Raw genomic sequence first — 461,373 nt, forward strand, 5'->3', positions numbered from 1 at the left:
GCAGCTGGCATCTCGGCCATTATTGCAGCCGATCCGGTTATTATTGAGACGGCTCAGCGTGTGGCGCCAAAGCTTGAGGTGCATCTAAGCACACAGCAATCGACGATGAACTGGCAAGCGGTCAAGTTCTGGAAGGATGAAGGACTGCCGCGTGTCGTGCTTGCCCGAGAGACAAGCTTCGAGGAGATTGAGGAGATCAAGAAGCATGTCGATATCGAGATTGAAGCCTTCATTCATGGCGCAATGTGTTCCTCGTATTCGGGACGTTGTGTCTTGTCCAATCACTTCACCGATCGGGATTCCAACCGCGGCGGCTGCTGCCAGTCCTGCAGATGGAAGTATGACTTGTTCGTGGACGATGCGCCGATGTACGACAAGGGAGAAGACCAATTCACTATGGGCTCGAAGGATCTGTGCATGATTGATTATTTGCCGGAGCTGATCGAGGTAGGCGTAGACAGCTTCAAAATCGAAGGCCGGATGAAGAGCATTCACTACGTGGCAACGGTTGTGAATGTGTATCGACAGGCGATTGACGCATATTTCGCGGATCCAGAGGGCTACGAATTGAAGCAGCAATGGGTCGAGGAGATGAATAAAGCGGCGAATCGTCCGCTCAATACGGGTTTCTTCCTGGATACTCCGGACGCTCAGGATCATATATATGGCCCTGAGGAAAAGGCGGCTCCATATGATTTTGCCGGCATTGTGCTGGACTACGATGACCGTACCGGATTCGCTACGCTTCAACAGCGCAACCACTTTAAGGTGGGCCAGGAAGTTGAATTCGTCGGACCGGGAGGCAGGTTCTTCAAGCAGACGGTGACGGAGCTGACGGATGAGGCAGGCGCTATTCTGGATGTGGCCAGACATCCGCTGCAGACCGTACGCGTACGCACGTTAAAGCCGGTAAAGCCGATGGATATGATGCGTAAAAAAATTCGTTAATGAATGAAACACGAACTTATAGAAAAGAAGTCCTCCTTTGAAATGATGGCTCGATACTTTCATTTCATAAGGCAGGGCTTCTTTTTGTCGGGCAACTCTTACTATAGCTGCAACATTCAGGGCAAGAAAGGATTGGGATACCCCGTGCATAATTTCGTTGCAATACAATCTATAATTGACAAGATTCCAATGATATCAAATAATAGGAAATAGACTATTACATACATTGTTCGGCATAATTCGCTATGGAAAAAGGATCGTATCCGTTCGACCAAACTAAAGGCGGTGCTTGCCATCATGGCCGGAAAAGAGAAGAAGCTGCTTCAATCCATTGAGAAGGAGACAGGAGTAAAGAAAGATATAAATGAAAACGGTTACAATCCGGAATCAGCCCTCTGGCGCTCTTATTTGACGAATCCCATGAAATCTGTTGGTCTGAAAATTTTTATAGTGATATTCGGCAGCATATTGGCCTGTGTAATGACAGTAGGTCTTTTGGCTTATTCTGAAGCCAAAACGATGGTCGAGAAAAAAGTATCCGATGCCAGCCTGCAAACGATTAATCAGGTTGCAAGCAATCTCAATGTGGTGTTCAAAACGTATGAGGACTTATCTCTTCAATTATTAATCGATAAAGATTTTCATGCCATTGTGAAAGAGCTTGCAACAAGCAATGATGACTACGAGAAATTCGAGGCGGCACGCAGACTAGGTGATAAGATGCAGAGCTTTACGCTTAGCAATAACTCCATTAAAGGCGTCATGCTGCTGCCGCTGTCCGATAAACTGCATGTCGTGGCGGCAGGCTCATCGCTGTCGACGCGTGCCGAGCCGCTTATGAAGACGGAGTGGTATCAGAAGACGATCGAGTTGAACGGAAGGGTGAATTGGATTGCTCCGCAGCCGACAGGCATGTCGATGATCCCGGATAAGCCAACGATCACCTTGACCCGACTTCTGAAGAACACGGTATCGAGTGAAGCGGGGTATATGCTGCTGCTAGAGATTGAGGCGGATACGATTGCAAACCGATACAGCGAGGTCGTCCTGGGGGACGAAAGCGAGCTGGCGATAATTGATGGCAACGGAAATTATGTCATCGCAGATGATGAAGCAAAGATCGGGAAGACAGCGAGCATCAGCTTGCCGGTATCTGGAGAGCAAGCTCTTGCCGGATCGCCTAAGCTTCATACAAGCGATGGCGTTGAGGTGCTTGCTGTCTATCAGAAGCTTCAATCGATGGATTGGAGAATAGCGGGGACGATACCGGTCCAACAACTAGTGAAGGACGCAGAGTCTATCCGTGATCTGACGCTAGTAACGGCGTTGGCGGCTATTGTGCTTGCGATTGCAATTGGAATGCTCGTCATTATTGCGATTGCACGACCGCTGGTCAACATCTGCAATCTGATGATGGAAGGCGCGCGAGGCAACTTGGCAGTGCGCTCGACCATTGGGAAACGTCAGGATGAGATCGGCACGCTTAGTGTAAGCTTCAATGCGATGATGGAGCAAATTACAGCGCTCGCCCGGCAGACGACAAAATCGGCCCAGGACGTACTGTTGACGGCATCCGAGCTAACCGAAGCTTCGCGCAAAACCTCGGCTTCCGCCAAAGAAATTGCCGTTGCTACGGAAGAGATTGCGGGAGGTGCTAGCAGTCTTGCGGTTGAAGCAGAGAGGGGCAATGAACTTGCCGCTCATATTAATGGACAGATGAAGAAAGTTATCTCCGCTAATGAAGAGATGGTCGTATCCGCAGCCAGCGTCGAGCAGTCGAGCCAGCAAGGGACCGCATATATGAGTGGATTGATCCAGAAGACGGGCATGACGGAAGAAATGACGCGTTCGATGGTCGAGAAGGTGGATGCCTTGAAAGAAAGCACCGGCTCGATTGTGAAAATATTGGATGTGTTGAATAACTTGACGAAGCAAACGAATATTCTTTCGCTGAATGCTGCCATAGAAGCGGCTCGGGCAGGTGCCGCGGGCAAAGGCTTTATGGTAGTTGCGGATGAGATCAGACAATTGGCTGACCAGTCGCGGCAATCCATCGATGTAGTTGCCCAAATAACGGGGAAAATCAGGTCGGAGATCGACGAGACAGTCCATGTATTATCGGAGGCTTATCCGCTTTTCCAAGCACAAATTGCATCCGTCAAGGAAGCGAACGATATATTTGTCAGTGTGCAGGGACAAATGGCCCAATTTGCCCAGCGACTGGACGATGCTACAAGCTCTATCGGACAGTTGGAGCAGTCGCAGGATGTGCTGGCTGAAGCGATGACGAACGTGAGTACTGTTGCGGAGGAAGCCTCCGCCACTTCGGAGGAAGTTGCATCTCTAAGCAGCGAGCAAATGCATATTAGCGATAATTTGGTGCTTCTATCCGAGAAGCTGGATGCTGTATCGCGAGGACTAAAAGATTCGCTCTCTCACTTCAAACTATAAAGGTTGATCACTTCACCTGTAATAGGACTGATTGGATACTTCGGTAAAGTCAGTCCTATTTTTTTGTATTTAGTATTATGAATATGGGGTTAACGGCCGATAAATCTAGTAGTATCGTTCTATGGACGTAGGCTTTAATACACATTACATATGAGGATTTCATACTACAAAGGCGGTGTCTACCTTCATGCCGGGTACAGACGGAAGGAAAAAGGAAAACAAAATGAAGAACAAGCAACAAAGTGAAAGCAAGTTGGAGGGCGAGAAGAAAGCAGGCTCCAGCAATATTTCAACAGCAAAGTGGATGAAAAGCAGTCTGAAGGATATGAATATGTCCAATCCAGTCAAATCGGTTGGACTTAAGCTTTTTTTAATTATTTTCGTCAGTATCGTAGCCTGCGTCTTGACCGTCGGGTTACTCGCGTATGTGCAAGCAAAAAATCTGGTTGAAACAAACGTATCGGAAGCAAGCTTCCAAACCGTTAATCAGGTCACGAACAATTTGGATATCGTATTCCAGTCATACGCGGACTTGACGCTCCAAATGTTGATCGATAAAGAGCTTCAGACTGAACTGAAGGTGCTGTCCACGACGACAGATTCTTACGATATCCTTCAGTCCAGCAGAACGGTATCTGATCGTATGTCGACGTATATTATGGGCAATACGACCATTACTGGAGCAGCAATTATATCGATTGATGAAGAAGACGCCCTTATTACAGCCGGCAATAATAATGGCTACCGTGGCGATACGTTGACGAAGACGAACTGGTTCAAGGAGACGATCGAGCAAGATGGCAGGCTGGTATGGGTTGAGCCTAGCAGCACGGGCATCATTGCGTCCAAGTCGAATAACTCTATTGCGCTAGCACGTGTAATCAAAGCAGCGAGCAGGCCGTATGTCCTTGTGATGGAAGTCAATCTGGACGCGATTGTGAAGAGGTATCAGGATGTAAAACTTGGCGATGGCAGCACTCTTGCTGTCGTGAACAATACGGGACAGTATGTCGTTTATGAAGATCAGTCCCTGCTTGGTGAGCCTCATATCGTCACATTGCCGACTGAGGGAGAGCAGGCGGAGTACGGTCGCGAGAAGTTTACGACTGTAGACGGGGCTATCGTGCTTGCGGCTTACCAGACCTCCGATATTACGGGTTGGAGATTCGTAGCGACCATTCCAGTCGAGAAGCTTGTGGAGCAAGCTTCGGTGATCAGCAAATTGACTTGGCTGATGGTTGCATTTTCGACATTGATTGCGATTGCGATCGGCATTCTGGTTGTACGTACGATTGCCACTCCGCTTGTGAAGCTGCGCAATTTGATGGTTGAGGGCGCAAGAGGCAACTTGACGGTTCGTTCCTCTATTAAGAAGCGTCAGGATGAGATTGGACAGCTTGCCGAAAGCTTCAATGATATGATGACGCAAATTACAACCTTGGCGCTGCAAACGACTAAATCAGCGGCGGAAGTATTGAATACGGCATCCGAGCTTACGGACGCTTCCAAGAAGACAGCTATCGCAGCTAAGGAAATTGCTGTTGCAACAGATGAGATCGCTAATGGAGCAACAAGTCTAGCGGTTGAAGCGGAGAAAGGCAGCGATCTGACGAACCATATGAATACCCAGATGCAGGGTGTCATCTCAGCGAATGAACAGATGTCGCAATCTGCGATTGAAGTAGAGCAAGCCAGCGAGCAGGGCACTGCATATATGGGTCAATTGATTCAGAAGACGGGACAGACGGAAGAGATGACCCGATCCATGGTGGAGAAGGTTGATGCTCTGAAGGATAGCACAGGCTCCATTGTGAAAATTTTGGACGTGCTCAATAACTTGACGAAGCAAACGAATATTCTATCGCTTAATGCGACAATTGAAGCGGCGCGCGCAGGCGCAGCAGGTAAAGGCTTCATGGTTGTAGCGGACGAAATCCGCAAGCTGGCGGATCAATCCAAGCAATCGATTGATATCGTCGGCCAAATTACAGCGAAGATCCAAGGCGAGATCGAAGAGACGGTTAAAGTACTATCCGAGGCGTATCCGATCTTCCAGGAGCAGATTACTTCTGTAAAGGAAGCGAACCAAATCTTCCTGACGGTGCAGGCGCAGATGGGCCACTTCGTCGAGAAGCTGGAGCTTGCGACCACTTCTATTGGACAACTGGACGAGTCGCAGTCCGTATTGTCGGAGGCGATGACAAATGTGAGTGCGGTAGCCGAGGAATCCTCCGCAACATCCGAGGAAGTCGCTTCGCTGAGCACCGAGCAGCTAAGCATCAGCGATGGACTGGTTAGATTGTCCGATAAGCTGGATTCTGTATCCCGCGGACTGAAAGAATCATTGTCGAAATTCAAAGTTGAAGGTTAAATCCTATAAAACGAGCTGCCCCCGATATCGGGGGCAGCTTTTTTTGTCTGCTTTTTCCGAGCATTTTCTGTACGGTCCTCGATTTCGATCGTGTAGTCTTTGAATCATCTTATGTCGGAGTTTGGAAGGCCGTCAATCGGCAACACTAGATAGAAAGGCATGAATTGGCTAAGAGTGGCCAGTGGAGAGCTGAATAGGGTGAAAGACGGTGGAGCTGAATATGGCAAAGAGAGCGGGGATCATGGGTATCTTGATTAGTCTTATTCTTTTGTTCTTTTTGGTACGGGTGGCGTGGCTGCAGCTGCTTCCATCCCATATTCCGATCTCATCGCCTGCAGCTGGTGGACGAGATAGCTGGAAGCGGATGGCCGTCGTGCAGCGCCAGAGAAGTCTGGTGCTGGATACGGGGCGAGGAGACTTTCTGGATCGGAATGGATTGCCGATTACAGGCGAGACCTACATGTCCGTCGTTTTTTTTCCAGTGCGGCGGGATGTGCGCGGGAGTCAGGAGCAATTAAGCAAGCTGGCTCAACAGCTGGGTTTGTCCAAGGAGGAGCTTGATCATCGATGGAATGGCTTGACGTCGCCTGACTTTTGGCGAGAGGGCTCGGGGAGGAATAATCCGATCAGGCTGAGGGAAGAACAAGCGGCTGTCATAAGGAGCCTTCAAGTGGAAGGGGTCCGGGTGCTCCCGTACCGGAATCGTTATTTGCCCCAATTCGATGCGAAGCATTGGATCGGATTTACGAGTCAGCACCCGGAATGGCTGATGACTGCCCATGAACAGGACGTTGCGAAAGGAAAGCGTAAGCTAACGGAGCAGGTGGGCGGGTCAGGTCTTGAGCGATCGCTTGACGGTCTGTTGCATGGCATTGGGGAGACGTCGGTTTCTTACTTTATCGATGGCCGGAATGCACCGCTTCATGGACTTGATCTGCGAGTCGTTCAGCCGAACAATCGATATTACCCGCTCAAGGTGGTAACGACAGTTGATCTGTCATTGCAAAATGAGATTGAGGCGTATGCGGATGCTATGGGACTGAAGGAAGGGGCAATCGTTGTACTCGATGCGCACAATGCCGATATTGTGGCGATGGTATCAAGACCGAAGATGAAGCCTGGTCACTTCGACAGCGGAGATGGAAAGGAATGGCGAAATTACGCTTTGACGGCAGTTGAGCCTGGATCGATCTATAAGCTTGTCACGGCTGCAGCCGCCTTGGAGCATGGCGTCATGAAGAAGAATGAGACGTTTCATTGCGATGGTCATTATGGACGATACGGCCTGTCCTGCTGGAAGGAAGGAGGACATGGCGATCTGACCTTTCAGGAAGGCATTGCGCAGTCCTGCAACATCGTATTTGCTACGATAGCGGAGCGGCTTGAGGCGGAGCAGCTGGAGCGGACGGCAGAAGCGCTTGGTGTGATGAAGCGAGTGGGCTGGCATAGCAGCGGAGCGTTTGGGCCGTTCCCACAGCCACTCAGGCTGTTGCAGGAGGAGGAGGATGGGCGGTTGTTCGCTGGTGAGCATAACGGGGAGGATGGGGGCGTTCGTGCTCAGAGCGGCATTGGCCAGCGCGATGTTAGAATGACGCCGCTTCAAGCGGCTAACCTAATGGTTACGTTGATCCATGGCGGCCGTGTAATGGAGCCTAGAGTAGTGAGCGAGGTCCGTTATGCCAACGGTCAGGAGATGGTCGAGCTTTCATCCCGCAAGCTGCCGCATGCGGGCAGAAGCATCCGAGTAGATACCGCTATGGCATTGCTCAGAGGGATGGAGGCGGTGGTGGATCATGGGACGGGACAATCGATCAGAAACGGAGCATGGAAGGCAGCGGGCAAATCCGGGACGGCGGAGACGATCAGGGGTGATGTGGCGCTCAACCATCAGTGGTTCGCCGGTTATGGTCCTGTATCGAAGCCGCGGTATGCGATTGCCGTTCTTGCAGCCAATCGACCTATCGGGAGCTCCCATCAAGCGACGAAGCTGTTCCGTGGCGCTCTGGATATTGCAGCGAAGCATTCGCATGAGCCTCGTGGGCGAAATTAACTCTGAGAGCTCAGTGGAGATAAATAGAAGAAGCTTGGCAGTGGCAGCTCCATAAATGAAAAAAACTCCCGTCACTCTGAAGCAGAGTCGGGAGCTTTCTTATGCATTCCTATTATTTTTTCAGCGAATCGATGAAATTCTCCTGGGCTCCAGATCCCTCGGGTCCGTCATTTGCGGCAATCGGCGTATCGAATTCGTCGACAGGCGTTCGAATCCAGCGATGGAAGTAGCCTTGGTCATACAGCGATTTTACAAGGATGACGAGAATGGGCGACAGGATGACGCCGGCGATGCCGAACAGTGAAAGCGAGATGATCATGAACGACAGCATCGTAAAGGCGGACACACCGAGCGAATCGCCTGTAATCTTCGGCTCTAATATTTGCCGGGTCAGAATAACAACCAGCAAAAGCGCCGACAGCCAAATGGCCAGCGATAATTTCCCGACAATAAACAAATAAATAATCCATGGGATGAACAGTGTGCTGACACCAAGCAGCGGCAATACGTCGAATATGGCGGCTACGACCGCAATGATAAAGGCATTGTCCACACCAAGCAGAATAAGGGCGATCAGTATGACGATGAACGTGACGCTGATCATTTTGGCCTGTGCCTTGATGTACGATGCGATGCCTCTGAATACATTGTTTCTAAGAAAGAAAAACGCAGTTTTAAAAGTTTTTGGCGTTTTGTCCGTAGCGGCCTGTTTCCAGGTTTTAATTTCGATACTTAAGAAATAAGCTAATATAATCCCCACCACAAAGTTGAAAATAAACGCGGAGAAGGATGAGACGTACCCGATCAATCCGCTCAAGAAGGCGGTAACCCACTTTTGCAAGTTTTCAGTTGCGCCTTTAGTCAAGTTTTTGGTTTCCTCAGACAAGCTTATGTTATTGGGCAGCTTGTCCAGCTGTTTCTCCAGCTGTGAGGCAAGGTTGCCAATCTGTTCGGCCAGAATGCTTTGATATTTAGGGAAGTTATCCATTAGAGCGTTCCCTTGCTTGGTAATTAGAACGGCTGCGCCTGAGAAAGCACCAAGAATAAGCAGTGTAAAGATGAGTATGGAAATGCCGGAGGCAATAGATTTCTTCACGCCCCACTTATTCAATCTCTTGGCAAGCGGCTCAATCATAATAAAAATGACGAACGCAAAAAAGATTGGAGTGGCTATCTTATACACATAACTGAAGGCGTACATGATTAAATAAACGGTTAGTGCAATGAGAGCAATGTCAAACGCGGTTCTCCAGTATTTTTTGTAGAAAGGCAGCATTTGGTTTCCCTTCTTCCCATTTTCGGGATCTTGATTTGGTAATCCTTCCAATTAAGATTGTACTATAGATTTTATGAATTGTGCCTATTTTTTATTTGAGTATGATACAATTAGAGGTATTGTTGTTGTTCTGAACCGCTAATCATTCATTGACTAATTCATCAAACGGTGGGGAAAACAAGATGGAAAATTTGTTTTTATGGGGATTTTACGTCATGACGTTCTACGCCTTTCTCCCTGGCATGATTAGCCGAACGTTCGGCTTTCGTGTATTCAAAAAGGGAAAAGTGGATAAGGAGATCGCTTTGACATTCGATGACGGGCCAGACCCTGTCTATACGCCTCAACTGCTCAATTTGCTTGCCCGTTACAATGCGAAAGCGACTTTCTTTGTCGTTGGGTCACATGCGGAGGGCCAGGGAGAATTGTTGCGCCGCATGCAAGAGGAAGGACATACCATAGGCATTCATAATTATGTGCATAAATCAAACTGGTTTATGCGTCCTCGCACAGTAAGGCGTCATATTGAAAAGACGAATGATATTATCGAGCAGGCAACGGGAACCCGTTCGATCTATTATCGGCCTCCCTGGGGGATCATTAATGTATTCGATTATTCCAATTTGGGATACTTGCGAATTATATTGTGGTCGGCGATGTTCGGGGATTGGCGCAAGTCCGTTGGCGCAAAACGTCTGCAGAAGAGAATGATGAAGAAGCTTCGCCCCGGTGAGGTGCTTCTGCTTCATGACTGCGGCAATACACTGGGAGCGGATCACGATGCGCCGCGCAATATGATGATCGCGCTGGAAGCGTATATGGAGGCAGCGACGAAGAAGGGCTATACGTTTGTTGGCATTGAAGAGATGATGAAGCTGACAGATGTAAAGCGGTCCATGCATCGTTCGCTCTTCAAACGCATGATTATCTCGTTGTGGCTCATGTGGGAGCATGCCTTCCACATCCTGTTCCGACTCAAGAAAGTTGGCAGCAGTGATACGCCAGCCTTTCATTACCGTGTGACGACCTACAATGGCGATGATTTGAAGTTCGCTGAAGGCGGCAGTATTGCAAAGGGGGATTCAGTGGCGGAGCTGCACTTCGATAACCGGATGTTATCGAACATTACGGCTACGTCGAGATCACCTCTCGCTACAGGCATTCGCATGCTGAGGGAAGTGGAACGCGCGCTCCCCCAGCTTGCAGACCAGTTGTCCGCTGATCCTGATGCGAAGCATATCAAAGCGGTATACGGCGTCACGATGGTTCATCGCGGAGCAGATCGTTTAGGCTTTGAGATATTTAAGTTGAAGGAAGGTCTGTTCGCCAAATCGACGCGTATTTACCTGAAGCTGCTGCTCAAGGTATTGACTAATACGAAGCAATACGGCAAAGAACGGAAGCAGAAGAGTCGCAACGAAGTGATCTCGCCGCGCATGCTGCTTATGCCCGTTCAGAAGATTGTGTCGTATGCGAACGAACAGTCAAGAATAATCAAAGAAGAAGTGGAGCGTGTGACCGATTCTGTGGATCGGGCCATTAGCGGCGCTTCGGAGGATAATTCTACGATTGCTTCCAAGACGTCTGCTATTTAATGACAGAGGAATACGAGGAAAGCCGTTCAGACCGCTCAAGCGGGCTGTACGGTTTTTTTGGCTGCCTTGCGTTATTTGATTCTCACATAGTAAACAAAGTATAGAGAGACCAGCATAGTCTGCAAAATAAAAAGGACGGACAGCCGAAGCTGCCGCGTCCTTGGAAAGGTGTGACGAAGACTACATCTTCATAACGCCGCCAGTGCTGGCGGATGTAACTAGATGAGCGTAACGCGCTAGGTAGCCGCGCTTGATCTTCAGTTCGAAGCCCGGCCATTCGGCACGACGCTGCTCGAACTCTTCATCGCTGATCAGCATGTTCATCGTACGGTTGTTCATGTCGATCTCGACGATATCGCCATCGCGCACGAATGCGATAGGTCCGCCTTCAGCCGCTTCCGGAGAAGCGTGACCGATACTAATACCGCGGGATGCGCCGGAGAAGCGTCCATCCGTGATGAGGGCCACTTTCGCACCCAGACCCATGCCGACAATCTGCGATGTAGGAGCAAGCATCTCAGGCATGCCTGGACCGCCTTTTGGTCCTTCATAACGGATTATTACGACATGGCCTTCTTTAATCTTGCCGTTAGCGATGCCAGCGAGTGCATCATCCTGAGAATCGAAGCAGATGGCAGGTCCTTTGTGGTAGCCGCCAACCGACTTGTCGACTGCACCCGTTTTAATGATGGCGCCATTTGGTGCAAGGTTGCCGAACAGGACAGCTAGACCGCCGCGCTCTGTATGCGGGTTGTCGATGGAGCGAATAACATCGTTATCTTGTACTTCACAACCTTCAGCATTCTCGCGCAGCGTCTTGCCAGTTACAGTCATTGTACCGCCGTGAAGCGCGCCTTCCTTCTTGAAGAGTTCGTTCAATACGGCGCTTACGCCGCCCGCATTGTGAACGTCTTCGATATGATAATCGGATGCCGGAGCGATTTTAGCCAGATGCGGCACGCGCTCAGCAACTTCGTTAATGCGCTCGATCGGGTATTCGATACCTGCTTCATGAGCAATGGCCAATGTATGAAGCACGGTGTTCGTGGAACCGCCCATCGCCATATCGACAGCGAAAGCATTGTCGATCGCTTCTTTGGTTACGATATCGCGTGGCTTCAGGTTAAGGTCGATCAGCTTCATCAGCTGGCGTGCAGCTTCCTTAACGAATTCTTTGCGCTCTGGCGCAACCGCCAGAATCGTGCCGTTGCCCGGAAGAGCAAGGCCAAGCGCTTCCGCAAGGCAGTTCATGGAGTTCGCTGTGAACATACCGGAACAGGAGCCGCAAGTCGGGCATCCGTATTGCTCAAGCTCAAGCAACTGCTCGTCGTTGATTTTGCCCGCTTGGTGCGCGCCTACGCCCTCGAATACGCTGGAGAGGGAGATTGGGCGACCGTCGGATGTTTTGCCGGCTTTCATCGGTCCGCCGCTGACGAGCATCGTCGGGATGTTGACGCGAAGTGCACCCAGAATCATGCCCGGGGTAATCTTGTCGCAGTTCGGAATACAGATCATGCCGTCGAACCAGTGTGCATTCACGACTGTCTCTACGGAGTCCGCAATGATTTCGCGGCTGGCAAGGGAATAACGCATGCCGATATGGCCCATGGCAATGCCGTCGTCTACGCCGATGGTATTGAACTCGAACGGTACGCCGCCCGCCTCGCGAATTGCTTCTTTGACCAGTTTGCCGAATTCCTGCAAGTGAACGTGGCCTGGTACGATGTCGATATAAGAGTTGCATACCGCGATAAACGGTTTGCCGAAGTCTTCTTCTTTCACGCCTGCAGCGCGCAGCAAGCTGCGGTGTGGCGCGCGGTCGAAGCCTTTTTTGATCATGTCGGAACGCATTCTTTTGGCCGCCATAAATGTAGAACCTCCTTAAAAATAGCCAGAGCGCTGCATGCGCCCCGGCGCCTATAAGCTAAAATAATGAATACTCATAATTTTATCATAACGGACAACCGTTGGCTATATGAAGGGAAGCACTGGCAATATCGGATCGCTTATTAAATAATCCTTAAGAATGACTTAAGCTTTGTGAAAATGCGGCTTTCCCGATTACGTTTCGACTTCGGTTCATGTATAGTAGAAACAACAAATTCAAGGAGGATGAATGGTGTGGAGCGTCGCGTATTGATCGTGGACGACGAGCGGGAGATCGCCGAACTGATCGAAATTTATTTGAGAAACGAAGGATTCCAGACAGAGGTTGCATTCGATGGCGAACAGGCAATAGAGGCCTTCGATCGCGAGGCTGCCGATCTTGTCATTCTAGATATTATGATGCCCAAGCTGGATGGGCTGGAGGTCTGCCGCAAAATTCGCAAGGATCACCATGTGCCCATTCTGATGGTAAGCGCCAAGACTGGCGATATGGATAAAATCATGGGACTGATGACAGGTGCCGACGATTACATTACGAAGCCGTTCAACCCGCTTGAGCTGATCGCCAGAGTGCGCTCTCTGCTGCGCCGTTCCTACCAGTACAGCAAGCCTGCAGAAGGTGGCGCTAGCCGGGAGAGCGAAAGCAAAGAGCTGCGATTGGGCGCGCTGCGCATCGATAAGCTGAGCCATTCTGCGAATGTGGATGGCAGACCGCTTCATCTCACGTCTACAGAATTCGGTATTCTGCATCTGCTGGCGAGCCAGCCAGGACGGGTATTCAGCGCCGAAGATATCTTCCAGCAGGTGTGGAAGGAGAAGTATTTTGAATCAAACAATACGGTGATGGTCCATATTAGCAAGCTTCGGGACAAGCTCGAAAAGGAGCTGGGCGAGAAGCTGATTGTGACGGTCTGGGGGGTAGGCTACAAAATTGAAGGATAGCGTCGTATTCCGCCTCGTATTTCGGTCGTTTCTCAATATTGCGATTGCTGCTATCTTGTCTTTGGTGGGTGTCGCTCTGTTGTATGTCGTTGCGCTCTTTCTATCCAGCCAATTCCGGTCGTTTTGGTTTCTGCGGGATATCGGCAGGCTATTGCTGTACGATATACCGAATTCGTTGGGGCTGTTGTTTATATGGCTGATTCTGTTCTGCATCAGCTACTTCGCCCTGCAATGGATGCACTTTAGCGCCTTCGGCAAAATTAACGATACGGTTCGTCAGATCGCGGACGGCCAATTACAAATCAATCATCAAATCGTGGTTCGTCAAAGCAATGTATTCAGTATTCTGGCCCGCAACGTCAATCGTCTTTCCGAACGACTGCAATATGCGCTGGAGGAAGAACGCCGTGCCGAGCAGGCCAAAAACGAATTGATTACCAACGTATCGCATGATCTGCGCACGCCGCTTACTTCAGTTGTCGGCTACCTGGGTCTCATCGAGCAGGATCGTTATCGTGATGAGGTTGAGCTTCGTCATTATATTGCGATCGCGTATGAGAAATCGCAGCATCTTCATGAGCTGATCGATGACTTGTTCGAATATACGAGAATGAGACATGATACGATTGCGCTCAAGCTGGAGCCGATCAACCTGGTCGAGATGCTGGGGCAATTGCTGGTACAGTATCATATGCCGCTTGAGGAAGTGGGCATAGTGAGCCAACTGCACAGCGATGAGAAGCAGATTACTGTAAGGGCGGATGCCGGCAAGCTCGCGCGGGTGTTCGAGAATCTGATCGCGAACGCGATGTCCTATGGACGTGAAGGCAAGCGTATTGACGTATGGGTCACCTTAATGGAAGGCAAGGTTTCTGTAGCGATCGTCAATTATGGGGAGCCGATATCAGCCATTGATTTGCCGCATATATTCGATCGGTTCTACCGAGCCGATAAATCGAGAACCAGATGGTCAGGCGGTTCCGGACTGGGTCTTGCGATATGCAAAAGCATCATTGAGAAGCACGGCGGCACAATTGATGCGGACAGCAACTCCGAGCGTACCGTCTTCCGCGTCATCCTGCCTCTGCAGCATGTGGAAATATCAACGTAATTTCTATGGATTACAAAGAAAAAGATAGATAAAACTAAGAAGGTCTTAAGGTTTATTTATGAATCTATTACAGTCTCCTTAAGCTTGGCTGCCTATACTGATTAGTATAGAAGGCCTAAGCGAAAGGGGATTTTTTTGTTGAACATGACGGTAAAGACAAAATCAAGATATGGTGTGCGTTTGACTTTGGTAGCGGCAGTGATCGCAATTGTATATATGGGAGCCGGCTGGTTGAAGGACAGTTTTCTGAAAAAGGATGTGCTGCAGCTGGCATCGACATCCGCGATTCTAATCGATGCTGCGACGGGAGAGGTCATTTTTGAGAAAAATGCGAACGAGCCTCTTCCTCCGGCAAGTATGTCGAAGATGATGACTGAAATTTTGGTTCTCGACGCTGTAGCAGGCGGAGAAATCCGCTGGAATGATGTAGCGCGTGCGAGCCGCTACGCGGCAGCTGTGCCTGGAGCTAGAATGGATCTGTTAGAAGGCCAAGAGGTAACGGTCAGGGAACTGTTCGACGCCATGACGATTCATTCGGCCAATGATGCTGCTGTGGCGCTTGCTGAGCATATAGCCGGTTCTGAGGCAGCCTTTGTGATCTTGATGAATAAGAAGGCCGCCAGCATTGGGCTGTCGGATGGGGCCCTCTTCGGCAACGCCTCGGGTCTTAGCAAATCGGATATTGCGGCATATGCCGGTTCCGCCCATAAACGCGATACGCTGCTTACAGCGAAGGATACCGCCATTATCGCGGGGCATCTGATCGGCAAGTATCCGGAAGTGCTCGCGGTGACAAGCCGGGGCAGCGTCAATGTTTCGACCCAGAGGCAGACGCTTGCATCGACTAATCTGATGCTGGCTGACAAGCCATTTGCTTATTCCGGCAATGACGGGTTGAAGACCGGGTACACACCAGATGCAGGTTATTGCTTTACGGGAACGGTGAAACGGGATCAAACACGGTTAATCTCTGTCGTTATGGGAGCGGACAACATAGAATCCAGATTTTTGGAGACGATAAAGCTGTATGAATACGGTTTTCAAGTAAAAGGAAAGTCAGGACTAAGAACAGCGTTAGGTTTTTGATAGTATTGGATGATCTTATGTTACAAAAATGTCATTATTCCTTCGAGAAAATGTGAAAACCTCTTTAATCGGAATAATTTATGTTATATTATATAACATATAAGAATGCGTTTTCTTTTGGGCTTTGTGGCCTGATCGAAGAGTGAATACATTCCGGAGGGGGAGAGTGGATGTGGCTTTGACCGAACGGGAAAAGGAGATGTTGCTTAACGCCATAGCGGCTGATTTGGCAAAACGGCGATTAAAGCGCGGTGTAAAGCTGAATTACCTGGAGAGTGTGGCATTGATCACATCCCGCATGATGGAAGGAGCGAGCGAAGGTATGAGCGTGACGCAAGTGACTGAGCTTGCGCGAAGCGCGCTGCGAAGAGATCAGGTAATGGCCGGCATTGCGGAGATGCTTCGGGAGGTCAAAGTAGAAGCAGACTTTCCGGAGGGGACGCGTCTAGTCATTGTGCCATACCCTATAACGGGCTGAATGCCCGCACAATTGGTTGAAGCCAGCCGGATCTCGGGAATCCGGCTGGCTTCATTACTATTGTCTATTATTGACGTTACACGGAGTCAAGTCTATACTGTGTTCAAGAAATCGGGACTAAAGTCCAGAGGGGAGAGACACGGCCCAGATGACTTCTATGGATGAAAGAATGGAATTAATGAAGTCGCTTGACGAGGCGTTCCGCGAGGTTAGGAAGCTGATTTTGGCGGAGTGGAACAGGGAGAATGAGCATGCCCTTGGCATGACGCACGGCCGAATGCTAATTATTTTGTCAGAATCCGGCCCCCAGAAGGCATCGGCGCTTGCGGAGGGACTCCAAATTACGAGCGGCGGAGTAACCGGTATTGCCGACAGATTGATTGAGCTTGGTTATGTATCGAGGGAGCGAAGCGAGGAAGACCGGCGTGCCGTGATGCTTATGCTGACCAAGAACGGTGAACACATGGTCCAAGCGATGCTTAACGTAAGGAAGAAAGTGATGATCAAGCTATTCCGGGGCATGGGTACGGAAGACATGGAGAAGGCGCTCGACCTGTTTTCAAAGATGAAGCACAATATGGAAAGCGAATATTGAAAACGGAACCAATGTTACAACTTCTTGACGATTATTTAAGCGGCATTGCTTCTATTCGTTGATCATATAGAATTCTGCTCATTGATCATGTAGAATAAAGTAGAAAAATGTCGAATAAATAGGATTGACAAATCCCTATAAAACTACTAGGATAAATAGGAATTAGAATATTTCACGGACAAAAGAAGGGGAGATCGTCATGAAGAAACATCTGGTATTGCTGCTGACACTGGTACTTGCTATTAGCGTTATCGCGGCATGCGGTTCCACGAACAATAATAAAGGTAATGAAGGCAAATCTCCGGCGAACGGCGGAGACACGGATAAAGGCAAGAAGCAACGCATTGCGCTTGTTCTGCCAGAACAAATCGGCGTCAACCCGTTTTTCGCATTGATGGATGAAGGCTTCAAGCGTGCCGGTGAAGAATTCGGCGTTGAAGTGAAAACAATCGAATCGACAGACCCTGCGGGCTTCGAGCAAAACCTGCGTACAACTGTCGCTGAAAACTACGATCTGATCATTACAGCAACTTTCCAAGCGGAAGATGCTCTCAATAAAATAGCTCCGGAAAATCCGGACAAGTCGTTCGCTATTATCGATACTGTGGTTGATCTGCCTAACGTTCGCAGCGTTGTATTCCGCGAGCATGAAGCGGCTTTCCTACTGGGCGCAACTGCTGGTCTTTCCACAAAAACGAATACGGTTGGCGCAGTTGTAGCGATTGACGCTCCGCTGCTGAGCAAGTATACGGAAGGCTTCAAGCAAGGTCTGGCTTACACGAATCCAGATGCGAAATTCCTGGTTAACTATGTAGGCGGCTTCGATGATTCCGCGAAGGGCAAAGAGCTTGCTATTCTTCAACACTCCAAAGGTGCTGACTTCATCGCAGGTATGGCTGCTGTAGGCGACCTTGGCGTATTCGAGGCAGCGAAAGATCTTGGCTTCTATGCATCCGGCCAAGACGTAGACCGTACAGAGCTTGACCCGGAGCATATCGTACTGTCCCAATTGAAAGGTACAGACGCTGTAGCTTACGAGACGGTAAAAGCTTTTGCTAACGGAAACTTCGAATTCGGAGCTGCGGACTACGGCGTGAAGGAAGACGGCGTAGGTGTAACCTTCATTACAAAAGACAGCAAATCTCCGCTGAGCCCGTTCATTGGCCAAGAAACGGTAGATAAAGTAAAGGCTATTGCGGAAGACATCAAATCGGGTAAAATTGAAGTCGTTAATCCATTGGCTAAATAATACCCAGATACCCAAAGTTGAATATCCCATGATACCGGCTGCTACCCGCAGCCGGTTTGCTTGTTGAAAGGAGCGACGATATGCTGCTGCAAATGGACAGTATAACGAAGACATACGGCAACGTCACGGCGAACAGCGATGTGAGCTTTAATCTTCACAAGGGAGAGATTCATGCCATTATTGGCGAGAATGGCGCAGGCAAGACGACGCTTATGCGCATTTTGTACGGCATGGAAACTCCGACAAGCGGCAGTATCCGACTGAACGGGAAGCCGGTTTCTTTCCACTCGCCTACGGATGCCATCAACAATGGCATTGGCATGGTGCATCAGCATTTTATGTTATTTTCCTCCTTTACAGTCGCCGAAAATATCGTGATCGGCAGAGAGCCGTCGTCGCCTATCGGATTTGACCGGAAGGCTGCTGCTTCCGTGACGGATCAATTGGCCAAGCAGTACGGCATGCCTGTTGATCCTTGGGCAAAGGTCGGAGACTGCTCTCTTGGCGTTCAACAACGCGTGGAGATTTTGAAGGTCCTCCATCAAGGAGCGGAAATTATTATATTGGACGAGCCTACTGGCGTATTGACACCGCTAGAGGTGAAGGAGCTGCTGGCAGCGATTAAGAGCCTTGCAGCACAGGGCAAAAGCTTTATTCTCATCAGCCATAAGCTTCAGGAAATTATTGAAGTGGCAGACCGGATTACGGTGCTGCGCGACGGCAAAGTGACGGGAACGGTCCAAGCTGCGGATACGGATGAGGAGCAATTATCGAAGCTAATGGTAGGCAGGGATTTGGTCAAGCTGACTCGCGAGAAGAAGCAATCGGGGAAGCCAGTGCTTGAGGTTAACTCGCTGTCCATACGGGGAGACCGTACCAAGCCGCTGCTAAGCGATGTTTCCCTGCAAGTGAACGAAGGCGAAATTGTCGGCATCGCAGGCATATCCGGCAATGGACAATCGGAGCTGCTGCAGGCGATATCCGGACTGTTGAAGCCAGATAAAGGTTCGGTTAGGCTGCTCGGGCAGGATGTAACGGGCGCGCCTGTCGGGGATATTCGTCGCGGCGGTCTCGCGCACATTCCGGAGGATCGCTATCAATGGGGCGTATCGAAGGAAGCCGATGTGCTGGAGAATGGCTTGATGGGACATACGGCGCGTCACCACAAGCTCGGCCTATTGCGCGGTTCATCGATTAGAGGGATGGTAGCGGAATGGGTAGAACGCTTCGGCATTAAAACCGGATCGCTGAATACGAAAGCGCAGTTTCTCTCCGGCGGCAACCTTCAGAAGCTGATCGTGGCCCGCGAGCTTGCGCAGGATACGCCGTTTCTCATTGCGGCTGAGCCGACTCGCGGCGTAGATGTAGGCGCTATGGAAATTATTCATAAGGAATTGCTGCAGCGACGCAGTGCTAAAGGTGCGATTTTGCTAGTTTCCTCGGAGTTGACCGAGGTGCTGAAGCTTTCAGATCGTATTCTGGTTATGTTCGAAGGAAAGATCGTCGGCGAGTTGATGGCTGAGACGGCGACTGAGGAGAGAATCAGCTTGCTAATGGCGGGAGGTAAACACGTTGGATAAGGTTACGGCAACTTTGCGCTCGCTGGTGCAGCCGCTTCTGGCGGTAATCGTTGGCCTTGCGGTTGGTGCGATTGCAATCGTTATTGTCGGCGGCTCCATTACGGAGACATACGCGGAGATGTGGAGAGGCGCATTCGGCAGCTTCTACTTCCTGACGAACACGCTAACCCGGGCAACCCCCATTATATTGATCGGTCTTGGCGTAGCGCTCGCCTTCAGAGCCGGATTTTTCAATATGGGATCGGAAGGGCAAATGGTGCTTGGCGCGCTAAGCGCAGCGCTGACAGCGATCTATATGCCGGGACCAGGCTGGCTGAAGATGATTGCAGCTATATTCGCCGGCATGATCGCTGGCGGTATCTGGTCGGCATTCGCGGGATGGCTGGATGCCAAGTTTCGCATGAATTTGCTTATCACGACGCTGCTGCTTAACTATATTGCGACTTATTTTGCCGCTTATATGGTTACGTATCCGTTCAAAGACAAGACGGGATCGGCTGCGATGTCCCAGACCGTGATGCTGGGCCGGGAGGCTTGGCTGCCCAAGCTGTTCCAGGGGATGACCTTGCATGTAGGCTTCCTCCTTGCTGTAGGGGTTACGATTCTGATGTTTCTGTTCATGAAGCATACAGTGAAGGGCTATGAGATTCGCATGATGGGCGGCAATCCGCTGTTCGCAAGCTATGGCGGCATACAGCGCGGCAAGTTGATGCTGGCAAGCATGTTCGTCAGCGGCGGTCTGGCCGGACTTGCCGGTTCGGTCGAGGTTCTGGGTACGCAGTACCGATTTATCGACGGGGCGCTCACTTCTCCGGGCTATGCTTGGTCGGGCATTATGGCGACCTTGCTGGCCGGCTCGCATCCGATCGGAACGGCGCTGGCTGCTATTCTGATCGCAGCGCTTCAGACTGGCGGAATGGGCATGGAGCGGAATACGGATGTTCCGCTGGAAGTATCCAGCATTATTCAGGCGGTATTGATTTTGTTCGTATCCGCCAAGCTTACGTATTCATTCATCAAACGGAAGAAAGCGGGGGCGAAGAATGGACGGGCTCTTTGATATTTCGTTGTTCGCTTCAGCTTTGCGGACCGTAACTCCCATCTTGCTGGCCGCGCTTGGCGGCGCGATTTGTGCCAGAGTGGGACTGTTCAATGTCGGCTTGGAAGGGATGATGCTGGTCGGCGCATTCACTGCTATAGTGGGCAACTACTTAACGGGCAATATTGTAGTTGCCGTATTGTTCGCGATGATGTGCACACTACTATACTCCTTGTTATTCGGATATATGAGTATCCATTTGAAAGCGAATGTTATCGTCGTCGGGATATCGCTGAACTTTCTAGCGCTCGGGCTGACGACGTTCTCGCTGCGGGCGATCTTTGATGTGAAGGGTGCTTTTTATGATAAAAGCATGAAGGGATTGCCGAAATGGGATATTCCGTTCATCAAGGATATTCCTTATGTGGGAGATATACTCTCGGGTCATTCGGCGCTCGTTTACTTGTCTATTCTGATTGTGCTTGGCTTGCAGTACTTCCTGTTCAAGACGGTGACTGGCTTTAGGCTGCTGGCAGCAGGCGAGAACCCGACTGCGGCGAGAAGCATTGGCATCAAGGTATCACGCATTCAATATGGCGCTGTGCTTCTGAGCGGCGCACTTTGCGGACTGGCTGGCGCTCAGCTGTCTCTTGGCAACGTGACGATGTTCACGGAGGGCATGACTGCCGGACGCGGATTTATTGCACTAGTTGCTACAATGCTCGGCCAATCCAATCCGCTGGGCGTTGCCGGTGCAAGCTTGCTGTTCGGCTTTATGGAGTCGCTCAGCATCAGGTTGCAGGGCTTCGCGCTGCCGACGCATTTTACGATGATGGTGCCCTATGTGGTGACGCTAATTGCGATGTTCTTCTTCAAGGATAAGAGCTATTTGCAGGAAGCTCGCAAGGCGAATGAGAGCTCGCGGTAAGCTAAGGCGCTGCGAGAAACCATTGTTGTTCCGATCGCTGTTGCAGCCGGAAGATTCTGATTGTATAGGCTAAAGGTTATCTTCCGGCTGCAAAGGCGAACACTTTGTTTCTACACAACAATAGTTTCTCTTCGCTTATAGCTTAGATTTGAAATGATGTTGAACAGAAATAATAGGGAACAGAAACCATAATCGCTGCTTGAATGATTCGATTTGAAGAGCGGACCTCTAGCAACCAAGACGGGGCGGCAGCTTGCCAGTGACGGCAAGCGTCTCGCCAGACCTTTGAACATCTTTGGAGGAGTGATAACTGACATGCACAACAAGGCCGCACGACTGAAGAAAGTGTCTCCCAAAGTATTCACAGTACCGGAAGAAATTGCACATCGTGTGCCGCCAGGTCAGACTGTAACGGAACGATTCCCGATCTTGCATGAAGGGGAAGTGCCGGAATACGATCTGGATACGTGGACGCTTCGGGTGTTCGGCGAAGTTGATCAAGAAAGTGTGTTCACTTTCCAGCAATTACTGGAGCTGCCACAGCATAAGATTATGCGCGATATCCATTGTGTGACGCGCTGGTCGAAGCTGGATACGGAGTGGGAGGGTGTACGCTTTGCAGACCTTCTGCCACTGCTCGGTGTAAAGCCGGAAGCGAAATATGTGATGATCCATGCAGACCAGGATTATGACACAAACGTGCCTTTGGAGGATTTGTTGCTGGAGGATGTTATATTGGCGCACCGGTTCGACGGAGAGCCGTTGACCGACAAGCATGGCTGGCCCATGCGTCTTATTGTGCCCCATCTGTATTTCTGGAAAAGCGCGAAGTGGATTCGCGGCATTGAATTTATGAAGGAAGATCGTCCCGGCTTCTGGGAACGCAATGGCTTCCACAACTATGCTGACCCATTCCAAGAGCAGCGATTCAGCAGCGATGATAACAATATGCCTGAAGACGAATGGCTGAAAAAGGAGTTTGATTAATATGTACTTGCCTATCCTGCAAGTGAATGCGGAAGATTTGCCGCCATATGCGATTGTATGCGGCGACCCGAGACGTGCGGAAGCAATCGCGTCGAAGCTGACGAATGCGACGGAGCTTGCTTTTGCGCGTGAATATCGCACATTCGTGGGCGAATACGATGGCGTTAAGCTTGCTGTCGTCAGCCATGGCGTAGGTTCCGCTGGCGCAGCGGTATGCTTCGAGGAACTCATTCGCGGCGGCGTTACGACGTTGATTCGTGTAGGTACGGCAGGCTCTTATTCTGCCGACCATCCCGCAGGCAGCCTCATCGTCAGCACAGCAGCTGTTCGGGCCGAGGGCCTGACTAAGCAGCTAGTGCCGGATGGCTTCCCGGCTGTAGCGGATAGCGCGATCGTTGATGCGTTGTACGAGACAGCGAAGGAAAGCGAAGGAATCGTCAAGAAAGGAATTACCGTTACGCTTGACGTATTCTTCAACGGGGTGGTAGAAGTGCCGCACAAGCAATACAAAGCGGCAGGCGCGCTGGCAGTGGAGATGGAGATCGCTGCGCTATACATCGTAGCAACGCTTCGCGGGGCAAAAGCAGGCGCCATACTGGCGCTGGACGGCTATGCCGATTCCGATCTGGCAGCGGATTATGATCCGCACACCGATGCTGTGGCGAACGCGATCGAGCGCGAAATCGTAACAGCGCTGGGTGCAATCGCGAAGCTTGCTAAAGCATGAGGTATATAAAGCGTAAGTCATCCAAAATGTAAGGTATGCAAACATAGGACATACATAAGAGGGCTATCTCAAAAACGATAGGCTCCTCTATAAGCAGGGCCAGCTATTGCATGTCTGGGAGCGCTTAATGAGGAGCCTATCGAGGGTTCGGTTCGTAGAACCGTTGAGATAGCTCTTTTTTTGTTTCTCTGAGAAATCGCAATTCCCGCTAGCCCAGTTGAGAGAAGGAGAGGGGCAGATTGGCGTTACATTGTCGCTCCTCCGCCGAACTCGGAGTAAACCAAGAATTAGCGTTGCTAGGAAACGCTAAATTGCTGGAAACGGCAGAATGGAGCAAATAGCATCGCCACGCACCGCTAATTGGTTCATTATGCTTCCTTGGGAGCATATTTTAGATCAATAGGATTGAGCTTGGCGTTCGGCGGGCTCCACTTTGGCGGGCCGTACTTGCGCATATAGCCTAGTGTGTTGAGATAGTCGTTCACAGGCTGCTCTTCATCCAGCGTGCGAAACAGCTCCCAACAAGCGATGACATCATTAAGCGCGCGATGACCGCCGACCAAAGGGATAGCGTAGCGATCGCACATATCTTTTAACGTATGCGGGTAGACATGTCTCTCCCGGCTGATCGTGAGGGTATCTATGAAATCATTACGGAACGAACGGCCCGCAATACGCATTAAAGAATGATGAAGGAAGCTCAGATCGAACTGGGCATTATGAGCGACGAGTACATGGTTCCCGATCATCCGGTTCAAAATGCGGAACGCAGTGTCCTCATCCATCCCGCATGCCGTCATATCGTCGGTGATGCCAGTAAGCTCGGTTATTTTTGACGATAGCTTGCCGTCATATTGGACTAGTGTACTGAATTCGCTTGCGATCTCGCCATTGACAACGCGTATGGCCGCCATCTCAATAACGCGGTCGTTTTTGGGATCGAGCCCGCTGGTCTCGAAGTCGAATATAGTAAAGGATCGTTCATGCAAAAGAGTCATGCGTGTTCACCACTTTTTTATGTAAATTCGTAGAGCACTATCTTTATAACTTCTACATGGACGCCCGATTCCCTTCTTCTCAAAGCGAAAAGCCCCAGGAGCGGCGCGCTTGATAGCGGCTTCCCAGGGCATATTTTGCTAAGGATTAGTGATTGTTGCCGGACGCATTTCCTTTTTTGTCCGATGATTTGGTTTTGGTGTTTTTGTTGCCATGTCCTTGCTGCTTCGCCATGTTATCGACCTCCTTTCCGTTTGGCATCCATAGTGTACGGTTGAAGGGATACGAACTATGCAATGAATTCACCCAACTTCGCAATTCTCTCTTTCTATCTTCCATGAATGTGATAAACTGTTGGTAGATTATAGACGTACATAAGAGGCTTCATTCAACGGAGGAACGCCAGATGCGACTGGGACATGGCTTGCAGAGAATTTGGACTGGGATTATAGGCGAAGATTTGCAGCCGGAGCGAAAGCTAGGTAAGCAAGCAGTAACGGCATTGATTATTCATAGCTGCTTTCAATTTGGTGCGTCGATGTCCGGTTTATTTTTGAACTTGTATTTGTGGAGACTGACTGAGGATCTGGTTATTAATGCCGTCTACAATATTATCAGCTTTATTATTACGCCTATAGCCTTTGCTGTCGGCGGGTGGATTTCCAAAAAATATGATCGCATGGTGACCTACCGATTAGGTATTGTCATGATTGCGTTTTTTTATTTGCTTGTTATTTTGGCGCAGGAGCAAGTGCCGAATTATTATATATGGTTTGCAATCTTTAATGGTTTTGCGACTGGCTTCTACTGGACGGGGTACTTGGTGCTGCAATACGATGTCTCGACAGAAGCCAATCGGATTCGTTTTCTCGCCATTAATATGGTCACGTTCAACTCTGCGGGATTGGCTGGACCTGCACTCGCGGGCTTCGTTATTCAACGGAATGACGGTTTGTCCGGGTATATGATGATCTTCACGGTTGCTTTTATCATGTTCTTAATCGCCGCGCTGATCAGCTTCCGGATTCCAACAATCAAGACTCATCACAAGACGTATTATCTAAAGCTGATGGGCGAGGTCATGAGGCGCAACAAGCGATGGGTAAAAGGCTTATACAGCTTTCTGGTGCTTGGCTTGTTCCAGGGAATTATGCTGTTCTTGCCGAACATTCTGCTATTCCAGGCTGTAAATCGGGAGGACTGGGTCGGCTATCTCGGCGTCTTCTTCTCAGGGCTGACAGTGGCAACGGGATATGTCATCTCACGCAAAGCTCAAAAAGAAAATGTACGCAGATACGTGTTCCTGGCAACGACCGGAACGGTGCTGGGCGCAGCTTTGCTGCTCATTCAAGTTGAGCTATGGTCAGTTGTCTTGTTCATGATCCTGTTCTCCATCTGCAATCCGCTTGCCATCAACACATTGACTTCCTATTACTATCGAATCATTGGGGAGCTCCCTTTGAAAGGCCAGCTTCGCATCGAATCGGTCGTCATGCGCGAGCTGTTTCTGAACATTGGACGGGTATTATCGATTGTACTGCTTGCGATATTCGGCTCCGATCTGGAATCGATCTGGATGCCGGTCATCCTGTTTAGCGCGGCGGCGCTTCAATACGCTTTGGCGTGGCTCATTAGCGAGGATCGGCCCAAGGCAGATGCGAAGCGGGTTTCTTAAATAAGTTCGACATAGAATCAAAAGAAGCAGCGGCTGAGCCGTTGCTTCTTTTTTGGAGAGTCTAGTGCAGCTCTTGAATGCGATGCTTTTCTCAACATGAATTATGATATTCACCACTGGCGATGACATGCTTGACTTGCTTCATAAGCCTCTTCAGCCGCTGACGGATTATGAAATGCTAATGATGTTTATCATAAGCTTAAGCTCGTTGCGGTGGAGTCAAGATACGGTTATGTTAATTTTTTGGTAACGAACGGACGAAAGTGCAGGTGACAGGGATGAGACGGGAAGGGTTAATGCTTGCGGTATGCGCGGTTTTGATCGTAGGCGTATTTTTATGGCTGAATAGCTGGAAAAACGGTACGGCAGTGAAACCGCATTCGCTTGTGATCAACGTTGGAGAAGAGGCGGATACGGTCCGCACGTTCACATGGCAAAGCGGGGGCAAGCTGAATCGAAGCCTGGTTCAATATATAGAGGGCAACAGCCGTGATGTGGATTGGAGCAGTGCGCAAGCAAGAACGATAGAGGGCACATCGAATCGGATCAAGATCGATGGAGATGCGCGTACAGTTCATAAGGTGACGATAACCGGTTTGCAGCGCAGCCAAACCTATGCGTACCGGATAGGGGACGGAACGAAGAAGGGCTGGAGCGCGACGGGAATATTTTACACCTATTCGCCAGACGATTCCGGCGACGGCTTTACTTTTATTAATGTGACAGACTCGCAAGGAAAGACAGAGGCGGACTTCAAGCTGTGGGGAGATACGTTGAAGCAAGCGTTCAGCTATGTGCCTGAGGCAGCATTTATCGTTCATAATGGCGATTTGACCGAAAATCCAAAGGATTCGAAAGTTTGGGACGCATTCTTTCGCGAAGCTGCCCTGTGGCTCTCGTCGGTTCCGCTTATGCCGGTTACGGGTAATCATGAGGAGGTGGAGGACGATGCGGAGCCGTTCGTCTCTTTGTTCAACGTGCCGAAAAACGGTGCAAAAGGCTCCATTAACGGGACTACCTATTATTTTGACTACGACAACGCCCGGTTCATCATGCTTAACACGGAATCCAATATAAGCGGACAGACGAAGTGGCTAGAGGATGTATTGGCGAAAAATACGCGGAAATGGGTGATCATCTCCCTTCATCGAGGGCCGTATGGGGGCAATCAGAACAAAAACATCGGAGATTGGGTGGAGCTGTTCGACCGATATGAAGTGGATCTGGTGCTGCAAGGACATAACCATGAATACGCGCGCTCGTATCCGCTGCGGGCCGGAAAGATTGCACCCGGTAACGATTCGCATGTGCTGGATCGCGCCGGAACAGTCTACGTGGTGACGAATGCAGCCGGACAGAAGCTGAACGAGAAGAAGAAGGATCAGTTCTACCACAAGGCGCATCTCCAGAATGGCAAAAGGATGTTCGCCGCTATTCGAATCAGCGGGAACATCCTTCGGTATGAGGCGTATGATACAGACGGCAAGCTATGGGACGAGTTCGTGCTGGAGCATACGTTGCCATAGCCCTCGTGAAGACTTACTCACACGAGTCTGTAGTTTGATCATAGGACAGAGGAAGCGAGATAAGGAACGAAGTTCCCTCGCCAATTCTGCTGTCCACGCCGATATGCCCGTGATGGGCTTCAATAATCGATTGCGTAATTGCAAGCCCGAGCCCGGTTCCGCCTCGCGCGCGCGAGCGGGATTCATCCCCCCGGTAGAAGCGCTCGAAGATATGAGCGAGATGAGCAGGAGCAATGCCGGGGCCATTGTCCCGAACTTCGAGGTGAGCGACCTCCCCGCTATCCCCAAGAATGATCTCGATAACACCAGTCTCGGCATCCGTATATTGAACGGCATTGTGGAAGAGGTTCAACACCACCTGCTTAAGCTTATCCCGGTCAATGAGGGCCGTGACTTTGTTAGTGACGCGTACCACGCAGAGTCGGTTGCCAGCCAGCAGTGCGAGCTGAGGTTCCATCTCCTTCAGCAGCAGATCGAGCCTTGCCGGCTCCAGCTTGAGTGGCGCGGTCTGCTCAAGCCTGACCAACTGAAGCAGATCCTCCACCAGCTTGTTGACTCTCTCTGATTCCGTCTTCATGCTGGCGAGCGCACGCATGAGCTGCTCCCTATCCGCAGCCGCCCCTCTAAGCAGCACCTCGATAAATCCGTGCAGGGAAGTAAGCGGCGTCCTCAGCTCATGAGACGCATCTGCGATAAAGCGTCTCATCCGTTTATTGGTCGCGCGCTCTTGCTCGAATGCGGTATCGAGTCGCACAAGCATGCTGTTGAACGCTTCGGACAAGAAGTCGATCTCAGATTGTCCTTGTCGCTCCGGCAGCCGCGTGTTCAGGCTGCCTGCATCTGTCAGCTCTGCTGCCCGTACGACCTTGGAGAGCGGATGCAGCGTTCTTCGCAGCAGAGGCAGATACAACAGGAGTCCTGCAATCAGAGCTGCCGCGGCAAGCGCGGCGAAGATGGCGACTTGGATAAGCAGCTGCTTGCGCAGCGATTCCGTCTCGACGGCAGCTTGCAGCAAGCTGCCGTCCTTGTCGCCGGGCCGGGAGGCTTTGCGGAATACGGCCATATATTGCGTTCCATTGTCTGCTGTGATGAGCTGATAGTCGGGACGTTCTCCGGCTTGAAGCTTTTTACGGATTTCACTGTATCCCTTGATGCCTAGCAGAGGTGTCTCCCTCGAATCAAGGCTTCCTTCTTCGGTCACCGCCTGCGCTTCTCCCGCTGAATCAATGATGATCAACGAAAATCCGGGCTGAAATAATAACGGAGAATCCGGTCGCACTTTGCCGTGATGGCGAATGCCGGGTTCTTTGCCATCCAATCGAAACAGTTCCGGCGGCAGGGACATGAGCTGGGCGTTCAGCGCCTCTGCCTTGTTCCGGTATAGAAAGTCCCTCATAAACAGGAATTGCAGGGTGCCGATCAGTATGAACAGTGCCGCCAGCACGAGCAAAGAGCGGACTAGCAGCTGCAGCCGAAGCGAACCGGGCCGAAGCTTGCGGAGGAAGATGCCGTTATGCGCTCTCATGGCAAGTCCATTCGGTATCCGGCGCCGCGAAGCGTCCGAATGAGCCGGTGTTCCTTGTCGCCAAGCTTCTCTCGGAGGGAGCGGATATAGACCTCGACGATATTTTGCTCCCCGCCGAAGTCATAGCCCCATATCTTCTCCAACATAAGCGACTTGCTCAGCACCACGCCATGATTCATAACCATGTATTTCAGAAGCGAATATTCCGTTGGCGACAATTCCGCTACTTCATCCCTGTAACGAATCTCTTTGCGTTTATCATCAATGCGGAAGGGGCCATAGGTCACCTCGCCCAGCAAGTTGGGGAATTGGTTGCGCAATCTGGCGTGAATCCGCGCCAGCAGCTCCTCAAAGCTGAATGGCTTGACCAAGTAGTCGTCGGCTCCCAGTGACAGACCGTAAACACGATCCTCCACCTCATCTTTGGCAGTCAGCATGATGATGGCCACTTGCGACCCCTCTTCCTTTAATTCCCGGCATACTGCAAATCCGTCCATATTCGGCATCATGACATCAAGTATGACGACATGCGGCCGGAGTTCGGCCGCAATCTGAAGCGCGCTCTTGCCGTCTTCGGCTGTTATGATATGTGCCCCTTCATTCGCAAGTCCCATCTCCAAAAACTGCACGATAGCCGCCTCGTCATCTACGATAAGAATTTTGATCCCGTTAAGGGTTTGCATCCGTTGTCCTCCACTTAATGGCTTGTTTCTCTATTATGAGCGCATGAAGGATAATATCCAACTCCTTGCTGCCGAAAAAGGGTTATTTTCAGCAAATATTCAGCTTGCGGATTTTTTTTCATTTTGATGAAATGAAATGCGATTTTTGGGGATAGTAACGGTGGTAGCAACAATCCAATCAGGCTGACAAAAGGAAGGTGCAAACGAATGAAGGATAAGCAACTTGAATCTTATACGAAAAAGAAAGTGGGCACGGGATGGCGCACGGCCAAATACTTAAGCGTGGCACTCATTACGCTTGCGCTGATGTTCAGCTTGCCGAATACATCTCTTGCTGTAGGTAAACGCGCGAAAGGACCAGATGTCTATGTCATTCAAGGCATGCTGAAGTCAATCGGCAGCTATGGCGGCCCTATAGACGGTTATTATGGCCCTGCAACGGTCAAAGGCGTCAAGTATTATCAAAAGACGCATGGACTATCTGCAACGGGTTCAGTGGATGTGAAGACGCTGCAATCCATCAGCTATTCCTATGCGAAAGCAAAAGGCGCAGCTGGCCAAGCAAAAGCTCAAGCGAAGAGCAAAGCGAACGGCGCAGGTAAAGGCGGCGTAGGTAAAGGCGGCGCAGGCGGTGGAGCTGGTGGTGGCGCAGGCGGCGGCGCAGGCGGTGGAGCTGGTGGTGGCGCAGGCGGCGGTGCTGGTGGTGGCGCAGGCGGCGGAGCTGGTGGTGGCGCAGGCGGCGGAGCTGGTGGTGGCGCAGGCGGCGGAGCTGGAGGCGGTGCAGGCGGCGGTGCTGGTGGTGGCGCAGGCGGCGGAGCTGGAGGCGGTGCAGGCGGCGGAGCTGGAGGCGGTGCAGGCGGCGGAGCTGGTGGTGGCGCAGGCGGCGGAGCTGGTGGTGGCGCAGGCGGCGGAGCTGGAATCGGCGGCGGTGCAGGCAAAGGCGGCATCGGCGGTGGAGCTGGCGGCGGCAAAGGCGGCAATATCGGTGGCGCTGGTGAAGGTAAAGGCGGCAACATCGGCGGCGGCGGAGCAGGAAAAGGCGGCAATATCGGCGGCGCTGGTGAAGGTAAAGGTGGCAACATCGGCGGCGGCGGAGCAGGCAAAGCGCCAGGCGGCAATGTTGGTGGAGGCGGAGCAGGCAAAGCGCCAGGTGGCAATGTTGGCGGCGGTGGAGCGGGCAAAGCACCGGGCGGCAATGTCGGCGGAGGCGGAGCAGGCAAAGCGCCAGGCGGCAATGTCGGCGGAGGCGGAGCAGGCAAAGCGCCAGGCGGTAATGTTGGCGGCGGTGGAGCGGGCAAAACGCCTCCGGGCGGTAAAGTTCCGCCAAGCGGCAAGATTGACAGCCAGCCGCGCAGCCAGCAATAACAGGTAACCATACAAGCCGTCTCGATCGGTCTCCAAGTGGAGCAATGCCGGTCGGGGCGGTTTTTTCCATGAACGCGACTAGAGGCGAGTGGATGGGCGACCCAAAAAAGGTTAAACTATCATTACCGTATTCTAGCAAGCGAAATGGAGCAACCAGATGAACAATTGGAGCGTGAAAAAACAAGCCAACGCCATCTTGATCTTATCAGGTGTAGGCATATTGGCGGCGTTCCCTTTCCAGCACACGTTTGCGGGAGGGCTATTATTCGCTATATTCAGCGCCGGAACGATCGGCGGACTGGCGGATTCTTTTGCAATTAGCGCATTATTTGGCGATCCTCTCTGGATCAAATGGCCGAAATGGATGGGCACTCATATTATTTCCCGTAATAAAGAACGATTGATTGGCGAGCTTGTCGACATGGTGGAGAAGGAGCTGCTGACAGTCGCATCGATTAAGGCTACGCTGGCGGAGCATGATCTTGGCAATGTGCTTGTCCGCTACTTGTCCGAGAGCGGCGGGAGCGAAGAAGTCCAGCAATTTGCAGGCAAGCTGGCAGGTGATCTGCTCGAAAAGGTGGAGCCTGAGAAGCTTGCAGCGGGCATAGAGCGATTCGCATACGATCATGCTGGTTCCTTGCAGGTGTCCGACGTGCTGGCGGATGTGGGGGAATGGACGATACGCAATGGCTATGATGATAAAGTCATCACTTTTGTCGTTCAGCCGCTGGTTCAGCTCGTGAAGTCCGAGCCGTTCCGAGCGCTGATTGAGCAGTTCGCCGAGTCGGCGATCCGTTCTTATGAGGGTGAGAAGCTGCGCCGCAGACTGGTCGACTTCACAGCGGGCTTGAATGCGCCCGCAATTAGCGTGAAGGTTCAGGACTGGCTGGCCACCTTCATCGAACAGTTCGCCGCGGAAGATCATCCGCAGCGTCAGAGCTTTAAGCTGTTTCTTGCCGAGTTCGTCCGCAGGCTGCGGGAGGACGAGGAGCTACGCCAGCGTATCGAGGCTGGGAAACGGAACATTCTGGCTATGATTCAGCAGAATGTTTCCCTGGAAGAGCTGCTGAAGACTCGTATTGAGAAGGCGCGAGCATCGTTGATTGCATCCACTCAAGAAGAAGGCGCGTCTGCCGCATCTTCGTTTGGCTGGCTGCGGAAGGAGATCGACAAGGGGCTTGAGCAATTAAGAACGCGTGACGATCTTCAACAAGCGCTGGATACCGGCGTCAAGTCGCTATTGCTCGGCTGGATTGAGGATAAGCATGCGCTTATCGGACGTCTGGTGAGAGAGAAGCTGGACACTTTTTCGGACGAAGAGCTTATTGAATTGATCAAAGAAAAGGCAGGCAAAGACCTGCAATATATCCGGTTGAACGGGATGGTTGTAGGCGGCCTGGTCGGTCTTGTTCTCTATCTGCTCACGTTCTGGATCGGGGGTAGATGACATGACGATGAGACGGAAAGCCAATCTTAGCTTGCTGTTGCTGGCTCTATTATTCATTGGTGCGGCTGCCTTGACGTACTGGTATCCCGGCACATGGTGGTCCAAGCTGCTGCTGTATTCTGCAGAAGCGGGACTAGTAGGCGCACTTGCGGATCTATTCGCGGTAACCGTGTTGTTCCGGCATCCGCTCGGCATGCGCTGGGTTCCGCATACGGCGATCATTCCGCGCAATCGGACGAAGCTGGTCGAGGGCGTTGCAGCTATGGTGGAAGAGCAGTTGCTTAGCAAAAGCATGATCAAGGATAAACTGATGGCCTATAGCATTGTGGATGCTATTAGCGGCTGGGTGGATCGCAAGGGCAGCGGAGGCATGGGCATTGCCGAGAAGGGCTGGGAGCTGTTGCTTTCCTGGCTGAAGGGAACGGATACGGAGAAACTGGCGGGCAAGCTGGATGGAACTGTCCGAAAGTCGCTTCGGGGAATGAATCTATCCCGTTACGGTGGGAGAGGGCTTCACTGGCTGCTCGTGAACAGCGATTTTCAGAAGTGGATGGGCCAGGTCGTTGACTATGCAGCGAAGCGGGTCGCAAGCGAGGATACGAAAAAAGCGATTCGGGCCATGCTGGCGAAGGAGAAGGATAACTTCGTCTCGGAGGGCGGTTCTTTCACCAAGTGGCTCAAGCGCAAGCTGGTCGATTTTGCCGAGGCTGCTGATGCCCTTAATCTGGATGATGCGGCGAATACGCTATATACTGATCTGCAATCGTTTATGAACGATCTGAGGGATCCGAAGCATGAGCTTCGTGTGCTGGTCGAGATCAGACTGATGGATCTCGCGGAGAAGCTGGAGACAAGTGAAGATATGGCTGCGACGATCGAGCGATGGAAGCTTGAGTTGTTGGACGAGGTGTCGCTACAGCCTTCCATCCATGCGCTGCTGGACAGCATGAGGGGGATGCTGCTTGCGGGCAGTGAGCTGAAGTATCTCGCGGCGGAGGAGCGTCAGCTTCATGTGGATGATGTGAAAAACTGGCTGTCGGAGCTGATCGGCGCGTATTGGGAAGCATTCAAAGCGGATGAAGAGACCAAAGCTCAGCTCGACCGCTACTTGAAGCAATTCATCAATGGCGTCATGGAGCAGGAGCATGCCTTGATCGGCCGAATCGCGCGCAAGACGCTGGAGGGCTTCACCGAAGAGCGATTGGTGGAATTTATCGAAAGCAAGGTCGAGACGGACCTGCAGCGTATTCGGTTGAATGGCGCTTTTATCGGAGCAGGAGTGGGTGCTCTTATCTTCGCATTTCTGCACGGGATATATGGGCCGCTGCTGGAGTATCTATTTTAGGAAAGTATTGGAGGAAAGCCTGTGCCGCACTGCGGTAGGGGCTTTTTTTTCGAGGAATGGACACATTGATTATAAAAGAAAACGCTTTCATATAAATTAAATCGTTTATACTATATAATGATAGATAAGACTATCGAATGGAGGAAGCGGGCCTGAACAACATCAGATTATTCGCAGACAGCGTGTCAGATTTGCCGCAAGAATGGGTAGAGAGGTATAACATTACGATCGTGCCTCTTTATATTATTTTCAACGAGGAAGTCTTCCGGGACGGAATCGATGTGACGACCGAGGAGATCTACCGACGGGTGGAGGAGAATGGGGTATTGCCTCGAACGGCAGCGCCTTCGCCGGACGATTTTGCGCAAGCGTTTCAAGGCGCCATAGATGCGGGAGATTCGGTGTTGTTTATCAGCATGTCTTCCAAAGTGTCCTCAACGTACCAGAATGCTAGAATTGCTATGAATGATTTTCCCGAAGGGCGGATCACGCTCGTAGATTCCACCCACTTGTCCGCAAGCACAACCATGCTCGTCATTATGGCGGCTCGCTTGCTGGAGCAGGGAAAAGACCTTGAGACGGTAGTCGCCCACATCGAGTCCCATCGCGATCGCGTCGATATCGACATCCTGGTCGACCGCCTGGATTACTTGCACAAGGGCGGGCGTGTATCTAGCATCCAGAACATGATCGGCAGCTTACTGAAAATCCGGCCTGTGCTTAGTATTAAGAAGGGCCTTATCCTATCTGAAAAGAAATACCGGGGCAAACCGCAAAAGGCGCTAGAGGGCGTCATGCAAAATATTGTAGACAAGATTGACTCTATCGATCAGAATGTCATCGTCATTGCTCAGACTGTGGCTGAGGAAGCCGCGGACTACATGCGCAATTACTTGTTGGAGCATACGTCCGTTAAAGAGATCATTATGATAGAGGGCGGATGTACGATTGGCTCGCATACTGGGCCGAAGACGGTTGCGATTAGTTATTTGCGGAAGTAGGCATTTAAGAGTAAGTCTAAAGGATTATTCTGTGCTTGTGAGCTGTAGTTTCCAAAACCGCAGCTCGTACGTTCGAATCATACCGGGCACGCCATACTTTAAAGCTTCAGAACCGTACTGTTGTGCGGTTCTTTTTTGTTTTTGTGGGAGAGGTTGACTTTGGTTGTCGGTAGGGCAATCGCCTTGCTCGGATCGTTAACATAGGTCTGTCGTACCTGCAGTACAGATTGAAGGATGGACGGAACCATGTTAAAATTGCTACATGAATCGACACCGTCCGAGTTTATTGGGGAGTATGTTTATGCGATCGGAATCTACTATATTTTCAATGAAAATAATGACTATTCTATTAGCCATATCGCTATGTACCGCATTCGTTTTCGTCATTAACTTTCAAGATGCGAACAAATCCAATGATGATATTAGGATGGAGATTCTGCAAGACCATTCAGGTAACATGACCTTGTCCGATGTTAGAGCCAGCGATCAATTCGCAGCTTTGCCTGGCAACTATTCCAAGGTAGGTTATTCTCCGGTCCCATTATGGTTCAAAATAAAGGTAAACCGGTATAATGCGGATGAAATCAATTACCTTACAATAAACAACCCTCTCTTTGAAGATGTAACGATTTACCTCCCGACAAGTAACGATTACGTAACAAGTCATTTTGGGTACGCGTATAAGAGCAACTCTGATGAGATCGGCTATGTCTACCCCGTATTCAAAATCCCGCCTCATTTTGATCAACATCAGTACATATACATGACAAGTCAATCATTATACGGACAGAACTTTATGGTTGGGCTCGTCAATGACGATCTCTTTCGGAAGACAAGCATGATAAACATCTGGGCAGGGGGCATCTTTTTCGGCATTTTGGCGGCTTTATTATTTTATAATTTGGTCATGGGCTTAGCCATAAAAAATAAATCTTTTATAAAATACTGCTTTTATGTGTTCACTACCTTGTTGTGGAACGCAGCAACGACGGGACTTTTAAACGTTACGGGCTTCAAATACGCTTATTGGATTGCGGAATATTCCACGGGCATCGGCATTCTCATGTCGCTTGCCATTGTCATCTTTATGAGAGATATTTTTCAGACCCAAACCAGGTTTCCCAGAATCGATTTTTGTTTAAAGCTGCTCATCGTTTACTTCCCCATCACTTTATTACTGTTTTTTTTCATTAGTAAAGAGCTGGGAGCATTTGGTGCGATCGCATCTTCTGTGGTGTTTGTATTATATTTCATCATTATGTTTAAAGGAATAAGGAACAAAACCATTCGTTCGCCGCAACTCATAACGGCATGGCTCTTGTGTTTGGTGTCGGTCATTCTGTTTTATTTGATGGTTTTCGGATTACTGCCTCAAAGTTACATTATTATTAATTACTTATTTTTTCTTTCTTGTGCCTCTGCTATCGCTTTTGCGTTGTCACTCGCAGAAATCATAAATCAATTAAATGCAGAGAAGCAACGCAATCAAGTTCTATTTGAAAATTCCGAAATTCAATCTAGGCAGTTTGAGCTTGCTTTCATACGGGCACAAATAGATCCGCATTTTGTTCACAATACCTTGAATGTGATAGAAGGGGTTATTGCTGAAAACAAAGAAAAAGCGGGAAGCTTGGTTAACGATTTATCCCATTATCTCAGAAGTATATTCGATTACAGCAATTCGGAAAGATTTATTTCTATCCATGAGGAGCTGGATGCCGTCAAGTTTTATGTGCGCATTGAGCAAGCCCGATTCCCGGACAAAATAATTGTCAACTATGAGATTGATCCAGGTATTCAGTTGAAGGTGCCGCGCTTGGTTATTCAACCCCTGGTAGAGAATGCAATTAAACACGGAATACGTAAAAGGAAAATGGCAGGAACAGTTACAATCAGGGTTAAAGAGCTTGAACATGGCTACTTGATAGAGGTAGAAGACGACGGCGTCGGCATTGAAGATGCGGACAAATATAAACTGCTTGAATACTCGTCGGGCAAGGGCATTGGGCTTGCTAACATAAACGCACGGCTTAAGGCCGAGTATGGGACACAGCTTCAGATCGTCAGCGAGAAGGGTAAAGGAACTGCGGTTCGTTTTGACATACCCATTAAGGAGCAGCTATGAAAGTTATTATTGTAGACGACGAATATTATGCGCTGAGGAACTTGAAGAGCAAGTTGGAGAAAATGGCGGATGTCGAAGTCGTTGCCATGTATGAAGATCCCGCAATAGCCTTGGAAGAATTGGGCAGCATGCAACCCGACCTTGCTTTTCTGGATATCGAAATGCCAGAGATTGATGGCATAACCTTGCTCGGGATGATGTTCAAAAAAAGACCGGAAATGGACTTTGTTTTCACAAGTGCTCACCATGCCTATGTATCAGACACGCTTGAAACAAAAGCGTTGGATTTTCTCGTTAAGCCGGTGAAATTCGAACAGCTTTATGTCACGTTGGAAAAAATAAAGAAGATTAGAAGCAAGAGCAGCATGGGGCACAACATTGAGATTACGTGTTTTGGCGATTTTTCCATATTCATCGACGGGAAATTGATCGACGACAATTGGCGAACCAAAAAAACAGAAGAGCTTCTTGCCTATTTACTATGCATGAACGGTAAGTACGTGTCCAGAGAACGAATCATTCATGATTTGTGGCCCGATTTGGAGATAGATAAAGGGTATGCAAACTTATATACGACGCAATATAACTTAAAGAAGCGATTCAACGCTTTTGGCATCCATCATTTGATCAAGAGCAGATTGGGGAACATTTGGCTCAACATCGAAGACATTAAGGTGGACTTGCTGGAGTTTGATCAATTCAGTAAAAGTTATCATGCAGATAAGAGTAAGATGGAAATGCTTGAGCAGATGGTGGAGCTGTACAAAGGCATGTTATTTGAAAATAAGCTTTATTCATGGACGTTAAGTATACAGCAACCTTACGAGGTAAAGTTCGACAATGCGTTAAATAGTCTGATCCAGTTTCATAAGGGAAATGGCGATGAGAAAAAAGCCGAGTACTATGAAATGAAAAAAAATGCTCTGAAGGAATAGCTTCCTGAACATAAAATCGCCCGCATGCTGTGACCAGGTGCGGGCGATTTCAATGTTACGTGCTATATTTTTCTATGAGCTTACTGTATGACAAAGGTATACGTCTTTTGAGTACCGTCCTGTGCGGTTACGACCAGCTGATCGGTGCTTTGAAGATTTGCGTGCGTAATGACCGTATTGTCCTGATGATAAGCCTTATAGCTTCCATTCTGCGGCCCAATGACAGCATAGGTAAAGCTGCCATAGTACGTATATCGAGGCACGGTAATCGTTCCTGCGACCGGATCAATTAGATAGCTGGACGATAGCGATGTCAATGTAATATCGTTGTACAGGATAAGATAATCCGCAGTAGACGAATTTTGAGCGGTAACACGTACGATCATATTGGAATGGATATCGGACGTCTCGTCGGTTACAGGTATCAAGTCTTGATCCAACACGTTGGCGGTAGCGCGCGGGGATAACGTTAACCCGCTCAACAACTGACCTACAGTAAGGGTGCTCGGAACCGAAAGACTGTCCCCGCGCACATTCCCGTTCACATTGGATAGAACCGACTTGGCGCTGCTAAGCACCGGTGCTGGCGACGGACAATACCATTGTGCGGAATAGGATGTGTCTTGAGCCGGCATAGTGCTTGCCAGTGCGGGCGACCAACCTGTAAAATTACAGCCTGACCTCGTTACGGTTGGCGCCTGTATGGCAGCACCGTACTGAACTCGAGCTGTGGAACCGCCAGTGCCTCCGTTTGCATCAAACGTCAAGTTGTAGTTGTTGCGTGTGTAATAACGCACGATCGTGAGACTTCCATCGGCTGCAATCGTACTGGATGCCAATGCTTTGCCGCTGCTGTCATAGGCTGTGCTACGGTTATAGGTAAAGCCGGGATAATGCTGGGTCGCTGGCGCCGCAAGCACACCGGTTGTCCCTTGATAACTTCCCGTGTCGGCTTCAACATAAAGTGAAGTGCTTCCGAGACCTTGCAGCCTGTTCGAAACATGGTAAGGCGTATCGGTGCGTACCTTCCAGGTCGCAGTGTACGTGGTGTCGCTTAACGGCATTGTGCCTGGAATTGCCTGTGACCAGCCAGCAAAGATATAGCCGGGTTTTGTGAATTTCGGCACTGCACTGGCGGGTACCTGCGAAAAGCTTCTGGCCGAATAAACGATCGAGGTTCCGCCCGGATCGGTATAGAAAGTCATTTTGCGCATAGTGGGCAGGTATTCGTAACTAAGCTTCGATAGACCGGCTCCAGATATGGTTATGGTTTTCGTTGGCGGTGTATCATAGCCTTCGATTTCTATCGGTACTGGTGAAACGGAAGCGCCTGCCGTACCGGATAAGGTATTTTTTTTCTTGGTGGTACGTTTCCCTGTTTCGGGATCTATCGTAATGTAATCGACCAAGTACTGTATTTTGGTATGCGGTGTCCATTGCGCGTAGAGCGTTATATTTCCTGCTGGCATGATATCAGGAATCATATAAGGTTTCGTTCCTTTGGGATCCAAGGCCCAGCCCTTGAATGTATATCCAGTTGCTCTGGGCGCGTTTGTTAATTTCTTATTTTTTTTGGTTGATGCGTTGGTCGGCAGTACAACCCGCCCGAAATCGTACAATTGAATTTCATTTCTTGGATCTTGACCGTCTGATAATGGAACATTAGGATCCAAGGTAATAGAGCCGTATCCGTTCTTGTACCAGGTCAGATCAATATTGCGCGAGAAGGGAAGGGAGTTTAATCCTGTTGTTGAGCCCTTCCACGTTACGGTCATCCTGCTGGTGAGAATATCATCCTTAGCTTCAGGCGATACGGTTACACGGGATGTACTCGGATTGTACGTAAATTTATTGTTATTAAAAGTAATGGTGTAATTTTGTGGACGATCTCTACCTGTAATGATTTCGCCCGTTATCAAATTCAAATCGTTCAACTTAAAGGCGTCACTAATAGATGGGAAAGTAGTTTGCTCAAAGGCTACAAAGGAAGGTGCATCTCCTTGTTCATAGGCGAAGTCGATGAAATGACCATTCGGCGTACCGGCTCTATAAAGTGGCCAGTACTCGCTAAAAAAGCGGTCGGAATACGAGTATGACCCGCCGAAGATCTGCGCGCCCCACTCTGCCTCCGCATACATGCCGATCTCCAGAAACAGCGCGCCTAACGTTTTTGTAGGCGCCGAGGATGACTTTTCGTAATAGAAATACCCGTTGAGTTGGAGATAGGCACCACCCTCTGCCGTGATTCCGATACTGTTCAAATCGATATGAAACAAACCGGCCGCCAGTTCGAGACGAATTCCCGCCTTTAGCCCCAGCGTTCCCATCACATAGAAATAGAAATTATAGGTGCCGTCGCCCGGCAAATCTACCGTGCCGAAAGAAGGCGAGCCTTCGCTGAGTTTAAAGCTGGCGGTATATCTCTTCGCAGATTCATAGCTGAAGCCGATACCCAAGGCAATATTCGGATTCATACTGATGACAAAGCTTCCTTTAAAGTTGATATGAAGGAGACCCAATAATAGTCGCTTGTCTAATTCGAAGATTTTTTGCTCTACCAGGTCAACCCAATCCGTCTCGTTCTCCAGCATGGCTTGATAGCTTTCCACCAACGTATTGGCGTTTACCTTGGCCGGTGCGGAAGGAGACTGCTGCAGAACCGCTTTCAACTGCGCTTGGATGTCTACTTTGTTTTTGGCAGTATCCCAGATATTCGTCCAGCGATCTAGCGGAGTATCCGCTGCCACTGTACCGATCTGGGCAGACGCGTCAATGCTCGTAAATGTGAAAGCGTCCAGGTTGGCGCTTGCTTGATAATCCTTGGGATACGGGAGATCGAAAAGTCCCAGATCGATATATCCCCATACCGTATTGCCGTTCACGCCCACACTCAAGGAGATTTCTTCCGTAAATGCAGCGCTCATATGGATCAGGATATCATTGTCCGCGCCTGTCGAAACTTGAATGTCACTTGAAACGGCGAGATTCAGACGCAAGCCGCTCTTTCCCTTGAAATGGGATAATGTCGTGCCTATGTCTGCTGAAACCTTCAAGTTGTGCAGGGTGACGTCTGCATTCTCTTCTCCAGGTTGTGTGGAGAGGATACGGACTTCCGACTTTTTGTCCCTCGGCAAGGCTGTTGATGCGCTTGCTGCCATCAATGTTTTGAAGCTATCGGTTTGCAAAGCGGCAGCTGATAAATAGCTTGCAGCTTCACCTACAAATCCGCTTTCCAGCGCTTGCCGCTTGATTTGATTCTCTAGGGAAGCGATATCGGCTGGCGACAACAGGTCGGCTCCGTTAATCGTTTCCCGCTTATAGAAATCAAGGGCGTGAGTAATGTCATCTTGTGTTGCATCGGAATAAGCAATGACATAATGATTCCCCGAGTTGGAGACGGACGTCACTTTCCCGTAGCCTGAAGAGGCTCCCGTACGCATATTGACGAATGCGAGGAAGTCCCCGACTCTGGCGACGGTAGAGGCATTCAGACCCATAGGCGCATATTTGGCGTCGGAATAATCCATGGACGCCGGAGCGACCGTGATGGAACGGTTCGTCCTGTCCCCGTCGGTGTCCGACGCAGGATCGACAGGAAGCACATTCGGTTTAAGCAGAACGTCCATTGGGTTTGCGCTTGTGTAGGAATAGATATTCCCGTTGATCGCAGTAATCGCTATATAGGCGATATCACCATCATCGGAAGTATTCAAAGTGCGCAGATCGGGACGAGTCCCTTCATATACAGAGACGGTATCGCCCACTTTCAAGCGCGTATTTCCGTCATATCGAAAGGTTCCGCTCGCCACAGGGTTCGAGCCTGATCCGCTGCCAACGTTCGCGCTCATTACAGCGATTGAAGGGGAAGCAACGGATTTGCCATTCTGGCTCATCTGAGAGATATCGGAAAACTTCAAATAAATCATGTAAGGATTTAGAGGCAACTGCATAACCTCTTGTTTGGCGATGCTAAATATATAATTTCTGGTAGTTGCGTCTTTGCCTGCGAAAGCAAGATTTGTATCCTTCAAAGTGATTTGGTAGGTATTTCCTTCCTCGAATACACCGTTTTTTGCAGCTACAGTAAAGTTGCCTTTTGAGCCGGTAACCGCAATTCCTGCAAAATCAGGATTGGACGTAGATTTGAATGTCATGCCGGCTTGAACGGCCGCCGCCGTCATTTTACCTGTAGAATCTTTCACGGCGATCTTGAAGTTCGGCGCCTGATCCATTGCGTAAGCATTCGGAGTGATGTTCACAGCATCATCAGGCGATGCCATATAATTGGCATACAAAGTCATATTGCTCTTGACAGTATCGTGATTCATGACTGGTTGCGTAAAAGCACGATCCTTATACCAGCCATTGAAAATGGAACCTTGCTTGAATGCCAGTGGAAGCTGACTCAGCGATTCTCCACGATTCAGACTTAAGCTGTCAATCGGCGAGCCGCCGTTCGAGTTAAACGCAACCGTGTAGGTTGTGCTGTCGCTGGCTCTCGCTACTTTGTCCGCACGCATAAAAAGCGCGGCCGCTTCAGCGCGAGTCGCCTTTGAACGCGGTTGGAAATGGCCGTTTGCATCTCCGGCAAACAAGCCAGCCTGCCAAAGCTTTACTGCCGCATCAACTGCCCATGGAGAAATGTCGGATAGGTCACCCGGCTTAGATGAATTGTCGATTGGTTGATAAGGGATACGATCGTTTTCAAAATACTTTAATGTAAGTACGGCCATCTGCTCTCTCGTAATAGCGGCGTCTGGCGAAAATCTGTTGCTGCCGGTTCCGCTTGTAATGCCGCTTTCAGTTGCCCATTGAACATAAGGCGCGTACCAAGCGTCCGGCTGCACGTCTGTAAATGCTGAAGTTTTGTATTGACTTGCATCCACTTTGGCGATTCGCCCAAGTACAGTAACAAACATGGCGCGACTCATGGTTGCGTTCGGCGAAAAGTGATCTTTGCTTGTGCCGTTGAATAGGCCATTCTGCTCGACATACATGACCGCATCATAGAACCAGGCTGAGGGTGTCACATCCTCAAACAACTTTTGAGGCACGGGATGCGCAGTCTTTTGGTTTGCTGCAGCAGCTTCGACAGAAGTCAATGAAGCGGAAGGAATCTCGGAAGGCATTAAGTTTACGAGTATACAAAACAAAAGTAGCAGACTTAATAGGCGTTTGTACAAGTTCAATTTTCCTCCTCATAGTGTATCAATCTGTAGTCAATTACTGATCTTACTAGAGGGATCTAAATGGAATCTGAACACGGATCTATTTCATATAACATATTACAAAAAGGGTGGAAAATAGATATAATAGCAGGGAATAGGTTTTGTGGATATTTCAACTCTATACCAATCCATCCTATCCTAAGGAGGCTTCACTTTGGCCAAGCATGTGCTTCCTATTGTCCATCCACCGCTGTATGGGCTGTTGAGTTGGGCGTACACTCTTAGCATTACAAGCTCGATGCCGAACTTCAATCCTTGGTTTTACAGCAACTTTATCCAGGTATGCTGCAACAAGAACTATCTGGAGGACAAGCAAGAACTGTTTTTTGATTTTTTTCGCGGAGGGAATAACGAGCTTAACCACAATCCCTTTCTATTATCCAGTACGCTTGATACACCTATGCTTTATGAGATTTTCAAGGATAAGCTTCATCCCTTCTTAATTAAGAAGATTCAGGAGGGCGTGTATCCCGTATTATTTCTCGATGAATACCATATCTCCTACACCACCGCGTACCACGCTTACCCGTTTCCCCATCATGTACTTATCTACGGCTATGACGAAGATCGTCAAATCTATCACACCTACGGGTTCGGCAAAGACTTGCTCCTAGGCTATCACGAGACCACCTTTGACGAACTGGAGCAGGCGTTTCACTCGATCGACAACTACTTGAAAAACCACGCCATCTACGATCAATACAATTACTTTTTTACGCTGCTGCCCCAATTTGTCTATTCGCTGAACATCCGTTTAATATACGAGCAGCTAGGGGAATATTTGCGCTCCGAGAGCAGCAATAATGACCAAAACCGCTTTTTCTCACCCGATAAAGAATTTTTGGCCTTTGGTATTGCCTGCTATGACCATTTGATCGAGCATTTCCACATCTTAAACGAGCGTCCCGAGTCCCTCGTACGAGCGAATCCGCCCCGGCAGCTTCATTTGCTCTGGGAGCATAAGAAAATGCTAAGAAACCGCGTCGCCTACCTGCAGAAAGAAAACCAACTTCCGCTTGATGAAACTCTGCTTCTTGGTTTCCTGGAGCTAGAGGAGCTTGCCCGCCAATCCCGCAATCTGTACGCCGAGCATGTCGTGAAGGAAGTCCCGCATGTGAATGATCGCATTAAGCAAAACCTGGAGCATATGAGGGACAAGGAGCTCCAATTGCTTCCCCAATTGATGGACCAACTCAAGCAGCATCACCCGGAGTTACTTCTTCTACCATAACGGTACCTATCGTAACGAACCATACTCCTAAAAAAGCCGCCTGCAATAATGAGCTGCACCCCAATTGTTAGACAAACAAGTGGAGGCAGTTCATTTCAGGCGGCTTTCGTCTATGGGATAAAGTGACCTACTTATACCAACTGGCAACGTCCTGCATGAGTCTAAGTACTCTATCTGCAAGTTGTCTTATTTTAGCCAAATCTTCGCCATGAACATAGTCGAATGCTACATAAACCTCTGAGCCGGACTTACAGAAGAATCCTTCTATATCATATTGGCCGGTAGGCTGTTGGTAATCTTGGATGACTTCCAAATCAGGTAAAGCAACAGACAGCTTGTCCATCCGAACTAGAAGACGAGTTGGAGTGGTATTTTCGGCGTCATCTGTAAGCAGCTTTTCACCCACAATAGCGATCTCGTGAACCGGTCGATCTGGCGCAAAAGCATATTGGTTAAGCGCAACCGTCAATATTTGATCCATTCTACCGATAGTCCGGCTATAGTTCAGCCCCGGTGTGTCTGTGCTTCTGCCATCCAACCTGATATGAGCCCGTTCGTCGCTCCTCTCTTCGGCAAGAGCTTGAAGCAAGGAATGCGCCAATATATTTTCCACAAATGATTCGTCGCTCTCATTGGCGAAGGAAGAGAGTAGGAAGCCAGACAATTCCGCTCCCATACTGATCTTATATCTGTGCATCGTTCTATGAATCCTATCGTCATGATACTGGTTCGAGTTATGATCGCGTTCCTGCTCCTTCATGATTCGCGCATAAAGCTGAAACGAGTTGGTTTTGGCAGGAAAACGAATATCTGTCGATGCTTCGGCTTGCTTGTATGCGGAGGACAAATCATCTTTTAAAATAGTCCAGGAGGCAGCGTCCATCACAAGCGGGTCGCCCATGAGGGCCAAATAATCTCCCGCATTACCTTTGAACAAATGAGCTTCGAGACGCCAGTCGGAAAATCTGCTTCTCCGGCGATCCGCTTCCTCCAACATTTGCACCATATAAGAAATAATAGGCTGATCCGTCGGCAGCTCACTCCTGTCAAACTTGTAGAGAGGCGTAAACATCCCCTGATTGTACTGAATGACTTCATTTCCTTTCGTAAAATAACCGATGCGAAGAGCGTCATGCCGCTCCATTACGCGACTCAAAGCAATCGCAAGTATCCGCTCATCAAACCCGCCAGGACGATAGACCATACTATAGTCGTATACTCTTCCGATTGTGCCGGGCCATGCTTTTGCCAAATAGGCTTGTTGCGGGCGGATGAACTCCACCTTTCCCTCAATCGTGCCAGAAAAGAGACTCCACTCTTGATGCTCCGAAGCGGTTCGCTTCATGAGAGGGGCAGTACGGGCAATCGTCTGGTGCCGAAACATATCCTCAACCTTCAGCTTCCAACCCGCTTGCTCCAATTGGCTGCATAGTCGAATAATCATAATAGAGCTGCCGCCAGCTTCAAAAAATGGCTGGTTCCGATGAAAGGCACGATGTCCCAAAAGCTTTTCCCATACGGCAAATAATACTGTTTCCTGCTCATTTTGCGGCTCGTTATCTTGCTCCTCGCCAGATAAGAAGTTTTGCAGTATGCCTGTGGGATGTTTTGTCGGGTCTGGCAACGACTTGCGATCGACTTTCCCAGTAGGGGTTAGAGGAATGGCGTCTAAGCTCATCATATAGGAAGGAATCATATAAGCTGGGAGCTTGTCCGTAAGATATTGGCGCAGCTTAGTCGCATCCAACTGCTCCTCTGCAACGATATAGGCGCATAGCGCCAGTTCATCTTGTCGCACAATCGGAATAGTGTGAATGACGGCTTCGCGGATACCGGGGTAAAGAAGCAGCACTTGCTCAATTTCACCCATTTCAATGCGGAAGCCTCGTATTTTCACTTGGAAGTCTCTACGCCCGATATATAGAAATTCGCCATCATGAAGCTTGCGGACGATATCTCCGGTACGGTATAGCTTTTCATCCATACGATAACGATGCTGGACAAAGGCAGCCTCCGTCAGATCAGGACGATTCATATATCCACGGCCAAGTCCAGGTCCGCCAATATACAGCTCACCCGGCACTCCGTCCGGCTGAAGCTGTCCCTCGGCATTCATGACGAGGAATGGAACTCCCGCTAGGCCGCAGCCAATCGTAATGGGATGCTGTTCCTCTGTCACTTCTTGCGCTGATGCCCATACGGTTGTCTCTGTCGGGCCGTACAGGTTGAATAGGCGAGCGGAAGGGGACAGGCAAGTTTTCAACGATTGCCAAATCGATGGCGTTAGCGGCTCCGCGCCAATCATAAGCAGGCTTAAAGAGCTGAAGGCTTTGGTAGCGCCTGTTTGAGCCGACCACCATTTATAGCGAGACGGAGTCAATTGCAGTACATCAACTTGTTCCTCTGTTAGCAGGTCCGACAGGCGGGAGGGGTCGTTTTTCTCCTCTTCGCTAGCCAGAACGATCGTCATGCCGAGAGAAAGAGGTAATAAGGTTTCTACAATAAAGATGTCGAAGGACACCGTCGCAAGTCCCAAGATGCGTTGTCCCGGCTTAAGCGGCAACTGGGCCGCAAACCCGGCAAAAAAACGTACCAGACCGCGATGCTCAATCATAATGCCTTTCGGTCTTCCGGTTGAACCGGAAGTATAAATAACATAGGCTAAATTCGATGTTTCAGAAACAGGCTCAAGGTCGCGGTCATCCTCAACATAATTGGATTCCTCGTCGAGATACCAAATCCGCTCTGCGTCGATATCTCCCTTAAGATCCCGCTGCACAAGCAAGTAGCGACATCCGCTGTCCTCCAGCATAAATTGCTTTCTTTCCTCCGGAAAAGCGGGGTCAATGGCTAGATAAGCAGCACCAGCTTTCAGCACGGCCAATATGCCAATAAGCAATTCAGGCGAACGATCAGCAATGAGCACCACAATCTGATCGGGCATCACGCCGTCAGCCCTCAGCGTTCGGGCAAGCCTGTTGGCACGGGTATTCAGTTCCCGGTAGGTCATCGTTTGCCGCTTATATATCAAAGCCGGAGCTTCAGGTATAAGAGAAGCTTGCCGTTCGAATTGCTCATGCGTCATCAGGCGGCTCGATTCGTTGTCTGCTTGGAGTACACAGGATGCCAGCAGTGATTCTTCTATCTCTTGTTCTGAAAGTAGTCCGATAGATGCCAGATCCAGCTGGAGATCATTCAATACCTGATCGAGAATATACAAGTAGTAACGCATATAAGCCTCAATCGTTTCCGTTCGAAATAACGTCGCGTCGTAGATCATCTGTAACTGATTGTCATGTTCATCTATATGGCATTGCAAGACTATCGGCAAAGAGGCGTCATTAGAGGTATTTTGAAAAAAGGAAGAATCGATATAGCGGAACATCGACGAATACAGCGCTTCCTCCAGGCCTGATTGCTGGAGATCGAACTTGGTCGCCAGTTCCTCATACAGAAATCGGCTGTTATGGAGTCCAAGCGCCCTTTTTTCCGCCACTTGCCGCAGCAAGCCAGAGAAGCTTATTCCCTCATGCAAGTTGATTCTTATAGGAAGCCCAATCCGGTTCGGCAGCGTCTCGTTCGAAATTACATTCATTTCAGGCTCGAAACCTATCATGATGTCGCGGTCTCCAGTCAGCTTGTGAAGCAAAACGAATTGACATGACAAAAGTAGTGTCTGAACATCTGCTTGCTGCAGCAGCAGGTAGGCTTTTATTTGCGCCATTCGATCGTGTTCTACATTTATTGCAACTACGCTGCCTCTATCAGACTGAGCACGGTCTGACAACCTGTCGTAAGGCAGCTCCAGCCTCGGTAACGGCTCTTCAAGCTCTTGAAGCCAGTAGTTTTCCATTGTTTTGTTTGGCATGTTCAATTAAGCCCCCTGATTTTATACATACTTAAACAAACGTACATTTTACAAAAATGGAAAAAGGGATATTGAGCATTGAAAAGCGGCTACTGAGGTACGATCATCATACGGGTTCAATCCATAAAAAGGGGAGTACAGTAAGGAAAGTTTGTGTCTGAAGTAAGTTGTGTTGCAGTTTGATAAATCAACTAGTCATTTCCAGTTCAATATTAATGTACAATTTCTAGTATCATAGTTCAATAGAAAAGTGTGATGGATAACTGATTGTAACATGTGTGTGGTAGTGCCAATTATCTATACATAGGCACACTAGCATGGTATATTCAAATTGAAAATATAGGGATTTTAGGAGGGAAAATGAAGCAATATCTTTTCTTGATAATATTACTAATTATACTTAGTGGATGCAGCAACCCGAGATCATTACCAACCAATATTGGAGATGCTCTTAGTCATACAAAGAGTGTCATGAGGGATCAGGGGCTTGTCACTGTAGGTAGCTATAGTCCAAATGAAAAGGTGAAATTTAGAATAATGGTAAGCCGCAATATCACAAAAGAAGAAGCAAAACGACTTGCCGAGGACTTTATTAAAGAATTTGAAAATCAACTAACTAACACGGATACGGATATAGATACCTTTTATAAAGATCATGTAGTTTACTTTGATCTTAAATCAGAAGTCGATGGAGAGATTCTTTATGAAGGAAAAAGAGAAAGTGTTGAAGAAATTTGGTGGAAATTTTAATCTCTGGTCAAATTAATTAATAGGTTATTTTCCTGAGTTTGGAAATAACACTCTATAGGTGAAGATTGAACGAATTAAGTGGGAACATACTCATTTTTGAAGTGTTCAGAGTGCAATAGAATATATAATTAAGATGTTTATGAACTGTCATTTGAGCTCTGTAATATAAGGAGGTCTTCATACTGTGAACAGTATTGCGTCTTCCGATTCATACTTCGGCAGGTTGATCAGAATATGGCTATCTTTATTTTCGTCTTTATTGTTTGGTTACATCATACTAATAGGTGTTCATTATTTCATAGATTCTGCGTTGCCAAATGAACGGTTTGTCAGTACGTTTTTGCGTATTGTCATCATGCAAATTCAATTCACATTTGTATGCGCATTGATTCTAGCCATAGGAAAAATAAAGCTCCCCACAATGAATGCTGCCTGGCGAATGATGATCGCCTTATATATCCCACTAATACTCGGTTTTTTATTGGTGCTGGATTATGGGAACGATGGTTTGGTTAAACAACTGATCAACTCACTAAGCAAATTTGCAACGATGGAAGAAAATACACGCTTTTTTATTTTGATGGCGCAGATTATGGCTGGACTGATCTTTTTGAAGCCATGGAGAGATCGAATGGCTTTCCTTACAGGGACGATATATGCTTCCGTACTCTACCTACTGTTGGATTATTATGAGTTGCTATTAACGTGGGCGATGTTCGGTGATTGACTTTAGTGAGAAGTCTATGAGGAGACTGCGGTCGAAATAGACGTAGGACCGCTTGCACTTGTATACGAATGTGCCCCGCACCAACATTCAGGCGATTATCCAGATACCCCGCAAACCTTCTAGATCCGAGCCAATCGGATATCAAGTGGCTTCCTCTTGCAACCATCGATCATATCATTTTATTCCCTAAACATTAGAAAAGAAATTGAAATACGGTTGTAAGTACAACTATACAAGATCGGGGGTACTTCATCATCAGCGAATTCAAATTGATATTAGTTGATTTGGATGACACGCTAGTCTATTTCAGAGATTATTGGGAAGCGAGCGTGAAGGAAACCTTTCGTTATTTTCCGAAAACAAAAGACTTGAATATCGATGAGCTTTTTTGAAACCTACAGAAAGCACGATCTGGATTTGGAGCAGCTAGATCTGAAACAAGAAATGATGGTTAATCATTATCGAATCGAGAGAATTACCCGCACATTGCGAGATTATGGTAGGGAGATCGATGTTGATTTTGCGAGCACGTTTGAGGATCGATATAAGACATTTAGCGGATTTCATATCAAGCTAATCGAGTAAATCACCAAAATCTTGCAACTATTATGCAAAAATTATCATCTAGGTATTGTAACCAACGGGACAGCTAGCTGGCAGTACAATAAGATCGATGTATTGGGATATAAATACTATTTTTCAAAAATAGAGCATTTTCATCTCGGAAGAGGTTGGAGAAGAGAAGCCACATCTTCTCATTTATAAGTCGGCTCTTGATTACTTCTCCGTGAAGCCTCATGAAACGTTATTTGTCGGCGATAATTGGAGGAACGATGTAGCAGGCCCAGCTGAATCGGGGATGAAGGCTGTGCCATTAGATGGCGTGGCTTACGACGTGATCAAAGAATTACCAGAGATTCTGAGGTTACTTGAAATCGATCATTAAGAAATGAAGGAATTGTAGTTAAGTAATGAAGAAACTTACGTTAGTTTTTTTGTGTCTGTTTTTATTCGCAGCTTTGATCGGTTGTACGAATTCAGGTGGAAAAGATAAGATTATCGAAGATGGAATTGTCATTCAAATGAAACTTACCTCGTTAGGTGGCGATAATCCAGACATTACACGAGTGACGTATTCCTTTGAAGTATGGAACAGACTAGGTAAGTCGATATCCGTTATATCGGTTAGACCTATTATTTCGGCAGAGGTTTTCGAAAAGTTGGTCGACCCTAATTTAACATTAGATGTGAATATTCAGTTGGAAAGCAATGAATCGCGAAAGATTTCAGGAACGTTTCAGATCGATACCAAAGGAATGTCCAAAGACGAGATTGCTAAGCTGGCAAGTTTAATTACACAATATAAGATTGTAACAGAGCAAATTGTTGGCGAGAAATAATTAAACATGATCACACGATATTTCAGGAAGGAGCTATTAATGTGAAGAAAATAACGGGTTCTATCATCCTTGTACTTATCTGTTTGTTTGCTGCTGGCTGCAATGAAAAAGATAGTTTCAAAGCCGATTTGGAAAAAGTCTCCGTGCCCGACATGTCTGTGTCTATTTTAGAGTCTAGTGAATCGAACCTACTTGCATGGTTTGAGGAGATTTACACATTTGAATTGGATACGATGAGAATCAAGACATCCCAATTAACAGAGGAAGATGTGAAATCAGTTAAGGCACATTTATCTCAAATTTTTGGGTCGGAAGAAGCTCAATTGTTAATGGATGGGTTTTACACGTTTGATCAAGAAACACAACATTACTACGTACCGGATGGAGACTGGTTTAGCTATAGCAGCAGCTGGCTGTCTAGCCAAATCATTCTTACGGAGCGCACGAATCAAAATGTTTCTCTTGTACTGGATGGTATGGATATAAACGAGAATAAGCAAACCATTCAATTTGATTTTTCAATTCATCAAGGAACGATGTTGCTTGAGAAGCGGAGTTATTTAACATAAGTTTTTATGGTTAGATTGGAGAGCTATTTCAAGAGGGAGTGATCATGATGAATCTTCTTTCCTCAAAAAAAATAATGTTGGTGATTTCTATAGTCCTCATTGCTGCTGTAAGCATCCTTCTCTATCAACATGTGTTTAAAGAGAAAACACTTTCTAAGAAACCACTATCGGTACATGCCACTGTTCTCTATGCACCCCAGACACTATCCGAGCTTAAAAGTGATGCTTCTTTAATCGTTTTCGGAGAGGTTGTGTCTCAGCACGAGCCCTCCACCTTTGCCGTAGCTTCATACATGGAAATTAAGGATACCTTGAAGGGGAAGCCTTATGATTTCATTAGGGTCTATCAAGTAGGCCAAATGAATGAAGAAACTGTTATGGAGAAGGGAAAGAAGTATTTGTTGTTCCTTAATGATCAAGAAAATGGAGTTGAAGGAAGTTTTCATATCGTCGGCGCTAATCATGGATTGTTCTATGTGGATAAGAAAGGGAATCTGTATGCCGAGCATGAACTAATGCAAAAAGAACTGGAGGACACTTTCCAGACATCCGTAAGCTATAACAAAAAGAAAAAAAGCGCATTCGAACAGTGGCTGGCAGAATAAAGTTATCCGTCATACACCTGAAAACCAATAGTACGAGGATTGTTCATGTTCAGCAAGAATAAAATCATTTCTCGGGAAATATTTGCCTATCAACTGGTAGCCTTACAATCTCGGTTTAAAATATGCAACCGCAACAGCTCCAAACTTAGAAGACGTGTATTTGAATTATTTTGAATAAGGAAGCAAAGGGGCTGCCCCTTAAGCGAATGGTTTCGCTTGTGGGACAACCCCTCCATAATTATAGAGACTGCGTATATCTTATTTCGAAAATCCGCCTGCTAATTCTTTTTCCTTCCACCATACGGTGATGGCCAGACCAACGAACATGACGACAGCAGAGAAGAGGTACGGATAGTTGATGTTGATATCGAATAGCAATCCGCCCATGGCAGGGCCGACGATATTGCCAAGGCTCGTATACGTAGAGTTCATGCCTGCGACATAGCCTTGCTCTTTGCCAGCAGCCTTGGACAAGTAAGAGGTCAATGCCGGGCGTAGCAAGTCAAAGGCAAGGAAGATAAGACAAGTCACCCCAAGCACGAGCCAGAAACCGGAAACCATTGTGGACAGCACTGCCAAGACTACGCCTGCGATAAGGCATAGCTGAATCAATTTCTTTTCGCCGATTTTCTCGACCATCTTCCCGAACGCAAAGACCTGAACGACGACGCCGAAGATTGCGCTTATCGTAATAATTGCGGCGATATCCTTAGGCGAGAAGCCGAACTTATGATCCGAGAACAAGCTGAAAATCGTTTCATATGCAGACAAACCGAAGGCAAGCACAAATACGATCAGAAATGCAATAAAATAAATCGGTTTCAGTGATCTTCTCATATCGCCAAGGAAACTGGATTGATTAGACTGAGCTGATAGCTCTGTAATCTGCTCTTTGGTGAGTGTCTCTTTCAAGATAAAGATCGACATGATACAGGCCAGGAACGCAATTCCTGCTGCAAAAAAGAACGGCAGCCGAATCCCGTATTCTGCAATAAAACCGCCAATGCCAGGGCCTATGATGAATCCGGTGCTGATCGCTGCGGACAAGTAGCCCATTGCTTGCGGACGGTCTTCCATAGTTGTCACATCCGCAATGTATGCCGTAACGGCTGGCATGATGAACGCAGCGCTAATCCCTCCAAGAACCCTTGAAATGTATAACAAATAGACATGAGTGCCTAAACCAAAAATCAGTTCCGATATGGCGAATATGAATAAGCCGATGACGATCATTTTTTTGCGGCCGATACGGTCAACCCAACGTCCGGCGATCGGCGACATCAGGAGTTGTGCGACTGCGAATACGGCTACCAGGTAGCCCATCGTTTTGCCCGACAAACCCATTGTAGTCATGATCGACGGCATAACAGGAATGACAAGACCAATACCTAGAAAAGCGATAAATATGTTGCTGAGTAATATGACTAACACTGTTTTTTGTTGTTTGATACTTTTCTTCATCTTTCTCTACCTCATTGTGTCAGAATCAGTGATGTGAAATGCCTCTCCAAAATACAGACCAGCAAGCTTCCAGCTTATCTTTCAGTCGTTGCTCATCATTACCGTAAACAAGCTCAATCAAAATTGTGTCCACGACTCCTATAAAAGCTAGCGTCACGGATTTGGCATTCATTGCGACAATAGCATCGGCTTCAAGCCATTCCTTGAATTTGTTCTCCAGAATCGCTTGAACCGTAATTTCAATATCCATGACATCCGCGCCAACGTCTTTCGCTAGATGAGCCGGCGGGAAAAAGGTCATGCGCAGCCAAAATTTCAAATGCTCATTCTGTTGAAACAGATCGATAGTCAGCTTCAGAAATCCGAACAGATCCTTCTCCGGATGAAGCGCGTCAATCCCGCTGAAATAAGTAAGCTTTGAAGATAATTCGGTCTCCTTGGCATCGCGCAACACTTGCATAAATAAATCGTCTTTGCCTTTAAAATGGGCGTAAATCGACTGCTTCTTCATGCCTACTTCATCGGCAATCTGGGATAATGATGCCCCTTCATAACCATGTATGGTGAAGTATTTCAGTGCTGCCTCCTTAATTTCATCACTTTTCATGTTTACCGCCCCCAAGAATTAACGAACGTTCGTCAGTCATCTTAACAAATAAAACCATGTTTCGCAACTGGAAAATGCTTGGTCATGACCAAGCATACCCTAATCGCAAGCTTTTCATCAATGCAGCGTAAAGTCAGCTGTATGTGCTGCAATCCAGATGCTTTTTTTGACGAAAAGGGTGGAGGATATAGCTCGCCTCGTTTACAATAAATAGGAATCTTAAGCTGAGGAGCAAATTGATGGTGTTTTTCGAACAGATTGATTGAAGCGGAGGGATAGCGTGCAGGCTCAAAGAGGGATATTGAGCAGAAAGGTTAAGCTTGGACTAGGAATCACTTTAGCCCTGATCATTGTGCTTGTGGTCACAAACCCAGGGGCTGGCGGTGATGCGAAGTATATGTCCTGGCTGGAGAAGGAACACGGTATCTTCTGCACTTACGACCCTTTTCAATTGGTTTCTTGTGTACAGGCAGAAGAGGAATTGGACTGGCGATCAAGAGCAGTCAAGAATACCGGACTTTATACCATTTATAAGGACCATTACAGGAAGCAGGATGGAAAATTCGTTAATATTCATGCTTTCGGGATGTTGAATATGTATTTCAATAGATGAGCCGTAATATACGTGCAACATGAATAACAGTGCAATAGAAGGGAATCGATGAAGTGTCATATACCAAACCAGTCATTATTGACCCATATTATGCTCAACCAGAATGGATAACCAGCGAAATAACAAGAAAAGAATTTGTCCCCTTATCTGCAGATGCAACCGATCATGATGTTGAGTTATTTTTGATTCTGTTATTCGGATTTATGGGTATCCCTGTTGATCAATCATTCCAGCAGTCATTTGAAGAACTGTTGAGGCAAGAGGAAGTTGCACTTTCAGGCGGGATAGCCTTTTTTCAAGATGAGCAGAGGTTTGTATTGCCAAGCTGCTGTTGTGGGGTAGAGGGGATCTCGGAAATTATCCACTCGATTCAGAAACAACAAAGCCCATGGCTGGGACATGACCCATTTCCAGGGATTACATATGAAGGGGATAAAGCTTTTGTTTGGTCGGATGATCCAGAATCTTGCGTGAGCAAGGGAGAAATGCCTATTGTTTTCGACTACAATGAACTTATAACCAGCCTTGAGAAATCTGTGGAAGCCATGAATCAATTTATTGATGGTCCCCTATACGAATGGATTGGCAAGAGAGACATGTTGATTGCTGATGCGGTAAGAGATCAAATGAAAAAATGGTTGGTGAAGGACAGTGAATAGAAAACTGAAATTATCAATGGGCATAACTATGATTACTTTCATTATTCTAGGATACACAAATCCGGGTTTTGACGATATCAGGTTTGCGAAATGGTTGGAGAAGGAGCACGGGATATACTGCACTTATGATGGCAACCTGAGAGCTTGCAAGCAAATCATAGACAATACAGAAAAGAATATTAGGAATAATTCAGGCGGTCGCACGAATACAGGATTGTATACGGAATACAGGCGTAATGTCACATTCGAAACTGGCGAGAGAACGGAAATCAGGGCACTAGGTCTATTAAATATGATTTTCAATAAATAAGTAGAATGACGGCGTTCTATGAGTGGGAGGTTATTCCGGACGGAATTGGCGGTACCCTTACGTTACTGCAGAATTCGTAATTTATGTTCCTGATAGTGGTGCTGTCGAATCGACTATTATGGATTTTATATGGGAGGAAGAGAACAGAAATATTACATTCATTAGAAGTTGGCTTGTGGACAGATGTGGGGAACCACGGGAATTGATTAACAAGAACCATGATGAGGAAGAGTTTCGGGGAAAATCGGAAGGCTACTGCATAGATGAGTTTCTGGATCTTAATTAGTCTATGATGCAGCTTCTCTGAAAAATTAGGTCCATATGTTCTTTATAAAGAACATCAATCCTGCTATAGTTAAAGTGAGCGGTTATGTCTATTCTGATAATATCTACCGTCAAGCTGGGAGGATTACGATGAAATGGTTCATTTGGAGCGCGGTTGTTGCGATGCATGTTTCGCTATGGTCACAGACTGGAGCGGGTACACAGTTCCTGCGCGGGTTCACGACTACTATTTACGATATTGCGGCAGCAGCTGTAACGCCATTAAGTGACAAGAGCAAAGCCGGAATCGCACTTGCCAAAAGTGAATTACCGAAGGGAGCCGCGCTTGCGGATGAAAAGCTGACGCCGCATGTGATTGATCTGAAGAAGTGGGGCATTCTCAATAATGGAACAAAGCCAATCGAGACGACAAAAGGCATCAACAAGGCGCTGCAATGGGCGAAACAAAATAAAATTCAGTCGGTCACTTTACCTGGGGGCACCTATCTCATAGACAAAAACAGCTACATTAACATGGTAAGCAACATGGTATTTGATCTCCCGAAAGATGTCATCATTCAGAAAGAGACAAACGCCAAGGAGTTTTACCATACGTTCTATATCGGGGTCGGCGTTGAGAACGTCGTGCTTCGAGGCGGCAGCTACAAGGGCGACAAAGAAACGCATGATTATAAAAAGAAAGACAGCCCGCATTCTGCCGGCACGCATGAGAGCGGCTACGGCATTACGATTGAGGGCGCGAACGCCGTTACGATTGACGGAGTGAAAGCGACGGAGTTTACAGGCGATGGCCTGATGATCGGCGGGCACGGCAAGCTCATTATGGACTTGTATGCAGCAAGCTTTGTATCGGGCGAAATAAATGACAAAGGAAAGGCTGTCGCGAATAAGCAAAAGATCAGAACCAAGCAGCCGATCAGCCTCAGTCATTCCCTGCTGCAATCGCAGAAGAAGTTCGAGATTACGAACAATATTAAGCTTCCCGGCACATTCGACCTTGTGTTTCTGGACAAAACCGGCAAGTTCGTAGAACTGGTGAAGGACAAGAAAGTACGGGAAACGATTGCAATCCCGGATAAAGCCGCGAGCGTACATCTTATTTTCCAGAAAGCCGACAGCAAAGACGCTTATATTGAGCTATGGAGCCGAACGGTCAGCTCCGATATTGTGGTGAAAAACTCGGAGTTTGCTTATAACCGAAGACAAGGCATCACCGTAGGCGGAGCTGACCGGGTGCTGATTCAAAATAACGAGCTGCATCATATGAAAGGCACGCTTCCCCAATCCGGCATCGATGTAGAAGGCGGCTATCATTATAATGGACACTTTAACAGCAACATTTACATAAAAGACAATGATTTTCACAGCAACGCATCCTATGATTTGATCCTGTATGATGGAGCCGGGGCGTTGGTTGAAGGCAATCGGATGCGCTCTAAGGGCGTCATCGGGCTGGCGATATCGGAACCTTTCGAGGGAGCGGTTATTCAAAACAATCATTTCGACGGCTCCCGCATCATGGCGTATCACAATGCAACGTTTATCGGCAATCGAGTAGATCGTGCGCTTGCTTCCTTTATTGGTACAAACGTGACGATAGACGGTATGGTGTTGACCGATGCAGTTCTATCGCTGTCTTCGAAAGACGCGTTCGGGATCAAGGTTTCCAATGTTACGATTACGAGCAAAGACAAGAAGCTGGAGTCCGGCCTGGCCCTATGGGGCAAGAAGCTGCGGCTGGACAATATTACGATTACGGGGGAATCTGCCCTGCGAACCGTGACAGGCGGCATTGAGCCGGGAAGTATCATTAACAACCTGAAGGTACGTGGATTCAATTCGACGTATGGCGTATCGCTACCGCCGGCGACGTACAATAACTGCGAGTTCACAGGAGCGGAGGGCGCGAATCATGGCTCAATCGGCGTTAGTCTGGCCGGGAAGTATGTATTCGACAATTGCACCTTCAACCTTAGCAAATCAGCTTGGACAGGTATTTCTGCCGATCATGCGAAGCTGGATTTGACGGTGAAGAACTCTACGTTCAATCTGCTGGGCAATACACAAGCCATCAGCGTACAATCGGCCAAAAATGTTCTGATCGAAAATAATACAATAACGGGCAATGCCCTAACGTCAGACAAGGTTGAGCTCATTAAGCTCAATGACTATTGGAAGCGGAATGAGAAGCATGATATATTGGCTGCCGCCATACGTGGCAATGAGATTATCACCAACATTCCAGCCATCGGCATCTCGACTACTTATGCAGGTACTGGTGCGCCTTCTTACACGGTAGAGAATAACAAATTGACGAATGCCCTGCTTGCTCTTAAAGACAATGATGCCGTCAGCCAAAATGAATCCGTCAGCACAAGCACGAATGCAGCCAACGGTGCGGAACAGTCGGAAGCCAAGTAACGGATAACGTTCAGTCCAGATGCTAGATCCCTCACACCGTGCATATATATGGCCTAAAGAGGGAGAGTGATCTGGGTGATTCGTCAAGTAAGCCGTTACTTTCAACTTAAGAGCAAGCAGAAGGAAATCGAGCAGGAGCTTCAGGAGCTACGCAATGAAATATTGGCCCACTGCGAGCAGCAAGGGATTAGCGAAACCACAGTCGGGGGTTACCAGGTAAAGCTGGTGAAGCAGGAGCGGAAGGAATATGATGACACACGATTGTCAGAGGCTCTTCCTGATCCGCAATTATGGCGGCTTCTATCCAAGCCCGACCCCTCCCGAATCTCCAGCCTGCTCAAGCTAAAGGTATTATCGGAGGATCAGCTGAAAGATACGTATGTGACGAAGCAAGTGACTTTGTTGCAGATCGATAAGAGGTAGCCGTTAATGGTATAAGGCATTCTTGCTCTGTTTAAGACGGAGAAGGATGTCTTTTTTATGGCTTATGCAAAAAGGTGAAGGCGAGGAATGATGCTGCGCCATAATTCGCATACTAATCCGGTTACTTTATGAATCAGGAGTTGGACTGGAATGGGATGGAGTGGACTGTTAGCTGTTCTGATCGCACTGCATCAGTGGATTTATCCGAATTTATTGATTGAGTCCCGCGGAGAAGTCGTGACAGACAACGTATCGATGTCTGATTACACCTATCCCTTGCCGGTTGGCCCGCTTGTGAATGAGGATCGGCTGAACAAGCTGATGGATAGCATAGCTGGGGCGGTAGAACGTGAGCCGATTAATGCAACACTCGACGGAGCGGGACGAATTGTGCCGGAGCGCCCGGGACTCAAGCTGGAGCGCAACGCGTTCAAACGATTGTTTTACGGTTATATGCTGGAAGGCGAGCCGGTTCGACTGGAGGTTCCGCTGCGGAATATCTATCCCCGGGTAGACAGCGAGGTGCTGTCGGGCATCAAAGTGAGGCAGATCGGACAATATGCAACCTATTACAATAGCCGCAACCGCAACCGTTCCTCCAACATCGCACTGGCCGCACAAGCGATCAACAACCATGTCGTGTTTCCTGGAGAGCGGTTTTCATTCAATGGAATTGTTGGCATGAGGACGAAGGAGAAGGGGTATCTTCGCGCGCCGGTTATTGTCAGAGGCGAGATGTACGAGGATATTGGAGGCGGCATCTGTCAAATCTCCTCTACCTTGTTCAACGCTGTTGATCGGGCGGGACTGACGATCGTGGAGAGATATTCCCATAGCCGGGCTGTTCATTATGTTCCTTCTGGGCGTGACGCGACGGTGAGTTGGTACGGTCCTGACTTCGTCTTCGAGAATCGCTATGACCAGCCCGTTCTGATTCGGGCGTATGCCCATGCGGGAACGGCCAGCATCTCGATCTATTCTTCTGAGCTTCTGGAGCTGCAGCCTCGGGATGTGCCCGGCGCATCGAGGCAGTTGCCCGAGGAAGTCAAGATGGATGAGCGAAGCGTCATTGTTGAATAAGTCTGATAAGGGTAACTGGAGATCGGAAACGGAGGTGCAGGATAACAATTCTGTATCTTCTTTTTTTTGCGTATAATGCATGATTTTTAAGATGCTTTGTGGCAGCGCAACTTTTATTCTCATAAATAGTACCAAGTCCTAATACCCTATTATATAATTATGGTTGAGATTACCATCATGACGGGAGGTAATAGGCATGAATCAAGTTCAATCATTTGAACAGGCTCTACTGACAACAAGAGAGCAATTATGGCATGAGATATCATCCCTGAAGGAAGAAGAACTCAATCGTGTAGTGAACGAAAGCACATGGAGCATCGGACAGATTGTCAATCATTTGTGGAAGACAGAAACGTTGTTCAGCAAGGCGATTTTATACGGATTGAAGCGAAATGCGTTATCTAACACCGAGCGAAAACCGATTGAAGTCGTCTTGGATCCATCTGTGAAATACCAGGCGCCTGCCGTTGCTGAGCCGGATGTGGGGCCTTTCGAGCTCGCTCCCATCATTCAACTGCTAGGTGATTCAAGAGTTCAATTGTTAAAGGTGCTAGGCAAGGTCGATGATATAGCGATCTTAAAGGGGCTTGCCTTCCATCATCCCCGATTTGGAGATTTGCCGCTGGATCAATGGGTCGAGCTGTTATATATGCATGAGCAGCGGCATATCGAGCAGATCAAAGGGATAAAGGCACTTTATTAAGTACAGCTGCCCGCAGGTCGATATAATAGACTCCCCCTTAAGCAGTTCGGTTTAATCATTAAACTGAACTGCTTAAGGGGGAGTTATTTTTGTCGAAAAAAAGGAATACGATGCAGTGGAGAAGTCTTAAGTATCACGTTGTTCAAGGACAAAGGGGACGAACCTCCACAATTTGTTGAAAAACATAGAAAAGTTGGCATTTTCCGAGAAAAACCGCTATAATTCTTTATTAAGAACAATAATAGAGTAAGGCGGTGGGAGATTCTTGATCATACTTGTAGAAAATGAGAGAGAGCAAAGAGAGTTCGACAAATTGTGGATGAAAGTGTGGGATGAAAAAGGATTCCAGTATGAAAAAACGGAAGGGGACGCGTATTTGCTGTATGTAGACGGCAGGCCGGCAGGTACGGCACAATTCACTCCTTATGATCCGTTTGGCTCAGAAGAGCTGAACCGCGTGTTTGATTTTAGTAGAATTGATCGCATCCGGCGACATCACCGGCAAGTGTTCGTCATTGATAAATTCGCAATAGCGAAGGAGTACAGATCCAGCTCGGCGCTGGACCTGCTCATGTACAATCTGTTCGATTATGCGGAGACGCGGCAGAAGCTGTTCGCGATTGCTTTGCTAGACCCGCTGTTGTACAGGCTGATCCGGTTTCACTATCATTTTCGGGTCGAGAAGGTTGGGGAGCGGACGATGTACAAGGGCGCGGAGGTCATTCCCGTCCTGATCGACAGCAATTATTTTTTAAATCGTAAATGGGATTATGACTGGTATCGCAAGGCGGCGGTTGAGCTTGGCGGGGAGAAGCATTTGGTTCCCGAGATGGTCTAATAGCTGCAACCCAATCAACCCGTTTCTTCTATTGAATAGAAGGAACGGGCTGTTGGCGTTCATAAGGCGAGTTAGTCACCGCAACAATACCTCTCGAATATGCAGAGTTAACATGAGCGGCAAGTTATGAAGCCGAAGAGCGGAAGGCGTAGGTTTTGTAAGCGCCATTGTCCGATGAATACCTCAAAATGTTCTGGTCCTCGGGAACGCCTTCGAAGTAGGCGCCGATACAGCCTGTTGTGCAGCGATGGCCCGACAGGAGAATGTTCACATCGCTCCCACCATAAAGGGCTTCAAGCTCCTTCATGAATGTGAATACCCGATGCACGAAATGTTGGGTATCTTCCACACCCTTATACTTGCTGGAATCGGGGATCGATCCCGCCAGCGTCACCTCGTGCTTAAGCATTCCGTCCGCTTCTCCAAGATCGAACACATCGAGCCGCTCGTCAATCTGTACGGGAAGCCCGGAAGCGATCTCGGCTGTCTGGATCGCCCGTGCCTGCGGCGACGAAATGACATAGTTGAATCGAACAGTGGTCAACCGTTCCTTCAATTCCTGGGCTTGTTGAATGCCGGTCTCGTTCAGCGGCAAGCCATTGCGACCTTGCAATCGGCCTTCCTTATTCCAATCCGTCTGGCCGTGTCTGACGACATAGATCATGATTGATTCCCTCCTGTCCTGTTACGTATTCGATACGTCCAAATCCATTTCCTTTTTCTATAAGTACAGGGATCGATGCTCAAATTTACCCGTGATTCACTCAAGGAGCGGGATTGCATAAACGGGCTTTATTGTATAGTATTCCAAGTACGTTACTTAAATTAACGTAGAAATCGTCAGAATCTATTGACGTCTTAAGAATCGTCTGATAATTTATTAATTATTAACAATAAATTATTGAATATTGATAATAGGAGGAATTGGTATGGAACGAATTACTGCAGCCAGAGGCACAACGCTCCGGTGTAAGGGCTGGAGGCAAGAGGCGCTGCTGCGCATGCTGGAGAATGTGCTGGAGAATGGCGAGAACCAGAAGGAACTGACGGTATACGCGGCGCTCGCCAAGGCTGCCCGCAATTGGGATTCCTACCATGCCATAGTAGATACGCTTCAAAATCTGGAGGAAGACGAGACGCTTGTCATCCAATCCGGCAAGCCAATTGGCATTATGCGCACGCATAAGTATGCGCCGATCGTCGTAATGGCGAATTGCAATATGGTCGGCAAGTGGGCGACCAGCGACAACTTTTATCGCTACCAAGAGCAGGGCTTGCTGGTATGGGGCGGGCTTACAGCCGCTGCCTGGCAGTACATCGGCTCGCAAGGCGTTATACAGGGAACGTATGAAATCTTCCAATCCATAGCGCGCATGCATTTTGACGGTGAACTGGCAGGCCGTTTTATTCTTACAGCAGGTTTAGGCGGCATGGGCGGAGCTCAACCTCTGGCGGGCACCATGGCTGGAGCAGCGATCCTGTGTGTCGAGGTGTCGGAGGCGCGCATAGACAAGCGAATAGAGGTCGGCTATTTGCAGCGCAAAACCAACAATTTGGACGAGGCGCTGGCTTGGATCGAGGAAGCAGTGTCGAAGAGGGAGGCGTTGTCTGTGGGACTGCTGGGCAATGCGGCCGATATTTTCCCAGAGCTTGCCCGCCGCGGCGTACAGCCGGATATCGTCACGGACCAGACCTCGGCACATGACCTGCTATACGGCTATATTCCGTCCGGCTACTCCAATGAAGAAGCGGCATCCGTCCGCGAGAGCGATCCTGACCGGCTGAGGGCCGACGCGGGAGCTTCCATCGCGCGCGAGGTACGGGCGATGCTGGAATTCCAACGCAGAGGCGCCGTTGTATTCGATAATGGCAACAATATCCGCACACAAGCAGTGGAATACGGCGTACCTGATGCGTTCGATATCGTTGTTTTTACAGAAGGCTTCTTGAGGCCGCTGTTCGCACGAGCGATCGGTCCGTTCCGTTGGGTGGCGCTGAGCGGCGACGTGCAGGACATCCGCAAAATCGACGATTATATCTTGGAGCAGTTCAAGGATAACGAAATTGCGGTGAACTGGATCGAGCTGGCGAACAAGCATGTGCCGGTCGAAGGGCTGCCTGCGCGAATTGGCTGGTTCGGTCATGGAGATCGGACGAAGCTGGCGCTTGCCGTTAACGATATGGTGGCCAAGGGCATCCTCAGCGGTCCCGTGGCTTTCTCCAGAGATCATCTCGATGCGGGCTCCATGGCGCATCCCAACATTATGACGGAGAACATGAAGGACGGCAGCGATGCCATTGCCGATTGGCCGTTGTTGAATGCGATGCTGAACTGTTCTTCGATGGCCGACCTGGTGGCTATTCATTCCGGCGGCGGCGGATACAGCGGATATATGACAAGCGCGGGCGTGACGCTCGTGGCAGATGGAACAGAGGACGCGGCGCTTCGTTTGAAGACGACGCTCGACAACGATACGGGACTTGGCGTGCTTCGCTACGCGGATGCCGGATATGAAGAATCGCTGGACGAAGTGGGGCGGAAGGGTATTCGCAGAATCGATACAGCGCAATTCAAGCAGTAATAGATGAATAGAAGGATAGATCGATAGTTAGAAAGGGGAAACAGAGGATATGAGAGAGTTAACGATAGCGGACGTAAAGGCGGCCGTTCGCGGCGGAGCCGTATTTGCAGCAGGAGGGGGAGGCTGGGTGGATCATGGCCTCGAGATCGGCGGAGCAGCCGTCGGCGTCGGTCGGCCGAAGCTGGTATCTGTTGATGAATTGCCGGATGACGCCATTATCGTTACTTGCACGGCGATAGGCGCTCCCGCGGGCAACGAGTGGGAGATGTGGGGTATCGACTACATTAAAGCGGTGCAATTGCTGATGGAGACATACGAGGGCAAAGTGGTAGGCGTCATGACGCCTCAGAACGGGATGTCCAGTACCATCAACGGCTGGCTGCCGGCGGCAGCGCTGGGACTGGTCGTCGTCGACGCGACGGGCGATATTCGCGCCCATCCCACGGGCAAGATGGGCTCTATGGGATTGGCTGCCCGTACGGATTACGAGACCATTCAGGTTGTGGTGGGCGGACGAAGAGATACCGGCTCTTATCTGGAGCTTGTAGTAAAAGGGACACCGGCCAAAACATCCAATATTTTGCGCACGGCTTCCGATATGTCCGGCGGCTTTATCGCTTCGGCCAGACATCCGATCCCGGCTTCTTACGTGAAAGAGCATGCCGCTATTGGCGGTGTATCGACCGCGCTCGACCTGGGTTATGCGATGATCGAAGCGGAGCAGCATGGACCGGAGACTATTATGAATACGGTCGCTGAGAAAACAAAAGGACGTTATATCGGCAGAGGCACCGTGCTTAAGAAAGACGTTCATTATTCCGGCGCGTTCGATATCGGCACGATTACGATGGATGACGGAACGGGTAAGACGCTCCTTCTGCATGTCATGAATGAATATATGGCCGTTGACGATCAAGACGGCAATCGCTTGACGACTTACCCTGATGTGATCACAACATTCGATACGGCGACAGGGCTGCCGGTCAGTGTCGGCGGCGTGAAGGAAGGCATGGAGATCGGGCTGCTCGTAATCAGCAAGCATGACGTACCGCTCAGCTCCAGTGTCAAGGATCCGACGGTATACCCGGAAGTGGAGAAGGCGCTGGGCATTCCGCTGGCTGAATATGGACTCAAGGGCTTGTAAGCAAGCATAGGCATAACAACATCAAGGAAGGTGCGCGCATGGAACATTCCAATAAATCCGGAACCGATGATCTCATTGATCGTGATCGTCGAATCGTAGTTTTGGACGGAAGCCGCTTGACGCTGGAAGCAGTTGAACGGGTCGCAAAAGAAAATTATCGCGTCGAAATCGCCGAAGAAGCGGTCAAGCGGGTAGAGCGGGGCTATGAATTGCTTGGCGAGCTGGCGGGGCAAGGCATTCCGATCTATGGACTGAATCGCGGCGTTGGTCTGAATAAGGATCAAGAGGTGTCCGCGACAGAGCAGGAGACATTTAACCGGAATTTGATTTATTCCCATGCGGCCGGAGTTGGTCCGTATGCCTCGGATATTCAGTCGAGAGCGATCGTGCTCGTACGGCTGAATACGATGCTGGTCGGCAGTTCCGGCGTGCAGGTTGCGATACCTTGTCTGTACAAGGATATGTTGAACGCAGGCATTGCACCGCTGCTCCCGCTGAGCGGTTCCGTAGGCGCGGCAGATATCGCTATTCTCTCCCATATCGGCCTTGCGGTCCTTGGTGAAGGTGACGTTTCGGTCAACGGACATCGGGTCGTTGCGGCTCAAGCACTCATGGATGCAGGACTTGCGCCGGTTAAGCTCACACGTAAAGACGCGCTGGCGATTGTTAGCTCGAATGCACTCTCCATTGGAACGGGCGCATTGGCGCTCGGCGAGCTTCGGCGGTTGCTGCGCTCGGCTGATGCCGTGCTTGCCTTGTCGCTGGAAGCGATTGAAGGAACGATTAGCCCGCTTGACGAGGCTGCCCATCGGCTAATGCCATTTGACGGTGCGGCAGCAAGCGCCGCATTCGTCCGGCAATGCCTGCAAGGCGGCACGCTTGTTCATGCATCCCCTCTGCAATGCAAGCTGCAAGATCCGCTGAGCTTCCGCAGCGCCTGTCATGTTCATGGCGCGGCAAGAGATGCGATCTCTTATGCGGAACGGCTGCTGCACATTCATATGAACGGAGCGGAGGACAATCCTTGTCTTGTGCTTGATGAAGGGCGGCTGGTAGCCAGCTCGAACTTCGATATTACGTCCTGGACGGTAGCGATGGAGATGGTCGGCATCGCAATGAGTCACGTATCGAAAGTAACAAGCCATCGGTCGCTGCGTCTGGGCTCGCCGGTCTTTACGGGACTGAACCGGTTTCTCTCGCCGGGAGCCGGGACGATCGCCTTCGGTACGATGCAGAAGACGATCGCGTCATTGGATGCCGAGATCAGGGGGCTGTCTCAGCCGGTTTCGGCCGACTATCTCCCGCTGGCGGGCGATATGGAGGATCACGCCAACCAAACGCCGCTGGTCGTGAGGAAGATTGGCGACATGATTGACCGACTCTACTATCTCTTGGGCATGGAAGCGATGCATGCGGCGCAAGCCATTGATTTGCGAGGAACGCAAGAAGCATTGGGATCAGGAACGGCACTTATCTATCAATCGATACGAAGCGTAATCCCGATGTTGAAGGCGGATCGGCCGCTTACCCCCGATATTGAGGCTGCAGCAGCTCGGATCCGAGCTGGATTCGTCCTTAGCGGACATGGAAGCTGATCGGGCAAATTGGAATGGCATCGCATCTTAAACTGTGACGACTTGAGTACGACAGAGGAAGCGAGGTTATCAATATGACGGAACAGCGTTATGATCTGGCCGTGATCGGCCATATCGTCTTGCCGGATCGCATCGCCCATGATGGTTGTCTGGGCATCAAGGACGGACTGATTGCAGCGATTGGCGAATCTTCGACCATCGCAGCGCAGGCGAATAAAGTTGTGAACGTACAAGGAAACTATGTGATGCCTGGAGCCATTGATGCTCATGTCCATTGCTATAGCTCCCTTGATGAGGGATTCACCAAAGCGACAAGCGCAGCTGCAGCCGGCGGCGTTACTACTATTATAGAGATGCCCTATGACGCAACGGGCATGATCTGTACGCTGGATGCATTCGAGGAGAAGCGGGACAGGCTGGAGCGGGAAGCTGTGGTGGATGTGGCCATGCTGGTCACGATCCAGAAGCAGGACGGCTATGAAGCAGCTATTGGGCAGTTGGCGGAAGCCGGCGCTTGCGGCTTTAAGGTGTCTATGTTCAATACGGATTCATTCCGCTTTCCCCGGATTGATGACGGCCAGCTGCTGGATGCCTTTGCGGTTATTGCACAGACGGGTTGTCCTGTCGGCGTCCATGCCGAGAATGATGAGATTGTTCGCAGATATATCGGAAAGTACGCTTCGCGCGGACAGGATCCGCTCTCCCATGCGCACAGCCGCCCAAAGGTAAGCGAGTCGACGGCGGCGTTGACGGTGATGGAGCTGGCCTATGAGACGGGCGCCAAGCTGCATCTCTATCATTGCACGTATCCGCGCATCTTCCGGCTTGCGGAGACCTTTCGCGAGATGGGGGCATCTGTTACCGCGGAAACCTGCACGCATTATTTGACGCTAAGCGAAGATGATATGGTCAGGCTGCATGGCCGGGCTAAAATAAATCCGCCGCTGCGCTCGACCGAGGATGTTGAAGGGTTGTGGCGTCTAGCAGCGGAGGGCCGGATAGATATGATCACATCGGATCATGCGCCTTGGCTCATCGGACGCAAGTCGCATCCTGATATATTCCAGAATGCGTCGGGAGCGCCTGGCGTCGAGCAATTGCTGCCGGTTGTCTATAGCGAAGGCGTAGCCAAAGGGCGGCTGTCGATGCTGGAGCTGGTGAGGCTGCTGTGTCAGCGTCCTGCGGACATATTTGGTCTTGGTCATCGGAAAGGGCGAATTGAACCGGGGTACGATGCGGATCTCGCGATTATTGATCCCGCGGCTTCATGGGTGTTGGATGGCTCGAAGGGGCAATCCAGCGCGGGCTGGAGCCCTTACGATGGCATGGCGATGCGCGGGCTGGTCACCCATACATTTGTACGAGGCGAGTCTGTCTACGAACATGGAAGCGTCATCGGACAGCCTGGCGGGGGCAGCTATATCAAGGCTATGCATCGTAAGTAGGGAGGGAAGCAGATGAGCATGGGCGCAAAGGGATACATCCCTGATGTCGCACGGATACGGTCGGATATCGAAGCGTTGGCGAAGATGGTTGACGACTCGAAGCCGGGGTGGACGCGAAGACCATTCACCCCATGGTATGCGGAAGGCAGACAGTGGCTGACGAAGCGGATGCGGGAGGCGGGACTTGACGTTTCTCTGGATGCCGCTTCGAACCTGATTGGAGCACTGCCGGGGCAGGATAGCGCTCTGCCTCCAATTATGATCGGTTCGCATACCGATACGGTAACCGGGGGCGGCCGGTTCGACGGTATTATTGGCGTTATCGCCGGCATTGAGATCGCCAGGCTTCTGAAGGAAAGCGGCCATCAGCTCCGGCATCCGCTGGAGATCGTCGACTTTACGGCGGAGGAGCCAAGTGAATTCGGCATTTCTACGATTGGCAGCAGAGGGATGGTCGGGCATCTGGATGAGGATATGCTAGGCAGGTCCGATTCCACGGGACTGGTGCTTCGGGATGCAATGGAGCGGCAAGGCGGTCGCATGGCCGATCTGGCTGATGAAGCGAGGAAGAGCGGGGAGGTGGCGCTCTACTTGGAGCTGCATATTGAGCAAGGTCCTGTCTTGGAGCAAAGCGGCTGCGCGCTTGGCGCTGTGACGGGCATCGTCGGCATACTTCGATACCGGATCATCATTGAGGGGGCGCCCAACCATGCGGGTACTACGCCAATGTCGCTGCGGAACGACGCGCTGGCCGGATTTTGCGAGATCGGCTTGGCCTTTGAGCAGCATTGCAAGGCGCATGGGGACGGGCTTGTCGGTACGATTGGCCGTCTGACGAACGAGCCTAACGCCTCCAACGTTGTACCCGGCTGCGTCACATTCGATCTGGAAATTCGGTCGCTGGACACAGCCCTGTCCTTGAGTGTCTACGAAGGCTTCTTCAACGAAGCGGAGCGAATTGCGGCAGCGCGCGGCCTCACACTTCGGGGAGAGAAGCTGTCGCAATCGGAGCCGGTGCGGGTGGGCTCTGACTTGCTGACGCTTGTGGAGCAAAGCTGTGCAGCTGTAGCAAGCGTGGTTCGGCTGCCGAGCGGCGCGGGACATGATGCGAATCAACTTGCCGCCATAGCCCCCATCGGGATGATCTTTGTGCCGAGCCGTGGAGGCCGCAGCCATTGTCCGGAGGAATGGACGGATTATGAGCAGGTTGCCATGGGTGTGGATGCGTTGTTTCATACGCTTTTAGCCTTTGACAGCAAAGGGAAGGGCGTGGATGCGCATGACTCTTGAGCATGCTTATGGCATCCAAGGCGACAGATTATGGCGTACGATTCAGGAGCTCGGCTTGATTGGGGCCGATAGCTCTGGAGGAGTAACCCGGCTTTCCCTTAGCCCGGAGGAGCTGGAGGGCAGAGTTTATATCACGAAGCTGATGAAGTCCGCTGGTCTGGAGGTACACCGTGATGAAGCTGGCAATCTGATCGGCCGACTGGCGGGAAGCCGTCCTGATGCTGCCGCTGTGGTGACGGGCTCTCATATCGATACGGTCAATGAGGCTGGACGATTCGATGGTGCTTTAGGCGTGCTTGGGGGCATTGAGGCGCTGCGCGCAATAAAGGAACAAGGCATTCCGCATGAACGGCCGCTTGAGGTCGTATGCTTTACGGATGAAGAAGGTATTCGATTCGGGGCAGGTTATCTCGGCAGCCGTGCTATGGCCGGAGATTGGCAGAGTGAATGGCTCGACTTCACGGATGAGGAAGGCGTTACGCTCAGAGAAGCGATGGAGAGCGCAGGACTGTCGCCGGAGTCCGTCTGGAAGGCGAAGCGGGAAGCCGGCAGCATCCATGCTTACGTAGAGCTGCATATTGAGCAGGGCAAGGCGCTTGAGCATCGCGGGGAGCCGCTAGGCATTGCGACGGCTATCTACGGGCACTGCTGGTTGGATATTCGACTGCTGGGCGAGGCAGATCATGCTGGCACGACACCGATGAATTTGCGGCGTGATCCTCTGCTGGCTGCGGCGGAGTCCATACTGGCAATGGAACGGATTGCTGTGCAACACGGCGGCGTTGCGACAGTCGGCAAGTTAGGGGTGAAACCCGGCTCCACAAACGCAATTCCAGGCGAAGTCCGATTTACAGTTGATATCCGTCATGAAGATGCGTCCATTCTTGAGAGGATGACGCAAGAAATTGAACGCCATATTGTGACTTCTGGGAAGACTAGAGAGGTAGAGGTCCATATTAAGCATACGGACTCGGGCTCTCCTGTGGCGGCATCAGAGTCATTACTCCATGCCATAGCTGATGGCTGCCAACTAGCAGGGGTTCCGGCATCTCCAATCGTATGCGGAGCCGGACATGATGCTGTGGCGATGAGCAGGCTTGCTCCAATCGGTCTTATTCTGGTCAGGTCCAAGGATGGCATCAGCCATCACCCTGCTGAATGGAGCTCCCCAGGGGATTGCGAAGCAGGAGTTAACGTTCTCTTGCATACGCTGATTATACTTGCCAATCAACAAAATACATAATTCCGATTGACATAATAGGTTTTATAGTTTAATAATATTGGTAACTCATTATTGTTAAATGATAATTACGGTGAGGGGTTGGTTTCGAGTGGAGGTTCTGACCGGTGCCTATGAGTATGTGCTAGCCAATGGCGATCGCTTCTGGGAGGCTGTCCGGGTTCATCTCAGCATTAGCCTGTATGCCTTCTCTATCGCTGTCGTGCTATGCGTTCCGCTTGGCATCGTATGTGCGAAGAAGCAATGGCTGTCCGGTCCCATTATGGGCTTGTTCAACTCATTGCGAGTAATTCCGAGCCTAGCCGTGCTGGTCATCATATTACCGTTGATGGGGACTGGTTTCGCGCCCGCCCTTGTTGCACTGACGCTGCTGGCTTGTCCGCCCATTCTCATCAATACGTACATGGGATTCCGGGGAATCGAGCCATCCATTATTGAAGCGGCTTCCGGCATGGGGATGAGCGGGGGGACGATCATGAGAAGAATTGAGCTTCCGTTGTCGCTTCCGCTAGTGCTCTCCGGCATGAAGACGGCGGCTGTCGAAGTTATCGCTAGCGCGACGCTTGCGGCATTCATCGGAGGAGGCGGCCTTGGCACTTTCATCATTAACGGTCTTGGGATGTACAACTTTTCACTGTTATTAGTAGGGGCGCTGCCCGTGGCGATGCTGGCGATTTTATCTGAAGTCGGCTTTGCGGGAATCGAGAGAGCGGCAACAAAATATCAGCGTTAAATGTGGAGAGGAGAAAGTTAACTATGAAAACGAAATGGATGACCCTAGCAACTCTAATCATTAGCACTGCGCTGCTTCTGAGCGCGTGCTCCGGTGGCGGCTCCGGCAAGGCAGTCGTCAAGGTTGGTTCCAAAAACTTTACAGAATCCTTGATTCTGGGCGAGATGTACGCGCTGGCACTGGAGAACAAGGGATACAAGGTAGAGCGCAAGCTGAATCTTGGAGGTACGCTGGTGGCGCATGAGGCGCTCAAAAAAGGCGACATCGATTTTTATCCGGAATACACAGGCACAGGCTTGATCAACGTACTGGAGCTGCCGCCGCAATCGGACGCTCAAGTTGTCTACGATGCGGTATCCAATGGTTATAAAGAGAAGTTCAATCTGATCTGGCTGGAGCCGACAGATGCGAATGACTCTCAAGGGCTGGTAACGACAAAGGCAATTGCCGAGAAGTACAATTTGTACAAAATTTCCGATCTGCCTAAGCTAGCTCCTGAGCTGAACCTGGCGGCAGTGCCGGAATTCGAGGAGCGTGAGGACGGGCTGAAAGGTCTGAATGCGTTCTACGGCAAAATGGACTTCAAGAGCATCAAGCTGTTCGACTACGGTATCAAATACCGTGTTATCCTGGACGGCGAAGCGGATGTAACCGTCGGCTTCACAACAGATGGCGATCTGACGAATTCGGACCTCGTGTTGCTGGAGGATGACGGCAAGTTCTGGCCTCCTTACTTCGTCGCTCCTGTTATCCGCGGCGAGCTGAACGAGAAGGACCCGGAAATTGCGAAGGTGCTGAACGAAATATCGGCTAAGCTTGATAATACGACTGTACAGAAGCTGAATGCACAGGTCGATATTGACAAAAAGGAATATGCAGACGTAGCGAAAGCGTTCCTGCAGGACCAAGGCTTGTTGAAATAATAGGGGCCGTATAATACGGCGAGGCTTCTTCTGTCCATTAGAGGGAGCCTCTTCCCGTGATGGAGGGGATCATGAATGGCAGATGCAGCTATTGTGTTCGACCGGGTAACCAAGACATTTCCGAAAACAGCCAAGCCATCGGTGAACGAGACGAGCCTGACGGTGGAGTCGGGATCTTTCGTTACGATTCTGGGGGCGTCGGGCTGCGGCAAGACGACTCTGCTCAAGATGGTGAACCGTATTATTGAGCCGACATCCGGCACGATATCGCTCTTCGGCAAAGATATCCGCCAGCAGCCGCTGACGGAGCTTCGCCGCAGCATCGGATACGTTATCCAGCAGATCGGCTTGTTCCCGCATATGACAATCGAGCAGAATATTGCGACGGTACCGCAAATTCTGGGCTGGGAGCGAAGCAGAATCGAAGCGCGGGTCAAGGAGTTGATGGAGCTTGTCCATCTGCCGGACTCGTACAGGCAGCGCTATTCGCGCCAGCTGTCCGGCGGGCAGCAGCAGCGCGTAGGCATCGCAAGGGCGATGGCCGGCGATCCTGCCGTGCTTCTGATGGACGAACCGTTCGGCGCAATCGACGCGATCACGCGAGGCAAGCTGCAAGACGACTTCAAGGAAATCCAGCGTCAACTGGGCAAGACCGTCCTATTCGTGACGCATGACGTCGACGAGGCGCTCAAGCTGGGCGATCGCATGATTGTCATGAATGAAGGCGTGATCCAACAGTACGACAAGCCGCTACATATTATGGATAAACCTTCGAACAGCTTTGTGTCCGAGCTGGTTCAGTCGGATGATTTGTTCCAGCGGCTCCATTTGATTAGGGTGAGCGAGAGCATGGTGCCGCTGGAGACTGAGGCGCCAGAGCATTATCCGCGGCTGTCGGCTGACAGCAGCCTGAAGGATGCCCTGCAGCTGATACTGAAGCGGGATGTTCCTTATGTTGTGGTGGAATGGGCTGATGGACAGGCAGCGGGTCAGATTACGCTCGATCAGTTCAAGCTTGGCAGCGGCAGGTGAGCGGAATGATCGAATATTTTACTAGATATTATGGCAGGTTGTTCATCGCGCTGCTGGAACATTGCTATCTGACGATCCTGTCGCTGCTCCTTGCCACAGCAATCGCGCTGCCGCTGGGCTATTGGCTCTCTCGTCACCGCCGTATTGCCGTTCCGGTATTGTCGTTGCTAGGCATCATCTATGCTATTCCAAGCCTGGGTCTGTTCGCGCTGCTGATTCCATTCGTAGGTCTGGGTGTCAAGCCAGCGATTATCGCGCTCGTTGTCTACAGCCAGCTCATTCTGGTACGGAATGTTATAGCGGGGTTCCAATCGATCGATGCCTCCATCATCGAAGCGGGGAGCGGGATGGGCTACAGCAAGTGGCAATTGTTCCAGAAGATCGAGCTTCCGCTCGCGCTGCCTATTATCATCGGCGGTCTGCGGATTGCTTCTGTCTCGATTATTGGCATTGCCACAATCGCGGCTTGGATCAATGCGGGTGGACTTGGCACTATTCTATTCGAGGGTTTATCTCAGAATTCGGTGCCCAAGATGGTGTGGGGTACACTGTTTGTATCCGTGCTTGCGGTATCAGCCAATATGATTTTGCTAAGACTGGAAAAAATATCGATGTCAAAGGCACGCGGGGAATGGCGCGTATGATATAATGGTCAGAATAAATGACTAAGTAACGCATACCTCCGAGGTGCTGAAATGAACGGGACACAGACGTTAGGAAGAGCAATAGATATTTTATTCGCATTGGCGGAATCAGGCTCGACGCTTACCGTTAGCGAAATTGCCGAGAGGGTGGGCATTCCGGATAGCACGGCGTATCGTTTTATTCAGACGCTGATCAAAAACGGCTTCGTAGAGCGCAAAGGCAGAGGACAGATTGGACTGGGCCTTCGCATCTTCGATTTGGCCAGAAGCTTGTCGCAGCAGATCGAGAAGGATTTGCTGACCATTGCCCGGCCTATTATGGAAGAGCTGACGAATGCGACTGGAGAGACGACCGTGCTGTTCGTGCGTTCCGGCTCCAAAGCGATCTGCATCGAAAACGTGACGAGCAAACGGCTGATTCGGCTCTCCATTGAGAATGGCAGAGTGCTTCCTCTCAACCTGGGAGCATCCGGCAAGACGCTGCTCGCTTATGAGAGCGACAAGATTATCGAGGAGATGTGCAAGCTGTTCTCCGAGAGCGCGGAAGGAGCGGAATTGCTATATCAGGAGTTGGAAGCCATCAGGGGGCAGGGGTATAGCTATACGCTTGGAGAATATGATTCGGATGCATTTGCAGTAGCGGCTCCCATCCTTGACCCGCAGCAGCGGATCGTGGCCAGCTTGTCGGCGGCGGGACCGATACACCGGCTGAATAAGGAAGAGATCCCTTCCTTCATCGAGCAAGTAAAGGACGCCGCTTCGCAAATTTCGTGCAAGCTTGGCGGATTGTCCGGTTAAGACGGCAACCTATACGGAATTGTCTAATTGAGCTATCTGCTGTGCGCGGGTTTTAGTATGGCTAGTAAAAAAAGGACCTCTTCCCCGCAGTGGGTGATGAGGTCCTTCGCTTCATCATTGGGCTAATTGAGTAGTGGGGCCCCTTCTTGGGACAGCTTCGTTTGTCTTGGAGAATGGGGAGTTATCAGCATGACAATAGTAGCCTCCAATAGAAAGTGACTAGAGGCTCGTTATTTTACGATGTTTACGTCTGTCATTGGGCTGACTATGGAAAACTAGCTTTTTGAGAGAAGTCCATCATCTATCTTAGAATAGCTGCCAGCAGATTGTTTGGAACAATAAGCAGTCTTGGGTTTGCTGTATAGGCAGGCTGAGACACTCTACTTGGTTATATCGATCATAGGAGAGCTTGTGATCGTTAACCGGCCATGAGCTTCTTCTTTTCTTCCGTGCATGTGCGGCCCCATTGATTGCATTGGTTGAACATAGGACACTTGCGATATTGGACAAGTGCGTCATCCAGCGCTTGGCTGGCTAACAGCACGGAGGGATCTACGAACGATTGGAACTCGTCAAAGGTGTTTTCCATAATGATTCTGAGCTTTTCGATTTGATTTCTACATGGACAGTCCAAAGGGATTAACCTCCTTTGAAAGTATAAAATTTAATGAGAAAGTATCATTTCTTATCTATAGTTTACAACAAATAGAGAAGAATGGCGATATGTGGAATATAAAGTCGAAGAATGTTTTTTGAATGTGAACTCCAAATCGCTATTTTACGACCAGGATAGGCCCCAAAATATAAAATGGTTGACGCTTGGTCCATGTCAATGATAGTATGGACTCAAATTACCGACTAAACCAATAGGAATTGTCAAATGGTGGTCGAGTATCGTTTAACACTGATCGATAATCCATAAGCTGGTATTGACCGGATCACCGGAGATGCGCTGTTACAGTGCATCTCCTTTTTGCGTTTCCGGGCTTAGCATGAAAGGAGCGGCGTATGTGACGATACAGCCAAAACGAAGCGACATCGTCGTCGAGCGAAATAGGGCGGCTGTAATGAGAGATGGCGTCAAGCTGTACGCGGATATTTACCGTCCCGATGGAGATGAAGTTTATCCGGTGCTGTTGCTGCGCACGCCTTACAACAAGGAAGACGCACAGACGATGAACTACGCTCATCCAAGCTGGTATGCCAGCCACGGCTATGTGGTGATTGTGCAGGATACGAGGGGCAGATGGCGATCAGAAGGAGAATTTTGGCCATACGAGCATGACGGCTTGGACGGCTATGACACGGTGGAGTGGGCGGCGGCCCTGCCTTTTTCGAACGGCAAAGTCGGCATGTACGGATTTTCGTATGCGGCAGCGATCCAGTGGCTCGCTGCGCTGGAGCAGCCTCCAAGCCTGCAATGTATCGCTCCGGCGATGATCGGTTCGGATTCCTATCAGGGGAAGGTATACCGCAACGGCGCTTTTGCACTGGCGAGTTCCTTATCCTGGGCTCTCTTCGTCAGCCAGGATAGCGCGCTTCGCAGAGGCAGATTGGACTGGGCTTCCGCTATCGCCGGGAAGTATGCCGGCATTCATCCGCTCTACAAGCATTTGCCGCTGGCGTCGGCCCCCGGCCTGATCGAGGAACTGGTTCCTTATTATCGCGAGTGGTTGGAGCACCCGTCGCGCGATGACTATTGGAGGTCGAAGTCGCTGCAGGAGCAGTATGGACGAATAACGGTTCCCGCTTTGCATTACGGCGGGTGGTACGACATTTTCGCCGACGGGACGATTCAGAATTTCAATGGGGTCAGAGAAGGCGGGGCCGCTAAGCACACAAGGGATAACCAACAGCTCCACATTGGCCCTTGGTATCATATGCCTTGGTCCCGATACGTCGGTGAGCTGGACTTCGGGGAAGAAGCGGTCAGTCGCATCGATGAGATTCAGCTGGAGTGGTTCGGCCGCTGGCTGAAGCCGGAGCAGCGGGAGCTCCCATCGACTCCGGCCGTCAGCTACTTCCTGATGGGAGAGAATCGCTGGCGGCATTCGGTGAGCTGGCCTCCCCCGGGCGCGAAGGTGGTCCGCTATTATTTGCACAGTGAGCGAAAGGCTAATTCTATTAATGGGGATGGAGAGCTGTCGTTATTGCCGCCAGAGGAGGAGCCGGCTGATGTCTACGTCTATCATCCGTCCATTCCGGTGCCTGCGCTGGGAGGGCGTTCGGGAGCTGTTCCCGATCTGACGCCAATGGGACCGCGCAATCAGCTTCCGATCGAGGTGAGGAACGATGTACTGGTCTATACATCGGAGCCGCTTGATGAAGACATTGTGGTCGTCGGGGAAATCAGCGTCGTGCTGTATGCCGAGACTACGGCGGAAGATACCGATTTTGTCGCAAAGCTGGTCGATGTCTATCCGGGCGGAGGGGCTTACAATGTCGCAGAGGGCATTGTAAGAGCAAGGTATCGCCATTCGCTAGAGAAGCCGGAACCGCTTGTTCCGGGTGAGATTGTAGCCTACACCCTATCGTTAGGTCCTACCGCCATCGCATTCAAGCGGGGCCACGCCATCCGGCTGGACGTGACCAGCTCCTTGTTTCCGACCTATGACCGCAATCCGAACCGGATAATCCCGCCGGGAGAAGTGACGGAAGCCGACTTTACGACTGCTACGCAGACGATTTATCACGACAGGCTGAGAGCATCGTATGTCGCATTGCCGGTTCTAAGAGAAAAGAAGGACACAACATAACGATTGACGGGGGGAGCAGCATGAGGGCATCATTTGTCTGGTTCGATCTGGGGTATACCTTGGTCTATCAACAACGCGAGGAGGCTTACGGGCAGTTTTTGCGAGAGCGGGGCATCGAGCTTGGTCATGCAGAGATTGAACGGGCCTACCATGTGACGGATAAGCTCTTCATGCGGGAATACCGGGGAGTGCTGGGTCGGCCGCCAACTACCTTTATGACGTGGTATTTGGGGGTTCTGAACCATCAGCTAGGCGTTAGCTTCAATCTTGGCGAGCAAAGGCAGCGATTGGAAGACATACAGAACGAGCGCGGCAAGCGATGGATCGGATTTCCGTATGCCAAGTCTGTGCTTCGCGAACTGAAGGAGCGCTCCGTTGGCGTCGGGCTCATCAGCAATTGGGACGGTAGCGCCAGACAAGTACTGCAGGATAACGAATTGATAGAAGCCTTCGATCATGTGGTCGTCTCATCGGAGGTCGGCATAGAGAAGCCGTCCCCTCGCATCTTTGCGCATGCGCTTCGGCTCGCGGATGTGGCGGCTGAAGAATGCCTTTACGTAGGCGACAATTATTATGACGATGTAATCGGCAGCGCAAAGGCCGGCATGGATGCCGTGTTGATCAACCGCTTTGGGCAGCTGGGCATTGAAGAATTGAATTACAGATTGACCGTACCGACCATTGAGGCCGTACCGGAATTATTATCTACTCATACAAGGAGGCAATTGTTATGAAGCAATCATGGCATGAATCAATCTATCAAAATAGACGCTGGAGCACGATTCTGATCTTTACTCTTATCCTCACTCTGCTGGCGGCTTGCTCGGGGAATAGCAATTCGCCGACTCCCGCGCCCAGCAGCTCGGCGCAGGGCGGCGAACCGTCTCCTTCCGCAGCGCCGACACCCGAGCCGGGCAGCAAGCTTGACGGCGGCGACGTTGTTGTCATCGTCCCGCAGGACCCTGATTACCTGGACCCGCATCTGGCGGTTGCCGCAGGCACAAGCGAAATCATGTTCAACGTATTCGAAGGCTTGCTGAAGCCGAATGAGAAGGGGCAGCTCTATCCCGCTATTGCGGAGAGCTATGAGGTTGCGCCGGATGGCTTGACGTATACGTTCAAGCTCCGCAGCGGCGTGCAATTCCATAACGGAGAGAGCGTAAAAGCAGCAGACGTTAAGTACTCTTATGAGCGCCTCGCCGGCATCGATACCGGCAAGCCGCTTCAGGCCTCCTTCGCAAGCGTCACAGCGGTGGAAGCACCCGATGAAGCGACGGTTGTGATTAAGCTGAAGGAGAACAATGCCGCATTCCTGACCGCCTTGACGGCTGCTGTTATTCCAAAAGATTATGCCGACAGCAATACGAAACCGATCGGCACTGGACCTTTTAAATTCGTTGATTATTTGCCTGGTCAACGACTGACCCTTGCGAAAAATCCGGCTTACTACGTGAATGGAGTACCGTCGCTGGATAAAGTCGAATTCCGTATTATTCCGGATCAGGAGGCCGCGTTCCTGGCGTTTAAGTCGGGTGAGGCCGATATTTTCCCGCGTATTGGCACAGAGAAGCTGGAGGAGCTTGGCGACGAATTCCAAGGCGTAAGCGGACCGCAAAATCTGGTGCAGGTGCTCATCTACAATATCGCGAAAAAGCCGTTCGACGATGTTCGGGTGCGCCAAGCGGTCAACCATGCAATCAATAAGGATGAGCTGATTGAGGGCGTTGCGCTCGGTAACGGCATCAAGCTGGGCTCTCATCTAAGCCCGATTATGGCCCAGTACTTCCAGGAAGGGCTGGAGGATTATTACGCATATGACGTAGAAAAGGCGAAGGGTTTGCTTGCTGAAGCAGGCTATGCCGACGGTTTCTCCGTCAAGCTATCCGTTCCGTCCAACTATGCCTTCCACGTTGCTACTGCCGAAGTCGCCGCCCAGCAGCTGTCCAAGGTTGGCATCAAGGTGACGATCGAGCCAGTGGAGTGGGCGGTATGGCTGGAGCGCATCTACAAGGGACACGACTACGAGTCGACGATTATCGGCTTCGATGGCAAGCTGAATCCTTACGATATCTTGAACAAGTATTTGTCGGATTCGCCGAACAACTTATTCAAATACAACAGCCCGACTTTTGACGAGACGCTTCGCGCAACTGTGACCGAGATTGATCAGGAGAAGCGGACCGCACTGTTTAAGGATTTGCAGACAGAGCTTGCTAAGGAAGCAGCCGCCGTATACATCATGGACCCTTACCTGAATGTCGCGCTCAAGAAAAATTTGGCGGGCTACAAGCAATACCCGCTTTACGTGCAGGATCTGTCTACGGTGTACTGGACGAATTAATCATCGAAATCAATTCCGTTCATAGGTCCCGTATCGCAAAGGTGAGGCGGGACCTGGACGATAGAGGAGAGAGTCGAGGATGTATTGGGCGCGAAAAAGTTTTACGCTCCTGCTGACTTTGGCGTTTGTGCTTTTGCTGACGTTTTTCGCGTTCCGCATTATTCCGGGCAATCCGGCCAGCGCGATTCTCGGGATGGAAGCCAGCCAGGAGCAGATTAGCGAGCTGGAGCAAAAGCTCGGGATTGAAGGTCCGCTTCATCTGCAATTTTTTCGGTGGGCGGGCGGAGTGATTCAGCTCGACTTCGGGCATTCGATCCGTTTCTCGGAGCCGGTGCTGTCACTGATCGCCAGCCGTCTTCCGGTCACCCTTTCGTTGGCTGCCATGTCGCTGGCTATTACGCTGCTGGTTGCGCTGCCGCTTGGCATCGCAGCGGCAAGGGCAAGGGGGAGATTCGCCGACTTGTTCATCTCCCTCACTTCGCAGCTCGGCCTTGCGATTCCGTCCTTCTGGATGGGCATCGTCCTCATCTTGGTCTTTGGCCTCACATTGAAGTGGTTCACCGTCAGTACATTTGTGCCCTGGTCGGAGAATGCTTGGCTGGCGCTGAAGTCGCTTACGCTGCCTGCCATCGCGCTGGCTGTGCCGCAAATTGCAATCGTAGTTCGCTACTTGCGCACGACGATGCTGGAGCAGATGAACGAGGACTATGTCAGAACGGCCAAAAGCAAGGGACTGTCGAATGCCAACGTGTATTACAAGCATGTGCTGCGCAATGCGCTTATACCGGTCGTGACGGTCGTGGGCATCAATTTTGGCGAAATATTGGCGGGCAGTCTCGTCATCGAAGGCGTCTTCACGCTTCCGGGTATGGGGCGGCTGCTGATGACTGCCATCGGCAATCGGGATTATCCGCTTGTCCAGGGGATGGTGCTGCTGATTGCATTTACCGTTATCATTATTAATTTTGTGGTCGATCTGTCCTACCGGTGGCTGGATCCCAAAATACGTCTTAAGTAAAGGGAGTTGCGACTATGGAATCCAAATCGACTCTAACGATGCGTCTCGGATTAGCCATTATCGCTCTGCTGGGCACAATGGCGGCCGTCAGTCTGTTGTACGTGCCGTATGATGTGAACGAAATGAATATAGCAGGCCGCTTGCAGTCCCCGGGTGCTCTTCATTGGTTCGGCACCGACAACTTCGGCAGGGATATCTTCAGCCGGGTGATGGAGGCGTCGAAGACCGCCTTTCTAGTGGGGGCTGTTGCTGTTACGATCGGCCTTGTGGCGGGCTTTATCATTGGGGCGACCGCGGGTTACTTAGGCGGCTGGACGGATGAAGTGCTGATGAGGATGATCGATGCGCTGCTTGCTTTTCCGGGTATTTTGCTTGCTTTAATTCTGGTGACGGTATTCGAGCCGAATCTGTTCCAGACGATGATCGCCATTGGCGTCTTATCTGTGCCGAATTTCGCCAGAGTGATTCGAAGCGGCTTCTTCCAGTACAAGGAAGCGGAGTTCGTGGTTGCCGCGCGTGGACTGGGCGCGAGCCATGCGACCGTTATCCTGAGGCATGTGATGCCGCATATTGTTTCACCGATCATTGTAGCCGCATCGCTCAGCTTCTCGACCGCGATTCTCGTTGAAGCGGCCCTGAGCTATCTCGGGCTTGGCGTTCAACCGCCAGATCCCAGCTGGGGCCGCATGTTAAGCGAATCTCAGAGCTATATTGGGAAAGCCCCTTGGTTCGCGCTTGCTCCGGGGGTTTTCATCGCGTTGACGGTGCTGGGATTCAATCTGCTGGGTGATGGTCTCCGCGATCTTCGCGACAAAAAAACGTAAGGGGGAAGCTGGAATGCCGCTATTGACCGATTGGGTAAAAAAGGCCATAGAGCCGGAACCTTCATCCCAGCAGCGGAATTGTCGCCTTCCTGAAGCGGGGGAGCGCGATGAAGATGAGTTGTTGGCGGTTCGGAACCTAAGCGTGAACGTAAAGTCTTCTTCGCGGCCTGTCATTGAAGGCATCGATCTGACGGTCGGCAGGGGAGAGATCGTCGGCATAGTCGGCGAGTCCGGCTGCGGCAAGAGTGTGTTGTCGCTGTCCATTATGGGCTTGCTGCCAAGTGCCCTGAAGCTGGGCGGAGGTGAGCTACGGCTGAACGGCCAATCCCTGCATCAGGCATCGCAACGTCAAATTCGGAGTATGCGCGGCAAACATATGTCGATGATCTTCCAAGATCCGATGACCTCGCTTAATCCGACGCTTACGATCGGGGAGCAGCTGACGGAATCGCTCCGACTACACTTGAAGCTAGGCGGACGGGAAGCCAGGGAGCGAGCCGTTTTATGGCTTCGCCGGACCGGCTTGCCCCGCCCGGAAGCGATTCTGTCGAGCTATCCCCATCAGTTGTCCGGGGGCATGAGGCAGCGAGTCATGATCGCGATCGCCTTGTGCTGCGAACCGGAGCTGCTTATTGCTGATGAGCCAACAACTGCGCTTGATGTGACGATCCAGGCGCAAATTCTGGATGTGCTGTTCCGCATCCGGGAAGAGGAGCAGACATCCATTCTCTTCATCTCCCATGATCTGGGCGTCATTGCAGAGCTGTGCGATCGGGTAGCAGTTATGTATGCGGGTCAGATCGTAGAGCAAGGCACGGTGGAGGAGCTGTTCGAATCGCCGCAGCATCCCTATACAATTGGACTAATGAAGTCGATTCCGAAACCGGAGAAGAAGGGGATGCGCTTGTATGCGATACCTGGCACGGTCCCTTCCTTGCACGACCGGGGCGAAGGCTGCCGGTTCCAGTCCCGATGCGCTCATGCGGCAGCGATATGCTTGGACGCTATGCCAGCGCTTGAACACAGAGGCGGTTCGCATGCGGTTCGCTGCTTTTTGGCATCGGGAGAGAGGAGGGAGATGGATGTCTAAGCATCATGATGAACCGCTTATCGAGCTGAATGGGCTGTTCAAGACGTATGACGGAGCCGGGTTTGGTGCGGCCAAAAAGAAAGTTCATGCGGTGCATGATGTGAGCTTGACTATCATGCCCGGCGAGACGCTTGGTCTAGTCGGCGAGAGCGGCTGCGGCAAGTCGACGACGGGGAGGATGGCGGCGCGGCTCTTGCAGCCGTCTGCTGGAAATATCACGTATCGGGGCAGAGATCTGTCCTTGCTTCGGGGCCGGGAATCCAAGACGATGCGAAAGGCGATTCAATATGTGTTCCAGGATCCTTATGCGTCGCTGAACCCTAAGTTTACGATTGCTGATTTGCTGGAGGAGCCGCTGCGTATTCACAAGCTGGGCGACAAGGCGGAGCGGAGGCGGCAGGTCGATGCCATGCTGGAGACGATTGGACTGAATTCGTCCTATGCGCGTCGATACGTCCATGAGCTGAGCGGCGGGCAGAGGCAGCGGATCGGCATTGCGCGGGCTTTGATGCTGAAGCCCGAATTTCTCATTCTGGACGAGCCGGTCTCGGCCCTAGATGTATCTGTTCAATCACAAATCTTGAACCTGCTGAAGGATCTGCAGAAGCAATATGGGCTTACGTATCTGTTCATCTCCCACGATCTGAACGTCGTTCATTACATGAGCGACCGTGTAGCTGTCATGTATATGGGCAAGTTGGTGGAGATCGCGGATGTGGAGGGTTTATATCATGCTCCGTTCCACCCCTATACGCAAGCACTGATTTCGGCGATTCCGTCGGAACAGCGCGGGAAGAGGTCGGAGCGTCGGCTGCTCACGGGGGAAATTCCGGACGCATTGTCAATTCCGGAGGGCTGCTCCTTCCATACGCGATGTCCTTATGTGAGGGATAGCTGCAGACGGGAAACGCCGCCGATAATCGGTATGGGAGAGTCAAGAACAGTCCGCTGCCATCTCTATCCGGTGGATGAAGGGCTGGATTATGGGGAGACCAAGGTTGCGCTGGGATAAAAGCCCGGCGCAGCCTCTGCTTGTTGCCGGGAGCTGTGTGGATTGAAACAGAAGGAACATGGGAGCATTAGCGGAGAGAGTATATTGATAGTGAAGTGAAGAGTTGATATGCATGGCCAAAAGAAGAATAAGGCTGGCGCTGTGCGCCATGAGAATGGCCAAAAGCAAATGGCTGACTCTTCGCCGAAGCGTCAAGCCAGCCTCTTGTATTAGGCATGGATACTTGTAAAACGATTAGGCGGAACGGGGATGCCCAGATGCTCGCGAAGCGTCGCTCCTTCGTACTCTGTGCGGAATAGTCCGCGTTTTTGAAGGATCGGAACGACTTGGTCGACGAAGTCCTCCAGCCCGTCGGGCAGGGAGGGCGCCATCAGCATAAAGCCGTCGGCTGCCCCGCCGCTGAACCATCGCTCCATCGTATCGGCGATCTTCTCCGGCGGGCCAACCCAATCCTCACCGCTGAATGCGCCAGTAAGCAAGGAGTACACTTCTCGCAGCGTCGGGTTCTCCCGCTCGATGACTAATTGATGCTTGCGGTAATCCGATTTGGCAAGCTGAAGCTTGCCAAGTCCCAGCTCATCAGCGCGGGCGTCTAGTGTATAACCTGTAAAGTCGATATCCTTGAAATAATCGGTGAGGAAGCTGATACCGGTCTCTTCACTGATGAACGACTCCAGCTGCTTCCGCTTCTCCTGAGCTTCTGCGTCCGTGCTTCCGATAATCGGGGAGAAGCCTTGCAGGATATGGACCCCCTCCGGGTTGCGTCCGGCATCCGCTACAATACCCTTGTACGAACGGTAGAACTGCTCAGCGTCCGCAAAGTTGTATTTGATTGAGAAGATGACCTCTGCAACCTGAGCAGAGAAGCTCTGGCCTGAATCCGAGGTACCTGCTTGTACCAGGACGGGATGGCCCTGCGGCGAACGGCCGATATTCAACGGGCCTTCCACCGCGAAAAACTCGTCTTTATGCTGAATGCGATGCAATTTCTGCGGATCGAAGAACACACCGGATTCCTTGTCGCGCACAAAAGCATCGTCCTCCCAGGAATCCCATAGTCCGCGCACGACTTGCAGAAATTCGGCTGCGCGCTGGTAGCGGAAGCTGTGCTCCAGATGCTCCTCTGCACCGAAGTTTCGGGCTGTATTGCCGGAGAGATCACGCGTTGTGACGATATTCCAACCCGCTCGCCCTTTGCTGATATGATCGACCGACATGAGCAGTCTTGCGAGATTGAACGGCTCGATATAGGAGGTGGACGCGGTGGCGACCAGACCGATATGCGATGTAGCTCCGGCCAGAGCCGCGATGAGCGTAATGGGCTCGAAGCGGTTCAGAATGTTGGGATGGGATACTTCGTTAATAGCAAGGCTGTCTGCCAGGAAGGCGATATCGAACTTGCCTCGCTCGGCCGTCTGCGCCAGCCGCTTATAGTAGTCGATGTCGATGCTGGAGCCGGGCTGTGCTCCCGGCAGCCGCCACGAGGCGGTGTGCATGCCGGTTCCGACCAGATAGGCCGATAGTTTAATTTGACGTTTTGCTGTCATGCTGTCCACTCCTTATATCCTATTAATCGCATAAGATTTATTGAAAAATAATTTAACACGGTGTCATTCCTGCGTCAATCCTAATTTTCAAAGGATTGTTTCAAATAAAATTTTTTTGAAATATTGACGAATCCGGGAAGCTGGCCTATACTGTGTTCATAAGTCCAACTAAATAGGTATGAATACTCAATATTATTCTACCGGATAACCGGAGATGCTGCTGCTTGTTCAGTTGCATCTCCTTTTTTTGTTTCAACCCATAACTATTATGAGGAGAGTGTTGAACATGGCAGACGAACAAAACTTCCGTCCTGAGACACTGGCTGTACACGCAGGGCAAGAGCTTGATCCCGCTACCTTGGCAAGAGCGGTGCCGATCTATCAGACGACATCGTACGGCTTCCGGGACACGGAGCATGCAGCGAATTTGTTCGGGCTGAAGGAATTCGGACATATTTATACCCGCGTGTCCAATCCGACGACGGATGTATTCGAGCGTAGAGTGGCTGCTCTGGAGGGCGGCGCAGGCGCCTTGTCTACGGCATCGGGTCAATCGGCGATTGCCTACTCGATCTTCAACATTGCAGGAGCGGGGGATCATATCGTATCTTCGGCAAGTCTGTATGGAGGGACGTACAACCTCTTCGCCACTACTTTCCTGAAGTTCGGCATTGACGTTACCTTCGTCGATCCGTCGGATCCCGCGAACTTCCGCAAAGCGATCCGCAGCAATACGAAGGCCATCTTCGCAGAGACGATCGGCAATCCGAAGGGGGATGTGCTGGACATCGAAGCCGTCGCGGAAGCGGCGCATGACAACGGCATTCCGCTTATCGTGGACAATACGTTCCCGAGCCCTTACCTGCTTCAGCCCATCGCCCATGGCGCAGACATTGTTGTCCATTCCGCCACCAAATTTATTGGCGGGCACGGCACTTCGATTGGCGGGATTATCGTTGACGGCGGCAAGTTCGACTGGGAAGCGAGCGGCAAGTTTCCGGGGCTCACGGAGCCGGATCCGAGCTACGAAGGCGTCGTGTTTACGGAAGTGTTCAAGGAGCTGGCTTATATCACAAAAGCGAGGGTTCAACTTCTGAGAGATATCGGCGCTGTCTTGTCTCCGTTCAATTCCTTCCTGCTGCTGCAAGGATTGGAGACGCTGCACCTCAGACTGGAACGCCATAGCGTGAACGCGCTGGCGGTGGCTCGTTATCTGGAAGAACATCCCGATGTAGAGTGGGTCAGCTATCCGGGGCTGGAGTCGCACGCTTCCTACAGCTTGGCGCAAAAATATTTGAAAAAAGGGCAAGGAGCAATTCTAGCATTCGGCATCAAAGGAGGCGTGGAAGCTGGCAAGCAGCTTATCCATAACGTGAAGCTGTTCTCCCACTTGGCCAATGTCGGCGACTCCAAGTCGCTTATTATCCATCCGGCCAGCACGACGCACTTGCAGTTGTCGGAGCAGGAGCAGCAGGCGGCAGGTGTTACGCCGGGACTGATCCGACTGTCGATCGGAACGGAAGCGATAGAGGATATTATTGAAGATTTGAAGCAGGCGATCGAGCTAAGCCAGCAAGTGCCGGCCAGCCAAGCCTGAGGGCAGGGTGGAGGCAGGTATGCATGATTACAGTACAACAACTGAGCAAGAGCTATTCTACGACTAAAGGAGCTACTATACAGGCGCTTGACGGAATCGATCTGCATATCGACAGGGGAGATATTTTCGGTATTATCGGCTTTAGCGGCGCTGGAAAATCAACCCTGATTCGCTGCTTAAATCGACTGGAGGAGCCCGATACGGGCTCCATCATCGTCGGCGGCCAGGATATTATGCTGCTGAAGGGGAAGGAGCTGCGGCAAGCGCGTCAGAAGATCGGGATGATCTTCCAGCAGTTCAATCTGCTGGACTCCAGAACGGTCTTCGGTAATGTCGCTTTCCCGCTTGAGGTGGCGGGGAAGAGCAAAGCCGAAATTCGCGACCGCGTAACGGACATCTTGGAGCTGGTGCAGCTGTCCGATAAGGCGGGAATGTACCCATCGCAGCTGAGCGGGGGACAGAAGCAGCGCGTCGGCATCGCACGGGCGCTGGCCAATGATCCCGATGTACTGCTTAGCGATGAAGCGACGTCTGCGCTTGACCCGGAGACGACGCATTCTATTCTGGAGCTGATGAAGGATATTAACCGCAAGCTGAAGCTGACGATTGTACTCATTACGCATGAGCTTGATGTGTTGCAGCATATTTGCAACCGGATGGCAGTGATAGAAGGCGGAAGAATCGTAGAGACGGGTACAGTAGATAAATTTTTTATACAGCCGGAAAGCGCCACATCGAAGCGGTTCGTTCATATTGTACAAAACTATTACGCCAATCGGTTTTTGGTAGAGGGACAGGGTGCAGGCATATGAGGGACGATCTAATCGATTTGTTATGGACGGGACTGCTGGAGACGCTGTATATGGTGTTCTGGTCGTCATTGTTCGCCCTCGCCATAGGCCTGGCGCTTGGCATTACGGTGGTCGTGACGGAGAGAGGCGGCATTCTGCCGATCCCGATTCTGAACAAAGTGATCGGTTTCATTATTAATACGGTCCGCTCCTTGCCATTTATTATTCTGATTGTCATTTTGCTGCCCGTATCGCGATTCATCGTCGGCACCTCGCTTGGACCAAAAGCGGCTATCGTCGCTTTGTCGATCGGCGCGGCCCCATTCCTGGCGCGAATAATCGAGAACTCGCTCAAGGAGGTTGCCGGGGGCAAGATCGAGGCGGCGAAGTCGGTCGGCGCTTCACCTGTCACTATCATCTTCCGGGTGCTCATACCGGAGGCATTGCCTGCGCTTGTGCGGGCGGCGACGATTGCTGTCATTGCCATTACGGAATTTACCGCGGTAGCCGGAGCGATTGGCGCGGGCGGGTTGGGCAGCTTGGCCATCCGATTCGGCTATCAGCGGTTCCGGGAGGATATTCTGTTCGCGACTGTACTCGTTATTATTTTGCTCGTTCAGATTATTCAATGGACGGGGGATTTGACTGCCCGAAGCATTCAGCAGCGGCGGTTCAAAAGGGAATAAAGCAATCCTATTTATCCATTCTATGATCCGTCTCCAGCGCCCGCAGGGAGAGATACATAGTTGTGGCAATCTACGAATCCAATTACATGAAAGAAGGTCATTCTTATGAAACGTAAAAAAATCAAATCTATCACAGTAGTTGCTCTCATGCTCACTCTTGCCATCCTGGCGGCGGGCTGCTCTTCGGGCAATAAGGATAAAGGCAATGAGCCGGGGCCGTCAGAAGCGGCAGGAGGCAATAAGGGAAACGTAACGCTTAAGGTCGGCTCCGCTGCTGTCCCGCATGCCGAGATTTTGAATCAGGTGAAGGCGTCGCTTAAGGAGAAGGGCGTCGACCTTGAAGTGGTTGTATTCGACGATGAAGGTCAGCTGAATCCGGCGCTGCATGAGAAGCAGATCGATGCGAACTTCTTCCAGCATGTGCCTTACCTCGATTCGATCAAGGGTGAGAAGGGTTATGATTTTGCCGTGACGACGAAGGTACACGTTGAGCCAATCGGATTCTACTCCGACAAGCTGAAGTCAAAGGATGAGATCAAGGAAGGCGCCAAAATCGGCATTCCGAACAATCCGTCCAATGAATATCGTGCGTTGGTGCTGCTTCAGGAGCAAGGGCTGATCAAGCTGCGCGATGGCTTGACAACTTATGAAGCGACGCCGAAGGACATTATCGACAATCCGCTTAAGCTGGAGTTTATCGAAGCCGACTCCGCGACGCTGCCGCGTGCGCTGCCGGATCTGGACGGCGCCATCATCAATACCAACTTGATTCTGGAAGCGAAGATCGATCCGGAGTCTGCGCTGTTCCGCGAAAATGCGAACTCCCCGTATGCCAACATCATTGTCGTACGCAAGGGTGACGAGAACCGCGATGAGATCAAAAAGCTAGACGAAGCGCTCACTTCGCCAGAAGTGAAGAAGTTTATTGAAGAGAAGTACGGCGTAGCGGTTGTGCCGGCGTTTTAAGGAAACAGGGTAAGGAAACAAGAGAAACAAGAAAAACAAAAGAGATTAAGTTAGGCATTAGCGGGATTCTAAAAACAAGAAAATCAAGCTAGAAACTAGCGGCAAAGCCGTCCTACTTGCGAGGGCGGCTTGCTCGCATCTTTGCGATCAGATCAACATAAGGCACAAGGAGGCTGCAAGATGGCTGTACGATTAAGCATATTGGATCAAAGTCCCATCGATAAAGGAGACACAGGCTCGGAAGCGTTAAGAAGCACCGTAAGGCTGGCGCAGCAGGCCGAGCAACTGGGGTATCATCGTTTTTGGGTGTCGGAGCATCATGATTCCACCCACGTGGCGGGATCGTCGCCGGAGGTGCTTATCTCATATTTGCTGGCAAGCACGGAGCGGATCCGTGTAGGCTCCGGCGGTGTCATGCTCCAGCATTACAGTCCGTATAAAGTAGCGGAAAATTTCAACGTGCTGTCGTCGCTGGCACCCGGCCGGGTGGACCTTGGCATCGGGCGTTCGCCTGGTGGCTTGCCCAAGTCCGCACAGGCGCTCCGGCAGAGCAACGACGGCTCCTTGCCTGACTTGACGGAAAAGCTGGAGGAGCTGGACCGCTTCTTGACGGATTCACTGGAGGAGAGCCATCCATTGCATGGATTAAAGGCCACGCCGATCCCGCTTGTTCCCGCTGATCTCTTCATTCTTGGCACGTCTGTTGAAAGCGCGAGGCAAGCTGCCAGGCTCGGATTGCCATACGTCTTCTCCTTATTTATTACAGGGGATGAGGATGCGGCGGAAGAAGCGTTGAATGCTTATCGTGATGCCTTCATCTCGGTTCGCGGCTCGGAGCCGCTGCCGCTGGTGGCGTTATCCGTTATTGCCGCGGATACGGAGGAGGAGGCAGCGGCAATTGCCAGCGACGTGCAGCTGATCAAGATTCATTTGGAAAGCGGGCGCACCATCACAGTTGCCACTCTGGAGCATGCGGAGCAATTCGAGAAGCAGTCGACGGAGCCGTATACAATTGAAGTGAAGCAGCCGCATCTTACAAAAGGAACCGGTGAGTCAGTATGGCGCGAGTTGAAGCGAAAGGCTGAGCGCTTGAACGTGTCTGAGCTTATTCTGCTTGCTCCGATCCGCCATCCGGAGAAGCGCATTCGCGCCTTTGAGCTGCTGAGCGAAGCGGCTCAATTAGTATATGTAGAACAGGAGGGCGATCGGGCTATCTCTTGATCAGATAAGAAAAGAACAAGACGCTGCCGATCATGGCTGCGCCTTGTTCTTCTATGTCTCTTTTAACGTTTAAAAGAAGGCTGTTCTCGTGAAAATTGTTGTTGTAGATGTATGTAAAGTGCGTAGAGACACTTTAAGGGGCTACTAACTCGACCTTTATTCGGTCGGGATCTTCGAAAAACAGAGCATAATCATTTTCTCCGCCTGCGAAAGGATGCTTATCTTCGTATAGCAGGTTCATTCCCTTGGCACGAACCTGTACAGTCAACTCATTCACTTGTTCTCTCGAAATTGCATGGAATGCCAAATGGTTCAGTCCTACCCGACAACGATTGTAGGGCACGTCCAAGTGCTTTTCTTTTGCTTGAACAAATACAAGATAAGTATCTCCGAATTTCCAACTACGACCTTCTTCCCATTGCTGATAGGGTGTATAACCAAGCTCTGTCAGAAACCACCCCCAGAATTCAGCCGAACGTTTCAGGTCGGATACGTAAATCTCGATATGATGCAGTAATCCCAAAAGGCTTCACCCTTTCATGTTCATTGCAGCAGCCGCAACGTAAAGCGAAATGGATCGCCAACGATACCTCTGTGCCGATTGCCGCAAATCCTTTAATGACATCCGAAAGAATCAAATTACCGATAAGATTTGATTTTTATGATGATTGTCATGTTCAATAAATTCGTGAATGATGTAGAGCAATGAGTAGGGAATACCTGTATGTGGGCAATTTTCTACGCCGTTTGCGGGTACATGCTTAGTAGCAACGTCTGGCTCTGTCAACAGCAGCTCAATCAACTGAAGACGGGTTTGCTTGAATTCATCGAGTATACTATTTTTAGAAATGCCTGAACGGGCGTATTCATAAGCTGTTTGGTTGAACGAATCGAAATCCGGAAAGACCATTCCGTCGCCATTTTTGATGGCTGGGATAATCGTATGGATAAGGTAATTGTCCCAATTTTTAAGATGCGAAATGATTCCTGCAACGGTTGCTTTCCCTTCGGCGATTGGAGTTACCCAAATGTTATCATCCAACTCACGTAATGTATCCGTCCACTCTATAAGTGCTTGATACCGATGAATCGTTTCTTTGCCTAAGCTAATCATTTCGGAGCCCTCCAGATTATTAAAGTGTAATAAGAACGTATGTTCTTATTTTATCCTATATTATCCCAGAAAGCAAGGGATGCTCAATTTTATATGAAAAAGCAACAATATTTACAAACACAGCGTAATAGAAAGACCCGGTCTGAGCGAAGTATTCACTCTCAGCAACCCCCAAGAAGACTTTTAAGAAAAAGGAAGGAAATACTGACAAATAGATGTCAGTGTTAGGGGGATATAATTGGAATAGAGAAGAGGAATTCAATACCCCATGCGTTAACGTTTGGAGAAACTACAACAGAAGAGTGAGGGAGTTCATGATAATCGATAATGCCGTACGGGTGTATACTCGTCAAGAATGGCGGAAGTGGTTAAGCGAGCATCATCAATCAGAGGCGTATTGTTGGTTAGTCACAGCAAAAAACGATCCGATCAGTTATCTGGATACGGTAGAAGAAGCGCTTTGTTTTGGCTGGATTGACAGTACACGCAAGCGGATAGATGAAAACCAAAAGTGCCAGCGTTTCACTCCCCGGCGGAAAAATAGCAACTGGACGGAGCTGAACAAGGAGCGTGTTCGGCGCCTGGCACGGCTAGGCTTAATGACAGAAGCAGGGAACAAAGTTTTGCCGGAGATGGACCCGAATTCATTCGTCATACATGAGGAGATTCTGAAGAGACTGGAGCAGGACGAAGAGCTCTATCGCAACTTTCAGGCACTGCCCGGGCTATATGTCAGAATTAGAATGGATAACATTCAGTCGGTCAAAAGTGATGCAGCCTTATATGCGTCACGGTTAGATAAGTTTATTGAGCATACCCGATTGAACAAAATATACGGTCAATGGCATGATGATGGCCGTCTTCTAGAGGAATAGTCGTTTCGGTGAACAAATACAATGATGTCTCGAAAAGAAAACAAGCTGGAGCCGGTACAGAACCGGAGCCAGCTTGTTTTCTTTGTCGGATAGAGGGATGGGGGAACGTCCTACTCGTTCATGCGCCGCTCTGTAATGATGGCGTTTTTCCTTGCGCCTTCTTTCAAATCTGCAGGGGCGTGCTCTGCATTTGCCAATACATTGTAGCGCTTAAGGGCGTTCTCGTAGTCTTTGCTTGCAAAGGCACTGTAAGCTTGCTGCGAGAGTTTAAGAGCGGCATCTTTCATGAACTGTACGGCATGATTGTTTTTTGCGAGTCCTTCTTTCATTTTTTTGTCGGCGATGAGGACGGCATTGACATAGTTCTTCTGATTGTAATACCAGCGCGCATGAACAAATGCGTTAAGAAAAGCCTGTCGCTCCTGAATGAGCTGGAGATTGGCAGGAACATTGTACGTTCGGCTAAAAGCTGCATCCTGGCCTATCAGCTCGTAATGCTGCTTGGCTTTATCGAGCTGGTCAGATTCGTAGAAGGCTTTTGCTTGTTCTGCGACTTTTTTGGCGGCAGTCGATTGATTGGACTCATTTACTTTCCAGCTGTATCCTGTATCCTTAGTTTTTAAATAATAATATAAGGCATTGTAATAGCTGCCCTTCTTGAAATTTTGGTCCCCGTTCCAAATATAGCCGTCCGCTTCGACTTCCTCCGCGCTTCTGGTATCAGCCGCTTTAGAAGAGGTCGATGAAGTAGAGGAGGAGCCCTTGCCGCCTCCGTTATGATAATGATATTCGCCGTATTCCAGTCCCCACTTCTCGCAATTCGTGCGGCACGTATGTCCGCCGGAGGAGTCTGTTCTTCCCGGGTGGGCAGAGGCCAAGCTGCTGCTAAGGACAAATAATAGTGTCATTAATAGCGTCATTTTTTTCATGATGGTATGTATCTCCTTCAATAAAGTATTTAATTTAATCATATAGAAGATGTCCCGAGATGAATAGGGGGTATTTTGGATTTATAGAAAATACTTGAAGGATATTTCCTGATTTTTTATGCTTTTCGAAATTGCATGAGGGATAGAGCATTGAAACTCACGCTGCTTGTCCAACGGTTTGTCTTAAGCGGCTTGCCGGGTGAGCGGTGAAGGGATAAACTACTTGTACAACCTAGAAGATATGATATTTTTACAAGGATTTTCGCCATACCGCTGGCTGGCGCACGAGTAGAGATAGAGATACCTTAATCAAAAGGAGTAGAAGAGATGAAAGATCATATAGCAGCACCAAGTTTACCAAAGTTTGACCGCAATCCACCGACGCCTTATGCGTTTATTGATCTGGATGCAGCAGAGCGCAATATTGCACGAATGGCGGAGAAGCTGGCCCAGCATGGCATCCGTCATCGTCCGCATATCAAGACGCATAAATCATTGGAGATCGCGCGCAAGCAGCTTGCTGCAGGAGCCGTCGGTATTACAGTAGCCAAGTTGTCCGAGGCACAGGTGTTCGCGGCTGGCGGAATAGACGATATTCTAGTCGCTCTTGCGATTGTCGGCGATCGGAACCTGGAGCGGCTGGAGCACTTGCATCGACGCATCCGTGTGACGGTTACTGTCGATAGCTGGGAAGCGGCGCTTGGCTTGTCTGCTGTCGGCGAGCGGACAGGTAAGCCCCTTCGCGTACTGATCGAGCTTGATGGCGGCCTGCATCGCGGCGGACGACAACCGGGTGAGGATATTGTGGCGTTCGCACGCCGGATTCAAGAGCTGCCGGGCATTGAAATAGTTGGCATCATGGCGTACTTCGGCCTTGTCTATCGGAATCATACGGCCGATGCGCTGGAGGCTGCTGTACGCGAGGAAGCAGAGATCATTCGCGGCGTGGTGAGCGATCTTCGCGATGCGGGAATTTCGGTAGAGATCGTTAGCTCCGGCTCGACGCCAACATCGAAACTGTGCGAGCATGCGGAAGGCATTACAGAAGTGCGCGCGGGCAATTATTTGTACAATGACGTGTCGGCAGTCAGCATGGGCTTGGCAGAGCCTGAGGATTGCGCGCTGCGGGTAATCGCAACCGTCATCAGCATGCCGCTGCCGGGTATGGCGACCATTGACGCTGGAACCAAAACGTTGACCAGCGATCGTTCCCATCATACGGACGGCTTCGGCATGATCGTCGGACAGCCTGATCTTATGATCGCTTCTTTAAATGAAGAGCATGGCATGTTGCGTTATGACCCGGCACAAGTCAGCCTATCTATTGGAGATCGGATAGAGATTATTCCCAATCACTCCTGCGTCATCCCGAATTTAAACGATCATGTATATGCAGTGCGCAGCGGAGAGATTGTCGGCCAGATTAAAACCGATGCGAGAGGCTGTAATTACTAATTGAAGTACTGAATGTGCATTGAACTATAACTCGCTTTGCTAAGAAAGATGCCTTTTGATTGATACTCCAAGGATACTCCATGAAGAAAGGCGGCTCCATGTGATGAAAAATAGAATCGACGCCACTCGAACGACGAATATATTGAGGGAATTGGTTCAAATTCCTAGCGTTAACCCTAGCTTCGAGGGAGGCGTGCCAGAGCTTGAAGTAGCTGATTATGTGGAGCGGTTTTTCCATCGGCTTGGCTTAACCGTTGAACGCCGTGAAGTGAAGACGGATCGTCCCAACATTATCGGCATGCTGCCCGGAGAGCGAAGCCATTCGCCGGGATTGTTGCTTGAAGCGCATATGGATACAGTGCAGACGATCAACATGACTATTGACCCGTTCGCTGCTGTAATTGAAGATGGCAAGCTGTACGGACGGGGCGCCTGTGACACGAAGGCCTCTCTGGCTGCGATGCTGGCAGCTATAGAGTGGTGCGTGGAGAATGATAAAGTTCCACATATTCCTGTCTATATCGCGGCTACGGTGGATGAGGAGGTCCACTATCAAGGCGTATTGGACCTTTTGCAAATAAAAGAGAGATTCAGTGGGGCCATCGTCGGTGAACCGACCGGATTGCATGCCGTTATTGCTCACAAAGGGGTTGTCCGCTGCGAGATCGAGACGGTCGGCATAGCCGCCCATTCCTCCCGACCTAGCGAGGGAGTTAGCGCCATTGATGCAATGGTTCAAGTAATCACTCATATAAGAGAAGTCGTAACTCCGCGCCTGCTAGCCCAGCCTCATCCGCTTGTAGGTGCTGCTTCATTGAGCGTAACGGAGATCGCGGGAGGCATAGCGCCTAATACAATTCCGGATCGATGCAGAATCAAGATTGATCGCCGTACCATTCCGGGCGAGGATAGTGAGCAAGTATGGCGCGAGCTCTGTGACGAATTAAACAAGCTGGAACTCGGAGACGATCGGGCGAGCGTTATCGTTCATCCACCATTCGTTCTGGATTATACGCTCGATACAAGCGCAGACTCTGATATTGTGCAGCAGCTTACAAAAGCTGCGTGTAAGCGAATCGGAGAGGTTCATACACTAGGCGTTCCGTACGGCACGGATGCCAGCAAATTAGCGATGGTCGGCATTCCGTCTGTTGTGTTCGGCCCGGGCTCTATTGACCAGGCGCATACAGAGGATGAATGGGTAGATCTGGAGCAGGTAGCGCTTGCAGCCGATATTTTAATTGATGTGATTTTATCGTATGGAGCTTAATCATTCGTTAGGTGAAGTTCATTTAGCTTTCCAGATAGGAGAAACATGATCATGACTTATACTTGCAGAGTTGAGCTCAATGAGATTGAACCGAAGGTTTGGAGAGAGTTTCAATTTCAACCGGAAGTATCGTTTCATCAGCTTCACAAGATTATCCAGGTTGTTATGGGATGGGAAAATTACCATCTGTACGAATTTTATGTGAATGACAAAGTAATCGGGCTGCCCAATCCAACATTGGCTGATATGGAGAAGGATGAAGTATTGAATGCGCGAAGAGAAATCGTTCAGAAGCATGTGAATCAGGAAAATATGGTTTTTACCTATGTTTATGATTTTGGAGATGATTGGCGGCATAAGATTGAGTTGCTCAGGATGGATACTTCCGTATCTGACTCGGCACCGGTATGTCTAGGGGGAGCTCGCAGTTGTCCAAAGGAAGATGCAGGAGGGGCATATGGATATCAGCATATGCTGGAAGTGCTTTGTACGCCTAACCATCCTGAGGGTGACCAGTTTATTGAATGGGTTGGAGAGGGTTTCGATCCTGAGTATTTTTCCTGTGAAAAAGTAAACCTGGAGCTTGAGATGCAAAAGGATAGCCTTACGCCCAAATCATTTAGTAAACGATCAGATGGCAACAAACCGGTGAAGCTTACAAAAACGACCTTGAATAAACATCTGAAGCAGCTGAACAACGACCAATTGATCGATTTGGTAAAGGCTTGTTTTGGCGCTAGTAAAGATATGGAGAAGTTTCTTGCTGTACAAATAATGGGAGCTGAAGCGGTAAAGTCTCTGTTTGAAGAGTATCGCAAAAAGGTCGAGTATGAGTTTTTCCCGGAACGCGGTCATGGAAAGCTAAGACTTCAAGAAGCGAAAAAAGCGATATCGGAATTCAAAAAATTGACCGGGAGCGAGAAGTACAGTCTGGAATTGAAGCTGATTTATGTCGAAAAGGGAGTTGAGTTCACCTTATGTTACGGTGATATTGATGAACGCTTCTACTATAGTATGGCTTCCGTGTATGTCGATATCATTGATTTGGTGAATGAGGATGAGACAGTGGAGCTGTTCGATGAATTCGAAGAGCGATTGGAGGCTGTTGTCTCCAAAACGGAAGGAATTGGCTGGGGGTTTCATGACGATTTGGCTGATATCCATGCTCAATTACGGTGGTTTTAGGCGGGACGTTGTTTTTTGGATAACACCATCAATTGGAAAATGAATCATTCGCTCCGTACATGCACACATAGGCCTTCGCCCACATACACTGTACAACTGACGAAACTTCGCGCTAGGGCTTAACCATAAGCCTGAGCCATTCAGCTTGGGGGTGTACGGAGCATGGGATTTTTTACGGCTATCGCTTTATTTATCAAACAGCTTACGTTGCTCGTGTCATATGTGAAGAACAATGCTTTTCCTCAGCCTCTGAAGGAGGAAGAAGAGACAAAGCATTTGGCGTTGATGGCTGAAGGCAATGCGCATTCGCGCAATTTGCTCATAGAGCATAACTTGAGGCTGGTCGCTCACATCGTCAAAAAGTTCGACAACACCGGTGAGGATCTTGAGGATCTCATCAGCATTGGCACCATTGGCCTGATCAAGGCGATCGAAAGCTTCCAGACGGGCAAAGGCACCAAGCTCGCGACCTTCGCTGCCCGTTGTATCGAGAACGAGATTCTCATGTCATAAGTGTGCATTGTATTTTTAACCTATTGATTAAGTCACATCGCAGCATGTGGCTTTTTTTCATGCACTACACAAGATTAAGAACCTATTCGAAAGAAATTGATCAGATTGGTTTTGGGGTAAGAGGTATTATACAATCACATCATAATTAGTTAGAAGTATGATGTGATCCTGAGTGGAGATGAGGAGTGTTGTAATGATTTTAAGGAATTCATTTGCATTTACGATTAGTGAAGAAATGATGAAAAGAATCAATCATTGGGATCAGTGTAAAGCAGTCGATGTTAGTGGGGCCAAGTTTGCGTTTACCTTCATACCATCGGGCCTTGGGACTTATATTATTGTCAAATGTAATGTTTGTAAACGAGAACTTCACATTTCGGATGATCTCGAGTAAATTCTTTTTAGTACTTTACTAAGGTTATCAATTTAGTATTCGCGGCTTGTTTGACTTAACAAATATTATTGGATACAATCAAAAGGATACGAACATACATTCTTTGTTTGGTTAGGAGGGAATTTATATCTTTTGTCGAATAAAGAACTCTAACGTGAACAGACTTGGAGTGTAGCTAAATGGTCCCGAATCCAACATTTATTTATCATATAACGAGCATCGAGAATTTACACTCGATACTCAACAATAATGGTCTCATTTGTACTAATCAATTAAATAAAACCGGAAATTCGTTTGTAAATATAGCTTATGAGCAAATTCAGTCTAGACGATTTGAAAAACAAGTTCCTTTGCCCCCGTACGGTAATTTACACGATTACGTTCCTTTTTACTTTGCGCCGCGATCCCCTATGCTGTTTACAATAAATCAAGGAAATGTACCGCAGTTTCAAGGTGGGCAAAAACCAATTATATATCTCGTATCAACAGTACAACTAGTGATCTCAAAGAAGATTCCGTTTGTGTTTACCGACGGTCATGCGATCATGAGTTATTCTGATTTTTTTAATGATCCTGGTGAGTTAGAAGAAATTGATTGGGGAATAATGACCTCTCGTTATTGGAGTGATACTACAGAATATCCAGACCGAAAGCGGAAACGTCAGGCTGAATTCCTGGCTTTTGAGTTTTTTCCTATTAACTCAGTAATTGAAATTGGTGTGTTTAGCGATACCTTTCAAGAACAGGGACTAAAGGTCTTACAAAGTAAATCAATTAATATACCGGTTAATGTACGGCGAGAATGGTACTACTAAGGTGGTGAGATTGTGATTGAGTATAAAAAAGGTAACTTGTTGGAATCTGGGGCCGAGGCTCTAGTCAACACGGTGAATTGTGTAGGAGTTATGGGGAAGGGGATAGCACTTCAATTTAAACAAGCCTTTCCTGATAATTTTAAAGAGTATGAAAAAGCGTGCAAAAATAATTTGGTTATGCCAGGTAAAATGTATATTGTGGATACTGGTTCTTTGTTTAATCCTCGATATATTATTAATTTTCCGACTAAACGTCATTGGAAAGAAAAGTCAAAGATCGAAGACATAAAGTCTGGATTAATCGATTTTGTTGAGAAAATACGAGAGTATGGAATCAAATCAGTCGCAATCCCTCCTTTAGGTTGCGGTAATGGCGGTTTGGACTGGGAACTGGTAAGACCGATGATTGAGGAATCGGCATTGAAGGTTCCTGATGTTCTATTTATGGTATACCCACCTATTGGAAGTCCAGAGCCTGATAAAATGCGTGTTGGAACTGAAAAGCCAAAGTTAACTCGTGCTAGAGCTTTGCTCATTATGCTAATGAATCTTTATGCTGCCCCAGGCTATAAATTATCATTGTTGGAAATACAGAAACTTGCCTACTTTTTGCAAGAGTGTGGTGAGGAATTAAAGTTAAGATTTGTAAGCGCCCAATACGGACCGTACGCAGATAATTTAAATCATGTACTTCAAAGACTTGAGGGACACTATTTAAGGGGATATGGGGATCGAAATCGAGATGCAGAGATTTATTTGTTACCTGAAGTAGCAAAAGAAGCTGAAGAGTTTTTGAAACAGTTAAACGATGAAAAAACGGATAAAAGACTTCAAGATACTAAACAAATAATCGAAGGTTATGAAACACCATACGGACTTGAATTGCTGGCTACTACCGATTGGATTATTAAACATCATCCGGATGCTAGGATCGATGTAAAACGTGCAATTGACCATTTTAGAGCATGGAACGAACGCAAAAAGAAAGTATTTAAAGAGTCTCATATTGAGATGGCGTGGCGACATTTAGCTGCTAAAAATTGATGCCATTCAACGATACGAATGCCCTGTCCAATTAACTTGGAAGGGCATTTATTTTTTTATCCTCGTACAAACTCGGCGAGAGTATAGGATTTCACGGTCTATTCCATCGCTTCGGCAAGTGCGCGGTAGAAGAACTCCTGTCTCGCAGAGCTACACCGCGCGCTGGCTGAGCACGAGCATTATAAAGAAGATGGAGATCTCACTCCGCAGCGTCTCGCGTTATCTACGATGAGCCTCTCGGTGTTTCCTGAAAGCCATCAGTTTCCATATGTTTGCTGAACGTTTTTCGTAAAATGATTAGGCGCTTGGCGATTGCGGCAGGCCTCAATCCCTATCGGGCTCAATTTCAGCACCACCTGTCCCCGCCCCGTCAAACGTGCGGCATAGAGGGATGCCCTAGTAATCAAACCCTTCGCAAAATTGAGAAAGATAATGTAATGTAGTTTTGTGATCACGATGTCGCAACTGTTTTTGAATTATTCGAGTATCAATACCTTTCAGTTGCATCAGATATGCTATTGTATAACGTAACCAATGACATGTGATTGGTCGAACTCCTGCTACAATGCTGATTTTCTTCAAAATCTTGTTTAGTCCAATTTTAGTAAATTTCTTATTTTTAGCGAAAAAAACATTTTCATTCCCTGACTTCTGCCACTCTTCATGAAATGAACGAGTTACAAAGAATTTTAGTTCATCACATAATTTTTGGCTTACTGTGACTGTATTCGCTTTGGTTTTTGTACCGCGGTCAACATAAATAATTTGCCGTTCGAAATCGATTTGTGAAATGGTTAATTCCCTTAATTCGCTATTACGCAGGCCTGTATTAAGAAGCATCAGCACGATTATGTAATACTGCCTGTGAAATGGATCCAACTTCAAAGCTGCCTCGAGTAGCAATGAACATTCCTCTTCAGAGAGAGATTTATCCCGGTATTTAATTTTATGATAGGGATTTTTGTAATATATAACCGGATTTCGTGTAATCATTTTCAAGCTTTTAAGAATTTTAAAAAAGCTTTTTAGCGCTGATACATTTGAGGAGAGGACACTATTCGTGTAACCTTTGTTCTTCAAATAATCAAAATACGAATCAATAAATTTTTGGTTTATCGGTGAATACTGTTCCGTATCCTGATAGTGAAAAAAATTATCGAAATCGAGAACACCTGTAAACCCTTCATTTAATAAAAATGTTTCGAATTTGTGTAATTCATACATATAGTTCTCTTTTGATTTAGCTCTAAGGTTGCAATGGTTTTCCCACGCATGATAATAATGCGAATTAAGCAAAACTCTCATTTGAATCCCCCTTATTTAATCCATTCGCGAAAGGATGGTTTTCTACTGCTCTTTTAAGCTGATCATCAAATAGCTTTAAATATATAGTTGTCGTCTCGATACTTTCGTGTCCAAGTAATTTAGATAGAGTATAAATGTCAATTCCAGACTCCAGACCATACACAGCATAACAATGTCTAAAAGTATGTACGGAGTATTGGTCCTTCATTTTTTTTGGTATGGAGGTTGCCATGTTTATTAAATTTTTTACAATGTATTGTACACTTCTTGGACTCATTGCACTTCTACCCCCATCAGTAGAGAATACATGCAATTGATCCAGCTGTTCCTCAGTGAAAGTATGAATTTGGGATTGGTAAGTGAATTTAATGTAATTTTTTAGAATGCTGAGACCTAATAAGTTGATTGTTCTTGGCCTTTTTGCACCTTTTCTCCCCTTTGCAACAACTTGAATAATTTGACGTTCTGAATCGATATCACCAAATTTCAATTGAAGAAGTTCATTCAACCGTATAGCTGAACTAAGGAAAGTCATAATAATTGTGAAGTTTCTGAACCCGTTTCCTTTGGCTGCTGCCAAGTGAACAACTTCACGAAGCTGGTCGACTTTTAATGCTTTTGGGATATCACTTTCATCAGTTTTCAATTCAAGTAACGGCTTTATCTCTTCAATTTTTTCGTTAAAGAAATGCTTTAAGGTAGTACGAAAGAATGTTCGTAAGAATGACGCCTTTTTTGCTCTTGTATTCGAGCGCGGCTCATATTTGTTAAGATATTCTACGATATTCTTTGGTTCTGCCAATTGCCTCAATGTTGCAGTTGAGGTTGGGGTGGGCTTTGAAAATTTAAAAAACTGGGTAAGTTCAGATTTATAGGTAGTTCTAGTATCTGGACTTAGACTAATAAAACGTGGACATTTTAAAAAATATTCTTCTACTGCTTCCCCGGAAATATCCTCTATATTATTGGGTGTCTTAGTTGGGTCAACACCTAAACCAAACTCGCCGAGAATTTCCTGTAATCCGTCAATTCCATATGTAGCTACAAGTTGTTGAATGTTAAGTCGAAGATTTTGCATCGGTGATGTGGGAAACTCAATTGGCATAATTAGTACACTCCCTTGTTTATTTTTATTAATCTGCTTGTATTGAAAATAGGTGAAATTCATTGTAAAATGTAATAGATTTAATTTATTAGTGTGTTGACTCCTGCCAAGCGGCTGAGGGAGTATTACAATGAAAGAATAACCGACAACGGGATTAATCTATCTACATTCGCCTTCGGAAAGGTGCTTGAGCTTTAGTGATTCTACTAAAGTAATCATCACCTTACACGAAGGCTTTTTTGCATGCCTAGAAGATAATGTTAATTTTATTTGTTGCATTACGGAGTTCTTCTTGACTACGGTGAACATACAAGGCAGAGGTTGCAGCATTTTTCTGCCTGCCTAAGACCCTCAATATTTGTGGCGGACAGTCTGGTCTGTACGAAAGCTTGGTAAGCATCGTATGCCTAAGTAAATGCAACCCAGAATGAATACTCCAACCGGCTATCAATGAAAACATCTTTACATATTCATAAAGACTCTGAGCAAATTTTTCTGGCACAGGTGAAAAAATATAACCTGAAGGTAAAGCCGATATTTGGCTGAGTCTTTGGACTATCTTAGTCGGAATCGGAAGAGAATGCGTTTTATCTCCCTTTCCTGTGATCGTAATGATATTTGTATGTAAATTTATATTTTCCCAACGGATTTGGGATACCTCAGTCCTTCTGAGTCCAAGATACAGCATCATTTCGAATGCTAAAGCGTACTTACAAGGATCGGGTGAGTATATTTGTATTACTTTAAATAGATGTTCGATTTGTTCATCGGATGGGATTTCACGATAGTGATACCTTTCATACGAAATACCAGAAATATCATCAGTAATATCAGTTAAGAGACGTCCTAGCTGAAATAAACTTTGAAATAGAGACTTAACGTAAATCAAGATAGTGCTTGCATAACTAGTCTCCATGTCACCATCCTCTATTTTTCGTCGAAGATGGAGTTGAAATTCAGTTAAATGGTCGTGAGTTACAAGCCAGAGAGGGACATCATTCAGATTAAATGAATTGAATGCAGTGTACGTATCACACAACCATGTAAGGAACCAATAAAAAGCCCTTTTACGAAATTGTAAAGATGCTTTTTTTAATCCTTTGAAGTTACTAAGATGCAGCTCAATCAAAGGATGCTCTAGCTCCCAATCATGAGGTGCATTTCTTCTCTTTTTGAAAAAAACAATATCCAGACCTGGATGATAAAGATTAACGATTTTTGAAAGATACTTAACATCTGGATCACCTAATTTTTCGGATTGTATTACTTTAAGAAAGCGGTCCTGTTTCAATAGTTCTGTATCGTCTATTTTAGGAATAGGGATATTGAATGTTACAGAAAAGCTTTCCAAGAATTTATTGAAGCATTTATACGTTCTATAAAACTCAAATGGAGTTTTTGATGATTGCAGTGAACCAAAATATTCTGTAATTTTCTCAGCTTGAAAATTGAGTTTTATTTGGTTTTCAAAAATCCAAAAGTTTATCTGGTCCGGACCGAGATGTGGGACAGAATTTATATGATACTGCTCGTTTGAGTAAAGAGCATCTAGCATATTTATCATGTCTTCCTTCGTTATTTTTTTAACATCGGAGTTCGTGGTAACAGTGTGAACTGAATTTCGTGGTTTTAAACGTTCTTCGGAATAAATTTTCGTAGTTGCGCTCTTCCATGAAACTTTTTTCGCATTTTCATTCCAAAAGAAGTTTGGAAAACGCTGTGTTACAGGGGCTACAGGGTACTTGTTTTGATTGTTATTTGAATGATCAAGCGTTTGCTCAGCTCCTTGAAAATTTTATACAAACGGAAGCTTTTCTCTGACAACTAGACCATAAACCATTACGAAGGAGGTGAGGGTTATCAGCATAGACTTGGGATTCTATATAATCATTATTTCAAGGAAATACCGACATTATATGCTGCTCCACAAATGGTGTAGTTTTCGACCTGATACTAGTTTTATCAGAAGAAAAAGCAGAAATGGCCCTCAAAACTGCACCATTTAGGGTTTTCAAATGATGCATCTGTATAGTCGTAGTACATTTGAGTCAGGTGATTGGCTTGGACAAACTCAACGACCTACATGACTATGTAGATAAGTTTATTGAAGATCAAGTAACTGAAAAAATATATGTGAGTAAACATGATTCAGCCAAGGGGAAAGAAAACGCTTGGTACGAAATAAAAGATGTATTCAAGATTAAAGAAAAATGGATTAATTTTATTGGGAAAACCTATCACCCTGGGAATCGCAGGAAATTATTAGCTGAATCTATTAGCATAACATATAATGAGTTGAGGAGAGTGACGGGGTGGGGCAACTCAACTGTGGGTGATCTCCTTCGCACTTCAAACTTAATGCAAAATACAAGGCAAATTGGAACCGAATTTTTAGCGCAATTCGGCATTATGACAAGAGCAACGTATAAATTAGTTAATCTTAAGAATATTGATCTCGAGTACGATGATACACTTTTCAAACTTATTGAGCATACTGTGATAAACGAAATGGAGTTTATTCAAATAATTATTAGTTCAATAAGTAAAAAGCGGCATATAAGTGGATACGTTGTGAAGATTCTCAATAAGCAACTTCACATTTGATTGGAAATTATTGATGGTGTCGTGATAATTGATCTTGCGAATGCAGATTTAGATTTGTTCCGGGTTCTTTCAGATCTTTTAACAGAAAATACTCCGTTTAACTGGAGTTATTTGCATCTCCCCACTATTTATCATAATAAAGAGTCGTTTCTGATATTTGTCGGTAATGCAAACGCTAATCAGATGAACAAACTCCTAAATGAAGATTTTAGTTGGGCTGATAAGTGGTACCCGATTAATCAATCAATGAAGAAATCTGATGTTTCAAAAATTCTAAAGGACCAAAAATGAGATATAAAAAACGAAAAAGGAAGCCTCCGTTTGAAAGTGAGGCTTCCTTTTTCGTTTTTTTGTTTTTTCCTTATATAAGCATCCACCCACAGAATTATAACTACCAGGAGGACGTCTCATGCAAGTTAAGCTAATTATTAGTACGGATAGAAACACAAAGGCTGCCTGTTACAACTACCTCATAGAAAAGTATAAAAAAGAGAAGGACCGACAAATACAAAATCATGATAAACTGAACAGTGTTGATGATAAAAATAAAGATGCCAACTCTTTTTCTTAACGGAGAGGTTAATGTACTTGTGAAATAAAAGGAGAGGTCACTTGCGCAAGTTAACTAAAAATGCCATACGGTGCTTAACAACATGTGGAGACAGTATAGAATCAAAGTCCGTACATGATTTTTAAACATGCAGATGCGGTAAAGTTTCAGTTAACGGTGGTTGTGATTACGTGAAACGTACTTCTCCTTCGGGAGTACCATCTGAATGGTATGAAGATCTATCTGAATGAAAGGAAGCGTAATGAAACTTGTAGTTCGCAGATCATCATAAGTTACTAGGCATTTGCAATTAATTTTGCAAATGTCTTTTTTATAAAACAAACATTACTTCTTATATGCTAAGCGAACGTATATTCTCTGACACGTAGTAGACTAAAGTCTTTGCTACATTATTTGCAGCAAGTAGTTAATTCAATTAACCTACGTATGGAATTGGATACTGGTGGCTCCATTCACTTGCAAACAAAGGTGTAAAGGATCGCAGTAGCCAAGCAATTGCATAATATGGGATTTAGGCAGGACTCTCCTGACATTAGGTCGAAATTACTATATCTAGTAGTTTAGATCAAAAGGACTATAGGGGAGAGAAAGCCACGTGAAAGAGCGATTAATTCGGCTAATGCGAATAATTAATTTAATACAATCCAAACCGGGAATTCTTGCAAGGGAGTTAGCAGAACGGTGTGAAACATCCGAGAGGAATATCTACCGTGATATTTTAGCGCTGCATGCGATGAGTATTCCGATATCCAATTATGGGCATAGTAAAGGCTATGCTTTTATTAGTAATTTCTCCATGTATCCATTGGATTGGACGGAACAGGAAGCTTTGGCGTTTTCGATGTTGCCCTCTGTACTAGATCAAATAAAGTCATTGCTCCCAGAAGGTTTTGACTCTGCCTTGGAAAAAGTCATGGGTGTTCATAAGAAAGAAAAGTCGAAGCGGGTCGATATTCTACAGCATGTCACAGATATCATTCAAATGGGAACCCCCGCCTATCGTGATGAAGAAGGAGGAGCTTCGTTCCTTTACGATATCATTCAAGCAAGTTTATCTCAGAATACGATAAGAACCGTTTATTATACGCAAAGTCGTGATGAGGAGTCCGAGAGAGACATCGATCCTTATTATTTAGTACCCCGTGACCATCGATTCTACTTAATTGGTTATTGTCGTTCTGCAGGTGATATTCGGACTTTCCGAATTAGTCGTTTTCGAGATGTTAAGCTGCTGGATGAAACATTTGATAGAGGTGAATTTAATCTAAAGAACTATATGAAGAACACTTGGTCCATAGAGCGAGGGAGAGAGCAGATTCGATTTAAAGTGAGATTTCATGCGAGTATTGCGCGTTATGTAAAGGAAGAGGAGCTCTTTGTGAAACCGAAGTTAACGCCTCAGAAGGATGGAAGCCTACTCTTTGAAGTGACAGTTAATCATGAGCGAGAATTTATGAACTGGTTAAGTCAATATGGACCTGAAGCAGAGATTCTCGAGCCCAAAGCTTATCGGGAAGTCATGAGGCAGAAGCTAGATCGTTGGAGAGCCTTATACGAGTAAAAAAGGAGCGTAAATAGCATGCCATCAACCTTCATTCGTAACTTGCATGAGAGCTTTGAAGCTTTTCCATTGTCTAAGAAAGTACTACTTGCGCCAAGATTCGCTGACGGGCAGCAATGGCTGCATCAAGTTTGTCGTGACTATGGTCACGTTTTGAATGTAGAAGTACAGACTATAGAAAGTTTGGCTTTAAGACAATCCTCCCTTCAACTATTCCAGCAACAGAAAACAGTTATTCGTTCCGAGCAGTCGTTCTGGATCATTCAGAAGATTATGTTGGACTTGACTAAAAGTGAAGATCCCTATTTATCCCAAACTGTGATGACACCAGGTATGGTTTCTTGTTTTCATCGTTCCATCGAGGACTTACGGCAAGCATTTGTCCATGCAAAAGATTTAGATCTGACACATTTCGTTGATCATCGGAAAGGATTGTTTGTAACAGAAGTCCTTCGTCGATACGAAAAAATGCTTGAGTCGTATAACTTCGTAGATCAAATGATACTAGCTGATCTGGTAGTTGTTGATCAGGACGGAACGATCTATATCATGCCTGAGAATCGTTTACTGACCAAGTCCCAGCAGACGATCGTTAATAAAATAGCTGGAGAACGACTAGTAACGCTAATGCATGACTTACCATTTACGGCATCTAAATCTGACTTTCCAGCAGACAAGGCACAGATATTCCATGCAACGGGTACATTGGCTGAAATTCGCGAAGTGATGAGAAGGATATTATCACAACAAGAACCACTTGATCGGATCGAAATCATTGCATCCAACTACGACCCATACGCGGGTACAATTCAAACGCTGGCCTCTGAGTTGGATATTTCGTGTACCTTTGCAAATGGGTTGCCAATTCAATATGCCAGAATGGGTCGTACATTATTAAAGCTGCTTCATTGGCTCGACAATGATTTTCAAGTTACGGATATCATTGGTTTACTACGTGAAGGTGGATTATCGTTTCAAAATGTGGACGATAGTATCGGGGCATCTGAGTGGATTCGTTCAATAGAAGCTATCCAAATTGGTTGGGGCAAGGAACGTTATTTAGAATTGCTTGAATCAACTATAGAGGAAGAAGAAGCGAAACCGATACTAGTCAACCTTAGGAAGATATTTCAGGGAATATTCGCGAAATGGCCGAGAGACGATGCATGGAATCCAACTTTTATATTATCGTGGTTGCAGCAGATCATTACAAAGTATGGAACGATTCAGAACGAAGACGATACGCTTATTGTCAAAAAAATGGATGAGCTTGTTGCATCATTAACTACAGTAGATGCGATTTCGTCTTCAGGAATGAAAAAAAACGTTGCATTGCAGTATGTAGAGCAGCTCCTATCAGGAATTCGCGTAAAAGTGGCCTCAACTCCCAACCCCGGTGCTATTCACATTTCTTCCCTATCGAGTGGTGGTTTAACGGGAAGGCCATTTACTTATATGGTCGGCATGGATGAACATAACTGGTATGTATCATCCAGGCAGGATCCACTTCTGTTGGATGAAGAAAGACAAAACATTAGCGTTAATCTTACACTGACTTCGGAGCGCGGCAGACAATTTAAAATTGATCGTCTTAGAAGGCTGGCGAATATCACGGGGAATGTGACATTAAGCTATACTTCTTATCAGATTACAGAAGGGAAGCAAGTGAGCGCTGCTTTTGAAGTTCTTCAAATATTCCGTAATAAAACATTGTTGACGGATGCAGATTACTCCGTTTTAGGAAATGCACTTGGCAGCCCTGTGAGTTATCAAATAAATACCCAGGCTAATGCAGAGATAACTCCACTTGATAAATTGGATGTATGGATGGATGCTTTGCTAGATAATCGCGGCCGATTGCTTAGTGGGTGGGATGTGTTGAATAAGGCGTACAATGATCTCAGTAATGGTAGTGATGCCGTGATGAAACGGATCTCAAACACGATAACTGCGCATGATGGCTTCATTCAATCAGAGGCATTCGCCGCGGATATCGGGCAACGCGTTTTTAGTGCAAGCCAGCTGGAACGTTATGCTGAATGCCCGATGAGGTTTTACTTTGGGTATATCCTTGGAATATGGTCAAAAAATGAAGTGGTCTATGATCGAAAGCGCTGGTTAGAACCTATGGAGCGCGGGAACTTACTACACCGTATTTTCTATGAGTATTTGAAACAAATTACATCAGATGGCTCACTGCCAGCGAATCATGACCGAAGTCTTCTGCAATACATAACTGAAGAACAATTGGCAAACTACACGCAATTAATTCCTGCACCAAGCCAGCATATCTTGCTTAAAGAGTATGGTGAGATCCGACAAGATGTGGATTGGTTTTATAACGAAGAATTGATAAAGACGACATGCCCTCGTTATTTTGAGCAAGAACTTACGATTGATGGAGAACCTATGCAGCTTAAACTGACAGATGGTTCCATGATCACAATAAAAGGATTTATTGATCGTATTGATCAAATTGAACCCCATTCCTATCGAATTATTGATTATAAGACAGGTAATCCGAACAAATATCGTGAGAATGGGTACTTTGCTGGTGGAACACAGCTACAGCATGCACTCTATGCGCTGGCAGCGGAACAGTGGCTGAAGGAATCGGGCAGAGATAAGGATGCCCGGGTTACGGAGTCATCGTACTATTTTCCGACAGCGAGAGGGGTTGGGCGTGAAGTGGTGCGCCTGCAAGATAAGCGTGAGTTGTTAACTGGCGTTGTAAGGAATCTATTGATCTCTATGGAACAGGGCGTGTATATTCCAACAGAGGATGCGAAGCGTTGCCGTTATTGTGATTATGCGACGGTCTGCGTGAATTATGCTACTTTTATGACAGATAAAAAGAAGGATCCGGACAATACCAAGAATTTGAAAGAGCTCTTGGAGGTGGAAACCATTGAGTAGACCTAGTGATTGGGAAGCTAGAAATCGTATCGAAGACGATCTTGAAACCAACTTATTAGTTGAAGCGGGAGCCGGATCAGGTAAAACGACGAGTCTTGTTGGCCGAATGGTATCTCTGATTCGAACCGGAAAAACACAGGTTGGGCGCATTGCGGCAATCACCTTTACAAATAAAGCGGCAGATGAGCTTCGGGAGCGTTTTCGGTTAGCATTGGAAAAGTCGCTAAGCCATGCAGATGATGCAGTAGAAAAAGAGCGGTATGCAGCTGCAATGGAGGGACTCGATCAGAATTTTATTGGCACCATTCATGCTTTCTGTGGCATGCTGCTTCGTGAGCGTCCTGTAGAGGCGGGTTTGGACCCTGCTTTCAGAGAGTTAGATGAACAAGCGGGGGAGGAGTTCCAAAGCCGTTGCTGGGACGATTACATGCTGCAACTTGAGCTTGGACGGGTAAATGAGTTGGTGGAGCTTCAGCAATATGGCATTAATGTGAATACACTTAAAGCTGTGTATGACAGGGTATCCCTGTTTAGTGATGTGAACATAGAAGCAACTGAAGTGCCGCGTCCTGATTTCGATTTGATTCGCTTGTCCTTGCCACCATTGATGTCAGAGGCATGGCCCTATATGCCGACGTATGAGCCTGAAAAAGGTTGGGATGCGTTGCAAAAGGCCCTGCGCATAATTAAACAGAAGGAGCGCAATTGGAGCTGGAAGAATGACCTTCATGTGCTGTCCATGGCGATGGAATTCGATAAGAAGTTGGACGTCACGCAAAATAAATGGACAGATAAGGCGAAAGCGAAGGAAATGCGTGATCGATTCCAAGACTGGCAAATTACTGTTCTATTTCCCTTCCTGAAAGCTTGGCGGGAGTATTTGTATCCGAAGCTGATCCATTTTGTTGCGCCTGCCGTAGCATATGCTCAGCAAAGAAGAATAGAGTCGGGGGTTGTCAGCTTTCAGGATTTACTTGAAAAGGCGACAACCTTGCTACGTGAATCCGTTAGTGTGCGAGGTTATTTTGCTAGCAGATTTCAGCGGCTGCTGGTAGACGAGTTCCAGGATACCGATCCAATTCAAGCGGAGATGATGTTCCTTCTGACCGGAAATGCTGAGGACCCAAGTGAAAAAGATTGGCGTAAGCTGCAGCCCCGCCCAGGTTCTTTATTCATTGTCGGCGATCCGAAACAATCGATTTATCGATTCCGACGTGCAGATATTTCCATTTATAACGAAGTAAAACGAAGAATCACAGAGACTGGAGATGTACTGCAGCTCCATGCCAATTTTCGATCTGTGCAGGCCATTGGTGATTATGTCAATTATCAGTTTGAGTCTAAATTTCCTAAAGTAGCCAGTGAACAGCAAGCTGCTTTTGTTCAGATGCAGACACAATCTCCTAATCCAACAGCAAAGACAAAGGCAACACATGGTATCCATACCTTGACCTATCCGAAAATGGCAGGAGGGAAGGCTGCAGTTGCTAATGAAGATGCTAAACAGGTATCAGCTTATATCGCTTGGGCTTGTGGCGAGAACGGGCTGAATATTCAGGAGCGAGATGTAAAAGGCGAATACCAGGTGAGAAGAGCGGTACCGAGTGATTTTCTTATTTTGCTAAAAACGAGAGAGTTCATTAGTCTGTATGCTGAAGCATTGGATCGCTGTGGAATCTCGGCAGATACAGCTGGCAGCGCGGCCATTTACCCGGAGATGTATAGTTTGGCGCAGTTGTCTGCTTGTTTAGCTGATCCTTCTAATAAAATAGCACTCCTATCTGTGCTACGTGGAGAGCTGTTTGGCATCAGTGATCAAGAGCTTTATGATTACAAAAAGGCGGGGCATCCATTTCATTTCCTGGCCGTATCCGATGACGGAGTTGAAATACGGGAAACGATGCCTGTATACACAGTACTTGAGAAGCTGCGCAAATACTATGCTTGGACTCGTAAGCTGCCGGCAGTAACAGCATTAATCCGCATCACAGAGGATATGGGCTTGCTCGTTCATACTTCCCAGAAAGAAGCAGGATCGACACGTGCTGGGACGTTAATCAAGCTATTGCAGCAGTTGCAGGATGAGATTAATAGTGCAGCAGGGTGGGGGGCTTTGGCGGACACATTAGCAGAATGGTGCCAAGGAAAAGGTGTAGAAACCTCTAGTTTATATGCGGGGCGAAACCAATCCGTGCGAATAATGAATCTGCATAAGGCCAAAGGGCTTGAGGCACCAGTTGTTTTCCTTGCGTGCCCTTGTGGTGAATCGGATCACGATGCTACAGAGTATGTTGATCGGACAGTTGAGCCAGCTGTTGGTTATTTTATCATATCGCAGCAAAAATATGAGTTTGTGAAAGAAATTATAGCTCAACCTGTGGGTTGGGAGGCGATGAACCTCAAAGAACGAGAGTTTATGAACGCTGAAAAGGACAGGCTTCTATACGTGGCTGCCACCCGTGCTAAGCAAATGTTGGTTATAAGTCAATATCCCGATCAACCAGCGAAATGTCCATGGAGTCCTCTCCTTCAAGGAATGGAGATGGTTCCAGAGCTTGAGATGTCTGCCTTTGAGGAGGAAGAACGCGCGGAATTTATAGGGCAACTAGACTTAACGGCGATCATGACTGATCGAACTGAGAGAATTCTGCGGCAGGGACAGTCCACGTATGCGAGAGTATCTGTCACCGGTCTGTCCAAGAGTTCGGGTGAAATACCCGAATGGTCGTCCGAGGGGCGCGGTATGGCTTATGGCAGCCTTGTACATATGGGCATTGAAGCTGCCGGTAAAGGCATGTTAGGGGAGCAGCTAACGGCCTATATGAAGATGCTGGCAGATCAACTCAAAGTGAACGATGACTTCGTGGCGGAAGCCATACTTGCAGTGGTTGCTTTTACCGAAAGTGAGTTATGGCAACGAGCGCTCCGAGCAAAAACACGTTTGCATGAGGTCAGGCTTTTATTTAAGAAAAGCTCGGATGAAATTTCGGACAAGGCTGACTCCGACCCGGAAGTTGCAGCGTCTACAGAGGGTGGGATATTAGCAAGCTCTGTGCGTACAGTCTATGTCGAGGGTGTCATCGACTTCCTGTTTGAAGAAGAGGATGGCTGGGTGATCGTTGATTTCAAGACAGACCACTTCGAAGAAGGGAAAGAAGAAACTTTTGTTCGTTTCTATCGGCCGCAGGTGATGACCTATGCACGGGAGTGGGAGCAGACATTTGGGTATAGGGTGAAGGAAGCGGGGCTTTATTTTGTTGAACATCAGAATTATATGAGTTTGAGCTGAGATGATACTGTAGAACAAAAAATGCAAAGGATGCTGTTGAATTTAGCAGCCTTTGCATTTAGTCTTTTTGCTTATGTTATTAGGTTAGTGTCCAAGATACTTCTCAATCATCGTTTTGTACATGAAAGGCAGTGGATCTGCAGCTTCTTTAGTAAAGGTCGTAAGACAATTCCGCATAATATGAAGCTTTTTGCACAAGGCTTTTCTTCTTTCGCTGTCGGGCTCTCCTAATACAATCATCTCTCTTGCATTCGGCTTAGCGATCCATGTATCTGGATAATCTTCTTTCATTAATTGATTCTCAAGCTTCATGGAATCACTTTTCGCAGCCATGCTGTAGAACAAAGACTCGCTGACATCCCAATAGAATCCTGATTGGAGTGTAATTTCTATTGCTCCAGTTTTTCTGTTTATCCCAATTACATCAGCATTAGGCACTTCATCGCTGTCGTTATATCGGAAAAAATGAACATTGTCGCGTGTAATACCTAATGGTTTATACTGATGCGAAAGTGAATCATTTCTCAAAAATGGAAATGTTGAAAAACGCAAGTTATAATCAAACACCGCGAAAATATCCTTGTCAGCGCTGATGAGATCCTCAATTGCTCCCTTACAATTAGTTCCGATGGTTTGCTGAGTAGCAGAGCTTCTGCTCGTCTTGCTTCGCAAAAAGATAAGGAAGTCGGTAGTCTCGAGCCAAATAGTGGAGGTTTCCCCGATTGTAGAATCATTTAGTAGAGTAAATAATGGAGGCTTCCCATATTCAATGCGCGTCATAACTACATGACTAATGTTCTCCCGTATACCTTTAACTGAAAATACGCCGAGCCATATTTCATTCTCATTCCAACCATTCTCAAATAACTTCTTCGGGTAGAAACCATTATGTTTAAACAAGTCCATCACAGCACTACGTAAACGGAATTCTGGGTTTCTTTGATCAATGTTATTAATAAATTGAGTTAATATACCGGCATTAAGGAATTCCTGTCGTATCAAATCTTTAGGATCACCGACGCGAAGACTACGTTCCATTAAATGATAGGGTGGAATGTGAATAAGCGCTATGCGGTTCGTATTACGTTCTTGAAGAATTGTCTGTATTTCGGTTGTGCGTTCCATCTTTGTTTCTTGTCCCACGATTGGTACTATACGGCCATAACGAGTACTTTCCTCCGTAATCATCGCCGCGGTAATGTTACCTTGTGTCTGAAACCGGAAATGGACGGATAAATGATGCTGAGCTAGAATGAAATCAACGATTGTATAGGTGTCATCAATTGAAACACTCGCAATGAAAGGATCTTTAGTTCTTTTAATACGGTTTGCAAATTCCTTCAATGAGAGAACTACGGAAAAGTGAGAGTTGACGTTTGCTGAGTGATAATGGATGCTTACGTTTTTTTTCTTTGCTTCGGCATTTGCGAACAGCAGCTCACTTTGAATTGCTTCTGACCAATCCTCAACTGAGTAGGTCTTGTTATCTTTGAGTAAATGCATTTGAATCCAGTAGGAAATAGCGTTGTTAAAGAGCATTTTCTCCTCATGATCCCATATGTCAATGTGACATTCTGTGGTCTCAATAAACGGTGAGTAGGGGAGTGTTTCTCTGTTGAGCCGCAGCTTCGTTGCTGAGTTACCTGTATGCGTTTCAATTATTTTCATTTTGAAATGATCAGCGAAAGTTAAAAAAGCTTTGTGTCTTTCCTGTAAACCGATACCTGCTTGTATAGGCATATTTGAGGGTTCTAAATATTGTGTGTTATAAGTGATAAATAAGCGGTACTCAGCATCACGATCATTCCTCATATGATCGTATGGCAACGCAAGGAAAGATTCGAAGGTAACCTTGCCACTCTCTCTATCAAATCGTCGAATTATCTCATACTCGGTCTCCGTCCTTAAATTAAATGCTCCTCCTTTCTTTGTGAGTTTTGTTTCCGCCATGATCGAGCAGTTATGGTCTTCATATCGTGAGGGCATCTGAATGAGTATGCTTGCACTTCCGTTATATTGTAAATCGTTATGAACATCCCAATATGCGTAACGTTTTAGAGAAACTGAAAAATTGATAAAGAAAGAACCGGGATGAAATGGTTTCGTTATCAAGGATGTCTGGAGTTCATATGAAATGGGAAGCTCTATGAAATAATTGTTTTTCTTCTTAATAAATCTTGTAAGTGAAGAATCACCAAATACGCGTTTTGCTATTTTCTCTGCTTTTCCAGCAGGGCCTAAATAACATTCGACCCAGACAGGCTCAGAGAGGACACTTGTGCTTGCTGTGTCTTTTATTACATGGTGGAAACGAAGTGGTTTATTGCCATTCATTCCGTCTATTACATGTTCTTGCCGGCAAAATAAGCGGTGAAGTAAGCTCGGTAAAAAACCATAAGCGCGATGCTGGATCATCTCCTCGCTGATCGAAATCTGGATCCATTCCCAACCTCCCAAATCCAGATCGCCTAACGGCTCCTTCAGTTCCTGCAAATGCCATTCACGTAGTGTTCTTATTATTTGCTGCAGCGGAACCATTTCTTCAGCAAATACTCGAAATCGCTTATCACGTTTTGAGTACTCACTGAAAAAGCTCACGCCATGGTCTAACATAATCATTTTGCGAAGCGAAGACCAACGAACGTTTTGGAATTCTTGATTCCATTGGTTATCATTTACTTCCTTCAACCGCTCTTCGATCCTCTTGCAATAGTGCACTGGAAAAACAAGCATATAACATTCAGTAAGCTCCAAATGATCCAGTGATACTTCCATTTGATATGGTTGAAGTGCTTGAGATTGGTTATGATGCTGTAACCATTCTGCATAACGATTCTGTATGGAATGAGGAGTAACTGTCACTTCGGTAGGGCTAGACATGGAATTCTCCTTTCAATTTTCCTATTTGTTAGACAGCAGCAATTGTGAATATTGATACTCCTTAATATTGAAAAGACTGTTTAAAAAAGGGCCGTATAGTGAAGTGTAGACATTGTTTCGCTGCAACTTTTCGAGGTTCATTTTCCATACATCAATCATGCTTATTTCAGTTTGTGAAGAGGGCACATTCGAACTTCCTCCTTCAATGTTAAACTCTGTATTGTCTTCTTGATGGAAGCTTTGATCACTTCTGATTCCTGTCATTTTCGCATCACATATGATGAGCCTTGCCGATGTATCCCCCCTAAGAAGCCTTCCGATAACCTGCTGCACTTTCACAAAAGTCATCCAACACAAATCACTTAGTTCTTTTTCTGTCAAAAGGTTTGCATATAAGGGTTTGCCGGCTAGGCCACGCATGAATCCTTGGGTTTTCTGTCTTAACCGTCTTATATAAGTTTCGTACTGGAGTCCTTGTTGGAGCAATTCATCTCTATATTGCTTCTCTTTTTGGTGCATTAAAATAAAGTGATTTATTGGATCATCAACGTTGTAATAAGGACGGATAAACAAACAGATCGAACCAAAATAGGAGCGGTGCGTCCTGCCGGGCTCACGTTGAACGATATTATACCCTCGTGAGATTACATCAATAGGAGCTATGACGACGTCATGTCCATAATCAGGGATATCCTCTATTTCCGTACGCAGGATGGTCGGAAAGGGATAGCTGTATTCGGCAGCTTCGGGTGGCCGTACTACACAACAAAACCGCTTGTCCCATGCGTGCGCCTGATTCATAGTCTCAGCCACCACTAATCCATCTTCATAACTGGCAACCACGATTAGTACTTTCCTTGGCTCATCGTTGTTTTCATGGTGAGTTAATTCGTTCTCGAATAAGGGAAGGTGGTAATTTGTAATTTTTTGTAGCGCTCTTTTTCGTTCCTGGTTATACTGCCCGCTGACATAGGCCAAAGTTCCATATTCTGTCGTGTCCGGAACGTAAGATAGGAATGTTTCTATAACAGGTGCTGGGCTACTTGTTTTCAATGTCTGCGAAACTCGAATCGGCAAATGATGATGAGGACTTTCATCAGCGACGGATGTGCCAGAGAGTGCAATGATAGAAGGCCCTTCAATTCTCACAAGTTGCTGATCCTGTAAAATCCTTTTAGGTTTTATGGATTTCATCCGAGCATTCATTTCAGTCAGTAATAATCTAGTGTTTCCATGGTAACGGGTTGCTCGAATTTCGTACCCACTATTTTTACTCTTCTTTACGATTCGGTAGCCCAAACTAACCCCCGTTGAAGGTTTCGGTAATAATTTCATTAGAGAACTACGGGGACCAAAGAACGAAACGAAAGACTCATCAAAGGGGATATCCTCTTTGATGAATGGGTAGGCGTGAACCAATTGTCTGATATGCTTTTCAAAAGCATGTAGATGAGATAGAAATACTAAGTATAGCCATGATCTTTTATAAGCGGACAGTTCTTTCGTTTTTCGGCGAAGATTTACGGATACCGAGCCGAACCATTCGGTTTCTTCATCAAGCAAAATCTTTAAATAGGATTGTTCTAATTCGTCTAAGCGGTCCATATCGTTTTCATCGGAACTGATGGGCGGGATATCTTTCATCAAATCGAGAAACTGTTGTGCTAACTTTTCTGGAACGGATACAGGCTGAGAGTGAATAGATTCATCATCAAGCAGTGTTAGAAAATAACGAAGCGATGCAGTACCTTCATTCTCTTCACGCCATGTAAAAAAGCTGTGGAATTGGTTCGCTGACTGAAAGAGACTGAATGTATTTCTGGACAAACCTTCAATAAATGGCTTATTCATTTGTAAGAATCGATTGAATACATGAATTTGCTTGATCGTGTCTAGCGTTCCCATAACCATGGAGGAGAAAGCTTGTTGGCTCATTTTATCTTGTCGATTAAATCCAAGTTCTGAGAAAATGGTTTGCAAACGTGGTAGTGGCGCGTTGGCATCTCCGGATAATGTTATCTCTTCTGCACAGAAACTATCAAATATGCCCATAGTCTCATCGACTTCATCAATGAATAATAGGTCAAGGTTATTAAACATTGCTTCCCCGATAGAGGTTCTTCTATTTGTCAACATGCGAGGAGCATGTGTGCTATGGAATGTATAGGGCGTTGTGATCCATACACCGGGTTTTGTCATTTGTCTAAAACCCTTCATCATGCCACAAGAAGTAAAGTAAGGACAAATGGGTTCGCGTTTTTCCTTAGGTTCATCAATTTCATCTTGACTATCATGTGATGGGTAGCAAGTTACCTTTAGGTCATAGTTTTGACAAGGAAGGGTATTGCGCTTTATTCCTTGAAATCTGTCACCAAACCTTACAAGAAGCAAACATGAGTCACTTGCAACGGCTTGAGTTTCGGCAAAGGCATCGAGTTCACCAATAGACTTACATCCTTTAATTTTTTTCATCATATAATCGGAGTTGTGCTTTGAGCGATCTCGTGTCCCAATTATGGCCGTACTAGGTATACCGAACCCAGTCAACACTTCGTGAGCATCAAGTGCACGTGAGACGGTGCTAAGCATGTATCCAGCTTGAATGGATAGGGATTCCTTTCTGAAGATACGGAATAATTCTTCTTCGATCAGGGAGTTCTTTCCAGTTCCAACGCCTCCTACAACATGCTGAATTCCTTCTGAATAATAGATATCTTGGACTTGTGTCCGTTTAGCCTGAAGCTGCCATTTCACTCCCATTTCTTGAGCGAGGTCTGTTCTCTCGCTTTCAGATACACGTCTTCCTAAGCGTTCTTTACGGATTTTTTGGGATAGGGTTGGGAAATGTTCATCTGCAGCCGCAAGTTTCATTTGTTCGGGACTGAAATAGAAAGAGAAAAGATTCTCATAGCTATCGTATTTCTTCCTTTTTACTACATAATCACCAGGAACAATTGAACGGACTTCGGGAATAGAGGAGGCAGGGTACTTGGTTAATAGCTTGATAATAGCCCAGAGCCTCGGATTTCTCCTGATAAGCCTTCCTGCGGAATGAGAATGATATGGTACTCTGTTTTTAAACGATTCAAGATTAGTTAACTCATTGTAGAGTTGCGTATACTTTCTCTCTACACCTACAACTTCATTTCGCAGCCAATCAATGGATGGTCTTTGAATTTGGAATTCTGATTCGTATAAGGAGAATAAACGGTACTCGGGAGATAGTTTTGAATAAAATGTAAGACATTCTTTCCAAGTTTTCTCGCGCCCGTAAGTATCTCCGAATCGTTGTCGAAGACTTTCGAGTAATTCAAGTTTCCAAGTGCTGAGAAATTGTTGGCCAAATACGTTATGACCCGTTAATATGGTCCAGACCTCATGAGTTGCTGGTCGATACTTTAATGCAGAAGCAACAGTCAAAATAAATTCTACATCAAGTGCTATTCGCGACCATTGCTTAACGGCGGCAGTTCGTTCCTTTTCACCGGTATGATCAGGGACATAGATGGCTCCTTCTTTATCGAGTAAGGTCTCAACTACACGATTAAATTGTTTGACCATTCCTTTTTCGTAGCGCATTGTAATCATCTACCCCCTTGAGACCCAGAGTGCCAAGCTGTTTCGAACAACCTGATACCACTTATACTCTGATACAATTTCAAGATGCTCCAAGATATCAGGTGATAGGATCTGCTGCACAATTCTTATATAATCGGTATGTCCCGATTGCCGAATCGTATCGGAAGGGACAACGATATAAGTCTTTTCCAGCTCTCCTTTTTTACGAAGGAAATTTTGTTGTGCCAAGTCTTCTCCCAAAATGAACGGGTTTAAATAATCTTTTATGTCAGCCTGAATAAACGGTTCACCATCCATTTCATACAACAAATCTACGCGGTCAAAATCTGGATTTAGTTGTAACGAGATCATTTCTTCCTCTAGATTAATCTGTGACGCAATACGGCGCTCTTCGATGCCTGGGATACGGATATAGCGATGTGCATAGTTGGAAAGGGTTAAATATCTCGTTTTGCCACGGATTATTTGTTGAAAAGGTTCTTTATTTATGCGGAAAACATCTATGTTGTGTTGACAGCGCCAATGAATGCAGTGGTAAGTATCTTGAGAGTAATTCATTGACCCTCCGCAATGAGGACAGAGCGTGATTTCTTGGTGATGAGAAGGGATAGGTGTGAAAAGAAATCGTAAATTGTCAGCAACTCCAGCAATTTGTTGGAATGGTTCAAGCATATCCTCAACTTCATGGACTTCCCAAATCATGGGGCGATCTGAAGAACTCAGAATATCTCGTAGAGCGATAAAAGCATGATGGACTTTATAACTGATTGCAACCGGCAAGCCAATAATGCATTTCATAAGTTGAGAATAGCGAATGGCTCCTTCAGAGTCGTAGGCCTCTCGTTCTTTCAAAAGCTCATACCAGATAGGGTGGACTCTATTATTACTGGGGTCTATGACTGGTAAAGGTGCACCGGAGACAAGTTGTGAAATGGCATCAGAACCGAGTTCAGTGACTGGTTTTTTCAAGAAACCGATAAGTGCAAATTCCGTTGAAGGAGTATAGTGTTCATTCTCGTAAGCTTCTTTTATGAACGATTTACATGAAGCAGAGAAGTTATGCATGAATTCATGATGCAATCGAGTACGAGGGTCGGCATTATGAGCGTCGATCCATGATTCAAGATCGATACATTGTTTGACAAGGGCAAGGAAAGACGACTGAAGAGAGAGGTCATTGGACAATTGGGCTTTACCCCCATTTCTTAGATCTATAACAATATTTCGAGGTATAATTGTAAATTCCTACAATTTCAGTAATTTTCAACTGATACAAATACGATAACAAAACAAATTGACAATAGGTTGTCATGAAACATATGTTCTATGGCTCGATGTAGGTAATAAGTGAACTATGTTTCAGGAGTATTGGGAAACTTATGATAAAGCTCGTATGCTAACATTACCCATGTACATTTAAAATCGGATAATTCTTAGCATCACTTTACTTCTTCAATTATAATATTGGTGCGTGTTGCGAATCTTAGGGCAATATTAAATTGCACCTTTCTGCAACAAATCGACATTTTCTCGTTGGTGTCATTTATAACGGTAGCGTTGGTATAATTTTTGCTTAATTACACCGACCATATTGAAAAGCACCACTAACGTTTTTTCAATTAATGAGGTTTACTTGACATCATGGTCCATCATGCTAAACTTCGATTTAGGTAGAGAAATATGTAATCTAAAATAGAAATTATCAGGAGAAGTTCTGTCATGAATCCAATAGAAATTGAAGCAGCAGTGTCTGATTTGGCGATTCAACCTTTTGACAAGGAAGAATTTCCATTCGCATTTCTTCGGGCGTTCGGGAACAAAGAGACGACTATTAAGCGTTTGCGCTTTGGTGAATCAAATAAGTCGGACTTATGCGGCGTACTACAGACGAATAATATTCATATTGTGGTTGCTCAACTTGGCGAAGTTAGTGAGACCCTTGTAGCACTAAAAGATAGCCGGGCAACGACCAGAGCAAAAGCACGTTACATCCTTGCCACTGACGGGATAGAGTTTCAGGCAGAGGATCTTGAGTCAGGCGAAACGATAGTCTGTGCCTATCAGGATTTCCCTAATCACTTTGGCTTTTTTCTAACACTTGCTGGGATCACGACTGTAAAGCAACTTCGTGATAGTTCTTTCGATATTAGAGCTACGAGCCGCTTAAACAAGCTCTATATAGAGCTTTTGAAAGACAATCCGCAGTGGGGATCTACTGAAAGGCGTCACGAAATGAACCATTTCATGGCTCGTCTTATCTTCTGCTTTTTTGCTGAAGATACTGGAATTTTTTACAAAGATCGTTTGTTCACTGAAACCATCGAGCAGATGAGCGCGCATGATGCCTCGAATGTGCATGAAGTAATGAGCGAAATTTTTCGCTCCATGAACACAAAGGATCTTGACCGCGAAAAAGCAAAAATGCCACGCTGGGCTGATGTATTTCCTTATGTAAACGGGGGACTCTTCTCGGGTAATGTAGAAGCGCCAAGGTTTAGCAAGATCGCACGTTCCTACCTGCTTCACATTGGTGGCTTGGACTGGAGGAAGATCAATCCAGATATTTTTGGTTCGATGATACAGGCGGTGACGGACGATGAGGAACGTGGTGCACTAGGTATGCACTATACGAGTGTGCCAAACATTCTGAAGTTACTCAATCCTCTGTTCTTGGATGATTTGAGAGCGCAGCTTGAAGTTTCTGGGGATAACCCTCGTATGTTACTTAATCTGCGCAAGCGTCTATCGAGAATTCGGGTTTTTGATCCAGCCTGCGGCTCAGGTAACTTTCTGGTTATAGCTTACAAGCAGTTGAGGGAGATTGAAAACACTATCAACGAGTTACGCGACGAACACGGGCGTGAGAGTGACATACCGTTGACCAACTTCCGTGGCATTGAACTGCGTGACTTTTCAGCTGAAATTGCGCGTCTCGCACTCATTATTGCTGAATACCAGTGCGATGTGCTTTATCGAGGACCAACATTGGCTTTAGCTGATTTTTTACCGCTCTCATCCGACAACTGGATCACCTGTGGGAATGCTCTCCGATTAAATTGGCTTAGCATCTGCCCGCCTACTGGAACAGGGGTGAAGCTACATGCAGATGATCTTTTCAGCACACCATTGGATCAGGCGGAAATCAGCTTCGAAAATGAGGGTGGAGAGACGTACATCTGCGGGAATCCGCCTTATCTTGGGAGTCAAGGACAGTCGGATATGCAAAAGTTTGACTTGCAATCGCTCTTTGAGGCCCGTACTAGCAACTGGAGATCACTCGATTACGTTGCTGGTTGGTTTATAAAGGCGGCTGATTATGGTGCAGAGACCAATTCATCTGCGGCATTTGTATCCACTAACTCCATCTGTCAGGGACAACAGGTTCCTATACTTTGGCCGTTAATTATGAAAACTGGGTACGAAATTGCGTTCGCCTATAATAGCTTTAAATGGGCGAATCTAGCAAGTCACAACGCTGGTGTCACAGTCGTTATTGTCGGGATTTCGAATCGTCGTGTGAACGCAAAGCGGTTGTTTTCAATTGCAGACGACGGTAGAGCGATAGTCAGAGAGGTCGAGCATATCAACGCTTATCTGGTTGCAGGACCTGACGTTTGGGTAGAAAAGCAATCAACCCAAATTAATGGATTAGATATCATGATGAAAGGCAGTCAACCGACGGATGGCGGACATTTGCTGCTCACACGCGATGAAGTGAAGAGCCTAGGTATTACAATGGAGCAGCGAAAAAAATTTGTACGACGCATTTTCGGTTCCGCCGAGTTTATTCGAGACTTGGAGCGCTATTGTCTTTGGATTGATGAAAGGCAAGTTAATGAAGCAATGTCGATTCCCTCACTTCGACAGCGAATCGAAAAGGTTCGTTTGATGCGGCTTGATAGTCGTAAAAAAGCAACAGTCACATTGGCAGACCGACCATACCGATTTGGTGAGGTTCGACAGAATGGCAATGAAATTTTAACAATTGTTCCGAGTGTTTCTTCGGAGAGTCGTGAGTATCTTCCTGTAGGACTTGCGTCTGAGGGTACGATAGTAAGTAATCTTGCTTTTGCGCTGTTCAATGCCCCCCTATGGAATATGGCCTTGATAGCGTCACGTCTTCATCTGGTGTGGGTAGCAACCATCTGTGGAAAGTTAAAAACCGACTTCCGATATTCTAACACGATGGGGTGGAATACGTTTCCGGTTCCCTTACTGACCGAGAAAAACAAGATAGATCTCATTCGATGTGCAGAGGATATCCTGCTAGCACGAGAGGTGAACTTCCCGGCGACGATTGCCGACCTCTATGACCCAGACAACATGCCTTCCAACTTGCGTGAGGCGCATGAGCGTAACGATGAAGTACTGGAACGCATCTATATTGGCCGCCGTTTTCGCAATGATACGGAACGGCTAGAGAAATTGTTTGAACTTTACAACAAGATGACGACACCTACCAATCCGGTTAAGAAAGCCAAGAAGGAGGCAAGCCTATGACATACGGAAATAAATCTATTCCCACCATTTCTGTATCCTACGCTCGTAGCGGAAGTTCGAACAAGTCCAATGCCATGGGAATGCGAATTATGCAGGAACGCGTCTATGAGCGGCGTGGTGAGCCGTATCTACTTATAAAGTCGCCGCCGGCATCTGGCAAGAGCCGGGCGCTAATGTTCATCGCCCTCGACAAACTACACAATCAAGGACTCATGCAGGCGATCATTGTGGTGCCAGAAAAATCGATCGGTTCGAGTTTCAACGATGAGCCGTTAAGCCAATTTGGCTTTTGGGCCGATTGGAGTGTAGAGCCCAAATGGAATTTATGTAATGCTCCAGGCTCGGATAATGGTGGTAAGGTTAAGTCCGTTGGCGCGTTCCTCGAGAGTAATGACAAGGTATTGGTTTGTACTCACGCTACATTCCGGTTTGCTGTCGACGAGTACGGAATTGAGGCGTTTGACAACAGGCTAATCGCCGTGGATGAGTTTCATCACGTTTCAGCCAACCCAGACAACAAACTAGGTCTGCATCTCGGGCAGTTCATCGCCCGTGATCGCGTTCATATGGTGGCTATGACTGGTTCCTACTTCCGTGGCGATGCTGAGGCAGTGTTGGCCCCTCAAGATGAGTCGAAGTTTGATGTCGTTACCTACACTTATTACGAGCAACTCAATGGCTACGAATATCTGAAGCAACTCGACATCAGCTATTTCTTTTACTCCGGCTCATATACCGAAGATATCCTCAAGGTGCTTAACCCGACTGAAAAGACCATCATTCATATACCAAACGTGAATTCACGCGAGAGTACCAAGGATAAGATCAGAGAGGTAGAACACATCATAGAAGAGTTGGGGGAATGGCAGGGGACTGATGCTATCACCGGCTTCCAGCTAGTCAAGACGTCAGATGGCCAAATTCTGCGGATAGCCGATCTAGTGGATGACGACCCGACTAAGCGTGATCGGGTTTCCACCGCGTTGAAAGATCCTGTTCAAAAGAACAACCGAGACCATGTAGACATCATCATCGCCCTCGGTATGGCAAAGGAAGGCTTTGACTGGATTTGGTGTGAGCATGCACTGACGGTTGGATATCGGGCGAGTCTCACTGAGATCGTGCAAATCATCGGCCGTGCTACCCGTGACGCACCAGGTAAAACCCGTGCTCGATTTACTAATCTGATTGCCGAACCTGACGCCTCCGAACAGGCTGTTATCGAGGCAGTAAACGATACTTTAAAAGCTATTGCTGCCAGCTTATTAATGGAGCAGGTACTTTCTCCTCGTTTTGAGTTCAAGTCGAAGAATCCAGAAAATGGTCCAGTGCATGGGTTTGACTATGGTGACGATGGTTATGACCCAGAAAAGTGTAATGTAGGCTTCAATCCTGAAACCGGACAATTGCAGATCGAGATCAAGGGCCTCTACGAACCTAAGAGTGAGGAAGCTGTGCGCATATGTCGAGAGGATTTGAATGAAGTTATTGCGACTTTCGTTCAGGACAAGAACACAATTGAGCGCGGTTTATTTGACAGTGAGATGGTGCCAGAGGAGCTGACTCAGGTTCGGATGGGGAAGATTATTAAGGAAAAGTACCCCGAACTCGTTATGGAGGATCAGGAAGCGGTACGTCAGTACGCTATCGCTGCCCTCAACTTTGCGCAACAGGCCAAACAAACTATGCTTAGCGGCACTGGGGGCAGCAACGAACCGGCAGCTAACACTGCCCTAATCGACGGTGTACGCAAGTTCGTAATGGACGTGCGTGAACTGGACATTGATCTTATCGACCGTATTAATCCTTTCAGCCAGGCATATGCGATTCTCGCCAAGTCGTTAAGCGAAGACAGTCTGAAACAGGTTGCGGCTGTTATTGCAGCCAAGCGGGTAAGTATTTCCTACGAGGAGGCCAAAGAGCTTGCTGAACGGGCACTGAGATTCAAGAAGGAGCGCGGGCGACTACCAGAAATACATGCACAAGATCCATGGGAGAAGCGCATGGCTGAAGGTATAGCAGCATTCCAACATCATCATGCACAAAAGAAGGCAGCGGAGGGGAAATAAGTGTCTAAGCTTTCTGATGAAGAACTACTTGAAGCGCTTGGTCTGGACCAAGAAGTAGTGAAAACTAGTCCTCATACATCACGTGAGGAACGCATTATCGCTGGATTTGAGGAAATTCAGAGATTTTTCGAGCAGTTTGGTCGTGCTCCACAGCATGGTGAAGACAAAGACATCTTTGAGAGACTGTACGCAGTGCGACTCGATGGACTACGTGAGCAGGAAGAATGCCGGGCTCTTCTTGTATCTCTAGATAACCAAGGTTTACTAAATGGATATGAAATTACAACGGTTCACCCCACGGAGCCAATGAATGATGATGAATTACTCGCCGAACTGGAAGGTACATTGGGTTCTTCAAGCATTACAAAACTGCGCCATGTCCGCTCCCAAACCGAAATACGGGTGGCCGAAGAAATCGCCAATCGTCAAAAGTGTGAAGACTTCGATCAATTCCGACCACTATTTGAGAAGGTAGAGAGTGAACTGAAATTAGATATTCGTCAATCGAGGCCATTCGGTAAGGATGCGAGTGTCAGCACTGGTGACTTCTTTATATTAGGTGGCCAACTTGTTTATGTGGCTGAGAAGGGTGATGAATTCAGAGCACCAAATGGTCATCCTGACGCGCGGCTTAGAGTTATCTATTCGAACGGTACGGAAAGTAATCTCTTACTCAGGTCCTTGCAACGCGCCTTATACAAAGACGAAGCTGGACGCCGCTTGACAGATCCTGAATTAGGACCTTTGTTCAGCCAGAACTGGGATGAAGATGATATTGAAAGTGGTACAATCTACGTTCTTCGCAGTTTGTCTGATAACCCCTTCGTATCGGAGCATCGCGAGCTAATTCATAAGATTGGTGTAACTGGTGGAGAAGTGGAAACGCGTATCGCAAATGCAGCGCATGAGTCAACCTTTCTGTTGGCGGATGTTGAAGTCGTAGCCACCTATAAACTGGCTAATATCAACCGAAGGAAACTCGAGGGGGTTTTTCATCGTGTTTTTGCACCAGCTCAGCTCGAGCTTACCATCAATGATCGCTTCGGCCACCCCGTAAGACCGCAGGAATGGTTCCTTGTTCCGCTGCACGTAATCGATGAGGTGGTGAATCGGATACTAAATGGCTCGATTACAAATGTGGCATATGATCCTGGTACAGCCAGTTTGATAAGCAGGGAAGAAAGTTAAAGTCTTAAAATAGTCTAAAAAATTTTTGAGAAAAGAGTTAAACACAGAAGGAGTCTTGGAAAGTTTCTATGGCTCTTTTCTGGCAGTCTTCAAATCGGTTTATGCAATTTACAACATTACTTAAACCCTAACTTTATAATTAATTCTAAAAGAAGTTTTGTTTTAAATCTGTGAGTAGTTCTTTAAATATATCTGAATGGTCACTTAGTGGTCACAACTGTTAGGTATGACCATTTTATAATTTAATTATGTCCTTTATATAGCACATAAATGTATATAAAGCACGTAAATTCATGCTTCTAACCTATGTTCTATATAATGAAAATTTAACGCTGGGACCTGACTCTGAATTGGAAGCGATGAGGTCATAGGTTCGATCTCCCTAAGCTTCACCATATTATAATCATCAAATTTCTTTGTTTTATATGGAGAAGATGTCGCTGCAAGATATCGCCTATTTTGCAATTGGGGAAGGAATGGGGACGAAAATTCAAAATCATACATCTGTCCAAAATGAGCAATTGCAATTAGAACTAATCTATATCAAACCTAAGGAGACGACTACGGTTGTCTTTTTCTTTTTGCATTTTTGTTATCGTACAGGACTAAAAGATCAGTTTGTCGAAATAACAAGAAAGGAAAAAAATCTATAGGAACATACATTCCATGACATTCAGCGGACTAATCAATATGATTAAATTAAATTAACAATGATAGTGTGGAGGGGTTAGGATGGCATTTCTCAAATGTTCTGAATGCTCGAATATGCTTAAAGCAGTTCAACTTTCTCATAAGATCAGTCAGAAAGGGGAACAACGAACGCTTGAGTATTCTCCAACCGGAATAAAATGCTCAGATTGGACTCCTGTGAAAGATAATTCCGGTGGATTGGAGGAAGGAATCTATTGCCCAGCCTGTTGCGCTATCGTTCCATTGGAGAACGAGGAGATTTCGCTTTGCGAGGATACGCGGATACCAGGCGTAGTTAGCCAAGAATTTTCATCCGACGACGTATTGGAAAGGCTGAAAAAGCTGGCCGAAGAAGAAACTGCCGAGATTTATGTACATACGTTACCGGCGAAAGCCCCCATTTTTGCGGAAATTCCTGAATCCACCCCTGAACCTATCAGAGAAGCATTGCTTCGTATGGGGATCGAGCAGTTGTATATCCATCAAGCGCAAGCAGTAGATGCAGTGCAATCAGGATCTAATGTGGTTTTGGTTACTTCTACGTCATCCGGAAAGACATTGTCCTACAACTTGCCGATCTTAAGTCATCTATATAATCATCCTATTGATCGGGCGTTGTACATATTTCCAACAAAAGCACTTGCTAATGATCAGTTGGATCAAATCAAACGCTTTGGCAGGGGCCCAACTTCAGATCAGTCCTCTTTGGATGAGTGGTTTGAAATGCAATTGGACTTGGTGGATCGTACCATTCATATCGGTCGATTAGATGGAGATACAGAGAATGGGCCAAGGCAACGTATTATGGAGAATGCCCAGGTATGGATGACGAACCCGGATATGATTCATTACTCCATTCTCGGACAGGTGCAGAAGTTGAAATATGCATCGGGTCAGCACATTCGGAACTATCTTCGGAATCTCAAATTTATTGTGCTCGACGAGATGCACATGTACCGCGGTACATTTGGAAGTCACGTCGCTCTCGTACTTCGACGTCTTCTTAAGGTTTGTCGAGAACTTGGAAATACACATAATATCCAATTGATTACAAGCTCGGCCACGATTGAAAACCCAGAAAGATTAGCTGAGGATCTTACCGGACTTGAGGGTTTTGTCCTCATCAACACTGATGGCTCAGCTCATCAGAAGAAAGATATTGTACTCTGGAATCCTGGGATGTCTACCGGCGAACAAGTGCGCCGTGCACCAACAACCGATGCAATTACGATGGCCAAACAGATTATGACCGTTGATCAGAAGGTAATCAAGAGCATTATTTTTCAACCTTCTCGTAGTCAAACGATGGTGTTCACTCGATATATCAAGGACGTGCTGCGTCAACCTCTACGATTATCTAAGGATAAAGTAGAAGGAGAGAAACTAGCAGCCTTCTATACGGGGATTTTGCCCAATGAGACTCGTAAAAGAATTATTGATCGACTAAAGTCTCATGATATTCATGTCATTATAACGACGAATGCACTGGAAGTCGGAATCGATATTGGGGATTTGAGCCTAGCCGTTCTAGTTGGATATCCAGGGTCTAAGGCAGCTTTTTCCCAGCAGATAGGACGTGTTGGACGCAAAGGTGAGGGGGTTGCCATTCTAATCTGGCAGGACGATCCACTACAACAATATTACATGCGAAATCCTCTTGAATTTATTCATAAGGCGCCAGAAGTGGTAAGAATTAATCCCACTAATTACAAACTGCTGTCTCTTCATCTTCCATTACTGAAAGAAGAGATAGGTCGGGAAGTAACGGCAGTTGACTTACAGCACATGTTTCCTTCTTTGCATGAAGATTATGTCCGTTCCTTACTCCAAGTAGCTTCGGCGTCAGCAGCAGATGAGGAGGCTGTTACGGATAAGAAATTTGGTCTTCGCTCGATATCGGGGCAAAATTACAGTGTAACGATTCGGGGGCAAAACCAAGTGGTAGTGGACGGTTTGGACGAATGGAGCGCATTTCGAGATTTTCATGAAGGGGCTATATATTGGACTCCCGGTGACCGTGCCTACAGGGTCGATTCAATAAATCGCAGGAAAGGAGAAATCATTCTTCTTCCCATCCAGGAATTAACCTATCATACTCAGTCTACTTATCGCGATGCCATTGATATTCTACAGACGTATCAAAAGCAGGACATGAACGGAATAAACATGGCTTATGGTGAACTTGAAATTAAAAGAAGTGTGTTCGGTTATAAGAAGGTTTATTTTGGGCAAAAGCACGATTCTGAGCAGGTTCAACTGGAACATCCCTATGTAACGAGATTTGCTCCGGAAGGGATGTGGCTAACTTTATCGGACTCGCAATGGGCGCATTTAAAGAACAACGTCCAGGAATGGGCAAATGAGAGCAGACCAGTTGATGCATTGGCTGAGGCATCCCTACACGCTGCAGGACACGCGATGACCTCGGTTATCCCAGATATGATTATTTGTGATACGAATGATTTTACTGGCTTTTCAGCAAGCGGAATGACAGCATTCGCCAGTAGACTTGTAATAGGCTTTTATGGTGAGAACGGTTCTGGTCTTGGGACCATTGAAGCTATTTATGAGAATATCTCTAAAGTCATACACAAAGCGCTAGAGCTTATTCAAAGCTGTCCATGTGCTGAGGGGTGTCCTAGCTGCGTACAGCTCCCTGGTAAAGGAAATATCGATTTGTTTAAACCGGGGGCTAAAAGACTGCTGAAGACTTTGCTTGAAGGGAACGAATGACACATGCCTGTAATCTGCTCAACTTGCGGAGGCCATAAGCCTTACGGAGATTTCGTTCAAATTAGTTATAAAGCAGATCCTCAGGGCTATTACCGAGAGATTCATCAACGTGCAAATGGTATACGAATCTCTGAGTGGCGTCCCATTGAAGCCAACATGGAGTTCAAGATTCATGACACCGGTGTTTATTGCTACGACGATGGGAGTTCGATCTTGGATGGCATGTTGACTTTAGAAGAGGTGGAAATGATTGTTGATAGAAGATTTCCTCTGCTCCATGCTTTTGATAGTGAAAATCTTGTCCGTGACTTATTTGAACTCGGTAAACGTATTCGTAGCGATGTATACGCTCATGAGATTAACGCTGAGCAGGGAGTTTTTGCAGATCAAATCACAATGCCAAAGTGGATGCAAAGCAAGCTAAATGTCATGGGGATAGAGAAGTTATATCAGCATCAAGGAGAGGCTATCCAAAATATTCGCCAGGGACGGAATGTTGTCATATGTACAAAGACAGCATCAGGGAAGTCTCTTGCCTACAATATTCCCATCATGGAGCAACTAGTTGCCAATTCGGATGCATGTGCGCTTTATTTAGCTCCGTTCAAAGCATTAGTAGAGGACCAGTATTCTCATTTGCAGAAATGGGCTGATCCTGCGGATGAACAGGCGGCGAACAACTTCTCAGTAAATGGTTTCTCCCGTTTCGCAGTAAACGGACAACAGATATCCGCAGGCATTCTCCATGGGCAGCGTAACGTTCCCGAACACATGAGAAAAGACCAAGCATCCAGCTTAGTGTTCTCCGAAGGACGTTATTGGTTGACAAATGTACATTATCTACATTTAATTCTTCAAGGTGTAAGTTCACAAACAGGGAAAGGGCCTCAGTTGCTGCGATTTCTCAAAAATCTTCGTTATGTCGTCATTGATGAGCTGCATCAATACTCAGGTTTGTTAGGCTCCAAAGTATCAATGGTCCTTCGCAGACTAAGAATGCTGTGTGATCGGCTGGGAAACAAAGATATTCAGTTTATTGCCTGCTCAGCTACAATTGCCAATCCAAAATACTTGGTCGAGGAATTAACCGGAAAGCGGGGACTTAAGGGGTTTCATGAGATATCCAGTGCACAAACACCCGTGAAGAAAAAAGATATTTTAATGTGGAATCCAGGTCTCTCTGATGATGAGCAGAAAAAAAGAGCAACGGTATCTGATCTATATGAGATTCTGCGCACTGTATACAAGGGCGGGCGCTGGCCAAGAAGCATCATTTTCTCGAGCAGTCGCGGGCAAGCCCAGCTTCTTAGTCGTGAATTAAATATGATCGTGCGAACACATCTTCATGAACATGGAGAACTAGTAACAGATGAGCGACAAGAGTTATTTCTGCCGTACCATGCTTACCTCACTCAGGAAGTCAAAGAACGGACCATCCGAAAACTCGAGCAAGGCGAGATTTTAGGAGTTGTCACTACTAGTGCTCTAGAGGTGGGTATTGATGTAAAATGCCTAGATGTTTGTATTCTACTTGGATATCCAGGATCGCAAGCATCATTTTGGCAGCAAGCTGGTCGAGTGGGTCGCAGCAGAGACGGTGTGGTCATCATGATGGTACAAGAAGAACCGTTACAGCAGTATTTTGCCCGCCATCCTAAGGAATTCTTTAAGCTCCAACCAGAATCAGCCGCTATTAATACGACGAATCCAAGGCTTCTGAAGGAGCATCTCGTCTATGCGGCTCACGAGCAGGGGGGAACAGTTATCAATGCTATGAATTACGTGCGTTCATCGGCTCTTCGCAAGATAGTCGCAGAGACAAATGATCAGTGGCAGCAAATCGATGGAAAGCTTATCTATCAAGGTGAGCCGCCACGATATCAAACCTTAATAACCATGGGGGACACCTATACGGTAGTAACCAAGAATGGTTGGAACGAAGATATCTTGTTTCAGAGTGTGGATGGGCGATCCTTAATTCGGGACTATCACGTTGACGCCGTATTTCTCGGTCCTGATAATCGCACATTTTATAAAGTAAAGTGGGTTAATAACAAACAGCGGAAGGTCGCTGTAGAGCCAGTGAGAGCGGATTATCATACTAGGGGAATTGTACGTGACAGCATTGAGATTCATGACATTACCAATTCTCTAACTTCTAGTGATGACGAGATTAAGGCCAACATCGGAAATATTATCGTGAAACGCAGCACCTTTGGATATAAAAAAGTGTATAATCACGGCGCGATGCCCCCCGAAACGGTTCAGTTAACGAATACTTATCCAGTTAGTTTTCAGACGGAAGCCTTTTGGTTGATGTGGGATCAAGAAGGAAAGAACGCAATCCGGGGACTTCTTAAGGAACTGCAGGAACGTGAACTTGTTAACTTTGAGGACCTGTTCGAGGGGAGCCTACATGCAGTTGAACATGCATTAGCATCGGCGATTCCAGCCATTGTAAGGTGCAGTATGGCTGATTTTCAGCATACCTCCTTTTACTCCGGCTCAGCTCTGTTCGGGATGCCTGGAATGTTCTTCTATGACAGTCAGGCTGGAGGAGGCTCAGGAATAGTTGAAGTTGTGGCCGAGAAGTTCGGAGTATTATTGGATAAAGCAAAGCAAATCATTAGCAGCTGTGGATGTTCGAATGGTTGCCCATCTTGTATTCAGTTGTTTCATTGTGAGCGGCAGAATGAGCCGCTGCATAAAATCGGTGCTTTGATATTAATCGACTATCTACAAAAATCTTGGAAGAAAGGATAAATATTTTGAACTTTCTTCACGATACAAAATTTGAAATGTACGAGACAATCTATTTCCTGGAGAATGGGAGGGTGTCATGGAGACCATTTTACGTATCGGTGCTGAAGGCGGAAGCATAGCTCTTCGTGTAGAGAAGGATTCCAAGAATGGGTGGTTGTTCTTCATCGAGAGCAATGAGAATGCCATGGTAGGTTTTCTTGATGATGAAGATCAGGATCTATTGTCTTTACTACATCACAAACGACGGTTAGGTGAGAAAAATATTGATGAGGCTCTTGAGCTTCTAGAGCCAAATTGGAGAAATCTCTCCCCCATCGAAGTTCATCCGGATTTCGCTCTATCCATTTATAAAAAACTAATGATGAATCCTCCACATAATTTGGACAATTGGAGAAGGCTTTGTTTATTTGCAAACCCGCTTTACCGCTTGGCAGGTTGGATGAATGACTCAAAGTACACTGTTGTATTTCCTTAGCATGATAAGTTTATTCTACAAGCCCTTATTTTTTCTGTCCAACTTAGTGTAGCCGATCCACCCGAACTACAGAATATAGAGTGGGTTTCGCCACTTAGCAATGATAATATGGCGGAGTATAAAGATCAAGATTTCTTAAATCGGTTAGGTATAGACTATCTATCGTTGAAGTCATTCTGGCCGAAAGGTGGCCCTCAATGGGATGATCTAGGACGTATCAAACAGGCTAAAGGGAATGATGTTATTTTGGTAGAGGCAAAGTCAAATTTAGCTGAACTTAAATCCGGCGGTACTAAGGCAAGGTCCTCCTCCTCATTGAGTTTGATAAATAAATCTCTTCAAGAACTTAAGGATTATTTAGGTGTGGCTTCGGAATCAAACTGGGCAAATGTTTATTATCAATATTGTAATAGATTGGCACATCTCTATTACCTAAGAAATCATAAGGTTAAGGCCTATCTGGTTTTTGTCTACTTCATTGGAGATCACTCTGTGAAAGGACCTAAGACAAAGGAAGAATGGGCTTGAAGGGATTAAAAAAATGAAGGATAAGCTCGGGCTACCAGAAACAAATATACTGAGCCCCTATAACATAGACCTCTTTATTCCTGCAGGGGGAAAGATACCTTCTGAATAAGGCTTTTGATTTATGGCTCAATCTCTCGATCTACTACTTTAAAAGCAATAATAGAGACACTTCTTCCCCTAACCTAATAGCTATTTCGAATGAACCAGCAATTATGTTAGGGGAAGAACAATGTCGAAGACATATAAAGAGTTGATGATTAACTACTCAAAAATGAGTGGTAGCCAGTAGAGTTTCTTAAACGATTACATCATAAGCAGGTCGGCAAAGCTTGCCACTGCTTGAGGGAGGGTAGGCATGGACACGAATAACCAGCGGATGGACAGGCTGAGGCAGCGTCTGCAGGAGATGAGCGCAATGGCCGTTATCGACCCGATACTAGCACTGCAGTTGGAGGCATTAAAGAAGAAACTATCTGATCCACTTTACAAGGTGGTAGTGGCAGGGCACTTCTCGTCCGGAAAATCGATGTTTCTGAATGCGCTGATGGGCAACAAGGTGCTTATCTCTCGTTCAGGTGAGACGACCTCCTGTGCGACCCGGGTCTACCCTGTGGCGCCGGAGCACGCGCTTGCAGATACGATTCACGTACATCACCGGAACGGTGAGATAGAGGTAGGGCGGCTTAGCATTCAGAATTCGCTGCTGGTGGACGCCACTACGCTATATGGCACGCAGGACAGGCATGGTGAAATTCGATTAGTTGAGATTTATTACCCGCTGGCGGTAACTTCGGAACCGATCTGTTTCGTGGATACGCCGGGAGGTAACGGGATGACACCACATCTGTTCGATGCTACGAAGGAAGAAATCCAAAGCGCTTCGGCAATGGTCTTCATGATGTCAGATCGTGGGATAACAGCGTACGACAGCGATTTAATAGAATATATTAGAAGATACCAGGAACGCGTGTTTTTTGTCGTTAATCAATTGGATCGGGTCAGTCATGAGGAACGCCCAGAGCTGCTGAAGTTAGTCGCAGCCCACCTGCAGTCGATATTTCGGCTGGACGAGCTGCCTACGATATGGGGCGTGTCGTCTTCGCAAGCGTTGGAGGCTAAACTTTCCGGGGATAATTCGAAGCTTCAAGCGAGTGGGTTCGATCACTTCGAGCGGAGACTTCTTGAATACTGTGCACAGTCCGGATTGGTCAGTGACCATCTATACAATCTGGAGCGAGCCGTCACACAGCTCGAGGAAGAGTTGAGGGAGCAACAGAAGGAGATGGAGAGCAGGCTGAAGGAGCGGCAGGAGCGGCTCAACCTGCAGGTGAAACGGCAGATACTACAGATGGGTAGCAAGTATCGAGAGCTGGAACACAGCGTCCGTGATTATATAGCAATGGACAAAGAGCAGCTGCTAGCCGAGCTTGACGAAAAGATGAAGGAATGGGTCATTGCCGTGTATCAGCCTTTTTCAACGCTCACGCTTAAAAATGCTCAGGAGCTAAGCCACGATCTGCGGAACATTTATCAGCAGACAGGAGGAAACGGGACGGTGTTATTTGAACGGATGGAAGAGCGAATTAACAGATATGATCAGGTGACAGAGGAGCGGTTTGTTTATACTTATGCTTCATTTGCAGGGTTGATCGATCAGGATTTGGATCGCATATCGGCCTCCGTCCCTGGAAGAAATCGAGAAATCATTGAGCTGTTGCTACAATTCGAGCTTGGGGTAACGCCTTCGCGAAACTTCGCGCCTCTGATCGAGTCGTTGGAGAAGCACACAGTAACCTTCAATCGGATGGTAATCGGGGGATATCGCGAGCAGTTCAATCAGCTCAAACAGATGCATCAGCAGATGGCGAAGAAGGAGCAGGAGGAACAGAAGCTTGGTGCGGAGTTGCCCGAGATGGAGCGGGATTTGCAGAAAATGCAAAAGGATATCTCGAAGATTTCTGCTGACTATGAGTTGGCGGTAAAGAAGGAAGGATCGATGCCTTCCGTTGATCGGTGGACTGAGGAAGTGGAAGTATCCCGAGATTCGATTACCGGTTTTGGGCTGAGAGACTTTTTTTTCGGCAAGAAAAAGAAGGAAGTCACCCGTACGGACGACAGTAATCAGCGGCAATGGAAGGCGCGAATTCAGGAGCATGAGAGGCGCTATCGTGCCTCCGAGCAGCATCTGAGCAAGGAGTCGGAGCAACTTCAGAAGCGTATTAGCAGCACGAAGGTTACGGCTGTTCGACTGAAGCGAGAGACGGAGCAAGTGCGTCAGCAGATGGACGAAAAGGTGCTAGAGGAACTCATTCCAGGATTACAGCGATCCTATCGGCAGCATGCCAATCTCATAAATACCAAAGCGAAGCACCATCTGGAAGAAACGGCATTGTTCACAGTCGAGACTTGTCAGAAGATACTTCAGGAGGATAGAGCCTCAGTTCGAGATCAGATTTGTGAGTATATAAAGGAAAGCCGGGAAGCGGAAGAGCAGCGGCTCATGGATCGCATGATCATGGATATAGCCGCTATTCAGGAGGGGGAAGTCCGTTTATGATTACATCAAGACAGCAATTTCGGGATAAACTGGAGGCCGTGAAGAAGGTGCTGCAGGAGCAGCTGCTTTTTGCACAGCAGGTAACTAACCGGTTGGCGGCTCATCTGGATGTCCGTCAGGATGTACAGGAGCTGCAGCAGCTTAGGAATAATCTAGCTCTGGGACGTTTTGAGATAGTGGTGGTCGGTGAGTTCAGTACAGGGAAATCTACCTTCATCAATGCGTTGATTGGCCGGAAGGTTTTGCCAAGCAAGGCGCAGCCGACAACGGCGACGATTAACTACATACGACATGTCAATGAAAACCCGCATGGGGTGGAGGAAGCGATCGTTTTCTTCGAGGATGGCCGCAGTGAGCGGGTGCCGTCCCAGCAGCTGGAGCAGTACGTGACGGAGATGAGTACACTATTCTCGGTCGTTGAAGAGATCAGCCATGTTGATCTCTATGTGGAATCTCCTTATTTAGAAGACGGTGTCGTCGTCGTGGATACGCCCGGCATGCAGAGCTTACATAAGAAGCATGATGAGATTACTCGCAAGCAGATCGCGGTGTCTAACGCGAGCATATTTCTGTTCAATATCAATCATGCTGCGACGCGCACGGAGTTTATGTTCATTTCAGAGATCCAGAAATCGCTAGACCGTATTTTCTTCGTGGCAAACCGCTGCGATGAGGTGGATATTTCTGAGCAGTCGCTCGAATCTGTCGTGGCGTCCATCGAAGGTAAGCTGCAATATAACGATTATTTCGAGGTGAAGTCAGGCTACGCCAAAGTGTATCCCATTAGTGCGGCCAAAGCGCTTTATCAGCGCATTGGAGGTGAGCTGGCTACTGAGAAGGAACGGGCAGACGCCTTCCTGTATGGAAACTTCGAGGAAAAACTGTGGACGTACTTGACACAAGGTGAGAAAGCGCGCGAGATGTTGGTCCAGCCTCTGCTGCGTATGTCACTCTTTTACGAGAAGTTACTGAATGGTTTGGGAGAAAAGATGCAATTGCTTCGTGGCGAGCTGAACGTGGAAGAGACACGGGATAGCATCAAGCGGCTGCAGCAGCAGATTGAAACCCGCCGGATGGCGTTGACTGATGAGAAGGAGCGCTTGCATTTGGAGCTACGAGCCCTGAAGGATAACTTCCGGTCGGATTTTGAGGCGGATGTTCAAGCGGTGACCGTTGACCTGAAGCGGGAGTTGCACATTCAGCACATTGACGATTACGAAGAATTCCGGGAGCAAATTTTAAGTCATATACGTACTGCTTATACTGGCTGCGTTGAGCAGGCCCAAGAGCGCTTTAAGGAGCGTTTGGCCACGTTGGTGCTTAAATATACCGACCGCTTTGACGATGAACTGGGCGGGCAGCTTGGCGTCTGGCAAGGGGAGATCGGGCGTCAACTGGAATTAAGGTCGTTTAAGCAACGGGAGAGCGCTGAGCTGGAGCGGCTGAAGCAGGAGCAGAAAGAGGTTTTGCAGGAGATCGCTGCGGCCCAAAGCCGGCAGGATGAGTTTACTGAGACGGTCTCAGCGTATCATCATAACGAGCTGCTGGAGCAACGTAGGCAGCGGGAGGAAGATCTGCATCAAACCCGCTACAAATTGACGATGCACCAGTTTAACGAGACCCCGCAGTATGCTGAGGAACTGCAGAAGCGCGATCGAGAGGGCATTTTTGGATGGTTCAAGAATAAGCTCGTGGGACCAGAGGAAGTGACTGTCAAGGTAAGGAACGAGGACCGGAAGTCGCTGCAGGAAACACTGCTAGCCCTTGAGCATAAATACGATGCTATGATGAAGGAGCTGGATATCCGAAAGAAGGCACCCGGTATCTCGTCAGAAGAGGCACAGCGACACATACTTATTGCAGAACAGAAGGAGATCCAGTTGAAAGAGAATTACAAGCAGCTTCGTAACGATATTACGAGGGAAATGATGCAGATCAACGAGGATCAGCTTAAGATGCTGACCCGTGAGATCGAGAACGTGATCACCACGGCAGGCCATCAGGTGATCCGCTCTTACGATAGCATCATTACGTCACTGCATGGAGAGCAGATGGTAAATTACGCTTTTGATATGCATATTCGTCAACACGACCAAGAGATAGTCGAGATGAGTGCCCGTATTCAGGATCATGAGGCGCTCATTCATTTCAATAAGCAGAAACAGGATGAGCTGCTAGAACTGCTCAGTGAACTACATGGTGAGTTAAGCGGAAAAACCAAGGAGCTACAAGTACTCCAGGCTCAACTAGCGTGATTTGAGAAATGTTTCCCAGGTACACAGGAGAAAAATACGACCGATCAAGGAGAAGCTACCATGTCGATAATAAAACAAATGGACCAAATTTTGTTGGAGCTGCCGCTTGACGTTGCGAAGCAGCAAGAAATCCGTTTTCTACAAAGCGTTTATTTGAACGAATCGATGAAGGTAGCCTTTCTAGGACGATTCAGTGCCGGGAAATCCACCTTGATCAATGCGCTGCTCAACCGTCCTGGGCTGTTGCCAACCCGAACGACGGTCACAACGGCGCTACTCACTGAGATCCGCGCAGGACAAAGCGATAAAACTTTGCTCGTCCGAAAGGGGACAGAGGTTGAGCTAGGGATCGATGCGATTAAGGAATACACGCAAGATACTGAACAAATTGCTGACGTCGATTTGGTGAGCATTACGCTGGAGAAATCACTTCTTCCAGAAGGAGTTGTACTTCTTGATACACCGGGTGAAAATTCGTTGATCGACCGCCATTACGAGGAAGCTCACCGGGCGATTGCTGGCTGCGACGCAGCGGTTTTCGTTATGGACAAGGCTTCGTTGACACAGGCAAACTTGCTCTACTTGCAGATGATCCAGCAGTTCCAGCCGAATCTCATCTTCGTACTTAACCAGATTGATCGACTCGTAAAAGAGGAGGAAGGGGAGCAATTGGTTGAAATTATTACACGTCTGGAGGAGGAATTATCGTCAGCTCTTGGTATGGACGCCGTGGTTCATGCTTTATCGGCCAAAGAAGGCACGGGCGTCGACATATTTCGCAGCCAATTGTTCGAGAAACTCGTTAGTGAGGTCGAGAACTTCAAGAGTAGTACAACGGTTCTCAGACTGCAGCGTTTGCTGAACGAAGCTTCGAGTGAATACGCACAGGAAGAGAGTCTGCTTAAAGCTGTACTGACTGAAGGTAGTCAAGGCATTGAACATCAGAGGGTGCAATTGGACCGCGAGCGTACTCAGACGATGAAGATTGTTGAGAAGGAGAAGAAGTCGCTTCTCGGCGAATGCCAGCAGGTTCGGGCGAAGCTTAGAGGCGAGTTTCAACAACTAGGTGTGCGATTGAAGCAGGCTGCAGTCGAAGCATCAGGTAAGGTGAACGACCTCGATTCCTCGCAGACCGCTGGACTTGAACTACAGCAGAAGGTGCTGCAGGAGAAGAGTCGTTTTACTACCGTGGCATTGCAGGAGATAAAGGAGCATTGTACGAAGGGGTTTGAACTTCAACTTGCGGAAATCGAGCAGTCTGCCGATATGTTTCGAATTCCTGCACCGGATTTATCTGAGCTAGAAAGTCGACAGCAGCAGCGAATGGAAGCTCTGCACGGTAATTTGGAGCGTCTGATGCAGCGGTATGAGGCGGCTGCCAGTCAAAAAGATACAGCCGAGCCTGATGCTGTGATGAAGGAAGAGCTTAACGGTATAGAGGAGGAAGTGGAGCGGATTAAGCTACAACTAGATACCTCGTATGTCCCAGTGTACGTAGAACGAGAAGTAGGTGACTCTAACGCATTCAAGAAGCTTGGCAAGGATGTTGGCAAGTTGATCGACTTTGCGATCATGTTTGTACCGATCGCTGGGCAGACCACGGCGGCCAAAAAGCTGGCGACAGAAGGGCTTAAAGGTGTGACGAAGGAAGTGCTGCAGCAGTCTGCCAATGAGATGGTCAAGCATTCGGCTAAGGACTTGCTGCGGACCGGTCGGATCATCAAGTCGCAGGTGCCCTCCAACCCAATGCTAGATATACTCAATCTGGCGAGCTTCGAAGGCGTCGGCGAGAAGATTGGAGCGTCGTTGGACGAAGCTTATCGGTCGAGTAAGATCGAAATGGTGGAGGATGAGGAGCACCGCAAGACGTTTTTTCAGCGGAAGCAACAGCTGGAACTAGAATATCTCCAGAAGCAGCGCTCATTGAAACAGGTGAAGGGGGCCGTTCAAGACCAGAAGCAGGCAGAGCTGCGCCAAGCCGTCGAAAAAGTACAACTGGAGAGCTTGCTGCGCGAGAAGGAGAAGGAGATCCAGAAATTGGAGGATAAGCTGCAAGCGGATCGCCAGGAGGAGTGGGGGCGGCTACTTCGCACAGGCACGCAGGAAGTTATGCTTGGCTTCCTGGATAGGGAACTGGAACTGATAAACGCATGGGTCGAAGCTCAGCTGCACTTAACGCAGCGGGCTGTTTCGGAAGGGCTCGAGGAATACTATAGTGAGCAGTTCCAAGTGTTGGATACGAAGATGCAGCAATTGCTGGAGCGAGATCAAGCAGAATCGGAATCGCTTCGCCATAAGCTTGCAGAGGTGCGAGGCGCCATTGTAGGGTGCGAGCAACTGAAGGAGGCGTTAGCGCTTGGAGAAAGCGTTGGCATGGCTGGATGAGCGAATCCGTAAGAGCAGGTTGATTACGCAGGAAGAGACACGTCTCATCTCGGTATGGTGCCATCTGGCCGATTTGGCTGATGGCCTTCCCTCCGAACCAAGCAAATCTAGGACGTGGTCCCCATCCGAGAGCTTGCATGTGGATGTAAGTAAGGTGGAACCAATCAGGACAAATACAACTGAGCATAAGGCTACTGATACCTACGATTATTTTGCTGATCTAGATCTCGATTTTGCCGATATTGCTGAATCCCTAAGCAAAATTGGCGTCACACCGACAGAGTCGGCAGATGAGTCGACGGTCAAGCCTTTATTCTTCCGGGCGGGTGAAGCGGATGGTGAGGCGCTCAATACAGCCCTCATAGGAATAATCACCATACAAGAATGGGCAAATGAAGATCCCATTCTCCCTTTGCGCTTGGTGCTATTGCACAAGCTGTTCTCTCTGCCTTGGGCTGCGTATTGGCCAGAGTCGTTCTGCTTCGAGCAATGGATTTCGGCGTTTAGTGGGATGCTAGAATTCGTATACCATGAGCGGCCAGTGGTCCTGTTTAGCGAAGATGAGATTGAGAACGGCGCGTTTTGCCTCTTGATTGAGGAGCATATGGACGCGTTCACCCGGATGACTCGGGGAAAGATTCGTATGGGCTTGCCGCTTCCGCTGTTGCTGCTCCATCCTCTAAGGCTTTCCGTGTACCGCGAATCGGAGGGGCAAGACGAGACACCTACAGCGGAGCCCGCCATTATTTTGATGAAGGGTACGCTATCCCGCAAGCAACTTCAGCGGCTGTTATCGCTGAAGCCAAATGCTGTGTTCATTGATAATGAGAGAGAACAGGCGACCTTGATTTCTTGGCTAGAGGCTTATATGCCAATTGCGGCCCCACTGTCCGAATTAAGCCTGGAGCTGCTTTTCCGAAGCATCGATAGTATGTATGTGACCTCCAAGAGAAGAACTGACAATCATTACGGGGAAGCGGCAGCAGGGATGGAGCCCCTGCTGCTGAGGTTGTCGAAGCCTTGGAGAATCCAGGTCGCTACCTGGCTTCGGAATCCGGCGAGAACCTGGGAGGCCTTCGACGAATTATTTACTCGCGTAATTGAGCACGTATGCAATGATTGGTGGCTGCAGGTCCAGCCAGACCCGGTCCGGACGACAGGGACGATGCTGTATGTGGCCCGGGATTATCAGGAGTGCATTCTTCCAGGTCTGTCTTCCTACTATACCGATTTTATTCGGAAGTATCCCGAGTTATCTCTTTGTCCGGAAGCGGAGAAGCGTAAACTTTTGGAGACGACTGAGCATTATTTAAACGAATTAGTTCGCTACTTGGAGACAGCCTAGCTTGGTCGAGGAGGGAAAGGCATATGAACGACAAGCACGGTTCGGATTCGCTAAAGCTTCTTACTCATTTGGCGACATTGGAAAAGCAGGCTTCCGAAGCTGCGGCATGTCTGCTGAGTGACTTCAGGTCGAACACTGCGATTGTAATGGATGATCTGCTAACCATTATGCAGGCTGCGGAGTATGAGGATAGTGAGCTCAAACTTATGTTGTGGAACCAACTTCTTCTTGCGACTTTGGCGTACGAGCAACAACAGCAGGAGACGATGGCGAATGCCGGGGAAAAGCTTAACCGGAAGGGTAGTAAAACATCGGAGTATGCGAGGTTGCTCCGTACATATTTGGAACGGGAACCAAGTCGAATGATACCGTATCTGGAGGTATAACAAATGAATAAATTAGCAGGCATGTCCGCATTGCTCGGAGGACTTCCTTTTGTCGCCTTGAGCAAGATGAATGGTGAATGGAACGTGGTGACTCTTGGCGCCGGCGTGATTTTTGCGACGGTCGCTTATGCGGGTACGGCCAAACTGTCGAAGCTACGACAGCGACGGGATGAGGCGCGCCGCGAAGAGCAGACAGTCCGTCAGGAGCAACTGGCCACATGGCGATTGGAGATGGAGCAGCGTCTCGAGCAGCAGCGACAGCAGATGGAAGCGGGATTGTCCGCTTTGACTCAAGGTTTCGAGGTTCTAGGCGCTCGAATAGATAAGCAAACGGAGGCGGCATTGTCCGCTTTGACTCAAGGTTTCGAGGTTCTAGGTGCTCGAATGGACAAGCAGGCGGAGGCGGGATTATCCGTCTTGACTCAAGGCTTCGAGACTCTGGGTGCTCGAATGGATAAGCAGACGGAGGCGGGATTTTCCGCCATGACTCAAGGTTTCGAAGCTCTGGGTGCTCGAATGGACAAGCAGACGGAGGCGAGTTTGTCCGCCATGACCGCAGGCTTCGAGTCTCTGGGCGCTCGAATGGACAAGCAGACGGAGGTGGGATTGTCTGCCTTGATCCAAGGCTTCGAGGATCTGGGCGCTAAAATGGACAAGCAAACGGATGCATTTCGTGTGCTGGGAGAGGTCAGCCGCAACCTCTCGTCTCTTCGTGAAATTTCTGAAAGTCTAGAGAAGAGCCATGAGGCTTGGATCACTGCTTCCGAGCGAGACCGGGCCAATCTTGAGCAGCAGACCGGAGCACTAATGGACGCTCTTGTGCAAACGACGGAGAACAAACAGGCTGTTCGGGAACGGCTTGTGCAATTGCAGGAGCGTATGCTCAGTAAGCTGGTAAAGTAGTTCTCTATCGAGCATGGTTGGAAATACGATTATTGGGGAAAAGGCTGAAAATTTGGTTCGGTTCGAGGATCACTTTGATCCGGGTGCATGTAAGGTGATCAAGCTGTTTGTGAACTATCGCTCGCATCAACGGATTATTAACTTTTTTAATTCCTGGATGAAGCTATGCAATTGGAAGGACGGTATTCGAATCGGCTGGAAAAGTCGAATAAGCCGGATAACAGGAAGACTTCCCGCGTTATCAAACTTGTCGGCAACCGGGATGAGCGGCGTTGGCATGGAGAAGTGTATCAATTTTTACGCCATATCATGGAGCAAGGGATTATTTCTGATTGGAATCAGGTAGCATTCTTGTTTCGTTCTGTTCGTAGTCCCGAGGTGATGCGACTGGCGGACTACATGGAGAAACAAGGTATTCCCGTATTTGCTCCAACACGCAATGCATACTTCGACCGTCCTGAGGTGCAACTCGCTCTTGGCACATTTGGCGTGCTGTTGTCACAGATGGTAGACGAAAGGAGATTGCCTGATTATATCAAGAGATGCATGGTAGTGCTTAAGAAAGAGTCACTGTCACCGAGCATATTGATTTCGTTAGCTGTGTGAAGGCAAAATGGACAACTTTTATTGGGGACTTCGTCTGCGAAAGCTTCATCGATCTGTTCTACGAGCTACTGCAATTTAAGATGTTCCATCGGCTTGTTTCGACGAAGGATATAGGTACTGCGCAAGAGAGCCGAAAGGTTAGAAATATGGCGATGATGAACCAATGGATATTACGCTTCGAGCAGTTGCAGGAGCTGGCTGAGCTTGAATTTGCAGAGAAGGCGGTCGCCTTCTTTGATTTTATTGCTACGTACAGGAGATCGGGCAGGATGAATACGAGGATGAATCGGACTATGCGCCGAGCGGCTCCATATCGTTCTTTACTCATCACCAGTCCAAGGGGCTTGAGTTCCCGATTATTGTAAATGGATCGCTGGACAGCACGTATTACGCACAATCTGACTGGGTCGAGGAGACATTACGTCCGTATTATGCGAGAAACCTTTTGAACCTCTCGCTCAAACAAGCGAATACGACTTTTACCGTTTGTTCTATACCGCTTTCTCTCGCGCGCAGGAGCTGCTTGTCCTTACTGGTAACGAACAAGGACCTGATTATCGAGGCCGGGGGCAGCTGCCGTCTGTTTATTTGGAGCCATTGTACAGATGATGGAGTGATCCGCAGGTTTATTTGGACGAGTTAAAAGTGACACCAATCAAGCCAATCGTCCTGCAGCGGAGTTACGCTTATACGACAGATATTGCTTTATATAGCGATTGTACTCGCCATTATTTGTTATGCTGGGTATTCGGCTTTGAATCAGTGGAAGGTATTCCGGAGCTGCTCGGTACACTTGTTAACTACACAATCGAGGATATACATCAAGCGCTAAAGGCTGGCATCGATGTAACGGAGGCTCATCTTACGATATGGATTGCCGAGCATTATGGTCCGTTTGAACAACGCGGTATAGAAGATTCAGCCATGAAGCAGATCGTATATCAACATGCAAGGAGTTACCTGGAATATGTGAGGAGGCAGGGTCTTACCGTCATTTCGTTTGAGTTGGGCATATCGTCGTTCGTTGGCGACTATCTCATGAACGGCAAGTTGGACGTGGTGATGAAGCGAAACGGAAGCTATGAGATTATACATTTCAAGACAGGCCGCAAGTCAAAGCCCGAGGGTGAACAGGTGCGGTACAAGAAAAAGTTGCTGCTGTACACGGCGCTATGGGAGCAGCGGATGGATATGCGAGTGGATGCGATGCGTTTGTTTTATACGGGCGAGGAGAAGAGTGAACAAGTCGTCAGCTTCACGCGGGAGGAAACGAGAGCTTCAGGCTGTGAATTCCGAGATGGTGGAGACCATTAAGTTAATCGAGTCGAAGCAGTTCGACGTAAACGTATCTCCGCTCCCCGCCTGTAGCAGTTGTGACTTCAAATGGTATTGCCACGGCAGGATGTTGAAGTAGAGCCTTAAATCCACAAACTCATGAGGTTGTGGATTTTTTTGTGTCCGTATTTTCTCGCGGTTAAAATGGCCCAATTTGAGCTTGCAAATTTTTTTTAACTTAAGCAATCGAAAGGGGATGAAACATACGTTCTCTGACAAAGTCCTGTCAAATTTATGTTCTAAAATAAGATCAACAAGTCATCTTTGCTCAATAAGCTCACATAGGGCAACTGACCCAAAATGACGTGTCTTTGATGTATCAACTGTGGTAATATATACCTTCAAAGTTAATATTAGTATATGACTTTAGTAGGAGGAAGAGGAATGAATGAAATAGACCTATACGTAGAACTGCTCGATGACAAAGCAGCTTCGAAGATCCTAAAGGATTTCTCTCAGATGGTGCCTGGCGGCTTCAAGAATCCTACTCTTCGTCAGAAGAAAACCCATATTAAAAATATTCTTCGAGGACAGACAACTAATATTCGAAAAAAACGGGGCGTAGATCCATACTTTAATCATCTCGCAATCTATAGAAGTCCAGAGAATGAAAGCCAATTTAGCAGCATGGAGCCTAAAGTTCTGTTCCGCACCTTATATAACAGTAAAATCATACCCGACCATGCGAAGATGGCTCTGGCCCAAATTTATCAACCCGCTGCATTAAAAGTGATGCTGCCGCAAATCATTAAAAACGTCCAGGAGAACAAGCCGGCCTTTGCGCTTGAGACGGGGTTCGACACGGAGGAAGAGGTAGAAGAATACCTGCGAACGACGTCGAATTATGTTGGTGTGGAAGGGATTTCCTATTTCCTAAACGATATGAAAACCCGGTTCTCGGACGAAGAGATTGTTCGGCTGTCTGAGCTTGAGAGCATGATTGAACAAATGACACTGCTAGAATTCGAGAATAGGCATCATGAATTTGAACAAGATCCGAGCTATCTGGTTTATTACGCTTATCTCGTCACACATACTGGCATAGCTGAGGATCTTCGATTGGGCATGGCCTTGCACGTAGCTAATCATTTCATAACTCATCATCAGAAGAATCATAGCGGGATAGTTACTCAGCTTGACCGATTGGAGCTTGAGCTTAAACAACTGTCTCACCTAGTTAACGAGAACGAGGAGCTTAATGAGAAACTGAAGGAGTTGAAGGAGAAGGTCAAGGAACAAGATAAGAGAAAGAAGCAATTGGAAAAAGAATTTAGAGAGCAAAGCTTGTCCATCGAAAGATCGAATAACTTAATTAAAAAGTTGGATGCTGATTATGCGAAGCAGATTGAGGCTCAGAAAGTAAGTCAAGAAAAGCAGGTTGAGCAGCTTCAGAGGCAAGCCGATGAGCTTAAACGGCAATTAAAAGAGAGCACTCAAAAAAGAGATAGGATAATAGAGGAGTTCCGGGTGGAACAGCAAATGGAACATTTCGCCGTTGTATGTAAGGTCGATAATGACTTCTTAAAAGTCTTTTATCCTGAAATTACAACCTTGTCACTTAAAGAATGGGATAAGAAGAAAACAAATATTTCCAAATTTTCGCAGATTTATTTCCAAAGAGATGCCCTAAACACCACTATGATTTATAGTATTCAAGATTTCTGCTCCCTTAACGGGATTGAAGCTAAATACATTCATGCAAGAAATACGAAAGAGCTGATCGAACGCATTGCTTTCGAGAAACAGCAATTATTGGAGGTATATTAATTATGATGGAAATTGATAAGAACTTAAGATTGCAGCTTCAGGAGAGCAGCTCTAATTATCTGCTTGGCGTACTAGCGACAGACCCCTCTGAATTTCCTTTTGTAGGGGAAGATCCTGATGAACCAGTGACCGTCATGAAAAATAGTTTTAAGCTATGCTATTTCATTCGGCCGATTAGCTCTCAGCTTGAGCCTATCATCGAGCTAGATCATTATACGAGAGAAACAGGCTTTTCGACACATTATATTGGCTTTGAAGACGCTTTCCCACGCGCCCTCAAACTAGGAGGCTTCACCTATACAACGGATATGGAGAGTCAGATTAAGAAGGTCAAAGGTATGCTGGAAGGGAAAATTGTTGTATTCCGTCCTAAAATCTCGTTTACGAGTGATGGGAAAGTTTTTAAAAACCTGGATATTATTTCATTAGAAGACGGGAATATCGCTTTGGATACGGAATATATGCCGGTGCCAATCGAATCGGACCGGAAGAAGTTTGAACAGTCGCTGCAAGACTCCAAGCTCATTTTATTCCATGATTTCCACCATAATATGTTTCAGCCGGACTACGTTCTATGTGAGGAATATCTCTATGTATTCAAGGAAGGCTGGAAGAAGGATCCCGGCAAGAAGAACGGCTGGCTTCAGACAGCGCCGAAGGATGTGCTCAAGATTAAGGTTGAGCCGTCGGAGCTGAGAGCACACCAAGTTATTGCAAGCCCGAATAATCTAGTTTTTATCGACGGAGATTATTTAATCGAGCTGCATGAGCGGGCTATGGCGGAGGGGGAGAATTTATACTCTTCTCGGGGAGAGTTCTCTTCTGAGCGGGCTCTTGAGGATGAATTAAGTCCGGTAAGTGAGCGGCAGATGCATGATGAAGACATTGCACCTATCGCTGCAGCGGCAGAGGGAGCGAATGTTAGGCTGGATTCTCAGCCCTTGCCTGTGACCGATGCTCAGAAGCTTGAGCAGCGGTTCCTTAACGATCTTCAGAAAAATGCGGTTGCAAAGAGACTACGCTATGATCGCGAGGATTTCGTTAACTTCCATATTAGCATCAAGACGAACCCCCTAACCATTTTGTCAGGAATGAGTGGTACGGGCAAAAGTCAATTGGCTTTGCTATACGCCAAGACACTTGGTTTGTCTAAGCAGGCGGGAACCCTTCTTGTTCTTCCCATTAGTCCATCCTTTACGGAACCGGAGGATCTGATCGGCTTCCATAATTCAAGCACTGGATTATATGTGCCGTCAGAGACGGGGCTTGTCGATTTCTTGATTCATGCCAAGAATAATACTTCCCAAATGCATATGGTCATATTCGATGAAATGAATCTGTCGCAGGTCGAATACTGGTTTGCCCCTTTTATTTCGCTTCTGGAGCTTGATGAGAATGAAAGCTACCGCGAGCTTAAGCTTTGGAGTCAGGATGCTGTATGTCACAACTCTGCTAAATACCCATCTGCAATTACAATCGGAGATAACGTTATTTTTATCGGTACGGCAAATATGGATGAGACAACGAAGGATTTCTCAGACCGTCTGCTGGATCGCGCAAACATAGTGACGCCGCGAAAAATGAAATTTATAGCGCACAAAAAATCGATCGCCGAAGCGGGAAAACCTGATTTCTCCAACAACGAATTTATTGCGCTTTATCAGAACCGACGTACTTATCGTTCGTGGAACTTTAATAAGGACGCATGGTCTGCTTTTAACGACGCAGAGATGCAGTTTTTTGATGAGCTTCATGACATTATTCAGAAATACGATAAGCAGAAGGGCGTTTCTTTCAGAGCGCTTGAGCGCATCGGCTTGTATTTGAATAATATACCTGTTGATGAACACGGAAATCCGGCTATTCGTCGTCAGGACGCTATGGATTTGCAGGTTAAACAACGCATCTTAACGAAAATTAGAGGCTCTGCGGAGCATTTCGGCGATTTAATCGGTTCGCTTGTTGCGCGTGAGGGAACCCCTTTCAACAGTGAATTATTTGAGCAATTTACTTCTGAGCTGGCGGAATCGATCAGTCACTTTACCTTAACGAATGAAGAGATTAAACGAAAAGCGAGGGAACTGCATATTAATGACTACGCCTCCTAAAATTTTTGTTGCGGTCCAAAAGCATAAGTTAGGTGAGTGGCTGCCGGAGCAGGAGCTTCCTTTGCATGTGAAGGGAGAATTTAAAGGAGAACCCTTTCAAGTTAAGGAGTATGAGGGGCTTCGCTTTCGGTTTGTTTCGGATGATTCCGATGATCGGATGGTTGTCGAGAAATTTGATTTGGAGATCATGGAACAATTTGGACCTGGTGAAAGCATCGTGCTCACTAGGCCCGGCGATTCGGATGATATGCTGGTACCGGGTGATTATGCGGTTGCAGTAAGAACGAAGCGGACAAGCTACGAGGCCTTTTATCGAATCGAGCCGAAAAATATGGGCTGGGGACAGCTGTTGAATCTTCGAAATTATTTGGAGCAAAAGCTGACGGGCCTTTCTTCTGACCTATTGAAGAGAAGAAGCGGTACATCTGAAGACGATCTGGAACAAATGCCTAGTGCCTTAAAGGTATACCAGCATGTCCAGAAAAACTTCAACCAGCTAAGACATCATTTAGACAGTATTGTGGAAGATTCGATCCGGGATGTTGTGCAGATATACGGGATTCGCAATTATTCCCGTAAACCGGATGCAAAGAGTCAGCGCTGGCTGTCCAAGCGAGGCTCTGCGAAGAATGCCACTTTTATGACTCCTATTTTTTTTAACGAAAAACATACATATTGACCGAGGATAATCTGGAAAATCGATGGGTGAATTACATCATTCGAATGATTCTTAAATCGCTGAAACAGCTCCAAATTATGTTCGAACATAGCCGTTCAGAGCAAAGATCAAAACTAAATAAAAAAAGGGAGCAGGTTCAGGGATTTCAAGCACGTCTAAATCGTATCAAAGATTCTTACGGCTACGAGAAAGGCAGACGTGAACTAAATGGGCTAATTGCAATCAGTGAACGAGAGATTTTGCGTTTATCTGAAGGTCTTGTGAAGATTAATGAAAGCTTACGTGAGCTGAATAAGATGATTACCCATTTAACGCGGTATACGAAAACCAATGAATTGGGCAAGGCAAGTAGTCGATTGACGCAAAAAAAACCGACATTACGCTTGTTGAAAGATGCTAGATACGCGAGCTTATACCGGTTCTATAAGAACATCGAAACGGCTCAAAGAAACAAGCATTTATTGAAACAGATAACATTTCCGTATAAGAAAACAGCGCTGCTTTTCGAATACTATGTTCTTTGTCTGATTATCGATAGCTTGAAGGCAAACGGATTTATTTGGACGAAGGGTTGGCTTGCAGATGAAGAGGATCCGACCCGTCTAATCGACGGACTTGCTTCAGAAACACTGTTACGGTTTGAATCACCGGACGGACGATTTTATATCGAGCTTGCATATGATATGTCTATCATTAATACAAACGATGATTCATTGAGCCATTTCAAAGCGAATATTAATCGAACGCCAGATTTTCGCATAGCGATGTATACAAGCAAAGGACTGTTTCTTAATGCGTGAATTATAGACGCGAAATATAGGCATCATTCTTATTTATGGGACGAACACGAAGAAAATGATGTTATGAAGCAGCTTTCCGATTATTTGTATATTTCTCATAGAGATGTGAATAAGCCTGTAAAAAGCCGTTTGAACCGAGAGGCGGTAAGCAAGGTAATTGCGGTGTATCCGAGGCAGTCGGGTTCCAAGCCATTTTTTGAGGTTAATGACAAGACAATCGCCTTTGTCCAAGTTGAACCTGTTGATCCTGCTTCAGGTGAGCTCTCCTTTGGATTCGACAATCTAAATCAATTAATTAATGAATATTTGACTTCTGCACTAGAAGAAAAATTAGAATTGGAGGTGACTTGATTGCAGTTGGAGGAGGACTTTCAACGGCTCTTGAGAAAGGAATATCTCAACGGACCAGAAGTTAATATGGTTGGGCAAGTAGGAATTAATTTCTACTCAGGGATGAAGAGCATGGCTTTCTATGAGCTATGGGGCGAGAAGGAGATATTCCGTCTACTCATTGTCCAGCCTACAGCTAATTTATTCACTTCTAGATTTTTAGGTAAAAACCATCTGTTATTCCTGCTTATAGTGGAGGACGACCAGCTTATTGGCGGGTTTGTCTCGCTTCAGGAGAATATGTATGATCAGCTGTCTGGCGTCATGCAGCATTTAAACGAGAGAAGCGTCAAAGACCTGGAAGATCTTTGGACACAGTTCGTAAAGGATCATTATAAGCAGCTCCCTTCGGAAAAATTGGTATAATTGGTATTTTTTAACTTATCTATTTGCGTCCTGCTCTTTGCAAAATCTTGAGCTTGGTGTACAAAGAAAATAAAGTGCTAGACTCGGAAAATAAAGTTGTAGAAATGAATTATAAAGAGACAAATTATGATTAATTTCATTGACTAGCATTCGGGAAAGGATGGATGGTTATTACGGCGGGAAGTAATGAGCTAGAGGACTTACAAATTCTCTAAGTTTACCGAATATTAGTTGAGGACACATATTTGTGATGGAGGTTATCGCATGTCTGCAAGCAACTTAAAAGATCTGATAGAATTGCTAAGATCGATGGGAGTAAATAAGCCTGACAATCCAGATTCAGAAGATATAGAAAAAATTATTCAATTATACTTCAAGAACGAACTGACTTCCGAACAATTTAAAGCCTACTTTAATGCTATCGATCCGGCTGTGCGTCACGTGATGGATGGTTTGAAGGCCTGTATAAATTCTGACAAAGAAGTAACAAGTAAAGTAATTGATCTCATAGAAAAGGTAATAAAAATGTTCGATGAACAAATAAAAAATGCTACAACCTTGGAAGAAAGACGTGAGATAAGAGAACAAATGAGGAAACCTGAACTGCTTAAAAAAGGTGTGGAAATGGTGTCTGAAAGTGTAAGTAAAACAAAATAACTAGAGTGTTACATCGATACATAAAATGTTTAACACCCTGTTGGGCGAATCGGGACAACAGATGAGATCGCGGCCTCTGTCATTTGGCTATGTAGCGATGCATCTTCGTTTATCACAGGCAATGAGTTAGTTATTGATGGAGGTCGTACTACCGGCGAATGATTTAGTCGTCCTGTCGAGTCCCGTAATGAAGGATAAACTAACGGGTACGTTGAATGACAACAGCGGCAGTCTAAGACTTTATTTTTCAAGTCTTGGTCCGCCGCTGTTTCTTTTAATGGAACGGTCTAAAACTTATTTTCTAAAAGCTGACGATTCTTCAACATAAAAATCGCGGTAATTCAACGACTTCAGTCACACACTTGGTAGCGTCAAGGTTGGATTTGAAGAAGTTAATGAGTTGGCCCTATCGGATTTATTTGAGATTTTTTATACGGATGATAAAACTTTTTCAAAGATATTTCCAATATAGACTACTTATGGGATGAGGAGGGACTGTATGAATTGGCAAGAACGACTCAGATAAATGTTCATTCGCTTATAAGCAAACCGGGTTTATTATTAGGGCTAATCTATTAATTATTTTCAGGGGACGACTATGGTCGTCTTTTTTAATTCACTTCATAAATTGCTGGACAGGACTAAAGGATCGTTTTGTCGAAATAACAAGAAAGGAAAATAATTCTATGGGAACATACATTCCATGACATTCAGCGGACATATCAATATGATTTAATAAAGTCGTGGCACAACAATAATCAATTACCTAATTTACATTAAAAATTATACAAAAAAAGGGAGAATATATGATTAATCTAACAGAGTATCAACAAATCTTCGAAATCGAGAACACGGCAGAACGATGCAAGAAAGTCAATGATACTATGGAACAACTCTGGAAATCGGAATTTGAAGTGTTGGCCACTGACTTGCTCGGTCAGGACTATCGGATTGCTACTTACGGACAGACGTTAATGACTACTTATCACGGTTCACTAAATCCCAAATATGCAGAGCAGAAGAAAGATACTAGCACGGGTAAAAGGTATTTCGCTCAAATCGTTCGTAAAATAGGGGAGAAGGAGACTAGCCTCCTAACACTCGAATTTAATGGAGTAGAAAAGCAGTTGTATGTAAGCATAGAGCTCAGTTTTTATCAGGTTCACGATCTCATAAAGAGTAACCGTTTGAAGGCAATGATAAGTGAACTTGATACGAGCATCCGAACTTATACTAGAACCGGTTCATTTACAAGAAGTGAAGTTGATCGCATCGCTTTAGAGCAAACAATCATTGATATGATAATACCGAGAACTAGACCTTGGATTTATTTTGGACTTGCCATTCCACTGGAAGGGCAAATTGAATTAGCTACTATTATAGATTTGTTGAGACAAACATGGGAGCATACGACTGAATTAAGAAACTATGTTTTAAATGATAGGGCACAAAGTGCAAGTGCTGCACATATTATGAATTTGCTTGGATCCGTAGACACTCCCTATACGGTTTCAATATTTGGGAATTCATATCAGATTCAATATGAAGTTGTTGAAAATGAGAAATCAGGAACTCGCCAGCAGGAGTTTACTTTGAAACGTGAAGGCCAGACGATTGTACAGGGCTGTTTCTATTATAATGAATACGAAGTGAGAACAGGTTCTTCAAGGCCAATGCTGGCTGTAGATGTGGAAAAACATAACCATATATATACGAATGTTGAAGTAATTCTTGGAGATCATCGCAAGGAATGGTGGCTGTCGAAATCATATCGAACAAAGAGTCAAAACAACGAGGAGTTAAAACAAGAAGCGATTGATTTATTGGGTCAGCATGGGTTTGAAGTGCGAAATCAGAATGAGTATAGAATTGGCACCTACAATAATGTAGAGCAGCGGTTTGAAGAAGATCCTGCGGAGATTAAAGGAAGATTGGCTTGCGCTGCTTTGTTATTTGCTCATGTTGGCGGTAGAGGGAAATTCAAATTTCCTGAGTCTGGGATGTCTAGTGAGAAGCAAGTGGATGACAATCCTTTTAATGAGGATGATACCAAAGATCTTATCGAATACAACAGTAATTTTAATTTCACCGTCATCTACGAGGCGATTCAGAATTGTTCTTTGACGTTTGATAAAGATTTGATTCGGGATCTTCATTTAAATATGACAGCCTTGGATGATAAACATTTTGTTATATTAAGCGGTATTTCGGGAACGGGTAAAACACAACTAGCTAAACTCTATGCGAATGCCGTATATGGACTTTCATATGATACGGACAACCCATATTTGTCCATTATTCCTGTCCGACCTGATTGGACGGATGCGACGTCGTTGTTTGGCTATTACAGCGCATTTGAGAATCGATATATTATGACTGAGTTTCTAAAGGTGCTGCTGCATGCGCATGAGGAGAGAGAGAAACCGCATTTTATTGTATTGGATGAAATGAATCTCGCTCGAGTTGAATACTATTTAAGCGATTATTTAAGTGGTGTGGAGTCGCATAAGGAAATTTCGCTTCATAACAGGGGAGATTTGGATGGTATTCCTTCAAAGATAAGCATACCACCTAATGTCTACCTCATTGGAACGATTAACGTGGATGAGACGACGCATAGCATTTCTGACAAAGTTCTCGATCGCGCATTCATCATGACACTAAGTGATGTAGATCTGGAAACTTTTTGGAGTCGAGTTGATGATGGCGTCAGATCTGGGCTGCACGATGAATTTACATTTTTAATGCGGCTTCATGCTTTGTTAGCTCCTCACCATTTGCATTTTGGATATCGGACGATGAATGAAATGATTCAAAAAATGAGTCGTCATCTTACGCTGGACGATGACCATCAGACATCCCGAATAGCCATGTTAGATCATGTAATTTCGGAAAAGGTACTTCCCAAACTAAGAGGGGATGACCGTATCGCGGAGCTTCTTGGAGTTTTAAAAGAGGCATTCGCTGAGCATCTGGGCGAAGAATCAGCAAGCCACGGTCATATTTATCGTATAGAGAAGGAGCTTGTGCGGTATGGAGCAACACAGTTCTGGCGGTAATTTTCTGCTGAGATTAAACGGTGAGGCATGGGTTATCTTGGAACATGCTTATCTGACCGAAGCGACTACATATGACTGGAAGTACGAATTGAATAACTCGTTACAACCGCCCTCGATTCTTTTTTGTGGATTGCAGCATTTCCCGCATCGGTTGGATGAAAGGGTAGTTTATGGTCAATTGACAACACCGTTCTATAGTGGGCAGGTTTCTTTTGAAATTAATGGGTTGAAATATGATTCCTATATTTATCCGGATACCCGAAAAATGACTGAAGAGCAATATCAACTTATGTTAAGTGATATTTTAGAGGAAGCATCGCTTTGCTTCGAACATTCGAATATTGAGACGGGTATTGAAGCTGACCAACATTCGTGAGAGCTTTCTTTAGCGCAATGGAGCTATATAGAAGCGTCGTTCGTATCACTGACTTCTCTGATTCGAAGAGTGATTGAGCGACCCACCCGGGTGCTTGTAGCCCTGGAACAGCAGATGAGGCGTGAACGTGTGAAAATTGTGGATACACAAACACTGGCTTGGCTTGAAAGAAATAGCGAGCGCAGCGAAGTGGGAACAATCCCAGCAATAGTGAACTCTTCGGTACGGGAGGATAGCTATAACACTTATGAGAACAGATTGTTAAAACGACGTTTGGTGGAGCTGAGACATCTACTGAAGCTGTACGGAGAAGCGAGTCCAGAAGAAGAACATGCGATAAGGGCAGAGGCTTATGCTGATAGAGTAGGGTATTGGCTAAGAGATTCTTTTTTTAAACAAGTGATACCATATCAAGGGGCAATACAAATCTCACAGGTGTTTCGAAAACATCCCGTTTATCGGCAGTGTTATCAATGGTTCGATCGTTTGTACAAGCATGGGAACGAAAGAATTGGTTTACTTTACAACTATCCGTTGAAAGAGACCTTCGCACTTTACGAGATATGGTGCTATATGCAATTAGTAAAGGTTTTTCGGGAGAAAGGTTTGCTCAAAGATAGCAGCGGGTTGTTTCAAACCAAACGGGAGGGAATATTTCTTCATTTTGCCGAACATAAAGAGAGTGTTGTCCATTTAACAAATGGTATGCGCCTATCCTACCAGCGAGTGTTTCAAAATAATTCACCGCGTTTCTATACCTTTACTCAGAGAATGGTGCTCGATATTGTCATAGAAGTAGGGGATCATCTGTATATTTTAGATCCTAAGTACCGGGTTGCATCAAATTTGGGTACCGCACTAGGAGAAATGCATAAGTACAGGGATGGCATTCTGCTTCGTAGTAACGATGAGCGAGCGGTGCAGAACGTCTTTATTCTGACCCCTGCTGCAAACGATGAGCTTCGATATTTTACTGCTGATTTTCATATGAGGTATAAAATGGGTGCTATTACTCTTTCCCCAGGAGGAGATATGAGCGCACTAATCGACTGGGTAGATAAATTGGTTTCGCGAAAGGAGGAGTACCTAGATTGCTGAAATTCACAATAAAATCTCAAGTTCAGGCAGTAACTTATCTGACCGACTTGAAGATCAATTAACTGGTGTTTTTTTTGGAACTATTCGTTATTTACCATTTCAAGGTTAACACAATTTCAAGCACTGCGCTATTAGACAAGAAGACGTCTTGGTTTTTTTGTTACTGAGTGTAATGACGATTTAGTCTTTATATACCTACTATAAAACTATGGATTATTAGAAGGGACTTGCAATGGAAGAATTTGAAGCGTTGAGATATATATTCTTCAGTAACAAACCTGTTGATGATCAGCAAATTCAGTATTACAAATTGCAAGCTTCTATTATTGATAAATTAAATCATAATAGTTACGCATTTGTATTTGACGAACCAGGGGCAGGAAAAACCGTTCAAGGAATTTACTCTATATGGAATGTCATTTCAAAGAAGACCCAGGATGAACCAACAAACATTTTAATCATTGCCCCTAATAAACAACTGGCTAATAAGTGGCGATCTGAAATAAAACAATTTCTGATGTTGGATTTTAGTTTGATTGGGAATTCTACAAAAGATATAACATATAACCAAAGTTATGTTTCTGGAAAAGACAATTTATACATAACTTATAACAGTTCTAACTATTCAAATCTAGGTATTACTCAATTAACTAATTATGATAGTGAAAATATCTATAGGAGTGATTGGGACTTAATAATATGCGATGAAGCTCATGATTACTATACAAATTATTTGAATGCGCTATTCTCTGATACGGTTGAATTAAAAGACGGTACATATTATAAAAATAGACTGGCATGGTTTGGAGCAAAACAGGTTTTAGTGCTAACAGCTACGCCAATTAAGTTTTATTATGACGAGAAATTAAAATTACGAGATGATTTTAGAAAAATTAAGCAGATACCTGAAAGGCTATTACTTGAGCCTAGCCCAGTAATCAACGAAATTACTATTGAAGATATGCTGGTTTTCGATAGTAAAAAACCAGTTCAGAGATATTTTAAAGAAACGGTACTTGAAAGTAAAAAATATAAAAATAGGCAGGTTGAAGTCATAGAGTATAAACCTGAGGATTTAGCTAAATCATTATGGAAATACGAGAACGGCTACAGACAGCATTGTTTTGGAAATATCTTCTTATTGGTTAATCGTTTGCAGTCGCAATCATCATGGCAAACAATGTTCAACGATTCTGAACGAGAAAAATTACAGAACATATATAAACTTTATAGTAAAAGTGAATATACTAATGAAGATGTTGAAGAGCTTAAACAATTTGATGTGAAATTGAGAGAATTTATAAATAAGATAGACTGTAAGGAAGCACGAATGGTTATCTTTGTGGAAAGTAAAGATACTCAGAAATATTTGACAAAAGTTTTCAAAGCAATTGGGTTGAATGTTTTTAGTTTGAGTTCTGATAAAGGATTGGATATACGTGAGAAGATGGTCAGTGAATTCAATCACTTGGCCAATAGTAAAGTTTTGATAACTACTTGGGATCTAGGCAATTATGGTTTGAATATGCATGGTGGAGACACTGTAGCATGTTATGAGGCTTCAAGACAGATTAATCAAATTGAGCAAGGGTTTGGTCGTATAGACAGGATTAATAAAGGCTTTAATGAACTTAAACTAATCCTTTTTAAAGCAGATGGTCATTATTACGATAGCTATGTTCTAATGGACATATACCGTAAATTATTCACGGAACAATTAAAAAATGCTCCGTCAAAGAATATGCTCTTCACATCAGATTATTTAGATGATTTTGTAGAGAATGTTAATTTTATGGCCTGTGTATATGATTATTTATGCAGTTCATATGAAAAGTTGTTTGATGAGCATTCAAATGCACTTAGTATATCTGATCTTAGTAAACTATATATTGAAGAATTCTCAGACGAGAGATTCAAAGAAATTCTTTACGATTTGCATTTATATTCATTAGAGGAAACGGTTACTTTAGAAAAATTAAAAAATCGAAGATACATCCATTTTAATAATAAGGAAAAAATTCAAATGTTTCTGGATAAGGCAATGGAATCTGGCATTAATGGTAGTGGGAAAATTCATCAAATATTAAGTGATGCTATCTATTACTGGAAGGATGGCACATTGCATATTCACTCGCTTGATGTACTATTGGAAAGCTCGAAAAATTTTGTGCCAAAGTGTCATAAAGAGTTCCAAGAAGCATTAGCAGCAACCAATTTAGATATTAGGGAGTTAGCTCGCTATAATTCGATGAAGCTAATGAAGAAGATGATAGAAAAGAAATATCATAGCTTAGTTACAGCAGCAATGTTAACCTAGCAGGAGTGTTATCAGTAAGTAAATTAAAAGGTGAAAGTCGGGGCTGTACGAAAAGGGTACATTTGAATAAATCAGTCCCGAAAACGGAACCAGCTACTTCCGATACTTTGTCAGTAACAATTACAGCTTTAAGCAATCAAATGATGATATATGAGCGACCTTAGACTAAGAATGTCTAGGGTCATTTTTATTTATCAAGTGTCCAAACTGTATCCGCATATCCTCCATTAGGAGGGGATGCCGGGTGCATGTAAAATTTACTACAGGTGAATCTAATGACCGGATTCGCGCCGCTTGTTATGATTATCTCCTAGAGAAGTTCAGGAGGGAAAAACATGATCGCGATATACGCCAGGGTCAGCACCGAAGAACAAGCAAAACATGGATTCAGCCTGAAGGATCAGGTTCGCCAGTGCCAACTGAAGGCGGGGACCAACAAGGTTAAAGAATATATAGATGATGGAGTTTCCGGCGAATTTTTAGATCGACCAGCATTAACCAAACTACGTGAAGACGTAAGGGAAGGTATAATCTCAAAAATAATATGTCTAGATCCCGACCGATTATCACGTAAGTTAATGAATCAGCTAATTATCACGGATGAGTTCGATAGAAGAGGAATTGAGCTTGTTTTTGTGAACGGTGAATACTCTAAAACTCCAGAAGGTAATTTATTTTATTCAATGCGTGGCGCAATTGCCGAGTTTGAAAAATCGAAAATAAATGAACGTATGAGCCGTGGGAGAAGAGAAAAAGCACGGCAAGGGAAAGTGCTCCGAGATTTTCAAGTATATGGTTACATGTACGATAAAGAGTCAGAGCAATTTATTGTTGATGAAGACGAAGCTGCAATCGTCAGATTAATTTTTGATTTATTTACTCAGCCCAATACGATGGTGCAGGGGTTAAACGGAATCGCATTATATTTAACGAGCAAAGGTGTGCCAACCAAACGAGGAGCATCTGTATGGCATCGTCAAGTTGTTAGACAGATCATGATGAATAGAGCTTACATTGGTGAGTTTTATCAGAATCGTTGGAATACGGAAGGAATGCTTGGAAACAAGCACCGCAAAGATGACGAAAAGGTTTCAATGAAGGAGAGACCTAAGAATGAGTGGATTTTAATTCCTTGCCCTGCGATTATCGACGAATCACAATTTGAACACGCTCAGAGGCTGCTGTCTGAATCACGTCGCAGATGGGCACAAAAAAGCAAACATCCTTACTTGCTTAGCGGTCTGCTAAGATGTGGAGACTGTGGGAATACGATGACTGGACGGCTCTCAAATAATTGGGGTAAAAAGGTCCCTGAATATACAGATATAAAAAATACAGCCGGTGCAAAAGCAAAAGGTTGCGGGCGTAGAGTTAAAGCTCAAATGATCGAGGAGCAAGTTTGGGAACAGGTCGCATCCTGGTTAAATAATCCCAATGAGATAGCCGCGGCATTGCAGCAGGAAAAAACTAAAGAGCCTTTTGAAACAGGAGAGATTGCCAGGATTGAGAAGGAAATTGAGAAGACAAAAAATGCTCGAAAAAAACTGATCAAACTTTTTGCTGCCAGTGAAGATGGTATTGCAGAAGAGGAGATAAGACAAGAATTGAAGGAGTTAACGCAGAGGGAAGAATCTTTGAACAATCAGTTACTTGAGTTGACGAACTTATTAAACAGTACCCATAATACAGAATACAACATGAATGTGATGATGGAGGCTGTCCAATATTACCTATCGAAAGGTCAAGAGGAACTTACTTTTGATGAGAAGCGTGATTTGATCCGGCAGGTAGTAAGGGAAATCAGGGTTTACGAAGACTCTGTAGAAATTTATACGTTTTAGATGGTTTTTCTTAATCATATGATCACTAATGACATTAGAACCGAAATACTTATGCATTTACGATCCCTGAAGAAAACCCGCAAGGACGTCTCGCTGCATGACCCGATAGGAACGGATAAAGAAGGCAATGAAATAACGTTGATCGACATCCTCGGGACAGAGTCCGATGACGTCGCGGATAAGGTTCAGCTTAAGATCGAGAAGAGCAAGATTTATAAAAACTTGGACATACTGGATGATCGCGAAAAGGAAGTAGTTATCGGCAGATTTGGATTGGTGCATGGCGGGGATGAGCGGACGCAGCGGGAGATTGCAAAGGAATTGGGGATCTCGCGGAGTTATGTTTCGAGAATTGAGAAGCGGGCGCTTATGAAGCTTTATCATGAGTTTTATAAGGCGAAGAGATGAAAATGCAAAATGATTGATTAGCCGGCAATGCCGGCTTTTTAAATTTACAAGACCATGCTATTCTATTCAGCTTATCACAACCGAATTCCTTCTAATATGCGCTGAGCCGCCATACAGAGCTCCACTTGTCGGAATCCAAGTCCTTGGACGTTCTTCAGAGGGCCGTTTATAGTGGAGCGTACGAAATCGGGAAAGCGGTGAACGGCGTATTTATTAATTCCTTTGGCCGAGGCGAGTACTTCCGCCAGACGGATGATAAAAGTGATGGAGGAGGCTTCAGCGGGGAGTCGCATGCTGCCTGACAGCCTTGGCACAATGACCCTTCTCCACAGTTCCCGGGAAGGAATACCGTTCGCGCCGAGCATTCTGCCGAGCGCAAGCAGCTTGGCATCCGGGAGTGAAGCCAGCATCTCGTCGCAAGCCTCTTCGGTTAAAGCGCCTATATCAATGCAGTAAGTGCGGCCTTGCAAGCCCTTCAGTTGTCGGAGCGCGTCGTAATATCCCATGTTCATGCTGCGGCGTATCGCTTCGGGATTAAAGCTCATCATACCGCCCAGTGGCTCAGAGGGGGAGACCGTCGTAATTGTGAGGCCAGGATAGCGGATTTTGCGCATGATACCGAGCCCAAACGTTCGAACTGCGACGATATTCGTATATCCTTTTCGAGCGAGCATGTTGATTGGACAATTGTCGTACAGTCCGCCGTCGATAAAAGCCTTATCGTCAATGTACGTCGTCTGAAAGCCGGGAAAAGCGGCGCTGGCCATGAGATACTCCATTACACGCCCCTGCGGAATATCTTCCTTGTAAAGCTCGAGCGGTGCCCGATCGCTTAAGGAGACCGTCACCAGGCCGAAGTCCACACCGGCACCCCGCAGCCGACTTTCGTCGATAAGGAATTCGATTAACTGACGCATTTTTCGCGTGTCCATACCCCTGTCCGCGATTAACCCCTTGGTGCGCGCAGCCAAGTGGCGTAAGGCGGCCGTATCAAGCTTTCGCCGCATCAGCAATCGGTATTCTTCGTCACTTATGTCGAAGATCGATTGGGCGTCCAGCCGCTCCCAGACTTGATATCCGATCTCAAAATCCCCTTGCGCGATGACGGCTCCGTTCAGGGCGCCGATCGAGGTGCCGGTTATGGCGTCGAAGGTTTGGCCCGCTTCCTGGTAGGCTTTCACCACTCCCATATGGTAAGCGCCCTTAGCGCCGCCCCCTTCAAGCGCAAGCGCCAGCTTGCCTGTATTCGTTGAAGTCACGTCTTCCAAACCTCCTTCATTACTTGCTTGGATAATTAATAGCTTTAATGTAGAACCGCCTATATTCGTTGAAGGAAAGTTATGTATATTATAACGCGCGGTCTATAAGGCGTACATATCGTAACGCTAAACAGCATGTTATTTTCGTAGTATAAGAAGAATAGAAGCTCGCCAACTCTGCATGCTGACGAGGGATAAATGAGCCTAGGAGTGTAAGGTTAAAGTACTGCTCAAGAGCGAGGAGAGCAAGATTTATAAGAATTCGATATATTGGATGACCTTGAAAAGGAAGTTATGATCGGCAGATTTGGTTTGGTGCATGACGGAGATGAGCCGACGCAGCGGGAGATCGTGAAGGAGTTGGGGATCTCGCGGAGTTATGTTTCGCCCATTTGTAGCTTTCCAAAATGTCATGAAGATACAAGTGACTTGTGCATGACTAATTCGACTAGTAATATCGACGTGGTCGTTATTAACTACTTATTTTTGGAAATAAAGGAAAAATATATAATTTAAATATGTAGTTTTGCTTCGGGAAAATGCGGATTTTCTTGCCAGCAGGGGAGGTACAACTCAAGCGAACGGCTGTTTTTGTTAGCTGGTAGACTTCTGAATAGCTATAGCTTTCTTGTTCGGTTTTGTAAACCGAAGGTTACTGCTACCAATCCCTATTAATATGATGATCACGCCAATCCATTGAGGCAAAGCAATGACTTCTCCCAGCACGACAGAAGACATGATAATGACGACAGGCAATTCGGATGCTGTTAGAATGGTGCCCAATCCTGAGCCGACATGCGGCATTCCAATGGAGAACAAAAGGGGCGGAAGCACGACCCCGAATAAACCGAGTGCTAATCCATAGGGGGCCACCCCGATCAAGACATCCAAGTCAAATAAAAATGTTGGAGGGAATGCGCAAAAAACGACGATGACTCCCCCGGTGGAAAGTAGAGCGCTTTTTAAGATCGGAGGGGCTTTTCTCTCAGTTGTACTGCTCAAAAAGATGAATGACGAAAAGCTAAATGCAGCAAGCATTCCCCAAATGCTACCTGCCAAAGACAAAGTCATCTCTTCTTGGAATAGAATATTGGCAGCCAAGATGGATCCTATTAGAAGCAGCCCAATGGATAGAAGCTTGCTCCTTGTCGGCTTTTTCTTATGAAGCATCCACTCTAATAGGGCTCCGATCCAAACAAATTGGAACAGAAAGATGATGGCCAATGATGCATCGAGAGTCAGCAGGGCTTGATAGTAGAATATCCCTGTCAATCCGAATGGAATGCCGGATAGAAGCAGTTTGGTTATTTGGATACGAGTCAGTTGTGTCTTTTTGGTAAATAAAACTACCAGCCAAGCTAGTATAACTCCGAATAAATATTGACCTCCCGTTACCGCCGACACCGAAAATCCTGCTGCGTACGCCAATTTCACAAAGGTGGACAAGATCCCGTAACAGCAGCCTCCCAAAAAAACGATCCATGCATAATGCCATAACTTCATTGTAATCCTCCTTTTTGAATGCAAAAAAGCCACACAAAAGGCAATAAGCCTTTGTGTGGCGAAAATAGAGAGTGTTCTCCAGAAAAGTCCACATACATCCCAAACAGGTTTTAGTATTCCGCTTCGGTATCCAGTATAAAAACACTTTGTGATCGATGTCAATCATTTATAGCAAAAATACCGGGCCAGCTAATCAAAAATCCATCGTACTGCTCGGAAAATCAGACGAGGCACGTAGATCAACAACTCTATCAAAAAATCCAAAATGAACGAGCCGATATCCAGTTTTTTTCTTGGTGCATGTTTCATAGCAACCTCCAACCATCCCATTTTCAGGTAATACGTAGCTGGGATAAAGTCGTTTCTTATGATTGTTTATTCACAATTTATTTGATATGCAGCGCCTGAGCGCACAGGGATAATGCAGTTTGAGGATGAAAGGGTACAAGCTAGCTGCGATCATACCTAGGATGCTTGTATGATAAAGTGCTAGTCCCTTTTTCGGGTTGAACACTTTTTTATTGGTGAATGAAACAATTTGGATTTTTGAAACGTGTAATTAGCGGAAGGAGGCGATGTGATGCAAGGCGGTGAACGGAAAGTTGACGAGGATTATATGTCTATGATGGTACAGATGTATTCAGATATGGTGTTGCGTCTTGCTTTAACCTATCTCCGGAATATATCCGATGCTCAAGACATTTGTCAGGATGTGTTTTTAAAGATTTATAAATATCGTAAGGAGTTTGCGGATTCCGAACATGAAAAAGCCTGGATTATTCGAGTAACGATAAATGGTTGTAAAGATGAGCTAAGACGTCCGTGGAGAAAGCGAAATACACCTCTACATGAAACTTCTCTTCCCATTCAAGATGTGAAGAACAAGGAGGTAGTATCTCATGTTTTGAATCTCCCGGAAAAATATAGAGTAATCATATATTTGTTTTACTTTGAAAGTTACAGTACATATGAGATCGCAAAGTTGTTGAACAGGAGAGAGAATACAGTTCGGACACAGCTTAAAAGAGCGAGAGAGCTGCTGAAACATGAGATTAAAGGAGGTATTGAAGATGAATAGATTTGTTCAAGGAATGAAAGAAATTATGTTGTCTGAGGAAATGAAAAGAGCGATTGTTCAAAATAATAAGCAAAGCAAGTCTGTTTTTTTTACGATAAGAAAGGTACTCGTTATGTCTGCTTGTATTTTCTTGATCTTCGCGATTAGCGGGTTATCGATATGGTATAACGGGGAACAAAAAGGAGTGTTCGGTACCATAACCATTACTGCCTATGCTGCCGATGGTACTCCGATAGACGTTGAATCTAATGTAAGTTTCCCATTAGGAAAATATCAATTGACGATGAGCAGCGTTCCAGGATTTCCATTACAGATTGCATCAGAGGCCGCGGATGCCATTAAAGTGATGACGACTGACGGAAATTTAATATCCTGGGCACCACCGGAATCACAAGTATGGTCTAGGGGCAGTGAGGCGGGAATACATCCAGGCGATACGATATACTGGTCACCTTTGAACGAGCATGGAGAAATGGCTTCGGGTAGTTTGCTAAAAGTAATTGCTTATAAAAATAACAAGATGATCGGAACGCATACAATTGAAATTAAAACAGATGATCTTGGATACTATTTTGGTGTGATAGTTGATGAATAACTGAGAGGTATATTTCGGCGTAGGCAGTGCCTTAGATGATCACCTCTTGCTGTTTTGGAAGGCGATTTGTGCTTCTAGGATAGCCAATAGAAAGATCGTAGGTGAACTTTTGGCAAATCCGATGTTATACATTATTCCAGCGCTGCCCTGAATTGATTGTGAGTGAAAATAAACGAAAGTGTAGAGCCCTCATGAATTTATAAAAAAATACAGATATATACAAGGGAAACGTGTAGAATGAAATGATGAAAAAGTTAATGTGGCAGCATACTAAAGCACTGCTAAGCACGCTCCATAGAGATCTGTTGTAATATCGTTAATTCGCTGTTTGATCATTATTTTGATAGCGGTGCTTGCAACTCTAAGCGTTATGACTGCTTTTAGTTGAATTCAATCATTTCAATCTATACTTTAAATAATAAGGATGATTATAAATATGAACAAATTGCTATGCGCAATAGATTCTATAATCGAATTACAGCCATCAGAACGAGAGTGGCTGGAGCAGTATTTCCGTATGGAGACAGTGGATTTTCAGCGGACGCCAGGAGCGCTGCTAGAAAAGTATGAGCTTGCACTTGTTCACTCCAAGCTGCCGGCAGCTACGATATCCTATATGAAAGCATGCCGTTATATCGGCGTACGCGCACACAATACGGACTATGTGGACCAAGCTGCCGCACAGCAACAAGGTATAGTGGTTCAAGGTATCGAGCAGCAAGGCGCGCAGGCTGTCGCGGAGCATACGATTTCTTTGCTCCTGGCCATTGCGAAGCAACTGCTTCCTTATCATACGAATGTCGCTTCGGGCAGGTGGAGGGATGGGCTGCGGCCCAGCTATGAGCTGCAGGGCAAGACGCTTGGTATCATCGGCTATGGCAAGATAGGTGAGCGGGTCGCAACATTGGGGCGGGCGCTGGGCATGACGATTCTAATTGCATCCGGAAGAACAGAGAGCGCAGAGCAAGCAGGACGATTCACACTGGAAGAAGTGCTGAGCCAATCGGATATTGTGTCCTTGCATGCTTCAACACGTACGTTAACAGGTTCGCTGTTGACCAAATCCAGGATTGATCTGCTAAAACCACAGGCCATCGTTATCAATACGGCCAGAGGAGGTTTGATTGACTACGACGCACTCGAAGATGCGATTCGGCAGGGCAAGCTGTACGGTGCGGGACTGGATGTTTTTCCGGAAGAGCCGGTTATGGAGTCGCGTCTGTCCCAATTGCCTAATGTCATCTGTACGCCCCACTTAGCGTATTACACAGATGAAACGATTAGATTAATGAATCATCATTTAATCCAGCGAGCAATCCATTTTTTCGGACAAACCGGTTCATGAGGATAGCTTGACTCGCAGGAAGTGTTCATATATCATTTATTGTATACCCTGAGGGGTATAAAGGTCCCGGTCTTGATTGTTTCAAAGCGATTAATGGGACCAACAAGATGAAGACGGAGGATACAGCATGAATAGCGCAACAATGATTAATCTGCTTATCGCAGCGGGGGTAGGCTTATTTTTATGGAATCGTTTCGGTACGGCGAGAGGGTTGAAAAACATGAGTCCAATTCGATTCCAGCAGGAATTAGCAGACCATGCCGACGCTCTGTTGATTGACGTTCGGGAGCCGCATGAATATCGTTCGGGCCATATTCCGAATGCGATCAACATACCTGTGTCTCAATTGCAGGACAAGCTGACGGAAATTCCAAAGGATCATAAAGTGCTGCTCTATTGCCAAAGCGGGCTGAGAAGCAGGAAAGCGGCAAGAATCCTAAGCAAGCTGGGCTATCGCAATATGGGGCATTTATCCAGCGGAATTCTGGCCTGGGGCGGTCCATTGGAAACGAACACGTAGAATATCTTACCGCGATTGAATGATAATCAGACAAGTAATTAGCCTTCATCTTTTGGGAGGCTTTTTTTGATGGTTATATATCCTGTTCATAAGCGTGCTCATCGCAAGTGCAATCATCACATACCGTTATACAGGAATTGGAATGGAAGAGATACCCCCAATCGCCGCTTGTTGTCCGAAAGGTATAAGAGAGGTGAGTCAAGAATGAAGAAACATTGTTTGTTTTGCAATGAATTAATTGATATGAAACAAGATGAGGAATTTGATCGGTTTTCCGGATGCATGTGCGCGCCTAATACGTATTATCATTTGAGCAGAGACGCTTATTCGTATATTCAAATGTTCACTTACGCCAAGAAAAGGCAGTTGCTGCCACTGGTATCGGCTTATATTCGCGAACGGTCCGAGAATGGAGAGCGATTATTGCTGACGCCGGGGAAATTGGAGGAGATGATGGTCGATCCCGATATCCCGATGACGACGGAAGAGAAGGAGAAGAGACTTCTCCAATATATGTATGCACGGACGAATTCAGCGATGGAGCCAGTTAATTTGCATCCATTGTCAAAAAGCTACAACTTGACGTATTCGTCAAACCTGCAAGAGTTTGTTTATATTATGGAGAAGCTGCGGGAGATGGAGCTGCTTGTTCGAGAAGGCGCTGTGTTGAAGCTAACCAATCAGGGGTGGAGCGAAGCGGCGGCCTATTCAGGCGGCGGTAAGCGTAAGCTGTTCAGCGTCATAGTTGGTGACGAGGAGATTGGTCTGGAATGGTCTGCGCAATTGTTGCCGGGTCTGGAGCAATGCGGGTACGCTACCCGTCTTCTCTTGCCATCCAGCTTGCGGAAGCAGGACTCCGATTTGCTTGAAGCATTGGCGGAAAGCCACTACATATTGGCCGACCTTACGGGGGCGGGACCTGAAGTGTATTTCGCTGCCGGGTATGCTGCACGAGCGGATATCCCGCTTACTTGGACGATCAGAGCCGATCAGAGCGACCGATTGCTTCTGCAGAGCGAATGGCTGCGTCCGATACCATGGGAGGATACGGAAGAGCTAGTACAACGATTTCAGTTGAGGCAATAGCGATAAGCGACATGAATGAACAATTGAAGGGCCCTACCATCCAAGCCGCAGTGGCATTGATGGTAGGGCCCTTTAAAGTCGCGATTAACTAGTTGCTTCTAATGATAAAGTTAGCCGGATCGGCGTTCAAATCGTGAATGGTATTCTCCACTTCTCCCCATGCTTGATCAAAGGAAATGGAGCCGGCAGCAGCAGCCCCCAGTTGCTTTTGCATCACTTGATCGAAATGCAGATAAGCTGTATGGGTGAGATATTCAGTAGCTTTAGGCGCGGTTCTGCCTTCTGATTGGTAGATGACATCGGTTGGGAAATCGCCAATATTCACAAATTGCGGATAGGTAACGAATCCGCTCGCAAGCGTATTGGAACTGATCAGAGAAGCTCCTTCTTCACTCATGAGGAAGACGATAAGCTCCCATGCTTCATCGATGTGCTTGCTGGATTTGTCCAACGACAACGAGGCGGTCAGTAAGTAAGGAGTAGGCCCTGTATAGCCCAGCCCTTTGGGCAAATCGACGATGGACCAGTCCTCCGGTGTGACGTTGCTTGGGAGCATATTATGAAGGTAGCTGGCTCTCTCCACGAACATGCCGGTACGCAGACGCTCGTTGAAGTTCGGGTTGTAGCCATCGTTTTTACTAATTTGTTGTTTGTAATCCTCAACAAGCTGTTCAGATAATGCCCTCCACTCCGCTCGATCAAGTGTCAACTGGCCGTCCTCGATCCACCTGAGTCCCATCATTTGTTCACCAACGAAAATATTAAAATAGGACCACCAGGAATCGCTCATCTCATAGCCGGATGCATTTGGACTTTTTTCTTTGAGGGCTCCAGCAGTCTCACGGAATTGCTCCCAGCTTATCGGTACGGTTGGCTCAGCAATTTGGTTTTCCTGCAGCAGCTTGCGATTCATATAAAGAACGTAACGATCAATAGTCGGAGACAATCTGTTAAGTACGCCTTCCGAATCGATGCTGGATGTGACGACTTGCTGCTGAATTTCATTTAATTGAACGTGATCCCGCTCCAGCAAGGGAGCCAGATCGACTAGTCTGGATTCCGACGTATAGTAATCAGGCGAGAAGCTATAGTAGAGATCAGGCTTCTCGGCTTCAATGATTTCAATCGCGCGGCGTTCTCGCTCGCCCGCCGGTGTATTCTCTTCTCGCAGCTTGCCGTTTACATCGACGACTTCAAAGGACAGATTCGGAAATTTCTCCTTCAGCAATGGTACATACGCATTGAACTGTGAGGTGGATGTCAGAACTTTTAATGTAATTTTAGATGAATCCTTTGATCCAAAGCCTATACTGGAGCAGCCTTGAATCAGCATAACGGCGACCAGCAGGAACGGTACGCGTTTCCAAACCTTTTTCATCATGATACCTCCCGTAAAGTAGTATGCAGGCCGGCAGAAGCACTGCATAACGTGTGACGATAGTTGAATTTGCGGATTGTTTGCTTGTGGCAATCTAACGTAACTGTTGTGTTTCTTCCTATAGAACACGCAAGCATGTGGAATAGTTGCAATATATTTTGCTCAGAAGGAAAAATAGAAAGGACCGCCTCTTGAGTATCAGGTTCTCTTAAGGGGACAGCCCTATGTAGTTGTGGAACGAGAGTGTCTTACTGGGCGAACGATTCAGGATTGGCATTCAGTTCCCTAACATGCTTCTCAATCGTTTCCCAAGCCGCATCAAAGGTAATGGATCCCTTGGCGACGGCTTCGAAGTTGCCTTGGAACGAAGTCATCAAGGAGCGATTGGCTTCATCGGTCAACGTCTCGGAAGATGGGGTCCACGGTGTGCCGTTAGTGTCAATAATAGGTTCGATGGGGTAATCACCAATGGAAATCAGCTCCGGATAGGTTACAAATCCATACGCGATAGCGTCTTCCGTAATACGCTTCGCTGCTTCCTCACTCAGTAAGTAGGAAACAATAGCCCAAGCATCCTCGGCATATGAGCTGTCGGCATGAATGGAAAAGGCGTTCGTGTCCAGAAAAGGTGTCATTTGAGTATGGGACGGATCTCTAGGTAATTCTGCAATTGTCCAGTCCTCTGGCGATCGTTGCTCGCCGATCATTTGATAGACATAGGCCGCAGGCGCGATGTACATAGCCGTTTGCTGCGGATCCCGGTTCGGATTTGCTCCCGCGTTTTCGAACGCATCCTCCATGATGTCTTCGTACAGCTGCTCGAACAGTTGACGCCACTCAGGACCTGTAATTTGTAGCTGTCCGTCTTGGATTTGTTTCCAGCCCATAATATGTTCGGCGGTCCAAAAAAATGGCATCATCCATGGCTGATTCATCATATAGTACCCATTGACGTTAGCATCCTTCGCTTGCAGCGATGTGGCTACCGCGCGGAATTCCTCCCAGGTTAGCGGGCTATGCGGTTCCGGGACGCCAAGGTCACGGAACAGCTTTTGATTAATGAAAAGCATGTCGCGATTGAAAGTAGGCGAGAGCTGCAGCAGCTTCCCATCCTTGCGGATAGCGGAGTCCGCCAGAATGTGCTGAATTTCGTTCAGTACGATTCGGTCGCGATCGAGCAGCGGCGCTAGATCCATGACGGGGAAGTCTTGAATATACTCATTGGGTGTATAGTTCAAATACAGATCGACTTCTTCCTCTTCGATCATTTTGCCAATCTGCTCATTCCACCCAGCTACAGGTATTTTATTGGCATTCAGCTTGACCATAGGGTCGAAGATGTCATAACGGATATGTGGAAATTTCTCTTCCAGCATCGGTTTGTATCTCTCGATCAAATCGGTTTGCCCCATAATTTTGAGTGTAATGCTCTTCTGTTCTTGCTTCCCGATCCCCTTAGTCGTGCAGCCCTGCGATAGGAGCGTCACCATCAATAATACAGGTATCCAATAAGCTAGCTTTCTCATCTCTTGACCCCCACGTAGATGTGAAATTGATAAAAATGAACTATTATGATAGTTATCCGTGACATGTTGGATGGTAAAAGTGATAGTGATGCGAATATTCTATAAAATATGATCAAAAAAGGTCTATATAGAAAATATTTCATAATAAAAGTGTAATTGCTTCGCTACTATTCGTCAATGCTTTCCGAGTAAATCATGTTCAATCAAGGAAATAGTGTCATTCGCATGAAAAAACACGACACACCATTAGCATGTCGTGTAATCAGGCGTTCCAATTTCTTTGCTGAGCCCGCTCTTACAGGTTGGAATTTATTTGTTCCGCAGCCCTTACAATTTTAGGCCAGAAATTATCGATACTGACGTTTCCTGAAGCTAACTCCATAAATTCGTTATCGATAATTCTACTGATTTCTCCGACGCTATCTGAGAACTTTCCGGAATTTTCATTGACCCAGGTTCCTTGGCTATTCAACAAATGATCGATCGAGATGTCGCCTGTATTGTTGTATTCTGGGAACATGAAAAAACTTTGCGAAAGTCGGACTGCCAATTCTGGCGCCGCATCCTTGCTCATCAAATATTCAATGACCTGGGACGCTTCATCAATATGCGCACTTCTGCTGTCAATGGCGAATGGATCGTTCAAAAAATAAGGCGTGGTCAGTCCATTGCTCGGCACATAAGGCATAGGCGCGATGAGATATTGATCATTGAACTGAGCATTGTCCCTTTCTCGGTAAACATCGTTCAATAGTGCGACTTTCAGCGCAACGGTGTCGCCGTTATCCTCGCTCGTATGGGTTTGACGGATAACCCCGTTCAGGTTGTCCTCCGCAATTTGCATCGCGACAGCTTCCCATTCTGGTTGATCCAGAATAAGCCGGTCATTCTCATCGGTCATGGACAATCCATTCACTTTGCCAGCCCATTCAAGAATGGTGAACCAGTTGTAATATTTTAACTCATAACCGTATCTGCGCAGCGCGGAGTCAGAAGTTTGTTCGGCGATACTTCTGAATTCATCCCATGTCCACGTCGAGCCAGGTTCGGCCACATTTTTATCCTTGAGCATGCTGCGGTTAATGAAAATAACGGGCATCGAGAAGGTCGGAGAAAGCTGGGTGACCTTTCCATCACCGATGAATGCTTGATTGTACAACGTTTGTTGAATGTCGCTCAACTGACTTTGATCTTTTATCATGATAGGAGAAAGGTCGATTAACTCAATCTCATCTGTATAGTTATTTGGATTATAGCTGTAATAGAGATCCGGTTTTTCCTCCAAAATTAAGGAAACGATCTCTTCGTCTGTAGCGAGTGGTACCTTTGGAACAAGTGTTTTCAGCTTGATGTTAGGAAAGCGTTCTTCGATCAATCCTTTCAGCTCGTTATAGCCGTATCCGCTGGCGTATCTTGTGAAAATGGTCAATTCTACTTCTTTTTCTTTCTTGAACGAAATTTGCGAGCACCCTGACGTAACAATAGCTAGAATCAGCAGTAAAGGAATAAAACGCGATAATTTCAAGATGTAGATCCCCCTTGGTTATTTTTTGATCTTCTCCCTGATGTAGAAATATATGTATAACTCTATAGTAAAGATGGTTATTGCTGGAGTCAACTTACAGTAGTGTCATGCCAGATTGTGCATAGTGCCGGCGATTGGAGGGAAGCTAAAAATAGGATCTCAATCAAAGGGGAGGATATTCTTGAAAAGACTAGAGTTGCTTGTTGTGATCAGCCTATCCATCATGCTTGCTTACGCTGTACCGGTCTATGCAGCAAGTCCAGATCGGGAGCTTGACGGTACTTCAAGAGAAATTAGACAGATGGAGCTGCAATCGGAACGGGCAAAGGCGCTGCGCACTCCCGGTTACCAGGGGCGGGTGAACGTCAATGAATACAGTATGACCTCTGTCCCGCTTGCTAAAAAGGGACCGAATTGGAATTGGCTAGGCTTGCTGGGCTTACTCGGATTGACTGGCCTTAGACGGAGAAATCGCGAGAGAACATAGCGATCTCCAGATGAAAAAGGAACCTTGAGGCATGCGCTTTTTTGGCGTAAGCAGCCGTAAGGTTCCTTTTGTTCATCCGATGGAAACGGTAGTTATCCTTATTCTACGATTAAGGTACGAGGAGTGGTAGCCGCAATTAACGAAGATGAGAGCCAAGAGCCTAATGCCGCCGGAACGAGGCTTAAACATGCAGCTATGCCGATTCCTGTCCAATCCAGTGCCAGCGGCAAGTAGATCATGCCGTAGCCGCTCAGCAGTGATTCGATAGAGCTTGGAAGGATGAAGATTCCAATAATAACGCCGATGATCGCGCCAGCGAAGGCTATGCTTAGAATACCGCTCAATAGGGATAACCTTATGCGAGATGAGGTCATCCCGATCGTTTTGTAGATGCCGTATGTCTTGCTCTCCTTGCGGATGTGGATTTTGCAGGTGCTGTAAATAATGATGGCTGATACCGCTATAAACAGCAGCGCAATGAAACCCATCGGCAAGATTAGCAGTCCTGTCGCTTCTTTGGATACGGAATCCAGCAGCTGCTTTTGTGTGACAATCGTCACGGTAGACTGGAATCGCTTATTGTAATCAGCGGCGACGTCGTCTACTTGCTCGGGATCGAATACGTTGATGAATGCGTTGTCCGGCTTGAAGCTGGACGCCCCCTTGCCATCAAGGATCGCTTCCGACGAGATGCGCGCCGAATAAGACATATTGGAGATCGCCTGATAGATGCCGGATACGACAAAGGTTCGTTTTACCCCTTGGATATAGATCTCTGCGTGTTGGCCGATACCGACATCCAGTTCTTTGGCTACATTGACTCCAAGCGCAATTTCGTTGCGCAGCTGTGGGTTATGGCCCTTCAGAGTAGTGAGTCCTGTCTCTTCAAAGCTGCCCTCCAATACACTAATATTGATATTGATTGGATTGCCGGATACGACAACTCCGTTGATAGTAGAAAGCCAAGCGAATGATTGTATTCGGTTATCCTGCTCCAGAGCTTCGTCCAGTCCGTCCCGGGAGAAGGAGGCGGGATTGATGGCGATGGCAGCTATATGTGATGAATCGTATCCCCATTCACCGGCCCGCTGATCCATCGTTGCAACACTGTTAACCAGTATATAGCCGAAGGAAAGCGCTGCTGCCGACACGCATGAGATTATGAAAATAAGCCATGAGCCCTTTTGGTGATTCTGTATATTTTTCCACGCTGTTACTACAGAAGGAGAGAAGCGGTCGAGCCCAACCCAACCGGCCTGTCTTTTGCTGAAGCGGGCGTTGGAGTCCTCTGACATGCCATAGCGAATAGCCTGCGCAGGCATGATACGGCGGGACTTATTGGCCACGACATAGGTGCAGGCGATAACAAGTACAAACACAAGCATTCCGATGGATAGAATGGCGCCTCCTTGGAGTGCAGGAGCATTCTCCTGCTCCAGTCTCAAGTTGGACAAGGTTCCGTCCATAATATAGCTTGATATGAGACCGCTAAGGGCAAGTCCAGGGATGATAGCTATGATCGCCAGAAGCGCATATTGGATCATGAATACGGCCAGCGTTCGGTTGGACGTCATGCCCAATGACTTTATAATACCGATGGAGCGATATTGGGTCAGGATGGCGTCAGATACCGTAAATCCTATTGTAATCAAGGCAATAACCAGCATCGTCGCGCCAAGCGCAATCATCAAGTAGCCAATGAGCTTGTTCAAGATGAGATAAAAGGAAGACATCTCTTCATAAGTAAGCTTGGTTTCCATATAGGGGCTGCCCAGCCATGCTTCGAATTGCTCCCATAGCTCAGCTCGGTCATTCAAGGAGTCATATCGAATTCCCAGCATGTAGCTCTCCCCGATATCGCTGGAGAGGTAACGGCTGTAATCGGCCGGGTTCATCCAAATTCTAGAGCTTGTAGAGAACGGCGCTCCGTAGGGAAGATCGATAACAATTGCACTGACGGATAGCTCGAACACTCCGCCGCCGCTCTCGAATTGAAGCCGGTCGCCGACTTTTATGCCCTGTTTGTTCGCTAGGGATGAAGACAGCCAGATGTTGCCCGCAGAGGGCTGCTCCTTATTTTCGCCTTTCACAACTAATAGCTGATCGACCTCAAGGGTTATTTCAGGCGTATGCATCAGATAGACGAAGACGTTGGAGATGATGCTTCCGTCCTTGGACACCTTGCTTATCGTTTGATAGGGCAGCAGCGGCGTCGTGTCTACGCCCTCTTGCTTCGACCACCAATTCTGAATGTCGGCAGGAGAATGAATGCCTTGATCAAGCAATAACAGCTCATGCGAGCCATGTGTTCTGTCATGCATATCCAGGAAAGCGTTGTCTGTATTCGAGAGCAGGATAATCGAAGTCGACATCAGCAGCGTAGAAAGCATAATGAGAAGAATGGTTAGAATGTTTTGCAGTTTTTTTCGTTTGAGCTGGGCTAAGCCAAGCATATAGAGGGCCGTCATCCTGCTATTCCCCCGATACATAAGAGAAAATCAGATTTTCGCGATGGGCCATATCCGCAGGCTCATACTTGCCTAGCTCCAACAAACCGCCTATTTTGCCATCCCGGATGTAGACGAACCGATCAGCTCGGCATGCCGCCTTGATGTCATGAGTTACCATCACGATGGACTGTCCCTGACGATTCAGCTCTGTCAGCATATCCAGCACGGCGACGCCTTGGGCATAATTCAGGCTGCCCGTCGGCTCATCGGCGAACAGAAGCTCAGGTTCATTGATTAGCGCCCGTGCAATGGCTGCCCGTTGCTGTTGTCCGCCCGAGGTATGCGCTGGAAGACGTTTCTGCTGCTCTTCAATACCCATAGCTTTCAGCAAGGAAAGTGCCCTGCTTTTGACAACGGATTTCGCTTTCCCGGCTACATAACCCGGCAGAGCGACATTATCGATGAACGTAAGGTCGGGCACCAGATTAATGCTTTGGTAGATATAGCCGATATGCAGGGCTCTGAATTTGGCCAGTTGCTTCTCGTTGTATTGATCAATACGTTCTCCTTTGAAGCACACTTCTCCCGCCGTCACCTGGTCGAGTCCACTCAGCAGATAGAGCAGAGTGGACTTGCCTGATCCTGAGTTGCCCATAATAACGGTAAAGTCTCCTTCATAGATGTCAATGTCCAGATTGCGAATGGCATGATAGCTCTCCTTGCCTGTCGTATACGTCTTACATAAATGGGATGCTTGTATGATTGCTTGCTTGGTCAACGATTAACCCTCCTAAGTGGTGATAAAGTCAGTATAGAGAGCAAACGTGAATATCCCCTTATCAAATTATGAATAAATCCTTACAGAACCGGAATGGTGAAGGTGAAGCGTGTGCCTTCCCCTTTGACACTGCGGAAGGAGATCGTACCGTTGTGCGCCTCCACAATATGTTTGCAAATTGATAGACCGAGACCAGAGCCCTGGGTCGGATGTACGGATACAACTCCATTGGACTGGCCTTGATAATAGCGTTCGAAGACGAAAGGCATATCTGCCGGAGAGATGCCCTCGCCCGTATCCGTGATCGTGACAATCAAATCATCCGACGTATGTTCAATATTGATCATAATGGCATCACTGGATGTCGTGTGCTTCAGTGCGTTCATGACCAGATTGCCAACCACTTGCTCCAGCCGCTGAGGGTCTGCTGCGATGAGCACATCCGGAATCGTATCGGGCTCCTGGAATGTTATTCCGATAGAGCGTGCATAATGGGCCATCGGCTTTATGATGTCTTCCAGTAATACACGGCTATATTGCTCGGTTCGATGAACGGAAATTTGCCCTAGATCTTGAAGCGCGTGCAGTAATAAGTCTTCGGTTAATCGCGACATTTTGTCCGTATTCGTCTTCATGACTTCAATATAAGACATAATCGACTCTATGTCTGGACACACGCCTGCCTGAATGGCTTCAATATAGGCTTTCACAGTAGCCAGCGGTGTTTTGAGATCATGTGAGATGTTCGTAATGAGCTCTTTCCGAGAGCGATCCTGCTCCATTCTTTTTGTATTCAGATGTTTAATTTCCGCTCTCATTTGATCAAAAACCGCATAAAGCTCCCCGATCTCATCCAGCCTGTCATGTTCTGCCCTTTGTCCGTAATTGCCCTTCAAGATTTGCTCGGAATGTTCTCTAAGCCTCAGCAGCGGCTTCATCAGATGATTACGGGTTTTCCAGGCGATAAGAATGAGCAAACCAGCCAGCGCAAGGACGATAACAACTGGAGGGATGCCAGCGAGCCAAGAAGGAGCGGGGATGGCGGAGGTTAAGGAGTGACGGGACATCGTAAAGATGGCATTGCCGATCTGACTATTCTCTCGTTCACCCACGATAGGATACGCCATGGTGTACCGATCGGATGTCTCATGGCTTAGAAGCCGATCGTATTGCAGCAAGATGCGCGGATTGTACGAAGAGCGCGCCTTGCCCGAGGAATCGAACCATACGGTACCGTCCAGTGCAAGGACGAGCACCTCTACTTCTTTGCTTTGGCCCAGCTTTCTAAGCGACTCATCATGGTTGCCGGATGCCAGCTCATGCGTGTGACGTTCCAAATATAGCAGTATTTCGTTCACTTTCACCCTGGCAGCTTGCGCAAGTGCATCCTGCTCCCGGTTCAGGGATTGCTTGTTGCCCGATAGCATTGAAAAAATCATTGCTCCTAGCAGCAGCAAGCATAAGAGGGAGGCAGCCAGCCACTTCGTCGTCCACTGATTCATCTCATTCTGACTCCTCTATCCCGAATCTTAATGATCATGGGTTTCATTAAATTTGTACCCTACGCCCCAGACGGTTTTGAGCAGCCTCGGTGAGGAAGGGTCCTTCTCCAGCTTTTCTCTTAATCTGCGTATGTACACCGTCACCGTATTTTCATCGCCGTAAGCGTCATATCCCCATACGGCATCCAGCAGCTGTTTTTTGGAAAACACTTGATTGCGATTCTTGATGAGGTGATAGAGCAGCTCGAACTCCTTGGCGGACAAGGCCACTTCTTGCTCATGCAGCATGGTGCGGTAAGATTTGCGGTCAATCGTTATCGGACCAGCTTGGAGGGCGCTGCTGGCGGTCTGCTTCGGCGGTATGCTGTCGTATCTTCGGAAGTGCGCCTGAATACGGGCAACCAATTCACTCAGCGAGAAGGGCTTGGTCATATAATCGTCCGCTCCAAAGCCAAGTCCTAATACCTTGTCCGTATTGCTGTCCCGAGCGCTCAGTATAAGAATGGGCACCTGACTGTTCTCACGTATTCGGCGGCAAAGCTCAATACCGTCAATATCAGGCAGCATAATGTCGAGAACGACGTAATCATAAGAGGACTTGGCCAGCATGAGCATCCCGTCAACGCCATTGTCTGCCGTGTCGGCGGCAAAGCCTTGCTTGACCAGATAGTCCTTTAGCACGCGAGAAATATCTTGCTCGTCCTCGATAATTAATATCGCTTTAGCCGGATTCACGGGTAAAAACCCCCATATTCGTTGTATATTTTCTAATCGAGTATATCCCGATACCAATAGATCGACAAGCAAAAGGGGAGACATAATCGGATTAGCAGAGCATGAATGCTGAATGAGTGATGCGAGGAAACTTTAATCGTAAAGCACTAAAAAAGTTCCCTATTTACAATCCTAATGTCTTAGTGTACTATTCAGATATAACACTAATACGCTAATACAAAGAGAATACATTGGGGAGTGGAGGAAACACATGAATACGGTGAAAAACACGCAAGGACAAGGGACGGCCGTTCTTCAGCTAAACGGAGTTACGAAGCGGATCGGCAGTAAGACGTTGGTTAACGGCTTGTCTTTCGAGGTTACGAAGGGTGAGATAGTCGGACTGCTCGGACCTAACGGAGCCGGTAAGACCACGACTATCCGCATGATTGTAGGTTTGATCAGCATGTCAGAGGGAGACGTTCATATTGGCGGACATAGCGTCCGTACCGATTTTGAGCGTGCGATCAAGCATGTGGGCGGTATTATCGAGAATCCGGAGTTTTATCCCTATATGACTGGCATGGACAATTTGAAACAATACGCCAGAATGTCAGAGGGCGTGACGGAAGCCCGCATTCACGAAGTAACGAAGCTGGTAGGTCTGCAGAATGCATTAGACAAGAGAGTCAAAGCGTATTCGCTCGGCATGCGGCAGCGTCTCGGCATCGCACAGGCGCTTCTGCACCGGCCATCGGTACTTATTCTGGATGAGCCAACGAATGGACTTGATCCCGCTGGTATTCGCGAGATGCGCGATTACATGAAAAGCATAGCTCAGAAGGAAGGAATCGCCATTCTCGTCTCCAGTCATTTGCTCTCCGAGATGGAGCTCATGTGCAGCAGGGTTGTTGTTATTCAAGAGGGCAAGCTGGTTACGGTAAGGTCGATCGGAGGCGTGCAGGAGCAGGACAGCACACTTGTCAGTCTTGCGCTGCAAGTATCGGATACGGAACTTGCGAGACGCGTACTGAAGGGGCTACAAGTGGAGAGCTTGCAAGGAATTGAAGAGGCGGGAGCAGATCGGATTACGCTGTCGCTCCGTCATGAGGATACACCGGGGATTGTAGCTGCGCTGACCGCTGGCGGCGTCGGAATCTATCGAATTGAAGAGCAGAAAGCGACACTTGAAGATGAATTCCTGAAATGGACGGAGGGGAACCGAATTGCGTAATTTTGGAGCATTGCTAACGAATGAATGGATTAAGCTGTATAAGAAAAAATCGTTTTATGTGTACTTTGCCCTAATGGCGATCTTTATTGGAATTTGCGGATTTTTTACTCACCGATACCCGATGGAAGGGCTGAATAGCGCGCTCGACTTTGTTGCGGTATACGGCTCGATGATGGGTGCTGGACAAATCTTGCCAATGATTGCTATCATTGCAATTGCCAACGTTGTACCGTCCGAGTTCCGTATGGGTACAATCAAGCTGCTGCTCATTCGTGCGCAGAGCCGTTCGAAAATATTGGCATCCAAGTATGCCGTAACTCTGTTGTTCTCCCTCGTACTGATCGTTGCTATGCTGGCGATGGCATTTATTGCAGGCATCATCGTATTTGGCTTCGGAGGAGGAGACGCAAAGACATGGTCCCTCATTGGCGAAAACACCTTATATATGGTGGTGTATACGGTCGCCTTCGTTACATTAACTTTCATGGTCGGGGTAGTGACTAAATCGAGCGGCGCAACGGTCGGTATCGCTATGTTCTGCATCATGGCGGGCGGGATATTGTCGATGCTGGTGAACCGGTACGCTTTCATCAAATACACGCTGTTCCCGAACGTGGATCTGTCCGTCTATATGAACGGCGGAACGATGCCGCAAGGCATGACGCTTCCGTTCTCGGTATCGGTCATAGCCGTCTATATTGTAGTGTTCTTGCTTGCAAGTTTCTTCATCTTTAGAAAACGCGATGTGTCCTAGTATTATGAGTCAGGGCATCGTAAAAGGAGCATGGCCCATTGTGACTATCGAGTTCGATAATAATGCCCCCATCTACATCCAGATCATGGATTACATCAAGAAGCAGATCGTCATCGGAAAGATGGGTCCCGGGGACAAGATTGAATCCGTGCGGGACCTGGCTGCCGAATTGCAGATTAACCCCAATACGATTCAGCGCACCTTCCAGGAGCTTGAGCGGGAAGGCATCGTAGAAACGAAGCGCGGCCTTGGCCGCTACGTAACGGATGAGGAGTCGACAATCATGCAAATGAAAAAAGAAATGGCATCGGAGCTGCTGGGCCGTTTCGTCAGCGGGATGAGAGAATTAGGCTTTGTGGAGGGCGATATTGTTGCGCTCGTAGAAGGCGCCGTGCATTCGGATAAGATAGATAAGGAGGAAGCGTAAGATGGATCCAGTATTAGAGATGCAAGCCGTAGGCAAACGATATGGTTCCAAGTCGGCTCTTGAGAATATCTCATTCAAAGCAGAAGCCGGCCGCATTATCGGTCTGCTGGGCAGCAACGGGAGCGGCAAGACGACAATTATGAACATCGCTTCCGGTATTGTGTCTCCGAATTCCGGCCAAGCGCGGATATGCGGTGAGCCTGTCGGAGTACAGTCCAAAGCGATGACTTCGTTTATGCCGGATAAACCGCTCACGGAATCCTGGATGCGTATCCGCGACGCTATTGCTTTCTATCATGATTTCTATGCCGACTTCGATATGGTCAAGGCGCAAGATATGATTGCCTTCATGGGGCTTCAAGGACGCGACAAAATAACGTCGTTGTCCAAGGGGATGAACGAGCGGCTTCAGCTGACGCTAGCCCTCTCCCGCAACGCCAAGCTGTATCTGCTTGACGAGCCGATCGGCGGCGTAGATCCCGTCGCACGGGAGAAAATTCTGGATGCTATCCTCCAATATTACAATGAGAATAGTTGCCTGATCATCTCGACGCATCTTGTCACAGATATAGAGAGAATTTTTGATGAAGTCATCTTCGTCAAAAACGGACAGCTTGCCCTGCATGAAGAAGTGGACCAATTACGGATGACGCATGGCAAGAGCGTCGTTGACCTGTTTAAAGAGGTGTATGCGCAATGATCAAGCTGCTGAAATACGATTGGAAGCGGAATGCCACTACGACGTTGGCGGGACTTCTCATTTTGCTGGTAGCGCAACTTATCATCACCACGATAGGGTGGAGAAACGGATGGAATCCGCAAGCAGTCATTGTCATCGCATTCATGTTGTTTCTCTTTAGCGGTTTCCTCATTTTCCTAGTGGCCTGCCAGACGTTCCATGCGAACATGAAAGCCTATAGCCGACGGTTGCTACCGCTCCCGACGATTTATACGATCGTTTCTCCACTCGTACTGATGTTCGGATTAACTTTTGCATTGTTTTTGCTATGCGCGGCATATGATGCGGTGTTCTCACTCTTGTATGACAAAATATCGTTATTGCAGGCGGTAACAGAAATTTTGACGGTTGGGGAAGCAGCGACCATCATTGGCATGGGATTATGGGGTTCATTATTTACGACGCTGATTATTTTCTTCAGCATAGCGTTCTCCCGAATTGTGGAGGGCAGGGGAGGAACGTTCCTCGGTATTGCGGTATGTATTGCCATATTTAGTCTTATTCCTTGGATTGAAGACCTTTTTGTAATGAGAAGCGGTGCTGACTCTCTCTCGTACGGCATGATCCATCTCATTAAATCGGATTCCGGCGATGGAACTGCGTCCTTGACATTCGGCAGCTTTAACTCGTTGGAATGGGTCGCGCTGGCATTTGAGATCGGGGTAGCCATTAGTCTGATTTATGGTACTATCTATCTGATTGAGCGTAGAATCAAACTATAGTTGGATAACGGGATAGCATTGTCCACTTCCTTGGGCTATAATACAAGCTGAAAATGAATATATGTCAAGGGAGAGGGACAGCTTGAACGATACAATCATAATGAGCGGAACGGAACATGACCGTTATTACGCATTTACCTTTGATGACGGGCCTGGCCGTCTTCCCATCAGCATATGGCTGGATGCGCTCGAGGCAGAGGGAGCGGTAGGGACGTTTTTCTTCACAGGCGAGTGGATGGATCGTTACCCGGAGAGGGCAAAAGAAATCATCCGGCGCGGACATGCGCTGGCACCGCACTCCTACTATCATCGCCGTATGGCGCAAATTCCGAAGCATGTATTTATGGAGGAATTGAAAGCGGTTGAATTGGCTTATCAAGAGGCTACAGGCTTGCCATGTCCCGCTTATATGCGGTTCCCATACAGTAGCTATAATGATGAGCGCTTGCTATGGTTGGATGAAGCAGGGTATGTGGATGTGGAAGGGGTGGAATCATTCGATTGGTCTGGTATTTCTGCACAGGCTATTGCGGATGTCCTTATCCCCGAATTGAAAAGTGGAATGATCGCTGTTTTGCACAGCAATGACATTGCGATCGGCTCACCGGATGCAATCAAGTTGGTTAGCGATGTCGCAAAGGAACAGGAATTGGTTGCCGTCAGTGTTCCGACCATAATGGAATCGTTGGGTAGAAAGCCTTCATATAGAAGCTGGAAGATTATTGTGGATATACCAAAGGAACTGGATTTTCCATCGAAGGATTGGTACCCGGTTGAATCTCAGCTACCGGAGATGGCTGCGCAGATTGTGAAATGGGGCGTTGAGCGTCACGTGAACAGCGCTTCTACGGCTGCAGAATGGCAGGAGCAATTGGAGCAGCCTCTTCCGTCCCGTGGATCGAGGGAGTGGTTCGGCGTACGTGAATTTGAAGGGTCGTATTGGGGTTATGCTCGGGCCTATGAAACTGGAGATACACTCATTATTCACGAACATGGCGCCAAAGAAGCGCAAGCGGATACACTTGTCTACATGATGAGATGGGCCATAGAACAAGCGCAGGCAGCGGGACTGAAGCAAATCGAGGTTCGCCATGATATCCGCAGAATGCTGCAGATGTGCAAACAGCTGGACTGGAAGGCTGAGCTAGTCTCCGAGAGATTGGGCGAATTGTAAAAAAACAAGCTCCGCAACTCCCATGGTACGCATAGGATAGAGATAAGGACCGATGCGAACCTGGGAGGAGCGAGGGTATGAACAGACGGACGATCCGAATCATTTCACTCGTCTTGTATGTAATATTCGTCTTGGTAATGACATCAAGCATCATTACGAATTGGGAACGTTAATGAATAAGCAAGCGCAAATAGCCGCATGTGATCTGACCGCTTGGTCGGACGCATGCGGCTTATTTTTAATGCGGCAAAGGCAGCTGGCTGCCCTTTAGCTTTCGGTAATCTTTTGGCGTCAGGCCACGGCTTTCCCGGAATACGCGCGAGAATGTTTTATAGGAACCATAGCCTACTTCCATGGCAATCTCGGTCACGCTCATATCGGTGGAGGCGAGCAGACCGCATGCGTGCCGGATTCGAAGATCACGTAGAAAATGAACAAAGGTTTGACCCGTAGTTTCCTTAATCAACTCGCTGATTCGGGACATGCTCATAGAGAACTGCTGAGCCAGATCGGATAGAGCAAGATCATCTTGATAATGTTTGTGGATATGATGAATGATAGGCCATAGGGAAGCCCCCTTTCTAGAAGAAGAGGTCTCGGCGATGTCAGGCTGAGAGCGCGTCCGCGCTCGATCGAACAACACGAGTATTTCTTTCAGCCGCAATTGAAGCATAGTCTGCCGCCACGGCTGATTGCCTTGATATTCGCGGAACATGTCCTCGATCAGCCCCTTCATACGATCATTCTCCGTGCCGCTCAGCTGCACATAAGGAACATCGCCCCCCAGATCGATCATCGTATGCAGCCCTTCGCCCGTTCCGGGCTCCATCAGAAGCTCCATGCTGAAGTTGCAATTATAGAGCTGAAGCGGACTTCCCTCCGTCGTAAATATTTCATGGACTTGATAGGGAAGCACAAAGGTGAAGGTGCCGGGAGACATGGGATGCTTCTTCTCGTTAATCGCTTCGGAGCCAATGCCGTCAATGACGTAAGAGAACTCCAGAAAGTCGTGCCGGTGAGGCCGGAAGCCTCTGGGCAGCGTGTTCAGACTAATGTGAAGAGGGCTTGACGTATTCATGTTGGGATAAGTTTTGAAGTAATCGGGAAAGTACGTCATAGAAAGGTCGGAGCCTCCGAAAAAATGAGATATATTTCGAAAAAACAAGCACGCTTTTTTGCTACATTTATTTTAACATAAAGGATGTAAACGATTATCAATAGTTCGTACACAACATTCATTCGGGAGGCTACTTAAGAATGGGAATCGATCATAAAATCAGAATTGGCATTATCGGAGCAGGCAATATTGGCGGCGTTCACGCTGCGGAATTTGCGAAGCTGGCGGATCAATGCGAAATTACAGCGATTACAGATGCTTATTTGCCGCTGGCACAAGCCAAAGCTGATCAATACGGTATTGGCGCTGTTGCTGCAACACCAGAAGAGCTCATCACCCGTGACGATGTAGACGCTGTCATTATCGGTGTGCCGAACCAGCATCATGCTCCTTTGGCTATTCAGGCGCTGAAGGCAGGCAAGCATGTGCTCCTGGAGAAGCCGATGGGCATTAATAGCGATGCGGCTCGCGAAATATTGAAAGCGAGCAAGGAATCCGATCGGATCGTAATGGTTGGCCATCAGATGAGATGGGAATCAGTGCCTATGGCGATCAAGGAGCAGGTTGAACGCGGTGAGCTTGGCAAAATCTATACGGCCAAAACAGGCTGGTTCCGTCGCAAAGGCATTCCAGGCTGGGGCACATGGTTTACACGCATGGATCAATCTGGCGGCGGTCCGCTTATCGATATTGGCGTTCATATGCTTGATCTGGCTCTATATCTGATGGGCAATCCGAAACCAGTATCGGTGTACGGCGCAACTTATGCCGAATTCGGACCGAATCGCAAAGGCATCGGCAATTGGGGAACACCGGATTGGAACGGTGTTTACGACGTTGAAGATCTCGCAACTGCTTTGATCAAGATGGAAGACGGCAGCACGTTGTCGCTTGAAGTAAGCTGGGCGGTTCATATGGATACCGACAATACGCCATTCATCCACTTGATGGGTTCTGAGGGCGGCGCAAGCTACAAGGGCGGAACAGGCAAGCTGCTTACGGAGAAGTTCGATCGTCCGCTGGAGACGCTGTTGTCGAAGCCTGAGAATGATGAGGGCGAGAGAGCGCGCCTGAGCAAGCATTTCCTGGCATGCATCCGTGAAGGCAAACAGCCGATCACATCGGCGCTTACCGGATTTACGAACAATCTGATTCTGGATGCAATCTACGAATCATCCCGCACGGGACATGAGGTCATTCTGAACTGGGATCTTGATCAATAGAGAGCAGGATAAGGGAGGACAGCGATATGCTGAGAGGATTGTCGAAAGCAGGATTGGGCGCACTTGAGAGCCAGCGCGAACTGATCGAACTGGCTGGACGCTACGGATTTCAATCTGTCGAGCTGGACCCGCTAGCGTTAGTGGAGGAGTATGGGCGAGAGGAAGCGCAGCGGCTTCTAAGTGACCATCATGTCGTGCTTGCTTCCTTCGGCTTGCCGGTGGAATGGCGTGCGACGGAGGAGAAGTTTCTGGAGGACCTTGAGAAGCTGACCACATATGCCGCCGCGGCCCAAGCGCTTGGTTGTGCCAGCTGCTGCACCTATGTTCTGCCATCAACAGACGAGAAGGCTGCTCACTTCATGGCGGTAGCGACTCGCCGCTTGCGCGAATGCGCTGTGCTGCTCGCCGAATATGGCATCTCGCTTGGCCTTGAATTTGTAGGGCCTCATCATCTTCGCACCAGATGGGCTAATCCGTTCATCTGGACGCTGAATGAGACGCTGGACTGGATTGATGCGATTGGTGAGCCTAACGTCGGCTTGCTGCTTGATTCCTATCATTGGTATACGACTGGTCTTGACGCGTCTGACATAGAGGCATTGCTTCGATCCCAGATTGTTCATGTTCATTTGAACGACGCGCCGTCCGTTCCGGTCGAAGAGGCGCTTGATAATGGCCGCTTATTTCCCGGAGAAGGAGTCATCGACCTGAATTCTTTCCTTAGGGCGCTGGAGCACATCGGGTATGACGGCTCTGTTACCCAAGAAATCCTTTCTTCCTCGCCGCCGACTGGAACGCCGGAGGAACTGGCGAAGCGATCCAAGGATGGCTTCGATAACGTATTTGCGGCAGCTGGTCTGAATGCGTAAATAACAAGCCGAGTGAAATCAGCTTCCCTTCATGAATTAACATACGAAATTGGAAATGCCCCAAGATGGTTAACATCTTGGGGCATTTCCAATTTCGTGGCATAAGGGACCCGCATATAACAAATAATGAAACGGAAGGAAGCTTAGCGGCCCGATAGCTGTGAACAACAGACTAGAAATAAGGGAACCCGCGGGCGGTAAAGGAGGAAGCTCATTTGGCGCCGAAAAAACCGAATGAAGAACGATATAAAAAAATGGCGATGTCTCCAAAGGAATACCAGGCGTATGCCAAAGATAAGGAACCGCCCAGATCGATTTTGGGCAATTGCCTGAAGGCTTTTCTGATCGGCGGGTTCATATGCGTAATTGGTCAAGTGATCACAGAGCTGTTCGTTCATTTAATGGACATGTCGCGGGAAGATGCCAGCAATCCCACCGTTGCCGTGTTGATCTTCATCTCTGTTGTTTTGACTAGCCTCGGTGTCTATGACAAGTTGGCCCAGTTCGCGGGCGCGGGATCGGCCGTGCCGGTCACAGGTTTCGCCAATTCGATGTGCTCGGCCGCTCTGGAGCATCGCAGCGAAGGGCTTGTGCTGGGCGTAGGCGGCAATATGTTCAAGCTGGCCGGTTCGGTTATTGTTTTCGGCACAGTAGCTGCGTTTTTTGTTGGCATCGTTCATTTGATACTGGGCACCGGGGGGCAATAATATGCTTCGAGGCAAACAAACCTGGTGGTTTGAGAGTAAGCCAGTCATTATCGGTACTGCGACTGTAGTGGGACCGGATGAAGGTGATGGCCCGCTGGCCGCTGATTTCGATCTGGTGCACCAGGAGCTGGACATGCAGCAGAAGAGCTGGGAGAAGGCGGAGCGACTGCTGCTTGAGCAAGCTTCGGAATTTGCGCTGCAGAACGCCAAGCTGGAGCGGAACCAGCTCGACTTCTACATCGGCGGAGACCTTATGAATCAGATTATAAGCAATAGTTTTGCCGCAAGATCGCTTGGCGTTCCGTATCTCGGTGTGTTCGGAGCATGCTCTACATCGATGGAGTCGCTTGCGCTTGCATCCCAGCTTATAGATAGTGGAGCTGCGACACATGTGATGGCTGGCACTTGCAGTCATAACTGTACAGCGGAGAAGCAATTCCGTTACCCGACCGAATACGGTTCACAGAAGCCTCCCACCGCGCAATATACCGTTACGGGTGCCGGGGCTGCCGTCGTTGCCGCGTCGGGAGAAGGGCCTGTGGTCGAATGCGCTACGATTGGCAAGATTGTGGATTTGGGCATCACGGACCCGTTCAATATGGGGGCAGCAATGGCTCCCGCAGCAGTGGATACGATCCAGACGCATTTCAACGATACCGGACGATCTCCCAGCGACTACGATCTTATCGTAACGGGGGATCTGGCTGGAGTCGGACATCCCATTGCGAAGGATTTGCTGATGCAGAATGGCGTGCCCATGGATCATACACTTTTCCAGGATTGCGGGCTTATGGTCTATGACGTACAGAAGCAGAAGGTTCAAGCGGGCGGAAGCGGCTGCGCTTGCTCTGCCGTCGTCACTTATGGTCACCTGATGAAACGCATTCAGAAGGGAGAGCTTAAGCGAATTCTCGTCGTCGCAACAGGAGCTCTCTTGTCTCCTCTGTCGTTCCAGCAAGGCGAGAGCATACCCGGCATTGCTCATGCGGTATCCATTGCTGCAGGAAAGGAGCTGTAACGATGATTTTTCTATGGGCATTCCTTGTTGGCGGTGCAATATGCGTGCTTGGTCAGCTGATGTTCGACGTGGTGAAGCTGACGCCCGCTCATACCATGGCTACACTTGTCGTGATCGGGGCCATTGTTGACGGATTGGATCTATATGAGCCGCTGATCAAATTTGCAGGCGCCGGTGCTACTGTCCCCATCACAAGCTTTGGCAACGCGCTTGTACACGGCGCTTTGACGGAGCTGAACAAGTCTGGATGGATCGGTGTCATCTCCGGTATATTCAAAGTAACGAGCGCGGGCATATCGGCTGCGATTATCTTCTCGTTTCTTGCCGCTTTAATTGTTCGGCCTAAGGGCTGAATAAGTTCTTCCCTATACGAACACAGAACAACCTGTTGAGTACGCTCAACAGGTTGTTGTCGTTCCATGGATCTACAGGAATTATTCAATTATTTTGAAATGTTGGGCAACCTTTCCGGAAAGTTTTCGTCTAGTGATTGGAGGTGTTGTCATGAATTTCTTCTTCAAAAGCAGACTGATCGTGCTTGCGCTGCTTGGGACTCTCGTCCTTGGGGCTTGCACTAGCGAGGAGACCATAGTTCACCCCCAAGAAAGTCCGGCGCTTCAGACTGAGCAGACGTCTGTTCAACTGTCAACAACGCCTGAAGTTGAGAAGAATAGGGACGAGTATTCTGCAAAAGTAGAAATAATGACCGCATTGCAACAAGACGGAAGCTTGAAATTAAGCATGGATTTAGGCGGCAGCTTTTATCTGTATGATGTGAAATCATCAATTGAAATGTCGGATCAGATTTATCAGTACTTGCATGGCTCCAGTAGTTACTTGACCGGTACGCTAGTCTCCATTGACCCTCAGGGCGGTTCGGCGGAGTTGATCTCTACTCAAACGGTCGCTGGCTCAGGCTATCCAGGTTTTAGTTTCTTTCTGCACAACTCTGGTATCCTTGGCAAACTGGATGAGACTAGCTTTCTTTTCCTTGATCCTGAGGTTACGGACGAAGGGGTAAAGGTTCATCTCTCCGCATTCCATACGGATACTGGAGAGCTTGAACGACTGCACTCCGATATTTGGCGGGGGATGGAACAATCTGACACCATTTATCAGCATCAATGGAACGAAAAGACGAGCATGCTGTTTCTTCAAAGTTTCGAAGGTACGATATGGCTGTTTGATCTGACTCTTGGGGAGTACAAGCGATTAGACAATAAATTCAGGGTCATTCCTCATTCCACAACGGGGTATCCGTCCTTGTTCGTGTCACCGGCTATGGACCGCTTTGCCTTCGACGACGAAAGCGGGGTCTTAACCTTTTACGATATGAATGGTGAGGCTAAGGGGAAATACCTTTTGAAGGAAGGGCGGTATGTCCCAAGCGAGAAGGTGAAATGGAATCCCTCGGGTACTATTGCTTGGATAGAGATGGCTGTTGCTGATGATTCTCGTACGAAGGCAGTAGATATAGATTACTTGTCTATTGCCGCAGAGCGGATCGATTTTCTGGATAAGAACGGCAAGGTTATTCGAACGCTACATGCTCCAAAGGATAGAAGCATTGAAATCATAGGATGGCTGGAGAACGGGGCGGCTGTCGTGAAGGAGTATGAGTTCCGGGCAAGCGAAGAGGAAAGAGAGACAAATATACGCTATTACAGCTATGCAGTGTCTAACGGCCGTAAGTCTGCCGCTTCAGCTAACAAATCGACTGGCCTTATGTCTTTTCCTGAGAATCGATATGATTATGAGTTGAAGGAGAATGCGATTTATTATAGGCTCAAGTCATGAGGCTGCTGAGTCGGGATAAGGACGTTCCTTTTGTATTTGGAACGGGCTAATACATAGGCACAAGGCACAGCCGTTCTTGAATTGGAGGATTCTGTGGGATTCTCCAATATTTTTTGTAGCGCCATAATTTGTGCTTCATCAATGCGTTACTGTAAAATGATACTATTATCTCAGAACTATATTTCCGGGAGGTTATGTCATGGATATCCGCACGGCAGACATGGAATTATGCACATCGATTCTCCGAAACTTAGATACTTGTATCCTGGGAAAACATGAAGAAATTGAAAGATTGCTTATCGCGGTTATGGCTGGCGGGCATGTGCTGCTCGAGGACGTGCCGGGAACAGGCAAAACGCAGCTTGTCAAAGCTTTGGCAAAGTCAATCGGAGGCCAATTCAGGCGCATTCAATGTAATCCCGATTTGCTTCCGACCGATATAACAGGCGTCTCCATTTATCATCCGAAGCAGGAGAGTTTTTTGTTTCGTCCAGGGCCTGTCATGGCCAATATTTTGCTGGCGGACGAGATTAATAGAGCGACGACCAAGACGCAATCCGCACTGCTTGAAGCGATGGAGGAAGGACATGTCACTGTGGATGGCGATACGTACGAGCTGCCCCAGCCTTTTATCCTGCTAGCGACGCAAAATCCAATTGAGTTCGAGGGCACCTATACGCTGCCGGAAGCGCAGCTTGACCGGTTCATGATGAAGTTGTCGCTAGGCTATCCAAGTGCCGAGGATGAGCGGCGGATGATTACGTCGAGCTCCGGCGATCATCCTTCCGATCGAGTCCAGCCTGTGCTGGACATCGCTGACATGATCAACATTCAGCGGCAAGTAGCTCAAGTTCATGTCGATGATGCTGTCGGCAATTATATCGTTGATCTTGTTAGAGGAACTCGCGAGCATGCGAGCATCTTGCTCGGCGCGAGCCCAAGGGCCGCAATCGCGCTGACCAAAGCTGCCAAGGCGCATGCCTTCCTTCGCCAGCGTGATTATGTGACGCCGGATGATGTGAAGACGCTTGCTTTGTATGTTCTCTCCCATCGGTTATTGCTTCGAACGGAGGCGCGGATGAACGGACTGCGCGGGGAGGATTTGGTCAACCAGGTCGTTCAATCGACGAAAGTGCCGGTTCGGCTAGAGCGATAATACGATGAGGGGTTATGCGACGAAAGCTCAACAATATCGCTGGCAGTTAGTCGCCTTCGTCTATGGCTGCAGCTTGTTTTATCTTCTGTTCCAAGGCGGAAAGACGGCATTAATGCTATTTATCATTTTGAACTTGCTGCTCCTTTATCTGCTATTGGGTAGATGGAGCGGCATTAATAAAGTTGCGGGCGCTAGATCATATTCCGGCCACAGTGCGCTTAATCATAGCGCCATTATGGCGGGAGAAGCGCTGGATGTGAATTTGAATGTAAAAATACCGGGTTTCTTTCCGTTGCCTTACGTCATAGTAAGAGATGGTCTGCTTCGTCATAACGGTCAGTCGCTCAGCTTCGAGACCTCCTTCGTGCCTAACTGGAAGCGCAGTGGCGAAGTAACTTACCGCACCCCTCCGTTGCAGCGGGGCAACTATACATTCAAGGATACGGAATGTCTGTCCTATGATGTATTCGGCTTGTTCGAGCATACTGGACAATTCCGTTCGGATGCCGTATTTACCGTGCTGCCGCAGACCGTTCCACTCCGTCAGTGGAACGGATTCCGCCAGGGCATTCGCGGTCCATATTCGCATGCAACGGCGTCCCGATCTGCGAAGGAGACGACGCAGATCAATGGTGTTCGCGAATATCATCATGGCGACAGATTGTCACGTGTTCATTGGAATGCGACGGCCAAGACGGGACAATGGAAGTCGAAGGCATTTGAGAGGGAGTCACTGCCGCGAACGCTGTTAATATTAGACCGATATCTAACGCCCCAAGACGGACTGATCACAGAGCGTTTCGAACTGGCTGTCTCGGTAGCGGCATCCTTTATGGAGCATGGCTTCAGAGATGATACAGCAATGGGATTGCTATCCGTTGGCGAAGAGGTTACGCTGATGCCGCCGAAGTCAGGGGCGGATCAGCGGAATATGGTATTGAAGCACTTGACATCGGTCGATGCAGACGCTGCTCATCCGTTGTACGCTTCCTTGCAGCAAGCTCAATCCGCAGTAGAGCCCGGATGCTTCGCGATTGTGATCTCCTCGGAGACCGGAGAACAGGTCATTCAAAGTATGGAATGGTTGTCTCGCAAAGGCGTAACGCCATGTCTCATCCATGTTGGATCACCCTTGAATCGAATTAGCGGGAATGTGACATGGCGACGCATACTGGAGAGCCGGGGCTGGCTGGTCTACGATATCAAGCGTCTGCAAGATCTGCCTGCAGTGCTCGAAGGGAGCGGGATCGCATGAAGAAGCTGACGTTTTGGATTACTTCTTATTTGAAGCTTCGATGGTATGAGCGTTTCGTATCCCTGTTCGTTGCGGCTATTCTCATGAGCTCTCTATCCATCTTCGAAAATTACTGGTGGCCGGAATCGTTCAAGATTGCCTATTTTACGCTCGGATTTACCGCGCTAGTCGATATTCTTCTTCCATTAAAAGGACGGCTCATCCGATTACTGCTTCAATTCATAGCTGTCGTGTTCATTACGTTCCGATTCGCGAGGATGGAATGGTCGGTTGCGCCATCGACGAATACCGGAGAATGGGGCTGGTGGCTCCAGGAAACGCTGGCAGGGCTGCATCCATTTCTATGGATCGGTTTATCCCTGCTCGTCATTCACTCACTGTTCACGACATGGACGGTGACCAGGCAGAGAATGTTCGGGTTCACCGGTGCGAGCATTCTTGTCTTGACAGTCGCGGATTCCTTTACTCCGATCTGGCTCTGGGATAATGTTGCTGTTGTTGTATTTATAGCCTTGGCCTGGCTTGTCTTGAATCATTTGGACAGGCTACAGCGGACTCATCCTGAAAGTTTGAAAGAGCTTATGGAATATCCAATTCGGGTCTTTACTCCCGCTGTCATCGTATTGTCGGTGTTGCTGGTAATTGCTCTTAACGTGCCTTCCATCGCTCCTATGCTGCAGGATCCCTACACGATATGGAAGAAAGCACGAGGGGAAGATGTTCAGGTATTTCTGGGGGAGAAAGCTCTGACAAGAGAGGATTATGCGGCTCAGGCAGGCAACTCCAGCTCCGGCTACAGCCGGAACGACGATGTATTGGGAGGCGGCTTCGATTACGACTTCTCGCCGATGATGACGGTATCTACGTCACAGCGAAGCTACTGGCGTGGAGAGACCCTGGGACAGTATACCGGCCAAGGCTGGAAAAATGCCATTATGGTTGACGGTGAACGGGTATTGCCGGAATTGCCATTCTTCGACGAAAGCGGAAGAGAACGGGCGCAATTCGCAGAGGTGCGTCAGGTCGTAACGATGGAGCGTGACGATGCGTATCCGGTTCTATTCGGCGCGGCCCCCATATCAACCGTACATTGGATCAACGACGAATCTTCCGCTGTTATGGCAAATGCGATGAAATGGTCGCCTTATCATTGGGAGCTGAGGTGGAACACATCATTGACGTACCCCAAGTCGTATTCAATCACCTCTTCCGTAGTTACGCTGGATGAAGGGGGACTTCGTACCGCAGAGTCGATACTGCCAAGCAATGACTTGAATGAATATTATTTGAGCTTGCCAGCGTCGTTGCCCGATCGGGTAAGGGAACTTGCCCAGGAAGTAACAGCGGATGGAAAAAACGATTATGATCGCGCCAAGGCGATCGAAACGCATTTGAGACAAAATTATATCTACAATAATAAGCCGGACTTGTCCAAGCTCTCGGGCAGCAGCGCCGACTTCGTCGATGGGTTTCTGTTCGAGCTTCAGGAAGGCTATTGCGATTACTTCTCGACCGCGATGGCCGTCATGGCTCGCAGCATTGGGTTGCCAAGCCGATGGGTGAAGGGCTTTACGCCAGGCGTTCTGCCAGTGGAGCGTTACGGTCCTCCAGGTGAAATGATGGATGGCGAGAGATACAATCCTACCGGAGCAGGCATGTATACCGTCCGGAATTCGGATGCGCATTCTTGGGTAGAAATTTATTTCGAAGGATTCGGCTGGATACCGTTCGAGCCGACGTCCGGCTTCCGGTTCCCTTACTTGTCGCCGGCAGGCGAGGAGATGGAGCCGGTCTTGCCTGATGAAAAAGTGTCGGAAACGCCAGAAGTTGCGTCGAATATATCCAGCGGGCTAAGCCGTGTATGGGGGCTTGCGAGTCTGATTGTACTGGTGGTGGCTGCTGCTGCATGGCTGATTGTGAAACGCCGTGAGATGGCGAAAGCCTGGTTCAGAATCAGGCACGGCAGTCTGAGTCCGAATGAACAAATTGTTATGGAAGCCAACCGCTTGATTCGCTTCTGTAAGAAGAGAGGCATGAAGCGGGAGGAGCATGAGACTTTGAGAGAGGCAATAGCGGGATGGTCTCAGAGTCAGAAACGGCTGCAGGAAGACTTCCGTACCGTACTTGACGGTTTTGAGAAGGCGAAGTATGGAGCTTCCGGCGCGACGAAGGAAGAAGTCGAACGGTATACGAACAAGGTTCGGTACTTGATTGGCGAATTGAAGTAGAATGATCTTGATTCCTGTTCGCTCTGAATGCCGTCTGTCAGCTTCGCTGGCGGGCGGTATTTCTTTGCAACAAATTCCGATTATATGGTATAGTTTCGTAAGATAGCAGGCAGAAAGCAGAGGGATATCGGTTATGTTCGAGAGATTATTGCCGAATATGCGAGTGCATTCGGTGTACGATATTGATTTGGATGAACTGCGCGCCAGAGGGGTGCGCGGCATCATTACGGATTTGGACAATACACTGGTCGGGGCCAAGGAGCCGCTTGCCACGCCTGAACTTCTTGTGTGGCTGGATAAGGTGCAGGAGGCAGGCTTCAAGGTTGTCATCGTGTCCAATAACAATCAGACACGGGTGGGCCAATTTGCAGCGCCGCTTGATATTCCGTTTATTCACGCAGCTAGAAAGCCGACACAAGGCGCATTCCGCAAGGCGCTGGCTATGTTGGGACTCCAAGCGGAGCAGACGGTTATGGTTGGCGATCAGATGATGACCGACGTGCTCGGCGGCAATCGCATGGGATTATTCACGATTCTTGTTGCGCCTATATCGCCCGCTGATGAGGGTGTTATGACAAAGGTAAACAGAGGGCTTGAACGTTTTGCGCTTGCACGATTGAGAAAGCGCGGCTTATGGTATGAGGAGGGAACGAAGTAATGGAAGGGCAGCTTAGAGAAATTACTGAACATTCTTGTGCAGGTTGCGGCGTGCGCCTGCAATCCGGCAATCCGGAAGAAGCGGGATACATTCCGGAGACTACGATCGCGAAGGAGCCTGTCATTTGTCAGCGCTGCTTCCGCATCCGTCATTACAATGAAGCCTCATCTGTGGCTATCGATCAGGATGATTTTCTGCGCCTGCTGGGCGGCATTGGTTCGACAGACAGCCTGGTCGTTCATATCGTCGATTTGTACGATTTCGAAGGCAGCTTAATATCGGGCTTGCAGCGGTTTGTGGGCAATAATCCGGTGCTGCTTGTCGTGAACAAAATTGACTTGCTGCCAAAAGGCATGAATGTGAACCGTCTGCGGAACTGGGTTCAGAAGCAGGCGAAGGCGCAAGGCCTGCGGACCATCGATGTTGTGCTATGCAGTGCGAAGCGCAACATGGGATTCGAGCATATTATCGAATCGCTTGACCGCCACCGCAACGGCCGAGATGTCTATGTGGTAGGTGCGACCAACGTCGGCAAGTCGACGCTGATCAATCGATTGATCCGCGACTATAGCGATATGGAGCGCGAGCTGACGACATCCCGTTATCCGGGAACGACGCTTGACGCGGTTCATATTCCATTGGAGGACGGCAAGGCCATTATTGATACGCCCGGCATCGTCTATGCAAGCCGTATGACGGAAGTTGTACCGCGCAGCTTCCTGGGGACACTTATGCCAGACAAGCCGATCAAGCCGCTTGTCTATCAATTGAACGAGCAGCAGACGCTGTTTATCGGCAGTCTTGTTCGGTTCGACTTCGTAGAAGGCGAGCGCCAATCCTTCACTTTATACTTGTCCAATGCGCTCAATGTGCATCGCACGAAGCTGGAGCGGGCCGATGATTTGTACAACAATCATAAGGGTGAGCTGCTGGGCACGCCTACGACGGCAGAGTTGGAGACGATTCCGGAGTGGAGAAGGCATTCGCTCAAGATCAGGCAGGGGGAGCGGCAGGATATTTTCATCTCCGGCCTGGGCTGGATTCAAGCGAATGGCACGCAAGGCGCTTTGGTTGATGTGTATGCGCCCAAAGGCGTCAAGGTTCTGCTTCGCGATTCCATGATTTAATGCGCACAGGCGCATAGGGAGGGGAACGGCAGTGACAGGGCATACGGCTAGACAAGGCATAGACAGTCATACCGTGCTTTATGGGGTTATCGGTGATCCGATTCGTCATTCGAAGTCGCCGATTATGATGAATCGGGCTTTTCTCGAAACGGGTATCAATGGGGCATACGCTGCGTTTCACATTACGGAAGATACGCTGGGGGATTTTATTCGCGGCGTGAGAGCAATGGGCATACGCGGCGTCAATGTGACGATACCGCATAAGCTGCGGGTCATGGATCTGCTGGATGAGATTCACGAGGGTGCCCGAGCAATTGGTGCCGTGAATACGATTGTGAACGACAATGGCCGTCTGATCGGCTACAATACGGATGGTATCGGCTATGTGCGGTCGCTGAAGGAAGAAGCTGCACCCTCTATAGAGGGCAAGCATATTGTGGTAGTCGGTGCCGGCGGCGCTTCCCGAGGCATCGTATATGCCTTGCTGCAGGAGAAGCCTGGGCGCATTACGATCACGAACCGTACTGTTGCGCGGGCGGAAGAGCTCGCGGCATCTCTGGCGGGCGGCGGCGGTATTCGGCTTGAGGCTTCATCCAGCGATTCTTTGGAAGAGCTGTGCGGGGAAGCGGACATTGTCATTAATACGACTTCGGTGGGCATGTTCCCGCAGGTGGATCAGTCACCTGTCCCAGGGCACTGGCTGAAGCGGGGCGCTGTTGCTAGCGATCTGATCTACAACCCGCTGAAGACTAAATTTCTGCGTGACGCGGAGCTTCAAGGCTGTATCGCTCATGGAGGGCTGGGTATGTTTATTTATCAAGGGGCCTATGCGTTCGAATATTGGACAGGCCAACCAGCGCCTGTTGCGGCGATGAGAGAAGGGGTGCTTGCTGCGCTTCAACTATAGGCGCGTGCGGCTACGAGCAAGGAATTATTCAAATAATAGCAAGATTGATGCAGACGAAAGAAGGATGTCCATAATGTTAACTGGCAAACAAAAACGTTTTTTGCGCTCGCAAGCGCATCATCTCCAACCGATCTTCCAGGTCGGCAAAGGAGGAACCAATGATCATTTGGTTCGCCACATTGAAGAGGCAATTGAGACAAGGGAGCTTATTAAAGTGTCCGTACTGAACAATTGTCTTGACGATCCGAAGGAAATCGGAGCAGAAGTCGCGGCTGCAGCCCGCGCAGAGCTCGTACAGGTGATTGGCAAGACGATCGTATTGTACAAGGAATCCAAGGACCATAAGAAGATCGAGCTGCCGAAAAAATAAAGCTGTCCTCATGAACCTGCTGGTTCAGACGCAGCTTGGCGATCAATCGCAGGAGGAGAGCGGCAGTGAGGAAAATAGGCATTATGGGCGGTACATTCGATCCGATCCATATCGGTCATCTCATTGCGGCCGAGACTGCATGGGAACATGGGAATCTGGATGAGGTCTGGTTCATTCCGACGGCAGACCCGCCTTTGAAAGAAACGACTCCTTCCACGCTAGCCGCGGATCGTTACGAGATGACACGATTGGCTGTGGTGGGGAATGACCGTTTCCGGGCGGTGGATGTCGAGATCAAGCGGGGAGGCGTAAGCTACTCCATTGATACAGTGAAACAGCTTCAGGGGCAGCATCCGGCATGCTCCTTCTCCTATATTATCGGCTCCGATCGTATCAATGATCTGCCGAAGTGGAATCGTATTCAGGAGCTTGCTGATATTGTCGATTTCATCGGTCTGGAGCGTCCGGGTGACAAGCCTCGTCTGGATCAGCTCCCACCTTATTTGCAGCGATCGCTTCGCATGGTAGAGATGCCGCAGATCGGGATCTCGTCGACAGCGATCAGAATGCGTCTGCTGGAAGGGGCTGCGCTCCGCTATTGGGTGCCGGAGCCTGTTCGCGATTATATAAGGAGGCATGAACTGTATGGATCGACAACGCATCATGGAGCTGGTCCGGGCTGAGATGCCCGAACGGCGCTGGCGCCATACGGAAGGCGTGATGGAGACCGCTATATCGCTATCACGACGGTACGGTGAAGATCCCCAACGTGCAGAGCTTGCCGCCATAATTCATGACGTCGCCAAGTTCTGGCCCATCGAACGCCAAGGCAACGCTATTCGGGACAACGGGTTGAACCTGGACGTTCTGGACTATGATAAAGAACTATGGCACGCCGTCGTCGGCGCATGGGTCGCGGAACATGATTTCGGCGTGACGGATGTTGGCGTGCTGGATGCTATTCGGTACCATACTTCCGGCCGGCGTGGGATGAGCAAGCTGGAGAAGATCGTATGGCTGGCCGATTATATTGAGCCCGGACGGGACTTTCCGGGAGTCGATGCGATCAGGGCGCTTAGTGAGGAACATTTGGAGAAAGCGGTGCTAGCCGGATTAGACGGAACGATCGGATTTCTGATCGCCAAAGGAAAACGGATTTATCCCTTAACGATTGAAGCACGCAATGGGATGCTTGAGGAGTTAAACGCGTAAAAATCGAAGGAGGTTTATAATGGCTGTACAATCAAAGCAACTAATGGAAATTGCGGTAGGTGCCGCTGAAGATAAAAAAGCAATGGACGTAATCGCACTGGATTTGAAGGATATTTCGCTTGTAGCAGACTATTTCATCATCTGCAGCGGCAATTCAGATACTCAGGTGCAAGCAATCGCAACGGAGGTGCGTAAGCAGGCGGATATCGCCGGTGCGCGCGTTCGCGGCATAGAGGGGATGGACTCCGCCAGATGGGTGTTGATCGATTTGGGCGACGTTGTTGTTCATGTCTTCCACCGCGAAGAACGTGAGTACTACAATATCGAAAGATTGTGGACCGATGCTAAGGTCGTAGAATTCGCATGAGTCTGATTGCCGGACAAACTTATACGCTTAAAATATCGCGCGAGGTGTCGCCTTACGGTTACTTCCTCAGCGATGGTGAATCGGAAGTGTTGCTTCATTACACTGAACTGATTGGTTCGAAGCCTCAAGTAGGCAATTCGGTTGAGGTCTTCATCTATTACGATTCTGAGGATCGTATTGCAGCTACTATGAAAAAGCCGTTGTTTCAATTGGATGAGCTAGCGCGCCTGCGCGTGGTAGATGTGCATCCCAAGCTGGGCTGTTTCCTGGAGATGGGGCTGAGCCGTCATCTGCTGCTGCCGCTGTCGGAGCTGCCGGAGAGCATCACTTATCGTCCGCTGCCCGGTGATGAAGTATTCGTCAAGATGCAGCATGACAAGATCGGAAGGCTTGTGGCGAAGCTGGCATTCCAGGAAGATCTCTCTCCGCTAGTGTTCCATGCACCCGATGCATGGGGTAATACGTGGGTAGAGGGCTGGGTGACGAAGACGCTGCAGATGGGCTCGTTCGTCATCGTAGACGGAGGCGTCATCGGATTCGGCGTATATGGACTTATTCCAAGCCCGGATCGTACAAGAGCGCTGCGCCTCGGTGAACGCGTGCGCGCCCGCGTTACGTTCATCCGCGAGGATGGCCGTGTCAATCTGTCCATGACTGAACGCAAGGAAGTGGGACGGGTGGAGGATGCCGACCGTTTGCTTGCGTTCCTGAAGGAACGTCCGGGCGGCGGCATGCCGTATTCCGATCAGACGGAAGCGGAGACGATCAAGCAAAGATTCGGCATCAGCAAGTCAGCGTTCAAGCGTGCGCTCGGCAAGCTTATGAGGGAAGGACTTGTGACGCAGAAGGGCAGTTGGACTTATTTGGCTTCCACTGAGGAACCGACTGCAGGCGCAGAAGGAGTGGAGAAAGAGTGAGCCAATCGTACGGGCAATTCGCGCTCGTGTACGACCAGTTGATGGAGGATATGCCCTATGCCGAATGGCTAGGCTTCGCCAGAGCGGGCTGGTCTCGTTATGGCATGCCGTCAACGGTTGTGGATCTGGGCTGCGGCACGGGCAGTCTATCTATTCCGCTGGCGCGCTCCGGATTCCATGTGTACGGCATCGACTTGTCCGCGGATATGCTCTCCGTTGCCCGCAGCAAGTGGGAGGAGACACCTCAGCAGGTGATGCGTCCCCGTGCCGGCACAATCAGGTGGCTTCAGCAGGATATGCGCCGCTGGGAGATGGCAGCGCCGGTTGACGCGGTTATTTCATTCTGCGACTGCTTGAATTATTTGACGGAGGAAGCGGATGTGGAAGCAGCATTCCGCGCAACCTTCGCCGCGCTGAAGCCAGGGGGATCATTCCTGTTCGACATGCATCCGCCGAAGCAATTTCTTCGATATGCAGATGAGCAGCCATTCGTTCTGGACGAGCGTGATATTGCGTATATCTGGACTTGCGATTTCGAGGAATCACGCTGTCAGATCGAGCATAATCTGACGATCTTCGCCCGTGATCGTGAAGCTTCCTTCTATCGGTTCGAAGAAACGCATAGGCAGCGTGCCTACGACCCAGACTGGATTGAAGCTGCGCTAAGGCGAGCAGGATTCACAGTGGTCGATCGTTATGCCGACTTCGAGCTGAAGCCTGCTGATGCCAATTCAGAACGTTTGTTTTTTGCAGCAATCAAATAAATTAATCCTAACAAGGCCTCCCTGCGTGGATACGCGGCGGAGGCCTGCTCTTGTCTACGGACAGGCATTCGAAGCTAATGCAAGAAGCGAGTTCACTGTGATGGCTGTCATTGTCCTTAGACGCCTGGAAGGCCGCTGCATGAGATTGCAGCTTGGCGGAGAGCAAGTAGTTGGCTTTTGTCCCAAAGTCCCGTCTTAGGACCCCTGAGCGCGTCGAGAGGATAGACCTAGGATCCATCTCTTTCTCTCCTTAGAACATGTCGAATCCAAGATTTTCACGCCGAAACCCGTCGTGTTTCTTCTATATATAGTAGGCATAAAATTCGCTATTGTTCGACAAATGCAATTTGTCGTTTTTTATGCCAGGTTTTATTGCGGCTTATTCTCTCAGAGCATCCTTGAGGCGGCTGTTCATGGACGCTGCGGATGAGGCTCGTCTCGCCGCTGCATCCCTGTACTTCCGATTCTCGTCCTCCAGACGCTTGCATTTCTTCTCCAGCTCCTCTAAATAGGGCAACAGGCCCGATTGCTCACGGCCGGCTTCACCAAGCAATTGGAGCAGCTCAAAGCGTGCTTCATCCGATGTCATTTTTTTCTCCATGGGTACCTCCAATATAGCTATAAAATGTCACTATCCCATCATAGCCGTATCTGTTAAAATAGTCGAGTGCGTCTTAAAAGCTGCTAAATAGGGATTCATAGTTTCTCCATAATTTTCATTGACGAGACCTATATCTTGATGTAAAATCAAAAACAGCAACTACATATTGATGATATAGTGTTTTTCACCATCTATCACTAGTATATCGTATTGAAGCGCGTCTGCCCGCTAGGGGCGGTCAGAAGCGCTTTTTGATTGCTGAAATTCAGTAAGGGAGCGGGTGCACGGTGCTAGTTGTCTACGATTCCAAAACGGGCAATGTCAAACGTTTCATCAACAAACTGAATATGCGTGCAGTACCGATCGATGAGCAGAGAGAGGTAGCTGAACCATTCGTGTTAGTCACCTATACAACAGGGTTCGGACAAGTGCCGGAGAAGGTCAACTCCTTCCTGGAATCGAACTACAACATGCTGCGCGGGGTATCTGCAAGCGGCAATCGCAATTGGGGACCGGGCTTCGCGAAGAGCGCGGATACGATCTCCCAGAAATACGATGTGCCTGTCATATTAAAGTTTGAGTTGTCGGGAACGAGTCAAGATACGTTACATTTTGTCGAAAGGGTGCAGGCCATTGAAGCATATTGAATTGAACAATGAATTGATGCAGCGCGGAGCGGACGGATTTTACCAACTGGAGAAAGACAAGGAAGCGGTAAGAGCGTTCATGGCGGAAGTGGACGAGAAAAGCGTGAAGTTCGATTCCTTGCGCGAGAAGCTGGATTATCTCATCGAGAACGACTACTATGATAACGTTTTCCAAAAATATACTTTTGAGCAAGTGGAAGCCGTATTTCATTTGACGGCGAACAGCGGCTTCGAATTCCAATCCTATATGGCGGCGTCCAAGTTTTACAAGGACTACGCGATGAAGACGAATAACAAAGCCCAATACTTGGAGCAGTATTCTGATCGTGTAGCGATCGTAGCGCTTAGTCTGGGTGAAGGCGACGCTGAACGTGCGCTTCGCATCGCGGAAGCCATGATCGAGCAGCGTCTGCAGCCGGCGACGCCAACATTCCTGAATGCGGGCAAGAGCCGCCGCGGCGAGATGGTATCGTGCTTCCTGCTGGAGATGGACGATTCCTTGAACTCCATCAACTACGTGCTGGGCACATGCATGCAGCTGTCCAAAATCGGCGGCGGCGTAGCGGTCAACCTATCCAAGCTGCGCGGACGCGGCGAGCCGATCAAAGGCGTGGAAGGCGCAGCGAAGGGCATCATGCCGGTGCTGAAGCTGATGGAGGATGCATTCTCCTACGCCGACCAGATGGGTCAGCGCAAAGGCTCCGGAGCAGGCTACTACAATATTTTCGGCTGGGACATCATTGAGTTCCTGGATTGCAAAAAAATTAACGCGGACGAGAAATCCCGCATTAAGACATTGTCCATCGGCCTGATCATTCCGAACAAATTTTATGAGCTGGCTGCGCAGAACCGTCCGCTTGTTGTCTTTGGACCGTTTTCGGTACAGAAGGCATACGGCAAGCATCTGGACGACATGGATATGGACGAGATGTACGAAGAACTGCTTGCCAATGACCAAGTAACGAAGAAAACGGTCATGAATGCGCGCGATATGTTGACGAAGATCGCTTCCATTCAGTTGGAATCCGGTTACCCGTACATTATGAATAAATCGAATGCCAACAGTGTGCACGCATTGAAAGATATCGGTTCGGTCAAGATGTCCAACCTGTGCACGGAGATCTTCCAATTGCAAGAAACCTCTGAAATCAATGACTATGGCTACGACGACGTCATTCGCCGCGACATTAGCTGCAACCTGGCGTCTCTCAATATAGTGAATGTAATGGAACGCGGAAAAGTAAAAGAATCCGTCCATGTCGGCATCGAAGCGCTGACGACAGTGAGCGACCTGTCGAAGATCGACAATGCTCCGGGTGTTCGCAAAGCGAACGAAGAGCTTCATTCCGTAGGTCTTGGCGCGATGAACCTGAACGGCTACCTGGCCAAGAACAAAATCGCTTACGAGAGCGATGAAGCAAAAGACTTCGCTAGCGCATTCTTCATGATGATGAACTACTACTCGCTGGAGAAGAGCATGGAGATCGCGAAGGAACGCGGTGCAACGTTCAAAGGCTTCGACCGTTCCGAATATGCGAAGGGCACATACTTCACACGTTACACGGAGACGGACTACCGTCCGAAGACGGATATCGTGAAGGAATTGTTCGAAGGCATCTACATCCCGTCCCCGCAGGACTGGGCAGAGCTGAAGGAAAAGGTGCAGCAGCATGGCTTGTACCACGCATACCGTCTGGCGATCGCGCCAACGCAAAGCATTTCCTATATCCAGAATGCGACATCCAGCGTAATGCCAATCGTGGAACATATCGAGACGCGCACCTACGCGAACTCGACGACGTATTACCCGATGCCTTACCTGTCGCAGGATAATTTCTTCTATTACAAATCGGCGTACAACATCAATCAGTTCAAGCTGATCGACCTGATCGCCGAGATCGGACAACATATCGACCAAGGCATCTCCAGCGTCCTGCACGTGAACAGCAACGTAACGACACGCGAGCTCGCGAGATTCTACGTTTATGCCGCTCAGAAGGGCCTGAAGTCGCTCTACTATACGCGGACGAAACGCCTGTCTGTCGAAGAGTGCACAAGCTGCGCCGTTTAATCCGGCTTACGAACGTATTATGATTATGCAGTAAAGAAGGAGCATGCCTACTATGAAAGCAGTTAACTGGAATCGTCCGGACGACGATTTTACGCTGACGTTCTGGCAACAGAATGTGATGCAGTTCTGGACGGACGAAGAAATTCCGTTATCCGATGATAAAATGGATTGGATGCAAATGACGGACGACGAGCGCACGCTGTACAAAAACGTGCTCGGCGGCCTGACGTTGCTTGATACCATACAAGGCGGCATCGGCATGCCGAAAATTTTGGAGCATGTGGACGGATTGCAGCGCAAGGCTGTATTGTCCTTCATGTCCATGATGGAGCAAATTCACGCCAAGTCGTACAGCAGTATTTTCACGACACTGGCTTCCGGCGAAGAAATCGACGCTATCTTCAAGTGGGTGGAAGAGAATCCGCAGCTTCAGAAGAAAGCGAACATGATTTCATCCTGGTATACAAATATTACGGGACCAAAAGAGCTGTACAAAGCGATGGCCGCATCCGTATTTCTGGAAAGTTACCTGTTCTACAGCGGTTTCTTCTATCCGCTGTACCTGGCAGGCCAGGGCAAGATGACAAGCAGCGGCGAGATTATCGACTTGATTCTTCGCGATGAGAGCATTCACGGCCTGTATGTGGGCGTACTTGCTCAGGAGCTGTTCGCTACGTTCAGCGCGGAAGAGCAAGCGGAGCTGCAAGCTGAGGTCTATGCGCTTCTTAATGCTCTGTACGAGAACGAAGTGACTTATACGGATGATCTGTACGGCACGCTTGGCCTGGAAGAGGAAGTAAAGACTTATGTCCGCTACAACGCGAACAAAGCGCTTATGAACCTTGGCATGGAGCCGCACTTCCCGGAAGAGCCGGTCAATCCGATCGTATTCAACGGCATCAGCACGCATACGAAGCAGCATGACTTCTTCTCCAAGAAGGGCAATGGCTACGTGCGCACGATTCATGTCGAGCCGCTGAACGACGACGATTTCGTGTTCAACTTCTAAATCGAAAGCTTGGCTCATAGGATCAATCATGATCGCTCTCGACTATGCCTTTTGGCAAGGCGGGGGCGATTTTTGCAAGAAATGTTGCTCTCTAGTAAGCTAATAGTAGCTAGAGCTTATTAGGTGGGAAACCACAAACGAATGATGCTGCAGCGCCTTGGGCGGAGGGATCGCAAGTGAATGTGAGGGAGCAGACGGGTTGATGAAGTCAATTGCAGTGAGGGAACTGGCCAGCCGCTTTAACCTTGAGGTGCTTGTGGGTTCCGAACATTTGGACAGAAGTATAGTAAAGGCTCGGGCGTATCGTCCGGGTCTGGAGTTTATGGGATACTTTGATTTCTTCCCGCAGGAGCATGTACAAATTCTCGGCAAAAAGGAAATTACGTATCTTCATCGTCTGACCGAGGATGAGCGCAACTTCCATATCGGCAATATCGTTAAGTATCATCCCCCTTGTTTTATCGTCACCGCTGGACAGGAGGGATTGAAGTATTTGACCAAGCATTGTGTGGAGGAAGGTATCCCGCTGCTTCGCACGCAGGAGCCTACCGCCGCATTCGTAGGGATGTTAGATGCCTATCTGTTGAAGGGGCTTGCGCCTGAAATTGCGGTACATGGCGTCTGCTTGAACGTATCGGGTATCGGTATTCTGCTGCGCGGCAAGTCTGGTGTCGGCAAAAGCGAGACGGCTCATACGCTGATCAGGCGCGGGCATAGGCTTGTCGCCGACGATATTGTCGTACTGAAGAAGCTGAGCTCACAGACGCTGCTGGGCAGCCATAATGAGAAGTCGAAGGAATTTCTTGCGCTGCGCAGCGTAGGACTGGTCAACGTGGTGCGTTTATACGGACGCAAGGCGTTTCAGGACGAGACGCGTATTACGCTCGATATCGAGTTGACGAGATGGCGTGAGAACGATTTGAACAATGACCTGGAGCTGGAGCCTCAGTATGTCGACTATATGGGCGTACAAATCCCGCATTTCGAAATTCAGCTGCAGCCGGGGCGCGACGTAGCCGGACTGATTGAAGCGGCGGCAAACAACTGGTACTTGAAGCAGCAGGGCTACAGCGCGGTTGAAGATTTTATGAAGCGGCTGGAATTCGATTAACGTTAACAAAGGCTTCATGCGAACATTTTCGAAAAAAACTATCCTTTAAATGGGAAGTCATGCTACACTAAAGTTGTGCAAGCTCATCCTATGTAAGTAAAGGGAGTGCCTTCTCTACCGGTTTTGTTCAACAAAACGTTAAGGAGGAACAAAGCGTGGAAAACTGCTCGATCGTCATCAAGCCTGCTTTGCAACTCGTTGGAATCAGTTATTGTGGTCCGTATTCATCCTTCCCGGATGAAGCGATCCGGTTGCAGACCGAGTTTCTCGCCAGAAAGCATGAATTGAACGATAATGTGAAGTCGATTGTGCTGTACAGCCCTTACTTCGGGAACGAAGCATTTGCAACCTATTGGGCCTGTTATGAGGTTCATCACCTGGAAGAAGTACCGGAAGGCATGGTGCAGCTAACGATTCCTGCCCATCGCTATGCGATGGTCGCAAGCTCTAATAAGCGGATTGGCGAAGGATACGAGCAACTGCATGCCTGGATAAATGCGAAGGGTCTCCGGAAGGATGAACAAGCTGTCTCCTTGGAGCTGTTCTATATCGATGAGCAGCATTGGGAGGAAGAGCCGGTTGAGCTTCTGATCCCGCTGAAAGACTAATGATACGAAGAGCTTGCGAAAAGCAGGTTCTTTTTTTTTGTAGAATAATGATGAGGCGGGCTGAGCTAGTGGGCCTTTATTACGATACGTGACCGATTTGTAAAATAGCTTATTGATTAACTTCATGAGGCAATCCTCATGATGGGTGATGGGAAGGGGAGTAGTAGTATGAGTATGGTCATGCATATTATAGATGCTTTTACTAACGAGAAATATAAAGGAAATCCAGCGGCGGTTTGTTTAGTAGAAGAAGCGATACCAGAATCTCGCATGCAAATTATTGCCTCGGAAATGAATGTGTCGGAGACCGCATTTGTTAGGCCTGGCGATGAGGGTTATTCATTACGCTGGTTTACGCCGAAGGCAGAGGTGGATCTATGCGGACATGCGACATTGGCTGCGGCTCATGCACTATGGGATACGGGGCGGCTAGCAGTGACACAGAGAGCTGTCTTTCAGACGAAAAGCGGGATCTTGACGGTGGAACGGGATGGAGAGTGGATGATTATGGATTTCCCTTCCGAACCGGCAGCGCCGACCGAGGCACCGAAGGAGCTTATCGAGGCGCTTGGGCTTATACCGAGGTATGTGGGCCGCAATCGAATGGACTACTTGGTCGAGGTAGACAGCGAGGCAACGGTACGAACCTTGCAGCCGGACTTTCAATTGCTGAAGACGTTGCAGACTAGAGGTGTAATCGTGACAAGCGCAGCAGAAAAGAAGGGAGAGGGAGCGAGCTTCGACTTCATATCTCGTGCATTTTTCCCTGGGATCGGTGTAGATGAAGATCCCGTAACAGGTTCGGCTCATTGTGCATTGGCTCCATATTGGGCCAAGCGTCTTCGCAGAGAGGCGTTAATCGGCTATCAGGCTTCTGAAAGAGGCGGTTATGTTCGGGTACAGTTAAAGGGCGAGCGGGTACTGCTATCCGGACAAGCAGTCACCGTACTTCGCGGCGAGCTTACTGAATGATTTGTAGGAAGAAGGTCGTTCTTCAAATTCAGTGGAGATAAGTTTGGCAGTGTTCTGTTCTTCATGGCCGAAGCAAACGGAGCAAGTAAATGTTCTGGAGAAGCGGTAGCGTTCGCCTTTGTATCCGGATTCCAACCTATAAACGATAAGATCAAGGAATCCGGATACAACAGCGATCGGAAGAACATTTACTTGTGTAGTTAGCGTGTTTAGCCATGTTTGCTAAATGTTCCAGAGAAAAAGCCGTTTTCCAAGTTCATTGGAAATGAAAATTGTGATTGTTGAGTACTGTCCCTTCATGGCCGAAGCAAACGGAGCAAGTAAATGTTCTGGAGAAGCGGTAGCGTTCGCCTTTGTATCCGGATTCCAACCTATAAACGATAAGATCAAGGAATCCGGGTACAACAGCGATCGGAAGAACATTTACTTGCGCAGTTGCGTGTTTAGCCATGGTTTATTTATTCAGCAGCGACAAAGTTGCTTGGCTCGCTATTGATTTTTTGAACAGTCTGCTGAACGAGCTCCCACCCTTGATCAAATGAAAGAGACCCGCTCGCTACAGCCTTGAATTGCACATCAAATACATCAATCAGTTGAAAATACGCTTCATTGGCAAGTTTGACGTTCGAAGCTGCCGGAGTCACACCATCCAACTCGAAGATCGCCTCAGCCCCAAACTGGTTAAAAGTCAACTCGTCTCTGTAGGTAACGAAGCCAAACGGACTCTGGATATCCTCCCAACGTTTGGCTGCTTCTACGCTTATAACATCAGCTTCAATACGCTCTGCCCCCTCTTCACTCATGAGATACGCAATCATTCCCATCAGTTCGTCAATATACTCGCTCTCCGCATGAATAGCAAACGGATTCGTTGCATAGATAGGCATACGATAGTTATTCATAGGATCACGCGGCAGCTCAACAATAGACCAATCCTCCGGGGATTGGCCGGCATTCATTAAAGCTCGAATGTAATGGCCGCCAGTGATGTACAGCCCAGTATTATCGAAAGTACGGGGATTGTATATCTTGCTGTTTAGAAACTTCTCCTTCAAGCCATCCCCATAGATCTGTTCAAACAATTCCCGCCACTCTTGACGATCCAGCGTAAGCTGGTTGTCTTCAACGAGATTCCAACCCATAATCGTCCGGCCGAACCACTCCAACGCCGAAAATTGCGAGAAATTCGTAGTGTAGCTTTGTATATTCGGAGATTGTTCCTGAATCGATACGGCTGTTTGCCTGAACGTCTCCCAGGACATCGGACTTTCCGGTATTGCCACATTCAACTCGCTCAAGAGCTTATTATTTATAAACAAAACTTGTTTGTTAAATGTAGGAGATAAAGTTGTTAACGTCCCATCCCGTCGTGTTGCTTGATCGGCCAAAACTTGTTGATGCACATTTAGTTGAATCCCATACATATTCAGCAATGGGGCCAAATCCAGCAAAGGATAATTCTCTATGTAATAATCTGCCTGAAAGTTAAGAAAAAGATCCGCGTCCGCCTGTTCTATAATGGCTAAGATAGCTTCCATATAATCCTCAGGTGCAATATTTTTATTTGCCCATACCTCGCTTAAGGGGTCTCTCACTTCAAATGTAATATGGGGGAATTTTTCGCGTAATAGCGGCTCAAAGAGATGGAACCGTTCCACTGGCTCAGCTATTACCTTTACGGTGATTTCAGGCTGCTTTTCCTTGCCGATTCCGGGTAAGGTGCAGCCTTGGGCAAGAAAGGATAGAAGAAGCAAACAAGTGATCCACGCCGTACTACGTTTTTTCAATGCAAATCCTCCTTGAAAATGAGTTTATTTTATGGGAATTATTGTGCATTTAACTTCTCTATGTCAGACGAAGGGGGTCCATTTTTTGTTGCATAAGAGTAATATTTGAAATTTATAGTTGAATAAGCGAAAGCATAGCAAGTTCAGAAATAAAAAAAGAGAAGCATCGCGCATGCATCATGCATACGGATACTTCCCTCCTGTACTTATATGCTCATTCCTCTTTTGGAAGCGGGAATCGATTTATAGGCGGTGACGCGGTTTTTGCCATTCGCCTTGGAGTAATACATGGCTTCATCGGCGAGCTTAACCATTTCCTGAATCGTGGACGTGTCCTTGGTTGTGCAGAATCCGACACTGATGGTCACTATCGTCTCGGCTTCTACGCGCTTGCGGATCGATTCCGCTACAATCTCCGGCTTGACGCGGTCTGTGCTGATACAGGCCAGCAGTTCCTCTCCGCCATAGCGGCCTGCAGCGCCGATGCCGCTGGCTTCTTCTTTAATAATCTCAGCCACTCGCTTCAAGACCCCATCGGCTTGATGATGGCCCTGCGTATCGTTCAATCTCTTGAAGTTGTCAATATCGCAGAAAATAACGGCAACTGACTTGCTGCTTGCCAGCAAGCCCTCTGCTTTGGAACTAAAGTGGCGTCTATTGTATAGTCCGGTCAGGCCATCGACAATGGATGATTGATAAGTCGACATTAGCCGTTCGATAACCCATTCGAACAACAGGATGAACAGGAGCGAGAAGTACAGAATCGGCATCAGCATCGCGAGCAGCAGCAGCCATGGCTGCGATCCGTGGAATACATAACCTTCCGCGACACGTGCCAGCTCATAGATGAAGAAGACGACAAGCCCAGCATAATATTTGTTGTTCATGTCGGCGTTTCGCGTTGCAAGCAATATAATAAGGGTAACGACTATGCTGTAGACATCGAGCATCGGAAATGAGAAATCCCCGACCGTTCTGTCCATGCCTTCGAATGGCTGGATCATAATCTGAATGGCAGCCAAGCATACGGTCGCGAATGACATGATAGCGAATGGAATAATCCGGAGCTGCGCGGAACGGTAGGTATATAATTTCATGAATACAAAGTTTATAATAATAAAAGATACAATGTGCAGCACATCAGACAAGAGATACAGCGATGGGGAGAGATTCCATCCTGGGAATGCCAGTGCCACCAAGGCGGCTTGCCGCGCGATGCTAAGTGAAATGGCCGTAATGAGCAGCCTGTAGGTATGCTTGTTACGGTAGCTTACATATAACTTGATGGACATGAAAAGCATCAGTATCAGAATGACGATTACCGATGAAGATGAGAATAGTTGTCCGTTCGGGCCTGTCAGCCATTGCATGATTGTCATCGTCCGACCACCAATATTGTAGGATGGGAAGAAACTTTACAGAAACATACGTTCTATTATATCATAATTTAGTAGATGTTGAACCTTTAAGTTAATGAGCATTCGAAGCGAACACCGCTTTAGAACCTATCAGGAGCTGGGACAAATGAATATACTGCAAGCGTTATTTTTTCCTCCGGAACAGCCCGGCGGCGTATCGTCCATGGTCCCTTACATTCAAGAACGCTTCCATAAGCTCGGATGGGGCATGGAATTATTCTCCCTCCCGAAGCGAGTAAGGAACAAAGGCCAGGAAGAGGTCACGTTCCAAACGTTTGATCATACCCCTTATATCGGCAATTCGCTCGTCGATAAATATATCCAGACTTATAAAGATTACGTATGGTGGACGCGTATGCGAATTCAGAAGCCCTATGACATCATCCACGCGCATCATCCCATCGCTGCGATGGTCATGAAGGATCTATTCCCGGATACTCCGCTTGTCATGACGCTTCACTCCAGCTATGAGCGCGAGCTTATTCTGAATGGCAAGATTAAAGAGGGCAGCGTAGAGCATCGCTTCCTGACTTCAATATATCGCGAGCTGGAATCCAAGGTCGATAAGCTAATGACCGTCTCGGAATCATTTCGATCCTATCTTGCGCCGTTCATCGATCATCCAGAACGTATCAAAATCATTCCCAATGGCTTCGACGAGAAGCGATTCAAGCCTATTGCTCATGAAAACGAAGTCACGCAACTTATTACCGTCTGCCGGCTTGTCCCTGCCAAAGGACTCGATGTGCTGCTTGCTTCATGTGCGGAACTGAAGCGCAGAGGCCATCCATTTGTCCTGCATATAATTGGGGACGGTCCAATTCGAGAAGAGTTGGAGGAGTTGGCTCAGAAGCTGGGTCTGTACGATGATATCATTTTTTATGGATACATGCTGCATCCGGAGGAGTTTATGCCGTTTTTCGATGTTTTTGTATTGCCCTCCCGCGCTGAGGCATTCGGCTCCGTATTTGCCGAGGCAGCCCTCTGCTGGCTGGCGCTTGTGGGCACGAATGTTGGGGGGATTTCGGAGCAGATCGAGGACGGCGTGAACGGCCTGCTTGTACCGCCTGAGAATCCAGAAGCGCTTGCGGACGCGCTTGAGAAGGTGCTTATCGATCCGACGTACCGTTACAACTTGGCCCGTTCCGGCTGGGATAAAGCGAAAAAGGTCTATTCATTGCAGCGCGTTATCTCCCAGTTGAAGAAGGTGTACAACGAAGTGAACGCGGCTGAGAACGCTCAGTAGTAAGCTTCACTAATGAGATCAAATAAAAGGCTGGTGACAGCATGAGTGTGTCATTTCGGTTCATCCACGCAGCCGATTTTCATTTGGACAGTCCGTTCAAAGGTCTGTCGAAGGCGCCGGATGCCGTAAGGAAAGGGTTGATGGATTCAACCTTCGCCGCTTTGAAGAAGCTGACGGATCTTGCGATTGCCGAAGAAGTTGATTTTATCGTAATTGCAGGCGATCTCTTCGACGAGGCCGACCGTTCTCTGCGCGCACAGCTTGCTTTGCTTCAAGAGTGGGAACGTCTTGCGGCTGAGGGCATATCGGTCTATGCGATTCATGGCAATCACGATCATCTTGGCGGCAGACGTGCACGGCTTGAGCTTCCGCCGAATGTACATATATTCGGCTCGGCTCGGCCTGCAGGGCTTCCGGCTTATCGGAAATCGGGAGAGCTGGCGGCATACGTCTATGGCATGTCTTACGGAGAACGGGCGGAGACGCGCAACCTGGCGATTTCATATCAGGCTGCGCCGGAAGCGCCTTATCATATTGCGCTGCTGCATGGCAATGTGGGTGGCAACGCTTCACATGACCCCTACGCGCCATGTACGTTGGAGCAGCTAATCGGCAGCGGCTTTGATTATTGGGCGCTTGGACATATTCATAAGCGCGAGCTGCTGCATGAGTATCCGCATGTCGCTTATGCAGGCAATCTGCAGGGACGGAATCCGAAGGAAACCGGTGCCAAGGGCTGTTATTTGGTTGATGTATCGGAAGGTAAAAGAGTCGATATGCGCTTTATGCCGCTGGATAAGGTACGGTGGCTGGAGTTAGATCTATCGATCGAAGATGTTTCGACCGAGCAGGAGCTGCTTCGAAGAATGGAGCGGCGAGTTGCACAGTGCAGAGAAGAGGAAAGCGGCTCCTCCGTCATGCTGCGGCTGCGATTGGTAGGCAGCGGGAGTCTTCACCGAACGGTTAGCCAGGAGGCAGCGCTTGCCGCTTGGATTGAACAATTGCAAGCGACAGAGCCTATCTATTCGGACGAGCAATGGACGTATGTCTATGGACTGGTGTCATCCACGAACGCCCCAATCAACTGGCATATGTTGCAGGACGAAGACAGTTTTGCCGGCGAGTTGTTCCGACTTAGCGACAGGACTGGACAGGATGAAGCGAAATGGCGGGAACTGGCGGAACAAGCCATTGGGGATATGTCGAATCATCCCAAGTTGAATCGGCTCGGCCAGGCGAAGTGGGACGTGCTTCCGAAGGAGTGGCTTCAGCAGGCGAAGGAACTGACATTAAGTTTGATTGCTGATGCTGGAGAGAACAACCGCCGCCCATCCTAATAAACGGGGCGGCAATGGCTCGGCCAGCGGGGCCAGGCAGGAGGATGCGGTATGAGGCTGCAAGAAGCTTTTATAGAAGGATACGGACGGTTTCATGACCGGCGCCTGGATTTGGATGCGCCGGTTATTGTCGTTTATGGACCAAATGAAGTGGGCAAAAGCACACTGTTCGGTTTTTTGAGGACGATGCTGTATGGCTTTGCGCGCCGTTCTCACCCCGTACTTCGCGCCGAGCCGCTGCATGGTGGACGACATGGTGGACGGCTCTTGTTTCGTGATGGGACAGGAAAGTCCTATTATCTACTCCGACACGCGGATGAGGCGGGCGGCAAGCCTAGACTGCGGGAAGCTACGACACCTTGGGATTCCGTTAGCGAGTCCATAAGCCTGGAAGAAAAGGCGATGGAGCAGCGAGCGTGGGAGACCGATTATTTGGGCGGCATCCAGGAGCGCTTATTCCGTGGATTATTTGCAGTAACGCTTACAGAACTGCAGGAAGTGGGTCTATTGTCGGGCGCGGAGCTTGGCCGCCATCTGTATCAGGCAGGCTGGGAGAGCGGCGGTGCGGTAGCGGCTGCCGAGAAAGAGATTAACCAGGAGCTGGAGCTCCTGTTCAAGCCCAAAGGGTCCAATCAGCGCGTAAATGCCGAGCTGAAGAAGCTGGAACAGCTAGAGGCCGAATGGAGAAGGCTCGAAGACGGCATAGACAATTATAATCATCTTAGGCAACAGGAAGCGGAAACTGCCAATGCGCTTAAGGTTATATCAGAGGGGTTGCCCCTGGTGCAGATGCAGCTCAGACATATACAGAAGGCGCTGGCCTCCAGACCAGCTTGGCTGCGGGTGAGACAGATAGCCGTTGAGGCTGAGCAGTACCAGTACACAGAATCGCTCGCTTTCGGTGCAGAGCACGCGTGGCATGAATGGCTGCGCAAGCGTCAAGACGCTGAAGAGAAGAGGGATACTCTGAAGCTGGAAGCTGGCAGGCTGGAGCGTCAGCTGGCGAGTTTGCTCTATGATGATCATTTGATCGCTAAGACGGTAGATACCGAAGCTGCGCTGCAATCCTCTGAACGGATGAAGGCGATAAAAGAGCAAGTCTCGGAATGGGATAGCGAGCTGCGGCAGTTGGATGAGACAATCGGCGAATTGGTTGCGAGCATATCGCCGGAGTGGACGGAGCGTCAGCTTCGCGATTTGACCGTGACGATTGCGGAGCGCGACTATGCCCGTACTATGCAGGAGCGCACAGGGGCATTGCTTCGCCAGGAGGAGCGTCTGGCGTCAGAGCATGATGCGCTTCGTCAGCAAGAGAAAGAGCTAGTCATGTTGCTGGACGAAGCCAGGACCCGAATGACTAGAGCGAAGCAGTCACTTAACGACAGCGCACAGGGGCGCTTCGCGCTCTATCCAGCTTCCAAGAGCAGTCTCATGGCAGCGTGGAACGAGCTCGACGATGCATTGAGAGAATGGGAGCTTGAGTCGGGATCGGATGTAGGGACGCTGCACGACACTGATAAAGCTCGTCATGCTTTTTCACGTTTAGCAGGGGTGATTCTCGCGACTGGAGCCGCAATTGGACTTGGCATCGCCTCGGCACTTGGCTGGCTTGATCAAGCGGGCATACTTGGCACTGTCGCAGCTGTGGGAGCAGGCGGCATCGCCGTTGGTTTAATGATCAGTTTGCGATCGACAGGTGCTTCCGCGAGCAAGAACTCGCGATCAGTTGGCGGAAGAGGCCGCCGCGGTGCAGTCGCTCAAGGTGAGCAGCGGGTTCGCCAGGCGCTGGGCGGCATGGTGAAGGATGGGGATAGCCGGATGGAGGAGCTGCTTATGCAGTTCCGCCAGAGTCTGTCGACTAACTCCGGCGGCATGTTCCGCGGGCTGATCCGCCAAGAGGTTCAAGACCGTATTGAGGCCATCGGCGATTATGAGCTTTGGCGCTCGAAGCATGATGAGACAGAGGGTCGACTGGCGCGCCAGCGTGATTCCATCGGAGAGAGCGAGGCTGCGGCGAATGAGATGAAGCGACGTTCGGAAGTCTTCGCTGAGCAATGGAGCGCATGGCTGGCAGAACGATCGTTAACCGGCACAATGTCGTCAGCGGCGGCGCTTGAAGCATTCGAGCTGGCGGAGGAAGCATTGGAGCAGCTGAAAAGGTATGACCGATTGACGATTCGGCGTGAGGAGGCATGTGCAGAGCTGTCCCGGTATGAACGAAAAGCGGGGCAATTATGCGAAGGCAACCAACAAGCCGAGCGCATGCTTCAACAAGATGCAGGGCTTGCCTTACAAAGTCTGCTGGCGGAGTGCAGACGCCAGGCTGACATTCGGAAGGAAGCTCGCACGCTAGAAGCGGGCTTACAGGAAATAAGTCTGGTGCTGGTTGATGCAGAGAGAAAGCTGGATGCTGTGGGGCTGGAGATCGGTGCTGCAATCCGGGAAGCGGGGCTATCGCTGGAAGCGGAATATGTGGCGGCTCTTGAACATTTTCGTTTAAGAACAGACTTAATGGATGAGCGGCTGAAGCTTGAGATTGAGCTTACAGCAGGTTTGACGAATGAGGAATGGCATGAGGTGGAGCAGCTTCTGAATCATGCCGATGAAGAGATGCTGTCGAGCCGGCTGGAGGACATTCGGCAGGAAGAAACCCGATTTATTCAGGATCAGCAGGAGCTGCTGGAACGAAAGGGTGCGTTGGGCGCGGCTCTGGAGCAGCTTCGACAGGAGGGGGAGCGACAACGTCTACTTGCAGAGCGAGAGATGGTTCTGGCTGGCCTGGATGCCGATATGGAGCGTTATGCGGTTCTGTCGGTAAGCCGATCCCTAATTGAGCATACGAAGCGCATCTACGAACAGGAGAAACAGCCGATCGTATTGCGCCATGCATCTTCTTATATGAACAAGCTGACGGAGGGCCGTTATGTGAGAGTAAGCGCCGATCCAAGCCGTTCAGGCATTCAGGTCGAGGACAAGGGACATGCTGTGCTGGATAGCGGGTTCTTAAGCCGCGGTACGGCTGAGCAGCTCTATCTGTCTATGCGTCTTGCATTGGCGAAGGAATCTTCATCAAGCAGCAAGCTTCCGCTTATGCTGGACGACCTCTTTGTTCATTTCGATGGCTCCAGATTAAAGGCTGCCGCTGCGTTAATGGCGGAGCTGTCCGAGGAACGCCAAATTCTGTTCTTCACCTGCCAGGAGCATACGCGTGATGCCTTGATGGCCGCATGCTCGGAGGCTAAGCTTGTAAATCTCGATATGGCCGCGGCTAGCCGTTAGTTTCTTGAAGAGTCGCCTACGTTCGTCGGTAGGCGACTTTTTTGCGTATGATCAGGACCAGCCACCCAAGGCTAATAAGACCGAATAGCGGGTACAATGTCGAGAGCAGCGTACCGAAGCCGATCTGGCTGGCCAGGTAGCAAATAATAAGCACGCCTAGCGTCAGCAGCTCACGTGACCATTTCATCCGTTCCTGCAACTGGAGGGTCAAGCCGTAAATATCGGCAATCAAGGTTGTGAAAATTTCGGCAAAAATCAGGAAAATATAAATGAATTGCACATAGTAGCCCAGTTGTCTGGCAATGCCCCCCATCGGAATCGCAAACTGTTGGATACCCGGCATATGAACAGACAAAGCGATATGGCCGGCGAGCAGCATAAAGCCGATCCCGATCCCTCCGACCCAGGAGCCGATGACAATCGTTTTCCTGTCGCCGATTTCAGCGCCCAGCGGGACGAGCACGGCTTGTGCAAGAGAGAGGTTAAAGGCGGTATAGAGGAAAGGGGAGGCCCATGCGGCCCAAGGCGAATAATCGGTGACCAGCGTCATGAACTTGTCCGATCCGGGTGTTCGGAACGTATCGATCATCACGAGCACTGTGAATAGAAGCATGACGGGCACCACGATTGCATTGACAGTCAGGATAGCCTTCATCCCCTTGCGCAATAGAAAGAAGCTGGCTACCATCGTAATGAGGAGACCGGCTTGATAGGAGATATTCCAGTGTTCGTAAAAGATTGTGCCTGCGCCGGCCAGCATGACGGCAGTGACCCCAAGCAGGATGACCAGCATGAAATGGCTGATCAGTCGTCCATAACGGTCGCCGAACAGCGCTTTGTTCAAGTCCTCATAGGATTTCGCGCGAATCTCACTGGCGAGCAGCATCATTTTGGTTCCTAACCAAATAAAGAGAACAGTTGCCAATGCGATCGTTATAGAACCCCAATAGCCGAATCTCGTAAAAAACTGCAAAATTTCTTGTCCGGTGGCAAATCCAGCGCCAACGATGGTTCCCATATAAGTTGAAGCTATTTGCAATACTTTGCCTGTCCGCTTCTGCATCCTGCCTGTCCTCCGATCCAACTGCCTTCTCTATTAAGAAGGTATGTCCAAGGAGGGACAGGCATGACATAATTATTGGAATTTGGCTCGTGTGACTTCATGTCAAGGGGGATCAACCGTGTGCGATCAACTTCATCGCGACAATCTTGTCCAGATCGGGATTGACGTCCAGCTTAAGCGTTGCGCCATCCGCGTCATAGATGAGGAGATAGTCGGAGCGGGAGTCTGGTTTTCCGAGTTCCTTCAGCGCTTTATCCGAATCGTCGCCAATTCGAAGTCCGCTTAGGCCGGCCAGCGTATCGGCGCCAAATACTTCGACGAAATGCACGAAGCCGCCAGAATCCAGACCGATGGAGAAACCGTCGTACTCCAGTACATGTATCGATTCGGCGTCCTCCTCGAGATGGTAGCTGTCTTCCGCTTGGCCGAAGTAGCTGTGGATCACTTCGTTGGTGTCGCCAATCGCGACACCTTTCAGCCGGGGACTGTTCAGGTTCCAATGATGAGAGTGGCTGGAGCTTCCAGGGCCGGTCTTATTCAGCGAAGAGGTTTCCGTTGAAGCTTCTTTGTCTGGATTGTGCGAAGCAGGGGGAGCAGTTGCTCCGTTCTTCTGGTCATAGGACTTCTGAGGACTGTCGATGACAAGCCCGTCGTTATGCTGCAACTCGTTGCCGCTTTGCTTGTCAGGGCTTTGACAGGCGGATAAACCTACTGTAAAAGCAAGAGCAGGGACAAGCAGCAGGCGATGATAATGTTGAGCGTTCCGAAATAGGTTCATAAGCGCTCCTCCGAATCTTGTTTCTCATGTATATAAACGTTGTTTGGAGGGGGAAAGTTGCTTCTTTCTCCATGAAATGGTTCTCATTTTTCACACGCATTACAAGGATCGGTATAGTGCTGCAGCAAACTTGACATGACAGGTTGCGCATTTTACCCTGCTTATGGTACGTTATCGAAAAGGGATTTTTGGCGGAGGTCATTACGAATGGAAAAGTTAAAGCAACGTATATTGGAAGAGTCGTCAGTCTTGTCGAGTGATGTGCTTCGCATGGATGCCATCATCAATCATCAGGTTGATCCGGCGCTAACGATGGAGATGGGACAGGAATTCGCCAAAAGATTCGCGGAACAGTCGATTACTAAGGTCATTACGGTAGAATCATCCGGGATTCCTGCCGCGTTCGCTGCAGCCTATGTGCTGGGCGTGCCGCTTGTCTTCGCAAGAAGGAAGAAGACGCTGATTGCAGATCCTGACGTTTATATGGAGCGTGTGCCTTCTTTTACGAAGGGCATAGTTACGGATATTATGGTTTCGAAGCAATTCCTCTCGAGCGACGACCGGCTGCTGTTCATTGATGATATTATTGCCAACGGAGATGCTGCGCGCGGATTGATCAAAATCATCGAGCGCTCCGGTGCGACGCTGGTCGGCATGGGCATCGTGGTAGAGAAGTCGTTCCAGGCAGGCGCCAGAACTCTTCGGGAGCAAGGAGTTCGGGTGGAGTCGCTCGTCAAGATCGCTTCGCTCGACAACGGAGAAATTAAATTTGAGTAAGATGTACCAGTGGTATTACTCTTTTCCCGGGCGATTATTTCGCTTATAATAAAAGGTAAGTGATCGAGGGGAGGCACAAGTAATGGGGAATATGTCTGCTGAGTTTCTTCAAGCTAAACTAACCGATGCGAAGACGCATTTTGAGAGAGCATTGGATTGCAAGCATACGGAATTTGATGATCTGTATCCTTACATGATTGAGCACCCGCAGTTTTTCTGGTACAAACGTTACGTTGCTTGGTCAGAGCTGCTTACAATTGTGAAGCTTTGTGAAGAGCTGTCTGTCGGTTGGCAGGAGCAGTTCACCGAGAAGCAAGCCGAATATATCGGCAAGCGTGTCATGTCTTCTCGTGTATTGGACGAATGGTACGAGACGAACCGAGAGCATGTGGGTTAAGCGTGCAGCGCAACAACAAATATTGAACCTCGATGATACGCATTATGTGATCGTCGAGGTTTTTTAGTATAATAGAAGCTGTAAGCATTTTCTTGTTTCACAGTTTGGGGAAAGGGAGGGAAAGTCCGTTTATGGTGTCAGAGGAGCAATTGGAGACGTATCGTCAGTCCGGCGAAACCGTAAGAGTTGAGCGGGATGAGATGGAGATCAATGATGTGCTCGGGATCGTCGTCGCATGGGACGAGACCTCCGTCTTGGTGCGCAAACGAAGTCGCCGTGTCGTAAAGCTAAGCAGGACCTACCGTTATGTGCCGATCTCGGAGGAACGTATGTCTTCGCCGTCCGTATAAAGCTTGAAGTACAAAAAGCAGGAGTGATCGTATGAAGTGTCCAGTATGCGATGATGTACGTATGAGAGAAGTTGTCAAGGACGATGTCCTGATTGACGTATGCCCGGAATGCAAGGGCGTGTGGCTGGATCGGGGAGAACTGGAGAAGCTGATGCAAGGCGTGCGCGAAGTCCGTCAGGACTATGAGCGAATGGAGCAGCTGCATATCGATCCAGCATCGGGTCAGCCGGCGCAACAGTCTGGGCCGTATGGTCAGCCTTCCCAGCCATCGACTGGCTATGGGCAGCAAGGTGCCAGCGGCGGCTACGGCCAGCCGCAACAAGGCGGATATGGCGCACCGCAAGGCGGTCCCGGTTATGGAGGACCGCAGGGTGGGTATGATTCCGGCCAGCAAACGTACAATCAAGGGTATCCGCAGCCAGGTTACGGCCAGAAGCAAGGCCAACAGGGTTATGACAAATACGGAAGGCCGTATAAGAAGAAAAAAACGGTGCTGGATGTATTAGGCGACTTGTTTGATTAATGGTTAGGGCAAAGCAAGCTTTCCACTGCGGCGGAGATCGCAGGGAAAGCTTTTTTGTTGCAACCGGAATATTTTTGTATCGAAATGTGACCGATTGACGTCTATAGGTGTGTTTAGGGAAAGGGGGTTCCGTGCATATGCAAAGCAACTCGCTCCGGCCGGGCGTGGACTTTACAGAGAGTTACAGGAAACATGGCTTGATGCTGTACAAATTGGCAATGGTGCATCTGGGTCGTTCGCAAGATGCCGAGGAAGCTATGCAAGAGGCATTTATGAAGCTGCTGTACCGCGCGCCTGCATTCCGGGATGATGAGCATGAGAAGGCATGGCTGATCCGGGTAATGACCAACCATTGCCGCAATATACGCCGCAGTTCCTGGTTCAGGCGCGTCATTCAAAGGGCAGAGATGCCAGAAATTAGAGGTAATAGCGAGATGCAGCCGTTGATGGAGCTTGTGCTTGCACTGCCCCTCCGCTATAGGAGCGTTATTCACCTTTACTACTATGAAGATTACAGCGTAAAGGAAATAGCCGATATTCTGCATATTAGCGAGTCGGCAGCGAAGATGCGGCTGAATCGGGGCAGAATGCGATTAAAGTTGGATTTGGAAGGAGAGGGACATACATGAATCGGCAAGATTACCAAGATGCGATGGAATCCATCGTGCCGGATCCCGGCATGGAGGAGCGGCTTGCGGGGGCAGTCGCCATCCCACAGAAGCGTCGCTATCCCCGCACATTCGTATACGGTACCGCATGCTTGGTGGCGATTTGTTTTGTTGTTTGGGCGGTTGCTCAGTATAGTCTTGACCGAGGAGAGACTTTGGGTGCGATGGTCCCCCCGGTGGATGCTGTTGTTATCCCCAAGATGAAGCTGCCGAAGAAAAGTAACGCAATGGCAGATATGATCGGGCTGGTCGTCTATGAAGGCAGCATCTACACGCAGACAAGCACACGATTGACGCCAGCCGATGCGAAGCTGCTGCGAGGCGAGCGGCTTGGTCGGACGAAGGGCGGAATCGATGAGTGGAGCAAAAAAACGGATTATGAAGAGCTGGCTTCCAGCATCGGACAAGTGGATATTTTTGCGGTGAATGGCTATGATGAGAGCTTTCGTATTATGTCCTATCATGAAGAGAACGGAGAGATTTATGCCGAGCTGTACGAGTGCTTGAATGGAATTACGATTCATTCGGGGGAGGATCTGATTGGAAAGCTGCGACTGAAAAATCGTGTGCAATCGGTGAACTGGCAGCCCTATGACGCTTGGTACTATAGCAAGCCTGAGTTCGGAGAGCTGGCATCAAATGAGTTTGTTGATTCATTTGTTGCGGCACTGTACGAAGCGAAGCCATTCGACCGGGATGGGTTGAATACAGACGGTATTTATGAACGGGATAAGCATCTTCAGAAAATGCTGTTTCTGACACTGGAAGACGGAACGGAGGTGCGGTTGTGGCTGTTCCCGGACAACTATGTGATGTATGTTGGCGCGCCCGTTTTTTTTCAGGTGGAGGAGCAAGCTTTCCGGGCTCTGTGGGATCAGATGTTGTAATGAAACAAGAAACTTTATAAGAGCGATGATCGCTTGTCTGACCTTTGTAGAGGACTTGCGATCATCGCTATTTTATAGTTATGTCAGAATCTGCACTTACCGAATGTGAATGTGCGGAGTGTAGCTGGAGATTTCGACCAAATTTTGATCAGGATCTCGAATATAGATGGATGTAATCGGTCCTAGAGCTCCTGTTCGCTGAACGGGCCCCAATTCAATTGGTACGCCTTTAAGTTCCAGATACCTCTGCACTTCCGCAGGCGTTGATTCTGTAATGAGGCAGAAATCGCCGGAACCGGGTACTGGATATTTAGCTTTTGGATCAATTTCTTTACCGACTTCCTGAAAATTAATTTTTTGTTGACCGAATTTCGCTGCTTTTCGATTTTGGCCGAACGTCTCAATTTCCATGCCCAACACATCGCCATAAAATCGGATGGACTGCTCGATGCTAGCTACTGTCAGCACAAGATGATCGTATCTTAAGATTTTCATTGGATGGTACCCTCCGTTCATTTATAAACAGGATATGAAATGGAAGCCTTAAAGGTCGAGTAAATAAAAAAGGTTCGTAAATCGCTGCAAGAGCAATTTCACGAACCTGTTTGTTTGTGGTTGGTGCGGTCGAGAGGACTCGAACCTCCACGGCTGTTACACCACTAGAACCTGAATCTAGCGCGTCTGCCAATTCCGCCACGACCGCATGTGTTGTTGTGTCAACATGAAATAATGTATCACAAAGCGAAAGTTGGGTCAAGCATTGTTTTTATTACTTTGAAGATCTTTTATTTTTAAAATGTTGAAAGGGTGGACCAAGCATGAATCACAGCTATTAAGGCTAGCTTATGAAGGAGAGAATAAGCTGGCTCGTCAACTGGATGGTATGAAATGATGACAACTGGATGATGTCAAAGCATAAACCTTCTATTACAATTTGTAATTGAGAATAATAATCATTAACGGTAAAGCCAAGGAGGAGCAATTTCATGAAGAAGTATCAAATGTTCGCGGTTATTATGCTGTGCTTCAGTATAGCGCTAACGGGTTGTGGGTCGAATAAAAATGCGACACCGTCCGATCATGGATCCAATCAGGGCACAACAGTGGAAAACGGAGCAGCTGGAGCCAGTGTCCAACATGAGTGGGGAACTTGGCAGGAGGATCAAGTCCCGCAGAAGGTCGTTACACTGGACTTTTCGTTTATTGACACGTTGACAAGCCTAGGTGTAGTACCGGCTGGCAATGCGGGAGTAGGCACAACTAAAATACCGGAATACCTGCAAGGCTTAATTAAATCGGAAGTAACGGATATAGGCGAGCGCAAAGCCCCTAACCTGGAGGTTATCCAATCGCTCAAGCCTGATCTGATCATCGCCAGTGTGGATCGTCATAGCATGATTCGTGCCGAGCTTGAAGGCATCGCTTCTACAGTTGCTTTTGACGATGTTAGCTATACACAAGTGTTGGATAATGTTAAAAGCATCGGCGAGCTTCTGGGCAAGCAAGCGGAAGCAGAGAAAGTGATCTCTGATTTGACCGCCAAAATCGATGATGTGAAGGGGAAAGTTGAAGGCCAGCCTTCAATTATTGTCGCAGGATTTTTTGATGACGAGTTTACGGTATGGATCAAGGACTCCTTTATCGGTTCGTTGCTCAGCAGCACTGGAGTTGATTATGCTTACAACGGGGAGATTTCGAAGCTTGAGGGCAAAGGCGAAGGCAGCAAGCTGACGCTGGAGCGTGTACATGAGATCAACCCGGACTATATTATGGTCTACGGTGACAGCACGGAGAAACTTAAATCCAATCCGTTGTATCAAGATCTGAAATCTGTGAAGGACGGACATTTTATTGAGGTAGACCGCAATTTGTGGGCGCGTGGACGCGGACCGATCGCGGCGAGCAACATTTTGGATGAACTTCTTCTCCATCTGAAAGCAGAATAGGTTATGCAAGTAAGGAGATTGGATAGATGAGCATCGTAAAGAAAGAGCGGCGGGGACTGCAGTCTGCAGTATCCCTGCGGCTGCTTTTTGCCATTCTGGCCCTATTGTTGATAGGCGTGGCTTGCCTGACCGTTACGTTCAAGGTGAACGGCTTTGCCTGGAAGCCGCTATTTTTCCCTTCCTCTGATACGAAGGATGTATTGCTGAATTATACCGTATGGCATATCCGTATGCCCCGACTGCTGCTGGCAGTCTCTTTGGGAGGGACGCTGGCGATAGCAGGCTGTCTCTTGCAGGCGATGACCCGCAATTTTCTTGCCGATCCCGAGATTATGGGACTGAATCAGGGTGCTTCATGCTTTGCAGTTGCGTCACTGATGATATGGGGCGGCGTGAATAGCGCTGATGTCATTCTGGTTGCTGCATTGTGCGGAGCAACGGCCAGCGGCGTCCTTATTTATTTCTTTTCCCGCTTTAGCGGAAGCGATCCCTCCAAGCTCGTACTCGCTGGGGTGGCAATCAGTGCGTTTATGGGTGCACTGACGACCGGCATTATTTTATTATTTGAAACCCAATTGACTGAAATTTTATATTGGATGGCCGGCAAGCTGTCGGGAGCAGAGTGGAGAGACAATTATTTGGTATGGCTGCTTGGCATTCCAGCGGTCATTGTAGCCTATCTGCTAGCGAATACGTTGAATGTTCTGATGCAAGGCGAAGAAATCGCCAGCGGGCTGGGCATCCATATTAAGCGAATCCGCGGAGTATTAGGATTGCTCATTATCGTATTGACAGGCAGTGCGGTCGCTGTAGCGGGACCGATCGGGTTTATCGGACTGATTGTTCCCCATATGGCGAGACGACTAGGCGGCATCAGCTATCGCATTATGATTCCGTTGTCCGCGCTGCTGGGAGCACTGCTTCTGTCATCGGCGGATTTTGCGGCACAATGGCTCTTCTATCCTGCCGATATTCCGGTGGGTATCATAACCGCTATTTTAGGCGTTCCATTCTTCCTTTATTTGCTGCGACGCAGAGAAGGAGGACGAACATGAGAAAAAGCAGATTTTTGTTTATCATGATGGGGCTGTCGCTTCTTCTTATCATCGTAGCATTTCTTAGCTTGCGCCTTGGAGCAGTCAGCACGCCAATTGCGGATATTATAGAAGAGATGCGTTCCGGCGAATGGCTGGTGTTGAAATATCGGTTGCCGAGACTGCTCATTGCGGTATTGGTAGGGGTCAATATGGCAGTTTCAGGTTCCATCCTGCAGGGCATCACCCGAAATCCGCTCGCCGCACCCGATATTATCGGCATCTCGGCGGGCGGCGGATTGTTTGCAGTGATCGTGCTGCTGGTATTCCCGCATTTGGGCGCTCATGTGCTTCCTATTGCTGCATTCGCCGGTGCCATTCTAGCCGCAACGCTTGTTTATCTGGTATCTTATCAGCGGGGTGGCATTCGGCCCATGAGACTGGCATTGACAGGCGTTGCGATATCGACCGGATTTCAGGCGCTGATCACTTTTATGATCGTCAAATTCGCCCTGTCCTCTTCACAAGCGCTCGTCTGGTTGAAGGGAAGCTTGTATGCCCGCTCCTGGCAGCATGTAGAGCTTCTTTGGCCGTGGACGGCAGTAGGCGTGCTATTAACCCTCCTGTGCTTCCGGCTATTAAATACGCTCCAACTGGATGAGGATACGGTCAAGGGGCTAGGCATGCGCATTCAGGTTGCGAGGCTGGCCTTGCTTGCTATTGCGGTTGGACTGGCCGCAAGTTCAGTGGCGATTGCCGGAACAATCGGATTTGTGGGGCTTGTTGTACCGCCGCTGGCGAGAATTCTGGTGGGATCGGACAGCAGATATGCTGTACCTGTCGCCGCCTTGCTGGGTGCTGTTCTGGTTGCGACAGCAGATATGCTAGGACGAATTGTTCATCCGCCATTGGAAATCCCGGCAGGCATTATTACCGCTCTGATTGGGGCTCCTTACTTCTTATACATCCTGCTTGTTCGAAAAGGAAAATAGACATAAAACAAAGCGCAGCATAGGGAACATGTCCTTGTGCTGCGCTTTTTGAGTGTTTATTCCGAAGCAGCCAGAAGAGCTGCAGCCAGTCTTTTGATGCCTTCTTCAATTTCCTCGACCTGCGGCCTTGCATAGGTTAGCCGCATATAACCCGGTTCTGCCCCATATACGCTGCCTGGAACAAACGCGACACCTCGTCTCAATGCTTCGTCCAGAAACTTCCCGTCTTGGACCGTCGGGACAATTTTGCACCAGAGGTGCAGCCCTCCTTGAGGAACTGAAAACTGCACGAGTCCGTTTAAATGTTCATGCAGCGCCGCAACCGTAGCATTCAGCTTTAGCTGCAGCTGCAGTCGAAGCCGATCCAAATGCGGCATAAATAAGGGCGATTCAATAAAGGCGGCGGCAATTTGCTGCGGAATGACGCTGAATCCGATATCCATCTGTTTTCTTGCATCGGCTAGTCGCGAGATGACGGATTTGGGAGCTACAATCCAGCCAATGCGCAAGCCCGCTGCGGCGATTTTGGAGAAGGAGCCGATATACAAGGTGTTTGACGAAGCATCCTCAGCTTTGATGGGAAGCGGGTAATCCATATTGTAAGCGGTCAAGCTGATGGGATCATCTTCTACGATGGGAAGCCCCAGCTCGCTTGCCGTATCCAGAAGCAGCTTCTTCCGATCGGCTTGCAGCAGCGTTCCTGTCGGATTCTGAAAGTTGGGGTTGACGAACAGCATCTTGATCCGGTGCCGGCTGTACAACTCGCGGATACTCTCGGGACGGACGCCATGCTCGTCCAATGGGAGCGGATAGATGCGTAATCCAGCTGACTGGAACATGGATAGCGAACGGGTGAACGATGGCGTCTCCACCGCTATGGCATCTCCTGGTGACAATAGACATTGCGAGATCAGGTACAGGGATTGTTGTGAACCGCTTGTAATGAGAATGGATGATGGAGATGTGCGAATTCCCCTGTTGCGCTCCAGAAAGGAAGCCAGAGCCTCTCGGAGTAGGGGGAAGCCTTGGCTGACGTCAGATCCGTTGTCGGGATGATACGTGCAGCTATGCATAATTTCATTAATTTCCCGAATAGGCGACAGATCGGTGGAGAGCTTGCCGCTGGCAAAATCAATAATAGCAGTGTCTTGTGCTAGAGCATCGCGTATTCTGCGCAAGAAAGGCACGTTCGGAAGGAATCCTCCATTTTCAGCGTAGCGATGCCATTCCGGTGTACGGCTTGCTGCATGATTACAGTTGGAGCTGACTTGGGTCTTGCTTCCAGGACGGCTCTCTACCAGTCCCAAGGATCTTAGCTCGGCATAAGCGAGTACAACAGTGCTGCGGTTGACGCCGAACTGCTCCGCCAGCTTGCGCTCCGACGGGAGCGGGCTTCCGGGCGGATATTCGCCATGAACGATCATTTCTTGAAGACGATCGGCAATTTGACGATAGAGAGGAACTGCGCTTTCGCGATCGGGCTTCCACATGATGAACACCTACTTTATATAGAGACATGATATAGAGACATTTAGAAAAAATTCAGATTGAGAGTGGTATAATCGTATCATAAAGCAATCGGGATTAAATGTGGAGGTTCTTTTTATCATATGCCTATCGACAAAATTGGATATCCTGTATAATAATTGCCAATTATTCGACATTTTTTCGGAGCTATAGTATGATGAGAACTAGTTCTATTTAACTATGCGGTATTAATAGATTTGCTATCACAATTTGATAGAGTTTATTCAACAAGCCTAATGATGAAGTGAAACGAAAAGCGCGAGTAAGAAGTAAGGAGAATGGCTTTTAGTGAAGAAACGGATGGTTTGGTTTATGATGTTCGTTACTTTTCCACTGCTGTTGGCATCATGCCGAATAGAAGGCGGCGAGACTATCCCTCAAGCCGAGAATCCTGGAATTCAGCACTCAGGCCAGTGGAAGTCGGAGGAGCAAGCGTTGCATCATTTTATCGTCAAGCAGTTGTCAAGCGAATATGGCGTGTATACGAATTTGAAGGAAACGAATCAGTCGGAGCTTACTGCTACCGGTCATGAGGTGCTGAGCGAATCGGCCGGGCTATTGATGCGTTATTATGCCCGAACAGGGCAGAAGGCGGCATTTGATCGGACTTGGGAGCAGGCCAAAGAAACGTTCGATCTGGATTCTAGTTTCAGCTATCGTTACAGTCCCGTACAACAAAGGTTATATCCATTAAATGCAGCTGTAGACGATCTTCGTCTCATTCGGGCGTTGTACGAGGCTAATACATCATTCGGTACGGACGAATACCAGAAGGAAGCAAAATCGTACGGAGACAGGTTCTACTCTTATAATGTGCAAAATGATCGATTGTATGACTTCTATGATGATGCTTACCGTGTGAACAATGATTTTGTTACGTTATGTTATCTCGATCTGAGAACGCTGCAGCTATTAGCAGTTCCGCAAGAGCAGAAGCAGCGTCTGATGTCCGGGATGACGGATCTGATCCATAATGGCTATTTGTCGGATACGTTTCCGTTTTACGAGACCCGATATGAGTATAGCAAAGGCAGGTACACCTCGGAGAACATCAATACGGTGGAGTCATTGCTTACGATTCTGCATCTGGCGGAGACAGGACAGCATAACGGGGCCAGCATTGAATTTATCAAAGAACGAGTAGCAGAAGGAAAGTTATACGGTCAGTATACAAGGGAAGGCAAGCCGACAAATGAGGTGCGCTCAACGGCGATTTACGCCATAACGGCCATCATCGGGGCCGAGGTAGGCGACCGCTCATTGTATGACGCCAGCATAGATAGAATGAATGAGTTCAAGGTGCAGGACGCAAGCGACCAGCTCTACGGTGCTTTCGGCGATACCGCAACCGGACAAGCTTATTCCTTTGATAATCTAATGGCGTTGCTGGCTTACACTTATGCATAGAAAGAAGGCTGTGTAGCGATGTTCGTCCGTTCGGTCAGAAGCAATCTGTTGCGGTTCGGAACGCCATCTGTTGTGGCAGCATTGGGAGTGCTTATCATTACGATACTTGCGTTGTTCGTTCCGCCGTATATCGGCATGGCGGACAATGGGGATTACTTCCGAATTATATACAGCAATGGCCTATACTTCAGCGCGCCAGATTACGATCAGCAGTATTTGGGTTACTTTGTAAAGGAATACGGCATATTTCAATATTTTAACGAGAATAACGCATCTCTATTTTCTTCGCAATCCCTTTTTATTCGAATAGCGATTATTGTCAATGAATGGTTCTATAGCAGCACTTGGTTTGATATCCGGTTTCAGGCAGCGATGTATTTGCTCCTGTATGTGGCAGCCGTTTATTTGCTGGTTGAAGCTTTGACCTGGAAGCTGTCAGCCAAGCGGGGATATCTGATTGCGGCACTCGCGATCTTTTTATTCGCCGATACAGGCTACACCGCGTATTTCAGCTCTTTTTTTGGCGAGAGCATTGTATGGATCATGACGATGTTCGTATTGGCATCGGGGCTGCTGCTCTGGCGCAAACGATACAACGATTATGTGCTGCTGGCCATCTTCGTCATCAGCGCACTCATTCTAACTACTAGTAAACAGCAGAATGCGCCTGTTGGCTTGATCGTGGCTGTACTTGGGGTTGTGCTGGTCTTTATCCGCAAGGAGAAGAAATACCGTCTTATTACATGGACAGCGCTGATAAGCCTGTTCGTTGTCGGAGTAGGTACGTATGTACTTATTCCGAAAGAGTTCGTCAATATCAACAAATATCATGCCATGACGAGAGGCGTGCTGCAATATTCCGAAGATCCGGAAGCAACGCTGAGGGGCTTTGGTATCGATCGACAATATGCCGTGCTGAACGGTACGATCCATTATCTCCCCTACACGACGGTAGATGTCGATTCACAGCTGCTGGAAGACAACTTTTACAGCAAATACGGCTTCGGCTCCATCTTGACGCATTATATCACCCACCCTGACCAGGCGGTCAAAATGTTAAATCTGGCCGCTCGCAACGGGTTTACGATACGCCCGCCTGCGATGGGCAACTTCGAGAAGTCGGAGGGGCGTGAATTCGGCAAGCACACGACTTTCTTCTCGGGCTACAGTCTGACGAAGGATGCGCTGGCACCCAAGACCTTTGGTTTTGTCGTCATCTGGATGGCTCTTGTTATCGGCTTCTATATGCCTACATTCGTGCAGGCTGTAAAGACGCGGAATGCCCGGCAGCAGCTGCGGCTAGGGCTTGTGCTGATGCTGATACTCATGGGCTTGTCCGGCGTGTTTGTGTCGATTATCGGGGCTGGCGATGCCGACCTGTCCAAGCATCTCTTCCACTTTACCGCTACGTTCGATCTGGTCACGTTTCTATTAATTGCCGATTTGATCGGCAAGCGGCTGTGGGGTGTGCAGGATGAGGCGGCTGTGTGACGGATATGGCAAAGGAAAGGGGGTTATGGCATGCCAGAATGGCGCAAACTGCGAGAGCTGGACGTTCCGTTTTTACAGTCAGAGCTGCGTAGTTCCATTGTTGTTCGGCTAATGATGCTCATTCTGTGCATGTCACTGGCAGTTCCCGGAGTGGGAGCTGCCGCAGTAGATGAGAAGAGGCCGGCTCATGTGCTGATTGTATATGACAGCTTGGCGCTGGGAAGTTCGAAAGAAGGCAATATCGAGGCTTTGAAACGGATAGTGGCGGCGTTCGGAGCGAGTGTCACTGTACAATCCATCGATCAATATGCGTCTGGCTCCATCTCATCGTACGAGTACGTGATCGTTGTTCGTAATCGGGAAGATCTGAACATTGGCCATACCCACTTCCTTAAAGATTTGTCCACTTATCCAGGGGCTTACCTGCATATTGGCGCCGATCTGCCCCAGTCGAAGAGCGCTCAACTTGGGCTAAAGGAAGAGTATCGGGCAAGGGAGACGGTATCCTTATCCATCGGTCAGCTTAAGGAGTCCTCCATGAAGGTGAGTGGAGGCCGCTTTATCACTTCTTATGATGGGAAGGGATATGGCAAATTCTCGATGGATGGGAAGCAACAGACTTATCCTTACGGCATCCAGAAGGGGACGACAGCGTACGTCCCGTACTACGAGCGAGGCAATCTGAGCGAATTGGCACTCGGATACCTGCTGAAGGATTGGCTGAAGACAGAGGAGCAGACGCAATTGTACGTGCTGCTTACCGAAATATACCCGTTCTCGGATTTGCAGGCGCTCGTTCGGCTGGCGGATTCCCTTTATGAAGCGGGCATTCCGTTTATCGTCAGCGTACGTCCCGTATTCAGCAATACGGATTACCCGGCCATGAAGCGATATCTGGAAGCGCTGAAGCATGTACAGTCTCGCAACGGAAGCGTCGTGGTCCAGGCACCTAATGTATCTGCAACAATTAGCCAGGATATGACGACACTGGATTTGAAAATGGCGGAATTCATCAATGTGCTGGCAGATTACGGCATCGCTCCCCTTGGCGTTGGAGCGGAGATGTATTGGACGTATGATCAGCACTACATGACGAAAGGGATGGGAGCGTTCGACTCCAGCGTGCTGTTTCCTAACAAGGAGATCAAGCATATGGCGAGAGTCGACACGTCGCAGCCGTTCTCCTCGTCCCTGTATACGATGGATATGAGCCAAATGGAGCAGTTGGAACAGAAGGGTCTGTTTCTGAACCCGCTGCCGATGAATACGGCGCTCGTACTGGATTTCCCGACTGATGAAGAGGCAATGGAAGCGACGATACAACGGCTGATGGAGGAATGGACATCATTTGGGGATTATAAAAACATCAGCCATGAGGTCAACACAGAGAAGTATACAATCGCTTCACGTGGCGGCATTTTGTACCTGAACGGAGAGGCTGTCGTGCTTAACGCGGCGGACAGGCTGATCAGCTCCGAATACGAATATATTTCCAAAGGCGAGAAAAGCTTTGAAAAACTGTTTACGATGCAAAACAAAATTTTAATTGTACTCATTCTGCTATCATTATTTATCTTTGGCTGTTTCCTTATTATCGGCCATCGGATGTATAAGCGGAAATACGAAGTAAGGAGGCGCCTATGACACTTGCCGACATTCTCATGCTTATATCGGTCATTTGCATTTGGTCGCTCCTGCTGGTCAATGTTGTGCTGATCATCGCAGGTTACCTATACTATATGGAGCTTGAAGACAAGCCGTTGCCCGAGCTTAAAGGTGAAGCGCCGTTTGTCTCCATTATGGTTCCAGCGCATAACGAGGGCATGGTTATCGTGAAGACGGTAGAATCGTTGCTGGCCTTGGACTATCCTCATGATCGCTATGAGATTATCGTCATCAATGACAATTCGTCAGACAACAGTCGCGAGCTGCTTGCGGGGCTTCAGTCGATGTATCCGGAACGCAACCTGAACATTATTAATACGGATGCGGTGACGGGTGGGAAGGGCAAATCCAATGCGCTTAACATTGGTTTTGCGCAGAGCAAGGGCGAGCTGATCGCGATCTACGATGCCGACAATACACCGGAGCGGAAGGCGCTATTGTACCTCGTCTCGGAAATTATGAACGATCAGTCGCTAGGAGCGGTAATCGGGAAATTCAGAACGCGCAACCGCAACGCCAGCCTTCTGACGCGATTCATTAATGTTGAGACGCTTTCGTTCCAGTGGATGGCACAGGCGGGCCGGTGGAAGCTGTTCAAGCTTTGCACCATTCCAGGCACAAACTTTATTATGCGTCGTGAAATAATCGAACGGATCGGCGGCTGGGACGTAAAGGCGATTGCCGAGGACACCGAGATTAGCTTCCGGATCTATATGATGGGCTACAGAATCAAATTCCAGCCCAAGTCCGTCACATGGGAGCAAGAGCCGCAGACGGTCAAAGTCTGGTTCAAGCAGCGAACGCGCTGGGCGAAGGGCAATATATACGTAATCGTCAAAAACATCCCGCTATTATTTGATAAATCTGCCCGCAACATCCACTTTGATATTTTATATTTTCTTTCGATTTATTTCTTGCTTCTCACATCGCTTATTACGTCCGATATCCTGCTTATCCTGCATGCGTTAGGCTATGTGACTACCACGATTGCGAGCTTTAGCTCCTTCCTGTGGCTGCTGGCCATCGTTTTATTTATTATCGGTACGTTCATCACCCTTGTGACGGAGAAGGGGGAGATGAAGCTGTCCAATCTGTGGATCATTATGCTCATGTACATATCGTATTGTCAGATGTGGATGGTTGTGGCGGCTTATGGTCTGTACCAATATATTAAGGACCTCATCTTCAAGCGCGAGGCCAAATGGTACAAGACGGAACGTTTCTAATGTGGAGGGAAAAAGGTGAATAAACGTATATTGCTCACAGCACTTATAGCTTTGCAGTTGTTCGTTGCCATGATTGCGCCGGTTTCGGCCGAGCAGTCCGGTACGGCCGGTACAAGCGCGAAAGCCACGAAGACATACGGCAGCAATCTGGCGAATGCCTCCATGATGGGAGGCTATGCCACTAGCCAGCAATACTTCCAATTGGAGTCCTATTGGAATGTGGAGGCGGTCGATCTTTATTTGGACTACAAGGCGACGCCATTGATGCAGGACGAGTGGTCCAGTGTTACGCTGCTTCTTAACGGCAAGCCGTTTCATTCGTTCCGTCCGGAAGTGAATGATCAGGAGAAGCAGCAATTGAAGGTCAACGTGCCGTTGGAATTTCTGCAGGAAGGCTCGAATTTGCTAACCGTACAGGGCAACATTCAAACGCTTAAGCCTGGTTCGGAGCTTATCTGCTGGGCTGCCGATACCAAGAACAGCTGGCTTCAGCTGTTTGACAGCTCCAGAATAGCGGTGCAATACGACACGAAGCCATTGGAAGGCACGATTCGTGATTTTAACGTTCATTTCAGGGGTCTGGATACGGTGAATGACGGAAAAAATGCGGTTGTTGTGCCAACAAACAGTGATCCAGCGGAGCTGGAAGCTGCCATGTATGCTCTGTCCGGACTAGCCAAGGCTAATCCGCTCAAGCAGAATGTTATCCCACTGCTGGAGCTTGGATCGGCCGGGGTGAAGAGCAAGAGCGCGATCGTAGTTGTTGCGTTGTACGATCATTTGACAGACGACATCAAGAAGTTGATTAAGCGGGAGGACATGCAGAATAAGGCTCTTCTGCAAGTCGTTCAGCTTGGAAATACGTCGGCGCTCGTGATTACGTCTGACGACGCAGAATTGCTTGTCCGCGCCGGAAGACTCGCGGCCAATCAATCCTTGCTGCAACAGCTGGACCGCTCCTCCAAGCTGGTAGATGCGACGACTGAGGTAGAGACGCCAGCCGTAGAGATAAGCAAAAATGTGAAGCTGACCGAATCAGGCGACCAGTTGAAGGGCGCTCGGCATCGGGAGCAGGTCTACTTCGTATCGATGCCCGGCAACCGCTCCATAGCTGATGCGAGCAAGATCAACTTGAATTTCCGTTATGCCAAAAATCTCGACTTTGACCGTTCAATGGTGACCGTGTATATCAATGAGACGCCAATCGGCAGCAAAAAGCTGTCCATGGAGATGGCCGATCGCGACCATATGGCGCTGCAGGTACCGAAAAATCTTAATATTTTCGGCAATTTCTCCGTCAAGATTGCATTTGATCTGGAGATGACAAACCCGGGATGTATTGAAGAGCAGGATCAGATGCCGTGGGCATTCGTGGACAAAGAATCTATGCTGCAGCTGCATACAAGAGACCGGGCGGATCTTTTGCTGGACAATTATCCCTATCCATTCGTGCGTGACGGCAGCTACAACGGGGTAGCGGTCGTACTTCCGAAGGATCGAGACGCTTATCTCTACCAATCGCTTGCGAATGTATTCAATTTGCTGGGCCAGTTCGCCCAGACCAATACAGGCAATATTCAATTCTATAGCGAAGAGGCTGGAGAGAAGGAGCTGTCTAGCAAGCAGATTATTGCCATCGGCAGCTATGAGAATAACCGTGTTATCCAGTCGAACAACGAATTCTTGTACTTCCAGTTCGATCCGAGCAGCAAAGGATTTCATTCCAACGAGAAAATGAGTATCGATATCGATTACGGCAAGCGGGTTGGCGCGCTGCAATTAATTAACTCCCCTTATGACGATCGGAACGGCATGCTTGCTGTAACAGGCTACAATCCGGAGTTTTATTATTTGGCATCGCAGCTGGTAGCGTCGGAAGGGCTGTTGTGGAAGGTATACGGAGACGGCGTATTGACGGATAAGGATGGAGCCGTGCGTCCGTTCCGCTTCAAGGAAGCGGCAGCTCCGGAGTCACCATCTATCATCAGCGACATCATGGATCGTTCCGATGTACTGAGCTTCATGGTTATCTTGGTACTGGTGCTGTTGTTTGTCCTTGTATCGTTGATTCTAATGATACGCAAATATAGATCGAAACGGGGGCGTGTAGAATGAGGCGATTCCAAAGCAGCATGACTTCGGACGCAGCTTTTATGCTGCTGTTCGCAGCCTGCTTTGTCACCGTTGTTTTTACTGCGCGGGACCCCGATCTGTATTTGCAAAATGTGATTTTCTTTAACGTTGCGTTTCTGATTGCGCTTATTACGTACTTTACATCAGTGACGACCGGTTTGATTCTTAACATTTTGTTCATTTTTGGTTATGGCACCTTTACACTGTATCAGACAGTAGTTGTCGGCGGATTAATTGGATCGCAAAATTACTTTTGGCTCATTATGACACCGTTCTTTACGGTAGTTACTTGGATGCTGACGATGTCAAACAGGAGACTGCAAGCCGAAAACGAGGAGCTGCAGAAAAACAATTCCTCGCTTGCGACGGTCGATGCCAATACCAGCCTTAAGAATACGCTCTCCTTCAAAAATGATGCCACGATCTTCATGGCGCTGTCCGTGCGGTACGAAATTCCTCTGACGCTGCTAGTCATTCAGGTGAAGTATTGGGATGAGATCAAGCGGATGATTAGCGAGGATCAGCTGACTGAGGCGATCCAGGATATGTCGAAGCTAAGTCAGACTAGTATTCGAACGAATGATGCCTTATATATGCTGAATCGGGAGCACCCGACATGGGGCATGCTGCTATTCACAGATCGTCCGGGAGCACAGATGGTCATTGATCGTCTGAAACGGCGAGTGGACGAGCTGAATGAAACGGAATCGGAAAAATATAAAGTTTCGTTAAACTTGAAGATTGGCGCGATTCAATATGACCGCGAGACGATTCCAACTCCGCTCGACTTCATCGCGCAGGCGAAGAAGCAGCTGGAGTATGATGTGTAGTGGCCAAGAAGTTAGAAAAAAGCATGAAATAATAAAAGGAGCAGGCGGATATCAGATCCGATCTGCTCCTTTTTTCGAACCTTTTAACCAAATTCCAGCATCAATTTGCCGTAGAGGAAGCTCCTGATGAGGTCGCACGGCTATTGCAGGTGAAGGAGAAGGCGCCATTATTGAAGCGCATTCGCTTCACCAATGACGTGAGTGTTTTTTCTTGTTGTTTCCTGTACCATTCCACTATAATAGGTGTTATTATATTTTGGCCGAGGAGAGGATGAGGCCATTGAATCGGTTTATGAACTTGAATTTACGAACGAAGCTGACCATTATCTTCATGATGCTGGTCATCATCCCGCTCAGCCTGCTGGGCTTCTTCTCCTATCAGAAGTCAACGAATATGATGCAGGAGCAAATGAGCAGCGGTGTTCTGGACAACATGAAGCAGATTAATAAGAATCTCTCCTTCTTCGCGCGGGATGTGGAGCAGCTCTCCATGTACATTTTTCGTAATTCGATGGTTCAGGAGACGCTGGCCAAGCCCGGTGATCGCTCACGGCTGGAAAAATACGAGGATTATAAAGCCATGCAGCATCTGTTCGAGACTGTACTGGGACCTAAAACGTGGGAGATTAGAATCTACATTATCGGGTTAAATGGCGACCGCTATTTCACTGGCGATTTTCTGCCTACACAGTATGACAAGTATAACGAGAACTGGGGCATCTTCCGCAAAGCAAACCAGGCCAGCGGTACGATGGTATGGGATACGCATTATAACGTGAGAAAGATTGATCCGCAGGAAGTTGTATTGAGCGCAGGCAGGCAGCTTAAGGATATTGGGACAGAGGAGAAGCTCGGTTATCTCATTATCGAAATTCTCGAGCCGTCACTAGCGGGCATTCACCGGACGAACCGCGATCAAGGCGAGGAGCAGATGTTTCTTCTGGATAGTCAGGGCTATATTATTTCAAGTTCCCCGGACAAAGCAACTGTGGGGACGCGTATGGAATTCACCGATCTGGACCGGATCTTAAGCGGGAGAGAAGGGTATTTTGGGACGAAGTGGCATGATAAACGACATATTCTCGTTTACGACACAGAGGAAGAGGCGGGTTTCAAAATTGTGAAGTTCGTGCCTATGGATCAGATTGTAAGTAAAAACAGTCTAATTCGCAATATCACCTTTACGATCACGGCTATTGGACTTTTTGTATCCGTTTGGCTTGCATACTTTCTATCGAAAACGGTTACAAAGCCGCTCGAAGGCTTGATCCAGTTAATGAAGAAGGTAGAAATTGGTCGTCTGGATGTTCGCTTCCCAACCAAATACAAAGATGACATCGGTATTTTGGGAGGAAGCTTTAATCGGATGACACAGCGCTTGCGGGAGCTGATCCAGGAGGGATATGAGAAGCAGGTTCGATTGAAGGACGCCGAATTGAAAGCGCTTCAAGCCCAAATCACCCCACATTTTCTTTACAATACACTGGAAACGGTGAATTGGATGGCGAAGATGAAGGGCGTCCCCGATATCAGCAAAATTGTCGTTTCACTGGCAGAGATGCTAAGGCATTCCGTCAAGAAGGATAAGGAACTGGTCATCATACGAGAGGAAATCACGCAGTTGGAACACTACCTGACCATTCAGCAAATCAGGTACCGCGATCGTTTCCAGGTATTCTGGGAGGTGGACGATGCGGCGCTGAATTGCCAGATTCCATCCTTGATGCTGCAGCCGCTGGTAGAGAATGCGATCACGCATGGGCTGGAAATGAAGCTGGAGGAAGGCACGCTGCGTATCGCGATTCAGGTGATCGAGCGAAAGCTGCAAATTAAAATTACAGACGATGGTGTGGGCATTAAAGCTGATGTGCTGCAGTCGCTGCAGCAGAAACAGTTTTCTATTATTCAGCCGCGCCATACCGGTATTGGGCTGGAGAATGTCGTGAGAAGACTTGATATTTATTATAGCGATCAGGCTGAAATAATCATCGACAGTGAGCAGAATAAGGGAACCAGCATCACCATAAAACTGCCGATTTTTAGAACAGGAGAGAAATTGACATGATCAAGCTAGTCATCGTGGATGATGAATACATGATTCGTGAAGGGCTCAGCACGCTTGCCGTTTGGCCAAGCCTAGGCATTCAGGTGGAAGGGATTGCTGCTAACGGTATTGCAGGATGGGAGCTTGTTAAGGGGACACAGCCCGATATTTTGCTATCGGATATTCGAATGCCCGGAATGGATGGTCTTCAGCTGTGCCATCAAGCCATTGAGGCCTATCCGGAGATGAAGTGCGTGCTGCTTACAGGATATGGAGAATTCGCCTATGCGCAGCAGGCCCTCAAGATGGGGGTCTATGATTTCTTGCTCAAGCCTACGAACGAAGAAGAGCTGATTGCTATTATGAAGCGGGCAGTGGGTGATATTGCGAAGCAGCGCCATGTGGATCGCAATTATGTCCAGCTGCTTTGCCACCGCTATATGAAGGAGCCTACAGCGGCTGTCTGCGAGGAACTGCAAGCCATTTTACCGCCTAGAGCAACTTATGTCGTTGCTGCCTGGTCTGGCTTGGAGCAGAAGGACGCTGCAGTACTGTTTCTCCCAAGCGACCAGGATGTGAGTGAGGAGTGCATTCGACTGTTGCTGAACACGCATCTAGCTGAGCAGCAGGATAAATGGAATTGCATCGGCGTAAGTGAATGTTTCAGTTCTGCGGAGCAGCTTCCATTTGCTTATCGTCAGGCCAGACTTGCCTGCTCCCAGCAGCAGGCGATAGGTGCGGGTGTTCTTCTCTTTCAGCGAATGAATCATCAGGAGCGGATCATTGCTTTAGTTGAAAAGGTGGACCGCATGTATGCATCACCTCTGACAGTTAGTGAGCTGTCGGCGGAAGCTTATATGAGCGAGAGCTATTTCAGCCGCTTGTTCAAGCAGGTAACAGGCAAGAAGTTTATTGACTACTTAACGGAGAAGCGGATAGGGGAGGCGAGACAGCTCATGCGTGAGACCACACTTCGGACCTATGAGGTTGCGCAGGCTGTAGGCTATCATGATCAGCGCTACTTCAGCCAAGTGTTCAAGAAGGCAACAGGCTGCACGCCCAGCGAATATCGCAGTCAGGAAATTATTTAAACATTTTTGCAGTTTTGTCTCGTTGTAAGGGCTTTCACTCCTCACTATACTTGGAATAGAAATAGGGCGCATGCTTCTAGAGGCGAGTCGCTAGACTCGCACGCACAACATTGTGGGAGCGCCGTGCCCGCCCAAAAATGAGGAGGGTTTATATGAGAAAAAAATGGTTACTGCTGCTAGTAGTTGCTATGGTCGCTGTCATGGCTGGTTGTGGAAATTCACAAGGTGAATCGCAGGCTGGGGATAGTAAGAAAATGGTGCTCTACACGTCGACGCCTTCGGAAATCTTGAATCCGCTAGTAAAGGAATTCCAGGATCGCACGGGTATTACGGTTGAACTCGTAACAGGGGGAACTGGCGAGCTATACAAACGTATTCAAGCGGAGTCCGCTAACCCGCTTGGTGATGTACTGTGGGGCGGCATTGCCGATTCACTGGAAATTTTCAAAGAAAACTTCGAGCCTTACACCACTACAGAGGCTGAACATATTCCAGACGTATATACAAGCCCGACTCATCACTGGACGGCTTTCAACGTTGTGACGGAAGTCATTATGTACAACAAAGATCAGGTTAAAGAGGATGAAGTGCCTAAGGGCTGGGAAGGCTTGCTTGATCCGAAATGGAAGGGCAAGATTGCCTACGCAGATCCCAAAAAAGCAAGCACATCGTACATTCAATTGGCTACACTGCTTACGGCATTCGGAAAAGATTCAGGAGGTTGGGATTTCGTCGAGAAATTCGCCGCTAACCTGGATGGCAAGCTGCTGAATGGTTCTAGTGCTGCCCCTAAAGCCATTGCGGACGGAGAATTCCCCATTGGCATTACGTATGAAGAAGCTGCATTCCGCCATATTGTTGGAGGCGCTCCTGTCGGCATCGTGTATCCAGAGGAAGGCACTTCGCTCGTTCCAGACATTACGGCTCTGATTAAAGGCGCTAAAAATGCCGAAAACGGCAAGAAGTTCATTGATTTCCTTGTTAGCAAGGATGTACAGCAAATGGTAACCACTGAATTCAAACGTCGCGCGGTTCGTGATGATGTAAGTCCAACCGAAGGCCTTATTCCTTTTGAAAATATTAAGCTTGTGAATTACGATTCCAACTGGTCGGGTTCTTCGCAGGAGGAAATCTTGAAGCGATTCCAAGACATTATGCTGGGGAAAAGGTGACATCGATGGCACAAATCACAATTGATCACGTAACGAAGTATTTTGGCGATGCAAAAGGCGTAGACGATGCACATATTGATATCGGGCATGGCGAATTTTTTACGCTGCTCGGACCGAGCGGATGCGGCAAGACAACTTTGCTGCGCACGCTGGCAGGCTTCTATCAGCAGGAGGAAGGCAGCATCTACTTCGGGGAAAAATGTATGGATAGCGAGCCTGCCCACAAGCGCGATATTGGCATGGTGTTCCAAAACTATGCGATCTTCCCGCACTTGACGGTATTCGAAAACGTCGCTTATGGCTTAAGAGCGCGCAAGGTGAGCAAGCAGGACATTGAACGCCGGGTATCGGAAGCACTGGAGGTTGTAGAGCTGTCTGCACATCGCAGCAAGCAGCCAGCCCAGATGAGCGGTGGACAACAACAGCGGATCGCGCTTGCTCGCGCCATTGTCATTCATCCTGGCCTGCTGCTGATGGACGAGCCGCTGTCCAACCTGGATGCAAAGCTGCGTCTGAAGATGCGTTCCGAAATTCGCGCCCTGCAAAAGCGCCTTAATATCACTACGATCTATGTAACCCATGACCAGGAAGAGGCGCTGGCTGTCTCCGATAGAATCGCTGTCTTGAACCAAGGGAGAATACAGCAAGTAGGTCGTCCACATGAGATTTACTTGAATCCTGTTAACCGTTTCGTAGCAAACTTTATCGGCTCCACTAATTTTATCGATACCGAAATTATGGGCTACGATCCCGCCACGAAGAAGGCGAATATGCGCATAGCCGAGCAGCAAGTGTCTGTTCCTCTGGATCGGGCGTACAATGGCAAGGCCTTATTCTCCATTCGTCCGGAGCAGCTGAAGCTGAAGAAGGCCAATACGGATTCTGAAGTACCTTCAGTCGTTGGCTCCATTACAGAGGTTACGTTTCTCGGAGAGAAGGTCGAGTACCTGATTGACTTGAAAAATGGTCAGACCGTACAAGTGAACGATCATGCCGTCAGCTATAGTGAGCTTCGTGGTGTAGGACAATTTGCAGAGGTATGCTTCCATGTTTCCGACGCCGTCATCTTCGACGAGGAAGGGAAGGAGGCGATTAAGAGCAATGGCAATATCAGTGCCGCGCAAGCGATTTAAATTCCGTCTAGACTTCTGGACAGTCGTTACGCTCGTCTCGCTGGGGCTTGTCATGATCTTGCTTGTGTACCCTTTGTTTAACATCTTGATTACCAGTTTTATAAGTGAAGGTAAATGGGATATTAGCAATTACCAATCGTTTTTCAAATACAAGCACTATTATGGCGCATTATTCAACAGCTTTCTTGTATCTTCACTCACAACGCTGTTTGCTTGCTTGATCGGTATTCCGCTTGCTTATGTGATGACCAGATTCAATATTCCATTTAAGGGTCTAATCAACATTCTGATCATTCTGACCCTGTTGTCACCGCCATTCATTGGCGCATACTCCTGGATTTTGATGATGGGCAACAATGGTTTCATCACACGCTTCCTGAATGAAATCGGTATTCCATTCAAGTCGATTTATGGTCTGCATGGGATGGTATGGGCATTTACGATGCAATTTTATCCCCATATTTACTTGTACGTGTCAGGTGCGCTCAAGACTGTTGACCGCTCGCTGGAGGAGGCGTCCGAGAATTTGGGCATCCATGGCTGGCGCCGGGTGTGCAGGGTTACTTTGCCACTCATCCTGCCTACGTTGTCTACCGGTGCATTGATGGTCTTCATGGCCTCGTTCGCCGATTTCGGTACACCGATGCTGTTAGGGCAAGGGGTGAAAGTACTGCCTATTCTGGCTTATGAAGAGTTCATTAGCGAGATGGGGACCAATCCGGCTATGGCCAGCACAATCAGTATGATTTTGCTGCTGATCACCACTTCCCTGCTGTTTATCCAGCGGTATGTGATTTCGAAGAAAACATTTGGGATGAGCAGCATGCGACCTCCTGCAGTCGTCAAGCTGAAGCGCCCTGTGCGCATTTTGGCTACACTGTTTGTGGCCGCAATCGTACTGACATCCATCATTCCACAGGCGACGGTTATTACGACCTCGTTCATTAAGACCAACGGTCCAGTATTCACGAATCAATTCAGTCTGGACAGCTATAAGGAAGTTCTGTACCGTGTGCCAAAATCGATTTTGAACACATTCACCTACTCGAGTATGGCGATCGTGATCATGGTTGCTGCCGGATTGCTCATTTCTTATGTGGTTGTCCGCAGAAAATCGAAGCTGACGTCGCTGCTGGACTCGTTGATTATGATTCCGTATGTAATGCCCGGAACCGTGCTTGGGATCAGTCTCATTATTGCCTTCAATAAACCGCCAATTGCATTGACTGGCACTTGGGTTATTCTCGTCATTGCTTATGTGGTGCGCAAGCTGCCCTACACGCTGCGTTCAAGTACCGCTATCTTGTACCAGATCGATAAGAGCGTAGAGGAGGCGTCCATTAGCCTTGGCGTTCCGCCGATGAAGACATTCTTCAAGACAACCGCAATATTGATGCTTCCAGGCGTAATGTCAGGTGCGATACTCAGCTGGGTGACCACCATTAACGAATTGAGTTCCACTATTGTGCTCTATTACGGTGCAACCTCGACGATTACGGTTAACATTTATAGTGAGGTTATTAATGCGAATTTCGGTACCGCAGCTGCTCTGGCATCTATTTTGTCGCTTAGTACCATTATCTCGCTTCTTATTGTAAATAAGATATCTGGTAATCGGGGCTTCTCGTTATAATAAAAGGCAGTAAATGGGATAGGCTGAACGTATCGTGTATGCAGGAGGGGATGAGCCCAGTATGAGGAAGCTAGCGCTAGTTGTTAGCGTGGCACTGCTTGCAGGACTAATTGTCTACTTATATGCCTTGAACAAGCAGCGCTTTGATCTCATTCGTGAATCCCCTCCACAGGAGACGATTGAACTGTGGGTGAGCACGCCCACGCTGGTCGAGCTGGCGGAGCAATATGAGAGCAAGAATGCCAATGTTCGAATCAAGACAAGGTATTTCTACAACGATGATGTGCTGCTGGAAGAGCTGTATGGAGCCGTCTCGGCCGGAACACCACCGGATATTGCCGAGATTGGCTCCCGCTACGGCATTTTCCCGTTAATCGATATGAATCATATTGTGGAGCTGGGTAGTTTATTGCCCCCGGATTTACAACGTGATCTTTCGCCAGGCATTGCAAGCCGGTTCGAATACGCCGATAGACTGTGGGCATGGCCGCTCGGATATGCGATCCCGGTTTTATATTCCAATAAGAGCTTGCTGGAGTCCAATCGTTTCAATCTAGAGGGAGTTGACAGCTGGGAGCAATTATGGCAATTTGCAACTGGGCTGATGGGGAAAACCAGGCAGGCGAACGCAGCAATATGGGGCGTTCATGCAGATATGCAGATGCCTTGGTATTTGATGACCATGTATAGGCAGCATCATGCATCTACAGAAGGCCAGAACACCAAGAAGCTTACGATGGACGATTTCCCGGAATGGGAACGAGCTGTACGCACCTACAAGCTTATTCCGCCCTTAACCCATCAGCTTGCCGTCAGTCAATTCGTCAAGGGCGAGGGCGGGGTGCTGCTGAGTTCCTCAGAGAAGCTGCCATTCTACGAGAAGCTCATTGCCAAGAAATTCGAAATGGATGTGAGGGTGCTGCCAGGGATCGGCAGTCAGAGCAGTCAGCTATCAACAGATGGTAGTAGCTACGTGGCAGGAGGAACCGGGTTATCCCTGTTCCGAACGTCGCCTCATCAAGAAGAGAGTCTTGCTTTTATTCAATATTTGGCCCAGATGGAGCAAGTGGTTCAGTTCAGTCTAGGCACAGGCTATATACCTGCTCGCCAATCCGCCATGCAAAGCGAGCAGCTTCAGCGGCACTATACGCAGCAGCCGATTTACCGGATGATTGCGCAGGAGGGGGCAAGCAGTGGACGTATTCCTGTTGCGCGGACTGATCGCGAGCGCTGGCAGACACTGCAGAAAATACAGGAACAAATTGAAACGGAGCAATAGCAGGATGAAAATCATAGAAGTCAGCTCAACCTCCAAAACAGGCCGGGAAGAAACAAATGAGGATACCTGGTGTTTCACTGAGCACTACGTTTGTGTGATAGACGGTGCCACCGATCTCTCTGGTCGCCGCTTTCAAGGCGATACTCCAGGACGAACAATAGCGCAGTGGATTAAGCAAGCTGTAACGGAGCTGCGACCTCAGGCTGATATAGAAGAGATTATGGAACAGATTCATGCTGCGCTGCAGGAGCACTATAAGAAACAGGGGCTATACGACTCTCTGCTAGATTCGGAGTCAGGACGCCCTTCTGCCTCGATGGCGCTGTACAGCCGTTACCATCATTGTGTATGGCTAATTGGCGATTGTCAGTGCATGGTGGATGGAATGCTGCATGAGAATGGCAAGGAGGCTGACCATATACTGGCGGCTGCCAGGGCGTTGTTTCTGGAGTCAGAGCTTGCCAGTGGAAAGACGGTGGAGCAGCTTGCAGAGCATGATACTGGATTTGCAGCTATCGTTCCCTTTCTCCGCCAGCACTTTGCACTACGTAATCAATCGGCAGACTACCAATATGCCTATGGCGAAATAACGGGCTTCGGATTTATTCGCTCCTTGTCGAAGACGGTTCTATTGCCGCCATCTGCATCTTCACTAGTGCTTGCTTCTGACGGCTATCCGGAGCTGAAATCTGAGCTTGCGGCTGCCGAACAGGTTTTGCAGGAACTGCTTACGCATGACCCGTTATGTATGGGAGAGCGCAAGCAGGTCAAGGGCCGAATGAAAGGAAATGTATCTTATGATGATCGAACATATCTCCGAGTTGGATTCTAAAGATAAGGGTCGATTTAGGTTCCGTCGGATAGCACTAATTGTTCTCGATAGTGCAGGCATAGGCGAGCTGCCAGATGCCGCACAGTTCGGTGATACAGGTGCGCATACACTAGGTCATATCATCGAGCGGGTGGATCGTGTCAAGCTCCCTAATTTGCGCAGCATGGGTCTAGGCAACATTGCTCCGCTGGGGTCTTGGGAGCCGGCTGCTGCATCTACAGCTGCCTACGGCAAGATGGCAGAAGTATCAGCAGGGAAGGATACGCTCACAGGCCACTGGGAATTGGCAGGGCTCCAAACTAGTGTGCCTTTCCGAACATTCGCAGACGGGTTTCCTGCGGCATTAATGGAAGAGCTGGAACGTCAAACAGGAAGAGCGGTAATCGGAAATAAGGCGGCTAGTGGTATGGCGATATTAGAGGAGTTGGGTCCCGAGCAGATAGAGAGTGGAGCATGGATCGTGTATACATCAGCCGACAGTGTTCTCCAAATCGCCGCCCACGAAGGGGTCATTCCGCTAGAAGAGCTCTATCATGCTTGCGAGATCGCCAGAGCATTAACGCTGGGCGAGCCCTATGCGCTCGGACGGATTATTGCCCGGCCATATACGGGCGAGCCGGGAGCATTCGTGCGGACAGCCGGCCGTCATGATTACGCCGTGAAACCTCCCGAGCCGACGGTTCTGAATGCACTGCAGAATGCTGGTCTTGATGTACTTTCAGTAGGCAAGATCAGCGATATCTTTGACGGTGAAGGCATTAGTGCCTCTTATCCAACTGCTAACAATGCTGAGGGAATTGAACGGACGATAGAGCTGTTAGCTCAACCCTTCACCGGATTACTGTTTACGAACCTGGTTGACTTCGATTCCTTGTATGGGCATCGACGTGATGTGGAGGGCTACGCGCAATTATTGGAGGCGTTTGATCTTAAGCTCCCTGCCATCATGAGCAGTCTAGATGAGAATGACCTGCTCATCATTACGGCGGATCATGGCAATGACCCGACACATTCAGGTACAGATCATACTAGAGAATATGTTCCGCTGCTTGTATATAGCCCTTCACTGACTGGAGGCACGAATCTCGGAGTCAGGCGAACATTTGCCGATGTGGCAGCTACCATTGCTGACAATTTCAGTGTAGCGGCTAAACGCGGAATTAGTTTCCTAGGAGAATTACGGGATATTAGCGACCAATGACATAATACTATTCTGGCTCATAACAGAAATCAGTGCTTGACGACCGGTATTCTCGTCGATTGTAATCGCCATCGGCTGTTGGCCTGACTGTCAAGCACTGATTATTTGAGGGATCTCTTTTTACAAAATTTATAAAAAAATGGACTTGACTACTAGTTGCTTCCGCATATACACTGACCTTGATTTGAGAGTGCCAATCTTGAATGAATGGAGTGGAGCGAGTGGAGCAGCTAGTAAGCATCGTGATGCCTACCTACAACCGGGCGAAGATTATCTCAGGCGCTATCGAGTCGATCGTACGTCAGCCTTATTCGAACTGGGAGCTTATCGTTGTAGATGATCGCAGCATAGATGATACAGAAGCCGTTATCGGGGAATGGATGCACAGAGATGCCAGAATTCGGTACGTGCGCAATGAGCGGTCAAAAGGGCCGGGTGGCGCGCGGAACACGGGCATGCTGGCGGCGAGGGGCGAATATTTGGCCTTTCTGGATTCCGATGACGAATGGTTTCCGGGCCATCTGGGCGACAGCATGAACGTACATGCCCTTACAGGGGCCGATGTCACCTTTGCTCTTTGGGTGGAGCGGCATGGGGAGGTAGAATCCTACAACTTCGATAATGAAGTAGAACGCCAGTTGCTGAATAAGATGAGGACATCGTTCGATACGAGAAACGACGGGGAGATCATTATATGTGAGGAAGGGCTGTTTGAAGCGTTCCTGTCGCATACCCGCAATTTTTTTCAGCTCAATACGATGGTATTCCGGCGAGAGCTGCTGGATGAAGTCGGGTTGATCAACGAGGAGTTTCATTTGGGAGAAGATACAACCTATTTGCTCCGATTCTTTGACCATTACCGGATCGCCCTGCAGACGAAGCCTCATTCCGTTTATCAGGAATCGCCGGACAGTCTCTATTTCTTTTGCGATCGCTGGCTATTAGATCCCGATACCATTCATCTTCACGAAGAGATCTATGCCAAAATAGAAGGCCTCAGCTTCAAATCGATCAAGGTGCGCGAGCATATTCGCGAATTAATTGTGCAATCCGACTCGATCAGCCACAAATCGAAGCAGCTCTTGTATATGGATATCGGCATCGCCAGCAAATATTACACCCTGGGCTATTTGAACCGTCACGACCGCAAAAAGGCGCTTCAATATTGCCGCCAATCCATCCGCAGCAAAGTTACGATCTTTAATCTCCTGTTATACGTGAAGCTGTTATTTTCCAGTAGGAAAGGGAGTGCTTTTTTACAAAAGGCTCTTAATCTTTGGTAGTCCCTACTTGTAAATAATAGAATTTCCCCCTCTTTTGATACGATTATCACCCTTACGCAAGTGGACAATTACCTCTACTATAGGGGTTAAGGATGCAAGAATTTTCGTGGGTATATATCATTTTTCTGATATATATATCATTTTTTGCATCTGAAACCTGCACATTGACAACTGCATGAGCTTTTTTATTTTTGCAACAACGCTTTAACCCATCACCGCTACACACAATTACATTGTTCTGCCTCACAGTGAACACTCTCATCAGGAGTAGACTTCATCAATGTTTAGTACATTCTCCACGTTAATGCTTTCGAATACCCTAATCAACATGACCTCACCCATTCTGCAAGACCCTCTCACTATCACGAACTCACCTGCTCAGCATGATCAACCTTCCGTTTACTACGTTACCCATTATGATTTAATGCTTTCATTTTTTGGTTTACCAGAGAGAATTACGGTAGATTTGCTGGTTGAATGTTCGTTAATAAGAAGTATCTGTTAATGTCGTTCGTTATAAGAGGTTTGTTTAGGCTTCATTTCTTTTTTAGAGACCACCCCACAAGGAGAGTGTATTTATGTTCAGAGAGATGCACAAGTCCAAAATCCACCGTGCAGTCGTCACGGAAGCGAATTTGAATTATGTAGGAAGCATTACGATCGATCAAGATATTTTGGATGCATCGAACATTTTGGAGAACGAAAAAGTGCAGGTCGTCAATATAAATAACGGAGCGAGACTCGAAACCTATGTCATAACAGGTCCAAGAGGCTCGGGTATGATTTGCCTGAATGGCGCTGCTGCAAGGCTTGTACAGCCGGGAGACCGCGTCATTATTATCTCGTACGCGATGATGGAAGAGTCCGTTGCGCGCACCTATCGTCCGCATGTCGTCATTATGGACGATCAGAATCGGATCGTAACGGAGGAGTATCAGGAATTGCATTCCACAACGGTGTGACAAAAAGTCGAATCGGGGGATGCCAAATATGAATAACATCCATAATTTGACCGGCGTTTTACTGGCTCGCGAACAAAGTGAAGCGGGTATTCGGTTTTGCGAAAGCGGCCAAGAACGCTTTTTGTCTTATGGCAGCTTGCTGGCTTCAGCTGGCAGGGCGCTGCAGGTACTTCACGATCAAGGTCTTCGGGCAGGCGACTTTGCTGTTATGCAGACAGAAGAGAACGAGCCGTTTATCCTTCTATTCTGGGCTTGCGTGCTGGGGGGGATTATTCCTGTTCCGGTGACGGCGGCGAGGACGGACGAAGGCCGTCATAAGCTGATTCAGGTGTGGAAGCAGCTGGAATCGCCAAGATTGCTTTGCGATGAGGCGCTTTGGCCAGGCATTCAAGGCTACGCTTTGAAGCAAGGGGAGGAAGAGGCGGCAGCACAACTGGATTCCGGCAGCATTTCGATCGCAGCGTTACTGGAAGCAGCTTTTGACATAGAAGGGCGTCAGGCGGCGCTATATGATGCTGCTGAGAGCGACATCGCCTTTATCCAATTCACTTCCGGCTCCACAGGAGACCCGAAGGGCGTCGTGCTGACGCATGGCAACCTGCTATCCAATATGCGCGCCATTCAGTTTGGCGCACATTCGACGGAACTGGATTCATCGCTCAGCTGGCTACCCTTGACGCATGATATGGGGCTAATTGGGTTCCATCTATCCCCGCTCCTATGCGGGATGAACCAGCTGCATTTGCCAACCTCGACATTTGTGCTTCATCCCATGAAATGGCTGGAGCTGACCAACCGCCATCGGGTTACTTGTCTGTCTTCGCCGAATTTTGGTTATGTTCATTTTCTCCAGCACTGGAAGCCGGAAGGTGCGGCGGAGTGGGATTTATCCTGCGTTAGGCTGATCTTCAATGGTGCGGAGCCGATATCAGCTGCCCATTGCCGTGATTTTCTGGAGGCCATGCAGCCGTATGGTTTAAAGCAAAATTGTATCTTTCCCGTATACGGGCTGGCTGAGGCGAGTCTTGCCGTTACCTTCCCGGGCACCGAGGAACGTCTAAATACCATTAAGCTAGAGCGCAAGTCTCTTGCGATTGGAGAGCCGCTGCAACTGGCTGCGCCGGATGATCACACCGCTATCGAGATTGTTGAGCTGGGATCTACCGTACAGGAGTGCGAAGTGCAGATTTGCACCGAGACGGGCGAGCTTTCGGAAGAAGGAAGCGTAGGTTTAATTCATATTAGAGGGCGCAACGTAACCTCAGGTTACTATAAGCGTCCTGATGTAAACGAGCAAATCATCACGCCAGAGGGCTGGCTGAATACGGGTGATTTGGGTTTCATGCTGAATGGACGTTTATATGTGACCGGCCGTATGAAGGACGTCATTTTCGTCAACGGGCAAAATGTTTATCCGCATGACCTGGAGGCGTTGATCAGTGTTCTAAAGGGAGCCGAAATAGGGAAAACGGCGATCACCGCCGTTCAGGATGAAATGACCAAGCGGGACGCAATCGCGGTGTTTATTCAATACCGCGGCAAGACACCCGCATTTTTGCAGGTAGCAGCAGATGTGAGAAAGCTGCTGAACAGATCGGCTGGTCTGGAAGTAGCCTATGTTGTGCCAATTCGGCGCATTCCGAAAACGACCTCTGGCAAAATCCAGCGCTACGTACTCGCTGAGGCGCTCCAGGAAGGATCGTTCGCAGAGGTGCTGGCTGAAATCGCGGAGTTCGAAGCGGCAGCTGCAATGGAGATGGAGCAAGCTGATGCGGCGGGCGCGGAATCAAGTCTGGATTCCGGCTTGGAGTCCGTGACGGAAACCGAGCAGCAGGTGATGTCTATATGGCGTGAAGTGCTGGGGAAGAATCACATTAGCCGTAAGGACAGCTTTCTGGAGCAAGGGGGTAATTCGCTGAAGGCAGCGTATGCCGCTGCCAGCCTTCAAGAGCAATTCGGAGTTGAGCTTACGCTCACCGAGCTGTTTCTGCATGATTCGGTAGAGGCGCTGGCCGCTTTGCTGGATCACAAAGCGAAGGATCATGGAGATGCCGATAAGTCTGCGGCGCAACCGTTGACCAAATCGGAGGAGCGAGCGTATTATCCGGCGACTTCTGCACAGAAGCGGCTGTTTATTTTGGAAGAGCTGAATCCGGGACTGCTCAATTATCACTTGCCGTTTGCGATCGAAGTGAATGGCCCGATTGATAGTGAGCGATTCAGCGATGCATGGAAAGCGCTGATGCGTCGTCATCCGTCGCTTCGAACTTCTTTCTTCATGGAGGAAGACGCTGTCATGCAGCGCATTGAAGAAGCGCTGGAGCTGCCGTTAGCAGTTGTTGACGGAAGCGGCTGGTCCGATTCGGAACTGGCGATGCGTCAGCTTGATTTCCTGAAGCCTTATCGTTTGGAGCAAGCGCCACTGTTCCGTATGGAGCTAGTGCTGAGGAAACGTGAGTCCAGCGTGCTGCTGCTGGATATGCATCATATCATTACCGACGGCACGTCAATGGGGATATTGATGCGTGATCTTGCGGCTTTGTACGATGGATCAGCACTTCAATCATTGAGAATTCATAGCGGTGACATCGCGTTATGGGAGGAATCGCGAAGGAGCAGCGGCGGGCTGGATCGCCAGCAGCACGATTGGCGTGAAGCCTACCGAGACGGCGTGCCGTCTTCTGTCATTCCCACAACCCGCTCAAGACCGCAAGCTCCAAGCTATCGCGGAGCTATTGAACGGTTCGAGCTTGAGTCGGCGCTTGCTGGAGAGCTCCGTGCATTGGCTGAACGTCAAGGCGTAACCCTGTACACGGTGCTGCTTTCGGTATATTACGCGCTGCTTTCCAAATATACCGGAGAATCCGATCTGGTTGTCGGAACAGCCGCCGCTAGAAGGATGAGACTAGAGCAGCGGCATGTTGTCGGAATGTTCATCAATATGGTTCCGATTCGTCTTCGCAGCGAGAGCGGGATGCCATTCGATCAATGGCTGAAGCGCGCTAATGGGGATGCGCTTGCGGCTATCGGCAATGGAGATGTGCCTTACGAGGAAATTGCGGAGCTGGCGAATGTGAAACGCGAGTTCGGCCGGAATCCCTTGTTCGATACAGTCTTTACGCTACAAAACATGGAGCTTCCCGAATGGCGAAGCAGAGATGTGGCTTATGCGCCAAGGGCAATCGATACCGGATCAGCCAAGTTCGATCTGACCTGGGAATGTACGGACACGGGAGAAGGGATCGCCTTCACGCTGGAATATGCGCTCGATCTGTACGATGAGGAGACTGCCAAGCAATTGGCACGGCATTATGTTGCGCTTGCCGCAGCCGCTGCTGCAAATCCAGGGATGACGTTGGCAGAGCTCGATCCGCTCGACGGACAAGAGAGGGAGCATCTACTGGAGCTGAGCCGCTCTGGCGCAGCTTCCACGCAGGAGCTGTCATTGCACAGGCTGTTCGAGCGGCAAGCATCCCTCTCGCCGGATCGTATCGCCGTAGAGATGGGCGCGCAGGCGTATAGCTACAACGAATTGAACGAGCGGGCTAATCGAATGGCACATGCGCTTGTGCGCGGCGGTATTCAGCCGAGCGACAAGGTTGCACTCCTGCTGAAGAGATCGCTCGATATGATTACAGCGATGCTTGCTGTGCTGAAAGCGGGCGCCGTCTATGTGCCAATAGATCCGCAGTATCCCGAGGAGCGGATCCGGTTTATGCTGCAGGACACGGAAGCGAGGGCTATCGTGGCTGCGGCAGCGACTAGGGAGCTAGGCTTTCAGGCGGCCCACGGCACAGTCGATGTGATCGACTTGGACGATCTGGATGGGAGCTGGAGAAATGAGTCCCGTCATAACTTGGGCATTGACGGCACCGCCGACGACCTGGCTTATATGATGTATACTTCCGGCTCGACGGGCAGACCAAAAGGGATTATGACCTCGCATCGCAATGTGTCCAGAATTGCCGTCCATACCGATTATGTGCGCATTACCGAAAGCGATGCGCTGTTGCAGCTCTCGAATTACGCGTTTGACGGTTCAACGTTTGATATATACGGAGCGCTTCTGAACGGTGCGAAGCTGACGCTGGTTGGCGAAGAGGAAGTCGCTGATATTTTGAGGCTGACCGAGCTGATCGAAGTTAGCGGCATTACGGTCTTTTTTGTAACCACGGCATTATTTAATACTTTGGTTGATCATGGTCTGGAGTCGCTGCATGGTGTGAAGCATATTTTATTTGGCGGGGAACGGGCTTCCGTACGGCATATCCGCAAGGCGTTCCAGGCTTTGGGGCCAGGTGTTTTGCTTCATGTGTACGGACCTACGGAAACAACAGTGTTTGCTACTTGCTATCCCATTGCGGAGAGCTGGGACGGAGAAGCGGTTGCGACCGTGCCGATCGGTACGCCAATTGCCCATTCGGAGGCGCTTGTGCTGGATGAGAGCGGCCGACTGCTGCCATCGCTTGTGCCGGGCGAATTATGGATTGCGGGAGATGGAGTGGCGGCGGGTTATGTGAATTTGCCGGAGCAAACCGCTCAGAAATTCCAACCCCATCCTCACCGTGCAGGGGCGCTGGTGTATCGAACCGGAGATCTGGTGCGCCGGCTGCCTGATGGCAACCTGGAGTTTCTGGACCGGATCGACAGCCAGGTCAAGCTGAGAGGCTACCGGATCGAGCTGGGGGAAATCGAGAGCCGATTGTTGGACTGCCCAGGCATTAAGGAAGCAGTTGTTGTGCTTGTGGAAGGCGAAGGCGCACCGTACTTATGCGCTTATGTCGTCGCGGAGCAAACGGTGGGGCAGGGGGACATTCGGGGTCAATTGACGGGCAAGCTTCCGGCTTTTATGATTCCGTCCGCATTTATCTCGCTGGAGAAGCTGCCGCTTACTGCGAACGGCAAGGTAGACAAGAAGCAGCTGCCTGCGCCGGTGGATATGATTGCTGGAGCAACGAGGACCGTTCCTTACGAAGAGCCGGCTACGGAGACGGAGCGTATCGTCGCTGGCTTATGGCAAGAGGTGCTGCATGCCGATCAGATCGGTGTGCTCGAGAATTTCTTTGAGCATGGGGGACATTCCTTGAAGGCTGCCGCTCTGGCAGCGGGAATCTACAAGCATTGCCGCGTTCGTATGCCGATCCGGGAAGTGTTTGCCCTGCCGACAATACGCGAGCAGGCGACCTGGATTGACGCGGCGGCAACAGAAGCCTACGAGCCAATCAGCGTTATCCCAGGGGCTGCCTCTTATCCGCTTAGTCCGCCACAGCAGCGTATGTTTTTGGCGGAGGGCATGGCGAATATCGGAATGGCCTACCATATACCGCTTGCGCTCAGAGTGTCAGGCACAGTGGAAGAGACCAGAATTGAAGAGGCAATTCGGGCGTTAATTGCCCGCCATGAGCCGCTGCGAACGTCGTATCGGTTCATCGACGGCGTTCCAAGTCAAATCGTTCAAGCCGCTGCTCCTTTTGAAATGCAAACGGCAGATCTTTCGCAACAGTCCTTGGGGGATTGCTTCGGCGGGTTTTACCGTCCGCTGGATCTAGCCGCAGCCCCGGTGCTGGCCGCCTGTTATTGCCGCCCGGCATCGGCGGGGGAAGATGCCTATCTGCTGCTTAACCTGCATCATATCGTGGCGGATGGCATTGCCGTCAAGCTGCTGCTGGAGGAACTGGCGGCATTGATTGATGGAGAGGAGCTTGCACCGCTTTCCTTGCATTACAAGGATTATGCCGCATGGCTTGGGCGGCAATATGGCTCGGAGCGGGAGAAGGCGGGCCTTGCTTATTGGAGGGAGCAGCTTGCTGGACCGTTGCCGCTGCTGGATATGCCGCTTGATTATCCGCGAGGCGAACGCCAGACCTTTGCGGGAGATACGTATACGTTCCACATTTCGTCCGCTTTGACGGAACGGCTGAAGGAGATGTCATCGAGAGCCGGCTCCAGCTTGAACAGCCTGCTGTTTGCAGCCTATGCGCTGTTGCTCAAGGGGACCTCGCATCAGCATGAATTCGTTATTGGCTCGTTGGCTGCGGGAAGAACTCATCCCGATACAGCACGGATGATCGGCATGTTCAATCAGTTCCTGCCCATTCGGATGACGATTTCCGATGAGCTGGCGTTTCAGGATTTTGTAAGCGAGACGCATGAACGACTGCTTGCCGCATACGAGCATGGCGATATCGGCTTTGAACGGATGCTGGAGTCGGTTAAGTCTACGCATGATCCATCGCGGAACCCGTTGTTCGATACGATGCTGATCGTCCACAACCAATTTGAGGATGAGCAGCTCATCCTTCGCGGCGACGGCTGGAGCATGGAGCCCCTCCCCTTCGGCCACGGAACGTCCAAGCTGGACGTTAAGCTGGATGTATACAGCGATGGCGTTGGGGGATTAAGGGCGGAACTGGAATATAATACAGGACTGTTCCGTCGAGACACGATGGAGCGATTGGCGGAGCGGCTGCTTCACCTATTGGAGCAGACGGCTGAGCAGCCCGAAATGAACTGCGGAGATGTGGCGATGGCGACAGCTGCGGATGAAGCCAGTTTTGCCGAATGGAATCATACCGATCATCCCTATCCGCAGGAGGGGACGGTTCACGGTTTGTTCGCCGAATCGGCGGAGCGGTGGCCGGACCGGACAGCAGTAAGGTCGAGCGAAGGTTCCTTGACGTATAAGGAGCTTAATGAACGAGCGGAGCGTATGGCTGCTGTTCTAAGAAGCAGGGGCGTGACGGTCGAAACCGTGGTGCCAATTGCTGCCTACCGATCGTTGTCGATGATGGTTGCGATTATGGCGGTGTTTAAGGCGGGAGGGGCCTATTTGCCCATCGACCCGGAACATCCGCCCGAGCGAATTCGCGGCATATTGGAAGATAGCGGAGCTCATTTGGTATTGGCAGGGGAAAGATGGATCGGCTTCCTTCCTTCATTCCATGGAGAGGTGCTGGACCTCGACTCGCTTGCCGCCGAGGCAGCTTCGGATGGAGAAGAGCTTGTCTTGCCGTTGTTGTCACAGGCTGCTGGACCTGGCAATTTGGCGTATGTGATCTATACCTCGGGTTCTACCGGCAAGCCTAAGGGTGTAATGGTGGAGCATCGGGCGGTCATCAACCGCCTCCACTGGATGCAAACGGCCTATCCTCTGGACGAGAATGACGTCATATTGCAAAAAACGCCGATTACGTTCGACGTATCGGTATGGGAGCTGTTCTGGTGGAGCTTTGCCGGCGCTTCTCTCTATTTGCTGGAGCCTCACGGGGAGAAGGAGCCGTCGGTTATGCTGCGCACAATCGAAGAGCAGGCTGTCACGGTCATGCATTTTGTGCCGTCTATGCTTGGCGTCTTTTTGCCATATGTGAAGGATACCGGAAGAGGCAGCGAGCTTCGATCATTGCGGTTTGTCTTTGCAAGCGGCGAGGCGCTTAAGCCCCCTCATGTATCAGCCTTCTACAGCATGATGGAGCGGGAGGGTTATGACTCCCGGCTTATCAATCTGTATGGTCCGACGGAAGCGACGGTAGATGTCAGCTACTATGATTGTACCGGCCATTCGGCGGGACCGATTCCAATTGGCAAGCCGATTCACAATATCTCGCTACATATCGTGGACGAGAGGATGAGGCCGCAGCCGATTGGGGTATCCGGCGAGCTATGCATCGCTGGCGCAGGTCTTGCGCGTGGCTATCGCAACAGGCCGGAGCTGACAGAGCAAAGCTTCGTTCCCAACCCGTTCGCCGCTGGCGAGAGACTGTACCGCACCGGCGACCGCGCAAGATGGCTGCCGGACGGCACCATTGAATATTTGGGGCGCTTCGATCATCAGGTGAAGCTGCGCGGACTGCGCATTGAATGCGGCGAAATCGAGCATGCGCTGCTTAGGCAGAAGGACATCCGCGACGCGGTAGTCATGGCTGTTGCAGACCGGGCGGGGGAGGAGGCGCTCTGCGCTTATCTTGTCACTGCGGATGGCATCATGCCGGATGAGCCGACACTGCTGACCTCGCTTAGAGGGCTGTTGCCGGATTATATGATGCCATCGTATTTTGTAGCTATGGGAGCGCTCCCATTAAGTCCGAGCGGCAAAACAGACCGGGGCCGACTGCCTCAGCCGCAATTTGCCGAGGCGGGTGCGACCTCCGGTGAAGCTCCGGCTACCGTTACGGAGACAAGTTTGGCAGAGTTGTGGATGAACGTTCTTGGTCTTACGGAGGACGATGAAGCCGCAGGATCTGCCAGCGTAATCGGCAGAGACGATCATTTCTTCCAGTTGGGCGGCCACTCCTTGCGGGCTGCACAGCTGGCAGGGCTGATTGAGCAGCGCTATAGCGTAGCGTTTGCGATGAAGGATGTATTCGAGGCTCCGATGCTGCGCGAGATGGCAGTCCGAATCGATGCTGCGGAGAAGAAAACGGCTACTGTCATTGTCCGAGCTGAAAGACAGCCGCATTATCCATTGTCGTTGGCGCAAAACAGACTGTTTGTGCTGCAGCAGCTGTATCCAGCAAGCACGGCGTACAATTTGCCGCTCATGTTAAGTATCAATGGTGAACTGGACGCAGATCGACTTCGTTCAGCGATTCAAGGTCTGATCGATCGTCATGAGCCGCTGCGTACAAGCTTTGAATGGGTGGACGGCAAGCCGATGCAGCGTATTCACGACCATATTTCAATTGAACTGGACTTGCATCGCCTATCGGATGAAGCGGACATGGAGGCATGGGCTCGTGAGGCAATTCAGCCGTTCGATCTGCGCGAAGCTCCGCTCATCCGGGCTTTCCTGGCTACGGACAGTATTGGCCGCAACACGCTGCTCCTGGATATTCACCATATTGTAGCCGATGGCGTGTCTATGAACGTGATGGCCCATGATTTCGAGCAATTATACCGCGGCCAATCCTTGCCGCCGCTATCGATTCAGTATAAGGATGCCTCCCTCTGGCAGCAGGAGTGGATGACTTCAGATGAGAGAAGTCAGCAGGAGCATTATTGGACGGCATTGCTGTCAGGCACGTTGCCCGTCCTTCAACTGCCGACTGATCATCCGCGGCCGCCTGAGCAAAGCTTCGCCGGAGCTAAGCTGGCGCTTCCCATTCCTGCAACACTTGCCGGACTGGTGAAGTCCGAAGCAGAGCATTGGGGCGTGACACCGTTCCATATTTGGCTCGCCGGCTATCATACGCTGCTGCATCTGATGACAGGGCAGGACGATCTGATCGTCGGGACACCGGTCGCTGGACGCTTCCATCCCGGTACTGAAGATTTGGTCGGCATGTTCGTCAATACACTGCCGATTCGGAGCAAGCCGTCCGGCGCGCTTTCGTTCAGAGCATTTGCCGAACAGTTGAAGGAAGCGGCGCTTGCCGCGCTCGACAACGGTTTACTTCCGTTCGAGCATATGGTGACCATGCTGGAAGTGCCGCGCGACTTAAGCCGCAATCCGCTGTTCGACACCATGTTTGTTATGCAGCATATGGAGGCTGGCCAGAAAGCGGCCGACTCGCTGCAATTCGCGGCCAAGGTGCTGGACAATCACGTATCGAAGCTGGATGTAACGTTTGAGATCGCGGATCAAGGCGCTAAAGGAATGGCTTTAACGATTGAATACGCCATTACCCTGTTTAACGCTGACAGCATACAGAGAATGGCTGAATGGTACTTGCGTATATTGACGCTTGCGCTGGCCGAGCCGGAGCGCCCGCTGGCGGGAATCGGATTGCTCGACCCTATGGATGCGAAGGAGCAGGCTGAGGCGTTTAACCGGACAACCGTTCCTTATGCAAGTCATTTGACGGTTGAAGCTTATTTGGAAGGGCAAGCGGTAAAAACGCCGCAAGCGGTTGCCATTCTGGCGGAAGAGGGGCAATTGACTTACGCAGAATTGGACGAACAATCGAATCGGCTGGCGAGGGCGCTTAGGAAGCAAGGCATCATGCGTGAGGAACGCGTGGCTGTCGTCATGGATCGAAGCCTGGCGATGATGATTGCGATTTTCGGCGTGTTGAAAGCGGGCGGAGCTTATGTGCCCCTTGCCCCGGGTTTGCCGCAGGAGCGGATCCAGTACATGCTGGATAATTCCGGCGCGAAGCTGGCTTTGATTCAAAGTGGGGCGCCGGAGGGATTGGATGCCATCATCCCAGTACGGGATGTGAATGAAGTCATTGCGATGGAGCAGGACGCATCCCCTGTGGAAAAGCTGCATGATTCCAGCTCGCTTGCTTATGTTCTGTACACGTCGGGATCGACTGGACAGCCTAAGGGCGTTATGATCGAGCATCATTCTGTCATCAACCGAATCGGCTGGATGCAGAAGGAGTATGGGCTGGACGGGAACAGTGTCATCCTGCAGAAAACGCCGATTACATTCGACGTATCGGTATGGGAGCTGTTCTGGTGGAGCTTTGCGGGAGCAAAGATGGTTCTGTTGCCTCCGGGCGGTGAGAAGGATCCGGCGCTTATGCTGAATACGATTCAACGATACAGCGTCACCACGATGCACTTCGTGCCATCTATGCTCCATCTGTTCCTGGAGCATCCCGATTTGCTACGCAGCGAGGCCAGGCTGGAGAGCCTTGCGCATGTATTCGCAAGCGGTGAAGCGTTGACCGCGGATCAGGCGAAGCGGTTCCGTGATCGAATTGGTGTTCCATTCGGCGTCAAGCTCATTAATTTGTACGGCCCGACGGAAGCAACGGTCGACGTTTCCTATTACGACTGCTCTGTTGGACCCCTACCGGTCCAAGTGCCAATCGGCAAGCCGATTGATAATATCGCGCTCTACATCGTAAGCGAAACGATGGCGCTTCAGCCTATAGGCATAGCCGGGGAGCTGTGCATCTCCGGCGTTGGCCTGGCGAGAGGGTATATGGGGCGGCCGGATTTGACGGAGGAGAAGTTCGTTCGCAATCCGTTCAAGAAAGGCAGCCTGATGTACCGGACAGGCGATCTTGCCAGATGGCTGCCGGATGGAACGATTCAGTATTTGGGCCGAATCGACCATCAAGTGAAATTGAGAGGACTGCGCATTGAATGCGGAGAAATCGAGCATGTGCTGCTCCGCCATCCGGCGGTTTCGGAAGCGGTTGTTATGAAGCGTACGGCGGCAAGCGGCAGCGAATATCTATGCGCTTATGTCGTGTGTGCCGAGCAAACGGAGCATCAGACGCTGCGAGAGTTTGCGGCGACTCATCTGCCGGATTATATGGTTCCGCCGGTCGTAGTGGAGCTTTCGTCCATGCCGCTTTCTCCAAACGGGAAAGTCGACCGAGGGGCACTGCCTGAGCCGGAGATCGCACCGGATAGCGGAGTGGAATTTGCAGAAGCGGCAAGTGATACCGAGCAGGCAATCGCTGCGGTATGGCGCGAGCTCTTGCAGCGAGATGACTTCGGCATTCACCATCGCTTCTTCGATGTTGGGGGAGAGTCCTTGCTGCTGGTGCGTGCGCATCAACGACTGGAGGAGCTGTATCCTGGAAGCCTCAGCGTGACGGATTTATTCACCTATCCGACGATTGCTTCGCTGGCAGCTCATCTGGAGTCAAGAAATCGCGAGCAGGCAAGCTGGGATTGGAGCGGGCTGCCGATGCCTGACAATTTCGCAAATGCCAATAATGCTATGGAGCGATCCGGCAACATCCGGTTTGTGCTGGACGAAGCCGTAGCGGAGGGACTGATAGAGCTAGCGGAAGCCCAATCGCTGCCGGTGGAAGCTATCGCATTCGCCGTCTATCTATACTTCTGGCGAGGACAGTCCGGCATAACGGAGCTTGTTCTTCCATGGGTGACGGACAAAGGATTGATCGCACCGAAGGAGATAAACTTTGCAGAAGTGCAAGACTTCGATTTGCTGTTGCGCCTAGCGGGCAAGCCAGTCGCAACGGGCGATTCTTATGCCGTAAGGCAAATCAAGCGACGTCCGCAAGCTGAGCATGAGTATTCGCTGTTCCCGTTATTTGCAGGGGGGGTACGGCACGGCTTCAAAGAGCAGGAAGAGCTCTTCGAATTAGTTGATCTGGTGTTGTATATAGGGGAGGATGCCGCTTCAAGCGAAACGGGAGAATCTCAGATCGGCGGAGTGTGGTCGTACAATGCCCGGCGTTTGGATAGAGAGACGGTGGTGGACTGGGCCTCTGACTATCTGGAGATGCTCTCCATGGTCGTCGAACAATATCGGGCCGCAGCCAATAGCGCCGCTTCTGGCGGTTAAGGCAGCATAGCCGGGTTGCACCGGACTTGTAGATTTTCATTAAAGAAGGAAGAAAGGAGCTTTCCTGTGAAAAAAGTCTTAACGATGATAGGGAATATTGCGCTGTATCTTGGTGTCTTCTATGCGCTGCTCTATCTGCTTCGCTCCACTTACAATTACGAAGTGACATTGTCCTTCGCCAAGTTTCTGGATCGCAACCCGGCTATGTTTATGGCCGTGCTCTTCACAGTTATTACGCTGGTGTACATGCTCATCTTTCGGATCAAAGCCTGGATCTGGCCGAATGCGGAGCGGAATCTGTTTCGCGCGTCGGGCTTTAAGAAGCTGAGCGCTTCACGTGTTCTGCTGATGGTTGGCTTAGGTCTGGCCGGAAGCTTGTTCAGCATCGGTCTTATCGTCATTGACGATATTGCGAATCAATTTCCGTCCATTCCTTTTCTGGTAGACGACTTAATTAGAGGCGACTCTATTCTTTACGTCATTCTTGGAGCGGGGCTAATAGCGCCCGCTTTCGAAGAAATCTTGTTCAGGGGGCTTATCTTTGGTGAGCTTCGCCGAGTGATGCCGCTCTATGTGGCCCTGGTGCTGCAAGCTGGGGCATATGCCTACTTTCAGCCTAGCGCGGTCCTTTCGGTCATCAGCATTGGATCAGGACTTATTTATGGAGCGTTGTACTTGCGCACGGGCTCCTTGTGGGCACCTATTCTGGTGCAAAATACGGCCATGGGCACGATCTTTTTGTTCAAATATATTGGGTTCTACGAGTGGTACGACAAGCTGGGCGATGTTGCGCTGTATATCCTTACAGTATTGTTCCTGGCTGCGCTGGTGGGAGGCTCGATCTACGTATGGCGGAACCCCGGCAGCGGCAGAGACGGGCACGCTGGTCACACGCTGATGGCCAATGCGCCGCCGGTAAGGAAAGGGGTATAACGGGATGAAGCCTTGGGCTATTATGCTGTCTCGTGTAGTTGTTATTGTCGGTTTGTATTTTGCTTGGTTTTTTACAGTGACGACGCTGTTTTTTGATTATATTTATCCGTTACACCCATGGTTTGAGCGTAACACGGTCACTGTCATTATTTTGAATGATATCGTGGGTTTGCCGTTAATGGTGCTGGCTTGGCGCTTTTTGTTCAAAGGAAATCTATTCAAGGCGGCTCGATTTCGCGTAATGGATCGGAGATCGGTTGGTATTGCCTTATGGATCGGTCTTGGAGCCGGTTTGTTTACCGTCGCATTCTCCCAGCTTCCCGCTATCGCGTCGGACAATTACAAGTTTCGTGAATTGTTTGATTATCTGAACCGCGCGGAATGGTATGTATTCTTTACATTTCTCATTCTTGGCAATATCTACAAGGAAACGCTGTTTAGAGGGATTTTGATGAGCGAGTTCAGTCGTGTATTTCCGATCTGGCTGGCGATCGGGATTCAAGGCGTGATGTATGGAGCGCTATTTTTCTTCGGGGACATCCCGCTGTCGCTCTACGGTTTCCTCGGAGCCGTCATCTTCGCTTTGCTGTACGTATGGTTCAAGTCCATTTGGGCGCCAATTGCCGCTCAGATCGCTTGTCAAGGCAGTCAATACGTGCTGTGGCATTACGGTCCGGAGTCGGACAATGTGGCCGTTCTGTCTGTCGCGATGGCGGTGGCAGCTGCCATGATCGCGGCTGGTCTATTCTTCGCCGTGAGACATCGCGGGCGAGTTGCCGCCTCGTTGCCTGACGAGGCGGTGACATCAGCTTGAAGGGTCTCCTGATAGCGGCAAAGGCCGTAATGTATTTGGTCATTTATGCGGCAATCGTCATGCTGGTCAATCAAGCGATGTACAACTGGATCAGCGATCCCAAGCTTCACGACTGGATTGTGAACAACTCCGGCATCGTGCTTATTGTCTCCAATATCATCGTGCTGGCGGTGTATCTTCCGTTAATGCGTTGGCAAAAAATGACGCTTAAGGATTTGGGTTTTGTTCCGCCGCGCCGCGGCTCGTTCTGGCTAGCCGCCGGAACGGGAATATGGTTGGGCATGTTTATCGCAACGTTCACCCGTTTGCCTTGGATTAAAGTCCATTTCCCGGCGATTGCGGATTTGGTCGCTTTTGTAGCAGGAGGGAGGCTCATCATCTTTGTGCTAGGCAGTTTGCTGCTCGGCTCCTTGCTGGAGGAATGGCTATTCCGTGGGATGATGTTCCATACCTTAAGGCAGCGCTTGTCCATTACATGGACGATTCTGATTCAGGCCGTACTGTTCGGGGCTGTATTTATGAATGTGACAGTAGGGGCATTCGCGGCGTTAGGCGCTGTCGTATACGGCATCGTTCGCGCTGGGTCACAGTCGCTTTGGGCCTCGCTTGCGGCACATATTCTCAGTACAGGAAGCCTGTATATCCTATTGAAATGGTCGGGCGATTGGCAAGCCGGCACGCTCGGTTTACTGGCCTTGATCAGCGGACTCGGCATTGCCGCGCATGGGGGCTTGCTGCTGCGCCGATCTAATAAAATCACGGACAAGGGACAGGCCATCAGCGGTACCACAACTAGCTAGGAGGGAAGCGCCATGTTTCAACTGGATCTGCTGGATGCAAAAAGGAATCATGACACATCCGGGCGGAAGGGGCGGAGTGGAGGTTCCATCTCCGATATTTCCCTCAAGGATATTGCTATTGTCGGGATATCCGCCAAATTGCCGCGCGCAGAATCGCATGGGGCGTTTTGGGAGCTTCTGCGGGGCGGGCAAGATCTTGTAGGCGGATTCCCTGAATCCCGTAAAAAGGAACTGAAGCCGTATTTGCGCCATATGGAGGCGCAATACGGCTCTGTCTCCTTTTTTGACGGGGCCTATTTGGACGATATTTCTGGCTTTGATTACTCCTTTTTTCGACTTTCACCGAAGGAAGCATCCCTTATGAGTCCTGTGCAGCGGCTATTCTTGCAGACAGCTTGGCAAGCGCTTGAAGACGCGGGATACGGCGGAGATTCGCTGCATGGCTCGCGCACAGGTGTTTTTATCGGGCATAATGCGGATGCGCTTCATGATTACAAACGATTGATAGAAACGTTGAACCCCGACGCCTTATCGATGGCGGCTCCGGGCAATTTAAGCTCCATGATTGCTAGCCGAATCTCGTATTTGCTTAATTTGCGGGGACCGGCGATCAGTGTGGATACAGCCTGCTCTTCCTCTCTGGTGGCTGTGCATCTCGCTTGCCAATCCATACGCAGCGGCGAATGCGAGGCGGCGATTGCTGGCAGCGTGAAGCTGAATGTGCTGCCGATCGATACAGGCATTCGCCTTGGCATCGAATCGAGCGACAACCGGGCCAAAACATTCGATGAATCATCGGACGGCACAGGCATCGGCGACGGTGTGGTGGCGCTGCTGCTTAAGCCGTTGTCTCGCGCATTGGAGGATGGGGATCACATCTATGCGGTCATAAAGGGCAGCGCCATGAACCAGGACGGCAGCTCGGTCGGTATTACCGCGCCGAATGCGCTGGCGCAGGAAGATGTCATTGTACGTGCGTGGCAAGACGCAGGGATTGATCCCGAGACGGTGACGTATATGGAGGCTCACGGAACGGGAACCTCGCTTGGCGATCCCATTGAGATCGACGGACTTACGCGCGCTTTCCGAAGATATACTGACAAGAAGCAATTTTGCGCAATTGGCTCGCTTAAAACCAATATCGGCCATCTGGATCATGCCGCTGGTATTGCCGGTCTGCTCAAGGGAATTTTGTCGCTTGTTCACAAACAGATTCCTCCAACGCTCCATTACCGGTCGCCTAACCGTAAAATTCCGTTTGTAGATTCTCCAGTTTATGTCAATGACGAATTAATGCCGTGGGAGACGGAAGCGGAAGCAAGGAGATGCGGAGTAAGCGCGTTTGGCATGAGCGGAACTAACTGTCATGTCATCCTGGAGGAAGCGCCAGTTCAGCGGCAGCCTGGCAGCAACAGCATAGGTAAGATTGGGACTCGTCAGGCTGCAACTGATGAAGCTTCGCTTCCGGCTTCGAGTGGAATGGAGCTGTTCTGCCTGTCGGCTCATAGCAAGACAGCATTGGAGCGGCTTGTACTGTTGTACCAGGATTGGATCGCAGGGCAAGGCGGTGACGATGAAGGGTGGAGCCTGGCGAATGTCTGCTACACCTTGGCTGTAGGCCGGGGGGCGTATCGTTATCGGCTTGCCATCGCGGCCAGCAGCAGGGATGAGCTTGCCCAAGCTTTGGACGCTTTGGCCGAAGGCGGATTATCAGCCGAGCTTGCGCTGCGAAACGTCTATTACGGCCTTTTGGATTCTCCAACCGCCGGAGAATTGCGCGAGCAACAAGAGGAACAGAAAATCGAAACTGAGGAGCTCGGCCGGCGTTTTGTCGCCGGGCAAGCCATCGACTGGAAGAAGGTATATCAGGGGAAACGTTGTTCCCGGATTCCGCTTCCGACTTATCCGTTTGACCCTCATCGCTGCTGGGTGGAAGAGGACCAAAGTGGCTCAGCGCTTCGTACGCCGTCGGCTGTGTGGAGCAAAATGTGGCTGAAAGAGGATCTGCCTCATCAGCTTCGTCAAGAGATGGAGGAGTCGTTTGCCAGATGGCAAGCCGCGCTGGAGGCGGAGAACGGGCACCGCACGAAGCTTGGCATGAGCGTTGCATTAACCGGGGAAGGCTCCGGTCTCCAGTGGGAGCAGCGTGTCGCAGACGTATGGGGTGACCTGCTTGGCTATGCTGAAATGCCTGCCGATGCAGGATTTTATGACCTTGGCGGCGATTCGATCATCGCCCTTAAAATTGTGAACCGGATAAGCGAGCTTGCAGGTGTCCGCGTGCAGGTTGTAGATTTGCTGGCCCATGCGGAGCTGCCTTCGTTTACGGCTATTGTTGAGCAGCGAATACAAGAAAAAGAGACGGCTTTGACAGACGGGGATATCTCTAGGCAGGCGACTGATTATGTCTCAAGACACCTCATCGAAGCTATTCCGATAGCCCCCCAGCAAGAGCATTATCCGGTTTCTTCGCCGCAAAAGCGTATGTATTTGCAGCAGCAGGCGATGCCGGAGGATCGAAGCTATAATTTGCCCGAATTGCTGGAATTGGACGGAGCTCTGGACGCGAACCGGCTGGAGGCAGCTCTGCAAATGATTGTGGAGCGGCATGAAACGCTTCGGACCACGTTCCATGTGATAGACGGAGAGATTAGACAGTGCGTTCATGCCAGCATTCCTTTCCAGTTAGTCCGTATGGAAGTGAATGAGCTGGAGGCTGGCGAGGCGCTTCAAAGTCTGTATCAGCCATTCAGGCTTGATACGACACCATTATTGCGCGCCGCATTGCTGACACTGCAGCCGGAGCGGCATTTGCTGTTTCTGGACATGCATCATATCGCTTCAGACGGCATGTCCGCGGGCATTCTTTTATCGGAACTTATAACTTTATACCAAGGTGGCACATTGCCGCCTCTGACGTTGCAATACAAGGATTATGCGGTATGGCAGGAGGCAATGCCGCCGGTGGAAGCTTCGGAGCGGTATTGGCGGGAGCAATGCGAGGGAGAGTGGCCGGTGCTGGAGCTGCCGACAGACTTTCCTCGTCCGCCTGTGAAAGGCAACCGAGGCGAAACGTTCGAGCTCTACGTCGATGCCGATCTCATGGCGGAAGTGCGGAGCCTCGCCGCGCAGTCGGGCGCAACGCCGTTTATGGTGCTGCTGGCGGCGTATTACACGTTCCTCGCCCACTACACGGGCGCTGAGGATATTGCCGTAGGAACGCCGATTGCAGGGCGGTCGAGGCGCGAGCTGGAGGCGGTAGCGGGCATGTTCACCGGTACGCTGGTTCTGCGCGCATATCCGGAGGTCAATAAACGTTTCCGGGATTTCCTGGATGAGGTAAAAGAGATGGCGACCGGCGCCTATACGCATGCGGACTATCCCTTTGAGGAAATGGCGCAATGGATCGACAGAAGGGATGCCAGCCGCAGTCCGTTGTTCGACACCATGTTTATCATGCAAAACTTAGGGATTCCGGATTCTTCATCGGAAGGGCTGTCTTATCGCCACAAGCGGTTCGAGCATGGTACAGCCAAATATGATTTGATGATTCAAGCGGTAGAAAACGGGGATCGACTGCGCCTAGTCGTGGAGTTTAATACTGATTTATTCCTCCGCGCTACAGCCGATCGGTTCATGAGGCATTATGTGCAGCTGCTGCGCAGCTTGACGCTCCAGCCTGAGGCCAAGCTTGGCGAGGCGGTCATGCTGACGGAGGAAGAGCGCCGGGAATTGCTTGCGGTCGGAAAGCGCGAAGCGGAATTTCCGCCGCCGCGCCCTCTGCATGAGGTGTTCAAGGAGCAGGCGGCAACTGTACCGGACCTGCCGGCTGTATCCTTCGGCGGCGATGCCTTGACGTATCGGGAGCTGGATGCACGTGTGGACGCGTTGGCGCTCACATTGCGAGCCAAAGGTGTCGGACGAGGCAGCGTGGTCGGGATTATGGCGGAGCGCTCCATTCCGATGTTCACCGCGATGCTTGCCGTCATGAAGGCGGGAGGCGCTTATTTGCCCGTTGATCCTCATTATCCCGAGGAGCGCATCCGCTATATGCTTGCGGACAGCGGAGCGGTCCTTGCGTTCACGGACGGTTCTCGTGCTGATGGGGAGGCTTGCGTCCCTGCAACGCTGCATGTGTTGGACTTGGCGGATGAAGCATTGTTTTCGAACGATGAACATGTCTTGATCTCGTTGACGCAGGATGCGGCAAGTGCGGATGATCCCATGTATGTGATCTATACGTCCGGCTCGACCGGTCAGCCGAAGGGCGTTATAGTGCCGCATCGCAGTTTCTTCAACTTCGGCCATTCGCTCCGGATGTTTTTTGAAGGGCAATATGGCGCAGGGGACAGAGCCTTGAGTCTGACGAACATCTCGTTTGACGTGAGTGTAGCGGAATTATTTATGCCGCTTATGTTCGGGGCCTGCGTGGTGCTGTATCCAGAGCCGAAGCTGCTCGATCCGCGCCAGATGGCTGCCGTTATAGCGGAAGAACAAATTACGTTCGCGTATATTCCTCCCTCTCTATTAAAAGAGGTAGCGCGATTGCTAGAGCAAGAAGCCGGTGGCGTTAAGCTGGACAAAATGCTCGTTGGCGTAGAGCCGATCAAAGACGAGACGCTGGCGCTTTATACGAGACTGAATCCCAACATTCGCATTATTAACGGATACGGCCCGACGGAGGCAACAGTGTGCTCCAATATGTATGCCTATAAGCCGGGCGCTTATCGGGGCGGGTATGTGCCGATTGGGGGACCGATGCATAACGTCGAAATTCTGATTTACGGCTATGGCGGACAGCTCGCTCCCTTCGGCGTATCGGGAGAGCTGTATATTGGCGGGAATGGCCTTGCCCATGGCTATATGAATAAGCCGGACATGACGGCCAGCCGATTCGTGCCGCATCCGGAGCAGCAGGGACGCCATCTGTACCGTACCGGGGATATTGCGAAGTGGCTGCCGGATGGCAACGCCATGTATGTAGACCGGGTTGACCAACAAATTAAAATCAGAGGTGTACGGATTGAAATGGGCGAAATTCGCTCGCAGCTGCTCACCCTTCCCGAAGTTGAAGATGCGGTCATTGTCGTCCGCATGCGCGACAACGGCGAGAAGGAGCTGTGCGCGTATGTGGTCGCTTCGGACAAGCTACCGTCGCGAGAGTGGAGAAGGAAGCTGAAGGACAAGCTTCCGGAAGCGATGATTCCGGCTTATATCGTAGCGATTGATGCGATACCGCTTACGCCGAATGGAAAGGTAGACCGGCGCGCTTTGCCGGAGCCGGAGGCTGGGGTTCGGGAGCATATAGAGCTGGAGCTTCCTCGCGATGAGACAGAGGAGCAGGTTGCCGCGATATGGAGCGAAGTGCTGGGGGACTCGGCTGGACCATATAGCATCTATGACGACTTCTTCGAGCTTGGCGGCCACTCTCTGAAAGCTGCTGTGCTTGCGGGGAAACTTCAGCAGACAATGGGAGTCGAGGTGCCGCTTAGCGTCATGTTCGATCAAACGACGATTGCGGATATGGCGGCATGGCTGAAGGAGCAGGATATCACAATTGCGGCGATACAAACGATTCCGAAGGCGGAGCCTCAAGAATGGTATCCGATGTCGCGGGCTCAGGGCCGGCAATATATGATGCAACTGCTGGCCGGAGAAGCCACAATGTATCATGTTCCGTTTGCCATTCGACTGCAGGGCAAGCTTGATGTGAATCGGCTCCAAGCCGCCTTCTCCTCGCTGATTAGCCGGCACGAAAGTCTGCGCACGACTTTCCATCTGACGGATGAGCAGTTTAGGCAAGTGGTGCATGAGCCTTATCCATTCGAACTGGAGATGCTGCATCAAGCGGCGTGGTACGTGGAAGGTCGAAACGGAGATGACAGGCCGAGCGAAATGCCAGTGACTGAGCTGATGGAAGCGTTCAAGTCTCCGTTCCGGCTGGATCAGCTGCCGCTGATGCGGGGGGGCCTTATGAAGCTGGATCAGGAAGGGGAGCATTTGCTGCTTCTGGATATCCATCATATTGTGACGGATGGTGTGTCCTCTGGCATATTGGTGAAGGAGTTGATGGAGCTATACTCCGGCCGCGAGCTGCCAGAGCTGCGCGTGCAGTACAGCGACTATGCGGTATGGCAAGAAGCCCGATTTGCGGATTCTGCCTATGAAGAGCATGAGGGCTATTGGCTGGACACCTTCGAAGGCAAGCTGCCCGTGCTGGAGCTTCCAACGGACTATCCAAGGCCGTCGATGCAAAGTTATAGAGGCCAACGGTATTCGTTCCGACTGGATGCCGGAACAACTGCGAATGCGAGAGGGCTGGCGCGGGAATTAGGGACGACCCTGTATACGGTTCTGCTGGGTGCCTTTGCCGCTATGCTGGCGAGATACAGCGGTCAGTCCGAAGTCATTATCGGTACGCCCGCTGCGGGCAGGGAGCATGCGGATACACATGGCATAATCGGGATGTTTGTCAATACGCTGGCGCTGCGAACACGACCGGCTAATGACAAGACGGTGCGTGATTATGTAACCGAGCTGCACGGTCATGTCGTACAGTCCCTCCAGCGTCAGGCTTATCCTTTTGAGGAACTGGTTGAGAAGTTGAAGCTGGATAACGATCGAAGCCGCCATCCGTTGTTCGACGTCATGTTTATTTTGCAAAATATGGATCAAGTCGTCATGGAAGGAGACGGAGTCTTATTCCGGGAGATGCCTTTCGAGGCAGGGACAAGCAAGTTTGACTTAACGTTGGAGGCGGTGGAGAGGGAAGCAGAAATTGAGGTCCAATTAGAGTATGCTGCGGATTTGTTCCATGAGGATACCGCTCGCCGCATGGCGGAAAGCTACGCTGTTCTTGTGAGGGAGATGTGCGGAAAACGGGATGGGACGATTGGCGAGCTGGAGTTGATAAGTGCAGACGAGCGCGAGCAACTATTGGCGGTGTTAGCAGGAGGGAGCGTACCGGTACTGGGCGCGGACAGAGAGAGGAGCGGTGGCAGAATGGAACATAAAGCGCAAGAGGGGATATCGGAACGGCAAGGAAACGGCACCGGAGCGATAGGGCAAACAACGGCGGAATGGATCGGTATCGTGCAACAAGTGGAACGCCAAGCCGCACGTACGCCGGACGCTCCAGCGATTCAATTCGGCGCAGAGACGGTAACCTATGCTGAACTGAACGAACGGGCGAATCGGCTTGCCCACTCTCTTCGGGCAAAAGGTGTGGGACCTGAACGGATCGTTGCGCTTATGGCAGACCGCAGTCCGCTTATGCTGGCAGGCATCTTGGGCGTATTGAAGGCCGGTGGCGCATACGTTGCTATTGATCCTGCTTATCCGAAGGAAAGAATCGACTGGATGCTGGAGGATTGTGGAGAGGCGCTGTTGCTGACTCAAAAAGCGTATGCTGGACGGGTCACTGAGGCGATAGTGGAATGGTATTTGGATGATCCGGAACTATACGCTGCTGACAGGGGCAACCCGGATCCGGTCAATAAACCGGGAGATTTGGCGTATGTGCTGTATACGTCGGGCTCGACCGGACGCCCCAAAGGTGTAATGATCGAGCATCGAGGGTTATCTCATTTTATAAGCGGCTTCAAGAACCGAATTCCGCTTGCGCGAGGCCAAGCCATTCTGGCGATGGCATCGGTATCCTTCGATATCTTCATTGTAGAAAATATGCTTCCGCTTACGCTGGGGATGCGAATCGTATTGGCAAGTGAAGAAGAACGCAATGATGCTATCCTGCTTCAAGGACTGATTGCTGCCCATGGGGTAGATGTGCTGCAAATTACGCCTTCCCGCTTCAAATGGTGGATGAATCAAACGGGCGATACCGATGCCTTGCAAGGACTGAGCGTGTTGATGATCGGAGCGGAGCCGCTGACGGCTGATTTGCTGACCAGACTGCGCGCTGCAACCGGAGCCAGATTGTTCAATCTATACGGTCCGACGGAGACAACAGTCTGGACGTCGATTCGGGAAGTGACCGCAGGCGAGGACATTACGATTGGAACTCCAATTGAAGGCTCCGTCATGATGGTGCTTGACGAGGGACTTAAGCTGCAACCGACTGGCGTTGTTGGTGAAATCTGTATTGGCGGAGCGGGTGTCGGACGAGGGTATCTCAGCCATCCAGAATGGGATATCGCTTTTGTGCCCAATCCATATGCGCAAGGTGAAAAAATGTACCGTACGGGCGATCTTGGCCGAAGACTTGAAAATGGCGAGTTTCTCTATGCCGGCCGCCGCGACTTTCAAGTTAAAATCAGAGGTCACCGGATTGAAATCGGGGAGATCGAACAGCTGTTGCTGCGACACGAGCAAGTGAAAGAAACGGTTGTCACGGCTTTCCAGGAGGAGGATGGCGAGTATGCGTTATGCGCCTACATCATCCTGCAAGAGCCTCAGGGCGCGGAAGTGGAATTGAACGGGGATGATCGTACAAGTCAAATAATCGGAAAGCTGCGCGACTATCTCGGGGACAAGCTTCCGGCGTATATGATACCGGGTTTCATGATGTTCCTGGGAGAGATTCCGCTCACACCTACGGGCAAGATCGACAGAAGGGCGCTGCCTCAGCCCGGTCAGGCCGATGAAGGCAAGCGTGAGCTTGCTCCGCTGACGACAGATACGGAGCACAAGCTGGCGACCATTTGGCGGGAGCTGCTGGGGACGGATGCCATTGGCGCCAAGGACAGCTTCTTCGAGATTGGCGGCCATTCCTTGAAGGCGGCAAGTATGGTCGGCCGCATTGCCGAACGATTCGGCATACAGGTGACGCTGCGTGACATTTTCATGAACCCCACGCTTGAAGGACTTGCGACTCTGCTTGATAACAGCGGTACACAGGCAGCCGAACGTATCCCGAAGCAGCAGGAGCGCGACTATTATCCGATGTCCAGAGCGCAGCGCCGTCAATTTATGATGGAGCTCATATCGGGCGAAGCAAAGATGTATCATGTGCCATTTGCTATTCATATGCAAGGCAAGGTTAATGTGGAGCGTCTGGAGGAGGCTCTGCTGACGATTATGAAACGTCATGAGTCGCTGAGAACAACGTTCCATCATGAGGATGACGAGTTCCGCCAGCGCGTGCACGCGGAGCCGGTGTTTACGCTAGAGCGCAATGCGAGACTTAGAATGGCCGCGAACAAGCTGCTTTCGGAAGGCGGAGACGACGGGCTATATAACGGAATGAGTCAATTGATGGAGCGATTTATTCGTCCGTTTGAACTGGGAAATCTTCCGTTGTTCAGGGCTGGATTGATACCGCTAGGCGAAGAGCGTCATCTGCTGCTGCTGGACATTCATCATATTATTACGGATGGCGTATCCGTCAGCGTGCTGCTGAAGGAATTGACAACCTTGTACGGCGGCGGAGAATTGCCGGAACTGAGTATCCAATACCGGGATTACACGGTATGGCAAGAGGATACAATCGGCAGCGAGACTTACAAGGGACATGAGCGGTATTGGCTGGAGGCATTTGATGGTGAATTGCCAACGCTTGCGCTTAAGACAGATATGGCAAGGCCAGAAGTGCAGCGATTCGAGGGCGGTCTGGTTCGTTTTGAGCTTACCGAGGAGACCTCTAATCAAATTCGATCCTTCGCGAGCGAACGTGGTACGACACTGTATACGGTGCTGCTGGGAGCCTTCACGATGCTGCTCGTTAAATGGAGCGGACAGGAAGAGATTATTGTGGGTACGCCGGTCGCCGGTCGCAATGACGCGCAATTGGAAGGATTGATCGGGATGTTCGTCAATACGGTCGCGATTCGCAGCTTCCCGGAGACGTACAGAACGGTCGGCGACTACCTGTCCGAGCTGCATGAGGATGTGCTGCGCGCATTGGAGCATCAGGATTATCCGTTCGAGGATTTGGTGCAACAGCTGGGAATCGAATCGGATCGAAGCCGCAATCCGTTATTTGATACCATGTTTATTTTGCAAAATATGGATCGGGTTGCTTATCGCTCGGGTGGATTAGAATTTGAACCTAAGATATTTGATCCGGGCGTCAGCAAATTTGATTTAACGCTTGAAGCAGGGGATGTGGACAACAAGCTTGGTTTTGGATTGGAGTATGCAACAAGCCTTTTCCGGGAAGAGTCGGCACATGCTCTGGTTGATGATTATATTTCCATCGTGAAAGCGATGATAGAAGGCGGTGCAAGCCGTAAAATCAGTCAAATTATCGCAGCAAACCAACTTGATTGAATGATACATCCCAATTGAAGGAGGCGACGAGCTATGAAGCTATCGATGAAAAGAAAACCGTTTAACGAGTTTTGGATGAACTGTATGCTGAACCAGGCGTTTTCGATTGCGGTGTCGGAGGAGCCAAGCTACAGGGATGCGGCTTACCTTAATATTTACCGTTATTATCCGTGGGAGGCCGCAACGGACAAGGACTTCCGCTATCCGACGATTGACACGCTGTATTACTTGGACAATCCGGCCCAGTTCCCTTTGTCGCAAGCCATTCGCTTTATTGAGCCGGGACATTTCCGCAGCAAGGACACGATGTTGGAGGAAATCAGGGACATGCTGAGGGGCGGACGCAATCTGAGTGTAAACGTCGATTTGTATGATTGGCTTCCGGGCAGCATGGCATGGAAGAAGTTTCATTGGTATCATTATTCGCTGTTTAACGGATATGACGAGGAACGCGGCACTTTCTACGTCATCGACGATACGCTTGCGGGCTACGATGAGCATGAAGTGCCGGAGGAGAGGCTGCTTAAGGCGTATGGCAATGCAGAGTATAACGTGAATCCCGATTATTTGGGGCCAGCCTACTACGTCTACAATCTGCAACCGACGATTCAGCCATACGAGCTGAAGCTGGATGAAGTGGTTGGAAATGCAGAGCGGCTTGTGAAGGAGCTTGGGACATTTTCCATAGAGGGCATGTGGAACGTAGATCCTGAACCGGAGAAAAAGCAGGCTCACCTGACGTATGGCCTTGTCGGAGTCAATATCATCTGCAACAGACATATCGCCAACACATCACTGCTCCGTTCCATGCAAGAGAAGGGACTGATCAGCGGGACGCTGTACGAGTCGCTGTCTGAGCAGCTCGGCACGGTTCGTGACGGATGGGATCTTGTGAAAGACCGGTTTGTAACAGGGGATTTTGAGCGTGACAGAGAGCTGGGGTTTGCAGGTGGTTTGTTTGCCAAAGAAAAAGCGTTCTGGGCAACGCTTGCCGCAGGCGCGTAAGACGTTAGTTCAATCATACTACCCGAAAGGCGGGCGTTATGATGGCAACTTTAATTTGTGTACCCTATGCAGGAGGTTCCGCTCAAGTCTACAAACGCTGGACAGGAAAGCTTCATCCTTCCTTGCGTCTGGTTCCGGCCGAGCTGGCGGGCAGAGGAAGCCGTATGGGACAGCCGTTCTACAGAAATACAACTGAAGCGGTACAAGATTTAATGCCTATGGTGAGAGAGGCGGCATCCCGCCCTGAACCGTATGCTTTGTTCGGCCACAGTATGGGAAGCTTGCTTGTATATGAGCTGCTCCATGCGTTGATAGAGGAAAAAGTGCCGCTGCCCATCGCGGCTTTCCTCTCAGGCAGAGGTGCACCGCACTGCGAGCTTGAGCAGCAACGCCGTCTTCATGAGCTGCCGGATGATAAGTTTTTGGATGAGGTGAAGGGGCTTGGCGGGATGCCGGCGGAGTTGTTCCAGCATCGGGAGCTGTTGAATCTCTTTCTGCCGATCTTAAGAGCCGACTTCAAGCTGGTTGGAGAATACGAACCTCAGAAACGGAAGCCATTACCGCTCAGACTGACGATTCTTAGTGGCAAAGAAGACAGTACCGTAAAAGGCTTATTAAGTGAATGGGAGCCATACGCGACAGGTGGCTGCGATCGGGTTCTGTTTGAAGGCGGACATTTTTTTGTGCACGAGCAAGAAAAGGATGTCGTGTCGCTCATTAATAAAACGTTGACGGAAGTACCTGCCTTAATCTGACCCATGGAGGAGCGTGACGGATGATGCTGGACAAACATGCGATATGGTTTCCCGGTCAGGGCTCGCAGCGCGTCGGAATGGGAAAAGCGCACAGCGAGCGGTATGAGATAGTCAAAGACACCTTGGAGGAAGCAAACGAGGCGCTTGGACGGAATCTGAGCGGGCTGATGTTTGAAGGGCCGATGACCGAACTGACCAAGACAGAGAATGCCCAGCCGGCTATTCTGGCGCTAGGCGTGGCCATGTACCGGGTCTACAGCCGTGAGTGGGGCTACGTTCCCGCGATTGCAGCCGGACACAGTCTGGGCGAGATTACGGCTTTAACCTGCTCGGGAGCGATTGCATTCCCTGATGCGCTCAGACTTGTGCACAAGCGCGGCGAGCTGATGCAAGGTGCGGCGGCATCGGGCATAGGTGCGATGGCTGCCGTGAATGGGTTAAGCCCTACTGTTGTTGCGTTGGCATGTCTGGAAGCAAGCGCTAGCTGCACGGACGGGAACCATGTCGTTGTCGTATCGAATATCAATTCAGAGCAGCAAACGGTTATTTCCGGTCATAAAGAGGCCGTTAGACAAGCATCCCAGAGGTTAGCCCTGCAGGGTGCTTCCGTTATACCACTCCAGGTAAGCGCTCCGTTCCATAGTCCGTTAATGGCGCCTGCGGCGGCACAGTTTGCCGAGGAACTTAGCCGAATTGCTTACGGAGAACTGAGCTTTCCCGTTGTTTCTTCCTTGACGGGGATGCCCTATAAGGATGCGGGCGAGATTGCGGAGCTGCTGGCAAGAGGACTTACGGATCCTGTCAATTGGACGGCGGTCATCCGGTATCTAAAAACCGACAACATCACCACTGCAGTGGAGATTGGGCCAGGCAATGTGTTAAAAAGATTGGCACAGCGGGATCATCTCAGTGTGTTCGCATTGGACGATAGGGAGGACGAAGTCCATGTGTTGACTATGAGCAGGCAATCGGAACCAGCCGGCCGTTATACGATTGAACTGCTCAATCGCTGTCTGGCGATAGCCACCTGTATTCGCAATCGCAACTGGAATCAGGTGGAGTATGAGCAAGGGGTCTCTGTCCCTTATCGAGGGGTTCAAAGGCTGATCGATCAACTCCGGGAGTCGGGAGAGCAAGTCTCTGAGGAGCATGTGAAGCAAGCGTTGGCGATGCTGGAGTCGGTATTTCAGACGAAAGGCGCGCCCGTCGAAGAGAAGGAGCGTCGCTTCGAAGGTTTACGTACCGAGTTCGGATTGGACAGCTTGCCCGGCGCAGCCCCATATAATCGGGAATATGCAGACAGTCTTCAATAGAAAGGAGCTGCGGGATGGTTAATCAGCATGCACACGAATGTCTGGAACAGGATGTCGGCGATGGTAACGCATCGCTGCCTTCTCCCGTAGAAATCCTGCAAAAACTGATTCGATATAATACGACTAATCCGCCAGGAGAGGAAGCCGCATGCATCATGTATATCCGGCAATTGCTGGAGGGTGCGGGCATCGAGACGCGGATCGAAGCGCTTGATCCGGGCAGGCCCAATCTGCTGGCTAGACTGAAGGGCAGCGGAGAAGCCCCTCCACTGCTGCTGTACGGCCATGTGGACGTCGTCGGTGTCGATAAGCAAGTGTGGAGCCGGGATCCGTTCGGAGGCGAAATCCATGACGGATTTGTATGGGGGCGCGGCAGTCTGGATATGAAAGGCGGCGTAGCCATGTTGGTGTCCGCCTTTCTCCGCGCGCATATAAAGGAGCTGCCACTGCGCGGCGACCTCATTCTGGCGATTGTTAGCGATGAGGAGGCCGGAGGCGAATATGGCGCCTCCTTTCTTGTTCAACAGCATGCCGATTATTTCGAGGGAGTTCAATATGCGATCGGTGAATTTGGCGGCTTTTCTTTCCATGCGCTGGGGAAAACCTTCTATCCTGTCATGGTGGCGGAGAAGCAGCTTTGCTGGCTGAAAGCGACAATTCATGGGGAGGGAGGGCATGGCTCCATGGGCAAGTCGGGCGTCGATTGTATGGGGCAGCTGAGCCGGATGCTCCAGTCGCTAAGTCAGAACAAGCTCCCGATTCGCCCCCACCCGGCAGCCAAATCTATGATTGATGGCATGGCTGCTGCATTGCCGCTCCTGCCGTCATTGCTGTTGAAGGGGCTGCTGCGCCCACGGCTGGGCAATGTCATTTTGAAGCTGCTGGGGGAGAAAGGGAATACGTTCGCTCCGCTTCTTCGCAATACAGTCAGCGCGACCGTTGTTCGCGGAGGGGAGAAGATTAATGTTCATCCCAGCGAAATTGTCGTCGAGTTGGACGGTAGAACGTTGCCGGGCGTAACTCCAGAGCAATTCATCGAAGAGCTGCATGAGCATATGATAGATAACTCTATCCAACTTGAAATGATTCGGCATGACCCCTGTGCAGCCGCTCCTGATATGGGCATGTTCGGGTTATTGTCCGAAGTGCTGAAGGAAGCTGACCAAGAGGCTGTCCCGGTACCTATGCTGCTTCCTGGAGGGACGGACGGTAGATTGTTTGCCAAGCTAGGTATTCAAACCTACGGGTTTCTCCCGATGCGGCTTCCCAAGGAACTGCAGTTTACCAAACTCATTCATGCGGCAGATGAACGTGTACCGGTGGAAGCCATCAGCTTCGGCACGGATGCCATCTATCGGGTGCTGGAGCGTTACGGAGAATAGCTGCGGCGAATAAGCAAGAGTATGAGTACGATCACGGAACAAGCGCAAGCTTCAAGGCGAGGCAACCCCGGTCGTTGTCAGCCTTGAAGTGTGCGCTATTTGTCGTACAACCGATATGGCCCCCTGCCATATGACGAGCACAGGGACGGAAGGTGCTAAATGAATGAGCACCTTCTTTGTGTTTGTCGAGTGAGTAGTTAGAATTCTTGTAATATAAGCAGCAGCTTCTAATTTCATAAAACAAAAAAGGCTCCCCATCATATGATTGGGAACCTGTTAAGGACGATATGGTGCGGTCGAGAGGACTCGAACCTCCACGGCTGTTACACCACTAGAACCTGAATCTAGCGCGTCTGCCAATTCCGCCACGACCGCATATCTTTGACGTCAACGAAAATGATCTTACCATAATAGACATGTGAGGGTCAAGCATTTATTTCCTGATAGCGAAAAATAGTTGAGAACTTTATAGCAAGAAGCGAGATTTAGATGGAAAAAAGCCCGGGACAAAAGCAATGCCCGGGCGATGTTCAAATATTAGTGAAACGTAAAGGTAACGTCGGATATCGACCATGGGTTGCCAGGGAAGAAGAAATAATAGGTGCCTGCCGGCAAGTTATAATACGTATGGCTGAAATGACCGATTCCAAACATATCTCTCTTACTGTGCAATGCGCTGCCTTTGTACAGCAATACGTCATTATTGCCCGGGTAAGCGCCGCGTGTAGCGTATCCTGTAATCGTAAGATCACCGCCGCCTACAAGCGTATAGCCATAAGGATATTGCAGCGCAGGGGTCGAAGCGGATGCAGGGACAGTAAATATTAAGGCCATAATGACTGCTAGCATGGTAAGCATAGCTCGTTTCGTTCTCATCCATCATCTTCCTTTCGAATTGGATTTTCTGAAGGGGATGTCTAGACGGATGCTGGCCAGCAATTCAGATGAAAACGCTGTCACCTTCACTATAAATTTAGCAAATAATTCAAAAATAGTCAATGAATATATCGATCTTTCATAGGGATATAGAAGAATAAGAGGTGAAAGGTTTATATAGTAGCAGCGATAACATCCATGATACAGAATTCCGGTTTTCATAATATGTACCTGTAGAGGAAATAATAAGCGAGACGTCTTGGAACGTACACTGACAGAACAGGAGTCTAATCCATGAAAATGAATCGGAGCAGCGGGAAATCGAAACAGAGGTTTTCCGCAAGCTTGATGATGAAGTGCAGCATCAGCTTATTAATGCTTGTGGCCTTGCCGACAGTGCCAGTTATGGCCAATACTTCCGTTATACAAGGAATGTTGGGGACTGAGATCAAAGCTGTAGACAGCCGCACCCTGGCGATTGTAATCGATGACTTCGGCAATGGGATGCCCGGCACGGAAGAAATGCTGAAGCTTCCAGTGAACATTACAGTTGCGGTCATGCCGTTCATGCCGACGACTCAACAAGATGCGGAGGCTGCGCATGAACGGGGACATGATGTCATTGTTCATATGCCGATGGAGCCAAATAAAGGAAATAAAAAATGGCTGGGGCCCGGCGCGATTACTGCCGACCTGAGCGATGTTGAAGTTCGTAAGCGAGTGGAGGAGGCCATTGACAATGTGCCTCACGCCATCGGCATGAACAATCATATGGGTTCTAAAATTACGGCGGATGAGCGACTCATGCGTGTTGTGCTGACCGTATGCAAGGAAAGGGGATTGTTTTTCCTCGACAGCCGGACCACATATAAAACGGTTGTACCCAAGATAGCTAAGGAGGTCGGAATTACATTGTTGTCTAATGATGTGTTTCTGGACGATGTGTATACCGAACAGCATATCTCAAAACAGGTATCCCTTTTGCGCAAACATCTGGAAACGCACGATAGCGCCGTCACAATTGGTCATGTCGGGCCGCCAGGCAAGAAAACGGCCTCTGTGTTGAAACAATCCATTCCTGGCATGAAGGACATTGCGGACTTCGTCAAGCTGTCCGATATGGTACAGGGTTCAATGAGCGATCCATTTATACTGCCGAATCCCTGAGGCGATCGCATGGGCAATTTCATTTTGCTTGGCGGCATCCGTCAGCATAGCTCTGTCTTCTGCATTGCTAATAAAGCCCATCTCTATGATGACAGAAGGCTGGTCGACACGTCGCAACAAATAAAACGGCTCTCCAAGCCGAGGCAGGGTTGCCGCCGCTTGTTGCCTATTCAGCGCGTCTTGCAGGCAGAAAGCCAGCAAGGCGCTTTCTCCGGCTTCTTGATGCAGGACAAGCGGTCCGCGTTTTGAATGATTGCGCGCGGCATTCACATGAAGGCTGACTAACAATTCGCTTCCGATTTCTTCGGTCAATTGTCTGCGCTGGGACAGATCCTTTCGATGACGGGAGCGGGTGTTATGCCATCTATTTTCTTCGCTGAGCGCGTAGTCACCTGTACGGTTCATAATGGCGGGAACGCCTTGACTTCTTAGGATCAGGTACAGCTTGCTCGCAATGACAAGATTAATGTCCTTCTCCAAGGTTGCGCCATGTGATGCGCCGCCGTCTATGCCACCGTGGCCAACGTCAATGATGACCGTCGTATGCGGAAGGGTCCAGTTCTGCTCTTCATCGAATTGTTCCGTCCATGCATCCCCTGATGCCCATACGGTATGGGCATTCCCTAATACTGCGCCAAATAGCGCAATTAAACTGATGACAAGCAAACGATTCATCCTTGCAGCCTCCCGCATGCTTCAAATTTACCCGTATCGACCGTACTCCATTAGGCTGGTTCCTCCGTTAGCGTGGCTTCTTCAAGGTAAACTCATACATGGTTAGGGGCAAAAAGAATGGGGAAAGCTTTAAATAGCAAGACAATTACAGGAGGTGAGAACGATGGCGGGAGGCAATGATCTGGTCAAATATATGACCGAGCAATTGGTTCAATATATGGAAACGCCTGCTGAGGATCGGAAGCAAGCAAGAACAACAGCCAAAGCATTAAGAGAGCCTTGGCTGACGCGCTGGTTCGGATGGGGACCTGCTGGCTTGCTGATTTGGTGGCGCGGCAGAAGCCGTACGCAGCGCAACCCTTAACGATAAAACTTTCCTTGCTTCGAAAGAAGATCAATCGGCATATAACGGCGGTCATCATCTTCATCCTTGCCTAAGGCAATATAGATTTGGCCGCCTTCCCATGTATCAAATCCCACGATCGACCACACCTGAAGCAGCTTTCCTTCAAAGGACTCAGACGTATACCGAATTTCCTTCTTGTCCGTTATTAACTTCAGTAGGGATGAGTAATTTTTATCACTAATAGCAAAAGGTGCTTTTGTCAGCCAAGGCAGACGGCCATAGGGGTTAAATGCAGGGATAACTGTGGAGTTATTGATCTTTGCACCTGAATCGGTCAAACCTGACGGTACGTTAGCTTCATCTTTAGGTTCATTCCATTCGTCATCTTTGCTGATGGGCAACTGCTCACCAGATACGGCATCGGCATAATGCACAATCGACTTGGATGAAATTCGCCATGCAGCGTGAAGCGGACTTGAATAGACTCTTTCTGCTTTAGTCTGTTTATTTATAAGTTCAAGCTGCAGCAGCGAGAGCTGCAGCGATTGTTCATTGAACAGAGGGTAAGGGCCTGTTCCATATTCACCAAGCTGGAAACCGCCTTGCTCAACTGCATGAATGACCAGATAACCGACGGGTTCTTTGGCTTTATTTTGAACAATAGCAAGCCAGCTATGCATGCCCGGTCCGAGAGGAGACATCGTTATGTTTGTTCCTCTCCAAGTTTTGTAACCCGGCTTTGTCGATAGCTCGTCCACCCAGCTTTTTGCTTGCTTCTGGACGGCCGAATCAGAAGCATCCAATGGTTGCCCGGCTGTTAAAGCATGGACTTGAAAATGTCCGAATACTACGGTTAGGCATGTCACAAGAAGCAGGACAGCGATCCACGGCTTACATACGAATTTTGACATTTTGTTTATCACCTCTTCATCAGTGTAACGGACAGGCTCGAAGAAGGCTGTTGCAACCTGTCGGCGAAACGGAGTGAATAATTGAGGTTTTTTTGCCGCAAAGCTGCGATTCCCGTCCCTTTCTATTCAATCGATTCCCTCCAAATGAAAAACACCGCAGTTAATGGCGGAAGCCGTCACTCTAGGCTCATATTGCCAACGGGTTTCCGCTTGCCGCTGCTCGTACTGTTCTTGAATGGCAGGCTTATTCTCGTCCGTCGCATGCTGCAGAAGCGTCTTGTAATAGGTGTCGATCCGGTCCAACTCCTCTTGAAGCCTGGAAGCAGCATCTCCTGCCCATGTATAGTCATAGGCCTTCAGTTTGCGCTCAAGCGCCTGCTCGATAATAGCCTGTGCTTTGGCATATGAAATACCGTTTTTGGCCACGTGAATATTGGCCGGTAAGCGCGGAGTTAGCCGTATCTCCAGCAGCCGATCGTGGAAGTGATCCGTACAGTAGCCGGTCACAAGCGAAACGCCAAAGCTATGGATTTCTTCGCGCTTGCGGTCGCAGGCGAATTCTACTTTTATATTGACCCCTAACCATGCGGTGTACGGCGTGGAGCTGAAGGGGCTTCCCCCGCGCTTATCCGATTCCTGGAACAGATAGACGAAGCTTCCGTGAGACTTCGCGGCTCCGAACAGCTGCTCCAGCCGCTGGGAGCCGAAGTAGACATCTTGTCTTGGAACTCTAGGCGCATTGACTGAACTGTTAATAAAGCCGAAAGAGCGGACAAGAGCGGCATCGGCTGCCGAGGCTTGGCTATCCGGCGCTTCCGGCTTGGCTGGATCAGGGTCAGTCTGCAACCCAGATTCATACTTCTCTTTGTCCGTTACGAATAGGAAGGTCATCGTCTCGGGTTCGGCGCCTACGCGGTCGACAAAGCTCCAGTAGTAGGGACGATTCGTCAGCTCACGGTCGGCATTCGGCGACAGCTTGACGGTAAAGTGAGCGGGCGACTTCTCAATAATGGAGCAATCGGTAGCTTCCAGATACCGGTTGACAAACTTATGAATTTGCTTGGTGTTCATGGCTTCACCTCCACGGACTGTCCCAGCCTGTCCATTTTCACCAGAAGATCGGGACCTGGGGAATATGGGTTGCTTCCGGATGACTTCACTTCATTGCGAATTTGGCTGATCGAGCTGCCTAGCGTATTCAACTGACGCTTCAGATCCTGATCATTGCCGGACTGTAGCAGCACCTTGGCCAGACGCTGCTCTAAGGATTCGCCGCCCTCCAGCTTCTCCAGAATATGATCTAGCTCACCAATGACCAGCTCGAACAAATTAATTTTCTCATGCAGCAGATTGACGATATGCTCTTCGATGGTGCCCAGCGTGCACAGGTTATAGATCTTGACGTCCTCGGTTTGACCGAGCCGATGAACGCGGCCGATCCGCTGCTCCACCCGCATCGGGTTCCACGGCAGATCGAAGTTGATCATATGGTGGCAAAATTGCAGGTTGATGCCTTCGCCGCCAGCCTCTGTCGCGATCAAGATTTGAGCGCGGCCGCGAAAGAGGTCCATCATCCAATCTTTTTTGCCCCGATTCATGCCGCCTCGATAGGGAACGGCCATCATGTTATGGGCTCGGAAAAATTGCAGCAAATATTCCTGAGTAGCCCTATATTCTGTAAAAATGATGACCTTGTCGTTCATTTCTTTCACGAGTTCCATTGCTTTTTCGGCCTTCGTATTGGCGGTAATGCCTTTAATCTTCTCTACCAGCTCCCAAATCTTCGGGCGGAGGGGAGAGTCTTCAGTCGTTTTCTTGAATAGATTAACTAAGGTAAGAAATACAGCGTCTCTGCTGCTGCATACTTCCCGTTGCAGCGTAACGAGCGATAGCATGCTGGTCAGGTCGCCGCCGCTTTCGTCGTATCGTTCCTTGACGAAGCCGGTTACTGCGTCATACAACGCTTTCTCTTCGGGTGAGAGATTGAGCGGAATGTTCTTCACGAACCGCTTCGTAAAATGAATGCCTCCGTCGCCTCTGCGATTGCGAATCATGACAGAGGACAGCGCTTCCTGCAGCTGATCTTCATTTTTCGGAAGTCGCTTGTCTACAACGAAATTCGCTGCAAAGTCGCTTTGACCGCCAAGTTGGCCAGGTTTTAGCAGCGTAATCAGGTTGTACAATTCGTCCAGATCGTTTTGAATCGGCGTTGCCGTCAGGAGCAGGCAATATTTTTTACGCAGTTGGGTGGCAAACTGATAATTGGTCGTTTTTTTGTTTTTCAGCTTATGGGCCTCGTCGATAATAATCAGATCGTAGTCAGTACCGAGCACACGCTCCCGGTGCGGCTCCCGCTTGGCGGTGTCCATGGAGGCGACGACAACATCATAACCCCACGTATGCTCTTTCTTCTGGGCAACGGCGGATATGCCGAACTTCTGATTCAGCTCTCTCACCCATTGGAGCACTAGTGAGGCGGGAACCAGGATAAGAGCCCGCTTGACGAGTCCGCGCACCATATATTCTTTTAGCACCAAGCCGGCTTCGATCGTCTTGCCAAGACCTACTTCATCAGCAAGGATCGCTCGGCCGCCCATCTCATGAAGCACTTTGCTGGCTGTTCCGATTTGATGAGGCATCGGTTCAAAGGAAGGCAGCGTACGCAGACATTGCAACTGCTCGAAGCTCTCAACCCGCTTCGCCTGCTCTGCTTCCATAGCAAGCTGATAGAGCGTCCAATCATCCCAAGGGCCATTGCGGCTTAAACGATGTTGAAGCTCGTCAAACCACGAGCGGTCTATTTGCAAGTCTACATGAGGATGCAGCTTACGTTTTGTAAAGGTCTGCCCGTTGTCCGAAGCGTTCTGCGTCTTATTGTCGGATGTCATCGTAGTGCTCCTTTCGCTAGTTGCAGGGATAAGTTGTCATTAGTATAGCCTTCTGGAGACATATTAATAAGATTCACGGTTCTGACAAATCATTATCTATATGTAGTGTGTTATAATAGCATATACATACAATATGTTGATTTTTGGTGCGATTCAATGGAGTGAAGGGAGAGAATCGGGATGCGAAGATTAACGGGTTTGAGCGAAAAAATCTTTTTGGACCGCTATGCGCGCAAGCATGCGGACGCACGGCGTGTGAAGGCTGGGGACATCGTGCTTGCCCTGATGAAGGACGATGCCAAGTTTCCAGTCAAGGAGGTAGGCGAGGTCGTTAGCCGCGATGGAGAGGAGGTAATTGTCCGCGCTGGTGACGAGGAATTGGTGAAAACCACGATCGGACGACTCACCCATCCGATCGAGCTGTCGCCGGAGCAAATGTGGGACCGGCTTGCGGAGGCTATGGCTTCTGTAGAGCGGACGCCCCCCAAGCGTGTGGAGTGGGAGCGGAAATTTCGTGAACTATTGAACGACTGGAAGCTGGTGCCGGGCGGCCGAATCGCAGCAGGAGCCGGAGCGAGCGACGAGTTGACGTTGTTCAATTGCTATGTGGTTCCTTCGCCTAAGGATAGCCGGGGCGGCATTATGCGGACACTCACAGACATGACGGAAATAATGTCACGAGGCGGCGGGGTCGGTATGAACCTTTCTTCATTGAGACCTCGAAGGGCTGTAGTAGCCGGAGTTAATGGCAGCTCCAGCGGATCGGTCTCCTGGGGTGGCTTGTTCAGCTACACGACAGGGCTTATTGAACAAGGAGGAAGCCGCCGTGGTGCACTAATGCTCATGCTGAACGATTGGCATCCCGATATTCTTGAATTTATAACGGTGAAGGAAACAATGGGGGAATTGACTAACGCCAACCTGTCTGTATGCTTGAGCGACGTCTTTATGGATGCAGTTAAGCGTGATCTGGATTGGGAGCTTGTATTTCCGGATACGAAGGACCCGGATTATGACGAAGTATGGACGGGAGATATGGAGGCGTGGCGTAGCCTGGGCAAAAATGTGTTGACGTACAAGAAGCTGAAAGCGAAGGACATCTGGCACCGAATCATTAAATCGGCATGGAAGTCGGCAGAGCCTGGCGTTGTTTTTCTGGAGCGCTACAACAAGATGTCCAACAGCTGGTATTTCAATCCCATTGTTTCGACTAATCCTTGCGGCGAACAAGGCTTGCCGGGCTGGGGCGTATGCAACTTGTCCTCTATTAATCTGTCGAAGTTTTACGATGCGGGGAAACGGGATGTCGATTGGGCAGAGCTGGGCAAGATCACACAGTGGTCGGTCAGGTTCCTCGATAATGTCATCGACAAAACGCCATACCACTTCGAAGAGAACGAGCAGAATCAGAAAAAGGAGAGACGTATCGGTCTAGGCACGATGGGATTGGCAGAGCTGCTGATCAAGCTAGAGATTCGGTACGGTAGTGAGGAATCGCTGGTCTTTCTGGATAAGCTGTATGGCTTTATGGCGAAAGAAGCATATCTGGCATCGACGCGGATTGCGTCGGAGAAAGGATCATTCCCTGCTTTTGATCGGGAGAAATATGTTCAGAGCGGCTTCATGAAAGAAATGATCAAGGCCTATCCCGAAGTAGGCGAAGCTATTGGGAGGAACGGCATTCGTAACGTTACGATCATTACACAAGCGCCTACGGGCAGCACCGGAACAATGGTCGGCACGTCAACGGGGATTGAACCGTACTTTGCCTTTGAATATTTCCGTCAGAGCCGGCTTGGCTTTGACAAGCAGCTTGTCCCTATTGCACAGGAGTGGAAGGATGCACATCCCGGTGCGGAATTGCCGGACTATTATGTGACGGCGATGCAATTATCCGCCGAAAACCACATTCGTACCCAAGCCGCTATCCAGCGCTGGGTGGATAGTTCCATCTCCAAGACGGCCAACTGTCCTGCGGATTTTACGATAGAAGAGACGGAACGGCTGTATGAGCTTGCTTATGAGCTGGGCTGCAAGGGCGTGACGATCTACCGGGACGGCAGCAGGGATGTGCAGGTGCTGTCTACTACGGAGAAGAGCACTGAGGAGAAGCAAGAGCAGGTTGAGTCGGCTCAAACAATAGCCGAAAAAACATCGTTGGCAGAGGACAGCTTGCCGAGTGAAGCCGTATCAGCATCGGATACCGATCATGCCCCGAAAGAGGTGCTGAGGGTGGTGCAAGAAGCGACGCTTTCGACTGAATCATTGCCAACAATCATTAAAGCGAACGTATCCCTAGAGCTAGATAGACCATATAAGAAGCGGCCAGACGTGCTGCGGGGAGCGACTTATAAGATGAACACACCGTTCGGTATGGCCTATATTACCATTAACGATCTCAACGGATCGCCTGCGGAAATCTTCCTAAACGTTGGCAAAGCGGGTTCCGATGTGTTCGCGATGGCGGAGGCGCTTGGACGAGTGTGCTCGTTGTTCCTTCGCTACGGAGACCATGGCGATAAAGTACGCCTCCTGATCAAACATTTGAAGGGCATTGGCGGCACAGGAGCGATCGGCTTCGGGCAAAACCGTGTAGAGTCGATTGCCGATGCGGTTGCGAAAGCGCTGGAGCTGCATGGGGACGGCGTGGCCGTTGGCCTAGAGTCGCTGGCCCCGGTAAAGCTGGAAGCGAGCAACAATGAGCAGGAGGCACATTCTGGGCCGGTCGAGATTGTGGAACAGGTAGAACTGGAATTAAGCAACCCCTATCAAGAAATCGATCTTTGTCCGTCCTGCGGTTCCGCAACGCTGATCAATCTGGAGGGCTGCAAGCAGTGTGTGAGTTGCGGGTTTAGTAAGTGTAATTAAAAGAATGAATGAACGTTGCTTAAAGTATTAAAGATGAACAATGCGATTTGTTTTTAAGAAGGAGTATATTTCTTTAAAGAAGTATCCGATTACTAATGAAAACACCAACTTTCGTGTGGAAAGTTGGTGTTTTCATTTATTTTAATGACACATTATATTTAAGAGCATAGACTGGAAAATAAATGAGGATAAGTTTTATTTTGTTTTTCGAATGATAAATGAACTGCCATTTGTAGTGAAAACAGAACCATCTGCCATCGATATGGTGTCTAGTGTATCTGACAAATTCATATGAATGTTGTCTAATAATAAGTCAATATTATTTTTGTATAGAGATATATTATTTTCATATTCATACTGTGTAATAATTCGATAATGGAAGTTGTTGTTTTGCAGCTTTTTTGTGAAATTTTCTAAGCGAGATGCTTTTATGAAAAAATGAAACTTTATATTCGCCTTATTTTTAAGGAGCATTAATTTTTCAATCGATTTGAAATCTATTTCTTCAAGAAATACAATATTACAAGCATGCAGCATAAATGAAAACTGACCAAGTTCATTTATTTTCGAATGTTGATTATCAATATATTTTATAAGTTTATTCATGCTTGTTGGATAAGGAGTTTTAGAGCTGGTTAGATATAGTGTCTCTTCGTTAAAAGTTGAAAAATCAATTGCTAATTTGTCTTCTTTTCCGTAAAAAATTTCGAATCGTTCAGAACTGACTGCTTTTTTAAGTGAGATGATATGAACGGCTAGTAATTTTAGGACTTCTTCTTTTGTATGGTATGCAATGATTGTATTTCTAGGATCAAATTCATGAAAAGATAGGAGAGTTGTACTTTCATTTTTTCTGATATGATTATTAATCTTTTTATATTCAGATTGTAATTCCCAAATGATTTTACGAAGCGAAACCTGGAAGATAGATGATTTCATACTAAGCAGGTATTCGTCTGAATAACGCAGATCTTCCTCTATTTTATCAATGTATATTTTCTGAATGAAGATAAATTGATTGCATAGATATCCGAGTTCGAAATTGTGATTTTTAATTTCATCAATCAAGTCATTTATTTGTTCAAATAAAAATTGTAATTGAATTTCTTCCTTTTGAAACAATTCGCTAAAACTACGTAAGCCTGATTGATAGAAGTATTTTTTTAAATCATATGAATTGTCATATAATTTTTTGAAAACGTTGATACGAATTTCAATGTAGTTTATTATTTTGTTCAATATGAAATCGACTTTCTCATGTAATGATGTTTCGGATGTGCCAACTATTGTTTTATGTATCTGTTCGATTTGAATCCAATGAGTTAATTGAAAGATCTCGTTATATATGTTGAGTTCTTTCATAGTTACAATAATCTCTGCTGAATCTATTAGTATGATTTTAACGGAGTGAAGCTTTTCTTTTTCTTGTTTCCAAGTTGACCATTGTTTTGTTTCTTTAATATCCATTATTTTAGGAATTACTAATGTCCATGTTTTCATTTTATAAAATGAGGATGAAACAGCTCTTTTAAAAGAGTTGTTTATTTGTTTGTAATCAATTTTATTCATAAAGAATTTACACTGATACACGTCGATGTGTTCGTTGAAATCACCTATGAAAATATCAATACCCTCATCACCCGGATTTTCACGTACTTTTTGGATATACTCATTGGGTAATTTTCTTTTTAACATTGTATAGCAAGCATCTTCGAATTTTTCTCTTGCACCAGCGGCACCGTATAGATCAATAAAATATTTAAAGTCTCTGTCCATATGCGATCTTCCTCACCTAACACAATTTCATTGAAATTGGTATTTGTCGTTTTGATAAGATTATGATGAAAGTTGCTTTCGTTTTAAAGTGTAGACAAGATGTGATAACTCGTACATTATTTGCAAAATTTAAGGAAGTTACAGAAGTTAACAACAGTATGCGTCTCAGCAGTTACCATATTTTCCATATGGGCATCTTTTCCTGAAATGTCGAATCCGCCAACAGTGGATTTACTAGATTGAAATGTTAAATAGGGATATGCCTTTTCCAATGGTAGCTGGACGTAGATCTTCATATACTTCGTTCGATAGCAACATTGCTTCTCGATGAAGTGTTTTGGCCTTTTTTGCACGTTCAAGTTGTCCAAGCCTTAAAACATTCAAAGGAAGTAAGGACACTTGTATATTCTCCAAAAAAGTCCATTTTCCTTTGAAGAATCACAAAAAATTAAATCGAATAATGGATTGCCTACGTAATAGTTATCCCTCTTTATTCGCTACTTGATTTGCTGTCTTTATTTGCGATTTCTGAGCCGAAACACGCCTATAATCTAATATTGAAGGCCTAAAAACACCTCTCGCACCATTGCTGTTTTATGGATAAAATTATGATAAGATTCTATAAATGGATAGTTCTACATTATAGTTAAAGGGGTGTTCCATGTCCATTTACCGGTGGATTCTATCGTATTTATTACACTATTGGAAGCAAATGCTGCTATTTATCGGATGCGGGCTCATCATTACTTCTGTTGAGTTGTCGATTACTAAATACGTTCAGTATTTTGTTGACCGCATAGTTCCGAACAAAATGATGGACACCTTTTTATGGAGCCTGTTATTTCTTGGCTTGTTGGTAGTAGTTATGCTGCTTGCTCAGGCATGGAGTACGATGTTGTCACGCAAAGTCGTGGAGCTTGCCTCCAAGGATCTCATGCTGAACATGTTTCGTCAGCTCCGCAAGCTGGGTTTTGCCTTTTTCGAGCAAAAGCCCGTCGGTGAAACGATTGGACTATTCCATACGGAACTGGCTGCTGCACAACGGATTATTCGGCAATATACGCCGGAGCTAATTCGTCATACGATCTCGCTGTTTATTATGCTGGCTTTTGTGATCACCCTTTCGTGGCGGCTTAGCGTCTGGATCATTCCTTTTTTCCTTCTCTATTATCTGGTTGGACCTTATTTTGAGAAAAAGGCCGCGACATGGACCAAGCAAGTCAATAAAGAACGTCAATTGGCCAACAAAGGGACGTATGACAGTGTTGCCGCGATTCATGAGGTGCGTGCTTTTGGGGCAAGCAAATGGAGCATTGACCGATTGATTCATCAAATTGCAGTTCTTCATGGAACGCAATTAAAACGTAATTTTTATGCATATGCCCGGGGAACGGTGAGGAGAATTACAATCGGCTTGGGAGCAGTCGCTATTTTTGCCAACGGCATATGGCTGGTGCAGCATACCCTTCTGACCGTGGGAGAGTTTGTTGCATACTCTATTCTCTACTTTCAAGTTATCCGCGTATTGACGGTAGTGGTCACCTTAACGACCGAACAGCGGTTATTATTGCAGCAGCTTGAGACCATCTATCATTTCATGCAAAAGGAACCTCAGGTACAGGAAAAAAGTCATACGATCTTTAATCCTGATATAAAAGGCCAGTTTGAGTTTCAAAATGTAAGCTTTAGTTATCCGAACCGTCCTAATGTCGTTCAACAGTTTTCTCTAAATATTAAGGCTGGGGAAAAGGTTGCGCTGGTAGGGACGAGCGGCGGCGGGAAATCTACGCTGTTAAAGCTCATTTGCAGATTTTACGACCCGGATCAGGGAGAAATCTATTTAGATGGCATTCCGCTTAAGGATTATTCCTTCTCGCAACTTCGTTCTTCGATCGGCTTTGTGTTTCAAGAGACTTATCTATTCGGCGGGACAGTTCGAGAAAACCTGTTGTTTGGCCATCCTGACGCATCGGAAAATGAAGTTGTCGCGGCGGCCAAAGCTGCGTACGCTCATGATTTTATTATGCAGTTGCCTAACGGGTACGACACTGTAGTCGGTGAGAGGGGAATCGTGTTGTCGGGCGGCCAAAAACAGCGAATCGCGATTGCTCGCATGTTTATTAAAAATCCGGCTATTGTGTTATTGGATGAAGCGACCAGCGCCTTGGACAATGTAAGTGAAAATGAAGTGCAGAAGGCACTTGATTCATTGCTGGCGGGAAGAACGACGATTGCAGTCGCACATCGTCTGTCTACTGTGAAACATTTTGACCGGCTAGTGGTTATTCATGAGGGCAGCAATGCTGAGCAAGGAAGTTATGAGCAACTGGTAGCGAGACATCAATTGTTTTACCGGCTCCTACAAGGCAGCGGAATGGAGGCCGCCCATGAGTAATTTCAGATGGCTGCTAGTGATGATTTCGTGGGTGCGCGTCGGTATCGGAATAGGACTTATTTTATTTACGATAAAAATTATAGCTAATCTCGGAATGACAGGCGTCCAAAAGTGGATTATTGACGATGTTTTTATAGCTGGAAACTATGACAGGGCTGTCTTGTATCTTTCCATATTTACGTTATGTTTAATTATTTTCAATTCCTTTCATGCCATCGCCGCAAAATATTTGGATGACAGCTCCTTTCAATTATTTCGCAAGTTATCTAGACAAATCATGCAGAAGCTTCACGCATGGCCGACGAGCAAGCTGCAAAAGGAACGGACAGGCAAGCTGGTCAATCATTTTTCCGGAGATATCGAGATTGTGTCGGCCATCGTCCCCGGTTTTATTCCGCAGGGAATCCAACATGGGGTCAGTTTAATTGCCATCGGCGCTTTCATCGGCTGGGCAAGTCCCGTTATTTTGCTTTTAATTCTGGCTGTCAGCGCCATTTATATTTGGCTTGCGCGATACTTCGGTCCTAAAGTGCAAAAGGCAGCAATGGAAGTGCGGAACCGAGGCTCTGATTTGCAAGTTCATATTGAGGAGAGTGTGTCGTCTACGCGGGAAGTGATCGCTTTTCATAGGCTGGACTGGGAGGAGCGCAAGTTTGCCGCCTTTTACAAGAAATATTTTAGCGCTGTCATAAGGGAAGGCAAGCTGCTGAGCAAGCAGCTGCTGCTTAGTGATCCGCTTCGCTGGATTGTGACACTGGCTGTTTTAGCCGTTGGCGGCTTGCTCGTTGTGAACAACTCGATGTCGATAGGTACATTTGTAGTGTTGTTTCAGTTTGCGATTCAGTTTATGACAGCGGCACAGGGATTGTTTAATTTTGCGATGCAAATCTCGGGCAGAATGGCCTCGGTGGAACGATTGAAGAGAGTATTGGAGCATGAAACATGGGAAGAAGGGAAGGAGCAGCTTCAGGGGCCTATTGCATCTATTTCATTTGACCAGGTAAGCTTCCGGTATGGAGAAGATTTGCCGCTCGTCCTGAAGGATTTATCCATCCATATACCGGCGGGTCAAAAAATTGCGTTTGTAGGCTCAAGCGGCGGCGGGAAATCTACGATTGCCCAATTACTTGTACGTTTTTATCCACTTCAACACGGCGAAATATTAATTAACGGAGAACCGCTTCAAGACATTCAGCGCAGCGATTGGTCGAGACGCGTCAATATTGTGTTTCAAGAACCTTATTTTTTCCCAGACTCTATTCGAATGAATTTGCTAATGGGCAGAGAACATTTGAGTGAAGAGCAAATTTATGCCGCGTGCGAGACGGCTCAAATTAAATCCTTAATCGATAGTTTACCGGAGGGGTTGGACACGGAGATAGGCGAAAGAGGCATCACATTGTCGGGAGGGCAGCGGCAAAGACTGGCCATCGCTCGTGCCTTGCTGGGAACTCCAGAAATTCTGATTTTGGATGAGGCAACTAGTGCCTTGGATTTAGAGACCGAAAGAATGCTTCAACATGCGGTAGATGAGGCCCGCAATGGATTGACAACAATTATAATTGCACATCGATTATCCACAATACAAAATGCTGATGTCATTTATGTCATGCAAGATGGAACAATTGTGGAGTACGGTAAACATGATGACATTCTATCGAAAGGTGGATTATATGCATCGTTGTTTGATAAGGAGCATAGTGTTGCAGGAGCAGTTTCATAGAATGGTTTTGAGCAGTGATATAATACAATGGAGGTACATATGCAAACAGTAATTATTTAGTAAGGCACGCTGACTCACCTAAGACGGAAGGAATAGAAATAACGAGAGGTTTAACAGAAAAAGGTCTGGCCGACGTTAAAGAAGTAACGGAACTGTTGAAGGATGAGGGTATTGAAGTTTATGTTTCTAGTCCCTATCGACGCGCAATCATAACAATTGAAGCTATGGCCTCCTCTACAGGCCATATAGTTACAACATTAGAAGAACTCAAAGAACAGGTTTTTTCAAATAGTGAAACACGAATGCCAGATGATGAGCTGGTGCCACTATTAATTAAATTATATGATGATTTCAATTTCGCTGGCCCAGGAGGAGAATCTAATAAAGATTGCCAGACTAGAGCAATAAATTCTATGAATAAAATTATAAGCTCCAACAAAGGAAAGAAAATTGCTGTTGGAACACATGGAGCTATAATGACGTTGATATTGGGATATTATCACAAACAATACAATCTTGACTTTTTGTTGAAGTTATCCAAGCCAGATATTTATAAGATGGTATTTAATGGTAATATTTTGGTCGAAGTGGAGAGAATTTGGGAGAGCTAGGATAAAATGATACGGGTGCGATGCAGCCATCTTGTAAATAAATTGTTCGACTTAGTTATCGTTTCTGCTTCATACTACTGGACATATTCGTTATTATATAGTTGTTCCAAACTTTCCATATCAAGTTACGGACTAATCAATCCGAAGTTGCTCACATGGTCTACTAACTTTTAGGCGTATCTTTTCAAATCCCTATTTTTTAAAAATAATGATGATTTAAGATACTCATTTACTTCAATAAACTAACAAAGTTATATGCATTCAAATTGGTTGCGATTCAATAGTAGTTAAAAAACGAGGAACCACCAGGGATGAAAAATCCAACAGGGTGGTTCTTTTTTTGCGACGCGACCATGCCATCATGCCTACTTATTTTTAAGTGATTCTACCAAAAAAATATATATTAATGTATAATTTTACTTGGAAATCTAGTTCTGAATTCGTAACACCTAAGCCCTCTTTTTAAAACTAAAAATGTATACAGGAGGTAATCTATTGAAAAAAATTTTCGTAATGTGCACATTAATTGTATTGATTATAGCGGGGTGCTCCAAAGTGGGTCCCGTACAGAAAGAAAATATAAAATTGTCGATTGGTGCTGTTGGGGGGACTATGGAAGAATTTCAAACGATAATTAACAACACCTTTCCAAATTATGAAATAACCTATGAGTTCCTTCTTTATAATGAAATCGAATCATTGTACGAAGAAAAGAAATTACCAGATATTATTCTTGATACAGATTCCGCGACCATCCCGCCCCATTTGCGGGATAAATTCAATACGGACTTAAGTCCTTTTATAAGCAAGGAGAATGTGGATTTAACCCAATTTGCCCCGGCTCTATTGGAAAGAAACTCCGGTGAGAACGGCGAGTTGTATGCGTTGCCTGTCCAAAGGATTTTAACCGCGTTATATTATAATAAAGCCCCTTTCGATGCTTTCGATATTCCCTATCCGACAGATGGAATGACTTGGGACGAGGTGATCCTACTTGCAAGTCGGTTCTCTGATTTTCCTAACGGATCGAAATATGTAGGTCTAGACCTTGTAAGTGGCAATGGAGTACAAATGCTATTAGATCAATACAACGTCACGTATTTGGATCCGCAAACCGATCAATTCAAATCATCTTCTGAATTACTGGAGGTGTTACAAAAGATTGATGAAGTTTATGAAAAGAATGGGAATAGACCGACGAGGAGTTTTTTGAGTTTCCCAGATGGCTTTTTGAAACACGGGACAACGGCAATGTATGCTGGTGTTCTGGGAGATCCAATCGTACAGGGAGCCGCCAACAATCAAGATATCGATTTGGTGACCTTCCCCCGAGTTGATGCCAGTTCCAATATGGGATCTGGAACGAGGGCAGTTTCTGTTCACATCAACAGTGAAAGTGAAAATAAAGAGAGCGCGTTTGAAATTGTTAAATATCTGGTAACGGTTGAACTGCAAAAGTTCTTGGTGGAAAATGGAGGAGGAAGTGTACTCAACGAATTTCCTCATAATGATGATTTTGGGAAAAATATATCGGAACTCCACAACAAAAATGTAAAAGCACTGTTTCAGATGGATCTTCCTGAATTAGATAGACCAAGCAAGTACGAGTGGATAGCCTATCAAGGGGCAGGCCCCTTATTGGCTGAGCTCATTATGGGCACAAAATCAGTGGACGACGTAATGGATGAAATGGAAAGTGCTGTGAATGAAGTGGTTATTGCGGCAAAAGCTAAGGAAGTAGAAGAGTAAGAGGAGGCGGAGGTGGGCACTATTTTCAATTAGTGTTTCTCTGTAAAATGGTTTCGTATTGTGAGGTTAGCCAGCTTAATCTGGTTAACCTCACTTTCTGTTATAAGGGTAAATAGTGATGCAGAAGTATCATAGATGCATAGGAACCACCCAAGGATGAAAAATCCAAGGGGGTGGTTCTTTTTTTCGTGACGCGACTATGCCATCATGTAAATGGGGGCGATGAACGATGTTCCAGGATTTCAAGCTCGTTGACGACCGACCGGTCGTGATCCAAGTGAAAGAATATATCCAACGTTTAATTATAAAAGGGGCGCTTCAGGGAGATCAGAAGCTGCCCTCTACACGAGAAATGAGCGGTCTGCTAAAAGTGAGCCGCAACACGGTAATTGCAGCCTATGAAGGCTTGGAGGAAGGCGGATTTGCGTATGCCGTTCCCGGCAAAGGCAGCTATGTATCCGCTTTGGCAGGTTATCTGGCCGAGGATAGCGCAGAAGCTGAAGATTCCGCGGGCTGGCAGTTCGACTGGAGAGCTAGAATGAACGATTATGCGGTGTCGGCTGTTGAGCTGGATATTATGAAGCCGGGCATTCGCGCTCCCAAAGAAACGATCTCGTTTACTAGCATCGCGCCAGATGAGCATTTGTTCGATCTGGGGGATGTCAGACGTGCCTTTTTGGATCGAATGGCCATTGAGGGACAGGTTCTTCTCAATTACGGCTATGCCAAGGGCTACAAGCCGCTGATCGACTACTTGATGCGTTATATGGAAAATAAGGGTGTCGATATAAGCGGCAAAGATATGCTCATCACAAGCGGATTTACGGAAGGCTTTGACATTGTGCTGTCGGCATTGCGTCCTGCTTCGCGACGTGGTGCGGCCATTTGTGAAAATCCGACTCATCATACCGCGATCAAAAATTTGCATCTGCAAGGCTATCAGATTACCGGCATTCCGATGGAGCGCGACGGTATTGATGTTGAAGAACTTGAGAGGGTTTTGCAACAGAAGAGCCGCACGTTTGATCTGGCTTATTTGACGCCTTCTTATCACAATCCGACTGGCATTGTCATGTCTCCGGCAAAGCGAAGCGCCGTTATGAAGCTAATGACGCGTTATGGGATTCCGGTGATTGAGGATGGATTCAACGAGGAGTTGCGTTACTCGGGCGCTCATATTGCGCCCTTAATAGCTACAGCAGGGCAAGGGAATGGAGTCATCTATATCGGGAGCTTCTCCAAAGTGCTGTTCCCTGGCTTGCGGGTTGGCTGGGTGTTGGCGGATCGGGAACTGATCGGCTATCTGGAAAGCATTAAGCGTGCCAGAAGTATTCATACCTCTACAATCGATCAATCGATTTTATATCAATATTTGCTCAACGGAAATTTCGATAAGTATGTCAGAAAAGCGCGTGCCGAGTATAAGCGAAAGTATGAGCTGACCAAAGCATGCTGTGAAGCTTATTTACCCCAGGCGGAGCTGTCTGGCGACGGGGGTCTGCATTTGTTTCTCACCTTCCCGACCGGCGTAAATACACGCCAGTTGTTAGATGCATGCAACGCGCAAGGGGTTATCTTTACCCCGGGAGACCGATTCTTTATTCATGAAGGCGAAGGAACAAATACTTTGCGGCTTGGTTTTTCACGAGTTGCGGATGAAAATATTAAGCGGGGAATTAGAATCATCGGAGAGCAGGCACGAAGTTTTCTGCGGACATAATGATGAACAGCGCATAACGACCTTTAGAAAATGAGGTGTCAACATGAAGATAGGTGTTATTATGGGCGGTATTTCTTCTGAACGTGAAGTTTCTCTGCACACAGGTCAAGAAATGATCCATCATTTGGATCGCAGTCGTTATGAAGTGGTGCCAATTGTGATCGATCAGCGAGCGGATTTAATTACTCAGGTTCTGCAGACCGGCATAGATTTGGGGCTTTTGGCGCTGCATGGCCAATATGGCGAGGACGGTACGGTGCAAGGCGCGCTGGATACGATGGGCATTCCGTACACCGGAAGCGGTATCCTGGCGAGCAGCTTGTGTATGAATAAAGAGCTGTCCAAGATGTTGTTGAAGGCGGCGGGCGTGCATACGCCTACAGGGCTTTGCTGGCATGGAATGAATGATTATAATCCGCAGGCGGTAGAACAGCTGGGTTATCCGGTTATTGTGAAGCCGAATACGGGCGGCTCCAGCATCGGTATTCAGCTTGTTCATAGTGAGAAGGAACTTCTGGCTGCTGCTCAGGAGGCATGCGGCCTGGATCAGGCGATCTTGATCGAACCTTATCTCCAAGGAACGGAAATAACCTGCTCGATTATCGATGGAGAGGTATTGCCGATTATCGGTATTCGCTCCGCCCATTCGGAGTGGTTCGACTATAGGGCAAAATATGAGGTCGGCGGCGCTGAGGAGAAGGTGATTCAGCTTCCACCCCTGGTAGAGCAGCGTGTGCGCGAGGCTGCCCTGACCAGCTATCGTCTGTTGCAATGCAAAGTCTATGCAAGAGTTGATATGATCGTATGCGAGGATATCCCATACGTGCTGGAAGTGAACACCTTGCCGGGCATGACTGCGAATAGTCTGCTTCCGAAGAGTGCGGCTGCAGCGGGAATCTCTTTCTCTCACCTGCTGGATCGTATTATCGACAGCTCTCTCCATGAGCGAAGACAAGAATGGGGGATGGTTCAACATGTTTAGTGAAGGGGGATCGGGCCATTTTTTATCCTCGCGTGTACGGGAGATTCAACCCTCGGGCATACGTGCTTTTTTTGATATGAAAGCTGCTAGCAAAGATACTATTTTCCTTGGGGTTGGAGAACCTGATTTCGTTACCCCGGAGAAGGTGCGTGAAGCTTGCATTCAAGCCTTGCGTGACGGACAGACGAAATATACCTCCAATGCCGGATTGATAGAGCTGCGGGAGGAGCTTTCGGCTTATCTGTCTTTCAGTTTCGAGCTGGATTATGATCCCGAGCAGGAAATAATCGTAACGGTAGGGAGTAGTGAGGCTGTAGATCTGGCACTGCGAACCGTTATTAATCCCGGTGATGAAGTGCTGGTTCCAGCGCCAAGCTATATTGCTTACGAACCGATTACCCACCTGCATGGTGGAAAGATCGTAGAAGTGGCGGCTTCGGCAAAGCAGCAGTTCAAGCTGACTTCACAGGCGCTGCAAGCGGCCATTACGCCTCGTTCGAAGGCTTTAATGATCAATTATCCATGCAATCCGACTGGAACGGTCATGACAGAGCAGGATTGGATGCCGATTGTACAACTTATTATAAAACACGATCTAGTTGTTATTTCGGATGAGGTGTACGCGGAGCTGACTTACGGGACAAAGCATGTCAGTATCGCCTCCTTGCCGGGCATGAAGGAGCGTACAATTGTTATAAGCGGTTTTTCCAAAGCGTTCGCAATGACAGGCTGGCGGTTAGGTTATGCATGCGGTCCGCGTGAGTTAATTGCGGGCATGCTGAAAATCCACCAGTACACGGCCATGTGTGCGCCTACTCTTGCACAGATTGCCGGGCTTGAGTCGTTGCGCTATGGCTTGGATGCCAAAGAGGAGATGAAGGCAAGCTACAATGAACGCCGCAAACTGTTTGTAGCCGGGTTGAATGCCATTGGACTTTCCTGTCATGAGCCTGAGGGAGCCTTCTATGCTTTTCCTTCAGTTGCTTCTACGGGCCTGTCTTCTGAGCAATTTGCGCTTCGGCTAATGGAGGAAGCGAGAGTAGCCGTTGTACCGGGTCATGTATTCGGATCAGGCGGAGAGGGCTATATACGCTGCTCCTATGCCACCTCGCTTGTCGATCTGGAGAAAGCGCTGGAGAGAATGGGAAGATTGGTGCGGATCATGCAGCCGATTTGATACAAGAGAGTGCTTCAACGTTCACTTCGGTGGGTTGAAGCTTTTTTTGTTAAGAACTTTTATTTTCGACTTGCATGTGACGTAACGTCACCGCTTACGCTGATTTTAATACAGCGCTGAAGCATAGGCTTATGCCTAATGTCTAAGAGAAAATGGAGGTTTTCAAATTGAATGCGAATCGCAAAAAAATAATGGTTATTTTCGGAACTCGGCCAGAAGCAACAAAAATGTGTCCGGTCGTGCAGGAGCTGAAGAAGCATTCGGAATGGTTCGATACGAAGGTTATTCTGACAGGGCAACATCGGGAGCAGCTCCATCAAGCGCTTGCTCATTTCGATATTCAACCGGATATTGATCTGAACCTTATGAAAGAAAGCCAATCCTTGGCCTACCTCACCTCTGCTGCAATTACCGGGTTGGACGAAGTTATCTCCGAGGAACGGCCGGACCTCATCCTCATACACGGGGATACGCAAACCGCTCTGTGCGGGGGATTGGTTGCTTTTTTCCACAAAATACCGGTCGGTCATGTTGAAGCGGGCTTGCGTTCACATCACAAATATTCGCCTTGGCCCGAGGAGATCAATAGACGAATTATTGATGTTGTAACCGACTTTATGTTTGCCCCAACATCGATTAATCAAGACAATCTGATTAGAGATGGCTACAAGGAACAGCATATTTACATAACAGGTCAAACCGCCGTCGATGCAGCCTTATTGACCAACCGCGAACATTACGTGTTTAACGAAGACCGATTGAATCATCTTGTTAATCAACCAGGCAGAATCATAACGCTGACAGCTCATCGAAAAGAACACTACGGCGCTCCAATGCTGCAAATGTTCCGTGCTATCCGGCGTATAGCGGACGAACATCCAGACACATCTGTCATCTATCCCGTTCATTTAAGTCCAACGGTTCGGGAGGCAGCTTATTGCATTCTATCGGGACATGATCGCATTCATTTGCTTGATCCCATCGACTACCCGGACATGATCCATTTATTATCGCGCTCTTATCTTGTCCTGAGTGATTCAGGAGGTCTTCAGGAGGAAACGCCTGTCTTTCACAAGCCGCTTGTATTAATGCGCGACACAACAGAGCGGCCGGAAGCGGTTGCGGCTAATGCTGTCTTTCTCGCGGGAACGGAAGAGTCGGCGATTCATGCAGTCACAACCAGACTGCTTACGGATAAAGAGTTCTATCATGCGATGTCCCATACGGTCAATCCGTTTGGAGACGGACAAGCTTCCAAACGAATCGTACAAATCATTGCTCGCCACTTTGGCTTCTTATCGGAGCTGCCCGTACCATTTGGCGTATAAACGAACCATAACGGCCTCTCTGCTATTTCGTAGAGAGGTTTATTTATTAAAAAGCTTGTAGATGACGTATGGTCATCTACTATACTGGTTTTAGATGGATAGTGAGAGAGTTAGACAATGGAGGGCTTATGATGCAGTTGCGAACAGGAGATTGGATGACCGCAGGACAATTTGCGGATAAGGCAGGTGTGACGATACGCACGGTACGCTTTTACGATAAGGTAGGGCTGTTGACTCCCAGCCACAGGACTGATTCGGGACATCGGTATTATACCAAGCCGGATTTGGCGCGACTCCAACGAATTTTGACATTGAAATACATTGGTCTAACCATTGATGAGATCAGCAGGATCGTTCATCGGGACGGAGACGAAGTAGATTTGAAGGAATCCTTAAGAGTTCAGAGCACCATTATCGGTCAGAAAATGGAGCATCTTCGTCTAGTACAAAAAACGGTGAAAGAAACGTTGTCACTGCTGGAAAGCTTGGAGGACGGGGAGGAAGGAGGGCCGGATTCGCCGGAAGAGGGTCGTGAAAGCAGTCCCGCATGGGAACTGTTCGCCTCTATCATCCGCGTCGTCAATCAAGAATATGAGAATGCGTTCAACCTTCAGACGAGAATTCATCTGCATGATGAATTCAGCACGAATCCATATAAGTGGCATCATTGGCTGTTCGATCGGCTAGACATCCCCGCTGGAAGCAAGATCCTTGAGCTGGGCTGTGGAGACGGGACACTATGGGAGCGCAATGCAGCCCGGATACCGTCCAACTGGGAGGTTACGCTAACTGATTTGTCGGATGGCATGCTGAATGATGCCAAGGAGCGGCTTGAGCATTGTGTGCCGTCTGACCGGTTCTGCTTTGCTACGGCTGATGCGCGTTCGATCCCTTATCCAGATGCAAGCTTCGATGCTGTGCTCGCCAATCATATGCTATATCATGTGAGTGAGCGCCATCAATCTCTAAAGGAAATCAGACGTGTTCTGAAGCCTGGAGGTATATTGTTCGCTTCGACGATGGGGACGAATCATATGAAGGAAGTGAAGGGACTTCTAAGCGCGTTTAATCCCAATTATGATACGGGACGTCAGGATTTTGCATGTGAGTTTGGTTTGGAGAATGGGGGGGATCAATTAGATGCAGCGGGTTTTTCAGATATTCGTTGTCAGCGATATGCGGATGGATTGCGGGTGATAGATGCCAAGCCGCTTATCGCATACATTCGAACGACGCCCGGCGGCCGGGAGAACTTGACTGACAGCCGCTTGTCCAAATTAGCCGCGTTGCTCAATGATACGATCAGCACGGAAGGTGCGATACATATTACTAAGGAAGTCGGTTTATTTATCGCTTGCCGCAAATCATGATATTCCTGTGCATTCATTGAATGCAAGGTCGTGGAGCATTTGAAAATACAATTACTAGGTGGATGGAGAAATGGTAGACTAGTGGAATAACATGTATTTCGCTACATACAACTTATTATTCATCGGGGGATAACAAGCATGCACTTAAATAGAATAGCTGTATATATAACAATCATAACGATGTTGATGGGGGTTAGCGCTTGCGCGAATCCTGGATTTGGAAATAAGAATCAGACAGGCTCCGATGAAGCGTTTGAAATCATGTACGAAGCTCGGTCGCTTGAGGATGACGATAGTGTGATTAACAAAGAATCGTTGTTAGACATAGCTATCGTAATGGAGCAGCTTATCGTTAAGGCGGGTAAAGAAAAACCCGAAATCAGCATTGCGGGGGATAATCGAATTCGAGTGAGCCTCTCTGAAAGTAATGGGGATGAATTAAACGAAATAAAAGAGGTTATTAACAAGTCGTTTACACTGAACTTGCGAAACTCGAAAGGCGTCATTGAAATGGATCGTTACGATTTTACACGCAATCAGGCACGTGTCGTATATGATTTTGACAATAACCCGGGGGTAGTCACGGATTTCACTGATGCGGCCAAGTTCGAAGAGTTGACGACACGACTAATGGGCCAATCCGTTACGATTAATATGGGGGATTTCGAGTTGACTCAGCTGCTCATCAACGCCCCTATTACAGAGGGCACCGCACTAATAACCGCCCAGTCTACTTACGATCAAGCAAAGGATTTGGCCCGCATGATCAATGTGGGCGCACTTCCGTTTGAATTGAAGGAGCTTACGAGAAAGCGTTGATTGGAGGGTGTGCGTGATTTCACCGGACACGGCATCGGACAGCACATGCATGAAGCGCCCGAATGGCTCCATTACGGACCAGTTGGCAAAGGCGTCCGGTTGAACGAAGGATTCGTATGTACGATCGAACCGATTTTGACTGCGGGCTTGCCGCGTGTGAAAATGGATTCGGCGGTTGGACCGCACGAACTGTGAGCGGCTCCCTGTCGGCTCAATATGAGCATACGATTGTGATTACGGAGGATGGATGGACCTTTCATACTGACTAACTTGTAGATGATCGGTATTCCACGGTAGATAGTATCGCTGAGAAACGCTTGTTCAATCCCCTACAGATTGCTTAAGATGGCGGCATACGAATCATAATCAGAAATGGCGGTACAGGATATCCTGTACCGCCATTTCTTTTAAGCTTAATTTATGAAGCGGGCTCAGCCAATGGCGGAGGAAGCCGGAAGCTCTGTTCGTTGCTTAGCAGCACGATTTGGCGATCGGTATAGAATCGGATGAAACCTTCCTGCTTGGAAGCGGTGTCGTAGCTCTGCCATTCGCCAACCTTCCAGCTTGATGGGTCAACTGACGCAATGAATAAATTGGAAGAGTTGCTCGGAACCTGATGTGACCAAACAGCGATAGCCGAATGGTCATCAGACAAGCGAATATCCAGATATTGTGTCTCATAAACCGATTGTTCAAGCAACGTGTGCAGCACACCTTCCGATGTGAGCAAGGAGATCGTAACGATGTTATCGTAATTTACAATCGAACTAAGATCCTCAGGAGGATCAAATCTAAGCAGATAACTTATTTTGTTGCCTGACTCCATTATACTTTGGAAAACTTGACCTCTCCAAGTTTTCTCGCCAGTGCTCCCGCTGTACATGACAAACTTCGGAGCGGGCGAGAAAGCAGCTTCCTGGATAAGCACTTGGTCGCCTGCCCAGAAATATGCCCCTAAAGTCGGTAGGTAGGGTTGTGTATCCAATACGGTAACCTTGCCCGTATCGATTGCATGAAGAGCCAGCGTCAGCGGACTGTCTATAACCTCCATGTTGAGAAATTGATAGACAAGTACGGATCCGTCATCCGACAGCTTCGCTCCCCGCTTCAACGTAGCGGGATCGCCGATTTCAGCCGCTTGTTGATCAGCGCCCACGATATAGAGATGGCCGAAAGATTCATATATAGTGCCATGATCGCTATGGCCGATATGAATCGCTTGATCCGCGTTGAATGTCGCGGGAATAGCGGTATCAGATGAGTTAACCGACGGTCCAGGTACGGAGTTGGTATCGCCTGCATCGGATGACACAGAGGACGAAGGAGATTGGTTAGCTGGATTGTTTCCACCAAAAAAGGTGCATCCAGACAAAAATACTATGATGATTATGAACGATACCAATCTCATGTTATCCCCTCATCCATCCTTGAATTTAACGTTCTGTATTCTCCAAGACATCCCAATTTACCTTTATGCTATTTATGTTGGCTTGCAGCAACTTCTTTTGATAAGAAGCGAAATCATCCCAACCTGTGATTTCTCCCTCATTTATCAGATGTTTTGGCAATTTGCCGCTAATAATAGCTTCCCGGTATGCGTCTTTTGTTGTCTTATCTTGCCAGAAGGAATCTTCATCCATGCCAGACAGGCGAATTCTCTCATCCATTAACGCAATCATTTCATGCTGGTCGCTGCCCCTCAGCATCTTTCGCTGTTCCTCGATGAAGCCGTTCACTTCCTCCTCAGTTGCGGTAAGTCCCTTGCTCTTGGCTTGTGAGAGCAGGAGCTCTGAAATCAACAATTGCTCCAATAGTTCTTGATCGGTAGGTTCAGATTGCTCCCCACCAAGCATCGATTGCGCCAGCGCGAAGTTTTGCTTGGTATCGATGAACCGCTCTGCGGTCACCTTGATCCCTTTGCCTTGAGCAAGTATCGGCTCGGACGGCAACGCCGGCAGAATGAAGCCGAAGACGGTGATGCCAACTGCAACGACGAAGAGTGATGCAAGTACTAGCCATTTCTTCAAGCTGTATCGCCTCCTGATGATTAGAGTAGTTAAGAGTATTAACGAATGAGCGGTAAAAAAGTTACATTTTTAGCGATTTCCCTCGACATTTTATGTGTTTTGATCAACTAGAAACACTATGGCGCAGAATCGAAGCGACAATCGCATTGACGGCATTCATCCATTTCATACCTGTTTTTACGCTGATACGCACGTTTCTTCTAATGCAGGGGCTAGCCCTCTATTATCTCATCATTTCTATGAACCATAGATTTTTCCCCTAGCACTATAGGAATATCTCCTTTCCAACGGGGCTTCCAGACTGCAAAATAAAGGTATCTTCTCCATTCATCCCAATACTCTTCATTATCCCGCGTTGTTATCTTCTTCTACTTCATGTTTTCAGCCTTTCCTGCCAGTCGTAAGCCGCAAACTCCTTTGTTGAAATGCAAGGCTCTTACTCTAGTTCCGTCTTATAGAAAGGGGGTGCTTTTTCGTCAGCCTATCAAATGTAATCGCTTACATTTCTGCTTCCATTCTTGTATTCAAATTCGAAGGGAGATTTGGAATCATGTATCGTTATGATCGAACGATGTCGCCGTTTCAACGGGTTTGTTTGGTTGCGCTTGCTGTTCTTGTCGTCTTGACGGGATCTCAATGGGGGGCTTCGACTGCGAAAGCGGCCGCGCCTGGTGGAAAAATAATAGTGGGCTATTGGCATAATTTCGATAACGGGTCTACCAATATTAAGCTTCGGGATATATCCCCAGATTTCGATGTGGTGCAGGTGGCGTTCGCCGAGCCGTCGGGCGGGGCACAGACAGGCAATATGGTTTTTACTCCATATAACGCGACGGTCAGTGAGTTTCAGGCGGATGTCGGCTTCCTGCAGGCACGTGGACAAAAGGTGCTTATCTCCATCGGCGGTGCCAACGGTACGATAGAGCTGAACACGGCGCAGGCGAAGCAGACCTTTGTCACTACGATGAAAAATATTATAAATCAGTATGGCTTTGACGGCTTTGATATCGATCTGGAGGGCAGCTCGCTAGCGCTAGGTGCGGGAGATACTGACTTTAGAAATCCGACCACGCCCAAAATTACGAATCTAATCGCAGCCTCCAAAGAAATAATTGCGAGCTATGGACCGAACTTTCTGCTGACGATGGCGCCGGAGACGGCTTATGTCCAAGGGGGAGCGAGCACATATGGCGGTCCTTGGGGGGCGTATCTCCCCGTTATTCATGCGCTGCGCAATGATATCGATTATTTGCATGTCCAGCATTACAATTCGGGCACAATGCTTGGTCTTGATGGTAAAGCTTATGCGCAGGGCACGCCGGACTTCCATGTGGCAATGGCAGAGATGCTGCTGGTAGGCTTCCCGGTTGGCGGAAATGCGAACAACGTCTTCCCGCCGCTCCGTCCCGATCAGATCGTCATCGGCTTGCCGTCTTCACCGCAAGCTGCGGGCGGCGGCTATACAACACCGGCGAACGTGCAGAAGGCGCTCGATTATTTGATCAAAGGCCAGTCATTCGGAGGTTCCTACGTTCTGCGCAACCCCGCTGGCTATTCGGAACTGAAGGGGCTCATGACCTGGTCCATTAACTGGGACAAATATTTCAACTACCAATTCTCCAGCAGCCACCGGGCTTATCTGAATCAATACGGAAGCGGAGGCGGAAGTGATGTAACGCCGCCGTCGCAGCCTACGAACCTGCAAGTGACAGCCAAAACTTCATCCAGCGTCAGCTTGTCCTGGAACGCTTCAACAGACAATGTAGGCGTAACGGGATACATCGTATCCTATGGCTCCAATGGGACGAACGTATCCGGCACAACAGCTGTCATTAGCGGTCTGTCTGCGAATACGTCCTATACATTCACGGTCAAGGCAAGAGATGCGGCGGGCAATCAATCCGCAGCAAGCTCGTCGGTGACGGTTACGACGGATGCTCCGGTCGTAGATGTAACGCCTCCATCACAGCCGACGAATCTTCAAGCTACAGCCAAAACATCAACGAGTGTCAGCTTGTCCTGGAACGCCTCGACGGACAATGTAGGCGTAACGGGATATACCGTCAGCTACGGTACGACGAGTGTAAATACAATCGCAACCAGCGCAACGATTAGCGGACTTGCACCGAGTACGTCTTATGCCTTTACGGTGAAGGCATATGATGCGGCTGGCAATATATCGGCAGCAAGTGTCTCGCTATCGGTCACGACTGATGCGGCTAACGTATGCTCCACTCAAGCTTGGAGCGCCGACACGGCTTATACGGGTGGCCAGCGAGCATCCTATGGCGGCATCGAATACGAAGCGAAATGGTGGACGCGAGGCGACCGTCCAGACCTGAGCGGCATTTGGGGCGTATGGAAGCTGATCGGACCGTGCGGCGGGGGAGCAGATACGACAGCTCCAACAGCGCCAACCAATCTGATCTCGACAGGCGCGACCCCTGCCAGCATCAGCTTGTCCTGGGGAGCTTCGACGGATAACGTCGGCGTGACGGGCTATACGGTCTATTATGGGACGTCCAGCGTCAATGTAACGGGAACCAGCGCGACGATTACCGGTTTGTCGCCGAACACGGCCTATACATTTACAGTGAAGGCTAGAGATGCGGCGGGCAACCTGTCGGCAGCCAGCAATGCAGCAACCCGGACGACGCCAGCGCAAAACGATACTGTTGCGCCAACAACGCCATCCAACTTGCAAGCAACAGCGGTTACGTCCTCAAGCGTATCGCTATCATGGGGAGCTTCCACTGATAATATTGGTGTTGCCGGTTACACGGTAAGCTACGGAACAACAAGCGTGAACATCACGGGGACAACAGCAGTCATTAGCGGCCTTGCGGCAGGAACGACATACACCTTCAGCGTAAGAGCATACGATGCGGCTGGCAATCAATCGACGAGCGCTGCTGTGCAGGCGACTACTACAGCTGTGTCAGGACCGGCAGCATGGGCAGCGAATGTAAGCTACAAGCTCGGCGATCTGGTCACATACGGAGGCCGCACATACAGCTGCCGCCAAAATCATACATCGCTTCCCGGCTGGGAACCTTCCAATGTTCCTGCGCTGTGGAATTTGGTATAGGGGAGGGGAGCGGTTATGACGATCCCTGTTCGGAAGGGCAGAGTTGCTGAGCGCGCACTCTTGCTGGCGCTTGCCATACTGTTGATTTTGTCCATGTTGCCTTGGAACGCCGCTAAAGTCAGCGCTGCTATCCCGGCCGACAAAAAAATCATCGTTGGTTACTGGCACAACTTTGATAACGGCTCGGGCAATATTCGGTTGCGCGATATTTCGCCTGATTTTGACGTCATCAATGTGTCCTTTGCGGAGCCGTCGAACGGCCCACAAGGCGGCATCATCGGCTTTGCTCCTTATAATGCGACCGATACGGAGTTTATTGCTGATATTCAATATTTGCAGAGTCTAGGGAAAAAAGTGATCATCTCCATCGGGGGAGCGAACGGCCAAGTGCAGCTTGCTACAACGGCTGCGCGCAACGCATTTGTCTCTTCGATGAAAACGATCATTACCAAATACGGATTCAACGGGCTCGATATTGATTTCGAAGGGCACTCGCTCTACCTCAATAGCGGAGACAGCGACTTCCGCAATCCGACGACGCCCGTCATTACGAATTTAATCTCCGCCGTTAGGGAGCTTCACGATTACTACGGCAATGCCTTCATGCTGACGATGGCGCCGGAGACCTTTTTCGTACAAGTGGGATATACCTTCTATGGAGGAAGCTGCATCTCTTGCGACAGTCGGGCAGGGGCGTATTTGCCGGTCATTCATGCATTAAGGGATATACTGGATTGGCTTCAAGTACAGCATTACAACTCCGGATCCATCACTGCGCTGGATAATCAATATTATGCAATGGGCAACGCCGACTTCCACGTCGCTATGGCGGATATGGTGCTGACGGGATTTCCTGTTGGACGTAATGCCAATTTCTTCTTTCCGCCGCTCCGACCGGACCAGGTCGTCATCGGCCTGCCGGCGAATCCGAATGCGGGCGGAGGCTTTACATCGGTAGCGGAGGTGCAGAAGGCGCTCAATTACTTGATGAAAGGGCAGTCCTACGGAGGCACGTATCAGCTTCGCAATGGCGCGCATCCCGGTCTGAGGGGACTGATGACGTGGTCGATCAACTGGGATAAATATAACAACTTCCAGTTCTCCACAAGCCACAGGGCATATCTGAATCAATTCGGCGGCGGGGGAGGACCCGATGTAACGCCTCCGACGGCTCCCGCGAATTTGGTGTCCACGGGCAAAACGCAAAATACAGTCAGCTTATCGTGGAACCCCTCAACGGACGACCGGGGCGTCACGGGCTATACCGTGTATTATGGCAATAACCAGACGACCGTGACCGGCACTGCCGCTACGATTGCGGGATTGTCCGCAAATACCGCGTATACTTTTACCGTCAAAGCAAGGGACTTGGCAGGCAATCTGTCCCCTGCCAGCGCATCGCTTACAGTCACGACGGATGCGCCGATTGTGGATGTTGTGCCGCCAACGGTGCCGGGCAATGTTCAATCGACAGGGAAGACCTCAACCAGCGTATCGCTGTCTTGGAATGCCTCCACCGATAACGTAGCCGTTACCGGCTATACCGTTAGCTATGGCGGTTCCAGTACGGTTAATGTAGCTTCGACAAGCACCACCATAAGCGGGCTAACACCTGGGACGGCCTATACATTTACGGTGAAGGCTTATGATGCAGCGCTTAATTATTCTGTCGCCAGCGCACCGCTTACGGTCACAACCGAACCGGCGAATGTATGCACGGTCCAGGAATGGAATGCGGGCACCGCTTATAACGGCGGTCAACGAGCTTCTTATGTCGGTACCGTCTATGAAGCCAAATGGTGGACGCGTGGCGATCGTCCAGACCTTAGCGGGGCATGGGGAGCATGGAAGGTGATTGGGCCATGTGGCGACGGTCCAGGCACAGGCGGGGACACGATTGCCCCGTCTGCGCCAAGCGCACTGGTTAGCACAGGTGCAACGTCCAGTACGATTAGCTTGAGCTGGGGCGCATCCACCGATAATGTCGGCGTCACGGGCTACACCGTCTATTACGGTTCTTCCAGCGTGAATGTCACGGGCACGACGGCTACGATTAGCGGCTTGTCGCCGAACACCTCGTACACGTTTACCGTGAAAGCCCGCGATGCGGCGGGCAATCTGTCGGCCGCAAGCAATACTTTACAGGCCTCCACGATAGAAGGTACAAGCGGATCGACGTCGTGGGTGACGCAGAAGAGCTATGCATCAGGCGATACGGTCACTTATGCCGGCAAAACTTATGTTTGCCTACAGCCGCACACTTCACTGGCTGGCTGGGAGCCGCCTAACGTTCCTGCCTTGTGGAGATTGCAGTGAGCCATTGACCATTCCCTTGTTATAATCAAAAAGAACGGTATCCGAGAGCCATTCATGCCCCGGAGACCGTTCTTTTTGTATGCACCCATTTATTTCTTGATCCGGAAGTGAACCATTGCGCTGTACAGCATTTTCTCTCTGCGCGGATCGAAGGTGGTCTGATGCGAGACGGCATGTACATCGAGCATTAGAGCTTTGTTGATCTCGATGGCTTTCTCAAGCTGGGTCTCCAGCGATTTCATATCGTACGCCTCATAACATTCTACTTTTGTATCCATCAGATCAATTCTGAATTCCATGCGAATATCCCCCCTAATGCTTGTTTTACTACAGTCCTTTATAATACATCATGCATAAAATATTTGTTTAAAACAAGTATTCAAATTCATCATGTAATGGTACTATTTTGTAGATATAATCATTCCAAGCAGAGGAGTTATGAAATGGACCGCCCTATTTCTAGCACAAATACAGTACATGTAGAAACAAAGGTTGAAAGAATGTCTCTTTCCCAAAAAATAATTAAATATTATCCGCATTATTTGATTGTTATTCCCGCGTTATTTATTATTTTAATTCTCAAAGTGATTCCGGCATTAAATGGACTGAAGCTTTCATTTTCTCATTACAACATATTCAGCGGCAGCAGTTGGGACGGAGTTGTCAATTATAAGGCTCTATTTCAGGATGCTTCGTTTAAACATGCAATGATCTATACCTTCCTATATAAGAGCGCTTACCTTGTTTTAACGGGATTCATCGCTTTTGGCGCAGCACTTGCCCTTAGCAAGATCAAATCGGCAACATGGAGAAGCTGGATAACAACAGGTTTACTAGTGCCATATGTTCTGCCATCCGTTCTGGTTGGATTTGGAGTGCTGGTGCTGTTTGGACCCGTCGCTTCTGTTGATAGCGATGCCACTGCAACCCGATTCGTATTATTGCTCACAGAAGCAATTAAAACATGCGGAATTCCTATCATCGTCGCCCTGGCTGCAATTGCCTCCAAGCATGCTTCAGCCGAGTTACAGTTAAATAGAGAAGCGCTTGGATTTTGGAGAATGAGCGGATTGCCAGCTCTGCGGGCTATTGCCGCGTTGTCGCTAATTCAGCTGGCAGTTATGGGGACAACCGATTTAGAGCTGGTTTACTCATTATTGAACACTACCTCCATTGGGGAGAGCTGGCGTACAGTAGACTACTATATTTTCAGAAACGGGCTAATGTTTATACAGGTTGGACTTGCATCAGCAGCCTGGGTTATTCAGTTGCTGATTCAATTCGGTCTGGCTGCAGCAGCGTATTTCATTGTGAGAGGTAAATTCATACAGGACCTATTTCGTCCAAGTGAAGCAGCTGCGCAGCAATTAAGCAGGCACTCTGGCATCTCAGGTATTCTGGTTGGGGCGGTAAGCGTCATTCTGATTCTGGGTGTATTGTTTTATGTATTCATTTATCCGTTTCTTCACGCGAAGGGTAGTTATCCGATTGGGGCAGAAATACCGGAACTATCCCCTGTACATATGGCTCTGTTTATCTGTATCTACGGTGCTGCCATATGGTTGAACATGTTGATGACGGTGACGCTGGCTTATCCCTTAACAGTCAGACGATTGCCGGGCGGTCTATTGTATCGGCTCTTTTTAATTGCGGTCATGTGTTTGGGGACAGGTTCATTCCACGAATTTGGTATTTTTAGCCAATTAGGCCTAACCAATACACTATTCCCGCATTTCTTGCTTGGGGTCACGAACATTGTGGGCGTGTTTATTATTAAAAGCATTTTCAATAGCAAATACGGTCACTTGAAAGCGCAAGCGGAACAGGAAGGCAAGGGCGAGTTCATCACTTTTTTCACGCTGTTTATCCCTAAGATCTGGAAGCCATTGCTTGCACTTTCGGCACTGCATTTCATAACGCTTTGGAACTCGATCATACCTTCGATTATTTATTCTTTCAATCCGCTTTATTCTTCGCCAATGGCGCGTTTCTATGGGTTAATCAACCTGGATGCCGGCGAATTGAATCCGGCTGTTATGCAGACTGGAGCCATACTTAGCTTGATTCCTCTTGCATTGCTTATTTTGTTCCGCAAGTGGCTTACTTCCGAGGTGCTTTTATCCGGGATGCTGAAAAAATAAGCGCAAGGCGGAATTCAAAATTGTTCCGAATTTGTTAACTTAATCGATGAATGTTCCACTAAATTTCATGTACAATAAGGGGGATAAGAGAGGAGGTACTGCAATGGACAATGTTCCGGCATCGGTATGGATATTTTCAGCAATCATAATCGTGCTTATTACCTGGGTCACGCTCTGGGTGACGAAAAAAGCGTACTCCAGAAAGTGGGACGAAGCGGACGAATAAATGATATGCGAAGGGTGACCTCGCCTAATAAACGGCGGTATCAGCTACGATGTGGCTCATACCGCCGTTTTTACATGCAATTCGCTATGAAGAAAAAAACGCCCTCACAGCTAGGCTGCAAAGACGTTTGTCATATGTATTACAATGATTGCATAGATGGTCGGGACGACACGATTTGAACATGCGACCCCCTGGTCCCAAACCAGGTGCTCTACCAAGCTGAGCTACGTCCCGAGAAAAAGATGGTGCCGCCGAGAGGACTTGAACCCCCAACCTACTGATTACAAGTCAGTTGCTCTACCAGTTGAGCTACAGCGGCATGTAATTTTCTCGAACACAAGATGTATTATTACACAGACAGATCGGCTTATGCAATACCTTTTTTAAAGTTTAAATTTTCAAAAAAATCAACGAATTATCCAAGCTTGTCCAAGCTGCTGAATTCCCCCTTGAAGCTGGTATTCGTCCAGTCCGCCGAAGCCCAGCATGATGTACGATGGCGGGCAATCTGCGGGATTATTCCAATGCTTGTCCGGAGGGTATACCTTGCAACCGAATTTTTCGGCTAACGGAATAAGCTCCGACGCATGGCGGCCTTTGACGTCGAGCAGCAAATGCATGCCTGAGCCATCGCCGATTATGCCGCACTTATCACCGAATACTTCTCTGATTGATTCGCTTAGCGCTTTGTGCCGAGCCTGGTATACGCGCCTCATTCGACGCAGATGACGAGCAAAATGGCCTTTTTTCATAAATAGCCAAACGGCCTCCTGAATGAGCGGGGAGACAGACGGACTGATGTGCTCCAGCTTCTCTCTACAGCTCTTCAGCAGACTGTGCGGCAAAATCGCATAGCTAAGTCTGGCAGAGGGTAAAAACGATTTGGAGAAAGTACCCATATAAATGACGCGATCGTTGCTGTCTAATGCTTTTAACGCCGGGATAGGTGCACTGCTGTAACGGAATTCGCTGTCATAGTCATCCTCGATAATATAGCTGCCATGCTCTGCAGCCCATTGAAGCAAACGATAGCGCTTCCCAATCGGCATCACCATGCCGAGGGGAAACTGATGGGAAGGCGTCACATAGACAAGCTTGGCATCTGGTACGTTGTATAGTTGATTCACGTGAATGCCATCGCTCTCGACTTCCACGGGTACGAGCGTACACCCCAAATTGCGCAGCACGGACTTGACGCCGTTGTAGCCGGGCTCCTCCATGGCAATGGTTTCCGTGCTAAGACGTAGCAACTGAACTAGCACGCTCATGAGATGCTGAATGCCGGCGCTGATAATGATCTGATTGGCCTCGCAAATGACACCTCTAGATTGATAGACGTATTTCGCAATTTCCTCTCGCAAGCCTTCATGCCCCATACGGTTGCCGTAGCCCAGCACCTGAGTGTGGTCGGCTGCCATCGCTTCCGTGACGCATGATTTCCACACGGCATGGGGAAAGTGGTCAAAAGCAATGGCTCCATAATAAAAATCATAGCGAATCGGTGCGGAGGGCCCATCAAGGCTAGGTGATTTCACGTCACTTGCAGCTGCCTTAGTAACGCTTAAGTGTAGTTGTTCCAGAGGAAGAATAAGATATCCCGCTCGTTCCCGGTTTTCCAGATAGCCTTCCGCGACAAGCTGCCCGTAAGCGGATTCCACTGTATTTTTGCTAATGCCAAGGTGATGAGCCAGTTGACGAATCGAGGGCATGGCTTCGCCGGAGGGTAGAGAGCCCTCTTCAATGCCGCTTCGGATATAGCTGTATAGCTGGATATAGAGCGGTGTGCTCTTATTTCTATATAACAGAGGTGTAATCGATAGCATGGACTATCTGTCCCCTTTCTTTTCTGTAAATCTGTCACTTTCGAAAGTGACAATTTCCCTATACAGTGACTTTAACACATGAAGCTATAGGGCGAAAAGGAGAGGGAATGTGATGTTTACGGTACGGCTTAGCAAAAGAGAATGCCAGGATAATGAGAAGATCGATCGTTTTCTGCAAGAGGCGCAGACCGGTTTTTTGGGATTAACGGATGGTTTAACTCCTTATGTCGTGCCTTTGAACTTCGTATGGGTGCAAGAGCGCGGGGCTTTTTATTTTCACGGTGCGGAGGAAGGACGCAAGATGGAGCTGATGGCGCGGAACAAGGAGGCCTGTCTGACGGTAAGCGAGTCATTCGGTACGATTCCCGATCCTATCCCGGCCAAAACGGATACGGCCTATATGAGCGTTATGGCATTCGGGGAGATGGAGCTTGTTCCCGACCTGGCGGAGGCGACAGAAGCGATGCAGGCGATGCTGGACAAATATGCTCCAGGCTATTACAAAGCGCCGTTATCCGCCTCCCATGTGGAACGATACCGCTCTTCTACGGGCAGCCGCACGTTCATCTTTAAGCTGGTCGTTCGTGAGCGCACGGCGAAGGAGAATGTCAAAGAGCAGAGTTGACGAGGGGGAGAGATTCTTTGCTTTTTAAGCAAACGATATAGTACAATATCCCTTTCAATGAGCGTTGAATGAATGGGGTGGAGTTCGGGTGAAAACAATAGGTCTTATTGGCGGAATGAGCTGGGAGTCTACCGCTGCGTATTACCGGATTATCAACGAGGAAGTGAAGTCTCGGCTAGGAGGGCTGCATTCCGCAAAATGCGTGCTGTACAGCGTTGACTTCGCGGAAATTCAGCGATATCAAGCGGAAGGCAATTGGGATAAAGCCGGCCAGTATTTGGGGGAGGTTGCCTATTCCCTGGAACAGGCGGGAGCCGATTTTATCGTGATTTGCACCAATACGATGCACAAAGTGATTGAAGCGATGGAAGCGAGAGTCCGTATTCCGATCCTGCATATTGCAGATGCCACGTACAAGCAAATCTCGAAAACAAACATTCGAACAGTCGGACTATTAGGAACGAAATATACGATGGAGCAAACCTTCTATAAATCGCGTCTGGAGTCGAGTGGTCTCAGTGTGATCATTCCGAACGAAGCTGAACGAGACATCGTCAACCATATTATATTCAAAGAGTTATGCCTTGGAGATATCCGGCCAGCTTCCAGAGAGGCCTACCAAGGGGTGATCAAGAGTTTGATCGATCAGGGAGCGGAAGCGATTATCCTGGGATGTACCGAAATTGGGCTGTTAATTGGAGAAGACGATTCAGAAGTGCCGTTATTCGATACTACCGTCATCCATGCTATCCAAGCTGTTGATCATGCGCTTGATTAATGTCATGAAAACAACAAGACGCGCCATCCTCTAAAGGTTGGCGCGTCTTGTGTATATATCATATAATTAGGCCGTTTCGCCTTCTAGTTCTGGCTGTTCAATCTGTAATTCGATCTTGCGAATACGGTTTTTGCTCGTTTCCCGGATAATGAATTTCAGATGACCGACATAATGTTCTCTGCCTGGCTTCGGATCAACCAGCTTGCTGTACAGCCAGCCGCCGACCGTATCCACGTCTTCTTCCTCGAAGCTTATGCCCGTAAGGTGTGCCAGTTCATCCAGCAGCACCTTGCCGTCCAGCAAGTAGCAATTGTCGGCAAGCTGCTCGATTTCCTTGCGCTCGTCGGCGTCGAATTCGTCCCGAATTTCGCCCACGATTTCTTCTAATATATCTTCAATCGTTATTAGGCCGGAAGTGCCGCCATATTCATCGACGAGAATGGCGATATGAACGCGTTCCTGCTGCATTCGCTTCAGAAGCATCTTGACCGGCGTAACTTCGGATACGCTAAGTACAGGATGGATCAGCTTTTTCAGATCAAATGCTTTGTTGGCATCGTACTCCAGAAACAATTGCTTGGTGTTGATCATGCCGACGATATTATCTTTGCTCTCCAGCGCGACCGGAAAGCGCGTATATTGTTCCTTACGGATAATGTCCAAGTTCTCCATAAGCGAATAGTTTGTATAAAGGCAGATCATATCTGTCCGGGGAACCATGATTTCCTTGGCCAGCAATTCGTCGAACGCGAAGATCCGGCTTACATAACCATACTCCGTGTTGTTGATTTTGCCGCTTTGGTAGCTCTCATTCAGAATCAATTGAATTTCTTCTTCAGAATGGGCATCCTCATGCTCCTTCATCGGCTTCAGCCCGAACATCCGTACGAGCCCATTAGCGGAGCCATTGAGCAGCCAGATGAATGGGTACATTAATCTGTGAAAGAAAATAATCGGTTTTGCCGTCAAAAACGAGATGAACTCCGCTTTTTGGATCGCCCAGGATTTCGGAGCAAGCTCGCCGACGACAACATGGATAAAGGTAATGAAGATAAACGCGATGCCGATGGACAAGGCATGGCTTAATGTTTCATTCATTTCCATTCCATGAAATACGGGTAAAAGTATTTTCTCTACTGTAGGCTCTCCCAGAAATCCAAGTCCGAGAGCGGTAATCGTAATACCAAGTTGGCATGCCGACAAGTAGGCATCCAGATTGCTTGTAACCTTCTGAACGGCGTGTGCGTTCTTCCGGCCCTCCAGCACTAACTGTTCGATCCGGCTTGGGCGCAGCTTGACGATGGCAAACTCCGTCGCGACGAAAAAAGCAGTCAAAAAGATAAGAAGAGCAATCAAGATTAAATTAAGTTCTATACCACTACCCATTTTCGATTCTCACTATCCTTTATATTTATAGTTTTTTATTTACTTATGCTTTACTATAGCGAAAGATTACAGGTTATGACAACTGCCAAAAGGAACGCTATGAGGCGTCTAGCTGTCATTACGTTCATTTAGAAGAAGTGGAATCATTGTTCTCATCGTTTTTCGAGTCTTTACAACGACAATTCGCAGCCTTAAGATGAGTTCATATGAACTTGAAGCAGGAAAGGAGGCGGGCGGATGGAGCCATATTGGCTGACTCGCCAGGATCTGGCGCATGTGCTGCGATCGCTTGAAGAGCGCGGCGGGAAGAAGCCTTCCGATATATTGCGACATGCATGGATGAGGAATGAATCCGGCACTGAACATGGCAACCTTACCGGAAGCCCGCTTCCGCCTATTGCCGAAAAGCTGATGAGATGCAGTGAGAGGCGGGGCTTCTCCTTGCATGAGATTGCTGATCTCGGCCATCTGTTGGATTTTTCTACACTATCGGTCACTTCCATGCAAAATTGGGTGAAAAGAGATTTCAAACTATATTTCCACTGTCCACATGCAGGCAAAAAATATTCGCTGGATCAAACTGCGCTTCTGCTGATGATCGATGATTTGAAGGCCAATCTGGACTTCGAGACCATCAGGAGGCTGTTCGCCATGTTGTTCCGAGAATGCGATGAGTCCGGAAAACCAGGGCCGGCGGGCATTACGCCGCTTGTACTATTTGACCGTTATACGGATTTGTTCCATCTATTAGACCAGCGCAAGCTGTGGGATACGATGAACGGAGCGCAGCTTGAGCAGACGGTCTGGAAGGAAGCGGCCAAGTCGGCAGAAACGATGACGGTATTGTCTGCCGAGCAGAAGGCAGCGCTGCATCATATGTTGTTTGTCGCCGTCATCTCCATTCAGGCTGCACGCCTGCAGGCGCTGGCCAGACGTTATTGTCATGCGGCGCTCTATATGAGCAAGCCTTATTAGATGCAGCTAGGTATTACAAATTAGAAGAGAGGTCGTACAACGATGCTGAAGTCATTTCTAAAAGCCTCCCGCTTCAGAGTTATCCCCGTGATGCTTATTCCTGTAGCGCTTGGTGCACTGGGCGCTTATGTATGGAAGGGAGAATTCCATCCCTGGCTGTTCATGTTGACATTGGTTGGAGCGGGGGCTGCCCATCTGTTCTCTAACATGGTCAATGATTTGTGGGATTTCAAGAACGGAACGGATATGGCTGCCAAAGGAACGGAAGGCGCGATATCGACCAACTCCGGATTTCTGACGAACGGAACCTGGAGCATCGGCAAATTCAAGGGAGTAACCTGGCTATTGTTCGCTATTGCGGCAGTGTCAGGCGTGGCGCTTAGCCTTGTAAGCGGCTGGCCGGTGCTGATATATGGTTTGGCTGGCGCCTTTATCGCTTATTTCTATGTGGCGCCTCCGATTCGCTTTGGCTATCGGGGGAGAGGCTATAGTGAAATAGCGATTTTACTATCCTTCGGCGTGCTGCCTGTTGCAGGATCTTATTATGTACAAGCTTCGGAACTCGACTACCGGGCCCTCCTGCTGTCACTGCCGATTGGTCTTCTGACAACACTTATTTTGTTCAATCACCACTTTCTGCATTGGGAAGCGGATCGTCAGGCAGGCAAGAAGACGCTTGTTGTGGTATGGGGCGAGCAGCGGGCGCTCCGGTTCTCTCGCATGCTAATGATTTTGGCTTATGCGGCGCTTATTCTGTGTGTTGCTGCGGGCGCACTTCCCATCTATGCCTTGCTTGCCCTCTTGACGGTTATTCCGATCTACTTGGTCTACGGCCGATTAGGTTCTCATAATCCGTCTGTGGCGTACTTGCCGCTGATGGGCGCTTCCTTGAAGGCGACGGTTCGCTGCGGCGCTATCTTAATCGTGGCGTTGATCGTCCAAGGATCTCTGCATTAATCCATTCCGACCACCAACTTAGAAAGAAGGGTTATCGATGAGCGATACATGGACATTAGGGGATTTCTATACGATATTGGATGAAGGAGCAACCTGGAAGATCGGCGGGTTCCAGTTGCCCGATGGGACGTTCTGGAAGTATCGGGAGCCGGAGGCAGTCGTTATTGTCCGCAACGGCATCTTGTATGTCCGTGCCGCTATTAGCCGCGCCAACGACAAGGTGCAAATTTTGGACAACGCCAAGCATATGTATTATTCCAACGAATCTGTAAAGGTGCCGGAGTCCGGCGAGATCAGCTTCGAGCTTCAGATTCGTGCCAGAACGGCAGGCACGGCACCAGGCGATCTCTACGACGGATATGTGTCCCTGAACTTGCTTGACTTTACGACGGGAGGCGCGCTGGACTTCTTCGTCGGCAACGACCAGTATGCCAGCGTATATGCCGTACTGCCTTTCCCGGGCGTGCAAGTGCCAGAGAGCGAGGGGACTAAATATTTTTGCGTATTTAAGGAAGAAAAAGAAGGATTCCAGCCGCGAGAGTTCAATACGTATAAGATTACGTATAATCGGCCGAATGACGAGGTTGTGTTCTACGTGAATGGAACAGAGGTGCGCCGTGAGCGACATGCACCTGTGAAATTTAATGAGTTTACTGTGGCGCTCGGCATTATGACAGAGAAAGACTTGACGCCGGAGGGCAGTGTATCCGCACACGGTCAGACTGTCATTGCGGAATGGTCGCCCATTACAATAGAAGTGAAGGAATTATGATTCTTATTGAAGGAGCCGGGGCATGTTATTTGTCTTCTTTGCGTTATGGACCGTAGCCAGCATCGTATGGCTATCTGATCCGGGTTCCGCCGTGAACAGGCGGCTTGGCGCACTCGCATTCAGCGGGGGCGCCGGAGCGCTTGCGGCGCTGCTGGATTTAAGTTGGGTACCTTATGCGATTGAGCAAGGCGCAGGGCAGGGCATTCAACGGCTCTTGTATCGATTGCAAGCGTTCTCCTCTGTATTCTCCTACTACTTTGTGCCCTATTATTTCCTGTTGTTCGCCATATCTTATCGCGGTCTTGCACTGAAACGCGTCTATGCGCGGACGCTTCCTTGGCTGCTGCTTATTCCGATTGTGTTGTGTACGCTGTTCACGCCGGGATACAACACGTATCATCCCATTACATTTAACATTGTCGTCTGGTGGGCGGTACCTTATATCGCTGCAGGAGCTTGCTTGGTACTGAGCAAGCGGGTTCCGCCTACGGCGATTGCGCGGACGCACTGGCTCGTATGCTTTGCGGTCTTGCCCCCGGTGCTGTTCGCCATGGTGTTGAATTACATTATGCCGAGCGTCGGCATGCTGCGGATGTGGGTTTATAATACGTGGATTGTGGGGCTGGGCACTATCGTGTTCGTGCTCGGATTATTTACATACGGATTTATGGGGATTCGCATTCTCATTGATCGCAAAAGGTATGATTCCACGCTTCGCGCTGTAACCTCTGGCACGGCGATGCTTAATCATGCGATCAAGAACGATGCCGGCAAGCTGCGGCTGTTCGGCGAGAAAATGAAGCGATACGCAATCCAGACTTCACAAGAGGAGCTTCTGGCAGATGTGGAGGCGGTGCTGTCGGCTTCCCGCCATATGGAGGAGATGGTGGGCCGAGTCCATCGGAGAACGGAGGATTTGCAGCTTCGTCCCGAGCGGGGGGATCTGGCCGAAGTGGTGGAAGATGCGCTGCGCGCACTGGAGCCGTCGCTTGGAGCGATACAGCTTCATGTCTCGATGGCGAGAGGCTGGATATGTACCATCGACCGAGCCCAGACAGCCGAGGCGGTGACGAATATCGCTATGAATGCTATTGAAGCGATGAACGGACAGGGCGTGCTCACGGTCACGCTGACGGAGACCAAGCGTGAGCTCATTCTGGAGTTGACGGATACTGGGCCCGGTATGGATCGCAAGCTGCGAATGAGCGCGTTCGATCCCTTCTATACAACGAAGCGAACGGGACATAACTTTGGGCTTGGCTTGCCCTACACGCTGCATGTAATGAGGAAGCATAAGGGTACGCTTCAAATGCGCAGCAAAAAAGGCGAAGGAACCTCCTTCTATTTCTCCTTCCCCAAAAAAGCGCTGCAGGCTGAATATCATCCTGCACGGACAGAGGAGCGAATACAATGAATAAGGCGATTCGTATCGGAATCGTAGAAGATGATCCAGACTGGCGAAGAGGGCTTGCCGACTATTTGGCGGGAGAGGCAGACTTTAAGCTGATCTGGACAGCATCCAGCGGAAGCGAGCTGCGTATGGCGTTGCATGACGCAGAGGAAGCAGCGGACGTTATATTAATGGATATCATGCTCGATGGTCGCCCCGAGGGCATCCTGCTGGCGGAGGAGGTCTCCCTGTCCACAGGAGCACGCATTATTATGCTGACCTCGATGGAGGAGAAGGAACTTATTCTGCAATCCTTCCATGCAGGTGCGATCGACTATCAGATCAAGAGCAGCTTCGAACGCTTGCCTGACGCTATTCGTCAAGCGTACCGCAAGCAGTCGCCGATCAGTCCGGAGGCAGCGGAGCAGCTGCGCGAGGAATTCAAGAGGCTGAAGGCGCTGGAGCGAGAGTTCGAGGTGAAGAAGGTAAGCGACCTCATTACACCTTCCGAGCTGCAATTGCTTGGATTAATTCAGGAGGGCTACTCACAGCCCCAAATTGCGGATAAATTGTTCATTACATTACGAACGGTCAAAAACCATGTAAATCATATTCTAAAGAAGCTTGGAGTGGACGGCTCGAAGGAAGCAGCTGCCAAAGTGAAGAATATGGGGCTCCTGGATCAAAAGGATCACCGAAAGTAGTACCATGTGAAATTGGTACTACTTTTTTTATGAAAATATTGTAAGATGTGATTGAGGCCAGGTACTAAAGTTTGGAAAACTTGTGAACGGGGTGGCTGATATTGTTCGAGATGTTTTCAGTCCAGCATATGGCGGCAGTAGTGTTTGCCATCTTGGTATTTGCAGCAATCGCTTTAAGCCGCAAGCGGCTGCGGGGAGAGCGAGGAGGCCGAATCTTCCGCTTCGGATTGGCGGGACTGTTGGTTGCATGCGAGATTGCGCTGCAAACCTCTTATGTTTTGGAGGGGAGCTGGGGGGCAGGATCGCTTCCATTCCAGCTTTGCAGTCTGACGCTCCTGCTGTCGGCGGCCGGGCTCGCTTTCCAGATTCGGGGGCTGTACAGTATCATCTATTTCCTCGGGACGTTGGGTGCGCTGCAAGCGCTGGCTACGCCCAACCTGGATGTAGCATTTCCGCATTTCAGATATTTTCATTTCTTTATCGCACATATCGGCATTATCTCCTCAGCGGTATATCTCATGACGGTAGAGAAATACAGGCCAACGCTGCGATCCGCTTTTGGAGCGTGGATATGGCTGCATGCGCTGGCGATTCCTGCCGCTATTGTCAATCTGGCCACCGGAACGACGAACTTCATGTTTTTGGCTCGCAAGCCCGCAACAGCTTCCATGCTTGACCTGCTTGCTCCATGGCCGTGGTATTTGCTCCAGCTGGAAGCTGTCGCGGTCTTGTTATGCCTGATTTTATACGGAGTATCACAATGTGTGTATTGGATAAACGGGAGGAAGACGACATGATTAATTTGTTGAAGAAACATTGGACTTCGCTGCTTGGCGCTATCTTTATCGTTGCCGCTTTTGTAACACTGTTTCAATATTCGGTGGATCGCGGCTGGATATCGGATGCGATGAAGATTGGATTCGGCTTGCTTGCCGGAGCGGGACTCGGTGTAGCAGGGGGCAAGCTGGCCCAGCGTCCGAAACTCGTCATTACGGGAGAAATTTTGCTGGGGATCGGTGTTTGCGTATTGTATGCGACGTTCTCGTTTGCAGGCATTTATTATGATTTATGGGAGCCAATGCTTGTCTTGCTGGGCATGTCGGCTGTAACGATCGGCATTACGGTATATGCGTACCGATTTGATTCCCGCATGCTGATGAACGTAGCGATTATCGGAGCTTTGCTTGCGCCTCTGCTGATGCGGCCGGAGACGGATCAAGTGTTCACGCTGTTCCTTTACTTGTTCGTGCTGAATGCGGCGTTTTTCTATCTTAGTATAATCAAGAACTGGCTAGAGCTGCGAATCGTAAGCTTTGCGGGCACCTGGATCATGTATACGGTCTATTTTCTCCACTTCTGGCCTTCGATGGACGGCTTGTGGAGCATGCCGATTCGTTACGCATTGGCTGCATTCTTGTTCTATACCATTGCGTTTATGGCATCATCGTGGAAGAACAAACTAAGCTTTGACGGGCTGGATCTGTACTTGAGCGCGGCGAACGGTATTATTTTCGGTATCTGGGCACTTGTCATATGGCATGGCGACCTGGATTACGGCTTCGTGCTGGCTTTCATCGCGCTAGTCTATCTTCTTGCAGGCGTAACGATCTACAGGCTTAATGGAAAGATGTCGGCTTCTTCTGTCACCTTCGGCTTAGGCGGGGTACTGCTGCTGCTCATGTCGATCAACAGCTTCGGAGAGGGCATATTGTTCAATGTCCTGATGTGGACTTCTTACGCCTGTATGCTGACGGCGCTGGGTTATGTGAAGAGGTGGATTATACCGACCATTCTGGGCATCATTATCTGGCTCTATGTGGGTGTCTTCTGGTACATCGTGACATGGTGGACTCCGCGCGGCGAATGGTTCGGCGTCTACATTCCGTTTCTGAACTGGGGCGCAATCGCCTGGATGCTGCTGGCGACGCTTGGCTTCTTCTATGCCCGGAAGCTGAATTTCGACGCTTTCGCGGCTACGACCAACCGCGTCCTATCCCGCATATTTGCGCTTGCTTCGCATCTGATCGTAGGCGGTCTGATGGCTAGACAAATCCAGAACGTCTTTACCGAATATTTAGTGGATGCGCCACGATTCTATATGGATCTGACTTTGTCCGTTGTCTGGGCTGTATATGCTCTGCTTCTCATGCTGTGGGGAGCCTATTATAAGGAACGGACATTCAGATGGTTCGGTACGGCAGTGCTCGTCATTGTGGCGATTAAAGCGATTTTCATGGATTTGAGCGGCAAGGACGCCTTGTTCAAAGTACTCGTTCTGCTAGTGCTTGGCGGATTGTCCTTCGCGATGACTTGGATTAACAACAAGTGGCAGACCTCTGAGCAACCATCGGAATCGGTGCTTCTGGAGGAAATGACGGTCCTGCGCAAAGAATAACAGAAGCATTCTGTTCCGCAAATTGCGGGGCAGAATGCTTCTTATGATAAGTGAATTAGGGAGGACTAGCCGCAAGGGCTAAAAAGATGTACAATGAATACCGATATAAAACTCATGTGCGATTTTTCTGACTATGTTAGGGGGCATCATTCATGAGTATCGACCCGCGCTCTATGAAGGCGTTATTGCAGGCGCAATTGGCGCCGAAGCTAGACTTTGGAGCTCATTCAAAAAAATCGGCGAGGGGCTCATCCGATGAGAACGTCTCGCCATTCGATACGATCTTGACGTCCCGGCTTGCCGGCTCACAAGGCGAACCTGATAATTCCGGGAAAGTTCCGGTCTGGTCGGATACCCTGTGGGAACAACTGGCATCCTTTAGTATCTCTCCCGTAAATTCGGCATCAACACTGATGGATAAGGCAGGAAGCTTCGATTCGTCGTCGCCCTTCGCGGGGCTGATCCAGAATGCTTCGGCCAAGTACGGCGTATCTCCTTCTCTGATTCAAGCCGTTATCCAAACGGAGTCGAGCTTCAATCCGCTAGCCCAGTCTCATGCGGGCGCCAAAGGACTTATGCAGCTGATGGACGGAACGGCGAGAGGACTTGGCGTGACGGACTCCTTCGATCCTGTGCAGAACATTGAAGGCGGCACGAGATATTTGGCCATGCTGCTGCGGAAGTATGGAGGAGAAGAAGCGGTGGCGCTTGCGGCATATAACGCAGGACCCGGCAGAATCGACCGCTTGGGCATCTCTTCGCAAGAGGAGCTGCTGGCAAAGTGGAATGAACTGCCCGCGGAGACGCAACGTTATATCGGTAAAGTGCAGCAGGCTATACTTTAACGTATCGAGATCACGATTCACGGGTCGCACCCGCTGCGACAGAATCGCGATCTCTTCTTTTTTTTCGAGGAAAGGGTGATCACGATTGTTATATTTCGACCATTGCGCATCAACACCGCCGTATGAAGAGGTTATGACTGCCATGATGGAAGTCATGAGAAAGCATTATGCCAATCCCTCGTCCCTTCATGCTGGAGGCGTGGCGGCGGCGAAGCTGATCGAGCGTTCCCGGTCGCTGGTAGCGGAATTGCTCGGTACGTCGAGAGGGAGCTGGCTGTTCACCTCCGGCGGCACAGAGTCGAATAATTTGGCGCTAAAGGGCGCAGCCAGGCACTATCGTTCGCGCGGCAATCATATTATTGCTTCCGGTATTGAACATGCATCCGTGCATGAAGCGCTTAAGCAACTGGTTTCCGAGGGATATCAGGTCACGTATTTGCCTTTAAGCAAGACCGGGCATGTGTCAGCTGAGTCGGTGCGAGCTGCGCTGACGGATGAAACCATTCTGGTTACGGTTATGCATGTGAACAACGAGATCGGCACAGTTCAGCCTATTCAGGAGATTGGGGAGTTGCTTCGCGATTATCCTCAGATCCTATTTCATGTCGATGCGGTTCAAAGCCTGGGCAAGATGCCGCTCGATCCGGAAGCGTGGGGAATTGATCTGGTCAGCGCCTCTGCCCATAAGCTGCGCGGACCGAAGGGGATCGGCTGGCTTTATGTGCGAGATGGAGTGAAGCTGCATGCACTGTCTTCCGGCGGCTCCCATGAGGGAGGCTTCCGTGCAGGGACAGAGAATGTACCGGCTATCGTCGCTTCGTCGAAGGCTCTCCGTATGTCGCTCCAGAGTATGGAGAAGCGAGCGGAGAAGATGTACGAGCTTACCCGCCGTCTGCGGGCATTCATCGAGACAAGACCGGAGTTTAGGCTAAACGGCGCGAAGCCGCTAGCGCCCCATATCGTTCATTTCTCGTATCCCGGCATGAAGCCGGAAGTGATCGTTCATATGTTGGAGCAGCATGGTATAATAGCTTCGACGAAATCCGCCTGCTCCTCGAAGGATAACAAGCCAAGCCGGGTGCTGCTTGCGATAGGCGCCAGTTCTGAGCATGCTTCAGGAGGCGTTCGCATCAGCTTCGGGGACGAGCATAGGGAAGAGCATGTGGAGCGGCTGATTGCCGCTCTGACGGATGTTATTGCACAATTAAAGCCGCTTGAGAGGGGTAGCCAACATTGATATACGACCAGATTGTACTTCGCTATGGCGATTTGATTATGAAAGGCCGAAACCGCAACCAATTTGAGAAGCGGATGCACCGCCAGGTGAAGAACGCGCTGACTCCATTCAAAGGCGTAACGTACTGGAAGACATTCGGACGGCTGTACGTGAAACTGAACGGTCAGCCTTATGAGCCGATTGCGGACAGGCTGAAGGACTTGTTCGGCATCATATCGCTTAGTCCGGTCATCAGCTCCGAATCGGAGCTTGAGGCGATACGGGCGACGGCGATGACGTTGATGAATTCCTTGAAGACACCGCCGAAGACATTCAAGGTAAGCGTGAAACGGGCATGGAAGGGCTTCCCGCACCAGTCGCAGCAAATGAATCATCTCGTCGGCGCCCATATCTTGCGGGCGTTCCCCGAGTTGAGCGTCGATGTAAGAAATCCTGAAGTGGAATTGAAGGTTGATATTCAGGCGGAAGCTACTTATTTATTCTGTGAGGTCATTCCTGCGGCTGGAGGTTTCCCCTTCGGCTCCAACGGCAAGGCAATGCTGCTGCTATCGGGCGGCATCGACAGTCCCGTGGCGGGCTGGCTCGCGTTGCGGAAAGGGCTGGAGCTCGAAGCGGTCCACTTCCACAGTTACCCGTTCACAAGCGAGCAGGCGAAGGATAAAGTCGTCGCGCTTGCTAAGCGGCTATCCTACTTCAGCGGAGCTCCGCTGAAGCTGCATCTTGTGCCGTTCACAGAAATTCAGACGACGCTTGCGCAGGCTGGACAGGACAATCTGATCATTACGCTTATGCGCAGAGCGATGCTGCGGATTACGGAAGGGCTGGCAGCCAAAAGCGGCGCGCTCGGTATCGTAACCGGCGAAAGCTTGGGGCAGGTGGCAAGTCAGACCTTGCCGAGCATGAATGTCATTGGGAGAGCTGCCCAACTGCCAATGCTAAAACCGCTCATTATGATGGACAAGAGCGAAATTATCGCCATGGCGGAGAAGATCGGCACATTCCAGACCTCCATTCTTCCCTACGAGGACTGCTGCACCCTGTTTTTGCCGAAGTCGCCAAGCACGAATCCCAATATCCGTATCGTGGAGAATGTCGAGGCAGGCATCGCCAATCTGGACACGATGATTGAAGATGCGATCAATGGAACGGAGCATATGTTTCTTTCTCCCCGCAAAACGAGTTCCGCACAGTCAACGGAGTCATCTTCTGAAGAAGACGAGTGGTTCTAAGGAATCGAGCGAGAACCCAGAATTCAAATAAAGAAGCAGCCATCCCTTAGTGGGACTGGCTGCTTTTCTGTGCTGCGGAAGCTTGTTTCCTTTTGTTGACCATATATCCTGAGCCGACCGTTAGAATAATTACGATGATGATAAACAACCAAAAGATAAGTTTGTTTTCATCCAAAGCACCGTGGAATTGCTTCTCATGTGTAATCATTTTGGCGGCGGTATACGCTAGTACGGCGGAGCCGATATAGACGATCCACTCGAATTTATTGATGAGTTTAATGAATAGGGTGCTGCCCCAGACAACGACCGGAACGCTGATAATCAAGCCGAGAATGACGAGTATCATTTCATGCTCGCTATGAGAGGAGCCCTTTGCCGCGCCTGCGACTGCGATAACGTTGTCGATGCCCATTGCTGCGTCTGCGATAATGATGGTACGGATCGATTGCCACAGCGTGTTGCCTGCCTTGATGTTATCGTGACTGTCTTCCTGAACAAGCAGCTTGAACGCGATCCAGAGGAGCAGCAGGCCGCCCACCAGATTGAGCCAAGGGACGGAGAGCAGTTGAACAACAAGCAGCGTTGCGATGACGCGAATGCCGACGGCTCCGACAGTGCCCCAAATGACAGCTTTCTTCTGTTGGTGCTGCGGAAGCTTGCGCGCCGCCAAACCTATGACAATGGCATTATCCCCGGCCAGAATAAGGTCGATGAATACGATAGTCAACAGGGCGGTGAAAAATTCGACCGTGAAAAAGTCCATGTATTATTTCCTCCTCTCTATCTCTATGCTTGCTTATTGCAGTCTACAATAAATAAGGAATTTCGTGAAGATGGATTTTTGGACATATTCCCCATAGCTTGTTCATACCCCTTTTATGAGAGGGGAGATCGATCGTGGACAGCATTTTTATTTTTCTGCAAATCGCCTTAATTAATGTATTGCTTAGTGGAGACAACGCTATTGTCATTGCGATGGCAAGCCAGCATTTGCCGCCCGGACAGCGCCAGAAGGCGATCTGGTGGGGCGCATTCGTCGCTGTGGGGCTGCGATGCGTATTGACGATTGTTGCGCTGCAACTGCTGCAAATTCCATATTTGCAAGCGGCAGGCGCTATTCTGCTGCTGTATATCGCGGTCAAGCTGCTGGGCGACGCTGGCGCTGCGGCAGAGTCCCATCATGTGAAGCGCGTGGCGACGCTGGGACATGCGATATGGACGATCGTGACGGCCGACTTTATTATGAGCCTGGACAATGTGCTTGCGATCGCTGCGGTTGCTGACGGTGATCTTGTTCTTATTTTGCTCGGGATTGCGCTAAGCATACCGATGATTATCTGGGGCAGCCAATTGTTAGGAAGCTTGCTGAACAAATTTCCGGCGCTGGCCTATATTGGAGCGGGGCTGCTAGCCTTTGCCGCAGGCGAGATGCTGATGAAGGATCCCGGCCTCCATACGGCTGTATTCCATGGCAATCAGACGCTGGATCAGCTCATTCCGTTGCTGTGTGTGCCGCTGGTGGTCATCCTGGCCGTATTGAAAAAACGGTCGGAATATCGCTGAGGACGACAAGTTCGACAAGGGAGACAAGTTCGATATGGGCGTTTTGTCAGACGGTTTAGAATATGCGATGCAGGAGTACCACAAACAACTAATCGTGCCAAATGGGTGGGAATTCGAAGCTCAGAACGCTTTTATTTCTAAATGCAGCTTCCTTAAGTAGTCTGATATTTAAGACTTTCCCGACAGCAGAGACAGCGATAAATCGCTGTTTTTTGTTTGGTTCTGCTTTTTTTTGTGAATCTCTCGACAGATTACTGGTTTTTTTGCCGCAGTTCCATTAAACTAATAAAGATAAAAAAACTGGCGTCTTTCGTCTGTCTATACGATCGATGTTGTAAGGAGCGGAATGGATATGCCTACTAACAAATATTCCGCTGGAATTATCCTGCTGTTAGCTGGGGTCGTTATCTTGTTGGGCAAAATAGGTGTGTTCGGCTTTTTGGGTGCGATATTTTGGCCGTTGCTTGTTCTGATACCAGGGGTACTGCTTCATGTGCTTTATTTCGGCAGAGTGATTCCGGCCGTCATGCTGGTTCCTGGCGGAATGCTCGTAGTATACGCACTGCTGTTTATCATTTGCAACATTTTTGGATGGGATAGCTTAAAGTATCTATGGCCGATGTTCATCTTCGGCTTTGCCGCAGGGTTATATGAATACTACATGTTCGGCGGGGCTTCCGTGCCGCGGGTTGTGTTCACGGCATCCATCGCGCTCGCAGTCGCGTCGGTTCTGTTCCTCGTGCTCATTCTGATGTGGAGCTGGGGCATATATCTCATTGCGGCGCTGTTCATTGCGGCCGGAGCCTGGATGATGTTCGGGACGCGCAAGCGCTGGTAGATCAGGTCACTTAAGGTTAATTTAAAAACAATTGGAGTGGATTATTTCTTATGCAAGCAAGAGAGAACTTACGCAACATCGCAATCATTGCACACGTTGACCACGGCAAAACAACACTGGTTGACAAACTGCTTCAACAATCGGGTACGTTCAGAGAACATGAAGCCGTGCAAGAGCGCGCGATGGACTCCAACGATCTGGAGCGGGAACGCGGCATTACGATTTTGGCTAAAAACACAGCAATCACGTACAAAAACTACATGATTAACATCGTGGATACACCGGGCCATGCCGACTTCGGCGGCGAGGTTGAACGGATTATGAAAATGGTTGACGGCGTATTGCTGGTCGTTGACGCATTCGAAGGCTGCATGCCGCAGACGAAGTTCGTATTGCGCAAGGCGCTTGAGCATCAGCTTACGCCTATCGTAGTTGTGAACAAGATCGACCGTCCGAACGCTAGACCTGTTGAAGTTATTGACGAAGTTCTCGACTTGTTCATCGAACTGGGAGCGAACGACGAACAGCTTGAATTCCCTGTTGTCTATGCATCGGCGCTCATGGGTACATCCAGCCTTGATCCTGAGAAGCAGGATGACAATATGATGGCGTTGTACGATACCGTCGTAAACCACATTCCGTCCCCGACTGAAAATGTGGAAGAGCCGCTTCAATTCCTCGTTACTCTTCTTGACTTTAACGAATATTTGGGCCGGATTGCGATTGGTCGCGTTAACCGCGGTACAATCAAGCAAGGCCAGCCGGTAGCTGTAATCGATCGTGATGGAAAGCCGAAGCAGGCGAGAATTGAGAAGCTGTTTGGCTTCCAAGGCTTGAAGCGCGTCGAAATTGCAGAAGCAGGCGCTGGCGATATCGTAGCGATTGCAGGTATTCGTGAAATCAATATCGGCGAGACGATTGCCGACCCTCAACATCCGGAAGCATTGCCAGTCCTGAAAATTGACGAGCCAACGCTTCAAATGACATTCCTGGTTAACAACAGCCCGTTTGCGGGTCGCGAAGGCAAGTGGGTAACGTCCCGCAAGCTGCGTGATCGCTTGTTCAAAGAGCTGGAGACTGACGTTGCGCTTCGCGTCGAAGAGACTGAAAGCCCTGACGCTTTTGTCGTATCCGGACGCGGCGAGCTGCATCTTGGAATTCTGATTGAGAACATGCGTCGTGAAGGCTATGAGCTGCAAGTATCGAAGCCTGAAGTTATCGTGAAGGAAATCGACGGCAGCAAGCAAGAGCCATACGAGCGACTGCTTATTGACGTTCCGGAAGAGAGCATGGGTGCAGTCATGGAGAGTCTGGGCACACGCAAAGCCGAGATGGTAAACATGATTAACAACGGCAACGGTCAAGTGCGTCTGGAGTTTATTATTCCGGCACGCGGTCTGATCGGTTACCGTACATCATTCCTGACGCTGACTCGCGGTTACGGCATCATGAACCATGCGTTCGACAGCTATGGACCGCTGGCTGGCACTGGCGTAGGCGGCCGTCACCAAGGCGTGCTTGTGGCAAGTGAGAACGGCACATCTACGTTCTACGGCATGCTGGGTGTTGAAGACCGCGGCTTGATGTTCCTGGAGCCGGGCGCTGAAATTTACGAAGGCATGATCGTTGGCGAGCATAACCGCGATAACGATATCATCGTCAACATCTGTAAAGAGAAGCAATTATCCAACGTTCGTTCTGCGGGCAAGGATGATACGGTCAAGCTGAAAACACCGGTTATCTTCTCCCTGGAGCAAGCTCTGGAATATTTGAATGATGACGAATATTGCGAAATTACGCCGAAGTCGATCCGTCTGCGTAAAAAGATTCTTGTGAAAAGCGAGCGCGAGCGCGCTGAGAAGCATCGCAAAATGTCCCAAGCCGGCGTATAAGAAAGCTGTTGGTTTGATAAGTGACGTTTGTTTCGCAAGCTGGTAACTTGCGTTAGGAGGTAGGTAAGATGCAGGAATGGCTGAGCGAGCATAAGCTTGTCTCCTATATTCTGATATTGGCATTTACGATCTATATCTTCAACTCGGTATTTCGCCCTCAGGCGAAACTGCCGATCCTGAAGGAAATTATGGTCTATATTGTAATGGCGATAGGTTCGTTCGTCCTGATGATTATGCAGGTCGACAAGCTGCCGATCATTCAGTGTATGGCGGTAGCCGTCCTCTTGATGCTGATGCTAAGAGGCCGTCAGATGTATGATAAGTGGAAGAAGGGCAAGACAGGCGGCACCGAATCGCACAACGCGGAGCAAGGACAATGAGACTCCAGGACGCGCTGTTCAATTGGCTTCAAATCCGGCTGGTCGCCGATGCGAGACAAGATGATGGTGCTGCGCGCGACACTCTTGCTTTTTTCGAGGAAATTTTGCGGGAGGATCATGGTCTTGCATCCTTTGATATTGAAAGGATTGACGAGACAATGATCCACGTCCGGTACGAGAAGGATGGCCGTATGAAACTGCAGATGTATCCCCGGGAAACCGGGGAACAATTGCTTCACGACATCATTGCAAATCCCAAATATAACGAAGCTTGAAGGTGAAAGGATGAGCCAACAACCGAACTCATTGCCACCGCGTTCAAGTGGGCGCAAATCTCCCTCAACCAAATCGGGGAAGGAGAAGAAGTCGAAGAAAAGAAGACCTCTGTTAAGAGTGTTCTTTTTTCTTTTGTTCGGCCTGCTGCTTACGGCTGCGGCGCTTATCGTTGTGGTGGCACTGAAGACATCGGACGCTATCGATACGATCGCTGTGAATGATCCGGAAGCCACGCCCGTTCCGATTACGGAGTCTGTCAAACAGAAGCCGGTCGCCTTTGTTCTCATGGGCATTGATTCACGCGACCACGGCGGGGGCCTAAACACCGACGTTATGATGGTAGCTGCTTTTAATCCGGTAACGAAAAAAGCGACCGTCGTTGCTATTCCTCGTGATACATATGTCGATGTGGAAGGATACCGCGCACGGAAGGCGAATCGCTTCTATGCGGATAGCTACGTTGTCGCTACACGTGATAAGGGCATGAAGAAGGAAGCGGCTGATCTGGAAGCGAAGAAGGCGGTCAAGGAAGTGATGGGCAAGCTGTTTGATATTGATATCAAATATGCCTCCATGATCAACTTCCAGGGCTTTTCCGATGTCGTGGATGCTCTAGGCGGAGTTACAGTCAATGTAGACATGCGAATGAAGTACAAGGATACGCGTGATGGCACAAATATTGATCTGCAGCCTGGCATTAGGGAGCTGGATGGCAAAGAAACGCTTGATTTCGTCCGCTACCGGAAATCGAATGACGGCAAGAACATGTCCAGCGACTTCGACCGCAATCGCCGTCAGACAGAAGTGATTGGAGCGATCGTGGACAAACTCGTCAGCTTGGGCGGCATAACCAAGATTGGCAGTGTCATCGATGCTGTAGGGAAGAACATTTCCGCTGATATGCAAAGGCAGGAAATTACCCGGATGATCGAAACGTATTATTCCGTCAGAAGCAGTGATATCGAGTTTCTGTCCCTTGAAGGGGTATGGAGAAGTCCGAACGTTTATGTGGATGAGGCCAGTCTTGCGAAGGTCAAGGCGGCTCTTCAAGCAAAAATGGCTGAATGACCGTAGACTATCGGTCATATTATAGCTATAATAGGAGCTAAGCAGCTGCTTTTGAATGCCGATTCAGAAGGAGGGTATGCGGATGGAGAATCCGATCATCGCGGTAGATCCGCAACCTGACGATACGAATGTTTGGAGCAAGCAGTTGACTGTCATTTCTATTGCCAAAGGGAAATTTGGGGACAAGTATAATGCCATGCATATTGGCACATGTGTAGAAGCCTAGTGATTAGATCACTAGGCTTTTTGCGTCTTTTGAGGGGCTTTACCGTTTCTTAACGTGAGCGGGAAGGAGCTGGCTTGGTCAGGCTGTTTTCCTTGAGCACTTCACCTTGTGCATCATCCCGGGATTCCTCGCCCTCGGGTTCAGCTTCCGTCATCCCGTTGCTGTCATCGAGCTCATTGTCGGGAGGCACGATATCGCGCGGGAGTTGAGGAACCAGGCGTCCCATAATGTCGGCCAGCTCTTCTGCAAATCCGGAGAATGGATGACCGTTACGAATGTCTTTGCCGATCTCCTCTATCCGATTGGCAATGTCGATGTCGGCCGTGACAAATGCGTCTACGCCATATTCGTCGTTACGGAACGCCTCGGCTACTGAATATTTGATTGTGCCGACCCGGGAGCGCTCCAAGGAGCCATCGACATCGATGCCTACAATAGCGGTATTGCCTACAATGACGCAATGAGCATTCTCTACGCCGTCCACGCCTTTGGCGAGCTCTTCCAGATGGGACTCGACTTCGCTGCGATTTTCTATGAGCTTCTTGCCGCTGCCATTCTGTGCTGCCTGATAGCGGCGATCATTTTGCGGAGAGGGTGATGTCTCGTTTCGCGCGCCACAGCCTGTAGCGAGTAACGCTATGACGATTGCCGCTGTTAACCATTTGTACATGTATGCCACCTCTTTATCAGTGTGTGTCGCGCAATTCGCTTGTACACTAGTGTGTCCGCTGCCATCTGACGCTATGTATGCGGAAGTATATTCGACGCCGGGAGGGTTCTCATGAATAAAATATTCGTGCTCGATACAAACGTATTGCTCCATGATCCTCAATCGCTATTTGCCTTTGACGACAATGAGGTAATCATCCCTGCCATCGTATTGGAAGAAATTGATTCAAAAAAAAGGCTTGCCGACGAGCTAGGCCGTAATGCCAGATCCGTATCGAGATTGCTTGATAATATGAGGGAACTGGGACATTTGCACGAAGGAATTGCGCTTCCTAGAGGCGGCTTGCTAAAAGTGGAGTTGAACCATCGCAGCTTTGTGCGCGTGCATGAGATGTTCGGCGAGATGTCCAATGACAATCGTATTCTGGCAGTTGCTCTCAATTATCATATGGAGCAAGAGAAGGTAGAGGAGAAAAGAAGCGTCGTACTTGTCAGCAAGGACGTGCTTGTTCGGATTAAAGCTGATGTGCTTGGACTGGAAGCGCAGGATTATTTGTCCGACCGCACCGTGGATCATTCCGAGTTGTATACCGGCAATGTCACGCTGCATGTCCATCCCTCCATCATCGATGAGTTTTATTCTTATCGGTTTCTGAGCGTTAATCATTTGCAGTTAAAGGATCGGCTTAGCCCGAATGAATTTGTAATTTTACGCGACGAGATGGGAACCTCCAAATCGGCTCTGCTCAAGGTTAGCCAAGACGGTGTACGACTGGAGCCGCTTTTTTTGAGCAATGATCCGGTATGGGGAATAACTGCCCGCAACGCGCAGCAGCGAATGGCGCTGGAATTGCTGCTCAACGATGATATTCCGCTCGTGACCTTGTCCGGCAAAGCCGGCACGGGCAAGACGCTGCTGGCCTTGGCGGCAGGCTTGCTGAAGGTCGAGGATGAGCATAAGTATAAGAAGTTATTGATTGCAAGGCCGGTGGTGCCTATGGGGAAGGATATCGGTTATTTGCCTGGTGAGAAGGAGGAGAAGCTGCGGCCGTGGATGCAGCCCATCTATGATAATCTGGAGTTTCTGTTCGACACGAAAAAAGCAGGGGATATCGATAAAATATTGATGGGGATGGGCAGCATTCAAGTCGAAGCCTTGACATACATTAGAGGCCGCTCCATACCGGGCCAATTTATTATTATTGACGAAGCGCAAAATCTGACCAAGCATGAAGTGAAAACGATCGTCTCGCGTGTCGGGGAAGGCAGCAAAATCGTATTAATGGGTGATCCCGGACAAATCGATCATCCTTATCTGGATTCCATCAGCAACGGTCTGACGCATATTGTGGAGAAGTTCAAAAGAGAGAACATCAGCGGGCATATGACGCTGGAGAAGGGAGAGCGCTCCAAGCTGGCGCAGCATGCTGCCGATTTGCTGTAGGGGGACGCGAGAGGCAAGTTGAAGGTACGAGGGGTGAGAGTTATCCCGCTAGCAGCTTCTGCTGCTGGCGGGATAACTCTTTCTAATAAGGCTCGCAAATTCAATGTCTATAGAGCGGAGAAATCGTTTTTTTGGAATAATCATCATACTTTTGGCTCATAAGGGTTGTACAAGTCGGCCCCAAACTGCTATTCTATACCCATAACCAAGGTAGCCGGAAAGGAAGAAAGCTGTGTCTCCTCGCAAATATGTGCCGCTCATTATCGGTGCATTGCTACTTACCGCTTTGCTGCTGTTGTATTTCTCGCGATCCATGAATTGGAACTGGGATAGAGTGAGCCAATCCGACGGGGTTGAACCGATAGAGCCTGCTGGAGGCCAGCGAATCGCGCAATTATCGACTGATCTTTATGTAAACGTTTCCTTGCCTAATTCGGATTATACTCGTCTTGTAGAACGCACGGAACGTTTTATGATGGAGTATCCGCATATCCGAGTTGAAATATCGAATGAGCGGAATAGTGCCGGACGATATGAGCATTTGCTTGCAATGAGCAATCATGGTACAGCACCGGACGTGATGCTGCTAGACAACGGGGGGATTGTTCCGCTTGCGGTGAAAGGCTTGCTGAAGCCCGTTGACAGCTTGATGACCGGTGATGTATTGTCCGACCAATTGCCCCGATTAATGGAGCCGCTGAAGTGGAACGGTTATTTGTGGGGCGTTCCATACCGAATTAACCCGTATATGGTCGCCTGGAGCAAGGAACTTCTTGCCGAGGCGGGTTTGTCGGAGCCGCCGGATCGTTGGGAGGCTTTCCAAGCATTGGCGGAGAAGATCGCCTCAGCGTCGAATGATTCTGTGCCGGAAGAAGAGCGTTACCTGATGAATTTCAACCCCGATGAGTTCGAGCAGTTGCTGGTCTGGTCCTCCAGATTGAATGGTGTCCAGGAGAAGCTTATTAATCTGCATGCTTTGCCTGAGCAGGTTCAGGACAGTTTGGTATGGCTGCAATCGACGGGGCCGGTTGCCTCGATTCCATCACATCGCAACTCTGAACTGAATGAGCTAATCCAGGCGCACAGGTTGCTTATGCTCGTATTGCCGTGGGAACAGCTCAATAGCTTAAGTCAGTCTGCTCGCAATAAGCTGAATGTAGAACAGGAGCATATTTATTATCCATGGCTTAATGGCGCAAGCTTCGTTATCGGTTCAGGCAGTCGCTCGGAGGGTGAAGCGATGTTGTGGATTCAGGAGATGACAAGTCCCTACAGCAGCTTGAAGGAATTCGAAGAAGGCGGAAAGCTGCCGGTGCGGCCTTCCCTGTATGATCAGATGAGGCTGATTACGAAGTCAGGCGATGCGCCGCCTTATTGGTGGCTGGAGGCGCTCAGCGCCAAAGCGCCTCAGATCGACAGTGTAGCGCCTGATCCGGAGTGGCCGAAGCGATGGAGGGATTGGTCCAGTACATGGAAGGCGGCAGGCATGGACACGGGCCGTTTAACTGCTTTTGTTCAATGGATGACAGCAGAAGAATCAAAAAAGTAAGCCGAGACAGTGGGCTAAACGATGGCTGAATACAATAAAACAAGAAAAAGCGCAAGTTTCGTTGCTAGAATTAGCCTTCGAAATTTGCGCTTTTCTTGTCTTTATGAGGTTTTACAGGCTTACACCCAGCTTGATAATAAGGTCTCCGTCCTTTACTTCCACCGACTTAGCCTTGAGGAATGGCGTAATGAGTCCGGGATAGAACCCAAGATCGAATTCTTCCTCCAGAGCTTTGCGCGTCGTATCCGGCAGCATGAATCCATTGAACAGCAATTCGTCGACATGGAAGAGAAGTCCGTTGCGCGGCTCTTGGACCAGACTGTAATGGCCGGTGATGCTAATCTCAATTTGATCTCTTTTGCCGGAAGCTGTTATGCTATCATCTTCGAACCGGAACGAGAGATCGTTGAACCGCTCATCTTGTTCGCGAAGAAATTCGTTTAACTTGTCTTCGGGCATGCGAATCGTATATTGCAGTCCCTTTATTTCCATTAAATCTTTATTGTTTTGAATCCATCCCGGGAGCTTGCCCATGGAATCGGATAACGCTCCGAAGTAAGCGCGAACTTCCTTCAATCCGGTCGATTCCCAGAACCCGGTAAGCTGTTCGATCAGCAGGCGAATTCGGTCGCTGTCCGAACGTCCGGCCAGTTCGCCTTCAAGCTGGGATTCCAATGCTAACACTCTATCGCGTTGAATATTCAGTCTATCTTCCACTGCTGCTAGCTCTGCTTGTTTTCCCTCAAGCATAGTTATGCGCTCCTGTAAATCCCGATATTGCCCGATGTATGCATTCAAGGTATGCTTGTCTTGCGAGATAATAATATCCAAATAGTCCAGTAATGTGAAAAACTTTGTCCAAGAATCCATCGTCAGCAAGGAAAAGTACAACATGTCCCGCTCACCCATATAGTAGGCCCGCAATACATCTCCCGCTTGCTTCCGCTTGCCGTCAATGGCAAGCTCCTGTGCGGCGAGCTGCTTCTCTGCTTCTGTCATCGTGAGGAGAAGGGCGTCCTTCTCTTGTCCGATTCGGGCGATCTCCTTGTCAATTTCCACAACAGATAGGCTTTTCTCCAGAAGCGAGTGCAGATCGTCAGGAGACTCGGGACGCTCTTCGGCGAGCACGGGCAGCCGCAGCATGATGAAGGCGCAGAGCAGCGAAGCCAGCAGGGCGATTGTTATTCGCTCGCGGATGCTGATTTCAGTCAACGTCATCCTCCCCTCTAAAAGGTTTGCGAAGCAAACCTCGCTTCGTAAGCATTACTTAAGGTTTGCGTAGCAAACCTCGCTTCGTAAGCGCTAGCTCACCAACTAGTTTATGCGCAAGCCATTTCTATTATATCTTACAATTGGAAAAGGGTGAAACAAGCGATGACAAGCTTTCCAGATACCCCGCTTGCAGAGCGATTAGCCAATCGAATCTTTCACTCCCGCTTGACAGGATGGGGTGAGAGGCCGGGCGAGGTCGCTCACTTGCTGCCTTGTATTTCTTTTCATGATTATATGGAAACCTGCCTGTATGATGAAGACTACGGCTATTATCAATCTGGCGAAGCCAGAGTTGGAAAGGGAGGCGACTTCTATACCAGCTCTGCTATAGGCGGTGTGATGTCGGAGATCTTGTCACGGTATGTCTTGAAGGTGCAAGCTTCGCTGGATGCCCCTGTTATTCTTGTTGAATGGGGGGCCGGGACAGGGCAATTATCTGCAGGCATCGCAGCTACCTTGCGGGGGCATGTTCCGGACTGGGAGAGCCGATTTAGTCAACAGCTTGTTGAGAATCATCCCGGTCATCGTGCGAAAGTGAAGGAATCCTATCTTCAGGCTGGTATTCCGACTTCACCGCCGGTAAGGACATCCAGCGAGTGCATATTGGATTGGGAAACCGGGGGAGTGAAGATGCCGCGTTTGCTTATAGCGAATGAGCTATTAGACGCCTTTCCTGTCCACCGGATCATTCGCAGGGGAGAGGGTTACAGGGAACTGGGCGTTGCGGTTTGGCCCGGACATGGATTTCTCTATGTAGATATGCCGATATCGGACGCCGACTTTCTATGTTGGCTGGAACGGGATGGCATTGAGCTGAGGGATGGCCAAATAACGGAAGTGTGCCCAGGCGCGCGTAGGTGGCTCCATCAACTTGGCGGGCTGCTGAATGCGGGTGACCGCGTCATCCTTATTGATTACGGTCATGAAGCGGAGGAATATGCAGCGGAGCATCGTATGCAGGGCACGTTAATGACTTACTGGCGTCATCTAGCCAGTGATTCGCCATTTCACGGCGCGGGAGAGCGGGATATTACCGCTCATGTGTCTTTCTCATTTGTTCGCTCATCGGCCGAAGAAGCGGGATTCAGCGTTGTTTATTATGAGACGCAAAAGCAGTTTTTGCTCGACAACGGTATTTTGGAGCTGCTGGGCGGCCATGATGGCTCGAATCCATTTGGCGAAGAGGCGAGGCGGAACAGGGCTGTGAGGCAACTGTTGCTAAGCGATGGGATGAGCGAGAGCTTCAAGGTTATGATCCTAGAGAGGACATAGAAAAAGGCTGTCTGCATGCGAGGAATCGCAGTACAGACAGCCTTGTTTGTTCTTGTAGTTATTAGAATGGCAGGCTCATCTTGAAAACCGACCAATAGGTGAATCCAATAAAGGAAATCGCCATATAACCCCAGAACATCGTTATGTACGTTTTTTCGGAGAAATTCAAGTACCCCAAGAATACAAAAGCGACGGCTTGCGCGAAGAAGAGCAGCGCGAATTCCGTCATATGGCCTGCAAAAGCCATAAGCCCGATGACTAAACACCAGAAGCCAAGTACCCGATACATGCGTGCCATGTTACATCCCCCTTTTACCATGCCCCGATTTTCTAAACTTCATTATAACGTTAGCCTATGCGAGTGTAAACCTGAAACCGTGACGAATTGGCAAACTTTTTGACATATCCTCTTCACATTATCTACAGTTTGCTCATGAATCATCCTAAACATGTATGAGGATGTGAAAAATTGGTTATACAATTTAGTATCCAATAGATTCTATGAACTCTACCAAGGGCATAGAGATAAGTAAGCGCCTTTTACGTTAGGAGGTTTTGATTGCATGACAGCAGTTAGACAAGACGCGTGGAGTCCGGACGATGATCTCATTCTCGCCGAGGTGACTCTACGCCATATTCGCGAAGGAAGCACACAGCTTGGAGCATTCGAAGAAGTGGGCGAAAGAATTGGACGTACGTCCGCCGCATGCGGCTTCCGCTGGAACAGCTGTGTTCGCAAGCGTTATGAGGATGCGATACAGATTGCCAAGCAACAGCGCCAAAAGCGCAATTACTTGAAGAAGCAGACTGTAACGGCCATATCCCAAGTTTCATCGCTTGCGGTATATGACACGGAAGAACGTTCATACAAGCATGATGCAGGCACGCTGGACGAAGGGCTTTCCATTGATGCCGTTATCCGGTTCCTAAGAGGCTGGAAGACGACCTATCAGGATTTGTCCAGGCAAATCAAGCTGTTTGAGAAGGATTTGAAAGACAAAGAAGAAGAGCTTTACCGGCTGCGCAACGAGAATGAGAGACTGGCAAAGGAAGCAAGCAGCGCCCAGACCGATTATCGCGTTGTGAATGACGACTATAAGACGCTCATTCAAATTATGGATCGCGCGCGTCGGCTGACCGTGCTGTCCAGTGAAGAGGAAGCAAAGCCAAGGTTCAAGATGGATGCCAATGGCAATCTGGAACGCATTGAATAAGTTATAGCGATACTAGGGAAGCCCGCCGTTTATGATACGGCGGGCTTTTCATCTCGAAAGAGCCCAGTGTATAATACGGGGACAAGCAACCGAAGGAGGGCTGACGCTGTGCATATTGAAATTGTAGGCGGGGGAGCCATCGGGCTATGGGTTGCGGCCAATCTTGCATCGGCAGGGGAATCCGTGAGACTATGGACGCGAACAGAGAGGCAGAGTCTTCTTATTAAGGATGCGGGCATTCTCTTGAGGGATACGGCAGGAAGCGGCAGAACGGTTTACTTACCCTGCGAGCGCATGGGCGGTCATTCCTACACGGCGCTGGAGTCAGGAGATACAGAGGAGTGCTTGATTATTCTGGCGGTCAAGCAGACGGCAATCCAGGATGAGCTGATTCAGCAGCTTCAACTGTTGACTCGTATATATAGGCATACTTCCATACTTTGTTTGCAGAATGGAATAGGTCATCTGGAGAAGCTGGCCGCGGGACTTGGCGATGTACCTATCTATGCAGCTGTGACAACGATGGGGGCTAAGCGAGAGGATGAGCGGACGGTCAGATTGGCCGGGGCCGGGGAGCTATGGATTGGCGAGAGAGCTGAAAATGACCCCGTATTTGACGAAAAACGTGCAAAATCTCAAAAAAAGTTTCTATTATCTCTGCAAAAGGCAGGATTCCAACCCTTTTTGTCGAATGAGATCAATAATCGGATTTTCCATAAATTGCTGATCAACGCGGTCATCAATCCGCTTACTGCACTATTTGATGTAACCAATGGCGAGCTCCCGAAGCAAGAGCGGCGCGTACATATAATGCGGGCATTACATAACGAAACGTTAGACATTTTGAAAAGAGCGGGGATGCAAGATCCCGGCGACAGCTGGGAAGGGGTGCTTGAGGTGTGCGCGCGTACAAGCGCCAACATCTCTTCTATGCTGGCAGACGTCCGCGGGGGCAGAGAGACGGAAATACGCGCTATTAACGGTGCGGTAGCAGAGCTGGCCGCAGCGCATGGACTCAAGGCGCCGATGAACGAAGCGGTGACGGCGATCGTGGAATCTTTCGAAGGGATGCAATAAAGAAAGGGGACAAGCATGGGCGCGATCTGGAATAGCATACAAATCGTTTATACGGCACTCGCGGTTATACCAATTCTTCCTTTTGCGATCGTTCTGTTCGGCTACGGCGCGATCGTCCAAAACCGGAAAAAGGCGCTCATTATGGCAATGGACGTATCCACTGTTTTTTTTATTTTATGCGTATCGGCCTTATTCAATATAATGTTCAAAAGCTCCTTCGGCCTTTATGGCATATTGCTAGTCATGATATTGGCGGGCGGATTGCTGGGCAACGCCCAATTCCGCAAACGCGGCAGCGTAGACGTCAAGCGCGTCTTGCGGGCGATCTGGCGGCTCAGTTTTTTTGTGACAAGCGCGCTGTACCTATTGTTTATGTTGATCTCGCTTAGCAAAATCGTTTTTACAGTAGCATAAGAAACGTTTTATATAGAAGAAACGCCTCTGTCGCGCAGGGGCTTTTTTGCTTTGACGGGCCCCTTGTTCTTTGTGTACAATGACTTTGGCGTTACTTTTAGATGGGGTACCGTATCGGATTGTCTCACCCATTCAACATAATATTACACATAAGGGAGGATTGGCTGATGATGTCAACAGAATCGTATCGTCTTCCCGTTGCCCAGCCATTGACGGAGGCTTACATTCATCGGACGGATGAAAGAATTGAGGAATTATACAGTTATCATGCAGGAAATGAGGGGGATTGGGAGCGCCGTTCCCTTGCACTGCGCGACTTGACTCCTACAAGAGCGAATGCGGCTGCCGTTGCGGATAGCCTGCGCGTATACCAGGCGAAATGGGGAGCTTCGGAAGAAGCGCTGGCTAACATTGCAGCGATTAGTGAAGGTGCGCCTGTTGTGATTGGTGGACAGCAGGCCGGTCTTTGGACAGGCCCGCTGCTTGTTATCCATAAGGTCGTATCCATCATACATGCCGCGAGATCGGCAAGCGAGCAGCTTGGAACAAAGGTTGTGCCCGTCTTCTGGATTGCGGGCGAAGACCATGATTGGGATGAAGCGAATCATACGTATGTCATTACAGCGGAGCAGGAGCTGAAGAAGCTTGCAGCAGCAAGACCGGAGGGACCAAGAACATCGGTTAGCCGGACTGTGCTCGCTCCTGAAGCTTGGGAGCAATTGATTGCCGATTTGGAGCAATCATTGCCTCATTCCGAATTTAAGCCGCAATTGCTGGAGAAGCTGACGGATCTGTCCGGGCAAGCGTCTTCGCTGTCGGATATGTTTGCAGGACTGCTGAGCTACTTGTTCGGATCGGAAGGTCTAGTATTGCTGGATGCGGATTGTCCGGAGATCCGCAGACTGGAAGCTCCCATGTTCCGAAAGCTGATCGAGCGCAATGACGAGCTGGAGCAAGCTTATCTATCTGCTGCAGATAAGGTGAAGTCCTTGGGATATACTCTGCAGGCGGATGTTGTTCCCGGAAGCGCGAATTTGTTCCTGTTCCATCCGGAGAAGGGTGGAGAGCGCACACTGCTTCATAAGAAGGAAGGCTCCTTCCAAGACCGTAAGGGACTATCCTCGTGGACAGCTGAGGAGCTGCTTCAGATTGCAGATGAGCAGCCGGAGCTGCTGAGCAACAATGTGCTTACCCGTCCTTTGATGCAGGACTATTTGTTCCCGGTGCTTGGAACGGTGCTTGGCCCGGGTGAGATCGCCTATTGGGCCCTCACAGGAGGCGCCTTCCGCACACTTGGCATGGAGATGCCGATCATTGTTCCGCGTATGTCCTATACACTCATTGAAGGGACTATCGCGAAAAATATGGCCAAGTACGAGCTCTCGTTCAGGGATGTCATGGAACGGTTCGACGATTGCAAGGAAGCTTGGTTAAAGGAACAGGATGGACTGGCCATCGAAGAGAAGTTTGGCGCTGTCAGAGCGTCATTCGAGGAGATGTACAAGCCATTGGTCGATATGGCGGCTACCGTACAAGCGGGGCTTGCCAAGCTCGGAGAGACCAATATGACCAAGATTCTGGAGCAGATCAGCTACATGGAATCCAAAACGGTGGATGCGTACAATAAGCAATTCGAGGCATCGATTAGACAATTAGATCGTGTTGCAACGGCTATTCTACCGGCAAGGAAGCCGCAGGAGCGCGTGCTCTCGATGGTCGTCTATTGGAATCGCTACGGCGATGCATGGCTGAGCAAGCTGCTTGACGCGCCATATGACCGTACGGGCGGACACGAAATCGTCTATTTATAAGCATACGAAACTCATTGGAGGGAACTGTTTTGAGCCTATTGGAGAAAAATATTATTGCAGATCCGACGCTTGCGCCGGAAGGTCATTTGAAGATTGATTGGGCGAGCGCCCACATGCCGGTATTGAACGAGATCAAGAAGCAATTCCAGAAGGATCAGCCGTTCAAAGGACTGAAGGTATCGATCTGTCTTCACTTGGAAGCGAAGACGGCTTATCTGGCCAAGGTAGTCCAGGCAGGCGGTGCGGAGGTGACGATTACAGGCAGCAATCCGTTGTCCACGCAGGATGATGTGTGCGCGGCGCTGGCGGAGGACGGCATTACTGTATTCGCCAAGTACAACGTGACCCCCGAGGAGCTAAAGGCTCTGAACATCAAGGCGCTGGAATCGAAGCCGGATCTCATCATTGACGACGGCGGCGATTTCGCTACGCTGCTTCACAGCGAATGTCGGGAGCTTGGCGTTAATCTGCGCGGAGGCGCAGAGGAAACAACGACAGGCATTATCCGTTTGAAAGCTCTGGAGAAGGAAGGTTCGCTGAGCTTCCCGATGGTTGCTGTCAACGATGCATATTGCAAACATTTATTCGATAATCGCTATGGTACGGGGCAATCCGTATTTGATGCCATTAACCGTACGACCAATCTTGTCGTTGCCGGCAAAACGGTAGTCGTTGTGGGATACGGCTGGTGCGGCAAAGGCGTGGCAATGCGCGCGAAAGGACTTGGCGCTACGGTAATCGTGACCGAAGTTGATGCAATCAAAGCGGTAGAAGCCTATATGGACGGATTTGCGGTAATGCCAATGCAAGAAGCGGCCAAGCATGGCGACATGTTCATTACTGTGACAGGCAATCGCAGCGTTATCCACGGTGAGCATTACAAAGTGATGAAGAATGGAGCAATCCTCTCCAATGCCGGTCACTTTGATGTGGAAGTGAACAAGGTGGATCTGGCAGCGATGTCTACAGGCAAGCGTACGGTGCGCCACAATATTGAGGAGTTCAAAATGGAGGACGGCCGCAGTATCTATCTGCTGGCAGACGGCAGGCTGGTCAATCTGGGGGCTGGCGACGGCCATCCTGCAGAAATTATGGATATGACTTTCGCCCTTCAAGCGTTGTCCCTCCGATATGTGAACGAACAGTTCCAATCGTTAGGAAGCAAGGTTGTCAATGTTCCGTATGAGCTGGATGAGCAAGTGGCTAGACTGAAGCTGGAGTCGCTTGGTTTTGGAATCGATAAGCTATCACCGGAGCAAATCGCTTACTTGGACAGCTGGAATAGTTAATAATGGTTTCTCCATCTATGGATCTAGGACTTTTTGCGGGGTAGAATCAAGCTTCTGGACCCTGAGAACTAATCCTTATAAAGCGTCTAGGAATAGATGATTAATAGTCTAAATTAATTTATGAAAATCCTGCTCATGGAGCAGGATTTTTATTTTAGGTGGCGAAGTACTGTTACAAGGTGGGGAAAAGTGGGACAAAGTGGGGCATATGGGGGAAGGGGTGGAGCGGCATCATGTTTATGGGTGAATATCAACATAGCATCGATGAGAAGGGGCGCATTATTATTCCTTCTAAATTCCGCGACTCGTTAGGTACAGCCTTTATTGCCACACGAGGTCTTGATAATTGCTTATTCGTCTATCCGATGAGCGAGTGGAGCGTACTGGAGCAGAAGCTGAAGACGCTGCCGCTTATGAAGTCCGATGCGCGCGCTTTCACCCGGTTCTTTTTCTCCGGGGCAACGGAATGCGAGTTGGACAAACAGGGAAGGGTAAATATACCAAGCCATCTAAGGGAATATGCGAAGCTGGATAAAGACTGCATGGTGCTGGGCGTATCCAGCCGTGTAGAGATCTGGAGCAAACAGACATGGGAAGGCTACTATGAGCAATCAGAGCAGACCTTTAATGAAATTGCCGAAAAGCTGGTTGATTTTGACTTTAACTTTTAAGTTTGAGCTGACATCTAGGTGGACAATAGGAATGGGAGGACTAATGCGTGTTTCAGCATAAAACGGTGTTATTGGAGGAAGCGGTTGACGGCTTGGCGATCAAGCCGGACGGCATATACGTCGATTGCACGCTCGGAGGAGCGGGACATAGCGAGCTAATAGCATCCCGCCTCGGTGCAGGAGGACGATTGATCGCATTCGACCAGGACGACTGGGCGCTGGATAATGCGCGCAAGAGGCTTGCCCCATATATGGATAAAGTAACGCTTGTACGAAGCAACTTTCGTTACCTGGAGCAGGAGCTTCGGGGCTGCGATGTACCGATGACAGACGGAGTACCGCAGGTGGACGGCATCTTATTCGATCTTGGCGTATCGAGTCCGCAATTGGACGAGGCAGAGAGAGGCTTCAGCTATAATCATGACGCGCCGCTGGACATGAGAATGGACAGGGAGAGCGATCTGACGGCATACGATATTGTGAATACATGGGACGAGCGGGACATTGCACGCATTCTCGACCGGTACGGTGAGGAGAAGTTCGCCCGCAAAATTGCGAAAAATATAGTGAAGACTAGACAGCAAGCGCCGATCGAGCAAACAGGCGAGCTGGCAGAGCTAATTAAGGTTTCCATTCCTGCGGCTACGCGGAGAACGGGCGGCCATCCCGCTAAGCGTTCCTTCCAGGCGCTGCGGATCGCAGTCAATGATGAGCTGGGTGCAGAGGAGGAAGCGCTTGAACAGAGCATCAGGTGTCTGGCTCCCGGCGGGAGAGCTTCAGTAATTACCTTTCACTCCTTGGAGGATCGAATCTGCAAGCAGATTTTCGCAAAATATATAGAGAAGTGTACATGCCCGCCAGACTTTCCGCTTTGCGTATGCGGTAATAAAGGCACACTCAAGCTAATTAACCGAAAGCCGATTCTGCCTAGTGAGGCGGAGCTTGAGGGCAATCCAAGAGCTCGATCGGCGAAGCTTAGAATAGCCCAGAAACTGGGATAAAAGAGGGGGATATCTACTAGTGGCGTACGTAAATGGTAATCTGGCGCTTCAGCCAAAGCGAAAGCCGGAACAAAAAGAAGTCATTCGCGAAACAAAAAAAGTTGTCATCAAACGCAAGTCATTGCCCGTACAGGAGAAGCTCTTGTATTTGTTCACAGTTATCGTCTGTGTTGTCGTAGCCGGCATTATTATTTCTCGTTACGCGCACATCTACGATATGAACCTCCATATTAAACAAATGAACACGGAGCAACGGACGCTAAACGTGGAAATGGCGGAGCTGAAGCGCCAAGTTGAGATGCTCAGCGATCCGGAGCGTATCCGTAAGATTGCAGCCACGCAAGGCATGGTCAGCAATATAGAGAACGGTATAACGGTCAAGAAAGATAGCGTCAATCCCAGCATAGCTATGCATGAATAGGGTGTGACATTATGAGTAAACGGATTAAATTGCGTACGTTGTTGTTTGGAGGGGTAATGACCCTCCTTTTTCTCGTTCTCATCGGCAGAATCTATTATGTGCAAGTGGTAGACAGAGATACGTATTATACAATGGCGAAAGACCGCTGGGCGACAACAGAGACGCTGACGGCCAAGAGGGGGACGATTACGGACCGGGACGGCAACGTTCTGGCGATGGACACGCTTGCTTACAATATTTCAGTCAATCCGAGACTGATAGACAAGCTGGGGATAACAAAGGAGGTCATTGACGGGCTGAAAGAGACGCTCGGCATTCCGGAGGATGTCGTTCGCGCGGTAGTTACCGCGAAAAACGACAAAGGGGTGTTATACGCCCACAGAGAGCTGCGCAATGGCGGCATGCAAATCGAGAAGGCACTAGCAGACAAGCTGTCCGAGTTCAGGGAAGAGTTGAAGAAGGATATGCTCGAAAGGGAACTGGGCAATGATACGGGCATCATGATCACCGAGACGCTCAAACGCTATTACCCTCGCAATACGCTAGCCTCACAGCTAGTAGGCTATGTCAGCTTGGACCGCGAGAAGATGACAGGTGTCGAGGCGTACTTCAACGATCGGCTCACTGGCGTGGACGGTTATTTCCGATATGAGAAAGACGGAGCGCGCGTACAGCTTGCCAAAGGCGAGGTCGACTTCCAGCAGGCGAAGGATGGAGACAACATTTCCCTGACGATAGATAACGAAATTCAAAATTATGTTGAGCAAGCGCTTCGTGAAATTATGGTGAAGTATAAGCCGAAGAGTGCAACGGCGATCGCAGCCGATCCCAATACGATGGAGATATTGGCGATGGCCAATATGCCGGATTATGATCCCAACGAATATAATAAAAGTCCATTTACCAATATGTATAACCATGCGGTGGGTTCGCTTTATGAACCAGGTTCAACGTTCAAGATCGCTACATTGGCGGCGGCGGTCGAGGAGGGATTGTTTAACCCTGAAGAAGAGTATCAATCTGGCCGCTATAAGATACCTGGGGATACCGTTGTCATTCGTGACCATAACCTGGACGGATGGGGTCAGATTAGCTTCCTGAAGGGCTTGAAATTGTCCAGTAACGTTGCGTTTATTAAGCTGGGACTTGAAAGACTCGGAGCGGAACGTTTGCGTGATTACTTCACAAAGTTCGGCTTCGGACAGAAAACGGGTATTGAATTAACGAATGAAGCGACGGGATCGATTCGTTTCCGCTACAACAGTGAAATCGCTACAGCATCATTCGGTCAAGGCGTAGCGGTAACCGCGATTCAGCAGGTTGCAGCCGTAGCCGCCGTTGCGAACGGCGGCAAGCTGATGGAGCCGCATGTTATTAAAAGCATTACGGACCCGATGACCAAAACCACTACCATGACGGAGCCAAAGATGGTCAGAAGGGTGGTTTCTGAGCAAACCTCTCGCCAAGTAAGCGAATATTTGGAGCAGGTTGTTTCCGACCAAACGATCGGTACCGGTAAAAACGCCTATATCGAAGGCTACCGCGTAGCGGGGAAGACGGGTACAGCCCAGAAGTTTATTAACGGCAAATATTCACAGGAGAAATTTATGGTGTCCTTTATCGGCTACGCGCCGGTAGAGAATCCGAAGATCGTCCTGTATATTGCTGTTGACGAGCCGAATAACGCCGCGGCAGGCGGCGGTACGGTCGCAGCGCCGGCCTTCCGCGAGATTATGCTGAAAAGTTTGCGGAAGATGGGCGTGGCACCGAACTGGGAGCCGCAGTCCGAGTCGAAGGAAATTAAAGTAAAAGTACCGGACATGAAGGACAAAAATATCGCAAAAGCCAAAGCAGAACTGAAGGGCAAAGCGATGCCGTTCGAAATCGTAGGCAATGGCGGCACGGTTGTGGCTCAGATTCCGGCTGCAGGCTCCTCTATCCATCCAACGCAGCGTCTCTATCTCATTACTGAGCAGCGGAACAAGATTGCGGTGCCGGATCTGACCGGCGTATCGCTCAGGGATGCGCTGGAGCTATCCTCGCTTATCGGAGCGAAGTTGCTCACAGAAGGTACAGGTTTTGTTGTCTCACAGAAGGTAGAGGAGAAGGATGGAACGAGGATCATTCGGGTGAAGCTGTCGCCGCCGATCGGTTCGGACGAATACGTCGAGCTGGATCCGAATGACATAGACGATAGCGGTACGGAGGGCGCCGGCGAAGAAGGCGAGACGGACGGTTCTGATACATCAGCCGGCAGAGGAGATGCTGATTCGTCGGACACAACAGACGGCAAGCCTCCAGCGACTACCGATATTGAGCATGTCGGAGAAAATTAGGACATGGCTCAGCAGCTTGTCATAACCCCTCCTTGTCCCGAATAGGCTGGGAATGAGCGTTAGCGTACGCTCGTTGCCAAGCGGCGGTACAAGGAGGAATAGGAATGAAAGTATCGAATGTGACGGTTAGACGTCGGCTGTTCATCGTGCTGATCCTTGCGGGCGTTGCGTTCATTGCGCTGGGATCTCGGCTTGCTTACGTACAGTTGTGGAAGGGTACAGAGCTGGCGGAGAAAGCGGAGGACTCATGGAGGCGCGACATCCCGTATGTAGCCAAGCGCGGCGAGATATGGGATCGCAATGGCGTTCAGCTTGCCTATAATATCAGCTCGCCAACGGTATGGGCTATTCCTGTGCAGGTGAAGAATCATGAGGAGACGGCGGCAACATTGTCTCGACTGCTGGATATGTCGCAAGAGAACATTTTGAAGAAACTTAAGACCAAAGCGATGATCGTTAAGCTGGCACCCGGCGGCAGGAAGATTACGCTGGAGAAAGCCGACGAAATCCAGCAGTTGAGTCTGGCAGGCATTGTAGTGGCCGAGGACAATAAGCGCTTTTATCCCTACGGCAGTCTGGCAGCTCACTTGTTAGGCTTCACGGGTATCGACAATCAAGGGCTTACGGGTGTGGAATCCAAATACAATGAGATGCTTAGCGGCATACAAGGGAATGTCTCTTGGCTGTCAGATGCTGCAGGACGTCAGATGCCGAATTCCTCCGATATGTACATCGAGCCGAAGGAAGGGCTGACGCTGCAGCTGTCGATCGACCAGGCGGTTCAGACCGTTATGGAGCGCGAGCTCGACCAGGCGATGACATCGCTGCAAGCGAACAGTATTATCGCTATCGCAATGGACCCCAGCAATGGGGAAATTCTTGCTATGGCGAGCCGTCCGACGTACGAGCCTGACAAGTACAAGGAAGTGGCATCCGAGGTCTACAACCGCAATTTGCCGATCTGGATGACTTACGAGCCAGGTTCTACCTTTAAGATCATTACACTCGCGGCGGCTCTGGAAGAAAATAAAGTAGATTTGAAAAACGAGCGGTTTTTTGATCCCGGTGCGGTGGAGATCGGGGGAGCGAGACTGCGCTGCTGGAAGAAGGGCGGCCATGGCAGCCAGACGTTTCTGGAAGTCGTGGAGAACTCCTGCAATCCCGGTTTTGTCGCTTTAGGCAACAGACTGGGCAAGGATACGCTGTTCCAATATATTAAGGACTTCGGATTTGGCACGAAAACCGGCATTGATATTGGCGGCGAGGAAAACGGCATCCTGTTCAAGCTGAGTCAAGTGGGGCCGGTGGAGCTGGCGACAACTGCATTCGGCCAAGGGGTGTCGGTTACTCCGATTCAACAGGTTGCGGCGGTGTCGGCTGCTATTAACGGAGGGACGCTCTACAAGCCTCATGTGGCGAAGGCGTTTATCAACCGGAAGAGCGGGGAAGTCGTGCAGACGATGGAGCCGGAGGTTGTACGCCAAGTCATCTCCGAGGAGACGTCGCGTCAGGTGCGCGAAGCGTTGGAGAGCGTTGTTGCCAAAGGCACGGGGCGCAATGCCTTTATTGACGGCTACCGTGTGGGCGGTAAGACGGGAACGGCGCAGAAGGTTGTGAACGGGCGTTATTCTCCGAATGAGCATATCGTGTCGTTCATTGGCTTTGCACCTGCGGACGATCCCAAGATCGTCGTCTATGTCGCCGTTGATAACCCGCAGGGCATCCAATTCGGCGGTGTCGTGGCAGCTCCGATCGTACGCAATATTATGGAGGACGCTTTGACCATTCTGGATATCCCGCCTCGGGAGAAGCAGATTGACCGGTTATACAAGTACGGCGAGACGCCGATTGTGGCCGTCCCCAATCTGATTGGTAAGAGTGTATCTGATCTCTACGAGGACTTGAATATGAATTTCAACCTGACTTCCGCAGGAACCGGCAAAGTAGTCATTCGCCAGGCGCCTGCGGCAGGTACGCGGGTCGATCGGGGCTCCACGATCCGCATCTATCTGGGCGATGAAGAGGATATCCCTCATTCACACTAAGCTTTCCCCTCGTTAACGCGTTTGCTCTGGGCGGCATATAGTATTCCGTTCAGAGTATTCGAGGGAGGCTTGAAAGAGATGCGTCTGCGCGATCTTACGGATTTGCTCATTACAGCTCGATTGGTTGGGGATGGGGATACGGAGTTTAGAGGTATCGAGAAGGATTCGAGGCTGGTTGAGCCCGGGCAGCTGTTCTTGTGTGTGCCGGGATTGACCGTAGACGGCCATGCTTATGCGGCGGAGGCTGTCCGCAAGGGAGCTGTAGCTATCGTCACGGAGCGGCTCCTCGCACTCGACGTGCCGCAGCTTCTCGTCAAGGACAGCCGGCTTGCAACCGCCATAATCGCGGATCATGTCTATGCCCATCCAAGCGAGAAGATCAAGCTGATCGGTGTGACGGGCACAAACGGCAAGACGACTACGACTTATTTAATAGAAAAAATATGGAATGACCAGCGGATGCAGACGGGCGTCATAGGTACGATCGAATGGCGCTACGACGGCAGATCGTTCCCCATGAAAGGAACGACGCCGGATGCGCATGAACTGCAACGCCAGCTTGGCGAGATGCGGGATGCGGGCATGCGTTACTGCGCGATGGAAGTTTCTTCGCATGCGCTGGAGCAAGGAAGGGTGAAGGGCTGCCGCTTCCGTACGGCGATCTTCACTAATTTGACGCAGGATCATCTGGACTATCATGGTACGATGGAGCAATATGCCGATGCGAAGGGGTTATTTTTCTCCAGACTTGGCAATGCTTACTCGCAGCCGGCGCAGGAGCGTTGCTACGCCGTGCTGAATGCCGATGACGAAGCTTCCGTCCGCTTCAGGATGTTGACTTCCGCTGAAGTCATCACATATGGCATAGAGAAGGAAGCCGATGTACGGGCAACGGCTATATCCGTATCTGCAAGAGGTACTTTCTTCCATGTCCAGACGTTTCGCGGAGAAGCCGATATTCGCCTCCGCCTGCCGGGCAAGTTCAATGTGTACAACGCGCTTGCAGCGATCTCCGCGGCGCTCATTGAAGGTATCGCGCTGGATGATATCAAGACGTCGCTGGAATCGATTCCCGGCGTTCCCGGACGAGTGGAGAGCGTGGAGGAAGGCCAGCCCTTCTCCGTCGTTGTCGATTATGCCCATACGCCTGATGGGCTGGAGAATGTGCTGCGGGCCGTACAGGAATTCGCGGACCATCGCATCATATGCGTATTCGGCTGCGGCGGCGATCGCGACCGGACCAAGCGGCCGCTCATGGGCAAGATCGCAGCCCGTTACGCTGATATGGTCATCGTCACGTCCGATAATCCGAGGACGGAGAACCCGGACCAGATTATGGCGGACATCGCTGCAGGGCTGGCAGAGGGGGAGCAGGATGCGTCCCGCTGCCTATTCATACCAGATCGCCGCGCCGCTATTCAAAAAGCGGTTGAAATGGCAAGCCAAGGCGATGTAGTATTGATTGCGGGGAAAGGTCACGAAACCTACCAACTGATCGGAGGGAAAGTCTATCCTTTCGATGACCGGATTGAAGCAAAAGAAGCTATAAGGGGACTATTACATTGATTAAACGGACAGTAGGGCAGCTCGCGTCCATGTGCGGCGGAGCGCGCAAGGGCGGCCGCCCGGAGGAAATCATAAGCGGTATAATGACAGATGGCAGACTGGCAGGGAGCGGCGAGTTGTTCGTCCCGCTGGTCGGCGACCGGTTTGACGGTCACGACTACGTGGAGCAAGCCGTTGCCAGCGGAGCGAAAGCGATTATGTGGCAGCGCGGCAGGGAGATACCGGCCTCGCTGGCTCATCTTCCGTTCCTGCTCGTGAAGGACACGCTGGAGGGACTGCAGGCGCTGGCCGCAGCCTACCGCAATGAACTGATGGCGCGCGTGATCGGCATTACCGGCAGCAATGGCAAGACGACGACCAAGGATATGACAGCAGCGCTGCTGTCCACTCAATATCGCGTGCTGAAGACAGAGGGGAACTTGAACAATCATATCGGCTTGCCGCTGACCATTCTGAAAATGGACGAGGAGACGGAAGTCGCCGTCCTTGAGATGGGTATGAGCGGTTTCGGCGAAATCGAGCTGCTGACGAAGATCGCACAGCCTGATGTAGCCATCATTACGAACATTGGCGAGGCCCACATGCTGCAGCTTGGCTCGCGCAACGGAATTGCAAAGGCGAAGCTTGAGATTACGGCTGGCCTTGGCGATGACGGCATTCTGCTGTTCAACGGGGATGAGCCGTTGCTCCACGAAGGTCTTGAAGCGATGCATCTGCCGGAAGGCATTACGCTACGCACGTTCGGACTTCAGAGCAGCAACGAGTGGTCAGCGGCGGATATTGGACTTTCAACTGATGGAAGCACCTTCTCCGCTCGTTACAAAGATGCCGACACAGGATTGGAAAAGCTTCATATTTCTACTCCGGGTCGTCATAATATTAGCAATGCGCTTGCTGCAATCGCAGCTGCCCGCGTCTTCGGGGTCAAGCCTGATAACATCGCAACCGGTTACCAAGGGCTGCAATTGACAGGCATGCGGATTGAACCGTCGAAAGCCTATAATGGGGCGACGATACTTAACGATGCTTACAACGCCAACCCCACAGCCGTTCGCGCTGCTATCGACCTGGTAAGCGGACTTAGCGGATTCGGCCGCAGATGGATCGTACTGGGCGATATGCTGGACCTCGGTCCGGAAGAGGAGTCGCTGCACCGGGAGATTGGCGAGTATATAACGAAAGGCAAGGCGGAGGCAGTTGCAACGTTCGGCGCGTTAGCGGCGATTACAGTTGAAGCTGCAGCTAAAAACCTGACGGAAGCGGCAGAAGCCGGCTATGTCCGTCATTTTGAAGACAAAAACGAGCTGGCCCAGTGGGTTCGGGAACAGCTGCACCCGGAGGATCTTGTCCTTGTCAAAGGCTCAAGAGGAATGCGGATGGAGCAGGTTGTCCAAGCTTTGGAGAAGGGGTGAGGAAATGGACATGATGGTCATCTTGTTTTCAATAGGCACTTCTTTCCTGCTAGCGGTACTGCTCGGGCCATTATTCATTCCTTTGCTTCGGCGGCTGAAGTTCGGCCAGCAGATTCGTACGGAGGGTCCGCAAAGCCATTTGAAGAAGGGCGGCACGCCAACGATGGGCGGCATCATTATTATGATTGCCCTCATGATTGCGTTCCTGCGCTTCGCGGACAAAACCCCTGAATTTTGGGTTCTGCTGACGGCATCGCTCGGATTCGGACTGGTAGGCTTTCTGGACGATTATATCAAGATCGTATTCAAGAGATCGCTTGGCCTTACAGCGAAGCAGAAGCTGTTCGGTCAGCTGCTGTTCTCCGTAATCGTGTGTGCTATGCTCTATAATATGAATCATAGTACAGAGATTACGATTCCGGGAACCGCTTGGGGTTTTGATCTAGGCTGGTTCTATTATCCGCTCGTCGTAATCATCATGTTCGCAGCGAGCAACTCCGTCAACTTCACGGATGGACTAGACGGCCTGCTGGCGGGGACAAGCGCGATTGCGTTCGGCGCATTCACGATTGTCGCGCTGCAGACGGTAGCGCATGAGTCTGCCGTCTTCTCGGCCGCGATGATTGGCGCTGTGCTAGGTTTTCTCGTCTTTAATGCCCACCCGGCCAAAGTGTTCATGGGTGACATGGGTTCTTTAGGCATTGGCGGAGGCATTGCCGCTGTTGCGATTCTGACGAAGACAGAGCTACTGCTTATCGTGATCGGCGGCGTCTTTGTTCTGGAGATGCTATCTGTCATTCTGCAAGTGGCTTCGTTCAAAACAAGAGGGAAGCGTATTTTCAAAATGAGTCCGATCCATCATCACTTTGAGCTGGTTGGCTGGTCCGAGTGGAAGGTCGTGACGGTGTTCTGGCTGGTTGGACTGGTGTTCGCCGCGATCGGCATTATGTTCGTTATCTAAAATAATAACTATTACGCAAGAGGCGGTTCTCGCAGGGAGAGCCGCTTCCTGCATCCATAGAAAGGGATGTCGTTATGAATCATCCGTCAACCTATCGTGACAAACGTGTCGTTATTTTGGGTCTTGCCAGAAGCGGCGTCAGCGTGGCGAAGCTGTTCCACAAGCTGGGCGCAGATGTCATCGTAAATGATAAGAAAGAGACATGTCCCGAAGCGGACGAATTGACCGCTTTGGGCATTTCTGTGCTATGCGGCTACCATCCGGACGATCTGATCGACGGGCGAACCGCGCTGTTGGTCAAAAATCCAGGCATTCCGTATTCCGCTCCGCCGGTGCGTCAAGCGCTTGATCGCGGGGTAGAAGTGATTACGGAAGTCGAAGCGGCGTATTGGCTTTCACCTGCTCCGATCATCGGGATTACAGGCTCCAATGGCAAAACGACTACAACAACACTCATCGGCAAGCTGCTTGAGGCGGCGGGTAAGAAGCCCATCGTCGCAGGGAATATCGGCTTGCCGTTGTGTGATGCAGTAGAGGAAGCAGAAGAGGACGGCTGGATTGTAGCGGAGCTGAGCAGCTTCCAGTTGAAAGGCACATCCGCATTCCGTCCCCGGATTGCGCTATTGCTGAATCTCGCGGAGACGCATCTGGATTATCATGGCGATATGGAGGATTATATCGCCTCTAAGCGTAAGCTGTTCGCGAATCAAGAAAGCGGAGATACCGCGGTTCTGAATTGGGATGATGAAGCTTGTCGGACCATTGCCGAGGAGCTCTCCTCCGATGTGCTGCCATTCTCGCTGTATGAGCGGCTGGAGACGGGGGTATGCGTGGAGCCTCCGTACAGCCGAGACATTCTGACAGAGAGAGCGGAAGAGCCGAGACGCATGATCGTGTACCGCCGCTCGGCTTCGGAGGGCGGTGAGACTGTTATCATGCCGGTCGATACGCTTGGCATTCCAGGGCGGCACAATACGGCTAATGCGCTTGCGGCTATTGCAGCTGCGCTTGCTGCCGGGGCTCCGCCTGAAAGACTCGCGAGGCCGCTGGAGCTCTTCAAAGGTGTCGAGCATCGTCTGGAATTTGTCCGCGAGCATAATGGAGTCAAGTTCTACAACGATTCCAAAGCAACCAATCCGACCGCTTCTACGATGTCGATCCGCTCACTCAAGGGTCCGATTATACTCGTTGCAGGCGGGCTGGACAGAGGTTCTGACTATATGGAGCTGCTGCCTGTATTCCAAGGCTTGAAAGGGCTGGTCGCTCTGGGTGAGACGAAGGAGAAGCTTCTTCGCGTTGCAGAGCTTGCAGGTTTAGCTAATGCCCATTCGGTGAACGCTGAGAGTGACGCCGAGGGCACGCTTAAGGAAGCGGTCCGGCAAGCGGCTGCGCTGGCAGAGCCGGGCGATATCGTCCTGCTGTCGCCTGCGTGCGCGAGCTGGGACATGTTTGCATCCTATGAGCAGAGAGGGAGCATTTTTAAGCAATCGGCGCATACCTTGTAAGTAGGGGGCCTGTCCCTACTTTCCCATGCTAAGAGGTGTTCGCGATGGCAAAAGCGCGGTCTGCCCCGGATATTTGGCTGCTTGCGGCAATAGGGCTTATTCTAGCGATCGGTATTGTAATGGTGTATAGCGCGAGCGCTGTGCTCGCTTTCCATGAGTTCGGCGATCGGTTTTATTACGTGAAGCGACAGCTATTGTTTGCCGTATTGGGCGTAGGTGCGTTACTATTTACTATGAACGTTCATTATTCCGTCTGGAAGAAGTGGGCGCCTATGGCCCTTATCGTATGTTTTGGATTGCTCGTTATTGTACTTATTCCCGGCGTGGGCGTCGTTCGCGGCGGAGCGCGCAGCTGGCTCGGCATCAGCTCCTTCGGCATCCAGCCGTCCGAGTTTATGAAGCTGGCTATGATCCTGTTTCTATCGAAATGGCTGTCAGAGAAACAGCAGACTATTACCCACTTTACCAAAGGACTGATGCCGCCGCTTGGGCTCGTTGGTCTTGCATTCGGCATTATTATGCTTCAGCCGGATCTTGGCACAGGCGCGGTTATGGTAGGCGCATCGCTTATTCTAATCTTTACGGCCGGGGCCAGATTATCTCATCTGGGCGGACTTGCGATGATCGGCGTCGTCGGTTTCGTCGGCCTGATTCTTGCTGCTCCTTATCGTTTGAAGCGCATTACGTCCTTCTTGGACCCATGGGCGGATCCGCTTGGCGGCGGCTATCAAATCATTCAATCGTTATTTGCCATCGGGCCTGGCGGTTTAGTGGGACTCGGACTTGGCATGAGCCGTCAGAAGTTCAGCTATTTGCCTGAGCCTCAGACGGATTTTATCTTTTCTATTCTGGCGGAGGAGCTTGGCTTTATTGGCGGCGCCGCCCTTATACTATTATTCCTGGTGGTCGTCTGGCGTGGTATCCGCGCTGCAATCGCAGCGCCAGACACGTTCGGCAGCCTGCTCGCGGTCGGGATTACCGGCATTATCGGCGTGCAGGTGCTCATCAATATTGGTGTCGTCATCGGCATGATGCCCGTAACCGGCATTACGCTGCCGCTGGTCAGCTACGGGGGATCATCGCTCACTCTGCTGCTGACGGCGCTCGGCATTTTGCTGAACATATCCCGTTATTCGAGGTGAAGATTATGCGTATCGTGTTGACCGGTGGAGGAACCGGCGGCCATATTTATCCCGCGGTCGCCGTAGGCAAGCATATGTTACAGAACGATCCGGACACGAAGCTGTTATATATTGGCACGGGAAAAGGAATGGAGAGCAAGGTCGTACCGGAGCAGGGCATTCCGTTCGAAGCGATTGAGATTACCGGTTTTCGCCGGAAACTGTCATTCGAGAACGTGAAAACCGTAATCCGTTTCCTGAAAGGAGCTCAGCGCTCCAAATCACTGCTACGCGAATTCAAGCCGGATGTCGTTATTGGTACGGGCGGCTACGTATGCGGCCCTGTCGTCTATGCGGCGGCCAAGCTCGGCATTCCGACGTTCATTCATGAACAGAACGCCATTCCAGGCTTGACCAATCAATTCTTATCCCGCTATGCCGATCATGTCGGCGTCAGCTTCCCGGAGTCGACATCGCAGTTCCCGAGGGCGAAGGAAACGTCCTTCACGGGCAATCCATGTGCGTCCCACGTGCTCCGAGCCGTTCCAGGCAGGGGGCTTCAGTCTTTGGGCTTGGCTCCGTCCACACGCCTCGCACTGGTTGTGGGGGGAAGCCGCGGAGCTCGTGCTTTGAATGAAGCCATAATCGAGATGGCTCCAATGCTGAATCACATTGGGGACGCCCAGATCGTCTTCGTAACGGGCGAAATCTATTATGAATCGACGAAGTCGCGTATCGCTGAAGAAGCGCCTGAGGCTCTTAAGAAGCTTACACTGGTGCCGTATCTTCATAATATGGCTGAGGTGCTTAAGGACGCTGCGCTCGTTGTCAGCCGATCTGGAGCCTCTTCCCTGGCAGAGATTACAGCGCTGGGATTGCCGTCTATTCTGATCCCGTCGCCTAATGTGACGAACAATCACCAGGAGGCGAATGCGCGCAGCCTAGTATCGGCCGGAGCCGCTGAACTGTTGCTGGAGAAGGATCTGTCCGGCGCAGCGTTGCTTCGTCTGATGGAGGAGCTGCTCGGTGATACAGTCCGCATGAAGGCAATGTCGTCGTCTACGACGAAGCTGGCTGTGCCCGATTCGGCAAACCGTATTGCGGCTGCGTTGATGCAAATGGAGAGCAAGCGCCGATAGGCGGATGAACTGGGCGATTGTCACACAACGCAGCAAGAGGGCATAGGATACCTTATATTCGTGACCGACACCAACGGGAGCGTAAGATCACATAACAGCGGCCCTAAGAGAGCCGCAGCGAACGGCATGATATGCAGCATTGAAGGAGGTAGTCGCAGATGGAAGCACTTATAGCGGAGCTTGAGCAAGCGAATCTTGGAACACTATTATTTGACGAACCGCTAACGAAACATACAACATGGAAAATCGGCGGTCCCGCCGATCTATTAATCCTTCCCGCAGGAAAAGAGCAACTTATTGCCATTGTAAAACTGCTGATTAAGCATGGGCAAAGCTGGACCAATCTGGGTCGCGGCTCCAACATGCTTGTTAGCGACAAAGGTATTCGCGGCGTTGTGATCAAACCGGCCAATGGTCTCGATTACGTGCGTTTCGAAGGGGCGACCGCTATTGCAGGCGCGTCTTATTCATTTATCAAGCTGTCGGTTATGGCAGGCAAGCAAGGCTTGACGGGACTTGAATTCGCAGGGGGAATTCCGGGCACGGTCGGCGGAGCCGTCTACATGAACGCTGGAGCGCACGGATCGGATGTGTCACGTATTTTCAAATATGCTGACATTGTACTGGAAACAGGAGAATTGGTTCGTTATGAAGCAGAGGAAATGCGCTTTGATTACCGTCATTCCGCTCTTCACGAGATGAAGGGCCTGGTCGTGGAAGCGGCGTTCGAGCTGGCGGAAGGAGATCGGATGGAGATTGCATCCGCTATGGCCTCCTATAAGGAGCGCAGGCTGAGGACTCAGCCCCTGCAGCTTGCTGTAGCAGGTAGCGTATTCCGCAATCCGCCTGGCGATTATGCGGCGCGGCTGATTCAGGAAGCCGGACTGAAAGGATTCCATATCGGGGAAGCGCAAGTATCCGAAATGCACGCCAATTTTATTGTCAACACCGGGCAAGCGACAGCTAGAGATGTTCTCGCCCTTATGTCCCATATTCAGAGCACTGTAGAGCAGCGTTTTGGCGTCAAGCTGGTGCCGGAGGTATTGGTAGTGGGCGAGCGGTAATTCGGAGGTGATACATTGGACAAATTGGTGATTGAAGGCGGGAAACCACTCTCAGGAACCATAGTTATCCAAGGAGCGAAAAATGCCGCCTTGCCGATATTGGCTGCCAGCTTGCTGGCGAAAGGCACGACGACGATCGATTCCGTGCCGCATTTGCTGGATATCGATGTCATGTTGAACATTTTGCGCGAATTAGGATGCCGTGCCGAGCATACGGGCAATACGGTAGTGCTGGACACAACCTCCGCGCATACGTCCCATGTGCCGGAGAGCTTGATGAAACAGATGCGTTCCTCCATATTTCTTATGGGGCCGCTGCTGTCTCGCTTCGGCGAAGCGCAGGTCTATCAGCCTGGGGGATGCGCGATAGGCGAGAGAAAGATTGATTTGCATTTGCAAGGCTTGCAATCGCTTGGCGCGGAGATCGTGGAAGTCGGCAACCGCATTGTATGCCGGGCAAGCAAATTAACGGGAGCAGACATACATTTGTCCTTCCCAAGCGTCGGAGCTACGGAAAACATTATGATGGCTGCCGTTCTGGCAGAGGGGCGTACAACGCTAAGCAATGCCGCGCGCGAGCCGGAAATACAAGACTTGCAGCGATTCTTGAATGCGATGGGCGCCAAAATTATGGGAGCGGGCACAGATACCATTACCATTGATGGCGTCGATCAGCTTACTCCTTGTAGATACAAGGTTATTCCTGACCGTATCGTCACGGGAACCGTTATGGTGGCTGCCGCGGCTACGCGCGGCCAGGTCACGCTCCAGGAAACACAGCCCGCCCATTTATCCTCGCTTATTCATGTGATGCGCCGCGCAGGTGTTCAAATCGTCGTCGACGGTGATATAATAAAGGTCGGCAGCTCTGCCAGACCAAAAGCAGTAGAGAGAATTGTCACTTCGCCCTATCCGGCGTTTCCGACCGATCTTCAATCTCAGATCATGGTATTGCTGTCGCTGGCCGATGGAGTCAGCATATTGAAAGAAACGATTTTCGAAGGCAGGCTTAAGCATGTGGATGAGCTGTCGCGCATGGGAGCTGACATCCGTGTCGATCTGAACGCGGCATTTATACGGGGTGTGCCTCGCCTGTATGGAGCGACGGTAGAAGCGACTGACTTAAGGGCAGGAGCCGCTCTTGTTATCGCAGGACTTGCCGCGCAGGGCAGGACGGTGGTTGAGCAGGTTCATCATATCGACCGCGGCTACGACCGGATCGAGACGATGCTCACAAGGCTCGGAGCGCGTATATCCAGGTCTTCGCCTGTGCCGCAAGCACCTAATCATTAATTATATATGCTAGACTTCGGCCATATAGAAACGAATGGCGTTCCTGACTATCGATCATGGCAGGGATGACATCGGCTTTCATTGGTTTGTACCGCCAGCCTGGAGCGCATGCTTCTGATGCGGGGGTTGCTTGCCAACGGTTAAGCTAATGCTTCCGAATGTGGGTTTGCTCACGCAAACCCTGAGGAAGCCTTCGTTTCACAGAAAAGAGGGACAAGTTATGAGCACACAAATGCCTGTGCTAAAGGAACCACCGCGTAAACGCAGAGGCAATAAAAAGCTGCTTGCCGTTCTATTTCTATTATTTATCGCACTGCTTTCCGTACTTTTCTTTAACTCATCCATTAGCAAAATATCGGAAATTCAAATTTCCGGCACGCATTTCACCACGACGGAGCAAATTGCCGGAGCTTCGAAAGTTGAAGTGGGGGAGGCATTCTTCCAGATCGCGTCGTCTGATATATCTTCCAACGTCAAGGCATTGCCTCAAGTGGAAGAGGCGAAGGTGATGAAGGTATTCCCGGGGATTGTCAAGATTATGGTGCAGGAATATCCGGTCGTCGCATTCGAGTTGTCCCCGCAAGGGGATTTGACAGCGCTATTATCGAACGGGACGAGCGTATCGGCGCAGCAAGAGGGCTCTCAACTGCTGGACAAGCCGGTATTATCCGGATGGGAGACGAACGATCCCGTGAAGCTGGAGCTGACAAAACAGCTTGCACTTATTCCGGCCAAGCAACTGCTCGATCTGTCCGAGATCTCGCCGATTCCTTCGAAGGCGTATCCTGATCGCATCCGCATGTACACGCGCACCAAATTTGAAGTGATTACGGCCGTATCCGTACTGACGGAGAAGATAGATGCTTTGAATGCGGTTATTGAGACACAGGAGCCGGGCAAAATTACGATGCTGCTCGCTGATACGTACGTTCCTTTCCATACGGGGGAAGAGGGAGAGGAGTCTTATACAGAAAAAGTGGAATCTGAGTAAAAAGAGACTACTAAATTCCTTGAAAGAATGGTAGAATTTTATTTACGATGTTTCTGAGAATAGGCATAACCATGCGCTGCGGGCGGCGGCGCAATGTCCATTCAGCTTCCTTTCTACATTAGATAAAACAAATAATCAGGCATAAAAGCCACGCTTCGACAACGCTTCATGAAAGTTATGAAAAATTTGTTGAAAAAAGAGGGAAAATATTAAGAGCGTTGAATAAGTAGAGAGACTTACTCATATTCACAACATAAAATGTACTCATTATTATTTAGGAACGGAGGTGCCGCGAGTTGAGCAGCAATGACATCATCGTCAGTTTGGACATCGGTACATCCAAGGTTCGTGCTATTATTGGCGAGATGAACAATGGAGCCATTAATATTATTGGAGTTGGATCTGCCGACTCAGAGGGTATACGCAAGGGAGCAATCGTCGATATTGATCAAACCGTGCAATCGATTCGCAACGCTATTGAGCATGCGGAGCGTATGGTCGATATTCAGATATCCGATGTTTATGTCGGTATACAAGGCAATCATATTGGATTGCAGACCAATCATGGCGTTGTTGCCGTATCCAATGAGGATCGAGAAATTGGAGAAGAAGATATAGAGCGCGTGCTTCAAGCAGCGAAAGTCGTAGCGCTGCCGCCAGAGCGGGAAATTATCAATCTGGTGCCGAAGCAATACTTGGTGGACGGCCTTGAAGGAATATCCGATCCTCGGGGCATGATCGGCGTAAGACTTGAAGTTGAAGCAACGATTGTGACAGGAACAAAGACAGCCATACATAATTTGATGCGCTGTGTGGAGAAAGCGGGTTTGCGCATTTCCGGCGTCATCCTATTGTCGCTGGCTTCCGGCGTTATGTCGCTAACGAAGGATGAGAAGATCATCGGAACGGTACTTGCCGATATTGGCGCTGCCTCTACGACGATTGCTATCTATGAGCAAGGCGGCTTGGCCGCCATAGCGACGCTGCCGATTGGCGGCGAATTCGTCACGAACGACATTGCGTATGGTTTGCGTACACAAAGCGATCAAGCGGAGAAGTTCAAGCTGAAATACGGATGCGCCATCGTAGCTGACGCTGCGGAGGATGTGAAATTCAAAGTAACCCGTATGGGCAGCAACGTAGAAAAGGAATTTTCTCAAAGAGATTTGGCTAGCATCATCGAGCCGCGGATGCAGGAGATCTTCCAGTTGATCCGGCAAGAGGTGCGCCGTTTAGGTTATGGAGATAAAGTAAACGGATATGTGCTGACAGGCGGCGCGGTAGCTCTTCCTGGCACGCTCGCTCTAGCCCAGATAGAGTTGGAAAGCTCAGTACGTACAGCGTTGCCAGATTATATCGGAGTGAAGGATTCTGCCTATAGCAGTGGTGTGGGTATGATTCAGTATGTGTCGAAGTATATGGGCGTTCGAGGCGCTGGCGCAGTGAAGAAGACTTCGGCGCCAAGCCGCAAAGCGGGCCCTGCACCTTCATCTAAACCCGGTATGTTCGAGCGGATTAAAAATATGTTTAACGAATTTATTTGAACTGGGGGAAAATGAGAGATGTTGGAATTCGATTTGGAGCTTGAACAGCTCGCTCAAATAAAAGTAATAGGCGTAGGCGGCGGTGGCAGCAATGCCGTGAACCGAATGATCGAAAACGGTGTAAAAGGCGTAGAATTTATTACGGTGAACACCGACGCGCAGGCGCTGCATCTAGCGAAATCCGAGCACAAGCTTCAGATCGGCGACAAGCTGACTCGGGGGCTTGGCGCAGGTGCTAACCCGGATGTAGGTCATAAAGCGGCGGAGGAATCCCGTGAGTTGATTATGAATCAACTTAAGGGCTCCGACATGGTATTTGTTACGGCAGGTATGGGTGGCGGCACCGGTACTGGCGCAGCGCCGGTAATCGCGGAGATCGCCAAGGAATGCGGCGCTCTAACAGTTGGCGTCGTAACGCGTCCTTTCACGTTCGAGGGACGCAAGCGTACTGGTCAGGCGGAGCAAGGAATCGAGGCGTTGAAGGAGAAAGTCGACACGCTAATTGTTATTCCGAATGACCGCTTGCTTGAAATCGTAGATAAAAAGACACCAATGCTGGAGGCATTCCGCCAGGCTGATAATGTCCTGAGACAAGCTGTACAAGGCATCTCTGATCTTATTCAGGTTCCCGGCTTGATCAACCTTGACTTCGCCGATGTCAAAACCATTATGACTGAACGTGGTTCTGCTCTTATGGGTATTGGCATTGCGACTGGTGAGAACCGTGCGGCTGAGGCTGCTCGCAAAGCGATCATGAGCCCGCTTCTGGAGACATCTATCGATGGCGCTCGCGGTGTTATTATGAACATCACAGGTGGCAGCAATTTGTCCCTGTATGAAGTCAATGAAGCTGCAGAGATCGTGATCTCCGCATCTGATCCGGATGTGAACATGATCTTTGGTGCCATCATCGACGAAGAATTGAATGATGACATCAAAGTAACGGTTATCGCGACTGGATTCGAAGCGAAAGCCAATACACAGCATGCTCGCAGAGGCGTTCAACAAGATGCGGGTCAGCAGGAGTCGAAATCTTCTTCCAATCCTTCGGGCGTCAAGCCTTTCGGTGTAGGAAGCTCGAGCGACCAACTGGAAATTCCAGCGTTCCTGCGCAAGCAGCCGCGTTCTGACAGATAATTGTTTGGATACGAATAATTTGTCGGATTAAGCTATCTATAGTAGTGAATGCGCAGTTACTATTAACTAACGTTATTAAATAAGAGAGTTTTCTTTTTTTCAAACTAGTCATATTAAGGTTTAAAAACGTGAATTTGTACCTTGTTGTGCAATTAATCACGAAACCTTAAGTATGGCTAGTTTTTTGTTATTGCTAAAAAGCAAGTTTCGCACCAACATTACGAGTGTAGCAGTTGATGTTACCCACGCAATTAAAACCACGTTCTTAGCAATTGTTAAAGACTCAGATTCCTCCCGATGCATGTAGAATTAGATGCATCGTGTTTTTAGGAAGAAACTAGTAATCTCCTTTATTTAGATATTAGTTTTCCAATAGTGTTTATTTTAATCTCTATGTTACATTTAGGAAGCTATCCCAAAAAAAATTTATTTTATTGCAACTATGTTGTCCTTAATGGTGTTCTAGTAGAAGAAGCTTATATGGGAGTGTATCCTTTGGTAAGATTCCCAAAACTAAGTAGGAAGGATGATTAGATGAAGATAAGATATTTAGTTACTGGAATTTGTATAGCTATCATTACTATACTTGTATTATATAAAAGTGATAAGGGTGAAGAAATAAGTCCATCTGTTTTCAAAGGAAGCTACAGTAACTACAGTGCAAATGATTTTATTAAATTGATAACTTATAGCCAAAACCAAGATGGAGGTTATCCAAGACTAAATGAGTTTGACACGAAGTATGATTTGTATTATCTATTTCATTTAATACTCATACAAAAACAGCTTGGACTAGAGTTAAATCATAATGAAATAGCTAACCTTTATCAGTATTTAAGAATAGGTTTTTTGAATAATGAATATACAAGAATATATGAATATTATTATTTTGCTATGATCTTTGAATCAAATATAATAGTTGATTCTGAAGTAAAGGATAAACTAATTGATTGTATAAGTGCATTAAGAATGAGTAATGGTTTCTATTCTTACGATAGTGATGAGATTAAGAGTTTTAATGATGATGAAAGTCAGTATTACTTATCTACTAGTATGGCGATGGAAGCATATAAAGTACTAAGATATAGTGCAGTTGACCCTAACTTAAACAAATGGTTAGAGGAAAAGATGAAGCACTTAGATAAACTTGATATAAAAAATTCTGGACATTTATTGTTATTAATCAAATTGTCTGACTTAATAGAAGTCAATTATGATAAAAAAATTTTAGAGGAGAAGACTGATAAGTTAATTTATGATTTAGAAAATGGATTAACTGAGGAATCTCTAGTATTTTTAGATCCAATAATTGAGCTGGCTTACAAGAACAACAAGATAAAAGAACTTACTTTTGTATACGATTTTATTGTAAATCTTCAAGATAATCAAAATGGTTGGTTTAAAAACGATTCAGAATCTAATGTTAATGTTTTACCAACTTATATTGCTTTAAAGTATTTTAATTACTTGAACCTAGAAATCCCTAATATGCTATCTCTCAACAAGAAACTTAATGAGTATAAGATCGGAGATATTCCTTTTTATTATCAAAAAGGCTCGTCTGATCTATTAAGCACCTACTATGTAAAAAAAATAATAAAAGAAACTAATAGTAATGAACTTAATGATAATACTGATTATTCACAAAATGTAGACTTCTCCAGAATGCCTGTTGTAAATAAGTTTTTTTATTTTGGTCAAGTTAATGAAAGTGTACTTGAAAAGCATAAGGAACTACTGCTTAATTTAACCATAAAGGATCTTGATACAAGTATAGAGCAAAATAATTTCGCTGATTTGTACTATACTTTGTTGAATTTAGAATCATTAAGATATGAAATTAATGGTGATGATATTGAAGAAATAGAAAAAAAGATTATTGAAAATATTGATCTAAAATTAAATGATAATTCGCATTCATATGATCTAAACGATCTAATTAAATCATATTATAAATCAGCTATAATAGATAATTTAGGCCTCGATATTGATATTAGTAGTGATATTGATTTATTAGTTGAGGTTATAGAAATGAAAAATCCTTTATACACTGATCTCATTGATATGAATTATGAATTAGAAGTGTACTTGGATATTTATGAGCTATTAAGAAAATTAAATATTACATTTAATAATTCTATGTTAATTCAAAAAATAACGGAGGCAACTACCTTTTATGGAGTTATTAAATCAGGAACAGGTAAATTTGCTTATATTAGTTATAAAGTTACATATGTTTCACTAGTTAATAATTTACTTTAGTCGTAGCAACAATGCATTACAAAATATATTCTAAGGAGCGTATTTATGAAAAAAAAGTTATTGGCATTAATTGTATTCGTTGTCTTGATCTCAGTATCAGTTCAATCGTATGCTGCGAAAGGAGTAGATCCAATTACCAAGCTGACTTTAACTAAAGGTGAGTCAATGGATGTGAAGGAAACGATTAATAATGGGGTTAAAGTGTATCTGATATCGAATAGCAATAAAATAGTTGACAAAAATGAAGCAGCAGAATTACTTCATAAGTATGTTCAAACAAAAGTTGAAGCTGAAGCACAGTCTGAGAAGATATCAACTCAAGACATAGGTAATTGGAAATGCGGAATAGTAGTTACAAAAAAAGGATACAGCACTCAAAATGGTCTAGCTTCTAATACATCTTCCGCGAAGGATTGTACTTATACAAATGTTTTTGCGATTCCTTTTCAAACTTATGGAAGAGAAATTGAAAAGGGTAGCCAACTGGCAAACTGGGCAGGGGCTGTTCCAAGATATCCTGATAAAATTGTACTAAGACAAACAACTACTTATAGTGGTATTGCTATCGCTCCTGTCTGGCCCCCTCAATTAGTTATTACTGGTTCAACTGGGCTATGGGAGAGTCTTCCAATAACAGGTGAATATACTGGTTCAGCTGAAAGATTAGGTTCAAAAACCTATACTAGTAATTGGTTTGGTAGCTATTATCCAACAGCTGAAGTAAGAGATAGTGCTGATATTTATATTGGTGGTAATATCTATAGGCCAGAATCAATTATTGAATTTAAAAAGGTTTATTTATAATCAAATAGATTTATAGTAATGCATTGTTGCAAACATTACGAAAACATTAAATGTTAAACTAATCAATACTTTCAATTATAATTTGTTCAAGAAACTCGTATCGGGTGAAAATAATAACTTGTAAGATTAATAGCCAGTCGTCTGTATTCATTGACGACTGGCTATTTTGTGTACGCCAGCATGGGCGTCATCTCTAGGGTGAAAGTCCCGAACGGGGGCTGGCGAACGCCTACCCGTTAGTAAAGAGTAAAGGTGTCAGGCCGCGAGGTGGAATCTGAGGGAAGCTGGAGGCACATGCACGAGCCGAGGTACACGAACTGGATTTGAGGTAATGTTAGCTGGATGAGTCATCTCAACACGACGAAGTCCGAAGTCGCAAGAGCTAACTCTGTAGTCTCCGGTGGTTGTGGGCAAAAAGATTGCGTTCATATCTGGGGAAACATGCGAAGTTACTTCGTAGCTGCGGCTGAGAAGTCGCGCTGAATCCGTAGGAGTCAGCAGAGGGCATAGTACAGGAGTACGGGACGCCGGAAACCGAAGGGCTGAATCGAAATGAGTGAGTTTGCATGTAAAGCAGAGAGGGCAGAATATCTCGTAAGATAGCTTGCGACAAAGAGAATCGGTGCAGCCGCTAGGGTATACCAGAGCGTTGATTTCTTCGTCGGCACAAGTAGTCCCTTTCTCGCGAAGCCAATCACGACTTGTTGTAGGACATGCTTAAAGGAGATAACCTCAGAATCGCCTACAAGCGAGTGGTACAAAACGGAGGCGTCCTCGGAGTAGACAGCGTAACGGTAACGCATCTACAATCTTACCTGAACACACACTAGGAACTGGTGAAAATCGAACTTCTCGCGGGCTCGTACAGACCCATGCCTGTCAAACGGGTGGAAATCTCCAAACCCGGAGGTAGCATGAGGCTGCTCGGCATCCCGACCGTCATGGACTGCTTTCTCCAACAAGCACTTCTACAAGTGAGGAATTTGATCTTTGATGCAGAACTACGGCTTTCGCCCCGGGAAGCGAACGCATGACGCAGTGAAGCAGGCCCAGGGCTACATCCAAGAAGGTTTTCGATGGGATGTAGATATGGAATTGGCCAAATTCTTTGATCGAGTAAACCATGATATGTTCATGGCAAGGGTGTCACGGAAAGTGGCGGACAAGCGTGTATTGGAACTCATGCGTACTTATCTAAACGGAGGAGTTATGGCAAATGGCGTGTTTGAGAAAACGGGAGAAGGAACACCGTAAGGTGGACTGCTAAGTCCGCTCTTGACAAACATTCTGTTGGATGACTTGGACAAAGAGCTGACCAAACGAGGGCTGCAGTTGTTCGCTGTGCGGACGACTGCAATATTTTTGTTGCCAGCAAACGCGCAGGTGAACGCGTTATGGATTCGGTTACACGCTTTGTAGTAGGAAAGTTGAAACTGGAAGTGAATCGAGAAAAGAGCGCGGTAGATCTGCCTTGGAACCGAAAGTTTTTCGGGTTTAGTTTTCTAAAGGACGCGACGATTCGCCGCAAACCATCTCGCGATTTAAAGAGAAGGTGCGTGAGCTAACGAGCCGAACACGATCGATGCCGATGGAGTCCCGAATTTCGCAGCTCAACCGATAACTGATCGGCTAAATAGGCTATTTCCGACTCGCGCCCGCAAAAGGCTACTGCGAGAGATTCGACCAATGTATTCGTCGCAGGTTACGCATGTGCTTATGGAAGCAATGGAAACGGGTGTGTACCCGAATCCGAGAACTTCGGGCAATTCTTGTCCCAGATTGGGCTTGCCGAGTGATGGCTAATGCTAGGTGAGGGGCATGGAAAATGTCTCGAAACACAAACAATGCCCTTCCGACTTCCTATTGTGAAGGGAAAGGGCTGGCTGAAACGTTTACTTTCTCGTTATTTGGAGCTTTGTTAACCCTATGGAACCGCCGTATGCGGACCCGCATGTACGGTGGTGTGAGAGGACGGAGGCTCGGCGCCTTCTCCTACTCGATTAGTTATTATAGAATTGACTTATGGTTCGGGCAAGTCCGAATTTAGGTATAAAATCTTCAAATTGAAACCTATTTATAAAGTGTCCATCTAGACCGAGATTTATGAAGAAATTGTTGTTTTACACAAGCTCCTGGAAGGAACCCCGTCAAAAAATTAACGAAATTAATTAGATTGCAAGCTGATAAATTTTTTAGTTTGGAATAATGTTAGTTAGTAATTGTTTTTAAGAACTCTCGTTTTTTGTTTGCGAAGTCGACAAAAAAAGATGGGTGGACCCGTCATGAATAGACAGACTTTGAAATACGATTAACATATACTAGTCTCAATCGTTCTCCCAAGACCGAATCTATGTATCCGTTCGGAAGAGAGGGAGGAGGAGGACTTGCATGACCGTATATGTCGATATCCTGTTTTTGCGCGAGCTGCTGGTGGATGGCGCCGTACTGTTGACAACTGCTTGGGTGCGTCATACGAAGCCTAAACCGTGGCGAATATTAGCTGCGTCCGCTTTTGGAGCTTGTTATGTTGTACTTATGCTTTATCCCCAGCTATCATTCCTATTCACGCTGTTCGTCAAGATTCTATTTTCGTTCATCATGATTTGGATCGCATTCGGCTTCTTGTCCCTGCAGCATTATATTCGGAACATAGGAGCTTTTTATTCCGTTAATTTTGTCGCGGCGGGTGCGGTGCTGGGATTGTACTATTTGTTCATGCAAGGTTCAGGCGCAATGTGGAAGACACTGACGATTGCAGGAGGCAGCATTCAGGCAGAGATCAAGCTTTCCTTGTTCTATATGGCAGCTGCGTTCGCCATAGGCTTATATGTCTATCGTGCGGTAATGACCGGTCGACGGGAACGCGAACTTGTACGCAATCATATGGCCGAAGTGAAAGTCATGATAGGGGACAAGACATATGCCTGCACAGGATTGATTGACACGGGCAATCAGCTGTACGATCCGCTCACGCGCACACCTGTTATGGTCATGGAAGTGTCGCACTGGGAAGAGGCGCTGCCGGCATCGTGGATCAAGAGCATACGGGAAGGCGAAGTCGACAGGCTGGTAGCGGGAATGGATGCAGAAACATCGTTTGAATGGCAAGACAGGTTGCGCTTAGTGCCGTTCCGAGGAGTGAACAGAGGGTCGCAATTTATGCTGGCCTTGAAACCCGACTCGGTAGAAGTGGCGCGTGAAGGACAAGTATTTGAAACAACCAGGGTATTAATTGGATTCGATGGCGGCAAGCTTGCGGCAGATGGGGCATATCAAGCGATTATCCATCCGGCTATGGTACAAACGTAAGGATTACACGCACACTTCATCGGGGAGGGATGGGCCACATGCTCGTCAAGTATAAACTAATACTGAACTTATATTATTATCGAATTTTATTTTTATTCGGATTAAAGAGCGAGGAGCTTTATTATATCGGCGGCAGCGAAGCTCTGCCTCCTCCCCTGACGCGAGAGGAAGAGGAATATCTTCTGGAGAAATTGCCATCCGGTGATTCAGCGATTCGGGCGATGCTCATCGAGCGTAACTTGAGGCTAGTAGTCTATATCGCCAGAAAATTCGAGAATACCGGCATACATATCGAAGACTTGGTGTCGATCGGTGCAATCGGATTGATCAAGGCAGTCAATACGTTTGACCCGGAAAAAAAGATTAAGCTGGCAACGTATGCATCCCGTTGTATCGAAAATGAAATTTTGATGTATCTGCGCCGCAATAGCAAGACGAGAACCGAGGTGTCATTCGACGAGCCGCTGAATATCGATTGGGACGGCAACGAACTGCTGCTCTCGGATGTGCTTGGAACGGAAAATGATACGATTTATCGCAACATCGAGGAGCAAGTAGACCGCAAGCTGCTCCATAAAGCGCTTGATAAGCTGTCGGAGCGGGAACGCATCATTATGGAACTTCGATTCGGTCTTGCCGATGGGGAAGAGAAGACACAAAAAGATGTTGCGGATATGCTGGGCATTTCACAATCGTATATTTCGAGGCTGGAGAAGAGAATTATTAAGCGGTTGCGCAAGGAATTTAATAAGATGGTGTAACGGATAGGGGCGCATAGCGCCCTTTTTGCATTTGTCGAAGGATGTCAGAATAGGAATAAAAAGAGGGGCTGAGGAGATAATGAACATTAATGTTTCTCCTTGGGAGGTAATCACGTTGACCCGAAATAAAGTCGAGATCTGTGGTGTGGATACCGCGAAACTGCCTGTATTGACCAACGTCGAAATGAGGGAGCTGTTTACGGCGTTGCAAGCCCGAGGTGAATGGGCAGCAAGAGAGAAATTGGTGAACGGCAATTTGCGGCTCGTTCTGAGCGTTATTCAGCGGTTCAACAATAGGGGAGAGTTTGTAGACGACCTGTTCCAGGTGGGCTGTATCGGACTTATGAAGGCGATTGATAATTTCGACCTTAGTCAAAACGTTAAATTTTCCACCTATGCCGTGCCGATGATTATCGGGGAAATTAGGCGTTATCTGCGCGACAACAACCCGATCAGAGTGTCCCGAAGTCTCAGGGATATCGCCTACAAAGCCTTGCAGGTTCGCGATAGCCTGACGAACAAAAATTCCAGAGAGCCGACGATCTTCGAAATTTCTGAGGCGCTGAATGTGCCGAAGGAAGATGTCGTATTTGCGCTTGATGCGATCCAGGATCCTGTATCGTTATTTGAGCCGATCTATCATGATGGCGGAGATCCCATCTATGTGATGGATCAAATTAGCGACGATCGCAACAAGGATGTGTCATGGATTGAGGAGATCGCGCTCCGCGAAGCGATGCACAAGCTCAATGATCGGGAGAAAATGATTTTGTCGATGCGATTCTTCGAAGGCAAAACCCAGATGGAGGTAGCTGATGAGATCGGCATCTCACAGGCTCAGGTGTCGCGGCTAGAGAAGTCGGCGATCCAACAGATGCAAAAGCATGTGAAAACGTGAAAGACAGTTCTCAAAGACGGCAGCGCCAACCCGGCGCTGCCGTCTTTGGTCTTAATTCAAGAGTAGTATGAGGGTTGCCGCGGCGAGCATCAGGCAAAGCGGCGAATAATAACGGCTGTCTAATCGTGCAAAATAGCTTTGGCGATAGCGCTTGAAAAATCCAAGATAGCGAAAGTCGCCTATGCTCCGAATGAGAAAAGTCGCGCTTATCGTGTATCCACCTATAGTAATAAGCCATGATGGCAGAAGAGAAGACCATTCTTGCCCCAGTAAAAGCATCCAGAATGCGGCTAGCCAAAGCAGCAGCATTACAATGGAAGTTGCCAATTTGCCAGGCGTGAACAACACTTGATCGCGGTCCGCAATAGTGGGGATAGCCGCATGCATGCCCCATTTGCCGCCGAGGAGCCAATACAAATGAAGTGCACCAATCAGGGTGAACACGCTAGCCATAGTCCAGCTTATTATAGAAATCATCATCAGCATTTGCTCCCATCCAGCTCTAGATAAGACCATATCAGCGCGATAGCCGACTCTGATTCATCAGCCCGCTGATTCCTACCTTGCTGTCGCTCATGCCAGCCTAAATAAAAATTGTAGAGGAGTTCCGTCTTGCGGGCCGCTGTTTCCGACGAATGGCCCATCGCGACGAGCAGTCCGGACATGTGGGATAGTCTGGCATGTTCAATACGTTCCAACTGCTGGGCATAATGTGGTGTCGAACGCCCCAGCCTGCGCAAATGATAAAGAAAATCGCGGCTTTTGTTAGGAGCGAACATGCCTCGCAGAAGGGTCAATACCGCTTCCCGCGCGGGGAGGCCCTCTAGCGAGGACTGCGAGATAAGGGAGCTGGTACTTCTCTCCTGCCAATCGTCAATGATTCGGCGAAGAAAGGAAGTCCGGTCTTTGAAGTACCAGTAAAAGCTGGTCTTGCTGGTGCCGAGTGATCTTGCGAGACGCTCAATGACAAGCGCCCCTTCGCCTCCCTCCGCAAATCGAGCAAAACCAAGCTCAATCCAGTCCTCTTCGGTTGCTATTTTTTTGGGCATAAGCTGCTCGACCTCCTTATTGTACGTCAACGTACAATAAAAGTATCATATTTCGCTTTTTTTGTGAAGGGGACATATTGGGCGAATGAGTCATATACTGATAGAAGAAGCTGCGTTCCATTAATTCGCAGGAAATGTGGTGATCCAAAATGAAAATATCCGATTTCCAGTCCAAGGACGTCATCAACATCGTAGACGGAAAAAAGCTGGGACATATTAGCGATCTGGAGCTGGATTTGCGCCAAGGGCGTATTGATTCCATTGTCGTTCCGCAGTATACAAAAGTGTTCGGCTTGTTCGGGAGCAACGGAACCGAGATGGTCATTCCATGGCGGAATATCGTCAAGATCGGTGCGGATGTAGTACTGGTTCGCATGGATGAAGCGAAAGCGCTGCGGTCCGACGAGGATGATTTGCACGTCCGCGCGTGAGGCGGTAAACTGGACATAGACGGATGCTCTGCAAGGGGCGCTGTTTATGTCCTACTCATGGGGTGAGAGAATGGAACCTTTTGTACAAAATATAAGATGGGATACAGCGAAGGAACCTTCGCTTTTTTTGTTGCCGGAATGGATGAGTGTTGACGAGAGACTAACTGCAGGCTTCACAGGCAGGGAAGGCGGCGCCAGCGGGGAGCCATGGACTGGTCTTAATATAGGGCTTCATGTTGGAGATAAGGAAGAGTCCGTTATCATCAATCGGAAGCGTGTGACGGAGACTCTGGGATGGCCGTTCGAGGCCTGGACCTGCGCCGAGCAAGTTCATGGCAACCGTGTGGCAAAGGTGACGCTGGCGGAGCGGGGCAAAGGAAGGGCGCGTATGGACGATACGATCGCTGGCTGCGACGCGCTTATGACGGATGTGCCGGGTGTGCTGCTGGCTTCCTTTTATGCGGACTGTGTGCCGCTCTACTTCTATGCGCCCGATCAAGGCGCAATCGCACTGGCACATGCTGGCTGGCGTGGCACCGTAGGGGAAATTGCCCAGCGTACGGTGTCTGCAATGGAAGAAGCCTATGGGGTAAGGCCGGAGCATATACTTGCGGCGATCGGTCCGTCGATCGGGGGTTGCTGCTATGAGGTAGATGGACCTGTTATTACGGAAGTGGAGCGCGTAATCCGTGAGCTCAATTTGACGGATAGCCTGAAATTCGACTGCTTGCAGATGAAAGAAAATGGAAAAGGTTCTCTGAACTTGAAAGAAATAAACCGACAGATTATGATAAAAGCAGGAATTTTGCCGAGTCGTATCGAATTAACTACTTGGTGCACCGGCTGTCGGACTGATTTGTTCTACTCTCATCGGGTAGAGGGCGGCAAAACGGGACGAATGGCCAGCTGGATTGGCATTCGAGAAAGGTGAAAGAGAAGATGTCTATGCAAGAGAGAATCCGTTCGGTAGAAGAGAGAATCGCTGCAGCTTGCGAGCGGTCCGGTCGGGAAATTGGGGATGTTCATGTCATCGCGGTTACTAAGTATGTATCGCTGGACACGGCAAGGGAAGCTTTTGCAAGCGGCCTGTCGAATCTCGGCGAGAACCGATGGCAAGATGCGCAGGAAAAGTGGTTGGCGCTAAGCGGCAACGAACAGGCAAAGGATGAAGATAAGCCGATATGGCACTTTATCGGTTCCTTGCAGACGAATAAAGTGAAGGACGTCATCGGAAAATTCACATACATACATTCATTGGACAGGCTGTCGCTGGCGGAGGCGATTCATAAGCGCGCTGTCCAGCTTGGCATTAACGTTCCTTGCTTTATTCAAGTCAATGTGTCGGGCGAGGATTCCAAGCATGGCCTCCAGCCGGAGGATCTGCCTGTATTTCTGAACAAGCTTGCGGATTATCCCGGTGTTAGGCCTATCGGTCTGATGACAATGGCGCCTTACGAATCGGAGCCGGAGGAGACGAGACCGGTATTCCGGGCGCTCCGCCAATTGAGGGATGAAGTAAGAGAATCATCAATCCATGCTGAAGCTTTGATTCATCTATCGATGGGCATGTCTAATGATTTTGAAGTCGCAATCGAAGAAGGCGCAACGTGGATTCGGCTCGGTACGACACTAGTCGGGAAAGAGGAGGAATGAGAAATGAGCGTCATGAACCGTTTTATGAACTTTTTTGGACTGCAGGAAGAGGAAGAAGTGGTTGAGCGCGAGCGCGTAAATCAAGCCGATGAGCAAGAGTCTGAAACCTCGCCGTTTGAGACACGTAGAAACTTAAAGAACAATAGTGGAATCGCAGGAAGCACAGCGGGCAGCACGAGCAGCAACAATGTTGTCAGCATCCACTCGCAGAAAAACGTTCGGGTTGTGCTCAGCGAGCCTCGCTCCTATGACGAAGCGCAGGAAATTGCAGATCATCTGCGTTCCCGCCGCGCAGTGATCGTTAACCTGCAGCGGGTCAGAAGCGACCTTGCTCTGCGCATTGTTGATTTCTTAAGCGGTACAGTGTACGCTTTAAGCGGCAGCATCTCCAAGCTAGGTCCTAATATTTTTCTGTGCACACCGGACACGGTTGAAATTCAAGGTGCCATTACGGAAATGCTGGCAGAGGAGAACGATTACAACAAAATGAGGTGACCTTGGATTGGAATTGTTTATTTATGGATTTATAGGTACGGTAGCCAACGTATACAGCTATCTGATTATCGGATATGTTCTGTTATCCTGGTTTCCTAACGCTCGTGAGAGCTTTGTCGGACAATTGCTCGGACGGGTTGTAGAACCTTACATCAGCATATTCAGAAGATTCATTCCGCCTATCGGCGGCGTGCTTGATTTGTCCCCGATCGTCTCGATCTTCGCGCTGAAGTTTATTGCCCTTGGATTACAGTCTGTGCTTGAATTCTTGCTCCTTAGAGGGTAAAGATATGAAATCTGTTATTTATAATCATTTTCACCCCGAAGAGAAGCCGTTTGTCGATCGGGCACTGGAATGGATAAATCGGTCCGCCATGCAGCATGAGCTGAAGCGGACCGATTTTTTGGACCCGAGACAAGCTCAGATCGTGGAGATGCTGGCAAACCGTCACCCTGATGTTCAGATTAGATTGGACGGCGGTTATAGGGAGGCGGAGCGCAAGCGGGGGCTGATCGCTCCCGATTACCGCGACGTGGACGATGAGCCGATGCACATCGCTGTCCTTGAAGCTAGAGCGGCCGGTACAACTCATCTTGAACTGGATCATGGCGACTTCCTTGGCGCCTTGCTCGGACTAGGCATCAAACGCGACCGAATTGGAGATATTCATGTTCATGAATCTTTTGCGCATATTATGGTTACGGACGAAATTGCCGATTATTTAAATATACACCTTCGTCAAGTGCACAGATTGAACGTGCTGACGGATATTCTGCCGCTTCAGCAGCTGCAGGCGGTTACCTCGAAGCTGGAGGAGCTTAGCCTTACCGTCGCTTCGATGCGGCTGGACGGCATCGTAAGCGACGTCTATCGTGTCAGCCGTACGAAGATCGTCGAGCCGATTCGAGCGGGACGTTGCAGAGTCAACTGGAAGACGGAAGAGAACCCGTCGGAGCTGCTGAAGGAAGGCGATACGATATCCCTCAAGGGACTTGGTCGATTTAAGGTGCTTGAAGTCGACGGCGTGACAAAAAAGGGCAGAATTCGTGTGAAAATTGGCAAATTTATTTGACCGGATGCAGGAAAAAGCATGGGACTGTCGAATCTCTTCTCATCGGAGTGCAACGGTGGTGAACGTGCGATGGCTACCGCCGGTTGCGTGGGGAACCATATCAGGAATAGGGAGGTGCGCCAATGCCGCTTACGCCATTGGACATACATAACAAGGAGTTTTCGCGCCGTCTTCGCGGTTATGACGAAGATGAAGTGAATGAGTTTTTGGACCAAGTCATTAAAGACTATGAATCGCTCATTCGAGAAAACAAAGAAATCCAAAATCAGATGCTGGCGCTGCAGGAGAGATTGAATCACTTCACTAATATCGAGGAGACGCTGAGCAAGACGATTATCGTCGCACAAGAAGCAGCGGATGAAGTGCGCAGCAATGCGAAGAAGGAAGCCCAGCTTATTATTAAAGAAGCAGAGAAAAATGCCGACCGTATCGTAAACGACTCGTTAAACAAGTCGCGCAAAGTATCGCTAGAGGTCGAGGAGCTGAAGAAGCAGGCTTCCATCTACCGTGCCCGCTTCCGCACGCTTGTCGAAGCTCAGCTCGAACTGCTTACGCAAGACGGTTGGGATACGCTGGATTCGAATGCATCACGGGACCCCGAGCGGGAATTGCTGCGCGGTTAATGGGACGAGGGCATTCCCCTGTTTGACAAAAACCATCGACTTGAGCTATAACTAAACTATTACAAATTTAAGCGAACTTCCATGACGAGAACAAGTACGTTATGCGTTCATTCCCCAGAGAGTCGGATGATTGCTGCGAGTCCGGCGCATGAGCCATTACGGAATATCATCTCCGAGAAGAGGCGCCTAACCCGCGATTGAAGCGGTATTAAGCGTCGACGGGCCGTCCTCCGTTACAAGGACCGCGAATCACGTGATTCGCTGCTAAGTGCTGCAGATCGCATCGTCTCTACGGGACGTTGCCAAGCTCTTCTTTATGGAGGGGATAAGCGGAACAAGGGTGGTAACGCGAGCTAGCCTCGTCCCTTCTACAGGGGCGGGGCTTTATTTATTTTCTCTCAACACAAGGAAGGGGTCATGAAACATGCAACGCGTTGATGTAAAGGAACGTGCCCGTAGCCGCGAGCTGCGCGTGCTGCAGCAATGGAAAGAAAATGATACGTTCAAGCAATCGATTCAAAATCGGGAGGGCAAGCCGAACTTTGTCTTCTACGAAGGACCGCCAACTGCGAACGGCGCGCCACATATCGGCCACGTTTTGGGCCGTGTCATCAAGGACTTTATTTGCCGCTATAAGACTATGGCGGGTTATCGCGTCGTGCGCAAAGCGGGCTGGGATACACATGGCTTGCCTGTCGAGCTTGGCGTGGAGAAGCAGCTTGGCATCTCCGGCAAGCAGGAGATCGAGAATTACGGCATTGAAGCCTTTGTGAATAAGTGCAAAGACAGCGTATTCGAATATGAGAAGCAATGGCGTGAATTGACGGAGGCGATCGCTTACTGGACCGACCTCGACAATCCGTACATTACGTTAAAGAATGAGTACATCGAAAGCGTATGGCATATTCTCTCCACCATTCACAAGAAAGGCTTGTTGTACCGTGGACATCGCGTCAGCCCGTATTGCCCTTGCTGCCAAACGACGTTAAGTTCCCACGAAGTGGCGCAAGGTTACGAGGATGTGAAGGATCTGAGTGCTACTGCCAAGTTCAAGCTGATCGATTCTGGTGAATTCGTGCTGGCATGGACGACGACGCCTTGGACGCTCCCGGCAAACGTGGCACTTGCAGTTAATTCAGAGCTGAATTATGTCCGCGCTTCGAAGGACGGCGAGGTGTATATCGTAGCGGAAGCACTCGCGGAGAGCGTGCTGAAGGAAAACTATGAGGTATTGTCCACGCTGAAGGGCGCTGAATTGGCAGGCAAGGCTTATGAGCCGCCATTCCGTTATGTGCCGATCGAGAAGGGCCATATCGTGATTACGGGCGATTTCGTCAGCGACACAAGCGGTACGGGTATCGTCCACATCGCGCCTGCACACGGCGAGGACGACTACAAGGTTGCGCGTGCGAACGGCATCAGCATGCTGAGCGTCGTGAACAACGCCGGTCGTTATGTGGATGAAGTGACAGATCTGGCGGGACGTTTCGTGAAGGATTGCGACGTTGATATCGTGAAGATGCTGAGCGAGAAAGGGCTGCTCTATTCCAAAGAGCGCTACGAGCATAGCTATCCGTTCTGCTGGCGCTGCAAATCGCCGCTGCTTTATTACGCGACAGAGAGCTGGTTTATCGAGACGACAGCAGTCAAGGATCAGCTGATTGCTAACAATAATGGCGTAGACTGGTACCCTGGGCATATCCGTGAAGGACGTTTCGGCAAGTTCCTTGAAGATTTGGTGGATTGGAACATCAGCCGTAATCGCTATTGGGGTACGCCGCTTAACGTTTGGGTGTGCGAAGCGACAGGCAAGGAATACGCGCCGGAGAGCATTGCGGATCTGCGTGCACGCGCAGTAGGCGAGGTGCCAGCAGATATCGAGCTTCATAAGCCTTACGTAGACGATATCCTGTTGCAATCGCCATATGCTGAAGGCGCGGTCATGAGACGTACGCCGGAAGTCATCGACGTATGGTTCGACAGCGGCTCCATGCCATTCGCCCAGCAGCATCATCCGTTCGGCGACGAGCAGAAGTTTCAGGATCAGTACCCAGCTGATATCATCTGCGAGGGCATCGATCAGACGCGCGGCTGGTTCTTCAGCTTGCTGGCGGTATCGACACTCTACAATGGCAAAGCGCCATATAAAGCGGTTATTTCTACCGGCCATATTCTGGACGAAAATGGACAGAAGATGTCCAAATCCAAGGGCAATGTTATCGATCCTTGGGAAATCATCAACGAATACGGTACAGATGCTTTCCGCTGGGCTCTCCTCGCAGACAGCGCGCCATGGAACAGCAAGCGCTTCTCCAGAGGCATCGTAGGCGAAGCCAAATCGAAAGTGATCGATACAATCGTCAATACGCATGCGTTCTACGCACTGTATGCATCTATCGACGGCTACAAGCCGGAGGAGCATGACGAGAAGGCATCCGGCAATAAGCTGGACCGCTGGATCGTCTCACGCCTGAACAGCTTGATCAAGACCGTTACGAAAGGTCTTGAAGTCAACGACTTCCTGAATCCTGCCAAATCAATCGAGCAGTTCGTCGACGAGATGAGCAACTGGTATATCCGCCGTTCCCGTGACCGTTTCTGGGGCAGCGGACTGACGGAAGACAAGGTGGCGGCTTATCAGACGCTGCGTCATGTTCTTCTGACGCTATCCCGTCTAATCGCGCCATACGCCCCGCTTCTTGCGGATGACGTATACGGCAATCTGGGAGGCAAAGGAAGCGTTCATCTGGACGATTTCCCGGTCGCAGATGAAGCGGTTATTGATGAGACGCTGGAGCGTGATATGGAAAGTACGAAGGGCATCGTCGAGTTGGCGCGCAACGTGCGTAATGAGACGTCGATCAAAACTCGTCAGCCATTGTCCGAGCTGATCGTATCGCTTGATGGCGATTTCCCGATCTCGGAATACGAAGAGATCATCAAGGATGAGATCAATGTGAAGAGCATTGTCGTTCAACATTCCGACAGCGGCTTCGTCGATTTCAACCTCAAGCTGAATTTGAAGGTTGCAGGCAAAAAATACGGCAAGCATGTTGGACCGATCCAAGGTGCGCTGAAAGCTCTGTCTGCTGACGAAGCTCGCGAAGTCGTAACCGGCGGCAGCTTCGACTTCACGACAGCTGACGGAGAGGCACTGTCGATCAGTCTGGATGAGCTGCTCGTCGAGAAGCAAGCGAAGTCCGGCTTCGCATCGGCGTCGGGTGGCGGCATGACCGTAGCGCTTAATACGGATATTACGCCTGAGCTTGAGCAAGAGGGCTGGGTGCGCGAAGTCATCCGCGCCGTACAGGATACGCGCAAGAAACAGGATCTGCCGATTGAAAAACGTGTTGATCTGGTACTGGATGTGGACAGCGAGCTGAAGACTGCTCTTGAAGCCTTCTCGGAGGTTCTTCATGACAATGTTCTGCTGCAATCCGTTTCGTTCGAGGCTTTGGAGGGTATGGAAAGAGTAAAGCTGGGCGATAAGGAAGTAGGCATTTTCATCAAAGGTTAAGGACATAGTAATGGAGTAAGTGCAATTGCAGGGCTGCAATCGCGGCCTGGCTTGTTCCGTAGAGAAAGGTTAAGGCAGCCAACCGCTTATTCTTATATGGATGAAGCCCGCTTGCCCGCCATGCTGGCGGAGCGGGCTTCTCTGCTTTGAACCGGAGGTGATGGGGTGTGGCGAAGAAAAGACATCAGGGAGAGCCGTTGCCTGAGCATGATGCACAGGATTTAAGCGCGCTTCAGAAGTCGCTGGCCGCTCTCGATAGACGCATGCAGCATATTGCCACGGAGATGGAGAGAACGCATATAGCGGAATATGTCGATTTGCTCAATCGCCCGATATCTCTGATTTGGCGCAATTTGCTCTCCGGCGTTGCCAGAGGCGTGGGCATTGCGATCGGCTTTACTTTTTTTGCGGCTACGATATTGTACGTGCTTCAAATTCTCGGGGCGCTCAATCTTCCCATTATCGGAGACTACATTGCCGATATCGTACGGATTGTTCAGATCCAACTGGAAGGGAAGGGCTATTAGAAGCCGGGCTCGTCCTCTTCATTCTCCAGCATATGATCGCCTTCGTTGCTTTGCATGTAATGTTCGTATTCACGATTACGTACGACTGTAACATAACGGCCTGTGATGTCGGTAGCGAGGAAGCTCTCCAGCGGCTCCACGTATCCGTCATTTTCTTGGGATTCAATGCCAATATGCTCATAATCGGTAGCGTTCCGATTCTCCGACATAGCCGGGGAGTCGGAGTTGCCCCAAGATTCGACGATCTGCCAAGCATCCTCGCCGTCAAATCCGTTATAGCCGTCTTCATGCTCGTCCATGCTTGTCCGGCCAAAGGGAGGCTGAAGGAAAATTTCCTCCACCGGACGGCTATCGGAGACGATATCTCTTGGCGCATGGCTTACGCAATATAACGTATCGGGCACAGCGTCCAGTCTTTCGAAAGGGATCGGCTCGCCGCATACGACACAGACACCATAGCTGCCCTTGTCCATGGCATCAAGGGCAGCTTCAATCCGGCGAAGGTGAAGCTCTTCCTGCTCCAGTAACGAGATATCCTTCTCCCGTTCGTAGAGTTCGGTCGCCAGATCGGCAGGATGATTATCGATTGGCGATAACTCGCCAGACTCATCGCGGAGGGAGTCTTCTTTGCCATAATGCTGATTCTGTATGAGTCTCGATTCGATGTCCCGATGCTCGTCCTGCAGGCGCATGCGCAGCAGGGCGAGCTGAGGGCTTGATGGATATGACATAATCCTTGCACCGTCCTTTGTACCATACATGATTGCTCCATTAGCTTTTGCCGAAGCGGACAATTTCAGTATGGGCATGCTTGGATGGGAGCAGCGCCCATCGCAGCAGGTCAGTAGGATATAACTGGTTTCTATCCGCTCCCCTGTGCTACACTAGGTGAAGCGGACGTTCCTGTGCTTGGATAAATGGGGAAAAAAAGCATGCAAGTTACCTTTTTTAGGAGTGATCAGATGCGCTATTACTATTACTACCTCATTACCTTAATCGTTCTCATTCTGGATTTCGTGACCAAGAAAATGGTGGCGACGAAAATGAATTTGTATGATGAAATCAGTGTCATTGGCAACTTCTTCCTCATTACTTCGCATCGCAATCGCGGTGCCGCCTTCGGCATTTTGGAAGGACAAAGAGTGTTCTTTATTATTATTACGGTTGCTATTGTATCGGGGCTGATCTGGTACATATACTCTATGCGCAAGACTGGCAAGCCGGGACTATTTATTGGCCTGACGCTGGTGCTTGGCGGAGCTATCGGCAATTTCATTGATCGTGTACGCTTCGGCGAAGTGGTCGATTTCTTCAAATTCAACTTTGGCAGCTACACATTCCCGATCTTCAACATCGCAGATTCTGCCATCGTAATCGGCGTAGGCCTAATTTTGCTGGATGCGCTGCTCAGCGCCCGCGAAGAGAAGCTGACGCAAGGACAGGACAACAAGGAGCCTAATGAAGCATGAGCAACATACAACAAGATGATGAACTAACGCTCGTAGAGTGGACCATTGAGTCCGATCAAGCGGGTGAACGCATTGATAAATGGGTAGCTGAGACGCTGGATATTCCCGGACTGTCGAGAACGCAGGTTCAGGAATGGATTAAGGCGGGAGCGGCTACCGTCAACGGGAATACAGTGAAAGCCAACTATAAGTTGGTACTTGGCGATGCTGTGGTCATTCATGTTCCGGCAGCGGAAGACGCCAATATTGAGCCCGAAGATATATGCCTTGAAGTGGTTTATGAGGATTCGGATGTTATTGTGATCAATAAACCAAGAGGGATGGTTGTACATCCTGCGCCGGGACATTCATCCGGTACAGTGGTGAACGCGCTCATGCATCATTGCAAGGATCTCTCAGGTATTAATGGTTTGCTGCGCCCCGGCATTGTGCATCGAATCGATAAGGATACGACAGGCCTTCTAATGGCAGCCAAAAACGATCTGGCGCATGTGTCGCTCGCTGAGCAATTGAAGGAGCATTCCGTCACGCGAAAATATATCGCGCTGGTTCACGGCAATGTGCCTCATGATCAAGGCACGATTGATGCGCCGATCGGACGCGACCGTAACGATCGCAAGCTGTTCACAGTAACGGAGCATAACAGCAAGCCGGCGGTTACGCATTTTGTCGTGCTGGAGCGACTAGGCGACTATACGCTGCTGGAGCTTCAACTGGAGACAGGCCGTACTCATCAAATCCGCGTTCATATGAAATATATTGGCTATCCGTTGGCGGGCGATCCTGTATACGGAAGGAACAAGACGGTAGCGCTGGACGGACAGGCTCTTCATGCGGCGTTGTTGGGTTTCACGCATCCGCGTACAGGGGAGAGACTGTTGTTCGAAGCGCCGCTGCCCGGAGATTATGAGCATGTGCTTGCAAGCTTGAAGTCCAGATAAGAAATGTTGTCAGCCGGTGCATTGCACCGGCTGTTTTCATATAATCGAATGGTGACGGACGTATGAATACGATACGGAAATAAGTGCAAACTTTTGACGATATCCTGCATTATGTTCGCCCCTCAAGTACGCTATCCTAAACGTAGATTAGGTGTATTCTACAAAAGGAAAGGTGAAAGCAATGACAGCCATTAACCACAACTACTTGGAGCTGCAAGGCAGCTATTTATTTTCTGAAATTGCAAAACGCCGCACAACATTCATTCAGGAGAACCCAAATGCGGAGATTATTAGCCTAGGCATTGGCGACGTAACACGCGGACTTCCTGAAGCGGTTGTAAAAGCCATGCATGAAGCGGTCGAGGAACTGGCTCAACCGGGTTCATTCCGTGGCTATGGCCCGGAGCAAGGCTATGATTTCCTGATTCAAGCCATTATCGAAAATGATTACAAGGCGCTTGGCATCGATATCGCATCCAATGAAGTTTTCCTTAGCGACGGTTCCAAATGCGATGTAGGCAACATTCAAGAGATCTTCAGCCAGGACAGCATCGTAGCCGTGCAAGATCCGGTGTACCCTGTATATGTGGACACAAATGTTATGGCGGGACGCTCCGGCAAGTACAATCAGGAGACAAAGCGCTATGAGAACATTGTCTACTTAGAGTGTACGGCGGAGAACAACTTCAAGCCAAGCCTGCCCGACCGCAAGGTCGATCTGATTTACTTGTGCTATCCCAACAATCCGACAGGCATGACGCTGACGAAGGACGAGCTTAAAGTTTGGGTAGACTACGCAAGAGAGAACAACTGTATCATCCTGTTCGACTCTGCATATGAAGCGTTCATTCAAGAAAAGGATGTTCCGCATAGCATCTATGAAGTGGAAGGCGCGCGTGAAGTAGCTATTGAATTCCGCAGCTTCTCCAAGACGGCTGGCTTCACAGGCGTTCGTTGTGCTTACACTGTCGTACCACGTGAGCTGAAGGGGTTTGACGCGAACGGCAATTCCGTTCTGATCAACGATCTCTGGAACCGTCGCCACACCACGAAGTTCAATGGCGTATCGTATGTAACACAGCGCGGCGCTGCAGCAATCTATTCTCCAGAGGGCAAAGAGCAAATCGCTTCGCTGGTGGAGTACTACATGACGAATGCGGCTATTATCCGTGACGGCTTGGCTTCCATCGGCCTTGAAGTGTTCGGCGGCGTGAACGCTCCTTACATTTGGCTAAAGACGCCGCAAGGCATGGATTCCTGGAGCTTCTTCGACAAGCTGCTCTCTGAAGCGAATATTGTCGGAACTCCAGGCGTAGGCTTCGGCCAAAGCGGACAAGGCTACTTCCGCTTGACGGCATTCGGCAGCCGCGAAAATACGGAGAAAGCGGTAGAGCGTATCCGCAAACTCAGCCTTTAAGCTGAGATGATCGATCAAACCTGTACAATTGCCAACGCTATCCTTGTATAGTCGGGGACAGATTCCTTACACTATGGCTAAGCAAAGGGCACTACGCTCTTGACTTCTTATGTCGAACGTGGGATAATTCCTATGATACAGAGCAGTACCTTTAATTCAGTCCCGTGAGACTGGCAAGGTAGCGTGAATACAGGTCTATATTCGGATAGGAACAGGAATCTCTCGACGTGCGGCAATACCGGACGTGAGACAGGGCCTGCTCTATTCCTGACTAATCACACCAACTCCTTGCGAACTCCGCAAGGAGTTTTTTTGTTGGAGCAAACGCAAAAAAAGTTTGAGTGAAGAGGAGAGCGGCTATGGCGGAAGAAGAGCATCTGGTCATCATGGACGAAACGGCGATTCGCCGGGCGTTGACACGAATCGCGCATGAAATTGTCGAAAAGAACAAGGGCATCGACGAATGCATCATTGTAGGGATTCGCACAAGAGGCATCTATCTGGCGAGCCGTGTCGCGGAACGGATCGGCGAGATCGAAGGAAGACCGGTTCCGATTCGGGAGCTCGATATTACACAGTATCGGGATGACCGGCTGGATGCGGCGGCGACCAAGGCGGAAGTCTCGGCTGCACTCGGCGAGCTGGAAGGCATGCCCTTTACGACGAAGGATAAGATCATCATCCTGTTCGACGATGTGCTGTACACGGGCCGAACGATCCGCGCTGCCATGGATGCCCTGATGGATTGCGGAAGGCCGAGAAGCATACAGCTTGCCGTACTGGTTGACAGGGGCCATCGCGAGCTTCCAATCAGACCTGACTTTATCGGGAAGAACGTTCCTACCTCCAAACAAGAACAAATCCAAGTCGCGCTAAAAGAGATCGACACCATCGATCAAGTGACCTTAATCAATCAAAGGGGGTAGACCTGACATGACGCTTGCACAATTGAAAGAGCGCAGCTTGCTTGGTCTGAAAGACCTTGACAAAGAAGAAATCGAATCCATCCTGGAGCGAGCGGCTTATTGGGAGAAGCACCCGGTTAAAGTGCATGGGGGCCAGCAAGGGAAGTTTGCGGCGAACATGTTTTTCGAAAATAGCACAAGAACAAGATTTTCATTCGAAGTAGCGGAGAAGCGGCTTGGAGCCGAGGTGATCAACTTCTCAGCGGCGGCATCCAGCGTCGAGAAGGGCGAATCGATTTACGATACGGTACGGACGCTTGAATCCATGGGCATCGACGTGGGCGTCATTCGGCTGAAGCCGGCAGGACTGTTGGCCGAGCTGGCCGAGAAGATCAAAGTCCCGTTGGTCAATGCGGGAGACGGCAACAACGAGCATCCGACACAGGCGCTGCTGGACATGTACACGATGCGCAAGCAATTCGGCTCGCTACGCGGATTGAATGTATCCATCGTCGGCGATATTCTGCACAGCCGGGTAGCACGCTCCAACCTGTACGCACTGCGCAAGTTCGGCGCTAACGTAAGCTTCTGCGCACCGGACAACATGCAGGCGAAGGAGCTTGACGCTCCTTACATCTCTATGGATGAAGCGTTGAAAGCGGATGTGGTCATGATGCTGAGAGTACAGCTGGAACGCCATGAGAGCGGCATGCTCAACTCTGCGGAGGCTTACCGGGAGCAGTACGGATTGACAGTAGAACGCGCTCAGCGCATCGCCCCGCATGCGATCATCATGCATCCGGCACCGGTTAACCGGGATGTAGAGATCGACGGGGTTCTAGTTGAGCATCCGCAATCCCGCATCTTCCCTCAAATGGAGAACGGCGTTCCGATCCGTATGGCGGTCATCGAACGCGCACTTAGCTAAACGCACAAGACAAGGCTTCCGGACCATCGGCAGCAAGCGATAGAGCGAATACAATCGGAGGGTGATCAGAACATGTCATTGTGGATTATTAACGGCAACGTATGGAATGAAGAGAGCGGCAAGCTGGAACAAAAGCACATACGCGTAAGCGACGGACGGATCGCCGAGGTTGTTGACGCCGGAGTCATCGACACAGGCAGCGCGGAAGTGATTGACGCAGCAGGTAAGCTGGTATCCGCAGGCTTCATCGATATGCACGTCCATCTGCGCGATCCGGGCTTTGAACATAAGGAAGATATTGTGACGGGTTCTCGTTCGGCAGCGAAAGGCGGCTTCACCACAATTGCCTGCATGCCGAATACACGCCCGGTCATCGACAAGCCTGAGACCGTAAAATATGTATTGGACAAAGCGGCTGAGGCTGGATTGGTGAAAGTATTGCCTTACGCAGCCATTACGAAAAACGAGCTTGGACGCGAGCTGACGGACTTCGCCGCTCTGAAGGAAGCGGGAGCAATCGGCTTCACGGATGACGGCGTAGGCGTACAGAATGCGCAAATGATGAAAAACGCGATGGCGCTGGCGAAATCGTTGGATATGCCGGTTATCGCGCACTGCGAAGACGACTCGCTGGTGGAAGGCGCTTGGGCATCGGAAGGCGAATTCTCCCGCAAGCATGGCATTAAAGGCATCCCGAACGAATCCGAAGCGATCCATGTAGGCCGAGACGTACTTCTTGCGGAAGCAACAGGCGTACACTACCATGTCTGCCATGTCAGCACGGAGCAATCGGTACGTCTCATCAGACTGGCGAAATCGATCGGCGTATCGGTGACCGCGGAGGTATGTCCTCATCACTTGCTTCTGTCGGACGAGGATATCCCGGGTCTGGATGACGCGAACTGGAAGATGAACCCGCCGCTGCGCACGCCACGCGATGTGCAGGCAGTCATTGAAGGACTTGAAGACGGCACGCTGGACATGATCGTTACCGACCATGCGCCGCATAGCGCGGAAGAGAAAGCACGCGGCGTCGACCTAGCGCCATTCGGCATCGTCGGCTTCGAGACAGCCTTCCCGCTTCTATACACGAAGTTTGTTGCGACAGGCAAGTGGACGCTGGGCTTCTTGCTGCAGCGCATGACGAAGGATCCTGCACGCGTGTTCCGCCTGGAGACAGGACGCCTGGAGCAAGGCGCGCCGGCAGACCTCACGATCGTAGACTTGGAAAGCGAACGCGCAGTTGACCCTTCAACCTTCTTGTCGAAGAGCAACAATACGCCATTCGGCGGTTGGGAGCTGAAGGGCTGGCCGGTTGCAACGATCGTCGACGGTAAGATTGTCTGGTCGGAATAAGGAATAGATTCGGATACCATTTTAAGCATAAGAACACCAGAGGAGTGATACGGATGCAAGCAAGACTTTTGTTGGAAGACGGAACATTATTCACTGGCTTGTCCTTCGGCGCAGAAGCGCAGATGATGGGCGAGGTTGTATTTAATACAGGCATCACAGGTTACCAGGAGGTTCTCTCGGATCCTTCTTACTGCGGTCAAATCGTTACAATGACGTACCCGCTAATCGGCAACTACGGCATTACGCGCGATGATTTCGAGGCGATTCGTCCTTACATCCACGGCTTTGTCGTTCGCCGTCATGAGCCGGTGCCAAGCAACTGGCGCGCTCAATATTCGCTGGGACAACTGCTGCAAGAATACGGCATCCCGGGCATTAGCGATATCGATACACGTATGCTTACCCGCAAATTGCGCCACTTCGGTACGATGAGAGGTCTAATTACAACGGGCAACGAGCGCGTGGAAGAATTGGCAGAACGTCTGAACCTGTCTACTCTGATGACAGACCAGGTAGCACGCACTTCAACGAAGCATGTATTCGCAAGCCCAGGCAACCGCGAGCGTATCGTACTGGTTGATTTCGGTGCTAAAAGCGGCATCCTGCGCGAGCTGACGCAGCGCGGCTGTGACGTTGTAGTTGTGCCTCACGACACGACGGCAGACGAGATTCGCCGCCTTGCTCCGGACGGCATTCAGCTGTCCAATGGCCCTGGGGACCCGAAAGACGTACCGCATGCGGTGAAAATGATTACTGAGCTGCTGGGCGAAATTCCGATCTTCGGTATTTGCTTAGGACACCAGCTGTTCGCACTGGCTTGCGGAGCGGATACAGGCAAGCTGAAATTCGGCCATCGCGGCGGCAATCATCCGGTGAAGGAGCTGGCGACGAACCGTTGCTACATCACTTCCCAAAACCACGGTTACACCGTAGTGGAATCTTCTATTGAAGGCACGCCGCTGGAAGTTACGCATATCAACAACAATGACAAGACGATTGAAGGTCTTAAACATAACCAATACCCGGCTTTCTCTGTACAGTACCATCCAGAGGCGGCACCGGGACCGTTCGACTCCAGCTATCTGTTCGATGAATTCCTGGAGATGATCCGCACGCACAAACAAAACAACCCACAAAAACCTCGTCAGGCTGTGTTGTCGGAGACGTTGAAAGGAGAACTTCAATATGCCCAAAAATAATGAACTCAAAAAAATTCTCGTAATCGGGTCCGGCCCGATTGTCATCGGACAAGCGGCGGAGTTCGACTACGCAGGCACTCAAGCTTGTCAGGCCCTTAAAGAAGAAGGCTATGAAGTCGTATTGATCAACAGCAACCCGGCTACGATCATGACAGACACGAACATGGCTGACAAAGTATACATCGAACCCATTACGCTTGAATTCGTCAGCCAAATCATTCGTCAAGAGCGTCCGGACGGCTTGCTGCCGACGCTTGGCGGACAGACTGGCCTCAATATGGCGGTAGAGCTGGCGCGCGCAGGCGTGCTGGAGCGCGAAAATGTAAAGCTGCTCGGTACACAGTTGATCGCGATTGAGAAAGCGGAAGACCGTGACCTGTTCCGCGAGCTGATGCGCGAGCTGGAGCAGCCGGTACCGGACAGTGACATCGTTACGACAGTGGAAGACGCGGTAACATTCGCGAATAGCATCGGCTACCCGATCATCGTTCGTCCTGCCTACACGTTGGGCGGCACTGGCGGCGGTATCTGCGCGAACGAGGAAGAGCTGCGCGAGATCGTAGCCTCCGGCATCCGCTACAGCCCGATCAGCCAATGCTTGATCGAGAAATCGATCGCTGGCATGAAGGAAGTCGAATACGAAGTGATGCGTGACGCGAACGACAACTGTATCGTAGTCTGCAACATGGAGAACTTCGATCCGGTTGGCGTTCACACTGGCGACAGCATCGTTGTAGCTCCTTCCCAAACCTTGTCTGACCGTGAATATCAAATGCTGCGTTCCGCATCTCTGAAAATTATCAGAGCGCTGAACATCGAGGGCGGTTGCAACGTTCAATTCGCACTTGATCCGCACAGCTACCAATACTATGTAATCGAAGTTAACCCGCGTGTTAGCCGCTCTTCGGCTCTTGCGTCCAAGGCTACTGGCTATCCGATCGCGAAGATGGCTGCGAAGATCGCTATCGGCTACACACTGGATGAGCTGGTGAACCCGGTTACGGGTCAGACCTATGCATGCTTCGAGCCTACACTTGACTATATCGTATCCAAAATCCCGCGCTGGCCGTTCGACAAGTTCGTTAACGCCAACCGCAAGCTGGGTACGCAAATGAAAGCGACTGGCGAAGTTATGGCTATCGGCCGTACATTCGAAGAGTCGATCCATAAAGCAGTGCGCTCCCTGGAAATCGGAGCTCATCGCCTGCATTTGAAGGACGCGTCTTCCCTTGAGGAAGAAGTACTACGTACACGCCTGGCTAAGCCGGACGACGAGCGCATGTTCCTCGTAGCAGAAGCGTTCCGCCGTGGATTCTCTCTACAAGAGCTGCAGGACATTACAAACATCGACTGGTGGTTCCTGGACAAAATTCAATCCATCGTTGCATTCGAAGATCGTCTGCGCAAGGAAGCGACGCTGTCCCCACAATCGCTGTATGAAGCGAAGCGCAAAGGCTTCTCCGACCGCTCCATCGCGGAAATCCGCAAGGAAGGCTTCCCGAACGGCAGCCATACGACTGAAGCGGACGTACGCGAGTTCCGTTTGCAAAACAACCTGAAGCCAGTCTACAAAATGGTTGATACTTGCGCCGCGGAATTCGAAGCGACTACGCCATACTACTACTCGACCTATGAGGTAGAGAATGAAGTAATCGAGACGACAAAGCAGAAGGTACTGGTGCTTGGCTCCGGTCCGATCCGTATCGGCCAAGGCATCGAGTTCGACTACTCGACGGTTCACGCCGTATGGGCGATTCAAAAAGCGGGCTACGAAGCGGTTATTATCAACAACAACCCGGAGACGGTATCTACCGACTTCAGTACATCCGACCGCCTGTACTTCGAGCCGCTCTTCTTCGAGGATGTCATGAACGTTATCGAGCAAGAGAAGCCAATCGGAGTAATCGTACAGTTCGGTGGACAGACTGCAATCAACTTGGCTGCTCCGCTAGCCAAAGCTGGCGTACGCATTCTGGGCTCCAGCCTGGAGAGCATCGATTCTGCGGAGGACCGCAAGAAGTTCGAAGCATTGCTTCGCAAGCTGAACATCGCGCAGCCTGAAGGCAGCACGGTAACATCGGTTGACGAAGCGGTTGTAACGGCTACAAAGCTCGGTTATCCGGTGCTGGTACGTCCATCCTACGTTCTGGGCGGACGGGCTATGGAAATCGTCTACTCCGACCAAGAGCTGCTGAGCTACATGGAAGTGGCTGTGAAGATCAATCCGGAGCATCCGGTACTGATTGACCGCTACATGCTGGGCAAGGAAGCGGAAGTCGACGCGATCTGCGACGGCGAGACGGTACTCATCCCAGGCATTATGGAGCATGTCGAGCGCGCAGGCGTTCACTCCGGAGACTCCATTGCGGTGTATCCACCACAATCGCTGTCCGAAGATATCAAACAGCAAATTGTCGATATCACGATCAAGATTGCCAAAGAGTTTAAAGTTATCGGTCTGGTAAATATCCAGTTCGTTATTCATCAAGATAAAGCTTACGTTATCGAAGTTAACCCGCGCTCCTCGCGTACAGTTCCGTTCCTTAGCAAAGTAACGAATCTGCCGATGGCGAACCTGGCGACCCAAGCGATTATGGGTACGAAGCTGTCCGAGCTTGGCTACCAGGACGGTCTGTGGCCGGAAGACGAATACGTATCGGTCAAAGTGCCGGTATTCTCCTTCGCGAAGCTGCGTCGTGTAGACCCTACGTTGACGCCGGAGATGAAATCGACGGGCGAGGTTATGGGACGCGATGTACAATTTGCGAAAGCCCTGTACAAAGGACTTATTGGTGCAGGCATGAAGATTCCGACTTCAGGCACGATTGTGGCCACTGTTGCGGATAAAGATAAAGAGGAAGTTACGGAATTGCTCCGCGGATTCTACAATATCGGTTACAAAATTATTGCAACCGGCGGAACAGCCGACGCGCTTGAAGCGGCAGGTCTGTATGTGACCCGTGTCAACAAGCTGAGCGAAGGCTCGCCGAACATTCTGGATCTGGTGCGTGAAGGCAAAGCGCAATTCGTCGTCAATACGTTGACGAAAGGCAAGACGCCGGAGCGCGACGGATTCCGTATTCGCCGCGAAGCGGTCGAGAACGGCGTGGTCTGCATGACCTCCCTGGATACTGTTCGTGCATTGCTGAACATGATGGAGACGATCAACTTCTCCTCGCATGCAATGCCGGTTGCACAGAAGTAAGAAGGATGACGAAGCTTCTGGGGCGTGCAAGCGCCTCAGAAGCTTCAACACTATATAGAGGGGGACGTGGCTGTGAAACTGACGAGAGAACAAGCGGCGAAGCGCATTATGGTAGCGCTGGATTATCCGGAAGCTGCTGCGGCTGAGAAATTAATCGAGGAGCTGAAGGGCATACCTTGCTATATGAAGGTCGGTATGCAGCTGTTCTATGCGGCGGGTCCGGCTTTCGTATCGAGCCTGAAGGAACGCGGCTATTATGTCTTCCTGGACGTGAAAATGCACGATATCCCCAATACGGTCAAAGGCGGCTCGAACAGCGTAACGAAGCTTGGCGTTGATATGTTCAACGTGCATGCGGGCGGTGGAGGAGCCATGATGGAAGCGGCGCTTGAAGGTGTGGATGCTGCTCTATCCGGCGGTGCGGCTAAGCCGGCTGTCATAGCGGTCACTCAACTGACTAGTACAAGCCAGTCGGTTCTGAACGATCAAATCGGCATCGGGGGTACGGTGGAGGATGCTGTCCTTCGTTACGCTTCGCTTGCGAAGGCAGCGGGACTTGATGGTGTCGTGGCTTCTCCGTCCGAAGTGGTGGCAATCAAGACGGCATTGGGCGCTTCCTTCCAGACGGTAACGCCGGGTATCCGGCCTGCCGGAGCTGAGCTGAACGATCAAACCCGCATTATGACGCCTGCCGAGGCGCTATGCCAAGGTACGGATTATATGGTTATTGGCCGTCCGATTACAGCGGCTGCGCAGCCGCGCGAAGCATTGGAAACTATTATCGAGGAGCTGATTTCAGTTGAGTAACGTATCATTGGCAGCACTGCCTAACGAAATTGCAAAAAGTTTGCTGGAGATTGGGGCGGTAGCTCTTCGTCCGAATGAACCCTTTACTTGGACCTCCGGTCTGAAATCCCCTATCTACTGCGATAATCGTCTTACGATGACGTATCCGGCAATCCGCGATCTGGTAGCGGAAGGCTTCGCAACGATTATCCGCGAGCGTTACCCTGACGCGGAAGTTATTGCAGGCACCTCGACTGCAGGCATCCCGCATGCGGCTTGGGTTGCTCAGAAGCTGAATCTTCCGATGGCTTACATTCGCGACAAGGCGAAAGGCCACGGAAAACAAAATCAAATCGAAGGCCGAGTTAACCCAGGTCAGAAGGTCATCGTCATCGAGGACTTGATCTCGACTGGCGGCAGCTCGCTGAAGGCGGCACAAGCTGTTCGTGAAGCTGGAGCTGAAGTGAGCGCTGTACTGGCGATTTTCACCTATCAGTTCCCACATGCGGCTCAAGCGTTCGAGAATGACGGCTTCACGCTGGATACGCTATCGAACTATACAGCTCTGATCGAAACGGCTGTTCAGCTTGGAAAAGTAGCAGAAGCAGATGTTGCGGCGCTTCAAGCTTGGCGGAATGATCCGCAATCGTTCGGGAAATAAAGAATAGAACGAGCGTGCTGTGCCAGAAGGTGAAATAGCTGTGCCACGCACCACTAATTGCGCCAAAAGGGCAGAAATCCGAAATTAGTATCGCAGAGCAACACTAAATGATCGGAATCGCCGCAGAAGGGGCAAACGAATGGAAGGCAGAAATAGCGATGCAGGGAGAACCACCCCGCATCGCTATTTCTTTGTTTTTCATAGATTTTTCATGAAGTGCGCTGTCATGTTAAGCAAGCATACCTACTATTGGGACAGACCCTTCTTCATGAAAATCTATGACGAGGCATGACAGGGTCGTATTCAAAGCTCATCCGAAAATTCGACAATGTTCTTGTAAAATCTTTTTCCGCATCTTTCTTTCGACAGGGTGAATAACCGATATAAGAAGTAGATCATTTAAGATATGTGGAAGGTTGGGGGTCAATTATGAAAGTTTCACTGCGTTGGAAACTGGCTTTGTTGGCGGTGCTGCCGCTATTGGTTTACGCGCTGTCCGTGCTTTATGTACTGGGCGAACAAAGAAAGACTTTCGATATTTTGTCGGAAGAGATTTATGAGACGGCGAATCAAGTGGAGTCCTTGATCTTGAACGCAGATCGAGACATGTATCAGGCTTACGTGGCTTATTTGAAAATCGAGTCTGGGAAGCTGGAGCATGAACGGTTTGTTTCCGCCCAAATAGAAATGACGGAAAACCGGGACCAGGCTACCGAACGGGTGGCAGCAGCTAAGTCGATTTTGGAACAGGCGGATTTGCTGCATTTGGCGCATGGTATGTCAGGCAAGTCTGCGGGGGAGATATTTGAAGCATTCGATGTGGAATTCAACAATTGGTTCAAAGAAGCTTATGCGGCAACCGAGGACGGCAAATCAGAATTGAGTGAGTTGATCGATAAGGAGTTTAACTCCAGCCGAAGCGGAATCGACGAGGTGGGAGAGAGCATGGACATCCATTCCGAGACGACGATCGCTAATCTTGAAAAAGAGCTGGATACGAACCAACTGTCTACCTTAATCGCGCTTATCGTTGTAACCATTCTACTTGTCGGATATACCATTGCAATGGTCAAGCTGATTATGACGACAATCCGATCGGTTGTACAGAAGACGAAATTGGTGGGCGAAGGAGATTTGACGGCTCAGCCTGACACTAAATACAAAAAAGACGAGCTTGGTCAAATCTCCCGATCGGTAGATGAAATGATTGCAAGTATGAACGGGTTAATTACAGGCATCGTAGGCAATGCGAAGAGGGTCAGTGAATCTTCTGCGCAGCTTGCGGGCGCGGCCAGCGAGTCGGCATCAGCTTCCGAGCATGTTGCACTTCACATTCAAGAGGTTGCGACCAGCTCCGAGAGCCAGGCGCGCGGTGCGGAAGAGACCTCACGCGCCATCGAGGAGATGGCGGTAGGGATCGGCAGGATTGCTGAAAACACATCGGATATTGCGGATCAATCGAATGTTACGAGTACGCAGGCGGAGCAGGGGCAAGAAGCGTTGCACCGTCTGGTCGGCCAGATGGAAGAGATCAAATCCGTCATAGAGAAATTGTCTGCGACAATCGGTACGCTGGAGAATCGCTCACAGCAGATTGGGGCTATCGCCGAGAACATAACTGCATTCTCCAATCAGACGAATATTCTTTCGTTGAATGCTTCCATTGAGGCCGCTCGGGCAGGAGAAGAAGGAAGAGGCTTCGCGGTTGTTGCAGGTGAAATCCGCAAGCTGGCGGCCAGTTCACTGGAATCGGCTGAGCACATTAACGATCTTGTATCGCTCACGCAAAAGGAGATCTCCGGTGCATCCGGGTATATGCGCGAGACGATGGAACAGGTTGCACATGGCGGAGAACGGATGAAGGATATGAGTCAAAACCTGGATCTGATTGCGGCGTCTATCTCGCGAATGACGGAGCAAATCCAGGAAAACTCTGCGATCACGCAGCAAATGTCGGCAAGCTCCGAGGAAGTGAGCGCATCCGTAGAGCAAAGTGCGTCAAGCGCGGTCGCCAATTTGGAGAAAACCGAAAGCGTCGCGGCAGCGACGGAAGAGCAGCTTGCGCTTATGGAGAGCATCTCATCCTCATCGAAGGAATTGGACGCGATTGTAGGGGAGCTAAGCAGCGCGGTTGCTCACTTCAAAGTGAGGCCTTAGAAGCAAATATCCGCTCCGGCCATAGACATATGGGCCGGAGCGGATTTTTGCGTGGAAACGGAGAGCTGGCAGAAAAAAATGTTTAGAAAAACATGTCACTTATCGTAACTTTTTTATACTTATCACCGTCTATGTGTTTAGATTAGAATTATGAAGTTTCAGGTAAAGGATTGGGGGAGAGGAGAAGCCTATGGCCATCATACAAAATGCCGAGATTAACGATGATCAGGAGGCTCAATTAGAGGAAGCCGCGCAACGGGAAAACACAAGCGAAAGGCTTTCGCCCGAGCCGGGTCAAACGTTGCTGTCCGTTAACCAGGTAGAACGCATCTTCCAGGTTGGGGGCAGATCTTTGCATGTCTTGAAAGGGATTCAGATGGAAGTAAAGCAGAATCAGCTCGTCATGCTGAAGGGGCGCTCTGGCTCCGGCAAGACGACTTTGCTTAACTGTCTAGGAGGCTTGGATACACCAAGCAAAGGCGAGATTGTCTTTAACGGTCAGTCGTTCAGCACGAAGAGCGATAATGAGAGAACGCTCGTAAGACGCAAAGATATGGGATTTATCTTTCAGGCGTTTGCCTTGATGCCCTTGCTGTCCGCTTGGGAGAATGTTGAGTTGTCGCTGCGCATGGCGGGTACGCCGCGAGCGCAATGGAAGGAACGAGTTGAGGAATGCCTGACGCTGGTCGGACTTGAGAGACGGATGCATCACCGTCCGTTCGAGCTGTCCGGTGGTGAACAGCAGCGTGTTGCGATCGCGAAGGCGATTGCGCATAAGCCGATCCTGCTGCTTGCCGACGAACCGACTGCTGAATTGGATACAGGGATGTCTGCGCAAGTCATGGCAGTCTTTCAAAATATTATTCGCACTGAAAACGTCTCAATCTGTATGACTACACACGATCTTACAATTTTGGAGGTTGCCGATCATGTCTATGAAATGGTGGACGGGAAGTTTATTTAAACGTTCATTGATAGTTGCAATGAGCACGACGATCGTATTTACAAGCGGCTGCTCGCTGCTGCCTAAGGAGAAGGAAGAAGAAGTGCTGCCGGAGATTATGCCGGCCCAAATTTCCAAGAAGCCGGAACACGAGGTCACGACGACGACTTTGGTGCAGGGCGTGCCTTTGACGGGCAAGCTCATTTCCATGGAGGAAGAAACGCTTTATTTCACGCTTGGTGAAAAACATATTAAAGAGGTTCATGTCAAAACAGGTGACAAGGTGACGGCAGGCGACATTATCGCAGTGCTGGACGTGGAGCAGCTCGAGAAGCAGCTGAGAAACGACCGCCTTGCGTTCCGCCGCGATGAGAATGACATGAAGCAGACGCTTCGCGACCGCGACACGATGGAGCCGCTTGAATTCGAAGAGAAGCAGATTTTGTTTGAAGAGAAGCGCCAGAAGCTCGTTGATTTGGAGGAAGAGATTGCTAAGGCGACAGTGGTTGCGCCGTTCTCCGGAACCATCGTATCGCTAAACGTTCAGAAGGGCGACACGGTGAAAGCTTATGATCCTATTGCAATCGTAGCGGATACTTCGCTCATTACTCCTGCTTCCAAGCTGACCAAGACGGAGATGGAGAAGGTCTCTGTCGGCATGGAGGTCGAGATTACTATTACAGGCGTCGGCAAGCTGAAGGGTAAAGTGAAGCAATTGCCGGTGAAGTCATCAGAGCAAAACAACGGCGGAGGCGGCTTCCCAGGTGGAGGCGGCAATGGCGAGAACAAGCCGGAGCGTCCAGAAGACTTTATGCTCCTGGATATTCCGGAGCTGCCTAGCGGACTAAACCGCGGCACGCCAGTAGCGATCAATGTCATTACGAAGCGTACCGAAAATGCTGTTGTTATTCCGCCATCCACGCTCCGCATGATCGGACCGCGCACATACGTGCAGGTCGTCGATGATAACGGCAAGCGCGAGGTAGATGTTGAAGTAGGCCAGCAAACGGCTCAATATATTGAAATTTTACAAGGGCTTAAGCCGGGGCAGAAAGTCGTAGGTAAATAGCCCATGGGTATTCCGCTGTTTCGATTCTTATTCCGCAAAATGTGGAATACGCGATGGTTGACGTTAAGTACGCTAGCGGGTTTGATACTGGCTGTCGCCTTTGCTACGAGCATACCGATGTATGCGGATGGAGCGCTTAAGCGGGTAGTCGCCGAGTCATTGAATGAGAAGAGCGAAGGCATGCCCGCAGGCTCCCTGCTCATTCGTTATCAGTCAACTCCAGGACAGGCGACGGATCTTGGCGCATTGTCAACGCTGGATGAATACATCAAAAACGAAGTGCCTAAAGACATCAGCTTTACATACTCCACGTTTATGAAAAATTACTCGATTCGCAGCGCCGATGTCGTTCCTGAGGATCCTACCAAGGTAGATGCCGGCCGAAACCGTCAGTTGACCCTTATGTCGCTATCGGAACTAAAGGATCATACGGAAATTGTGCAAGGCCGCTGGTTTGAGAACGGCTCCGGCAAATCAGATCTGATTGAAGCTGTCATGCTGGAAGAAGCGATGTTCCGTAACGATGTACATATCGGCGATATTTTCGAATACCCGATATACGGCGGGCTGAATCTGAGACTTCGTGTTCAGATCGTCGGTGCTGTCAATCCGACCAACGCATCGGAAGAATATTGGTACCAAGGCTTCGACAGCTTGTTCAGCACCTTGCAAGTCAGTGAGGAGACATTCCAGAAGGTGCTCATGGAGCAGAACAAAGTTCCGCTTCATAATGCTGGATGGTATTACTCCTTTGACTTGTCCGAAGTAAAGACCAGTCAGCTCAGCCCGCTCGGCCGCACGCTTAACCGGCTGGATATCGAGCTGTATCAGCGTTTGAAGGATACAAGAGTGGAGATTTCATTCGCGTCTACCCTCACTGAATTCAAAAAGCAAAGCCTTCAGTTGCAGACGCTGCTCTTCACGCTTGCCGCACCGATGATCGCTATGGTGTTCTTCTTCATCGCAATGAACGCACGCCAATCGCTCGACAAGCAGCGCAGTGATATCGCGGTGCTGCGAAGCCGGGGAGCGGGTACGAGGCAGATTATATGGATCTATCTGCTGGAAGGCTTATTGCTAGGCGCGGTAGCGCTTGGAATGGGGCCATTCATCGGCTGGTTTATGGCCAAGAGCATTGGCTCCGCTAACGGCTTCTTGTCCTTCGTCAACCGGAAGTCCATTCCGGTAGGCTTCTCCACGGAGGCGATGATTGCCGGCGGCAGCGCCGTTCTGCTGGCAATTATGGCGACGGTTATACCGGCCATCATGTATGCCCGCGCTTCCATCGTCAGTTACAAACAGGATCTGGCACGCTCTGACCGCAAACCGGTTTGGCAGCGGTGGTTCCTGGATGTGCTCTTGCTGGTGGCAGCCGGATATGGCTGGTATATGTTCAATGAACGCCAGATGCTGACGTTCAAGACAGGAATGACAACAGACCAGCTGAATGTTCAGCCGTTCTTATTCTTTGTTCCGGCACTAACGATCTTTGCGCTCGGCCTATTCTTCCTGCGGTTGTTCCCTTGGCTGCTTAAGTTATTCAATTGGCTGGGGCGGAAGTTCCTTCCGGTACCGCTATTCTTGACATTAACTCAGTTGTCCCGTTCATCGAAGGGATATTATCCGCTTATGATTCTTCTCGTCTTGACACTCGGACTTGGGGTGTACAACGCTTCAGCGGCGAGAACGATAGACTTGAACTCCACAGAACGTACTCTATATAAATACGGCTCGGATGTCATTATTGAGACCGTATGGTACGGATCACCTGAAGTTACGCTGAAACCGCCTGGTGGCGGAGGCGGCAATGGTGGCGGTGGAGGTGGAGGTAACGGCGGTGGCGGTGGCGGAGGAAACGGCGGTGGAGGCGGCGGCAACGGCGGCGGCATACCATCCCGTATTCTCTATAATGAACCGCCGTTCGAGATTTACCGTGAGTTGGAGGGTGTAGAGGCTGCTGCCCGTGTCCTGACGACAAAAGGCAACATCGTCATCTCCGGCAAGTCGATTGGCCAGGGTAATGTGGTGGGTATCGACAACACGGACTTTGCGAAGGTGGCTTGGTTCCGTGATGATCTCTACCCGGTTCATCCGAATTATTATTTGCACAACTTGGGGTTGTTCGAGCATGCAGCTATCATTCCAAAAGGGGTTGCCGATAAGTATCAGTTGAAGCTCGGCGACATTGTATCTGTTGGTTTCCCTGACGGTATGATTGAGTTTTCGGTTGTCGGTATCTTGCCTTACTGGCCGAGTCAGTATCCGGATAAGACGCCATTCATCATTACAAACCTGGATTATATCTTTGATCAAATTCCGATCACGCCGTACAACGTATGGTTGAAAATGAAGCCTGAAGCACCACTCGCGCCAATCATAGAAGGTTTGCAAAAAGCAGGCATGGAAATTGCCAGCATCAAAGATGTTCGCAGCGAGCTTCTTACCCAATCGAAGCATCCGACAAGAGGCGGCGTATTCGGCATCCTGAGTCTTGGTTTCCTCGTATCGGTAGTCATTACGCTGGCGGGTTATGTGCTTTTCTGGTTCTTCAACCTGTCAGGCCGGGTCGTACAGTTCGGTGTCCTGCGTGCAATGGGATTGTCGCGCAAGCAACTGACCGGCATGCTGCTTCTGGAGCAGCTGTTCACAGCTGGCCTTGCGATCGGACTTGGCGTTCTGATCGGAAAAGTAGTCAGCAAGCTCTTCCTGCCGTTCCTGCAGACGACAGAGAATGTAGCGGAGACGGTACCGCCGTTCCGCGTCATCTTCGAGGCGAAGGACACGAACCAGCTCTTCATTGTTGTCGGAGTTATGATGCTGATCGGGGCGGGGCTGCTCTTCCTGCATATCCGCAGACTGAAGGTGCATCAAGCAGTGAAAATGGGAGAGGAGCGTTAACGGCCAATGATTCATTGCGAAGGCTTAGTCAAAATATACAAAACCGACGATCTCGAGGTCGTTGCGCTTCAAGGTCTGAATCTGACTGTAGAAGACGGCGAGCTGATGGCGATTATCGGCAACAGCGGCAGCGGCAAATCGACGCTTCTTAATACGCTAGGAGGACTTGACCGGCCGTCGGCCGGTCAGGTCAAAGTAGGTCCCTGGGATTTGCTTAAGATTACAGAAGAAGAGCTTGTACAGTACAAGCGGGAGACGGTTGGCTTCATTTGGCAGAACAATGCGCGGAACCTATTGCCATACTTAACGGCACTAGAGAACGTAGAAATGCCGATGATGCTCTCCGGCAAGTCAGATCGCGCCTACGCACAGCAGTTGCTGGAGTGGGTCGGGCTAAAGGAGCGGATGCACAACAAGCTGCATCAGCTCTCCGGCGGCGAACAGCAGCGTGTAGCAATCGCGATCTCTCTATCGAATCGCCCTAAGCTTCTGCTTGCGGATGAGCCGACAGGCTCAGTCGATACGGCGACATCTGATTTGATTATGGGGATCTTCCGGAAGCTGAACCGTGAGATCGGCATCACCATTGTCATTGTTACGCACGACATGACCTTGGCCGGCAAGGTTGACCGCGTCGTCGCGATACGAGACGGCTTGACCAGCACGGAGTTTATTAAACGTAATCCGAATATTACGGACGGGGGGGATTTAATTCAGTCTGCGGGCCGAAACCCCAATTCCGTCCATGAAGCGTATGTGGTCGTGGACCGGGTCGGTCGGCTGCAGGTGCCGAAGGAGTATCTTACGGCGCTAGGCATTAAAGATAAGGCATCAATGGAATTCGACGGAGAGCGGATCGTCATCTCTTCACCAAAATCATTAGGAGGTAGTGGCAATGAATAGAAAAAGCCAAGTCAAATCTCGTTTTTCAAGATGGACGATGATTGCTCTGACGCTCACGCTCCTTATCGGCTTGCTGTCGGCGTGCAGCAGAGGCAACGATCCGTCAAAGACTGACACATCAGTCGTACGTATAGGGGTGCTTTACAGCGACTCCGACAATGAGCCATACTTCCGTCAGCAGTATACGGATATGTTCGAGATGCAGAATCCGAACATCCAGTTCGAAATTGTAGGTGCGATCAACTACGAAGATCAGCGTTATGTACAGCCTGAGCCTGGCAAAGAACCAGAACAGCCGGACCCTTATGAAAAAATGAAAGAAATGCTGACAGGTCAAAACCCGGTTGACGTCGTCGTGTTAGACTACAACATGCTGCGCCGGTTCAACCAAGACAATCTGCTGCAGCCGCTTGATCCTATGATTCAGAAGGACAAATTCGATATTAGCGACTATGTGCCTACCGTTATCGAAGGGATTAAGTCAGTCGGCGACAACAATATTTATGCACTGACGCCTACTTTTTCATCTGCAGCACTCTATTACAACAAGAAGATTTTTGCAGACATGAATATCGAGCCTCCTACGGATAAAATGGATTGGGAGGAAATCTTCAGCAAAGCTCGTCAGGTAGCAAACGGCGAAGGTCAGGATCGTGTATTCGGATTCTCCTTCAATCGTTGGGCCAATGATCCGTTCGGCGATGCGAGCAACTATAGCTCAGCACTTCAACTGCGTACTTGGGATGAAAAAGCTGAGACGATGCTCGTTAACAGCGATCAATGGGAAAAGGTATGGAATACTATTTACGGACTTCATAAAGATAAGATCGTTCCGGATCAACAATACATGAATGAGATGTACGAGAAGAGAAGCTCTACTGACGCGCCGTATCAGCCGTTTTTTGGCGATTTGTTCTTAAGCGGCAATGTTGCGATGATGATTAGCGAATCGTACTACGTGAATGAGTTGCGCAAAGCAAGTGATAACGCAAGCAAAATCAAGGATTTTGACATGGTAGATTGGGACGTTGTCACTGTTCCGGTCAGCTCTTCGAATCCTGGTGCAGGTGGTTATATTGGCCTTAGCCAGCTAATGGGCATTAACGCAAAAGCTCAAAACCCTGAAGGCGCTTGGGAATTCATTAAGTTCACCAATAGCAAAGATTGGGCAAAGCTGAAATCGAGAAGCAATTATGAGCTTGTAGCGCGTAAGGAGTTCTTGAAGCCTGTGGGCGGATTAACGTATAACATCGATGCGTTCACCCTGCTGAAGCCATTGCCGCCAGTTACGAATATGGATGACAATATTTACCGTAACAAACCAAATATATGGCAAGTGCAAGGGATCGGACAAGAAATGTTCCAAGAAGTTATGAATGGCACGAAAGATGTCAAGCAAGCCCTTGCTGAATGGGAGACACGAGGCAACGCCCTTCTCCAGCAACCGGCAGGAGGCGAGGGCGATGGCACAATCGAAGTTATGCCAATGCCAAGAACGATGACCGAAGAAGAGGCTATAAAAGCTGCAGCCGGAGAAATTACGATTGAAGAAGTACCAGTGGACAATGTGGTAGTTGAAGAATAGCTCATGTATGAAGCCGTTGTACAGCCTGCTATAGGCCGTACAGCGGTTTTTTCGTACCTAGGCGGCTCTTTGGACTATCCTTCCAGCTGGAAGGACTGATATGCTGTCCAGGTCCCTTGATCGGTCTGGTAGAGCAAGTGGAGTCTATCTACGTGACTAGTGAGGTGGATTTGGCGCATTTTCAGCTTGCCTTGAAGATCATGCAGCTCACCTTCGCTCATTTGTTGTCCGATTGTGACATGCGGCGTATACACGTATTTTGGCCGCGTAATGGCAAGTGGCCCGCTGCATACATCTTGATGCAGCTTGACGACAGGAGAGGGATCCTCCAGGGCGTAGTAGAGCACATGACTGACAGGAAAGAAGGAGGAGACGCGATTGAAGGTCATTTGAAACGGCTTCAAATGAGTGGTTATCGTCTTTAAGTGCGAGATGGCTAGCTGCAGCTTCTCTTCGCTCCATTCCTCGGCTTCACGCAGTGTCAAATGGGGAGGGATCTTGCAGTAATGCGGATCATGACGAATGCGCCAGCTATTGGCGGCGTCTTGGACTTCCTTCTCCGGGAATAAGGCAATACCGTATAGCATAACGTTTCAACTCCTTTCCATCGTTTTTGGTTTGTTACGACTAGTATACCCGGAATATGGAACGGCTAAGAACAGGACATGCTTGTAATCGCATTTTTTTGGGAATGATATACGCAACATCGGCGCAACTGGAGGCGTACTTTCATGAGATGGGTATATTGGCTTCGCTTGTATGAGACCAAATTTCAAGCGGGATGCTTGGTGAAACGTATGGAAAACGATTGGTGGATTTACGGTTATGACTGTCCTCGAGAGGTCGAGGTGTTTCGCTCGCGGAAGGGGCGTTATGGGGTGCGTTTTCTCCCGTAGCCTATTTTAGTAAAAAATGCTTGACTGTAAGCAATGACCTATAGTATATTAATTCATGTCGCCATTTAAAGAAGCTATTGTTCAAATGGTTAACGTCGCGGGGTGGAGCAGCTCGGTAGCTCGTCGGGCTCATAACCCGAAGGCCGCAGGTTCAAATCCTGCCCCCGCAACCAAACAAGTCGATCAATACGTTGAAATATACGTTATTCGAGGGCCCTTAGCTCAGTTGGTTAGAGCGGTCGGCTCATAACCGATTGGTCGGGGGTTCGAGTCCCTCAGGGCCCACCATTTGTCTTAGCAACAACCATGCCGGGGTGGCGGAACTGGCAGACGCACAGGACTTAAAATCCTGCGGTGGGTGACCACCGTACGGGTTCGATTCCCGTCCTCGGCACCATCTTTACCAAACCCAGTAAGGCGCAGTGCTTTACGATTGTGGTTAAATTACGGAACGTCTACATAGTAAAGAAATCCTGCTTCATCATGATTCGTACAATCGTACGTACATGATGAAGCAGGATTTTTTTATTTCAGTTGTTAGATTGAAAAAAGATAGCTCAGAGTAAAAATTAAAAGTAAAGGTTACTTGACATTATACATAAATGTAAAGTATATTTTACGTAAAGGTTGCTTTACATGAAGGGCAGGGATAGCATGAAGCATCGTTTGAAGGAATTAAGGGCTGTAAATGGATGGACGCAGGAAAATTTGTCAGAGCAAGTAGGAGTTTCACGGCAAACAATTATCTCTATCGAAAGTGGTCGGTACAATCCATCATTGGAGTTGGCTTATAAGATCGCTAAAGCATTTCGTTGCACAATTGAAGATGTTTTTATTTTTGAGGAAGGAAGTGAGGAGTCATGAATATGAATCAGCTTGTTGGCTTGCTTGGCATACTTGTCGGTGCTTCTTTTGGGGTCATTGGTGTATGGTGGGGACTTAAAAAAGCAGCTAAGAACAGAGGGGTAGATGAACGATTAAAAGTGATTGTTGCCAAATCACATAGTACTTCCTGGTTTATTACATTAGGAGCAATCTATTGTATATTTATTTTATATTTATTAGGTGTAGAGTTTTCTGTACCAGCTGCGCTTGGTAGCCTTATCTTTATTCAATTAGGAGGCTGGTCAATTTCGATGTATTTCTATCATAAGAAGTACTAGATGAAAGCTGAATGATGAGACGGGGAGACGCACAGGACTTAAAATCCTGCGGTGGGTGGTTACTGTGTGGGTTCGTTTCCCGTCTTCGGCATATCTAGTAGTAAATGAAATCGCTTGATACTAATGTTTTTTTTGGATGCGTTAGTTCAACAAACTCACCGTAAATAGACATCATTTTTGTTATAGAATGATCGTAGTGGTTATTAGGTATGTTGCTGCCGACCGTTTGAAAAAAGTTGAAGAAGCGAGCACTTGGCTATGATGGTACAGATTCTATTGCGATGTACAAAAGCGCCTATTTGAATCATTAACAACAACTATGATAATCTTAGACAATCACTCGAAGTCTATCGATGAACGTTGGCACTTTGAAGTGTTTTTTCGGACTGCCAGACAGGAACTTGGTTTTGAGTCTTGCTACTCCATACCCAAAGAGTAGCAGTATGCCCATATGGAATTGCTGTTCGTCACCGAGAAGATGTTTGTTTATGGTTTGTGGAAGTAAAGAAAGAAAAATTTGTCCGCCTGAATTTGCTATTCAATTTCGAATAGTATAGAAGACACACAACAAGAAACCAACATGAAGGGATTGAGCGGTAATGGAACGCCTTATCATTTCGGAAGATGATATGGTGAAGGAATCAATTGAATTCGCTAATGTATACCCCATTTTAATGAATGAAGTTGATCGCATCGAATCTGTGCGTGGGAAGCTGAACGACTTTCAGCTGATGCTGGCCGTCTCTCAGGCCAAGGATGCGGTAGGGATTTTGGGCTGGGAGCGTCGGCTGACCGTAAACGCGGCATTGGAAAAATACGCAAGCATCTATCGGGAATCCGGCAGAGAAGAAGCGGATTACTGGGTTGCCGAAACGTTTGGTTTTATGATCGATTGGAGCCAGACGACTGAAGAGGGGATGCCCGAGGAGCAGCCATCATCTCCGAATGCGGAGGTCGATGCATTGTCGACCGATGGAGCCGCCGAGCCTGCCGAACCTCGTTTAGAAGAAATCTCCGGGCTAATCGCGGAGAAAGAAGCGGAGCTGCTGCAGCTTTACCGGGAGTATCATCGGCTTGCCAATCAAGAGTCGTAAGAGGAGATAGCAGAGAGTGGTCAACGTAATGATGCATTCTCACTATGTTTGCATGAGGTAATCTGCCGATCAATCGATAGAGCAGTTCTTGGGTTCCTCGATCCCAGTACAACGGGTTAGTTTAAAAAACAGCGATAGTCTAGGACTTTATTTTCCAGTCCTCTGCTATCGCTGTTTTAATTTCTAAGGTGATGCGTTAAATCTTATGTTGCGTAGTAACGTGCAGGGCAGCCAATTACCGCCTACAGGCGGTAAAACTGGTGATTTGCTTTGATATAAGTTACATCGTTGTCGCAAGATACGGAGTGCTCGCTATGGGCGACAATTCGAATATTGGCGTCCAGCAGCTCGTTGTCACGGTACACGGCGATAAGCTGAGAGAAGACGCGCATTCTCTCGAAATCCGGATCCGACACGATTTGACGATTTACTTGCTTCATAAGTATGGCCCCTTTATTGGTAGAAATGGGTTGGAAGATAGGAACGTCATATTCATTGTAACAGCTCATCCGTCAAATGAAAATGAAATATCGCCTCGCCTACGCATCGTACCCGGGAAGCTTCTTATGAAGGTAGACGCACCGGAGAGTTTGGAGGACATTAATCTGAACAAGTTTAATAGCAATAACCGGTGAGGAGGCAAGATGTTGATGACGGAATATCAGAAGCAGGCTCAATACGGATTGTAACCATGAACAACGTACCTTCTCGATCTATTTTTATGCCATTCAGTCCCATTTCCGTAATAACGCACATATTCCCCATAAAAACGCCAATCATGGCAGCCGGGATCTTATCCTATAATGAGGTTAGCTCAAAAAATAGGAGGTCTTGGATAATGTTGATGTTACGCAGGAGAAAACCGATATCGCTACTGCTGGCGATCGTCATGCTGCTTTCTACATTGGCTGCAGTGCCAATGGTGCCACTGGGCGGGGACAACGTAGTTTGGGCAGCGGCTGACCAGGCGCCGGCAAGCGAGTTCGTGCGCATCAAAAACAGATGGACAGACCATTATTTGTACGAAGACAAAAGCGGTATCGTCCGATACGGTTTCACGTCGGCTACCGATGAAAGCTCGCATTGGGCGATTGAAGATGGAACAAATGGAAGCGGTTCCAAGTCTATTCGCAACCGGGCAACAGGACAGTACATATCAGTTGCGGACATTGCTGGACGCAGCAGCGCGCTGACTACGGCGTCAGCTGCAGCAGGGAGCGATACGGCCTGGATCGTGGAGCCTGCAGTCAACCGCGCGGGTCAATTCACGATCCGCAGTGCAAAGTTTACGAGCGGGACGTATTTTATCCATGAGGAAGATCAACTCGGTTACGCCCAGGTTAGCGGAGATATCGGCGCGGAATGGGAAAGCCCGCAATGGTCGTTCGAGACGGCGCAGACGGAGCAGGCTGTGCGGATCTACAACAAATTCAGGAAAGCCTATCTATACGAAGAGACGGAAGAGGGAGAGGATAAGGGGAAAATCGCGTATGGCAACATTGCACACCAAGATGCGGCATCCCATTGGTACGTGCGGGAGGTAACGGATAACGGAGACGAAGGTGCGACGGTTGAGCTCCGCAACGCGCTTACAAATCATGTGGTCACGCAAGGTACGCATTGGGCGGCGATTACAGGTAAGACCTGGGAAGCCAGCGCTAAAAACCACTGGGTAATGGCACCCGCTTCGAACGAAGGTTACGTCACCTTCACCAACGTATTTGCGGCCGATACCGGGGAAGATTCGCCGGAGGAGATTCCGCAAGGGACATACGTGTTGAATACGCAGTTTGAAGACGTTTTTGTCCGCTCCAACAGCTGGTCGAACGCCGGCAATGACAATGCGCAGTGGCGAATCGAAGTCGCTCCCGCCATCCAGCCGGTCAGGCTCGTCAACTATCGGGATATTGGCGACGAGAGCAGCAAGATTTATTTGTTTGATGACCAGGGACTGGTGAGATACGGGGCGCTGGAGGCGGACAGTGCCGCTTATCAGTGGATCATAGAGGATTACAATGGAAGCAAAAGAATTCGCAATTTGCAGTCCGGCCTCTATATGTCGCCCCAAAATATCGGGGCTGCCGAAGATCCGCTGGAGGTGCTGACGGACGAAGGTGGCGCGGGACAATGGCGGTTGAATGAATCGCCTCTGTACGATAATTTCGTTAGCATAGAAAGTGCGATACGATCCGGACAGTACATCCATGTAGGAGATGCAACGGGCTTCGCCCAAGCGGGAGAGGTCGACTCCGCAGGCAGCGATGCGCAGTGGTATGTAGAGGACCCGGCTGCAAGCGCAGGCGGCGGCACGCAGATCGTGCAAATTCGCAATGTATGGCAAAATATGTATTTGTACGAAGATGACAACGGGGTGTTGAAATACGGCAACGCGAGATCTGGCGATCAACGCGCCGAATGGATTGTGACGCGCTACAACGGCCGCAGTCTGATCCAGAATCGCGCGACCGGTCATTATTTGAACGTACTGAATCAAACGACGGGCCATTTGCCGCTGTCGGAACTGAACATCGAGACGTTGACCGACGAACAGCTGCTTAGCGTACTGTGGCGCATTAAGGACAACGGCGGGGGCAGAAACATCTGGAGCGCACGGGATTTGAACAATGTTCCTGGTGAACAGGCGTATATCAATTTGCAAAACTTGACCAAATACGCGGAGTACAGTGCCATTAATCCGAACTGGGGCAGTCCAAAATGGCAGTTTGTTACCGTTGTGGGCGATGCCGTGTCTTATGTACGCATCAAAAACAATACGACGGGCGACTATTGGTATGAGGACAACGGCGTAGTCAAGTATGGCGATCCGGCCGACACCGATTTTCTGTCGCATTGGCTGGTGGAGGAATCGGACGGCGGGCGCAAGGTGATCCGCAACCGCGCTACGGGCCATTACGTGTCGATGCAGCCATCAGGTTCGGACGAATCCGAGATTGAGAATGCGGACATAGCTGTTCGCGCTATCGAGGTGGGTGCAGGGTGGAGCAGCCACAAATGGCTGATGGAGGAAAACGGAGAGCTCCAAGCGTTCAGGAACGGCTGGACAAATGATCATTATTTGACTACCCGGGACAGTCTCGGTCATCTGCAGCGCATTCGCTCCGCGCAATTGACGTCTCCGGAAGCGGAGGACAGCAAATGGTTTGCGTTCGAAAATGCGCCGAACATGTCTCCGTATGTGCGGATCAAAAGCAAAAACGCAAGCGGATACTGGTATGAGCAGGATAAGATGCTTCGCTACGGCGATTTGGACGCCTCTGATTCCCGTACGCACTGGTTCATGGAGGATGCTGGAGACGGAGCGCAATATGTCCGCAACCGCGCGACCGGTCATTACATTAACATTGAATTTATGGACCGCGACAACCCGGCATCGGCGATTAGCGTCGAGCACTTTGAGATGGAATGGGGTGCGGCGAGTCCCAAGTGGGTAATTGAAGACGCAGCGACAGCGGGATATGTACAGTTCAAAAATGCATGGAATTCTTGGCGTTTTCTCTCAACCAAGGATGAGCTCGGCCATGTGCAGCAGGTCGCGAATCCGCAAGCCAGCGATGACGACATTCAATTCGCGATGGAAGGTGTACCGGCGGATCAACTGCTGCTGCCGGTCCAATATATCCGGATCAAAAATGTCGCAAACGGGCAATATTTGCTCCAATCGGACAAAAACGTGGTTGTATACGGCAAACCGGCGGCTGACAATGCTTATTCGCATTGGCTGCTGGAGAGCGGCGACGGCACGCAGCGGATTAAAAACCGCGCGACCGGTATGTATGTATCGCTGACACCGGACTACAAATATGCCGAAACGACGGCAAGCGATGTGAACGCTGGCAAGTCGCAATGGATCGTGGAGGGCGCTCCGATCGGAGACGCATTTATGCTCCGGAGCTTGATGCCTGGTTATTCGGATGAATATTTGAATACGGCTTCCGCACTGGGTTATCCGGAGCGCGGACTCCATCTGATTTCCAATACAAACCTGCATTGGACGTTTGAGACTACGCCGGCAGAGGCAGTAACGCCGGAATGGCCGGAGGAGCCGCAGCTCAATGCGGCAACGGCGATCTTAGACGATTCCAACTACGTGCGACTAATCAACAAGGCAACGGGTGAGCTGCTGCTGGAGCGGGACGGCAAAGCGATTCCGGCAGGCGCTGCGGCAACGGCGGACGATCCGCAAGCGCATTGGCTGAGGCAGGACTATAATGGTCACAAGCTGTTCAAGAACCGGGCAAGCGGCCGTTTGCTCATGGTGTCGTCCGCTGGCTCCGAAGTGACGACAAGCGCTCGCGGATCATCACCGATCGGACTCGGCGCGCAATGGAATGTTCGCGAAATTCTGGGCTACGAAGAGATCATTAGCGTATTACTAAGCGGCCAACTGCTGAGGCAAAACGGCGAGGCAATCCAACATGGCGCACCTGGCGATGATGCCTCCCGCTGGACGCTTGATCCGGTAGAAGGTACCGTTCGTTATGAAGCGGAAAAAGCGTTCGTCTCCGGCGGCGTTGCAGTGACGTCGGGGACAACCGGTTACGCGTCAGGCTTTGGCAAGACGGGCGCGCGGGCCATTATTGCAGTCAACGGGCAGGAGGACGGCGATTATGAAGCCGCGATCCGCTACAGCAACCCGGCCAGTACTGCGCAAACGCTGACTTTGAAGGTGAACGGGTTGGAAGCGGGACAATTGCAGCTTGCGCCAACCGGTAGCGGCGTATGGCGGGAACTGGCCGTAACGCTGCCGCTGCGTGAGGGCTACAACTCCGTCAGTCTGGAACGGACGGCTGCGGATACCGGGACGGGGCAGGTGCTGATCGATGCCGTCGTGGTGCACGACAACGTCAATCTGGATTATCGCGGGGCCACTCTCCCGTATACGACATACGAAGCCGAGCATATGGCGACGAACGGCACGCTGCTGGGTCCGTCCCGCGTCTATCTGGATGTGGCGTCGGAGGCTTCCGGGCGGCAAGTGGTCAAGCTGAACGAGACGGGGCATTACGTGGAGTTTGAAGCGGCCAAGGACGCTGACTCCATTGTCGTTCGTTACTCGATCCCGGATGCGCCGGCAGGCGGAGGCATTGAAGCAACGATCGGCGTTTACGTTGACGGACAGTTCCGCGCCGAGCTGGATTTGAACTCAGCTTATGCCTGGGTATACGGCAACTATCCGTGGTCGAACGATCCGAAGCAAGGCAGCGCGCATCGCTTCTTCGACGACGCGCGGGCGATTATCGGACAGATTCCAGCGGGATCCACCGTCAGACTGGAAGTTCGAGAGTCCGACGAAGCAGAGTACTATATTTTCGATCTGATCGATCTGGAGCAGGCTGGGCCTGCGCTGGCGATGCCGGAGGGCTTCCTGTCGATTACTGAGTTCGGCGCTGTAGCGGATGACGGCCTGGATGATACAGAGGCGTTCAAAGCCGCGATGGAAGCTGCGAAGGAGGAGGGCAAAGGCGTTTGGGTGCCGAAAGGCACGTTTGAGGTCGGCGACGGACTGCTGATACTGGACAACGTGACGATCCGCGGAGCGGGTAAATGGCATACGATTCTGAACGGAGCGAAGTTTTTTGGCAACGGCAGCAATATCGGCGTCTTCGATCTGTTTATCGATGGAAAAATCAGCGTGCGTGACGACTACGCGCAGACGAATGGGTTCGAAGGAGCGTTTGGTCCAGGCTCGACGGTCCAGAATGTATGGATTGAGCACACGAAGACCGGACTATGGCTAACCCGTCCGATCAACAAAGGCGGCTACACATTTAACACTGATCTGTATACGAATGAATTCTATATCGCTGGTTCGCGTATTCGCAACGTTATGGCGGACGGCATGAACTTCGCCGTAAATACGAAAAACAGCATGGCCGAGCATATGAACATCCGGTATCCCGGCGACGATGGCATGGCGATGTGGTCTTTCGTGGAGAATGTGCCGACCGATTACACAGAGAACAACACGTATCGTTTCAATACGGTGCAGCTGCCGTGGCTGGCCAACAATATCATTGTTTTCGGCGGCAAAAATCATAAGGTTCAGGACAATATTGTGCTGGACACGGTCGCTCATGGTTCGGGCATTAGCGTATCGACGAAATTCACGCCAACGCCGTACGAGGGCATGTTCGTTGTAGAGCGAAACACGCTGATTCGCACGGGCAGCAGCGACCCTGGCGCAGGCTACAACACGGGTGCCATCTGGATTTATGCCTATGATCGCGATATTGACAGCGAAGTCATTATTCGCCATAATACGGTGCTCGACAGCACGTACCACGGTTTGTCTATCGGCGGCGCCAAGACGCTGGGATCCGTCAGCAGCACACGCGCTAAGGTGACGGTAGAGGATATGGTCATCGACGGAGCTGGATTGACCGGCGTGGAGGTCGGCTCGACGGTTAAAGGCGCGATTAATTTCAAAAATGTCATCATCCGCCATACGAAGTTTGGGGCAATTAACAATGCAGCGGGAGACGCCTTCCGGATCCATCAGCTGTCGGATAAACCGGAGGGGCCGGGGCAGGGTACCGTAACGGGCGGATCGACCGAGCTACCGGGAAGCTCGGCTGATAATGATAGAAGGCTAAGTGAAGGCGCAGCGGGCAAGCAACCGGTCATCGAGCTGTCCGTGAATTCACAAGGCATCGCGGAGCTTTCGATTGCAGCACTTCGGGCTGCGGCGGTGCAAAATCCGGGCGCATCGGTCGTTGCGAAGTCGGGCAGAGCCAGCTACGTGCTGCCTGTCGACTTGATGAGTCTGATCGCGCCGTACGTTGAGGGCGACACAGAAGCGGATGGCACGCTGATCTTGAAAATTGAAGGCGTTACAGCACAGCTTCGCGATGAAATCGCGTCTCGGGCGCGAGAGGCCGGGCTTGAACTTGCGGGCGAGCCGGTGCAGTTCCGTCTGTATCTGAAGCGTGGCGACAGCCTGCAGGAGCTGAACGGCTTCGGACGGACATACATTACGCGCACCATTACGGTAGACGGACAGTTGGATTCGGCAACATCCGCGGCCATGATCTATAATCCGGGCACGAGGGAGTTCCGCTACGTACCGGCACTGTTCTCCTCAGAGAAGGAGAGTACAACAGCGACGATCATGAGTCCAGGCAACAGCATTTATGTTGTGGTTCATGGTGCCAAGACGTTCACCGACATTGAACGGCATTGGGCACGCGGCAGCATTGAGCAGCTCGCTTCGAAGCGGATCGTATTCGGCAAGTCCGAGGGCCGCTTCGCACCGCAGGATGCCATTACCCGTGCAGAATTTGCGGCGCTGCTGGTGCGCGCACTGGGACTCCGGGCTGGCATCGGCGGTAATGCAGACTTTGGCGATGTGAAGGCGTCGGACTGGTTCTATCGCGAAGTATCAATTGCAGCGGAGTTAGGCTTGGTCTCCGGCTTCGGTGATGGAAACTTCCGGCCGAACGATACGATCACACGTGAGCAGATGGCGGTTATGGCGGCGAATGCGCTGAGTGCGAGCAGTGCGGCATCCGGAGCGGCCGATAAGTTCGGCGACGGGGATCGGATTGGCGTGTGGGCCAGGAGTGCAGTCGAGCATGTCGTGAAGCTGGGCATTATGCAAGGCAAAACGGAGATCGTCTTTGCGCCGAAGGATCTGGCGACACGTGCCGAAGCGGTTGTTGTGCTGAAGCGTGTGCTGCTGGAGATGAAGCTGATCGACGAGTAGACACTTTCGGCTGAACGAAGCCGGAGTGAAGCGACAAAAAGAAACGATGCCCGAACCATAGACGGTTCGGGCGTCGTTTTGCTGTATTCGGATTTGGGCTGGGATCCGAAACATGTATGCCTGCCGCTCGTTCGCTGGAGAGATCGGGTGGTGGCGCAGAGCGGTGTTAACATGCTTGTGATGTATGAAGGCCGTCTCAGGAATTAAAATACCGCGGTTTTTTACGTTCAATTAACGTTAACGTATAAACTATTAGTTATCATCCATTTTTCAATATCATTCTTAAGTATCATAGATCTTTATACTGAATTTTTATTGGACAAAAGTACAGGAAACGTCAAACGATAGAAGTATGGATTTAGTCCTCCTAGACTATATCCTATTTTTGGGTAAAATGGTATCTTTATAACTGTGTTCATACTTTTTGGCCTAAAAATGGAGGGAGATGGATAATTCATGAAGAGAATCGGGAAGAAAATGATTGTTGGTATGTTGGCTCTAGTGATGACTTTGGCAGGTGCAACTTCTGCTTTTGCTTATGATGGGTGGGCTGATAGTTTGCCAACGGCCTATCAGCTTCAAGCTCCTATTCTAGGGATATCGACTTATATTGATTCTCCTGCTGATGTAGATTGGTTTTCTTGGACGAATAATACTGGTAGTAATAAATCGATAACAGCAACACTGATTTCGCCAAGTGGTAAAAACTATGACCTCGTCATGGTTGTGTTCTGGGGTGGGTCACCAGTTACTGTTGCAGTATCTGATAACGGCGTAGGTAATAGCGATCAAGGTGGGGCAAGCACCATAAAACCTGGTGAAACAATCTATTTTCAAGTCAGAGGACATGACCTAACTCAATACTCGACCACTCAAACGTACAATTTCACTATAAGTTATAGTTGATTTACTGCTTACTATATTTTATTACGTATAATGCAAAGTTAAATATGGTTACAGAATTTAAAAGTTGATACGCTTCCTTTTCTACATCTGATTTCAATCAGAAATAAAGGTAAAGTCATGATGAGTATCGTCAGAATGAAAATTGCAAAGTTTGTTATGGCTGTAGTGCTTGCTCTTTACTGAATTGTTGATGAAGGATGTTCAAACAGACAAAATGAAGCGACCGCATTGGAATGTTAAGAACTATGACCAATTGCATAGATGGGATATAAACCGGTGGTGGAGTTTATAGTTTATGAGGTTTTGTTTGGTAATGAAGTATGGTGAAGCGTAAGACCTATGATGTAGAGTTTCTATACTCCATTTATACTTAATAATAAAGAGTGCTGCGAATCACCTTCGCAGCACTCTTCTTATTGACACGCAACTCCATCGCCATCACGATCCAGCTTTTTGCTGTAACCTGGTTCACCCTTATGTAGTGGCGCTTTGCCCGCAGCTCTAACGGCAGCGCAGTTGGCATATACAACTTCTTCCTTTGCATCCTCGTTAGGGAGCTTCTTAGTAATAGGCGTCGCCGCCGGAGCGTCTGACGGATTAGCCGTTACCGGATGATTCGGGAATAGAACCTTCGGCTTATCGACGACAAAAAGAACTTTTGCCCCATTGGGATAATCCGATAGCTGATGTCCAACCCAACTGCCGGCTCCTCGGTTATCGCTTGAGTCGATATAGGCGACACTGGCGCCTTTCCCGCCTTCCTCGCACATGGCCATAGGCCATTCATCTCGGTCATAGCCGTTTTTCGTATCAATACCCGCAAGCGATTTTTTGCGATTCGATTCGGCTCCACCTCGATCTATCGTGCAGATGCTAGAGTAGCCTTGCGCAATAGCCCCATGAATATGGAGTGCGGTCTCCGGGTATTTGTCGCTCGGGAATATCAGCTCGTAGTCGTATTCTGTTGATTGGACTGTCCTGATTTCATACTCTCCGCAAGCAGTCAGCAACACCAAAATGAGGAATGAGAATATGATGATTTTCTTCAAATTTCAAAAAACTCCCTTCATGATGATCATCATTAAGCTTACAACATTAATAGAGAATTGGCGATATTTGAAAGCGAGACTATCTCTCCTTTTTAGACAGCAAGAGACAAGATTGGCTATTCATCGTATAATGATTGGGCAACTAGTTATCCAATTGTTGGATGGAGGAGAAAGAGAATGAAGCCTAGCAACACGATGAAAAGCCTACTAATTGTTATCGTATTCCTGGTGTTGTTATCCGGGTTGCCGCAAGCAGAGGCTGCTGTACAATCAGGTCCTGTTAATCAGGTTAAGAAACTGACCGCGACCGAGGTTCTTGCCAATCAAAAAAAGCTGTCTTCAAATTATTATCATTATATGACTGTCAAAAATAACGGCTCTGTGGCCGTATGGGGTGATCCATTTGTTGGTGAGCCTAAGACACCTGCCAATGTGCGTGACGTAACGGCGTTAACTTCCTCTGGCAAGATGGCTTTCGCCCTGAAAAAGGACGGAACAATCGTCAAATGGGGCAGCGGCGATATCCTGCAAAGCATTCACGCGGGGGTTGATCCGGCCAAGGTGAAAGACGCCGTGGCCATATCTGCAAGTGCGGGCACACTTTTAATCGTACATAAGACGGGTAAAGTTTCGTACCACCGCTACCGCGATGATGGAGGCAGCCCGCTGACGGCGATGCCGAAGGATTTGGCAGGCGTTACGGATATCTCAAGCGGTGCCTACCATGCGCTGGCTCTGAAAAAGAATGGCACGGTAACCGCATGGGGCAACGATTACAGGGGAAATACCAAGGTGCCTAAAGAGGTTTCGAATGTTATTGCTGTTGCAGCGGGTTCACAAGTGTCCGCGGCTCTTATGAAAGATGGAAGAGCGATTGCCTGGGGCAGCGGTTTCGAAAAGAAGGAGCTTCAAACAGCGCCTTATCGCGATATCGTTGGCATACAAGCGGGCTTTAACGAAATTTACCTGCTGCGGGCTGACGGTTCTATGGCCGTATGGAAGGAGGGAAAGGTATCGCTGCTTCCAGATATGCCTAAGCTCGCTTCTATGGTGGTAGACTCGGAAGCGGATTTTCTAGGATTGACCCAGGACGGTCAGTTTGTACAGTGGCCATCAGGATATTTTGGCGGCTTTGTTCCGATGCAAGCAGCTTCGTCGGTCACATCCGTTGCCGTGAACAATTCGGAATATGTGGCTATTCGTGCAGACGGAACGTTAACCCAATGGTCCAAATTCAGCTCGCCACAATTGAAAAAGATTCCTGCTGGGACAAAGGATATTGTGGCGGTATCCGTGTCCAGAAATCAACATGCGTTAGCCGTGAAGAAGGATGGATCGGTGATCGCCTGGGGCAACAACAATTATGGTGAAGCTTCCGTTCCGTCCGGATTGCTGAATGTAACGGCAGTAGCAGCAGGTTATGAGTACTCATTAGCGTTAAGCCAGGATGGAAAGGTTACGGCTTGGGGAACCACTCGTCTTGGATTCACCAAATTGCCGGATGGCCTTGAAGAAGTTGTTGCTATTGCGGCAGGTGTCCCTAATCTCGCTTTGAAGAAGGACGGCACAGTCATCGCTTGGGGATATAAAGCTGATATGATGCCAGCTCTAACGGCAAAAGCAACTGCCATTGCGAGCGGAGACGTATACGCGGCCATTCTTGATGAGAATACCGTTATTACGATATGGGATGAATTCGGTAGAGTGACACGTATCGATACATTAAAAAATGAAGGAGCAAAGCCGGTCTCCATCAGCTTTGGCGCTCAATCACAAGCATTGTGGGTGCTATTGGATAATGGAACAGCAATCGCTATGAATGCGTACACAGGCATAGAGTTGAAGAGATACGATCAGTTGGCATTTCGCCAGTTAAATGGTGATATCGGGGTTATGACGAACGGGGAAGTTATGGTGCTTGATCCGTATGAATACAGAGATAATATTCAATTAAAGAAGATGAAGAACGTATCTTTTATGTACAGAAATAATGAAATCCAATTTGTAGTCAGCAAAGATAAACGAATTTTTATTCAGGGTGACAGCCATATCATGGCCGATGCTCCCGAGCGTGCGGACGGCTTGAAAAAATATGCATTTTCAATTATGCATGCGTTGGTATTAAAAGAGAATGGAACTGTCGAAGCATGGGGAGGCCATAGCGGCGTAGATTTGGCAGGCAATGTTTATCGTACTCCTGAAGCTATTGTACCAAGCGGATTAAAGGACGTTATCGATATTGCTGCAGGTCCGGATTTCTCGCTTGCTTTGAAGAAAGACGGAACGGTAAAGGCATGGGGATGGGGAGGGTCGTCTGTTCTGAAAGTACCTGCCGCTGTGAAAAATGCTACTGCAATTGCAGCAGGCCAATTCTACGCAGCAGCCCTTCGCAAGGATGGAACTGTTGTGGAATGGGGAGACGTTTCTGGACGGTCACCTATGCCAAAGGGCCTGAATAATGTAAAAGCAATTGCGATAGCTGGACAAAATACGATGGCTTTGAAGAAAGACGGAACGGTGGTCTGCTGGGGAGACGAGTGCAGAATACCTGTAAATATGAAAAATGTGATTTCGATTACAGGAGCGGATGGACACTTCGTCATCTATTGCTCTGACGGAACCATTTTCGACTATGACACAAGAGCGGGAGTGGACCGCTTCAATCATCCGGCAAAAATCCAAAATGTCGATCGCATCTTTGCGCTGAATGGTGCAACTTACGTACTCAAGAAGGACGGGACATCTGTTGTTTGGGGCGATAGGCTTCCATTCGGAATCCAGTTATAATGGAAGAGAGATTTCGAAGATAGGGAGGCTGGAAGACGTTGATTACATTACCAGACAATGATTGGAGCGGACACTTAAACGACGAGCTGTCCAAGCCATATATGCAGAAGCTGCTGGAAACGATTGAGGCTCAGTACGAGGAAGCAGCGATTTATCCTCCAAAAGAGCATTTATTTGCTGCACTCAAGTTTACGTCATTTGCCAATACGAAGGTTGTCATTTTGGGGCAAGATCCTTATCACGGACATGGACAAGCCCATGGCTTAAGCTTCTCCGTCCAAAAAGGGGTGAAGCTGCCTCCATCTCTGCGCAATATTTATAAGGAACTGGTAGAGGATATGGGCTGTGAGCTTCCTGCACATGGCTATCTGGAGTCTTGGGCGCGCCAGGGCGTACTGCTGCTAAACACCGTGTTGACCGTACAGGACGGGAAGCCGGCGTCTCATCAGAAGCTGGGATGGGAGACGTTCACGGACAAGATTATCAAGCTGCTGAGTGAGCGGGAACAGCCGACGATGTTCGTCCTATGGGGCAAGCATGCACAAGATAAAGCTAAATCGATTGATACGAATAAGCATGGCATGATCGCTTCCGTACATCCAAGCCCGCTTGCTGCGAGAAATGGCTTCTTTGGCAGCAAGCCTTTCTCCAGAGCAAATGAATTTCTTATCGAAAATGGGATTCAACCCATCGATTGGCGCATAGCAGATTAATCAAAAAAAAGGGCCGCATCTCTACTGAACTAGGTTCAGTAGGAGAAGCGGCCCTTTTATCGTAGTCAGATTATTCGTTGACAATGCCTGTGCTGCCGGAGGCCGAGCTTCCGTCAGTTTTTGCAGCCAGAACTGGTTTGAATGCTGCATCTACATAAGTTGTTACTTTCACTTCAGTAATGACTTGTGGATACATTTTGTCGGGATCCGGAAGGATTGGCTCTGTGTGGATAACAGCTTGATCTCCCTCGAATTGGATCGATGCGATACGCAGCCCATAACCCGGATGAGGCAATTGGGCTGTAATCGTTACTTTATTGATCGAATCGTTTACAGCTTCAACCGTAAGCTTTTGCTCAAACTGGGGCAATTCTGGTTGAGGCTCGATCGGTGTTGTTTCTGCTACGAACTTCATGCCGTCATGCAGCCAAGCTGCAGCTTCGCCGCGTGTAATCGGCTGAGTCGGGTAGAAGTTATTGTCTTTGTCCACTGTTGCGATGTTGCTAATAAGCAGCTTCTGGATGCTGTTCATATAAGCGCTGTTCACATCAGCTTCGTCTTTAATGGTTTTGAAGATTTCGATAAACGCGTAGTCGCCTTTCGTCATCATAGCTTGGAACAGGTGATGTGCGAATTGCTCCTTCGTGATTGGATCATTGGCTTTTACGTCTTTTGGAATTTCAAGTCCATTGTTAGCAGCAATAATGAACGCACTCGAGTACCATGCGTCATCGCTCAAATTCGGAAAGTAATCGGTTGCTTGTGGGGCTTTGATAAAACGGATGTGGTCAATATTGAGATCCAGACCTTTCACCAGCATCGCAACACCGGATGCGTAAGTAAGCTTGTCGCCGGGTTTGAATTGATCATTCGCAACACCGCTCAAGATCCCTTTCTCCTTCAGCGCCTTGATTTTGTCTCCATAGGGATTGTTGGCTACGTCGGAGAATGCCATCACGGTTTGTCCAAGCGTAAAGATCAGGATGACTGTTAGGGCCATGATTAACAATGGTTTCTTCTTCATGTGCTCACCTCGTTTTGTATTTGCAGCTGCATATTCTTTGACGGAAGCTTTCGCCAATAGGTTGCAACGTATTCCTCAAAAGGTAAATTTTTTTGAAAAGCTGATGCCCAAAGTATTGACCTGCATCCGTTTATTTGATATATTATATCTTGTCGTTAACGCGATCTGTTAGCTCAGCTGGGAGAGCACTATCTTGACAGGGTAGGGGTCAGTGGTTCGAGCCCACTACAGATCATACAGAGAAGCCCTTGGGAAACCAAGGGCTTTTTGCTTTTTTAGAGTTATTATTGTTAGATGATACCTCTGCGCCAAAGAATGGTTAGAAGGCGATAAAAGTCGTAAGATCCATTGGCAGGAGTATCAATTAGTCGGGCTCTTTCAGCAGCTTCGACGGCTTGTCTGCTCCAATCAGGCACTTCTTTCATTATGTCCTTATCTTGCAGCTCTTTAATCGTTTTATGTAAAGCTGTAATAATCGAAGTTTGCTTTTCGACGATACTTTTAAGCTTATCAAATTCCTCTTTTTCTACTTTAGTCATGGGCTCATCCTCATTACTTATTTCTTGAACTTTTTGTTTGAATTTAATCCATTCCAATGGATGGTTGACGAACCAACGATGACAATCTTTCCAACCAACAACTTCTTGATGAAGATAGATGTCTGTCATAGGATTTAGCTTAAATTCTTTACATAGATCAGCACATCTTTCTACTAGTGTGTCATATGTAGCGTCAGTCATTCTGCCATCCCGGTCTAAATGGGTGGTTTCGATTCCGTAAGTACAATTATTGGGATACGGCTTTGTGTGGCGTGACGAGTTTGTATTTAACTTGTCCCATGTCAGGGAAGTGTAGATCTGCGTAACGCCAGTGGTGTAGGGTAAATTAGATCCAACATGATAGGCGATTTCATTTTTGGGTATGCATACATAAACAGAACCATCCAAATCAATAATTTCATGTGCAGAACCATATGATTTGAGTCCGCCTTTGCGGGACTCGAAGAAATCCCTGTTGTTTTTTGCAGATGTCATTGGATTGGCAACCCAGTGAATTACAATTCCTTTCATTGTTCTGATGGGAAGTTTCGGGCGCGAAAATTTGTTTGGCGTTAACAATCGCTCAACTATTTGATAAGTCATTAGATTATCCTTTCTTGATCTGCTCATCGGGATGGATGTGATGATCTTCTGATTCTCCAACTTTGTTCTTCATGATGGATATAAACTTATCAAATGCTACAGGCAATTTACCGATTGCGCGACCATTCTCAACAATCGATACAAACTCCATCAGAATAAATACCCCGCTGATTCCGTCCGTAAATACCCCGTTACTTTTCAAAACATATATTTCAATCAAGGCTACGCATCCAATTAGAATTAACGTGTGGGCCTTTTTGAACAGGCCTTTAAAGCCTTTTTTGCTGTTAAGCTTTTCGCCGGTGTATATGGCTGTAAAGATGCCGCTAATGAAATCCAAAAGCATAATGACAAAAAGCACGGCAAAGAAAATGCCAAAGTGCGATGTTATAATCGAAAATAAACCTGCAGCGAACCCAACAATAGCTTTAACGATAAGATCGATTCTTTCCAAGTTTATGAGCTCCTTTTTAAAAGAAAAGAGCGCCCTAATGACGCTCTTTGATTAGAGAATGTAAACAAATCCTCCATGTATATTATCTCCGACTATATTGATGTTACTTCGTATTTCACTAATGCTTCTTACTCTTACTGTAATTCTACTCTTCACTACATACTCGCCATAATCAGGTATCTTTATGTTTGATCTTAAGAAGCCTGAGAGGACAAAGATGCTAGATGGTACATGAGAAGAGTGAATAATATTAATTTTGCTAGGGAGACTCTTTCTGGTTGGAATTGTAATTATTGATTTTATTTCTTCAACTTGGTTCACAGTCAGATGACCTGTTATCTGGTCATAGTCAGTGACTCGGATGTGTGAGAGAACACTTTTTCTACTAATTAACAACTTTCCATACTGGTCTTTATGAATTCTTGTTTTTATGTTACCGAATAATTTATCTTTGCCAGTTCTACGAATGATAATCGTACCATGTACTCGATCTTTAGTTACTACAAGATTAGAGACAATGTTATTCCTATCATTCTGATACACTCTAACATTTAGCTTAGAGGCGACATTGCTGCGGGATGGAACTTTAATATGTCCCACTCTATTCTTAATGCTAACATTGATATTAGAACGGAGATTGTCTTGTGGCAAATATCCACCTTTTACTCTTACCTGAATAGTAGAAGTAATATTATGTTCGTCTTTTCTTTTAACAGTGAGATAGGAACTCAGTGATGGTTTATTAATAGAAATATTTGACTCAAGCATGTAGTTGAAATTTGTTACACGGAGAGTAGAATTCAACTCTCTTGATGTATCATATTCTCTTATGTTAAGACTGCCTTTTAATTGATTACTATCAACAGCATGAATAAAAATATTAGAGTTTAAGTTACTTCTACCTGAACTATAAACAACATCTAATTTATAACTAACTTCTAAGATAGGCTTATTAAACTGACTTTCTCTAGTTGAAAACTGTTCTCTTTGTGAGTAAGTTTCATTCATTGCTTTCAAGATCAAGCCGTTATTTTTCTCTAGTCCGCTATACCAATTTACTACTGCCTCAGTAACATCAATATCACTAAATCCAGTTTCTCCTAGAGACGTAATGCTTATTAGATCTTTAATAGCTGGCTGATTTACCCATGTTACGCCATCTTCAAGCCACTCTGAAGAAAAAGTATAAACCCCCACCTGATGAGTTCCAGTATTAATTTGAGTATTATAGAGCTTCAATTTTGCCGAGACAATCTTTGCGTTTTTCGGAATCTGACTGTCATCAAATTCAACTAATGATCGATATGCCTCATTATCATTGTTTCGATTTCCGACCAGCATTGATTCTGCATTTCCATAATTCAAAGTTGGAATTTGACTTCGAATAAATGAATCCTTTATTGAATGCAACTCTAATGTGTACGTGGGAGGTACTATTATTTCAACTAAAGCAGTCATTTTGTTTCTAGGGAGTATCTTAATGTTGGAAATTAAATTTTGTCTGTTTGGTACACGAAGATAGCCTTTTCGTTGGTTGCTTATTGTCGGAGGATATGAAGGCTGAATGACAACTTCATCAGTGTAAACATTTATTCTTGATAGGATGCTTTGATGTTGAGTAACGTGAATTTTTGATGTCAAATTATCCTTTTGAGAGCCAATAACTGAAACCAAACCGTTCATCTTATTTCTAGGAGCGATAAAGATTTTTCCCACTACATTTGTAAATTCATTCAAAACTACGCCTCCAATCCCATTGTATTGAGATTTTAAATTGGATCTGCATCAACTTTAATATCGAAAGTAGTTTCTCCAACAGCGTCATCATCAATTTGAATACGAACATAAAAATCCAGTATTTCATCAAACAGTAGTTGTTGATCGAACAATAAATTACATTCAGCTACAAAAGGTGAACTGGTTTTACTTAGTTGTACATTTATTTTGCTTGAAGATGTCTCAGATGAAATGCGTATGTTTTCAACATCAAATGGGTAGGTGTTCGTTAACTTAACATTAAAATCAAGAGAAGTTTGTCCTGCTATTAATGTTCCAAAGTTTAAGTATTTCAGTATCTCACCTATTGAGGTTGTATAGTATTGATGGGCGGTGTCCATAAACATTAAACCAGAATACTTAGGATCTAACTCATCGTAATGTACAACTATTGAAGTAACTTTCGGAGCATTTGGGGCAGCAATGGAATTAACAAATAGATTATTTATTTCCAATATCTCTTCGCTGTTATTTTGATGAAGATAATATGCGAATCTTATTGTGTTGTTTTGAAATACCCAATCCCAATCATTTAGTTCTAAACTATTTATTGTTTGTGAAGTCATACCATATTGCGAAAAGTTGTCTTCATCATCTACATCAATTTCAATCCAATTATTACTTAGTTCTGAATAGGATTTCCATGTTATTCCACTATCACCACTTACTGCAATTCTTAGGTTGGGAATTGTTGAGAAATACATCATTTCAATTTCATCAATCATCGGCCCTGATGAGGATGACGATATATTAGAAATCCGATACGTTTTATAAAGATTTTTATTGTGCAGATTAAACGTTTTTTTCTCATTAGGCACCCAAGAATGCCCTGTTTCTCTTTGAATAATTGTCCAGTTTAACCCATCATTTGTACCTTCAAATATCCACGAAGAGGGCCAATACGGTGATCGTCCAGCACTACCCATTTCCATTGTGTATTTAGTAATAATTTTGGGAGTGAGAAATTCATATGCTATCCATTTATTGGTTAATGTAGTTGTTCTGATTGCAACCCAACCTTCGATATTTTTTTCTCTATTAAAGGCATGCCATGCAGGAGTGCTCGCACTATTTTGAGATCCAGCAGAAACAATCCCGCTAGGAGTGGTGAGTGATGTCATTGCTGGTATTAAATTTTCAGAATACCTTCCCTTTTCGTTTGTTTCTATAAATACACCTTTGAAGCTTGGATCAATCTTGTAATCGATAATTTGCTTCGTTATTTGGGTTGTGGGAAATTGTGTCCCTTCTTTAATTCTCAATGACCCGTTAAAAATCAGGTTGGTGTTTTCTGAAAATTGGCTAACTTCATCTACGGAAAATGAAATTATTTTCCTAAGTAATGTATTCTTAGCACCTTCTAATTCTGATTTAAATCTTATATATCTAAATTGTGGAGATACTACAGTACCATTATTAAGCTTTTCCCAATTCGTAAAAATAATCGAATTTTCTGATGTAGATGAATAAACAATTAGTTTTGTTTGATCAGGTGCAATACTAGTTACATCAACTTTCTTAATTCCTTTAAAATACCTACTCATATCGATAGTATCTGATTCATGATAACCATTTGTATGATATCCTGTACCTGCTTTTAAATCCATGAATTGGAGAAAATCTATTCTACATGTATTAGTTGGGGCTTGAAGAATAAACAGTCTGTATTTTATATAGGAACGAACATTCTTAAACTCAAATGTTTTAGTTTCTGAAATAGTTGTCCATGTAATATTATTTTGCTCATCCAAAGTATCCCACGTTTGACCGTTATCATTAGTACCTTGAAACTCCCAAGATGTAGGTGCTAATCGAATATGAGATTCGTTATATCCAATTGTTATACTTATTTTTGAAATTATCATTGGAGTATTGAATTCATATGCGACCCAATGAGGATATGATCCTGAAAGAGTTTGCCATCCACCTGTTGTTCTATTAAAAACTTGCCAAGCGGGAGTAGCACCATTTTGATAAGAGTAAGTTACAATACCAGACGGAGAAGTGTATGATGTCATATTTGGAACACATGTTTGATCACTAACAGTGTAGATTTCTCCGATACTCTCCATTAACAACTCTTGATTCACCGCTTCTGTGTTGACATGTTCTCCAGTAACAAAATTAACATTTTGATTACTACTAATTATTACCGCCAAATTTAACTCACCTCCCAATTAAACTCATAAGCCTGAGTAGCTATAATTGGAGCATCATATTCAAATAATTCACTATTGTTTTTTCTAACAACCAAAGAACCATTATCAAAATCCTTATCAGCTACGACACGAATATTCAAATATACATTTCCTCCATAGGGCACACAGCATATTGCCTTAAAATGAAACTTAACACCGTCAATGTCAAGACTGGTCTTATATCCAAAGTTGTATTGTGTGATAAATGATTCCCCTGTACCCTCTCTCTCAAGTGGGTCAAAATCAATAGATGCATTCTTATATTGAATTAAATCGTTGTACATAGTCAAAGGATTACCAGTTAAAAAATACTCTTTATTTGTGTTTTTATCTTTATAAATAACTTCAACCATGCGACCAACTATTTTAAAAACACCACCGAGAACTTCATAATACATATTCATACCTTGACCAATTAACCCAAACCTAATGATTTTTTCTTTGTCAATTTCATAAAATGAATTTTCTTGTTTTGTGTCAAAAGAATACTCAGTCAGAAACGAACCATCAGAGTAAGCTGCCATCCATATGAAGTCTCGTTCAGAGACAGGGCTTGATAAAAATATTTTGTTTGTAGACATATTACCTCCATTGTATTGGAAAAGAGAGAGTATATTTCACTCTCTCATGTTTAGTATTTTTTATCTTTAAACGAATGTATATGAGAGTCGTAGCAAAAAGTCTACATTTCCAGCTGTTGCAGTTACTGATGGGGTTGCATGTGCAGTGACTTGTGCAAAGTTAGCTGCTGCATTTGCTATTGTACCATCATTAACAGTACCTCTAATGATACCAGCAGGAGCTGAACCGCCAGCTTTAATTGCTTTAGTGGTTGTCCCACCAATTGCAGTAAAAGATGATTCGCTCATAGAGTCAACACGTACCTTGATCCATCTTTCAGTTACGAGTTCGCCTGTATCACCACCTGAGATGTCTTTCGTTGTAATTGTACAACCTTGCGCATCAGATACAACTGCATTTCCACCCCTATTATTCCAAATTAAAAAGGTTGTATCTTGAGACGTGGAACCTGCATCTACAGTTCCTATTTGCCATTGGGTTACTTGAGATTGATTATTTGAAGAATACCAACTAATTAAGGGTGCTGCCATATAAATTCCTCCTATGTTATACTGCTGTATTAAAGTCTAATTGGATCGTTATCCCTTTTGCATTACTGTCATACTGAGATACAAACACTCTAAAGAAGTCTCCAGTATCACAGTGTACATCAGCTATTGTGCCACCGATGCTTCTTTGTTCACCAACTGGCAAAACTAGGTTTTGAGAGAAGACATTATCCCAAACACCTGAGCTACTAAAATCGTTTTCTGAAATTTTCTCAATTGATAAAACTATTGGATTGCTAATTCCACTTTCAACACAATAGGCTTGTGCTTTATAAAGCTCACCTCGAAACGGGATTTTCCCCATACCTATAGCTTGAACACCAGCTGTAATAATTTTAGGTATGCTAAAAAACATACTTCGAACAGCAAAATTACTATAGTCTTCTTTCCGTACAAGCCCATCTGAAATATCTGAAGCATAGGGGATTGAACCACCAAGATAATTACCTACTATTTCCCAAATTCCTGAAAATGAACTGAATCTGAATATGTCTCCAGTAGTATTGATTGTTACTTGCCAACCATTATCAGGGACAGGGTATACCACTGCAAGGTCATCAAATGTATCTACAGGAGCTTTACGAATTACTAATGTAGAATCGGCGGCTCTTATTGCGTCATTTGCTGCATGATTTGCATTTTCTGTTGCACGAATAGCATTATCTGTTGCCGCATTAGATGAGTCTATTAAATCATTCACTTCACTAATTAACTCATTTATATCTACTATTTTTGAATTTATGGTGAGTGAATAGTCTTTAAGAGAATCAATATAATCCTGAAGAGTAACAATAACATTCGGGTTTTTATGCGCCATGGCATAGACTCGTGAGGCAGGTAAAATCATTAATCCCTTACCATGATAAGAAACTGTAAAGGTACGCGCCTCGTGTATAGGATTAAACATGATGATACCACTTGCGTAATCGACTACAAATTCGTTTTCAGGTATGGTCCTCATTTTCCTAAACTGCTCCATAGATTTTTCAAGGAGGCCTGAAATCTGTACTTTTTGTTGCTCGGAAGGCATCTCGAGTAAAGTTATAATGTTGTTGATTACTGGAAGGAAGTCGATCCGCGGTTTAAATTCATCTCCTTGGCGACCGCTTCTCCACACACCTACAGTAGGGTCAATGTACTCCAGATAAGTTTGTAATTTTGGCAATATCTCACCTCCTAACTACTAAAGTTCATCTTCGTGTTACCATCAGCAATTGTCGTTGTAGTACCTTCTAAGCAAGTTTTTACTAGTGATCCTATTAAAGCTACCCTGCTTGTGGGACCAAGATTGCCTTTTGAACTACCACCAATAATTTCTCCTTGTCCACTACCTGATCTAGCGGGCTGCACACTTACGTATCTAGTGTCTGTAGTATTTGATGGAATAGGTGGGAAGGCAATCCATGTTTCATTCGTTTTATCGCCAACTTTTGCGACATTTTTACCTTGTACCTGTAGCTTTGAAGATGGAGCTAAAACAGTTCCAGTAATCTTAGCACCAGTGCTGAAACTCCCGGCATTCATCCAGGCTTTTTCATATTCATTGCATTTTTTTGCTTCTTCATTCCAATCTATACAAGTATCCGTATCTCTATAAACTTGCCTTGTGTAGGTGACATGACCTGGCTTGATTACTTCGACGATATTTGATCCATGTACCGCTACGTCTTTCATTTAGTGCTCACCTCGTGAAAACCAGAGTTGTACTAGGTATAGGTAAAATCATTACTTAAAATTATACTGAGTCCCCGAGAAATTAATAGAACCATTCGCGTTAATATCAATCGACCCATTGCTATTGAGCTTGATCATACTGCCACTGTCATGTTTGATCTCAAGAAAACCCGTTTCGACAGAGATTTCCATCCCATCATTTAGAAATAAAAGCCTTCGTTCTTTTGCGTAGTTGTTGTTCTGGTAGACAAAGCTCCACTGGCCATTAGGCTTTTTAATAATACCTTTCCCGCTATCACCGTTAACCCCATCGCCCTGTCCCATATGTATAAATGGAATGGCGTTATTGCCGCTGCCATCAAAACCAAGTAAAAACTTATCCTTTTCATCAACTTTTAATTGCCATATCGGAAAGTCAGTAGGGTCTGTTGTGGCCTTTGTTTTGCTTGAATCCGTCCAAAATAATAGCTTTCCATTTGAGCTTAGTTGAGTACGACTATCAATTTTTCCGGTTTTTAGCATCAACTGATTATTTTCAATATGAATATAATCGGAAACTGTTCCCACGGTATCTTCTTTACCAAATGTAATCAGCTTGTTCACGGAAAGATTCGATATAACACCCATACCAGCGATTGCCGTATTCACAATAATAGAATCAGCTTCAATTCGGCCCGTGCCAATGACATTGATATTGTTCAGGTTCATAATACCTGCTTCTGTATCAATTAGAACGGAACCGCCGTTACCCGCAATCTTGAGCTTTCCTTTCGGAGAAACCCAGAAGGGAGCATCAGCAGCCTGTTCCGCTCCTGCCCATAGACCTTCAGAGGGATAAAGCTTCATGACACCATTAGAGCCGTCACGCAAAATGATATATGAGCCTTCGATACCGCCATCCGTTATAAATGAATCTTTGATTCTAATTCCCTGAGCATGAACTATGCCGTTCAAGTCAGCCCAGAAGACATCCGACCATTGAGGTTTATCTGCTGTAGCTGTGTTTCGTTGTATAGCAAATCCTCGAGTACCGCTCATTAATGATCGATACATGTTGTCGCTACGGGTTGCAGTAATTCCTGTGGCGTAGTCGATCAGCACATGGTTGAACAATGATCCAAATTGAACGGATGAGTACTTGATGGAGTCATTAATGGCATGGATGATAGCAGTTACTTCATCATAGTACGCTTTGAATTTGGCAATGAATTCGTCCCGATCAATCTCGGAGGTCTCATCCATATTCGCGAGCAGGGGAGCCAGATAAAGCAATAATGCTTGATAGCAGCTTGTAAAGGTATCGGTATCGATCCGGATACTGCTATCGCGAGTAGTTTGCTTATAGGTATTGGCCTGATCCAATAGCTTCTGATACTCGGAGATGATGCGAGTGCGCTCTCCCAGAACCTGCAGCTTTTCAATTGCGGTAAGCTTGCCGTCAAGAATGATCTCATCGAACTTGCCGATGTTCATATATTTGGTATAGCTGTCCAATATAAGCTCATCCGACCCGGATACGATTCGCAACCGTTTAGCAGTCATATCTTCTGCAAAGAGAAAGCCATTGATATCAGCGTAAAACTTATCTTTAAATTCTTGACCATCCCACTGTTGAATCTTAAAACCGTCCTCGGAATTAGCAATAATTCGGTTGAGAAGGGCGGAGGAACAAGGCGTCACTTCATCATACCGATGAATGACCATGCCGAATTTGTCAGGGTTTTCTTCATACAAGCCTAGCTTCATTGCGACTCGTCCGCATCGATCGGTAATGGTTGTTTTAGGCCCTTCAGTGAGCCAAATGCCATTAGCATCTCCGATCGTCACTCGTTGTCCCAAAATTAATTTCCCCAGCACCATCTCAGCAATAATACCGTCTGGAGTAAGCGCGGTTTCGTATCGCAACCCGCCACTTCGGGTCAGCCCGATAGCTCCATTCGTCATTCGCAGAAATCGTAAAGGATCATGCGTATCATAGACAGTAATGCCATTGTCGCCAATGTGGACCGTTTGATTAACGGCCATGTTAATCTGATTCGTAACCTTGTCCCAGAATTGATCGAATATACGACTGAAGTCGCTGTTGTCTACAATGGCTTGATTCCATTTATCTTTATGATCGTTGACAATCGTCGTTGTTTTGTTGGAGTTATATATATACTTCTCCAGCAAGGTTCGATTGGTCGACAAATCCTTGAAGTTGGCAATGGTGAGACTAATATTGGAATTTTCGTAATCGTAGTCGATTTTAACGATTTTTGCTTCTATCAGCATATCGAATACATCGTATTTCACGATTAATTTATCCCCGAGATATAACTTGGACCAATTCCGCTGTTCTTCCAGGCAATCCAGGAAGTTGACAATGTCGATTTTCAGGTGAAGCTGAGGCATGCGGTATTCTTCGAATCTTTTTTTTCCTTCCTCCAAAATGTCCGTATCCTCAAATAAAGACTCATTGATATATTTTTGTTCAAATATAAAAGTATCAAGCTCTTTAAGAAGGCTATGACTAAAATTTTGTTGCAAGGATAGCGCATTGCGAATAAGACTCAGCTCAGAATGAATGCCGTTAAGTTGATTTTGGATATGCTGGATAGTCGCTTCTTTTTCCGTAATTTCGCTTTTCTTTTGATCATAATTGTATCTGTTAATCAATGCCGGACCATTATCGGAAGCGTTGTATTCAGGATTGCTTATATTGACTACCTGAATAAACAACTCCGCATGTCCCGAGCCGGAAAGCGAGACGCTTACTTCACTAGTTCCGGTTAATTTACGAACGAGCCCCCACTTGCCGTCGGGAAGAGTAACTGATTGTTGATTAACTGCCACGGATTTATTGGCGCTGTCAGATAGCTTGATCAATATCGCATAATGAAATTTGGGATCAATCTTGAATTTTACGGTTTTCACGCCGCCATTAAAAGTGGACAGATCAAAAAACATTTTGCTATCAAATTGCTGCGCAAGTTGAATTTGTGTAATGGCAGCGAGTTCATTCTTCAATTCGTTTAACTCGGTTCTTCTTTCAGCTTGCGTTCCAGTATATTCATCGGCAACGTCTACCAGAGCGCCGAACTGCCCTTCATAACTTTCCTGCAAATGCTGATAGTCTAGTAAAGCATGGCATAGCTCTTCGCTCATAAAATAGCTTTGCTTCACGGTCACGCCATTAGAATCGCGTTCGAAAGGAAACATCCAGTAGCTGAAGTCTTCTAGATAAGGGCGTCCATTAGGCGTAAGCCGTTCAATGCCCAGGCCATCTTTTCCGATCGGTCGCAATCGGGTTACGACAATTTCGGCATTGGATTCTTTGTCCACGGATTTTAAGTATTTCTGATGAGAGAATATACCGAGTTTATTGGTTCCATGCAGTTCCGGTTTAATCATATTTATCTTGCGATGCTCCGTATCCCATTCCACAATGGCATTATACTTCTCTATTACAGTGAAGACAGCATCCAACAACGTATTATCAGGGAACTCCCATGAACGATAAGATAATTCGTAGTCTGCATCCATATAACCGATACTCCATGATGTAGTGAGCGAAAGGATGTCTTCCAGCACTTCTCTGGCGTTTCGGGAATCCTCTGTATAGCCGCCGAATATTTTATCATTTAATTCCTGGGGGAGATGAATGCACTGAACGGTTTTAGAATCTCCTTGATCACCCATGGTCTCTTGGATTTTCGTAATGATATACCAGTCAGAGGAATTCTCTGTTACTACTTTTAAATGATATCTTTCTCTTAATGCATCTACATTTCGATTTCTTACACGTTCATTATTTTGATCTACATAATAAGGTAATTGAAACGTAAGGGTAGAGAGCTCCGTGAGGGAGAGCTCCTTTTTAATATGGCTGGCTTCAGATAACTTGGCTATGATATCACGATTAGGCTTGGCCAGGAATAGTTTGGGTCTAGCTGGCGTAAGTGACATATCCAGATTTCCTAACTGGCTTAACATATTATCACCTCCTTTCCAAGTTAAATGAGTTTAAATTGATAGCGGAACTGAACTTTCGCATTTCCTTTCACACGGAATATGTTTTTTCCCTGTGGGAGCGTCATGTACTGATCGTTAAAATTAGAATATCGGTAGACCATTGGCAGGTCGGACTCGATATACTCTAGCTCGTTGTTGATATATACAGTTTCATTATTATTTAGTTGTTTGATTTTAAATTCTTTATTTCTATTACTAGTGTTGATCAATGAAAAATCACCTGCGCCTGATGTAGTCATCCATATTTCAGGTTTACAGGCTGTATCTCCTTTATTATCAAGTACGATAACCGGTTCAAAAGTAAAGGTGATGTCCTCGAACATAGGAGTTGTCATTGAATCGGTGGTACTTAAAAACACTCGATATCTTAACATTAATCCTCCGATAGGCGTATAAGGCTGAATATCTGGAATGGAACCTCCGTTAACAGCTTGACGCCACTCTGACCAGTCATAACCTCCGTCGAAGGAGATGGAGGTTAATACGATAACCGATGTATCGGCTGGTGCGATACAGCTCCATTGCACATGGTTTATCGCTCCGTCGCCATCAACATGTAAAGCAATAGGCTCAGATTGGTAGTAACCTTTCATGCCGAATAAATCTAGCCAGGTTAACATAAGGGCACCTACTCAATCTTTCCGAATGGCCGGAATTGGGCGGCGACGCCGGATTCTTTCCATTTTACGATTCGATAGGCCATCCATACGACATTGGCATCACTAGTGGCCGTTCCATCGGTGGTCGTCCATGTAGGTTCAGTTGTACCGGATGTTCCGGATACTGTGCATACATAGAAACGGTCGTTAGGGATATTCGGCACAACAATATCATATTGGCGATAAGCATGCTGAGGCTTCCACTCTGATTTGTTTTTCGCATCTTCTGTAATAGAATTTGCAGCAACCAGCCATGTAGGTTCAAATGGCGCCGTATAGCCTGACTGGGTACAGACATAATAATGCCCGTTATCTTGTGTAGGGATCATGGGATCACCGACAAGAACACGTCGCAGTGATGTCCATTTAGGCGCAGCTTGTCCGGAACGTATGTTCACAGCACCAACGTATCCGCCAATCTGGGGATTGGTATAATATATTTTCTTTTGTTTGCTCCAGTAACCGGATTCCGGATTGGTCGAGGAATAGATATCAGCTGCTTCATCTAGCTTATCCATGTTGGAAGCAAGATCCAATATTGTCTGCCGGCCATTATCGCTTAGTTCCGGTTTTATCAATTTTAAGGTTTGCGTTATTGTTGACATGATGATTTACCTGCCTTTCTAGATTATTTGAAGATGTCACTCCATACGCCGTTAACAGGGAGATCACTCCATTTAAATACATTAGGCGTTAATGTGAGTTGTCCTGAAGAGTCGAGGGTTGTTCCTAATCGATCACCGGCATGAAACTCATTGTGGTTGATCGTATGCATCTGTTCAGTCCAATCATAGACTTGAGAAGTCATAAGTGGGGAATAGGCATATGAGTCATTGCACCTAAAACGTAGAGTTACATATCCTTGTGCTGCTGAGTTATGCAGCAAATGGGGATCATCACTATATAAAACATAATAAATTTTCTCCGGATCATTAGAGAAGGTAAGCGGTACATAATAAGCAGGTTCGGTCAGCCATCTACGTATGGAGCGCAGTTCTTCTGCATCCCAACCATTTTCAAAAGCAAAATGAACGGTTAGCTCAAGCGGCTTTTTTGCTATACCTTGAAAATAAGGCTTATGTCTACCTCTGATTTTATCTTCCAGGATGGATTGAGAGGCTGCCAAATACTCTTCTTGCATATTTCCATCAAGCGAAACATTAAGCATGCTCAAGTCCTTTGAACGAATAGAGTTAAAGGTGAAGTAAGCTGAATCATGAATCGTCACTACATCACATCCAAATTCAAGATTTAAAATAAAAAATGTTTAACGGCCAATACGAATTCCTTTGCGATTAAGGCCATCTACAAATAAGTCGGAGAAATTAGAACCGTCCTGGACAGTACCTTGCAACACCACGCTTATGTTTTCAATAATGGTACCTGAAGAAGCAGCAGCTTCTTGCGTTTTTGAAGCTAGCCCTGTTACCGTGTTCATTAATCGAATCGGTATATCTTTAATAAAGGATAGCGGGTTATGAAGCACAACCTCGCCTTTTTTAAGAACAGCAAGCTCTTCATTCGATCGAAGCGTGTTTTCCCACCAGTTCTGAGTAGTGGTGCCTTCAACACCGACTTCTCCGCCTTGATGATAATTTTTAATGTTCTTTAATTGTTCATAGCTTCCATCTTGGAATCCCCATCTTTTCCGAAGCTCTGTATTTATGGCCTTAAGTCTTTGGAATTCTGGATCAGATGTATTTTTAATGGCTTCCGCTTTCTTTTTGTTGGAGAGGTATTCTTCCCAGGCTTTTTCCTTCTGGCTCTTTTGATTGGCAGCAGGGGGGGAGGGCATTTGTTTAAGATTAGCGTAATCAAGCTCTGTATTGGATGCGATGGTGCCGAACATATCTCCTAGAAATTCTGATTGAGAACGTAAATACGAGAAGAACAGATCATATTCCCCGCGTATCCGACTTAAGGCGGACTCTACGACCAGTGCATCGTTGCTTAACAATTGTTGCTTGAGGTTATAGAACGATCTTTCATCTTCAAGCAGAGCCTTCCAATGAATCTGCCGGTTCTCTTTTTCATCCGTAAGCGCGTCTTTGGTATTCTGATGGTGAGTATCTTCAATCTGCTCCAGATTGTCGATATGCTTCTCACGATCCTCCAGCAAATCATCGAGAGCTTCTTTTTGCAGAGTTCTGCCTCGTTCACGTTGCTTATCTTCAATTTGCTCTTGTATGTTGGTTAGTTGCTCTTCTAATGCTTTTCTTTTAGCCTTATCTTCATAAGAGTTATTGTGGCTAATTTCATTTATTTTCTTTTGAATTTGCGACTCTTCTTCAAGGAGTTTGTTAATTTCTCGATCATAGTCATCAGACGCATTGGAGCGGTTCATGTCCTTTAATTGTGCATCCACGATTTCTTTTAGAGCATCGCGTTCTTTCTTATAACCGTCCATTGCACTTTTATGACGTTTATCTTCATTTTTCATTCGCTCATCGATTACTGCAAGTTCGATATCACGCTGTTGCTCTTGCATTTTTTTGTAATCTGCTAAGATCTTGTCCGCGCTTTTTTCTCGAAAGTTATCCATGGACTTAGTAGCGGATGTAATCGCATTTACCGTGTCGTACCAGGCGTCAGAGTTTGCTTCTAATTGCTTGTTAAGCAACTCCAATTGGTCTGCGGTTAATTTCTCGGAATTTTGGGCTGATTTGTTGGCTTCCAGTCTTGCGCGTATCCAGTTATTTTCTTCATGAAGAGCTTGTTTCTTTTCATTCAAAAGCTTAATTTGTTTTTCTTGTTCTTTAATCCAGAGCGGCGAATTTTCCTCATAAGTGGACTGAACCTGTCGTGATTTCTTAAGCTTCTGGTTATAGCTATCGACCTCAGCGTTGCGGTTGTTCAAGTAGTTTTGCGTATAAGCAAGCTTTAGCTCATCCAGAGAGGCTAACAAATTTGCGTTCTCTTTGGTTAAGTCTGCAATACTGGATTTATTGGATTTAATGGCATCATCGTATTTTTTATATTTATCGAATAATTCCTGAAGGCTGTCCTGGGCTTTCCCTGAGGTTAGTTTATTATATAGCTCAATAAAATCCTCGCTGGCATTGCCATTCTGATCATACCAGTCGGAGATAGGCGTGCTATAAGTATTCTTCTTATCAAGCAGCTTCTGTTCATTAAGTAACTCTTTATTAGCTTCTTGAAGAAGCTTCATTTCTTCTGTCTTGCCAGAGATTAATTTGCTCGTTTTCTGAATTTGATTGGAGTAAGCTTCTTCTTTAGAGATGCTTTGCTCCAGCAACTCGTTTACCTTCTGTTGCGTGAGAGCCAGATTGTTAATAGAGTTTATCTTGGCCTCTGTAATATCCTTGCTCTTCGGATCATCGGAAATTGCCGAAGAAGTAGAAGAGGAGCCGCCACCTTTTCCGGAGGGGCTTTTGAAAACGATCTCTTTGGACAATGCAGAAATTTGTCCATTTAATAGAGCAACTTTGTTTTGATAATCATCGTATTTTTCATTTTCTTCCTTAGAAAACATTTTTTCTTGAATAGCTAGTAATAAATTACCAGGCAAACGGCCAGCCATGGCTTGATAAAACTGCAAATACATCTGACGCTTGGTTTCCAATTCACTATGGGTACTTTTAAGATCTTCAAGGCGATCTTTAATTTCCTCAAGTCGTGCTTTTCTGCGTTGGTTTGCAATTTCCTCAATTACATTTCCTTCTAATTTTAATGCACCTGTATGTTCGTCGACGTATGACAGAAGTTCAGGGAATTCTTCAATAAGACTTAGTGTAGAGCTAAGCGAGAGCTCTTGTCCGCTTTGTAACGTATTGTATGCAGTTTCCAGTTTAGAAATCGAGTTTACGGTTTCTTGCAGCTTTCGGTTATGGTCTTCCATAGCTTCCTTGGAATCAACCATTTTTCCTACATACTTGACAGCACCTGTAGCCGAGTCCAGTTGAGTATCGAGAATCCTAATTCCTTTGGCAGCGGCATCTGACTTACTACTTACATTACCAATGTGGTTGCCAAGTTCGTCGTAGATAGGAAATAAAGTTTTACTGGTACTGGCAGACTTCTGTATGGATGTTGAGAGCACACCGAACTGTTCTGCTAATAGCGGGAATGCATTTTTTAGTTCGTCCATATTCCCAGTTTGCAGCACTTGGGAAATGTCAATTTGATTATCTTTAATATAGGCAGCAACACTGCTTATCGTGGATTGATAGCTGTCGGAAAATGTATCGAGTTCTGCTTTAGTTTTTGTTGAGAAGGATTCATGATTCGTAAATGCATCAGCCAATTGGTTGAAAAATGAAGATAAGTTCAGGTCGCTGTCGGATGTAAATTCGGCTTGGCCTACGAGTTTAAGATATTTGTTGTACTCTTCTGCATTTTGTAGGATCTTGAGTTTATGTTCATCGATTTCATTATCAATTTCGGACAATCTTGTTCGTAAATTCTCGAGACTGCCATCATTTATGACTTCATATAATCGTCTTACTTGATGGCTCTCTGAATAATTGCCCGATAGGATAGAGCCTTCCAGTCCACGCTGGCTATAAATACTTTCAAGTTCTTCTTTTAATGCTTTTAAATCATTTAAGGAATTTGGTCCGAATCCAAGTATATTTGTATCATCGCCGTATTGCTTAATGACGTTATAAGATTCTGCTCGAGCTAGCATTTCATTGTGTTGCTTGGCCAACTTATTTTTTTTGGTGTTGCTCTTCTCTATCTCTTCTGTCATCCCAGAGACAGAATCTTTCATTTTAAATACAGCATTTTTCTGTTGAAGTGCATAAAGCTCTCTTTGCGTTTTAATTAATTCGTCAATCGCTTCTTTACTCTTATAGACGATATTGCCATGTTCATCATAATGACTAATCACTTCAGGCATGATGGAACCAAGCTGTTTATAAGTGTTTTGCAATTCCTCTTGAGAGATCTTACTATCATGTAATTTTCGTTGCAACTCGTTGAGACTGACTATACTTTGGCTCGTCTCGTTCATATTCTGCTGTAATGATGCAAAGTAATCTTCGTGAGATTCCTTTGACTTGCTAAATAGCTTCATAAGGCCCTCAAGAGCAAAGCCAATTGCAACAAATACAGCGCCGACTACCGTTGCAGCTCCTAATGAACGAAGAGCCATCGTTGCACTTTTTGCCGTGATCCCTAATGCTTTTATGCCGTTGCCAAAAGTTATAACTGCAATAGTAGCTGTTCTGAAATTTGGGCTCAATAATGCGAGCACGGTTGCCACAGTACCTAAAACAGGAGGAAGTAAACCTACATTTCTGACAACCGAGCTAAATATGTTAGCCATTTCAGTTAACGCGGAAGTTATCATAATTAAAGAGTCACTTAAGACGGCATTGCCCATTGCAAGCGAAAATTCTTGCCAGGCGGCCTTCATTTGAATAATTCGTCCCTCATAGGACTGCATATATGCTGTCTGTTCATTCATAGCGCTGCCTTCAGAATACATTGCTTTAGCTGCAGCTTCATGTGCAACATTGCGGTTGTCCATTAACGCGAGAAACTGTTTATGATGCTCTCGTCCTGCAAGCATAATAGAGGCATTCAGCTTTGCCCCATCATTTAATGCTCCGAATTTATGTGCTACCTCATCCAAGATTTGTGTGGAAGTCTTAAACAAACCATTGGATTGGGAAATGTTAATACCTAATTTCTTAAGTGTCTCAACCGCAGGTTCGACCGTGGTCAAACGGGAGTAAATCGTATTCAGAGCATCGCCTGTGACATTGCCAGACTCCTTGGTCACTTGCATGATAGCGGTCGCATCCCCAAGCAGGTTTTCAAGTGAAACACCAAAGGCGTCTCCCGTGCTGGATGTAAGCTGCAGAGCTTGTGCAAGTTCATTGGATGCTACGGAAAAGCTGGAGTTAACGGCAACGAGCTTATCAACAATTCCTATGGATTTATCAGCTTCAATATTGAAAGTAGACATTGCGGTGGCAATGGTATCAATAGCTTCCTTGGTGTCTAACTTACTGACATTTTGGGCAACGGTTACGGAGTTTGCCAGGCTTAGCATTTGATCTTCGTTAAAGCCCTGCTGAGCGAGCTCGATCATCACCTGATTAACATCCGTAAGCGAACGGCCAAGCTCCTTTGCCAGCTCGGAGCTTTTGCGAAGCAGGTTGTCAAAGTTTGTTTCTTCATTCATGCTTCGCTTCAACTCGATGATCTGGTTATCGACTTCAACAATAGTTTGAATGGCTGCTTTCATTCCATCTATTAACGGACCTAGCAGAAAGCGTGCAGTTTCAAACCAGGCAGGAATATGCTGGATGCCTTTATTAATGCTGCTCAACGCTTTTTTCTTCGTTTCCGTTGCAGGCGCATCTTTTTCAACAGCTTGATTAGCTGTAGGGTTCATAAAGTTCTTTAATTGATCCAGTTGATTTTGGTTAACATCAAGTTTAACTCGAATGGCTTTAAGTAAGGGATTTCTTTCAATGGCTCTAATACTTCTATTAATATTTTGCACGGATACATCGCGGTTTAAATCAGCAGGCAACTTAATTCGATTTGATTCTGACATATTTGATTACACCTCTTTCGTGGCTCAAAAAAGTGGAGCAGTCAAATATGAATGATTCCTCTCCACTAAATCATTTTTGAAATGGTATTTAATTAGACTTGTTTGAACACTCTGCTTCCAGCAACTCCTCAAATTTGCTGCAGAGAGATTCGTAAAGAAACTGATCCTGGCCTCCAAAAGATAAGCCGCAATGAAGAATAGATTCAGTGACGCTCTGAATCATTTTTTGATTATGTTCATTGATATCAATAATAAATTCTTCCTCCAAGAGGGGGATAAGGGCCAATTTAAATTTGTCCATATCCTTAATGTCATAACGGTTATGTGAACCGTCTTCGATCAAGAGAGGCTCGCCGTTTTCATCCAAATGTGCATGTTCTTTTACGAGTTCAAGATACTCTTCTTTATATTGTTGGAATCGATCCGTTAACAGTTTTATAAATCGGGTTTTCATACGGGAATGATAATCGATTAATTTGAGCTCATACAGAAATAGAAGGGCATACTCTAGTTCGTGAATAAAAAACTTAATTTTTTTCATAGTGGAGCTCCTATTTTGATTTATTAAGATCTGGGTCTGATTTAAAGAATACATTCATAATTTCTTCTTTGTTTTCAATATTCAAGCTTTTGACGCTTTCAATAAACTGGGCACGAACTTCTTCATTCGATGCGGCCAGTTCCTGAATAGCTTCAAGTTTCTTGAATATACGCTGATAGAAATTTTGAATATCATCAGAATCAAAAGCTTGGAAGATCTGTTCAGCATACTTGCTTTTAAGAATCAATTCGAAGAGTTGGATTTTGTCTTCGTACGAATAGTCTTGAGAATCGGCAAGCGTTGTAAACCATAACAGAATATGAAGATTGATATAGTCAATCATTTTTCTTTCTTTCATAGGGTGGTGCTTGCTATATTCTGCAATAAAGCTACTGTAATCTTCCAAGGCATCATCTATACGAACATTTGAAAAGTGTGTATATATTTCAGTGTAGAAGCCATTATCTAATGATACTTTTTTAAGTACATCATATTCTTTTGCTTCTTGGACCAATTGAACAACGGACATTTTTTTAGGTTTTCGTTTCAATTGAATATCAACTCCTGGAAAGTAAAGAAGACAGCAGGGAAGGGAATCCACTGCTGCCTTCTTCAGAATAGGGTGCTTTAAACGAGTGTATCGTTCTTAAAGGAGGGTGTAGACAGCAAGATTTTGATCGGCATCCGGGAATAGGTCGAATACGATCTCCAGATTCGTAACGTTGCCAGAATCCATTGTAATCGTGAAGTTGGAAACTGGGCGTGCATTTGGATAAAACATTTGTACAAACTCGTCCTCTCCGCCATCTTTTGGACGGATGAACGTATCGCCAATAATTTCGAAGGCTTCAGGATGTTTATTCGCCTTAATTTCCAGTGTCTTCGCAGTGACTGCCGTTTCTGCTTGATAGTAAACAACAAACACAGCGTTTTCAGGAGCTGTTGCAGCATTCAGCGTAATTTTTTGTCCTGTCAGGGAATACTCATTCTCATTTTGAGTAGGATCGCCTACAAGCTGCTCCTCAGCGTGAGTGACCTTATCATCCAACAGTTGGAAGATAGAGACAGAGCCGGCTTTTGGCGTCGAAGGCAGTGTAATGCTGTTAGCAGCATCAGCAGTAAGTTCTTTACGGACGAACATATCTGTTTTGCCTTTGCTCCAATCTGCACCTGCAAGCATCGCCAACCATTTGAGGTCAAATACTTCCAACGAAACTGTAAGTTTGCCTTGCTTGTTATTATCCCACCGAATAGCGCGGGAGCCTTTTACATTGGCATATACCTGATCGCTGGTCCATTCATTTGTCGTTACATTTGCGTAAGGGGTATAGAGGAAAATACCTTTATCGGACTTCTTGCGGATTGTTAGGTTAGCTGCGTCTTTAATACCATAGTTCATAGTTTTGAATCTCCTTTTAGGTTAATTTAATTTTATTGGCCCAATGGGTGAGATCGATTTTTTTCGTATCTGCACCTACCAGGGCTTGTTTAAAGTTGATAAAAAAAGAATCAATCTCCAAAATAGTTTTATAACTATTCAGTAATTGATTCAATGTCATGTTTTTAATGGATTCATAAGGAATAAAGGACCTGCTGCCATGCATGACGGTATTGATGACTGTAGCCATATTTAATTCGTCTTTTGTTGAGCGTCGAGATCGGCCTTCCATAATTTTGTGATAAATATCTTTATGACGGTCCGATTTGAACTCGGGCGGCGGCTCGACTTTGATTTTTTCCATGTTCGTTATTTCAAGTATGGAACGGGTTACTTCATCAAAGTTGTTGCGATCAATCATTCCTTGCTGTCCAATTCTGATGCTAAATGATTCCATTAAACATTTCACGTCTTCATTGAAGAAAAATTGTAGAGATTCGACCAATAGTTCCAAATAGGTAAGCTTACGAGAACCGAGGGTTACGGTAAGAGTAGGAATGAAAAATAAATCAAATAAAGAGATATTGTCCTTGTGCTCTGGTTGAATATCGAAAATATCCAAGGAGAGTCTGAAAGGATAAAGATATGTAGTGTATTTTTCTTCTCCTAATTTTACGTAGTCCCGAACGGTCGGAAATTTTAGAACGCCAACTTGATTGATGCTTACGCTGTCCTCAAATACTTTTACAAGACTGCTGTATTGGTTCATAAACGATTGTCGGGGTAGGGCTTGGTTAGTTTAGCGGACAGTTTGCCAAAACCAACAATACCTTTTGCTGCAAGTGTGTTCCTAATCCTGGTGGACACTTTGTCGATTTTCATCTGAAACCTCCTTCATTCGGTAATGTGATTAGAGCTAGGGAATACACCTCTATCATATGGCGACACTTTAAAAATAAAGAAAACCTTATATTATCAATGATTTTCGTATTTTTAATTCTTAATAGTGTGGAGTTTTTGGGCGGAATGCATGGAGAAACATTTCTTTATGGGTATTATATAGTACATTCATAAGCTTGGTCGTGATTTTTACTCTTTGTTCATCTCGGATCACTTTTTCTAATAATGAAAACATCGTATTAGGATTGATTTTTAGCCTGCCTACATAGAATTGATAATAGCGAATAATGTCTTCGATTATTCGATCTCGCTCATCTGAAGGGATGGAGCTTGCAAAGGCTTGATTGATAGTCAGACACATGGTCTCTATGTATTCAAATATTTTAGCAAGCTGTTTTCTATCGGCTTTTTTTAGCTCCTTATGAAGCAGTAACTGATTAAAGTCTATATTTTTTCGGTAGTCGGCTATTTTTAATTGGTTCATTTCGTTATACAAGTAATCCATTGGACAGTCATAGGCTGCGGTTTGAATAGTCTCATTCTGAGATACGTATTTCCAAAACAGCGGTTTTTCTTTCATTAATTCTTGTGCTTCACTTATATACTTAATTTCTTGACTGATATTAATATTGAACATCTTCTTCGCTAAATCGATACAGATACCTGATAAGACAGTCACTACATCAATTTTTTTTAGAAGGTTTTTTAGTTCTTTTTGGGTGTGTCCTTTATTTAGGAGATGCCAGTAGGTAGACATACAAAGCTGACCTATATTGACGGTACGACCAATGTAACGCTGGCTTTTGGACAACTCATTGTCAATGATGGCCATATCATAATTCGTCATCTGATATTTTATTTTGCTGCTTGTTACATGATTGACGCAGACCTTATACTTTCCGAATACACGCTTGCTCAACGATAACATCTGGTCATTATCAATTAATAATACTGTATCTGAATCATAATCACAGCCAGATAAGATATCTTGAAGCGGGAATTGAATGGCATTGACACATACGATGTTTGGGCTTAGATTAAAATATTTCTCAATCTCAAAATTAGGTGTATTTTTTACAACTAGAACGTTACTCGGGCTTGTATGAGGGTTGCGGAATGCCGTTAATTCTTTAAAATCAAATAACTTTGTGTAAACTTCATTTTGTTTTAATGATTGACTTTCTATATTAGATTCGAATCGTCCAATACTGTGTAACAGAAACTCAATTGGATTGCCGAGCAGCACACAATAGTCGCCTCGCAAACGGATTTTTCCATTTTTCACATGAGTGACATGACTATTGATAACATCTTTTCTAAAATTCCTAAAAATCTTGGTGTTTACAATATCACTATTATGTTTATATAAATCTGCGAACATAGCATGGCTATTCACTTTATTTGAATGGTTGCTTATATAATCAATGAAATACGAATCGTCGTTTTTGAGACGCGTTATAATCTGTTTCTCATAATGACACAAGTGGTTCATGTCAGATTGTGAAAGGGGGAGTGAGTTGAGCATTTGATAGCTAGTCTGTTGCAAAATAAAGCCTGTATCATCGTGTCCTTGTTTTGATGGTTTTTCGTTCTTGCAAATTCCGAAGATGCAGTTGTCAGCGTATATGACTTTTTTCCAGTGCGTCCACATTTCTTTCTCCGTACCAAGCAATGAACTGAATTTCAAAGCTTTCAGACTGCTAGGCGTAACAATGAAATGAACATCTTTCGCGCGCAACTTTACCCCCTCAAACATGCTTGGAATCTCCCAGTCATCGTAGTTGATATCTGAAGGACAATGTTCTTTTAGAAATAATTGAACGTTGCAGTTAAACGCAGCGCTTTTAAACATATGGTTGCGAAGTAGAAGCATGCTCTTGTTATCGTCAAAGTAAGAGCTGTCCAATAATGACTCGCCATCAAACAGACTATTCGTAATCCAAGTATCTTCTTCAAAACTATTTAAAAAACCATTTTTGCTTGATCGAATTACATTTGATTGTTGTAGAAACTTACTTTCAACGTCGTTTACAATTAATATGTTTTTTGGGTCTATTCTGATCGTTCTCTCGATTGCTGATCCCACTAAACTTTCATATGCAAGTAGAGAGGGGTAATCCATTTGTTTGTCTATTATAAAATTCAATCCTAAACGGCCCCAGTTCATCATGGAGTCATATAACTTCTCCTTAATGAATAAACATTGACCTATTCGTGATTTGGAGCTGGAGCGTTTATACACTTTATAGCGGATACCATTTAAAATAAAGCCATCTGTATATAATTTCACTCGTAGTTGTTCACTCGATATTTCGTCCCATTTAGGGAGTACGGATTCTAATTCAATCGTTTTAATAAATTCTTTTAACTTGTTTTTGTACTCCTCATCAAGCTCAGTAAGCAGCTTGTTTGAAATTTTTTTTATAATTGACTTTCCTGATGCCACTTTAACATTAAATTTTACATTAATAATGTCTGAAGAAAGCCATTTGTCATTTTCTTTTTTTACTTTGTATTTTAATCCTGTTTTGATTAACTGTTTAAGCTCCAGACTAGGAGGTAGCATGCCGATATATTTGAGCTCTAGTTTCCTGTCTCTAAACATGTGATTAAATATATCGGCTCCTTCTATTGATGGTATGTACACGGAATTCATTAGTTCTTTCAAATTGCTCACTCCAGTCTGTATGTGTTAGTTGTTAGTATGCATGATCGTCAGACTCATACTGTTTCTTTTGCGAGTTGTACACAAGTCTCCAGTAATCGTGTAACTTTATAATTTCTAAAGTGTCTTCATCAAAGCTTTCCCCATATCCTAAAAATCCGTCATAATATAAATCTTGATAACTAAGTTTCGATAGGCCGGTTTTGATATAAATTTTCATATGGATTCTCCTTTAAGTAATCGAACATAGTAGTGGTTCACCCCTTGAGATAAATATGGTCTAAATTAAGAATGAAGAATGTTATTATTTTACGATGACAATCTATCATTTTTCAGAAATAAAAGTCAATTGAGTTTAAAGAGGAGGGACAGTGAATGTCCCTTAAGTTATTAAATGATGTCCTCTTTTTTTATGGTTTCATACCATTCAATATGGAGTCTATTTGCGATTATGGGATATTCTTTGCCGTCCCAGGTGTGAATATTTCCTTGAAATACGGAAACAGTATTCGTGTTGATTGTTGTATGAGCTGTATGAACAGCAAACTCTGTACAAGATTCTTGTACCTTGAGGTAAATAGGAACAATAAGTCTTCCAGCTACGTAAAAGTTGGGATTCATAGCAATCATCTCCTTACAGTCTAGTTTAATTTAACGAGTCATTTCTAGGGTAATCATAGCATGATTCACTGCATTAAGCAAACATATGTTCGCTTAAATGGCGTGATAATAAAGGCTGTATGCGAATGGTGGACGTATTTTTTTTTGCATATTCTTATGCTATAATCATCAATGGAATGAAAATTTGTATTTGAAGGAGTTGATATTGATGGAAACGGAAGAGAAAAATGTGTATGAGGTCCTTTCAGAAGAGCTCTCTTCAATTGCGAAACATAGAAATCAACAGCGAATGATAGAAGATTATTTAGTTGAAAATCATCAAATGATGAGAGGGTCATTTATAGAATTGGTGGCCAATCCTGAAAAGGCTGGACTTCTTTCTAACGAGGAGTTAGCAGTATTTATTCATGCAATGTATATCATTACTCAGAAAGAAAATCTATCTGTCATAAATTATTTTAATAATAAAACGATAAAAGCTATTAATCACTTCATGTTTTCTAAACCAGAGGAAATTACTTTTCCGTATACGTTTAGTCCTGTCATTAGAGTAACTAATGAAGATTACCTAACTGCAATCTCGTACAAGGATTTGGCTGCTTTAGCCAATTGCGGTTTGCTTACATATAACTTTGATACTCAGCGTCTGGCTAAAAAAACGATCTCAAAAACAGGGAAAATAATAAAGAAAAGAAATATTAAAAACGCAAGTGTTAATAATATAATGAAGCTTATGAAAGAAGGCAAATATAATCCTTCAACATTGTTATTTAATGTACTTGTAGATGGCAACAGCAGTATTAGCTTTGATAATGGTGAACTCACCATATATAAAAACTCTACTCTAAATATTATCGATGGGGCACATCGGTTAGAAGCTGTTATACGAATGATAGAAGAAGATCCTGATTACGAAGGATACATGAACATTGATCTGAAGCATTATCCTCTAGAGAAGGCGCAAAAGCTGCTTGCGATTACAAACACAGTAAATCCTTTCGACAAAACATTAACGAAGTACTATGGTGGTGAAGAGTACGGCCAAGAGATTGCGAAGTATTTGATGACCATTCCTGTGCTTCAAAATAGAATAGAAATAAAAACAGCGGTAGATAAAAAGATTTCTATTACTAATTTTGCTGTTTTATCAGAAGCGATTCAAGAAATTTTTGAGCCAGAAAATACAAAGGATCGTTACGATATTCAAGATGTATTAAAAAAGTTCTATGAATATTTAATTCCTTCCTATGACGCGGAACTAGTTAAGAACAGAATTAAGAACCTGGAATCATCATGGATTAGTCATCATAATATGCATGTTGGCTTTATTGTGATTGCCAAAGAATTGTATGATAAGTATGGAAAAGACTTTCCTGTGGATAAGATTGTAGAAATTATTGATCAAATTAACTTTAGCAAAGAAAGTTCTCCGCTTAACGATATAATGGGAGGACAAGGGAAAACAAATAGCAATAAAGTAAAGTCGTTAATTAGAGAATATATTAAATCGCAAGTGGATAATATCCTTAAGGACTAAGAGAGGATTGATACCAATGTCGAACATTGTGTATGAAGACAAGATGTACAATGCTGAAACTAAAAGAGAATATATCAGTATTCATAAAAAGGGTACTCAAAAAAATTTGGAGAGAATATTTAAAATAACACAGGTTTTTGAGTCGGATATGAACAAAGAGCTTTACTCTTTTACTCGTGAAGAACTCCGAAAGTTATTTTTTACTTTTATGGCTTCTACACCAAGCGCATCGAAATCTTCTGTTCAATATGTCTCCGGATATATAGATTGGGCAATTGATGAGGGGTACTTTGAGGGGGTTAATCCTCTTGAGACAGTAGATGTTCGCTGGAAGGAACAATTCGTTGTCAAGCCAGAGAAAAACTATTGGACGGATGTAGAGATGAAAGAAATGGTTAAAGGCATTGTTTCAGCACAAGTTGCAGTGGTATTTTATGCTCCATTTATCGGTATAAAAGGGACTGAAAATTCGGAAATTGTGAATTTAAAGAAAACCGATATTGATGCCGATGCATTGACAGCAAGACTTATAGATCAAGACAAGAGCATAAGAATGATTGGCGTCGATCATGATTTCATCAGGCTATGTCAACAAGCAGTGAAAGAAGAAGAGTTTATTAAAAGCAATGGAAATCCTGAAAAAGGGATAAAATCGGAAACAGCCCAATTGATAAGCAACGAGTTTATTGTTCGCTCCGTTGATATCGGTGTGAAAAATACTCAAGAAGCAGATGGAATGGTTGTTTATCGTAGATATTCAACAGTGGCTGAATACTTTGATGAGCCTAAATTAAATCCTACTTCGGTCATGTATTCAGGAATGCTGGCTAAAGCAAAACAATTATTGCTAGATGGAAAATTGAACAAAGAAGGCTATAAAGAAATAGCTGAACAATTTAATTTCAATGAAATAACATTGAGACGCTATAAGGATGACTTTTTAAATGAAAGAACCATAAAAGAGCTTTATGATATATCCTAAAGGGAAACTTTTAGGATATTTTTTATTCATTTGTCTTTTGATAAGATCATCTGCTAGATTCGAGCATCTTGCTAGACAATAACTGCATTTGCTATACTTATAGTTCTAAAGACTTGTGAAATAATGCTCAATATAGGTATGGGAAAATAGAAATCTAATGACCTATGAACTACCATCGTAACTTTGGAATTATTGGACTAAACAACATGAAAATCATAACTTATGAAAGGGGATAGAGGAACGCAGTGAGTACTATCCAGAATGGAGGAGGTCCTTGTCATGTACAGTGATCGATTATTGAAGATGTTAAAAGAAGATATCAGTAGCATTTCATTTCATCATAAGAATGAAATGGTTGAAATTATCTCAAATAGCGTAAGAGAATCTGGTATTTTATTTTTGCCTCAGGAAAAGAATTCAATGCGATTGCTGGATCCCGAAGATATCTTATATGTCACTGAGCTCAAGAGAGGAAAGGTGAATATACATACGCTAACTTCGGAGATCCCATTTAACAATTCTGCATACAACTTATTAGAGTATTTAGTAGAGAAAAATAAAAGTTTTTGCTATTTGAATCGCGGATATGTAGTTAACCAAGCTAAGATTATGAAGTTCAACTCATATTTCAGGAGGATTTATTTTGCAAATGATCGAGAAGTTACTGTTACTGGAGAAGCGATAAAGATTCTGATAAAAGCATTGGGCAAAGAAAAAGACGTTCATAACGAGTCTTATATTGGAAAATTTGAGTATTAATAATATGAAGCATAATATATTTTAAATGTAAAGATAAAAATTCGGATGGAATTTTTATCTTTTTTATAAATTCCTTACGTGATAATGTATAAAAGAGGAAAACATATGATAAGGAGGACTTTTTAGTTGGATGTTTCATTACTTTATAATTGGGAAGATTCTGTTGAAAATTTTTTAAAATGGGCAAGTCATTGTTGCGGAATAAAGAAGGACTCTGCATTATATCGAGAGCTGAAGGTTCATATTAAAACAATAAATGATTTAGAGCTTTTTATAGATCTTTATGATGGAAATATGAATTCACTTGATTCAACTTTGCATAAAATAAAATCGCACCAGTCCAAATCAGTCATTTTCAACGATTTAACTAATTAGAGAGAGGGGGGATACTGTGAGCAATAACGAGTTAGAGGTAAAAAATATTATATTAAATCTATTGTTTTGTTATAGTACAAAAGAAAATAATGTTCCATCGGTTTTTGAGCTAATGTCTGTTGAACAAGCTCTCCCATATATTAAAGAAGAAGTGGATGATGGTACATATAATAGTTATGTGGATTGGGTGCAGCGTTATAAGAAGAGATACTATGAAGAGTAAACCTTTTAAGCGTTAAAAATACAATAAGGAGGTGTATTATTTGTTTGAATGTGTTCATTGTCAGAGTATTTACTTACATCAAGCTGAGGCTGAGGCATGTAACAATCGGGAAATAGAATCTCCTATCATTGATCTTGGTTCAGAATTCGTTATTATACACGGCATTCATACCATTCGAATTAGATGCAGTTCTATTCGTAGAAGAGGGCATGAACAAATGTATTGGTTTGAATGGTTTGATATCGACCACTCTTTTTGGTCCAGAGGCTTTTGCACAAAAGGAAACTCCCACCTGCATACCATTCTATCGCTCCACTGTGTTCAGGAGGATCTATGAAAAAAAGAAGAATATATACTCGCTTTATACTTCCTGATGGTAGTGAAGTGCCTTTAATTTTTAGGTCTGCGACTGATTTAAAAGCTTTCGAAACGGCCTATTCTACATATAGAAAGGTATATGAAGAGCTTTTTGGTTTTGGCGAAGTGAAAAAAATGATGAGAAGTGTACATATTTATAATCGAGCTTTTAAAAAATCCGGTCTATCTTGAAGCAGCCATTTCCGCAGGAGCTATTTGCATGGAAAGGGTAGCTTACTTAATCATTCAAGAAAACGAAACAAAAAAATGCAATAAAGCCTTGTATTTATACGGTTATGCCATATAATTCAATTATCATCACTTAAAAAACATTTGTTGATAGCTATGGACTTGTACGGTACATTACCTAAGCGGCAGGGGGCGATGGTGAGCTTTCTTTTTGATGATAACTTCTAGAAAACGAGAGATTATGCATCAAGGTTGATGTCTCTATACTCTTAGGGGCATGAAGACAGCCAATATGCTTATCACCGAAGCCCGAAGGGATGATTCTTCATGTGGAATGTTCTAGTTTCCATGATTTTTGCCACAATTGAAGGTCTTGCGGTATACGCATTAATGCTATACATATTCAGGTTTGATCTTCGAAAATATATCATACCGGCACTTATCATCATCACACTCACAAATCTACAAAGCTATTTTATATTGGAATCGATTGAAGTGTCATATTTTGTTCCTGTAATCAACATTTTGTTTTCTGTATTATTCATGAAGTTTATAGCTGGTTTGCCGATAATTGGTGCACTAGCATCAGGCGCTATTGGTTTTCTTGCTTTTTCGTTATTGCAGTTTATTATTGTTTCGACTCTTTTTGGATCGTTGGAAGGTCTTAATGATCAAGACTACACTCGCTATCAGATTCAACTGTTAACAGGGGTTTTAGGCGTTGTGATCGGTAAGCTATTATATAAGTTCGGTATTGGATTTACACATGAATTTGAAAAGCTGGAATTTAAATATGAGAGGCAAATTGTCTATGGCATATCGCTTTTCTTCATAACCGCTTTTTTCTTCATTATGAATAGTAAAAATTTATTTCTAACAGGTATGTTTTTTATTGGATCTATGTCTATTTTCTTATATTATGCTATAAAAAAGGAGCGAGAGAACTGAGAATTAAAGGATTGGCTACAAAAATGGCCGCTGAAATTGTAGCAGTAGTTCCTGAGTATTCTGACCGAATAGGCCGAATCAGACATACGCTAGCTTTTTTATTAAATATTATTCCCATTATTCTCCTTACTACCTTAATTGGATTAGCAACAGGACGGCTTCCAGAAATGTTGACGGCTTTAGGGGCATTTGGATTGTTAAGACAGACTTCAGGTGGTATTCATCTCGGTTCCTCCGAGATGTGCATCGTTGTGACGACGGTTGGAGCAACCGTACTTTCATTTTCCGACTTCTCCTTGCTCACAGTCAACATTATGACAGCGATAAGTGCCTTGTTAGCGCTCTTATTCGCTCCATCCAGAATTGAGGGAAGGACGCTGTTTCCTAAACAGTATTTTCATTATCTCCGATATATTGCAACAGCGATCGTATGTATCAATTTTGTGTTGGAATCTTCGGTCATTGCAGCTGCTTTCTTAGTCCAATCTGTTATGTTAATTCGCTTGAATGGAGGTGAGGTTAGGGATGCTTAAGGTTGCTGTTTTCTCCGTATTGGCTAAAGTGCTCTCAGCGGCAGCTGTCTTAATTGTAAAGGGACCGTGCTGGTTGTTCGTACATCAAGAAGACTTGCCAGATGAGTTGCTAGTTAAGAACTGAAACTGGAGTTGGTGTCTATGGTCGTATCCATCATTGGCGAGAATGGACTCGTACTCGTGAAAATTCAAGATATTCATTTTATAGAGTGCGATAAGCGAAAGAAAAATGTGTTGTTTCATACTTCAAATGAGAGTTATCACTTCAAGGGAACTTTAAGTTATTGGATAGACGTGTTGAATCAGCAAGGCTTCAAGTTTAAATTATGTGATCGTACAGCTGCGGTCAATATGGACAATATTACCTTTCTGGACCCTGTGTTCTCACGTGCATGCTTTGAAGACAATGTAGGGCCAGATACGAAATGGTGCAATATGTCTCGACCTAAGTACGAAGCGATCATAGAGCAATTTAATCTACAGAATCGTCAGATTCAACCCGGATTCAATTAATAAAAATGAGGTTTGACCATCCAATGGTCAAACCTCATTTTTATTAGCCCCAAATTATAGCATAAGTTTTATGGAAATGATGTCGTATTATGTCGACATTTTCAAAAGATTGGGGACACGAACAAGACTGGCTTATTTAGTTGAGGTGGGTTTAAATGGTAAAAAGAAGGCGTCTATAAAAGTTTGATGGCATAGCTTAAAGGTGATGAAGATGGATAATATGAAAACAATTGTGGTCTCGGATTTTTTGAACAAAATAGCGGCTCCAACGGATTCAAATCATGATCTGATGGATTCGTTCCTTAATCATCTTGATCAAGAAGAAGCTGGGCCATTACGTATAACTTCTTTTTTGCTTCGCGGTTTAATGGTTTCCCGTTGTGCTCGAATGGCTGCTCAAGAAACGCAGCTAGATCGTACGAAGTAATGGCGTTAGCTGCAGCTTTTTCGTCCTCAGAAAGAGTGGTTTTGGGGTTGTTGATATGACCTCTTAGCCAGTCTACGGAAACTTCATAGAGCTTTGCTAACTTACTGAGTTTTTCCGGGTCCGGTCTCAACACACCTTTCTCTAGCCCACTAAGCGTCCTCATATCTATCCCCGTCGCTTCGCTGACTTGATTAGGAGTTAGTCCATTCTTCTTTCGAGCCTCTACTAGCCGAAATTGTATTCTAGTCATTCAATCTCACCTCTCAACTATATGTTATCATAAAATCCTATTAAATAAATAATCTTCCATAATCAAAAATACGCTAATGAGATATAGTTGTAATCATTAATTGTAGGATTCACAATATCTCGTAGAATAAGAACTATTCACTCTTGCATGACAGGGCTCCGGCCGTAAAATCGAAATTGCAGGTTTAGAGAGCAGTTACTACCACTAATAAATATTAAATGGTACATATGTGCCTATTCAGTTAATACTTTACTCGCTAAAAAGGTTTTAGAGGGTAGATGTCGAAGTGTCTCCTTATGGAGGTGAGTACAGATGAAGACGCAAATTAAATTGTTCGCCGGAATTATGCACCCGGAGCTCACGACGAAGGTGAATACCTTTTTGGCTGAGATTCCTTCCGAGAACATAGTAGATATTAAGGGTTGGAGCACAGGCAATCCGGAAGGCTCTAACAACTCGAACAATTATGATACGATCATGATTATTTATAAAACGGAATAGCCTGACAAGAGAGTTCCCAACGGGTGCTCTTTTTTTAATTTTAGGCTGCCTTGCATACAAGAATCCCGCATATTGGGATCAATACAACGAATATAAGTCGCTTATTTAAGCGGCTTTTTTGCTTCTTATCCATCAATGATAAGGTATGTGAAACAAGCATGGTTTCTATTCACACATAATCAAACATGCAACCTTCCCATACAAATACTCGTCTATCATGACAACTCAAAGAGAGAGGTGCCGACTAACATGAGATACAAAAAAATCGCTTTATCCGGATTAATACTCGCTACTGCAGCTACGATGCACAACATCCCTCATTCCTCAGCTGCGGAGGCTCCGCAATCTGTTGAATTCAAAATCAATGACGCTTCTTACGTTAACCATACCGGTAAGCATGCCTTGGCAGCTGCCCCTTTCATTCTGAACGGGAATGCCATGGTGCCGGTTAGAGCTCTGGCCGAGTCGCTTGGGGCAGAGGTGACCTGGAATCATGAAGAGAACACAGCTACCTTAACCAGTAATAAGACCGATTCCATTAAAGTGACCGATCGCTCCAACTATGTAATCAACGAGAAAGGCGAGCGGATCAAGCTTCCTGAGTCTGTTCAGAGAGTAAAAGGCATGTTGTTTGTACCGGCCCGCAGCTTGTCCTCGATCATGGGAGCGAAATTGGAGTGGGGGGCTTCGGATCGTAAAATTACGATTTCAACTACAAAGGCAGAAACCATTCAAGTGATGTACAAGTTTGATCAGGATCAGGAAGGATGGAAGGGCGGATTTGCCGACTTGCCGGTGAACTATGAAAAAGATATCTACGATCTTGAATACAAGCGCGAGCTGATACCTGATCAAGAG

General features: G+C 48.1%; 365 protein-coding genes, 8 tRNA genes and 10 pseudogenes (2 of these 383 running past the window's edge). 297 read left to right on the top strand and 86 right to left on the bottom strand.

What is annotated here, in order from left to right:
• The 4 genes from DX130_RS02655 to DX130_RS02670 all read left to right on the top strand — a co-directional run.
• Nucleotides 1–948: the 3' portion of a peptidase U32 family protein gene (locus DX130_RS02655; protein ID WP_116042612.1), read on the top strand. It extends 309 nt beyond the left edge of the window; only the last 948 of its 1,257 coding nucleotides appear in the window; the start codon falls outside the window, past its left edge; it ends in the stop codon at nucleotides 946–948.
• Nucleotides 949–1,245: 297 nt separating this feature from the next.
• Entirely contained in the window at nucleotides 1,246–3,399 is a 2,154-nt protein-coding gene (locus tag DX130_RS02660) for a methyl-accepting chemotaxis protein (protein ID WP_240644225.1), read from the top strand.
• A gap of 223 nt (nucleotides 3,400–3,622) precedes the next feature.
• Entirely contained in the window at nucleotides 3,623–5,770 is a 2,148-nt protein-coding gene (locus DX130_RS02665; protein WP_240644227.1) for a methyl-accepting chemotaxis protein, read from the top strand.
• Nucleotides 5,771–5,990: 220 nt separating this feature from the next.
• Nucleotides 5,991–7,820, top strand: coding sequence for a peptidoglycan D,D-transpeptidase FtsI family protein (locus tag DX130_RS02670; protein ID WP_116045685.1), 1,830 nt, complete (start codon nucleotides 5,991–5,993; stop codon nucleotides 7,818–7,820).
• A 112-nt stretch (nucleotides 7,821–7,932) separates the two neighbouring features.
• On the opposite strand, the gene ytvI is transcribed toward DX130_RS02670, so the two are convergent.
• Entirely contained in the window at nucleotides 7,933–9,096 is a 1,164-nt protein-coding gene (gene ytvI, locus DX130_RS02675) for a sporulation integral membrane protein YtvI (protein ID WP_116042616.1), read from the bottom strand.
• Between the two features lie 182 nt (nucleotides 9,097–9,278).
• Between ytvI and DX130_RS02680 the strand changes: the two genes are divergently transcribed.
• Nucleotides 9,279–10,691, top strand: coding sequence for a polysaccharide deacetylase family protein (locus DX130_RS02680; protein WP_116042618.1), 1,413 nt, complete (start codon nucleotides 9,279–9,281; stop codon nucleotides 10,689–10,691).
• A gap of 180 nt (nucleotides 10,692–10,871) precedes the next feature.
• Here DX130_RS02680 and ilvD read toward each other — a convergent pair whose 3' ends face one another.
• Entirely contained in the window at nucleotides 10,872–12,557 is a 1,686-nt protein-coding gene (gene ilvD, locus DX130_RS02685; protein ID WP_206098754.1) for a dihydroxy-acid dehydratase, read from the bottom strand.
• A 255-nt stretch (nucleotides 12,558–12,812) separates the two neighbouring features.
• Here ilvD and DX130_RS02690 point away from each other — a divergent pair, with 255 nt between their 5' ends.
• The 11 genes from DX130_RS02690 to DX130_RS02740 all read left to right on the top strand — a co-directional run bounded on the left by DX130_RS02690 (nucleotide 12,813) and on the right by DX130_RS02740 (nucleotide 23,300).
• Entirely contained in the window at nucleotides 12,813–13,520 is a 708-nt protein-coding gene (locus tag DX130_RS02690) for a response regulator transcription factor (protein WP_240644256.1), read from the top strand.
• Nucleotides 13,510–14,631 carry a sensor histidine kinase gene (locus DX130_RS02695; RefSeq protein ID WP_240644273.1) on the top strand — a complete coding sequence of 374 codons (1,122 nt, stop codon included), beginning with the start codon at nucleotides 13,510–13,512 and terminating at the stop codon, nucleotides 14,629–14,631. Before DX130_RS02690 ends, DX130_RS02695 begins: the two co-directional genes overlap by 11 nt.
• 144 nt (nucleotides 14,632–14,775) lie before the next feature.
• Nucleotides 14,776–15,717: a D-alanyl-D-alanine carboxypeptidase family protein gene (locus DX130_RS02700; protein ID WP_240644459.1), complete on the top strand. Its 942-nt coding sequence runs from the start codon at nucleotides 14,776–14,778 to the stop codon at nucleotides 15,715–15,717.
• 172 nt (nucleotides 15,718–15,889) lie between these two features.
• Nucleotides 15,890–16,195: an urease subunit gamma gene (ureA, locus tag DX130_RS02705; protein WP_116045690.1), complete on the top strand. Its 306-nt coding sequence runs from the start codon at nucleotides 15,890–15,892 to the stop codon at nucleotides 16,193–16,195.
• A 148-nt stretch (nucleotides 16,196–16,343) separates the two neighbouring features.
• Nucleotides 16,344–16,790: a MarR family winged helix-turn-helix transcriptional regulator gene (locus DX130_RS02710; protein ID WP_116042624.1), complete on the top strand. Its 447-nt coding sequence runs from the start codon at nucleotides 16,344–16,346 to the stop codon at nucleotides 16,788–16,790.
• A 199-nt stretch (nucleotides 16,791–16,989) separates the two neighbouring features.
• Nucleotides 16,990–18,039, top strand: coding sequence for a BMP family lipoprotein (locus tag DX130_RS02715; protein ID WP_116042626.1), 1,050 nt, complete (start codon nucleotides 16,990–16,992; stop codon nucleotides 18,037–18,039).
• Nucleotides 18,040–18,119: 80 nt separating this feature from the next.
• Nucleotides 18,120–19,619 carry an ABC transporter ATP-binding protein gene (locus DX130_RS02720; RefSeq protein ID WP_116042627.1) on the top strand — a complete coding sequence of 500 codons (1,500 nt, stop codon included), beginning with the start codon at nucleotides 18,120–18,122 and terminating at the stop codon, nucleotides 19,617–19,619.
• On the top strand, nucleotides 19,612–20,679 hold the full coding sequence (locus tag DX130_RS02725) for an ABC transporter permease (RefSeq protein ID WP_116042629.1): 1,068 nt from the start codon (nucleotides 19,612–19,614) through the stop codon (nucleotides 20,677–20,679). The genes DX130_RS02720 and DX130_RS02725 overlap by 8 nt, the downstream gene beginning before the upstream one ends.
• Nucleotides 20,663–21,586, top strand: a complete 924-nt coding sequence (locus tag DX130_RS02730) for an ABC transporter permease (RefSeq protein WP_116042631.1) — start codon at nucleotides 20,663–20,665, stop codon at nucleotides 21,584–21,586. The genes DX130_RS02725 and DX130_RS02730 overlap by 17 nt, the downstream gene beginning before the upstream one ends.
• Before the next feature lie 315 nt (nucleotides 21,587–21,901).
• Entirely contained in the window at nucleotides 21,902–22,573 is a 672-nt protein-coding gene (locus DX130_RS02735) for a sulfite oxidase-like oxidoreductase (RefSeq protein WP_116042633.1), read from the top strand.
• A gap of 1 nt (nucleotide 22,574) precedes the next feature.
• On the top strand, nucleotides 22,575–23,300 hold the full coding sequence (locus DX130_RS02740; protein WP_116042634.1) for a nucleoside phosphorylase: 726 nt from the start codon (nucleotides 22,575–22,577) through the stop codon (nucleotides 23,298–23,300).
• A 368-nt stretch (nucleotides 23,301–23,668) separates the two neighbouring features.
• On the opposite strand, the gene DX130_RS02745 is transcribed toward DX130_RS02740, so the two are convergent.
• A complete protein-coding gene (locus DX130_RS02745; protein WP_116042636.1) occupies nucleotides 23,669–24,298 on the bottom strand; it encodes a 3'-5' exonuclease in 630 nt (209 codons plus the stop codon).
• 404 nt (nucleotides 24,299–24,702) lie between these two features.
• Here DX130_RS02745 and DX130_RS02750 point away from each other — a divergent pair, with 404 nt between their 5' ends.
• Nucleotides 24,703–25,971, top strand: coding sequence for an MFS transporter (locus tag DX130_RS02750; RefSeq protein ID WP_116042637.1), 1,269 nt, complete (start codon nucleotides 24,703–24,705; stop codon nucleotides 25,969–25,971).
• Between the two features lie 278 nt (nucleotides 25,972–26,249).
• Nucleotides 26,250–27,497 (top strand): purple acid phosphatase family protein, encoded by a 1,248-nt coding sequence (locus tag DX130_RS02755; RefSeq protein ID WP_116042639.1) that lies wholly within the window; start codon nucleotides 26,250–26,252, stop codon nucleotides 27,495–27,497.
• A 13-nt stretch (nucleotides 27,498–27,510) separates the two neighbouring features.
• On the opposite strand, the gene DX130_RS02760 is transcribed toward DX130_RS02755, so the two are convergent.
• Nucleotides 27,511–29,022, bottom strand: coding sequence for a sensor histidine kinase (locus tag DX130_RS02760; protein WP_116042640.1), 1,512 nt, complete (start codon nucleotides 29,020–29,022; stop codon nucleotides 27,511–27,513).
• The gene (locus tag DX130_RS02765) at nucleotides 29,019–29,705 is read right to left on the bottom strand and encodes a response regulator transcription factor (RefSeq protein WP_116042642.1); all 687 of its coding nucleotides are present in this window, start codon (nucleotides 29,703–29,705) and stop codon (nucleotides 29,019–29,021) included. The genes DX130_RS02760 and DX130_RS02765 overlap by 4 nt, the downstream gene beginning before the upstream one ends.
• Before the next feature lie 207 nt (nucleotides 29,706–29,912).
• Here DX130_RS02765 and DX130_RS02770 point away from each other — a divergent pair, with 207 nt between their 5' ends.
• The 7 genes from DX130_RS02770 to DX130_RS02795 all read left to right on the top strand — a co-directional run bounded on the left by DX130_RS02770 (nucleotide 29,913) and on the right by DX130_RS02795 (nucleotide 37,923).
• Nucleotides 29,913–31,070, top strand: a complete 1,158-nt coding sequence (locus DX130_RS02770; RefSeq protein WP_133297878.1) for a peptidoglycan-binding domain-containing protein — start codon at nucleotides 29,913–29,915, stop codon at nucleotides 31,068–31,070.
• A 157-nt stretch (nucleotides 31,071–31,227) separates the two neighbouring features.
• Nucleotides 31,228–32,517, top strand: coding sequence for a DUF445 domain-containing protein (locus DX130_RS02775; protein ID WP_116042644.1), 1,290 nt, complete (start codon nucleotides 31,228–31,230; stop codon nucleotides 32,515–32,517).
• Between the two features lies 1 nt (nucleotide 32,518).
• Complete coding sequence (locus DX130_RS02780) at nucleotides 32,519–33,862, top strand: DUF445 domain-containing protein (protein WP_116042645.1); 1,344 nt, start codon at nucleotides 32,519–32,521, stop codon at nucleotides 33,860–33,862.
• A gap of 137 nt (nucleotides 33,863–33,999) precedes the next feature.
• A complete protein-coding gene (locus DX130_RS02785; protein WP_240644286.1) occupies nucleotides 34,000–34,863 on the top strand; it encodes a DegV family protein in 864 nt (287 codons plus the stop codon).
• A gap of 246 nt (nucleotides 34,864–35,109) precedes the next feature.
• On the top strand, nucleotides 35,110–35,253 hold the full coding sequence (locus tag DX130_RS26320) for a hypothetical protein (RefSeq protein ID WP_165861129.1): 144 nt from the start codon (nucleotides 35,110–35,112) through the stop codon (nucleotides 35,251–35,253).
• A gap of 37 nt (nucleotides 35,254–35,290) precedes the next feature.
• Entirely contained in the window at nucleotides 35,291–36,988 is a 1,698-nt protein-coding gene (locus tag DX130_RS02790) for a histidine kinase (protein WP_165861130.1), read from the top strand.
• On the top strand, nucleotides 36,985–37,923 hold the full coding sequence (locus tag DX130_RS02795) for a response regulator (RefSeq protein ID WP_116042649.1): 939 nt from the start codon (nucleotides 36,985–36,987) through the stop codon (nucleotides 37,921–37,923). The genes DX130_RS02790 and DX130_RS02795 overlap by 4 nt, the downstream gene beginning before the upstream one ends.
• Nucleotides 37,924–38,003: 80 nt before the next feature.
• Here the strand turns inward: DX130_RS02795 and DX130_RS02800 are convergent, their stop codons facing one another.
• Nucleotides 38,004–43,106 (bottom strand): InlB B-repeat-containing protein, encoded by a 5,103-nt coding sequence (locus tag DX130_RS02800; RefSeq protein ID WP_116042650.1) that lies wholly within the window; start codon nucleotides 43,104–43,106, stop codon nucleotides 38,004–38,006.
• A 199-nt stretch (nucleotides 43,107–43,305) separates the two neighbouring features.
• On the opposite strand from DX130_RS02800, the gene DX130_RS02805 reads away from it, so the two are divergent.
• Nucleotides 43,306–44,382: a cysteine peptidase family C39 domain-containing protein gene (locus DX130_RS02805; RefSeq protein ID WP_116042652.1), complete on the top strand. Its 1,077-nt coding sequence runs from the start codon at nucleotides 43,306–43,308 to the stop codon at nucleotides 44,380–44,382.
• 127 nt (nucleotides 44,383–44,509) lie between these two features.
• Here the strand turns inward: DX130_RS02805 and DX130_RS02810 are convergent, their stop codons facing one another.
• Nucleotides 44,510–48,250, bottom strand: coding sequence for a non-ribosomal peptide synthetase (locus DX130_RS02810; RefSeq protein ID WP_116042653.1), 3,741 nt, complete (start codon nucleotides 48,248–48,250; stop codon nucleotides 44,510–44,512).
• A 360-nt stretch (nucleotides 48,251–48,610) separates the two neighbouring features.
• On the opposite strand from DX130_RS02810, the gene DX130_RS02815 reads away from it, so the two are divergent.
• The 7 genes from DX130_RS02815 (at nucleotide 48,611) to DX130_RS02850 (ending at nucleotide 52,301) form a co-directional block, all read left to right on the top strand.
• Nucleotides 48,611–49,000, top strand: a complete 390-nt coding sequence (locus DX130_RS02815; protein WP_116042655.1) for a lipoprotein — start codon at nucleotides 48,611–48,613, stop codon at nucleotides 48,998–49,000.
• 184 nt (nucleotides 49,001–49,184) lie between these two features.
• Complete coding sequence (locus tag DX130_RS02820; protein WP_116042657.1) at nucleotides 49,185–49,727, top strand: hypothetical protein; 543 nt, start codon at nucleotides 49,185–49,187, stop codon at nucleotides 49,725–49,727.
• 378 nt (nucleotides 49,728–50,105) lie between these two features.
• Nucleotides 50,106–50,312 carry a hypothetical protein gene (locus tag DX130_RS02825; RefSeq protein ID WP_116042658.1) on the top strand — a complete coding sequence of 69 codons (207 nt, stop codon included), beginning with the start codon at nucleotides 50,106–50,108 and terminating at the stop codon, nucleotides 50,310–50,312.
• A 133-nt stretch (nucleotides 50,313–50,445) separates the two neighbouring features.
• Complete coding sequence (locus DX130_RS27370) at nucleotides 50,446–50,673, top strand: HAD family hydrolase (protein WP_420818510.1); 228 nt, start codon at nucleotides 50,446–50,448, stop codon at nucleotides 50,671–50,673.
• A 25-nt stretch (nucleotides 50,674–50,698) separates the two neighbouring features.
• Nucleotides 50,699–51,127 (top strand): hypothetical protein, encoded by a 429-nt coding sequence (locus DX130_RS02840; protein ID WP_116042663.1) that lies wholly within the window; start codon nucleotides 50,699–50,701, stop codon nucleotides 51,125–51,127.
• Between the two features lie 41 nt (nucleotides 51,128–51,168).
• Nucleotides 51,169–51,696 carry a hypothetical protein gene (locus DX130_RS02845; RefSeq protein WP_116042665.1) on the top strand — a complete coding sequence of 176 codons (528 nt, stop codon included), beginning with the start codon at nucleotides 51,169–51,171 and terminating at the stop codon, nucleotides 51,694–51,696.
• 44 nt (nucleotides 51,697–51,740) lie between these two features.
• On the top strand, nucleotides 51,741–52,301 hold the full coding sequence (locus tag DX130_RS02850; protein WP_116042666.1) for a hypothetical protein: 561 nt from the start codon (nucleotides 51,741–51,743) through the stop codon (nucleotides 52,299–52,301).
• A gap of 258 nt (nucleotides 52,302–52,559) precedes the next feature.
• On the opposite strand, the gene DX130_RS02855 is transcribed toward DX130_RS02850, so the two are convergent.
• Both DX130_RS02855 and DX130_RS02860 read right to left on the bottom strand, forming a co-directional pair.
• Nucleotides 52,560–53,762, bottom strand: a complete 1,203-nt coding sequence (locus DX130_RS02855) for an MFS transporter (protein ID WP_116042668.1) — start codon at nucleotides 53,760–53,762, stop codon at nucleotides 52,560–52,562.
• 25 nt (nucleotides 53,763–53,787) lie between these two features.
• Nucleotides 53,788–54,369: a TetR/AcrR family transcriptional regulator gene (locus DX130_RS02860; RefSeq protein ID WP_116042669.1), complete on the bottom strand. Its 582-nt coding sequence runs from the start codon at nucleotides 54,367–54,369 to the stop codon at nucleotides 53,788–53,790.
• A gap of 301 nt (nucleotides 54,370–54,670) precedes the next feature.
• Here DX130_RS02860 and DX130_RS02865 point away from each other — a divergent pair, with 301 nt between their 5' ends.
• The 7 genes from DX130_RS02865 to DX130_RS02905 all read left to right on the top strand — a co-directional run bounded on the left by DX130_RS02865 (nucleotide 54,671) and on the right by DX130_RS02905 (nucleotide 61,701).
• On the top strand, nucleotides 54,671–54,982 hold the full coding sequence (locus DX130_RS02865; protein WP_133297879.1) for a hypothetical protein: 312 nt from the start codon (nucleotides 54,671–54,673) through the stop codon (nucleotides 54,980–54,982).
• A gap of 53 nt (nucleotides 54,983–55,035) precedes the next feature.
• Nucleotides 55,036–55,641, top strand: coding sequence for a hypothetical protein (locus DX130_RS02870; protein WP_116042671.1), 606 nt, complete (start codon nucleotides 55,036–55,038; stop codon nucleotides 55,639–55,641).
• A 724-nt stretch (nucleotides 55,642–56,365) separates the two neighbouring features.
• Nucleotides 56,366–58,657, top strand: a complete 2,292-nt coding sequence (locus DX130_RS02885) for a right-handed parallel beta-helix repeat-containing protein (RefSeq protein ID WP_165861132.1) — start codon at nucleotides 56,366–56,368, stop codon at nucleotides 58,655–58,657.
• Nucleotides 58,658–58,732: 75 nt separating this feature from the next.
• Entirely contained in the window at nucleotides 58,733–59,080 is a 348-nt protein-coding gene (locus DX130_RS02890) for a hypothetical protein (RefSeq protein WP_420818503.1), read from the top strand.
• A 150-nt stretch (nucleotides 59,081–59,230) separates the two neighbouring features.
• Complete coding sequence (locus DX130_RS02895) at nucleotides 59,231–60,160, top strand: VanW family protein (RefSeq protein ID WP_116042677.1); 930 nt, start codon at nucleotides 59,231–59,233, stop codon at nucleotides 60,158–60,160.
• 196 nt (nucleotides 60,161–60,356) lie between these two features.
• The gene (locus DX130_RS02900; RefSeq protein WP_116042679.1) at nucleotides 60,357–60,863 is read left to right on the top strand and encodes a DinB family protein; all 507 of its coding nucleotides are present in this window, start codon (nucleotides 60,357–60,359) and stop codon (nucleotides 60,861–60,863) included.
• 265 nt (nucleotides 60,864–61,128) lie between these two features.
• Complete coding sequence (locus tag DX130_RS02905; protein ID WP_116042681.1) at nucleotides 61,129–61,701, top strand: GNAT family N-acetyltransferase; 573 nt, start codon at nucleotides 61,129–61,131, stop codon at nucleotides 61,699–61,701.
• Between the two features lie 124 nt (nucleotides 61,702–61,825).
• Here the strand turns inward: DX130_RS02905 and DX130_RS02910 are convergent, their stop codons facing one another.
• A complete protein-coding gene (locus tag DX130_RS02910; protein WP_116042682.1) occupies nucleotides 61,826–62,365 on the bottom strand; it encodes a histidine phosphatase family protein in 540 nt (179 codons plus the stop codon).
• Between the two features lie 265 nt (nucleotides 62,366–62,630).
• Here DX130_RS02910 and DX130_RS02915 point away from each other — a divergent pair, with 265 nt between their 5' ends.
• The 11 genes from DX130_RS02915 (at nucleotide 62,631) to DX130_RS02965 (ending at nucleotide 75,127) form a co-directional block, all read left to right on the top strand.
• A complete protein-coding gene (locus DX130_RS02915) occupies nucleotides 62,631–64,283 on the top strand; it encodes a urocanate hydratase (protein WP_116042684.1) in 1,653 nt (550 codons plus the stop codon).
• A gap of 49 nt (nucleotides 64,284–64,332) precedes the next feature.
• Nucleotides 64,333–65,427, top strand: a complete 1,095-nt coding sequence (locus DX130_RS02920; RefSeq protein WP_116042686.1) for a DUF917 domain-containing protein — start codon at nucleotides 64,333–64,335, stop codon at nucleotides 65,425–65,427.
• 38 nt (nucleotides 65,428–65,465) lie between these two features.
• The gene (locus DX130_RS02925) at nucleotides 65,466–67,022 is read left to right on the top strand and encodes an HAL/PAL/TAL family ammonia-lyase (RefSeq protein ID WP_116042687.1); all 1,557 of its coding nucleotides are present in this window, start codon (nucleotides 65,466–65,468) and stop codon (nucleotides 67,020–67,022) included.
• A gap of 74 nt (nucleotides 67,023–67,096) precedes the next feature.
• Nucleotides 67,097–68,467 (top strand): dihydroorotase, encoded by a 1,371-nt coding sequence (locus DX130_RS02930; protein WP_116042689.1) that lies wholly within the window; start codon nucleotides 67,097–67,099, stop codon nucleotides 68,465–68,467.
• A gap of 12 nt (nucleotides 68,468–68,479) precedes the next feature.
• Complete coding sequence (locus DX130_RS02935; RefSeq protein ID WP_240644293.1) at nucleotides 68,480–69,757, top strand: Zn-dependent hydrolase; 1,278 nt, start codon at nucleotides 68,480–68,482, stop codon at nucleotides 69,755–69,757.
• Entirely contained in the window at nucleotides 69,741–71,000 is a 1,260-nt protein-coding gene (locus DX130_RS02940; RefSeq protein ID WP_116042691.1) for a Zn-dependent hydrolase, read from the top strand. Before DX130_RS02935 ends, DX130_RS02940 begins: the two co-directional genes overlap by 17 nt.
• Before the next feature lie 88 nt (nucleotides 71,001–71,088).
• The gene (locus DX130_RS02945) at nucleotides 71,089–71,730 is read left to right on the top strand and encodes an ABC transporter permease (RefSeq protein WP_206098755.1); all 642 of its coding nucleotides are present in this window, start codon (nucleotides 71,089–71,091) and stop codon (nucleotides 71,728–71,730) included.
• 23 nt (nucleotides 71,731–71,753) lie between these two features.
• Nucleotides 71,754–72,653 carry an ABC transporter substrate-binding protein gene (locus DX130_RS02950; protein WP_116042694.1) on the top strand — a complete coding sequence of 300 codons (900 nt, stop codon included), beginning with the start codon at nucleotides 71,754–71,756 and terminating at the stop codon, nucleotides 72,651–72,653.
• A 75-nt stretch (nucleotides 72,654–72,728) separates the two neighbouring features.
• Nucleotides 72,729–73,685: an ABC transporter ATP-binding protein gene (locus tag DX130_RS02955; RefSeq protein ID WP_116042695.1), complete on the top strand. Its 957-nt coding sequence runs from the start codon at nucleotides 72,729–72,731 to the stop codon at nucleotides 73,683–73,685.
• 5 nt (nucleotides 73,686–73,690) lie between these two features.
• Nucleotides 73,691–74,329, top strand: a complete 639-nt coding sequence (locus tag DX130_RS02960; protein ID WP_116042697.1) for an ABC transporter permease — start codon at nucleotides 73,691–73,693, stop codon at nucleotides 74,327–74,329.
• A gap of 51 nt (nucleotides 74,330–74,380) precedes the next feature.
• On the top strand, nucleotides 74,381–75,127 hold the full coding sequence (locus DX130_RS02965) for an IclR family transcriptional regulator (RefSeq protein ID WP_116042698.1): 747 nt from the start codon (nucleotides 74,381–74,383) through the stop codon (nucleotides 75,125–75,127).
• 418 nt (nucleotides 75,128–75,545) lie between these two features.
• On the opposite strand, the gene DX130_RS02970 is transcribed toward DX130_RS02965, so the two are convergent.
• Nucleotides 75,546–75,761: an aspartyl-phosphate phosphatase Spo0E family protein gene (locus tag DX130_RS02970; RefSeq protein WP_116042700.1), complete on the bottom strand. Its 216-nt coding sequence runs from the start codon at nucleotides 75,759–75,761 to the stop codon at nucleotides 75,546–75,548.
• Nucleotides 75,762–76,137: 376 nt separating this feature from the next.
• Here DX130_RS02970 and DX130_RS02975 point away from each other — a divergent pair, with 376 nt between their 5' ends.
• The 7 genes from DX130_RS02975 (at nucleotide 76,138) to DX130_RS03005 (ending at nucleotide 84,168) form a co-directional block, all read left to right on the top strand.
• On the top strand, nucleotides 76,138–77,883 hold the full coding sequence (locus tag DX130_RS02975) for a CocE/NonD family hydrolase (RefSeq protein WP_240644295.1): 1,746 nt from the start codon (nucleotides 76,138–76,140) through the stop codon (nucleotides 77,881–77,883).
• Between the two features lie 20 nt (nucleotides 77,884–77,903).
• Nucleotides 77,904–78,617, top strand: coding sequence for an HAD family hydrolase (locus DX130_RS02980; protein ID WP_116042703.1), 714 nt, complete (start codon nucleotides 77,904–77,906; stop codon nucleotides 78,615–78,617).
• On the top strand, nucleotides 78,614–80,224 hold the full coding sequence (locus DX130_RS02985; RefSeq protein ID WP_116042705.1) for an ABC transporter substrate-binding protein: 1,611 nt from the start codon (nucleotides 78,614–78,616) through the stop codon (nucleotides 80,222–80,224). The genes DX130_RS02980 and DX130_RS02985 overlap by 4 nt, the downstream gene beginning before the upstream one ends.
• A 79-nt stretch (nucleotides 80,225–80,303) precedes the next feature.
• Entirely contained in the window at nucleotides 80,304–81,242 is a 939-nt protein-coding gene (locus tag DX130_RS02990; protein ID WP_116042707.1) for an ABC transporter permease, read from the top strand.
• Between the two features lie 14 nt (nucleotides 81,243–81,256).
• Nucleotides 81,257–82,066, top strand: coding sequence for an ABC transporter permease (locus tag DX130_RS02995; protein WP_116042709.1), 810 nt, complete (start codon nucleotides 81,257–81,259; stop codon nucleotides 82,064–82,066).
• 13 nt (nucleotides 82,067–82,079) lie between these two features.
• Nucleotides 82,080–83,156, top strand: coding sequence for an ABC transporter ATP-binding protein (locus DX130_RS03000; RefSeq protein WP_116042711.1), 1,077 nt, complete (start codon nucleotides 82,080–82,082; stop codon nucleotides 83,154–83,156).
• On the top strand, nucleotides 83,149–84,168 hold the full coding sequence (locus DX130_RS03005; RefSeq protein ID WP_116042713.1) for an ABC transporter ATP-binding protein: 1,020 nt from the start codon (nucleotides 83,149–83,151) through the stop codon (nucleotides 84,166–84,168). The genes DX130_RS03000 and DX130_RS03005 overlap by 8 nt, the downstream gene beginning before the upstream one ends.
• Before the next feature lie 209 nt (nucleotides 84,169–84,377).
• Here the strand turns inward: DX130_RS03005 and DX130_RS03010 are convergent, their stop codons facing one another.
• On the bottom strand, nucleotides 84,378–85,715 hold the full coding sequence (locus DX130_RS03010; RefSeq protein WP_116042714.1) for an LLM class flavin-dependent oxidoreductase: 1,338 nt from the start codon (nucleotides 85,713–85,715) through the stop codon (nucleotides 84,378–84,380).
• Nucleotides 85,716–86,001: 286 nt separating this feature from the next.
• Between DX130_RS03010 and DX130_RS03015 the strand changes: the two genes are divergently transcribed.
• The 5 genes from DX130_RS03015 (at nucleotide 86,002) to DX130_RS03035 (ending at nucleotide 90,976) form a co-directional block, all read left to right on the top strand.
• On the top strand, nucleotides 86,002–87,312 hold the full coding sequence (locus tag DX130_RS03015) for a homocysteine synthase (RefSeq protein WP_116042716.1): 1,311 nt from the start codon (nucleotides 86,002–86,004) through the stop codon (nucleotides 87,310–87,312).
• Between the two features lie 23 nt (nucleotides 87,313–87,335).
• A complete protein-coding gene (locus tag DX130_RS03020; protein ID WP_116042718.1) occupies nucleotides 87,336–88,124 on the top strand; it encodes a methionine ABC transporter ATP-binding protein in 789 nt (262 codons plus the stop codon).
• Nucleotides 88,121–88,789 (top strand): methionine ABC transporter permease, encoded by a 669-nt coding sequence (locus DX130_RS03025; protein WP_116042719.1) that lies wholly within the window; start codon nucleotides 88,121–88,123, stop codon nucleotides 88,787–88,789. Before DX130_RS03020 ends, DX130_RS03025 begins: the two co-directional genes overlap by 4 nt.
• A gap of 105 nt (nucleotides 88,790–88,894) precedes the next feature.
• Nucleotides 88,895–89,755 carry a MetQ/NlpA family ABC transporter substrate-binding protein gene (locus tag DX130_RS03030; RefSeq protein WP_116042721.1) on the top strand — a complete coding sequence of 287 codons (861 nt, stop codon included), beginning with the start codon at nucleotides 88,895–88,897 and terminating at the stop codon, nucleotides 89,753–89,755.
• Nucleotides 89,756–89,935: 180 nt separating this feature from the next.
• Nucleotides 89,936–90,976: an LLM class flavin-dependent oxidoreductase gene (locus DX130_RS03035; RefSeq protein ID WP_116042723.1), complete on the top strand. Its 1,041-nt coding sequence runs from the start codon at nucleotides 89,936–89,938 to the stop codon at nucleotides 90,974–90,976.
• A 133-nt stretch (nucleotides 90,977–91,109) separates the two neighbouring features.
• Here DX130_RS03035 and DX130_RS03040 read toward each other — a convergent pair whose 3' ends face one another.
• Both DX130_RS03040 and DX130_RS03045 read right to left on the bottom strand, forming a co-directional pair.
• Complete coding sequence (locus DX130_RS03040; RefSeq protein WP_116042724.1) at nucleotides 91,110–91,499, bottom strand: VOC family protein; 390 nt, start codon at nucleotides 91,497–91,499, stop codon at nucleotides 91,110–91,112.
• Nucleotides 91,500–91,610: 111 nt separating this feature from the next.
• Nucleotides 91,611–92,090, bottom strand: coding sequence for a DinB family protein (locus DX130_RS03045; protein WP_116042725.1), 480 nt, complete (start codon nucleotides 92,088–92,090; stop codon nucleotides 91,611–91,613).
• Between the two features lie 314 nt (nucleotides 92,091–92,404).
• Between DX130_RS03045 and DX130_RS03050 the strand changes: the two genes are divergently transcribed.
• The gene (locus tag DX130_RS03050) at nucleotides 92,405–92,965 is read left to right on the top strand and encodes a YdeI/OmpD-associated family protein (RefSeq protein ID WP_116042727.1); all 561 of its coding nucleotides are present in this window, start codon (nucleotides 92,405–92,407) and stop codon (nucleotides 92,963–92,965) included.
• 710 nt (nucleotides 92,966–93,675) lie between these two features.
• Here DX130_RS03050 and DX130_RS26800 read toward each other — a convergent pair.
• Nucleotides 93,676–93,894: pseudogene (locus DX130_RS26800) on the bottom strand (YHYH domain-containing protein); the annotation flags it as partial.
• Nucleotides 93,895–94,221: 327 nt separating this feature from the next.
• Between DX130_RS26800 and DX130_RS03060 the strand changes: the two are divergent.
• The 6 genes and pseudogenes from DX130_RS03060 (at nucleotide 94,222) to darG (ending at nucleotide 100,570) form a co-directional block, all read left to right on the top strand.
• Nucleotides 94,222–95,349, top strand: a complete 1,128-nt coding sequence (locus DX130_RS03060; protein ID WP_116042730.1) for an alanine racemase — start codon at nucleotides 94,222–94,224, stop codon at nucleotides 95,347–95,349.
• A gap of 103 nt (nucleotides 95,350–95,452) precedes the next feature.
• Nucleotides 95,453–96,619, top strand: a complete 1,167-nt coding sequence (locus tag DX130_RS03065; protein ID WP_116042732.1) for a M20 family metallopeptidase — start codon at nucleotides 95,453–95,455, stop codon at nucleotides 96,617–96,619.
• A 51-nt stretch (nucleotides 96,620–96,670) separates the two neighbouring features.
• A complete protein-coding gene (locus DX130_RS03070) occupies nucleotides 96,671–97,804 on the top strand; it encodes a DUF6155 family protein (RefSeq protein WP_116042734.1) in 1,134 nt (377 codons plus the stop codon).
• A 162-nt stretch (nucleotides 97,805–97,966) separates the two neighbouring features.
• A pseudogene (locus DX130_RS03075) lies at nucleotides 97,967–98,311 on the top strand (sigma-70 family RNA polymerase sigma factor); the annotation flags it as partial.
• 579 nt (nucleotides 98,312–98,890) lie between these two features.
• Nucleotides 98,891–99,526, top strand: coding sequence for a type II toxin-antitoxin system toxin DNA ADP-ribosyl transferase DarT (darT, locus tag DX130_RS03085; RefSeq protein WP_116042738.1), 636 nt, complete (start codon nucleotides 98,891–98,893; stop codon nucleotides 99,524–99,526).
• Nucleotides 99,527–99,538: 12 nt separating this feature from the next.
• Nucleotides 99,539–100,570 carry a type II toxin-antitoxin system antitoxin DNA ADP-ribosyl glycohydrolase DarG gene (darG, locus tag DX130_RS03090; protein ID WP_116042740.1) on the top strand — a complete coding sequence of 344 codons (1,032 nt, stop codon included), beginning with the start codon at nucleotides 99,539–99,541 and terminating at the stop codon, nucleotides 100,568–100,570.
• Between the two features lie 396 nt (nucleotides 100,571–100,966).
• Here the strand turns inward: darG and DX130_RS03095 are convergent, their stop codons facing one another.
• The 3 genes from DX130_RS03095 to DX130_RS03105 form a co-directional block, all read right to left on the bottom strand.
• Nucleotides 100,967–101,875 (bottom strand): tyrosine-type recombinase/integrase, encoded by a 909-nt coding sequence (locus DX130_RS03095; RefSeq protein WP_116042741.1) that lies wholly within the window; start codon nucleotides 101,873–101,875, stop codon nucleotides 100,967–100,969.
• On the bottom strand, nucleotides 101,859–102,980 hold the full coding sequence (locus tag DX130_RS03100) for a tyrosine-type recombinase/integrase (RefSeq protein WP_165861133.1): 1,122 nt from the start codon (nucleotides 102,978–102,980) through the stop codon (nucleotides 101,859–101,861). Before DX130_RS03100 ends, DX130_RS03095 begins: the two co-directional genes overlap by 17 nt.
• Before the next feature lie 247 nt (nucleotides 102,981–103,227).
• Complete coding sequence (locus tag DX130_RS03105) at nucleotides 103,228–104,544, bottom strand: tyrosine-type recombinase/integrase (RefSeq protein WP_116042745.1); 1,317 nt, start codon at nucleotides 104,542–104,544, stop codon at nucleotides 103,228–103,230.
• A 497-nt stretch (nucleotides 104,545–105,041) separates the two neighbouring features.
• Here DX130_RS03105 and DX130_RS03110 point away from each other — a divergent pair, with 497 nt between their 5' ends.
• From DX130_RS03110 to DX130_RS03130, 6 genes and pseudogenes are all read left to right on the top strand, one after another.
• Nucleotides 105,042–105,584, top strand: coding sequence for a hypothetical protein (locus tag DX130_RS03110; protein WP_116042748.1), 543 nt, complete (start codon nucleotides 105,042–105,044; stop codon nucleotides 105,582–105,584).
• A gap of 409 nt (nucleotides 105,585–105,993) precedes the next feature.
• Nucleotides 105,994–106,155 (top strand): hypothetical protein, encoded by a 162-nt coding sequence (locus tag DX130_RS26325; RefSeq protein ID WP_165861134.1) that lies wholly within the window; start codon nucleotides 105,994–105,996, stop codon nucleotides 106,153–106,155.
• 41 nt (nucleotides 106,156–106,196) lie between these two features.
• Nucleotides 106,197–106,385 (top strand): annotated as a pseudogene (locus DX130_RS27375) (DUF7695 domain-containing protein).
• Between the two features lie 365 nt (nucleotides 106,386–106,750).
• The gene (locus tag DX130_RS03120) at nucleotides 106,751–107,716 is read left to right on the top strand and encodes a helix-turn-helix transcriptional regulator (protein ID WP_116042751.1); all 966 of its coding nucleotides are present in this window, start codon (nucleotides 106,751–106,753) and stop codon (nucleotides 107,714–107,716) included.
• Nucleotides 107,717–107,734: 18 nt separating this feature from the next.
• Nucleotides 107,735–110,632, top strand: coding sequence for a PD-(D/E)XK nuclease family protein (locus tag DX130_RS03125; protein ID WP_116042753.1), 2,898 nt, complete (start codon nucleotides 107,735–107,737; stop codon nucleotides 110,630–110,632).
• Nucleotides 110,625–113,921: a UvrD-helicase domain-containing protein gene (locus DX130_RS03130; RefSeq protein ID WP_116042755.1), complete on the top strand. Its 3,297-nt coding sequence runs from the start codon at nucleotides 110,625–110,627 to the stop codon at nucleotides 113,919–113,921. Before DX130_RS03125 ends, DX130_RS03130 begins: the two co-directional genes overlap by 8 nt.
• 84 nt (nucleotides 113,922–114,005) lie before the next feature.
• Here the strand turns inward: DX130_RS03130 and DX130_RS03135 are convergent, their stop codons facing one another.
• Genes DX130_RS03135 through DX130_RS03145 form a run of 3 tightly spaced genes read right to left on the bottom strand, consistent with a single transcriptional unit; the run spans nucleotide 114,006 to nucleotide 121,565 of the window.
• Complete coding sequence (locus DX130_RS03135; RefSeq protein ID WP_116042756.1) at nucleotides 114,006–116,801, bottom strand: DUF3962 domain-containing protein; 2,796 nt, start codon at nucleotides 116,799–116,801, stop codon at nucleotides 114,006–114,008.
• Nucleotides 116,802–116,822: 21 nt separating this feature from the next.
• The gene (locus tag DX130_RS03140) at nucleotides 116,823–120,389 is read right to left on the bottom strand and encodes a hypothetical protein (RefSeq protein ID WP_116042758.1); all 3,567 of its coding nucleotides are present in this window, start codon (nucleotides 120,387–120,389) and stop codon (nucleotides 116,823–116,825) included.
• On the bottom strand, nucleotides 120,390–121,565 hold the full coding sequence (locus DX130_RS03145) for a restriction endonuclease-related protein (protein ID WP_116042760.1): 1,176 nt from the start codon (nucleotides 121,563–121,565) through the stop codon (nucleotides 120,390–120,392). It lies immediately after the preceding gene.
• 534 nt (nucleotides 121,566–122,099) lie between these two features.
• Here DX130_RS03145 and DX130_RS03150 point away from each other — a divergent pair.
• From DX130_RS03150 to DX130_RS03300, 30 genes and pseudogenes are all read left to right on the top strand, one after another.
• Nucleotides 122,100–124,880, top strand: coding sequence for a class I SAM-dependent DNA methyltransferase (locus DX130_RS03150; protein WP_116042762.1), 2,781 nt, complete (start codon nucleotides 122,100–122,102; stop codon nucleotides 124,878–124,880).
• Nucleotides 124,877–126,949 carry a pseudomurein-binding repeat-containing protein gene (locus tag DX130_RS03155; protein ID WP_116042764.1) on the top strand — a complete coding sequence of 691 codons (2,073 nt, stop codon included), beginning with the start codon at nucleotides 124,877–124,879 and terminating at the stop codon, nucleotides 126,947–126,949. Before DX130_RS03150 ends, DX130_RS03155 begins: the two co-directional genes overlap by 4 nt.
• Nucleotides 126,950–128,137, top strand: a complete 1,188-nt coding sequence (locus DX130_RS03160; protein WP_116042766.1) for a GIY-YIG nuclease family protein — start codon at nucleotides 126,950–126,952, stop codon at nucleotides 128,135–128,137. It begins immediately after the preceding gene.
• Between the two features lie 732 nt (nucleotides 128,138–128,869).
• Nucleotides 128,870–131,560 (top strand): DEAD/DEAH box helicase, encoded by a 2,691-nt coding sequence (locus DX130_RS03170; RefSeq protein WP_116042769.1) that lies wholly within the window; start codon nucleotides 128,870–128,872, stop codon nucleotides 131,558–131,560.
• A 222-nt stretch (nucleotides 131,561–131,782) separates the two neighbouring features.
• Nucleotides 131,783–134,323, top strand: coding sequence for a DEAD/DEAH box helicase (locus tag DX130_RS03175; protein ID WP_240644460.1), 2,541 nt, complete (start codon nucleotides 131,783–131,785; stop codon nucleotides 134,321–134,323).
• Between the two features lie 76 nt (nucleotides 134,324–134,399).
• Entirely contained in the window at nucleotides 134,400–134,798 is a 399-nt protein-coding gene (locus DX130_RS03180; RefSeq protein ID WP_116042773.1) for a hypothetical protein, read from the top strand.
• A gap of 108 nt (nucleotides 134,799–134,906) precedes the next feature.
• Entirely contained in the window at nucleotides 134,907–135,326 is a 420-nt protein-coding gene (locus DX130_RS03185) for a hypothetical protein (RefSeq protein WP_116042775.1), read from the top strand.
• 355 nt (nucleotides 135,327–135,681) lie between these two features.
• Nucleotides 135,682–137,883, top strand: coding sequence for a dynamin family protein (locus DX130_RS03190; RefSeq protein ID WP_116042776.1), 2,202 nt, complete (start codon nucleotides 135,682–135,684; stop codon nucleotides 137,881–137,883).
• Nucleotides 137,880–140,138 carry a dynamin family protein gene (locus DX130_RS03195; RefSeq protein ID WP_116042778.1) on the top strand — a complete coding sequence of 753 codons (2,259 nt, stop codon included), beginning with the start codon at nucleotides 137,880–137,882 and terminating at the stop codon, nucleotides 140,136–140,138. Before DX130_RS03190 ends, DX130_RS03195 begins: the two co-directional genes overlap by 4 nt.
• Before the next feature lie 60 nt (nucleotides 140,139–140,198).
• Nucleotides 140,199–142,523 carry a dynamin family protein gene (locus DX130_RS03200; protein ID WP_116042779.1) on the top strand — a complete coding sequence of 775 codons (2,325 nt, stop codon included), beginning with the start codon at nucleotides 140,199–140,201 and terminating at the stop codon, nucleotides 142,521–142,523.
• Nucleotides 142,495–143,868 carry a hypothetical protein gene (locus DX130_RS03205; protein WP_116042780.1) on the top strand — a complete coding sequence of 458 codons (1,374 nt, stop codon included), beginning with the start codon at nucleotides 142,495–142,497 and terminating at the stop codon, nucleotides 143,866–143,868. Before DX130_RS03200 ends, DX130_RS03205 begins: the two co-directional genes overlap by 29 nt.
• A gap of 23 nt (nucleotides 143,869–143,891) precedes the next feature.
• Nucleotides 143,892–144,254 (top strand): hypothetical protein, encoded by a 363-nt coding sequence (locus tag DX130_RS03210; protein ID WP_116042782.1) that lies wholly within the window; start codon nucleotides 143,892–143,894, stop codon nucleotides 144,252–144,254.
• Nucleotides 144,255–144,257: 3 nt separating this feature from the next.
• The gene (locus DX130_RS03215; RefSeq protein WP_116042783.1) at nucleotides 144,258–145,157 is read left to right on the top strand and encodes a coiled-coil domain-containing protein; all 900 of its coding nucleotides are present in this window, start codon (nucleotides 144,258–144,260) and stop codon (nucleotides 145,155–145,157) included.
• A 165-nt stretch (nucleotides 145,158–145,322) separates the two neighbouring features.
• Nucleotides 145,323–145,763: a hypothetical protein gene (locus DX130_RS03220; RefSeq protein WP_116042785.1), complete on the top strand. Its 441-nt coding sequence runs from the start codon at nucleotides 145,323–145,325 to the stop codon at nucleotides 145,761–145,763.
• Entirely contained in the window at nucleotides 145,760–146,128 is a 369-nt protein-coding gene (locus DX130_RS03225) for a hypothetical protein (protein ID WP_116042786.1), read from the top strand. The genes DX130_RS03220 and DX130_RS03225 overlap by 4 nt, the downstream gene beginning before the upstream one ends.
• A gap of 265 nt (nucleotides 146,129–146,393) precedes the next feature.
• The gene (locus DX130_RS03230) at nucleotides 146,394–147,077 is read left to right on the top strand and encodes a PD-(D/E)XK nuclease family protein (protein WP_116042788.1); all 684 of its coding nucleotides are present in this window, start codon (nucleotides 146,394–146,396) and stop codon (nucleotides 147,075–147,077) included.
• Nucleotides 147,078–147,458: 381 nt separating this feature from the next.
• Nucleotides 147,459–148,865, top strand: coding sequence for a hypothetical protein (locus DX130_RS03235; RefSeq protein ID WP_133297881.1), 1,407 nt, complete (start codon nucleotides 147,459–147,461; stop codon nucleotides 148,863–148,865).
• Between the two features lie 2 nt (nucleotides 148,866–148,867).
• Nucleotides 148,868–150,973 carry an McrB family protein gene (locus tag DX130_RS03240; protein WP_116042791.1) on the top strand — a complete coding sequence of 702 codons (2,106 nt, stop codon included), beginning with the start codon at nucleotides 148,868–148,870 and terminating at the stop codon, nucleotides 150,971–150,973.
• A complete protein-coding gene (locus tag DX130_RS03245; RefSeq protein ID WP_116042793.1) occupies nucleotides 150,957–151,652 on the top strand; it encodes a hypothetical protein in 696 nt (231 codons plus the stop codon). The genes DX130_RS03240 and DX130_RS03245 overlap by 17 nt, the downstream gene beginning before the upstream one ends.
• Before the next feature lie 26 nt (nucleotides 151,653–151,678).
• Nucleotides 151,679–152,452, top strand: a complete 774-nt coding sequence (locus DX130_RS03250) for a hypothetical protein (RefSeq protein ID WP_116042794.1) — start codon at nucleotides 151,679–151,681, stop codon at nucleotides 152,450–152,452.
• A 63-nt stretch (nucleotides 152,453–152,515) separates the two neighbouring features.
• Nucleotides 152,516–152,803: a hypothetical protein gene (locus tag DX130_RS03255; RefSeq protein WP_116042796.1), complete on the top strand. Its 288-nt coding sequence runs from the start codon at nucleotides 152,516–152,518 to the stop codon at nucleotides 152,801–152,803.
• A 30-nt stretch (nucleotides 152,804–152,833) separates the two neighbouring features.
• Entirely contained in the window at nucleotides 152,834–153,208 is a 375-nt protein-coding gene (locus DX130_RS03260; RefSeq protein ID WP_133297882.1) for a hypothetical protein, read from the top strand.
• A gap of 264 nt (nucleotides 153,209–153,472) precedes the next feature.
• A complete protein-coding gene (locus tag DX130_RS03265) occupies nucleotides 153,473–153,865 on the top strand; it encodes a hypothetical protein (RefSeq protein WP_116042798.1) in 393 nt (130 codons plus the stop codon).
• 45 nt (nucleotides 153,866–153,910) lie between these two features.
• Nucleotides 153,911–154,027: pseudogene (locus tag DX130_RS03270) on the top strand (SDR family oxidoreductase); the annotation flags it as partial.
• A gap of 644 nt (nucleotides 154,028–154,671) precedes the next feature.
• Nucleotides 154,672–156,924, top strand: a complete 2,253-nt coding sequence (locus DX130_RS03275; protein WP_116042800.1) for an McrB family protein — start codon at nucleotides 154,672–154,674, stop codon at nucleotides 156,922–156,924.
• Nucleotides 156,899–157,300 carry a hypothetical protein gene (locus DX130_RS03280; protein ID WP_116042802.1) on the top strand — a complete coding sequence of 134 codons (402 nt, stop codon included), beginning with the start codon at nucleotides 156,899–156,901 and terminating at the stop codon, nucleotides 157,298–157,300. The genes DX130_RS03275 and DX130_RS03280 overlap by 26 nt, the downstream gene beginning before the upstream one ends.
• Nucleotides 157,301–157,327: 27 nt before the next feature.
• A complete protein-coding gene (locus DX130_RS27380; RefSeq protein ID WP_420818511.1) occupies nucleotides 157,328–158,398 on the top strand; it encodes a DUF2357 domain-containing protein in 1,071 nt (356 codons plus the stop codon).
• 232 nt (nucleotides 158,399–158,630) lie between these two features.
• Nucleotides 158,631–160,715 carry an SNF2-related protein gene (locus DX130_RS03290; RefSeq protein ID WP_116042805.1) on the top strand — a complete coding sequence of 695 codons (2,085 nt, stop codon included), beginning with the start codon at nucleotides 158,631–158,633 and terminating at the stop codon, nucleotides 160,713–160,715.
• Nucleotides 160,716–161,050: 335 nt separating this feature from the next.
• Complete coding sequence (locus DX130_RS03295; RefSeq protein ID WP_116042807.1) at nucleotides 161,051–162,556, top strand: recombinase family protein; 1,506 nt, start codon at nucleotides 161,051–161,053, stop codon at nucleotides 162,554–162,556.
• A 33-nt stretch (nucleotides 162,557–162,589) separates the two neighbouring features.
• A pseudogene (locus tag DX130_RS03300) lies at nucleotides 162,590–162,964 on the top strand (sigma-70 family RNA polymerase sigma factor); the annotation flags it as partial.
• A 74-nt stretch (nucleotides 162,965–163,038) separates the two neighbouring features.
• Here the strand turns inward: DX130_RS03300 and DX130_RS03305 are convergent.
• Nucleotides 163,039–164,223, bottom strand: a complete 1,185-nt coding sequence (locus DX130_RS03305) for a patatin-like phospholipase family protein (protein ID WP_116042809.1) — start codon at nucleotides 164,221–164,223, stop codon at nucleotides 163,039–163,041.
• Between the two features lie 220 nt (nucleotides 164,224–164,443).
• On the opposite strand from DX130_RS03305, the pseudogene DX130_RS26805 reads away from it, so the two are divergent.
• Nucleotides 164,444–164,616 (top strand): annotated as a pseudogene (locus tag DX130_RS26805) (sigma factor-like helix-turn-helix DNA-binding protein); the annotation flags it as partial.
• 201 nt (nucleotides 164,617–164,817) lie between these two features.
• Here DX130_RS26805 and DX130_RS03315 read toward each other — a convergent pair.
• Nucleotides 164,818–165,726: an EamA family transporter gene (locus DX130_RS03315; protein ID WP_116042811.1), complete on the bottom strand. Its 909-nt coding sequence runs from the start codon at nucleotides 165,724–165,726 to the stop codon at nucleotides 164,818–164,820.
• 580 nt (nucleotides 165,727–166,306) lie between these two features.
• Between DX130_RS03315 and DX130_RS03320 the strand changes: the two genes are divergently transcribed.
• The 5 genes from DX130_RS03320 (at nucleotide 166,307) to DX130_RS03340 (ending at nucleotide 170,350) form a co-directional block, all read left to right on the top strand.
• Nucleotides 166,307–166,804 carry an RNA polymerase sigma factor gene (locus DX130_RS03320; protein WP_240644303.1) on the top strand — a complete coding sequence of 166 codons (498 nt, stop codon included), beginning with the start codon at nucleotides 166,307–166,309 and terminating at the stop codon, nucleotides 166,802–166,804.
• Nucleotides 166,797–167,399 carry a hypothetical protein gene (locus tag DX130_RS03325; RefSeq protein WP_116042812.1) on the top strand — a complete coding sequence of 201 codons (603 nt, stop codon included), beginning with the start codon at nucleotides 166,797–166,799 and terminating at the stop codon, nucleotides 167,397–167,399. The genes DX130_RS03320 and DX130_RS03325 overlap by 8 nt, the downstream gene beginning before the upstream one ends.
• Nucleotides 167,400–167,835: 436 nt before the next feature.
• Nucleotides 167,836–168,744: an NAD(P)-dependent oxidoreductase gene (locus tag DX130_RS03330; RefSeq protein WP_165861136.1), complete on the top strand. Its 909-nt coding sequence runs from the start codon at nucleotides 167,836–167,838 to the stop codon at nucleotides 168,742–168,744.
• A 127-nt stretch (nucleotides 168,745–168,871) separates the two neighbouring features.
• Nucleotides 168,872–169,264, top strand: a complete 393-nt coding sequence (locus tag DX130_RS03335; RefSeq protein ID WP_116042815.1) for a rhodanese-like domain-containing protein — start codon at nucleotides 168,872–168,874, stop codon at nucleotides 169,262–169,264.
• Nucleotides 169,265–169,468: 204 nt separating this feature from the next.
• A complete protein-coding gene (locus DX130_RS03340; RefSeq protein ID WP_116042817.1) occupies nucleotides 169,469–170,350 on the top strand; it encodes a hypothetical protein in 882 nt (293 codons plus the stop codon).
• Between the two features lie 88 nt (nucleotides 170,351–170,438).
• On the opposite strand, the gene DX130_RS03345 is transcribed toward DX130_RS03340, so the two are convergent.
• From DX130_RS03345 to DX130_RS03355, 3 genes are all read right to left on the bottom strand, one after another.
• Entirely contained in the window at nucleotides 170,439–171,731 is a 1,293-nt protein-coding gene (locus DX130_RS03345) for an ABC transporter substrate-binding protein (RefSeq protein WP_165861137.1), read from the bottom strand.
• 245 nt (nucleotides 171,732–171,976) lie between these two features.
• On the bottom strand, nucleotides 171,977–173,254 hold the full coding sequence (locus DX130_RS03350) for an ABC transporter substrate-binding protein (RefSeq protein WP_116042821.1): 1,278 nt from the start codon (nucleotides 173,252–173,254) through the stop codon (nucleotides 171,977–171,979).
• A 295-nt stretch (nucleotides 173,255–173,549) separates the two neighbouring features.
• Nucleotides 173,550–174,779: an ABC transporter substrate-binding protein gene (locus tag DX130_RS03355; RefSeq protein WP_116042823.1), complete on the bottom strand. Its 1,230-nt coding sequence runs from the start codon at nucleotides 174,777–174,779 to the stop codon at nucleotides 173,550–173,552.
• Between the two features lie 181 nt (nucleotides 174,780–174,960).
• On the opposite strand from DX130_RS03355, the gene DX130_RS03360 reads away from it, so the two are divergent.
• Nucleotides 174,961–175,266, top strand: coding sequence for a pilus assembly FimT family protein (locus DX130_RS03360; protein WP_116042824.1), 306 nt, complete (start codon nucleotides 174,961–174,963; stop codon nucleotides 175,264–175,266).
• A 98-nt stretch (nucleotides 175,267–175,364) separates the two neighbouring features.
• On the opposite strand, the gene DX130_RS03365 is transcribed toward DX130_RS03360, so the two are convergent.
• From DX130_RS03365 to DX130_RS03380, 4 genes are all read right to left on the bottom strand, one after another.
• On the bottom strand, nucleotides 175,365–177,734 hold the full coding sequence (locus DX130_RS03365; RefSeq protein ID WP_165861138.1) for an ABC transporter permease: 2,370 nt from the start codon (nucleotides 177,732–177,734) through the stop codon (nucleotides 175,365–175,367).
• A gap of 4 nt (nucleotides 177,735–177,738) precedes the next feature.
• Nucleotides 177,739–178,494 carry an ABC transporter ATP-binding protein gene (locus DX130_RS03370; RefSeq protein ID WP_116042827.1) on the bottom strand — a complete coding sequence of 252 codons (756 nt, stop codon included), beginning with the start codon at nucleotides 178,492–178,494 and terminating at the stop codon, nucleotides 177,739–177,741.
• 80 nt (nucleotides 178,495–178,574) lie between these two features.
• The gene (locus DX130_RS03375) at nucleotides 178,575–179,996 is read right to left on the bottom strand and encodes a sensor histidine kinase (protein ID WP_116042828.1); all 1,422 of its coding nucleotides are present in this window, start codon (nucleotides 179,994–179,996) and stop codon (nucleotides 178,575–178,577) included.
• A gap of 27 nt (nucleotides 179,997–180,023) precedes the next feature.
• Nucleotides 180,024–180,731: a response regulator transcription factor gene (locus DX130_RS03380; protein WP_116042830.1), complete on the bottom strand. Its 708-nt coding sequence runs from the start codon at nucleotides 180,729–180,731 to the stop codon at nucleotides 180,024–180,026.
• A gap of 250 nt (nucleotides 180,732–180,981) precedes the next feature.
• On the opposite strand from DX130_RS03380, the gene DX130_RS03385 reads away from it, so the two are divergent.
• From DX130_RS03385 to DX130_RS26330, 7 genes are all read left to right on the top strand, one after another.
• A complete protein-coding gene (locus tag DX130_RS03385) occupies nucleotides 180,982–181,944 on the top strand; it encodes an ABC transporter ATP-binding protein (protein ID WP_116042832.1) in 963 nt (320 codons plus the stop codon).
• A complete protein-coding gene (locus DX130_RS03390; protein WP_116042833.1) occupies nucleotides 181,937–182,698 on the top strand; it encodes an ABC transporter permease in 762 nt (253 codons plus the stop codon). Before DX130_RS03385 ends, DX130_RS03390 begins: the two co-directional genes overlap by 8 nt.
• 40 nt (nucleotides 182,699–182,738) lie before the next feature.
• Nucleotides 182,739–183,125: a GntR family transcriptional regulator gene (locus DX130_RS03395; protein WP_116042835.1), complete on the top strand. Its 387-nt coding sequence runs from the start codon at nucleotides 182,739–182,741 to the stop codon at nucleotides 183,123–183,125.
• Nucleotide 183,126: 1 nt separating this feature from the next.
• Nucleotides 183,127–183,825 (top strand): ABC transporter ATP-binding protein, encoded by a 699-nt coding sequence (locus DX130_RS03400; RefSeq protein WP_116042837.1) that lies wholly within the window; start codon nucleotides 183,127–183,129, stop codon nucleotides 183,823–183,825.
• Nucleotides 183,822–184,586, top strand: a complete 765-nt coding sequence (locus tag DX130_RS03405) for a hypothetical protein (RefSeq protein WP_116042839.1) — start codon at nucleotides 183,822–183,824, stop codon at nucleotides 184,584–184,586. The genes DX130_RS03400 and DX130_RS03405 overlap by 4 nt, the downstream gene beginning before the upstream one ends.
• 82 nt (nucleotides 184,587–184,668) lie before the next feature.
• Nucleotides 184,669–185,760 (top strand): polysaccharide deacetylase family protein, encoded by a 1,092-nt coding sequence (locus DX130_RS03410; protein ID WP_165861139.1) that lies wholly within the window; start codon nucleotides 184,669–184,671, stop codon nucleotides 185,758–185,760.
• Between the two features lie 52 nt (nucleotides 185,761–185,812).
• Nucleotides 185,813–186,031: a hypothetical protein gene (locus DX130_RS26330; RefSeq protein ID WP_165861140.1), complete on the top strand. Its 219-nt coding sequence runs from the start codon at nucleotides 185,813–185,815 to the stop codon at nucleotides 186,029–186,031.
• Here the strand turns inward: DX130_RS26330 and DX130_RS03415 are convergent.
• Nucleotides 185,999–186,877 carry an AraC family transcriptional regulator gene (locus DX130_RS03415; RefSeq protein ID WP_116042843.1) on the bottom strand — a complete coding sequence of 293 codons (879 nt, stop codon included), beginning with the start codon at nucleotides 186,875–186,877 and terminating at the stop codon, nucleotides 185,999–186,001. The genes DX130_RS26330 and DX130_RS03415 overlap by 33 nt on opposite strands.
• 140 nt (nucleotides 186,878–187,017) lie before the next feature.
• On the opposite strand from DX130_RS03415, the gene DX130_RS03420 reads away from it, so the two are divergent.
• The 18 genes from DX130_RS03420 to DX130_RS03505 all read left to right on the top strand — a co-directional run bounded on the left by DX130_RS03420 (nucleotide 187,018) and on the right by DX130_RS03505 (nucleotide 203,452).
• On the top strand, nucleotides 187,018–188,100 hold the full coding sequence (locus DX130_RS03420; protein ID WP_116042845.1) for a Gfo/Idh/MocA family protein: 1,083 nt from the start codon (nucleotides 187,018–187,020) through the stop codon (nucleotides 188,098–188,100).
• A 26-nt stretch (nucleotides 188,101–188,126) separates the two neighbouring features.
• Nucleotides 188,127–188,969 (top strand): sugar phosphate isomerase/epimerase family protein, encoded by an 843-nt coding sequence (locus tag DX130_RS03425; protein WP_116042847.1) that lies wholly within the window; start codon nucleotides 188,127–188,129, stop codon nucleotides 188,967–188,969.
• Between the two features lie 254 nt (nucleotides 188,970–189,223).
• A complete protein-coding gene (gene spoVAC, locus DX130_RS03430; protein WP_116045705.1) occupies nucleotides 189,224–189,676 on the top strand; it encodes a stage V sporulation protein AC in 453 nt (150 codons plus the stop codon).
• A 1-nt stretch (nucleotide 189,677) separates the two neighbouring features.
• Nucleotides 189,678–190,694: a stage V sporulation protein AD gene (spoVAD, locus tag DX130_RS03435; protein WP_116042849.1), complete on the top strand. Its 1,017-nt coding sequence runs from the start codon at nucleotides 189,678–189,680 to the stop codon at nucleotides 190,692–190,694.
• A 2-nt stretch (nucleotides 190,695–190,696) separates the two neighbouring features.
• Entirely contained in the window at nucleotides 190,697–191,047 is a 351-nt protein-coding gene (gene spoVAE / locus DX130_RS03440) for a stage V sporulation protein AE (RefSeq protein ID WP_116042851.1), read from the top strand.
• A gap of 151 nt (nucleotides 191,048–191,198) precedes the next feature.
• Complete coding sequence (locus DX130_RS03445; RefSeq protein WP_116042853.1) at nucleotides 191,199–192,491, top strand: hypothetical protein; 1,293 nt, start codon at nucleotides 191,199–191,201, stop codon at nucleotides 192,489–192,491.
• 199 nt (nucleotides 192,492–192,690) lie between these two features.
• Nucleotides 192,691–193,647, top strand: a complete 957-nt coding sequence (locus tag DX130_RS03450) for an AAA family ATPase (protein ID WP_116042854.1) — start codon at nucleotides 192,691–192,693, stop codon at nucleotides 193,645–193,647.
• A 4-nt stretch (nucleotides 193,648–193,651) separates the two neighbouring features.
• Nucleotides 193,652–194,902 carry a DUF58 domain-containing protein gene (locus DX130_RS03455; RefSeq protein WP_116042856.1) on the top strand — a complete coding sequence of 417 codons (1,251 nt, stop codon included), beginning with the start codon at nucleotides 193,652–193,654 and terminating at the stop codon, nucleotides 194,900–194,902.
• Entirely contained in the window at nucleotides 194,899–197,130 is a 2,232-nt protein-coding gene (locus DX130_RS03460) for a transglutaminase TgpA family protein (protein ID WP_165861141.1), read from the top strand. Before DX130_RS03455 ends, DX130_RS03460 begins: the two co-directional genes overlap by 4 nt.
• A gap of 133 nt (nucleotides 197,131–197,263) precedes the next feature.
• Nucleotides 197,264–197,788: a YqeG family HAD IIIA-type phosphatase gene (locus tag DX130_RS03465; RefSeq protein ID WP_116042860.1), complete on the top strand. Its 525-nt coding sequence runs from the start codon at nucleotides 197,264–197,266 to the stop codon at nucleotides 197,786–197,788.
• Complete coding sequence (gene yqeH, locus DX130_RS03470) at nucleotides 197,788–198,915, top strand: ribosome biogenesis GTPase YqeH (RefSeq protein WP_116042861.1); 1,128 nt, start codon at nucleotides 197,788–197,790, stop codon at nucleotides 198,913–198,915. Before DX130_RS03465 ends, yqeH begins: the two co-directional genes overlap by 1 nt.
• Before the next feature lie 31 nt (nucleotides 198,916–198,946).
• The gene (locus DX130_RS03475) at nucleotides 198,947–199,822 is read left to right on the top strand and encodes a shikimate dehydrogenase (RefSeq protein ID WP_240644305.1); all 876 of its coding nucleotides are present in this window, start codon (nucleotides 198,947–198,949) and stop codon (nucleotides 199,820–199,822) included.
• Between the two features lie 73 nt (nucleotides 199,823–199,895).
• Entirely contained in the window at nucleotides 199,896–200,192 is a 297-nt protein-coding gene (gene yhbY / locus DX130_RS03480; RefSeq protein ID WP_116042863.1) for a ribosome assembly RNA-binding protein YhbY, read from the top strand.
• Between the two features lie 65 nt (nucleotides 200,193–200,257).
• A complete protein-coding gene (gene nadD / locus DX130_RS03485; protein WP_116042865.1) occupies nucleotides 200,258–200,875 on the top strand; it encodes a nicotinate-nucleotide adenylyltransferase in 618 nt (205 codons plus the stop codon).
• Nucleotides 200,838–201,404: a bis(5'-nucleosyl)-tetraphosphatase (symmetrical) YqeK gene (gene yqeK, locus DX130_RS03490; protein WP_116042867.1), complete on the top strand. Its 567-nt coding sequence runs from the start codon at nucleotides 200,838–200,840 to the stop codon at nucleotides 201,402–201,404. Before nadD ends, yqeK begins: the two co-directional genes overlap by 38 nt.
• 19 nt (nucleotides 201,405–201,423) lie before the next feature.
• On the top strand, nucleotides 201,424–201,771 hold the full coding sequence (gene rsfS, locus DX130_RS03495; protein WP_116042869.1) for a ribosome silencing factor: 348 nt from the start codon (nucleotides 201,424–201,426) through the stop codon (nucleotides 201,769–201,771).
• Entirely contained in the window at nucleotides 201,768–202,688 is a 921-nt protein-coding gene (locus DX130_RS03500) for a CvfB family protein (protein WP_116042871.1), read from the top strand. The genes rsfS and DX130_RS03500 overlap by 4 nt, the downstream gene beginning before the upstream one ends.
• A 41-nt stretch (nucleotides 202,689–202,729) precedes the next feature.
• Complete coding sequence (locus DX130_RS03505; protein ID WP_116045709.1) at nucleotides 202,730–203,452, top strand: class I SAM-dependent DNA methyltransferase; 723 nt, start codon at nucleotides 202,730–202,732, stop codon at nucleotides 203,450–203,452.
• A 379-nt stretch (nucleotides 203,453–203,831) separates the two neighbouring features.
• On the opposite strand, the gene DX130_RS03510 is transcribed toward DX130_RS03505, so the two are convergent.
• On the bottom strand, nucleotides 203,832–204,053 hold the full coding sequence (locus tag DX130_RS03510; RefSeq protein ID WP_116042873.1) for a hypothetical protein: 222 nt from the start codon (nucleotides 204,051–204,053) through the stop codon (nucleotides 203,832–203,834).
• Nucleotides 204,054–204,340: 287 nt separating this feature from the next.
• Between DX130_RS03510 and nrdI the strand changes: the two genes are divergently transcribed.
• The 6 genes from nrdI to DX130_RS03540 all read left to right on the top strand — a co-directional run bounded on the left by nrdI (nucleotide 204,341) and on the right by DX130_RS03540 (nucleotide 210,471).
• A complete protein-coding gene (gene nrdI / locus DX130_RS03515; RefSeq protein WP_116042874.1) occupies nucleotides 204,341–204,700 on the top strand; it encodes a class Ib ribonucleoside-diphosphate reductase assembly flavoprotein NrdI in 360 nt (119 codons plus the stop codon).
• Entirely contained in the window at nucleotides 204,687–206,771 is a 2,085-nt protein-coding gene (gene nrdE, locus DX130_RS03520; protein ID WP_116042876.1) for a class 1b ribonucleoside-diphosphate reductase subunit alpha, read from the top strand. Before nrdI ends, nrdE begins: the two co-directional genes overlap by 14 nt.
• A gap of 52 nt (nucleotides 206,772–206,823) precedes the next feature.
• On the top strand, nucleotides 206,824–207,780 hold the full coding sequence (gene nrdF, locus DX130_RS03525) for a class 1b ribonucleoside-diphosphate reductase subunit beta (protein ID WP_116042878.1): 957 nt from the start codon (nucleotides 206,824–206,826) through the stop codon (nucleotides 207,778–207,780).
• 202 nt (nucleotides 207,781–207,982) lie between these two features.
• On the top strand, nucleotides 207,983–208,891 hold the full coding sequence (gene hprK, locus DX130_RS03530; RefSeq protein WP_116042880.1) for an HPr(Ser) kinase/phosphatase: 909 nt from the start codon (nucleotides 207,983–207,985) through the stop codon (nucleotides 208,889–208,891).
• A gap of 155 nt (nucleotides 208,892–209,046) precedes the next feature.
• Complete coding sequence (locus DX130_RS03535; protein ID WP_116042882.1) at nucleotides 209,047–209,499, top strand: GyrI-like domain-containing protein; 453 nt, start codon at nucleotides 209,047–209,049, stop codon at nucleotides 209,497–209,499.
• Nucleotides 209,500–209,667: 168 nt separating this feature from the next.
• Nucleotides 209,668–210,471, top strand: a complete 804-nt coding sequence (locus tag DX130_RS03540; protein ID WP_116042883.1) for a PhzF family phenazine biosynthesis protein — start codon at nucleotides 209,668–209,670, stop codon at nucleotides 210,469–210,471.
• A 458-nt stretch (nucleotides 210,472–210,929) separates the two neighbouring features.
• Here DX130_RS03540 and DX130_RS03545 read toward each other — a convergent pair whose 3' ends face one another.
• On the bottom strand, nucleotides 210,930–212,258 hold the full coding sequence (locus tag DX130_RS03545) for an extracellular solute-binding protein (protein WP_116042885.1): 1,329 nt from the start codon (nucleotides 212,256–212,258) through the stop codon (nucleotides 210,930–210,932).
• A 206-nt stretch (nucleotides 212,259–212,464) separates the two neighbouring features.
• Nucleotides 212,465–213,637 (bottom strand): GGDEF domain-containing protein, encoded by a 1,173-nt coding sequence (locus DX130_RS03550; RefSeq protein ID WP_116042886.1) that lies wholly within the window; start codon nucleotides 213,635–213,637, stop codon nucleotides 212,465–212,467.
• A 145-nt stretch (nucleotides 213,638–213,782) separates the two neighbouring features.
• Between DX130_RS03550 and DX130_RS03555 the strand changes: the two genes are divergently transcribed.
• From DX130_RS03555 to DX130_RS03565, 3 genes are read left to right on the top strand one after another with little or no spacing between them, the layout of a single operon-like run.
• The gene (locus DX130_RS03555; RefSeq protein ID WP_116042888.1) at nucleotides 213,783–214,922 is read left to right on the top strand and encodes a glycosyltransferase family 4 protein; all 1,140 of its coding nucleotides are present in this window, start codon (nucleotides 213,783–213,785) and stop codon (nucleotides 214,920–214,922) included.
• A 41-nt stretch (nucleotides 214,923–214,963) separates the two neighbouring features.
• The gene (locus tag DX130_RS03560; RefSeq protein WP_116042890.1) at nucleotides 214,964–216,259 is read left to right on the top strand and encodes a metallophosphoesterase family protein; all 1,296 of its coding nucleotides are present in this window, start codon (nucleotides 214,964–214,966) and stop codon (nucleotides 216,257–216,259) included.
• A 51-nt stretch (nucleotides 216,260–216,310) separates the two neighbouring features.
• Nucleotides 216,311–219,538 carry an AAA family ATPase gene (locus tag DX130_RS03565; protein ID WP_116042892.1) on the top strand — a complete coding sequence of 1,076 codons (3,228 nt, stop codon included), beginning with the start codon at nucleotides 216,311–216,313 and terminating at the stop codon, nucleotides 219,536–219,538.
• Nucleotides 219,539–219,554: 16 nt separating this feature from the next.
• On the opposite strand, the gene DX130_RS03570 is transcribed toward DX130_RS03565, so the two are convergent.
• Complete coding sequence (locus DX130_RS03570; protein ID WP_116042894.1) at nucleotides 219,555–220,601, bottom strand: YkvI family membrane protein; 1,047 nt, start codon at nucleotides 220,599–220,601, stop codon at nucleotides 219,555–219,557.
• 112 nt (nucleotides 220,602–220,713) lie between these two features.
• Nucleotides 220,714–221,379 (bottom strand): hypothetical protein, encoded by a 666-nt coding sequence (locus DX130_RS03575; RefSeq protein WP_116042895.1) that lies wholly within the window; start codon nucleotides 221,377–221,379, stop codon nucleotides 220,714–220,716.
• A gap of 207 nt (nucleotides 221,380–221,586) precedes the next feature.
• On the opposite strand from DX130_RS03575, the gene DX130_RS03580 reads away from it, so the two are divergent.
• From DX130_RS03580 to DX130_RS03605, 6 genes and pseudogenes are all read left to right on the top strand, one after another.
• Nucleotides 221,587–222,156, top strand: a complete 570-nt coding sequence (locus DX130_RS03580) for a xanthine phosphoribosyltransferase (protein WP_116042897.1) — start codon at nucleotides 221,587–221,589, stop codon at nucleotides 222,154–222,156.
• Between the two features lie 82 nt (nucleotides 222,157–222,238).
• On the top strand, nucleotides 222,239–222,553 hold the full coding sequence (locus tag DX130_RS03585; RefSeq protein ID WP_116042899.1) for a hypothetical protein: 315 nt from the start codon (nucleotides 222,239–222,241) through the stop codon (nucleotides 222,551–222,553).
• Between the two features lie 131 nt (nucleotides 222,554–222,684).
• On the top strand, nucleotides 222,685–222,903 hold the full coding sequence (locus tag DX130_RS03590) for a hypothetical protein (RefSeq protein ID WP_116042901.1): 219 nt from the start codon (nucleotides 222,685–222,687) through the stop codon (nucleotides 222,901–222,903).
• A 31-nt stretch (nucleotides 222,904–222,934) separates the two neighbouring features.
• Nucleotides 222,935–223,082, top strand: a pseudogene (locus tag DX130_RS26810) (TFIIB-type zinc ribbon-containing protein); the annotation flags it as partial.
• Between the two features lie 481 nt (nucleotides 223,083–223,563).
• The gene (locus DX130_RS03600; protein ID WP_116042904.1) at nucleotides 223,564–224,055 is read left to right on the top strand and encodes an RNA polymerase sigma factor; all 492 of its coding nucleotides are present in this window, start codon (nucleotides 223,564–223,566) and stop codon (nucleotides 224,053–224,055) included.
• On the top strand, nucleotides 224,052–224,981 hold the full coding sequence (locus DX130_RS03605) for a hypothetical protein (RefSeq protein WP_116042906.1): 930 nt from the start codon (nucleotides 224,052–224,054) through the stop codon (nucleotides 224,979–224,981). The genes DX130_RS03600 and DX130_RS03605 overlap by 4 nt, the downstream gene beginning before the upstream one ends.
• A gap of 96 nt (nucleotides 224,982–225,077) precedes the next feature.
• Here DX130_RS03605 and DX130_RS03610 read toward each other — a convergent pair whose 3' ends face one another.
• Together DX130_RS03610 and DX130_RS03615 are read right to left on the bottom strand one after the other, a co-directional pair.
• On the bottom strand, nucleotides 225,078–225,476 hold the full coding sequence (locus DX130_RS03610; protein WP_116042907.1) for a VOC family protein: 399 nt from the start codon (nucleotides 225,474–225,476) through the stop codon (nucleotides 225,078–225,080).
• Between the two features lie 121 nt (nucleotides 225,477–225,597).
• Nucleotides 225,598–225,684, bottom strand: a tRNA-Leu gene (locus DX130_RS03615).
• A 283-nt stretch (nucleotides 225,685–225,967) separates the two neighbouring features.
• On the opposite strand from DX130_RS03615, the gene DX130_RS03620 reads away from it, so the two are divergent.
• From DX130_RS03620 to DX130_RS03630, 3 genes are read left to right on the top strand one after another with little or no spacing between them, the layout of a single operon-like run.
• Nucleotides 225,968–226,927 carry an ABC transporter substrate-binding protein gene (locus DX130_RS03620; protein WP_116042909.1) on the top strand — a complete coding sequence of 320 codons (960 nt, stop codon included), beginning with the start codon at nucleotides 225,968–225,970 and terminating at the stop codon, nucleotides 226,925–226,927.
• Between the two features lie 26 nt (nucleotides 226,928–226,953).
• On the top strand, nucleotides 226,954–227,982 hold the full coding sequence (locus DX130_RS03625) for a FecCD family ABC transporter permease (protein ID WP_116042911.1): 1,029 nt from the start codon (nucleotides 226,954–226,956) through the stop codon (nucleotides 227,980–227,982).
• A complete protein-coding gene (locus tag DX130_RS03630; protein ID WP_165861142.1) occupies nucleotides 227,979–228,953 on the top strand; it encodes a FecCD family ABC transporter permease in 975 nt (324 codons plus the stop codon). Before DX130_RS03625 ends, DX130_RS03630 begins: the two co-directional genes overlap by 4 nt.
• 56 nt (nucleotides 228,954–229,009) lie before the next feature.
• Here the strand turns inward: DX130_RS03630 and pdxR (DX130_RS03635) are convergent, their stop codons facing one another.
• The gene (pdxR, locus tag DX130_RS03635) at nucleotides 229,010–230,443 is read right to left on the bottom strand and encodes a MocR-like pyridoxine biosynthesis transcription factor PdxR (protein ID WP_116042915.1); all 1,434 of its coding nucleotides are present in this window, start codon (nucleotides 230,441–230,443) and stop codon (nucleotides 229,010–229,012) included.
• Nucleotides 230,444–230,768: 325 nt separating this feature from the next.
• Between pdxR (DX130_RS03635) and DX130_RS03640 the strand changes: the two genes are divergently transcribed.
• From DX130_RS03640 to DX130_RS03760, 25 genes are all read left to right on the top strand, one after another.
• The gene (locus DX130_RS03640; RefSeq protein ID WP_116042917.1) at nucleotides 230,769–231,887 is read left to right on the top strand and encodes a hypothetical protein; all 1,119 of its coding nucleotides are present in this window, start codon (nucleotides 230,769–230,771) and stop codon (nucleotides 231,885–231,887) included.
• Nucleotides 231,888–231,905: 18 nt separating this feature from the next.
• On the top strand, nucleotides 231,906–233,378 hold the full coding sequence (gene wsfD / locus DX130_RS03645; protein WP_206098756.1) for a glycan biosynthesis hexose transferase WsfD: 1,473 nt from the start codon (nucleotides 231,906–231,908) through the stop codon (nucleotides 233,376–233,378).
• A 30-nt stretch (nucleotides 233,379–233,408) separates the two neighbouring features.
• Entirely contained in the window at nucleotides 233,409–235,022 is a 1,614-nt protein-coding gene (locus DX130_RS03650) for a hypothetical protein (RefSeq protein WP_116042919.1), read from the top strand.
• Nucleotides 235,019–236,269, top strand: a complete 1,251-nt coding sequence (locus DX130_RS03655; RefSeq protein ID WP_116042920.1) for a glycosyltransferase family 2 protein — start codon at nucleotides 235,019–235,021, stop codon at nucleotides 236,267–236,269. The genes DX130_RS03650 and DX130_RS03655 overlap by 4 nt, the downstream gene beginning before the upstream one ends.
• A 15-nt stretch (nucleotides 236,270–236,284) precedes the next feature.
• Entirely contained in the window at nucleotides 236,285–238,384 is a 2,100-nt protein-coding gene (locus DX130_RS03660) for a cellulose biosynthesis cyclic di-GMP-binding regulatory protein BcsB (RefSeq protein WP_240644306.1), read from the top strand.
• Complete coding sequence (locus DX130_RS03665; protein WP_116042922.1) at nucleotides 238,381–239,232, top strand: diguanylate cyclase domain-containing protein; 852 nt, start codon at nucleotides 238,381–238,383, stop codon at nucleotides 239,230–239,232. Before DX130_RS03660 ends, DX130_RS03665 begins: the two co-directional genes overlap by 4 nt.
• A gap of 280 nt (nucleotides 239,233–239,512) precedes the next feature.
• Nucleotides 239,513–241,297 carry a cache domain-containing sensor histidine kinase gene (locus DX130_RS03670; protein ID WP_165861143.1) on the top strand — a complete coding sequence of 595 codons (1,785 nt, stop codon included), beginning with the start codon at nucleotides 239,513–239,515 and terminating at the stop codon, nucleotides 241,295–241,297.
• Entirely contained in the window at nucleotides 241,294–242,367 is a 1,074-nt protein-coding gene (locus DX130_RS03675) for a helix-turn-helix domain-containing protein (protein ID WP_116042925.1), read from the top strand. The genes DX130_RS03670 and DX130_RS03675 overlap by 4 nt, the downstream gene beginning before the upstream one ends.
• A gap of 152 nt (nucleotides 242,368–242,519) precedes the next feature.
• Nucleotides 242,520–243,539, top strand: coding sequence for an ABC transporter substrate-binding protein (locus DX130_RS03680; RefSeq protein ID WP_116042927.1), 1,020 nt, complete (start codon nucleotides 242,520–242,522; stop codon nucleotides 243,537–243,539).
• A 5-nt stretch (nucleotides 243,540–243,544) separates the two neighbouring features.
• Entirely contained in the window at nucleotides 243,545–244,672 is a 1,128-nt protein-coding gene (locus DX130_RS03685; RefSeq protein WP_116042928.1) for an ABC transporter ATP-binding protein, read from the top strand.
• The gene (locus tag DX130_RS03690; protein WP_116042930.1) at nucleotides 244,641–246,305 is read left to right on the top strand and encodes an ABC transporter permease; all 1,665 of its coding nucleotides are present in this window, start codon (nucleotides 244,641–244,643) and stop codon (nucleotides 246,303–246,305) included. The genes DX130_RS03685 and DX130_RS03690 overlap by 32 nt, the downstream gene beginning before the upstream one ends.
• A 61-nt stretch (nucleotides 246,306–246,366) precedes the next feature.
• Nucleotides 246,367–247,584 carry an ABC transporter substrate-binding protein gene (locus tag DX130_RS03695; RefSeq protein ID WP_116042931.1) on the top strand — a complete coding sequence of 406 codons (1,218 nt, stop codon included), beginning with the start codon at nucleotides 246,367–246,369 and terminating at the stop codon, nucleotides 247,582–247,584.
• Between the two features lie 4 nt (nucleotides 247,585–247,588).
• Nucleotides 247,589–248,416 carry a hypothetical protein gene (locus tag DX130_RS03700; protein WP_116042933.1) on the top strand — a complete coding sequence of 276 codons (828 nt, stop codon included), beginning with the start codon at nucleotides 247,589–247,591 and terminating at the stop codon, nucleotides 248,414–248,416.
• Entirely contained in the window at nucleotides 248,382–249,617 is a 1,236-nt protein-coding gene (locus tag DX130_RS03705; RefSeq protein ID WP_240644307.1) for a phosphopentomutase, read from the top strand. Before DX130_RS03700 ends, DX130_RS03705 begins: the two co-directional genes overlap by 35 nt.
• 221 nt (nucleotides 249,618–249,838) lie before the next feature.
• Nucleotides 249,839–250,900 carry a glycosyltransferase family 2 protein gene (locus tag DX130_RS03710; RefSeq protein ID WP_116045715.1) on the top strand — a complete coding sequence of 354 codons (1,062 nt, stop codon included), beginning with the start codon at nucleotides 249,839–249,841 and terminating at the stop codon, nucleotides 250,898–250,900.
• A gap of 578 nt (nucleotides 250,901–251,478) precedes the next feature.
• Nucleotides 251,479–251,862, top strand: coding sequence for an aspartate 1-decarboxylase (gene panD / locus DX130_RS03715; RefSeq protein ID WP_116042935.1), 384 nt, complete (start codon nucleotides 251,479–251,481; stop codon nucleotides 251,860–251,862).
• Between the two features lie 28 nt (nucleotides 251,863–251,890).
• Nucleotides 251,891–264,073, top strand: a complete 12,183-nt coding sequence (locus DX130_RS03720) for a non-ribosomal peptide synthetase (protein ID WP_116042936.1) — start codon at nucleotides 251,891–251,893, stop codon at nucleotides 264,071–264,073.
• A 66-nt stretch (nucleotides 264,074–264,139) separates the two neighbouring features.
• Nucleotides 264,140–265,006 (top strand): CPBP family intramembrane glutamic endopeptidase, encoded by an 867-nt coding sequence (locus tag DX130_RS03725; protein ID WP_116042938.1) that lies wholly within the window; start codon nucleotides 264,140–264,142, stop codon nucleotides 265,004–265,006.
• A gap of 4 nt (nucleotides 265,007–265,010) precedes the next feature.
• The gene (locus DX130_RS03730) at nucleotides 265,011–265,820 is read left to right on the top strand and encodes a CPBP family intramembrane glutamic endopeptidase (RefSeq protein WP_116042940.1); all 810 of its coding nucleotides are present in this window, start codon (nucleotides 265,011–265,013) and stop codon (nucleotides 265,818–265,820) included.
• Complete coding sequence (locus DX130_RS03735; protein WP_116042942.1) at nucleotides 265,817–266,620, top strand: CPBP family intramembrane glutamic endopeptidase; 804 nt, start codon at nucleotides 265,817–265,819, stop codon at nucleotides 266,618–266,620. The genes DX130_RS03730 and DX130_RS03735 overlap by 4 nt, the downstream gene beginning before the upstream one ends.
• 12 nt (nucleotides 266,621–266,632) lie before the next feature.
• Nucleotides 266,633–276,847: a non-ribosomal peptide synthetase gene (locus tag DX130_RS03740; RefSeq protein ID WP_116042943.1), complete on the top strand. Its 10,215-nt coding sequence runs from the start codon at nucleotides 266,633–266,635 to the stop codon at nucleotides 276,845–276,847.
• 33 nt (nucleotides 276,848–276,880) lie between these two features.
• Nucleotides 276,881–277,852, top strand: a complete 972-nt coding sequence (locus DX130_RS03745) for a cysteine peptidase family C39 domain-containing protein (RefSeq protein ID WP_116042945.1) — start codon at nucleotides 276,881–276,883, stop codon at nucleotides 277,850–277,852.
• Nucleotides 277,853–277,890: 38 nt separating this feature from the next.
• On the top strand, nucleotides 277,891–278,607 hold the full coding sequence (locus DX130_RS03750) for a thioesterase II family protein (protein WP_240644308.1): 717 nt from the start codon (nucleotides 277,891–277,893) through the stop codon (nucleotides 278,605–278,607).
• Nucleotides 278,608–278,627: 20 nt separating this feature from the next.
• Nucleotides 278,628–279,920 (top strand): ACP S-malonyltransferase, encoded by a 1,293-nt coding sequence (fabD, locus tag DX130_RS03755; protein WP_240644309.1) that lies wholly within the window; start codon nucleotides 278,628–278,630, stop codon nucleotides 279,918–279,920.
• 14 nt (nucleotides 279,921–279,934) lie between these two features.
• A complete protein-coding gene (locus tag DX130_RS03760; protein ID WP_116042948.1) occupies nucleotides 279,935–281,302 on the top strand; it encodes a M20/M25/M40 family metallo-hydrolase in 1,368 nt (455 codons plus the stop codon).
• Between the two features lie 288 nt (nucleotides 281,303–281,590).
• Here the strand turns inward: DX130_RS03760 and DX130_RS03765 are convergent.
• Together DX130_RS03765 and DX130_RS03770 are read right to left on the bottom strand one after the other, a co-directional pair.
• Nucleotides 281,591–281,677, bottom strand: a tRNA-Leu gene (locus DX130_RS03765).
• 162 nt (nucleotides 281,678–281,839) lie between these two features.
• Nucleotides 281,840–282,178, bottom strand: coding sequence for a hypothetical protein (locus DX130_RS03770; protein ID WP_116042950.1), 339 nt, complete (start codon nucleotides 282,176–282,178; stop codon nucleotides 281,840–281,842).
• A 375-nt stretch (nucleotides 282,179–282,553) separates the two neighbouring features.
• On the opposite strand from DX130_RS03770, the gene DX130_RS03775 reads away from it, so the two are divergent.
• Nucleotides 282,554–283,345 (top strand): divergent polysaccharide deacetylase family protein, encoded by a 792-nt coding sequence (locus DX130_RS03775; protein ID WP_420818512.1) that lies wholly within the window; start codon nucleotides 282,554–282,556, stop codon nucleotides 283,343–283,345.
• Here the strand turns inward: DX130_RS03775 and DX130_RS03780 are convergent.
• Nucleotides 283,310–284,020, bottom strand: coding sequence for an N-acetylmuramoyl-L-alanine amidase family protein (locus tag DX130_RS03780; RefSeq protein WP_240644310.1), 711 nt, complete (start codon nucleotides 284,018–284,020; stop codon nucleotides 283,310–283,312). The two genes, DX130_RS03775 and DX130_RS03780, sit on opposite strands and share 36 nt — an antisense overlap.
• 163 nt (nucleotides 284,021–284,183) lie before the next feature.
• Here DX130_RS03780 and DX130_RS03785 point away from each other — a divergent pair, with 163 nt between their 5' ends.
• Nucleotides 284,184–284,384: a YqzE family protein gene (locus tag DX130_RS03785; protein WP_116042954.1), complete on the top strand. Its 201-nt coding sequence runs from the start codon at nucleotides 284,184–284,186 to the stop codon at nucleotides 284,382–284,384.
• Here the strand turns inward: DX130_RS03785 and DX130_RS03790 are convergent.
• From DX130_RS03790 to DX130_RS03800, 3 genes are all read right to left on the bottom strand, one after another.
• Nucleotides 284,381–285,277, bottom strand: a complete 897-nt coding sequence (locus DX130_RS03790; protein ID WP_116042955.1) for a hypothetical protein — start codon at nucleotides 285,275–285,277, stop codon at nucleotides 284,381–284,383. The two genes, DX130_RS03785 and DX130_RS03790, sit on opposite strands and share 4 nt — an antisense overlap.
• A gap of 126 nt (nucleotides 285,278–285,403) precedes the next feature.
• Nucleotides 285,404–286,348, bottom strand: coding sequence for a YqhG family protein (locus DX130_RS03795; RefSeq protein ID WP_116042957.1), 945 nt, complete (start codon nucleotides 286,346–286,348; stop codon nucleotides 285,404–285,406).
• Nucleotides 286,345–288,165 (bottom strand): DEAD/DEAH box helicase, encoded by a 1,821-nt coding sequence (locus DX130_RS03800; protein WP_116042959.1) that lies wholly within the window; start codon nucleotides 288,163–288,165, stop codon nucleotides 286,345–286,347. Before DX130_RS03800 ends, DX130_RS03795 begins: the two co-directional genes overlap by 4 nt.
• A gap of 180 nt (nucleotides 288,166–288,345) precedes the next feature.
• On the opposite strand from DX130_RS03800, the gene DX130_RS03805 reads away from it, so the two are divergent.
• A complete protein-coding gene (locus tag DX130_RS03805; protein WP_116042960.1) occupies nucleotides 288,346–291,033 on the top strand; it encodes an adenosylcobalamin-dependent ribonucleoside-diphosphate reductase in 2,688 nt (895 codons plus the stop codon).
• Between the two features lie 195 nt (nucleotides 291,034–291,228).
• Here DX130_RS03805 and DX130_RS03810 read toward each other — a convergent pair whose 3' ends face one another.
• Complete coding sequence (locus DX130_RS03810; RefSeq protein ID WP_116042962.1) at nucleotides 291,229–292,809, bottom strand: hypothetical protein; 1,581 nt, start codon at nucleotides 292,807–292,809, stop codon at nucleotides 291,229–291,231.
• 661 nt (nucleotides 292,810–293,470) lie between these two features.
• Between DX130_RS03810 and DX130_RS03815 the strand changes: the two genes are divergently transcribed.
• The 11 genes and pseudogenes from DX130_RS03815 to DX130_RS03865 all read left to right on the top strand — a co-directional run.
• Nucleotides 293,471–295,204: an ABC transporter ATP-binding protein gene (locus tag DX130_RS03815; protein ID WP_116042964.1), complete on the top strand. Its 1,734-nt coding sequence runs from the start codon at nucleotides 293,471–293,473 to the stop codon at nucleotides 295,202–295,204.
• On the top strand, nucleotides 295,197–296,927 hold the full coding sequence (locus DX130_RS03820) for an ABC transporter ATP-binding protein (protein WP_116042965.1): 1,731 nt from the start codon (nucleotides 295,197–295,199) through the stop codon (nucleotides 296,925–296,927). Before DX130_RS03815 ends, DX130_RS03820 begins: the two co-directional genes overlap by 8 nt.
• Nucleotides 296,928–296,980: 53 nt before the next feature.
• Nucleotides 296,981–297,538: pseudogene (locus DX130_RS03825) on the top strand (histidine phosphatase family protein); the annotation flags it as partial.
• 495 nt (nucleotides 297,539–298,033) lie between these two features.
• Nucleotides 298,034–299,287, top strand: a complete 1,254-nt coding sequence (locus DX130_RS03830; protein ID WP_165861144.1) for an ABC transporter substrate-binding protein — start codon at nucleotides 298,034–298,036, stop codon at nucleotides 299,285–299,287.
• Between the two features lie 229 nt (nucleotides 299,288–299,516).
• Nucleotides 299,517–301,007 carry an aminotransferase-like domain-containing protein gene (locus tag DX130_RS03835; RefSeq protein WP_116042970.1) on the top strand — a complete coding sequence of 497 codons (1,491 nt, stop codon included), beginning with the start codon at nucleotides 299,517–299,519 and terminating at the stop codon, nucleotides 301,005–301,007.
• A gap of 43 nt (nucleotides 301,008–301,050) precedes the next feature.
• Complete coding sequence (locus DX130_RS03840; protein WP_116042971.1) at nucleotides 301,051–301,989, top strand: D-alanine--D-alanine ligase; 939 nt, start codon at nucleotides 301,051–301,053, stop codon at nucleotides 301,987–301,989.
• On the top strand, nucleotides 301,982–303,166 hold the full coding sequence (locus DX130_RS03845; protein WP_116042973.1) for an aminotransferase class I/II-fold pyridoxal phosphate-dependent enzyme: 1,185 nt from the start codon (nucleotides 301,982–301,984) through the stop codon (nucleotides 303,164–303,166). The genes DX130_RS03840 and DX130_RS03845 overlap by 8 nt, the downstream gene beginning before the upstream one ends.
• 167 nt (nucleotides 303,167–303,333) lie before the next feature.
• Nucleotides 303,334–304,494 (top strand): non-hydrolyzing UDP-N-acetylglucosamine 2-epimerase, encoded by a 1,161-nt coding sequence (gene wecB, locus DX130_RS03850; RefSeq protein ID WP_116042974.1) that lies wholly within the window; start codon nucleotides 303,334–303,336, stop codon nucleotides 304,492–304,494.
• 128 nt (nucleotides 304,495–304,622) lie between these two features.
• Nucleotides 304,623–305,864 (top strand): MerR family transcriptional regulator, encoded by a 1,242-nt coding sequence (locus tag DX130_RS03855; protein ID WP_165861145.1) that lies wholly within the window; start codon nucleotides 304,623–304,625, stop codon nucleotides 305,862–305,864.
• Nucleotides 305,865–306,002: 138 nt separating this feature from the next.
• Nucleotides 306,003–306,683: a SecDF P1 head subdomain-containing protein gene (locus DX130_RS03860; RefSeq protein ID WP_116042977.1), complete on the top strand. Its 681-nt coding sequence runs from the start codon at nucleotides 306,003–306,005 to the stop codon at nucleotides 306,681–306,683.
• Nucleotides 306,684–306,695: 12 nt separating this feature from the next.
• Nucleotides 306,696–306,952 (top strand): annotated as a pseudogene (locus tag DX130_RS03865) (M24 family metallopeptidase); the annotation flags it as partial.
• Nucleotides 306,953–307,101: 149 nt separating this feature from the next.
• On the opposite strand, the gene DX130_RS03870 reads toward DX130_RS03865, so the two are convergent.
• Nucleotides 307,102–308,091, bottom strand: a complete 990-nt coding sequence (locus DX130_RS03870; protein ID WP_116042979.1) for a hypothetical protein — start codon at nucleotides 308,089–308,091, stop codon at nucleotides 307,102–307,104.
• A 25-nt stretch (nucleotides 308,092–308,116) separates the two neighbouring features.
• Nucleotides 308,117–308,710, bottom strand: a complete 594-nt coding sequence (locus DX130_RS03875) for a SurA N-terminal domain-containing protein (protein ID WP_165861146.1) — start codon at nucleotides 308,708–308,710, stop codon at nucleotides 308,117–308,119.
• A gap of 550 nt (nucleotides 308,711–309,260) precedes the next feature.
• On the opposite strand from DX130_RS03875, the gene DX130_RS03880 reads away from it, so the two are divergent.
• Both DX130_RS03880 and DX130_RS03885 read left to right on the top strand, forming a co-directional pair.
• Entirely contained in the window at nucleotides 309,261–311,798 is a 2,538-nt protein-coding gene (locus tag DX130_RS03880) for a fibronectin type III domain-containing protein (protein WP_165861147.1), read from the top strand.
• Between the two features lie 15 nt (nucleotides 311,799–311,813).
• Nucleotides 311,814–314,114: a fibronectin type III domain-containing protein gene (locus tag DX130_RS03885; RefSeq protein WP_240644311.1), complete on the top strand. Its 2,301-nt coding sequence runs from the start codon at nucleotides 311,814–311,816 to the stop codon at nucleotides 314,112–314,114.
• A gap of 89 nt (nucleotides 314,115–314,203) precedes the next feature.
• Here DX130_RS03885 and DX130_RS03895 read toward each other — a convergent pair whose 3' ends face one another.
• Nucleotides 314,204–314,413, bottom strand: coding sequence for a DUF2536 family protein (locus tag DX130_RS03895; RefSeq protein ID WP_116042982.1), 210 nt, complete (start codon nucleotides 314,411–314,413; stop codon nucleotides 314,204–314,206).
• A gap of 201 nt (nucleotides 314,414–314,614) precedes the next feature.
• Here DX130_RS03895 and DX130_RS03900 point away from each other — a divergent pair, with 201 nt between their 5' ends.
• The gene (locus DX130_RS03900) at nucleotides 314,615–316,255 is read left to right on the top strand and encodes a hypothetical protein (RefSeq protein ID WP_133297884.1); all 1,641 of its coding nucleotides are present in this window, start codon (nucleotides 314,615–314,617) and stop codon (nucleotides 316,253–316,255) included.
• A gap of 103 nt (nucleotides 316,256–316,358) precedes the next feature.
• Nucleotides 316,359–316,481 carry a hypothetical protein gene (locus DX130_RS27190; RefSeq protein WP_276310880.1) on the top strand — a complete coding sequence of 41 codons (123 nt, stop codon included), beginning with the start codon at nucleotides 316,359–316,361 and terminating at the stop codon, nucleotides 316,479–316,481.
• Between the two features lie 157 nt (nucleotides 316,482–316,638).
• Here DX130_RS27190 and DX130_RS03905 read toward each other — a convergent pair.
• The 3 genes from DX130_RS03905 to pdxR (DX130_RS03915) all read right to left on the bottom strand — a co-directional run bounded on the left by DX130_RS03905 (nucleotide 316,639) and on the right by pdxR (DX130_RS03915) (nucleotide 318,304).
• Nucleotides 316,639–316,715 (bottom strand) — tRNA-Pro (locus DX130_RS03905).
• Between the two features lie 9 nt (nucleotides 316,716–316,724).
• Nucleotides 316,725–316,800: transfer RNA gene (locus DX130_RS03910), tRNA-Thr, on the bottom strand.
• 88 nt (nucleotides 316,801–316,888) lie between these two features.
• Nucleotides 316,889–318,304, bottom strand: a complete 1,416-nt coding sequence (gene pdxR, locus DX130_RS03915; protein WP_116042985.1) for a MocR-like pyridoxine biosynthesis transcription factor PdxR — start codon at nucleotides 318,302–318,304, stop codon at nucleotides 316,889–316,891.
• 112 nt (nucleotides 318,305–318,416) lie between these two features.
• Between pdxR (DX130_RS03915) and DX130_RS03920 the strand changes: the two genes are divergently transcribed.
• Nucleotides 318,417–318,929 carry a pyridoxamine 5'-phosphate oxidase family protein gene (locus DX130_RS03920; RefSeq protein WP_116042987.1) on the top strand — a complete coding sequence of 171 codons (513 nt, stop codon included), beginning with the start codon at nucleotides 318,417–318,419 and terminating at the stop codon, nucleotides 318,927–318,929.
• Nucleotides 318,930–319,017: 88 nt separating this feature from the next.
• Nucleotides 319,018–319,707, top strand: a complete 690-nt coding sequence (locus tag DX130_RS03925) for an aspartate/glutamate racemase family protein (protein WP_116042989.1) — start codon at nucleotides 319,018–319,020, stop codon at nucleotides 319,705–319,707.
• Nucleotides 319,708–319,773: 66 nt separating this feature from the next.
• On the opposite strand, the gene DX130_RS03930 is transcribed toward DX130_RS03925, so the two are convergent.
• Nucleotides 319,774–321,093 carry a hemolysin family protein gene (locus DX130_RS03930; RefSeq protein ID WP_116042990.1) on the bottom strand — a complete coding sequence of 440 codons (1,320 nt, stop codon included), beginning with the start codon at nucleotides 321,091–321,093 and terminating at the stop codon, nucleotides 319,774–319,776.
• A 237-nt stretch (nucleotides 321,094–321,330) separates the two neighbouring features.
• Here DX130_RS03930 and DX130_RS03935 point away from each other — a divergent pair, with 237 nt between their 5' ends.
• From DX130_RS03935 to thiI, 10 genes are all read left to right on the top strand, one after another.
• A complete protein-coding gene (locus tag DX130_RS03935) occupies nucleotides 321,331–322,068 on the top strand; it encodes a DUF1836 domain-containing protein (RefSeq protein ID WP_116042992.1) in 738 nt (245 codons plus the stop codon).
• Between the two features lie 42 nt (nucleotides 322,069–322,110).
• The gene (locus DX130_RS03940) at nucleotides 322,111–323,025 is read left to right on the top strand and encodes a prenyltransferase (protein ID WP_116042993.1); all 915 of its coding nucleotides are present in this window, start codon (nucleotides 322,111–322,113) and stop codon (nucleotides 323,023–323,025) included.
• Between the two features lie 37 nt (nucleotides 323,026–323,062).
• Nucleotides 323,063–323,797, top strand: a complete 735-nt coding sequence (locus DX130_RS03945) for a DUF6081 family protein (protein ID WP_116042995.1) — start codon at nucleotides 323,063–323,065, stop codon at nucleotides 323,795–323,797.
• 22 nt (nucleotides 323,798–323,819) lie between these two features.
• The gene (locus DX130_RS03950; protein WP_116042996.1) at nucleotides 323,820–325,211 is read left to right on the top strand and encodes a sensor histidine kinase; all 1,392 of its coding nucleotides are present in this window, start codon (nucleotides 323,820–323,822) and stop codon (nucleotides 325,209–325,211) included.
• Nucleotides 325,208–325,891, top strand: a complete 684-nt coding sequence (locus DX130_RS03955; protein WP_116042998.1) for a response regulator — start codon at nucleotides 325,208–325,210, stop codon at nucleotides 325,889–325,891. Before DX130_RS03950 ends, DX130_RS03955 begins: the two co-directional genes overlap by 4 nt.
• 110 nt (nucleotides 325,892–326,001) lie before the next feature.
• Entirely contained in the window at nucleotides 326,002–326,688 is a 687-nt protein-coding gene (locus DX130_RS03960; RefSeq protein WP_116045722.1) for a YwaF family protein, read from the top strand.
• Nucleotides 326,685–328,286 carry a DUF2339 domain-containing protein gene (locus DX130_RS03965; protein WP_165861148.1) on the top strand — a complete coding sequence of 534 codons (1,602 nt, stop codon included), beginning with the start codon at nucleotides 326,685–326,687 and terminating at the stop codon, nucleotides 328,284–328,286. The genes DX130_RS03960 and DX130_RS03965 overlap by 4 nt, the downstream gene beginning before the upstream one ends.
• Nucleotides 328,287–328,438: 152 nt before the next feature.
• Entirely contained in the window at nucleotides 328,439–329,131 is a 693-nt protein-coding gene (locus DX130_RS03970; RefSeq protein WP_116043002.1) for a lytic transglycosylase domain-containing protein, read from the top strand.
• Between the two features lie 85 nt (nucleotides 329,132–329,216).
• Entirely contained in the window at nucleotides 329,217–330,368 is a 1,152-nt protein-coding gene (locus DX130_RS03975) for a cysteine desulfurase family protein (protein ID WP_116043004.1), read from the top strand.
• Nucleotides 330,365–331,597: a tRNA uracil 4-sulfurtransferase ThiI gene (thiI, locus tag DX130_RS03980; RefSeq protein WP_116043006.1), complete on the top strand. Its 1,233-nt coding sequence runs from the start codon at nucleotides 330,365–330,367 to the stop codon at nucleotides 331,595–331,597. Before DX130_RS03975 ends, thiI begins: the two co-directional genes overlap by 4 nt.
• Nucleotides 331,598–331,643: 46 nt before the next feature.
• Here thiI and DX130_RS03985 read toward each other — a convergent pair whose 3' ends face one another.
• Nucleotides 331,644–332,360 carry a TerC family protein gene (locus tag DX130_RS03985; RefSeq protein ID WP_116043008.1) on the bottom strand — a complete coding sequence of 239 codons (717 nt, stop codon included), beginning with the start codon at nucleotides 332,358–332,360 and terminating at the stop codon, nucleotides 331,644–331,646.
• A gap of 134 nt (nucleotides 332,361–332,494) precedes the next feature.
• Here DX130_RS03985 and DX130_RS03990 point away from each other — a divergent pair, with 134 nt between their 5' ends.
• The 7 genes from DX130_RS03990 (at nucleotide 332,495) to DX130_RS26335 (ending at nucleotide 337,840) form a co-directional block, all read left to right on the top strand.
• On the top strand, nucleotides 332,495–333,160 hold the full coding sequence (locus DX130_RS03990; RefSeq protein ID WP_116043010.1) for a TerC family protein: 666 nt from the start codon (nucleotides 332,495–332,497) through the stop codon (nucleotides 333,158–333,160).
• A gap of 352 nt (nucleotides 333,161–333,512) precedes the next feature.
• Nucleotides 333,513–333,998: a hypothetical protein gene (locus tag DX130_RS03995; RefSeq protein WP_116043012.1), complete on the top strand. Its 486-nt coding sequence runs from the start codon at nucleotides 333,513–333,515 to the stop codon at nucleotides 333,996–333,998.
• A 50-nt stretch (nucleotides 333,999–334,048) separates the two neighbouring features.
• A complete protein-coding gene (typA, locus tag DX130_RS04000) occupies nucleotides 334,049–335,890 on the top strand; it encodes a translational GTPase TypA (protein WP_116043014.1) in 1,842 nt (613 codons plus the stop codon).
• Between the two features lie 68 nt (nucleotides 335,891–335,958).
• On the top strand, nucleotides 335,959–336,270 hold the full coding sequence (locus tag DX130_RS04005; protein WP_116043016.1) for a YlaH-like family protein: 312 nt from the start codon (nucleotides 335,959–335,961) through the stop codon (nucleotides 336,268–336,270).
• A complete protein-coding gene (locus DX130_RS04010) occupies nucleotides 336,267–336,545 on the top strand; it encodes a hypothetical protein (protein WP_116043018.1) in 279 nt (92 codons plus the stop codon). Before DX130_RS04005 ends, DX130_RS04010 begins: the two co-directional genes overlap by 4 nt.
• A 10-nt stretch (nucleotides 336,546–336,555) precedes the next feature.
• Nucleotides 336,556–337,614 carry an LCP family protein gene (locus tag DX130_RS04015; protein WP_116043019.1) on the top strand — a complete coding sequence of 353 codons (1,059 nt, stop codon included), beginning with the start codon at nucleotides 336,556–336,558 and terminating at the stop codon, nucleotides 337,612–337,614.
• Nucleotides 337,615–337,696: 82 nt separating this feature from the next.
• Nucleotides 337,697–337,840, top strand: coding sequence for a hypothetical protein (locus DX130_RS26335; protein ID WP_165861149.1), 144 nt, complete (start codon nucleotides 337,697–337,699; stop codon nucleotides 337,838–337,840).
• A 49-nt stretch (nucleotides 337,841–337,889) separates the two neighbouring features.
• Here DX130_RS26335 and DX130_RS04020 read toward each other — a convergent pair whose 3' ends face one another.
• Entirely contained in the window at nucleotides 337,890–338,510 is a 621-nt protein-coding gene (locus DX130_RS04020) for a YhcN/YlaJ family sporulation lipoprotein (RefSeq protein ID WP_116043021.1), read from the bottom strand.
• 111 nt (nucleotides 338,511–338,621) lie between these two features.
• On the opposite strand from DX130_RS04020, the gene DX130_RS04025 reads away from it, so the two are divergent.
• Together DX130_RS04025 and DX130_RS04030 are read left to right on the top strand one after the other, a co-directional pair.
• Nucleotides 338,622–339,953, top strand: a complete 1,332-nt coding sequence (locus tag DX130_RS04025; protein ID WP_116043022.1) for a PhoH family protein — start codon at nucleotides 338,622–338,624, stop codon at nucleotides 339,951–339,953.
• Between the two features lie 232 nt (nucleotides 339,954–340,185).
• Nucleotides 340,186–341,502 (top strand): extracellular solute-binding protein, encoded by a 1,317-nt coding sequence (locus DX130_RS04030; protein WP_116043024.1) that lies wholly within the window; start codon nucleotides 340,186–340,188, stop codon nucleotides 341,500–341,502.
• A gap of 111 nt (nucleotides 341,503–341,613) precedes the next feature.
• Here the strand turns inward: DX130_RS04030 and DX130_RS04035 are convergent, their stop codons facing one another.
• Nucleotides 341,614–342,714: a coiled-coil domain-containing protein gene (locus tag DX130_RS04035; protein ID WP_133297886.1), complete on the bottom strand. Its 1,101-nt coding sequence runs from the start codon at nucleotides 342,712–342,714 to the stop codon at nucleotides 341,614–341,616.
• Nucleotides 342,715–342,876: 162 nt separating this feature from the next.
• On the opposite strand from DX130_RS04035, the gene DX130_RS04040 reads away from it, so the two are divergent.
• Nucleotides 342,877–344,046: a class I SAM-dependent methyltransferase gene (locus DX130_RS04040; protein WP_116043027.1), complete on the top strand. Its 1,170-nt coding sequence runs from the start codon at nucleotides 342,877–342,879 to the stop codon at nucleotides 344,044–344,046.
• Nucleotides 344,047–344,107: 61 nt separating this feature from the next.
• On the opposite strand, the gene DX130_RS04045 is transcribed toward DX130_RS04040, so the two are convergent.
• Entirely contained in the window at nucleotides 344,108–344,344 is a 237-nt protein-coding gene (locus tag DX130_RS04045) for a DUF2626 domain-containing protein (protein ID WP_116043029.1), read from the bottom strand.
• A 265-nt stretch (nucleotides 344,345–344,609) separates the two neighbouring features.
• On the opposite strand from DX130_RS04045, the gene DX130_RS04050 reads away from it, so the two are divergent.
• The 28 genes from DX130_RS04050 to sigG all read left to right on the top strand — a co-directional run bounded on the left by DX130_RS04050 (nucleotide 344,610) and on the right by sigG (nucleotide 378,092).
• Nucleotides 344,610–345,260, top strand: a complete 651-nt coding sequence (locus tag DX130_RS04050; RefSeq protein WP_116043031.1) for an RsfA family transcriptional regulator — start codon at nucleotides 344,610–344,612, stop codon at nucleotides 345,258–345,260.
• A 108-nt stretch (nucleotides 345,261–345,368) separates the two neighbouring features.
• On the top strand, nucleotides 345,369–346,337 hold the full coding sequence (locus tag DX130_RS04055; RefSeq protein ID WP_165861150.1) for a ketopantoate reductase family protein: 969 nt from the start codon (nucleotides 345,369–345,371) through the stop codon (nucleotides 346,335–346,337).
• A gap of 15 nt (nucleotides 346,338–346,352) precedes the next feature.
• On the top strand, nucleotides 346,353–346,751 hold the full coding sequence (locus tag DX130_RS04060; protein ID WP_116043034.1) for a DUF3397 domain-containing protein: 399 nt from the start codon (nucleotides 346,353–346,355) through the stop codon (nucleotides 346,749–346,751).
• 167 nt (nucleotides 346,752–346,918) lie between these two features.
• The gene (gene bshC, locus DX130_RS04065; protein ID WP_240644312.1) at nucleotides 346,919–348,562 is read left to right on the top strand and encodes a bacillithiol biosynthesis cysteine-adding enzyme BshC; all 1,644 of its coding nucleotides are present in this window, start codon (nucleotides 346,919–346,921) and stop codon (nucleotides 348,560–348,562) included.
• Nucleotides 348,563–348,591: 29 nt separating this feature from the next.
• The gene (locus DX130_RS04070) at nucleotides 348,592–349,851 is read left to right on the top strand and encodes an adenosylhomocysteinase (protein ID WP_116043035.1); all 1,260 of its coding nucleotides are present in this window, start codon (nucleotides 348,592–348,594) and stop codon (nucleotides 349,849–349,851) included.
• A gap of 233 nt (nucleotides 349,852–350,084) precedes the next feature.
• Nucleotides 350,085–350,522: a division/cell wall cluster transcriptional repressor MraZ gene (gene mraZ / locus DX130_RS04075; protein WP_116043037.1), complete on the top strand. Its 438-nt coding sequence runs from the start codon at nucleotides 350,085–350,087 to the stop codon at nucleotides 350,520–350,522.
• 47 nt (nucleotides 350,523–350,569) lie between these two features.
• Entirely contained in the window at nucleotides 350,570–351,523 is a 954-nt protein-coding gene (gene rsmH / locus DX130_RS04080; protein ID WP_116043038.1) for a 16S rRNA (cytosine(1402)-N(4))-methyltransferase RsmH, read from the top strand.
• Nucleotides 351,524–351,542: 19 nt separating this feature from the next.
• Nucleotides 351,543–351,944 (top strand): cell division protein FtsL, encoded by a 402-nt coding sequence (ftsL, locus tag DX130_RS04085; protein ID WP_116043040.1) that lies wholly within the window; start codon nucleotides 351,543–351,545, stop codon nucleotides 351,942–351,944.
• Nucleotides 351,945–351,955: 11 nt separating this feature from the next.
• Nucleotides 351,956–354,280 (top strand): penicillin-binding protein, encoded by a 2,325-nt coding sequence (locus DX130_RS04090; RefSeq protein WP_116043041.1) that lies wholly within the window; start codon nucleotides 351,956–351,958, stop codon nucleotides 354,278–354,280.
• A gap of 104 nt (nucleotides 354,281–354,384) precedes the next feature.
• Nucleotides 354,385–356,325, top strand: coding sequence for a stage V sporulation protein D (locus tag DX130_RS04095; RefSeq protein WP_116043043.1), 1,941 nt, complete (start codon nucleotides 354,385–354,387; stop codon nucleotides 356,323–356,325).
• 78 nt (nucleotides 356,326–356,403) lie between these two features.
• Nucleotides 356,404–357,891: a UDP-N-acetylmuramoyl-L-alanyl-D-glutamate--2,6-diaminopimelate ligase gene (locus tag DX130_RS04100; protein ID WP_116043045.1), complete on the top strand. Its 1,488-nt coding sequence runs from the start codon at nucleotides 356,404–356,406 to the stop codon at nucleotides 357,889–357,891.
• On the top strand, nucleotides 357,891–359,303 hold the full coding sequence (locus tag DX130_RS04105) for a UDP-N-acetylmuramoyl-tripeptide--D-alanyl-D-alanine ligase (RefSeq protein WP_240644462.1): 1,413 nt from the start codon (nucleotides 357,891–357,893) through the stop codon (nucleotides 359,301–359,303). The genes DX130_RS04100 and DX130_RS04105 overlap by 1 nt, the downstream gene beginning before the upstream one ends.
• 4 nt (nucleotides 359,304–359,307) lie before the next feature.
• On the top strand, nucleotides 359,308–360,264 hold the full coding sequence (gene mraY, locus DX130_RS04110; protein WP_116043049.1) for a phospho-N-acetylmuramoyl-pentapeptide-transferase: 957 nt from the start codon (nucleotides 359,308–359,310) through the stop codon (nucleotides 360,262–360,264).
• Between the two features lie 74 nt (nucleotides 360,265–360,338).
• Complete coding sequence (gene murD, locus DX130_RS04115; RefSeq protein ID WP_116043051.1) at nucleotides 360,339–361,769, top strand: UDP-N-acetylmuramoyl-L-alanine--D-glutamate ligase; 1,431 nt, start codon at nucleotides 360,339–360,341, stop codon at nucleotides 361,767–361,769.
• Nucleotides 361,770–361,813: 44 nt separating this feature from the next.
• Nucleotides 361,814–362,911, top strand: coding sequence for a stage V sporulation protein E (spoVE, locus tag DX130_RS04120; protein ID WP_116043053.1), 1,098 nt, complete (start codon nucleotides 361,814–361,816; stop codon nucleotides 362,909–362,911).
• 5 nt (nucleotides 362,912–362,916) lie between these two features.
• Nucleotides 362,917–364,029, top strand: a complete 1,113-nt coding sequence (gene murG / locus DX130_RS04125; protein WP_116043054.1) for an undecaprenyldiphospho-muramoylpentapeptide beta-N-acetylglucosaminyltransferase — start codon at nucleotides 362,917–362,919, stop codon at nucleotides 364,027–364,029.
• 158 nt (nucleotides 364,030–364,187) lie between these two features.
• Nucleotides 364,188–365,093, top strand: a complete 906-nt coding sequence (murB, locus tag DX130_RS04130) for a UDP-N-acetylmuramate dehydrogenase (protein ID WP_116043056.1) — start codon at nucleotides 364,188–364,190, stop codon at nucleotides 365,091–365,093.
• A 15-nt stretch (nucleotides 365,094–365,108) separates the two neighbouring features.
• Nucleotides 365,109–366,386: a UDP-N-acetylglucosamine 1-carboxyvinyltransferase gene (gene murA / locus DX130_RS04135; RefSeq protein WP_116043058.1), complete on the top strand. Its 1,278-nt coding sequence runs from the start codon at nucleotides 365,109–365,111 to the stop codon at nucleotides 366,384–366,386.
• A 220-nt stretch (nucleotides 366,387–366,606) separates the two neighbouring features.
• Entirely contained in the window at nucleotides 366,607–367,377 is a 771-nt protein-coding gene (locus tag DX130_RS04140) for a cell division protein FtsQ/DivIB (protein WP_116043059.1), read from the top strand.
• 296 nt (nucleotides 367,378–367,673) lie between these two features.
• Nucleotides 367,674–368,921: a cell division protein FtsA gene (gene ftsA, locus DX130_RS04145; RefSeq protein WP_116043060.1), complete on the top strand. Its 1,248-nt coding sequence runs from the start codon at nucleotides 367,674–367,676 to the stop codon at nucleotides 368,919–368,921.
• Nucleotides 368,922–368,939: 18 nt separating this feature from the next.
• Nucleotides 368,940–370,058 (top strand): cell division protein FtsZ, encoded by a 1,119-nt coding sequence (ftsZ, locus tag DX130_RS04150; RefSeq protein ID WP_116043062.1) that lies wholly within the window; start codon nucleotides 368,940–368,942, stop codon nucleotides 370,056–370,058.
• A gap of 534 nt (nucleotides 370,059–370,592) precedes the next feature.
• Nucleotides 370,593–372,320, top strand: coding sequence for a hypothetical protein (locus tag DX130_RS04155; protein WP_116043064.1), 1,728 nt, complete (start codon nucleotides 370,593–370,595; stop codon nucleotides 372,318–372,320).
• A gap of 45 nt (nucleotides 372,321–372,365) precedes the next feature.
• Nucleotides 372,366–373,124 (top strand): hypothetical protein, encoded by a 759-nt coding sequence (locus DX130_RS04160; protein WP_116043066.1) that lies wholly within the window; start codon nucleotides 372,366–372,368, stop codon nucleotides 373,122–373,124.
• A gap of 990 nt (nucleotides 373,125–374,114) precedes the next feature.
• Nucleotides 374,115–374,378: a hypothetical protein gene (locus DX130_RS27385; protein WP_420818504.1), complete on the top strand. Its 264-nt coding sequence runs from the start codon at nucleotides 374,115–374,117 to the stop codon at nucleotides 374,376–374,378.
• A 379-nt stretch (nucleotides 374,379–374,757) separates the two neighbouring features.
• On the top strand, nucleotides 374,758–374,937 hold the full coding sequence (locus DX130_RS27390) for a group II intron maturase-specific domain-containing protein (protein WP_476703820.1): 180 nt from the start codon (nucleotides 374,758–374,760) through the stop codon (nucleotides 374,935–374,937).
• Between the two features lie 575 nt (nucleotides 374,938–375,512).
• Complete coding sequence (gene spoIIGA, locus DX130_RS04170; protein ID WP_116043068.1) at nucleotides 375,513–376,433, top strand: sigma-E processing peptidase SpoIIGA; 921 nt, start codon at nucleotides 375,513–375,515, stop codon at nucleotides 376,431–376,433.
• A gap of 38 nt (nucleotides 376,434–376,471) precedes the next feature.
• Nucleotides 376,472–377,194, top strand: coding sequence for an RNA polymerase sporulation sigma factor SigE (sigE, locus tag DX130_RS04175; RefSeq protein ID WP_116043070.1), 723 nt, complete (start codon nucleotides 376,472–376,474; stop codon nucleotides 377,192–377,194).
• Between the two features lie 115 nt (nucleotides 377,195–377,309).
• Nucleotides 377,310–378,092, top strand: coding sequence for an RNA polymerase sporulation sigma factor SigG (gene sigG / locus DX130_RS04180; protein WP_116045726.1), 783 nt, complete (start codon nucleotides 377,310–377,312; stop codon nucleotides 378,090–378,092).
• 51 nt (nucleotides 378,093–378,143) lie between these two features.
• Here the strand turns inward: sigG and DX130_RS04185 are convergent, their stop codons facing one another.
• Together DX130_RS04185 and DX130_RS04190 are read right to left on the bottom strand one after the other, a co-directional pair.
• Complete coding sequence (locus tag DX130_RS04185; protein WP_165861151.1) at nucleotides 378,144–378,572, bottom strand: DUF3995 domain-containing protein; 429 nt, start codon at nucleotides 378,570–378,572, stop codon at nucleotides 378,144–378,146.
• Nucleotides 378,572–379,141: a TetR/AcrR family transcriptional regulator gene (locus tag DX130_RS04190; RefSeq protein ID WP_116043073.1), complete on the bottom strand. Its 570-nt coding sequence runs from the start codon at nucleotides 379,139–379,141 to the stop codon at nucleotides 378,572–378,574. The genes DX130_RS04185 and DX130_RS04190 overlap by 1 nt, the downstream gene beginning before the upstream one ends.
• Nucleotides 379,142–379,290: 149 nt before the next feature.
• On the opposite strand from DX130_RS04190, the gene DX130_RS04195 reads away from it, so the two are divergent.
• The 9 genes from DX130_RS04195 to DX130_RS04235 all read left to right on the top strand — a co-directional run bounded on the left by DX130_RS04195 (nucleotide 379,291) and on the right by DX130_RS04235 (nucleotide 387,460).
• Nucleotides 379,291–379,572 carry a YlmC/YmxH family sporulation protein gene (locus DX130_RS04195; RefSeq protein ID WP_116043074.1) on the top strand — a complete coding sequence of 94 codons (282 nt, stop codon included), beginning with the start codon at nucleotides 379,291–379,293 and terminating at the stop codon, nucleotides 379,570–379,572.
• Nucleotides 379,573–379,618: 46 nt separating this feature from the next.
• A complete protein-coding gene (gene pgeF, locus DX130_RS04200; RefSeq protein ID WP_240644313.1) occupies nucleotides 379,619–380,503 on the top strand; it encodes a peptidoglycan editing factor PgeF in 885 nt (294 codons plus the stop codon).
• An 8-nt stretch (nucleotides 380,504–380,511) separates the two neighbouring features.
• On the top strand, nucleotides 380,512–381,225 hold the full coding sequence (locus DX130_RS04205) for a YggS family pyridoxal phosphate-dependent enzyme (RefSeq protein WP_116043076.1): 714 nt from the start codon (nucleotides 380,512–380,514) through the stop codon (nucleotides 381,223–381,225).
• Between the two features lie 3 nt (nucleotides 381,226–381,228).
• Nucleotides 381,229–381,720, top strand: coding sequence for a cell division protein SepF (locus tag DX130_RS04210; RefSeq protein WP_116043078.1), 492 nt, complete (start codon nucleotides 381,229–381,231; stop codon nucleotides 381,718–381,720).
• A gap of 7 nt (nucleotides 381,721–381,727) precedes the next feature.
• Nucleotides 381,728–382,006 carry a YggT family protein gene (locus DX130_RS04215; RefSeq protein WP_116043080.1) on the top strand — a complete coding sequence of 93 codons (279 nt, stop codon included), beginning with the start codon at nucleotides 381,728–381,730 and terminating at the stop codon, nucleotides 382,004–382,006.
• Between the two features lie 4 nt (nucleotides 382,007–382,010).
• Nucleotides 382,011–382,793, top strand: a complete 783-nt coding sequence (locus tag DX130_RS04220; RefSeq protein WP_116043082.1) for a YlmH family RNA-binding protein — start codon at nucleotides 382,011–382,013, stop codon at nucleotides 382,791–382,793.
• A 122-nt stretch (nucleotides 382,794–382,915) separates the two neighbouring features.
• Entirely contained in the window at nucleotides 382,916–383,416 is a 501-nt protein-coding gene (locus DX130_RS04225) for a DivIVA domain-containing protein (RefSeq protein WP_116043084.1), read from the top strand.
• Between the two features lie 424 nt (nucleotides 383,417–383,840).
• A complete protein-coding gene (gene ileS / locus DX130_RS04230) occupies nucleotides 383,841–386,933 on the top strand; it encodes an isoleucine--tRNA ligase (RefSeq protein ID WP_116043086.1) in 3,093 nt (1,030 codons plus the stop codon).
• 242 nt (nucleotides 386,934–387,175) lie between these two features.
• Nucleotides 387,176–387,460 carry a DUF5665 domain-containing protein gene (locus DX130_RS04235; RefSeq protein ID WP_420818514.1) on the top strand — a complete coding sequence of 95 codons (285 nt, stop codon included), beginning with the start codon at nucleotides 387,176–387,178 and terminating at the stop codon, nucleotides 387,458–387,460.
• Here DX130_RS04235 and DX130_RS04240 read toward each other — a convergent pair.
• Nucleotides 387,457–388,191 (bottom strand): TraR/DksA C4-type zinc finger protein, encoded by a 735-nt coding sequence (locus DX130_RS04240; protein WP_116045731.1) that lies wholly within the window; start codon nucleotides 388,189–388,191, stop codon nucleotides 387,457–387,459. The two genes, DX130_RS04235 and DX130_RS04240, sit on opposite strands and share 4 nt — an antisense overlap.
• 231 nt (nucleotides 388,192–388,422) lie before the next feature.
• On the opposite strand from DX130_RS04240, the gene lspA reads away from it, so the two are divergent.
• From lspA to DX130_RS04320, 16 genes are all read left to right on the top strand, one after another.
• Complete coding sequence (lspA, locus tag DX130_RS04245; RefSeq protein ID WP_116043088.1) at nucleotides 388,423–388,929, top strand: signal peptidase II; 507 nt, start codon at nucleotides 388,423–388,425, stop codon at nucleotides 388,927–388,929.
• Nucleotides 388,926–389,870: an RluA family pseudouridine synthase gene (locus tag DX130_RS04250; protein ID WP_116043090.1), complete on the top strand. Its 945-nt coding sequence runs from the start codon at nucleotides 388,926–388,928 to the stop codon at nucleotides 389,868–389,870. Before lspA ends, DX130_RS04250 begins: the two co-directional genes overlap by 4 nt.
• A 181-nt stretch (nucleotides 389,871–390,051) precedes the next feature.
• The gene (locus DX130_RS04255; RefSeq protein WP_116043091.1) at nucleotides 390,052–391,287 is read left to right on the top strand and encodes an LL-diaminopimelate aminotransferase; all 1,236 of its coding nucleotides are present in this window, start codon (nucleotides 390,052–390,054) and stop codon (nucleotides 391,285–391,287) included.
• A gap of 359 nt (nucleotides 391,288–391,646) precedes the next feature.
• Nucleotides 391,647–392,213, top strand: coding sequence for a bifunctional pyr operon transcriptional regulator/uracil phosphoribosyltransferase PyrR (gene pyrR / locus DX130_RS04260; RefSeq protein WP_116043093.1), 567 nt, complete (start codon nucleotides 391,647–391,649; stop codon nucleotides 392,211–392,213).
• 7 nt (nucleotides 392,214–392,220) lie between these two features.
• On the top strand, nucleotides 392,221–393,120 hold the full coding sequence (locus DX130_RS04265; RefSeq protein ID WP_116043095.1) for an aspartate carbamoyltransferase catalytic subunit: 900 nt from the start codon (nucleotides 392,221–392,223) through the stop codon (nucleotides 393,118–393,120).
• A 72-nt stretch (nucleotides 393,121–393,192) separates the two neighbouring features.
• Nucleotides 393,193–394,476, top strand: a complete 1,284-nt coding sequence (locus DX130_RS04270; RefSeq protein WP_116043097.1) for a dihydroorotase — start codon at nucleotides 393,193–393,195, stop codon at nucleotides 394,474–394,476.
• Nucleotides 394,477–394,529: 53 nt separating this feature from the next.
• On the top strand, nucleotides 394,530–395,675 hold the full coding sequence (locus tag DX130_RS04275; protein ID WP_116043099.1) for a carbamoyl phosphate synthase small subunit: 1,146 nt from the start codon (nucleotides 394,530–394,532) through the stop codon (nucleotides 395,673–395,675).
• The gene (gene carB / locus DX130_RS04280; RefSeq protein ID WP_116043101.1) at nucleotides 395,662–398,880 is read left to right on the top strand and encodes a carbamoyl-phosphate synthase large subunit; all 3,219 of its coding nucleotides are present in this window, start codon (nucleotides 395,662–395,664) and stop codon (nucleotides 398,878–398,880) included. Before DX130_RS04275 ends, carB begins: the two co-directional genes overlap by 14 nt.
• A 72-nt stretch (nucleotides 398,881–398,952) precedes the next feature.
• A complete protein-coding gene (gene pyrF / locus DX130_RS04285) occupies nucleotides 398,953–399,687 on the top strand; it encodes an orotidine-5'-phosphate decarboxylase (protein WP_240644314.1) in 735 nt (244 codons plus the stop codon).
• The gene (gene pyrE / locus DX130_RS04290) at nucleotides 399,680–400,327 is read left to right on the top strand and encodes an orotate phosphoribosyltransferase (protein ID WP_116043102.1); all 648 of its coding nucleotides are present in this window, start codon (nucleotides 399,680–399,682) and stop codon (nucleotides 400,325–400,327) included. Before pyrF ends, pyrE begins: the two co-directional genes overlap by 8 nt.
• A gap of 429 nt (nucleotides 400,328–400,756) precedes the next feature.
• Nucleotides 400,757–402,484, top strand: coding sequence for a methyl-accepting chemotaxis protein (locus tag DX130_RS04295; protein ID WP_116043104.1), 1,728 nt, complete (start codon nucleotides 400,757–400,759; stop codon nucleotides 402,482–402,484).
• Between the two features lie 190 nt (nucleotides 402,485–402,674).
• Nucleotides 402,675–403,448 carry an ABC transporter ATP-binding protein gene (locus DX130_RS04300; RefSeq protein ID WP_116043105.1) on the top strand — a complete coding sequence of 258 codons (774 nt, stop codon included), beginning with the start codon at nucleotides 402,675–402,677 and terminating at the stop codon, nucleotides 403,446–403,448.
• Nucleotides 403,414–404,496: an efflux RND transporter periplasmic adaptor subunit gene (locus DX130_RS04305; RefSeq protein ID WP_116043107.1), complete on the top strand. Its 1,083-nt coding sequence runs from the start codon at nucleotides 403,414–403,416 to the stop codon at nucleotides 404,494–404,496. The genes DX130_RS04300 and DX130_RS04305 overlap by 35 nt, the downstream gene beginning before the upstream one ends.
• A 3-nt stretch (nucleotides 404,497–404,499) precedes the next feature.
• On the top strand, nucleotides 404,500–407,394 hold the full coding sequence (locus DX130_RS04310; RefSeq protein WP_116043109.1) for an ABC transporter permease: 2,895 nt from the start codon (nucleotides 404,500–404,502) through the stop codon (nucleotides 407,392–407,394).
• A gap of 6 nt (nucleotides 407,395–407,400) precedes the next feature.
• Nucleotides 407,401–408,297, top strand: a complete 897-nt coding sequence (locus DX130_RS04315; protein ID WP_116043110.1) for an ABC transporter ATP-binding protein — start codon at nucleotides 407,401–407,403, stop codon at nucleotides 408,295–408,297.
• Nucleotides 408,290–409,882, top strand: a complete 1,593-nt coding sequence (locus DX130_RS04320) for an ABC transporter substrate-binding protein (RefSeq protein WP_116043112.1) — start codon at nucleotides 408,290–408,292, stop codon at nucleotides 409,880–409,882. The genes DX130_RS04315 and DX130_RS04320 overlap by 8 nt, the downstream gene beginning before the upstream one ends.
• Nucleotides 409,883–409,956: 74 nt before the next feature.
• Here DX130_RS04320 and DX130_RS04325 read toward each other — a convergent pair whose 3' ends face one another.
• A complete protein-coding gene (locus DX130_RS04325; RefSeq protein ID WP_116043114.1) occupies nucleotides 409,957–410,469 on the bottom strand; it encodes a 2'-5' RNA ligase family protein in 513 nt (170 codons plus the stop codon).
• Between the two features lie 405 nt (nucleotides 410,470–410,874).
• Between DX130_RS04325 and DX130_RS04330 the strand changes: the two genes are divergently transcribed.
• The 6 genes from DX130_RS04330 (at nucleotide 410,875) to DX130_RS04355 (ending at nucleotide 413,035) form a co-directional block, all read left to right on the top strand.
• Nucleotides 410,875–410,951: transfer RNA gene (locus DX130_RS04330), tRNA-Met, on the top strand.
• Nucleotides 410,952–410,989: 38 nt separating this feature from the next.
• Nucleotides 410,990–411,066, top strand: a tRNA-Ile gene (locus DX130_RS04335).
• 20 nt (nucleotides 411,067–411,086) lie between these two features.
• A tRNA-Leu gene (locus DX130_RS04340) sits at nucleotides 411,087–411,175 on the top strand.
• A gap of 257 nt (nucleotides 411,176–411,432) precedes the next feature.
• Nucleotides 411,433–411,642 carry a helix-turn-helix transcriptional regulator gene (locus tag DX130_RS04345; protein WP_116045734.1) on the top strand — a complete coding sequence of 70 codons (210 nt, stop codon included), beginning with the start codon at nucleotides 411,433–411,435 and terminating at the stop codon, nucleotides 411,640–411,642.
• A 2-nt stretch (nucleotides 411,643–411,644) separates the two neighbouring features.
• On the top strand, nucleotides 411,645–411,941 hold the full coding sequence (locus DX130_RS04350; protein ID WP_116043116.1) for a hypothetical protein: 297 nt from the start codon (nucleotides 411,645–411,647) through the stop codon (nucleotides 411,939–411,941).
• Nucleotides 411,942–412,540: 599 nt separating this feature from the next.
• Nucleotides 412,541–413,035 carry a hypothetical protein gene (locus tag DX130_RS04355; protein ID WP_116043118.1) on the top strand — a complete coding sequence of 165 codons (495 nt, stop codon included), beginning with the start codon at nucleotides 412,541–412,543 and terminating at the stop codon, nucleotides 413,033–413,035.
• Between the two features lie 242 nt (nucleotides 413,036–413,277).
• On the opposite strand, the gene DX130_RS26170 is transcribed toward DX130_RS04355, so the two are convergent.
• The gene (locus DX130_RS26170) at nucleotides 413,278–413,475 is read right to left on the bottom strand and encodes a hypothetical protein (RefSeq protein ID WP_133297887.1); all 198 of its coding nucleotides are present in this window, start codon (nucleotides 413,473–413,475) and stop codon (nucleotides 413,278–413,280) included.
• Between the two features lie 398 nt (nucleotides 413,476–413,873).
• On the opposite strand from DX130_RS26170, the gene DX130_RS04365 reads away from it, so the two are divergent.
• Together DX130_RS04365 and DX130_RS04370 are read left to right on the top strand one after the other, a co-directional pair.
• Nucleotides 413,874–420,758: an S-layer homology domain-containing protein gene (locus tag DX130_RS04365; protein WP_165861152.1), complete on the top strand. Its 6,885-nt coding sequence runs from the start codon at nucleotides 413,874–413,876 to the stop codon at nucleotides 420,756–420,758.
• 456 nt (nucleotides 420,759–421,214) lie between these two features.
• On the top strand, nucleotides 421,215–421,664 hold the full coding sequence (locus tag DX130_RS04370; RefSeq protein WP_116043125.1) for a hypothetical protein: 450 nt from the start codon (nucleotides 421,215–421,217) through the stop codon (nucleotides 421,662–421,664).
• Nucleotides 421,665–422,077: 413 nt separating this feature from the next.
• Here DX130_RS04370 and DX130_RS26815 read toward each other — a convergent pair whose 3' ends face one another.
• Nucleotides 422,078–422,233: an excalibur calcium-binding domain-containing protein gene (locus DX130_RS26815; RefSeq protein ID WP_240644463.1), complete on the bottom strand. Its 156-nt coding sequence runs from the start codon at nucleotides 422,231–422,233 to the stop codon at nucleotides 422,078–422,080.
• A gap of 69 nt (nucleotides 422,234–422,302) precedes the next feature.
• A pseudogene (locus tag DX130_RS26820) lies at nucleotides 422,303–422,683 on the bottom strand (NucA/NucB deoxyribonuclease domain-containing protein); the annotation flags it as partial.
• A 207-nt stretch (nucleotides 422,684–422,890) separates the two neighbouring features.
• Here DX130_RS26820 and DX130_RS04385 point away from each other — a divergent pair.
• Together DX130_RS04385 and DX130_RS04390 are read left to right on the top strand one after the other, a co-directional pair.
• Nucleotides 422,891–425,500 carry an RCC1 domain-containing protein gene (locus DX130_RS04385; protein ID WP_116043131.1) on the top strand — a complete coding sequence of 870 codons (2,610 nt, stop codon included), beginning with the start codon at nucleotides 422,891–422,893 and terminating at the stop codon, nucleotides 425,498–425,500.
• A 38-nt stretch (nucleotides 425,501–425,538) separates the two neighbouring features.
• Nucleotides 425,539–426,213 (top strand): uracil-DNA glycosylase, encoded by a 675-nt coding sequence (locus DX130_RS04390; protein WP_116043133.1) that lies wholly within the window; start codon nucleotides 425,539–425,541, stop codon nucleotides 426,211–426,213.
• A gap of 70 nt (nucleotides 426,214–426,283) precedes the next feature.
• On the opposite strand, the gene DX130_RS04395 is transcribed toward DX130_RS04390, so the two are convergent.
• Complete coding sequence (locus DX130_RS04395) at nucleotides 426,284–427,237, bottom strand: S-layer homology domain-containing protein (RefSeq protein ID WP_116043134.1); 954 nt, start codon at nucleotides 427,235–427,237, stop codon at nucleotides 426,284–426,286.
• A gap of 162 nt (nucleotides 427,238–427,399) precedes the next feature.
• On the opposite strand from DX130_RS04395, the gene DX130_RS04400 reads away from it, so the two are divergent.
• Nucleotides 427,400–427,472 (top strand) — tRNA-Val (locus tag DX130_RS04400).
• Between the two features lie 55 nt (nucleotides 427,473–427,527).
• On the opposite strand, the gene DX130_RS04405 is transcribed toward DX130_RS04400, so the two are convergent.
• The 20 genes from DX130_RS04405 to DX130_RS04500 form a co-directional block, all read right to left on the bottom strand.
• Nucleotides 427,528–428,379 carry a peptidoglycan recognition protein family protein gene (locus DX130_RS04405; protein WP_165861153.1) on the bottom strand — a complete coding sequence of 284 codons (852 nt, stop codon included), beginning with the start codon at nucleotides 428,377–428,379 and terminating at the stop codon, nucleotides 427,528–427,530.
• A 4-nt stretch (nucleotides 428,380–428,383) separates the two neighbouring features.
• The gene (locus tag DX130_RS04410; protein ID WP_165861154.1) at nucleotides 428,384–428,833 is read right to left on the bottom strand and encodes a phage holin family protein; all 450 of its coding nucleotides are present in this window, start codon (nucleotides 428,831–428,833) and stop codon (nucleotides 428,384–428,386) included.
• Between the two features lie 51 nt (nucleotides 428,834–428,884).
• Complete coding sequence (locus DX130_RS04415) at nucleotides 428,885–430,570, bottom strand: DNRLRE domain-containing protein (RefSeq protein ID WP_116043141.1); 1,686 nt, start codon at nucleotides 430,568–430,570, stop codon at nucleotides 428,885–428,887.
• A gap of 32 nt (nucleotides 430,571–430,602) precedes the next feature.
• A complete protein-coding gene (locus DX130_RS04420; protein WP_116043143.1) occupies nucleotides 430,603–432,768 on the bottom strand; it encodes a discoidin domain-containing protein in 2,166 nt (721 codons plus the stop codon).
• A gap of 2 nt (nucleotides 432,769–432,770) precedes the next feature.
• On the bottom strand, nucleotides 432,771–433,388 hold the full coding sequence (locus tag DX130_RS04425; protein ID WP_116043145.1) for a hypothetical protein: 618 nt from the start codon (nucleotides 433,386–433,388) through the stop codon (nucleotides 432,771–432,773).
• A 66-nt stretch (nucleotides 433,389–433,454) separates the two neighbouring features.
• Nucleotides 433,455–433,919 (bottom strand): hypothetical protein, encoded by a 465-nt coding sequence (locus tag DX130_RS04430; RefSeq protein ID WP_116043147.1) that lies wholly within the window; start codon nucleotides 433,917–433,919, stop codon nucleotides 433,455–433,457.
• A 16-nt stretch (nucleotides 433,920–433,935) separates the two neighbouring features.
• The gene (locus DX130_RS04435; RefSeq protein WP_116043149.1) at nucleotides 433,936–435,102 is read right to left on the bottom strand and encodes a hypothetical protein; all 1,167 of its coding nucleotides are present in this window, start codon (nucleotides 435,100–435,102) and stop codon (nucleotides 433,936–433,938) included.
• Nucleotides 435,103–435,113: 11 nt separating this feature from the next.
• A complete protein-coding gene (locus DX130_RS04440; protein WP_116043151.1) occupies nucleotides 435,114–435,611 on the bottom strand; it encodes a hypothetical protein in 498 nt (165 codons plus the stop codon).
• A gap of 51 nt (nucleotides 435,612–435,662) precedes the next feature.
• Nucleotides 435,663–439,586 carry a phage tail spike protein gene (locus tag DX130_RS04445; protein ID WP_116043153.1) on the bottom strand — a complete coding sequence of 1,308 codons (3,924 nt, stop codon included), beginning with the start codon at nucleotides 439,584–439,586 and terminating at the stop codon, nucleotides 435,663–435,665.
• A gap of 20 nt (nucleotides 439,587–439,606) precedes the next feature.
• Nucleotides 439,607–440,245 carry a phage tail family protein gene (locus DX130_RS04450; protein WP_116043155.1) on the bottom strand — a complete coding sequence of 213 codons (639 nt, stop codon included), beginning with the start codon at nucleotides 440,243–440,245 and terminating at the stop codon, nucleotides 439,607–439,609.
• A gap of 8 nt (nucleotides 440,246–440,253) precedes the next feature.
• A complete protein-coding gene (locus DX130_RS04455) occupies nucleotides 440,254–440,889 on the bottom strand; it encodes a hypothetical protein (RefSeq protein WP_116043157.1) in 636 nt (211 codons plus the stop codon).
• A gap of 23 nt (nucleotides 440,890–440,912) precedes the next feature.
• A complete protein-coding gene (locus tag DX130_RS04460) occupies nucleotides 440,913–441,512 on the bottom strand; it encodes a distal tail protein Dit (protein WP_116043159.1) in 600 nt (199 codons plus the stop codon).
• Between the two features lie 39 nt (nucleotides 441,513–441,551).
• Nucleotides 441,552–446,816 (bottom strand): phage tail tape measure protein, encoded by a 5,265-nt coding sequence (locus tag DX130_RS04465; RefSeq protein ID WP_116043161.1) that lies wholly within the window; start codon nucleotides 446,814–446,816, stop codon nucleotides 441,552–441,554.
• 88 nt (nucleotides 446,817–446,904) lie between these two features.
• The gene (locus DX130_RS04470) at nucleotides 446,905–447,357 is read right to left on the bottom strand and encodes a hypothetical protein (RefSeq protein WP_116043163.1); all 453 of its coding nucleotides are present in this window, start codon (nucleotides 447,355–447,357) and stop codon (nucleotides 446,905–446,907) included.
• A gap of 10 nt (nucleotides 447,358–447,367) precedes the next feature.
• Nucleotides 447,368–447,907, bottom strand: coding sequence for a hypothetical protein (locus DX130_RS04475; RefSeq protein ID WP_133297890.1), 540 nt, complete (start codon nucleotides 447,905–447,907; stop codon nucleotides 447,368–447,370).
• Between the two features lie 96 nt (nucleotides 447,908–448,003).
• Nucleotides 448,004–448,756 (bottom strand): hypothetical protein, encoded by a 753-nt coding sequence (locus DX130_RS04480; protein ID WP_116043167.1) that lies wholly within the window; start codon nucleotides 448,754–448,756, stop codon nucleotides 448,004–448,006.
• A gap of 16 nt (nucleotides 448,757–448,772) precedes the next feature.
• Nucleotides 448,773–449,504, bottom strand: coding sequence for a hypothetical protein (locus DX130_RS04485; protein ID WP_116043169.1), 732 nt, complete (start codon nucleotides 449,502–449,504; stop codon nucleotides 448,773–448,775).
• Nucleotides 449,505–449,735: 231 nt separating this feature from the next.
• Nucleotides 449,736–452,312, bottom strand: coding sequence for a hypothetical protein (locus DX130_RS04490; protein WP_116043171.1), 2,577 nt, complete (start codon nucleotides 452,310–452,312; stop codon nucleotides 449,736–449,738).
• A gap of 22 nt (nucleotides 452,313–452,334) precedes the next feature.
• Entirely contained in the window at nucleotides 452,335–452,520 is a 186-nt protein-coding gene (locus DX130_RS04495; RefSeq protein WP_116043172.1) for a hypothetical protein, read from the bottom strand.
• 170 nt (nucleotides 452,521–452,690) lie between these two features.
• A complete protein-coding gene (locus tag DX130_RS04500; protein WP_116043174.1) occupies nucleotides 452,691–452,921 on the bottom strand; it encodes a hypothetical protein in 231 nt (76 codons plus the stop codon).
• Between the two features lie 208 nt (nucleotides 452,922–453,129).
• Here DX130_RS04500 and DX130_RS04505 point away from each other — a divergent pair, with 208 nt between their 5' ends.
• From DX130_RS04505 to DX130_RS04550, 10 genes are all read left to right on the top strand, one after another.
• A complete protein-coding gene (locus DX130_RS04505) occupies nucleotides 453,130–454,458 on the top strand; it encodes a DNA sulfur modification protein DndB (protein ID WP_116043176.1) in 1,329 nt (442 codons plus the stop codon).
• 16 nt (nucleotides 454,459–454,474) lie between these two features.
• Entirely contained in the window at nucleotides 454,475–455,440 is a 966-nt protein-coding gene (locus DX130_RS04510; RefSeq protein WP_116043178.1) for a phage lytic cycle repressor MrpR family protein, read from the top strand.
• Nucleotides 455,441–455,719: 279 nt separating this feature from the next.
• Nucleotides 455,720–456,199 carry a LytTR family DNA-binding domain-containing protein gene (locus tag DX130_RS04515; RefSeq protein WP_165861155.1) on the top strand — a complete coding sequence of 160 codons (480 nt, stop codon included), beginning with the start codon at nucleotides 455,720–455,722 and terminating at the stop codon, nucleotides 456,197–456,199.
• 126 nt (nucleotides 456,200–456,325) lie between these two features.
• Nucleotides 456,326–456,574 carry a hypothetical protein gene (locus DX130_RS04520; RefSeq protein WP_116043182.1) on the top strand — a complete coding sequence of 83 codons (249 nt, stop codon included), beginning with the start codon at nucleotides 456,326–456,328 and terminating at the stop codon, nucleotides 456,572–456,574.
• A 16-nt stretch (nucleotides 456,575–456,590) separates the two neighbouring features.
• Nucleotides 456,591–456,797, top strand: coding sequence for a hypothetical protein (locus DX130_RS04525; RefSeq protein WP_116043183.1), 207 nt, complete (start codon nucleotides 456,591–456,593; stop codon nucleotides 456,795–456,797).
• 333 nt (nucleotides 456,798–457,130) lie between these two features.
• Nucleotides 457,131–457,346 carry a hypothetical protein gene (locus DX130_RS04530; protein ID WP_116043185.1) on the top strand — a complete coding sequence of 72 codons (216 nt, stop codon included), beginning with the start codon at nucleotides 457,131–457,133 and terminating at the stop codon, nucleotides 457,344–457,346.
• Nucleotides 457,347–457,670: 324 nt separating this feature from the next.
• Entirely contained in the window at nucleotides 457,671–458,291 is a 621-nt protein-coding gene (locus DX130_RS04535) for a hypothetical protein (RefSeq protein ID WP_116043186.1), read from the top strand.
• A 23-nt stretch (nucleotides 458,292–458,314) separates the two neighbouring features.
• Complete coding sequence (locus tag DX130_RS04540) at nucleotides 458,315–458,824, top strand: accessory gene regulator B family protein (RefSeq protein WP_116043188.1); 510 nt, start codon at nucleotides 458,315–458,317, stop codon at nucleotides 458,822–458,824.
• On the top strand, nucleotides 458,817–458,948 hold the full coding sequence (locus tag DX130_RS27395) for a cyclic lactone autoinducer peptide (RefSeq protein ID WP_165861156.1): 132 nt from the start codon (nucleotides 458,817–458,819) through the stop codon (nucleotides 458,946–458,948). The genes DX130_RS04540 and DX130_RS27395 overlap by 8 nt, the downstream gene beginning before the upstream one ends.
• A 17-nt stretch (nucleotides 458,949–458,965) precedes the next feature.
• Entirely contained in the window at nucleotides 458,966–459,337 is a 372-nt protein-coding gene (locus tag DX130_RS04550; RefSeq protein ID WP_116043190.1) for a LytTR family DNA-binding domain-containing protein, read from the top strand.
• A 302-nt stretch (nucleotides 459,338–459,639) separates the two neighbouring features.
• Here DX130_RS04550 and DX130_RS04555 read toward each other — a convergent pair whose 3' ends face one another.
• Nucleotides 459,640–460,014 (bottom strand): helix-turn-helix domain-containing protein, encoded by a 375-nt coding sequence (locus tag DX130_RS04555; protein ID WP_116043192.1) that lies wholly within the window; start codon nucleotides 460,012–460,014, stop codon nucleotides 459,640–459,642.
• Nucleotides 460,015–460,326: 312 nt separating this feature from the next.
• Between DX130_RS04555 and DX130_RS04560 the strand changes: the two genes are divergently transcribed.
• Together DX130_RS04560 and DX130_RS04565 are read left to right on the top strand one after the other, a co-directional pair.
• Nucleotides 460,327–460,515, top strand: a complete 189-nt coding sequence (locus tag DX130_RS04560) for a hypothetical protein (RefSeq protein ID WP_116043194.1) — start codon at nucleotides 460,327–460,329, stop codon at nucleotides 460,513–460,515.
• A gap of 249 nt (nucleotides 460,516–460,764) precedes the next feature.
• Nucleotides 460,765–461,373 carry the 5' portion of a copper amine oxidase N-terminal domain-containing protein gene (locus DX130_RS04565; protein ID WP_165861157.1) on the top strand. 504 nt of this gene lie beyond the right edge of the window, so the window shows 609 of its 1,113 coding nt (coding positions 1–609); it begins with the start codon at nucleotides 460,765–460,767; the stop codon falls past the right edge of the window.

Source organism: Paenibacillus paeoniae (assembly GCF_003388735.1).
Lineage (GTDB): Bacteria > Bacillota > Bacilli > Paenibacillales > Paenibacillaceae > Pristimantibacillus > Pristimantibacillus paeoniae.

What these genes read in the sequence shown, in the direction of transcription:
- DX130_RS02660 (WP_240644225.1), top strand. Translation starts at nt 1,246, where the DNA reads ATGGCCGGAAAAGAGAAGAAGCTGCTTCAATCCATTGAGAAGGAGACA.
- DX130_RS02665 (WP_240644227.1), top strand. Translation starts at nt 3,623, where the DNA reads ATGAAGAACAAGCAACAAAGTGAAAGCAAGTTGGAGGGCGAGAAGAAA.
- DX130_RS02670 (WP_116045685.1), top strand. Translation starts at nt 5,991, where the DNA reads ATGGCAAAGAGAGCGGGGATCATGGGTATCTTGATTAGTCTTATTCTT.
- ytvI (WP_116042616.1), bottom strand. Translation starts at nt 9,096, where the DNA reads ATGCTGCCTTTCTACAAAAAATACTGGAGAACCGCGTTTGACATTGCT.
- DX130_RS02680 (WP_116042618.1), top strand. Translation starts at nt 9,279, where the DNA reads ATGGAAAATTTGTTTTTATGGGGATTTTACGTCATGACGTTCTACGCC.
- ilvD (WP_206098754.1), bottom strand. Translation starts at nt 12,557, where the DNA reads ATGGCGGCCAAAAGAATGCGTTCCGACATGATCAAAAAAGGCTTCGAC.
- DX130_RS02700 (WP_240644459.1), top strand. Translation starts at nt 14,776, where the DNA reads ATGACGGTAAAGACAAAATCAAGATATGGTGTGCGTTTGACTTTGGTA.
- DX130_RS02710 (WP_116042624.1), top strand. Translation starts at nt 16,344, where the DNA reads ATGACTTCTATGGATGAAAGAATGGAATTAATGAAGTCGCTTGACGAG.
- DX130_RS02715 (WP_116042626.1), top strand. Translation starts at nt 16,990, where the DNA reads ATGAAGAAACATCTGGTATTGCTGCTGACACTGGTACTTGCTATTAGC.
- DX130_RS02720 (WP_116042627.1), top strand. Translation starts at nt 18,120, where the DNA reads ATGCTGCTGCAAATGGACAGTATAACGAAGACATACGGCAACGTCACG.
- DX130_RS02730 (WP_116042631.1), top strand. Translation starts at nt 20,663, where the DNA reads ATGGACGGGCTCTTTGATATTTCGTTGTTCGCTTCAGCTTTGCGGACC.
- DX130_RS02735 (WP_116042633.1), top strand. Translation starts at nt 21,902, where the DNA reads ATGCACAACAAGGCCGCACGACTGAAGAAAGTGTCTCCCAAAGTATTC.
- DX130_RS02740 (WP_116042634.1), top strand. Translation starts at nt 22,575, where the DNA reads ATGTACTTGCCTATCCTGCAAGTGAATGCGGAAGATTTGCCGCCATAT.
- DX130_RS02745 (WP_116042636.1), bottom strand. Translation starts at nt 24,298, where the DNA reads ATGACTCTTTTGCATGAACGATCCTTTACTATATTCGACTTCGAGACC.
- DX130_RS02750 (WP_116042637.1), top strand. Translation starts at nt 24,703, where the DNA reads ATGCGACTGGGACATGGCTTGCAGAGAATTTGGACTGGGATTATAGGC.
- DX130_RS02755 (WP_116042639.1), top strand. Translation starts at nt 26,250, where the DNA reads ATGAGACGGGAAGGGTTAATGCTTGCGGTATGCGCGGTTTTGATCGTA.
- DX130_RS02760 (WP_116042640.1), bottom strand. Translation starts at nt 29,022, where the DNA reads ATGAGAGCGCATAACGGCATCTTCCTCCGCAAGCTTCGGCCCGGTTCG.
- DX130_RS02765 (WP_116042642.1), bottom strand. Translation starts at nt 29,705, where the DNA reads ATGCAAACCCTTAACGGGATCAAAATTCTTATCGTAGATGACGAGGCG.
- DX130_RS02770 (WP_133297878.1), top strand. Translation starts at nt 29,913, where the DNA reads ATGAAGGATAAGCAACTTGAATCTTATACGAAAAAGAAAGTGGGCACG.
- DX130_RS02775 (WP_116042644.1), top strand. Translation starts at nt 31,228, where the DNA reads ATGAACAATTGGAGCGTGAAAAAACAAGCCAACGCCATCTTGATCTTA.
- DX130_RS02780 (WP_116042645.1), top strand. Translation starts at nt 32,519, where the DNA reads ATGACGATGAGACGGAAAGCCAATCTTAGCTTGCTGTTGCTGGCTCTA.
- DX130_RS02785 (WP_240644286.1), top strand. Translation starts at nt 34,000, where the DNA reads ATGGAGGAAGCGGGCCTGAACAACATCAGATTATTCGCAGACAGCGTG.
- DX130_RS26320 (WP_165861129.1), top strand. Translation starts at nt 35,110, where the DNA reads ATGTTAAAATTGCTACATGAATCGACACCGTCCGAGTTTATTGGGGAG.
- DX130_RS02790 (WP_165861130.1), top strand. Translation starts at nt 35,291, where the DNA reads ATGGAGATTCTGCAAGACCATTCAGGTAACATGACCTTGTCCGATGTT.
- DX130_RS02795 (WP_116042649.1), top strand. Translation starts at nt 36,985, where the DNA reads ATGAAAGTTATTATTGTAGACGACGAATATTATGCGCTGAGGAACTTG.
- DX130_RS02810 (WP_116042653.1), bottom strand. Translation starts at nt 48,250, where the DNA reads ATGCCAAACAAAACAATGGAAAACTACTGGCTTCAAGAGCTTGAAGAG.
- DX130_RS02815 (WP_116042655.1), top strand. Translation starts at nt 48,611, where the DNA reads ATGAAGCAATATCTTTTCTTGATAATATTACTAATTATACTTAGTGGA.
- DX130_RS02825 (WP_116042658.1), top strand. Translation starts at nt 50,106, where the DNA reads ATGAGCTTTTTTGAAACCTACAGAAAGCACGATCTGGATTTGGAGCAG.
- DX130_RS02840 (WP_116042663.1), top strand. Translation starts at nt 50,699, where the DNA reads ATGAAGAAACTTACGTTAGTTTTTTTGTGTCTGTTTTTATTCGCAGCT.
- DX130_RS02850 (WP_116042666.1), top strand. Translation starts at nt 51,741, where the DNA reads ATGATGAATCTTCTTTCCTCAAAAAAAATAATGTTGGTGATTTCTATA.
- DX130_RS02855 (WP_116042668.1), bottom strand. Translation starts at nt 53,762, where the DNA reads ATGAAGAAAAGTATCAAACAACAAAAAACAGTGTTAGTCATATTACTC.
- DX130_RS02860 (WP_116042669.1), bottom strand. Translation starts at nt 54,369, where the DNA reads ATGAAAAGTGATGAAATTAAGGAGGCAGCACTGAAATACTTCACCATA.
- DX130_RS02885 (WP_165861132.1), top strand. Translation starts at nt 56,366, where the DNA reads ATGAAATGGTTCATTTGGAGCGCGGTTGTTGCGATGCATGTTTCGCTA.
- DX130_RS02895 (WP_116042677.1), top strand. Translation starts at nt 59,231, where the DNA reads ATGGGATGGAGTGGACTGTTAGCTGTTCTGATCGCACTGCATCAGTGG.
- DX130_RS02900 (WP_116042679.1), top strand. Translation starts at nt 60,357, where the DNA reads ATGAATCAAGTTCAATCATTTGAACAGGCTCTACTGACAACAAGAGAG.
- DX130_RS02910 (WP_116042682.1), bottom strand. Translation starts at nt 62,365, where the DNA reads ATGATCTATGTCGTCAGACACGGCCAGACGGATTGGAATAAGGAAGGC.
- DX130_RS02915 (WP_116042684.1), top strand. Translation starts at nt 62,631, where the DNA reads ATGGAACGAATTACTGCAGCCAGAGGCACAACGCTCCGGTGTAAGGGC.
- DX130_RS02920 (WP_116042686.1), top strand. Translation starts at nt 64,333, where the DNA reads ATGAGAGAGTTAACGATAGCGGACGTAAAGGCGGCCGTTCGCGGCGGA.
- DX130_RS02925 (WP_116042687.1), top strand. Translation starts at nt 65,466, where the DNA reads ATGGAACATTCCAATAAATCCGGAACCGATGATCTCATTGATCGTGAT.
- DX130_RS02930 (WP_116042689.1), top strand. Translation starts at nt 67,097, where the DNA reads ATGACGGAACAGCGTTATGATCTGGCCGTGATCGGCCATATCGTCTTG.
- DX130_RS02935 (WP_240644293.1), top strand. Translation starts at nt 68,480, where the DNA reads ATGAGCATGGGCGCAAAGGGATACATCCCTGATGTCGCACGGATACGG.
- DX130_RS02940 (WP_116042691.1), top strand. Translation starts at nt 69,741, where the DNA reads ATGCGCATGACTCTTGAGCATGCTTATGGCATCCAAGGCGACAGATTA.
- DX130_RS02950 (WP_116042694.1), top strand. Translation starts at nt 71,754, where the DNA reads ATGAAAACGAAATGGATGACCCTAGCAACTCTAATCATTAGCACTGCG.
- DX130_RS02955 (WP_116042695.1), top strand. Translation starts at nt 72,729, where the DNA reads ATGGCAGATGCAGCTATTGTGTTCGACCGGGTAACCAAGACATTTCCG.
- DX130_RS02960 (WP_116042697.1), top strand. Translation starts at nt 73,691, where the DNA reads ATGATCGAATATTTTACTAGATATTATGGCAGGTTGTTCATCGCGCTG.
- DX130_RS02965 (WP_116042698.1), top strand. Translation starts at nt 74,381, where the DNA reads ATGAACGGGACACAGACGTTAGGAAGAGCAATAGATATTTTATTCGCA.
- DX130_RS02980 (WP_116042703.1), top strand. Translation starts at nt 77,904, where the DNA reads ATGAGGGCATCATTTGTCTGGTTCGATCTGGGGTATACCTTGGTCTAT.
- DX130_RS02985 (WP_116042705.1), top strand. Translation starts at nt 78,614, where the DNA reads ATGAAGCAATCATGGCATGAATCAATCTATCAAAATAGACGCTGGAGC.
- DX130_RS02990 (WP_116042707.1), top strand. Translation starts at nt 80,304, where the DNA reads ATGTATTGGGCGCGAAAAAGTTTTACGCTCCTGCTGACTTTGGCGTTT.
- DX130_RS02995 (WP_116042709.1), top strand. Translation starts at nt 81,257, where the DNA reads ATGGAATCCAAATCGACTCTAACGATGCGTCTCGGATTAGCCATTATC.
- DX130_RS03000 (WP_116042711.1), top strand. Translation starts at nt 82,080, where the DNA reads ATGCCGCTATTGACCGATTGGGTAAAAAAGGCCATAGAGCCGGAACCT.
- DX130_RS03005 (WP_116042713.1), top strand. Translation starts at nt 83,149, where the DNA reads ATGTCTAAGCATCATGATGAACCGCTTATCGAGCTGAATGGGCTGTTC.
- DX130_RS03010 (WP_116042714.1), bottom strand. Translation starts at nt 85,715, where the DNA reads ATGACAGCAAAACGTCAAATTAAACTATCGGCCTATCTGGTCGGAACC.
- DX130_RS03015 (WP_116042716.1), top strand. Translation starts at nt 86,002, where the DNA reads ATGGCAGACGAACAAAACTTCCGTCCTGAGACACTGGCTGTACACGCA.
- DX130_RS03020 (WP_116042718.1), top strand. Translation starts at nt 87,336, where the DNA reads ATGATTACAGTACAACAACTGAGCAAGAGCTATTCTACGACTAAAGGA.
- DX130_RS03025 (WP_116042719.1), top strand. Translation starts at nt 88,121, where the DNA reads ATGAGGGACGATCTAATCGATTTGTTATGGACGGGACTGCTGGAGACG.
- DX130_RS03030 (WP_116042721.1), top strand. Translation starts at nt 88,895, where the DNA reads ATGAAACGTAAAAAAATCAAATCTATCACAGTAGTTGCTCTCATGCTC.
- DX130_RS03035 (WP_116042723.1), top strand. Translation starts at nt 89,936, where the DNA reads ATGGCTGTACGATTAAGCATATTGGATCAAAGTCCCATCGATAAAGGA.
- DX130_RS03045 (WP_116042725.1), bottom strand. Translation starts at nt 92,090, where the DNA reads ATGATTAGCTTAGGCAAAGAAACGATTCATCGGTATCAAGCACTTATA.
- DX130_RS03050 (WP_116042727.1), top strand. Translation starts at nt 92,405, where the DNA reads ATGATAATCGATAATGCCGTACGGGTGTATACTCGTCAAGAATGGCGG.
- DX130_RS03060 (WP_116042730.1), top strand. Translation starts at nt 94,222, where the DNA reads ATGAAAGATCATATAGCAGCACCAAGTTTACCAAAGTTTGACCGCAAT.
- DX130_RS03065 (WP_116042732.1), top strand. Translation starts at nt 95,453, where the DNA reads ATGAAAAATAGAATCGACGCCACTCGAACGACGAATATATTGAGGGAA.
- DX130_RS03070 (WP_116042734.1), top strand. Translation starts at nt 96,671, where the DNA reads ATGACTTATACTTGCAGAGTTGAGCTCAATGAGATTGAACCGAAGGTT.
- darT (WP_116042738.1), top strand. Translation starts at nt 98,891, where the DNA reads ATGGTCCCGAATCCAACATTTATTTATCATATAACGAGCATCGAGAAT.
- DX130_RS03095 (WP_116042741.1), bottom strand. Translation starts at nt 101,875, where the DNA reads ATGAGAGTTTTGCTTAATTCGCATTATTATCATGCGTGGGAAAACCAT.
- DX130_RS03100 (WP_165861133.1), bottom strand. Translation starts at nt 102,980, where the DNA reads ATGCCAATTGAGTTTCCCACATCACCGATGCAAAATCTTCGACTTAAC.
- DX130_RS03105 (WP_116042745.1), bottom strand. Translation starts at nt 104,544, where the DNA reads ATGATAAATATGCTAGATGCTCTTTACTCAAACGAGCAGTATCATATA.
- DX130_RS26325 (WP_165861134.1), top strand. Translation starts at nt 105,994, where the DNA reads ATGCAAGTTAAGCTAATTATTAGTACGGATAGAAACACAAAGGCTGCC.
- DX130_RS03125 (WP_116042753.1), top strand. Translation starts at nt 107,735, where the DNA reads ATGCCATCAACCTTCATTCGTAACTTGCATGAGAGCTTTGAAGCTTTT.
- DX130_RS03135 (WP_116042756.1), bottom strand. Translation starts at nt 116,801, where the DNA reads ATGTCTAGCCCTACCGAAGTGACAGTTACTCCTCATTCCATACAGAAT.
- DX130_RS03140 (WP_116042758.1), bottom strand. Translation starts at nt 120,389, where the DNA reads ATGATTACAATGCGCTACGAAAAAGGAATGGTCAAACAATTTAATCGT.
- DX130_RS03150 (WP_116042762.1), top strand. Translation starts at nt 122,100, where the DNA reads ATGAATCCAATAGAAATTGAAGCAGCAGTGTCTGATTTGGCGATTCAA.
- DX130_RS03155 (WP_116042764.1), top strand. Translation starts at nt 124,877, where the DNA reads ATGACATACGGAAATAAATCTATTCCCACCATTTCTGTATCCTACGCT.
- DX130_RS03170 (WP_116042769.1), top strand. Translation starts at nt 128,870, where the DNA reads ATGGCATTTCTCAAATGTTCTGAATGCTCGAATATGCTTAAAGCAGTT.
- DX130_RS03175 (WP_240644460.1), top strand. Translation starts at nt 131,783, where the DNA reads ATGTTGACTTTAGAAGAGGTGGAAATGATTGTTGATAGAAGATTTCCT.
- DX130_RS03180 (WP_116042773.1), top strand. Translation starts at nt 134,400, where the DNA reads ATGGAGACCATTTTACGTATCGGTGCTGAAGGCGGAAGCATAGCTCTT.
- DX130_RS03185 (WP_116042775.1), top strand. Translation starts at nt 134,907, where the DNA reads ATGGCGGAGTATAAAGATCAAGATTTCTTAAATCGGTTAGGTATAGAC.
- DX130_RS03190 (WP_116042776.1), top strand. Translation starts at nt 135,682, where the DNA reads ATGGACACGAATAACCAGCGGATGGACAGGCTGAGGCAGCGTCTGCAG.
- DX130_RS03195 (WP_116042778.1), top strand. Translation starts at nt 137,880, where the DNA reads ATGATTACATCAAGACAGCAATTTCGGGATAAACTGGAGGCCGTGAAG.
- DX130_RS03200 (WP_116042779.1), top strand. Translation starts at nt 140,199, where the DNA reads ATGTCGATAATAAAACAAATGGACCAAATTTTGTTGGAGCTGCCGCTT.
- DX130_RS03210 (WP_116042782.1), top strand. Translation starts at nt 143,892, where the DNA reads ATGAACGACAAGCACGGTTCGGATTCGCTAAAGCTTCTTACTCATTTG.
- DX130_RS03215 (WP_116042783.1), top strand. Translation starts at nt 144,258, where the DNA reads ATGAATAAATTAGCAGGCATGTCCGCATTGCTCGGAGGACTTCCTTTT.
- DX130_RS03220 (WP_116042785.1), top strand. Translation starts at nt 145,323, where the DNA reads ATGCAATTGGAAGGACGGTATTCGAATCGGCTGGAAAAGTCGAATAAG.
- DX130_RS03235 (WP_133297881.1), top strand. Translation starts at nt 147,459, where the DNA reads ATGACTTTAGTAGGAGGAAGAGGAATGAATGAAATAGACCTATACGTA.
- DX130_RS03240 (WP_116042791.1), top strand. Translation starts at nt 148,868, where the DNA reads ATGATGGAAATTGATAAGAACTTAAGATTGCAGCTTCAGGAGAGCAGC.
- DX130_RS03245 (WP_116042793.1), top strand. Translation starts at nt 150,957, where the DNA reads ATGACTACGCCTCCTAAAATTTTTGTTGCGGTCCAAAAGCATAAGTTA.
- DX130_RS03255 (WP_116042796.1), top strand. Translation starts at nt 152,516, where the DNA reads ATGAAGCAGCTTTCCGATTATTTGTATATTTCTCATAGAGATGTGAAT.
- DX130_RS03265 (WP_116042798.1), top strand. Translation starts at nt 153,473, where the DNA reads ATGTCTGCAAGCAACTTAAAAGATCTGATAGAATTGCTAAGATCGATG.
- DX130_RS03275 (WP_116042800.1), top strand. Translation starts at nt 154,672, where the DNA reads ATGATTAATCTAACAGAGTATCAACAAATCTTCGAAATCGAGAACACG.
- DX130_RS03280 (WP_116042802.1), top strand. Translation starts at nt 156,899, where the DNA reads ATGGAGCAACACAGTTCTGGCGGTAATTTTCTGCTGAGATTAAACGGT.
- DX130_RS03290 (WP_116042805.1), top strand. Translation starts at nt 158,631, where the DNA reads ATGGAAGAATTTGAAGCGTTGAGATATATATTCTTCAGTAACAAACCT.
- DX130_RS03295 (WP_116042807.1), top strand. Translation starts at nt 161,051, where the DNA reads ATGATCGCGATATACGCCAGGGTCAGCACCGAAGAACAAGCAAAACAT.
- DX130_RS03315 (WP_116042811.1), bottom strand. Translation starts at nt 165,726, where the DNA reads ATGAAGTTATGGCATTATGCATGGATCGTTTTTTTGGGAGGCTGCTGT.
- DX130_RS03320 (WP_240644303.1), top strand. Translation starts at nt 166,307, where the DNA reads ATGCAAGGCGGTGAACGGAAAGTTGACGAGGATTATATGTCTATGATG.
- DX130_RS03325 (WP_116042812.1), top strand. Translation starts at nt 166,797, where the DNA reads ATGAATAGATTTGTTCAAGGAATGAAAGAAATTATGTTGTCTGAGGAA.
- DX130_RS03330 (WP_165861136.1), top strand. Translation starts at nt 167,836, where the DNA reads ATGAACAAATTGCTATGCGCAATAGATTCTATAATCGAATTACAGCCA.
- DX130_RS03335 (WP_116042815.1), top strand. Translation starts at nt 168,872, where the DNA reads ATGAATAGCGCAACAATGATTAATCTGCTTATCGCAGCGGGGGTAGGC.
- DX130_RS03340 (WP_116042817.1), top strand. Translation starts at nt 169,469, where the DNA reads ATGAAGAAACATTGTTTGTTTTGCAATGAATTAATTGATATGAAACAA.
- DX130_RS03345 (WP_165861137.1), bottom strand. Translation starts at nt 171,731, where the DNA reads ATGATGAAAAAGGTTTGGAAACGCGTACCGTTCCTGCTGGTCGCCGTT.
- DX130_RS03350 (WP_116042821.1), bottom strand. Translation starts at nt 173,254, where the DNA reads ATGAGAAAGCTAGCTTATTGGATACCTGTATTATTGATGGTGACGCTC.
- DX130_RS03365 (WP_165861138.1), bottom strand. Translation starts at nt 177,734, where the DNA reads ATGACGGCCCTCTATATGCTTGGCTTAGCCCAGCTCAAACGAAAAAAA.
- DX130_RS03375 (WP_116042828.1), bottom strand. Translation starts at nt 179,996, where the DNA reads ATGAATCAGTGGACGACGAAGTGGCTGGCTGCCTCCCTCTTATGCTTG.
- DX130_RS03385 (WP_116042832.1), top strand. Translation starts at nt 180,982, where the DNA reads ATGAATACGGTGAAAAACACGCAAGGACAAGGGACGGCCGTTCTTCAG.
- DX130_RS03400 (WP_116042837.1), top strand. Translation starts at nt 183,127, where the DNA reads ATGGATCCAGTATTAGAGATGCAAGCCGTAGGCAAACGATATGGTTCC.
- DX130_RS03405 (WP_116042839.1), top strand. Translation starts at nt 183,822, where the DNA reads ATGATCAAGCTGCTGAAATACGATTGGAAGCGGAATGCCACTACGACG.
- DX130_RS26330 (WP_165861140.1), top strand. Translation starts at nt 185,813, where the DNA reads ATGCGAACCTGGGAGGAGCGAGGGTATGAACAGACGGACGATCCGAAT.
- DX130_RS03415 (WP_116042843.1), bottom strand. Translation starts at nt 186,877, where the DNA reads ATGACGTACTTTCCCGATTACTTCAAAACTTATCCCAACATGAATACG.
- DX130_RS03420 (WP_116042845.1), top strand. Translation starts at nt 187,018, where the DNA reads ATGGGAATCGATCATAAAATCAGAATTGGCATTATCGGAGCAGGCAAT.
- DX130_RS03425 (WP_116042847.1), top strand. Translation starts at nt 188,127, where the DNA reads ATGCTGAGAGGATTGTCGAAAGCAGGATTGGGCGCACTTGAGAGCCAG.
- spoVAC (WP_116045705.1), top strand. Translation starts at nt 189,224, where the DNA reads ATGGCGATGTCTCCAAAGGAATACCAGGCGTATGCCAAAGATAAGGAA.
- spoVAD (WP_116042849.1), top strand. Translation starts at nt 189,678, where the DNA reads ATGCTTCGAGGCAAACAAACCTGGTGGTTTGAGAGTAAGCCAGTCATT.
- spoVAE (WP_116042851.1), top strand. Translation starts at nt 190,697, where the DNA reads ATGATTTTTCTATGGGCATTCCTTGTTGGCGGTGCAATATGCGTGCTT.
- DX130_RS03445 (WP_116042853.1), top strand. Translation starts at nt 191,199, where the DNA reads ATGAATTTCTTCTTCAAAAGCAGACTGATCGTGCTTGCGCTGCTTGGG.
- DX130_RS03450 (WP_116042854.1), top strand. Translation starts at nt 192,691, where the DNA reads ATGGATATCCGCACGGCAGACATGGAATTATGCACATCGATTCTCCGA.
- DX130_RS03455 (WP_116042856.1), top strand. Translation starts at nt 193,652, where the DNA reads ATGAGGGGTTATGCGACGAAAGCTCAACAATATCGCTGGCAGTTAGTC.
- DX130_RS03460 (WP_165861141.1), top strand. Translation starts at nt 194,899, where the DNA reads ATGAAGAAGCTGACGTTTTGGATTACTTCTTATTTGAAGCTTCGATGG.
- DX130_RS03465 (WP_116042860.1), top strand. Translation starts at nt 197,264, where the DNA reads ATGTTCGAGAGATTATTGCCGAATATGCGAGTGCATTCGGTGTACGAT.
- yqeH (WP_116042861.1), top strand. Translation starts at nt 197,788, where the DNA reads ATGGAAGGGCAGCTTAGAGAAATTACTGAACATTCTTGTGCAGGTTGC.
- yhbY (WP_116042863.1), top strand. Translation starts at nt 199,896, where the DNA reads ATGTTAACTGGCAAACAAAAACGTTTTTTGCGCTCGCAAGCGCATCAT.
- yqeK (WP_116042867.1), top strand. Translation starts at nt 200,838, where the DNA reads ATGGATCGACAACGCATCATGGAGCTGGTCCGGGCTGAGATGCCCGAA.
- rsfS (WP_116042869.1), top strand. Translation starts at nt 201,424, where the DNA reads ATGGCTGTACAATCAAAGCAACTAATGGAAATTGCGGTAGGTGCCGCT.
- DX130_RS03500 (WP_116042871.1), top strand. Translation starts at nt 201,768, where the DNA reads ATGAGTCTGATTGCCGGACAAACTTATACGCTTAAAATATCGCGCGAG.
- DX130_RS03505 (WP_116045709.1), top strand. Translation starts at nt 202,730, where the DNA reads ATGGAGGATATGCCCTATGCCGAATGGCTAGGCTTCGCCAGAGCGGGC.
- DX130_RS03510 (WP_116042873.1), bottom strand. Translation starts at nt 204,053, where the DNA reads ATGGAGAAAAAAATGACATCGGATGAAGCACGCTTTGAGCTGCTCCAA.
- nrdF (WP_116042878.1), top strand. Translation starts at nt 206,824, where the DNA reads ATGAAAGCAGTTAACTGGAATCGTCCGGACGACGATTTTACGCTGACG.
- hprK (WP_116042880.1), top strand. Translation starts at nt 207,983, where the DNA reads ATGAAGTCAATTGCAGTGAGGGAACTGGCCAGCCGCTTTAACCTTGAG.
- DX130_RS03540 (WP_116042883.1), top strand. Translation starts at nt 209,668, where the DNA reads ATGAGTATGGTCATGCATATTATAGATGCTTTTACTAACGAGAAATAT.
- DX130_RS03550 (WP_116042886.1), bottom strand. Translation starts at nt 213,637, where the DNA reads ATGACAATCATGCAATGGCTGACAGGCCCGAACGGACAACTATTCTCA.
- DX130_RS03555 (WP_116042888.1), top strand. Translation starts at nt 213,783, where the DNA reads ATGAATATACTGCAAGCGTTATTTTTTCCTCCGGAACAGCCCGGCGGC.
- DX130_RS03560 (WP_116042890.1), top strand. Translation starts at nt 214,964, where the DNA reads ATGAGTGTGTCATTTCGGTTCATCCACGCAGCCGATTTTCATTTGGAC.
- DX130_RS03565 (WP_116042892.1), top strand. Translation starts at nt 216,311, where the DNA reads ATGAGGCTGCAAGAAGCTTTTATAGAAGGATACGGACGGTTTCATGAC.
- DX130_RS03570 (WP_116042894.1), bottom strand. Translation starts at nt 220,601, where the DNA reads ATGCAGAAGCGGACAGGCAAAGTATTGCAAATAGCTTCAACTTATATG.
- DX130_RS03575 (WP_116042895.1), bottom strand. Translation starts at nt 221,379, where the DNA reads ATGAACCTATTTCGGAACGCTCAACATTATCATCGCCTGCTGCTTGTC.
- DX130_RS03580 (WP_116042897.1), top strand. Translation starts at nt 221,587, where the DNA reads ATGGAAAAGTTAAAGCAACGTATATTGGAAGAGTCGTCAGTCTTGTCG.
- DX130_RS03585 (WP_116042899.1), top strand. Translation starts at nt 222,239, where the DNA reads ATGGGGAATATGTCTGCTGAGTTTCTTCAAGCTAAACTAACCGATGCG.
- DX130_RS03590 (WP_116042901.1), top strand. Translation starts at nt 222,685, where the DNA reads ATGGTGTCAGAGGAGCAATTGGAGACGTATCGTCAGTCCGGCGAAACC.
- DX130_RS03600 (WP_116042904.1), top strand. Translation starts at nt 223,564, where the DNA reads ATGCAAAGCAACTCGCTCCGGCCGGGCGTGGACTTTACAGAGAGTTAC.
- DX130_RS03605 (WP_116042906.1), top strand. Translation starts at nt 224,052, where the DNA reads ATGAATCGGCAAGATTACCAAGATGCGATGGAATCCATCGTGCCGGAT.
- DX130_RS03610 (WP_116042907.1), bottom strand. Translation starts at nt 225,476, where the DNA reads ATGAAAATCTTAAGATACGATCATCTTGTGCTGACAGTAGCTAGCATC.
- DX130_RS03620 (WP_116042909.1), top strand. Translation starts at nt 225,968, where the DNA reads ATGAAGAAGTATCAAATGTTCGCGGTTATTATGCTGTGCTTCAGTATA.
- DX130_RS03625 (WP_116042911.1), top strand. Translation starts at nt 226,954, where the DNA reads ATGAGCATCGTAAAGAAAGAGCGGCGGGGACTGCAGTCTGCAGTATCC.
- DX130_RS03630 (WP_165861142.1), top strand. Translation starts at nt 227,979, where the DNA reads ATGAGAAAAAGCAGATTTTTGTTTATCATGATGGGGCTGTCGCTTCTT.
- pdxR (WP_116042915.1), bottom strand. Translation starts at nt 230,443, where the DNA reads ATGTGGAAGCCCGATCGCGAAAGCGCAGTTCCTCTCTATCGTCAAATT.
- wsfD (WP_206098756.1), top strand. Translation starts at nt 231,906, where the DNA reads ATGTTCGTCCGTTCGGTCAGAAGCAATCTGTTGCGGTTCGGAACGCCA.
- DX130_RS03650 (WP_116042919.1), top strand. Translation starts at nt 233,409, where the DNA reads ATGCCAGAATGGCGCAAACTGCGAGAGCTGGACGTTCCGTTTTTACAG.
- DX130_RS03655 (WP_116042920.1), top strand. Translation starts at nt 235,019, where the DNA reads ATGACACTTGCCGACATTCTCATGCTTATATCGGTCATTTGCATTTGG.
- DX130_RS03665 (WP_116042922.1), top strand. Translation starts at nt 238,381, where the DNA reads ATGAGGCGATTCCAAAGCAGCATGACTTCGGACGCAGCTTTTATGCTG.
- DX130_RS03675 (WP_116042925.1), top strand. Translation starts at nt 241,294, where the DNA reads ATGATCAAGCTAGTCATCGTGGATGATGAATACATGATTCGTGAAGGG.
- DX130_RS03680 (WP_116042927.1), top strand. Translation starts at nt 242,520, where the DNA reads ATGAGAAAAAAATGGTTACTGCTGCTAGTAGTTGCTATGGTCGCTGTC.
- DX130_RS03685 (WP_116042928.1), top strand. Translation starts at nt 243,545, where the DNA reads ATGGCACAAATCACAATTGATCACGTAACGAAGTATTTTGGCGATGCA.
- DX130_RS03690 (WP_116042930.1), top strand. Translation starts at nt 244,641, where the DNA reads ATGGCAATATCAGTGCCGCGCAAGCGATTTAAATTCCGTCTAGACTTC.
- DX130_RS03695 (WP_116042931.1), top strand. Translation starts at nt 246,367, where the DNA reads ATGAGGAAGCTAGCGCTAGTTGTTAGCGTGGCACTGCTTGCAGGACTA.
- DX130_RS03700 (WP_116042933.1), top strand. Translation starts at nt 247,589, where the DNA reads ATGAAAATCATAGAAGTCAGCTCAACCTCCAAAACAGGCCGGGAAGAA.
- DX130_RS03705 (WP_240644307.1), top strand. Translation starts at nt 248,382, where the DNA reads ATGATGATCGAACATATCTCCGAGTTGGATTCTAAAGATAAGGGTCGA.
- panD (WP_116042935.1), top strand. Translation starts at nt 251,479, where the DNA reads ATGTTCAGAGAGATGCACAAGTCCAAAATCCACCGTGCAGTCGTCACG.
- DX130_RS03720 (WP_116042936.1), top strand. Translation starts at nt 251,891, where the DNA reads ATGAATAACATCCATAATTTGACCGGCGTTTTACTGGCTCGCGAACAA.
- DX130_RS03730 (WP_116042940.1), top strand. Translation starts at nt 265,011, where the DNA reads ATGAAGCCTTGGGCTATTATGCTGTCTCGTGTAGTTGTTATTGTCGGT.
- DX130_RS03740 (WP_116042943.1), top strand. Translation starts at nt 266,633, where the DNA reads ATGTTTCAACTGGATCTGCTGGATGCAAAAAGGAATCATGACACATCC.
- DX130_RS03745 (WP_116042945.1), top strand. Translation starts at nt 276,881, where the DNA reads ATGAAGCTATCGATGAAAAGAAAACCGTTTAACGAGTTTTGGATGAAC.
- DX130_RS03750 (WP_240644308.1), top strand. Translation starts at nt 277,891, where the DNA reads ATGATGGCAACTTTAATTTGTGTACCCTATGCAGGAGGTTCCGCTCAA.
- fabD (WP_240644309.1), top strand. Translation starts at nt 278,628, where the DNA reads ATGATGCTGGACAAACATGCGATATGGTTTCCCGGTCAGGGCTCGCAG.
- DX130_RS03760 (WP_116042948.1), top strand. Translation starts at nt 279,935, where the DNA reads ATGGTTAATCAGCATGCACACGAATGTCTGGAACAGGATGTCGGCGAT.
- DX130_RS03770 (WP_116042950.1), bottom strand. Translation starts at nt 282,178, where the DNA reads ATGAGAACGAAACGAGCTATGCTTACCATGCTAGCAGTCATTATGGCC.
- DX130_RS03775 (WP_420818512.1), top strand. Translation starts at nt 282,554, where the DNA reads ATGCTTGTGGCCTTGCCGACAGTGCCAGTTATGGCCAATACTTCCGTT.
- DX130_RS03780 (WP_240644310.1), bottom strand. Translation starts at nt 284,020, where the DNA reads ATGAATCGTTTGCTTGTCATCAGTTTAATTGCGCTATTTGGCGCAGTA.
- DX130_RS03785 (WP_116042954.1), top strand. Translation starts at nt 284,184, where the DNA reads ATGGCGGGAGGCAATGATCTGGTCAAATATATGACCGAGCAATTGGTT.
- DX130_RS03790 (WP_116042955.1), bottom strand. Translation starts at nt 285,277, where the DNA reads ATGTCAAAATTCGTATGTAAGCCGTGGATCGCTGTCCTGCTTCTTGTG.
- DX130_RS03795 (WP_116042957.1), bottom strand. Translation starts at nt 286,348, where the DNA reads ATGAACACCAAGCAAATTCATAAGTTTGTCAACCGGTATCTGGAAGCT.
- DX130_RS03800 (WP_116042959.1), bottom strand. Translation starts at nt 288,165, where the DNA reads ATGACATCCGACAATAAGACGCAGAACGCTTCGGACAACGGGCAGACC.
- DX130_RS03805 (WP_116042960.1), top strand. Translation starts at nt 288,346, where the DNA reads ATGCGAAGATTAACGGGTTTGAGCGAAAAAATCTTTTTGGACCGCTAT.
- DX130_RS03810 (WP_116042962.1), bottom strand. Translation starts at nt 292,809, where the DNA reads ATGGACAGAGACTTTAAATATTTTATTGATCTATACGGTGCCGCTGGT.
- DX130_RS03815 (WP_116042964.1), top strand. Translation starts at nt 293,471, where the DNA reads ATGTCCATTTACCGGTGGATTCTATCGTATTTATTACACTATTGGAAG.
- DX130_RS03820 (WP_116042965.1), top strand. Translation starts at nt 295,197, where the DNA reads ATGAGTAATTTCAGATGGCTGCTAGTGATGATTTCGTGGGTGCGCGTC.
- DX130_RS03835 (WP_116042970.1), top strand. Translation starts at nt 299,517, where the DNA reads ATGTTCCAGGATTTCAAGCTCGTTGACGACCGACCGGTCGTGATCCAA.
- DX130_RS03840 (WP_116042971.1), top strand. Translation starts at nt 301,051, where the DNA reads ATGAAGATAGGTGTTATTATGGGCGGTATTTCTTCTGAACGTGAAGTT.
- DX130_RS03845 (WP_116042973.1), top strand. Translation starts at nt 301,982, where the DNA reads ATGTTTAGTGAAGGGGGATCGGGCCATTTTTTATCCTCGCGTGTACGG.
- DX130_RS03855 (WP_165861145.1), top strand. Translation starts at nt 304,623, where the DNA reads ATGATGCAGTTGCGAACAGGAGATTGGATGACCGCAGGACAATTTGCG.
- DX130_RS03860 (WP_116042977.1), top strand. Translation starts at nt 306,003, where the DNA reads ATGCACTTAAATAGAATAGCTGTATATATAACAATCATAACGATGTTG.
- DX130_RS03870 (WP_116042979.1), bottom strand. Translation starts at nt 308,091, where the DNA reads ATGAGATTGGTATCGTTCATAATCATCATAGTATTTTTGTCTGGATGC.
- DX130_RS03880 (WP_165861147.1), top strand. Translation starts at nt 309,261, where the DNA reads ATGTATCGTTATGATCGAACGATGTCGCCGTTTCAACGGGTTTGTTTG.
- DX130_RS03885 (WP_240644311.1), top strand. Translation starts at nt 311,814, where the DNA reads ATGACGATCCCTGTTCGGAAGGGCAGAGTTGCTGAGCGCGCACTCTTG.
- DX130_RS03895 (WP_116042982.1), bottom strand. Translation starts at nt 314,413, where the DNA reads ATGGAATTCAGAATTGATCTGATGGATACAAAAGTAGAATGTTATGAG.
- DX130_RS03900 (WP_133297884.1), top strand. Translation starts at nt 314,615, where the DNA reads ATGTCTCTTTCCCAAAAAATAATTAAATATTATCCGCATTATTTGATT.
- DX130_RS27190 (WP_276310880.1), top strand. Translation starts at nt 316,359, where the DNA reads ATGGACAATGTTCCGGCATCGGTATGGATATTTTCAGCAATCATAATC.
- pdxR (WP_116042985.1), bottom strand. Translation starts at nt 318,304, where the DNA reads ATGCTATCGATTACACCTCTGTTATATAGAAATAAGAGCACACCGCTC.
- DX130_RS03920 (WP_116042987.1), top strand. Translation starts at nt 318,417, where the DNA reads ATGTTTACGGTACGGCTTAGCAAAAGAGAATGCCAGGATAATGAGAAG.
- DX130_RS03930 (WP_116042990.1), bottom strand. Translation starts at nt 321,093, where the DNA reads ATGGGTAGTGGTATAGAACTTAATTTAATCTTGATTGCTCTTCTTATC.
- DX130_RS03935 (WP_116042992.1), top strand. Translation starts at nt 321,331, where the DNA reads ATGGAGCCATATTGGCTGACTCGCCAGGATCTGGCGCATGTGCTGCGA.
- DX130_RS03940 (WP_116042993.1), top strand. Translation starts at nt 322,111, where the DNA reads ATGCTGAAGTCATTTCTAAAAGCCTCCCGCTTCAGAGTTATCCCCGTG.
- DX130_RS03945 (WP_116042995.1), top strand. Translation starts at nt 323,063, where the DNA reads ATGAGCGATACATGGACATTAGGGGATTTCTATACGATATTGGATGAA.
- DX130_RS03950 (WP_116042996.1), top strand. Translation starts at nt 323,820, where the DNA reads ATGTTATTTGTCTTCTTTGCGTTATGGACCGTAGCCAGCATCGTATGG.
- DX130_RS03955 (WP_116042998.1), top strand. Translation starts at nt 325,208, where the DNA reads ATGAATAAGGCGATTCGTATCGGAATCGTAGAAGATGATCCAGACTGG.
- DX130_RS03960 (WP_116045722.1), top strand. Translation starts at nt 326,002, where the DNA reads ATGTTTTCAGTCCAGCATATGGCGGCAGTAGTGTTTGCCATCTTGGTA.
- DX130_RS03965 (WP_165861148.1), top strand. Translation starts at nt 326,685, where the DNA reads ATGATTAATTTGTTGAAGAAACATTGGACTTCGCTGCTTGGCGCTATC.
- DX130_RS03970 (WP_116043002.1), top strand. Translation starts at nt 328,439, where the DNA reads ATGAGTATCGACCCGCGCTCTATGAAGGCGTTATTGCAGGCGCAATTG.
- DX130_RS03985 (WP_116043008.1), bottom strand. Translation starts at nt 332,360, where the DNA reads ATGGACTTTTTCACGGTCGAATTTTTCACCGCCCTGTTGACTATCGTA.
- DX130_RS03995 (WP_116043012.1), top strand. Translation starts at nt 333,513, where the DNA reads ATGCCTACTAACAAATATTCCGCTGGAATTATCCTGCTGTTAGCTGGG.
- typA (WP_116043014.1), top strand. Translation starts at nt 334,049, where the DNA reads ATGCAAGCAAGAGAGAACTTACGCAACATCGCAATCATTGCACACGTT.
- DX130_RS04005 (WP_116043016.1), top strand. Translation starts at nt 335,959, where the DNA reads ATGCAGGAATGGCTGAGCGAGCATAAGCTTGTCTCCTATATTCTGATA.
- DX130_RS04010 (WP_116043018.1), top strand. Translation starts at nt 336,267, where the DNA reads ATGAGACTCCAGGACGCGCTGTTCAATTGGCTTCAAATCCGGCTGGTC.
- DX130_RS04015 (WP_116043019.1), top strand. Translation starts at nt 336,556, where the DNA reads ATGAGCCAACAACCGAACTCATTGCCACCGCGTTCAAGTGGGCGCAAA.
- DX130_RS26335 (WP_165861149.1), top strand. Translation starts at nt 337,697, where the DNA reads ATGGAGAATCCGATCATCGCGGTAGATCCGCAACCTGACGATACGAAT.
- DX130_RS04020 (WP_116043021.1), bottom strand. Translation starts at nt 338,510, where the DNA reads ATGTACAAATGGTTAACAGCGGCAATCGTCATAGCGTTACTCGCTACA.
- DX130_RS04025 (WP_116043022.1), top strand. Translation starts at nt 338,622, where the DNA reads ATGAATAAAATATTCGTGCTCGATACAAACGTATTGCTCCATGATCCT.
- DX130_RS04040 (WP_116043027.1), top strand. Translation starts at nt 342,877, where the DNA reads ATGACAAGCTTTCCAGATACCCCGCTTGCAGAGCGATTAGCCAATCGA.
- DX130_RS04045 (WP_116043029.1), bottom strand. Translation starts at nt 344,344, where the DNA reads ATGGCACGCATGTATCGGGTACTTGGCTTCTGGTGTTTAGTCATCGGG.
- DX130_RS04050 (WP_116043031.1), top strand. Translation starts at nt 344,610, where the DNA reads ATGACAGCAGTTAGACAAGACGCGTGGAGTCCGGACGATGATCTCATT.
- DX130_RS04060 (WP_116043034.1), top strand. Translation starts at nt 346,353, where the DNA reads ATGGGCGCGATCTGGAATAGCATACAAATCGTTTATACGGCACTCGCG.
- bshC (WP_240644312.1), top strand. Translation starts at nt 346,919, where the DNA reads ATGATGTCAACAGAATCGTATCGTCTTCCCGTTGCCCAGCCATTGACG.
- mraZ (WP_116043037.1), top strand. Translation starts at nt 350,085, where the DNA reads ATGTTTATGGGTGAATATCAACATAGCATCGATGAGAAGGGGCGCATT.
- DX130_RS04090 (WP_116043041.1), top strand. Translation starts at nt 351,956, where the DNA reads ATGAGTAAACGGATTAAATTGCGTACGTTGTTGTTTGGAGGGGTAATG.
- DX130_RS04095 (WP_116043043.1), top strand. Translation starts at nt 354,385, where the DNA reads ATGAAAGTATCGAATGTGACGGTTAGACGTCGGCTGTTCATCGTGCTG.
- DX130_RS04100 (WP_116043045.1), top strand. Translation starts at nt 356,404, where the DNA reads ATGCGTCTGCGCGATCTTACGGATTTGCTCATTACAGCTCGATTGGTT.
- mraY (WP_116043049.1), top strand. Translation starts at nt 359,308, where the DNA reads ATGGACATGATGGTCATCTTGTTTTCAATAGGCACTTCTTTCCTGCTA.
- murD (WP_116043051.1), top strand. Translation starts at nt 360,339, where the DNA reads ATGAATCATCCGTCAACCTATCGTGACAAACGTGTCGTTATTTTGGGT.
- spoVE (WP_116043053.1), top strand. Translation starts at nt 361,814, where the DNA reads ATGGCAAAAGCGCGGTCTGCCCCGGATATTTGGCTGCTTGCGGCAATA.
- murG (WP_116043054.1), top strand. Translation starts at nt 362,917, where the DNA reads ATGCGTATCGTGTTGACCGGTGGAGGAACCGGCGGCCATATTTATCCC.
- murB (WP_116043056.1), top strand. Translation starts at nt 364,188, where the DNA reads ATGGAAGCACTTATAGCGGAGCTTGAGCAAGCGAATCTTGGAACACTA.
- DX130_RS04140 (WP_116043059.1), top strand. Translation starts at nt 366,607, where the DNA reads ATGAGCACACAAATGCCTGTGCTAAAGGAACCACCGCGTAAACGCAGA.
- ftsZ (WP_116043062.1), top strand. Translation starts at nt 368,940, where the DNA reads ATGTTGGAATTCGATTTGGAGCTTGAACAGCTCGCTCAAATAAAAGTA.
- DX130_RS04155 (WP_116043064.1), top strand. Translation starts at nt 370,593, where the DNA reads ATGAAGATAAGATATTTAGTTACTGGAATTTGTATAGCTATCATTACT.
- DX130_RS04160 (WP_116043066.1), top strand. Translation starts at nt 372,366, where the DNA reads ATGAAAAAAAAGTTATTGGCATTAATTGTATTCGTTGTCTTGATCTCA.
- spoIIGA (WP_116043068.1), top strand. Translation starts at nt 375,513, where the DNA reads ATGACCGTATATGTCGATATCCTGTTTTTGCGCGAGCTGCTGGTGGAT.
- sigE (WP_116043070.1), top strand. Translation starts at nt 376,472, where the DNA reads ATGCTCGTCAAGTATAAACTAATACTGAACTTATATTATTATCGAATT.
- DX130_RS04185 (WP_165861151.1), bottom strand. Translation starts at nt 378,572, where the DNA reads ATGATGATTTCTATAATAAGCTGGACTATGGCTAGCGTGTTCACCCTG.
- DX130_RS04190 (WP_116043073.1), bottom strand. Translation starts at nt 379,141, where the DNA reads ATGCCCAAAAAAATAGCAACCGAAGAGGACTGGATTGAGCTTGGTTTT.
- DX130_RS04195 (WP_116043074.1), top strand. Translation starts at nt 379,291, where the DNA reads ATGAAAATATCCGATTTCCAGTCCAAGGACGTCATCAACATCGTAGAC.
- pgeF (WP_240644313.1), top strand. Translation starts at nt 379,619, where the DNA reads ATGTCCTACTCATGGGGTGAGAGAATGGAACCTTTTGTACAAAATATA.
- DX130_RS04205 (WP_116043076.1), top strand. Translation starts at nt 380,512, where the DNA reads ATGTCTATGCAAGAGAGAATCCGTTCGGTAGAAGAGAGAATCGCTGCA.
- DX130_RS04210 (WP_116043078.1), top strand. Translation starts at nt 381,229, where the DNA reads ATGAGCGTCATGAACCGTTTTATGAACTTTTTTGGACTGCAGGAAGAG.
- DX130_RS04220 (WP_116043082.1), top strand. Translation starts at nt 382,011, where the DNA reads ATGAAATCTGTTATTTATAATCATTTTCACCCCGAAGAGAAGCCGTTT.
- DX130_RS04225 (WP_116043084.1), top strand. Translation starts at nt 382,916, where the DNA reads ATGCCGCTTACGCCATTGGACATACATAACAAGGAGTTTTCGCGCCGT.
- ileS (WP_116043086.1), top strand. Translation starts at nt 383,841, where the DNA reads ATGCAACGCGTTGATGTAAAGGAACGTGCCCGTAGCCGCGAGCTGCGC.
- DX130_RS04240 (WP_116045731.1), bottom strand. Translation starts at nt 388,191, where the DNA reads ATGTCATATCCATCAAGCCCTCAGCTCGCCCTGCTGCGCATGCGCCTG.
- lspA (WP_116043088.1), top strand. Translation starts at nt 388,423, where the DNA reads ATGCGCTATTACTATTACTACCTCATTACCTTAATCGTTCTCATTCTG.
- DX130_RS04250 (WP_116043090.1), top strand. Translation starts at nt 388,926, where the DNA reads ATGAGCAACATACAACAAGATGATGAACTAACGCTCGTAGAGTGGACC.
- DX130_RS04255 (WP_116043091.1), top strand. Translation starts at nt 390,052, where the DNA reads ATGACAGCCATTAACCACAACTACTTGGAGCTGCAAGGCAGCTATTTA.
- pyrR (WP_116043093.1), top strand. Translation starts at nt 391,647, where the DNA reads ATGGCGGAAGAAGAGCATCTGGTCATCATGGACGAAACGGCGATTCGC.
- DX130_RS04265 (WP_116043095.1), top strand. Translation starts at nt 392,221, where the DNA reads ATGACGCTTGCACAATTGAAAGAGCGCAGCTTGCTTGGTCTGAAAGAC.
- DX130_RS04270 (WP_116043097.1), top strand. Translation starts at nt 393,193, where the DNA reads ATGTCATTGTGGATTATTAACGGCAACGTATGGAATGAAGAGAGCGGC.
- DX130_RS04275 (WP_116043099.1), top strand. Translation starts at nt 394,530, where the DNA reads ATGCAAGCAAGACTTTTGTTGGAAGACGGAACATTATTCACTGGCTTG.
- carB (WP_116043101.1), top strand. Translation starts at nt 395,662, where the DNA reads ATGCCCAAAAATAATGAACTCAAAAAAATTCTCGTAATCGGGTCCGGC.
- DX130_RS04295 (WP_116043104.1), top strand. Translation starts at nt 400,757, where the DNA reads ATGAAAGTTTCACTGCGTTGGAAACTGGCTTTGTTGGCGGTGCTGCCG.
- DX130_RS04300 (WP_116043105.1), top strand. Translation starts at nt 402,675, where the DNA reads ATGGCCATCATACAAAATGCCGAGATTAACGATGATCAGGAGGCTCAA.
- DX130_RS04305 (WP_116043107.1), top strand. Translation starts at nt 403,414, where the DNA reads ATGTCTATGAAATGGTGGACGGGAAGTTTATTTAAACGTTCATTGATA.
- DX130_RS04310 (WP_116043109.1), top strand. Translation starts at nt 404,500, where the DNA reads ATGGGTATTCCGCTGTTTCGATTCTTATTCCGCAAAATGTGGAATACG.
- DX130_RS04315 (WP_116043110.1), top strand. Translation starts at nt 407,401, where the DNA reads ATGATTCATTGCGAAGGCTTAGTCAAAATATACAAAACCGACGATCTC.
- DX130_RS04320 (WP_116043112.1), top strand. Translation starts at nt 408,290, where the DNA reads ATGAATAGAAAAAGCCAAGTCAAATCTCGTTTTTCAAGATGGACGATG.
- DX130_RS04325 (WP_116043114.1), bottom strand. Translation starts at nt 410,469, where the DNA reads ATGCTATACGGTATTGCCTTATTCCCGGAGAAGGAAGTCCAAGACGCC.
- DX130_RS04345 (WP_116045734.1), top strand. Translation starts at nt 411,433, where the DNA reads ATGAAGCATCGTTTGAAGGAATTAAGGGCTGTAAATGGATGGACGCAG.
- DX130_RS04350 (WP_116043116.1), top strand. Translation starts at nt 411,645, where the DNA reads ATGAATCAGCTTGTTGGCTTGCTTGGCATACTTGTCGGTGCTTCTTTT.
- DX130_RS04355 (WP_116043118.1), top strand. Translation starts at nt 412,541, where the DNA reads ATGGAACGCCTTATCATTTCGGAAGATGATATGGTGAAGGAATCAATT.
- DX130_RS26170 (WP_133297887.1), bottom strand. Translation starts at nt 413,475, where the DNA reads ATGAAGCAAGTAAATCGTCAAATCGTGTCGGATCCGGATTTCGAGAGA.
- DX130_RS04365 (WP_165861152.1), top strand. Translation starts at nt 413,874, where the DNA reads ATGTTGATGTTACGCAGGAGAAAACCGATATCGCTACTGCTGGCGATC.
- DX130_RS04370 (WP_116043125.1), top strand. Translation starts at nt 421,215, where the DNA reads ATGAAGAGAATCGGGAAGAAAATGATTGTTGGTATGTTGGCTCTAGTG.
- DX130_RS04385 (WP_116043131.1), top strand. Translation starts at nt 422,891, where the DNA reads ATGAAGCCTAGCAACACGATGAAAAGCCTACTAATTGTTATCGTATTC.
- DX130_RS04395 (WP_116043134.1), bottom strand. Translation starts at nt 427,237, where the DNA reads ATGAAGAAGAAACCATTGTTAATCATGGCCCTAACAGTCATCCTGATC.
- DX130_RS04405 (WP_165861153.1), bottom strand. Translation starts at nt 428,379, where the DNA reads ATGACTTATCAAATAGTTGAGCGATTGTTAACGCCAAACAAATTTTCG.
- DX130_RS04425 (WP_116043145.1), bottom strand. Translation starts at nt 433,388, where the DNA reads ATGTCTACAAACAAAATATTTTTATCAAGCCCTGTCTCTGAACGAGAC.
- DX130_RS04430 (WP_116043147.1), bottom strand. Translation starts at nt 433,919, where the DNA reads ATGGCAGCACCCTTAATTAGTTGGTATTCTTCAAATAATCAATCTCAA.
- DX130_RS04440 (WP_116043151.1), bottom strand. Translation starts at nt 435,611, where the DNA reads ATGAAAGACGTAGCGGTACATGGATCAAATATCGTCGAAGTAATCAAG.
- DX130_RS04445 (WP_116043153.1), bottom strand. Translation starts at nt 439,586, where the DNA reads ATGTTAAGCCAGTTAGGAAATCTGGATATGTCACTTACGCCAGCTAGA.
- DX130_RS04450 (WP_116043155.1), bottom strand. Translation starts at nt 440,245, where the DNA reads ATGTTAACCTGGCTAGATTTATTCGGCATGAAAGGTTACTACCAATCT.
- DX130_RS04455 (WP_116043157.1), bottom strand. Translation starts at nt 440,889, where the DNA reads ATGTCAACAATAACGCAAACCTTAAAATTGATAAAACCGGAACTAAGC.
- DX130_RS04465 (WP_116043161.1), bottom strand. Translation starts at nt 446,816, where the DNA reads ATGTCAGAATCAAATCGAATTAAGTTGCCTGCTGATTTAAACCGCGAT.
- DX130_RS04470 (WP_116043163.1), bottom strand. Translation starts at nt 447,357, where the DNA reads ATGAAAAAAATTAAGTTTTTTATTCACGAACTAGAGTATGCCCTTCTA.
- DX130_RS04480 (WP_116043167.1), bottom strand. Translation starts at nt 448,756, where the DNA reads ATGAACTATGGTATTAAAGACGCAGCTAACCTAACAATCCGCAAGAAG.
- DX130_RS04485 (WP_116043169.1), bottom strand. Translation starts at nt 449,504, where the DNA reads ATGAACCAATACAGCAGTCTTGTAAAAGTATTTGAGGACAGCGTAAGC.
- DX130_RS04495 (WP_116043172.1), bottom strand. Translation starts at nt 452,520, where the DNA reads ATGAAAATTTATATCAAAACCGGCCTATCGAAACTTAGTTATCAAGAT.
- DX130_RS04500 (WP_116043174.1), bottom strand. Translation starts at nt 452,921, where the DNA reads ATGAATCCCAACTTTTACGTAGCTGGAAGACTTATTGTTCCTATTTAC.
- DX130_RS04505 (WP_116043176.1), top strand. Translation starts at nt 453,130, where the DNA reads ATGGAAACGGAAGAGAAAAATGTGTATGAGGTCCTTTCAGAAGAGCTC.
- DX130_RS04510 (WP_116043178.1), top strand. Translation starts at nt 454,475, where the DNA reads ATGTCGAACATTGTGTATGAAGACAAGATGTACAATGCTGAAACTAAA.
- DX130_RS04515 (WP_165861155.1), top strand. Translation starts at nt 455,720, where the DNA reads ATGTACAGTGATCGATTATTGAAGATGTTAAAAGAAGATATCAGTAGC.
- DX130_RS04530 (WP_116043185.1), top strand. Translation starts at nt 457,131, where the DNA reads ATGAAAAAAAGAAGAATATATACTCGCTTTATACTTCCTGATGGTAGT.
- DX130_RS04535 (WP_116043186.1), top strand. Translation starts at nt 457,671, where the DNA reads ATGTGGAATGTTCTAGTTTCCATGATTTTTGCCACAATTGAAGGTCTT.
- DX130_RS04540 (WP_116043188.1), top strand. Translation starts at nt 458,315, where the DNA reads ATGGCCGCTGAAATTGTAGCAGTAGTTCCTGAGTATTCTGACCGAATA.
- DX130_RS27395 (WP_165861156.1), top strand. Translation starts at nt 458,817, where the DNA reads ATGCTTAAGGTTGCTGTTTTCTCCGTATTGGCTAAAGTGCTCTCAGCG.
- DX130_RS04550 (WP_116043190.1), top strand. Translation starts at nt 458,966, where the DNA reads ATGGTCGTATCCATCATTGGCGAGAATGGACTCGTACTCGTGAAAATT.
- DX130_RS04555 (WP_116043192.1), bottom strand. Translation starts at nt 460,014, where the DNA reads ATGACTAGAATACAATTTCGGCTAGTAGAGGCTCGAAAGAAGAATGGA.
- DX130_RS04560 (WP_116043194.1), top strand. Translation starts at nt 460,327, where the DNA reads ATGAAGACGCAAATTAAATTGTTCGCCGGAATTATGCACCCGGAGCTC.